The 456,058-nt window shown below is 65.6% G+C and carries 418 protein-coding genes, 5 tRNA genes, 2 pseudogenes and 2 riboswitches (2 of these 427 cut by a window edge); of the genes and pseudogenes, 185 read left to right on the top strand and 240 right to left on the bottom strand.

Translation table 11 applies throughout. The features are described 5' to 3' along the window. The 4 genes from nagA to IFT71_RS03395 form a co-directional block, all read right to left on the bottom strand. Window positions 1-41 carry the beginning of an N-acetylglucosamine-6-phosphate deacetylase gene (gene nagA, locus IFT71_RS03410; protein WP_031439249.1) on the bottom strand. 1,102 nt of this gene lie to the left of the window's left edge, so the window shows 41 of its 1,143 coding nt (coding positions 1-41); the start codon lies at window positions 39-41; the stop codon falls past the left edge of the window. Continuing rightward, window positions 38-1,108 carry an SIS domain-containing protein gene (locus IFT71_RS03405; RefSeq protein WP_192139106.1) on the bottom strand — a complete coding sequence of 357 codons (1,071 nt, stop codon included), beginning with the start codon at window positions 1,106-1,108 and terminating at the stop codon, window positions 38-40. The genes nagA and IFT71_RS03405 overlap by 4 nt, the downstream gene beginning before the upstream one ends. A gap of 85 nt (window positions 1,109-1,193) precedes the next feature. Next, a complete protein-coding gene (locus tag IFT71_RS03400; RefSeq protein ID WP_192139105.1) occupies window positions 1,194-1,961 on the bottom strand; it encodes a copper homeostasis protein CutC in 768 nt (255 codons plus the stop codon). Between the two features lie 4 nt (window positions 1,962-1,965). Next, window positions 1,966-2,985, bottom strand: coding sequence for a N(4)-(beta-N-acetylglucosaminyl)-L-asparaginase (locus tag IFT71_RS03395; protein ID WP_446740745.1), 1,020 nt, complete (start codon window positions 2,983-2,985; stop codon window positions 1,966-1,968). 197 nt (window positions 2,986-3,182) lie between these two features. Between IFT71_RS03395 and IFT71_RS03390 the strand changes: the two genes are divergently transcribed. Next, window positions 3,183-6,251 carry a TonB-dependent receptor domain-containing protein gene (locus tag IFT71_RS03390; protein ID WP_192139103.1) on the top strand — a complete coding sequence of 1,023 codons (3,069 nt, stop codon included), beginning with the start codon at window positions 3,183-3,185 and terminating at the stop codon, window positions 6,249-6,251. Window positions 6,252-6,405: 154 nt separating this feature from the next. Then, a tRNA-Leu gene (locus tag IFT71_RS03385) sits at window positions 6,406-6,490 on the top strand. A 52-nt stretch (window positions 6,491-6,542) separates the two neighbouring features. On the opposite strand, the gene IFT71_RS03380 is transcribed toward IFT71_RS03385, so the two are convergent. From IFT71_RS03380 to IFT71_RS03325, 12 genes are all read right to left on the bottom strand, one after another. After that, entirely contained in the window at window positions 6,543-7,574 is a 1,032-nt protein-coding gene (locus IFT71_RS03380) for a sulfate/molybdate ABC transporter ATP-binding protein (protein WP_197975991.1), read from the bottom strand. Beyond that, window positions 7,571-8,410 (bottom strand): sulfate ABC transporter permease subunit CysW, encoded by an 840-nt coding sequence (gene cysW, locus IFT71_RS03375; protein WP_192139101.1) that lies wholly within the window; start codon window positions 8,408-8,410, stop codon window positions 7,571-7,573. Before cysW ends, IFT71_RS03380 begins: the two co-directional genes overlap by 4 nt. Continuing rightward, window positions 8,407-9,273, bottom strand: a complete 867-nt coding sequence (cysT, locus tag IFT71_RS03370; protein WP_342212580.1) for a sulfate ABC transporter permease subunit CysT — start codon at window positions 9,271-9,273, stop codon at window positions 8,407-8,409. The genes cysW and cysT overlap by 4 nt, the downstream gene beginning before the upstream one ends. Window positions 9,274-9,303: 30 nt before the next feature. Next, on the bottom strand, window positions 9,304-10,329 hold the full coding sequence (locus IFT71_RS03365) for a sulfate ABC transporter substrate-binding protein (protein ID WP_192139099.1): 1,026 nt from the start codon (window positions 10,327-10,329) through the stop codon (window positions 9,304-9,306). Window positions 10,330-10,425: 96 nt separating this feature from the next. Then, window positions 10,426-11,487, bottom strand: coding sequence for a lipocalin-like domain-containing protein (locus IFT71_RS03360; RefSeq protein ID WP_192139098.1), 1,062 nt, complete (start codon window positions 11,485-11,487; stop codon window positions 10,426-10,428). Continuing rightward, complete coding sequence (locus IFT71_RS03355; RefSeq protein ID WP_192139097.1) at window positions 11,487-13,997, bottom strand: FtsX-like permease family protein; 2,511 nt, start codon at window positions 13,995-13,997, stop codon at window positions 11,487-11,489. Before IFT71_RS03355 ends, IFT71_RS03360 begins: the two co-directional genes overlap by 1 nt. Continuing rightward, complete coding sequence (locus IFT71_RS03350) at window positions 13,994-14,671, bottom strand: ABC transporter ATP-binding protein (RefSeq protein ID WP_192139096.1); 678 nt, start codon at window positions 14,669-14,671, stop codon at window positions 13,994-13,996. Before IFT71_RS03350 ends, IFT71_RS03355 begins: the two co-directional genes overlap by 4 nt. A 397-nt stretch (window positions 14,672-15,068) precedes the next feature. Beyond that, a complete protein-coding gene (locus IFT71_RS03345) occupies window positions 15,069-16,664 on the bottom strand; it encodes an isocitrate lyase (RefSeq protein ID WP_192139095.1) in 1,596 nt (531 codons plus the stop codon). Between the two features lie 144 nt (window positions 16,665-16,808). Further along, on the bottom strand, window positions 16,809-18,101 hold the full coding sequence (locus IFT71_RS03340) for a dicarboxylate/amino acid:cation symporter (RefSeq protein WP_192139094.1): 1,293 nt from the start codon (window positions 18,099-18,101) through the stop codon (window positions 16,809-16,811). A 110-nt stretch (window positions 18,102-18,211) separates the two neighbouring features. Further along, window positions 18,212-18,439 carry a hypothetical protein gene (locus IFT71_RS03335; protein ID WP_052380834.1) on the bottom strand — a complete coding sequence of 76 codons (228 nt, stop codon included), beginning with the start codon at window positions 18,437-18,439 and terminating at the stop codon, window positions 18,212-18,214. A 94-nt stretch (window positions 18,440-18,533) separates the two neighbouring features. Then, complete coding sequence (locus IFT71_RS03330; RefSeq protein ID WP_192139093.1) at window positions 18,534-19,523, bottom strand: cell wall hydrolase; 990 nt, start codon at window positions 19,521-19,523, stop codon at window positions 18,534-18,536. 60 nt (window positions 19,524-19,583) lie between these two features. After that, window positions 19,584-21,218 carry an NAD(P)/FAD-dependent oxidoreductase gene (locus tag IFT71_RS03325; protein WP_031439479.1) on the bottom strand — a complete coding sequence of 545 codons (1,635 nt, stop codon included), beginning with the start codon at window positions 21,216-21,218 and terminating at the stop codon, window positions 19,584-19,586. 155 nt (window positions 21,219-21,373) lie between these two features. Between IFT71_RS03325 and IFT71_RS03320 the strand changes: the two genes are divergently transcribed. Next, window positions 21,374-24,697, top strand: a complete 3,324-nt coding sequence (locus tag IFT71_RS03320; protein WP_192139092.1) for a hybrid sensor histidine kinase/response regulator — start codon at window positions 21,374-21,376, stop codon at window positions 24,695-24,697. 17 nt (window positions 24,698-24,714) lie between these two features. On the opposite strand, the gene IFT71_RS03315 is transcribed toward IFT71_RS03320, so the two are convergent. The 3 genes from IFT71_RS03315 to acs form a co-directional block, all read right to left on the bottom strand. Then, entirely contained in the window at window positions 24,715-25,503 is a 789-nt protein-coding gene (locus IFT71_RS03315; protein ID WP_056407757.1) for a hypothetical protein, read from the bottom strand. An 82-nt stretch (window positions 25,504-25,585) separates the two neighbouring features. Continuing rightward, window positions 25,586-26,212: a response regulator transcription factor gene (locus tag IFT71_RS03310; protein ID WP_192070413.1), complete on the bottom strand. Its 627-nt coding sequence runs from the start codon at window positions 26,210-26,212 to the stop codon at window positions 25,586-25,588. Further along, window positions 26,209-28,164 (bottom strand): acetate--CoA ligase, encoded by a 1,956-nt coding sequence (acs, locus tag IFT71_RS03305; RefSeq protein ID WP_192139091.1) that lies wholly within the window; start codon window positions 28,162-28,164, stop codon window positions 26,209-26,211. Before acs ends, IFT71_RS03310 begins: the two co-directional genes overlap by 4 nt. A gap of 147 nt (window positions 28,165-28,311) precedes the next feature. On the opposite strand from acs, the gene IFT71_RS03300 reads away from it, so the two are divergent. Together IFT71_RS03300 and IFT71_RS03295 are read left to right on the top strand one after the other, a co-directional pair. Further along, a complete protein-coding gene (locus IFT71_RS03300; protein WP_152555342.1) occupies window positions 28,312-29,739 on the top strand; it encodes a DcaP family trimeric outer membrane transporter in 1,428 nt (475 codons plus the stop codon). A 49-nt stretch (window positions 29,740-29,788) separates the two neighbouring features. After that, a complete protein-coding gene (locus IFT71_RS03295; RefSeq protein WP_031395000.1) occupies window positions 29,789-31,456 on the top strand; it encodes an MFS transporter in 1,668 nt (555 codons plus the stop codon). A gap of 54 nt (window positions 31,457-31,510) precedes the next feature. Here the strand turns inward: IFT71_RS03295 and poxB are convergent, their stop codons facing one another. Next, window positions 31,511-33,259, bottom strand: a complete 1,749-nt coding sequence (poxB, locus tag IFT71_RS03290) for a ubiquinone-dependent pyruvate dehydrogenase (RefSeq protein WP_192139090.1) — start codon at window positions 33,257-33,259, stop codon at window positions 31,511-31,513. Between the two features lie 357 nt (window positions 33,260-33,616). Here poxB and IFT71_RS03285 point away from each other — a divergent pair, with 357 nt between their 5' ends. Beyond that, window positions 33,617-36,178 (top strand): TonB-dependent receptor plug domain-containing protein, encoded by a 2,562-nt coding sequence (locus tag IFT71_RS03285; RefSeq protein WP_192139089.1) that lies wholly within the window; start codon window positions 33,617-33,619, stop codon window positions 36,176-36,178. A 48-nt stretch (window positions 36,179-36,226) separates the two neighbouring features. Here IFT71_RS03285 and IFT71_RS03280 read toward each other — a convergent pair whose 3' ends face one another. Next, window positions 36,227-37,513 (bottom strand): glycoside hydrolase family 130 protein, encoded by a 1,287-nt coding sequence (locus tag IFT71_RS03280; protein WP_192139269.1) that lies wholly within the window; start codon window positions 37,511-37,513, stop codon window positions 36,227-36,229. A 194-nt stretch (window positions 37,514-37,707) separates the two neighbouring features. Here IFT71_RS03280 and IFT71_RS03275 point away from each other — a divergent pair, with 194 nt between their 5' ends. The 3 genes from IFT71_RS03275 to IFT71_RS03265 are packed head-to-tail and all read left to right on the top strand — an operon-like array spanning window position 37,708 to window position 39,927. Beyond that, entirely contained in the window at window positions 37,708-38,046 is a 339-nt protein-coding gene (locus tag IFT71_RS03275) for a hypothetical protein (RefSeq protein WP_206757437.1), read from the top strand. Beyond that, window positions 38,043-39,596, top strand: coding sequence for a PepSY-associated TM helix domain-containing protein (locus tag IFT71_RS03270; protein WP_192139087.1), 1,554 nt, complete (start codon window positions 38,043-38,045; stop codon window positions 39,594-39,596). The genes IFT71_RS03275 and IFT71_RS03270 overlap by 4 nt, the downstream gene beginning before the upstream one ends. Beyond that, a complete protein-coding gene (locus tag IFT71_RS03265; protein ID WP_192139086.1) occupies window positions 39,589-39,927 on the top strand; it encodes a hypothetical protein in 339 nt (112 codons plus the stop codon). The genes IFT71_RS03270 and IFT71_RS03265 overlap by 8 nt, the downstream gene beginning before the upstream one ends. 85 nt (window positions 39,928-40,012) lie before the next feature. Here the strand turns inward: IFT71_RS03265 and IFT71_RS03260 are convergent, their stop codons facing one another. Next, window positions 40,013-40,636, bottom strand: coding sequence for a hypothetical protein (locus tag IFT71_RS03260; protein ID WP_192139085.1), 624 nt, complete (start codon window positions 40,634-40,636; stop codon window positions 40,013-40,015). Between the two features lie 109 nt (window positions 40,637-40,745). Between IFT71_RS03260 and IFT71_RS03255 the strand changes: the two genes are divergently transcribed. Further along, window positions 40,746-41,414, top strand: a complete 669-nt coding sequence (locus IFT71_RS03255; RefSeq protein ID WP_159510750.1) for a response regulator — start codon at window positions 40,746-40,748, stop codon at window positions 41,412-41,414. Further along, entirely contained in the window at window positions 41,411-42,727 is a 1,317-nt protein-coding gene (locus tag IFT71_RS03250; protein ID WP_244654706.1) for a sensor histidine kinase, read from the top strand. The genes IFT71_RS03255 and IFT71_RS03250 overlap by 4 nt, the downstream gene beginning before the upstream one ends. On the opposite strand, the gene IFT71_RS03245 is transcribed toward IFT71_RS03250, so the two are convergent. The 9 genes from IFT71_RS03245 to IFT71_RS03205 all read right to left on the bottom strand — a co-directional run bounded on the left by IFT71_RS03245 (window position 42,724) and on the right by IFT71_RS03205 (window position 52,211). Beyond that, on the bottom strand, window positions 42,724-43,566 hold the full coding sequence (locus tag IFT71_RS03245; protein WP_192139084.1) for a glycosyltransferase family 2 protein: 843 nt from the start codon (window positions 43,564-43,566) through the stop codon (window positions 42,724-42,726). The two genes, IFT71_RS03250 and IFT71_RS03245, sit on opposite strands and share 4 nt — an antisense overlap. After that, window positions 43,563-44,141, bottom strand: coding sequence for an SAM-dependent methyltransferase (locus IFT71_RS03240; protein ID WP_192139083.1), 579 nt, complete (start codon window positions 44,139-44,141; stop codon window positions 43,563-43,565). Before IFT71_RS03240 ends, IFT71_RS03245 begins: the two co-directional genes overlap by 4 nt. Continuing rightward, window positions 44,125-44,817 carry a PIG-L deacetylase family protein gene (locus IFT71_RS03235; protein WP_342212579.1) on the bottom strand — a complete coding sequence of 231 codons (693 nt, stop codon included), beginning with the start codon at window positions 44,815-44,817 and terminating at the stop codon, window positions 44,125-44,127. Before IFT71_RS03235 ends, IFT71_RS03240 begins: the two co-directional genes overlap by 17 nt. Further along, the gene (locus tag IFT71_RS03230; protein ID WP_192139081.1) at window positions 44,814-45,917 is read right to left on the bottom strand and encodes an acyl-CoA dehydrogenase family protein; all 1,104 of its coding nucleotides are present in this window, start codon (window positions 45,915-45,917) and stop codon (window positions 44,814-44,816) included. Before IFT71_RS03230 ends, IFT71_RS03235 begins: the two co-directional genes overlap by 4 nt. After that, a complete protein-coding gene (locus tag IFT71_RS03225) occupies window positions 45,914-46,837 on the bottom strand; it encodes a glycosyltransferase (protein ID WP_192139080.1) in 924 nt (307 codons plus the stop codon). The genes IFT71_RS03230 and IFT71_RS03225 overlap by 4 nt, the downstream gene beginning before the upstream one ends. After that, on the bottom strand, window positions 46,834-47,946 hold the full coding sequence (locus IFT71_RS03220) for a glycosyltransferase family 4 protein (protein WP_192139079.1): 1,113 nt from the start codon (window positions 47,944-47,946) through the stop codon (window positions 46,834-46,836). The genes IFT71_RS03225 and IFT71_RS03220 overlap by 4 nt, the downstream gene beginning before the upstream one ends. 114 nt (window positions 47,947-48,060) lie before the next feature. Continuing rightward, window positions 48,061-48,702, bottom strand: coding sequence for a maleylacetoacetate isomerase (maiA, locus tag IFT71_RS03215; protein ID WP_192139078.1), 642 nt, complete (start codon window positions 48,700-48,702; stop codon window positions 48,061-48,063). Further along, complete coding sequence (gene hmgA, locus IFT71_RS03210) at window positions 48,699-49,997, bottom strand: homogentisate 1,2-dioxygenase (RefSeq protein ID WP_192139077.1); 1,299 nt, start codon at window positions 49,995-49,997, stop codon at window positions 48,699-48,701. Before hmgA ends, maiA begins: the two co-directional genes overlap by 4 nt. Before the next feature lie 87 nt (window positions 49,998-50,084). Then, window positions 50,085-52,211 (bottom strand): malate synthase G, encoded by a 2,127-nt coding sequence (locus tag IFT71_RS03205; RefSeq protein ID WP_244654705.1) that lies wholly within the window; start codon window positions 52,209-52,211, stop codon window positions 50,085-50,087. Window positions 52,212-52,303: 92 nt separating this feature from the next. Here IFT71_RS03205 and IFT71_RS03200 point away from each other — a divergent pair, with 92 nt between their 5' ends. Beyond that, a complete protein-coding gene (locus IFT71_RS03200) occupies window positions 52,304-53,191 on the top strand; it encodes a LysR family transcriptional regulator (protein ID WP_192139076.1) in 888 nt (295 codons plus the stop codon). On the opposite strand, the gene IFT71_RS03195 is transcribed toward IFT71_RS03200, so the two are convergent. Next, the gene (locus IFT71_RS03195) at window positions 53,146-53,643 is read right to left on the bottom strand and encodes a MarR family winged helix-turn-helix transcriptional regulator (RefSeq protein WP_192139075.1); all 498 of its coding nucleotides are present in this window, start codon (window positions 53,641-53,643) and stop codon (window positions 53,146-53,148) included. The two genes, IFT71_RS03200 and IFT71_RS03195, sit on opposite strands and share 46 nt — an antisense overlap. Window positions 53,644-53,731: 88 nt before the next feature. Between IFT71_RS03195 and hppD the strand changes: the two genes are divergently transcribed. The 10 genes from hppD (at window position 53,732) to cobO (ending at window position 64,744) form a co-directional block, all read left to right on the top strand. Then, complete coding sequence (gene hppD, locus IFT71_RS03190; RefSeq protein WP_192139074.1) at window positions 53,732-54,802, top strand: 4-hydroxyphenylpyruvate dioxygenase; 1,071 nt, start codon at window positions 53,732-53,734, stop codon at window positions 54,800-54,802. 16 nt (window positions 54,803-54,818) lie between these two features. After that, the gene (locus tag IFT71_RS03185) at window positions 54,819-55,250 is read left to right on the top strand and encodes a Rieske (2Fe-2S) protein (RefSeq protein ID WP_197976030.1); all 432 of its coding nucleotides are present in this window, start codon (window positions 54,819-54,821) and stop codon (window positions 55,248-55,250) included. A gap of 68 nt (window positions 55,251-55,318) precedes the next feature. Continuing rightward, window positions 55,319-56,485, top strand: coding sequence for an isovaleryl-CoA dehydrogenase (locus IFT71_RS03180; protein ID WP_192139073.1), 1,167 nt, complete (start codon window positions 55,319-55,321; stop codon window positions 56,483-56,485). 31 nt (window positions 56,486-56,516) lie between these two features. Continuing rightward, the gene (locus IFT71_RS03175; protein ID WP_192139072.1) at window positions 56,517-58,118 is read left to right on the top strand and encodes a carboxyl transferase domain-containing protein; all 1,602 of its coding nucleotides are present in this window, start codon (window positions 56,517-56,519) and stop codon (window positions 58,116-58,118) included. Between the two features lie 4 nt (window positions 58,119-58,122). Beyond that, a complete protein-coding gene (locus IFT71_RS03170) occupies window positions 58,123-58,608 on the top strand; it encodes a hypothetical protein (RefSeq protein WP_192139071.1) in 486 nt (161 codons plus the stop codon). After that, window positions 58,605-60,440 (top strand): acetyl/propionyl/methylcrotonyl-CoA carboxylase subunit alpha, encoded by a 1,836-nt coding sequence (locus IFT71_RS03165; protein WP_192139070.1) that lies wholly within the window; start codon window positions 58,605-58,607, stop codon window positions 60,438-60,440. Before IFT71_RS03170 ends, IFT71_RS03165 begins: the two co-directional genes overlap by 4 nt. After that, window positions 60,440-60,892, top strand: a complete 453-nt coding sequence (locus IFT71_RS03160; protein WP_183935607.1) for a MaoC family dehydratase — start codon at window positions 60,440-60,442, stop codon at window positions 60,890-60,892. The genes IFT71_RS03165 and IFT71_RS03160 overlap by 1 nt, the downstream gene beginning before the upstream one ends. Beyond that, window positions 60,889-61,713, top strand: a complete 825-nt coding sequence (locus IFT71_RS03155; RefSeq protein WP_192139069.1) for an HpcH/HpaI aldolase/citrate lyase family protein — start codon at window positions 60,889-60,891, stop codon at window positions 61,711-61,713. Before IFT71_RS03160 ends, IFT71_RS03155 begins: the two co-directional genes overlap by 4 nt. A 58-nt stretch (window positions 61,714-61,771) precedes the next feature. After that, window positions 61,772-62,004, top strand: a riboswitch (cobalamin riboswitch). A gap of 182 nt (window positions 62,005-62,186) precedes the next feature. Beyond that, window positions 62,187-64,145 (top strand): TonB-dependent receptor plug domain-containing protein, encoded by a 1,959-nt coding sequence (locus tag IFT71_RS03150; protein WP_192139068.1) that lies wholly within the window; start codon window positions 62,187-62,189, stop codon window positions 64,143-64,145. Beyond that, window positions 64,145-64,744, top strand: coding sequence for a cob(I)yrinic acid a,c-diamide adenosyltransferase (cobO, locus tag IFT71_RS03145; protein ID WP_197975990.1), 600 nt, complete (start codon window positions 64,145-64,147; stop codon window positions 64,742-64,744). Before IFT71_RS03150 ends, cobO begins: the two co-directional genes overlap by 1 nt. Here cobO and IFT71_RS03140 read toward each other — a convergent pair. Continuing rightward, on the bottom strand, window positions 64,741-65,589 hold the full coding sequence (locus IFT71_RS03140) for an ABC transporter substrate-binding protein (RefSeq protein ID WP_192139067.1): 849 nt from the start codon (window positions 65,587-65,589) through the stop codon (window positions 64,741-64,743). The two genes, cobO and IFT71_RS03140, sit on opposite strands and share 4 nt — an antisense overlap. 67 nt (window positions 65,590-65,656) lie before the next feature. On the opposite strand from IFT71_RS03140, the gene IFT71_RS03135 reads away from it, so the two are divergent. The 6 genes from IFT71_RS03135 (at window position 65,657) to cobS (ending at window position 70,451) form a co-directional block, all read left to right on the top strand. After that, a complete protein-coding gene (locus tag IFT71_RS03135) occupies window positions 65,657-66,652 on the top strand; it encodes a FecCD family ABC transporter permease (RefSeq protein WP_192139066.1) in 996 nt (331 codons plus the stop codon). Continuing rightward, entirely contained in the window at window positions 66,646-67,431 is a 786-nt protein-coding gene (locus IFT71_RS03130; RefSeq protein ID WP_192139065.1) for an ABC transporter ATP-binding protein, read from the top strand. Before IFT71_RS03135 ends, IFT71_RS03130 begins: the two co-directional genes overlap by 7 nt. Window positions 67,432-67,452: 21 nt before the next feature. After that, window positions 67,453-67,639, top strand: a riboswitch (cobalamin riboswitch). Window positions 67,640-67,736: 97 nt separating this feature from the next. Beyond that, complete coding sequence (locus tag IFT71_RS03125; RefSeq protein WP_056407800.1) at window positions 67,737-68,153, top strand: DUF1636 domain-containing protein; 417 nt, start codon at window positions 67,737-67,739, stop codon at window positions 68,151-68,153. Then, a complete protein-coding gene (gene cobT, locus IFT71_RS03120; RefSeq protein ID WP_192139064.1) occupies window positions 68,150-69,163 on the top strand; it encodes a nicotinate-nucleotide--dimethylbenzimidazole phosphoribosyltransferase in 1,014 nt (337 codons plus the stop codon). The genes IFT71_RS03125 and cobT overlap by 4 nt, the downstream gene beginning before the upstream one ends. After that, window positions 69,160-69,738, top strand: a complete 579-nt coding sequence (locus tag IFT71_RS03115; protein WP_192139063.1) for a histidine phosphatase family protein — start codon at window positions 69,160-69,162, stop codon at window positions 69,736-69,738. Before cobT ends, IFT71_RS03115 begins: the two co-directional genes overlap by 4 nt. Further along, complete coding sequence (cobS, locus tag IFT71_RS03110) at window positions 69,735-70,451, top strand: adenosylcobinamide-GDP ribazoletransferase (protein ID WP_192139062.1); 717 nt, start codon at window positions 69,735-69,737, stop codon at window positions 70,449-70,451. The genes IFT71_RS03115 and cobS overlap by 4 nt, the downstream gene beginning before the upstream one ends. On the opposite strand, the gene IFT71_RS03105 is transcribed toward cobS, so the two are convergent. Genes IFT71_RS03105 through IFT71_RS03095 form a run of 3 tightly spaced genes read right to left on the bottom strand, consistent with a single transcriptional unit; the run spans window position 70,419 to window position 73,802 of the window. Then, a complete protein-coding gene (locus IFT71_RS03105) occupies window positions 70,419-71,909 on the bottom strand; it encodes a cobyric acid synthase (protein WP_192139061.1) in 1,491 nt (496 codons plus the stop codon). The two genes, cobS and IFT71_RS03105, sit on opposite strands and share 33 nt — an antisense overlap. Continuing rightward, a complete protein-coding gene (gene cbiB, locus IFT71_RS03100; RefSeq protein WP_192139060.1) occupies window positions 71,897-72,835 on the bottom strand; it encodes an adenosylcobinamide-phosphate synthase CbiB in 939 nt (312 codons plus the stop codon). Before cbiB ends, IFT71_RS03105 begins: the two co-directional genes overlap by 13 nt. After that, window positions 72,828-73,802: a threonine-phosphate decarboxylase gene (locus tag IFT71_RS03095; protein ID WP_192139264.1), complete on the bottom strand. Its 975-nt coding sequence runs from the start codon at window positions 73,800-73,802 to the stop codon at window positions 72,828-72,830. The genes cbiB and IFT71_RS03095 overlap by 8 nt, the downstream gene beginning before the upstream one ends. Window positions 73,803-73,904: 102 nt before the next feature. On the opposite strand from IFT71_RS03095, the gene cobU reads away from it, so the two are divergent. Then, complete coding sequence (gene cobU / locus IFT71_RS03090; protein WP_342212578.1) at window positions 73,905-74,441, top strand: bifunctional adenosylcobinamide kinase/adenosylcobinamide-phosphate guanylyltransferase; 537 nt, start codon at window positions 73,905-73,907, stop codon at window positions 74,439-74,441. A gap of 36 nt (window positions 74,442-74,477) precedes the next feature. On the opposite strand, the gene IFT71_RS03085 is transcribed toward cobU, so the two are convergent. The 4 genes from IFT71_RS03085 to IFT71_RS03070 form a co-directional block, all read right to left on the bottom strand. After that, entirely contained in the window at window positions 74,478-75,770 is a 1,293-nt protein-coding gene (locus tag IFT71_RS03085) for an OmpP1/FadL family transporter (RefSeq protein WP_192139058.1), read from the bottom strand. Between the two features lie 50 nt (window positions 75,771-75,820). After that, window positions 75,821-76,231, bottom strand: coding sequence for a DUF2147 domain-containing protein (locus IFT71_RS03080; RefSeq protein ID WP_031395134.1), 411 nt, complete (start codon window positions 76,229-76,231; stop codon window positions 75,821-75,823). Between the two features lie 213 nt (window positions 76,232-76,444). Next, window positions 76,445-78,763 carry a 3-hydroxyacyl-CoA dehydrogenase/enoyl-CoA hydratase family protein gene (locus IFT71_RS03075; protein ID WP_192139057.1) on the bottom strand — a complete coding sequence of 773 codons (2,319 nt, stop codon included), beginning with the start codon at window positions 78,761-78,763 and terminating at the stop codon, window positions 76,445-76,447. After that, window positions 78,763-79,899 (bottom strand): thiolase family protein, encoded by a 1,137-nt coding sequence (locus tag IFT71_RS03070; RefSeq protein WP_192139056.1) that lies wholly within the window; start codon window positions 79,897-79,899, stop codon window positions 78,763-78,765. Before IFT71_RS03070 ends, IFT71_RS03075 begins: the two co-directional genes overlap by 1 nt. A gap of 133 nt (window positions 79,900-80,032) precedes the next feature. On the opposite strand from IFT71_RS03070, the gene IFT71_RS03065 reads away from it, so the two are divergent. The 3 genes from IFT71_RS03065 to IFT71_RS03055 are packed head-to-tail and all read left to right on the top strand — an operon-like array spanning window position 80,033 to window position 82,374. Continuing rightward, a complete protein-coding gene (locus IFT71_RS03065; RefSeq protein WP_244654704.1) occupies window positions 80,033-81,736 on the top strand; it encodes a long-chain-fatty-acid--CoA ligase in 1,704 nt (567 codons plus the stop codon). After that, the gene (locus tag IFT71_RS03060; RefSeq protein ID WP_192139055.1) at window positions 81,733-82,116 is read left to right on the top strand and encodes a MerR family transcriptional regulator; all 384 of its coding nucleotides are present in this window, start codon (window positions 81,733-81,735) and stop codon (window positions 82,114-82,116) included. Before IFT71_RS03065 ends, IFT71_RS03060 begins: the two co-directional genes overlap by 4 nt. Window positions 82,117-82,173: 57 nt before the next feature. Beyond that, the gene (locus tag IFT71_RS03055) at window positions 82,174-82,374 is read left to right on the top strand and encodes a hypothetical protein (RefSeq protein ID WP_056407824.1); all 201 of its coding nucleotides are present in this window, start codon (window positions 82,174-82,176) and stop codon (window positions 82,372-82,374) included. 3 nt (window positions 82,375-82,377) lie between these two features. Here IFT71_RS03055 and IFT71_RS03050 read toward each other — a convergent pair whose 3' ends face one another. Continuing rightward, entirely contained in the window at window positions 82,378-83,802 is a 1,425-nt protein-coding gene (locus IFT71_RS03050; RefSeq protein ID WP_192139054.1) for a dihydrolipoyl dehydrogenase, read from the bottom strand. 106 nt (window positions 83,803-83,908) lie between these two features. Here IFT71_RS03050 and IFT71_RS03045 point away from each other — a divergent pair, with 106 nt between their 5' ends. Next, a complete protein-coding gene (locus IFT71_RS03045) occupies window positions 83,909-84,535 on the top strand; it encodes a glutathione S-transferase family protein (RefSeq protein WP_192139053.1) in 627 nt (208 codons plus the stop codon). 48 nt (window positions 84,536-84,583) lie between these two features. Here the strand turns inward: IFT71_RS03045 and IFT71_RS03040 are convergent, their stop codons facing one another. From IFT71_RS03040 to IFT71_RS03025, 4 genes are all read right to left on the bottom strand, one after another. Further along, window positions 84,584-86,686 carry a glycoside hydrolase family 97 protein gene (locus IFT71_RS03040; RefSeq protein ID WP_244654703.1) on the bottom strand — a complete coding sequence of 701 codons (2,103 nt, stop codon included), beginning with the start codon at window positions 86,684-86,686 and terminating at the stop codon, window positions 84,584-84,586. Then, the gene (locus IFT71_RS03035) at window positions 86,683-88,299 is read right to left on the bottom strand and encodes an alpha-glucosidase (protein ID WP_192139052.1); all 1,617 of its coding nucleotides are present in this window, start codon (window positions 88,297-88,299) and stop codon (window positions 86,683-86,685) included. The genes IFT71_RS03040 and IFT71_RS03035 overlap by 4 nt, the downstream gene beginning before the upstream one ends. Beyond that, window positions 88,299-90,149 carry an alpha-amylase family glycosyl hydrolase gene (locus IFT71_RS03030; protein WP_192139051.1) on the bottom strand — a complete coding sequence of 617 codons (1,851 nt, stop codon included), beginning with the start codon at window positions 90,147-90,149 and terminating at the stop codon, window positions 88,299-88,301. Before IFT71_RS03030 ends, IFT71_RS03035 begins: the two co-directional genes overlap by 1 nt. A 98-nt stretch (window positions 90,150-90,247) precedes the next feature. Beyond that, a complete protein-coding gene (locus IFT71_RS03025) occupies window positions 90,248-93,085 on the bottom strand; it encodes a TonB-dependent receptor (protein WP_192139050.1) in 2,838 nt (945 codons plus the stop codon). A gap of 236 nt (window positions 93,086-93,321) precedes the next feature. Here IFT71_RS03025 and IFT71_RS03020 point away from each other — a divergent pair, with 236 nt between their 5' ends. Further along, window positions 93,322-94,359: a LacI family DNA-binding transcriptional regulator gene (locus IFT71_RS03020; protein ID WP_192139049.1), complete on the top strand. Its 1,038-nt coding sequence runs from the start codon at window positions 93,322-93,324 to the stop codon at window positions 94,357-94,359. Continuing rightward, a complete protein-coding gene (locus IFT71_RS03015; RefSeq protein ID WP_192139048.1) occupies window positions 94,356-95,849 on the top strand; it encodes an MFS transporter in 1,494 nt (497 codons plus the stop codon). The genes IFT71_RS03020 and IFT71_RS03015 overlap by 4 nt, the downstream gene beginning before the upstream one ends. Window positions 95,850-95,885: 36 nt before the next feature. On the opposite strand, the gene IFT71_RS03010 is transcribed toward IFT71_RS03015, so the two are convergent. From IFT71_RS03010 to IFT71_RS03000, 3 genes are read right to left on the bottom strand one after another with little or no spacing between them, the layout of a single operon-like run. Further along, window positions 95,886-96,458 (bottom strand): DUF1190 domain-containing protein, encoded by a 573-nt coding sequence (locus tag IFT71_RS03010; RefSeq protein WP_037529576.1) that lies wholly within the window; start codon window positions 96,456-96,458, stop codon window positions 95,886-95,888. An 11-nt stretch (window positions 96,459-96,469) separates the two neighbouring features. Next, window positions 96,470-96,883, bottom strand: a complete 414-nt coding sequence (locus tag IFT71_RS03005; RefSeq protein ID WP_031440686.1) for a DUF350 domain-containing protein — start codon at window positions 96,881-96,883, stop codon at window positions 96,470-96,472. Between the two features lie 31 nt (window positions 96,884-96,914). Next, window positions 96,915-97,556, bottom strand: a complete 642-nt coding sequence (locus IFT71_RS03000) for a DUF2491 family protein (RefSeq protein WP_183935584.1) — start codon at window positions 97,554-97,556, stop codon at window positions 96,915-96,917. A 125-nt stretch (window positions 97,557-97,681) separates the two neighbouring features. Here IFT71_RS03000 and IFT71_RS02995 point away from each other — a divergent pair, with 125 nt between their 5' ends. The 4 genes from IFT71_RS02995 to IFT71_RS02980 are packed head-to-tail and all read left to right on the top strand — an operon-like array spanning window position 97,682 to window position 100,612. Then, window positions 97,682-98,116 carry a YjfI family protein gene (locus tag IFT71_RS02995; protein WP_031393897.1) on the top strand — a complete coding sequence of 145 codons (435 nt, stop codon included), beginning with the start codon at window positions 97,682-97,684 and terminating at the stop codon, window positions 98,114-98,116. Window positions 98,117-98,143: 27 nt separating this feature from the next. Further along, a complete protein-coding gene (locus IFT71_RS02990) occupies window positions 98,144-98,893 on the top strand; it encodes a PspA/IM30 family protein (protein WP_031440688.1) in 750 nt (249 codons plus the stop codon). After that, window positions 98,893-100,080: a glutathionylspermidine synthase family protein gene (locus tag IFT71_RS02985; protein WP_192139047.1), complete on the top strand. Its 1,188-nt coding sequence runs from the start codon at window positions 98,893-98,895 to the stop codon at window positions 100,078-100,080. Before IFT71_RS02990 ends, IFT71_RS02985 begins: the two co-directional genes overlap by 1 nt. Continuing rightward, window positions 100,073-100,612 (top strand): ankyrin repeat domain-containing protein, encoded by a 540-nt coding sequence (locus tag IFT71_RS02980; protein ID WP_192139046.1) that lies wholly within the window; start codon window positions 100,073-100,075, stop codon window positions 100,610-100,612. The genes IFT71_RS02985 and IFT71_RS02980 overlap by 8 nt, the downstream gene beginning before the upstream one ends. 74 nt (window positions 100,613-100,686) lie before the next feature. On the opposite strand, the gene trhO is transcribed toward IFT71_RS02980, so the two are convergent. The 3 genes from trhO to IFT71_RS02965 form a co-directional block, all read right to left on the bottom strand. After that, window positions 100,687-101,712: an oxygen-dependent tRNA uridine(34) hydroxylase TrhO gene (trhO, locus tag IFT71_RS02975; protein ID WP_192139045.1), complete on the bottom strand. Its 1,026-nt coding sequence runs from the start codon at window positions 101,710-101,712 to the stop codon at window positions 100,687-100,689. Between the two features lie 38 nt (window positions 101,713-101,750). Further along, window positions 101,751-102,422 carry a PAS domain-containing protein gene (locus IFT71_RS02970; RefSeq protein ID WP_192139044.1) on the bottom strand — a complete coding sequence of 224 codons (672 nt, stop codon included), beginning with the start codon at window positions 102,420-102,422 and terminating at the stop codon, window positions 101,751-101,753. Between the two features lie 78 nt (window positions 102,423-102,500). Further along, the gene (locus tag IFT71_RS02965) at window positions 102,501-103,658 is read right to left on the bottom strand and encodes a saccharopine dehydrogenase family protein (RefSeq protein ID WP_192139043.1); all 1,158 of its coding nucleotides are present in this window, start codon (window positions 103,656-103,658) and stop codon (window positions 102,501-102,503) included. A gap of 101 nt (window positions 103,659-103,759) precedes the next feature. On the opposite strand from IFT71_RS02965, the gene IFT71_RS02960 reads away from it, so the two are divergent. Further along, window positions 103,760-104,110 carry a TfoX/Sxy family protein gene (locus tag IFT71_RS02960; RefSeq protein ID WP_166747988.1) on the top strand — a complete coding sequence of 117 codons (351 nt, stop codon included), beginning with the start codon at window positions 103,760-103,762 and terminating at the stop codon, window positions 104,108-104,110. Here IFT71_RS02960 and IFT71_RS02955 read toward each other — a convergent pair. Further along, window positions 104,107-105,882, bottom strand: coding sequence for an ABC transporter transmembrane domain-containing protein (locus tag IFT71_RS02955; protein ID WP_156363364.1), 1,776 nt, complete (start codon window positions 105,880-105,882; stop codon window positions 104,107-104,109). The two genes, IFT71_RS02960 and IFT71_RS02955, sit on opposite strands and share 4 nt — an antisense overlap. A 185-nt stretch (window positions 105,883-106,067) precedes the next feature. Between IFT71_RS02955 and IFT71_RS02950 the strand changes: the two genes are divergently transcribed. Then, window positions 106,068-107,300, top strand: coding sequence for a polyhydroxyalkanoate depolymerase (locus IFT71_RS02950; protein WP_192139042.1), 1,233 nt, complete (start codon window positions 106,068-106,070; stop codon window positions 107,298-107,300). Between the two features lie 69 nt (window positions 107,301-107,369). Here IFT71_RS02950 and IFT71_RS02945 read toward each other — a convergent pair whose 3' ends face one another. From IFT71_RS02945 to IFT71_RS02935, 3 genes are all read right to left on the bottom strand, one after another. Beyond that, window positions 107,370-107,852, bottom strand: a complete 483-nt coding sequence (locus IFT71_RS02945) for a pyridoxamine 5'-phosphate oxidase family protein (RefSeq protein WP_031394543.1) — start codon at window positions 107,850-107,852, stop codon at window positions 107,370-107,372. 78 nt (window positions 107,853-107,930) lie between these two features. After that, window positions 107,931-109,109: an acetyl-CoA C-acyltransferase gene (locus IFT71_RS02940; protein WP_166747990.1), complete on the bottom strand. Its 1,179-nt coding sequence runs from the start codon at window positions 109,107-109,109 to the stop codon at window positions 107,931-107,933. 52 nt (window positions 109,110-109,161) lie between these two features. Next, a complete protein-coding gene (locus IFT71_RS02935) occupies window positions 109,162-109,620 on the bottom strand; it encodes a MaoC family dehydratase (protein ID WP_082451336.1) in 459 nt (152 codons plus the stop codon). A gap of 133 nt (window positions 109,621-109,753) precedes the next feature. Here IFT71_RS02935 and putA point away from each other — a divergent pair, with 133 nt between their 5' ends. After that, entirely contained in the window at window positions 109,754-112,804 is a 3,051-nt protein-coding gene (gene putA, locus IFT71_RS02930; RefSeq protein WP_244654754.1) for a bifunctional proline dehydrogenase/L-glutamate gamma-semialdehyde dehydrogenase PutA, read from the top strand. Between the two features lie 324 nt (window positions 112,805-113,128). Here putA and IFT71_RS02925 read toward each other — a convergent pair whose 3' ends face one another. Both IFT71_RS02925 and IFT71_RS02920 read right to left on the bottom strand, forming a co-directional pair. Continuing rightward, complete coding sequence (locus IFT71_RS02925; RefSeq protein WP_192139040.1) at window positions 113,129-114,304, bottom strand: mechanosensitive ion channel family protein; 1,176 nt, start codon at window positions 114,302-114,304, stop codon at window positions 113,129-113,131. Window positions 114,305-114,315: 11 nt separating this feature from the next. Then, complete coding sequence (locus tag IFT71_RS02920; protein WP_244654702.1) at window positions 114,316-115,347, bottom strand: DNA topoisomerase IB; 1,032 nt, start codon at window positions 115,345-115,347, stop codon at window positions 114,316-114,318. 86 nt (window positions 115,348-115,433) lie between these two features. On the opposite strand from IFT71_RS02920, the gene IFT71_RS02915 reads away from it, so the two are divergent. Further along, the gene (locus tag IFT71_RS02915; RefSeq protein ID WP_107933286.1) at window positions 115,434-115,997 is read left to right on the top strand and encodes a type 1 glutamine amidotransferase domain-containing protein; all 564 of its coding nucleotides are present in this window, start codon (window positions 115,434-115,436) and stop codon (window positions 115,995-115,997) included. A 34-nt stretch (window positions 115,998-116,031) separates the two neighbouring features. Here IFT71_RS02915 and IFT71_RS02910 read toward each other — a convergent pair whose 3' ends face one another. Genes IFT71_RS02910 through IFT71_RS02900 form a run of 3 tightly spaced genes read right to left on the bottom strand, consistent with a single transcriptional unit; the run spans window position 116,032 to window position 118,731 of the window. After that, on the bottom strand, window positions 116,032-117,123 hold the full coding sequence (locus IFT71_RS02910) for an acyltransferase family protein (protein WP_192139039.1): 1,092 nt from the start codon (window positions 117,121-117,123) through the stop codon (window positions 116,032-116,034). Continuing rightward, window positions 117,120-118,463: a putative O-glycosylation ligase, exosortase A system-associated gene (locus IFT71_RS02905; protein WP_192139038.1), complete on the bottom strand. Its 1,344-nt coding sequence runs from the start codon at window positions 118,461-118,463 to the stop codon at window positions 117,120-117,122. The genes IFT71_RS02910 and IFT71_RS02905 overlap by 4 nt, the downstream gene beginning before the upstream one ends. Further along, a complete protein-coding gene (locus tag IFT71_RS02900) occupies window positions 118,456-118,731 on the bottom strand; it encodes a hypothetical protein (protein WP_192139285.1) in 276 nt (91 codons plus the stop codon). Before IFT71_RS02900 ends, IFT71_RS02905 begins: the two co-directional genes overlap by 8 nt. Window positions 118,732-118,749: 18 nt before the next feature. Between IFT71_RS02900 and IFT71_RS02895 the strand changes: the two genes are divergently transcribed. From IFT71_RS02895 to IFT71_RS02885, 3 genes are all read left to right on the top strand, one after another. Beyond that, a complete protein-coding gene (locus IFT71_RS02895; protein ID WP_192139037.1) occupies window positions 118,750-119,946 on the top strand; it encodes a TIGR04063 family PEP-CTERM/XrtA system glycosyltransferase in 1,197 nt (398 codons plus the stop codon). A gap of 11 nt (window positions 119,947-119,957) precedes the next feature. Next, entirely contained in the window at window positions 119,958-120,821 is an 864-nt protein-coding gene (locus IFT71_RS02890; RefSeq protein WP_192139036.1) for a hypothetical protein, read from the top strand. 81 nt (window positions 120,822-120,902) lie between these two features. After that, complete coding sequence (locus IFT71_RS02885; protein WP_192139035.1) at window positions 120,903-122,501, top strand: spinster family MFS transporter; 1,599 nt, start codon at window positions 120,903-120,905, stop codon at window positions 122,499-122,501. Window positions 122,502-122,543: 42 nt separating this feature from the next. On the opposite strand, the gene IFT71_RS02880 is transcribed toward IFT71_RS02885, so the two are convergent. Then, window positions 122,544-123,080: a superoxide dismutase family protein gene (locus IFT71_RS02880; RefSeq protein WP_192097295.1), complete on the bottom strand. Its 537-nt coding sequence runs from the start codon at window positions 123,078-123,080 to the stop codon at window positions 122,544-122,546. 12 nt (window positions 123,081-123,092) lie between these two features. Continuing rightward, the gene (thpR, locus tag IFT71_RS02875) at window positions 123,093-123,695 is read right to left on the bottom strand and encodes an RNA 2',3'-cyclic phosphodiesterase (RefSeq protein WP_192139034.1); all 603 of its coding nucleotides are present in this window, start codon (window positions 123,693-123,695) and stop codon (window positions 123,093-123,095) included. 119 nt (window positions 123,696-123,814) lie between these two features. On the opposite strand from thpR, the gene IFT71_RS02870 reads away from it, so the two are divergent. From IFT71_RS02870 to IFT71_RS02855, 4 genes are all read left to right on the top strand, one after another. Next, window positions 123,815-124,564 (top strand): Bax inhibitor-1/YccA family protein, encoded by a 750-nt coding sequence (locus tag IFT71_RS02870; RefSeq protein WP_031440668.1) that lies wholly within the window; start codon window positions 123,815-123,817, stop codon window positions 124,562-124,564. Between the two features lie 82 nt (window positions 124,565-124,646). Then, window positions 124,647-125,438, top strand: a complete 792-nt coding sequence (locus IFT71_RS02865; RefSeq protein ID WP_192139033.1) for a transglutaminase-like domain-containing protein — start codon at window positions 124,647-124,649, stop codon at window positions 125,436-125,438. A 93-nt stretch (window positions 125,439-125,531) separates the two neighbouring features. Beyond that, window positions 125,532-125,840: a hypothetical protein gene (locus IFT71_RS02860; RefSeq protein WP_056407889.1), complete on the top strand. Its 309-nt coding sequence runs from the start codon at window positions 125,532-125,534 to the stop codon at window positions 125,838-125,840. A gap of 264 nt (window positions 125,841-126,104) precedes the next feature. Beyond that, complete coding sequence (locus IFT71_RS02855) at window positions 126,105-126,647, top strand: hypothetical protein (RefSeq protein ID WP_244654701.1); 543 nt, start codon at window positions 126,105-126,107, stop codon at window positions 126,645-126,647. Window positions 126,648-126,651: 4 nt separating this feature from the next. Here the strand turns inward: IFT71_RS02855 and IFT71_RS02850 are convergent, their stop codons facing one another. The 6 genes from IFT71_RS02850 to IFT71_RS02825 all read right to left on the bottom strand — a co-directional run bounded on the left by IFT71_RS02850 (window position 126,652) and on the right by IFT71_RS02825 (window position 131,372). After that, a complete protein-coding gene (locus IFT71_RS02850) occupies window positions 126,652-127,383 on the bottom strand; it encodes an extensin-like domain-containing protein (protein WP_192139031.1) in 732 nt (243 codons plus the stop codon). After that, window positions 127,383-128,162: an NUDIX hydrolase gene (locus IFT71_RS02845; protein WP_192139030.1), complete on the bottom strand. Its 780-nt coding sequence runs from the start codon at window positions 128,160-128,162 to the stop codon at window positions 127,383-127,385. Before IFT71_RS02845 ends, IFT71_RS02850 begins: the two co-directional genes overlap by 1 nt. A gap of 128 nt (window positions 128,163-128,290) precedes the next feature. Next, complete coding sequence (locus IFT71_RS02840; RefSeq protein WP_031393951.1) at window positions 128,291-128,806, bottom strand: MucR family transcriptional regulator; 516 nt, start codon at window positions 128,804-128,806, stop codon at window positions 128,291-128,293. A 326-nt stretch (window positions 128,807-129,132) separates the two neighbouring features. Continuing rightward, complete coding sequence (locus IFT71_RS02835; protein ID WP_192139260.1) at window positions 129,133-129,618, bottom strand: cupin domain-containing protein; 486 nt, start codon at window positions 129,616-129,618, stop codon at window positions 129,133-129,135. Beyond that, on the bottom strand, window positions 129,618-130,727 hold the full coding sequence (locus IFT71_RS02830; RefSeq protein WP_342212577.1) for a Gfo/Idh/MocA family protein: 1,110 nt from the start codon (window positions 130,725-130,727) through the stop codon (window positions 129,618-129,620). The genes IFT71_RS02835 and IFT71_RS02830 overlap by 1 nt, the downstream gene beginning before the upstream one ends. Before the next feature lie 84 nt (window positions 130,728-130,811). After that, window positions 130,812-131,372, bottom strand: a complete 561-nt coding sequence (locus IFT71_RS02825; protein ID WP_244654700.1) for a gluconokinase — start codon at window positions 131,370-131,372, stop codon at window positions 130,812-130,814. 196 nt (window positions 131,373-131,568) lie between these two features. Here IFT71_RS02825 and IFT71_RS02820 point away from each other — a divergent pair, with 196 nt between their 5' ends. After that, the gene (locus tag IFT71_RS02820) at window positions 131,569-132,840 is read left to right on the top strand and encodes an NAD(P)/FAD-dependent oxidoreductase (RefSeq protein ID WP_192139028.1); all 1,272 of its coding nucleotides are present in this window, start codon (window positions 131,569-131,571) and stop codon (window positions 132,838-132,840) included. On the opposite strand, the gene IFT71_RS02815 is transcribed toward IFT71_RS02820, so the two are convergent. The 7 genes from IFT71_RS02815 to IFT71_RS02785 form a co-directional block, all read right to left on the bottom strand. Beyond that, window positions 132,803-133,897 carry a metallophosphoesterase gene (locus IFT71_RS02815; protein WP_197975987.1) on the bottom strand — a complete coding sequence of 365 codons (1,095 nt, stop codon included), beginning with the start codon at window positions 133,895-133,897 and terminating at the stop codon, window positions 132,803-132,805. The two genes, IFT71_RS02820 and IFT71_RS02815, sit on opposite strands and share 38 nt — an antisense overlap. Before the next feature lie 154 nt (window positions 133,898-134,051). Next, a complete protein-coding gene (locus tag IFT71_RS02810; protein ID WP_244654699.1) occupies window positions 134,052-135,110 on the bottom strand; it encodes a LacI family DNA-binding transcriptional regulator in 1,059 nt (352 codons plus the stop codon). Beyond that, on the bottom strand, window positions 135,103-136,620 hold the full coding sequence (locus IFT71_RS02805; RefSeq protein ID WP_192139026.1) for a tryptophan halogenase family protein: 1,518 nt from the start codon (window positions 136,618-136,620) through the stop codon (window positions 135,103-135,105). The genes IFT71_RS02810 and IFT71_RS02805 overlap by 8 nt, the downstream gene beginning before the upstream one ends. Continuing rightward, window positions 136,617-137,651 carry a cupin-like domain-containing protein gene (locus IFT71_RS02800; protein ID WP_192139025.1) on the bottom strand — a complete coding sequence of 345 codons (1,035 nt, stop codon included), beginning with the start codon at window positions 137,649-137,651 and terminating at the stop codon, window positions 136,617-136,619. Before IFT71_RS02800 ends, IFT71_RS02805 begins: the two co-directional genes overlap by 4 nt. Then, a complete protein-coding gene (locus tag IFT71_RS02795; RefSeq protein WP_192139024.1) occupies window positions 137,644-138,360 on the bottom strand; it encodes a SapC family protein in 717 nt (238 codons plus the stop codon). Before IFT71_RS02795 ends, IFT71_RS02800 begins: the two co-directional genes overlap by 8 nt. After that, window positions 138,360-139,913, bottom strand: coding sequence for a tryptophan halogenase family protein (locus tag IFT71_RS02790; protein WP_192139257.1), 1,554 nt, complete (start codon window positions 139,911-139,913; stop codon window positions 138,360-138,362). Before IFT71_RS02790 ends, IFT71_RS02795 begins: the two co-directional genes overlap by 1 nt. 111 nt (window positions 139,914-140,024) lie before the next feature. Further along, window positions 140,025-143,081 (bottom strand): TonB-dependent receptor, encoded by a 3,057-nt coding sequence (locus IFT71_RS02785; protein ID WP_192139023.1) that lies wholly within the window; start codon window positions 143,079-143,081, stop codon window positions 140,025-140,027. A 203-nt stretch (window positions 143,082-143,284) separates the two neighbouring features. On the opposite strand from IFT71_RS02785, the gene IFT71_RS02780 reads away from it, so the two are divergent. Together IFT71_RS02780 and IFT71_RS02775 are read left to right on the top strand one after the other, a co-directional pair. Continuing rightward, window positions 143,285-145,582 (top strand): beta-glucosidase, encoded by a 2,298-nt coding sequence (locus IFT71_RS02780; RefSeq protein ID WP_244654698.1) that lies wholly within the window; start codon window positions 143,285-143,287, stop codon window positions 145,580-145,582. 80 nt (window positions 145,583-145,662) lie between these two features. Continuing rightward, window positions 145,663-146,886: an MFS transporter gene (locus IFT71_RS02775; RefSeq protein ID WP_192139022.1), complete on the top strand. Its 1,224-nt coding sequence runs from the start codon at window positions 145,663-145,665 to the stop codon at window positions 146,884-146,886. A gap of 12 nt (window positions 146,887-146,898) precedes the next feature. On the opposite strand, the gene IFT71_RS02770 is transcribed toward IFT71_RS02775, so the two are convergent. Together IFT71_RS02770 and bamA are read right to left on the bottom strand one after the other, a co-directional pair. Further along, complete coding sequence (locus tag IFT71_RS02770) at window positions 146,899-147,735, bottom strand: glycoside hydrolase family 16 protein (RefSeq protein ID WP_192139021.1); 837 nt, start codon at window positions 147,733-147,735, stop codon at window positions 146,899-146,901. A 205-nt stretch (window positions 147,736-147,940) separates the two neighbouring features. Continuing rightward, complete coding sequence (gene bamA, locus IFT71_RS02765; protein ID WP_192139020.1) at window positions 147,941-150,544, bottom strand: outer membrane protein assembly factor BamA; 2,604 nt, start codon at window positions 150,542-150,544, stop codon at window positions 147,941-147,943. Between the two features lie 225 nt (window positions 150,545-150,769). Between bamA and IFT71_RS02760 the strand changes: the two genes are divergently transcribed. The 4 genes from IFT71_RS02760 to IFT71_RS02745 all read left to right on the top strand — a co-directional run bounded on the left by IFT71_RS02760 (window position 150,770) and on the right by IFT71_RS02745 (window position 155,169). Further along, a complete protein-coding gene (locus IFT71_RS02760) occupies window positions 150,770-151,096 on the top strand; it encodes a hypothetical protein (RefSeq protein WP_244654697.1) in 327 nt (108 codons plus the stop codon). 389 nt (window positions 151,097-151,485) lie between these two features. Beyond that, on the top strand, window positions 151,486-154,308 hold the full coding sequence (locus IFT71_RS02755; RefSeq protein ID WP_192139019.1) for a TonB-dependent receptor: 2,823 nt from the start codon (window positions 151,486-151,488) through the stop codon (window positions 154,306-154,308). Window positions 154,309-154,461: 153 nt separating this feature from the next. Continuing rightward, window positions 154,462-154,638 carry a hypothetical protein gene (locus IFT71_RS02750; protein ID WP_156363361.1) on the top strand — a complete coding sequence of 59 codons (177 nt, stop codon included), beginning with the start codon at window positions 154,462-154,464 and terminating at the stop codon, window positions 154,636-154,638. Window positions 154,639-154,677: 39 nt separating this feature from the next. Continuing rightward, the gene (locus IFT71_RS02745; RefSeq protein ID WP_192139018.1) at window positions 154,678-155,169 is read left to right on the top strand and encodes a Spy/CpxP family protein refolding chaperone; all 492 of its coding nucleotides are present in this window, start codon (window positions 154,678-154,680) and stop codon (window positions 155,167-155,169) included. 9 nt (window positions 155,170-155,178) lie between these two features. On the opposite strand, the gene IFT71_RS02740 is transcribed toward IFT71_RS02745, so the two are convergent. The 3 genes from IFT71_RS02740 to IFT71_RS02730 are packed head-to-tail and all read right to left on the bottom strand — an operon-like array spanning window position 155,179 to window position 158,014. Next, entirely contained in the window at window positions 155,179-155,895 is a 717-nt protein-coding gene (locus tag IFT71_RS02740) for an EF-hand domain-containing protein (RefSeq protein WP_192139017.1), read from the bottom strand. Window positions 155,896-155,921: 26 nt separating this feature from the next. Beyond that, window positions 155,922-157,298 (bottom strand): ATP-binding protein, encoded by a 1,377-nt coding sequence (locus IFT71_RS02735; RefSeq protein ID WP_192139016.1) that lies wholly within the window; start codon window positions 157,296-157,298, stop codon window positions 155,922-155,924. Further along, complete coding sequence (locus IFT71_RS02730) at window positions 157,295-158,014, bottom strand: response regulator (protein ID WP_037528413.1); 720 nt, start codon at window positions 158,012-158,014, stop codon at window positions 157,295-157,297. The genes IFT71_RS02735 and IFT71_RS02730 overlap by 4 nt, the downstream gene beginning before the upstream one ends. Window positions 158,015-158,155: 141 nt before the next feature. Here IFT71_RS02730 and IFT71_RS02725 point away from each other — a divergent pair, with 141 nt between their 5' ends. Both IFT71_RS02725 and IFT71_RS02720 read left to right on the top strand, forming a co-directional pair. Beyond that, window positions 158,156-158,998, top strand: a complete 843-nt coding sequence (locus tag IFT71_RS02725; protein WP_159510918.1) for a response regulator — start codon at window positions 158,156-158,158, stop codon at window positions 158,996-158,998. Window positions 158,999-159,160: 162 nt separating this feature from the next. Then, the gene (locus tag IFT71_RS02720; RefSeq protein WP_192139015.1) at window positions 159,161-161,011 is read left to right on the top strand and encodes a glycoside hydrolase family 15 protein; all 1,851 of its coding nucleotides are present in this window, start codon (window positions 159,161-159,163) and stop codon (window positions 161,009-161,011) included. A gap of 55 nt (window positions 161,012-161,066) precedes the next feature. Here the strand turns inward: IFT71_RS02720 and IFT71_RS02715 are convergent, their stop codons facing one another. Continuing rightward, window positions 161,067-161,303, bottom strand: coding sequence for a hypothetical protein (locus IFT71_RS02715; protein ID WP_037528414.1), 237 nt, complete (start codon window positions 161,301-161,303; stop codon window positions 161,067-161,069). Between the two features lie 87 nt (window positions 161,304-161,390). Further along, complete coding sequence (locus IFT71_RS02710) at window positions 161,391-161,699, bottom strand: hypothetical protein (protein ID WP_159510916.1); 309 nt, start codon at window positions 161,697-161,699, stop codon at window positions 161,391-161,393. Between the two features lie 214 nt (window positions 161,700-161,913). Here IFT71_RS02710 and IFT71_RS02705 point away from each other — a divergent pair, with 214 nt between their 5' ends. After that, on the top strand, window positions 161,914-162,405 hold the full coding sequence (locus IFT71_RS02705) for a nucleoside deaminase (RefSeq protein WP_159510915.1): 492 nt from the start codon (window positions 161,914-161,916) through the stop codon (window positions 162,403-162,405). Window positions 162,406-162,441: 36 nt separating this feature from the next. Here the strand turns inward: IFT71_RS02705 and IFT71_RS02700 are convergent, their stop codons facing one another. The 6 genes from IFT71_RS02700 to IFT71_RS02675 form a co-directional block, all read right to left on the bottom strand. Beyond that, complete coding sequence (locus tag IFT71_RS02700; protein ID WP_192139014.1) at window positions 162,442-163,944, bottom strand: tryptophan halogenase family protein; 1,503 nt, start codon at window positions 163,942-163,944, stop codon at window positions 162,442-162,444. 11 nt (window positions 163,945-163,955) lie between these two features. Further along, the gene (locus tag IFT71_RS02695; RefSeq protein WP_192139013.1) at window positions 163,956-164,987 is read right to left on the bottom strand and encodes a cupin-like domain-containing protein; all 1,032 of its coding nucleotides are present in this window, start codon (window positions 164,985-164,987) and stop codon (window positions 163,956-163,958) included. Window positions 164,988-164,992: 5 nt separating this feature from the next. Beyond that, on the bottom strand, window positions 164,993-165,712 hold the full coding sequence (locus tag IFT71_RS02690) for a SapC family protein (protein WP_192139012.1): 720 nt from the start codon (window positions 165,710-165,712) through the stop codon (window positions 164,993-164,995). Between the two features lie 137 nt (window positions 165,713-165,849). After that, on the bottom strand, window positions 165,850-168,891 hold the full coding sequence (locus tag IFT71_RS02685; protein ID WP_342212576.1) for a TonB-dependent receptor: 3,042 nt from the start codon (window positions 168,889-168,891) through the stop codon (window positions 165,850-165,852). A 498-nt stretch (window positions 168,892-169,389) separates the two neighbouring features. Then, entirely contained in the window at window positions 169,390-170,670 is a 1,281-nt protein-coding gene (locus IFT71_RS02680; RefSeq protein WP_192139010.1) for an SGNH/GDSL hydrolase family protein, read from the bottom strand. A gap of 29 nt (window positions 170,671-170,699) precedes the next feature. Continuing rightward, window positions 170,700-172,844 (bottom strand): alpha-glucuronidase family glycosyl hydrolase, encoded by a 2,145-nt coding sequence (locus IFT71_RS02675; RefSeq protein ID WP_446740742.1) that lies wholly within the window; start codon window positions 172,842-172,844, stop codon window positions 170,700-170,702. Between the two features lie 166 nt (window positions 172,845-173,010). Between IFT71_RS02675 and IFT71_RS02670 the strand changes: the two genes are divergently transcribed. Genes IFT71_RS02670 through IFT71_RS02660 form a run of 3 tightly spaced genes read left to right on the top strand, consistent with a single transcriptional unit; the run spans window position 173,011 to window position 177,890 of the window. Further along, window positions 173,011-175,380 (top strand): glycoside hydrolase family 3 N-terminal domain-containing protein, encoded by a 2,370-nt coding sequence (locus IFT71_RS02670; protein ID WP_192139254.1) that lies wholly within the window; start codon window positions 173,011-173,013, stop codon window positions 175,378-175,380. A 9-nt stretch (window positions 175,381-175,389) separates the two neighbouring features. Continuing rightward, window positions 175,390-176,601 carry a D-mannonate dehydratase ManD gene (manD, locus tag IFT71_RS02665; protein WP_192139008.1) on the top strand — a complete coding sequence of 404 codons (1,212 nt, stop codon included), beginning with the start codon at window positions 175,390-175,392 and terminating at the stop codon, window positions 176,599-176,601. Further along, entirely contained in the window at window positions 176,589-177,890 is a 1,302-nt protein-coding gene (locus tag IFT71_RS02660; protein ID WP_342212575.1) for an MFS transporter, read from the top strand. Before manD ends, IFT71_RS02660 begins: the two co-directional genes overlap by 13 nt. A 49-nt stretch (window positions 177,891-177,939) precedes the next feature. Here the strand turns inward: IFT71_RS02660 and IFT71_RS02655 are convergent, their stop codons facing one another. Continuing rightward, on the bottom strand, window positions 177,940-178,356 hold the full coding sequence (locus IFT71_RS02655; RefSeq protein WP_192139007.1) for a globin domain-containing protein: 417 nt from the start codon (window positions 178,354-178,356) through the stop codon (window positions 177,940-177,942). 337 nt (window positions 178,357-178,693) lie between these two features. Here IFT71_RS02655 and IFT71_RS02650 point away from each other — a divergent pair, with 337 nt between their 5' ends. Continuing rightward, complete coding sequence (locus IFT71_RS02650) at window positions 178,694-180,472, top strand: IlvD/Edd family dehydratase (RefSeq protein WP_192139006.1); 1,779 nt, start codon at window positions 178,694-178,696, stop codon at window positions 180,470-180,472. Window positions 180,473-180,551: 79 nt separating this feature from the next. Here the strand turns inward: IFT71_RS02650 and IFT71_RS02645 are convergent, their stop codons facing one another. From IFT71_RS02645 to IFT71_RS02630, 4 genes are read right to left on the bottom strand one after another with little or no spacing between them, the layout of a single operon-like run. After that, entirely contained in the window at window positions 180,552-181,997 is a 1,446-nt protein-coding gene (locus IFT71_RS02645) for a sugar porter family MFS transporter (protein ID WP_192097266.1), read from the bottom strand. Between the two features lie 55 nt (window positions 181,998-182,052). After that, complete coding sequence (locus IFT71_RS02640; RefSeq protein ID WP_192139005.1) at window positions 182,053-182,931, bottom strand: SMP-30/gluconolactonase/LRE family protein; 879 nt, start codon at window positions 182,929-182,931, stop codon at window positions 182,053-182,055. A 3-nt stretch (window positions 182,932-182,934) separates the two neighbouring features. Then, window positions 182,935-183,747 carry an SDR family NAD(P)-dependent oxidoreductase gene (locus IFT71_RS02635; RefSeq protein WP_052149092.1) on the bottom strand — a complete coding sequence of 271 codons (813 nt, stop codon included), beginning with the start codon at window positions 183,745-183,747 and terminating at the stop codon, window positions 182,935-182,937. Continuing rightward, window positions 183,744-184,895: a fumarylacetoacetate hydrolase family protein gene (locus tag IFT71_RS02630; RefSeq protein WP_192139004.1), complete on the bottom strand. Its 1,152-nt coding sequence runs from the start codon at window positions 184,893-184,895 to the stop codon at window positions 183,744-183,746. The genes IFT71_RS02635 and IFT71_RS02630 overlap by 4 nt, the downstream gene beginning before the upstream one ends. A 196-nt stretch (window positions 184,896-185,091) precedes the next feature. Between IFT71_RS02630 and IFT71_RS02625 the strand changes: the two genes are divergently transcribed. Then, the gene (locus tag IFT71_RS02625; protein ID WP_107933366.1) at window positions 185,092-185,427 is read left to right on the top strand and encodes a hypothetical protein; all 336 of its coding nucleotides are present in this window, start codon (window positions 185,092-185,094) and stop codon (window positions 185,425-185,427) included. 52 nt (window positions 185,428-185,479) lie between these two features. Here IFT71_RS02625 and IFT71_RS02620 read toward each other — a convergent pair whose 3' ends face one another. Beyond that, window positions 185,480-186,790, bottom strand: a complete 1,311-nt coding sequence (locus IFT71_RS02620; protein ID WP_192139003.1) for a metal-dependent hydrolase family protein — start codon at window positions 186,788-186,790, stop codon at window positions 185,480-185,482. 185 nt (window positions 186,791-186,975) lie between these two features. On the opposite strand from IFT71_RS02620, the gene IFT71_RS02615 reads away from it, so the two are divergent. Continuing rightward, complete coding sequence (locus IFT71_RS02615; protein ID WP_192139002.1) at window positions 186,976-189,519, top strand: PepSY domain-containing protein; 2,544 nt, start codon at window positions 186,976-186,978, stop codon at window positions 189,517-189,519. A gap of 37 nt (window positions 189,520-189,556) precedes the next feature. Here IFT71_RS02615 and IFT71_RS02610 read toward each other — a convergent pair whose 3' ends face one another. Then, window positions 189,557-193,006 carry an amidohydrolase family protein gene (locus tag IFT71_RS02610; RefSeq protein WP_192139001.1) on the bottom strand — a complete coding sequence of 1,150 codons (3,450 nt, stop codon included), beginning with the start codon at window positions 193,004-193,006 and terminating at the stop codon, window positions 189,557-189,559. A 609-nt stretch (window positions 193,007-193,615) separates the two neighbouring features. Here IFT71_RS02610 and IFT71_RS02605 point away from each other — a divergent pair. Continuing rightward, window positions 193,616-196,708 carry a TonB-dependent receptor plug domain-containing protein gene (locus IFT71_RS02605; RefSeq protein ID WP_244654695.1) on the top strand — a complete coding sequence of 1,031 codons (3,093 nt, stop codon included), beginning with the start codon at window positions 193,616-193,618 and terminating at the stop codon, window positions 196,706-196,708. A 95-nt stretch (window positions 196,709-196,803) separates the two neighbouring features. On the opposite strand, the gene IFT71_RS02600 is transcribed toward IFT71_RS02605, so the two are convergent. Then, window positions 196,804-198,582 carry a hypothetical protein gene (locus IFT71_RS02600; RefSeq protein WP_192139000.1) on the bottom strand — a complete coding sequence of 593 codons (1,779 nt, stop codon included), beginning with the start codon at window positions 198,580-198,582 and terminating at the stop codon, window positions 196,804-196,806. Window positions 198,583-198,870: 288 nt separating this feature from the next. Next, window positions 198,871-198,960, bottom strand: a tRNA-Ser gene (locus tag IFT71_RS02595). A gap of 147 nt (window positions 198,961-199,107) precedes the next feature. On the opposite strand from IFT71_RS02595, the gene IFT71_RS02590 reads away from it, so the two are divergent. Together IFT71_RS02590 and IFT71_RS02585 are read left to right on the top strand one after the other, a co-directional pair. Then, complete coding sequence (locus IFT71_RS02590) at window positions 199,108-199,374, top strand: hypothetical protein (RefSeq protein WP_031394846.1); 267 nt, start codon at window positions 199,108-199,110, stop codon at window positions 199,372-199,374. Between the two features lie 83 nt (window positions 199,375-199,457). Next, the gene (locus tag IFT71_RS02585) at window positions 199,458-200,255 is read left to right on the top strand and encodes an SDR family oxidoreductase (RefSeq protein ID WP_192138999.1); all 798 of its coding nucleotides are present in this window, start codon (window positions 199,458-199,460) and stop codon (window positions 200,253-200,255) included. Between the two features lie 46 nt (window positions 200,256-200,301). On the opposite strand, the gene IFT71_RS02580 is transcribed toward IFT71_RS02585, so the two are convergent. Both IFT71_RS02580 and IFT71_RS02575 read right to left on the bottom strand, forming a co-directional pair. Beyond that, window positions 200,302-201,405, bottom strand: coding sequence for an NADH:flavin oxidoreductase/NADH oxidase (locus IFT71_RS02580; RefSeq protein ID WP_192138998.1), 1,104 nt, complete (start codon window positions 201,403-201,405; stop codon window positions 200,302-200,304). 184 nt (window positions 201,406-201,589) lie between these two features. Then, window positions 201,590-204,016 (bottom strand): TonB-dependent receptor, encoded by a 2,427-nt coding sequence (locus tag IFT71_RS02575; RefSeq protein WP_192138997.1) that lies wholly within the window; start codon window positions 204,014-204,016, stop codon window positions 201,590-201,592. A gap of 166 nt (window positions 204,017-204,182) precedes the next feature. On the opposite strand from IFT71_RS02575, the gene IFT71_RS02570 reads away from it, so the two are divergent. The 5 genes from IFT71_RS02570 (at window position 204,183) to treY (ending at window position 214,242) form a co-directional block, all read left to right on the top strand. After that, window positions 204,183-205,856, top strand: a complete 1,674-nt coding sequence (locus IFT71_RS02570; RefSeq protein ID WP_192138996.1) for an alkaline phosphatase D family protein — start codon at window positions 204,183-204,185, stop codon at window positions 205,854-205,856. 184 nt (window positions 205,857-206,040) lie between these two features. Continuing rightward, a complete protein-coding gene (gene glgX / locus IFT71_RS02565; RefSeq protein ID WP_192138995.1) occupies window positions 206,041-208,143 on the top strand; it encodes a glycogen debranching protein GlgX in 2,103 nt (700 codons plus the stop codon). Beyond that, a complete protein-coding gene (treZ, locus tag IFT71_RS02560; protein ID WP_192138994.1) occupies window positions 208,140-209,849 on the top strand; it encodes a malto-oligosyltrehalose trehalohydrolase in 1,710 nt (569 codons plus the stop codon). The genes glgX and treZ overlap by 4 nt, the downstream gene beginning before the upstream one ends. Then, entirely contained in the window at window positions 209,846-211,828 is a 1,983-nt protein-coding gene (gene malQ / locus IFT71_RS02555; protein WP_192138993.1) for a 4-alpha-glucanotransferase, read from the top strand. Before treZ ends, malQ begins: the two co-directional genes overlap by 4 nt. Beyond that, a complete protein-coding gene (gene treY, locus IFT71_RS02550) occupies window positions 211,825-214,242 on the top strand; it encodes a malto-oligosyltrehalose synthase (RefSeq protein WP_192138992.1) in 2,418 nt (805 codons plus the stop codon). Before malQ ends, treY begins: the two co-directional genes overlap by 4 nt. Window positions 214,243-214,276: 34 nt before the next feature. On the opposite strand, the gene IFT71_RS02545 is transcribed toward treY, so the two are convergent. From IFT71_RS02545 to IFT71_RS02515, 7 genes are all read right to left on the bottom strand, one after another. After that, window positions 214,277-215,320, bottom strand: a complete 1,044-nt coding sequence (locus tag IFT71_RS02545; protein ID WP_192138991.1) for a c-type cytochrome — start codon at window positions 215,318-215,320, stop codon at window positions 214,277-214,279. Continuing rightward, entirely contained in the window at window positions 215,317-215,937 is a 621-nt protein-coding gene (locus IFT71_RS02540; RefSeq protein WP_192138990.1) for a cytochrome c oxidase assembly protein, read from the bottom strand. The genes IFT71_RS02545 and IFT71_RS02540 overlap by 4 nt, the downstream gene beginning before the upstream one ends. Next, on the bottom strand, window positions 215,934-216,335 hold the full coding sequence (locus IFT71_RS02535; RefSeq protein WP_042467339.1) for a hypothetical protein: 402 nt from the start codon (window positions 216,333-216,335) through the stop codon (window positions 215,934-215,936). The genes IFT71_RS02540 and IFT71_RS02535 overlap by 4 nt, the downstream gene beginning before the upstream one ends. After that, window positions 216,332-218,878 (bottom strand): cytochrome c oxidase subunit I, encoded by a 2,547-nt coding sequence (gene ctaD, locus IFT71_RS02530; RefSeq protein ID WP_192138989.1) that lies wholly within the window; start codon window positions 218,876-218,878, stop codon window positions 216,332-216,334. The genes IFT71_RS02535 and ctaD overlap by 4 nt, the downstream gene beginning before the upstream one ends. Further along, complete coding sequence (locus IFT71_RS02525; protein ID WP_192139251.1) at window positions 218,875-219,843, bottom strand: c-type cytochrome; 969 nt, start codon at window positions 219,841-219,843, stop codon at window positions 218,875-218,877. The genes ctaD and IFT71_RS02525 overlap by 4 nt, the downstream gene beginning before the upstream one ends. Window positions 219,844-219,965: 122 nt before the next feature. After that, a complete protein-coding gene (locus IFT71_RS02520; RefSeq protein WP_192138988.1) occupies window positions 219,966-222,881 on the bottom strand; it encodes a PAS domain-containing protein in 2,916 nt (971 codons plus the stop codon). 124 nt (window positions 222,882-223,005) lie between these two features. Continuing rightward, complete coding sequence (locus IFT71_RS02515; RefSeq protein ID WP_192138987.1) at window positions 223,006-223,803, bottom strand: N-formylglutamate amidohydrolase; 798 nt, start codon at window positions 223,801-223,803, stop codon at window positions 223,006-223,008. Window positions 223,804-223,819: 16 nt separating this feature from the next. On the opposite strand from IFT71_RS02515, the gene IFT71_RS02510 reads away from it, so the two are divergent. The 3 genes from IFT71_RS02510 to IFT71_RS02500 all read left to right on the top strand — a co-directional run bounded on the left by IFT71_RS02510 (window position 223,820) and on the right by IFT71_RS02500 (window position 226,002). After that, window positions 223,820-224,746: a transglutaminase family protein gene (locus IFT71_RS02510; RefSeq protein ID WP_192138986.1), complete on the top strand. Its 927-nt coding sequence runs from the start codon at window positions 223,820-223,822 to the stop codon at window positions 224,744-224,746. A 13-nt stretch (window positions 224,747-224,759) separates the two neighbouring features. Further along, window positions 224,760-225,575, top strand: a complete 816-nt coding sequence (locus IFT71_RS02505; RefSeq protein ID WP_031441127.1) for a transglutaminase-like domain-containing protein — start codon at window positions 224,760-224,762, stop codon at window positions 225,573-225,575. Between the two features lie 88 nt (window positions 225,576-225,663). After that, on the top strand, window positions 225,664-226,002 hold the full coding sequence (locus IFT71_RS02500; protein WP_042467360.1) for a hypothetical protein: 339 nt from the start codon (window positions 225,664-225,666) through the stop codon (window positions 226,000-226,002). Between the two features lie 24 nt (window positions 226,003-226,026). Here the strand turns inward: IFT71_RS02500 and IFT71_RS02495 are convergent, their stop codons facing one another. Beyond that, window positions 226,027-226,761 (bottom strand): Crp/Fnr family transcriptional regulator, encoded by a 735-nt coding sequence (locus IFT71_RS02495; protein ID WP_031395205.1) that lies wholly within the window; start codon window positions 226,759-226,761, stop codon window positions 226,027-226,029. 132 nt (window positions 226,762-226,893) lie between these two features. Continuing rightward, complete coding sequence (locus IFT71_RS02490; protein WP_342212573.1) at window positions 226,894-227,535, bottom strand: arylesterase; 642 nt, start codon at window positions 227,533-227,535, stop codon at window positions 226,894-226,896. A gap of 109 nt (window positions 227,536-227,644) precedes the next feature. On the opposite strand from IFT71_RS02490, the gene IFT71_RS02485 reads away from it, so the two are divergent. The 5 genes from IFT71_RS02485 (at window position 227,645) to IFT71_RS02465 (ending at window position 233,429) form a co-directional block, all read left to right on the top strand. Further along, on the top strand, window positions 227,645-228,364 hold the full coding sequence (locus IFT71_RS02485) for an ABC transporter ATP-binding protein (protein ID WP_056408049.1): 720 nt from the start codon (window positions 227,645-227,647) through the stop codon (window positions 228,362-228,364). Beyond that, window positions 228,361-230,859: an ABC transporter permease gene (locus IFT71_RS02480; RefSeq protein ID WP_192138984.1), complete on the top strand. Its 2,499-nt coding sequence runs from the start codon at window positions 228,361-228,363 to the stop codon at window positions 230,857-230,859. The genes IFT71_RS02485 and IFT71_RS02480 overlap by 4 nt, the downstream gene beginning before the upstream one ends. An 85-nt stretch (window positions 230,860-230,944) precedes the next feature. Next, a complete protein-coding gene (locus IFT71_RS02475; RefSeq protein WP_342212572.1) occupies window positions 230,945-232,150 on the top strand; it encodes a YihY/virulence factor BrkB family protein in 1,206 nt (401 codons plus the stop codon). Then, window positions 232,131-232,517, top strand: a complete 387-nt coding sequence (locus tag IFT71_RS02470; protein WP_037527831.1) for a ribonuclease HI family protein — start codon at window positions 232,131-232,133, stop codon at window positions 232,515-232,517. Before IFT71_RS02475 ends, IFT71_RS02470 begins: the two co-directional genes overlap by 20 nt. Window positions 232,518-232,721: 204 nt before the next feature. Continuing rightward, on the top strand, window positions 232,722-233,429 hold the full coding sequence (locus IFT71_RS02465) for a Crp/Fnr family transcriptional regulator (protein WP_192138983.1): 708 nt from the start codon (window positions 232,722-232,724) through the stop codon (window positions 233,427-233,429). Here IFT71_RS02465 and IFT71_RS02460 read toward each other — a convergent pair. The 4 genes from IFT71_RS02460 to IFT71_RS02445 form a co-directional block, all read right to left on the bottom strand. Continuing rightward, entirely contained in the window at window positions 233,426-234,175 is a 750-nt protein-coding gene (locus tag IFT71_RS02460) for a 3'(2'),5'-bisphosphate nucleotidase CysQ (RefSeq protein ID WP_342212571.1), read from the bottom strand. The two genes, IFT71_RS02465 and IFT71_RS02460, sit on opposite strands and share 4 nt — an antisense overlap. Next, window positions 234,172-236,085, bottom strand: coding sequence for a sulfate adenylyltransferase subunit CysN (cysN, locus tag IFT71_RS02455; protein WP_192138982.1), 1,914 nt, complete (start codon window positions 236,083-236,085; stop codon window positions 234,172-234,174). Before cysN ends, IFT71_RS02460 begins: the two co-directional genes overlap by 4 nt. Further along, a complete protein-coding gene (gene cysD, locus IFT71_RS02450; RefSeq protein WP_192138981.1) occupies window positions 236,085-236,984 on the bottom strand; it encodes a sulfate adenylyltransferase subunit CysD in 900 nt (299 codons plus the stop codon). The genes cysN and cysD overlap by 1 nt, the downstream gene beginning before the upstream one ends. Window positions 236,985-237,050: 66 nt before the next feature. Beyond that, window positions 237,051-237,266, bottom strand: a complete 216-nt coding sequence (locus IFT71_RS02445; protein WP_031441137.1) for a hypothetical protein — start codon at window positions 237,264-237,266, stop codon at window positions 237,051-237,053. 217 nt (window positions 237,267-237,483) lie between these two features. On the opposite strand from IFT71_RS02445, the gene IFT71_RS02440 reads away from it, so the two are divergent. Genes IFT71_RS02440 through IFT71_RS02415 form a run of 6 tightly spaced genes read left to right on the top strand, consistent with a single transcriptional unit; the run spans window position 237,484 to window position 239,406 of the window. Then, window positions 237,484-237,777, top strand: a complete 294-nt coding sequence (locus tag IFT71_RS02440; protein WP_192070272.1) for a hypothetical protein — start codon at window positions 237,484-237,486, stop codon at window positions 237,775-237,777. Continuing rightward, on the top strand, window positions 237,777-238,475 hold the full coding sequence (locus tag IFT71_RS02435; protein ID WP_192070271.1) for a hypothetical protein: 699 nt from the start codon (window positions 237,777-237,779) through the stop codon (window positions 238,473-238,475). Before IFT71_RS02440 ends, IFT71_RS02435 begins: the two co-directional genes overlap by 1 nt. After that, window positions 238,472-238,621 (top strand): hypothetical protein, encoded by a 150-nt coding sequence (locus IFT71_RS02430; RefSeq protein WP_183935495.1) that lies wholly within the window; start codon window positions 238,472-238,474, stop codon window positions 238,619-238,621. The genes IFT71_RS02435 and IFT71_RS02430 overlap by 4 nt, the downstream gene beginning before the upstream one ends. Beyond that, window positions 238,618-238,881, top strand: a complete 264-nt coding sequence (locus IFT71_RS02425) for a hypothetical protein (RefSeq protein WP_192070270.1) — start codon at window positions 238,618-238,620, stop codon at window positions 238,879-238,881. Before IFT71_RS02430 ends, IFT71_RS02425 begins: the two co-directional genes overlap by 4 nt. Then, entirely contained in the window at window positions 238,878-239,102 is a 225-nt protein-coding gene (locus IFT71_RS02420) for a hypothetical protein (protein WP_056408078.1), read from the top strand. Before IFT71_RS02425 ends, IFT71_RS02420 begins: the two co-directional genes overlap by 4 nt. Before the next feature lie 40 nt (window positions 239,103-239,142). Next, on the top strand, window positions 239,143-239,406 hold the full coding sequence (locus IFT71_RS02415) for a hypothetical protein (protein WP_192070269.1): 264 nt from the start codon (window positions 239,143-239,145) through the stop codon (window positions 239,404-239,406). A 60-nt stretch (window positions 239,407-239,466) separates the two neighbouring features. Here the strand turns inward: IFT71_RS02415 and IFT71_RS02410 are convergent, their stop codons facing one another. Beyond that, entirely contained in the window at window positions 239,467-239,625 is a 159-nt protein-coding gene (locus tag IFT71_RS02410; RefSeq protein WP_192138980.1) for a hypothetical protein, read from the bottom strand. Between the two features lie 456 nt (window positions 239,626-240,081). Here IFT71_RS02410 and IFT71_RS02405 point away from each other — a divergent pair, with 456 nt between their 5' ends. Beyond that, on the top strand, window positions 240,082-240,342 hold the full coding sequence (locus IFT71_RS02405; protein ID WP_192070268.1) for a hypothetical protein: 261 nt from the start codon (window positions 240,082-240,084) through the stop codon (window positions 240,340-240,342). Between the two features lie 570 nt (window positions 240,343-240,912). Here the strand turns inward: IFT71_RS02405 and IFT71_RS02400 are convergent. Further along, window positions 240,913-241,581, bottom strand: a complete 669-nt coding sequence (locus tag IFT71_RS02400; protein ID WP_244654694.1) for a Crp/Fnr family transcriptional regulator — start codon at window positions 241,579-241,581, stop codon at window positions 240,913-240,915. A 396-nt stretch (window positions 241,582-241,977) separates the two neighbouring features. On the opposite strand from IFT71_RS02400, the gene IFT71_RS02395 reads away from it, so the two are divergent. Then, a complete protein-coding gene (locus IFT71_RS02395; protein ID WP_192138979.1) occupies window positions 241,978-242,187 on the top strand; it encodes a hypothetical protein in 210 nt (69 codons plus the stop codon). A gap of 192 nt (window positions 242,188-242,379) precedes the next feature. Beyond that, entirely contained in the window at window positions 242,380-242,727 is a 348-nt protein-coding gene (locus IFT71_RS02390; protein ID WP_342212570.1) for a hypothetical protein, read from the top strand. Here IFT71_RS02390 and IFT71_RS02385 read toward each other — a convergent pair whose 3' ends face one another. Further along, the gene (locus tag IFT71_RS02385; RefSeq protein WP_192070264.1) at window positions 242,728-243,168 is read right to left on the bottom strand and encodes an HIRAN domain-containing protein; all 441 of its coding nucleotides are present in this window, start codon (window positions 243,166-243,168) and stop codon (window positions 242,728-242,730) included. 45 nt (window positions 243,169-243,213) lie between these two features. Here IFT71_RS02385 and IFT71_RS02380 point away from each other — a divergent pair, with 45 nt between their 5' ends. Next, a complete protein-coding gene (locus IFT71_RS02380) occupies window positions 243,214-243,393 on the top strand; it encodes a hypothetical protein (RefSeq protein ID WP_159510873.1) in 180 nt (59 codons plus the stop codon). Window positions 243,394-243,707: 314 nt separating this feature from the next. Next, window positions 243,708-243,887 (top strand): hypothetical protein, encoded by a 180-nt coding sequence (locus tag IFT71_RS02375; RefSeq protein WP_192070263.1) that lies wholly within the window; start codon window positions 243,708-243,710, stop codon window positions 243,885-243,887. A gap of 681 nt (window positions 243,888-244,568) precedes the next feature. Here the strand turns inward: IFT71_RS02375 and IFT71_RS21980 are convergent. From IFT71_RS21980 to IFT71_RS02360, 3 genes and pseudogenes are all read right to left on the bottom strand, one after another. Continuing rightward, window positions 244,569-244,799, bottom strand: a pseudogene (locus tag IFT71_RS21980) (hypothetical protein); the annotation flags it as partial. Window positions 244,800-246,611: 1,812 nt separating this feature from the next. Then, on the bottom strand, window positions 246,612-247,067 hold the full coding sequence (locus IFT71_RS02365; RefSeq protein WP_192070262.1) for a GGDEF domain-containing protein: 456 nt from the start codon (window positions 247,065-247,067) through the stop codon (window positions 246,612-246,614). Between the two features lie 503 nt (window positions 247,068-247,570). Continuing rightward, a complete protein-coding gene (locus IFT71_RS02360) occupies window positions 247,571-248,326 on the bottom strand; it encodes a Crp/Fnr family transcriptional regulator (RefSeq protein WP_192070261.1) in 756 nt (251 codons plus the stop codon). A gap of 501 nt (window positions 248,327-248,827) precedes the next feature. Here IFT71_RS02360 and IFT71_RS02355 point away from each other — a divergent pair. From IFT71_RS02355 to IFT71_RS02345, 3 genes are all read left to right on the top strand, one after another. Then, window positions 248,828-248,974, top strand: coding sequence for a hypothetical protein (locus IFT71_RS02355; RefSeq protein WP_159510867.1), 147 nt, complete (start codon window positions 248,828-248,830; stop codon window positions 248,972-248,974). A 154-nt stretch (window positions 248,975-249,128) separates the two neighbouring features. Beyond that, window positions 249,129-249,491 (top strand): hypothetical protein, encoded by a 363-nt coding sequence (locus IFT71_RS02350; RefSeq protein WP_192070260.1) that lies wholly within the window; start codon window positions 249,129-249,131, stop codon window positions 249,489-249,491. Window positions 249,492-250,495: 1,004 nt separating this feature from the next. Continuing rightward, complete coding sequence (locus IFT71_RS02345; protein ID WP_197975279.1) at window positions 250,496-251,635, top strand: glycosyltransferase family 2 protein; 1,140 nt, start codon at window positions 250,496-250,498, stop codon at window positions 251,633-251,635. 18 nt (window positions 251,636-251,653) lie between these two features. Here IFT71_RS02345 and IFT71_RS02340 read toward each other — a convergent pair whose 3' ends face one another. Continuing rightward, window positions 251,654-253,126, bottom strand: a complete 1,473-nt coding sequence (locus IFT71_RS02340; RefSeq protein ID WP_192138977.1) for a lipopolysaccharide biosynthesis protein — start codon at window positions 253,124-253,126, stop codon at window positions 251,654-251,656. 590 nt (window positions 253,127-253,716) lie between these two features. Between IFT71_RS02340 and IFT71_RS02335 the strand changes: the two genes are divergently transcribed. From IFT71_RS02335 to IFT71_RS02310, 6 genes are all read left to right on the top strand, one after another. Beyond that, on the top strand, window positions 253,717-254,013 hold the full coding sequence (locus IFT71_RS02335; RefSeq protein WP_192070258.1) for a hypothetical protein: 297 nt from the start codon (window positions 253,717-253,719) through the stop codon (window positions 254,011-254,013). Then, window positions 254,010-254,222, top strand: a complete 213-nt coding sequence (locus IFT71_RS02330; RefSeq protein ID WP_192070257.1) for a hypothetical protein — start codon at window positions 254,010-254,012, stop codon at window positions 254,220-254,222. Before IFT71_RS02335 ends, IFT71_RS02330 begins: the two co-directional genes overlap by 4 nt. Further along, a complete protein-coding gene (locus IFT71_RS02325) occupies window positions 254,222-254,428 on the top strand; it encodes a hypothetical protein (RefSeq protein ID WP_192008872.1) in 207 nt (68 codons plus the stop codon). Before IFT71_RS02330 ends, IFT71_RS02325 begins: the two co-directional genes overlap by 1 nt. Window positions 254,429-255,058: 630 nt before the next feature. Further along, window positions 255,059-255,511 carry a BLUF domain-containing protein gene (locus tag IFT71_RS02320; protein WP_342212569.1) on the top strand — a complete coding sequence of 151 codons (453 nt, stop codon included), beginning with the start codon at window positions 255,059-255,061 and terminating at the stop codon, window positions 255,509-255,511. Window positions 255,512-255,622: 111 nt separating this feature from the next. Then, a complete protein-coding gene (locus IFT71_RS02315) occupies window positions 255,623-255,784 on the top strand; it encodes a hypothetical protein (RefSeq protein ID WP_192070255.1) in 162 nt (53 codons plus the stop codon). A 204-nt stretch (window positions 255,785-255,988) separates the two neighbouring features. Beyond that, on the top strand, window positions 255,989-256,714 hold the full coding sequence (locus IFT71_RS02310) for a hypothetical protein (protein WP_206757436.1): 726 nt from the start codon (window positions 255,989-255,991) through the stop codon (window positions 256,712-256,714). Between the two features lie 238 nt (window positions 256,715-256,952). Here IFT71_RS02310 and IFT71_RS02305 read toward each other — a convergent pair whose 3' ends face one another. From IFT71_RS02305 to IFT71_RS02245, 14 genes are all read right to left on the bottom strand, one after another. Then, a complete protein-coding gene (locus IFT71_RS02305) occupies window positions 256,953-257,105 on the bottom strand; it encodes a hypothetical protein (RefSeq protein ID WP_192070253.1) in 153 nt (50 codons plus the stop codon). Next, window positions 257,098-257,427: a hypothetical protein gene (locus IFT71_RS02300; RefSeq protein WP_192070252.1), complete on the bottom strand. Its 330-nt coding sequence runs from the start codon at window positions 257,425-257,427 to the stop codon at window positions 257,098-257,100. The genes IFT71_RS02305 and IFT71_RS02300 overlap by 8 nt, the downstream gene beginning before the upstream one ends. A gap of 35 nt (window positions 257,428-257,462) precedes the next feature. Next, window positions 257,463-258,803, bottom strand: coding sequence for a cellulase family glycosylhydrolase (locus IFT71_RS02295; RefSeq protein ID WP_192138976.1), 1,341 nt, complete (start codon window positions 258,801-258,803; stop codon window positions 257,463-257,465). 13 nt (window positions 258,804-258,816) lie between these two features. Next, entirely contained in the window at window positions 258,817-261,474 is a 2,658-nt protein-coding gene (locus IFT71_RS02290) for a glycoside hydrolase family 30 beta sandwich domain-containing protein (protein WP_192138975.1), read from the bottom strand. A 13-nt stretch (window positions 261,475-261,487) separates the two neighbouring features. Then, window positions 261,488-262,729, bottom strand: coding sequence for a hypothetical protein (locus IFT71_RS02285; protein ID WP_192138974.1), 1,242 nt, complete (start codon window positions 262,727-262,729; stop codon window positions 261,488-261,490). A gap of 56 nt (window positions 262,730-262,785) precedes the next feature. Then, the gene (locus IFT71_RS21675; RefSeq protein WP_274602294.1) at window positions 262,786-262,911 is read right to left on the bottom strand and encodes a hypothetical protein; all 126 of its coding nucleotides are present in this window, start codon (window positions 262,909-262,911) and stop codon (window positions 262,786-262,788) included. Continuing rightward, window positions 262,889-263,338: a hypothetical protein gene (locus IFT71_RS02280; protein WP_192070248.1), complete on the bottom strand. Its 450-nt coding sequence runs from the start codon at window positions 263,336-263,338 to the stop codon at window positions 262,889-262,891. The genes IFT71_RS21675 and IFT71_RS02280 overlap by 23 nt, the downstream gene beginning before the upstream one ends. After that, complete coding sequence (locus tag IFT71_RS02275) at window positions 263,335-263,850, bottom strand: TIGR02594 family protein (protein WP_192070247.1); 516 nt, start codon at window positions 263,848-263,850, stop codon at window positions 263,335-263,337. Before IFT71_RS02275 ends, IFT71_RS02280 begins: the two co-directional genes overlap by 4 nt. 450 nt (window positions 263,851-264,300) lie before the next feature. Next, window positions 264,301-264,618: a hypothetical protein gene (locus IFT71_RS02270; protein ID WP_192070246.1), complete on the bottom strand. Its 318-nt coding sequence runs from the start codon at window positions 264,616-264,618 to the stop codon at window positions 264,301-264,303. Between the two features lie 86 nt (window positions 264,619-264,704). Continuing rightward, window positions 264,705-265,244 carry a hypothetical protein gene (locus tag IFT71_RS02265; protein ID WP_192138973.1) on the bottom strand — a complete coding sequence of 180 codons (540 nt, stop codon included), beginning with the start codon at window positions 265,242-265,244 and terminating at the stop codon, window positions 264,705-264,707. After that, window positions 265,241-265,591: a hypothetical protein gene (locus IFT71_RS02260; protein ID WP_244648732.1), complete on the bottom strand. Its 351-nt coding sequence runs from the start codon at window positions 265,589-265,591 to the stop codon at window positions 265,241-265,243. Before IFT71_RS02260 ends, IFT71_RS02265 begins: the two co-directional genes overlap by 4 nt. Next, window positions 265,584-266,096, bottom strand: a complete 513-nt coding sequence (locus IFT71_RS02255) for a hypothetical protein (protein ID WP_192070245.1) — start codon at window positions 266,094-266,096, stop codon at window positions 265,584-265,586. The genes IFT71_RS02260 and IFT71_RS02255 overlap by 8 nt, the downstream gene beginning before the upstream one ends. Before the next feature lie 11 nt (window positions 266,097-266,107). Next, window positions 266,108-266,542 carry a hypothetical protein gene (locus IFT71_RS02250; RefSeq protein ID WP_192070244.1) on the bottom strand — a complete coding sequence of 145 codons (435 nt, stop codon included), beginning with the start codon at window positions 266,540-266,542 and terminating at the stop codon, window positions 266,108-266,110. Window positions 266,543-266,551: 9 nt separating this feature from the next. Continuing rightward, window positions 266,552-270,310 (bottom strand): hypothetical protein, encoded by a 3,759-nt coding sequence (locus IFT71_RS02245; RefSeq protein ID WP_206757435.1) that lies wholly within the window; start codon window positions 270,308-270,310, stop codon window positions 266,552-266,554. A gap of 42 nt (window positions 270,311-270,352) precedes the next feature. On the opposite strand from IFT71_RS02245, the gene IFT71_RS21195 reads away from it, so the two are divergent. Beyond that, window positions 270,353-270,502 (top strand): hypothetical protein, encoded by a 150-nt coding sequence (locus IFT71_RS21195; protein ID WP_206757434.1) that lies wholly within the window; start codon window positions 270,353-270,355, stop codon window positions 270,500-270,502. A 143-nt stretch (window positions 270,503-270,645) separates the two neighbouring features. Here IFT71_RS21195 and IFT71_RS02235 read toward each other — a convergent pair whose 3' ends face one another. From IFT71_RS02235 to IFT71_RS02150, 18 genes are all read right to left on the bottom strand, one after another. Then, a complete protein-coding gene (locus IFT71_RS02235; RefSeq protein WP_192138970.1) occupies window positions 270,646-275,763 on the bottom strand; it encodes a hypothetical protein in 5,118 nt (1,705 codons plus the stop codon). Between the two features lie 20 nt (window positions 275,764-275,783). Continuing rightward, a complete protein-coding gene (locus IFT71_RS02230; protein ID WP_244654693.1) occupies window positions 275,784-276,104 on the bottom strand; it encodes a phage tail assembly chaperone in 321 nt (106 codons plus the stop codon). A 116-nt stretch (window positions 276,105-276,220) separates the two neighbouring features. Then, entirely contained in the window at window positions 276,221-276,661 is a 441-nt protein-coding gene (locus tag IFT71_RS02225; protein WP_192070241.1) for a hypothetical protein, read from the bottom strand. A gap of 109 nt (window positions 276,662-276,770) precedes the next feature. Then, window positions 276,771-277,226 carry a hypothetical protein gene (locus IFT71_RS02220; protein ID WP_037528050.1) on the bottom strand — a complete coding sequence of 152 codons (456 nt, stop codon included), beginning with the start codon at window positions 277,224-277,226 and terminating at the stop codon, window positions 276,771-276,773. A gap of 71 nt (window positions 277,227-277,297) precedes the next feature. Then, window positions 277,298-277,489, bottom strand: coding sequence for a hypothetical protein (locus IFT71_RS02215; protein ID WP_192070240.1), 192 nt, complete (start codon window positions 277,487-277,489; stop codon window positions 277,298-277,300). A 17-nt stretch (window positions 277,490-277,506) separates the two neighbouring features. Continuing rightward, window positions 277,507-277,908, bottom strand: a complete 402-nt coding sequence (locus tag IFT71_RS02210) for a hypothetical protein (RefSeq protein WP_037528044.1) — start codon at window positions 277,906-277,908, stop codon at window positions 277,507-277,509. After that, a complete protein-coding gene (locus IFT71_RS02205) occupies window positions 277,905-278,435 on the bottom strand; it encodes a hypothetical protein (protein ID WP_037528042.1) in 531 nt (176 codons plus the stop codon). The genes IFT71_RS02210 and IFT71_RS02205 overlap by 4 nt, the downstream gene beginning before the upstream one ends. Next, complete coding sequence (locus tag IFT71_RS02200; RefSeq protein WP_192070239.1) at window positions 278,435-278,785, bottom strand: head-tail adaptor protein; 351 nt, start codon at window positions 278,783-278,785, stop codon at window positions 278,435-278,437. Before IFT71_RS02200 ends, IFT71_RS02205 begins: the two co-directional genes overlap by 1 nt. Beyond that, the gene (locus IFT71_RS02195; protein WP_206757433.1) at window positions 278,782-279,087 is read right to left on the bottom strand and encodes a head-tail connector protein; all 306 of its coding nucleotides are present in this window, start codon (window positions 279,085-279,087) and stop codon (window positions 278,782-278,784) included. Before IFT71_RS02195 ends, IFT71_RS02200 begins: the two co-directional genes overlap by 4 nt. Further along, window positions 279,080-280,363 (bottom strand): hypothetical protein, encoded by a 1,284-nt coding sequence (locus tag IFT71_RS02190; RefSeq protein ID WP_192070237.1) that lies wholly within the window; start codon window positions 280,361-280,363, stop codon window positions 279,080-279,082. The genes IFT71_RS02195 and IFT71_RS02190 overlap by 8 nt, the downstream gene beginning before the upstream one ends. After that, window positions 280,356-281,786, bottom strand: a complete 1,431-nt coding sequence (locus IFT71_RS02185) for a phage portal protein (protein ID WP_192070236.1) — start codon at window positions 281,784-281,786, stop codon at window positions 280,356-280,358. The genes IFT71_RS02190 and IFT71_RS02185 overlap by 8 nt, the downstream gene beginning before the upstream one ends. Then, complete coding sequence (locus IFT71_RS02180) at window positions 281,786-282,052, bottom strand: hypothetical protein (protein WP_192070235.1); 267 nt, start codon at window positions 282,050-282,052, stop codon at window positions 281,786-281,788. The genes IFT71_RS02185 and IFT71_RS02180 overlap by 1 nt, the downstream gene beginning before the upstream one ends. 65 nt (window positions 282,053-282,117) lie before the next feature. Further along, window positions 282,118-283,512: a phage major capsid protein gene (locus IFT71_RS02175; protein ID WP_192070234.1), complete on the bottom strand. Its 1,395-nt coding sequence runs from the start codon at window positions 283,510-283,512 to the stop codon at window positions 282,118-282,120. A gap of 1 nt (window position 283,513) precedes the next feature. Continuing rightward, window positions 283,514-284,131: an HK97 family phage prohead protease gene (locus IFT71_RS02170; RefSeq protein WP_192138969.1), complete on the bottom strand. Its 618-nt coding sequence runs from the start codon at window positions 284,129-284,131 to the stop codon at window positions 283,514-283,516. A gap of 11 nt (window positions 284,132-284,142) precedes the next feature. After that, entirely contained in the window at window positions 284,143-285,846 is a 1,704-nt protein-coding gene (locus tag IFT71_RS02165) for a terminase TerL endonuclease subunit (RefSeq protein ID WP_192070232.1), read from the bottom strand. A gap of 1 nt (window position 285,847) precedes the next feature. Beyond that, entirely contained in the window at window positions 285,848-286,030 is a 183-nt protein-coding gene (locus IFT71_RS02160; protein ID WP_192138968.1) for a hypothetical protein, read from the bottom strand. A gap of 151 nt (window positions 286,031-286,181) precedes the next feature. Continuing rightward, window positions 286,182-286,565, bottom strand: a complete 384-nt coding sequence (locus IFT71_RS21975; RefSeq protein ID WP_446740667.1) for an HNH endonuclease — start codon at window positions 286,563-286,565, stop codon at window positions 286,182-286,184. Window positions 286,566-286,861: 296 nt separating this feature from the next. After that, window positions 286,862-287,221 (bottom strand): HNH endonuclease, encoded by a 360-nt coding sequence (locus IFT71_RS02150; RefSeq protein ID WP_192070229.1) that lies wholly within the window; start codon window positions 287,219-287,221, stop codon window positions 286,862-286,864. A 65-nt stretch (window positions 287,222-287,286) separates the two neighbouring features. On the opposite strand from IFT71_RS02150, the gene IFT71_RS02145 reads away from it, so the two are divergent. Beyond that, window positions 287,287-287,577, top strand: a complete 291-nt coding sequence (locus IFT71_RS02145; protein ID WP_192070228.1) for a hypothetical protein — start codon at window positions 287,287-287,289, stop codon at window positions 287,575-287,577. A 321-nt stretch (window positions 287,578-287,898) separates the two neighbouring features. Here IFT71_RS02145 and IFT71_RS02140 read toward each other — a convergent pair whose 3' ends face one another. Further along, a complete protein-coding gene (locus IFT71_RS02140) occupies window positions 287,899-288,219 on the bottom strand; it encodes a hypothetical protein (protein ID WP_128082055.1) in 321 nt (106 codons plus the stop codon). Window positions 288,220-288,720: 501 nt separating this feature from the next. Between IFT71_RS02140 and IFT71_RS02135 the strand changes: the two genes are divergently transcribed. Beyond that, on the top strand, window positions 288,721-289,320 hold the full coding sequence (locus IFT71_RS02135; protein ID WP_197975985.1) for a hypothetical protein: 600 nt from the start codon (window positions 288,721-288,723) through the stop codon (window positions 289,318-289,320). A 53-nt stretch (window positions 289,321-289,373) separates the two neighbouring features. Here IFT71_RS02135 and IFT71_RS02130 read toward each other — a convergent pair whose 3' ends face one another. Genes IFT71_RS02130 through IFT71_RS02075 form a run of 12 tightly spaced genes read right to left on the bottom strand, consistent with a single transcriptional unit; the run spans window position 289,374 to window position 294,662 of the window. Further along, the gene (locus tag IFT71_RS02130) at window positions 289,374-289,946 is read right to left on the bottom strand and encodes a hypothetical protein (protein WP_192070227.1); all 573 of its coding nucleotides are present in this window, start codon (window positions 289,944-289,946) and stop codon (window positions 289,374-289,376) included. A 30-nt stretch (window positions 289,947-289,976) separates the two neighbouring features. Continuing rightward, entirely contained in the window at window positions 289,977-290,405 is a 429-nt protein-coding gene (locus tag IFT71_RS02125; protein ID WP_192070226.1) for a hypothetical protein, read from the bottom strand. 55 nt (window positions 290,406-290,460) lie between these two features. Next, window positions 290,461-291,222 carry a helix-turn-helix domain-containing protein gene (locus tag IFT71_RS02120; RefSeq protein ID WP_192070225.1) on the bottom strand — a complete coding sequence of 254 codons (762 nt, stop codon included), beginning with the start codon at window positions 291,220-291,222 and terminating at the stop codon, window positions 290,461-290,463. After that, window positions 291,219-291,359 (bottom strand): hypothetical protein, encoded by a 141-nt coding sequence (locus IFT71_RS02115; RefSeq protein ID WP_192070224.1) that lies wholly within the window; start codon window positions 291,357-291,359, stop codon window positions 291,219-291,221. The genes IFT71_RS02120 and IFT71_RS02115 overlap by 4 nt, the downstream gene beginning before the upstream one ends. Next, window positions 291,359-291,760, bottom strand: coding sequence for a hypothetical protein (locus IFT71_RS02110; protein WP_192138967.1), 402 nt, complete (start codon window positions 291,758-291,760; stop codon window positions 291,359-291,361). The genes IFT71_RS02115 and IFT71_RS02110 overlap by 1 nt, the downstream gene beginning before the upstream one ends. 1 nt (window position 291,761) lies before the next feature. Further along, on the bottom strand, window positions 291,762-292,448 hold the full coding sequence (locus IFT71_RS02105; RefSeq protein WP_192070222.1) for a hypothetical protein: 687 nt from the start codon (window positions 292,446-292,448) through the stop codon (window positions 291,762-291,764). Further along, window positions 292,445-292,882 (bottom strand): hypothetical protein, encoded by a 438-nt coding sequence (locus IFT71_RS02100; protein ID WP_192070221.1) that lies wholly within the window; start codon window positions 292,880-292,882, stop codon window positions 292,445-292,447. Before IFT71_RS02100 ends, IFT71_RS02105 begins: the two co-directional genes overlap by 4 nt. Next, window positions 292,882-293,544 carry a hypothetical protein gene (locus tag IFT71_RS02095; protein ID WP_192138966.1) on the bottom strand — a complete coding sequence of 221 codons (663 nt, stop codon included), beginning with the start codon at window positions 293,542-293,544 and terminating at the stop codon, window positions 292,882-292,884. Before IFT71_RS02095 ends, IFT71_RS02100 begins: the two co-directional genes overlap by 1 nt. Window positions 293,545-293,585: 41 nt before the next feature. Beyond that, window positions 293,586-294,008 (bottom strand): hypothetical protein, encoded by a 423-nt coding sequence (locus tag IFT71_RS02090; RefSeq protein WP_192070219.1) that lies wholly within the window; start codon window positions 294,006-294,008, stop codon window positions 293,586-293,588. Beyond that, a complete protein-coding gene (locus tag IFT71_RS02085; RefSeq protein ID WP_192070218.1) occupies window positions 293,998-294,276 on the bottom strand; it encodes a hypothetical protein in 279 nt (92 codons plus the stop codon). The genes IFT71_RS02090 and IFT71_RS02085 overlap by 11 nt, the downstream gene beginning before the upstream one ends. Next, entirely contained in the window at window positions 294,276-294,446 is a 171-nt protein-coding gene (locus IFT71_RS02080; RefSeq protein WP_192070217.1) for a hypothetical protein, read from the bottom strand. Before IFT71_RS02080 ends, IFT71_RS02085 begins: the two co-directional genes overlap by 1 nt. Continuing rightward, window positions 294,447-294,662: a hypothetical protein gene (locus IFT71_RS02075; protein WP_192070569.1), complete on the bottom strand. Its 216-nt coding sequence runs from the start codon at window positions 294,660-294,662 to the stop codon at window positions 294,447-294,449. 99 nt (window positions 294,663-294,761) lie between these two features. On the opposite strand from IFT71_RS02075, the gene IFT71_RS02070 reads away from it, so the two are divergent. The 10 genes from IFT71_RS02070 to IFT71_RS02030 all read left to right on the top strand — a co-directional run bounded on the left by IFT71_RS02070 (window position 294,762) and on the right by IFT71_RS02030 (window position 299,843). Beyond that, window positions 294,762-295,496: a S24 family peptidase gene (locus IFT71_RS02070; RefSeq protein ID WP_192070216.1), complete on the top strand. Its 735-nt coding sequence runs from the start codon at window positions 294,762-294,764 to the stop codon at window positions 295,494-295,496. 16 nt (window positions 295,497-295,512) lie between these two features. Then, on the top strand, window positions 295,513-296,427 hold the full coding sequence (locus IFT71_RS02065; protein WP_192070215.1) for a hypothetical protein: 915 nt from the start codon (window positions 295,513-295,515) through the stop codon (window positions 296,425-296,427). Between the two features lie 229 nt (window positions 296,428-296,656). Then, a complete protein-coding gene (locus IFT71_RS02060) occupies window positions 296,657-297,046 on the top strand; it encodes an HIRAN domain-containing protein (protein ID WP_192070214.1) in 390 nt (129 codons plus the stop codon). Between the two features lie 308 nt (window positions 297,047-297,354). Continuing rightward, window positions 297,355-297,723 (top strand): DUF968 domain-containing protein, encoded by a 369-nt coding sequence (locus IFT71_RS02055; protein ID WP_244648728.1) that lies wholly within the window; start codon window positions 297,355-297,357, stop codon window positions 297,721-297,723. Further along, window positions 297,720-298,181, top strand: coding sequence for a hypothetical protein (locus IFT71_RS02050; protein WP_159510825.1), 462 nt, complete (start codon window positions 297,720-297,722; stop codon window positions 298,179-298,181). Before IFT71_RS02055 ends, IFT71_RS02050 begins: the two co-directional genes overlap by 4 nt. Next, entirely contained in the window at window positions 298,178-298,603 is a 426-nt protein-coding gene (locus IFT71_RS02045) for a hypothetical protein (RefSeq protein ID WP_192070212.1), read from the top strand. Before IFT71_RS02050 ends, IFT71_RS02045 begins: the two co-directional genes overlap by 4 nt. After that, the gene (locus tag IFT71_RS21670; RefSeq protein ID WP_274602293.1) at window positions 298,600-298,734 is read left to right on the top strand and encodes a hypothetical protein; all 135 of its coding nucleotides are present in this window, start codon (window positions 298,600-298,602) and stop codon (window positions 298,732-298,734) included. The genes IFT71_RS02045 and IFT71_RS21670 overlap by 4 nt, the downstream gene beginning before the upstream one ends. Beyond that, a complete protein-coding gene (locus IFT71_RS02040; RefSeq protein ID WP_031441195.1) occupies window positions 298,731-298,979 on the top strand; it encodes a hypothetical protein in 249 nt (82 codons plus the stop codon). The genes IFT71_RS21670 and IFT71_RS02040 overlap by 4 nt, the downstream gene beginning before the upstream one ends. A gap of 1 nt (window position 298,980) precedes the next feature. Next, on the top strand, window positions 298,981-299,649 hold the full coding sequence (locus IFT71_RS02035) for a hypothetical protein (protein WP_192070211.1): 669 nt from the start codon (window positions 298,981-298,983) through the stop codon (window positions 299,647-299,649). After that, window positions 299,649-299,843, top strand: a complete 195-nt coding sequence (locus tag IFT71_RS02030) for a hypothetical protein (RefSeq protein WP_192070210.1) — start codon at window positions 299,649-299,651, stop codon at window positions 299,841-299,843. Before IFT71_RS02035 ends, IFT71_RS02030 begins: the two co-directional genes overlap by 1 nt. Window positions 299,844-299,878: 35 nt before the next feature. Here IFT71_RS02030 and IFT71_RS02025 read toward each other — a convergent pair whose 3' ends face one another. The 3 genes from IFT71_RS02025 to IFT71_RS02015 form a co-directional block, all read right to left on the bottom strand. Further along, window positions 299,879-300,097, bottom strand: a complete 219-nt coding sequence (locus IFT71_RS02025; protein WP_192070209.1) for a hypothetical protein — start codon at window positions 300,095-300,097, stop codon at window positions 299,879-299,881. 178 nt (window positions 300,098-300,275) lie between these two features. Next, a complete protein-coding gene (locus IFT71_RS02020) occupies window positions 300,276-300,497 on the bottom strand; it encodes a hypothetical protein (protein ID WP_146163707.1) in 222 nt (73 codons plus the stop codon). A gap of 332 nt (window positions 300,498-300,829) precedes the next feature. Beyond that, window positions 300,830-301,072, bottom strand: a complete 243-nt coding sequence (locus IFT71_RS02015) for a hypothetical protein (protein ID WP_192138965.1) — start codon at window positions 301,070-301,072, stop codon at window positions 300,830-300,832. Window positions 301,073-301,346: 274 nt separating this feature from the next. Between IFT71_RS02015 and IFT71_RS02010 the strand changes: the two genes are divergently transcribed. Both IFT71_RS02010 and IFT71_RS02005 read left to right on the top strand, forming a co-directional pair. Continuing rightward, entirely contained in the window at window positions 301,347-301,577 is a 231-nt protein-coding gene (locus IFT71_RS02010) for a hypothetical protein (RefSeq protein ID WP_037527986.1), read from the top strand. Window positions 301,578-301,623: 46 nt separating this feature from the next. Next, window positions 301,624-302,571, top strand: a complete 948-nt coding sequence (locus IFT71_RS02005) for a site-specific integrase (RefSeq protein WP_192070208.1) — start codon at window positions 301,624-301,626, stop codon at window positions 302,569-302,571. Between the two features lie 55 nt (window positions 302,572-302,626). On the opposite strand, the gene IFT71_RS02000 is transcribed toward IFT71_RS02005, so the two are convergent. The 5 genes from IFT71_RS02000 to IFT71_RS01980 form a co-directional block, all read right to left on the bottom strand. Further along, window positions 302,627-303,889, bottom strand: coding sequence for an N-succinylarginine dihydrolase (locus IFT71_RS02000; protein ID WP_192138964.1), 1,263 nt, complete (start codon window positions 303,887-303,889; stop codon window positions 302,627-302,629). Next, a complete protein-coding gene (locus IFT71_RS01995; RefSeq protein ID WP_192138963.1) occupies window positions 303,889-304,932 on the bottom strand; it encodes an arginine N-succinyltransferase in 1,044 nt (347 codons plus the stop codon). Before IFT71_RS01995 ends, IFT71_RS02000 begins: the two co-directional genes overlap by 1 nt. A 10-nt stretch (window positions 304,933-304,942) precedes the next feature. Continuing rightward, window positions 304,943-306,148, bottom strand: a complete 1,206-nt coding sequence (locus tag IFT71_RS01990; protein ID WP_192138962.1) for a hydrolase — start codon at window positions 306,146-306,148, stop codon at window positions 304,943-304,945. Between the two features lie 38 nt (window positions 306,149-306,186). Then, window positions 306,187-307,062 (bottom strand): DUF481 domain-containing protein, encoded by an 876-nt coding sequence (locus IFT71_RS01985; protein WP_342212568.1) that lies wholly within the window; start codon window positions 307,060-307,062, stop codon window positions 306,187-306,189. Between the two features lie 122 nt (window positions 307,063-307,184). Beyond that, a complete protein-coding gene (locus tag IFT71_RS01980) occupies window positions 307,185-307,679 on the bottom strand; it encodes an RNA pyrophosphohydrolase (RefSeq protein WP_166747531.1) in 495 nt (164 codons plus the stop codon). Window positions 307,680-307,894: 215 nt separating this feature from the next. Between IFT71_RS01980 and IFT71_RS01975 the strand changes: the two genes are divergently transcribed. From IFT71_RS01975 to IFT71_RS01965, 3 genes are read left to right on the top strand one after another with little or no spacing between them, the layout of a single operon-like run. Continuing rightward, complete coding sequence (locus IFT71_RS01975) at window positions 307,895-308,824, top strand: histone deacetylase family protein (RefSeq protein ID WP_192139247.1); 930 nt, start codon at window positions 307,895-307,897, stop codon at window positions 308,822-308,824. 9 nt (window positions 308,825-308,833) lie between these two features. Next, window positions 308,834-310,198, top strand: coding sequence for a cryptochrome/photolyase family protein (locus IFT71_RS01970; protein ID WP_192138961.1), 1,365 nt, complete (start codon window positions 308,834-308,836; stop codon window positions 310,196-310,198). 57 nt (window positions 310,199-310,255) lie between these two features. Further along, entirely contained in the window at window positions 310,256-311,503 is a 1,248-nt protein-coding gene (locus IFT71_RS01965; protein WP_192138960.1) for an SAM-dependent methyltransferase, read from the top strand. Between the two features lie 24 nt (window positions 311,504-311,527). Here the strand turns inward: IFT71_RS01965 and IFT71_RS01960 are convergent, their stop codons facing one another. Further along, window positions 311,528-312,238, bottom strand: coding sequence for an SDR family NAD(P)-dependent oxidoreductase (locus IFT71_RS01960; RefSeq protein ID WP_192138959.1), 711 nt, complete (start codon window positions 312,236-312,238; stop codon window positions 311,528-311,530). Window positions 312,239-312,255: 17 nt separating this feature from the next. Beyond that, window positions 312,256-313,713, bottom strand: a complete 1,458-nt coding sequence (purF, locus tag IFT71_RS01955) for an amidophosphoribosyltransferase (RefSeq protein ID WP_037527979.1) — start codon at window positions 313,711-313,713, stop codon at window positions 312,256-312,258. Window positions 313,714-313,846: 133 nt separating this feature from the next. On the opposite strand from purF, the gene hisI reads away from it, so the two are divergent. The 4 genes from hisI to IFT71_RS01935 are packed head-to-tail and all read left to right on the top strand — an operon-like array spanning window position 313,847 to window position 317,000. Beyond that, window positions 313,847-314,209 carry a phosphoribosyl-AMP cyclohydrolase gene (gene hisI / locus IFT71_RS01950; RefSeq protein ID WP_031396541.1) on the top strand — a complete coding sequence of 121 codons (363 nt, stop codon included), beginning with the start codon at window positions 313,847-313,849 and terminating at the stop codon, window positions 314,207-314,209. Further along, entirely contained in the window at window positions 314,206-314,709 is a 504-nt protein-coding gene (locus IFT71_RS01945) for a hypothetical protein (RefSeq protein WP_236559005.1), read from the top strand. The genes hisI and IFT71_RS01945 overlap by 4 nt, the downstream gene beginning before the upstream one ends. Window positions 314,710-314,741: 32 nt before the next feature. After that, window positions 314,742-315,194, top strand: a complete 453-nt coding sequence (locus tag IFT71_RS01940) for a MerR family transcriptional regulator (RefSeq protein ID WP_192138958.1) — start codon at window positions 314,742-314,744, stop codon at window positions 315,192-315,194. A 3-nt stretch (window positions 315,195-315,197) separates the two neighbouring features. After that, the gene (locus IFT71_RS01935; RefSeq protein ID WP_192138957.1) at window positions 315,198-317,000 is read left to right on the top strand and encodes an acyl-CoA dehydrogenase C-terminal domain-containing protein; all 1,803 of its coding nucleotides are present in this window, start codon (window positions 315,198-315,200) and stop codon (window positions 316,998-317,000) included. A gap of 137 nt (window positions 317,001-317,137) precedes the next feature. On the opposite strand, the gene IFT71_RS01930 is transcribed toward IFT71_RS01935, so the two are convergent. After that, window positions 317,138-320,167, bottom strand: coding sequence for a TonB-dependent receptor plug domain-containing protein (locus tag IFT71_RS01930; protein WP_192138956.1), 3,030 nt, complete (start codon window positions 320,165-320,167; stop codon window positions 317,138-317,140). A gap of 337 nt (window positions 320,168-320,504) precedes the next feature. Between IFT71_RS01930 and IFT71_RS01925 the strand changes: the two genes are divergently transcribed. The 7 genes from IFT71_RS01925 to trxA all read left to right on the top strand — a co-directional run bounded on the left by IFT71_RS01925 (window position 320,505) and on the right by trxA (window position 331,814). Beyond that, a complete protein-coding gene (locus IFT71_RS01925; RefSeq protein ID WP_192138955.1) occupies window positions 320,505-322,865 on the top strand; it encodes a PAS domain-containing sensor histidine kinase in 2,361 nt (786 codons plus the stop codon). Between the two features lie 43 nt (window positions 322,866-322,908). Then, window positions 322,909-323,358 (top strand): tRNA (adenosine(37)-N6)-threonylcarbamoyltransferase complex ATPase subunit type 1 TsaE, encoded by a 450-nt coding sequence (tsaE, locus tag IFT71_RS01920; protein ID WP_192138954.1) that lies wholly within the window; start codon window positions 322,909-322,911, stop codon window positions 323,356-323,358. Further along, entirely contained in the window at window positions 323,355-324,323 is a 969-nt protein-coding gene (locus IFT71_RS01915) for an aminoglycoside phosphotransferase family protein (protein WP_192139246.1), read from the top strand. The genes tsaE and IFT71_RS01915 overlap by 4 nt, the downstream gene beginning before the upstream one ends. Next, window positions 324,320-325,075 carry a nucleotidyltransferase family protein gene (locus IFT71_RS01910; RefSeq protein WP_107933648.1) on the top strand — a complete coding sequence of 252 codons (756 nt, stop codon included), beginning with the start codon at window positions 324,320-324,322 and terminating at the stop codon, window positions 325,073-325,075. Before IFT71_RS01915 ends, IFT71_RS01910 begins: the two co-directional genes overlap by 4 nt. Next, window positions 325,068-328,010, top strand: coding sequence for a double-strand break repair protein AddB (addB, locus tag IFT71_RS01905; RefSeq protein WP_192138953.1), 2,943 nt, complete (start codon window positions 325,068-325,070; stop codon window positions 328,008-328,010). Before IFT71_RS01910 ends, addB begins: the two co-directional genes overlap by 8 nt. Next, entirely contained in the window at window positions 327,997-331,425 is a 3,429-nt protein-coding gene (gene addA / locus IFT71_RS01900) for a double-strand break repair helicase AddA (protein WP_192138952.1), read from the top strand. The genes addB and addA overlap by 14 nt, the downstream gene beginning before the upstream one ends. A gap of 65 nt (window positions 331,426-331,490) precedes the next feature. Continuing rightward, window positions 331,491-331,814 carry a thioredoxin TrxA gene (gene trxA, locus IFT71_RS01895; protein WP_031393340.1) on the top strand — a complete coding sequence of 108 codons (324 nt, stop codon included), beginning with the start codon at window positions 331,491-331,493 and terminating at the stop codon, window positions 331,812-331,814. A gap of 58 nt (window positions 331,815-331,872) precedes the next feature. Here trxA and argJ read toward each other — a convergent pair whose 3' ends face one another. Continuing rightward, the gene (gene argJ, locus IFT71_RS01890) at window positions 331,873-333,093 is read right to left on the bottom strand and encodes a bifunctional glutamate N-acetyltransferase/amino-acid acetyltransferase ArgJ (RefSeq protein WP_192138951.1); all 1,221 of its coding nucleotides are present in this window, start codon (window positions 333,091-333,093) and stop codon (window positions 331,873-331,875) included. A gap of 258 nt (window positions 333,094-333,351) precedes the next feature. Here argJ and IFT71_RS01885 point away from each other — a divergent pair, with 258 nt between their 5' ends. Continuing rightward, window positions 333,352-333,603, top strand: a complete 252-nt coding sequence (locus IFT71_RS01885) for a hypothetical protein (protein WP_192138950.1) — start codon at window positions 333,352-333,354, stop codon at window positions 333,601-333,603. Window positions 333,604-333,700: 97 nt separating this feature from the next. After that, window positions 333,701-336,439: a preprotein translocase subunit SecA gene (gene secA, locus IFT71_RS01880; protein ID WP_192138949.1), complete on the top strand. Its 2,739-nt coding sequence runs from the start codon at window positions 333,701-333,703 to the stop codon at window positions 336,437-336,439. Between the two features lie 139 nt (window positions 336,440-336,578). Here secA and IFT71_RS01875 read toward each other — a convergent pair whose 3' ends face one another. The 3 genes from IFT71_RS01875 to IFT71_RS01865 all read right to left on the bottom strand — a co-directional run bounded on the left by IFT71_RS01875 (window position 336,579) and on the right by IFT71_RS01865 (window position 338,112). Next, window positions 336,579-337,199: a CC0125/CC1285 family lipoprotein gene (locus IFT71_RS01875; protein ID WP_183937588.1), complete on the bottom strand. Its 621-nt coding sequence runs from the start codon at window positions 337,197-337,199 to the stop codon at window positions 336,579-336,581. A gap of 154 nt (window positions 337,200-337,353) precedes the next feature. Further along, complete coding sequence (locus IFT71_RS01870; protein ID WP_031439041.1) at window positions 337,354-337,770, bottom strand: secondary thiamine-phosphate synthase enzyme YjbQ; 417 nt, start codon at window positions 337,768-337,770, stop codon at window positions 337,354-337,356. A 48-nt stretch (window positions 337,771-337,818) separates the two neighbouring features. Beyond that, window positions 337,819-338,112: a hypothetical protein gene (locus IFT71_RS01865; protein ID WP_042466279.1), complete on the bottom strand. Its 294-nt coding sequence runs from the start codon at window positions 338,110-338,112 to the stop codon at window positions 337,819-337,821. 235 nt (window positions 338,113-338,347) lie between these two features. Here IFT71_RS01865 and IFT71_RS01860 point away from each other — a divergent pair, with 235 nt between their 5' ends. Further along, on the top strand, window positions 338,348-338,560 hold the full coding sequence (locus tag IFT71_RS01860; RefSeq protein WP_152555338.1) for a hypothetical protein: 213 nt from the start codon (window positions 338,348-338,350) through the stop codon (window positions 338,558-338,560). An 18-nt stretch (window positions 338,561-338,578) separates the two neighbouring features. On the opposite strand, the gene IFT71_RS01855 is transcribed toward IFT71_RS01860, so the two are convergent. From IFT71_RS01855 to IFT71_RS01845, 3 genes are all read right to left on the bottom strand, one after another. Further along, window positions 338,579-338,905 (bottom strand): hypothetical protein, encoded by a 327-nt coding sequence (locus IFT71_RS01855; RefSeq protein WP_192138948.1) that lies wholly within the window; start codon window positions 338,903-338,905, stop codon window positions 338,579-338,581. Between the two features lie 300 nt (window positions 338,906-339,205). After that, on the bottom strand, window positions 339,206-340,942 hold the full coding sequence (locus IFT71_RS01850; protein WP_244654692.1) for a flotillin family protein: 1,737 nt from the start codon (window positions 340,940-340,942) through the stop codon (window positions 339,206-339,208). Window positions 340,943-340,968: 26 nt separating this feature from the next. Next, a complete protein-coding gene (locus tag IFT71_RS01845) occupies window positions 340,969-341,586 on the bottom strand; it encodes an OB-fold-containig protein (protein WP_192138947.1) in 618 nt (205 codons plus the stop codon). 371 nt (window positions 341,587-341,957) lie between these two features. Between IFT71_RS01845 and IFT71_RS21820 the strand changes: the two genes are divergently transcribed. Together IFT71_RS21820 and IFT71_RS01835 are read left to right on the top strand one after the other, a co-directional pair. After that, window positions 341,958-343,148 (top strand): DUF4153 domain-containing protein, encoded by a 1,191-nt coding sequence (locus IFT71_RS21820; protein ID WP_192138946.1) that lies wholly within the window; start codon window positions 341,958-341,960, stop codon window positions 343,146-343,148. A 303-nt stretch (window positions 343,149-343,451) separates the two neighbouring features. Beyond that, entirely contained in the window at window positions 343,452-343,991 is a 540-nt protein-coding gene (locus tag IFT71_RS01835) for a hypothetical protein (RefSeq protein ID WP_192138945.1), read from the top strand. Window positions 343,992-344,312: 321 nt separating this feature from the next. Here the strand turns inward: IFT71_RS01835 and IFT71_RS01830 are convergent, their stop codons facing one another. Beyond that, the gene (locus tag IFT71_RS01830) at window positions 344,313-345,170 is read right to left on the bottom strand and encodes a hypothetical protein (protein ID WP_192138944.1); all 858 of its coding nucleotides are present in this window, start codon (window positions 345,168-345,170) and stop codon (window positions 344,313-344,315) included. A gap of 199 nt (window positions 345,171-345,369) precedes the next feature. On the opposite strand from IFT71_RS01830, the gene IFT71_RS01825 reads away from it, so the two are divergent. After that, window positions 345,370-345,612: a helix-turn-helix domain-containing protein gene (locus IFT71_RS01825; RefSeq protein WP_192138943.1), complete on the top strand. Its 243-nt coding sequence runs from the start codon at window positions 345,370-345,372 to the stop codon at window positions 345,610-345,612. Further along, window positions 345,609-347,006: a reverse transcriptase domain-containing protein gene (locus IFT71_RS01820; protein ID WP_192138942.1), complete on the top strand. Its 1,398-nt coding sequence runs from the start codon at window positions 345,609-345,611 to the stop codon at window positions 347,004-347,006. Before IFT71_RS01825 ends, IFT71_RS01820 begins: the two co-directional genes overlap by 4 nt. A 458-nt stretch (window positions 347,007-347,464) precedes the next feature. On the opposite strand, the gene IFT71_RS01815 is transcribed toward IFT71_RS01820, so the two are convergent. Together IFT71_RS01815 and IFT71_RS01810 are read right to left on the bottom strand one after the other, a co-directional pair. Beyond that, window positions 347,465-347,656 carry a hypothetical protein gene (locus IFT71_RS01815; RefSeq protein WP_192138941.1) on the bottom strand — a complete coding sequence of 64 codons (192 nt, stop codon included), beginning with the start codon at window positions 347,654-347,656 and terminating at the stop codon, window positions 347,465-347,467. Next, window positions 347,653-348,225 carry a recombinase family protein gene (locus tag IFT71_RS01810; RefSeq protein ID WP_197975982.1) on the bottom strand — a complete coding sequence of 191 codons (573 nt, stop codon included), beginning with the start codon at window positions 348,223-348,225 and terminating at the stop codon, window positions 347,653-347,655. Before IFT71_RS01810 ends, IFT71_RS01815 begins: the two co-directional genes overlap by 4 nt. Before the next feature lie 94 nt (window positions 348,226-348,319). Between IFT71_RS01810 and IFT71_RS01805 the strand changes: the two genes are divergently transcribed. Then, complete coding sequence (locus IFT71_RS01805; protein ID WP_192138940.1) at window positions 348,320-349,267, top strand: DUF6615 family protein; 948 nt, start codon at window positions 348,320-348,322, stop codon at window positions 349,265-349,267. A gap of 136 nt (window positions 349,268-349,403) precedes the next feature. Here IFT71_RS01805 and IFT71_RS01800 read toward each other — a convergent pair whose 3' ends face one another. Continuing rightward, the gene (locus tag IFT71_RS01800; RefSeq protein ID WP_274602292.1) at window positions 349,404-349,826 is read right to left on the bottom strand and encodes a very short patch repair endonuclease; all 423 of its coding nucleotides are present in this window, start codon (window positions 349,824-349,826) and stop codon (window positions 349,404-349,406) included. A 37-nt stretch (window positions 349,827-349,863) separates the two neighbouring features. Here IFT71_RS01800 and IFT71_RS01795 point away from each other — a divergent pair, with 37 nt between their 5' ends. Together IFT71_RS01795 and IFT71_RS01790 are read left to right on the top strand one after the other, a co-directional pair. Continuing rightward, window positions 349,864-352,221 carry an ATP-binding protein gene (locus IFT71_RS01795; protein WP_192138938.1) on the top strand — a complete coding sequence of 786 codons (2,358 nt, stop codon included), beginning with the start codon at window positions 349,864-349,866 and terminating at the stop codon, window positions 352,219-352,221. Beyond that, the gene (locus IFT71_RS01790) at window positions 352,218-353,129 is read left to right on the top strand and encodes a response regulator (protein WP_192138937.1); all 912 of its coding nucleotides are present in this window, start codon (window positions 352,218-352,220) and stop codon (window positions 353,127-353,129) included. Before IFT71_RS01795 ends, IFT71_RS01790 begins: the two co-directional genes overlap by 4 nt. On the opposite strand, the gene IFT71_RS21970 is transcribed toward IFT71_RS01790, so the two are convergent. The 4 genes and pseudogenes from IFT71_RS21970 to IFT71_RS01775 form a co-directional block, all read right to left on the bottom strand. Further along, window positions 353,076-354,308, bottom strand: coding sequence for a DNA cytosine methyltransferase (locus IFT71_RS21970; RefSeq protein WP_192138936.1), 1,233 nt, complete (start codon window positions 354,306-354,308; stop codon window positions 353,076-353,078). The two genes, IFT71_RS01790 and IFT71_RS21970, sit on opposite strands and share 54 nt — an antisense overlap. A 22-nt stretch (window positions 354,309-354,330) precedes the next feature. Next, complete coding sequence (locus IFT71_RS01780) at window positions 354,331-355,869, bottom strand: site-specific integrase (protein ID WP_192138935.1); 1,539 nt, start codon at window positions 355,867-355,869, stop codon at window positions 354,331-354,333. Window positions 355,870-355,944: 75 nt separating this feature from the next. Then, window positions 355,945-356,127: pseudogene (locus IFT71_RS21965) on the bottom strand (DUF6538 domain-containing protein); the annotation flags it as partial. A 91-nt stretch (window positions 356,128-356,218) separates the two neighbouring features. After that, a tRNA-Ala gene (locus IFT71_RS01775) sits at window positions 356,219-356,294 on the bottom strand. A gap of 281 nt (window positions 356,295-356,575) precedes the next feature. Between IFT71_RS01775 and IFT71_RS01770 the strand changes: the two genes are divergently transcribed. Further along, window positions 356,576-357,577, top strand: a complete 1,002-nt coding sequence (locus IFT71_RS01770) for an NADP-dependent oxidoreductase (protein ID WP_031439035.1) — start codon at window positions 356,576-356,578, stop codon at window positions 357,575-357,577. Between the two features lie 41 nt (window positions 357,578-357,618). On the opposite strand, the gene ypfJ is transcribed toward IFT71_RS01770, so the two are convergent. Then, complete coding sequence (gene ypfJ / locus IFT71_RS01765) at window positions 357,619-358,551, bottom strand: KPN_02809 family neutral zinc metallopeptidase (protein ID WP_166747427.1); 933 nt, start codon at window positions 358,549-358,551, stop codon at window positions 357,619-357,621. A 169-nt stretch (window positions 358,552-358,720) separates the two neighbouring features. Here ypfJ and IFT71_RS01760 point away from each other — a divergent pair, with 169 nt between their 5' ends. Together IFT71_RS01760 and IFT71_RS01755 are read left to right on the top strand one after the other, a co-directional pair. Continuing rightward, entirely contained in the window at window positions 358,721-359,506 is a 786-nt protein-coding gene (locus IFT71_RS01760; RefSeq protein WP_192138934.1) for a 3-hydroxybutyrate dehydrogenase, read from the top strand. Next, complete coding sequence (locus IFT71_RS01755; RefSeq protein ID WP_192138933.1) at window positions 359,503-360,207, top strand: DUF4893 domain-containing protein; 705 nt, start codon at window positions 359,503-359,505, stop codon at window positions 360,205-360,207. Before IFT71_RS01760 ends, IFT71_RS01755 begins: the two co-directional genes overlap by 4 nt. Before the next feature lie 37 nt (window positions 360,208-360,244). Here the strand turns inward: IFT71_RS01755 and IFT71_RS01750 are convergent. Next, window positions 360,245-360,321, bottom strand: a tRNA-Pro gene (locus IFT71_RS01750). 274 nt (window positions 360,322-360,595) lie between these two features. Here IFT71_RS01750 and IFT71_RS01745 point away from each other — a divergent pair. The 7 genes from IFT71_RS01745 (at window position 360,596) to mazG (ending at window position 367,997) form a co-directional block, all read left to right on the top strand. Beyond that, window positions 360,596-361,582, top strand: a complete 987-nt coding sequence (locus IFT71_RS01745; protein WP_244654741.1) for a lytic murein transglycosylase — start codon at window positions 360,596-360,598, stop codon at window positions 361,580-361,582. Window positions 361,583-361,748: 166 nt separating this feature from the next. After that, entirely contained in the window at window positions 361,749-362,918 is a 1,170-nt protein-coding gene (locus tag IFT71_RS01740) for a D-alanyl-D-alanine carboxypeptidase family protein (RefSeq protein WP_192139244.1), read from the top strand. A 52-nt stretch (window positions 362,919-362,970) separates the two neighbouring features. Further along, the gene (locus IFT71_RS01735) at window positions 362,971-363,948 is read left to right on the top strand and encodes an AAA family ATPase (protein ID WP_192138931.1); all 978 of its coding nucleotides are present in this window, start codon (window positions 362,971-362,973) and stop codon (window positions 363,946-363,948) included. A gap of 55 nt (window positions 363,949-364,003) precedes the next feature. Further along, window positions 364,004-365,566, top strand: a complete 1,563-nt coding sequence (metG, locus tag IFT71_RS01730) for a methionine--tRNA ligase (RefSeq protein WP_192138930.1) — start codon at window positions 364,004-364,006, stop codon at window positions 365,564-365,566. Continuing rightward, window positions 365,566-366,372 (top strand): TatD family hydrolase, encoded by an 807-nt coding sequence (locus tag IFT71_RS01725; RefSeq protein WP_159510797.1) that lies wholly within the window; start codon window positions 365,566-365,568, stop codon window positions 366,370-366,372. The genes metG and IFT71_RS01725 overlap by 1 nt, the downstream gene beginning before the upstream one ends. Then, window positions 366,369-367,133 (top strand): MBL fold metallo-hydrolase, encoded by a 765-nt coding sequence (locus tag IFT71_RS01720; RefSeq protein WP_192138929.1) that lies wholly within the window; start codon window positions 366,369-366,371, stop codon window positions 367,131-367,133. Before IFT71_RS01725 ends, IFT71_RS01720 begins: the two co-directional genes overlap by 4 nt. A gap of 129 nt (window positions 367,134-367,262) precedes the next feature. Continuing rightward, window positions 367,263-367,997: a nucleoside triphosphate pyrophosphohydrolase gene (gene mazG / locus IFT71_RS01715; protein ID WP_192138928.1), complete on the top strand. Its 735-nt coding sequence runs from the start codon at window positions 367,263-367,265 to the stop codon at window positions 367,995-367,997. Here the strand turns inward: mazG and hflX are convergent. The 7 genes from hflX to dusB form a co-directional block, all read right to left on the bottom strand. Further along, window positions 367,978-369,270 carry a GTPase HflX gene (gene hflX, locus IFT71_RS01710; RefSeq protein WP_192138927.1) on the bottom strand — a complete coding sequence of 431 codons (1,293 nt, stop codon included), beginning with the start codon at window positions 369,268-369,270 and terminating at the stop codon, window positions 367,978-367,980. The genes mazG and hflX overlap by 20 nt on opposite strands. 24 nt (window positions 369,271-369,294) lie before the next feature. Continuing rightward, entirely contained in the window at window positions 369,295-369,870 is a 576-nt protein-coding gene (gene hfq, locus IFT71_RS01705; RefSeq protein ID WP_261362599.1) for an RNA chaperone Hfq, read from the bottom strand. A gap of 74 nt (window positions 369,871-369,944) precedes the next feature. Beyond that, window positions 369,945-371,321 (bottom strand): nitrogen assimilation response regulator NtrX, encoded by a 1,377-nt coding sequence (ntrX, locus tag IFT71_RS01700; RefSeq protein ID WP_031393368.1) that lies wholly within the window; start codon window positions 371,319-371,321, stop codon window positions 369,945-369,947. Between the two features lie 4 nt (window positions 371,322-371,325). Beyond that, complete coding sequence (locus tag IFT71_RS01695; RefSeq protein ID WP_192138926.1) at window positions 371,326-373,575, bottom strand: sensor histidine kinase; 2,250 nt, start codon at window positions 373,573-373,575, stop codon at window positions 371,326-371,328. Window positions 373,576-373,627: 52 nt separating this feature from the next. Continuing rightward, window positions 373,628-375,073 carry a nitrogen regulation protein NR(I) gene (gene ntrC, locus IFT71_RS01690; protein WP_192138925.1) on the bottom strand — a complete coding sequence of 482 codons (1,446 nt, stop codon included), beginning with the start codon at window positions 375,071-375,073 and terminating at the stop codon, window positions 373,628-373,630. Beyond that, a complete protein-coding gene (locus tag IFT71_RS01685) occupies window positions 375,070-376,134 on the bottom strand; it encodes a two-component system sensor histidine kinase NtrB (protein ID WP_192138924.1) in 1,065 nt (354 codons plus the stop codon). The genes ntrC and IFT71_RS01685 overlap by 4 nt, the downstream gene beginning before the upstream one ends. Then, window positions 376,121-377,119, bottom strand: coding sequence for a tRNA dihydrouridine synthase DusB (gene dusB / locus IFT71_RS01680; RefSeq protein ID WP_192138923.1), 999 nt, complete (start codon window positions 377,117-377,119; stop codon window positions 376,121-376,123). The genes IFT71_RS01685 and dusB overlap by 14 nt, the downstream gene beginning before the upstream one ends. A gap of 141 nt (window positions 377,120-377,260) precedes the next feature. Here dusB and IFT71_RS01675 point away from each other — a divergent pair, with 141 nt between their 5' ends. The 3 genes from IFT71_RS01675 to IFT71_RS01665 are packed head-to-tail and all read left to right on the top strand — an operon-like array spanning window position 377,261 to window position 379,490. Continuing rightward, on the top strand, window positions 377,261-378,448 hold the full coding sequence (locus IFT71_RS01675; protein WP_192138922.1) for a bifunctional 2-C-methyl-D-erythritol 4-phosphate cytidylyltransferase/2-C-methyl-D-erythritol 2,4-cyclodiphosphate synthase: 1,188 nt from the start codon (window positions 377,261-377,263) through the stop codon (window positions 378,446-378,448). Continuing rightward, window positions 378,445-378,972: a hypothetical protein gene (locus tag IFT71_RS01670; RefSeq protein WP_192138921.1), complete on the top strand. Its 528-nt coding sequence runs from the start codon at window positions 378,445-378,447 to the stop codon at window positions 378,970-378,972. The genes IFT71_RS01675 and IFT71_RS01670 overlap by 4 nt, the downstream gene beginning before the upstream one ends. After that, window positions 378,972-379,490 carry a CinA family protein gene (locus IFT71_RS01665; protein WP_107933705.1) on the top strand — a complete coding sequence of 173 codons (519 nt, stop codon included), beginning with the start codon at window positions 378,972-378,974 and terminating at the stop codon, window positions 379,488-379,490. Before IFT71_RS01670 ends, IFT71_RS01665 begins: the two co-directional genes overlap by 1 nt. Here the strand turns inward: IFT71_RS01665 and IFT71_RS01660 are convergent. The 5 genes from IFT71_RS01660 to aspS form a co-directional block, all read right to left on the bottom strand. Then, the gene (locus IFT71_RS01660) at window positions 379,433-379,909 is read right to left on the bottom strand and encodes a type II toxin-antitoxin system RatA family toxin (RefSeq protein ID WP_192138920.1); all 477 of its coding nucleotides are present in this window, start codon (window positions 379,907-379,909) and stop codon (window positions 379,433-379,435) included. The two genes, IFT71_RS01665 and IFT71_RS01660, sit on opposite strands and share 58 nt — an antisense overlap. Further along, entirely contained in the window at window positions 379,909-380,832 is a 924-nt protein-coding gene (gene lipA / locus IFT71_RS01655; protein ID WP_192138919.1) for a lipoyl synthase, read from the bottom strand. The genes IFT71_RS01660 and lipA overlap by 1 nt, the downstream gene beginning before the upstream one ends. 152 nt (window positions 380,833-380,984) lie before the next feature. Next, window positions 380,985-381,689: a PAS domain-containing protein gene (locus tag IFT71_RS01650; RefSeq protein ID WP_192138918.1), complete on the bottom strand. Its 705-nt coding sequence runs from the start codon at window positions 381,687-381,689 to the stop codon at window positions 380,985-380,987. A 181-nt stretch (window positions 381,690-381,870) separates the two neighbouring features. Then, window positions 381,871-382,644, bottom strand: a complete 774-nt coding sequence (locus tag IFT71_RS01645; protein WP_192138917.1) for a polyphosphate kinase 2 family protein — start codon at window positions 382,642-382,644, stop codon at window positions 381,871-381,873. A 74-nt stretch (window positions 382,645-382,718) separates the two neighbouring features. Continuing rightward, window positions 382,719-384,542, bottom strand: a complete 1,824-nt coding sequence (aspS, locus tag IFT71_RS01640; RefSeq protein WP_183936475.1) for an aspartate--tRNA ligase — start codon at window positions 384,540-384,542, stop codon at window positions 382,719-382,721. 187 nt (window positions 384,543-384,729) lie between these two features. On the opposite strand from aspS, the gene rnd reads away from it, so the two are divergent. Then, the gene (gene rnd / locus IFT71_RS01635; protein WP_031393380.1) at window positions 384,730-385,905 is read left to right on the top strand and encodes a ribonuclease D; all 1,176 of its coding nucleotides are present in this window, start codon (window positions 384,730-384,732) and stop codon (window positions 385,903-385,905) included. Next, entirely contained in the window at window positions 385,902-386,207 is a 306-nt protein-coding gene (locus IFT71_RS01630; protein ID WP_244654691.1) for an I78 family peptidase inhibitor, read from the top strand. The genes rnd and IFT71_RS01630 overlap by 4 nt, the downstream gene beginning before the upstream one ends. Before the next feature lie 24 nt (window positions 386,208-386,231). Here IFT71_RS01630 and IFT71_RS01625 read toward each other — a convergent pair whose 3' ends face one another. From IFT71_RS01625 to IFT71_RS01610, 4 genes are read right to left on the bottom strand one after another with little or no spacing between them, the layout of a single operon-like run. Further along, entirely contained in the window at window positions 386,232-387,743 is a 1,512-nt protein-coding gene (locus tag IFT71_RS01625) for a Ppx/GppA family phosphatase (protein ID WP_056676709.1), read from the bottom strand. Further along, on the bottom strand, window positions 387,740-389,905 hold the full coding sequence (locus IFT71_RS01620; protein ID WP_192138916.1) for an RNA degradosome polyphosphate kinase: 2,166 nt from the start codon (window positions 389,903-389,905) through the stop codon (window positions 387,740-387,742). Before IFT71_RS01620 ends, IFT71_RS01625 begins: the two co-directional genes overlap by 4 nt. A 15-nt stretch (window positions 389,906-389,920) precedes the next feature. Next, on the bottom strand, window positions 389,921-390,565 hold the full coding sequence (locus IFT71_RS01615) for a DnaA ATPase domain-containing protein (protein WP_192138915.1): 645 nt from the start codon (window positions 390,563-390,565) through the stop codon (window positions 389,921-389,923). Between the two features lie 11 nt (window positions 390,566-390,576). Next, complete coding sequence (locus IFT71_RS01610; protein ID WP_192138914.1) at window positions 390,577-391,821, bottom strand: heavy-metal-associated domain-containing protein; 1,245 nt, start codon at window positions 391,819-391,821, stop codon at window positions 390,577-390,579. A 64-nt stretch (window positions 391,822-391,885) separates the two neighbouring features. Between IFT71_RS01610 and purM the strand changes: the two genes are divergently transcribed. From purM to IFT71_RS01595, 3 genes are read left to right on the top strand one after another with little or no spacing between them, the layout of a single operon-like run. After that, window positions 391,886-392,989: a phosphoribosylformylglycinamidine cyclo-ligase gene (gene purM / locus IFT71_RS01605; protein ID WP_192138913.1), complete on the top strand. Its 1,104-nt coding sequence runs from the start codon at window positions 391,886-391,888 to the stop codon at window positions 392,987-392,989. Then, the gene (gene purN, locus IFT71_RS01600; protein WP_056408321.1) at window positions 392,982-393,554 is read left to right on the top strand and encodes a phosphoribosylglycinamide formyltransferase; all 573 of its coding nucleotides are present in this window, start codon (window positions 392,982-392,984) and stop codon (window positions 393,552-393,554) included. The genes purM and purN overlap by 8 nt, the downstream gene beginning before the upstream one ends. A gap of 25 nt (window positions 393,555-393,579) precedes the next feature. Beyond that, window positions 393,580-394,182 (top strand): hypothetical protein, encoded by a 603-nt coding sequence (locus IFT71_RS01595; protein ID WP_192138912.1) that lies wholly within the window; start codon window positions 393,580-393,582, stop codon window positions 394,180-394,182. Window positions 394,183-394,206: 24 nt separating this feature from the next. Here the strand turns inward: IFT71_RS01595 and IFT71_RS01590 are convergent, their stop codons facing one another. The 4 genes from IFT71_RS01590 to IFT71_RS01575 all read right to left on the bottom strand — a co-directional run bounded on the left by IFT71_RS01590 (window position 394,207) and on the right by IFT71_RS01575 (window position 397,236). After that, window positions 394,207-394,725, bottom strand: a complete 519-nt coding sequence (locus IFT71_RS01590) for a GNAT family N-acetyltransferase (RefSeq protein ID WP_192138911.1) — start codon at window positions 394,723-394,725, stop codon at window positions 394,207-394,209. Next, window positions 394,725-395,147 carry a nucleoside-diphosphate kinase gene (gene ndk / locus IFT71_RS01585; protein WP_031393391.1) on the bottom strand — a complete coding sequence of 141 codons (423 nt, stop codon included), beginning with the start codon at window positions 395,145-395,147 and terminating at the stop codon, window positions 394,725-394,727. Before ndk ends, IFT71_RS01590 begins: the two co-directional genes overlap by 1 nt. Window positions 395,148-395,236: 89 nt before the next feature. Then, the gene (locus IFT71_RS01580) at window positions 395,237-395,674 is read right to left on the bottom strand and encodes a DNA polymerase III subunit chi (RefSeq protein WP_192138910.1); all 438 of its coding nucleotides are present in this window, start codon (window positions 395,672-395,674) and stop codon (window positions 395,237-395,239) included. Window positions 395,675-395,757: 83 nt separating this feature from the next. Next, window positions 395,758-397,236 carry a leucyl aminopeptidase gene (locus IFT71_RS01575; RefSeq protein WP_192138909.1) on the bottom strand — a complete coding sequence of 493 codons (1,479 nt, stop codon included), beginning with the start codon at window positions 397,234-397,236 and terminating at the stop codon, window positions 395,758-395,760. Window positions 397,237-397,457: 221 nt separating this feature from the next. On the opposite strand from IFT71_RS01575, the gene IFT71_RS01570 reads away from it, so the two are divergent. From IFT71_RS01570 to rsmA, 4 genes are all read left to right on the top strand, one after another. Continuing rightward, window positions 397,458-399,701 carry an LPS-assembly protein LptD gene (locus IFT71_RS01570; RefSeq protein ID WP_192139242.1) on the top strand — a complete coding sequence of 748 codons (2,244 nt, stop codon included), beginning with the start codon at window positions 397,458-397,460 and terminating at the stop codon, window positions 399,699-399,701. 72 nt (window positions 399,702-399,773) lie between these two features. Next, entirely contained in the window at window positions 399,774-401,177 is a 1,404-nt protein-coding gene (locus IFT71_RS01565; protein WP_107933736.1) for a peptidylprolyl isomerase, read from the top strand. Between the two features lie 7 nt (window positions 401,178-401,184). Beyond that, a complete protein-coding gene (pdxA, locus tag IFT71_RS01560; RefSeq protein WP_192138908.1) occupies window positions 401,185-402,195 on the top strand; it encodes a 4-hydroxythreonine-4-phosphate dehydrogenase PdxA in 1,011 nt (336 codons plus the stop codon). 11 nt (window positions 402,196-402,206) lie between these two features. Next, window positions 402,207-403,043 (top strand): 16S rRNA (adenine(1518)-N(6)/adenine(1519)-N(6))-dimethyltransferase RsmA, encoded by an 837-nt coding sequence (gene rsmA, locus IFT71_RS01555; protein ID WP_244654690.1) that lies wholly within the window; start codon window positions 402,207-402,209, stop codon window positions 403,041-403,043. Between the two features lie 11 nt (window positions 403,044-403,054). On the opposite strand, the gene IFT71_RS01550 is transcribed toward rsmA, so the two are convergent. The 3 genes from IFT71_RS01550 to guaB all read right to left on the bottom strand — a co-directional run bounded on the left by IFT71_RS01550 (window position 403,055) and on the right by guaB (window position 406,406). Beyond that, window positions 403,055-403,555: a tetratricopeptide repeat protein gene (locus IFT71_RS01550; RefSeq protein WP_192138906.1), complete on the bottom strand. Its 501-nt coding sequence runs from the start codon at window positions 403,553-403,555 to the stop codon at window positions 403,055-403,057. 32 nt (window positions 403,556-403,587) lie between these two features. Continuing rightward, window positions 403,588-404,775 (bottom strand): RsmB/NOP family class I SAM-dependent RNA methyltransferase, encoded by a 1,188-nt coding sequence (locus IFT71_RS01545; protein ID WP_192138905.1) that lies wholly within the window; start codon window positions 404,773-404,775, stop codon window positions 403,588-403,590. A 173-nt stretch (window positions 404,776-404,948) separates the two neighbouring features. Next, window positions 404,949-406,406 (bottom strand): IMP dehydrogenase, encoded by a 1,458-nt coding sequence (gene guaB / locus IFT71_RS01540; RefSeq protein ID WP_031393400.1) that lies wholly within the window; start codon window positions 406,404-406,406, stop codon window positions 404,949-404,951. 120 nt (window positions 406,407-406,526) lie between these two features. Between guaB and IFT71_RS01535 the strand changes: the two genes are divergently transcribed. Together IFT71_RS01535 and IFT71_RS01530 are read left to right on the top strand one after the other, a co-directional pair. Further along, a complete protein-coding gene (locus IFT71_RS01535) occupies window positions 406,527-407,519 on the top strand; it encodes an SPFH domain-containing protein (RefSeq protein WP_192097112.1) in 993 nt (330 codons plus the stop codon). Then, complete coding sequence (locus tag IFT71_RS01530) at window positions 407,519-407,956, top strand: NfeD family protein (RefSeq protein ID WP_192138904.1); 438 nt, start codon at window positions 407,519-407,521, stop codon at window positions 407,954-407,956. Before IFT71_RS01535 ends, IFT71_RS01530 begins: the two co-directional genes overlap by 1 nt. A gap of 112 nt (window positions 407,957-408,068) precedes the next feature. Here IFT71_RS01530 and IFT71_RS01525 read toward each other — a convergent pair whose 3' ends face one another. After that, window positions 408,069-409,679: a phosphoenolpyruvate carboxykinase gene (locus tag IFT71_RS01525; protein WP_192138903.1), complete on the bottom strand. Its 1,611-nt coding sequence runs from the start codon at window positions 409,677-409,679 to the stop codon at window positions 408,069-408,071. A 202-nt stretch (window positions 409,680-409,881) separates the two neighbouring features. Between IFT71_RS01525 and IFT71_RS01520 the strand changes: the two genes are divergently transcribed. The 7 genes from IFT71_RS01520 (at window position 409,882) to IFT71_RS01490 (ending at window position 415,126) form a co-directional block, all read left to right on the top strand. Continuing rightward, window positions 409,882-410,589 carry a response regulator transcription factor gene (locus IFT71_RS01520; protein WP_031393404.1) on the top strand — a complete coding sequence of 236 codons (708 nt, stop codon included), beginning with the start codon at window positions 409,882-409,884 and terminating at the stop codon, window positions 410,587-410,589. Window position 410,590: 1 nt separating this feature from the next. Beyond that, window positions 410,591-412,174, top strand: a complete 1,584-nt coding sequence (locus tag IFT71_RS01515) for a sensor histidine kinase (protein WP_192138902.1) — start codon at window positions 410,591-410,593, stop codon at window positions 412,172-412,174. Continuing rightward, window positions 412,164-412,619, top strand: a complete 456-nt coding sequence (locus IFT71_RS01510) for an HPr kinase/phosphorylase (protein WP_192138901.1) — start codon at window positions 412,164-412,166, stop codon at window positions 412,617-412,619. The genes IFT71_RS01515 and IFT71_RS01510 overlap by 11 nt, the downstream gene beginning before the upstream one ends. Continuing rightward, window positions 412,616-413,533 carry an RNase adapter RapZ gene (gene rapZ / locus IFT71_RS01505; RefSeq protein ID WP_192138900.1) on the top strand — a complete coding sequence of 306 codons (918 nt, stop codon included), beginning with the start codon at window positions 412,616-412,618 and terminating at the stop codon, window positions 413,531-413,533. The genes IFT71_RS01510 and rapZ overlap by 4 nt, the downstream gene beginning before the upstream one ends. A 16-nt stretch (window positions 413,534-413,549) precedes the next feature. After that, window positions 413,550-413,957 carry a PTS sugar transporter subunit IIA gene (locus IFT71_RS01500; protein ID WP_031393408.1) on the top strand — a complete coding sequence of 136 codons (408 nt, stop codon included), beginning with the start codon at window positions 413,550-413,552 and terminating at the stop codon, window positions 413,955-413,957. Beyond that, window positions 413,954-414,229, top strand: coding sequence for an HPr family phosphocarrier protein (locus IFT71_RS01495; RefSeq protein WP_031393409.1), 276 nt, complete (start codon window positions 413,954-413,956; stop codon window positions 414,227-414,229). Before IFT71_RS01500 ends, IFT71_RS01495 begins: the two co-directional genes overlap by 4 nt. Window positions 414,230-414,328: 99 nt before the next feature. Continuing rightward, complete coding sequence (locus IFT71_RS01490; RefSeq protein WP_037528485.1) at window positions 414,329-415,126, top strand: TrmH family RNA methyltransferase; 798 nt, start codon at window positions 414,329-414,331, stop codon at window positions 415,124-415,126. Window positions 415,127-415,135: 9 nt separating this feature from the next. Here IFT71_RS01490 and rmuC read toward each other — a convergent pair whose 3' ends face one another. The 3 genes from rmuC to recR all read right to left on the bottom strand — a co-directional run bounded on the left by rmuC (window position 415,136) and on the right by recR (window position 418,110). Next, window positions 415,136-416,599 carry a DNA recombination protein RmuC gene (rmuC, locus tag IFT71_RS01485; protein ID WP_107933760.1) on the bottom strand — a complete coding sequence of 488 codons (1,464 nt, stop codon included), beginning with the start codon at window positions 416,597-416,599 and terminating at the stop codon, window positions 415,136-415,138. Between the two features lie 331 nt (window positions 416,600-416,930). Beyond that, on the bottom strand, window positions 416,931-417,455 hold the full coding sequence (gene def, locus IFT71_RS01480) for a peptide deformylase (protein WP_031438987.1): 525 nt from the start codon (window positions 417,453-417,455) through the stop codon (window positions 416,931-416,933). A 58-nt stretch (window positions 417,456-417,513) separates the two neighbouring features. Next, entirely contained in the window at window positions 417,514-418,110 is a 597-nt protein-coding gene (recR, locus tag IFT71_RS01475; RefSeq protein ID WP_031393413.1) for a recombination mediator RecR, read from the bottom strand. A gap of 52 nt (window positions 418,111-418,162) precedes the next feature. Between recR and fmt the strand changes: the two genes are divergently transcribed. Further along, window positions 418,163-419,089: a methionyl-tRNA formyltransferase gene (gene fmt / locus IFT71_RS01470; RefSeq protein ID WP_192138899.1), complete on the top strand. Its 927-nt coding sequence runs from the start codon at window positions 418,163-418,165 to the stop codon at window positions 419,087-419,089. Next, window positions 419,086-419,826: a tRNA pseudouridine(38-40) synthase TruA gene (truA, locus tag IFT71_RS01465; protein WP_192138898.1), complete on the top strand. Its 741-nt coding sequence runs from the start codon at window positions 419,086-419,088 to the stop codon at window positions 419,824-419,826. Before fmt ends, truA begins: the two co-directional genes overlap by 4 nt. A gap of 12 nt (window positions 419,827-419,838) precedes the next feature. On the opposite strand, the gene IFT71_RS01460 is transcribed toward truA, so the two are convergent. The 11 genes from IFT71_RS01460 to dapA form a co-directional block, all read right to left on the bottom strand. After that, window positions 419,839-421,035 carry a class I SAM-dependent RNA methyltransferase gene (locus IFT71_RS01460; protein ID WP_107045832.1) on the bottom strand — a complete coding sequence of 399 codons (1,197 nt, stop codon included), beginning with the start codon at window positions 421,033-421,035 and terminating at the stop codon, window positions 419,839-419,841. Then, window positions 421,032-422,522: an NAD(P)H-hydrate dehydratase gene (locus IFT71_RS01455; RefSeq protein ID WP_192138897.1), complete on the bottom strand. Its 1,491-nt coding sequence runs from the start codon at window positions 422,520-422,522 to the stop codon at window positions 421,032-421,034. The genes IFT71_RS01460 and IFT71_RS01455 overlap by 4 nt, the downstream gene beginning before the upstream one ends. Beyond that, window positions 422,519-422,794: a hypothetical protein gene (locus IFT71_RS01450; RefSeq protein ID WP_192138896.1), complete on the bottom strand. Its 276-nt coding sequence runs from the start codon at window positions 422,792-422,794 to the stop codon at window positions 422,519-422,521. Before IFT71_RS01450 ends, IFT71_RS01455 begins: the two co-directional genes overlap by 4 nt. Before the next feature lie 106 nt (window positions 422,795-422,900). Continuing rightward, window positions 422,901-424,622, bottom strand: a complete 1,722-nt coding sequence (gene ilvD, locus IFT71_RS01445; protein WP_192138895.1) for a dihydroxy-acid dehydratase — start codon at window positions 424,620-424,622, stop codon at window positions 422,901-422,903. A gap of 117 nt (window positions 424,623-424,739) precedes the next feature. Then, a complete protein-coding gene (locus IFT71_RS01440; RefSeq protein WP_031396103.1) occupies window positions 424,740-425,090 on the bottom strand; it encodes a response regulator in 351 nt (116 codons plus the stop codon). A gap of 48 nt (window positions 425,091-425,138) precedes the next feature. Beyond that, window positions 425,139-427,523: a hybrid sensor histidine kinase/response regulator gene (locus tag IFT71_RS01435; protein WP_192138894.1), complete on the bottom strand. Its 2,385-nt coding sequence runs from the start codon at window positions 427,521-427,523 to the stop codon at window positions 425,139-425,141. Window positions 427,524-427,603: 80 nt separating this feature from the next. Then, complete coding sequence (locus IFT71_RS01430) at window positions 427,604-429,655, bottom strand: M13 family metallopeptidase (protein WP_192138893.1); 2,052 nt, start codon at window positions 429,653-429,655, stop codon at window positions 427,604-427,606. A 313-nt stretch (window positions 429,656-429,968) separates the two neighbouring features. After that, complete coding sequence (locus IFT71_RS01425; protein ID WP_192138892.1) at window positions 429,969-432,056, bottom strand: M13 family metallopeptidase; 2,088 nt, start codon at window positions 432,054-432,056, stop codon at window positions 429,969-429,971. 92 nt (window positions 432,057-432,148) lie between these two features. Further along, complete coding sequence (locus IFT71_RS01420; protein WP_051916534.1) at window positions 432,149-432,634, bottom strand: DUF2062 domain-containing protein; 486 nt, start codon at window positions 432,632-432,634, stop codon at window positions 432,149-432,151. A gap of 78 nt (window positions 432,635-432,712) precedes the next feature. Beyond that, a complete protein-coding gene (gene smpB / locus IFT71_RS01415) occupies window positions 432,713-433,195 on the bottom strand; it encodes an SsrA-binding protein SmpB (protein ID WP_031395420.1) in 483 nt (160 codons plus the stop codon). Window positions 433,196-433,310: 115 nt separating this feature from the next. Next, window positions 433,311-434,210, bottom strand: coding sequence for a 4-hydroxy-tetrahydrodipicolinate synthase (gene dapA / locus IFT71_RS01410; protein ID WP_192138891.1), 900 nt, complete (start codon window positions 434,208-434,210; stop codon window positions 433,311-433,313). Between the two features lie 79 nt (window positions 434,211-434,289). On the opposite strand from dapA, the gene IFT71_RS01405 reads away from it, so the two are divergent. The 4 genes from IFT71_RS01405 (at window position 434,290) to IFT71_RS01390 (ending at window position 438,048) form a co-directional block, all read left to right on the top strand. Next, window positions 434,290-436,293, top strand: coding sequence for a lytic transglycosylase domain-containing protein (locus IFT71_RS01405; RefSeq protein WP_192139241.1), 2,004 nt, complete (start codon window positions 434,290-434,292; stop codon window positions 436,291-436,293). 19 nt (window positions 436,294-436,312) lie between these two features. Beyond that, window positions 436,313-436,789, top strand: a complete 477-nt coding sequence (gene greB / locus IFT71_RS01400; RefSeq protein ID WP_192138890.1) for a transcription elongation factor GreB — start codon at window positions 436,313-436,315, stop codon at window positions 436,787-436,789. A 97-nt stretch (window positions 436,790-436,886) separates the two neighbouring features. Then, on the top strand, window positions 436,887-437,267 hold the full coding sequence (locus tag IFT71_RS01395) for a DoxX family protein (protein ID WP_192138889.1): 381 nt from the start codon (window positions 436,887-436,889) through the stop codon (window positions 437,265-437,267). Between the two features lie 10 nt (window positions 437,268-437,277). Further along, complete coding sequence (locus IFT71_RS01390) at window positions 437,278-438,048, top strand: NYN domain-containing protein (RefSeq protein WP_031439510.1); 771 nt, start codon at window positions 437,278-437,280, stop codon at window positions 438,046-438,048. 16 nt (window positions 438,049-438,064) lie between these two features. Here IFT71_RS01390 and IFT71_RS01385 read toward each other — a convergent pair whose 3' ends face one another. The 3 genes from IFT71_RS01385 to ettA form a co-directional block, all read right to left on the bottom strand. Beyond that, the gene (locus tag IFT71_RS01385) at window positions 438,065-438,826 is read right to left on the bottom strand and encodes a DUF3108 domain-containing protein (RefSeq protein ID WP_192138888.1); all 762 of its coding nucleotides are present in this window, start codon (window positions 438,824-438,826) and stop codon (window positions 438,065-438,067) included. An 18-nt stretch (window positions 438,827-438,844) separates the two neighbouring features. Next, window positions 438,845-440,038: a sensor histidine kinase gene (locus tag IFT71_RS01380; protein ID WP_342212567.1), complete on the bottom strand. Its 1,194-nt coding sequence runs from the start codon at window positions 440,036-440,038 to the stop codon at window positions 438,845-438,847. Between the two features lie 250 nt (window positions 440,039-440,288). After that, entirely contained in the window at window positions 440,289-441,968 is a 1,680-nt protein-coding gene (gene ettA, locus IFT71_RS01375) for an energy-dependent translational throttle protein EttA (RefSeq protein WP_159510566.1), read from the bottom strand. A gap of 104 nt (window positions 441,969-442,072) precedes the next feature. Here ettA and IFT71_RS01370 point away from each other — a divergent pair, with 104 nt between their 5' ends. From IFT71_RS01370 to IFT71_RS21315, 7 genes are all read left to right on the top strand, one after another. Beyond that, complete coding sequence (locus IFT71_RS01370) at window positions 442,073-443,473, top strand: M20/M25/M40 family metallo-hydrolase (RefSeq protein WP_037530663.1); 1,401 nt, start codon at window positions 442,073-442,075, stop codon at window positions 443,471-443,473. Window positions 443,474-443,627: 154 nt separating this feature from the next. Then, a complete protein-coding gene (locus IFT71_RS01365) occupies window positions 443,628-443,894 on the top strand; it encodes a hypothetical protein (protein ID WP_031393308.1) in 267 nt (88 codons plus the stop codon). A 123-nt stretch (window positions 443,895-444,017) separates the two neighbouring features. Continuing rightward, a tRNA-Ile gene (locus IFT71_RS01360) sits at window positions 444,018-444,093 on the top strand. Window positions 444,094-444,962: 869 nt separating this feature from the next. After that, window positions 444,963-445,514, top strand: coding sequence for an FxDxF family PEP-CTERM protein (locus IFT71_RS01355; RefSeq protein ID WP_166747380.1), 552 nt, complete (start codon window positions 444,963-444,965; stop codon window positions 445,512-445,514). Window positions 445,515-446,571: 1,057 nt separating this feature from the next. After that, window positions 446,572-446,877, top strand: a complete 306-nt coding sequence (locus IFT71_RS01350; protein ID WP_192138887.1) for an HIRAN domain-containing protein — start codon at window positions 446,572-446,574, stop codon at window positions 446,875-446,877. Window positions 446,878-447,899: 1,022 nt separating this feature from the next. Continuing rightward, a complete protein-coding gene (locus IFT71_RS21320; RefSeq protein WP_244654689.1) occupies window positions 447,900-448,160 on the top strand; it encodes a hypothetical protein in 261 nt (86 codons plus the stop codon). 2,094 nt (window positions 448,161-450,254) lie between these two features. Continuing rightward, window positions 450,255-450,914, top strand: coding sequence for a PEPxxWA-CTERM sorting domain-containing protein (locus IFT71_RS21315; protein ID WP_244654688.1), 660 nt, complete (start codon window positions 450,255-450,257; stop codon window positions 450,912-450,914). Between the two features lie 128 nt (window positions 450,915-451,042). On the opposite strand, the gene IFT71_RS01335 is transcribed toward IFT71_RS21315, so the two are convergent. The 7 genes from IFT71_RS01335 to IFT71_RS01305 form a co-directional block, all read right to left on the bottom strand. After that, window positions 451,043-451,387 (bottom strand): hypothetical protein, encoded by a 345-nt coding sequence (locus IFT71_RS01335; protein WP_192138885.1) that lies wholly within the window; start codon window positions 451,385-451,387, stop codon window positions 451,043-451,045. A 46-nt stretch (window positions 451,388-451,433) separates the two neighbouring features. Beyond that, entirely contained in the window at window positions 451,434-452,009 is a 576-nt protein-coding gene (locus IFT71_RS01330) for a GAF domain-containing protein (RefSeq protein WP_197975981.1), read from the bottom strand. Between the two features lie 152 nt (window positions 452,010-452,161). Further along, the gene (locus tag IFT71_RS01325; protein ID WP_192138884.1) at window positions 452,162-453,073 is read right to left on the bottom strand and encodes an acyltransferase domain-containing protein; all 912 of its coding nucleotides are present in this window, start codon (window positions 453,071-453,073) and stop codon (window positions 452,162-452,164) included. Then, entirely contained in the window at window positions 453,070-453,906 is an 837-nt protein-coding gene (gene mdcB / locus IFT71_RS01320) for a triphosphoribosyl-dephospho-CoA synthase MdcB (RefSeq protein ID WP_192138883.1), read from the bottom strand. Before mdcB ends, IFT71_RS01325 begins: the two co-directional genes overlap by 4 nt. Next, window positions 453,903-454,532, bottom strand: a complete 630-nt coding sequence (gene mdcG, locus IFT71_RS01315; RefSeq protein WP_192138882.1) for a malonate decarboxylase holo-[acyl-carrier-protein] synthase — start codon at window positions 454,530-454,532, stop codon at window positions 453,903-453,905. The genes mdcB and mdcG overlap by 4 nt, the downstream gene beginning before the upstream one ends. Then, the gene (locus tag IFT71_RS01310; protein WP_192138881.1) at window positions 454,532-455,248 is read right to left on the bottom strand and encodes a biotin-independent malonate decarboxylase subunit gamma; all 717 of its coding nucleotides are present in this window, start codon (window positions 455,246-455,248) and stop codon (window positions 454,532-454,534) included. The genes mdcG and IFT71_RS01310 overlap by 1 nt, the downstream gene beginning before the upstream one ends. Next, window positions 455,235-456,058, bottom strand: the 3' portion of a protein-coding gene (locus IFT71_RS01305; protein WP_192138880.1) for a biotin-independent malonate decarboxylase subunit beta. Its footprint extends 136 nt past the window's final position; only the last 824 of its 960 coding nucleotides appear in the window; its start codon lies off the right edge, out of view; its stop codon occupies window positions 455,235-455,237. Before IFT71_RS01305 ends, IFT71_RS01310 begins: the two co-directional genes overlap by 14 nt.

The raw sequence follows: 456,058 nt of genomic DNA, 5'->3' as shown, positions 1-456,058 counted from the left end.
GGCGTGACGATATGGCCGTTGGAAAACCGGAAAGTCGTCATAGCGTGCGCGTGACCTTGGCAAGATGCGAGGGCGCATCGGGATCGAACCCGCGCGCCACGGAAAGGGCGTTGACGAGCTTGTAGAAGCTCTGGATCATCAGGACCGGCTCGATCGCCGGATGCGCGGTGAGCGCGGGCAGCGTCGCGTCGCCCCCCTGCGCGTCGCGTGCGGCATCGGCCAGCAGGACGCAGGCGCCGCGCCCTGCAAATTCGGCCGCGGCATCGCGCACGCCGTCGCCGGCCGCGTCGGAGGTCGCCAGCGCGAGCAGCGGAAAACCGTCCTCGACGAGCTGCATCGGGCCGTGGCGCACCTCGGCCGAGCTGAAGCTTTCGGCGTGAAGCGCGCAGGTTTCCTTCATCTTCAGCGCCGCCTCGTTGGCGATGCCGAAGCCCGGTCCGCGCGCGATGACGAAGAGGTTGGTGGCGGTGCGCAGCGGCGCGATCGCGCTGGACCAGTCGAGCGCCCAGGCGCGCTCCAGGTCGGCGGGAAGTGCCGCCACCGCGTCGCGCAACGCATCGTCGTCGGCCCATTCCGCGGTGAGTGCCGCCAGCGCCGCTAGCGCGCAGATATAGGATTTGGTCGCGGCGACCGAGCGCTCGGGACCGGCCTTGAGCGCGATCAGCGTGTCGGCGGCAGCGGCGAGCGGTGACGTCTCGTCATTGACCAGCGCGACGACATGCGCGCCGCCTGCCTTCATCGAGGCGACCGTCGCGAGCAGATCGGGGCTGCGGCCGCTTTGCGAGATGGCGATGCAAAGCGTCGTCTGCGCGGAAAGCTCTGCGTCATACAGCGACACGACCGAGGGGGCGGCGGCCGCGACCGGGATGCCGGTCTTCGTCCAGATCAGGTATTTGCCGTAAACCGCGGCATGATCGGACGATCCGCGCGCGCAGGTCACGACCACCGCGGGCGGTGCGGCCCGCAGCTTTGCGCCGAGCGTCGCGAAGGCTTCGGCGTTGGCCGCGAGCAGCCGAGCGACCGCGGCGCCCGATTCCGCCGCTTCGCTGAACATCAGCGTGGCTTCCGGGTCGCGTGCCGCCAAGGGGGCGGGGGGGGCGTTGGTCATGACAGCTCGCTCTCAGGATCTTGCACGGTGACCGTATGGCGGCCTTCGTCGTTGGATTACGCCAAGCGTAAGTTATAGATTGGTCTTATTCAAGCGTGTGTTTCTGCGTAAGCATATGCGACAGCTGGCGGATACGATCCGTACTAGTCGCGGTCCGGTTCGGCGCAGCGAAACCGAATCGCACGTCCACCGGGTCGGCACCGCCGGCGATCGGCTGACGGCACGACGCGTGGACTTCGGTGATGCCGGTGCGCAGCAGTGCAGGCAGCGATTGCGGGGAGACGCCGCTGCCCGCGAGGATGATGATGCGTCCGGCGGCTTGGCGATGCAGGTCGGCCACTGCCTCGACCCCGTCGATTGCCTTGGGCGTCCCACCCGAGGTGAGGACCCGGTCGAAGCCGAGTTCGATCGCGGTGTCGAGGGCGGCGCCAAGATCGGAACACACGTCGAAGGCGCGGTGCAGCGTCAGCGAAAGCGGTCTGCCACGCTCGCTGCCAAGCGTCCGTGCGTGCGCGATCAGCATGGCCAAAGTGGGCGCATCGAGCCGGTGGTCGGCCAGGGTTGCGCCGATCACGATGCCCGCGAGGCCGGCGTGCGCAGCGGTGACGATATCGTCGGCGATCAACGCGATCTCACGCGGGGTGTAGGCGAAGCCGCCCTCACGCGGGCGTACGAGCAGGTGCGCGGGGAGGGGGCCCTGCGCCGCCGCGCGGATCAGCGACGCAGGCGGCGTCAAGCCACCGACTGCGAGCGCGGCGCACAGCTCGATCCGGTCGGCGCCGCCTTCCACCGCGGCATCGATGCCATCGAGATCCTCGACACAGACTTCGAGCGTCATGGCGTCGCGCATCATGCGGTCAGCTCGCGAACAAGCTGCGCGCCTTCAGCACCGTGGTGCTGCCGCGCGCGTCGGTGACGGCGTAGGTGAAGCCCGGCAGCAGGCAGAAGGCCCCGACCGCGCCCTTTGTATCGAGCGCGAGGAAGCCGACCTGCACGCCGCGGATCGCGTCGCCGCGCAGCCGCGCGATATGGCGGACCACCTCTTCGCAGGCCTGTTGCGGTGACGCGCCCGCGCGCATCGATGCGACGACGCGCGCCGACCCTGCGACACGCGTGACCTCCTCGCCCAGCCCGGTCGAGGTCGCGCCGCCGACCCCGGCCTCGACATAGAGTCCCGATCCGACCTGTGGCGAATCACCGACCCGGCCGCGCATCTTGAAGGCCATGCCCGATGTGGTGCAGGCGCCGGCCATCCGCCCCGTCGGATCGCGCATCAGCAGCCCGATCGTGTCATGGTCGAGCGCGCCACCGGGCGTCCGCGTGATGCGGTTCTCGCTATTGGCCTCGGGGCGATAATCCGCGGTCTTCAGCCAGTCGCGCCACGCCTTTTCCGCCTCGGGCGTCAGCAGCGACTGTTGCTTAAAGCCCTGGTCACGCGCGAACCGCGTCGCGCCTTCGCCGACGAGCATGGTGTGCGGCGTCCGCTCCATCACCCGCCGCGCGACGGAGATCGCGTGCATCGTGTTCTCGAGCGCTGCGACTGCGCCGACGCCGCCCGCATCATCCATGATGACCGCATCGAGCGTGACATGGCCGTCGCGGTCGGGATAGCCCGAATAGCCGACGCTGTGATTGTCCGGATCGGCTTCGGGGACCATCGCGCCGGCCTCGACCGAGTCGATCAGCGATCCGCCGGCGCGTTTGCGGGCAAAGGCCGCGGCATTGGCTGCAGCACCGAAATCCCAGGTCGACACGATCAGCGCGGGCGTTGCGCCGCCGGTTGCGGCGCGCGCGCGGGCGATCGGCGCAACAAAGGGCAGAGTCGCTCCAATACCACTAAACGCGGTCAGCAACGATCGTCTCGTCTTCATCAGCAGCCCCCTGTTGTCACCCTGGCGCCCAGTCGTATCGCAAGTCACGGCAGTCGACCAGTCGTATGGCCATTTTACAACATCCGGTCCGAAACGTTACACAGTGGTCTTACTAAGGTATTGACTGAGACCCGATTATGACCAAAACCTTACGAAGGAGACGGGGGCAGGCGACAACGCTGGCCCAAACAAGGGTTTTTAGTATGAACGTGCGTAATTCGGCGTCTTATATGGCGCTTGCGGGGGCACTGATGGTGTCCGCGACCCCGGCGATTGGACAGGTCACGCCGGCACAGGCCGAGGCTACTACGCCCGCGGAGGCCAAGGTCGAGGCGGATGCGGCGACCGCGACCAGCGCCGTCGACGCGCCGCCCGCCGAAGACCGCGCTGGCGGGGGCGACATCGTCGTGACCGGATCGCGCATCCAGCGTCCGAACATGACCTCCGCCGCACCGATCACCTCGGTCACCTCGCAGGACATCCGCGCCCAGGCTGCGGTCAATGTCGAGGACGTGCTCAACCGCCTCCCGCAGGTCGCGCCCGACAGCCAGCAGACCTATAATGATTCGGACGGCCGGCAGCGGATCAAGCTGCGCAGCCTCGGGTTCGAGCGGACGCTCGTGCTGATCGACGGCAAGCGCCTCGGCACGCAGAACGGGCAGGACGTGGGCATCATCCCGCCGTCGCTGCTCGAGCGCGTCGACGTCCTGACCGGTGGTGCGTCGTCGGTCTACGGGTCCGATGCGGTCGCCGGCGTCGTCAACTTCGTCCTGAAGAAGGATTTCGAAGGGATCCAGCTCGACGGAAACTATAATTTCTACAACCACAACAACAAGGACACGGTCGTCTCGTCGCTGGCACGCGCAGCCGGCTTCAACAGCCCGCGCGGCCTGACCAACGATGGCGGCCGCGCCGACGTCACGCTGACCGCGGGCAAAAAGTTCTTCGACGGTGCGCTGCGGATCAACGGCTTCGTCAACTACAAGCATACCGACGAGGTCCTGCTGTCCGAGCGGTCTAACTCGGGCTGCTACCTTACGCAGACGAGCCTCAACGCGCCGATCTCGTGCGGCCTGACGCCGAGCAGCTCGACCAGCGGCCTGATTTCGCCGCTGGACAGCAAGGGCGTTGCGACGGGGCAGTATGTCAACAACCCCAATGGCACGCGCACCTTCGTGCCGTTCGGCACCGGCGCGGGCAATGCGTCGAACTATTTCAGCAACTATGCCTATCAGCGCCCGTCCGAGCGCGTGAATGCGGGTGGCTTCGTCAGCCTCGACGTCGCGCCGGACGCCGAAGTCTATGCATCGGGCATCTGGTTCCGCGACAAGTCGTACAACAACTACCCGGCGATCGCGGGCGGCAACGTCCAGGTGAACTGCAACAATCCGTTCCTGTCGGCTTCGCAGGCCAGCACGATCTGCGGTGCGGCAGCGGGTACCGCGGCGTTTGCGCCGATCGACATCCGCTATCGCCTCGGCGAGGGCAACGACCAGCCGGACAGCTATCTGAACACCGGTCTGCGCCTGACCGGCGGTCTGCGCGGCAAGGCCGGCGATGCATGGACCTATGACATCGGCGGCGTCTATGCGCGCAACAAGCAGGACTACACGCCGAGCTTCGTCAACGCGGCCAATCTGCGGAATTCGCTGAACGTGGGCGGGACGCTCGCGGCACCGACCTGCGCAGGGACCACGGACGCCGCCTGCGTGCCGTTCGACGCGTTCAGCGCGGGCAACACCAATCCTGCGCTGATCGACTATCTCTACGACCGCGGCACGTCGACCACGATCGGTACGCTGTATGACGTGCAGGCGAACATCACCGGCGATCTCGGCAAGTACGGCGTCACCTCGCCGTTCGCCGAGCAGGGCGTCGCAATCGCGCTCGGCACGGAATATCGCAAGGATACGCTGAAATCGACCGCCGACAGCGTCTACCGCGCCGGGCTTGGTGGCAATGACACCTATCTGAAGCAGGACGTCTGGGAGGCCAATATCGAGGTCCAGGCGCCGCTGATCGAGCACAAGCCGTTCGCGGAACTGCTGCAGGCCAATGGTGGCTATCGCGTTTCGAAGTACAGCAGCAATTCGAGCAGCTTCAACACGTGGAAGATCGAGGGCATCTATGCCCCGGTCAGCGACCTGACGTTCCGCGCCTCGTTCAACAAGGCGCAGCGCGCGCCGACCGTGACCGAGATCCGCCAGGCGACCAATGTCGATTTCGCCCGTGGCGGATCGGGTACGTTCAACGACTTCTGCGCACCGACCGTGACGACCAACGCCGCTGGCGGCGTGACCTATGGCACGCCCGTCGCCTCGCGTGAGGTCTGCCGCGCGACCGGCCTGTCCGACGCCCTGTACGGCAGCCCGACGCTGATCTGTCCGGGGGATGCATCGACGGGGGCGACCGGGTGTACGGTTCGCTCGGGCGGTTTCGAAGCCGATCCCGAAACGGCCTATACCCAGACCTATGGCCTGATCGTGAAGCCGCGCTTCGTTCCCGGACTGGTCTTCTCGGTCGATCGCTACAAGATCAAGATCGACGACTCGCTCGGCTATAACGACTTCAGCTATTACACCGATGGCTGTCAGCGTTCGAACGGCGACGCGTTCTTCTGTCAGGGCATTGTCCGCAATCCCGGCACTGGCACGCTCTACTCGGACGCGGCGAGCAACCCAACGACCGGCTTCATCCGCCAGGGTACGACCAACTTCTACAAGTCGATCGCCCGCGGCTATGACTTCCAGGCGCAGTACACGCTCGATCTCGCCAGCGTCGGCAAGATCGACTGGAACTTCAACGGCTCGCTGACGACTTTTGCTGGTGGTCAGGACTCGCCGGTCCAGCCGACCCGCAACTGCGCAGGCTATTACGGCAATGGCTGCGGTCAGCTGATCCCGAAATGGTCGCACGGCCTGCGCGCGACCTATACGACGGTCGACAAGGGGTTCAGTGCGTCGTTCAACTGGCGCTATGTCGGTTCGCTGACGAATGCGGACAATTCGGGTGATCCGGCGATCGGCGGCACGCCCGAGCGCGAGCGGACCAGCTATTTCCGCGTCTCGCCGAAGAGCTATTTCGATCTCGCGCTCAACTTTGCGATCGACAAGGCGTTCTCGCTGCGCCTGATCGCGAACAACCTGCTCGACAAGAGCGCGCCGATCGTGCCCGATTCCTACAATGTCGCGCTGGCACGGACCAACACGATCCCGCAGCGCTACGACTCGCTTGGTCGCAATCTGGCGGTTGGTGCTACCGTCCGGTTCTGATCCCGTACCCCCACCTCAAGGCCCGCCGGAAACGGCGGGCCTTTTTTTATGCGCGCGTTCGGGGATGGAGAGGCGGGTTCGTGCTTGCGGGCGTGGATCGCATGGTCTAGCGAAACCGCCGCTGCCCGGGGCTTGAAGCCTGCAGGGCGGTCGTGCGGGTGTGGTGGAATTGGTAGACGCGCTGGACTCAAAATCCTGTTCCGAAAGGAGTGCCGGTTCGACCCCGGCCACCCGCACCACCTTTACTGTTAAGAGCCCGGGCGACCGAAACCAGTCGGCCCGGCTCCTTGGCTATGCAGCCGGAAAAATCTGAACATCGTCGAAGCGAAGCCCCGCACGAGCGCCACGCTCGGGCAAGGGACCGCTCGTGTCGATCTCGACGGCGATGTCGTCGACACGCGCCTCGACGCGCCACGTACCGCCCCGCTTGTGCACGGCGCCGACGACGATCGGCAGCGCACCGGGAGTGTCATCCCCCAATAGCGCCTCGTGCGGGCGGAAATGCAGTTCGGCCGGTCCGTCGGCCAGCGCCTTCGGTGAAACGTCGAGCGCCTGTCCGTGATGCAGGACGCGGCCATCGGCGACCGTCACCGGGATGCGGTTGGTCTCCCCGACGAATTCGGAGACGAACGGCGTGGCGGGCATGTCATAGACCTCGCGCGGGGTCCCGATCTGTTCGATGACACCGCGGTTCATGATGACGACGCGGTCGGCAAGCTCGAGCGCCTCCTCCTGATCATGCGTGACGAACACCGAGGTCAGGCCAAGCCGGTCGTGGAGCTCGCGCAGCCACCGGCGCAGGTCCTTGCGGACCTTGGCATCGAGCGCGCCAAAGGGTTCGTCAAGCAGCAGCAGGCGGGGCTCGACCGCGAGCGCCCGGGCCAGCGCGACACGCTGGCGCTGACCGCCCGAGAGCTGTGCCGGATAGCGATGACCCAGATCGGGCAGCTGGATCAGGTCGAGCAGCTCGGCGACGCGCGCACGGATGTCTGCCTTGGCCGGACGATCGCGGCGGGCACGCACGGTCAGGCCGAACGCGATGTTGTCGGCGACGGTCATGTGACGGAACAGCGCATAGTTCTGGAACACGAAGCCGATCTGGCGTTCGGCAGCGGGCGTCCCGGTCATGTCGGCACCGTCGAACAGGACATGGCCGCTATCGGGGAAGTCGAGCCCCGCGATCATGCGGAGCAGCGTCGTCTTGCCCGAGCCTGACGGTCCCAGCAGCGCGAGGAACTCGCCCGGACGCGCTTCGAGGCTGACGTCGTTCAGCGCGGCGAACTGGCCGAACCGTTTGGATACGGCGTCGATGACGATACTCAATGCGCACTCCTTGCCTGATGATAGCCGAACCGCCATTCGAGCAGGCTCTTCAACACGAGCGTGACGAGCGCGAGCGACGCGAGCAGCGATGCCACCGCAAACGCGCCGACGAAGTCATATTCATTGTACAGGATCTCGACGTGGAGCGGCATGGTGTTGGTCAGGCCGCGGATATGGCCCGACACCACCGACACCGCGCCAAATTCGCCCATCGCGCGCGCGTTGCAGAGCAGCACGCCGTAGAGCAGGCCCCAGCGGATATTGGGCAGGGTGACATGCCAGAAGGTCTGCCACCCCGACGCGCCGAGCGACACCGCGGCCTCCTCGTCGTCGCGACCCTGTTCCGCCATCAGCGGGATGATCTCGCGCGCGACGAACGGGAAGGTGACGAACACGGTGGCGAGGACGATGCCCGGCACCGCGAAGATGATCTTCCAGTTGTGCGCGATCAGCCACGGCCCGAACCAGCCCTGTGCGCCGAACATCAGCACGAAAATGAGGCCGGCGACGACGGGCGACACCGAGAAGGGCAGGTCGATGAGCGAGATCAGCAGGCTTTTCCCACGGAAGTCGAACTTGGTAATCGCCCAGGACGCGACGACGCCGAACACGCAGTTGAGCGGCACCGAGATCGCCGCGACCAGCAGGGTGAGCCGGATCGCCGCACGCGCATCGGGCTGGCCGATCGCGTCGACGAACATCGGCCAGCCCTTAGCAAAGGCCTGGACGAACACGACGACGAGCGGCAGCGCGAGGAACAGCGCGAGGAAGAGGAGACCGACGCCGATCAGGATACGCCGGGCGACGGGGCTTTCGCTGGACGCGGCGCGGGTCATTTCGCGCTCCGCTTCGCACGCCACGCCTGGAGCAGATTGACCAGCAGCAGCATCGAGAAGGAGGCGACCAGCATGACGCACGCGATCGCGGTCGCGCCAGGATAGTCGAACTGTTCGAGCTGCGTGACGACCAGCAACGGCGCGATCTCCGACTTGTACGGCATGTTGCCCGCGATGAAGATGACCGAGCCATATTCCCCGACGCCGCGCGCGAAGGCGAGCGCGAAGCCGGTCAGCAGCGCGGGTGCGATGGCGGGCAGGATCACCCGGCTGAACGTCTGCCACCGGGTTGCCCCGAGTGTCGCTGCGGCTTCCTCGACATCGGCGCCGAGATCGGCGAGCACGGGCTGGACCGAGCGCACGATGAACGGCAGGCCGATGAAGATGAGCGCGACGACGACGCCGAGCGGGGTGTAGGCGACGCGGATGCCGAGCGGTGCCATCAGCGACCCAATCCAGCCGTTTTCGGCATAGAGCGACACCAGCGCGATGCCCGCGACCGCGGTTGGCAGCGCAAAGGGCAGGTCGACCGCGGCGTCGACGAACTTCTTGCCCGGAAACTCATAGCGCGCGAGGATCCAGGCGATCAGCAGGCCGAACACCGCGTTGACCGACGCGGCGAGCAGCGCGGTACCGAAGCTGAGCTTGTAGGCTGACAGCGCGCGCGCCGAGAGACCGACCGCGACGAACCCGTCCCAGCCAAGCCCCGCCGCGCGCAGGAAGATCGTCGACAGCGGGATGAGCACGATCAGGCATAGCCAGACGATCGTCAGCCCCATCGTCAGCCCGAACCCGGGAATGACCGACCGTCGCGCGCGGCGAGCGCGGCCGGGCCTGGCGCCGAGGCGCGCGACGTCAGCCACTGGTGGGGATCCGGACGATCGCATTCCCGATCAGCGCTTCGGACCCGAATAGATCCGGTCGAACACGCCGCCGTCTGCAAAGAAGCGGGCCTGCGCGACCTTCCATCCGCCGAAATCGCGGATGGTGCGCATCTCGATCTTCGGGAACAGCGTCACATAGCGCGCCAGCACCGCAGGATCGCGGGGGCGATAATAGTTCTTGGCGACGATATCCTGGCCCTCGGGCGTGTAGAGGAACCGGAGATAGGCCTCAGCGACCTTCTCGGTACCGTGCGCCTTGGCATTGGCATCGACGACCGCGACCGACGGTTCGGCGAGCACCGAGATCGACGGCACGACGATGTCGAACTTGCCGGTGCCGAGTTCCTTTTCGGACAGGAACGCCTCGTTCTCCCAGGCGATCAGCACGTCGCCGAGTCCGCGCTCGACGAAGGTGGTGGTGGCGCCGCGTGCGCCCGAATCGAGGACCGGGACATGGCCGTAGAGCTGCGAGACATAGGCCTGCGCGGCGGCGTCGGATCCGCCCCCGGCCTTTTTCCCATAGGCCCAGGCCGCGAGGAAATTCCAGCGTGCGCCGCCGCTGGTCTTGGGGTTGGGCGTGATCACCTGGACGCCGGGTTTGACCAGATCGCTCCAGTCGCGAATCTGCTTGGGATTGCCCTTGCGGACCAGGAACACGATCGTCGACGTATAGGGCGCGCTGTTGTCGGGCAGGCGCGTTTCCCAATTGGCGGGCAGCAGCTTCGCACGCTCGGCAATCGCATCGACGTCATAGGCGAGCGCCAGCGTGACGACGTCGGCGCCCAGGCCGTCGATCACCGCGCGCGACTGCTTGCCCGATCCGCCATGGCTCATGTTGAACCGCACCGTCTGGCCGGTGTCCTGCTTCCACTTGGCGGCGAACGCGGTGTTCACCGCCTTGTAAAGTTCGCGGGTCGGATCGTAGCTGACGTTGAGCAACTCGACCGATCCGTCCTTGCCCGTGCTCGAGGGCGACGAGCAGCCCGCGACGATCGCAGCAAGCGCCAGGCCGATATGCGTGCGGTTCAGTCTCATCCAGTCCCTCCGGTTCGCGTAATCCCTATCGCGTCGGTAGTGGTGGGGAATAGCCGCAAAGCTTGGCCATGCCAAAGCCTGGGTATCCGGCAGGCGTCACATCTGCAGCGGATCGGCATAGCCGGTGAGCTCGAGATAGCCGCTGCCGCCCGCCGTGCGGACCGCACCTTCCCAATAGACCGGCATGCCGCTGCGCCGCGCGTCGAGCTCCTGATCGGCGAACAACGGATCGAGGCGGAAGCGGCGGACCCCTTCGGGGAGGCGGACGGTGAGGCGTTGCGTCACGGGGTAGAGCGCCCCCGTGCGCGGCGAGCGCCACTGGCGGAGCGGATCGAACCGGACGTCGGCGGGCGCGAACCGGACGACGCGCCCATCCGCGCGGCGCAGCGATCCACCCGCCCAGAGCGGCTTGCCGTCGCGGCCACGTATGCGGAACGCCATCAGCGCCCCCCCATCGTCGAGATTGAGCCCGGTCCAGTCCCAGCCGACCGCGCCGCCGCCGAGATAGTCGGAGGACCATTCCCGGTCGAGCCACGCCTGTCCGGTGACGCGTTGCGGTGTGCCGTTCCGCACCAGCTGCCCCGCCACCGCGAGATGCGGGATCGAGTAGTAATAGCTCGCCTGTTCGGGCTTCGGGCCCTTCTGGCTGTAACCGGTTTTCCCCTGGAGCAGGGGCGGCTGGCGCGGTGTCAGCGTCAGCGTCAGCGTGAAGTCGCCCGTGGTGACGCTGGTCGTGAACCGGCCGTCGGGTCGCCTGCGGATATGCCAGTCCTTGAGCGTGACGTCGGTATCGCCGATGCGCGCCTGGGCCAGACCGAACCCCGCCCGTGCCGCCCGCTCCCCGTGCAGCAGATGGCCGAGCTTCGGGTCGGAGAGCGCTGCGTGCGCGAACAGGATCTGCTTGGGGGCAAAGCGGCTGGGGTTCGCCGCGTCGGTGCCCGGGGTGGTCCGGAAGAAGGTGATCTGGAAGCCGAGATTGCGACCCTCCTGCGTCTTCAGCAGACCGGTGACATACCACCATTCGGTGCGGAATGCCGGGTGTGCGCCGTGTTCGCGCGGAAAGGTGAAGGAGGCGCCGGGACGGACTACGGGATAGCCGGTCGCGGCCGGCGTCGCGGCGGTCAGCGCCAGCGCTGCGAGCGTAAACACGGGGCGCATCACCAGTCCTCCCTGACCATGCGGACCGCATCGGCGGCGATCGCGCGCCGGCCGGCAAGCACCGCGGTACCCGCCGCCGCAACGATCAGCGCAAGTGCTACTCCGCCGACGCTACCCCAGGGTATGCGCGTCGCCATGGTCCAGTTGAACGACTGCGGATTGATCACATGGACAAGCACCTGCGCCATCACCCCACCAAGCGTGATCCCGGCGATGCCACCGACGAGCCCGAGCAACGCCCCCTCGGTCGCCAGCATCGCGACGATCTGCCGCTTTGCGACGCCGATATGGCGGAGCATGCCGAATTCACGCGTGCGGGCGATCGTCTGCGCGGACATGGTCGCGGCGACGCCGGCCAGCCCGACAAGGATCGCGACCCCCTCGAGCAGATAGGTGACGGCGAAACTGCGATCGAAGAGTTCGAGGGCATAGCGGCGCAGGGTGGCCGGGCGCGCGATCGAGACGAGGCCGGCGAGCGCCGGGGGCGCCGCCGCGGTCAGCGCGCGCTCGACGGTGCGGGGATCCGCGCCGCGGGCCAGCGTGATCGCCGCCTCGGTCCGCGTGCGGTCGCCGGTGGCGCGCGTATAGTCGGTGTCGCGGACGATGATCGCGCCCTGCTGGCGGGCATAGTCGCGCCAGATCCCTGCGACGACGTACCGGCCCGCGATCGGCAACGTGACGCTGTCGCCGACCGACCAGCCATAGAGCCGCGCGGCGGGTTCCGAAATCCAGATCGGCGCGGTGTCGGCGGGGCGGGCGCGTCCGCTTTCGAGGAGTACGAGGCTCGGGTCGGGGCCATCGGTCTCAACCGGACGTGCGATCAGCGAGACGGGTGGCCGGTCCGGCGCGAGCGTCAGCGGGATCTGCCGGCTATAGGCGATCGCTGCGATGCCGGGTACTGTGCGCAACCGAGCCTGCGCCGTGGGATCGAGCCCGGTGCCACCCTCGACCCGAAGGTAGAGATCGTCCGAGAGGACCTGACCCAGCCATTCGTCCACCGCGCCGCGAAAGCTGGTGACCATCACCGCCATCGCGATCATCAGCGCGGTGCTCGCGACGATCCCGCACAGCGCGGTGGCGGCCTGGGCGGGGGCACCGTGGAGGTGGCGGATCGCGAGGTCGACGGGGACGGACCGCCCGGCACCGCGGCTGAGCGGCGCGAGCAGCGTGCGCGCGAGCCAGGGCATGCCGGCGATGCCGCCTGCGAGTATCAGCGCCATGCTCGCAAACCCGAACAGGGGCAGGCCGCCGATCGCCGGGAGCAGCGCCGCGCCACCGCCGAGCAGCATCAGGATGGCGGCGGGGCGGACGGGCATGGGAGTCCGGGGGTCGATGACGTCGCCGGCGTTGCGCAGCGCCGCGGCGGGGGCGGCACGCGCCGCGATCCGCGCCGGCAGGACGCTGCCCGCGACCGCTGCCAGCAGGCCGAGCGCGAAGAAGCCGACCGCGGCGGCGGGCGCGAAGGCCAGCCGGACGCGGCCATCGGCGAAATAGCCTGCGCCGAGGTCCGCGCCGAACCGGGCGAGCGCGGCATAGGCCAGCGCATAGCCGAGCAGCAGCCCGAGCGCGGCGCCGATCACGCCGATCGCCAGCCCCTCCAGCGCGACGGTCGCGACGATCCCGTTGCGCGGCAGGCCGAGCGTGCGGACGAGTGCAAAGGCCCGCAACCGGCGTGCCACTGACAGGGACTGCGCGGAAAAGACGAGGAACCCGCCGGTCAGCAATGCGACCAGCGCGAGCATGTCGAGATTGACGCGGTACGCGCGTGACAGGGCGTCGCTGCGGGTCGCATCACTGGCGTCGCTGCCGATCGTCGCGTCGCGCGGAAGGATGGTGGCGAGGCGTGGATGGGCGGCGCCGTCCTGCTGCTTCACGTCGATCCGGTCGAGGCGGCCGAGCCGGTCGAAGCGCCACTGCGCCGCGGCGATGTCGATCACGCCGATCGCCTCGCCCTCGGCTACGCCCGGCAACCGGCCGGCGACGCGCATCGTTGCGGTTCGCCCGTTCGCGGTGACGACGAGCATCGCGCCGGGACGGGCATTCACGTTGCGCATCGCCGCGGCTGACAGATAGAGCGCGGCGTCGTCGAACGCCGCGTCGCCCCGCCGGTCGATGCCGGCGGGGGCGACGCCGACCAGCGACGGCGTGACCTGTGCCGCGCGGATCACGTCGAGACCGAGCAGGGTGACGGGCCGCCTCCCGATCGTCGCGCGCAGGATGACGACCGGGCTCGCGTCCGCGACGCCGGCCGCGGTCGCGACCCTCGGATAGAGCGCCTCGTCGAAGCCGAGCGGGCTGGTCGCGTTGACCTGAAGATCCGCGCTGCCCTTGACGGTGCGCAATGCGCCTTCGAACGACGACAGCGCCGATCCGTTGACGAGGTGGACCGCGAAGCCGAGCGCGACACCGATGGCGATCGCGATCGCGGTCAGGGCAAGCCGCGCGGGATGGGCGCGCCACTCGCCACCGATCATCCAGCCCAGCGCGAGCCGCGCCGACAGGATGCTCATCGCGCGCGTTCCAGCCCGCTTGCGGTCAGCGTCAGGACGTCGTCGGCGATCGCGGCGGCCGCCGCCGAATGGGTGACGATGATCGCGGCGACGCCCTGTTCGCGGACCGCGTCGGAAAACAGCGTCAGGATCTTCGCGGCGGTGTCGGGGTCGAGATTGCCGGTCGGTTCGTCCGCGAGGATCAGCGCGGGACGATGGACGAGCGCGCGCGCGATCGCGACGCGCTGCAATTCGCCGCCCGAGAGGTCGCGGGCATAGCCGTCGCCGCGGGTGCCGAGCCCGACCCGCGCGAGCATCGCCTGCGCCTGGTCCGCGATCGCGCGGCGGTCGTTAGACACCAGCGCGAGCGGGAGCGCGACGTTCTGGCGAAGGGTCAGATAGGGCAGGATATGAAAGGCCTGGAACACGAACCCGATCCGCGTCGCGCGCAGCCGGGTCAGCGCGGCCTCGTCGAGTGTGTCGAGGATCGTGTCCTCGATCGCGACATGCCCCGCATCGGGCGCGTCGAGCCCGGCGAGGATATTGAGCAGCGTCGATTTGCCGACGCCGCTTTCGCCGACGATCGCGATAAGCTGGCCGGCACGCGCGGTCAGGTCGAGCCCGCCGAAGAGTTGGCGGCCGCCTGGGACCGACTTTTCGAGCGCGGTGACGCGGAGCAGGGCGCGGTCTTGCATGGGGGGCTCATGCCACGGCGCGCAGCCGGGGGACAGCGCGGCGGTGTTGCCCTGGGTTGTCTTGGGGGCGGGTTTTTGTGGGGGTGTGGCTGCGAAGGGGTGAGCTTTGGGTTGGCCGATGCCGCGTGCTCCCGCGGCGCCCTCAATAGCGCCTCCCCGGCGGAGGCCGGGGTCCAGTTGGAGAGGTGGGAGTAACGAAAGGCGACGCCTGCCATAACCGTCCCCCAACTGGGCCCCGGCCTTCGCCGGGGAGGTGTCTTTCAGTAGGCATGCGCGTCTTTACTGGCGTTGGAACAGGCCAGCGCCGCGGCAAAGCCGCGGCGTCGGACGGGGCTTTTGGCCCCGCCGGCCGGGCCTGACGCGGGTCCGCGCCGGAGCTTGCGCTCCGGCTCGGGCGTCAGGCCGCGAACTGGTTCATCGTGTTGTGGACGCCGCCGGCCTTCAGCGCCGCCTCGCCCGCGAAATACTCCTTGTGATCGTCGCCGAGATCGGAGCCCGACATGTTCTGGTGCTTCACACAGGCGATGCCCTCGCGGATTTCCTTGCGCTGGACGGCCTTCACATAGCCGAGCATCCCTGCATCGCCGAAATACTCCTTGGCGAGATTGTCGGTCGAGAGCGCCGCGGTGTGATAGGTCGGCAGCGTGATCAGGTGGTGGAAGATCCCCGCGCGCTTCGCCGAATCCGCCTGGAAGGTGCGGATGCGCTCGTCCGCCTCGTCGCCGAGCGGCGTGCCGTCATAGTCGACACTCATCAGGCGCGTCCGGTCATAGGCCGACACGTCGCGGCCGGCTTCGCTCCATGCATCGAACACCTGCTGGCGGAAGTTCAGCGTCCAGTTGAAGCTGGGCGAGTTGTTGTAGACGAGCTTCGCGTTGGGAACGACCTCGCGGATGCGGTCGACCATCCCGGCAATCTGTTCGATGTGCGGCTTCTCGGTCTCGATCCAGAGCAGGTCGGCGCCGTTCTGCAAGCTTGCTATGCAGTCCATCACACAGCGATCCTCGCCGCTGCCGGCACGGAACTGGAACAGGTTGGAGGGCAGGCGCTTCGGGCGGAGCAGCTTGCCGTCGCGGTTGAGGATGACGTCGCCATTCTGCGCGGTCGCGGGGTCGATCTCCTCGCAATCGAGATAGGAGTTATACTGGTCGCCGAGATCGCCGGGCATCTTGCTGACCGCGATCTGCTTGGTGAGGCCAGCACCGAGCGAGTCGGTGCGCGTGACGATGATGCCGTCCTCGACGCCGAGTTCGAGGAAGGCGTAGCGGCAGGCGCGAACCTTGGCGAGAAAGTCCTCGTGCGGCACGGTGACCTTGCCGTCCTGATGCCCGCACTGCTTCTCGTCGCTAACCTGGTTCTCGATCTGGAGTGCGCAGGCGCCCGCTTCGATCATCTTGCGCGCGAGCAGGTATGTCGCCTCGGCATTGCCGAAGCCTGCGTCGATATCGGCGATGACGGGGACGACGTGCGTCTGGTGGTTCTCGATCGCGTTGAGCAGGCGCTTCTCCTCGATCGCGTTGCCCGCCGCGCGCGCCGTATCGACGTCGCGGAACAGCATGCCGAGTTCGCGCGCATCCGCCTGGCGCAGGAAGGTGTAGAGTTCCTCGATCAGCGCGGGGACGCTCGTCTTCTCGTGCATCGACTGGTCGGGAAGGGGCCCGAATTCGCTGCGGAGCGCGGCGACCATCCAGCCCGAGAGGTAGAGATAGCGGCGGTCGGTGGTGCCGAAATGCTTCTTGATGCTGATCATCTTCTGCTGCGCGATGAAGCCGTGCCAACAGCCGAGCGACTGGGTGTAGTTCGCCGGGTCGGTGTCATAGGCGGCCATGTCGCGGCGCATGATCCCCGCGGTGTAGCGGGCGATGTCGAGACCCGAGCGGAAGCGGTTCTGCGCGCGCATCCGGGCGACCGATTCGGCGGAAATTCCGTCCCAGGTGCCGTTCCGCGCGGCGATCAGCTGGTCGATCTGGGTAAGGTCGGTCTGGAAGGTCATGCTGCATCCTCGTTCCGCGTTTGATGACGGATCGGTACACAAAATGACAACGAACTGCCCGGGTCGAGGGAGTAGCTACAGCGTCGCGCTGTCAAACTCCTGCGCGTGCCTGAGTCTTCTTGTCACGTTTGTGACAGCACGCGGTTATGCCGTGGCGGCCTGTGCCGTGCCGGCGCCGTGCAGTGCCGGATCGAGCAAGCCCTGCCGCTTGGCGACGATCGTCGGGACGAGCGCCTGCCCGGCGACGTTGACCGCAGTACGGCCCATGTCGAGGATCGGGTCGATCGCGAGCAGCAGGCCGGCGCCCTCGAGCGGGAGGCCGAGCGTCGACAGCGTGAGCGTCAGCATGACGACCGCGCCGGTCAACCCTGCGGTGGCGGAGGACCCTAGCACCGACACGAGCACGATCAGCACATAGTCGGCGGCATGCAGCGGAATGCCGTAATATTGGGCGACGAAGATCGCCGAGACCGCAGGATAGATCGCGGCGCACCCGTCCATCTTGGTCGTGGCAGCGAGCGGCACGGCGAAGGCGGCATAGGTGCGGGGGACGCCGAGGCCGCGTTCGACGACATCCTCGGTCACCGGCAGCGCGGCGATCGACGAGCGCGACACGAAGCCGAGCTGGATTGCGGGCCAGGCGGCGGCGAAGAACCGCCGCGGGCTGAGCCCGTTGGCGAGCAGGAGCAGTGGGTAGACCACGAACAGTACGATCGCGAGCCCGGCATAGACCGCGATGCTGAACGCGCCGAGCGCCGACAGCGATTGCCAGCCATAGCGGACGATCGCGTTGCCGAGCAGTGCACCCGTACCGATCGGCGTCAACCGTATCACCCAGCGCAGGATGCGGCGGAAAAGCGCGAGCGCCGATGCGTTGAAGGCGAGGAACGGCGCGCCCGCATCGCCGATCCGGACCGCGGCGATCCCGATCGTGATCGCGATGACGATGATCTGCAGGACGTTGAACGACAGCGCAGTCCGCGCGGTCTCGTCGGTCAGCTTGGTCGACGCCTCGAGCCCGAGGATATTGGCGGGGACGAGCCCACGCAGGAAGTCGAGCCACGACCCGGCGGTCGTCGGCGCGACCGCGCTGGCGGCACTGACCCCCGCGGTCACGCCGGGCTGGATCACCAGCGCGAGGACGATGCCGATCGACACCGCGATCAGCGCGGTGATCGCGAACCAGGCGAGCGTGCTGATGACCAGCCGGCGTGCATTGTCGAGATCGCGCAGCGCGGCGATCGACGCGATGATCGCCGTGAAGACGAGCGGGACGACAAGCGTCTTGAGCAACTGCACGAAGATCTCGCCAACGATGCGCAGCGTCTCAGTAAGGCCCGATCCCACGCCGGTCCCGCGCGCGACGAAGCCGAGCGCGAGCCCGGCGATCATCCCGATCAGAACCTGTAATCCGAACGATCGCCGTAATGTCTGCATGGCCGCTGTCCCGTATGAACCGGACGAAATACAGCTTCTGCATGGTGCGGTGCAACGAAGACGCTGTCCGTGCCGGGATAGCCGAGCTTGTCGGTCGAACGGCTCGTCAATCAGCGGATGATCGGGAATTCCTCGCGGAACCGGTCGACGAGTGTCTCGATCCGGTCGATGTCCTCGGCGCTGCCCGAGGGCGTGACCGACCAGTTGCAATGCGCGTGCGTGGCGGTGGAATAGACCCGGACCTCGCCGACCGCCATGCGCCAGCGACGCCGGTCGCCGAGATGGTCGCGGGTCAGAACGGTCACGAGCCGGTCGCGCAATTCGCTGGCAGTCAGCATCGGGGTCCGAAGCGGGTCATGGGGTAGGGCAGGTGAAGCAGCATGGCACGGGCGATACCGCGCCCGTCGCGTCGTGGCACCCCCCAAAGGGCTATCAGGTCGGATCGCTTTCCTCGGAGATCGAAACGACCGGCAGCGGGGCGCCACCGCCGAGAACCGGGCCAGCATGTGCCGAACCGATATGGATGCGGACGCCCGACGCCAGATGCACGCGTGGTATGGCGGCGGACGACTCCGGCGGTGTCGACAGCGCAGTCTCCACCCCCGGCATGGTCCGGCCGCGATGGACAGTGACGCCGGATCCCGCCGTACCGGGTTCGGTGGAGGCGGACGGGGACGCGGCGAGGATCGTATCGGGCGCAGCAACGCGCGTCGGTTCGACGCCCGCATAGGTCTGGCGGAAGCTCAGCGCGCGCTCCATCGCGCCGCGCCAGCGATAGAAGATATGGGCGCCGACCGCGCCGACCCGGCTGAGGCTGGGCGCCCACCAGGGCAGGATCGAGGCGGCGTGGTAGGAGGTCGACGCGCCGACCGGGGCGAAGACGCTGCCGTCGAACGCGGCGCGCGCGACCGATGCAGCCCTTGCCCAGGCGGCACCGTCGCGGGGGTGGTTCATCGAACCGTCGCAGGTGAAGCTGAACTGGCAGCCGGTGCGCCGTGTCGACCCCTGATAGACGACCCCGCAGACGCTGTGCGGAAAGGCACGGTCGCGCACGCGGTTGAGCACGACCTGTGCGACCGCGCGCTGGCCATCGGTCGGTTCGGATCGCGCCTCGTAATAGACCGCGGCGGTCAGGCAGGCGATCGCGCGCTGGCGGTCGTCGTCACTTTGCGCGGCGCCGGGAAAAGCGGGCGCGGCGGCGAGGGTGCGCGGGGTGTCGTCGGTGGAGGCTGCAGAGCCGGCAAAAGCGCGGTCGAGCGGTTCGGCGGGCGCCTCGAGCGCGAGCCCGGCGAGCAGGTTGCGCGCTTCTCCTGCGTCACGGACAGGGACGTCCGCAAGCGGTCCAGCCACGCGCGTCGACGGGGGAACGCACGAGGTACTGGCGGCGATCGCGGCGAAACCGAGCACTGTTCTCTTGAGCATGGGGTAGGTCGCGCGTCGTGACAGGAAGCCTGCGCGTACCACCCGGATGTTAGATAGTGGTTAAGCCCCCGGCGTGGCGCCGACGAGGCTAAGTCCGACCGCCTCGGCGACCTTGATGCCGTCGACGCCGGCCGACAGGATCCCGCCCGCATAGCCCGCGCCTTCGCCGGCGGGAAACAGGCCGATCGTGTTCAGGCTCTGAAAATCGTCGCCGCGCGTGATCCGGACGGGGGACGAGGTACGCGTCTCGACCCCGGTGAGGACCGCGTCGGGGTGATCATAGCCGGGAATGTCGCGACCAAATACCGGCAGCGCCTCGCGCATCGCGGTGACCGCGAACTCGGGAAGGCATTCGGCGAGATCGGTGAGGTGGACGCCGGGGCGGTAGGACGGGATGACCGAGCCGAGCGCGCTCGACGGGCGGCCGGCGAGGAAATCGCCGAGACGCTGCGCGGGGGCCTTATAGTCCGAGCCGCCCGCGACATAGGCGCGCGATTCCCAATGGCGCTGCAATTCGATGCCCGCCAGTGGATTGCCGGGATAGTCACGCGCAGGGTCGATGCCGACGACGAGTCCCGAATTGGCGTTGCGCTCGTTGCGCGAATATTGGCTCATGCCGTTGGTGGCGACGCGGCCTTCCTCGGACGTCGCCGCAACGACCGTACCGCCCGGGCACATGCAGAAGCTGTAGACGGTGCGCCCGTTCGTGCAGTGATGCGACAGGCTGTACGCGGCGGCGCCGAGATCCGGATGGCCGGCACAGGGGCCGAACCGCGCCTCGTCGATCCAGGATTGCGGATGTTCGATGCGGACGCCGATCGAGAAGGGCTTCGCCTCAAGGAAGACGCCGCGGTCATGGAGCATGTGAAAGGTGTCGCGCGCGCTGTGCCCGACCGCGAGCACGACATGATCCGCCTCGAGATAGTCGCCGGTATGCAGATGGAGCCCGCGGATGCGGCGCGTGCCGTCCGCATCGACCGCGATGTCGAGATCGTCGACGCGGTGCTCGAAGCGATATTCACCGCCGAGCGACTCGATCGTCGCGCGCATCGCCTCGACCATCGTCACCAGCCGGAACGTGCCGATATGCGGATGCGCCTCGGTCAGGATCTCGGGGGGAGCGCCGGCCTTGACGAACTCGGTGATGACCTTGCGGCCGAGATGGCGGGGATCCTTGATCTGGCTCCACAGCTTGCCGTCGGAGAAGGTGCCCGCGCCGCCCTCGCCGAACTGGACGTTGGACTCGGGGTTGAGGACGCTGCGGCGCCACAGACCCCAGGTGTCCTTGGTGCGTTCGCGGACCAGCTTGCCGCGGTCGAGGATGATCGGGCGGAACCCCATCTGCGCGAGGATGAGGCCGGCGAACAGGCCGCACGGCCCTGTTCCCACGACGACCGGGCGACGCGCGCCCGGCGTCTCGGGTGCCTTGGCGACGTGGCGGTAGCCGGTATCGGGCGTCGTGTTGACGTGACGGTCCTTGCGGAACCGCGCGAGGATCGTCGCCTCATTCTTCGCGGTGACGTCGATCGAATAGACGAGCTGGATGTCCATCTTGTCGCGCGCGTCATGCGCGCGCCGCGCGACGGTATAGCGGATCAATTCGCGGGGGGTGATGCGCAGCCGCTTGCAGACCGCGGCGGGGATCGCTTCGTCGGCATGGTTGAGCGGCAGCTTGAGTTCGGTGATGCGGAGCATGGGGCCCTGTAACGCGGGCCGCGTGGTTTCGCCATGAGCTGTGGTACCGAAGCGCAGACCGTGCAGGCCTTGCCCTGGAACGGCCCGGACTGCACGGTATCGGCATCCGGGAACAAGGGAGCTAGCCGATCAACAGCGCCGTCGTCATCGTCGCGATGCTTGCCTATGGCACCGCGTTGTTCGGGATCGCCTGGGTCGTCGATCGGCGCGGGCTTTCGCCGCGCATGGCGCGGATCGCCTATCCCTTGTCGCTGGCCGTCTATTGCAGCAGCTGGACGTTCTTCGGCGGCGTCGGCACCGCGGCGACGCGCGGCTGGGATTATCTGTCGATCTATCTCGGCCCGGCGCTGGTGTTCCTGCTCGCGCCGGGATTCCTGACGAAGCTCGTCCGGCTGGCGCGCGACGAAGGGTCGAGCTCGATCGCCGACTTCATCTCGGCGCGTTATGGTCGCAGCCGGAGTACCGCGGCGATCGTCGCGGGAACCGCGCTGGTCGCGTCGATCCCCTATATCGCGCTGCAGCTGCGATCGGTGACGCTCAGCTTCGGCGCGCTGGTCGGGATCGGCGGATCGGTGCTGGTCGGGCCGCTCGTCGCGCTGCTGCTGGCGACGTTCGCGATCAGCTTCGGCGCGCGACGCTATGAAGTGGCGGGTGGCAATACCGGCGTGGTCGCGGCGATCGCGGCGGAGTCGCTGATCAAGCTGCTCTGCTTCGTGGCGCTCGGCGGATTTGCGCTGACGCTGCTCGCGACGATGCCGGCCGCGCGGATCACGCTGCCGCTGACCGGGTTCGTCGAGGGTTTCGCGCCCGGCGCGCTGACCCCCGACTTCTTCGTCCGCACGCTGCTATCCGCCTGCGCGATTCTGTGTCTGCCGCGTCAATTCTATGTCGGGATACTAGAAGCGAGCGGCCCGGCGGCGGTGCGGCGCGCGCGCTGGCCGTTCATCGCCTATCTCGCGGTGATCTCGGTGATGGTCCTGCCGCTCGTGCTCGCGGGGTTGGCGGTGCTGCCCGCCGATACGCGACCCGACCTCTATGTGCTGGCGGTCCCGCTGGCGCGCGACAACGATCCGATGGCGCTGCTCGCGTTCATCGGTGGGTTTTCCGCCGCGACCGCGATGGTCGTCGCCGAGACGATCGCGCTGTCGACGATGGCGACCAACGACCTGCTGGCCCCATTACTGCTGCGGCGGCAGACCGATGGCGGGGAGGGCGATCTGGGGCGGCGGCTGCTGCGTGTCCGGCGCGTGATCATCGCCGCGATCGTCGCCGCGGCTTTGTGGTACGGCACGAGCATCGGCGACGAGCTGTCGCTCGCATCGATCGGGCTGATCGCGTTTGCCGGCGTTGCGCAGTTCGCGCCCGCGCTGATCGCAACCGTCGGCTGGGGCTTTGCCGATACCCGGGCGGCACGCGGCGGGTTAATCGGCGGCGTCGTCGTCTGGGCCTATTGCCTGTTGATGCCCTCGGTATTGGGTGGTTTCGGCGCCAGTCTTGCGAAAGCGAGCGGCGGACTGCTCGACCCCGATGCGCTGATGCGGGTCGCGCTCGGGTCCCCACTGGTCAACGGCACGATCTGGAGCCTGGGCGTGAATATCGCGCTGATGGCGGGGCTGCACCTGTACGCGGCGCGGCGGCGGGTGTTCGGGGGACGGCACAGCGTGCTGGATCACGTTACGACCTTTGGCGAGCTGAAGATCCTGGTCGCGCGCTTCGTCGGCGATGCCGAAGCCGCAGAGGGGCTGGACCCGCTGTCACGCGATCCGGGCGCGCCGATCGACGGACGCGCGGCCCGTCAGGCGGAGCGGCTGATCGCGGGCGTGATCGGCGCACCCTCGGCGCGGCTGATCGTGACGTCGAGCCTGGCGGGTTCGGCGATGGACGTAGGCGACGTCGTCCGGCTGCTCGACCAGCGGGGGCGCAGCCTGCGCTTCTCGCGGTCGCTGCTGTCGGCAACGCTGGAGACGATCGACCCGGGCGTCAGCGTGATCGACGCCAATCTGAGGCTGGTCGCGTGGAATCCGCGCTATGTCGAGATGTTCGACTATCCCGAGGACTATGTGATCGCCGGACGGCCGATCGCCGATCTGATCCGCTACAATGCCGAGCGCGGCGAATGCGGGCCGGGTGGCGTCGAAGCGCATGTGTCGCGCAGGCTCGCACATCTCGAACGCGGCCTTCCGCACAGTTTCGAGCGGCTTCGACCGTCGGGGCGGTGGATCAAGACAGTGGGTCAGGCAATGCCGGGCGGCGGCTATGTCCAGAGCTTCACCGACATCACCGCGGAGAAGACCGCGCAGGCGGAATTGGAGGCCCGGGTCGAGGCGCGGACGCATGATCTGGCGCAGTCGAATACGATGCTCGACGAGGCGCGGCGGCATGCCGAGACCGCGACGCGCGACAAGACCCGGTTCCTCGCGGCGGCAAGCCATGACCTGCTTCAGCCGCTTCATGCCGCCCGGCTCTTCTGCGCGGCGCTCGACGAGGGCAAGGCGCCGCACCAGGCCGACCTGGTCCGCGCGATCGATGGCGCGATCGGGTCGGCGGATACGCTGCTGCGGGCCTTGCTCGACGTGTCGCGGCTCGATGCGGGCGGGGTCGTGCCGAAGATCGAGCAGTTCGTGCTCGGGGACCTGATCGAGGAACTGGCCGCCGAGTTCCGGCCGCTTGCCGGCGAACGCGCGTTGAACCTCGCCTCGCACCCGGGGGCGCACATCGTTGCCACCGACCGGTCGCTGCTGCGCTCGATCCTGCAGAACTTCCTATCAAACGCGGTACGCTACACGCCGTCGGGGCGGATCTGGATCGGCGCGCGGCGGCGCGGCGGTGACGTCCTGGTCGAGGTGCGGGATAGCGGGCCGGGCATCGCGGCGGGTGACCGTGAACGGATCTTTGCCGAGTTCGAGCGGGTGGAGAGCAAGGGCAGCGCGGGCGGCGGTGTCGGCCTGGGGCTGGCGATCGTGCAGCGGATCGCGCAACTGCTCGACCTGCGGATCGAATTGCGGTCGCAGCCGGGTGCGGGATCGACCTTCGCCGTTCGCGTTCCGCTGGCGGCGCATGCGACGCTGCCCGACCGTGCCAGGACGGCCCCGGTCCTGCGCGACCTGCCGCCGGGGCTGCGCGTGCTGTGCCTCGACAATGATGCCGCCATTCTCGCGGCGCTCGACGCGGCGCTCCGGTCGCGGCGCTGCGTTCCGCTGCTGGCGGCGACGATCGAGGAGGCGATGACGCTGGCGGCGGACGAGGAGCCCGACGTCGCACTGATCGATTTCCATCTCGAGGTGGCGCAGGACGGACTGGACGTTGCCGAACGATTGTCGGCGATGGCGCCGGCGCCCGCGATCGCGCTGGTGACCGCGGACCGCAGCGCGGCGGATGATCCGCGCTGTGCCGGGATCACCGTCCTGAACAAGCCGGTGGTGCCAGGCGAGCTATGGGCATTCCTCGAACAGGCATCGGCGGCCGCGGCTGCGGTTTGAGGTGCTGACCAGCGCGCCTATTTGTTCGGTGCGCTGGTGAAGTCGATCTTGATGCGGACCCAAGCGCCGATCATCTTCTTGCCGCCGACCCGAGGCGGCAGCACGCGGAACTGCCATGCGGCCTGCCGCATTGCGCGGGCCAGCCCCGAGCCGACCGGGGATTCGCCGAGCGACCGGCAATTCTCGACCCTGTAATTCTCCGCAGTCCGGCAGGCGATCAGTGCCCAGCTGCCCGGGGGTGCGCCATTGGGAACATAGCCTGCAAGTTCGGCATGGCTCGGTTCGGTATACCATTCGGCATTGTAGAGCCGCTCGCCACTCGGACCTTCGCCCGGGCCGTAGGCAGAGCCGCTGTCCTTGCCGGCGCCCGCGCCATCGGTGTCAGAGCCGCCCGCCTGTCGATCGCCTGGGTGCGACGGGATCTTGGATATGTCCGCCGAATCGAACAACTCCATGCCGCCCGCCAGCATCTTGGGGAAGGCCGGGGCAGGGGTGACGGGGCGCGGGTCCGACGCCGGCGCGGTCGATGGCGGGCGGGGCGATCTGGGCGAGGCGCCGCCGGCGACCTTCTTCGCCTTTTCGATCACCGGGCGTTGCGGGGTCTCGGGTTTCGTCTCGCGGTCGGGTAACAGGCGGAAGCTGCTGGGCGGTGGCGTCGGCTCGGGCTTGGTCGGCGTTGGCGCGAGCCGCAGCAGCAGGAGAATGACGACGACATGCGCGGCGATCGCCAGCAGGAATGAACGCGCGCGCCGCCAGAGCGGCTGGCGCGATCGGTTCGACGCGGACAGGTAGGACGTCGAAGCCATTGATGGTCGCCTAGACCGCGCAAGGTGGTGTCGCAAGACGTCGATTGCCGTGCGGCTCGTCTCGCAAGTGGGAGGCGGTCGGCTAGTCGGCGAAGCGAATGTCGAGCGCGCGCGCGGCAAGCACCGCCTGGGTGCGGTTCTGGACGCCGAGCTTGCGCAGGATCGCGGTCATGTGGCCCTTTACGGTCGCCTCCGAAACGCCGAGGTCGAACGCGATCTGCTTGTTGAGTCGCCCCGCGAGAACGCCGAGCAATACTTTCAATTCGGTCGGGGTCAGGCTGGCGACGCGATTGGAGATGTCATCGGCCGGCAGGGCGGCGACGGGGGCATCGCGGTCGCCCGCCAGCGCGCGCGCGACCGCATTTTCGAGCGTGGCGAGATCGGCGGTCTTCGACACGAAGCCGACCGCGCCATAGGCGCGCGCGCGCGGCGCGGCCTCCGCCTCGTCGGCGGACGAGATGACGACGATCGGCGTGTCGGGACGCTCGGCATGCAGCAGGGCGACACCCGCAAAGCCCTCCGATCCCGGCATCCGCAGGTCGAGCAGGATGAGATCGAGGCGGGCGGCACCGCGCGCCGCCTCGATCGCCTCGCCGAGCTGCCCCGCCTCGAGGATCGTCGCATCGGGGGCCGCGCGACCAACCGCCAGCTTCAGCGCCTGGCGAAACAGCGGGTGGTCGTCGGCGATCAGGATCGTGCGCGCGGTCATGCGAAGGCGGCGGTGGCCTTTTCGCGACCCGTGATCAGCGCGTCGACGACCGTCGGGTCGGCGAGCGTCGAGGTATCGCCAAGGCCGTCGAGCTGGTTCTCGGCGATCTTGCGCAGGATTCGGCGCATGATCTTGCCCGAGCGCGTCTTGGGCAGGCCACGGGCGAACTGCAGGACGTCGGGCGTCGCGATCGGACCGATCTCGCGGCGGACCCATTGGACGAGTTCTTTGCGCAGCTCCTCGCTCGGTTCGGCATTCGCGTTGAGCATGACATAGGCATAGATGCCCTGGCCCTTCACGTCGTGCGGCATGCCGACGACCGCGGCTTCGGCAACCTTCGAATGCGCGACCAGCGCGCTCTCGACCTCGGCAGTGCCCATGCGGTGGCCGCTGACGTTGATGACGTCGTCGACTCGGCCGGTGATCCAGTAATAGCCATCAGCGTCGCGGCGGCAGCCGTCACCGGTGAAATACTTGCCCGGATAGGTCGAGAAATAGGTCTGGAAGAAGCGCGCATGATCGTTCCACACGGTCCGCATCTGCCCGGGCCAGCTGTCGGCGATCACGAGATTGCCCTCGACCGCGCCGTCGAGCACCTTGCCGTCGGCATCGACCAGTTCAGGCTTCACGCCAAACAGCGGCTTGGTCGCGCTGCCGGGCTTGAGCGCGGTCGCGCCGGGGAGCGGGCTGATCATGTGTCCGCCGGTCTCGGTCTGCCACCAGGTGTCGACGATCGGGCAGCGGCCTTCACCGACGACATTGTGATACCAGTTCCAGGCCTCCGGGTTGATCGGCTCGCCGACCGACCCGAGCAGGCGAAGCGACTTGCGGCTGGTCCGCGTGACCCAGTCGTCGCCCTCGCGCATTAGCGCGCGCAGCGCGGTGGGTGCTGTGTAGAGCGTGCTGACCTGATATTTATCGACGATCTGCCAGAAGCGGCTGTGATCGGGGTAATTGGGAACGCCCTCGAACATCACCGTCGTCGCGCCGTTCGCGAGTGCGCCGTACAGCGTATAGGTGTGGCCGGTGACCCAGCCGACATCGGCCGCACACCAGAAGACGTCGCCTTCGCGGTAGTCGAACACATATTCATGCGTCATCGACGCCCAGACGAGATAGCCGCCGGTGGTGTGGAGCACGCCCTTGGGCTGCCCGGTCGATCCGCTGGTGTAGAGGATGAACAGCGGGTCTTCCGCGTTCATCGGTTCGGGTGCGCAGTCGGTCGACTGGTTTGCGACGCACTCGTGATACCAGCAATCGCGGCCCTCGGTCATCGCGATGTCGCCGCCGGTGCGGCGGACAACGATGACCGTCTCGACGCCGAGATCGCCCTGATCGAGCGCGGCATCGACATTGGCCTTCAGCGGAATCGTCTTGCCGCCGCGCAGCCCTTCGTCCGCGGTGATGACAACGCGGCTGTCGCAATCGTGGATCCGGTTGCACAGGCTGTCGGGGGAGAAGCCGCCGAACACGACCGAATGGATCGCGCCTATCCGCGCGCAGGCGAGCATCGCGAACGCGGCTTCGGGGATCATCGGCAGATAGATCGTGACGCGGTCGCCCTTCGCGACGCCGCGTGCCTTCAGCGCATTGGCGAGCCGGGACACTTCGTCACGCAGTTCGGCGTAGCTGATCGTGCGCGAGTCGGCGGGGTCGTCGCCTTCCCACAGGATCGCGGTCGCATCGGGGCGTGCATCGGCGTGGCGATCGACGCAATTGGTGGCGACGTTGAGCTGGCCGTCCTCGAACCAGCGGATGCGGAAATCGGCCTCGTCGAACGACGTGTCCTTGATCTTGGTCGGGGAAATGATCCAGTCGAGCCGCTGCGCCTCTTTCGCCCAGAAGGCATCGGGATCAGTCGCGGCCTCGGCATACATCCGGTCATAGGCGGCGGCATCGATCCGTGCGTCCTTGGCCCATGCTGCGGGAACGGGATAGCTGGCCTCGGTCATCACACTCTCCTTTTGCCGCCGTTCTAGACGGTCGCGCGGCACGCGGCACCCCCAACCAAAGTCAGGGATGATCCCGCCCGGGCGATCCGCCATCGTCGTGTTGCTTGCATCTACGCGTCAGACCGGTGGAGCAACCAGGAGGTTGGGATGAGACGATCGGTATTCACGACGTTGCTGCTGGGCACGGCCCTTGCCGGGCTGACGCCGGGCGCCGCCTTCGGCCAGACCGCGCGAGAGGCGGAACTCGAAGCACGGCTCAAGGCGCTCGAAGCAGCGGTCCAGGACCTTCGCGGTGAGTTGACCGCAGCGCGTGCAACCGCCGCCGCGGCCCCGACTGTGCCCCCACAGACCGCCGTCGCTGCGTCGCAGGTGACGGCGCCGGCCGCATCGCCCGGCGGATCGCCCGGCGCGACCAATGTGGCCCAGGCCAAGCCTGTCGCGACAAATTCGGCACCGACCGACGGTTTTCGCATGGGGAACACGACGGTCAAGCTGGGCGGTTTCGTTCGCCTCAACGCCATCGCCAGCCGCTACAGCGGTGGCGAGGTCGCGGTCGGGGGGCTGGGCAAGGAGTTCTTCCTGCCGCAGCAGATCCCGGTCGGCGGCGGGTTCTCCAGCCAGGACCTGTTGCTCTCGGCGCGCCAGACCCGCCTGCAGTTCAGCACGGCAACTCCGATGAACGGTACCGACATAAAGACGCTGGTGGAGTTCGATTTCGCGCTCGCGACGGCGCCGGTCGGTGCCCAGCGCGCGACCAACCCCTACACGCCCACTTTCCGCCGTGGCTTCATCGAATATGGCAATCTGCTGGTCGGGCAGGAATGGTCCACCTTCCAGAACATCGCGGTGCTGCCCGAAACGACCGATTTCGTCGGCCCGCTGGACGGCACGGTGTTCAACCGTCAGGCGCTGATCCGCTACTCCATCCCCTTGCGAACCGGGCTGACGTTGCAGGTCGCGGTCGAGAATCCCGAAACGGAAACGGCGCTGCCCGCCAATGCGGCGCTGGTCGACACGGATGACGACCGCCTGCCTGACGTGGTGGCACGGCTGAACTGGAAGTCGACACTGGGCGATTTCGCACTGGCCGGCATCGCGCGCGAATTGCGCACCGATACGCTGGGCCGCGGCGATACCGCCTTTGGCTGGGGTGTTTCCGGGTCCGGCAAGATCCCGATCGGCAAGCGTCACGACCTGCGCTTCATGGCGACCTACGGCCAGGGCATCGGCCGGTATCTGGGATTGGGATATGTCCCCGACGCGATCTACGGCGGCACCGCGACGCAGCTCGAGCGGATCGACAATTTCGCGGGCTTCGCGGCACTGCGTATCGGCTGGACCGATGCGATCCACTCGACGCTGATGGGCAGCTACCAATCGGCCGATTATCCGGCCGGCGTGATCGTCACGGGGTTGGCCAATGCCAAGTCCTATGGCGGTGCTGCCAACCTGTTCTGGTCGCCCGGCAAGGGCTTCGACATCGGCGTCGAATATCGCCACGCCGTCCGCGAACTGGTCTCGGGTGACACCGGTGCGCTCGACCGCATGGAATTCGCCTTCAAATACGGGTTCTGATCGCCCGACGTTCCAAAATCACCACCGCTCCACTTGAGAGGATACCGCCATGGCAACGACAACAGGGGACGCATCGCCCCTTGGTCACGTGAAGCAGAGCCAGCCACTGATCATTATCGCGTCGTCGCTCGGCGCGGTGTTCGAATGGTATGACTTTTATCTGTACGGGCTGCTCGCGACGATCATCACCGCGCAGTTCTTCTCGGGCGTCAACGAGACGACCGGTTTCATCTTCGCGCTCGCGGCGTTCGCGGCCGGGTTCGCAGTGCGGCCGTTCGGTGCGCTGGTGTTCGGGCGGATCGGCGATGTCGTCGGGCGCAAGAACACCTTCCTCGTGACCATGGCGATCATGGGCCTGTCGACCTTCCTCGTCGGTCTGCTCCCGAGCTATGCCTCGGTCGGCGTCGCCGCGCCGATCGCGCTGGTCGTGCTGCGGCTGCTGCAGGGCCTCGCGCTCGGCGGCGAATATGGCGGTGCTGCGACCTATGTCGCCGAGCATGCGCCCGACAAGAAGCGTGGGCTGTTCACCAGCTTCATCCAGACCACGGCGTCGCTCGGTCTGTTCGCCGCCCTGCTGATCGTCATCGGCGTGCGCACGCTCGTCGGCGAGGAGGCGTTCGCGGCCTGGGGCTGGCGTATCCCGTTCATCGTCTCGATCGCGCTGCTCGCGGTGTCGCTCTGGATCCGGATGCAGCTCGAAGAGAGCCCGGTGTTCCAGAAGATGAAGGAGGAGGGCAAGACCTCCAAGGCACCGCTGACCGAGGCGTTCGCCAAATGGGGCAACCTCAAGATCGTGCTGATCGCGCTGTTCGGTGCGGTCGTGGGGCAGGGCGTCGTGTTCTACACCAGCCAGTTCTACGCGCTGTTCTTCCTCGAAAAGAACCTCCGTGTCGACGGGCCGACGACGAACATCCTGATCGCAATCGCGCTGCTGATCGCGACCCCCGCGTTCATCTTCTTCGGCTGGCTTTCGGACAAGGTCGGGAGGAAATGGATCATCCTGACCGGCTGTGCGCTCGCCGCACTGACCTATATGCCGCTGTTCCACGCGCTGTCGAAGGCAGCCAACCCCGCACTCTATGCGGCACAGCTGTCGTCGCCAGTCAGCGTCGTCGCCAACCCCGACGAATGCTCGGTGCAGTTCGATCCCGTCGGCAAGAACAAGTTCGACAGCAGCTCGTGCGACATCGCCAAGTCGTATCTGGCCAAGGCCGGCATTTCCTACACCAACGTCGTCGCACCAGCGGGCACGGTCGCACAGATCCATATCGGCGGCGCGACCATTCCGGTCGTCAATCCTGCGATCGTGACAGGGGCCGATCGTACTGCAGCGATCAAGGCGTTCGGGGCCGAGGTGAAGACCGCACTGACCGCGGTCGGCTATCCCGAAAAGGCCGACCCGGCGCAGATCAACAAGCCGATGGTCGTCGCGATCCTCGTCCTGCTCGTGCTGTACGTGACGATGGTCTATGGCCCGATCGCCGCGCTGCTGGTCGAATTGTTCCCGACGCGGATCCGCTACACGTCGATGTCGCTGCCCTATCATATCGGCAATGGCTGGTTCGGCGGGTTCCTGCCGACCGCGGCCTTCGCGATGGTCGCGGCGACCGGGGACATCTATTACGGGCTCTGGTACCCGATCCTGGCCTGTGCGGTTACCGCATTGGTCGGTCTGGTCTTCCTGCCCGAGACGTTCCGCCGCTCGTTGCACGGCTGAACGCAAGTATCGAGCAGTCCCGGGGTGCGGCAGCCGCCGCACCCCGGATCTGTTTCAGAACAGCGTCTTGAACAATCCGGCATTGGTCTTGCCGAGTTCGACGATCGAATCCCCCCGACCACTCATCACCGCTTTCGCCATATAGAGCGTGAAGCCCTTCATCTGTTCGAGCGTGATCTTGGGCGGCATCGACAGTTCGGTGCGCGCCGTGACGGCATCGAGCAGCGCGGGCCCCGGATGCGCGAGCACCTCGCGTACGCCGGCCTTGACCTCGCCAGGGTCGGTGACGCGAACGCCGTGCAGACCGATCGCGCGCGCCATCGCGGCGAAATCGGGATTGTCGAGCGCGACGCCGGTCTCGATCATCCCCGCCGCCTTCATCTCCATTTCGACAAAGCCGAGCGTGCCGTTGTTGAAGACGATGATCTTCACGGGCAGGCCGAGCTGCCGAACGGTCAGCAATTCACCCATCAGCATCGCGAGGCCACCGTCGCCCGACAGGCTGACGATCTGACGGCCGGGATAGGCGGCCTGCGCGCCGATCGCCTGGGGCAGGGCGTTTGCCATCGAGCCATGGTTGAACGACCCGATCAGTCGGCGGCGGCCGTTCATCTCGAGGTAGCGCGCTGCCCAGACGGTCGGGGTGCCGACATCACATGCAAAGACGGCGTCGTCGCTTGCCAGGTAGCTGACGACGCGCGCGACATGCTGCGGGTGGATCACGCCGCTGCCCGGGGTGCCGGTCGCGAGCTCGTCCAGGCCTTTGCGCGACTTGGCGTAATCCTCGCGTGCGTCGCGCAGGAAGGCGCCGTCGCGCTCGCGTGTCAGCAGCGGCAGCAGATGGTCGATCGTCGCGCCGACGTCGCCGACCAGTCCGAGATCGATCGCGGTGCGGCGCCCGAGATTTTCGGGCCGCAGGTCGATCTGCGCCACCTTCGCCTTTTCCGGATAGAATTGGCGATAGGGGAAGTCGGTCCCGAGCATCAGCAGCGTGTCGCACGCCATCATCGCATCATAGCCGGACGAGAAACCGATCAGCCCGGTCATGCCGACATCGTAAGGATTGTCATATTCGACGAATTCCTTGCCGCCGAGTGCATGGACGACCGGTGCCTGGAGCACGCCGGCAAGCGCGACAAGTTGCGCATGCGCCCCCCGACAGCCGCGACCCGCGAGGATCGTCACCTTGCCGGCGTCGTTCAGCAGCGCGGCAAGGCGAGCGAGCGAGTCCTGATCGGGGATGATCGTGGCCGCTTCGGGCAGCAACGCCGTGCGGGATCGGGCGATAAGGCCCGTGGTCGTGCGCAATGCAACATCGCCCGGCATCGCGACGACCGCGACGCCACGATGGCCAACCGCGGCGCGGATCGCGGTATCGAGCGTGCGCGGCATCTGATCGGCATCGGAGATCGTCTCGCAATAGACGCTGCATTCACGGAACAGCGCCTCGGGCCGGGTTTCCTGGAAATAGTTGGAGCCGATTTCCGCGCTCGGTATCTGCGCGGCAATCGCCAGCACGGGCACGCGGGTCCGGTTGCAGTCGTACAGCCCGTTGATCAGATGCAGGTTGCCCGGCCCGCAGGAGCCAGCGCAGACCGCGAGCTTGCCGGTGAGTTGCGCTTCGGCGCCGGCCGCGAAGGCCGCCGCTTCCTCGTTGCGGACGTGCACCCATTCGATCGTTCCGCGCCGCCTGAGCGCTTCGGTGAGACCGTTCAGGCTGTCGCCGACCACGCCATAGATGCGCTCGACGCCGGCAAGTTCGAGCGTCTCGACGAACAGGTCGGCGATCAGGGTCTTGGGCATCGGGCGTCTCCGGGTCTCGAAAAATGGTGAAGGTCGAGGCCTCAACGCGTCCCGGCGGCAAGTGACGCGGCGGAATCGCGGAATTGACCCTAGGAGCGGTATGACCGGATCGTTGCAGAAATGTAACAAGTCCGGATTTTCGGTCCGAAAACGCGTGCGGATACGATCTCGTTACCCTGAATCGGTTGCATTCAAAATTTGGAGACCCGAGCATGCGCAACGGATCCCGGCAACATCCCGGGCCCATGACAAAGGATTGATTTCGGCACGGCCAGTATTGCGTGAGCAAACGACGTAAATCGTCGATGGACTTGGGGGAAGGATCCGAAAAGGCGCTCACCATTCGGGGGTAGCCTAATGAAGATTGCTCATCATATCTCGCGTCACGCCTTGATCGTTGCCCTTGCTGCTGGGGGGCATGTTTCGGCCAGTGCCCAAGAGCTTGCCCAGACGACAAACCCCGCCACGGTAGGATCGGCCAGCCCGCCGACAAGTGATGCGTCCGACGACATCCCCGACGACATCATCGTGACGGGGACGCGTGCGACCGGCATTACTGCTGCCGAAAGCGCGGCACCGATCAAGGTGCTGGATGCCGACATGATGAGCCATGTCGGCCAGCCCAATCTGAACCAGATCCTGACGCAGTTGGTCCCGTCCTTCACCGCGCAGGCATTTGGCGGCGACACCGCGAACCTGACGCTGTCCGCGCGGTTGCGCGGGCTGAGCCCCAACCACACACTGGTGCTCGTCAACGGCAAGCGCCGGCATGGGACCGCCAACCTCGCAGTGCTCGGCGGGCCCTATCAGGGTGCGGCGACCGCGGATCTGGACCTGATCTCCCCCTCGTCGATCAAGCGGATCGAGGTTCTGGAAGACGGCGCGGCGGCGCAATATGGCTCGGATGCGATCGCCGGGGTTATCAACATCATCCTGAAGGACGGCGATACGGGCGGCGATGGCTATGCGACCGCGGGCGAGAATTACCAGACGGGCGGGCGGACCTATGCCGGGACGCTGCATCTCGCGACGAAGATCGGCGAGGACGGGTTCCTCAATGTGACGGCCTTTCACCGCTATCACGACTTCACGCAGGTCGGCGGTCTCGACCGGCGGGTGACGGACGGTGATGGCAAGTTGCTGACCGGCACGACGTCGCCGGCGCTAAGTCCCCTGCAACAGCAGCTCTACCCGAATATTTCGGGCTTCCCGTACGTCAACCGGATCAACGGCGATGCGCAATCCCGCCTCACCAACCTGCAATTTAACAGCGCCTACGACTTCGGCGCGGCGGAGGTGTATAGTTTCGGCACCTATTCGAAGCGGATCGCCAGCGCGTACGAAAATCTGCGCGTACCGACGCGGGTCTCGCGGACGATCGGCGGGGTTACGACCTATTTCGATCCTGACGGCGACAGCCCGGTCAACGGCTTTTCGCCGCGCGAAAAGATCCGCGAGGACGACATGGCGTTTACCGGCGAGGTTCGCGGGCTGCTGAGCGGCTTCGACTACGACCTGTCGACCAGTTTCGGGCAGGACAAGAACCTGATCTACACCGTCGATTCCGCTAACGCCTCGCTCTACGCGGATACCGGATTTACGCCGACGAGCTTTTATGACGGCTTCTTCAAGGCGACCGAGTTCACCGCGAACGCCGATGTCACACGCGAGATCGCGGTGGGCATGGCGGCCCCGCTGAACCTCGCATTCGGCGCGGAGTATCGGAAGAACGTGTACGAGATCGGCTCGGGCGATGCCGCATCGATCTACAAGGAGGGCGGGCAATCCTATCCCGGGTTCCGGCCATCCGATGCGGGCGTGAACGGCCGCAACAGCCAGGCGGCCTATGTCGATGTCGCGATGATGCCGATCGACGGGCTGAAGGTCGATGTTGCCGGACGCTATGAACATTATTCCGATTTCGGCAGCAAGTTCATCTACAAGGGGACGAGCCGCTACGACTTTTCGGATTCGTTCGCGCTTCGCGGCACGGTCTCGACCGGGTTCCGGGCGCCGACGCTCGCAGAATCCTATTATTCCGCGACCAATGTCTCGCCGACGTCCGCGTTCGTGCAGCTGCCGGCCAATTCCGCCGCGGCCAAGCTCCTGGGGTTTGCCAATCTCAAGCCGGAGAAATCGACCAATTTCAGCCTTGGGACCGTGCTGCGCCCGGCACCACGCCTGACGATCACGATCGACGCCTATCAGGTCAAGATCCGCGACCGCATCCTCGGGACCGGCTCTCTGTACGGCAGCGGTGGTGCGACGAACTTCCCGATCGTGACCGCAGCCATTCGGGCGAACGGTAATATCCTTGACCCGACCGTCAATCAGACCGGGATCAACATCTTCACCAACGGCGCGGACACGCGGACGCGCGGCATCGATCTGGTGGCGAGTTACGTCACTGATCTTGCCGACTATGGCAAAGTGAACTGGATGCTGTCGGGCAACTATAACGAGACCAAGGCGCTCAGGCTGAATGCGGCGCCTGCGACGCTCGGCGGCATCCCGCTCTTTGACCAGGAGGCGATCAGCTATCTCGAGACGGCGTCGCCCAAGACCAAGGTGATCGGTTCGATCGTCTATGCGCTCGACAAGTTCGGTGCGACGCTGCGCGGGACCGTCTACGGCAAGACGACGGCGTATCTGACCCCGGATGGCGGCGCATATTACGAGCAGACGGTCGGGTCGGCGTTCATCGGCGACGTCGAACTCAACTACGATCTGACCGCCGCACTCAAGCTGTCGGTCGGTGCAAACAACCTGTTCAACAAGCGGCCGCCGACCGTCGGGCTGGTGCCGGGGTCGACCAACTCGCTGGTCAACGACGCCAATGTTCTCGACGGGCCGCTGACGTTCAGTCCCTACGGCATCAACGGCGGCTATTATTACGCGCGCTTCAATATTACCTTCTGACGAGATCGGGCGCGGCGCTCGGCGGCCGCGCCCGAACCTGCCTGTGCGTCAGGCGGGTGCCATGACCGACAGGATATCATCGACCTGTGCGGTGGCGAACGCGGTATATTCGTCGCCGATCGCATAGGGCAGCAAGATGCGGCGCCCCTGCAACAGCCCGCCACAGCTATAGGTGACGTTCGGCACATAGCCGCCACGCTGCTCCGCGCTCGGGAACAGGAGCGGGGAAGGCGTGCGCGCCAGCACACGGCTGGGGTCCGCCTTGTCGAGCAGGCACGCGCCGATGCAATAGCCGCGGACCATGCCGACGCCGTGGGTGAAGACCAGCCAGCCCTCGTCGATCTCGATCGGGGATCCGCAATTGCCAAGCTGCACGAATTCCCACGGATATTTCGGTGCCATGATCGGCGTCCCGCGCTCCCAGGTGTAAAGATCGTCCGAGCGGAGCAGCCAGATCGTCTCGCTGTCCTGCCGTCCGAGCATCACGAACTGGCCATCGATCCGGCGCGGGAACAGCGCCATGCCCTTGTAGCCGGTCATGGCGCCGGCGAGGGGGCGCATTTCGAAGGTCCGCATGTCGACGCCGCGGAGCATTTCCTGCTGAACCTTGCGTCCGTCGAACGCGGTATAGGTCCCGATGATGCTGCGAACGCCGTCATGATCGGTGAAATTGACGAGGCGCAGATCCTCGACCCCCTGGCGCTGGCTGGGCAGCACGGGAAAGATGACCGTTTCCGACGCATCCTGGCTGTCGTCGCATAAGAGCCGGACCCAGCCATCCTGGTTGCGGTCGATTCGCGGCGGCACACCATGCGGGCTTGCCGGATCGATCACGAGGCGATCGTCGGGTCCCCATTCGCCGGTACGGAACGTGACCGAGGAGATATGTCCTTCGCCGATGCCGCGCAACGACAGCACGAACTTGACGCTGCCCGTAGCCGATGCGGGTTCGTCGTCGATCCGCGCGATGCTCGGATTGAAAAGGGCCGCCGACTCGAACGCATATTCCTGACTGAAATAGGCGCCCAGCAGCAGCGCCTCGTCGGCGTCGATGTCGCCGATATCAAGCTCGTCTTGAACCTCGGCAAAGCGGCGGCGGAAGACTTCATCGGCATTGCGATGCCGCTCCTCCATCGGTTTCGCCAGCAGTTCGACCATGCGTTTGCGCAGCGCGGGGTCGAGTGCCATCACCCGCTGCGCCACCGTTTGCGCGCGCGATGGACGATCGGCCGCAAATGCCTCGGGATAGCTGAAGCTGAACGGGCGGATTACCGTTCGCGAAGGATCGGGCTTGAGTTCGATCTCAAGCTTCTTGAAGACGTTGGCAGCTTCCATGCGCGGACCTTTCATCGGGCGGCGTCCTGCATGCGCACACCCTTGCCCCGTTCAGCGATAGACCGCGCGTTTATATCCATGGATCGCATCGCCGCGGCGGATTTCCCTGTGACCTGCTGCTCTCGGACCTGACCGGATATCGTGCAACAACTTTGCTATTGATAACCACTCGCAAAATTCTGTAGGGCGTGACCATGCAGGTCACCCCGCAGCGCACGCCGGATCTAAGGCGAACGGCAACGTCGCCGCGGCGTCGCTTGCGTCCTGCGGTCGTGCCGATGATTGCCCGGATCGGGACCGCGCAGGTCGGCGGCTATGTTCTGGCTTCCGCGGTTGCGACGCTGATCGCGCGGCTGCTGCCAGTGGACCGTGCCGAGGCGACCAGCTGGGGAATGATCCTCTCGTTCCTGGTCTACGCAATCGCCGTGCTCTGGAGCTTTCACGAGCCACGCGTGATGCGTGTCGTACTCGGCATCTGGGGCGGTAGCGTGGCGATCGGTCTGGCACTGGCCGTGCTTGGCGTCCGCCCATGACGGCTGCCTTGCCGCTGCGGCAGAGCATGGCGTGGATCCATGGGTGGCTGGGGTTGCTCGCAGGGTGGCTGCTGTTTGCGATGTTTCTGACGGGGACGGCAAGCTATTTCCGGCCCGAAATCACCCAGTGGATGCAACCAGAGATCCGCGCCACGGCCGTGTCGCCCGCACAGGCGGCGCAAGGCGCGATGACCTATCTGCAGCGGATCGGCGCGGGGGACGACGTCCAGTGGTTCCTCTACCTTCCTGATGCCCGCTCGGCGGTGACACGCGTGTTCGAGCAGCGGAGTCCGACGTCGACGGCGCCTCCGCGCCCCGCCGAACTCACGCTCGATCCCCGCAGCGGGGAGCCGGTCCGTGCGCGCGAAACGCGCGGCGGCGAGCATTTCTATCGGTTCCACTTCCAGCTTCAGCTGCCCTATCCTTGGGGGCGCTGGCTGGCCGGGCTGTGTGCGATGGTCATGCTGGCGGCGATCGTGTCGGGGGTGATCACGCACAAGCGGATCTTTGCCGATTTCTTCACGCTGCGCTGGAACAAGGGACAGCGGAGCTGGCTCGATGCGCATAACGTCTCGGCCGTGCTCGCGCTGCCCTATCACGCGATGATCACCTATACCGGGCTGATCACGCTGGTGGCGCTGTACATGCCGTGGCCGGCGATGGTGAACTACAAGACGCCGCTCGATTACGGGGCGGTCGCATTTGGCATTCCGACCGAGCGCGCGGCGACCGGCATTGCCGCGCCGCTGCTGCCGATCGGCCCGATGATCGAGAAGGCCGAAGCGGTGCTCGGCGCGCCTGCGACCCGGGTCGTGGTACGTCATCCCAACGACCGCGCGGCAACGGTGACCGTCTATCGACATGCCGGCGTGTCGATCAATGCGCGGCTGCCATCGGTGACCTATTCGGGAAGCACTGGGCAGTTACTCGAGCGATCGGGCGGCACCGGCCCTGCGCTGATGACCGCGGGGGTGATGCTCGGTCTGCACGTCGCGAGCTATGCGGGTACCGGGCTGCGCTGGGCCTATTGCCTGCTCGGCCTGACCGGCGCCGCGATGGTCGGTACGGGCCTGTTGCTCTGGACGACCAAGCGGCGGCGGCCGGGCGCGGCGCCGTTCCCGGGGCTGACGCTCGTCGAGCGATTGAACATCGCGGTGATTGCCGGGCTGCCGGTCGGGATGGCAGCGTATCTCCTGGCGAACCGAGTGATTCCTGCCGATGCGGCCGGGCGCGCGAATGGCGAAGTCGCCGCGATGTTCTGGGCCTGGGGTGCGGTCGCAGTCATGCAGCTGGCCCGATCGCCGCGGCGCGCCTGGATCGAAGGGTTCGCGATCGGCGCCATCGCCTTTGCCGCAATTCCGGTCATCAATGCCGTCACGACCGCGCGCGGTCTGCCGGCCTCATTGCGTGGCGACGACCCGGTATTTGCCGGGTTCGACCTGACCATGCTCGCGATCGCCACCGTGCTGGGGATGGCAGCATGGCGTGTCGCGCATCTTCGTCCGGCGGCTCCGGTACGACGTCCTGCCCGTGGAGTGGTTCATGCTTGAAACGATCATCGTCACACTGGTGGGCTGGATGCTGCTCGCGGCCTCCGCGTTTCGCTATCGCCGGGATCTCGGGATCACCGCACCCGGGACGATCCGGCTGTTGCGGATCGCCGCCGCCGCCGCACTGACGCTGGCGTTCCTGCGGTGCGGGGCGCCGGTCAGCGGCGAACGCGTCGTGCGGTTTCTGGGTGGCGGCTCGATCGCGGCGGTCATCATGGTCGGCACGCTGTCGGTCGCGCCGATGCTCATTTTGCGGCCCGTCGTCCTGATCCTCGGCATGGCGCGTGCCCTACGACCTTCGAAAGACGAACACCGTACCGCTTCGGCCTGACGGCGGAAGCGGCACGGAGGGTGCCGGTCATTCGCGATTGGCCTGAGGACTCGATCCGCCACAGTTGTGGCGGATCGCAACCATCCTAGCGATTTACCGCGGCAGCCGGTGCGCGGGGTAGCGTTTGCGCGACGGGTGTGCCGACGGGTGCCGGTGGCGGCGTGACACCGGTTACGGATGGGGCACAGCCTGGGACGGTGGACGGCGCCATTGCCCCGGGAGGGGCCAAGTTCGCGCCGCCCGGTGGCGGGGGCGGCGGACCATCGTGGCCGGGACCACCGGGGCCGCGAGGGCCACCGGGGCCATGCGGCGGCGGCCCGCCCGCGGGGCCGGCGGCGACGATCCGCCCATTCGGATCGACCAGATAGGACGCGCGCAGCTGTCCGTTGTCGTAGCGCCCCTGTACCGTCATCGTCGCACCGGCAGTGACGCCATCACCGTTGCGGCCGGCATCGATCATCGTCCGCCCGGTTGCGTCCTGAAGGACGAAGCGGTCACCGAAGATCTCGACCACACGGCCCTTTACCGTCACCACGCCGCTCGTGCCCGACAGTCGGGCGATCGCGGTCGGCGTGGTGGGTGCCATCTCGATGCCGGGCCGCGTCAGCGATACGGCGCCGGCGCCGCCTGCCACGCCGACTGCGAGCAGGGCGGCAGCGGCGAGTTTCATCCGCGTTCCGCGGTTCAGTGTGTCCATCAAACGGGGCATTCATCGTCTCCTCTTCGTGTCGATGCCGGCTTCTAGGCGCCGCATCCCCACGGCCCGCTGAACTTCCCCGTTCAGTTTGGGTTTAGCGTTCACAGCTAGCGAGGTCGTCATGCGTATATTGCTCGTCGAGGACGATCCCGATCTCGGCCCCGCGCTCGCCAAGGCCTTGCGAGGCGAGAATTGCGCGGTCGATCTTGCCGCAAACGGCGTCGATGCGGGGCATCTAGGCGACACCGAGGCCTATGACGCCGCCGTGCTGGATCTTGGCCTGCCGGGCCGAGACGGCGTCACGATCCTGCGGGACTGGCGGGCGGCGGGGCGCGACCTTCCCGTGCTGATCCTGACCGCGCGCGACGGATGGTCGGACAAGGTGGCGGGGTTCAAGGCGGGGGCCGACGACTTCATGACCAAGCCGTTCCGCGTCGAGGAACTGGTCATGCGGCTGCGCGCGCTGGTGCGCCGGGCGGCGGGGCATGGCGCCACGCGGCTCGAATGCGGCCCGCTCGCGTTCGAGACGCAGACCGGCCAGTTCGAGCTCGACGGATTGCCGGTCAAACTGACTGCGCTCGAATGGCGGGTGCTCTCGGCGCTGATGCTGTCGAAGGACGCCGTGATCGAGCGGCTGGCGCTGATGGAGCGTGTCTATGAGGGCGATGCGGACGTCGATTCGAACAGCCTCGAGGTGATCGTAGGTCGCCTGCGCAAGAAGATCGGCGCGTCGCTGATCGATACCGTGCGCGGCCGAGGTTACCGGCTCGCGACGCCGATACCCCGATGAGGCTGATCCCGCGGTCGATCCATGGGCGGATGCTCGGCCTTTCACTACTCGCTACGCTCGTCGCGCTTGCGGTCGCGGGCGCGGCGATCGCCGGCGTGCTGCAGCGGTTCGTCACCCAGGGGCTCGACCAGCGGCTCGATGCCGAATTGTCGCTGCTTGCCGGTGCGGTCGATGGCGATGGGCGGATCGACCGGGCGCGACTGACGCGGCTTCGCGGCCTGCTCGATGCCGGCCCCGGCTGGCAATGGCAGATCAGCGGTTCGGCACAAACAGTGAGTTCCGCCGAATTTCCAACGCTGCGGACGCCCGGCCCGGCACCGCGAGACGCGCTGCGCGGGGAAGGGGAGGCGCGTCCGGAACCACTGGAAGGGCGGGACGGGATCCATGCCCGACGGATTTCGATCGCGACGGACGCGGGGCCGGTGGTGCTGACCGCAGCGGCACCGCGCGACGTCGTCGCCCGACCGATCCAGGCGGCGGTGGTGCCGTTGCTTGCGACGCTCGGCATCCTTGGCATCCTGCTGGGCGTTGCGACGCTGGTGCAGGTGCGGATCGGGTTGCGACCGCTGCGCGCGTTGCGCGACGGTGTAGCCGCGATGCGCAGGGGGGCCACCAGTGTGTCCGAAGCGCAGCCCGACGAGCTTCGTCCGCTCGCGATCGAACTGAACGCACTCGCGCGGGACAACGCGTCGGCGCTCGCGACCGCGCGCGCGTCGGCGGCCAATCTGGCGCACGCGCTGAAGACCCCCGTCGCGACGCTTGCGCTAACGCTGCGTGACGATCCGGCCCAGGCGGCGCAGCTTGCGCGCATCGATGCGACGATTCGGCATCACCTCGCGCGAGCGCGCAACATCGCCGGCGGTCATGGGAGCAGCACCGCACTCGCCCCCGCTATCGCCGATCTGGTGTCGACGATCCGGCGGCTGAGGATGGAACGCGGCGTCGTGATCGATGCCGCGATCGATCCCGAGCTGCACGTCGCGGTCGATGCCGCCGATCTCGACGAGCTGGCGGGCAATCTGATCGACAATGCCGCGCGGCATGCGGGCACAAGGGTGCGCGTCTGCGCAACGGTCGATCAGGGCATGATCCGGCTCAGCGTCGTCGACGATGGCCCAGGCATCGCGCTGGCGGACCGTCAGCGGGCGACCGATGCTGGCGTGCGGCTCGACGAACGCGAGGACGGCCATGGGTTCGGACTGGCGATCGCGCGCGAGCTCGCGGCGCTGTATGGCGGCGTGCTGGTCCTCGACGATGCCGCGGGCGGCGGGCTCTCGGCTTCGGTCACCATGCCGATCGGTGCCGCGGTCTAGGATTGGCCCGAATGCGCGGCGATCATGTCCGCGGCGTTTGGACGGCGCAGGATGCAGATGCCGTCATCGCGATAGTCGATCAGCCCCATCGCGACAAAGGCGTCGAGCCAGCCCTGCATCGGCCACCAGCCCCAGCGCGCATGGAATACCGTTGCGTTGCGGACGATGTCGTCGAGATGCTGGACGGGCGGATCATAGCTGTCGTGATACTGATGACAGGCGATCGCCCCGCCGACGAAGATCAGCGGGGTTTGTGCATGCTCGGCGCGAAAGCCGAAGTCGGTGTCCTCCGCGCCATAGCCGACGAACGCCTCGTCAAAGCCACCCAGCATGTCGAACCGTGATCGGCGGATCGCGAACGCCAGCGACCAGAACAGGCCGGGATTGGTTTCGCGCCGCGTGCCCGTTGCGGGAAAGCTGCGCACCGGATGTGGCCGCCCGGTTGCCAGCAGGACCTCTTCGTTCCATGTCGAACGCGCGTCGTCGGGTCCGAGATAGCGGATATCCGCGCAGAGCAACGCATCGTCCGCATCGAGTACCGCACCCATCCTGCCAAGGCACTGCGCCATCGGGATACAGTCTACGTCGAGGAACAGCAGATGTGCAGACGTCGCGTGCCGTGCTGCAAGGTTGCGCGCGGCGGCAAGCGCGAGAGTGCCGGTCTGGAGCCGATGGACGTGGACGGGGAAGGGCGCCTCCGGCTGCGCGACCGGGTCGCTGCTCATGTCGACGACGATCAGTTCGGCGGGGGCGACAGCGCTCCGTTTCAAGCCCTCGACCAGCTGGATCAGATGGGGTTCGCGGTCCTTGACGAGGGTCAGGACGGAGAGCGGCGTCATCGCAGGGACCACAGGTCGAGGCGGTACGCGGCGGTCCGTTCCGCACGCTCGACCGCAAAATCGCCGAGCCGGTCGCGCAGCTTGGTGACGGCTGCGTCGCCGGTCTGTGGATAGTCGGTATCGCCCGTCCAGTGTACGAGCATGATGCGGCAATCGGGCGTGGCGCTGGCGCGGATCGCCGCGGCTGCGCGCTCGATGTCAGCGTCGTCCCAATAATAGACGACCTCCGACAGCACGACGAGATCGAACGCGTCGTCCGGCGTCTCGGCCGGGAAGCCACAGCGGGCGATCGTGACATTGGGCAGTGCGGCGCAGCGCGACCGGGCAAGCTCGACGGCGCGCAGGCTGATGTCGATCGAGGTCAGGGTATCGCACAAAGGCGCAAGCCGCGCGGTCAGCACGCCGTGGGCGCAGCCGATCTCAAGGGCGGAACGATAGCGTCGATCGTCGATCGCGGCGATCGTCGCATCGAACTTTGCGGCTTCATACGGGCTCGAGGCGAGCGACCAGGGATCATCGTCGCCGGTGAAGACGTCGTCGAAATAGCGCGCGTCGAGGCTATGTTCGGGTCGCATGTCGGCTCGCCAGATAGAGGAGATCGGTGCCCGGCATGCGCTGCTGCGCGCGCGGCAGGCGAAAGCCGTCGCCCATCAATCCGGTCAACTGGCTGCGGTGCGCGCGGAGCGCGGCGCTGCGCCGGGCGGTCGGCATCGCCGCGGTACGGACGACGCGCCTGCCCGCGGGGCGTTCGCCCCAGACGGCATATTCGAAAACCGCGACCGGCCTGCGCGCCGCGTGCGCAGCATGCACCGCAAGCGTAAAGCACGCGGCATGATCGCAATGCGGCTCGCCTGCCGCGGTGGTCGCAATCGCGTCGACCGCGTGCCGGCGCAGCAGGATCGCCAATTGCCGGACGGATCGACGGAACGCGGCGCTTCCGGGGCGGTGCGGGTTCGCGTCGTGCCAGTCAAGAAACTGCGGGACGATCCGCCGTCCGCCGGTCAGCAGCGCGACGGCGTGCCGTGCCTCAACGCGTCGTCGCCGGATGAGCGCGCTACGATCCGCCGGCGTCGGGCACGGATGCGAACCCGATCCGTCGGTCAGGATCATCACACCGGCAAAGCGATTGCGAGCCGCCGTATCGGCGATCAATGCCCCCGTGCCGAGCGTTTCATCATCGGCGTGCGGCGCGAGCACCAGCCACCGCGCGCTGTGCCAAGGACTTCGGCTCAGTGCAGTCGCGGGGGTCACCACAAGCGGTCGCCGGCGCCCCAGACGTCGCGGTCGAGCCAGGCGAGCGCCGCCTGATCGCGCGCATAATCGGGGCCTGCCTGACGCAGATAGAGGCTGAGGTCGCGGCTGATCTTGTCCGCACGCTCACCATCAAACGCGCTGCGCGTACCGAGAAGACGCGCGGTGGCTTCCATGACGTCGAGCGCGGCACGTTCGACGACCCCGCGCGTCATCTGGACGAAGATGGTGGCGTCGGCCTCCTCACGCGCGGCACGTCCCGCAGCCTCGCGGATCCACAGATAGGCGGTGCGCGCGGCAACGACCGCCTCGGCAAAGCGCGCACGCTGGACGGGATCGCCGCGTGCAGTGTCGGACATGGCGCGCCGGGTCTCGGTCAGTAGCCCCTCCATGCCGCCGAGCTGCACTGCCAAAAACCGCCATGCCCCAACGGTGAACCGGGGTTCGCGGTCATAGTCGCCGGGTGCGCCCAGCGTCTGCATGGAGCCGGCGGGATAGCCCGAACATTCGTAGCGACCACTCATGCTAGCGCGCATGCCGCGCACGCGCCAGCGTGACGCGTCGGTACGCACGGGATCATCGGCCGGGATGACGACGATCGGACGCTGCCCCGCCGCCGGACGCGCGGTGACGATTGCATAATCGATACCGCCGGCGCCGCTTGCGAAGTGCTTGGCCCCATCGAGCACGGGGCCGTCGGGACTGTCGACCACTGCGACGCCGGGCGGAGGTTCGGTCGCCCAGACGCCGAACCATGCACCGCGGTCTAGCTCGGTATCGAGCCAGGCGAGCTGATCGGCCGATGCATACCAGTCGAACAGCGCGAGCGCATTGACATGGCCCTCGAACAGCCGCCCGACGCTGAGGTCGCCGCGTCCGACCGTCCGCAACGCATCGAGCAGCTCGTCCGGTGCACCATTGGCCTGGCCGCCAAGTGCACGCGGGGCGAACCGCCGGTGCAGGCCGTGGCGGACCAGTGCGGCCATGCTGTCCGCGGGAAACATGGGGGCGGCATCATAACGCTCGCCGCAGGACGCGAGCATCTCGACGAGGTCGAGGGACGGCGTCGCGGCGGCAGGCCGTGCAGTTGGGCCACTCATCGGTCGAGCCCCAGCGGCATGTCGCAGCGCATCGGCGGGAGCAGGCGTTCATCGCGCGCGACTCCTGCATCACCGCCCGGCTGGTCGCGGCGCATCCGTCGCCACGCCGCGCGTGCGCGCCACTGATCGAACGACGGCAGAAACGTGGGCTCGCCGCGCGCGACGCGGACGGACAGCGCCTGCATATGGTCCGCCATGCCCCCGGTCGCGCGACCGATGGTGCGCGCGGACACACGGGTCCACACGCTCATCGGATGGCCGAGGCGACCACCCGCTGCGACCGCCGCCTCGACCAGTGCGCGGTCTTCCCCTGCAGGGATTGCCGGAACGCCGCCTGCCGTACGGTAGAGCGGAGCAAGAATCGCCAGGCTCGCGCCGGTATGGTCGCCGTGACGGGGTGCCGGATCCCAGCGGCACGGATCAATGTCGTCCTCGATCGCGCGAACACAGGCCCAGTAGCGGTCGAGCTTGACCTGCATCGCGTTCATGTCCGCCGCGAGCGGTTCGGCATCGTCGACGACGATCCGGCCGCCGACGATATCGAGCCCCGCGTCGATCGCGCGCAGCATCGCCGAGATCCAGTCGGACGGCGGCCGGGTATCGGCATCGGTGGAAATTAGAACGCCGCGATCCGGATCGATGCGTGCCAAGCCGGCGTCCATCGCCAGGCGTCGCGCGGTGCCGGCATGCGCGCGCTCGGGCGGAATATCGTGGCAGGCCACGGCGAGATGCAGTCGCTCGCCCCAGGCTGCCTGTGCCCGGGCCACCGCGGCGACGCTGTCATCGACGGTGTTGTTGATCAAGATCGAGACGCGGATCGGTCCATCCACGTCCTGTCGCGCGAGGGCGTCGAGCAGAATTGGCAGACGGTCTGCCTCGTCACGCGCGGGCACGCATACGCAGAAGCGGGCGTCCGTCATGCCGCCCCCGCCAATGTGATCGGATAGTCAGACGCGCGGCCCCGTGCGGCGTGGCGCGTCGGCTGGATCATCTCTTCGTACAAATCCTCATAGCGGTCGATCATGACGTCGGCGTCGCAGATCGCCTCCGCCCGCAGGCGGCAGGCACGGCGGTCGAGCAGCACCGCCCGCCGCGCGGCATCCGCGAGCGATGCGACATCGTCCGCGCGTGCGAGCGTGCCACAGGACTCGTCGAGGAGCGCCGGAATCGCGCCGCGCGCAAAGGCGGCGACGGGCGTCCCGGACGCGAGGGCTTCGGCGACCACCAGCCCGAACGGTTCTTCCCAGCGGGGCGTACAGAGGAACGCACTCGCGCCGCCGACGAGCGCGCCGAGTGCCGCATGCTCGAGATGCCCGACATGCGTGACGTCGGCGCCGAGCCGCGGCAGGATCTCGGCCGCATAATAGTCCGGATCGGAGATCGGTCCGGCGATGCGGAGCGGATAGCCTGCCAGCCTCGCCGCGTCGATCGCCAGATGAAGGCCCTTTTCGGCGACGATCCGCCCATACCAAACGAGATAGCGGTCGGGACTTGCGGCAGGTTGGAAGGGGAAGCTCGCAAGGTCGATACCGTTCGGGATCGTCCGGTCGATCGGCGTCACGTGGCTCCACAGACCACGGATCGTATCAGATACGGCAACGAAGCGCATCGATGGTGACTTGCAGAGGCGGATGCCGCTTTCCAGCCAGCAGAACGGGGGCGTGTGCAGCGTCGTGACCATCGGCGTGTCGAGCGTTTCTGCCATCGAGACGGGAAGATAGTGGAGAGAGTTGTTGTGGATGACGTCGAACCGCCGGTTCCGCAGCATGCTCATCAGCCGCAAATAGGCATGGTGTTCGCGGAAGAACGTCACGTCCTGCGCTTCGGCGGTGCCGGTTTCGAGAAGCGAGGTTTCGTCGCAGATCGCCTCGAGCCCCATTGCCGGATCGGATTTCATCGATGCGAATACTGTGACCGCATGTCCACGTCGGCGTAACGCGGTCGCCAACAGGTGCGTATGCATCTCGAGGCCACCGGCAAAAGGCTCGCGGATGGCATATTTGAGATGCGCAATAATCGCGATTCGCATTCCGACCCCTTCACCAGCGATCACGATCTACGTCGCGTCGATTCGGTAAGAAACGCATCAATTCGGCTTTTATGTCCGCTACTCGGACCGGGTTTGTGCTAATCTATATCAATACTATAGCGGGTCACGGTCAGGCTGCATGTCGGCATGTGCAGCGGCGAAGGCCGGCAGCGTCGCGGCGTTCGCGGCGGCGGTGGCCAGACAGGGGTAGCGTGAGAGATCGACGGCGAAGCGTTCGGCCGCATAGACCTGCGGCACGAGATAGCAGTCGGCCAGCGTCGGCGCGGCGCCAAAGGCATAGCCGTCGCCATGCCGAGCGATCTGTGGCTCGATCGCATCGAATCCCGCGGTCATCCACCGCGCGATCCAGGCTGATACCTGATCGGGCGCCGCGGCGAAATCTGTCCTGAGTGCATCAAGGATCCGCAGGTTGTTGACCGGATGAATGTCGCACCCGATCGTCGCCGCAATACCGCGCACGATCGCGGCCTCGGTCGGGTCGGCGGGCAATAGCGGCGGCGCTGGATAGGTCGCGTCGAGCCATTCGAGGATGGCAGGCGACTGCGTCAGGATCGTGCCGTCGCCAATGTCCAGCGCGGGCACCAGCCCTTGCGGGTTAAGCGCGAGATAGCGCGCGTCACGCTGCGCGCCGGTCCTGAGATCGTGCGTGCATTGCTCATAGGCGCACTGCTTCAGGTTCAGCGCGATCCGCACACGGTACGAGGTCGTCGACCGCCAATAGCCGTGCAGGATCATGCCGGCAGCATTGCCTTGGGGAAATCGGCCCAGACCGCGTCATAGTCGAGCTGGGCATGCGCCAGCGCATGCGGCGTCGGTCGGTAGGGCCAGCAACTCTCCACCATGAAGGCCATGGTCCCGTCGATCTTGTGCGGCTTGAGATCGGCGTTCGTAGCGGCGGTCCAGCTATCGAGATCGGGACCGTGGCCTGCCATCAGATTGTGCAGGCTCAGACCGCCGGGCGTGAAGCCGGCCGCCTTGGCGTCATAGGCGCCGTGGATCAGACCCATCGCCTCCGACATGACGTTGCGGTGGAACCAGGGCGGGCGGAACGTGTCCTCGGCGACCATCCAGCGCGGCGGGAAGACGACGAAATCGGCATTGGCGCGGCCGGGTACGTCGGAGGGCGAGGTCAGAACGGTGAAGATCGACGGATCGGGATGGTCGAAGCTCACCGTGTTGATCGTGTTGAACCGGGCGAGATCATAGCGCCACGGCGCCAAGTTGCCGTGCCACGCCACGACATCGAGCGGACTGTGCTCGAGCGTCGTGCACCACAGCGAGCCCATGAATTTCTGGATCACCTCGAACCGCGTGTCGCGATCCTCGAACCAGGCGACCGGCGTTTCGAAATCGCGCGGATTGGCCAGCCCGTTCGCGCCGATCGGACCAAGATCGGGAAGACGAAACAGGGCGCCGTGGTTTTCCGCGACATAGCCCGTTGCCTGTCCATCAGGTAGCAGCGCCCGGAACCGGACACCGCGAGGGATCAGCGCGATCTGGCCGGGCGCGACCATGATCCGCCCGAGCTCCGTCAGAAGTTCGAGGCGGCCCGCTTGGGGGATGAAGAGCAGTTCGCCATCGGCGTCGACAAACACCCGCGCAGTCATGTTGCGGTTGGCGGCATAGAGGTGGACCGCGACGCCCTCCAGATCCGCAGGATCGCGGGTGGCAAGCATCGTCGTCATGCCGTCGATCAGGTCGGTTCCCGCTGGCGGCGGCGCGCTCGGGTCCCAGCGCAGCCGGTTGGGCGCCAGTGGCCCGTCCTGCGCGCCCGCGGCGAAGCGGGCGGCGCCGTCATACCGGACATAGGGCGGATGTTCGGCGGTGGGGCGCATGCGGTACAGCCAGCTCCGCCGGTTCTCGTGACGCGGTGCGGTGAAGGCCGTGCCTGACAGCTGTTCGGTGTACAGCCCGAAGGGTGGTCGTTGCGGCGCATTGTGGCCGACGGGCAGCGCGCCTGCGACGGCCTCGGTCGCGACATGGTTGCCGAAACCCGAAATATAGCCGGTGTCGGCCGGGTCATTGGCCATCGTAACACTCTCCTCGCGCACCCCTGTTCGACGTGCCGCGGGGGCCGGGGGTTTCGAGAAGGACGATGGCCCCCGGCCAATATGGTGTCAACTGTTACCAGTTTGCGCTGCTTTTGCATCCTGTCGGAAGCGGTGAAGAAGGGGTTCGGTATAGCCGTTGGGCTGATCAAGGCCTTCAAAGACAAGCGCGCGGGCGGCGCGATAGGCAAGACTGGTCGCTTCATGCCCGGCCATCGGCCGATAGTGCGGATCGGAAGCGTTCTGCGCGTCGACCTTGGCCGCCATCTTCACAAAGGCGGCATCGACCTCGGCGGGCGTCGCGATGCCGTGGAGCATCCAGTTCGCCATATGTTGCGAGCTGATCCGCAGGGTCGCGCGATCTTCCATCAGGCCGATGTCATGAATGTCAGGCACCTTCGAGCAGCCGACGCCCTGATCGATCCAGCGCACGACATAGCCGAGAATGCCCTGCGCATTGTTCTCGAGCTCGTCGCGGATCTCGTCGGGGGACCAGTTATGGCCGTGTGCGAGCGGGATCGTCAGGAGCTTCTCGATCGGCGTGACGGGCTCGCTCTGTCGCGCCGCCTGTCGCGCGAAGACGTCGACGCGGTGGTAATGCGTCGCGTGAAGCGTCGCCGCGGTGGGTGAGGGGACCCAGGCGGTGTTGGCGCCGGTCATCGGGTGCGCGATCTTCTGTTCGAGCATGTCGGCCATTCGATCGGGCGCGGCCCACATGCCCTTGCCGATCTGCGCGCGACCGCTGAGGCCACAGGCGAGGCCGATCTGGACATTGCGATCCTCATAGGTGGCGATCCAGGCGCTCGCCTTCATCTCGCTCTTACGGATCATCGGTCCGGCGCGCATCGCGGTGTGCATCTCGTCACCCGTGCGATCGAGGAACCCCGTGTTGATGAACACGATGCGGTCCTTCACCGCGGCGATACAGGCGGCCAGATTGGCCGAAGTGCGGCGTTCCTCGTCCATCACGCCGACCTTGATCGTGTGGCGGTCGAGGCCGAGCAGATCCTCGACCGCGTCGAACAGCCGATTGGTGAAGCCCGCTTCGTCGGGGCCGTGCATCTTCGGCTTGACGATGTAGATCGAACCCTGGCGGCTGTTTCGGAAGCGACCGGTGCCGTTCAGATCGTGCAGCGCGATCATCGCGGTCACGATCCCGTCGAGAATGCCCTCGGGCGCCTCCGTCCCATCGGGCAGATGGATCGCGGGCGTGGTCATCAGATGGCCGACATTGCGAACGAACAACAGGCTTCGTCCCGGCAGGACGATCTCCGATCCGTCCTGCGCGGTGTAGCGCCGGTCGTCCTCCAGCGACCGGGTCAGCGTCTGACCTCCCTTGTCGAACTGCGCCTCCAGATCACCCTTCATCAGGCCCAGCCAATTGGCATAGGCCGCGACCTTGTCGTCGGCATCGACCGCGGCGACCGAATCCTCGAGGTCGACGATCGTCGTGAGCGCGGATTCGAGCCGGACATCGGCAAGGCCGGCGGGGTCGGACGCGCCGATCGGATGGTCGCGATCGATGACAAGTTCGATGTGCAGGCCATTGTGGCGCAACAGGATCGTGCTGCCGGCATGGCCGCGGAGCTGATCCGGTTGTGCCAGCACGGGCGAGCTGCCGTCCCAATCGGTCCATGAGCCCGACGCAAGCGGCACGCTGGAATCGAGGAACGCCTTGGCCCAGGCGATTACCTGTGCACCGCGGTCCGGATCATAACCCCGACCCGACGGCGTTCCGGGGATCACGTCGGTGCCGTAGAGCGCGTCGTACAGGCTGCCCCAGCGTGCGTTTGCGGCGTTGAGGACGAACCGGGCATTGAGGATAGGCACGACGAGTTGCGGGCCTGCCAGCCGTGCCACCTCGTCATCGACGCAGGTCGAGGTCGCCACGAACGGCGCAGGCTCCTCAACAAGATAACCGATCTCGCGGAGGAAGCGCGCCCGGGCATCCGGATCGACGGGGCGGCCGCCAAGCGCGCCGTACCAGGCGTCGATCTTCGCTTGCAGCGCGTCGCGGCGGGCAAGCAGCGCGCGATTTTCGGGCGTGAAGCGGGCGTAGATGTCGGCCATTCCGGACCAGAAGGCGGACGGGTCGACCCCCGTGCCGGGCAGCGCCTGGTCCTCGAGAAACCGTGCCAACGGTGCCGCGACACGCAGCCCCGCCTTGTCGATCATGCCGTCTGACGTCGCGGTCATCGCTCTCTCCCTATCTGACGATAATCCTATACGACCGCCAGGCTGTTCGGTAGACGATCAAGTGTTGAAGCTGTCGATCACTGGGGGAATGAATGGATCCGGATGCTGCCTTGTTCGTCGACGTCGTCGCGGCAGGAAGCCTGAGCGGTGCTGCCCGTTTGCGCGGCATCTCTCCGGCGATGGTATCGAAACGGATCGTCCGGCTAGAGACGCGGCTCGGCGTGCGCCTGCTCAATCGGACGACACGGCGGCTCGAGCCGACGGCGCGAGGCGAGCGGTATCACGCGGACATGGTCGCGATCCTCGCCGCGATCCGGGAGGCCGAGGGGCGGGTCGGCGACCGGGCCGCCGGGCCGAGCGGTCCGCTCCGCGTCAGCGCACCGACGTCGTTCGGGCGCTTGCACATCGCACCCCGGCTCAAGCCCTTTCTTGACGCGCACCCTGACATCGCGCTCGAACTGAATCTGTCCGACGGTTTTTCGGACCTGCTCGGCGAGGGGATCGACCTGGCGATCCGGATCGCGCCGACGGTCGAGCCGGGTTATGACGCGCACCGGCTGGGCGACAGCCGCCGGGTCCTGTGCGCCGCACCCGCCTATCTCGAAATGGTGGGAATTCCCGGCAGCGCGGCGGCGCTGGGTGACCATCGGCTGCTCGCGGCGCGCGGGCAGATGCCGTGGCGGCTGACGGGGTCTGACGGCGATTTCACGATCGATGCCGCGAGCCACGTGCGCACGAATTCGAGCGAGGTCGTGAGAGAACTCGCGCTGTCGGGCGTGGGGATCGCGCTGCGGTCGCTGTGGGACGTCAGCAGCGATCTGGCGGCGGGGCGGCTCGTTCGCGTGCTGCCGGCGATCGCGGGGAGCGCGGATGTCGGGATCTTCGCGCTGCACCCGCGCGGTGCAGTGCCGTCGTCGGTCGTTGCGCTGCTCGACTATTTACGAACGCTTTGGACACCGTCACCGCCCTGGGCCGGCTGATCAAGCGCGCTGGTCACCGCGTCGATCCGACGGAGCATCGCCGTGAACGCGGCGACTTCGGCCGGATCGAACTGGGCAAAGATCCGCGCCTCCAGATCGCGCGCCTTGGGTGCGACCGCAGCGTAAAGCGTGCGGCCGGCATCGCTGAGCATCAACAGGTGCGAGCGACGGTCGCTGGCATTGGCGCGCCGTTCGAGAAGGCCTCGCTCGACCAGCGCGATCGCCGCGCGGCTTACCGTAACCTTATCCATGCGCGTACGATGACCGATTTCCGCCTGCGTAATGCCGCCGGTTTCGGCGATGACGGCGACCAGCCGCCATTCGGGGATCGAGAGGCCGAACAGCGATTCATAGCTGCGCGCGATCGTGTCGCTGACGAGGTTCGACGTGAACGACAGCCGGAACGGGATGAAGTCGTCGAGCAGAAGTGGGCGGTCGGATGAAGCGGTCATGGCACGGGATAGTATCAGTTGACACGATCTGCGCAAACGCGCAGTTGGTATCCAACGATACTATAAAGCTGTGAGAGGCTGTCGCATCATGGAGCATATGGACGTCAACCCGATGGGGTTGGATGGTTTCGAGTTCTGCGAGTTCACATCGCCCGATCCGGCGGCGATGGGCAAACAGTTCGAGCAATTGGGTTTCGTGCCCGCGTCCCGGCATCCGACCAAGGCAGTGACCCGCTACAAACAGGGTCGCATCAACCTTCTGCTCAATGCGGAGCCGACGGGGCAGGCCGCGTCGTTCCGCGCCGACCATGGTTCGTCGGCCAATGGCATGGCGTTCCGTGTCGCGGACGCCAAGGCGGCCTTCGACGCTGCGCTGGCACGCGGTGCGAAGGCGGCCGATGCATCGCTCGGGGCGCTGGGCGACGAGAGCTACGCGCTGGAGGGGATCGGCGGATCGTTGCTCTATCTCGTCGACCGTCATGGCGGCGCGGGCAGCCTGTACGATGCGTGGGATCAGATCCCGGGTGCGGCGGAGGCCGAGGCAGAGAATTCGGTCGGTCTAGATCTGCTTGACCATCTTACCCACAACGTAAAGCGCGGGCAGATGCGGACCTGGTCGACCTTTTACGGTCAGATTTTCGGGTTCGAAGAGCAGAAATACTTCGACATCAAGGGCAAGGCGACGGGCCTGTTCAGCCAGGCGATGATCGCGCCCGATCGCGCGATCCGGATTCCGCTGAACGAGAGCCAGGACGATCACAGCCAGATCGAGGAGTTCATCCGCGATTATAATGGCGAAGGCATCCAGCATCTCGCGCTGACCACCGACGATATCTACACGACCGTCGAGAAACTGCGGGCTCGCGGCGTCCGGCTGCAGGACACGATCGAGACCTATTATGAACTGGTCGACAAGCGCGTGCCGAACCATGGCGAGGATCTCGAGCGGCTGCGGCGCAACCGGATCCTGCTCGACGGCAATGTCGGTGAGGAGGGGCTGCTGCTCCAGATCTTCACCGAACCGCTGTTCGGGCCGATCTTTTTCGAGGTCATTCAGCGCAAGGGCAATGAGGGGTTCGGCAACGGCAACTTCCAGGCGCTGTACGAGTCGATCGAACTCGACCAGATCCGGCGTGGGGTGATCACGGTCGACGCGTGACGACGTCATGACGGACATGCAGGGCCAGCCGGGCGACGACAGTGCCGTGAGCGATGCGCCGTCGTCGGTGCGGCTGTTCGCCACGCCGGCCGGGATTGCGCTCGGGTCGATCGAGGCGATCGCACCCGGCCAGTCGAGAGGCTATGTCGTGCAGATGCGCGCGGGCCGGTTCCACGGTTTTGCGGTTCGGCGCGGTGACGGGGTCGTCGGCTATGTCGATCGCTGCCCGCACGCCGGACTGCCACTGGCGCGCACCCTCGACGACTATCTGAGCCCGAATGGCGAGCTGATCGTTTGTGGATGGCATTCCGCACTGTTCAGAATCGACGATGGCCGCTGCGTCGGCGGTCCCTGCATGGGGCAAGCGCTTGCGGTCTGGCCGATCACGGTCGTAGACGGCGTGATCACGACGCTCGGCACGACGGCCTCGGTCACTGACCGACGCTGAATGCCGGGTGAGAACGGTAATGAAAACAGCCCGGCAGGCCACGGGAATAATGCGGTAAGGAGAGTTTCGTGACGCCAGATTTCGACTTCGCGCTGGGCGAAGCCGCGGACATGATCCGCGACACGACGCAGCGTTTTGCGAAGGAGAAGATCGCTCCGTTGGCGGCTAAGATCGATGCGGAGGACTGGTTTCCCCGCGAGCTCTGGCCGGCGATGGGCGAGCTGGGGCTTCACGGCATCACCGTCGAGGAAGAGTATGGCGGGCTCGGGCTCGGCTATCTCGAGCATGTCGTTGCGGTCGAGGAAGTATCGCGCGCATCGGCGTCGATCGGCTTGAGCTATGGCGCGCATTCCAATCTGTGCGTCAATCAGATCCGTCGCTGGGGCAATGCGGAGCAAAAGGCGAAATATCTGCCCAAGCTGGTGTCGGGCGAGCATGTCGGAAGCCTCGCGATGTCCGAAGCCGGGGCGGGATCCGACGTCGTGTCGATGAAGCTGAAGGCGGTGAAGACCGAGAGCGGCTATGTCCTGAACGGCACCAAATTCTGGATCACCAACGCGGCCTATGCGGATACGCTCGTCGTCTATGCGAAGACGGGCGAGGGATCGAAGGGGATCACCGCGTTCCTGATCGAGAAGGACATGCCGGGTTTCGCGATCGGGCAGAAGATCGACAAGATGGGCATGCGGGGATCCCCCACCGCGGAGCTCGTCTTCACCGATTGCCACGTGCCGTTCGACGCGGTGATGGGACCGGAGAATGGCGGCGTCGGCGTGCTGATGTCGGGCCTCGACTATGAGCGCGCGGTGCTCGCGGGCATTCAGCTCGGCATCATGCAGGCCTGTCTCGACGTGGTCATCCCCTATGTCCGCGAACGCAGGCAGTTCGGGACCGCGATCGGCCAGTTCCAGCTGATCCAGGCGAAGGTCGCGGACATGTATGTCGCGCTGAGTTCCGCACGTGCCTATGTCTATGCCGTCGCGCGGTCGTGCGATGCGGGCAAGACGACGCGGTTCGACGCGGCGGGCGCGATCCTGCTGGCGAGCGAGAGCGCGGTGAAGGTCTCGCTGGAATCGATCCAGGCCCTGGGTGGCGCGGGGTATACCAAGGACTGGCCGGTCGAGCGCTTCATGCGCGACGCCAAGCTGCTCGACATCGGCGCGGGGACGAACGAGATTCGCCGGATGCTGATCGGACGCGAACTGATCGGTGCCGCGCCCAAGGTGATGCAATGAGCGTGCTGATCAGGTCGCGGCGGGGTGAACGGTGAGCGGTCCCGTCCTCGATACGAAGCTGTCGGTCGACGCGGAGACGTTCCAGGCGAATGCGGCGCACAACCGCGCGCTCGCCCAGCGCCTGCGCGACGACGTTGCGCGCGTCGCGCTCGGCGGAGACGCCCGGTCGCGCGACCGGCACGTTGCGCGTGGCAAGCTGCTGCCGCGCGACCGGGTCGAGCGCTTGCTCGATCCGGGTTCGCCGTTCCTCGAGATCGGCCAGCTCGTCGCCAATGGGCTGTATGACGATGCGGTGCCCGGCGCGGGGGTGATTGCGGGGATCGGCCGCGTTGCCGGTCGGCAGTGCATGATCCTGTGCAACGATGCGACGGTGAAGGGGGGGACCTATTTTCCGCTGACCGTCAAGAAACACCTGCGAGCGCAGGAAATCGCACAGGAAAATCGGCTGCCCTGCATCTATCTCGTCGATAGTGGTGGGGCGAACCTGCCCCATCAGGCGGAGGTATTTCCCGATCGCGAGCATTTCGGCCGGATCTTCTACAACCAGGCGCAGATGTCGGCGTTGGGGATACCGCAGATCGCGTGTGTGATGGGGAGCTGCACTGCGGGCGGCGCCTATGTCCCGGCCATGTCCGACGAGACGATCATCGTCCGCGGGCAGGGCACGATCTTCCTCGCTGGGCCGCCGCTGGTCAAGGCGGCGACGGGCGAGGTGATTTCCGCGGAGGACCTCGGCGGCGCGGACACGCATGGACGGCGGTCGGGCGTCGTCGATCATGTCGCGGGATCGGACGACCACGCGCTGACGATCGTTCGCGACATCGTCTCGACCTTGCCGCCACAGGTCCCTGTCACGGTGAACCGGCAACCGGCGCGCGCCCCGAAATACGACGCTGAGGGGCTTTACGGTGTCGTGCCGTCCGATGTGCGCGCACCCTATGACGTGCACGAGGTGATCGCACGGCTGGTCGATGGCAGCGAATTCCATGCGTTCAAGGCGCTTTATGGTACATCGCTGGTGTGCGGGTTCGCGCATATCCACGGGATCCCCGTCGCGATCCTCGCCAACAACGGCGTCCTGTTCAGCGAAAGCGCTCAGAAGGGGGCGCATTTCATCGAGCTCGCCTGCCAGCGCAAGGTACCGCTCCTTTTCCTCCAGAACATCTCGGGGTTCATGGTCGGCGGGAAGTATGAGGCAGAAGGCATTGCCAAACATGGTGCAAAGCTCGTGACGGCAGTCGCGACCGCGACCGTGCCGAAGATCACGGTGCTGATCGGCGGCAGTTTCGGCGCCGGCAATTACGGCATGTGCGGACGCGCCTATTCGCCGCGCTTCCTGTTCAGCTGGCCGAACAGCCGGATCAGCGTGATGGGCGGCGAACAGGCGGCCTCGGTCCTCGCCACCGTTCACCGCGACGCGGACGACTGGACGGCGGAGGAAGCCGAAGCGTTCAAGGCGCCGGTTCGTCAGAAATATGAGGACGAGGGGAATCCCTGGTACGCGACCGCGCGCCTGTGGGACGACGGGATCATCGATCCCGCGCAGACCCGTGACGTGCTAGGCCTCGCGCTCGCCGCGACGCTCAACGCTCCCATCGCCGAACGCCCCGCGTTCGGTGTGTTCAGGATGTAAGCCGATGATCCTGCTATCGTTGCTGCTGGCCGCGGGTCAGGTCACACCGGTCCAGCCGATCGTCAAGGGAACCGGCTTGCCGCCAGCCGTAGTCACCGAGGAGGCCGGCGTCATGGTGCCGATCAACGCGATGTTCGCCGCGTTGGCCGCCCGCGATGGCCAAGCACTGCTCGCACAGGTGCGCCCCGAGGGGGGGGCTACGGCCGTGGAAGAAAAGGCCGACGGCACGCGCATCATCCGCCGGACCGGCTGGTCCGACTTCGCCGCCGGTCTGAAGCCCGGGCCGGAGCGATATGCGGAACGCCTGACGGATCCCGCCGTGGATATCGATGGCGATATCGCGATGGTATGGTCGCCCTATGTCTTCACCATCGACGGCCGGGTGGCGCATTGCGGGACCGACCATTTCGACATGGTGCGCGAAGCGGGCCGGTGGAAGATCCTCAACATCACCTGGTCGAAGCGGACCACCGGATGCCCCGCGCAATGATCGAATCACTGCTCATCGCCAATCGCGGCGAGATCGCCTGCCGCATCATACGCACAGCTCGAGCGTTGGGAATCCGCACGATCGCGGTCTATTCCGATGTCGATGCGGGCGCGCTGCATGTCCGGCACGCGGACGAGGCGGTGCATATCGGTGCGAGCCCGGCGCGCGACAGCTATCTGGTCGGCGAACGGATCATCGCCGCCGCGCGCGCCAGCGGCGCTGAGGCTATTCATCCGGGGTACGGGTTCCTGTCCGAGAATGCGGACTTCGCGCAGGCGGTGCTCGACGCGGGGATCCTGTGGGTTGGCCCCGATCCCGACAGCATCCGCGCGATGGGTCTGAAGGATGCCGCAAAGCAGCGGATGATGGCGGCCGGCGTCCCGGTGACACCGGGCTATCTGGGGGAAGACCAGTCGCCCGATCGGCTCCAGCGCGAGGCGGATGCCATCGGCTACCCGGTCCTGATCAAGGCCGTTGCGGGCGGCGGCGGCAAGGGTATGCGCCGCGTCGATGCGTCCGCCGACTTTGTCGACGCGCTCGCTTCGTGCCAGCGTGAGGCCTCTGCGTCGTTCGGCAATACCGACGTGCTGATCGAGAAATATATCCTCTCGCCGCGGCATATCGAGGTGCAGGTGTTCGGCGACCGTCAAGGCAACGTCGTCCATTTGTTCGAACGCGACTGTTCGTTGCAGCGCCGGCATCAGAAGGTGATCGAGGAGGCCCCGGCGCCCGGCATGGGTGATGCGACGCGCGCGGCGATCTGCGCGGCGGCGGTGCGTGCTGCGCAGGCCGTGAACTATGTCGGCGCGGGTACGATCGAGTTCATCGCCGATGCGAGCGAAGGCCTGCGCGCCGATCGGATCTGGTTCATGGAAATGAACACCCGGTTGCAGGTCGAGCATCCCGTCACCGAGGAAATTACCGGACAGGACCTTGTCGAGTGGCAGCTGCGGATTGCCAGCGGCGAGGCGTTGCCGCTGCAGCAGCATCATCTTGCGATCCGCGGCTGGGCGATCGAGGCGCGGCTCTATGCGGAGGATCCCGCCAAGGGGTTCCTGCCGTCGATCGGGCGGCTCGAGGCGTTCGATTTGGGTGATGCGACGCGGGTCGATACGGGTGTCGAACAGGGGGCGGACATCTCGTCCTATTACGACCCGATGATCGCCAAGGTGATTGCCTGGGGCGACACGCGTGAAGCTGCGCGTGAGACGTTGGCGAAGGCGCTGGACAAGGCGGTCGTCTGGCCGGTCCGGTCGAATGCGGGGTTTCTCGTCCAGGCACTCGATCACCAGGATTTCGTCGCCGCAACGCTAGATACCGGGCTGATTGCGCGCGAGGGGGCGGCGCTGATGCCCCCGGCGCAGCCCAGCGAGGAAGCACTGATCGACGCCGCGCGCACGCTCGTACGCGCCGAGCCGATGGCGGGTTTTCGTCTCAACGCGGCCCCTTTGAAGGCCGCGCGGTTCCTGCTCGACGACGACGCGGTGACGATCGATCTCGACGGTCGCGGCGTCGATGCACCGGTCGATGCCACCCTCGTTTCCGATGCCGGGCAGACCTGGCAGTTGCGGCCTTGGCGTGCGTCTGGCGCGGCGATGGGGGCGGCAGCGGACGGCGCTATCTTGTCACCGATGCCGGGACGGATCATCGCGGTCGACGTGGCGGCCGGGGACCGTGTCGCAAAGGGGCAGAAGCTCGTGACGCTGGAGGCGATGAAGATGGAGCATTCGCTCGTCGCGCCGTTCGACGGGACGGTTGCCGAACTGACCGCGATCGAAGGCGGGCAGGTGAGCGATGGCATGGTGCTCGCGCGTATCGAGAAGGATGACTGATGGCCGGCCGCTATTTCGACCGATGGGCAGTCGGCGACCGGATCGTCCATGAGATCCGCCGCACCGTCACGGAGACGGACAACCTCCTGTTTTCGACGATGACGCACAATCCGCAGCCGCTGCACCTCGATGCGGAGGCGGCGAAGGCGAGTGAATTCGGCCAGATCCTCGTCAACGGCACCTTCACCTTCGCGCTGATGGTCGGCCTGTCGGTCAGCGACACGACGCTCGGGACGCTCGTCGCCAATCTCGGTTACGACAAGCTCGTGCATCCGAAACCCGTCTTCATCGGCGACACGATGCGCGCCGAGACCGAGGTCGCCGAGCTTAAGCCCAGCCGGTCACGCCCGAACGCCGGGATCGTCACATTCATGCACCAGCTGATCAACCAGCGTGACGAGATCGTCTGTCAGTGCCTCCGCTCGGCACTGCTGCTGCGGACGCCGGCATGAGGTTGCGCTCGCTGCTGTTCGTGCCCGCAGACCGGCCCGAGCGTTTTGCGAAGGCCGCGGCGAGCGGGGCGGATGCCATCATCCTCGATCTGGAGGACTCGGTCGCGCTGTCCCGCAAGGCCGTTGCCCGCGAGGCGGTCCGGGCCACGTTGCAGGACCACACCGACGTCGTGCGGATGGTGCGGATCAATCCCGTCGACTCCGGGTGGCTGGACGACGATCTCGCTGCCGCGAGGGACGCCGATGCGATCATGCTGCCCAAGGCGACGGGACCCGCGACCGTCCTCGCGCTGGTCGAGGCTTATGGCGATGACTGTCCGCCGATCCTGCCAATCGCGACCGAAGTGCCCGCCGCGATCTTCACACTGGGCGAATATGCGCGGGTCAACGACCGGTTATGTGGCCTGACCTGGGGCGCAGAGGACCTGCCCGCGGCGATCGGCGCGGCGACCAGTCGTGAGGACGACGGGTCCTATACCGAACCCTATAAGCTCGTCCGATCGCTGCTGCTGTTCGGCGCGCATGCGGCGGACGTCGCGGCGATCGAGACGGTCTATCCTGCAATCGCGGACATTGACGGGCTGGCAGCCTATGCCGCGCGCGGCAGCCGTGACGGCTTTACCGGCATGATGGCGATTCATCCGTCGCAAGTCGCCACGATCAACGCCGCGTTCACGCCGGATGCGGCGACCGTTGCACATGCGCACGCCGTCGTCGCTGCGTTTGCAGCGGCTCCCGAGGCGGGCGCGCTGCAGCTCGATGGGCGGATGATCGATGCGCCGCACTTACGTCAGGCGCGGGCGATCCTCGCGCGACTCTAGGCCCATTGGCGGCAGGAATTTTCTGCGCTACCGTCGCCCTGCGAAACCGGTGAAGGCCGGGGTCGCAGATCGCGTCGGTGCCCCTCGGGGCTTCAAAGGGAATGCGGTGCGGGAGGCGGTCCTCCTCATGCCGCGGCTGTCCCTGCAACTGTAAGCGGTGAGTGCGGTGCGCATGTCCCTTCATCATGGGGGGGCGACCACTAGGCCTGAGCGTAAGCGCAGGGCTCGGGAAGGTCGCGTACCGGGCGTCGACCCGCGAGCCAGGAGACCTGCCGGCGCTCGGTCGCTCTTGCCATGGTCCAGGGGATGACCGCGGCACGGTACTCCGTCTGAGCGACGAACCATGCGGCGGGGGCCGCATCGGCGCGCGTGGCGGGTGCGGTTCGGCGTACACCCCAAGCGTTGCGCCGGCTGTCCGTGGCATCGGACGGCAGGCCCCGGCCGGTCGCTCGTGACGCCGGGGGTATCGTTTCATGACCAGAGTTTTCGTTTCGCTTGCGGCGCTCGCGACCGCCACGGCCTTTGCATCGCCGACCGCGGCCGAGCCCGATCCGGTTACTGCGGCGACGGGCGAGGCGGCAGCGGGCGCCGCCGAGCTGGTGATCACCGCATCGCGATCGGGGGACGCGGTTCCCGCCGATCAGCTCGGAGCGTCGGTGACGGTGCTCGACGCCGCCACGCTCGACCAGCGGCAGACCCGGATCGTGTCCGACGTGCTGCGCGACGTCCCCGGACTGGCGGTCAGCCGGACCGGCGCGGTCGGGGGGACGACGCAGGTCCGGATCCGCGGATCGGAGGGCAATCACGTGCTCGTGCTGATCGACGGGATCGAAGTGTCCGATCCCTATCAGGGCGAATATGACTTCGGCACGCTGATTGCCGACGAGGCGGCACGGGTCGAGGTGCTGCGCGGCCAGCAATCGGCGCTGTACGGGTCCGACGCGATCGGCGGCGTCATCCAGTATCTCACGCTCAGCGGCGCGGAGGCCCCGGGCGTATCGCTGCGGGCCGAGGGGGGATCGTTCGGCACGTTTTCGGGCGGCGCCCGGGTCGCGGGCGTGGCGGGCAATCTCGATTACGCGCTATCGAGCTCGACCTACCTCACCGACGGCACGCCGACCGCGCGGGGCGGATCGCGCGACATCGGCGCGAAGAGCGTCGGCGCGACGGGCAAGCTCAGCTGGTCGCCGACCGACACGCTGAAGGTCACGGGCGTCGGGCGCTATAGCTATACCGATGCCGACAGCAACGACACGGCATTGAGCGGCCCGCAGTTCGGCACGATCGTCGATACGCCAGGCGCGCGCAGCACGGTCGAGGCATATTACGGGCTGGTTCGCGCCGAACTCGCGCTGGCGGATGGCCGCTGGACGAATGCGCTCAGCGGCCAGTTTGCCGATACGACACGCCGGGCGCTGGTCGACGATGCCTTGAGCTTCGGCAACAAGGGACGCCGGTACAAGGGATCGTTCGAAAGCGCCTTCCGGTTCGGCACCGATCGCATCCGGCATCGGCTGACCGCCGCAGTCGATGTCGAGCGTGAGGAATTTCAGACGCTTAGTCCGGTCCCTTCGGAGTTCGTCTTCACAGGGCGGCGGCACACCGACAATGTCGGGATCGTCGGACAGTATGACGTCGTGATCGACGACGCGCTAGCGATCGGCGGATCGGTGCGGCGCGACGAGAATAACCGGTTCGACGACACCACCACCTACCGCGCGCAGGCGAGCTATCGCTTTGCGACCGGAACGCGGGTGCGCGGCGCCTACGGGACGGGCGTGAAGAACCCCGGCTACTTCGATCTCTTCGGCTATTCGGACGGTCGTTATATCGGCAACCCCAACCTCAAGCCGGAAAAGTCAAAGGGGTGGGAAGCCGGGGTCGAACAGGCTTTCGGGGGGGATCGTGCGACGATCGGCGCGACCTATTTCGACAGTCGGCTGACGAACGAGATCTTTACCACCTATCCCGCCCCCGACTTCGTCGCAACGCCCGGCAACCGCGATACGCGATCGACGCAGCACGGCGTCGAGGTGTTTGCCACAGCGCAGCCGATTGCGCAGTTGCGCTTCGACCTCGCCTATACCTATCTGAAGGCGCGCGAGGACGGGGGCGTGGAGATCCGGCGCCCCAACCATATCGGCAGCGTCAACATGACCGCGTTCAGCCGCGACCAGCGCGCCTCGGCAACGCTCACCGTCAGGTATAACGGCAGGCAGCAGGACGACGCCTATACCGATCCGAGCTATGTCCCTGTCCGCGTTTCGCTCCAGGAATATGTCCTCGTCAACCTGAACACGGCGTACAAGCTGACGCCCCGGCTATCGGTCTTCGGTCGGGTCGAAAACCTGTTCGACGAGCGGTACGAGGAGGTGTTCAGCTATGTCGGTCAGGGTCGCGGTGCCTATGCCGGCGTGAAGGCAGCATTCTGATGCGGAGCGAGGCGGAGCACACGGCGCGGATGGCCAAGAAGAAGGTCGTCCAGGACAAGATCGTCGCGGCCAAGACGATCGAAAAGGGCCTGCTCATGGTCCACACCGGGCCGGGCAAGGGTAAGACCACCGCGGCGCTCGGCATGGCGGTGCGGATGATGGGGCACGGGCGAAAGGTTGGGATCGTACAGTTCGTCAAGGGTGCGATGACGACCGGTGAGAAGGTCATCTTTGACGCCTTTCCCGATCTGGTCGAGTTCAAGCCGATGGGCGAGGGCTTTACCTGGGATACGCAGGATCGGGCCCGCGATATCGCCGTGGCGCGCGAAGGGTGGGACGAGGTCCGCCGGATGATCCTCGACCCGAGCTATGCGATGGTCATCGCCGATGAGATCAACATCGTCCTGCGCTATGACTATCTGCCACTCGACGAGGTACTTGCGGGGTTCGCGGCGCGACCGGCGATGACGCATGTCGTGGCGACGGGGCGCAACGCGCCCGATGCGTTGATCGCCGCGGCGGATCTCGTCACCGAGATGGGGCAGGTCAAGCATCCGTTCCGGGGCGGGGTCAAGGCCCAGGCCGGCGTCGAGTTCTAACGGCCGCGGCGAGGACCAGCCGGACGGGGCGTGCGCAACTGCGCCGCGAGGCTTTGCGCGGCCAGCACATAGGCAGGACCTCCGCAGACGGTCCACGCCTCGGGGATGCGCAGACGAGGGATCCCGTCGAGAATCGGATGATGCAGCATTTCGGTGCCCTGATCGGTCACGCGGTCGGTGGCGCTCTCGACGATGAGATAGTCGGGGCGTGCCAGCGCCATTTGTTCGAGCGACAGTTGCGAAAGTGCCGGCTTGCCGAGCCGGGTCGCGAGATTGGCCAGCCCGAGACGCTGCATCAATTCGTCGACGAGCGTGCCGGTGCCGGTCAGGAAACCCCGACGCTGATAATAGGCCGCCGTATGACCACCTCCCGGCGCGCGCGGCAATCGTGCGAGCGCGGTGTCCATCCGGCGGATCAGCGTTTCGCCGCGATCGGGGTGCCCGATGGCGGCAGCAACCTGACGGACTTGCCTCACGATCGCGGCATAGCTGTCCGCGGGGGGCAGATCGAGCGTCGCGACGTGCCGTCCGGCAAGCACGGCGGCGACCGTCTGGCGTCGGAACGGCGATGCGATCACGAGATCGGGGCGGAGCATCAGCACGTCTTCGGCGCTGCCACGGCTGACTGGCATGGTACGCGCGGCGTTGGCGGCTGCGGACATGTTCGGATCGCGCGCGAACCGGGTGAGCGCGACGATCTGCGCGGGGTCGGCCAGCGCCAGAAGATACTGGTCAGCGCATAGGTTAAGCGAAACGATACGCGCCGGCGGTCGAGGCGCTGCCGCCGGAGCAGGTGCACCGGCGGCAGCGATGATCAGGATGGTCAGGAGACGGCGTCCGCGCATGCGCAAAGCCCTGCCGCAGCGGCCGCTTATGCGCTAGGCGGAAACGGATGCGGTGGGATCTGGCACTATGGAACGCGTGACGCGTGCGCGATTGGTCGGTGGCCTCACGCTGCTTGCGCTGCTGGCCGGCGCTGCGTCGGTCGCGGTGGGAAGTGCGGCGATCCCGCTGGCGCATGTCGTGCGGGCGCTCAGCGGGCAGGGCGATCCGATCGAACGCGCGATCCTGTTCGAACTTCGTCTGCCGCGCGCGATCCTCGGGCTGGCGGTCGGCGCGATGCTGGGGCTTTCGGGTGCTGCGCTGCAGGGATTCCTGCGCAATCCGCTGGCCGAGCCATCGGTTCTGGGCGCGTCGAACGGCGCATCGCTGGGCGCGGTGATCGCGCTGTATTTCGGGCTGGCGGAGCTTCATCCGGCGATGCTGCCGATCGTGGCGATCGCCGGGGCGTTCGCGGCGCTGGGGTTGCTGTTCGTGCTGGCGGCCGGGTCGCAAAGCGCCTTGTCGCTGATCCTCGCGGGGATTGCGGTCGGTACCCTGGCGGTCGCGGGGGTCAGTCTGGCGCTGAACCTGTCCCCCAACCCATTTGCAGCGATGGAGATCATGACCTGGTTGCTCGGGTCGCTCGAAGACCGGTCGTTCAGCCATGTCGCGCTGGCGCTGCCCTGTATCGCGCTCGGCATGGTGCTGGTCGCCTGGGACGGCCATGCGCTCGACGCGCTGACGCTCGGCGAGGATGGCGCACGCGCGCTAGGCGTCGATCTGCGTCGGACGCTCATGCGGTTGCTGGTCGGGGTGGCGATCGGGGTCGGCGGGGCGGTCGCGGTATCGGGCGCGATCGGGTTCATCGGCCTGATCGTCCCGCATCTCGTCCGGCCGATGACCGATCGTTCGCCGTCGGCGATCCTGCTTCCCTCCGCACTGGGCGGGGCCGCATTGCTCACCTTTGCCGACGTGCTGGTCCGGGTGATCCCGACGTCGAACGAACTCAAGCTCGGGGTCGTCACCGCGTTTCTCGGCGTGCCGGTGTTCCTCGTCCACCTGATGCGCGAGCGGCGGCTATGGTAGCCCTCACCGCGGACCGCCTCAGCGTCCGCCGTGCAGGGCGGGTCGTGGTCGACGATGTCAGTTTCTCGGCAGAGGGCGGCGCGCTCATCGGGATCGTCGGCCCCAATGGGGCGGGCAAATCGACGCTGGTCCAGGCGCTTCTCGGGCTGGTTCCCGCTACGGGAGATATCCTGCTCGACGGGGTTCCGCTGGCGGAGCGCTCGCGACGTGAGATTGCGCGGACGGTCGCGTATCTGCCGCAGGGTCAAAGTCTTCATTGGCCGCTGAGCGTCGAACGTCTCGTCGCGCTGGGCCGCTTGCCCCATCTCGCACCGTTGTCGCGCATTTCTCAGCAGGATCGTGATGCGATTGCCCGTGCGATGGCAGCGGCGGACGTGACCATGCTTGCGGCGCGTGTCGCGACCGAGATTTCGGGGGGCGAGCGGGCCCGCGTCCTGCTGGCAAGGGCGCTCGCGGTGGAGGCGCCGGCGCTGATCGTCGACGAGCCACTCGCGTCGCTCGATCCCGCGCATCAGATCGCAGTCATGGAGATCCTGCGGGCGCAGGCCGCGCGGGGTGTCCTGGTGATCGCCGTCCTGCATGATCTGGGGCTCGCCGCACGCTATTGCGATCGCATCCTCGTGCTAGACGCGGGCCGGCTCGTCGCCCACGGCGCGCCGTCGGCAGTGCTGACGCCGGCGCGGCTGCGTGAAACCTATGGTGTTCGGGCGTGGTTCGGATCGATCGAGGGCGTACCGGTCGTGGTACCGCTGACGCGTGACAGCGCGCAGGGCGATTGACCCGGGCCGCTCGCCCGGCCTATCCCTCTGACCGCGACAGGTTCCCCGGCGACGGGGATGAAAAGGGAACGGGAGAACCCCGGCTGCCCCTGCAACTGTAAGCGGCGAGCCATCGTGCCATCATGCCATTGGGATCCCGGTCCCGAGAAGGCGGCGCGAAGGGCTGTGACCCGTGAGCCAGGAGACCTGCCCGTCGCAGTCGTCTTTCGTCCGGCCAGGGTGCGCCGAGCGGACGGGGGTAAACCCGCGCGACGACATAACCAGCCTGCGGCCTGTGCCGCGGGCGCGTATGTCATGGGGTTTCAATGCCAAATCTACTGGTTCCCGCCGAAGACGGTGCGGCCGTCGTCGCCTGCAGCACCTGCCGCGCGTCCACCGATGCGAAGGACGATGCCGAGGGCATGCGCGGCGGTGCGAGACTCGTCGCGGCGTTGCAGGCGGTCCAGGCGAGTGATCCGCGCTATGCCGGGATTGCGGTCCAGGCGATGCCGTGCCTGTTCGCCTGTCAGGATTTCTGCACTATCCATGTCCGCGGCCCGGCAAAAATCGGCTATGTTCTGGGGCGCTTTACCCCGGATGAGGAGGCGGCGCGCGCGATCCTCGATTATGCCGTGCTGCATGCGGAGAGTGCGGAGGGGCAGGTGCCGTTCCGCCAGTGGCCGGCCGGGATCAAGGGGCATTTCATCACCCGGACGCCCCCCGCCGGCTATGTCGCGCAGTGACGCTTTTCCCGACGGTCGCGGCGTTCGAGGCGGCGCTGGAGGCCCTTCCTGCGGCAGACGAAGCCGCGCGAGGGGCCGCATCGCTGCGGCAAGCACAGTTGACCAAGCCGCCCGGATCACTCGGCCGACTTGAAGACCTCGCAGTCTTCATGGCGGGCTGGCAGGGGCGCGAGCGGCCGCGGTTCGAGCGCGCGAGGGTGGCAATTTTCGCGGGAAATCACGGCGTTGCGGTGCACGGGGTCAGCGCTTTCCCGGTTTCCGTGACCGCACAGATGGTCGAGAATTTCCGCCATGGGGGCGCGGCCATCAATGCGCTGGCGGATGCCGTCGGGCTCGAGCTGATCATCGCCGACATCGATCTGGAAACCCCTACGGCGGATTTCACGACGGCATCGGCGATGGACGAAACCGCGTGTCTCGTCGCACTCAACATTGGCGCCGACGTCGTCGTGCCGGGGCTCGACATGCTTGTCGTGGGGGAGATGGGAATCGGGAATTCTACGTCGGCCGCAGCACTGTGTCTGCGCAGTTACGGCGGAACCGCCGCGGACTGGGTTGGGCCGGGGACGGGGGTTGATGTGGCGGGAATCGCGCGGAAAATTGCGGTGGTCGAGGCGGGGATTGCGCGGCATGATGATTGCCCGCGTACGCCGTTCGAGACGTTGCGGCGCGTGGGGGGGCGTGAAATCGTCGCGATCGCTGGCGCGGTGGTGGCGGCGCGGCTGGCGGGGGTGCCGGTGGTGCTGGACGGATTCATCTCGTCGGCGGCGATCGCGCCGATTGCGGCGGCGTATCCCGGCATCACAGAGCATTGCATTGCCGGGCATTGTTCGGCCGAGCCGGGGCATGAGCGATTGCTTCAAGCGCTGAAACTCGAGCCTTTACTGAGACTTGGGATGCGGCTGGGGGAGGGAAGCGGGGCGGCGGTTGCGGTGGGAGTGATTCGGTCGGCGTTGGCGGCGCATGACGGGATGGCGACGTTTGCCGAGGCGGGGGTGTCGGTGGCGTGAGTGGGCCGTTTCTGCTCCACCTGCTGCGCCATGGCGCGCCTAAACTGACCGGGCGGATGCTGGGGCGGACCGATAGTCCGGTCACGGCGGAGGGGCTGGTGGCCTGTTTCGCGCGGGTAAAACCGCTGAGTTTCAAGCAGATCGTCTGTTCTGATCTCAGGCGATCGCAGGCTATCGCGGATGCGATCGGGCGGGAGCGGGGGCTGGCTCCGACGACTGATGCGCGGTGGCGGGAGCTGGATTTCGGGGATTGGGACGGGCTGGCTACGGCGGAGATCGAAGCTGCGGCGTTGCAGCGGTTTTGGGACGATCCGGACGGTGCACCGCCACCGGGTGGGGAACGGTGGAGCGATCTGGTCGCGAGAATTACCGATGCGATCGAAGACCTTACACCTGAAACCTCATTGATCGTGACACATGGCGGGGCGATCCGGGCGGCGCTGAAATCACTGTGCGGGTTCGGGTCGCGCGAGCTCTGGGCGTTCGATTTGCCCTATGCGGCGTTGATTACATTGCGGATCTGGCCGGACCGGACGGCGCAGATCGTGGCGCTGCAGACGGATCCGGTTTCGTGAAGCGGCTGATCGTCGCCTTCGGCTTCCTGACGCGCGTGCCGGTGCCGCAAGTTGCTGCGGACGCTGAGGATTTTGCTGCGGCGATCCGGTGGTATCCGGTCGTCGGGGCGTGCATCGGGGTGGTCGTCGCGGCGGCGGGGTGGGTCGGCGCGCAGGTCGATCCGTGGACCGGTGCGCTCGCCGCGCTGGTAATTTGGGTAGCGATTACAGGGGCTTTGCACCTGGATGGGCTGGCAGATCTGGCAGACGGGCTGGGTGCCGCGCATGGCAATCGCGACCGGCTGATCGCGGTGATGGCGGATCCGCATATCGGCAGCTTCGGCGTTGTGATGATCGCGCTGCAACTTATTGCAAAACTTGTCTTATTGCATGCCGTTTCGAGTCAGGGATGGGCGGTCGTGATCGTCGTCCCGATGCTCGCGCGGATCGGGCCGTTGTGCTGGGCGCGGTGGGTGCCGCTGCTGCGGGAGGGCGGGCTGGGAGGGATGGTGGCAGGGAAGATCAGGGTGCACGATCTGGTCTTTTGGGGGTGCGTAACAGGGTGTTTAGGGGTGCCTGTGCATGCCGTTGCAGGGGCCCCTGCACTGATCGCGCTATTCGGCTGGTGGCTCATCCGGCGGGTCGGGGGCGTATCGGGGGATTGCCACGGCGCGGGGATCGAATTCGTCGAGACCGGGATGCTAGTCGCGCTTGCCATTGCCGGCCGCGTCTGACCCCGCGAGCTTCGACACTGCGATCAGCGCGTCGATATCGAGATGGCGTTCGAGCGTTTCGGCAATCGCATCGAGCGCGGCGTCGATCGACGCCGCATGATCGGGCCCGACCGCATCGACTCCGAGCCGGCTGAGCCAGGCGCGACGCTGATCCGCGAGGCCGAGCAGGCCGTGGACATAGCTGCCGGAGACGAGCCCGTCGGGACTGACCGCGCCGTCGCGGCGGCCATCGTCGCGGGTCGTGAGCGCGCGCGCGGTGTCGGGGCCGGTGGTTTTGCCGATATGGATCTCATAGCCGTCGAACCGTGCGCCGATCGCGGTGCCGGCGACGCGTTCGAGCGTCTTGGCGGGGGACAGGATCGTCGCGACGTCGAGCAGGCCGAGCCCGGGGGCGATACCGGCGGGACCCTCCAGCCCGTCCGGATCGGCGATGCTGCGGCCGAGCATCTGATAACCGCCGCAAAGCCCGAGCACCGGGCGGCCGCGGCGGCGATGCGCATGGATGTCGATGTCCCAGCCCTGCGCGCGCAGAAAGGCGAGGTCCGGGATCGTCGCCTTGGAGCCGGCGAGGATGATCATGTCGGCGTCGGGGATCGGTTCGCCGGGCGGGACCATGACCAAAGTGACGTCGGGGTCGAGCCGCAGCGGATCGAGATCGTCGAAATTGGCGATGCGCGGGGTGATCGGACAGGCGATGACGACCTGGCCGTCCTGCCGGCCGTGACCGGGGCGGCGTTCGAGTATGACCGCGTCCTCGCTCGGCAGGCGGGCGGCCTCGGGCAGCCAGGGGATGACGCCATAGCCGCGCCAGCCCGACCGCGCCTCGATCGCGCGATAGCCGTCGTCGAACAGCGCGGGGTCGCCGCGAAACTTGTTGACGAGGAAGCCGTGGATCATCGCGGCGTCGGCGGGATCGATCACCGCACGCGTGCCGACGAGCGAGGCGATGACGCCGCCCCGGTCGATGTCGCCGATCAGGATGACGGGGACGCCCGCGGCGCGCGCGAAGCCCATGTTTGCGATGTCGGCGGCGCGCAGGTTGATCTCGGCGGGACTGCCCGCGCCCTCGACGACGACGATGTCCGCCTGCGCCCGGAGCCGGTGATAGCTGGCGAGTACGTCGTCCATCAGACCCTCGCGCCCCTCGCGCCAGCGGCTCGCGCGCAGGATGCCGCGGACCTTGCCGTGGACAACGAGCTGCGAGCTGCGGTCGCCCTGCGGTTTCAGCAAAACGGGGTTCATGTCGGTGGTTGCAGCGGTGCGCGCGGCGATCGCCTGGGTCGCTTGCGCGCGGCCGATCTCGCCGCCATCGGCGGTGACGGCGGCGTTGTTCGACATGTTCTGCGGCTTGAAGGGGCGCACGGAAAGCCCCCGATTGGCCAGCGCGCGGCAGAGGCCGGCGACGAGCACCGACTTGCCGACGTCCGAGCCGGTGCCCTGGAGCATCACCGCACCCACAGCAGCGCCCCCGTGACGATCCAGAGCAGCAGGCAGGCGCGGCGATAGACCTGAAGCGCGCGGGCGATGTCGGCGGCGGTGGCGGCGGGGCGACCGCTGCCGATCCAGGCCTTCAGCTGGGTGACGCCGTCATAGCTGACCGGGCCGGCGAGGCGGAGGTCGAGCACGCCCGCCATCGCCGCTTCGGGCCAGCCGGCATTGGGCGAGGCGTGCTTGCGCGCGTCGCGCCGCATCACGCGCCAGCCGCCGGGACCGGCGAGACACAGCAAGGCGCCGCTGATCCGCGCGGGGATCCAGTTGGCGAGATCGTCGATCCGTGCGGATGCCCAGCCGAACGCGCGCCAGCGTGGCTCACGGTGGCCGATCAGGCTGTCGGCGGTGTTGATCGCCTTGTAGATCCACAGCCCGGGGAGCCCGCCGATCAGCAGCCAGAACAGCGGCGCGACGATGCCGTCGCAGAAGCTTTCGGCAAGGCTTTCGATTCCGGCGCGGGCGATGCCGGCGGCGTCGAGCCGGTCGGTGTCGCGACCGACGATCTTGCCGACCGCGATCCGCGCACCCTGCACGTCGCCCTTGCCGAGCGCGGCGGCGATCGGGGCGACGTGATCGTTGAGGCTGCGCTGCGCGAGGCCGGGGGCGGCGAGGAGGCCGATGCCGATCCAGGCATAGCCGCCGAGATAGGTCGTCAGCAGCCAGATCGCGCCCCAGGCGATCCCGCCCGTCACCGCGAGCGTGATCACGAGCGTCGCGACCCCGGCGATGCGGCGCGTCACGTCCGGCCATGACGGACGGTTGAGCGCCTTTTCGAGGCTGCCGATGATCGCGGCGATCGCGCCGACGGGATGACCGATCCGGCGGTAGAGCCGTTCCGGCCAGCCGAACGCGGCGTCGAGTGCGAGGGCGATGAGCGCGACGGGGTCAGCCATGCGCGAGCGCCGCGTCTAGACGCGCCAGCGCGGCCGCGTCGGCCGGGACGCCGAGACGGAGCCAGCGGGGGTCATAGGTGAAGGGACGCGTCAGGATACCCGCCATATTAAGACGTTCGAACAGCGACTTGGCGTCGTTTGTTGCGATGAGGCGGAAGAGCGGACAGGCGCCCGTCGCGGTCAGCCCATGGCGGAGCAGCACCGCGTCGAGCGCGGCCGCGCGGGTGACGAGCTGCTTCCGCGCCGTCTCGATCCAGGCTCGGTCGGCATAGGCGGCGGTGCCGATCGCGAGCGCGGTGGCGGAGATCGGCCAGCTGCCCAGACGGTCGCGGACCCGCGCGACGATGCTAGGCGGTGCGATCATGAAGCCGAGCCTCACGCCCGCGAGGCCGAAGAATTTTCCAAATGATCGGAACAGGATGACGCGGTCTTCTGCGGACAGATGCGAAGCCAGGCCGGCGTCGGGGAGCGTGTCGGCGAACGCCTCGTCGACGACGAGCCAGCCTGCATTCTCGCCGAGCGCGTTGATCACTGGCCGAAGCGCGTCCGGACTGACCAGGCGGCCGTCGGGGTTGTTCGGGTTGGCGAGCAGGATGGTGCCGCCATGTGCCGCTTCGTCGGTCAGGCTGTCGATCGAGATACGCGCGGGGAAGACTGCGGTATGCGTCGCGTAGCTGGGGCCGACATGGCGGGCGGGGGAAGACACGCCGAGCGCGCCGAGCAGGCGGAGGCCGATCTCGGTGCCGGGCAGCGCGACGACGCGCGCGGGGTCGGCGCCGAAATGGCGCGCGGCGACCGCCTCGAGCGCCGCGAGCGCGGCGGGCGAGGGGAGGCTGCGCAGGTCGATCGCGAGATCGGCGGGCGGCTCCCACGCGCAGGGGTTGATCCCGGTCGACAGGTCGAGCCAGGGACGCGGCGCGTGCGGGTACAGCGCCTGCGCGCTGTCGATCCGGCCGCCATGTTCCATCAGCGCGTGCACGTGCGTCCCCTGCGCCGGCGATGCCGCGGCGTTGCTGCTGGCCTTCGCCATTCGCCGGGGATAGCGCAAGAGGCGATGGAGGAGACGGGCGTGCAGGGGTTTGGAAAGACGGTGCTGGTGACCGGCGGTGCGCGCTCGGGCAAGAGCCGCCATGCGCAGGCTTTGGCAGAGGCGGGGGCAGAGGCGGCAGGTGGCCACGCGCTCGTTTATATCGCGACCGCGCAGGCGTTCGACGGCGAGATGACCGAGCGGATCGCGCGGCATCGCTCGGAGCGGGACGAACGGTGGCGGACGGTCGAGGCGCCGCTCAAGCTGGCGGCGGCGATCGCCGAGGCGGATGCGCCGGACGGGGTGATACTGGTCGACTGCCTGACCTTGTGGGCGTCGAACCTGATGCTGGCGGAGGCCGATGCGGAGACGGCGATCGCCGCATTGCTGGATGCGATCGGTCGCGTCGAGGGGCGGCTGGTGCTGGTCACCAACGAGGTCGGGATGGGGATCGTGCCCGACAATGCGATGGCGCGGCGGTTCCGCGATCTGGCCGGGATGCTCAACCAGCGGGTCGCGGCTGCGGTCGAGACGGTCGATCTCGCGGTGTCGGGGCTGACGATCCGGATGAAGGGATAGGGTGCCCCTCCCCGATATGGGGAGGGGCTGGTGGCGTCAGAACGAGACGCGGGCGCCGAGCGAGGTGACGATCGCGCTGGCGTCGCGGAGCGCGCCGTTGGTGCGGATGATGCTGCCCGCGACCAAGGTGGCGCGGTCGATCGTCGTGTTCTCGAAGTCGACATATTGCGCGGCGGCGTCGACCGCGATGCGCGGCGTCAGCTGGTAGGAGGCACCGGCGGCATAGGTCCAGCGATCGGCGTCGGGGACGCGCGCGTCGCGCTGGCCGTCCTGGGTCGGCGTCTTGGTGCGCTGGACACCGCCACGCACGGTCAGCTTGGGCGTGACGCCATAGTCGAGACCGCCCGCGAGGCTCCAGCTGTCGCGGTAGTTTTCGGGGATCGCGGTGTTGAGCGGCGCGCCGAGATCGATCGTGTCGAACTTGCTCCAGTTGAACGCGATGACCTGTGCGTTGAGCGTCAGCTGGTCGGTCGCGCGGACGCGGCCCGCGACGATGATCTGGCCGGGGGTGTTGAACTCGGCGGTCGCGCCCGAGACTTCGGTGTTGCCGCCGGCGAGCGGGCCGAGCAGGCCGGTGACGACGAGGTCGCCCTTCAGCTTGTGGCGGATGCTCGACTTGTAGGTGACGCCGACGGTGGCGAAGTCGTTGTGGAGCTGGACGCCCGCGGTCCAGCCGAGATCCCAGCCGTCGCCGCTGAGTTCCTGGCGGCCGTCGGGCTGCGCGGCGGAGACGTTGGGCAGCGCGTTGCTGAGGATCGCGTCGGTATATTCGACGTTGAGCGCACCGCCGACGCGGAGCCAGTCGGTCAGCTCGACGCCAATCGAGGGCTGGATGTCGATCGTGCGCAGGCGGGTCTTGTCCGCGCTGTAGCGGGCCCAGCTGTCGGCGTCATAGTTGGTCGTGAAGCTGAACGGCGAGGTGACGACGAGGCCGACCGCGATCCGGTCGGTCAGCGGATAGGCGACCGCGCCCGAGGGGACGACGCCCTTGTTGACCGGGTCGCTCGAGTTCGACTGGCCGCTGATCGCGGTGCAGGGCTGGCCGCCCGGGCGGCAGATCTGCGAGCCGGTGTCGATCACGTCGCCGCGCGGGATGATCGCGCTGGCGCTGAGCGTCGCGCTGCCGTCGCGGATGCCGGCGATCGCGGCGGGGTTCCACCAGAGCGACGCGGCGCCCGTGTCGGCGGCCTCGCCCGAAAACGCACGGCCCGCGCCGCGCGCCGACTGCGCCTGGAGATAGAAGGCGTCGGCATAGGCGGTGCTGGCGCATCCGAAAGCGGAGACGAGCGCGGTCACGGCCAGCAACGGGGCCTTGGTACGAAACGACATTTACAAAATTCCTGAACGCTAACTTTTGGGGAGATGAAAGGGACCTGGGATCAGCGGACGCGCGTCCAGGTCTGGGTCTTGCAGAGCGGGAAGAAGACGCAGCCGCGCAGCTTCAGCTGGTTCGCGCCGACCGGGGTGATCTTGCCGCTATAGGTCTTGCCGTCCTCGGCATTGTAGACCTGGCCGCTGCTCCAGACGCCGTCCTTGTCGGACTTGAAACCGCTGAGCATCTGCATGCCTTGGATCGGGCGGCTGCGCAGCGCGGTGTTGCTGTTGTTGGCGTCCTTCATCGACGGGTTGGCGCGCAGCGCGTCGGAGGTCAGGATCTTGCCGCAGATCGAGGGGCCGCAGCGCGCGATCTCGACGATGGCGTTGTGCGTCTCGGTCCGCCAGCGGCCGACCACGGTGTCGGCGGTCGCGGGCGCGCCGGCGAGCAGCGCGGCGATCATCATCAGGGACATCGTCTATCCTCTCCTAGTGTCGGGCCGCCGCATCTGTACGGTCACCCAGTGTATTTGCGAGCCCCGCGACCTATTCGCGAGTCCGCTGCCGTATACGGCATGTCGTCGACCCGACTAGATTTGTACAAACAATAGTCAAGTGTTCTTACTGATCCGGGCGGGTGAAAAATTGGTCATGCGCGGGTGTTCCCCCGCTCGCGCGGGGGAACTGTCTCAGTTGCGCAGTGGCTTACCCGTCTGGAGCATGTGGACGACCCGCGCCTGGGTGCGCTGGTCCTTGACGCTCGCCATGAAGGCGGCGCGTTCGAGGTCGAGGAGCTGCGCCTCGGTGACGGTGTCGACGAGGTCAGCCTCGCCGCCGGTCAGCACCTCGGCGAGACGGTCGGCGACCACCACGTCATAGTCGGTCGCCATGCCCTTCTTGTGGAAGTCGGACACCGCCATCGACAGCCCGGTACGACCGCTCGCGCCCGCCAGACGGAAGGTCGGCGGCTCGGGGGCGACATAGCCCTCGACCAGCGACAAGGCCTTTGCCTTGGCGTCGGCGAGCAGGCGGTCGCGGTTCATCGTGATGCCGTCGTCCTTGCCCAGGATCATCATCTCCTTGGCCTCCGCCGCCGACTTGGCGACCTGCGCGGTGGAGACCGCCTGGAAGACCTTGGTCAGCGCGGGCATGGGGCCGTTGGGGAGCGTGCGCGACCTGGTCCAGCGGTCGAGCATCTCGCCATTGCCGCCCCAGCCGGGGACGAGACCGACGCCGCATTCGACGAGGCCGGCATAGGTCTCGGCATGCGCCTGGACCGCGTCCGAATGGAGCAGCATCTCGCAGCCGCCGCCGAGCGCGAGGCCCGCGGGCGCGCTGACGACGGGGAAGGGCGCGTATTTGAGCGCCTTGTACGCCTGCTGGCCGCGCGCAACGCTGGCCTCGACCATGTCCCAGAGGCCCGCACCGACCGCGAACATCGCCGCGCCGAGATTGGCGCCCGCCGAGAAGTTGCTGCCCTCGTTATAGACGACCAGCGCCTTGAAGCGCTCGCGCACGACCGGGACCGCCTCCTCGATGAGCGCGATGACCTGATCGTCGAGCGCGTTCATCTTGGTGTGGAATTCGAGCGCGGCGACACCGTCGCCGACGTCCCAGAGCGACGCCGAGGCGTTGGTCAGGACCGGCTGCGACCGGAGCTTGATGTCCTCGAGCAGTTCGACGCCGTCGGCGCGCGGTACGTCGACATAGTCGCCGGCGGTTGTCAGATACTGGCGATTGCCGTTCTCGACGCGGTAGAAAGGGCGGTCGCCCGCGGTCGTCAGGATCGCGGGCACGTCGCGGCCCTCGGCGGCGAGACGCTGGGCGAGCAGGCCCGGGCCCATCCGGTCGATCAGCTCGAACGGCCCGTATTTCCAGTTGTACCCAAGCTTCATCGCGTCATCGATCGCGACGATATCGTCCGCCGCCTCACCGACGAGCATCGCCGCGTAGGACAGCGTGTTGCCGAGGATCGTCCAGGCATAGTTGCCGATCCGGCCGGGCTCGGCGATCAGCGCGGCGAGATCCTTGCCGGTCTTGCCGGGCAGTTCGGCGGGCTTCGCCTCGGGGCGATAGTCGCCGGTCGCGAGGTCGAGCGACAGCTTGGTGCGCGTCGCCTTGTCGAAGCGGTAGAAGCCGCCCTTGCCCTTGCGGCCGGTGAACCCTTCCGCGATCATCTTGTCGACGAGCGGCATGTCGCGGACCGTGTCGAAATAGGGATCGCCCGCGGGGAGCGTCGACGAAAGGCTCTTCGACAGCAGCGGCATCAGGTCGACGCCGACGAGATCGACGAGCCCGAAGATCCCCGTCTTTGGCACGCCCATCGGCCGGCCGCCGATCTGGTCGGCCTCCTCGACGGTCAGCCCCTGGTCCATCGCCGCGTTGATCGCGATCGCCAGCCAGTAGGTGCCGATGCGGTTTGCGATGAAGCCCGGCGTGTCCTTTGCGCGGACGATGCGCTTGCCCATGAAGCGATCGACGAAATCCTCGACCTTCCCGGCGACCGCGACGTCGGTATGCTCGCCGCGGACGATCTCGACCAGCCGCATGTAGCGCGGCGGGTTGAAGAAATGGGTGATGAGGAAGTCGGCCTTGAACTGGTCCGAGCGACCGTCGACGAGATGCCCGAGCGGGATCGTCGAGGTGTTCGACGAGACCGCGGTGCCCGGACGCTTGAGCGCCTCGAGCTTGGCATAGAGCGCCTGCTTGATGTCGAGCCGTTCGACGATCGCCTCGACGATCCAGTCGCATTCGCCGACGCGGTCGAGATGGTCGTCGATGTTGCCCGTCTCGACGAGCTTTGCGGCCCGCTTCGACATGAAGGGCGCGGGGTCGGTCTTGAGCATCTTCGCGACCGCGCCCTTGGCGACCGCATCGCGATCGTCACCCTCGCGGGGGACGATGTCGAGCAGCAGCACCGGGATCCCGGCATTGGCGACCTGCGCGGCAATCCCTGCGCCCATGACGCCTGCGCCGATGACGCAGACCTTTTTAATCCGATCGACCATCATGCGCGCTCCAGCACCGTTGCGATGCCCTGACCGCCGCCGATGCACTGGGTGGCGAGCGCGTAGCGGCCACCTTCGCGGGCGAGGAGCGACGCCGCCTTGCCGACGATGCGCGCGCCAGTCGCGCCGAGCGGATGGCCGATCGCGATCGCGCCGCCGTCGAGGTTGATCGTCTCGTCCTTGAGCCCGAGGTCGCGGATGCAGGCGATCGCCTGGCTGGCGAACGCCTCGTTGATCTCGACCACGTCGAGGTCGGCGACGGTGATGCCGGCGCGCTCCATCGCCTTTTGCGAGGCGTAGATCGGACCGAGGCCCATCGTCGACGGCTCGTTACCCGAGACCGCGACCGACTTGATGCGGGCGAGGATGGTCAGGCCGTGCTTCGTCGCGAACTCTTCCGAGGTGACGAGGACGGCGGAGGCGCCGTCGGTCAGCGGCGAGGAGGTGCCGGCGGTGACCGAGCCGTCCGCGCTGAACGCAGGCTTGAGGCCGGCGAGCGCTTCGGTGGTGGTGCCGGCGCGGATCGTGCCGTCCTGGCTGACCGGGCCGGCCTTGGTCTGGATCGTCACGATTTCGTCCGACAGGCGGCCATCGGCGCGCGCGGCGGCGGCCTTGTCCTGGCTCTTCACCGCGAACGCATCCTGCTCGGCGCGCGTGATCTGGTAATCGCGCGCGACGTTCTCGGCGGTCTCGCCCATGCCCATGTACGCGCCGGCGTTCTTCTTGAAGAGATCGGGGTTGGGGAGCGGGTTGTAGCCGCCCATCGGCACGCGGCTCATCGATTCGAGCCCGGCGCAGATGAACGCGTCGCCCGCACCGATGTTGATCTGGCCGACCGCGATGTGGATCGCGCTCATCGACGAGCCGCAGAAGCGGTTGACCGTCATGCCGCCGACCGACAGCGGCAGGTCGGCGAGCAGGCCGATCATCCGCGCGACGTTCAGGCCCTGCTCGCCCTCGGGGAAGGCGCAGCCGAGGATGATGTCCTCGATGGCGGCAGGATCGACGCCGGTCTTGTCGAGCAAACCGCGGATTGTCTGCGCGGCGAGATCGTCGGGGCGGACGCGGGCGAGATCGCCCTTGCCGGCAAGGTGGAACGGCGAGCGGGCGTACCCGGCGATGACGACGTTGGTCACGATGATCCTCTCCAATTGCAATCGGTCCGCTTAAGACTTGCGGGCTACCCTTAAGGTGCGATACCTCTCCTATACGTCAAGGTGATGCGGCCTACAATATCAGTCGAGAGCGCACGCCGAAAAGGAGAGAGAGATGCTGGACACCGACGGCCGTGCGATCGGCGTACCGCTAGAAGGCGAAGCGCGTTTGCTGGGCGACATGCTCGACACGGCGGTCCGCCGATTCGGGTCGCGGACGGTGCTGGATTTCCTCGGGTCGACGATGACCTATGCCGAGCTCGGCGACGCGGTCACGCATGCGGCGCGGGGGTTGCAGGATCTGGGCGTGGTGAAGGGGACGCGGGTCGCGCTGTGCCTGCCGAACACGCCCTATTATCCGGTGCTGTTCTTCGCGGTGCTGAAGGCGGGCGGGATCGTCGTCAACGTCAACCCGCTCTATGTCGAACGCGAGCTTTGCCACCTGCTGAAGGATTCGGGCGCGGAGATCATCGCGACCTGCGACATCACCGAGATCCATGCGCGCGTGCTGAAGGTCGCGGGCGAGACGGGGCTGCGGCATGTCATCACCTGCCCGATCGCGGGCGCGCTGCCGACGCTGAAGTCGATCGCCTACCGCATCTTCAAGCGCGCCGAGATCGCGCGCGTGCCGAACGACGCGCGGCATCGCAGCTTCGACTCGCTGGTGCGCGCAAAGGGCGCGCCCGCGCCGGTCGCAGTGACGCCGGACGAGGTCGCGGTGCTCCAATATACCGGGGGGACGACGGGCGAGCCCAAGGCGGCGATGCTGAGCCACGCCAATCTGGTGTCGAACGCGGATGCGATGATGACGTTCGTCGGTGGCGAGACGCCCGAGCAGGACCGGGTGATGGGGGCGCTGCCGCTGTTCCACGTCTTCGCGCTGACGACGGTGCTGACCTATTCGATCCGCGCGGGCGCGCAGATGATCCTGTTGCCGCGGTTCGAGCTGCAGCAGCTGCTCAAGACGATCGTGCGGACCAAGCCGACCTATTTCCCCGCGGTGCCGACCATCTATGCCGCGATCACCAAGGCGGCGGAGTCGCAGCCGATCGACCTGTCGTCGATCCATGCGTGCATCTCGGGCGGCGCGCCGCTGCCCGCCGAGGTGCGTACCGCGTTCGAGGCGGCGACGGGGTCGAAACTGGTCGAGGGCTATGGCCTGTCGGAGGCGTCGCCGATCATCACCTGCAATCCGATCGAGGGGCTGAACAAGCCGGGATCGGCGGGGCTGCCCTTTCCCGGCACGATCATCGAGATCCGCGACCGCGAGGACCCGACCCGGCTGCTGCCCGTCGGTGAGAATGGCGAGATCTGCGCGCGTGGCCCGCAGGTTACGCAAGGATATTGGCACAAGCCGGAAGCAAGCGCGGCGCTGTTCGCGGACGGGGCGCTGCGCACCGGGGATGTCGGGCATCTCGACGCGGACGGCTATCTGTTCATCGTCGACCGGATCAAGGACCTGATCCTGTGCGGCGGCTACAATGTCTATCCGCGGGTGATCGAGGAGGCGCTGTACGAGCACCCCGCAGTCGCCGAGGTGGTGGTGATCGGGGTCGCCGACGCCTATCGCGGACAGGCGCCCAAGGCGTTCGTCACGCTGGTCGAAGGTGCGGTCGCAACCCCCGTGGAATTGCGTGATTTTCTGCGCGACAAGATCAGCAAGATCGAGCTTCCCCGCGAGGTCGAAATCCGCGACACTCTGCCCAAGACGTTGATCGGCAAGCTATCCAAAAAGGAACTTGTCGCGGAGGAAGAGGCCAGGCTGGCACGCGCGATGCCGGCCGGGGCGGCGTCGGGGGAGAGGGGAGCGACACCGTGAACGAGCGGCAGGACGATCTTACCGGGATTCAGGACGTGTCGCAGGCGCTGGGGGTCAGCGCGCGGACGCTGCGCTTCTATGAGGACAAGGGGCTGATCGAGCCGTGCCGGATCGGCACGACGCGCGTCTATACGCGGCGCGACGTCGCGCGGATGCAGTTGATCCTGCGCGGCAAGCGGCTGGGATTCTCGCTGCGCGACATCGAGGAGTTCCTCGTCCTGTATGATGCGGATCCGCAGCATGTCGAACAGATGCGCGCGCTCGCCGAACGCTGTCGCCAGCGGATCGACGACCTTCAGCAGCAGCAGGCGGCGATCGCGCAGACGCTGGACGAACTGGAGAAGATCGAGGCGCAGGCGCTCGAGCGGATCGCGTCCTGATCGGCCGGTAGCGAGCGAGCGGTTGCGCCAGCTCGCGCGTCGCGGCAGGGACGGGCGATGCGTACCATCTCTTCCGCCGTCGGCGTTCGTCTCTATCATCTCGACGATGCGCTCGAGGGCGGGGCGGCGACGACGCTTTTCTACGGCCCGCTCGGCGAGGCGCTGGCGATTGCCGCGCAGCAGAGCGAGGAGGTCCAGGCGGGGCTGTATATCGCGACCGAGAACGACGTCGTCGCCTATCTCGACCTCGACGAATGAGGCTCAGGCGCCGGCGGTGAAGCCGTCGTCGCGGTCGGCGGGCACGGGCGCGCTGACCGCCTTGCAGATCGCGCGGAGTGCGGGTTTGAGCCCTTCCTCGAGCGTCGGGTGATAGAAGGGCATGTCGAGCAGGTCGGTCGCGGTGCGGCCCTGCTGGATCGCCCAGGCGATCAGGTGCGCGCTGTGCTCGACCCCGGGGGCCGCCATGGTCGCGCCGGTGAGCCGGCCGGTGCCCGCCTCCGCATAGAAGCGGATCAGCCCGGCGTTGCGCGCCATGACCTTGGCGCGACCCTGATCCTCGTAGGAGGCTTCGCCGATGACGATGCCGTCCTCGTCGGGGGTGATGTCGCCGATGACCGCGACGGTCGGGTCGGTGAACATGATCGCGAGCGGGACCATCCGTGGGCCGGGGGTGACGTCGGGGAACTGCGCGGCGTTGCGGCCGGCGATCATCCCCTCGGCAGAGGCTTCGCCGAGCACGGTGCGGTCGTGATCCGCGTCGCCGGCGATGAAGATCGGCGCGTCGCCGCACTGCATCGTCGTCCTGTCGAAGACCGGCGTGCCGTGATCGTCGAGCGTGATCCCGGTGGTCTCTAGCCCGAGGCCCTTGAGCCGTGGCGGGCGGCCGGTCGCGACGAGCAGATAGTCGAAGCGGCGGGATCCCGATTGCTCGCCCGACCAGGACAGGCGAACGCCGCCGCTGTCGGGTTCGGCCTTCAGCTCCTTTTCGAGATGGATCGGCAGTTCCTTGTCGAGGATAGCGTGCAGCACCGCCGAGACCTTCTCGTCCTTCAGCGCGGCGAGGCCGGGCGACTGGTCGAACACCATCGTCTCGACGCCGAGCCGGACGAGCGCCTGCGCGAGTTCGAGGCCGATCGGGCCCGCGCCGATGACGCCGACCGATCCGGGCAGGGTCGGCAGCTCGAAGATTGTCTCGTTGGTGAGCACGCGGTCGCGGACCGCGTCGAAACTGTCGGGGATGTTCGGGTAGGAGCCGGTCGCGATCACGATGGCCTTGGCGGTCACGGTGCGGCCGTCGTCGAGGCGCAGCGTGGTCGCGTCGACGAAGCGCGCGCGGGCCTGGACCGTCACGTCATCGGGGAGCTTGTCGAGCGAGTCGCAGACGCCCGCGACGAACGCGTCGCGTTCGCGCTGGACGCGCGCCATCACCGCGGCCCCGTCGATCTTCGGCTCGGCGGCGATGCCGAAGACCGATGCCTGGCGGACCGCGTGCGCGGCGTGGGCAGCGGCGATCAGCAACTTTGAGGGCATGCAGCCGACGCTGGCGCAGGTGGTGCCCGAAAAGGTCTCGTCGATCAGCAGCGTGCGCGCGCCGTTGCGCCGCGCGTTGCGCTCGGCCGCGAGCCCGGCGGTGCCCGCACCGATGATCGCGACGTCGCAGGTTAAATCGGGGCTGGTGTTCGGCATGATCGACTCCGTCTCCGGAGCATTCCGGTCATGGCAGCGAAACCTTCCAACCGCCTGACCCGTTCCGCATGCCGATCCGATAATCACCACGATCCGAGGACCCGCCATGCTGACCGTCCATCACCTGAATTTCTCCCGATCTTTCCGCATCTTGTGGCTGCTGGAGGAATTGCAGCTGCCCTATGAGCTGGTCCGGTACGAACGGGATGCGAGCTTTCGCGCGCCCGCGTCGCTGAAGGCGGTGCATCCGCTGGGCAAGGCGCCGATCGTGCAGGACGACGACCTGACGCTCGCCGAGAGCGCGTCGATCCTCTCCTATCTCGATCGCAAGTACGGCGGTGCGCGGCTCAGCCCGCCCGAAGGCACACCCGAGGCTGCGATCCATGACGAATGGCTGCACTATGTCGAGAGTTCGGCGGCGTTCCCGATCATGATGACGGTGATCGGCAAGATGATGGGCGGGCTGCCCGAGGGGCTCGGCAAATTTTCCGAGCCCGAGGTCGCCAAGACGTTCGCCTATATCGCCGAGGGGGTCGGCGAGGGGCCGTATCTGATGGGGGCGAAGCTGACGCTGGCGGATATCCAGATGTCGTATTTGCTCGCGACCGCGGAGAGCGCAGGGCTGCTGAAAGACCAGCCGGTGGTGAGCGCGTATTTCGAGCGGCTGAAGGCGGTGCCGGGCTATCAGAAGGCGATCGAGATCGGCGGGCCGCTGTCGCCACCGCGGCGCTGACGGGTGACGGGACCGGCGCTGCGATACCGCAGCGCCGGTCCTGCCGGCTCAGCGTGCCTTGAAGCGGATCGCCTGACCGCCGCCGGGGGCGAGCGCGAGCGTCAGCGTGTCGCCCTTGCGGACGCGCTTCGTCTCGATCGTGATCGCGTGGCGTGCGGTCGTCTTGTAGTCGGCGCCGGGGCCGTCGCGGTAGATCTGCGCGGTGTAGGTCCGGCCGGCGTCGAGGAAGTCGAGCGCGACGGTGAGCGTCCGGGCATTCTCGTCGGTGACGCTGCCGACATACCAGTCGTTCGACTTGCGGTCCTTGCGCGCGAAGGTGACGAAGTCGCCGACCTCGCCGTTGAGCACGCGGGTGTCGGACCAGTCGGTCGGCACGTCCTTGATGAACTGGAACGCGGCGGGGTATTTCGCGTAATTCTCGGGCGTGTCCGCCGCCATCACGACGGGCGAATAGAGCACGACATAGAGCGCGAGCTGCTTGGCGATGGTCGACAGGAGATCGCTGTCGTCGGTGCCCTTGAGGCTGAGCACGCCGGGGGTGAAGTCCATCGGCCCCTCGAGCATCCGCGTGAAGGCGAGGTTCGCCTCGTGCTCGGGCGGGTTCTTGCCGGCCCAGCTGTTATATTCCATCCCGCGCGACCCCTCGCGCGCGATCCAGTTGGGATAGGTGCGGCGCAGGCCGGTGTCCTTGACGGGCTCGTGGCTGTCGATCGACACCTTGTATTTGGCGGCGGTGGTGACGACGCGGGTATAGTGGTTCACCATCCACTGGCCCTCATGCCATTCGCGGTGCTGCGACCCGTCGGGATCGACGCGCTCGATCTGGCCCGCGTCGGTGACATAGCCGGTCTTGATCGCGGGAATGCCGTGATCGCGCGCAAAGGCGAAGGCGCGGTCGAGCTGGCCGTCATAATGGCTGGCCGAACCGCCGGTCTCGTTATGCCCGATCAGGTAGACGCCCTTCGATTTCGCGTATTTCGCGAGATAGCCGGCGTCGAAATAGGGCGTCGGCGTATCGAACTGCATCGCGGTGCCGTCGCCGAACCAGTCGCCGTCCCAGCCGACATTCCAGCCCTCGACGAGGACGCCGGGGATTTTGTTGGCGCTGGCGAAGTCGATATAGGTCTTCACATGCGCGGTGGTGGCGCCGTGATTGGGACCGGTCGCCCAGCTCCATTTGCCGGTGATCATGTTCCACCAGACGCCGACGAACTTGCCGGGCTTCACCCAGCTGACGTCGCCGAGCTTGTTCGGCTCGTTCAGATTGAGCTCGATATGGCTCATGTAGAGGCCGGGCGCGTCGTCCGAGAGGATCAGCGTGCGCCACGGCGTCGCGAACGGGCCGGTCCGCGTGACCTTGGGCGCGCCGGCACCGGGGGTCAGCACCGCCTTCAGCGTGTTGCCCTCGACCTTGGCGACGTTCATGCCGGCATAGTCGATGAGCGCGGCCTCGTGCAGCGCGACATGCGTACCGCCTGCGAGCTTCAGCGTGATCGGCGTCGCGGCGGTGCCGACATCGGCGAGCGGCGTGCGGTTGTAGAGATATTCCTCGCGGTTCCATTCGAAGCCGGGCTTCCACCAGGCGGTCGCGTCCTCGGCAAAGGCGAACTGCGTCAGCTCCTCGGCGATGTTGATCGTCTTGAAGTTGGGCTGGTCGGGGAAGACGTAGCGGAAGCCGATGCCGTCGTCCTGAAGCCGGAACACGACGTCAACCGCGCGCTGCAACCGGTCGGTCTCGCGCAGGCGGACGCGCATCTCGGTGTGGTTGTCGCGGATCGTCTTCCACTCGCCCCAGGGCTGGGTCCAGGTCGAATCCGCCTTGTCGCGGGTGACGGTCTCGATCTTCAGGTGGCGGTCGAACTTGGGCGCGTCGGTGAAGAGGAAGCCGAGCCGCGACGGCTTGACGATCAGCGTGCCCTTGCGCGTGACGCTGTAGGTCGCATGGCCTTCGCCGTCGGTCGCGACGGTGACCGCGATGCTGCCGTCGGGCGAGGTCGCGATCGCCGAGGGGATCGTCGGGACGGGCTGCGGCTTGATCGTCTCGTTCGTGGTGACGGCCAGAGTGGTGGCGGCGGGGGCGGCCTGATCCTGCGCCATTACGGGTGCGGTCGTCGCGAGCAGGGTCGCTAGCGTGAGCGAGAGGGTCTTCATGATCCGGTCCTTTCGACGATCAGCGCGGCATAGCCGCCCAGTCGTCCTATCGTTGCGTCGTTGATGCTGTCGCGGACGCGCCAGTGTTCGGGGGTAGCGGGGCTCCACGCGACGGGTGTCGCGGCCATGTTGAAGACGCAGAGCAGGATCTGGTCGCCGTCACGGCGTTCGAAGGCGAGCAGCGTGTCGGTGACCTCGGTCAGGACCAGATCGCCGATCGCGAGCGCGGGGATTTCGCGGCGCAGCGCGAGCAGGCGGCGGGTCAGCGCGAGCAGCGAGTCGGGATCGCCCTCCTGCCGGTCGACCGCGAGCTCGGGATGGTCGTTACCGACCGGGAGCCACGGCGACGCACCGGTGAATCCCGCATGCGGCGCATCGGCCCGCCACGGCATCGGCGTGCGGGCGCCGTCGCGCGACAGCGTCAGCGGCCAGTTGGCGATCGCCTCGGGATCCTGGAGCTGGTCGAACGGCACCTCGACCTGGGTCAGGCCCAGTTCCTCGCCATAATAGAGGAAGATGTTGCCGCGCAGGCAGACGAGCAGCGCGATCTTCATCCGCGCGAAGGCGTCGCGGTCATCGGGGCCGATCCAGCGCGAGACGGCGCGGGGGGCGTCGTGATTCTCGAACGCCCAGCTCGGCCAGCCCATCTCCGCATCCGACGGCCAGAGCGTGATCGCGTCGGCGACGGTGCTGGGACGGAGGTCCGACGCGTAGAGGAAGTCGAAGCCATAGGCGCTGTTGAGCCGGGTCTGGCCGCGGGTGAACAGCTTCATCTCGCGGTCGCTGTCGGCACCGCCGACCTCGGCCACGGTGAAGCGGTCGCCGTAACCGTCGATCAGCCGCCGCAGTCGTTCGAGAAAGGCGGGGATGTCGGGATGGCTCTGGTTGTGGACATGCGCCTGAAAGTCGAAGGGGCGCGTCTTCAGACTGTTGTCGGTGACCGGCGGATTGTCGGTCAGCGCGGGGTCGTGCATCGCGAAGTTGATCGCGTCGAGCCGGAAGCCGTCGACGCCGCGGTCGAGCCAGAATTTGGCGGTGTCGACGATCTCGTCCTGCACGTCCGCGTCGTGGAGGTGGAGCTGTGGCTGCTCCTTCAGGAAATTGTGCAGATAATATTGGCGACGGCGCGCGTCCCAGGTCCAGGCGGGGCCGCCAAAGACCGACTGCCAGTTGGACGGCGGGCTGCCATCGGGCTTGGCATCGGCCCAGACATACCAGTTGGCCTTGGGGTTGGTGCGCGACGAGCGGCTCTCGACGAACCAGGGATGCTCGTCCGAGGTGTGGCTGTAGACCTGGTCGATGATGATCTTCAGCCCGAGCGCGTGCGCGCGTGCGATCAGCGTGTCGAAATCGGCGAGCGTGCCAAAGATCGGGTCGACATCGCGGTAGTTCGCAACGTCATAGCCGAAGTCCTTCATCGGCGACGTGAAGAAGGGCGAGAGCCAGACCGCATCGACGCCGAGGCTCGCGACATAGTCGAGATGGCGGGTGATGCCGGGCAGGTCGCCGATGCCGTCGCCGTTCGAATCCGCAAAGCTGCGCGGATAGATCTGGTAGATGACCGCGCCCTTCCACCAGGGTCGGTGCACGGGCAGGCTCGTATCGTCGGGCATCAGCGGGTCTCCGCGGCGCAGACCGCATAGCCAAAGGCGGGGATGGTCAGCGTGACGCTGCCGGGGGCGGTCGCGCGCGCGGCGCAAGCGCCGGCGAGCGTATCGAAGCGGGTCGAGCGAGTCTCGACCTGGATCGCGCTGGTCAGCGGCTTGGCGCTGGTGTTGTACGCAAGGAGCATCTCGGCGCCGGTCACGGGATCGAAGCGCGAGACCGCGAACAGCCCGGGCGTATCGCCGCGCGCGCGGACGAGCGTACGGCCGCGGGTCAGCGCCGGGTGCGCGACGCGGAGGCGCGCGAGCTCGGCGATCTGGCGGAACAGCGGGTGCGTCGTGCCGAAATTGGCGGTCGCGGTGGTGGCGTCGGTACCGACGAGGCGGTTGTCGTTATAGACCGCGACCTTCGAGGCGAACATGTCCTCGCGCGCGTCCTGGTCGTCGCCGTCGCCGGCAAAGCCCTGCTCGTCGCCCGAATAGATGGTCGGCACGCCGCGCAGCGTCAGCAGCATCGCATGGCCGAGCTTGACGCGGGCGAGCACCTCGGCCTCGCTCGCATTCGGATTGAGGCGGCGGACGTCGCGCGCGAAGCGGCCCTGGTCGTGATTGCCGAGGAAGGTCGGCAGGATCATCGCGGTGTCGGCGCCGTGTTCGTAGAGGGCATCGCCGTCGAACAAGGCGGCGAGTTCGTTGGTGCCCTTGTTGCCCGCGACGACGTCGGTCACGCCCCAGCGGAAGCCGAAGTCGAGCACCGCGGGCAGCTTGTCGACGCGGGTGAACCGCGCGAGATAGCCCGGATCCATCGTTCCATAGGCGACCTCGCCGAAGATGTGGAAATTAGGGATGCCGTTCGCCCTGGCGCGGTCGAGCATCGCGGGCGTGAAGGCCTGCCAGAATTCGGGGTTCACGTGGCGCGCGGTGTCGATGCGGAAGCCGTCGACCTTGAACCGGTCGATCCAGCTGCCGAAGATCTCGATCATGCCCGACACGACGCGGGGGTTCTCGGTCGCGAGATCGTCGAGGCCGGAGAAATCGCCCATCGTCGAGCTCTCGTCGGTGAAGGTCGAGTCGCCGCGGTTGTGGTAGTAGATCGGGTCGTTGAGCCAGGCGGGGACCTTCACGGTCCGTTCCTTCGCAGGGACATAGGGCGTGTAGGCGAAGCCGGGGTCGGTCAGCCGCGCGAAGTTCTCAGGCGTGCGGACGGCGTCGCCCGCGAAACCGGGGTTGATCGGCTTGCCGCGCAGGCCGAGCTTGCGCTGATACGGATAGTTGGCGCGGTCGCGATAGGCGCAGGGGGTGCCCTCGGCGCATTCGCGGTACTGGATCACGTCGGCGGTGTGGTTGATGATGATGTCCATATAGACCTTCATCCCGCGCGCATGCGCCGCGGTGACGAGCGCGGTCATGTCGGCATTGGTGCCGAGATGCGGATCGACCTGCGTGAAGTCGGTGATCCAGTAGCCGTGATAGCCCGCGGACTCCCGGCCGGGCGCGCCCTGGACGGGCTTGTTCTTGAAGATCGGGCCGAGCCAGATCGCGGTCGCGCCGAGCGACTGGAGATAGCCGAGGCGCTTGGTCAGGCCCTTGAGGTCGCCGCCGTGATAGAAGCCTTTGGCGGTCGGGTCGAAGCCGGTGACGCGGCGATCGCCGGTGAGGCCGCCGCGGTCGTTGCCGGGATCGGCATTCTCGAACCGGTCGGGGAGGACGAAATAGATGACCTCGTCCTGCGGCAGGCGTGCGCGATAGTCGGTGGCCGGTGCGGGCTTGCGTGCGGCCCGCGATGCCGGGCCGGGGTCTGCGATGGCGGGCGAGAGCGCGAGCAACCCTGCCAGGATGGTGGCGACGCTCTTGATCATCGGATGTCCTTTTCGCACCGGAACTCGGTGACGGCGCCACCGGCGCCGGGTCGCCGTCCGCCGGGAGGACCCCGGGCGGACGGCGGTATTACAAGTGGTTAAAAGCGGAAGCTTGCACCCAGATAGAACTGACGCCCGAAATATTGCAGCGTGCCCGTCTGTGCGGTCTGGCCGAAATAGGAGCGGGTCGGCTGGTCGGTCAGGTTGTTCGCCTGCGCGAGCAGCGTCATCCCGGCGAGCGGGCTGCCCTGCGGGAATTCATAGCTCATCTGCGCGTCGAACACGGTCTCTGCGGCATTGGTCACGATCTGCTCGCTGAGGCCGAACTGCGGTGCGACGAACTTCGAGCGGTAGCGCATCGAGACGCGCGTCTGGAAGCCGTTCTTCTCGTAGAAGAGCGTCGGGTTCGAGACGATCTTCGACAGGCCGGGCAGCGACAGCGAGAGCGTGTTGCCGCTGATCGCGTTGGTGATGCTGACGTCGGACTGGTTGTACGAGATGTTGAGCACCGCGCCGAGGCCGTCGAACGGCGCCGGCAGGAAGTCGAACGTCTTGGTGATGGCGCCTTCGAAACCATAGACATAGCCGCCATTGCCGTTGATCGGTGCGAACAGATTGCCGGTCGTGACGACGCTGGTGAAGCCGGTCCCTGCGAGCGGCGGGGTGCTGATGCCGTTGGCGGCGAAGTCGTAGTTCGGGATGACGCCGCCGATCACGAAGCTGCGGACGTCCTTGTAGAAGGCGCCGAGCACGAGCGAGCCGCTGTTGCCGAAATAATGCTCATAGGTTGCGTCGAACTGGTTGGCGCGGAACGGCTGGAGCGCGGGGTTGCCGCCCGACCCGTCGAGCCGCGCCGCGGTGCCGCCGATGCTGACCAGGTTGGTGCTGATCGAGTTGCGGAAGTCGACGAAGCGCGGACGCGAGATCTGGCGCGAGAGCGACAGGCGGGCCTGGTCGTTCTCGGTCAGGCCGAGGATGAAGTTCGCCTGGGGCAGCCAGTCAGTGAACTTGCGGCCGCGGGTGTTGAGGTAGCGACCGGTGCCGCCGTCCGAGATCGTCGAGGACGAGCTCTGGTCGGTATGGACGACGCGCAGGCCGATATTGCCCTTGAACGGCAGTGAACCGGCGATCGTGTCGAAGTTGAGCTGGCCGTAGCCGGCATAGGTCTTCTCGTCGATCGTGAAGCTCTGGTCCTGCGTGAACGCCTGGGTCTGGTCGACGACGCGGTCGGGCCCGAGCTGCGAGTCGAAGATGCTGCCGATATCGGCGACGATGAAGTCGGGGAAGGACGAGAACTTGCCCTTGAACCCGGCAGTCGTCGAATTCGAGCCGGTCAGCGTGACCGGTGCAGCGAAGCTGAACGCGTTGAAGCTGGTGATCGTCCGCTCCGCCTTGCGGTTGCCATAGCGGCCGCCGACCTCGAACGACTTGAGGAACGGACCGTCGATCTTGAGCAGCGCGCTGCCCGCGAATGCATAGAGGCGGTCGGTGTCCTTCTGCGGGACGATGTAGAAGCCCTCGAACGTGTTCGCGGCCGGGTCGGTGTAGTTGGCGTTGGTCGAGAACGAGCCGACGTTCAGACCGTCGAGCTTGTAGCTGAGCGTCGTCGGCGTCGCGGTCGTGTTGCCGTTGTCGTCGAGACCCGAATTGTTGAAGAAGCTCGACGCGCGCGAATAGGAGCCGTCGGCGGTCAGCGTGAGCTGGCCGATGTCCTTCTGGACGTTGCCGCCGAAGGTGTAGAGCTTGTCGAGGCGGTTCTCGTTCTGCTGGATCGTGCGGGTGCGGATGCCCGACGCGTTGCCGCCGACGATCGTGTTGCCGATGACGGTCGGGTCGGTCAGGTTGCTGCTCGTCTGCTGCAAATTCTCGACACGGATGCCGCGGCGGAACACGTCCGACTTGAAGCGCGAATAATAGCCGTCGAGCAGGACGCGGAACGTGTCGGTCGGCTCATACTGGACGCTGCCGAGGACGCCGTCGCGGGTCTCGTTGCCGCCCGACTGGACCGCCTCGAAGCCATAGCCGATCGCGTCGGCGCGGCCGTTGCCGTCAAGGTCGCGGATCGCCGGGCTGCCGTTCTGGCCGGTCGCGGTATAGTCATAGCCGACGAAGCGCGTCGCGACGTTCGCCTGCTTCAGCCGGGCATAGCCGACCGCGAGGCCGAGCGTGTCGTCGAGCAGCTTGGTCTGGATCGAGGCGCTGCCGCGATAGCCGAATTCGCTGGCGTCGGGGTTCTGGCCGGCGCGGTCGTTATAGACGCCGCGGACGTTGACGCTGACGAGCGTCTTGCCGGGGATGCTGAGCGGGCGCGCGGTGCTGAGCTCGACCTTGCCGGCGACACCGCCCTCGATCTGCGAGGCCTTGGGGCTCTTGTAGACCGCGGCCTGGTTGATGAGCTCGGACGGATACTGGTCGAATTCGATGACACGGTTGCCCGAGGTCGCGACCTGTTCACGGCCGTTGAGCGTGGCGGAGACGAGATCCTGGCTGAGCCCGCGGATGTTGATCGCGGAGGCCTGGCCGCCGGTACGCTGCGAGGTGACGCCGGGCAGGCGGGCGAGCGACTCGGCGATCGAGACGTCGGGCAAGCGGCCGATATCCTCGGCCGAGACGATCTCGGCGACGACGTCGAGGTTGCGCTTGACCGCGATCGACGAGCGCAGGCTGGCGCGAAAACCGGTGACGACGATGTCGTCGCTGGACTCGGCGGCGGGGCCGCTGCTCGGGGCGGTGGCGTCCTGCGTCGCGACGGTCGGGGCGGGCGTCGAGGGTGCGCTCGACACCGTGTTGTCGGCAGGCGCCGGGGCGGGATCGGTCGCGACCTGCGCGTCGGCAACCGACGCGGCGAAGAGCGCCACGGCGAGCGCGGTGCCGCTGGCCGATAGGGTGAAAAGGTGATGCGCGGCAGATGCCGGGAAACGCTTGGACGTCGTCATGTTCAACTCCCCTGAAAGCCCCGCTGCATCTTTCGCGCCGTGGGCCGTGTGTGGCGTTCCAATGGAATTCCGCCCCGCGAAAGCCAATCAATCGACATACGTATTCAGTGCGGCCGTTCCGGCCGTGTTGCCGATTTGCCACGGATCGCGGGGGCCAATGCGTTGACGTTGCGGGCAAACTGGAGTGATGATTGCGACGGCGACGCCGTCCGAGCGCCCCCGAGAGGATCCCTGTCTTGAGTGCCCAGCGCAAATCCACGTCGTTCGACATCGCGCAGGCCGCGGGCGTATCGCAGCCGACCGTGTCGCGCGCGCTGCGTGGCAGCCCGACGGTCAGCCCGGCGACGCGGCAGCGGATCGAGGCGATCGCCAAGCAGCTCAACTACACAGTCGACCGCAGTGCCTCGAACCTGCGCAGCGGCAAGACGCGGACTATCGCGCTGCTGCTGTTCCGCGATCCGACGCCCGACGAGACCGAGGTCAATCCGTTCTTCCTGGGCATGCTGGGCGCGATGATGGGGGCGTGTGCCGATCACGGCTATGACCTGCTCGTTTCGTTCCAGAATTTCTCGTCCGACTGGCATACCGATTACGAGGACAGCCACCGTGCCGACGGGCTGATCCTGCTCGGCTATGGCGATTATGCGGATTACCGCGCGCGGCTCGATCATCTCGTGGCGCAGGGGACGCACTTCATCCGCTGGGGATCGGTGCGGCACGACCAGCCCGGGCTGACCGTGGGGTGCGACAATGTCGCGGGCGGTGCGGAGGCGACGCGGCACCTGATCGCGCAAGGGCGGACGCGGATCGCGTTCCTGGGGGATGCAACCGATCATTATCCGGAGTTTTACGACCGGCACCGCGGCTATCTCGCGGCGCTCGCGGAACATGGCCTGCATGCGGATCCCCAATTGCAGGTCGATGCGATCACGACCGAGGAGGACGGCACGCGCGCGGCGCAGGCGTTGCTCGCGCGCGGGGTCGCGTTCGATGCGATCGTCGCGGCGAGCGATCTGATCGCGCTGTCGGCGATGCGGGTGCTGGCGGGGGCGGGGCGGATCGTACCCGACGACGTCGCGATCGTCGGCTTCGACGACATTCCCGCCGCCAGCCTCGCCAACCCGCCGCTGACGACGGTGGCGCAGGACACGGTGCTGGGCGGCCGGCGGCTGGTCGAGATGCTGCTCGCGCGGATCGACGATCGCCCGGTGACGAGCATCGTGCTGCCGACTCAACTGGTCGTACGGCGCTCGTCGGGCGAGGCCGCGGCGTGACGCGCGAAAAGCCGCGTCAGGGTTTCTGGGGTCTGTGGAACATCTCGTTCGGGTTCTTCGGGATCCAGATCGGTTTCGCGTTGCAGAATGCGAATGTCAGCCGGATCTTCCAGTCGCTCGGCACCAGCGTCGACGACCTCGCCTTTCTGTGGATCGCCGCGCCGCTGACCGGGCTGCTCGTCCAGCCGGTGATCGGGCATTACAGCGATCGGACCTGGGGGCGGCTCGGGCGCCGGCGACCCTATTTCCTGGGCGGTGCGGTGCTGGCGACGATCGCGTTGCTGGGGATGCCGAACGCGCCCGTGCTGTGGGTCGCGGCGGCGTTGCTGTGGATGCTCGACGGATCGCTCAACGTCGCGATGGAGCCGTTCCGTGCGTTCGTCGGCGACATGCTGGGCAGCCGGCAGCGGACCGCGGGCTATGCGTTCCAGACCGGCTTCATCGGCGCGGGCGCGGTGATCGGCAGCCTGGCGCCGCTGATCCTGACCGACGTCTTCCACGTCGCCAATACCGCGGCGGGCGGCGGGATCCCGCCATCGGTGCGCTATGGCTTCTATCTGGGTGCGGCGGCGTTGTTCTGCGCGGTGCTGTGGACGGTGGTGACGACGAAGGAATATTCGCCCGACGAGATGGCCGCGTTCGAGCAGGATGGCGGCGCGGTCGAGGCGGGGCCGGCGATAGCGGCACCGGCCGGATCGGGCGCGCGGCTGGCGCCGGTGTGGATCGCGCTGGGGGCGATCGTGATCGCGGCGGTGGCGCGGTTCGGGCTCGACAAGCCGGTCTATCTGCTGGGTGGCGGGCTGATCGCGTTCGGTGTCGCACTACTGGTCAGCACCGCGCTGGTCCGGTCGGGCAGAGAGTCCAATGTTCTCAGCCAGATCGTCGGCGATCTTGCGACCATGCCGCAAACGATGAAGCGGCTTGCGCTCGTCCAGTTCTTCACCTGGTCGGCGCTGTTCATCATGTGGATCTACACCACGCCGATCGTCACGCAGCGCGCGTTCGGGACGACCGACACGGCCAGTGCGGCGTACAATGACGGCGCGAACTGGGTCGGGGTGCTGTTCGCGGTGTATAACGGCGTGGCGACGGTCTGGGCGTTCGTGATGCCGTGGCTCGCGGGCCGGATCGGGCGGCGCAATGCGCATATCCTGGGGTTGCTGAGCGGCGCGGCGGGGTTCGGGTCGTTCCTGCTCCTGCGCGATCCCTATGCGCTGATCGGGTCGATGGTGCTGATCGGGATCGCCTGGTCGTCGATCCTGACGATGCCCTATGCGATGCTGTCCAACGCGCTGCCCCAGGCCAAGCTGGGCGTTTACATGGGGTTGTTCAACATCTTCATCGTGCTGCCGCAGCTGATCGTGTCGTCGGTGATGGGGCAGGTGATGCGGACGGTGTTTCCGGGCGATCCGGTCTGGGCGATGCTGATCGCGGCGGGGGTGATGGGCGTCGCGGCGCTGGCGATGCTGCGCGTGCCGCGGGACGCCTGAGGGATTGTCCTCCCCCTGTCGGGGGAGGATCAGGGGTCAGCCGCCGAACCCGCCGCGGCCACCGAAGCCGCCGCCGAACCCGCCGCGCGAGATCACCGAGCTGCGAGTCTGGACCCGCGCGGGAGCGCGCGCGGTGGTGGGGGTGAAGGCGTCCGAGCCGACGCGGGTGCGGCCGGTGACGTAATCGCGGCTGATGCGGCCGCCGGCGCCGCCATAATAATTGCCCTGACGATCGCGGTACATCGGTGCGCCGCGATAGCCATAGCCGCCGTTGAGCGCCTGGCCGATGATGAACCCGGTCAGCAGCGGCGTGAAGAAGCTGCCGCCGCTCCCATTGTTGCGCGGTTCGCACTGCGCGGCGCCGAACTGCTCCTCGCAGGTCTGCTTGTCCTCGAACCGCGGTGCGGTCTTGGCGGCGTCGGTCTTGGCCTGTTCATAGGCGGTGTCGCACTGCGCGGCCGGGATCGCCCCCGCCGAGCGGCATTCGGCGACCGAGGCATAGCTCTGCGCGTCGACGGGCTTGCCGCCGACATCGCCGTCGCAGGCGGTCAGCGAGATGCCCGAGCCCGCGATCAGGCCGGTGAGGACGATCGAGCTGGAACGCTTCATGTCTTTGCCTCTCAGTTCGTCATGCACGCGGCATTGAGGATGCCGACGCAGAGCGAGATGCTGCCCATATAGGTGGCGGCGGCGATATCGCCCCGCACGATCCGGTCGTGAATGTCGCGCATCACGAGGCGGCGGACGACGAGCGCGGCGACGATCTGGATGACGCCCGCGAGCACCGCCCACACCGCGAACTCGACGAGCGTGACGGTGTGCGTCAGCGCGGAGGCGAGCGGGAGGACATAGCCGAGCAACGCCGCGCCCAGCGTGATCGCCGCGGCGGTATTGCCGTCGCGGATCAGCGCCTTCTCGTTATAGGGCGTGGTCGCCTGGAAGATGATCTTGAACGCGATGGTGAAGAGCCCGGCCGCGACGAACGCGATCAGGAAGGCCGCCGCGCTGGCGCCGAAGCTGTAATAGTCGATCATCTGAATCCCCCGGAACGCTGATGCGACGATGCTAGGCGCGGAACTCGCCGAGTTCCAGTGCGACGCCGAGCATGATCTCGAACGAGACCTCGCCCGCCTCATTCTCCTGGTCGATCGCGAGCAGCAGTTCGCGTCCGTCGTCGCCCGGCAGGTCGCGGCCAAACAGCATGCAGGTCTGGAAGATGCGGCGGTCGACGATGCCGTCGCGGTCGTCGTGAAGATCCTCCCAGAAGGTCACCGGCTCCTGCTCGCTCGCCTCGGGGCCGAACCAGACGCGGTCATAGTCGGGGAGCCCCTCGGCAGTGAAGCTGCGCGCCTTGAGCCGGGATTTCCACGCCGGGCGTTCGGCGGCCGAGGAGGGGTAGGCGCTGTCCCAGGGCGCGAAGATCGTGACGTCGGTGACGTCCTGCCCGGCACGGTCGTTCGAGACCGCCTGGAACATGATGTCGTCATCGGTGTAGAAGCGGTGGACGAACCCGCCCTCGTTGAGGTCGACGAGACCCTGTGCGACGATCACCAGCGTGTCGCGGTCGAACGGGAACAGCAGCTCCGACCCGAACCGGCGCCAGGCGAGCGGATCCACGGTCACCGTGCGGCCGAGCGTGACGTTGCGGATGACGGGAAGTCCGGAGCCTTCAAGCGGTTGCTTGCGGCCGAACAGGCGATCGAACATGCAATCCTCACGTTATGGTTCGCGCCGTGCATAGGCGAAAGCGGCGATGCTCGCAAAGCGCCATTGGCGCGCCCTTCGCCGACGCCTATGTGTGCGGGCACGCGACAAGCACGGGAGTTCTTGCATTGACCGACATCTGGACCGTCCGCAGCCTCAAGGCCGCGCTCGATACGTCCGAGCCTGCGAAAACGGGGGAGTTGAGCGTCCGTATCGTCGAGGGGGCGGATCCGATCCTTCTCGTCACGATGCACGAGCATGGCGACCTCGAACTGTTCGTCAATGTGAGCGAGGCGCAGATCTCGGCCTCGACCCTGCTCTGGCCGTGCGACGAGCAGGAGGATCAGGCGGCGTTCAACGCGTTCCTGCTGAAGACGCAGAAGCTGGTGCCGCTGTCGAACTTCGGGATCGGCAGCGTCGAGGGGCGCGATTATTATGAACTGTTCGGCGAACTCGCGACGTCGAGCCGGCTCGACACGATAGTGATCGAGCTGCGCACGCTGGCCGAGAACGCGATCGATGCGGCCACCGACCTGCGCAACGCGCAGATCCCCGCCGCCTGACCCAAAGCATCATACGGAGAGACTGGCATGGCCATCTGGAGCAAGATTTTCACCCTCGGCCGGGCGGGCGCGCATGAAGCCGGCGCGGCGGTCGTCGACGCGAACGCCCTGCGGATCCTCGACCAGGAGATCCGCGACGCGGACAAGGCGCAAGGGAAAGCGCGCGACGACCTGGCCGGGCTGGTCGCCCGCCGCCGGATCCTCGAGACCGAGGTCGAGAGCTTCCGCGCGCAGGCCGCGAAATACGAGGCCTCGGCGCGGATCGCGGTCGAGAAGGGCAATATGGACCTTGCACGGCAGGTCGCGCAGCGGATCGCCGATCTCGAACAGGACATCGCGCTGAAGAGCCCGCAGGTCGAGGACATGCGCGCCGCCGAGGAGCAGATCCACACCGCAGTCGCGCAGACCGACCGCAAGATCGAGCAGCTCCGCCGCGAGGTCGAGGTCGTCAAGGTCAACGAGTCGGTGCAGAAGGCGCAGGCGACCGTCGCATCGGGCAGCATCGGCGCGGGCAACAAGCTCGGCTCCGCGGCGGACAGCCTTGCGCGGATCCGCGAGCGGCAGGCGATCCGCGGCGAGCGGATCAAGGCGGCAGGCGAGCTGGAGGACCGGCGCACCGGCGCGGATCTCGACGAGAAGCTGCGCCAGGCGGGGATCCTGCCGGGTCAGTCGTCCGCGGACGACGTGCTCGCCCGGCTGACCGCGCCAAAGACCGACCAGCTCGGGCAGACGCTGCGGATCGAGCAGCGCGACGACAGCAAGACGCAGGACAACTGATGCGCCGGATCGCGGTCGACCCGCGCGGCGACTGGCGCGAACGGGCCGACGCGATCGGGTTCGTCTATCACGGCACGGCGGTCGGCGACGGAATCGAACCCTATTGGGACGAGAGCGCCGCCTATGCCTTCACGCTGGCGGAGATCGAGGAGGATCTCGAACCCGCGGCCGAACAGATGCACGCGATGTGCCTCGAGCTGGTTGACGAGGTGGTGCGCGACCAGCAGCTGATGGAGCGGCTCGCCATCCCGCGCGAGCAGTGGAATTATGTCGCGGAGACGTGGCGGACGCGCCAGCCGTCGCTCTATGGTCGATTCGACTTCGCGTATGACGGGACGGGGCCGGCCAAGCTCTACGAATATAATGCCGACACGCCGACATCGGTGTTCGAATGCGCGACGTTCCAGTGGATGTGGCTCGAAGACCTGCTCGCGAGCGGGGCGATGCCGGCGGGGACCGACCAGTTCAACAGCCTGTTCGACAAGCTGCGCGAACGCTTCCGCGCGCTGTTCCCGAGCGGCGGTTTCGTCCATTTCGCAGCCGACGCGACCGCGATCGAGGACCGCCAGACCGTGCGGTTCTTCGAGGATCTGGCGAGCCAGGTCGGAATCGAGCCGAAGTTCGTCGAGATGAAGGATATTGGCCTCGCCGCCGATGGCCGGTTCGTCGACCCCGAAGGCTTCGAAGTGCAGGCGGCGTTCAAGCTCTATCCGTGGGAGTTCATGCTGCGCGAACCCTATGCGCCGAACCTGTCGCGCGCGGACGTGCGCTGGATCGAGCCGGCGTGGAAATCGATCCTGTCGAACAAGGGCATCTTGCCACTGCTGTGGGAGCGGCATCCCGGGCATCCGAACCTGCTGCCCGCGTTCTTCGACGGCGATCCGGCGGCGACAATCCTGGGGCCGCGCCATGTCCGCAAGCCGCTATTCTCGCGCGAGGGCGCCAATGTCGAGATCGTTGGCGGGGAGGGCGGCACGCCCGCCATTCTCGACCAGGGCTATGGTGCGGAGGGGGCGATTCTCCAGGCCTATGCGCCGCCGCCGGTGTTCGACGGGCGGCATCCGGTGATCGGGGCGTGGATCGTCGGCAACGAAGCCGCGGGGATCGGCGTTCGGGAGGATGAGACGGTGGTGACGCGCAACATGGCGCGCTTCGTCCCGCATATCATCGAGGCGAATGATGACTGACGTACGCGAGCTGCCCCCGTTGCCGCCGATCGAGCGGCTGGTCGAACTGATGTTCGATGCCGCGCGGATGGGGCGGGACGAGATGATCCCCGCGCTGCTGCAGGCGGGGGTCGATATCGAGGTGACCGATGCGCGGGGGTACACCCCGCTCGTGCTGGCGAGCTACAATGCGCAGGAGTCGACGACGCGGCTGCTGCTCGACGCGGGCGCGCGGGTCGATGGCGATCCGGCGAGCACCGCCAATACCGCGCTGATGGGGGTGTGCTTCAAGGGCTATACGCCGATCGCGCGGATGCTGATCGCGGCGGGGGCGGACGTGAACCGGCGCAACGGTGTCGGGCAGACTGCGCTGATGATGGCGGCGTTGTTCAATCAGGGGGCGATCATCGACCTGCTGATCGAGCAGGGTGCGGATCCGGCGGTCGTCGATGCGGCGGGGAACAGCGTGGCGTCGCTGGCGATGTCGCAGGGGAATGCGGCGCTGGCGGCGCGGTTTGCCGAGGGTTCGCACGCGTCGGGATCCGCCGCCTGAACGTCGTCATCCTGACGAAAGTCAGGATCCAGAGTAACGGGCGGCACCATTGTGGCTCTGGATCCTGACTTTCGTCAGGATGACGGGTTGGTGTGGCCCTCGTCATCCGCGTGAGTCTGCGGGAGGACCGCGCCGACATGCGTCTGGCCGCGGGCTTCGGCGAGGCGCATCTGGCGTTCGCGTTCGGCATAGCCGGCGCGCTGGGTCGCGTCGCGGGCGTCGTGGCAGGCGGGGCAGCTGATCCCCTCGACATAGAGCGGCGAGGCGCGGTCGGCGGGGCTGACGGGCATGCGGCAGGCATGGCACAGGCCGTGCGTGCCGGGGGCGAGGCCGTGGCCGACCGCGACGCGCTGATCGAAGACGAAGCATTCGCCTTCCCACAGGCTCTCCGCCTCGGGCACGGTTTCGAGATATTTGAGGATGCCGCCCTTCAGGTGATAGACCTCGTCTAACCCTTCCGCTTTCAGGAACGCGGTCGACTTCTCGCAGCGGATCCCGCCGGTGCAGAACATCGCGATCTTCGGCGGCGGGCCGTCGCCGACGAGTTGGTCGCGGTGGTCGCGGAACCAGGCGGGGAAGTCGCGGAAGCTGCGCGTCTTCGGGTCGATCGCGCCTGCAAAGCTGCCGACCGCGACCTCATAATCGTTGCGCGTGTCGATCACGATCGTGTCCGGATCGGCGATCAGCGCGTTCCAGTCGCCGGGCTCGACATAGCGGCCGACATCGCCGAGCGGGTCGATATCGGGCTGGCCCATCGTCACGATCTCGCGCTTGAGGCGGACCTTCATGCGGTGGAAGGGCATCGTTTCGGCGCGCGAATCCTTGACGTCGAGCGCGGCACAGCCGGGCAGCGCGCGGATATGCGCGAGGACGGTGTCGATCGCCGCGTCGGTCCCCGCGATCGTGCCGTTGATCCCCTCGGCTGCGAGCAGCAGCGTGCCCTTCACGCCTTGCGCACAGCACAGCGCGGCGAGCGGCGGCTTGATCGCGGCGATGTCGGCAAAGGGCGTGAAGCGATAGAGCGCGGCGACGCGGACCGGTCCGAGGGACTCAGGGTGGCTCGCCAGAAGATCGGCGGCGGGTAAGGGGTCGGCAGGCATGGGCAGGACGGTCCGGATCGAAGATGGCGCCGCCGCTGTTACGCCAAGTCGGAGTAGGTGGCGAGCAGGGTTTCGGTCCTCGCAAGGCCCGTCGCGGTGAGCTGGATCACGCCCGCGCTGCAGTCGGGGCGTTCGACCAGGCCCTTTTCGGCGAGCGCGCCGATCCAGCGGTGCGTGCGCGACGGATCGAGCAGGGCCAGTGCGCCGAGCGTCGTCGCGTCGATCACCCGGCCCTCGGCCTCGGCGATATAGATCTGCACCAGCACGAGCCAGGCATGATCGCCGAACAGGTCGTCTCCCAGCTGTTCGCGTCGTCGGTGCAGGCTCCGGTCGACCTTCAGCGCGACCTGCCAGAGCCGTTCGGGCATGACGACGTCGGGCACCGCGGTGAGCGCCTTGGCTTGCGGGAGGTAGAGCGTGCCGACGAGCCGGCCGGCCTCGAGCCCGCGGTCGAGCCGCGAGACATGGACGTCGACCCACACCGCCGCACCGCCGGGCTGGAGATAGCGCTTGCGGATGCAGACCGGGCCCGCGCCGGGCGCGAGCATGGTGACCCGATCGATGTTGCGGACGCGGTCGTCCGGGTGGGTGACGTCGGCATAGGACCGCCCGACGAGTTCGCTAAGCGGCCGTTGCAGCAGGTCCTCGACGGTCTGGTCCATCGTCAGTAGCAGACCGTTCGGGTCCGACAGGGAATGGCCGACGAGCATCGAGGCGGAAGTCCTTTGTAATCCCCCGTTCAGATAGGGCGCGATCACCCTTATATCAAATGTTTACGCCGTGATCGCTCAGCTGGTGACGAAGGTCAGCCCGGCATGCGCGATAAGCCGGTCGCGCAGTTTGGCGCCCATCAGCGCGCCCGGCGTCCAGATGCCGCCATCGCCCGCGACATCGCGGACGAGGCAGATCGCCGCCTCCGCGATCATCTTGCTGGTCGATCCATAGCCCGGGTCGCGGTCGCCCGTCACGACCGTGTCGATGCGGCTGCCATCGGGCATGATGCCTGCGAACAGCAGGTCGTAATGGCCTTCATCGCGTTCGGCCTTGGACGGGCCTTCGCCGGGCTTCGGGCCCTTGTCGCCCGCGAACGGATTGAACTTCGCGATCGCCTCGGCCGCGGCCTTGCCCATGTCGCCGAGCCCCGCGACCATCATCTCGTCATAGACGAAGTCCGCGCCATAGGCCTCGCCGAGCAGGAAATTGGTGCGGTGGACGTTCTTGGTGTTGATCGGCGCCATCACGAACGGTGCGACCCAGGTCTGGAGCGTCGAGTCATATTCGGGGAGCAGCCCGGTCGGCTGATGCGGCCCGGTGAAGCCCGGGGTAAGCGCGAACGGGCTGGTCAGCAGCTTGACGAGGCCGGGATCGCGCGCGGCGGCGGCGAGCGTCGCCTTGAGGCTGGCCGCGGTGCCGCCGGAGAAGGTGCCCTTCATCGTCCGGACGCGGCCCTTCACGCGCGGCGCAGGACTGCCGTAGCGCGCCTTGGCCGCCTCCTGGAGCGTGAGCACGCCGAGATCGAACGGGATGCTGTCGAAGCCGCAGGAGAAGACGATCCGGGCGCCGGTGCGCGTGGCCTCCCCCTCGTGCGCGTCGATCATGTGGCGCATCCAGGCGGGCTCGCCGCACAGGTCGACATAGGCGGTGCCCGATGCAGCGCAGGCGGCGACGAGGTCGGAGCCGTAGAGCTGGTAGGGCCCGACGGTCGAGATCACGACGGTGGCGCGCTCGACCATCGCGCGCACGCTCGCGGGATCGGCCGAGTCGGCGGTGATGAGCGGCGTGTCGGCGCGCGCGCCGATCAGGTCGCGAACCTCCTCGAGCTTGGTGCGCGACCGCCCGGCCATCGCCCAGGTCAGGCCGGTCGGATAGGCCTGGACCAGATATTCGGCGACCAGCCGGCCGGTGAAGCCGGTCGCGCCATAGATGACGATGTCGAAGTCGCGCATGTCCATCTCCCGTTTTGTCGCAAGTCTGCCCCGACCGGCGCCGCCCCGCAAGCGAAACGCCGTGTCTCGTCAAGGCGGGGCGGATCTGTCAGGATCGCGCAATGGCCTCCGATCCGAGCATCGTCGCGTTCATCGTCGAGCAGATCGCCGCGGCGGGCGAGGTCGCCGCGCGACCGATGTTCGGCGAATATGGCGTCTATTGCGACGGGCGGATGGTCGCGCTGGTCTGCGACGACCGGCTGTTCCTCAAGCCGACCCCGGGCGGGCGCGCGTTCGCGGGCAGCGACGGCGCGACGATCGAGGAAGCATCGCCCTATCCGGGGGCGAAACCCTGTCTGGTGATCGACGCGGATCGCTGGGACGATGCCGACTGGATGGCCGGGATCGTCCGGATCTCGGCCGCCGAGCTGCCGTTACCCAAGCCCAGGCGCGCGAAACCGCCGAAGGGCTAGGCCGCGTCGTTGAACTGCAGGCTCGCCAGCCGCGCATAGAGGCCGCTGTTGGTCATCAGCGCCCCATGCGAGCCCTCCTCGACGATCTGACCGTCGTTCATCACGATGATCCGTTCGGCGGCGCGGACGGTTGCGAGGCGGTGCGCGATGACGAGCGTGGTGCGGTTCGCCATGAGCCGTTCCAAAGCCTCCTGAACGAGCCGCTCGCTCTCCGCGTCGAGCGCGCTGGTCGCCTCGTCGAGCAGCAGGATCGGGGCGTCGCGGAGCAGCGCGCGCGCGATCGTCACGCGCTGGCGCTGACCGCCCGACAGCCGCGCGCCGCCCTCGCCGAGGAAGGTGTCGAGTCCTTCGGGAAGCTTGCGGAGGAATTCGGCGGCGTTGGCGGCCTCAGCGGCGGCCCAGAGCTGGTCGTCGCTCGCGGTCCAGTCGCCATAGCGGAGATTGTCGCGCGCCGAGGCGCCGAAGATCACCGTTTCCTGCGGCACCATCGCGATCCGGGCGCGGACCGCGGCGGGATCGGCGTCGCGCAGGTCGACGCCGTCGAGCGTCACGCGACCCGCATCGGGATCGTAGAAGCGCTGGACGAGCTGGAACAGCGTGGTCTTGCCCGCGCCCGAGGGGCCGACGACCGCGACCGTCTCGCCCGGTTTGATGTCGAGCGAGAAGCCGTTGAGCGCCGCGACGTCACGGCGGGTGGGGTAATGGAACCGGACGCCCTCGAAGGCGAGTGCACCGCGCGACGGCTGCGGCAGCGCGACGGGCGTGGCGGGCGGCGCGATTTCGGGCGTCTCGCGGAGCAGTTCGGACAGCCGCCCGGCGGCACCCGCGCCGCGCAGCAGATCGCCGTACACCTCGGTCAGCGCGCCGAAGGCGCCTGCGACGATCCCGCCGGTGAGGACGAAGGCGGCGATCGCGCCGCCGCTGATCCGCCCGGCGGCGACGTCGACCGCGCCTTCCCACAGCACCAGCGTGATCGAGCCGAACAGCAGGCCGATGACGATCGCGGTCATGATCGCGCGCAACAGGATCCGCGCACGCGCCGCGGCAAAGGTCGCGCGCACCGCGTCACCGAAGCGGGTCGCCTCGCGGTCTTCCTGCCCGAACGCCTGCACGACCTTCATCGCGCCGAGCGTCTCGGTGGCGATCGAGCCGACATCGGCGACGCGGTCCTGCGAGGTGCGCGAGTAATTGCGGACGCGCTTGCCGAGCAGCGCGATCGGCAGGACGATCAGGGGGATGCCGATCATCAGCAGACCGGCGAGCTTGGGCGAGATCGCGAACAGATAGATCAGCCCGCCGACCCCGGTGAAGGTGTTGCGCAGCGCGATCGAGACGGTGCTGCCGACGACCTGGTCGATCAGCGCGGTGTCCGAGGTCAGCCGCGAGGCGATCTCCGACGGGCGATTTTCCTCGAAGAAGCGCGGTGTCAGGGTGAGCAGGTGACGCTGCACCGTGGTGCGGATGTCCGCGACGACTCGTTCGCCGAGCCACGACACATAATAGAAGCGCACCGCGGTCGCGACCGCGAGCACGACGACGATCATGAGCAGATAATGGAACGAGGTCCCGACCGATCCGCTCGCGCCCGGGCCGAAGCCGCGGTCGATCACGCGCTTGAAGCCGTAGGGTATGCCGATCGTCGCGGCCGAGGTGGTTACCAGCGCGAGTCCCGCAAAGGTGATCTGGCGCGGGTAGTTCGCGGCGTGTCGCCACACCATTGCAAGGTCGCCGATCCGGCGGGGCGTCTTTTCGTCGAGTATCGGCTTGGCCATGGCGGATCGCCTAGCAGTGGCGAGGGTCACGCTCAACGGCAACCGCATGACGGCCGGGACGTTGGACGAGCAGGACGCGCACGGGATTGGGACACGCGCGCGCCTGCGTCCCGGCAATGCTCTGTTGCGCGGCAGCATAATTGCGTTACGGAAATGTTAACCCCTTTTGGGGTAGAGGATACCGAATGCTCTACGATGCCTATGAATTTCAGCGGTCGATGATGGCAGGTGCCAGCAGAATGGCCAGTTTCGGGGCGGGAATGCTGAACAATCCAGCAAACCCATTCGCCTATTTGGGCGGCGGCGCGGTCGTTGGATCGGCGCTGGAGGTGTTCGCGCACGTCAATGCGACTCGCGGAAAGCCGGCGTTCGGCCTCGACCACACGATCATCGACGGACGCGAATTTGCGGTCCGCGAGGAGATCGTGCTGCGCAAGGATTTCGGCCAGCTCAAGCGGTTTGTGCGGGAGGGCGTCGACGGCGGCCCCAAGCTGCTGATCGTCGCGCCGATGTCGGGGCATTATGCGACTCTGCTGCGCGGCACGGTCGAGCGGATGCTGCCGTTCGCCGACGTGTACATCACCGACTGGCGCGACGCGCGCAGCGTGCCACTGTCCGCCGGACGGTTCGATCTCGACGATTATATCGATTATGTGATCGCGTTCCTCGAGGCGATCGGCGCGAACGAGGGGCAGGGCGGTACACATATGCTGGCGGTCTGCCAGCCGTCGGTGCCCTGTTATGCCGCGGCGGCGCTGATGAGCGCGGACGGCAATCCGTGTCGGCCGAAGACGCTGACGCTGATGGGCGGGCCGGTCGATACGCGCGAGGCACCGACCGCGGTCAACACGCTGGCGACCGAGCGTCCGCATACGTGGTTCGAACAGAATGTCATCGCGACGGTGCCGGCGAATTATCCGGGTGCGGGGCGCAAGGTCTATCCAGGCTTCCTGCAGCTTGCCGGCTTCATGTCGATGAACCTCGGCAACCACATGGTCTCACACTGGGAGATGTATAAGCATCTCGTCCAGGGCGACGGCGAGAGCGCGATGGCGAGCAAGGGGTTTTACGAGGAATATCGCTCGGTCTGCGACATGACCGCCGAATTCTATCTGCAGACGATCGACGTGGTGTTCCAGACCCACGCGCTGCCGCGCGGCCTGCTGACGCACCGCGGACGTCCGGTCGATCCGGCGGCGATCACCGATATCGGCCTGCTGGCGATCGAGGGCGAGCGCGACGATATTTCGGGGCTGGGGCAGACGAAGGCGGCGCTGTCGCTGGCGACTGCTCTTCCTGAGGAAAAGAAGCGCTATCTGATCGCCGAGGGGGCCGGCCATTACGGGATCTTCAACGGATCGCGCTGGCGCAACACGATTGCGCCGGTGGTCGAGGAGTTCATCACCGCGAACGGATGAGAATCCGCCAGTATAAAGCTCGATCGCGACCGCCGGTCCTGAAACGGGCGGTCGCGATCGGTATCTGGGTCAGCCGACCGAGTCGACGACGGCGTGGCTGCTCGACTCGCTCGACGTGATCGTGCCGCCGAACAGCATCTTGACGCGTCCGGTCAGCGAAATGTCGGTTTCCCAGAGTTCCGCGCTGTTGATGTCGAAGCGCAGCAGCGTGAGGTTGGGGTCTTCCTTGCCGCCCGGAAACCAGGCCTCGACCTGGTTGTTCCACAGCTTGTCGATCTGCGTGCGGTCGTTCATCTGCGAGACGGTGCCGGCCATGCACGCGAAGAAATCATGCCCCTTGCCGACGAACTGCGCCATCGCCGCGCCGCCCTTGGCGATGCGGTTGTCGCGACCGGCGAAGAAGAACAGCACGTTGGGCTGATCGTCGTCGAGCTGTGCGGTCATCGGCTCGGAATGCTGGCCATCGTCGAGGCCGATCATCACGAACGGGCTGGACTTCAGCTTGTCGAGGAAGGTGTTCGCGACTTCCTGCGGGGTATCCTTGTCGGCCATCGTCGTTCTCCTATTGGCTTGGATTGCCACAGAGAACGGGCGGGGCGGAGGATGGTTGCGACCGCCGCCCCGCGACCATCACAGCACCTCGAACAGGCCCGCCGCGCCCATGCCGCCGCCGACGCACATCGTCACGACGACATGCTTCGCGCCGCGACGCTTGCCCTCGATCAGCGCATGGCCGGTCGCGCGTGCGCCGGTCATGCCGTAGGGATGGCCGATCGAGATCGCGCCGCCGCTGACGTTGAGCAGTTCGTCGGGAATGCCGAGCGTGTCGCGGCAATAGAGGACCTGGACCGCGAACGCCTCGTTCAGCTCCCACAGGCCGATATCGTCCATCTTGAGGCCGAAGCGCTTGAGCAGCTTGGGAATCGCGACGACCGGGCCGATCCCCATCTCGTCGGGTTCGGTGCCGCCGACCGCCATGCCGATATAGCGACCGAGCGGCTGCAGCCCGCGCTGCGACGCGATCTTCTCCTCCATCAGCACCGAGGCGGACGACCCGTCGGACAGCTGGCTGGCATTGCCCGCGGTGATCGTCATGTCGGGGCCCATCACGGGTTTCAGAGACTGGAGACCCTCGAGCGTGGTGTCGGCGCGGTTGCCCTCGTCGCGGGCGATCGTCACCTCCTTGTAGGTGACGTCCTTGGTCTCCTTGTTGACGATCGCCATGTTCGCGGTGACGGGGACGATCTCGGCGTCGTAATAGCCCGCGGCCTGCGCGGCGGCGGTGCGCTGCTGCGACTGGAGTGCATAGGCGTCCATCGCGTCGCGCGTGATGCCGTAGCGCTTGGCGACGACTTCGGCGGTCTGGAGCATCGGCATATAGACGTCGCGGTGCATTGCGAGCAGTTCGGGATCGGGGGCGACGCGCATCTGCGGCGTCTGGACGAGGCTGATGCTCTCGACCCCGCCGCCGATGGTGATGTCCATCTGGTCGGTGATGATCTGCTTGGCGGCGGTGGCGATCGCCATCAGCCCGCTGGCGCACTGGCGGTCGAGCGACATGCCGCTGACCGTCGTCGGCAGCCCGGCGCGGAGCAGCGAGGTGCGCGCGATATTGCCCGCCTGATGCCCCTGTTGCAGCGCGCAGCCGAAGACGACGTCGTCGACGTCGCCCCCGTCGATGCCGGCGCGCTCGACCGCGGCCTTGATCGCGTGGCTGGCGAGCGTCGGCGCGGGGGTGTTGTTGAATGCACCGCGATAGGCGCGGCCGATCGGGGTGCGGGCGGTGGAGACGATGACGGCTGAACGCATGATGCTATCCCTTTTTCTGAAGTCCCCTCCCGCAAGCGGGAGGGGAGCGGTATCAAACGAAAACCTGGCTGATCCATTCGGCGATCAGGGCGGGCTTGTCCTGGCCCTCGATCTCGACCGCGAAGCTGTTGGTCTGCTGCCACTGGCCGGGGCGCTTCTCGTCGAACGACAGCAGCTTGAAGCGGCCGCGGACCTTCGATCCCGACCGGACGGGCGTGAGGAAGCGGACCGAATTGCCGCCGTAATTGACGCCCATCTTCGCGCCCTCGATGGTCGGTGCGTCGGGGATCTTCGACGACAGGAGCGGCATCAGCGAGAGCGTGAGGAAACCGTGCGCGATCGTCCCGCCGAACGGGGTCTGGGCCGCGCGGGCGGGGTCGACATGGATGAACTGATGGTCGCCGGTGGCGTCGGCGAACTTATCGATCATGCCTTGCGTGACCTCGACCCAGTCGGACAGCGTCTCGGTGCCGACGCGGTTCTGCATCTCGGCAGTGGTGATCGTCGCCACGGCATTCCCCTCCTAGCCTGTTTGGCGCTAAGCGCAGCGACGTCTCTAGGCGTACAGGCTGGCCGACCGCAAGCCTCACCCAACCGGAAGCTGGAAAATGTCGACTGCCGTAACCTCCAATGCCCGTAACACCATGGCAAAGCTGTACCGCGCAAGCGAACCCGATGTTCTAAAACCGCTGCTGGAGCGTGCCGCGCTCGATTCGGATTCGCGTGAGCGGGTGATGGGTCATGCGCTCGGCCTGCTCGCCGACCTGCGCGCGGCGCAGAGCAAGGGCTGGGTGAACCAGTTCCTCCAGGAATATCGGCTGAATTCGTCCGAAGGCGTCGCGTTGCTCAGCCTCGCCGAGGCGTTTTTGCGCGTGCCCGATCCCGAGACCGCGGACCTGCTGATCGCGGACAAGCTGGGCGATGCCGACTGGCGTGCGCATGCGGGCAAGTCGAATTCGAAGCTCGTCAATTCGGCGACCTGGGGGCTGGTGGTCGGCCGCGTGCTGGTCGGCGAGGGCGCGACCGGGCCGCTGCGCCGGCTGATCAGCCGGGCTGGCGAGCCGTTCGTGCGCCAGGCGGTCGGGGCGGCGATGAAGATGATGGGCGAGATCTTCGTGATGGGCCGCACCATCGACGAGGCGATGAAGCGGATGCGGCGGCCGGAGAACAAGGGCTTCACCGCGAGCTTCGACATGCTGGGCGAAGCGGCGCGGACGCATGCGGATGCGCAGCGCTATTTCCAGGCCTATGTCGGTGCGGTCGATGCGGTCGGGCGCGATCCGGCGGCGGGGCATTCGATCTCGGTCAAGCTGTCGGCGCTGCACCCGCGCTATGAGGTCGCGCGGTGGAGCGAGTGCGTGCCCGCGCTGACCGAGATGCTCGAGGCACTGGCGGTGCAGGCGGCGTCGAAGGGCATTGCGCTGACCGTCGATGCGGAGGAGTCCGAGCGGCTCGAGATGAGCCTCGACATCATCGGCACGGTCGCCGGGCTGCCGTCGCTGAAGGGCTGGGACGGGTTCGGCATGGCGGTGCAGGCGTATGGCAAGCGCGCGCGGCCGGTGATCGCATGGGCGAACGGGCTCGACCGCGTGATGAACGTGCGGCTGGTCAAGGGCGCGTACTGGGACAGCGAGATCAAGCGGACGCAGGTCGAGGGGCTGGCGGACTATCCGCTGTTCACGCGCAAGGCGGCGACCGACGTGTCGTATCTGGCGGTCGCCAAGGACATGCTGGCGGCGGAGAATATCCGGCCGGCGTTCGCGAGCCACAATGCGCTGACGGTCGCGACGATCATGGAATGGGCGGGCAACAGCCGCGATTTCGAGTTCCAGCGGCTGCACGGCATGGGCGACGGGCTGTACGAGCGGCTGGTGCAGGAGAATGGCTATCATTGCCGCGTCTATGCGCCGGTCGGTGGGCACCGCGACCTGCTGGCGTATCTCGTCCGGCGTCTGCTGGAGAATGGGGCGAATTCGAGCTTCGTGCATCAGCTGGCGGATGAGCGGCTGACCGAGGGGGAGATTCTCGCGGATCCGGTGGCGAAGATCGCCGCGGTCGGGGGCAAGCGGCATCCGAGCATTCCGTTGCCGGTCGACCTGTTCGGGGCGGGCGGGCACCGGAATTCGGCGGGGCTGGATTTGAGTGACGTGGATACGCTGGCGGCGACTGTTAAGGTGGTGAATGCGCCGGTTGGTTCGTCAGGGCACCACCCCGGCGAAGGCCGGGGCCCAGTTGGGGGCGGTGATGCGGCTGAGGGCGGCGCGTCGTCACGGCAGCCTTCCCAACTGGACCCCGGCCTTCGCCGGGGGGGAGCAGAAGAGTTGGGCGGGGATCAGGTCACGGCCGCGATCACCCGCGCGCAGGCGGCGTTCCCGGGCTGGTCGCGGTCGCCGGTCGAAGAGCGCGCGGCGTGTCTCGACCGGCTGGCCGACCTGCTCGAAAAGCATCGCGACGAGCTGATGGCGATCTGTGTGCAGGAGGCGTTCAAGACGATCCCGGACGCGATCGGCGAGGTGCGCGAGGCGGTGGATTTCTGCCGCTATTATGCGCAGCAGGCGCGCGCGAAGCTGCAGCCGATCGAACTGCCGGGGCCGACCGGCGAGCGCAACATGCTGCATATCGAGGGGCGCGGCGTCTGGGCGACGATCGCGCCGTGGAACTTCCCGCTGGCGATCTTCCTGGGGCAGACGGTGGCGGCGCTCGTCACGGGCAATGCAGTGGTGGCCAAGCCCGCGCCGCAGACGCCGCGGATCGCCGCGCGGGCGGTCGAACTCGCGCATGAGGCGGGCGTGCCGGCCGACGTGCTGGTCCTGGTCACGGGCGGGCCGGAGGTCGGTGCGGCGCTGACCGCGGACGCGCGGATCCAGGGCGTGGCGTTCACGGGGTCGACCGCGACCGCGCGCAAGATCGCACGCGCGCTGCTCGAGGACGACAGCCGGCCGATCGTGCCGCTGATCGCGGAGACGGGCGGGATCAACGCGATGATCGTCGATTCGACCGCGCTGCCCGAGCAGGTCGTGGCGGACGTGATCGCCTCGTCCTTCCGCTCGGCGGGGCAGCGTTGCTCGGCGCTGCGGCTGCTGCTGGTGCAGGAGGATATCGCGGACGGCGTGATCGAGATGCTGTCGGGCGCGATGGACACGCTGAGGATCGGCCGTGCGGGCGATCCGGCGACCGATGTCGGGCCGGTGATCGACCAGGCCGCCTATGACCGGCTGATGGCGTATCGCGCGCGGGTGGCGGCGAAGACCGTCAAGACGCTCGACGTGCCCGCGGACGGCCTGTTCGTGCCGCCGACTTTGGTGCGGATCGGCGCGATCGAGGATCTGAACGAGGAGTGGTTCGGGCCGATCCTCCATGTCGCGACTTGGGAGGCGGGCAAGCTGAGCGAGACGATCGCGCGGGTCAACGCCAAGGGCTACGGCCTGACGATGGGGCTGCACAGCCGGATCGCGCGCGCGGCCGAGGTGATCGAGGCAGAGGCGGCGGTCGGCAACCTGTACATCAACCGGTCGATGATCGGTGCGGTGGTCGGATCGCAACCGTTCGGCGGCGAGGGGCTGTCGGGGACCGGGCCCAAGGCGGGCGGGCCGCGCTATCTCTACCGTTTCTGTGCGGAGCGGGCGGTGTCGGTCGATACGACGTCGGCTGGCGGGAATGCGACGTTGCTGTCGCTGGATGAGGGCGGGATCTGAGGGGGCTTTTCTAGGCCTATTTACCTTCGCCTCGTCATGCTCGCGGAGGCGGGGATCCATAGTGGCTGGCGGTGGGGGGTATCGCGATCCGTTGAGGATATGGATCCCCGCCTTCGCGGGGATGACGGAGGGGGGTGGGCTTTATCTTGTATGAGACGTGCCGCGCTTCCTTCGTCCTCCCCGGCGGAGGCCGGGGCCCAGTTGGGGGACGGGCGTAACGACGGGTGCGTTCCGTTACTGCGGCCTCACCAACTGGGCCCCGGCCTTCGCCGGGGAGGTGTAACAGGTTGGCGTGGCGAGTACCCTTCAGACCCGGGGGCGGCGTCAGGTGGATGGTGTATTTGCGCCTGACCGCTGCGCTTCCCCGTACGGCATCACGATCGACCCGTCCGGGGCGGCGGTGAGGTTGACCTGGGTGGGGAAGGCGATCTCTATCTTTTCGTCGTTGAACCGCTGGAGGATGGCGATGCCGACGGCGGTGCGGCCGTTGTAGAAGCTGGCATAGTCGGGGCCGTCGCTGTCGAACTGGACCTCGAAATCGAGGCTCGATGCGCCGAAGCCGGTGAAGCCTGCGCGGACGAAGATCTTGCCCTGCGCCTCGACCACGTCCTTCAGCATGTCGGGAATGCGCGCGCAGATTTCGGCGGGGGTGAAATAGGTGACGCCGATGATGAACTTCGCGCGGCGGTGATTGCGCTGCGTGTTGTTGAGGATCTCCTTGTTGAGGAGATTCTTGTTAGAGATGACCCGCTCTTCGCCGTCGATGCCGCGGATGCGCGTCGATTTCAGGCCGATCGCCTCGACGCTGCCCGAGGCGGTGTCGTAGCTGATCGAATCGCCGCGGCGGAACGGGCGGTCGAAGATGATCGCGAGCGCGGCGAACAGGTCGGCGAAGATGCCCTGCGCGGCCAGACCGATCGCGATGCCACCGACACCGAGGCCCGCGACGAGGCCGGTCACGTTGACGCCGAGATTGTCGAGCACGACGACCATCGCGACCGCGAACACGACGAAGGTGACGAGCAGGCGGATCAACCCCATCGCCGACAGCAGCGCCTCACCCGAATAATGTTCGGACTGGGTGCGGTGCTCGATCGCGCCTAGGATGATCTCGCGCACCCAGACCGCGACCTGGAACACCGCGGCGACGGTGAAGAGGAAGTTGACCGTGGTCGCGACCTCGCCCGGTGCGGCGGAATAGCCGTCGACGAGCTTGGCGGCGAGCATGACGATGAAGAAGTTGCTGGTCCGTGAGACCGCCTTGCCGACGACGATCCCCCAGCCGTTGAGCGCGCGCGGGCGTTCGCACAGCCGGCTGCCGAAGCGGCGTGCGGTGTGGAGCGCGAGGACGATCAGCGCGCCGGCGCCGAACGCGATCAGGATCTGCAGCCAATAGGCCTGGACCCAGGCGAGGCTGGCGGTGACAAAGCCCTGTGCCTGGCTGCCGACATCGCTCGCGTTGAAGATGGGGGCCTTGGCGACGCTGTTCGTATTGGACATCTGGATACTCGTCAGGCCGCGACGGTGATGGTCGCGGGCGTGCCGGCTTCGAGGAAGGCGATCAGGCCGCATTCCTCCCGGCTGAGATAGCGCTTGGCGCGCGGGAGGCGGAGCGCCTTGCGGAAGGTCGACTGGCCCTGTTTGACGAGGTCGATCAGGGCCGGGTGGACATAGCTTTTCCGCGCGATGGCATGCGTGTTGCCGAGCCGCGCGACGACCGGTTCGAGCATCGCCTTCAGGCTGAGATCGCGCTCGGCCGAGGCGAGCGCCTCGAACGCGGCGACGCTGGCGGCCCAGGTGCGGAAGTGCTTGGCGGTGAAGTCGGTGCCGGTGACCGCCTGGATATAGGCGTTGACGTCGCTCGACGTGACGGGATGCGCCACGCCGTCATCGTCGAGCCAGGCGAAGAGATGCTGTTCGTCGAGATCCTGGCATTTCTTCACGAAGCTGCTGAGCGAGCGGTCGGTGATCCGGAGCGTCCGCATCTTGCCCGACTTGCCCTTATATTCGAGCCGGAGCGTGGCGCCCTTCACCGCGCCGTGGCGCTTGCGGAGCGTGGTCGCGCCGAAGCTCTCGTTCGCGGCGGCATAGGCCTCGTTCCCGATGCGGATATGCCCGCCGTCGAGCAGGCGGAGGACCGCGGCTACCGCGCGGTCACGGCTGAGCGAGCGTTTGCGCAGATCGGCCTCGACCGCCTTGCGCAGCTTCGGGAGGGCGAGACCGAAATCGGCGCAACGCTCATATTTCGCGGCGTCCTGCGCCTCGCGGAAGCCGGCGTGATAGCGATATTGCTTGCGACCCTTCTCGTCCCAGCCGACCGCCTGGATGTGACCATTGGGCTTGGGGCAGAACCAGGCGTTGCTGTAGGCGGGGGGCAGGCCGACCGCGTTGAGCCGGTCGATCTCGTCACGGTCGGTGATGCGGGTGCCCGATGCGTCCCAATAGCCCCAGCCGGCGCGCATCTTGCGGCGGGAAATGCCGGGCTTGCTGTCATCTGAATATACGAGTCTGCTGGGCAATGCGTCGTTCCTTCCGGCCGTCATTCGAAATGTTCGGGCGGGCGCATCGTTCCGGAACGACCGGCGCGGCGCGGGGTTGAGGGGGCACGGGATTTCACTGGAGACATGACATGGCCGATCTTTCCCAGGCACGCATTCTGATCCTCGCCACCGACGGTTTCGAGACCGTCGAGCTGTTCGAACCCAAGAAGGCGCTCGAGGCGGTGGGCGCGAAGGTGACGCTCGCGTCGATCAAGACCGACCCGATCCAGGGCATGAAGGGCGACATCAACAAGGCGGAGACGATCACCCCCGAGCTGACGCTCGATGAGGTCGATACCGACGATTACGACGCGCTGGTGCTGCCCGGTGGCGTCGCGAACCCCGACGCGATGCGCGTCCAGGAGCGCGCGATCGAGATCATCACCGAGTTCATGGAGGACGGCAAGATCGTCGCGGCAATCTGCCACGCGCCCTGGCTGCTGGCCGAGGCGGATGTGATCGACGGGCGCCGGCTGACGAGCTTCCCGTCAATCCGCACCGATCTGGAGAATGCCGGCGCGGAGGTGGTCGACGAGGAGGTCGTGGTCGACGACAATCTGATCACCAGCCGCAAGCCCGACGACATCCCCGCGTTCAACAAGGCGATCATCGCGGCGCTCGAGGAAGAACTGGCGGACGAGCCGGTCGACTGACAGCCGACGGCAAGAGGCGACGAAATACCGGGGGTCAGCGCGTTCGCTGGCCCCTTTTTGCTGCATGTCCAAAGCGGTTGATCCAGGCTTGCGCGGGCCGCTCGACGCCGTGGTACAGCGCGAGGGAGGCCAGCAGGATCCCGAGGAGAAGCGCGCCGATCAGGAGCGGCGGGACCGCGACCGCGCTGGCGACGAACGCCATCTTGAACGCGGTCCAGAGCAATGAATGGCTGAGATAGGTCGAAAAGCTGATCTCGCCGAGCCGGTGCAGCGGCCATGAGGCGAGCGGGTTGCGGGGCCGGCTGGAGGTCAGCGCGAGCGCGAGCAGCAGTGCCGCGAGTGCGGCCGGCACCGCGACGATCTCGTTAAGAAGGCCGGTTGCGAAGCTCGCAAAGCCCAGGCCGCTGACGCACAGCGCCGCGACGATTGCACGCCGGGGCTGCTCGCGGTGGCGCAGCCACAGGGCTGCGACCGCGGTGCCTGCTGCGAATTCGGTGACGCAGCGCAGGACGCCGAACCAGGGGATCGCCTGGCCCAGCGTCGCCATGCCGTTCGATCGCATGACATAGGCAAGCAGGCCCAGCGCGACGGCGATCGCCGCGATCAGGCCGGGTGTCGGGACGCGGCGCCAGTCGATGACGAGCGGGAGCAGCGGGAAGGCGAGATAGGCGAACATCTCGCTCGAGATCGACCAGGCGGGATCGTTCCAGTCTAGCGCGGTGATGCCGAACCAGTCGCGCGTCATCGGCCAGTTCTGGAGCAGGACGATATGCACCGGCAAGCGGTCGAGCGGGAAGCGCGGGTCGGGCGGTCGTCCGGTCAGCGCGAGCGCAGCGACGATGAGCAGCGCGAAACCGAGCATGACGAGGTGGAGCGGCCAGATCCGCGCGACCCGGCGGCGCAGGAAGCCGGGGATGGCGCGCCAGCGCTGCACGGTGATCCGGTCGGCATAGCTCAGCCAGATCACGAAGCCCGAGAGCAGGAAGAAGAAGTCGACCGCGAGATAGCCCTTGGCGAGAACGCGCTGCACGCCGTCGGACACGCCGAGCGCGGCGCGGAGATGGAACAGCACGACGAACCAGGCGGCGACGCCGCGCGCGCCGGTCAGCGCCCGGAGTTCGCTCATGCGGGCAGGGGCGTGCGCGCGGGACGACGCATCGGACGGAAGCTCGCGTCACGGCGCTTGCGCCCGAGATAGGTGTCGAGCCCGATCTGTGCGCCGATCAGCATGTAGATGAACGGCTGGAACGCGATCGCGATGAACGCCGCTCCGAGCAGATAGACGAGATGGCCGGTCTGCAGCGCGGCGGCGAGCGGGCCGGCCCAGGCGAACTCTCCCGCGGGATCGCGGTAGCGGCGGCGCAGTATCTCCATCCGGACCAGGCCGCCGAGATTGAGGACCAGCCACAGCGCGAGCCCGAAATAGCCCTGTTCGCCGAGCATCTCGAAATAGGCGCTGTGATAGGCGCGCGCCTTGTCTTCTTCGACACGGCCCGGCGTCGCAGCACCGGCCCCGGCGAGGTCGTAGCGGATGCGGTTGCCGCGATACGCTTCGAACCCGCCGCCGAACGGATGCGATTTGGCATAGTCGATCGTCCACTGCCACACCGCGATCCGGGTCGAGGCGGATTCGTCGGCCTGGTAGGTCTTGATCGTGTTCATGCGGTCGGTGAAGGTCGAGGGCAGGAAGGGGATCGCGATCAGCCCGAGTGCGGCCAGCCCCGCCAGATACAGCGCCTTGCGCTTGACGACGCGGAGCGACAGGACCGCGAGCAGCGCGATGCAGAGCAGACCGGTGCGCGTCGAGGTGCCGACCGGGATCAGCAGACAGGCGAAGACGAGCGCGACGCAGAAGCCGCGCACGCGCCAGTCGGGTCTGAAGATCGTCCCGTAGCGCATGAACCAGATAATGATCGGGATGATCGCGACCGCGACCGCGCTGATCGTGCTGCCTTCGTAGAGCCCCGAATTATTGTCGACCATCAGGTTCAGCTGGCCATAGCCGCCGCCGCCGCTGGCGATCGTCTTGATCCCGCCGACGATGATGATCGAGGCCGCCGACAGGATCATGAACAGCAGCAGCGCCTCGATCCGGAGCCGGGTGCGCAGTGTCAGCGGCAGGAAGGCGGCAAAGGCGAGCGCCTTCCAGACCCAGTCCCATTTGTCCTTCGCCTCGATCGGGAAGTCGGCGGCGAGCGTGGTCGCCCAGCAATAGAGCAGCAGCACGACGATCAGCAGCTGGCGCGGCGCGACCCGCGTGTCGCGCTTGTCGTCCGCGATCAGCCAGCCGCCGACCGCCAGCGCGACCGCGATCAGCGAGATCGGGACGGTGTTGAGCAGCAGATAGGTCAGCCGCTGCGGCGAGACGATGTCGATATAGACATAGGCGAGGACGAGCAGGAACGGACGCCGGAACCCGAGCGCGAAGATCGCAGCCAGAAAGGCGATGAAGGCGAGATCACGCACGCGGGCGGCGTCCGGTACCGCGTGCCGCCGGGCGGTCACCGGCGGGCGTGCCGTCACCCTCGCGATCGTTGCCGGCTTCCGGCTCGGAATCGAGATCGGGGCGGCGGAGCAGCAGGATCGCGGCGAGCATCATCAGGCCGTGCGTCAGGCCCAGCGCGAAATTGTCGATCATCGGCCGGCCTTTCCGTGTCTGCGCGGTCCCGTTGCCGCCCGTGTCCGTCGCAGCGGCATAGGCCATGGCGGTTGACGCGCCGTTAAGCGCTGTCATGGCAACACGCTACTCACGATGCGCATTCTTCATATCCTCGACCACGGCCTGCCCCTGCAGAGCGGCTATACCTTTCGCACGCGGGCGATCCTCAAGGCGCAGGAGGCGCGCGGCTGGACGGTCGCGGCGGTGACCGGGCAGCGTCATGGGCCGGCCGGTGCCGCGGTGGAGTCGGTCGACGGGCTGACCTTCCATCGCACGCCGGCGACGCGCCGGCCGGGGCCGCTGGGCGAGATCGCCGGGATCCGCGCCTTTGCCCGCCGGATCGAGGCGGCGGTCGATGCCTTTCGCCCCGATATCCTGCACGCGCATTCGCCGGTGCTCGATGCGTTGGCCGGCCTCATCGTCGCGCGGCGGCGCAAGCTGCCGCTGGTCTACGAGATCCGGGCGTTCTGGGAGGATGCCGCGGTTGGCAACGGGACCGGGACCGAGGGATCGCTCGCCTATCGGACGACGCGCGCGCTCGAGACCTGGGCGGTCGGTCGTGCGGACGGCGTCGCGGTCATCTGCGAAGGGCTGCGCGACGACCTGATCGCGCGGGGGATCGACGGGGGCAAGATCATGGTGTCGCCCAACGGCGTCGACCTGACGCTGTTCGGGGCGGTCCCGCCGCGCGATGACGCGCTGGCGGCGACGCTGGGGCTCGACGGCAGGGACGTGGTCGGCTTCATCGGCAGCTTCTATGACTACGAAGGGCTGGACGACCTGATCGCGGCAATGCCCGCGCTGGTCGCCGCACGGCCGGACGCGCGGCTGCTGCTGGTCGGGGGCGGGCCGATGGCGGATGCGCTGGCGGCGCAGGCCGCGGCCTCGCCGGTCGCGGACGCGATCCATTTCGTCGGCCGGGTGCCGCATGCCGAGGTCGAGCGCTATTACGGGCTGATCGACATCCTCGCCTATCCGCGCAAGCGGATGCGGCTGACCGATCTGGTCACGCCGCTCAAGCCGCTCGAGGCGATGGCGCAGGGGCGGATGGTGGCCGCGTCGGACGTGGGCGGACACCGCGAGTTGATTCGTGACGGGGATACGGGCACGCTGTTCCCACCCGACGATCCGCCAGCGATCGCGGCGGCACTGGCGGGGATGTTCGACGATCGCGCGGACTGGCCGTCGCGCCGCCAGCGCGCGCGGGCGTTCGTCGAGCGCGACCGTAACTGGTCGTCAAACATTTTGCGTTACGAACCGCTTTACCATCGGCTGATACAGGCCGAATGACGGACCATGGCATGACCGAATTCCATCGACAGTCCCCGATCCGCCACCTTCCCGTCGCCGCTGCGCTGCTCGTCGCGGTCGCCGCGATCCTTGGCTTCGTTGCGATGCCGGGGACGATGCTCGAGGAACTGGTCTGGCGGACCGGCGTCGCCGCGCTGATCCCCGCCGCACAGCCGCCGCTGGGGATGACCGCGCGCGTCGTTCTCGCGCTCGCCACCGCGGTCATCGGCGCGGCGGTGACCTGGTCGGCGCTGTTCCTGCTGGTGGGGCCGGGGGGGCTGCTGGTGCGTCCGCCCCGTCGTCGCGACGACGGCGTGCCGGTCGTCCGCCGGGCCGATGCGCATCCCGACGCGCCGCCACGTCGGCCGATGACCGCGGCCGATCTTGGGACGCCGATGATGGAAGTGACGGCGGCGAATCCGGTCACGCTCGAGCGGTCGATCCCGGCGGACCTCGACCAGCCGCTCGCGGCGTTCGACCCGCATGCGATCCTGCCGGTGCCGATGGCGCCGATCCCGCCCGTGGCGCCGCTGGTGCAGGCCGAGGCGGCGCCGGTCGCGCCAGCCACTCCGGTGGAAGACGAGGAGCGGGTCGAAGCATTAGCCGACGCATCCGTCGCGATCGACGAGCCGGTGCAGGCCGCGACGGTCCCGATCATGGTCAGCGAGCCGGTCGCGCCGCGAGTTTCCGTGGCCTGGTCAGCGCCATCGCCGGTTCCACCGTCAGCTGGTGCGGTAAACGGTGCGGCGCGGCATGAGCCGCGTCTGGTCGATACGCCGGCGCCGGCTGCATCGCCGTCACCACCCTCGATCGAGTCGCTGTTGCGGCGGCTGGAGCAGGGTGCGACCCGGCGGCGTCAGGCGACATCGGGCTGACATACCGCGACCGCGTGAAACCGCTGTTGATACGAAGAAACCTCTGATACCGATTGCTCGAAAACGACGGTCGGAGGGGTCATGGCGCAGGTCGCGGATCAATCGAAGTTCGAAGAAGCGCCGCCGCCTGCAGAGCCGGACGGGCAGGCGGGGGCGACCCGCTATGGCTGGTACGTGCTGTCGATCCTGTTCCTGGTCTATGTGCTCAACTTCGTCGACCGGCAGATCATCTCGATCCTTGCCGAGGACATAAAGCGCGATCTGGGGCTGAAGGACCAGGATCTCGGGTTTCTCTACGGGACCGCCTTCGGGGTCTTTTATGCGCTGTTCGGGATTCCGCTCGGGCGGCTTGCGGACAATTGGCACCGCGTCCGGCTGATGACGATCGGCCTGACGCTCTGGTCGGTGATGACGGCGGTGTCCGGCCTGTCGCGGACCGGCGGGCATCTCGCGGCGGCGCGGATCGGCGTCGGTATCGGCGAGGCGACCGCCAGCCCGTCGGCCTATTCGCTGATATCCGATTATTTCCCCAAAAGGCTGCGTGCGACCGCGCTGTCGATCTATTCGGCCGGGCTTTATGTCGGTGGCGGCTGCTCGCTGTTCATCGGCGGGGCGATCGTGCAGGGCTGGAACCGGGCCTATCCGGGCGGCGGGCCGTTCGGGCTGGTCGGGTGGCAGGCGGCGTTCATGGCGGTCGGTGTGCCGGGTCTGCTGCTCGCGATCTGGATCGCGACGCTGAGGGAACCGATCCGCGGGCATGTCGAGGGGCTTCCCGAACCGGCGCCGCACCCCGCACCGTTCCGCGCCTTTGCTGGCGAGCTGCTGACGATCGTGCCGCCGCTGACTCTGGTCGGTGCGGCGATGGGCGGGGTCGGGGCGTTCGTCGTCAACCTCGCCGGGCTGGCGATCGTCACGCTGGCGGTGGTCGGACTGGTGGCAGCAGGCGAACCTTGGCCGCAATGGGTGGCGATCGGGACCGGCGTTTATGCCGTGTTTTCCTGGGCCTGTGCGCTGCGCCGCCGCGATCCGCCGACCTTCGCGCTGATCATCGGGACGCCGGCGTTCCTGTGCACGGTCGTCGCCTATGGCCTGAACGCGTTCCTGAGCTATGCGGCGAGCTTCTGGGCGGCGCCCTATGCGCTGCGCGTGCTCGGCGCGACGCCGTCGAGCGCGGGGTTCCTGCTCGGCGGGCTGGGCGCGCTTGCGGGGTTTCTCGGGCTGACGATGGGCGGGGTCATGTCCGACCGGTTGCGGCGGACCAACCCGGCGGGGCGGCTCTGGGTGGTGATCTTCGGCGCGGTCGTGCCGGTGCCGTTCCTGTGCCTCGCCTTCACCGCGTCGGCGCCGCTGCCCTTCTATGCCGGGATCTTCCTCGCGCAGATCACGGCGAGCTGTGCGCTCGGTGCCGCGGCGGCGACGACGCAGGATCTCGTGCTGCCGCGGATGCGGGGAACGGCGACCGCCACCTTCTTCATCGGCACGACGCTGATCGGGCTGGCGCTCGGGCCATATCTGGCGGGGCGCGTGTCGACGCTCAGTGGGAGCCTGTCGGTCGGGATGCTGTCGCTGCTGGTCAGCGTGCCGATCACGCTGGCCACGGCGATGGCGGCGTACCGGCTGGTCCCGGCCGCCGAGGCGTCGCGCGAGGCGCGGGCCCGGGCGGCGGGGGAGGTCGCCTAGCCATGGCCCCTCGCCGAGGATGCCATGGCACGGCGGGGTGGTTCAGCTCGGCTGGAACACGCCGCACGCGATGCGTCCGCCGCTGTTGCCGGACGGATCGGTCATCAAATCGTCGGGACCGGCATGGACCACGAACGCCGAACCATCGGCATCGAGCAGCCCGGCCATCGTCGCGCCCGGGATCGTGACGCCGACCGTGCCGCGGCCGTCGGTGCCGGTGATCAGATTGGGCAGATCGCCCTCATGCGGCCCCTGCGGGTTCATCGACCCGTGCTTCATCGACGTCGGGTTCCAGTGCCCCCCCGCGGTCGTGAAGTCGGGGGCGTCGCAGCGGCCGGTCGTGTGGATATGGACGCCGTGCGTGCCCGGCGGCAGCGCCTTGGCATCGACGGTGAAGCGCAGTCCGCCGGCGACGTCGGTCGCGGTCGCGCGGCCGACATCGACCCCGGCGGCGTTCATCAGCATCGCGCGTGCGCTCTGCCCGCCTGCAACCGGCGTGCCCGTCTCGAGCCCCTTCTGATCGCAGGCCGCCAGTCCGAGCGCCGCTGCACCGACCAGCGCAAATGTTGCAATCCGCATGTCCGTCTCTCCCTATTGATCCGACGCGAACCCGCCAAAGTCGCCGGCGGTTCCGGCGTCCGGTTCGAGCGGCCAGCGCAGCAGCGGTTCGTACCAGGCACCGTCGCGGCCGAGGTGGCTCTGGTACAGCGTCAGATGGGCCATCGCAAACGGCGCGCTGGCGAGGCCGGCATGGCGGGCGATCCAGCCGTCGATCTCCGGGGACGTGCCGAGCGATCGCGGCAGCCGCGCGAGCGTGACGTGCGGCAGATAGGCGCGGCGGTCGGGTGGCAGCCCGGCGCGGACCACCGCCTGATCGACCTTGCGGTGGAGCGCGGTGAGCGCGGCATGCGGGGTGACGCCCGCCCAGAGCGTGTCGGTCCGCCCGCGGCTCGCGAACTGGCCGACCGCATGCAGCGCAACCGTTGGCGCCGCCGGCGTCAGCGACAGGCGGAGCCGGTCGATCTCGGTCACGATGTCGTCGGCCAGGCGCGGATCGACTTCGCCAAGGAAGCGCGTCGTAACGTGGAGCTGCTCATCATCCTGCCAGCGCGCACCGCCGATCCCGTCCATCAGGTCGAACAGCATCTCGCGGATGTGGAGGGGCGGGCGGAGCGCGAGAAACAGGCGTAACATCGGCAGGAATCATAGCGCCGATCACCCCGAATTGGGAACGTCTCCGCTTGAAAATCGTCCTTCCATCACCGATGTTGCACGCAACCGGCATGTGGCCGGATAGAGGAGTTGTAATTTCAATGGCTAATTGGTCTGATCCCCGGCCTCGTGCCGCGCCGTTCGGAGCGACGGCCACCACCACCGGTTCGGCAGCGTATGACGCGGGTCTCCGCTCGTACATGCTGTCGGTCTATAACTATATGGGCTCGGGCGTGCTGTTGACCGGCATCGTCGCGCTTCTGTTCGCCTGGGGCGGTGCATCGTCGCCTGCCGCACAGGTGTTCATGGGCGGCGGTCCGCTGAAGTACGTCATCATGTTCGCGCCGCTCGCGATCGTGTTCGGCATGAGCTTCGGCCAGAACCGGATGAGCACCGCGACGCTGCAGATGCTGTTCTGGGGCTTTGCGATCCTGATGGGTCTGTCGCTGTCGACGATCTTCCTGGTCTATAGCGGCACGTCGATCGCCAGCGCGTTCTTCGCGACGGCTGCCGGCTTTGCCGGGCTGAGCCTGTACGGTTACACCACGAAGCGTGATCTGTCGGCGTTCGGGACGTTCCTGATCATCGGCGTGGTCGGTCTGCTGGTGGCGAGCATCATCAACATCTTCCTCCAGTCGGGTGTCATGCAGCTGGTTATCAGCGGCGTCGGCGTACTGCTGTTCGCAGGTCTGACGGCCTATGACACGCAGCGTACCAAGAGCCTGTACATGCAGGTCGCGGGTACGGACATGGTCGGCAAGGTCGTGATCATGTCGGCGCTGAGCCTGTATCTCGACTTCATCAACATGTTCATGTTCGTGCTTCGCCTGTTCGGCAGCAGCCGCAACTAAGCGCTTCGCACCTTCTCTGAGTGACGGTCCGGCGGGAAACTGCCGGGCCGTTTTTGCATCCTGGCCAGGATTTAAGACCACAATGCGTCTCTCGATCGACGTTCATCTGGATTATGGAATTGCCGGCGACGCCGACGTGTTGCTGCAGATCGAGGCGGCGGCGATGCCCGACCAGCGGATCGAGGAACAATCGCTGACGATCTGGTCGGACAGCCCGATCCGCGCGGTCCCGGGCGAGGACGGCATCGGCCAGCGCTGCTGGGCGCGGGGACATGGCAGGCTTACCGCGGCGTACCGCGCGGTGGTGAAGGTCGAGCGGCCGGTCGTCGCGCTCGGCGCCTATGGCACGACGCCGCCCCGGCTGCTGCCCGGCGACGTCACCGCCTATCTGATGCCCAGCCGCTATTGCCAGTCGGACCGGTTCGAGGGGTTCGTCGCGCGCGAGTTTCCCGGGCTCGACGGCGGCGCGCTGGCGGCGGCGCTGAGTGCGTGGGTGGGCAACGCGCTCGATTACCGGATGGGGTCGAGTTCGGGCGAGACGACCGCGCTCGACACCTTCGCGTCGCGGTCGGGCGTGTGCCGCGACTATGCGCATCTGCTGGTCGCGCTCGCCCGCGCGGGGGGGATCCCGGCGCGCTGCGTCTCCGCCTATGCGCCGGGGGTCGATCCTCCCGATTTCCACGCGGTCGCCGAGCTCTGGCTCGATGGCGCGTGGCGGCTGGTCGATCCGACCGGGATGGCATCGTGCGGCGATATCGCACGCGTCTGCATCGGGCGCGACGCCACCGACATCGCGTTCATGACGGTGTTCGGGCAGGCGACGCTGTGGACACAGACGGTCCGGGTCCGCGCGCTCGACGACGAAACGACGTGACCGGTCCGCGACGCGAGTCGCTTATCGCAGGGGCAGGAACACCGGGCGTGCTGAACCGTTTGCGTCCGTAACGATTTTCACAGGAGTCTCGACATGACCGATATCGACAAACGCGCGCTCGACAGCCTGTCGGTTGCACCGGATGGGCAGGATGGCGATGCTGCCAACGGCCGGACCGACGGCCGCGACCCGCGCCAGGAGGCCGGTCAGGACAAGTCGATCGGCAAGCGGCTGCAGAAGAACCCGTCGAGCAACGATGCGCGTCTCGACAATGCGCTCGACGAGTCGATGGATGCGAGCGATCCGCCCGCCTCGACTCAGCCGGTGCACAATCAGGGGCCGGCGCCGTCGTCGGGCTATGATGCCGAAGCAGAACGCAAGCTGGCCGAAAAGAACAGCTGATCTATCGTGGGGTCTGCTCGCGCTTGGCCGATACCGGGCGCGGGCGGCACTCCGACATTCCAAGTTCGAATGTTGCGTAAATACCGCCCTTGGCGAAAAGTTTGGTGGCTGGCCTCGACTGGTCGCATTGCGTGTTGCAGCGCAACAGATTTCATGGTCGCTTATAACCGTGACGTGACGATGCGTTAGGGACCATCCTCTGCCCCAAATGCATGGGAACGCCTGTTACTTGCAGCAAGGCGGGGTGACGATATGGCTTCACGGATGAAACCGGCAAAGGGCATCACGACGCTCGCCGAGATGAAGGAATTCGCAGGCTTTTCCAGCGCGACGCAGCGTTATATCCGGCGTTCGCTCGATGTCGGCCTCGATCGCGAGGATGCGATGACGCGCTGGTCGCGCGACGTGGTCGAGGAGGCCAGCATCCGCGCACAGGCGCGGCTCTATCGTGGCCTCGACGATCTTCGCGAGCTTCTGCCCGAGGACGCGGGGCTCGGCGGGGCGGACCGGTTTCTGGGAAAACTGGTGACGCTGGCCGCGTTCGATCTGGGCCAGGGGCGGCTGACGAGCTTTTCCGCGTTCCGGTTCCTGTACGAGCGGCTTGCCGGCGCGGATGTCCGACCCTGGCTGCCGTCGGCCTTCTGCGCGGCGGCGGCACTGCCGCATCTCCATCCCGAACTGCGCCGCAAGCTGCTCCAGTCGATCAGCGAAGCCGCGGCGACCGCGTCGGGCTGGTCGAGCCGCGAGCCGGTCTTCTTCCCCTATTGGGTGGAGAAGGTCGACAGCGGGACGTCGCTCGCGACCTGACGGCTCAACGGCAGGCGCGCCAGCCCATCGCGCCGCGATCCGCCTGATCGAGATGGAAGTGATCGGCATGCGCGGCGTTGTAATCGGGCGAGAGCGTCGTTGCGAACAATTGGCAGGCGCCGTCGCGGACCTCGCGGAGGAAGGCCGCCTTTTCGTTATCGCCGCGCCAGTCGCGGGCCACGGTGATCCGGGTGCCATTGCCTAGCCGAAAGCCGGCAATGTCGACCGCGTCGGCGGTCGAATGCTCGCTCCACGTGCCGGCGTCGCGGCCGTAGATGCGGCGACAGCTATAGCTGCCGAAATGGTCGATGCTCGTGACCTTGGTGCCGAAATGCCGTTCGGCCGCGGGCTGGACGACATTCCATTCCCATATCGCGAGCGCGGCGGCGACTGGACAGGCGATCCCGAGACCCGCGGGCGCAAAATCGATCCGCCGTGCGCCGCCGGATGTGAACCGGACGCCGTCGCTATAGCCGCACTGGCCTTCACCGCTGCGAGGCGGCAGCGCGGTGTAGCGGACACCGGCACGCTCGAGCGCGGCCCGACAGGCGGGATAGGACTGGGTCAGCGCAGTGAGCTTGCGCCCGGTCATCAGCCCGATCGGCTGGCCGAGGTCGAGCGGGGTCCAGGGCAGATCCTGCGGACGACCGCGCAGCGTCGACCAGAGTATCAGGCCGCAGCCCGCGATCACCGCCAGTGCGACGATCCAGCCCAGCGTCCGCCGCACCGCACGCATCAGCCGTGCGCCACACGCGTGACGGGCTCGCTGGTCACCGGATAGCCGAGATCGTCGGGGATGCAGAAATGGTCGATCCCGTCGCGTGGCTCGATCCACGGCGTCACGGTGCGGACCGGTCTGCGTCGTGTGTCGTCGACCGCGTCGTCGAAACCGGCGAACAGCGCGAGGCGCTCGAGGTTGCGGCGGGTCGGGAAGATCACCTGCGCGCGACCGGCATCGGCATGCGCGAGGATCTCGGCAGCGGTCGCCCAGAGCAGGCGGACATTCTCCGTCTCGTCGACGCGGGCGGGGGCGGCGTCGGCAGGCAGGCGCGCGAGATAGAAGCGCGTGTCGAAGATGCGGGTCAGATGATGCGCGGGTCGCCACCGCGCAAAATAGGTGAGCATGTGCGGATCACAGCGGAGCCCCAACTCGTCGAGCATCGGCCCCAGTTCCCCTCCGGCATGCAGCGCCGCACGCAGTGTCGCGAGCGTATCGGCGGACGGTGCGGGATGAAGACCGATGGCGAGCCCGACCTCTTCGACCGTCTCGCGGATTGCGGCGATGCGGGCGGCGACCTCTTCGATCGCGGTCTGATCAGCGGGCTGCTGGATGAGGTGCTGTGCGAGAGTCCGGTCGGCGGGGTCGACGCGGCCACCGGGGAAAACGAGTGCACCGCCGGCAAACGCCATCGATCCCGCACGCTCGACCATCAGCAGTTCGGGGGCGAGCGACGGGCGATCGCGAAAGATCACCAACGTGGCAGCCGGAATGGCGGGGGAGATCGGTTCGGTCATCGATCTGTGTAACGCGCGAAACCCGGATCGGGCCAGACGGCATTCTAGCGTGATTCAGAGCGCGACCGGCAGAGCGCTCAGAATGCTTTTAACGGTCGGGGAGGGCGATCAGCCCTCCCCGTGGCGCATCAATCGTCGCTGCCGAGTGTACGCTTGGCGGCATCGAGCGCGGCCTTGCCGGTCTTGCGCGAAGTCTTGCCTGCGTCTTCCGCAGCGGCTTCGACCTTCGAGCCAGCCTTGCGGCCGAGGCCGATCGACTTCGCCATCGCACGGCGTGCTTCCGAATAGGTCGCAGCGACCATCGGATAGTCGGCCTTCAGGTTGAAGCGTTCGCGATACTGCTCCGGCGTCATGCCATGCGTCGTCAGGTGGCGACGCAGTGTCTTGTACTTCTTGCCGTCGATCATCGAGACAATGTGGTCAGGCGATGCAAGCGACTTGCGCGCCGTCACGGCGGGCTCATAGGTCGTCGCCTCGGCGGTATCGCCCGTCATCTCTGCGCCGGTCGTGAGCTTGGTCACGGCGGTGTGCATCGACAGGAGAAACGCAGGAACGTCTTCGGCAGCGGTGCGGGTGTTGGGGTTCGCCAGCCAGGCTGCCGTCAGTTCTGCCGCCAGTTCGACGGTATTGATGGTTTCGGTCACACGGGATCCTTGATTGTTGAAAAATTTTCCCCCTCCATTCGCGCGACTACGCGCTATTGGCAGAAAATGACACCCGCAAATATTATTAAAGCGCTCAATTGACCGGGAATTCTGTTCGCGACGTCGAATCCGGGCGCTGATCTTGCGATTTGCTGAGTTTATACGCGCGCCAGACCAACCCTATAGATCCTCACAAATACGCGCATTCGCGGTTGTAGCATGCGTGCGCTCGCAGCGGGTCCGACATTCGGCGCAGTCATCAGATCCGGCAGATCAGGGCGCGGATCGAGACGCCCGATCGGGACGTCGCGATTGGCAGACGCATCTTATCGCGCAGGGGCAGCCGGTCGGCGCGGCGTGATCTTGGTACCGAGCAGGACCAGCCCGTTCGCGCCGACACCGAAGCCGTGCGGAACGCCGGCGGGGATCAGCAGGACGTCGCCGGGGCGGAGCGCGCGGGTCGTGCCGCCCTCGATCCGCGCGCCGTCGGTGAGGCCGGGATTGACGACATGCGGATCGACCAGGCGTCCCCCCGAAAGCAACGTCCCCGATCCCGCGACGACGGTCGCATATTCATTGTCGTCGGGGTGCACCGCGGGACGGCCTTCGGCTTTCCAATATTCGAGCGCGACGACGCTGCCGCCGCCGCTGACGAGCGTCTGCATCGCGAAGCCCTGACCCGGTTTCATCGTCGCTTCGAGCGCCGCGACCGCGCGGGGGATATCGGTCGCCGCGGCGAAATCGCGCGCCGCCTCCTGCGCCGGCGCGGCTGTGGCGACCGCGACCGTCGCCAGCGCGAGCAGGACGCGCATCACGCCTTGGTGCCCGATGCCAGCCGGATCGTCCGCCCCTCGCGCGCCGAACGGTAGATCGCCTCGACAATGCGCAGGTCGCGCAGGCCTTCCACACCTGACACGATTGGTTCGCGGCCGGTGCGGATGCAGGTGACGAGATGATCGAGCTGGCTGGCGAACTGGGTTCGGCCGGATGCTGCTGGCGTGACATCGCGCTCGCGCCCGTCGGCGCCCGTCCACATCCGGTTGTCGGCATAGCGGGTCGCGGGTTCGAGTTCGATCCGGCCGCGTTCGCCCATCAGCAGGATGTGGTTCTGGTTCGCGCTGTACATCGACTGGCAGCTGGCGATCGCGCCGGACGGGAATTCGAGCGTCCAGTCGATCATGTCCTCGACCTCGCGAAACCGCGGATCGGTGCGATCGGTGGACTCGCGCGCGGTCACCGCGACGGGCTCCTCGCCGGTCATGTAGCGCGCCGCCTGGAGGCTGTAGATGCCCATGTCCATCAGCGAGCCCCCGCCCGCCAGCGCCTTGTTCAGCCGCCACTTCGACGGATCGCGCTGGGCGAAGCCGTGTTCGGACCGGACATAGCGCGTCCTGCCCATCGTCCCCGCGCGCGCGAGCCGCATCGCCTCGACATTGCAGGGCTCGAAATGGCAGCGATAGCCGATCATCAGCTTGCGATCCGCCGCCTTGCAGGCCGCGATCATCGCCTCGCATTCGGCGACCGAGACCGCCATCGGCTTTTCGCACAGCACATGCTTGCCGGCGCGCGCGGCGCGGATTGTGTACTCGGCATGCATCGCGTTGGGCAGGCAGATATAGACGATATCGATATCGGGGTTGTCGCGGATCCGGTCGAAGGTCGCATAGCTGTAGACCGACCGGTCGGGCAGGCCATGCGCCGCCGCGACGCGGCGCGCCTTGGCGGGGTCACCGCTGACCACCGCGGCGAGCCGGCTGTGCGCGCATTTGGCGAATTCGGGGATGATGACGTCGAGCCCGTAATAGCCCAGCCCGACGATCGCATAGCCGAGCTTGCGCGTCGGGGTGGCCGCCTGCGTGATTGCGGGCACCGCGGCCAGTGCGGTTGCGCCGATGACAAATTCGCGTCGTCCTATCGTCACGATCAGATCCCCCATCCTGCAAGCGCTGTCGGCCACCCTGTTCGGCCACCAGTTGCCGCGTGGCCATTACGACCTTGGTCGATCTTATCGCCGATCGGTGCCGTTAGCGCCATCCGCGCTGGCGCGGTCATCGATCCAGGCCCAGACGTCGCGTACCAGCGTGTCGGGCGTCGCCTGCGCATCGAGCGTGATCGCGGTTTCGTCGGGCCCCGGGCGCTCGAGCGTCGCGCGCTGGCTGTCGAGCAGGCTGGCCGGCATGTAATGCCCCGCGCGCGCGCCGAGCCGTCGAGCGAGTTCCGCCGGATCGGTATCGAGCAGGACGAACAGCAGCGGGACGCCCGCCGCAGCGACAAGCCGCTCGCGATAGACCCGCTTCAGCGCGGAGCAGGCGGCGACCGCAAAGCCGTCGGCCGCGACCGCATCGCCGATCGCGTGACCGACGCGGTCGAGCCAGGGCCAGCGGTCGGCGTCGTCGAGCGGATGGCCGGCGCGCATCTTGGCGACCGCCTCTGCGCTGTGGAAGTCATCGCCCTCGAGAAAGCGGTGGCCGGTCTGATCGGCGAGGCGCTGGCCGAGCGTCGACTTGCCGCTGCCGCTGACGCCCATGACGATGATCGCGCAACCGCGCGGGACCGCGTGGGGCATGCCGTCGCCGGAGCGGGCCTGGGGGGAGGGGGTGGTTTGCACAGATCCTGACTCGCGGGTTGAGCGCGTCCGGCGGCGCCTGGTTCCAGGCCTCTATCCGGTCGATCGCGATGATTGGCCATTACGACCATCGTCGCGCCCTTGTCGACCGGCGTCGGGACGGGCATCGAGACCGGCCAATCACAGAGGTCGATGCATGTCCGCTCGCAATCATCATGACGTCCTGATCGTCGGGGCCGGCCATGCCGGTGCACAGGTCGCGATCGCGCTGCGGCAACGCGGCTATGCGGGGACGATCGGGCTAATCGGCGACGAGACGTCGCCCCCCTATGAGCGGCCACCACTGTCGAAGGACTATCTGGCCGGCGAAAGGGCGTTCGATCGCATCCTGTTGCGTCCGGCCAGCTTCTGGGCGGAGCGCGGGATCACGCTGATCCCCGGCCGTCGTGTGACCCGGGTCGACGCGGCCGCGCACTGCGTTAGCCATGTCGACGCGCAGGTGACCGAGAGCGCCGACGAGACGAGCCTGCACTATGGCACGCTCGTCTGGGCCGCGGGGGGATCGCCGCGGCGGCTGGGGTGCGACGGGCATGATCTTGCCGGGGTGCACGGGGTGCGCACGCGCGACGATGTCGACCGGATGATCGCCGAGCTGCCGGGTGTCACGCGGGTCGTGGTCGTCGGGGGCGGCTATATCGGGCTGGAGGCGGCGGCGGTGCTGACCAAGCTCGGCAAGCAGGTGACGGTGCTCGAGGCGCAGGACCGGGTGCTCGCGCGGGTGGCGGGGGCGGCGCTGTCGCGTTTCTACGAGGCCGAGCACCGCGCGCACGGCGTCGATCTGCGGACCGGCGTGACGGTGGCGGCGATCGAGGGCGCTGGCGGAGCCGCGTCGGGCGTGCGGCTGGCGGACGGTACGGTGCTGCCGTGCGAAATGGTCATCGTCGGGATCGGCATCGTGCCGGCGGTCGCGCCGCTGATCGCGGCAGGCGCCGGTTCGGCGGGGGGTAACGGGGTGATGGTCGACGCGCAGTGTCGCACGAGCCTGGCCGATGTCTTTGCGGTCGGCGATTGCGCGGCGCACGCCAGCCGCTTTGCCGGCGGGGAAGTGATCCGCGTGGAATCGGTGCAGAATGCGAACGACCAGGCGGCGATCGTCGCCAAGGCGCTGACCGGCGTCGAGGAGGCTTATAGCGCGGTGCCGTGGTTCTGGTCGAACCAGTATGACTTGAAGCTGCAGAGCGTCGGGCTGTCGACGGGGCATGATCTCGCGCTGCTGCGCGGCGATCCGGCGAGCCGCAGCTTCTCGGTGGTGTATCTGAAGGCGGGGCGGGTGGTTGCGCTCGACTGCGTCAACAAGACGCGGGATTATGTGCAGGGGCGGGCGCTGGTCGTCGCGTCGGCGCGCGTCGAGCCGGCGCTGCTGGCCGACATCACGGTCGACCTGAAGACGCTGGTGCCTGCGGATTGAGGTCCGGCCCGGCGGCGTGCAGCGTGAACCGCGTCATCTCCGACGGGCGGCCGAGCCGGACCGCGAAGCCCGGCCAAAGCCCGGTGCCGTTGCCGACATAGAGCGTCATCCCCACGACGTCGTAGCGGCCGGACACGAACCCGCCATTGGCGCGCGCGAACAGGCGGTCGAAGCCGGGCGCGACGCCACCATGCGTATGCCCCGACAGCTGGAGCGCGACGCCGTGCGCCGCGGCGTTGCGCGCATTGCGGGGCTGGTGATCGAGCAGCAGTATCGGTGCCCCCGCGGGCGCGCCGCGCAGCGCGCTTTCGAGATCGGGACCGGGCTGGCCGACCGAAGGGGCGGACAGGTCGGTGAGCCCTGCAAGCACCAGCTGCGCGTCGTCGCGGGACAGCACGGCGTGGCTGTTGGGGAGCATGCGGAAGCCGAGCCCGTCGAGATGTCGCATCCAGGCGGCGTAATCGAAGAAATATTCGTGATTGCCCGGGATCGCATAGACGCCGTCGGGAGCGCGGAGCGCGCGCAGCGGGGCGACGTCCGCGCGGCGCATCGCGACCGATCCATCAATGAAGTCGCCGGTGACGACGATCAGGTCCGTGCCCGCCGCATTGGCGCGGGTGACCACCGCCTTTGCCCAGCGCGCCGGGAACAGCCGGCTGATGTGAAGATCGGTGAGCTGGAGGATGCGATACCCCTCGAACCGCGGCGGCAGTCCGGTGATCGTGACCGCGACGTCCTTGACCGGCGGCACGCGCAGCGCGTTCGAGACTCCGATCGCGGAGATCAACGCCGCGAGCCCCGCGATCGCATAGCGCAGCCCGTCTGGCGCGGCGGTCGTGCTGCGGCGCAGGATCGCGGTCGCGAGCGTGCCGATGTCGAGCAGCAGCTGGAGCATCGCGAGCAGCACGATCGCCGCGAACGCCCAGTTGAACAGGATGACGACGCTGCGCGGAAATTCAGGGGCGAAGATCGATCCCGAGGACAGCCGGTTCCAGAAATGGAACTGCGAGGCGAACAGCAGCAGCAGCGCCACGCCGGCCTTGAGCCAGAGCGACATCGACAGCGGCCAGAGCCAGCGGGCAAGGACGACCAGGCAGGGCGTCGCGAAAATGAGATTGAAAATGACGGTCTCCGTTCGTCCCCGCGCCGCCTGTGGGGGAGTTGGCCGTACGTCGCAAGGCCCGCCGGACCCGCCGGCGCGAGCAGACCGGTCAGGCGGTGGCGGGTGGGCGCGCGGTCGAACGGCGGACCGTCAGTTCCGCCGCGACGGTGATCGGTGCGTCCGGCGGAGGATCGCCCGCCAGCCCGGCGATGATGAGGCTGACCGCGCGCGCCGACGCCTCGGCGATCGGCTGGACGATCGCGGTCAGCGGCGGGTGGGCGAGGCGGATGATCGGCGTGTCGTCGAAGCTGATCAGCGACAGATCCTCGGGCACACGCATCCCGGTTTCGCGCGCGAGTTCGAGCGTCGCGAGCGTCATCTGGTCGTTGCTGCCGATGATCGCGGTTGGCGGCTCGGGCAGCGCGAGCAGCGTCCGGGCCGCGGCCCGGCCCGAGGCATGGCTGAAATCCCCCGATGCGAGCAGGTCGGTGCTGTCGAGCCCCGCATCCGCCATCGCCGCGCGCCAGCCATCGACGCGCCAGCCGCTGAGTTCATACTCGGCAGGCCCGGCGATGAAGCCGATCCGCCGGTGGCCGAGCCCGACGAGATGCTCGGTTGCGATCCGCGCCGCGCGCGCGTCGTCCATCATCAGGCGCACGCCGGGCCCTTCGCTGATCGAGCCGATCCGCACGAACCGGATGTCCTGCGCCTCGAGCAGGTCGATGATCAGCGGATTGCCCGAATGCGGCGGGGTGAGAATCACCCCGTCGGGCTGCAGCGCGGCGATCGCGCCCAGCAGTTCGCGTTCGATATGATCGCTATGCGTATCGACCAGCTCGACGATCAGGCGATAGCCATGCTCGGCGCAGGTCAGCATCCCGCCCAGCAGCATCTGGTCGACCCAGTCGGTCCCCTGCCGCGCGCGCCAGTCGGCGATCGTGCGTTCGCGATCGTTAAGCGCGAGGATCAGATAGGAGCGCGAACCGCCCATCCGCTGCGCCGCGATCGAGGGGACATAGCCGAGCCGGTCGATCGACGCCTGTACGCGCTCGGCCATTTGCGGGCGGACGCCGGTTTCCTTGTTGACGACGCGACTGACCGTCTGCAGCGAGACGCCGGCGTCCGCTGCAACATGCTTGATCGTCACGGCCTGACGGCGCCTAGCCAAGATGCGGGGATCCCGCCGAGGCAGACGGCGCGGTGCTGCAGTAATGCGCGACATAGGCGGCATGGTCGGGCAGCGCGTCGACGGTCGCGTTGGTCGTGTCGCGCAGCCCGCCGAGCAGCCGGACGAGTTCGTCGTCGCGCATCTTGGTCGCGATCGGGTGATAGCTCTCCGGGACGATGCCCTGGCCGAGCATCACCTGGACCCAGCTGTTCTCGGCGAACAGCTCGTCATTCTTGCGGAACACGCGGCCGGTCTCGCGGAAGAGCGCGATCTTGTGCGCGAGCGGGTCGGGCACCGGCATCGACGCGCATTGCCGCCAGAAGGCGCTGTCGCGGCGGTTGGTCGCCTTGTAGTGGAGGATCAGGAAATCGCGGATCTGCAGCATGTCGGTATGCTGCTGTTCGTTGAATTCGGCGACGTCGCGCGGGCTGATCCCGGCCGAGGGAAACATCCGCAGCAGACGAAGGATCGCGCGCTGGATCAGATGGATGCTCGTCGATTCGAGCGGTTCCATGAACCCGCCGGACAGGCCGATTGCGACGCAGTTGCGGTGCCATTGCTGGCGTCGCGCGCCAGTGACGAAGCGGATCTTGTTCGGCTCGGTCAGGGTCGGTCCCTCGACGGTGCCGAGCAGACGCTCGAGCGCGGCATCGTGATCGAGATAGCGGCTGCAATAGACGATGCCGTTGCCGGTGCGGTGCTGCAGCGGGATGCGCCACTGCCATCCGGCATCGTGCGCGATCGCACGGGTATAGGGCAGCGCCGGCCGGACGCTCTCGGTCTGGACCGCGATCGCGGAATCGCACGGCAGGAAATGCGTCCAGTCGTCGAACCCGGCATGCAGCGCCTGTTCGATCAGCAGCGCGCGAAAGCCGGTGCAGTCGAGGAACAGGTCGCCCTCGATCCGAGCGCCCGAGTCGAGCGTCAGCGCGGCGATGTCGCCGCTTTCGCCGTTCAGCTCGACCTGGGCGATCTTGCCCTCGACGCGGGTCGTGCCGTCGGCCTCCGCCATCTTGCGCAGGAAGCGGGCGTAGAGACTGGAGTCGAGCTGATAGGCATAGTTCATCCGGCCATCGGGCAGATGTGCGAACTTGCCCTGCAGTGCGGCGCGCAGTTCGAGGCAGTAATCGTCGAACGGCTGGTGATGGCCGCGCGTCAGCCCGTGCAGCCAGAAATGCTGGAAACCCGCGGACCAGTGATCCTTGCCGGTCGTGCCGAACGAATGGAAATAGGTGTCGCCGCGATCCTTCCAGTTGTCGAACAGGATGCCGAGCTTGAACGTCGCCTGCGTCTCTCGCATGAACTCGGCTTCGTTGATCCCGAGCAGGCGGTTGAACGTCACGATCGGCGGGATCGTCGATTCCCCGACCCCGACGGTGCCGATCGTCTCGGATTCGACCAGCGTCACCGCGACCGTGCGGCCCATCGTCCGCGCGATCGCGGCGGCGGCCATCCAGCCGGCGGTGCCGCCGCCGGCGATGACGACGCGGTGGATCGGGGGCGTGGTCATCGGCTGAGTGCTCGCAGGAGGAAGGCGCGCAGCTTGCCTGCGCTGTCGGGGGTGAGCGGGGCGAGGACGCCGCGTTCGGGCTCGGGGATATGCGCCGCGACCGCGGGGTCGTCCGAGAAGACATAGTGATCGAACATGGCACGCCAGTGACGTTTCTCGTCCGCGGGCAGGTCGCGGATCGCGAGCAATGCGTGATTGAGCGCATCCTGCGGCTGGCCGAGCCAGCGCGGCGTGTCGCGCCACCAGTAGTTCACTAGCACGTTGAAGTCCGAAAGCCCCTCGACATGGTGCCACCACAGCGCCGGAATGTAGAGCGCGTCGCCGGCATCGAGCTCGGCGACCTGCGCCTGCGCGAGCGCATCGCGGAAGCCGGGATAGGCGGCGAAGTCGGGGTCGTGGAAGTCGACCATGCTCACCGCGCGGCCCGCGGGGGTATTGTCGACCGGCCCCAGATAGAGATTGCGGAACTGGTCGCGCGGAAACAGCGTGAAGCGGCGACGACCGACCGCGACGCAGGCGAGGTTGTCGGGCGCGTCGTTATGCGCCGCGATCCGCGTCGGCGTCCCCATCCAGATGCTCGCGAGCGGTGTGCGGTCGCCGAGGTCGACGTGATTGGCCTCGTGCAGCCCGGTGAAGAAATTCTGCATGTCGATCGAGGCGAGATAGATGGACGGCGCGCCGTCGACCCCCTCATTCTCGGTCATCCGCGCGAAGATCTCGGGCAGCGGCGCGCGCATCATCTGGAAGTTCATGCCCTGCATGTCGCCGTAGAACAGCCGGCCGCCACTCTGCGACGCACCGACCGAGACGGCAAAGGGCGTGGGCCGGGCATGGCGCTCGATATAGTCGCGCGCCGCACGTCCCGACTGGCGACCGGCCTCGACCATCGGCCAGTCGGCGACGAGGCCGCGGACGATGAACGGCGTCGTCGCCTCGCGCAGCAGCGTGTCGAGCGCCGCCGGCCCGCTGATGTCGACTTCGCGGATCCGCGGCAGGGCAGCGAAGATCCCCGCGGTGCCGGCGTCAGCCATGCGCGAGCCGTCGGTTCTTGCGTGCGACGAGATCCCCGATCTGGCCGAGCGAGGCGAGCGCCATGAAGATCGGCAGCAAATGGCCTTCGGCGTGAAGCTCGGCGACGGATGCGGGATCGAGCGCTTCCAGGCGATCCTCGTCGATGACGTGATAGCCGACCAGCCGGTTCTTCGAGCCGTCCTCGAGCGTGACGTCGAGCGTCAGCGGTTCGAGCAGGTCGTGGCGCTGGAGCGCGGCGAAGAACGCGGTCGCGGCGACATAATCCTCGTCGAGCGCGCGCAATTGATCGGCGATACGTTCGAGAAACGGCGTCGGGCGACCGGTATCGTCGAACACGCGCATGCCTTCGCCGGCGCCGATCCGCGGGCTCGCCATGTCGATATGCACCTGGCGCAGCGACGAACCCTCCGGCCCACGACCGACGAGGAAGGGCTGGCTGTCGATCGCGAGCGGGCGATAGCGGGCATCCCAGCGGCCGCCCTCGAGAAACAGATTCTCGCCCGCCTCGAACCCGAACATCGCGAGCGCGGTGAAGCCGTCGCGGGTCTGGTCGCGCTGGAAGAGGATCGGATAGTGCGTCTGGACGCGGCGGAATTCGCTGGGGACGGTGATGCACGCCATGACGGCGTCGCCCAGCGCATCCGACCGGTCGGTGCGGATCCGCAGGTCGCGGTGCTCTTCGGGCGTCAGGATCGCGTGGTCGGGCATCAGGCTCTCGTTTCCATGGTAGCGCCTGTCATCGCACGCCGCAGGGCGTCGAGATAGGCGCGATTGGTCGGCAGGGCGGCGGCGAGCATGCGGCCGTGCCGGTCCACCTGCTGCACGAGCATGTCGGCGGCACCGCGCGCGCCCGTGCGGACAGGCGTGCGGCGCGGCGCGGGAAAGCCCATGCCGTAGAGCACGTATTGATAGCTCGCCGCGGGAAAGATCTCGTCGACCATCGGGAAGTCGGCGTGCGACGGGGGCTGGTCGGCCCATAGTTGGAGCAGCTCGGTGAGACGCGACGGGATCGACCCGGGATCGCGGTGGTCGCGCCAATAGGGTTCGTCGCGTTGGCTCAGGACATAGTGCAGTTTGAGGAACTCGACGATCCGGTCCCAGCGATAGCGGAACAGCGTGTTGAAGCGCGCGGCGTGCAGATCCATCGTGCGGCGGGTCGCCGGGAAATTGTCGAGCAGCGCGTCGACCGAGAGCTCGACGAGCACGATCGCAGACGCCTCGAGCGGCTCGAGGAAGCCGGCGGACAGACCGATGGCGAGGCAGTTGCGGTGCCAGAAACGGTCGCGGTGACGCGACTGGAACCGCAGGGGGCGAAAGTCGGGGAGTGGTGCGTCGGGGGCGGTCGCGCGCAGATAGCGGGTGAGCGTGTCCGCGGCCGCGTCGTCGTCGAGATGCGCGGACGAATAGACGCAGCCGATGCCGCGTCGCGCGGGCAGGCCGATATCCCAGATCCAGCCCGCGGCGTGCGCGGTGGCATTGGTCTGCGACGCGATCGGGCTCTCGGCGGCGACCGGCAGCTGGACTGCGAGCGCGCGGTCATTAAAGAGCTCGCGTCCGCGGTCGATCGTGCCGACGCCGTAATGCTCGCCGATCAGCAGTGCGGCATGACCCGTGCAGTCGAGGAACAGGTCGCCCTCGATCCTGCCCGATGCGCGCGTGCGGACCGCGGCGATGTCGCCATCGGCCGCGCCATCGACGCCGACGACATGGTCGCGCAGGTGGCGCACCCCAAGCCGTTCGGTCGCGTGGCGGGCGAGCAGGGCGGCGAACTTGCCGGCGTCGAGATGATAGGCGTAGTTCAGCGTGCCCGCATAATCGGGCATCGCGCGCTGGCGTGGGGCAAGGTTTTGGCTGCAGACGGCATGTTGCGCGCAGAGCGCTTCGGCAAAGGCCAGACCGCTGTCGGACCAGGCCGAGGCGAGATCGCGGGGGGCTGCATCGGCGGGAGCCGTGAAGGGGTGGAGATAGCGGTCGTCGGGCGCGCCGGTGCGCCAGCCGTCGAAGCGCGATCCCTGTTTGAACGCGGCATCGCAGGCGAGGAGGAATTCGGTTTCGGAGATGCCGATCCGTTCGAGCGTACGGCGCATCGTCGGCCATGTGCCTTCGCCCACGCCGATCGTCGCGACGTCGGGCGATTCGATCAGGGTGACTTGAAGCGGGCGCTCGGCATCACGGTCCGCGCGGGCGGCGATCAGGCACGCAGCGAGCCATCCGGCGGTGCCACCGCCGACGATCACGACCGAGGTGATCGCGCGATCCATGTCCAGCCCGTCAGTTTGCATGTCCGACACTGTCATTCTGTGCCGCCCCGGCGCCGAAAAGACCACCCCCCGCAGGGAGGTGGTCGTTCCGTAGGCCGGCGGCGCCGCGGATCAGAAGTTGAACCGCAGGCCGGCTGCGTAGCGGGCATAGCCCGGCTGCGCGAAGGTGGCGAAATTGTCCGACCGGCGATGACCGCGACGGCCCTGGCCGGTGAGGTTGATGACCTCGCCGAACACGGCCAGCCCCGTGGTGACCTGATAGCTCGCACTGGCGTCGACCTGCCCATAGGATTCGACATAGAGCGGATCGAAGGCGCCGCCGGCATAGAATTCGCCGCGCCAGTTATAGGCCACACGCGCCTGGATGCCGTTCTTGTCGTAATAGGCGACCGCGTTGGCGCTGTCGCTGAGCCCGGTCAGCGCGAACTGGCCGACATTCGGATCGAGCGTGTTGTCATATTTCGCATCGCCATTGACGATCGTGTAGTTCAGGATGACGCCGAGCCCGGTGTTCCAGAGCCTGTGCTGCAGCGCGAATTCCCACCCGTCGATATTGGCGGTCTGGTCGCTGTTGAACGGCTGGCTCAGCTGGAAGTTGAACAGGTCGTCCTCGGGCAGACCGAAGATGTTGCCGTTCAGCAGACCGGAATCGCTGGTACCCGTGACCTGCGACGAGGCGGGGAAGTTGCGCAGGATGTAGTCGCGAACCTGGAGATTGTCCGTCGTTCCAAGTGCTGCCACCGCTTGACGATAGCGGGGGCCCGAGCCCGGGTTGCGCAGGTTGAACGCGGACGTGTTGACCTGGGTCGTGCCGATGAAGTTCTTCACGTCCTTGTTGAAATAGCCGACCGAGATGTAGCTCTCGGCGCCGTAATACCATTCCGCCGACAGATCGATGTTCTTCGACTTGAAGGGGACGAGGTTCGGATTGCCCTGGCTGCCCGTGCCGCCACCGATGCGCGGGTTCGAATCGATGTTAAGGCCACCCTGCAGGCTGCCGTAATCGGCGCGCGTGATCGTGTGGCTGTACGACGCGCGCAGCTTGACGTTGCGGAGCGGTTCGATGTCGAAATCGACCGCGGGCAACCAGTTGTGATAGCGGCCCTTCAGCGAGGTGAACGAATTGGCGCCGTAGGTGAGCGCGAATTCGTTCGCGCCCGTCCAGCGCGTACCGTTCGGGATCGGCACCAGCGCCGACGAGTTCACCTGCGTCTCGTCATAGCGGACGCCGCCGATGAGGTGCGCCGGCATCGAGAACATGTCGAACTTGCCGTTGAACTGAATATAGGGCGAGATCGTGCGTTCGCGGATGCGGCGATCGTTGGTGTAATTGGCAAGACAGGTGCCTTCCGCCGCGACGCCCGTCTGCGGTGCGCTGCAGATCGCATATTGCGAGCGCAGCAGTTCGGCCATCTGCTCGAAATTGAACGTGTAGATCGACGGCGGCAGCGCGGGATCGTTCGATCCGGCGACACCCTTGAACTTGTCGGGCAGGCTGGTGAGGTTGAAGAAATCGTCGGGCACGGCCGCCGCGCCGAACGACGCACCGCGCGGGTCGACACCGCCCCAGGTCTCGTTCTGGATGAAGCCGTAAGCCGAGCGCACCTTGTTATCGACATAGGAAAAACCCCAGTCGATGCTGCTCAGGAAATCGCCGTCGTGGTCGTAATGACCCTTCAGCTGGAGCTGGTTGATCTCGTTCTTGAAATAGGCGTTGCGGAACGCGTTGCCGGTCGGCGTGATCAGCGACGCGTTCAGCGGGTCGATCCCGGGATACATCTGGTACGAGATGACCGGCAGGTCCTTCTCGAAATTGATAGTCTGCGACTGGACGCCGAAGATCGCGCCACCGATCGACGTGCTGCTGCCGTAATCGTTGGTCGGCTTGGACACCGCGGTCGAATGATGCGCGTCGAGCGACATCGTGACGTTGCCGGGCGCTTCCCAGGTCAGGTTGCCGCCGAGCGACTTGTTCTCGGACTTGTTCGCGGTCAGCGAGCTGCTGTACGACAGATCCTTGCCGGGCGCGAAATTCTCCGAATAGAAGACGGGGCCAGCCGCGGGACCATCGGTCCAGGCGCTGCGCGTGTCGCCGAAGTTGAACCAGATGCCGACGCTGCTGTTGCGGACTTCGACCTTGTTGCTCGAATAGGTGAAGTCGAGCGTGGCGGTCAGCGTGTCGGTCGGCTTGGCCTGCAGCACGAGCTGGCCGTTGATGCGCTCGCGATCGATGTCGACGACATCGTAATTGGCGCTTTGCGGGATTTCATAGACGTCGGTCGGGCCGGGACGGTTGGTGATGTTAGCACCGCCCGGCGTGCCGGGCTGGGCGAGCGTGCCCCAGTTGTTCTCCGCGCCGAGAAAGCCGTCGCGGAAGCCGACGCCCGCCGAATTGTTGCTCGCCTTGCGCCGCTGATACGCACCGCTGAGCAGGACGCCGATGCGGTCGTCGGCAAAGGTGGTGGACAGGATGCCCGACACTTCGGGAGTGATCGGATCCTTGCCGTTGCGCGAGCTGTCGAGCACGCCCTTGACCGCGATGCTGCCGCGCGTGCCGGGCTTGTCGATCGGACGCGGGGTGCGGATGTTGATCGACGAGCCGATCCCGCCAGAGGGGACCGCGGCGCGACCGGTCTTGTAGACCTCGACCGCGGCGACGCCTTCGGAGGCGAGGTTGGCGAAGTCGAACGAGCGCGAGGCGGGCGCGCTGGCCCCGTCGCCGAGCGTCGAGGTCGGCATCTGGCGACCGTTGAGCGTGACGAGGTTATATTCGGGACCGAAGCCGCGGACCGTGACGGTCGAGCCTTCGCCGTTCGAGCGGTCGATCGAGACGCCGGTGATGCGCTGGAGCGATTCCGCGAGGTTGGTATCGGGGAACTTGCCGATATCCTCGGACGAGATCGCGTCGACCACGCCCTGGCCGTTGCGCTTGATGTCGATCGCCTCGCGCAGCGACGCGCGGATGCCGGTCACGACGATGTCGTCGGTGACCGCGTTCGGATCGGCGGGCGTGGCGGGTGCGGCCTGCGGATCGATGTCGGACGGGCCGGGATTGCCGACCGTGGCTGCGGCATCCTGCGCCAGAGCGACGCCGGGAATGGCGGCCAGCGCCAGTGCCGATGTGCCGATGACAAGACGCGAAAGCGAGCGAGCCGTGAAGCCACGCATGGTAATCCTCCCTGTAGCCGACGCTATGAGTGCGCCTTCCGTGTGAACGTTCACTTTCCCTTTTCGCGATTCGTGTCAAGGATTTGGACTGCTGGTTGTGAACGTTCACTAAATATGCTGAGAACAGTGACAATGGTGCCACAGCCCGGCCGGATGCGTGTCGCAGTCTGCAGGGGGAGGCGGAAAACCGGAAGGGAATGAGGATGTCGACGGGGTATCGGGCGCTGATGCTGGGCGTGTCGCTGATGGGGATCGCCGCCATGGTCGAGGCGCGCGAGACGCCTGCGAAGGTTGCTCCGCCCAAGGCGCCAGCGACGGCGGCGCAGGACGCCGGACCCGATGCGCGACGGCGGGCCGAGGCGATCGTCGCGCGGATGACGATCGACGAGAAGATCAAGCTGGCACACGGCCTGTTCCCGCCAATGGCGGCAGGCAAGACGACGGACACGCTGATCCCGTCGGCGGGTCATATCGACGGCATCGCGCGGCTGGGCGTGCCGCTGGTCCGCGAGAGCGACGCGTCGCTCGGCGTCGCCAACCAGGTCGAACAGCGCAAGGGTGACGTGGCGACCGCGCTGCCGTCGGGGCTTGCCACCGCGGCGAGCTTCGACCCCGAAATCGCGCGCGCAGGCGGCGCGATGATCGGCGCGGAGGCGCGGGCGAAGCGGTTCAACGTGCTGCTGGCGGGGGGCGTCAACCTGACGCGCGATCCGTGGAACGGGCGCAACTTCGAATATCTCGGCGAGGATCCGCTGCTGGCGGGCTCGATGGCGGGCGCGCATATTGCCGGGGTCCAGTCGAACCACATCGTCTCGACGGTCAAGCACCTCGCGCTCAATGCGCAGGAGACCGGTCGCATGGTCGTCGACGCGCGGATCGGCGAGGCCGATCTGCGGATGAGCGACCTGCTCGCGTTCCAGATCGCGATCGAGCGCGGGAAACCGGGCTCGGTCATGTGCGCGTACAACAAGGTCAATGGCGACTGGGCGTGCGAGAACAAGCATCTGATGACCGATGTGCTCAAGCGCGACTGGGGCTATCGCGGCTGGGTGATGAGCGACTGGGGTGCGGTGCATTCGACCGTGAAGGCGGCCAATGCGGGGCTCGACCAGCAGTCGGGACAAGAACTCGACAAGGCGATCTACTTCGGCGCGCCGCTCAAGGCCGCGGTGGCCGACGGCAGCGTATCGCAGGCAAGGCTCGACGACATGATCGTCCGCTATCTGACCGGCCTGATCGAAACCGGCGCCTATGACACGCCGATGCCCGCCGCAGAGGCGCCGATCCCCTATGCGCGTCATGCCACCGTTGCGCAGGACGCGGCGGAATCGGGGATCGTGCTGCTCAAGAACGACCGCGACATGCTGCCGATCGCGCGCACCGCCAAACGCATCGTGCTGATCGGCGGACGAGCGGACGTCGGCGTGCTGTCGGGCGGGGGATCGAGCCAGGTCCGCTCGGTCGGTGGCGCGCCGATCGAGATCCCGCTGACCTCGGGCGCGGCGATGTCGTTCGCGCGCTATACCTATCATGCCTCGTCGCCGCTCCGGGCGATCACCGCGGCGATGCCGGGCGCGGTGGTGACCTTTGTCGACGGCAAGGACACGGATGCGGCGGCGCGCGCCGCCCGCGATGCGGACATGGCGATCGTCTTCGCGACGCAGTGGACGACCGAGGCGCAGGACGTGCCGACGCTGTCGCTGCCCGACAATCAGGACGCGCTGATCGCGGCGGTGGCGAAGGCGCAGCCGCGGACGGTGGCAGTGCTCGAAACCGGCGGGCCGGTGCTGATGCCCTGGATCGATGCGGTGCCGGCGGTGCTGCAGGCCTGGTATCCGGGACAGCGCGGCGGCGAGGCGATCGCCAATATCCTGACCGGCCGGGTGTCGCCGTCGGGCCGGTTGCCGATCACCTTCCCCGCCGCCGCGACCCAGGCGCCACGCCCGGCACCGGTCGGTCTCGACCGGCTGACGTCGGTCGAGGCGCAGGCGGCCGCCAATCCGGCAAACGCCGCCGCGATCCAGCTCGAAAGCTTTCCGGTCGACTATGTCGAGGGCGCGGACGTCGGCTATCGCTGGTACGAGAAGCAGCGCCAGCGGCCGCTGTTCGCCTTCGGGCACGGGCTGAGCTTCACCAGCTTCGCCTATCGCAACCCCGTGGTGACCGGCGGCCGGCGGCTCAGCGTGACGTTCGACGTCGTCAACACCGGGCGCCGTGCGGGCCCGGACGTCCCGCAGATCTATGTCGCGCAGGCGGCGGCAGACGGGGCGGGGACGGCGACGCCGATGCGGCTTGCGGGGTTCACGCGGCTGACGCTGAAGCCGGGTGAGTCGCGGCGCGTGACGCTGACCGCGGAGCCGCGGGTCGTCGCGCAATATGACACCGCGCTGCCGGGGTGGCGGATTGCCGGGGGCCGTTACCGCGTCGCGCTGGCGCATGATGCCGCGGACCGGTCGCAGCTGCTCACGACGACGCTCGAGCCGATGACGATGAAACCCTGACCGGGGCGTAGCCCTGCCGCGGCGGCGGCGGGGTGTTCGGAGTTGCCCGACGACGGCGAGCGGGTCACAAGGGCGCCATCGTGCCGCGTTCCGTTTTCTCTCCCCCGCATAGTCGGTTACCGTCGCCCACGCCGCGACCGCCAGCTTTCCTCCTTGTCTGCGCACTTGCCTATGCGGGGGCGGTCGTCGGCTATCTGCCGCTGCTGACGCTGCTGCTGCCGATCAAGGTCGATCAGGTGGCGGGCGACGGTCGTCTCGATCTGCTGACGGTGACGGTGATCGCGGGAGCGATCGCGGCGAGCGTGGCGAATATCGGCTTTGGCTGGCTGGGCGACCGGTTGGTGAGCCGGGGCGGAGGGCGCCGCGCGATCATGGCGGGGGGCGTCGTCGCGACGATGGCGTCCTATGCGGGGCTCGCGGCCGCGACCACGCCTGCCTTGCTGGTGGCGGGGATCATCCTGTTCCAGGTCGCGCTGAACGCGGTGATCGCGCCGCTGATGGCGATCATCGCCGAAGAGGTGCCCGATGGCCGCAAGGGGGTCGCGGGCGGCCTGCTGGCGATGGCCAATCCGGTCGCCGCGACGCTGTCGGCCGCGCTGGTCGGGGCGAGCCGGTTCGGCGAGCCGGCGCGGTTCGTGGTCATCGCGGTCACCGTCGCTGCGTGCACACTCCCGCTCGTGATCGTGCGCGGGACTCGGCAGGCGGGGGCGCCACCGCCGGTGTTGCGGTCGATGCTGCGGCGGGATCTGCTGCTCGCCTGGACCGCGCGGCTGCTCGTGCAGATCGCGGGCAGCGCGCTGTTCGTCTATCTTCTCTATTATTTCGAGAGCGTCGCGCCGTCGGTGCCGGAGCCGGTGCTGGCCGCGCGGATGGGGACGGTGATGATCGTCGCCTATAGCGTGCCGCTGCCGATCGCGGTGCTCGTCGGCCGGCTTGCCGACCGGACCGGGCGGACCAAGCCGTTCCTGTTCGCAGCGGCGCTGGTCGCGGCGGCGGGGCTGATCGCGATGATGGCGGCGCGCGACTTCACCAGCGGTGCGGCGGCGTTCTGCGTCTATACCGGTGGAACATCCGTCTTCCTGGCGCTGCACGCGGGCTTTGCGATGCAGCTGTTGCCGAGCGCGCGGCACCGGGGACGCGACCTCGGGCTGCTCAACCTCGCCAACACCCTGCCCGGGCTGCTCGGGCCGGTGATCACCTGGGCGCTGGCGACGCCGCGCAATTTCGATGCGGTGCTGATCGTGCTCGCGGTGCTGACGCTGGGCGGGGGGATGATCCTGCTCGCCGCGCGCGGGCGGCGCTGAGGCTGATGGCGATCAGCGGCGCGACCGGTTCGGGGCAGGGCGCCAGTAGCGGACATAGTCGACCGCCATGCGCTGCGGGAAGGCGGTGTCGTCGATCCCCTTCTGCCCGCCCCAGTCGCCGCCGACCGCAAGGTTGAGGATCAGGTCATAGGGCCGGGTGAACGGCCAGGCCGCCTTGCCGCCGGGCTGATCATTGGCGACGCGCATGACCGCGCGGCCGTCGACGCCGATCGTGATGACATCCGCGCGCCAGTCGAGCTGATAGCGATGATAGCGGGTGCAGGCGGTCGGCACGCGCTTCTGCGCGCCGCGCTGCGTGCCCTTGGTGTGGTTGAACGCACCGCTGTGCACCGTCGCATGGACGACGTTCGGGTCCCATCCGACCAGCTCGACGATGTCGATCTCGCCCTCGTCGGGCCAGCGGCCGCCGCTTGGCAGCAGCCAGACCGCGGGCCAGCTGCCCCGACCGCAGGGCAGCATCGCGCGGACTTCGTAGAAGCCATAGCCGCGTGGCACCCGCGAGACGAGCTTCGCCGAGCTGTAGCTCTGGCCGCCCCAGTCGGGGAAGCGCGCCTTGGACAGCGTCTCGCGCCGCGCCTCGATGATCAGTGAGCCCTTTTCGATCCGTGCATTCCGGGGCCGGTCCTTGGCATAATATTGGCGCTCGTGATTGGCCCAGCCCTCGGCATTGCGCGAGGTGTCGAACCGCCATTTGCTGCGATCGATCGTTCGCCCGTTGAATTCGTCGGCAAAGGCGGGCGTCGTTTTGGGTGTCGGCATCGGTGCGTCGAGCCCGTAATTGGTCGCGCCGAGCGTCGCGGCCTGCGCGGCCAGCAGCAGGAGGATCATCGCGTCACCGCCGTCGTGGGCTTCGCAGCTTTGCGCTTCGGGGCGGGGTCAAAACACATGGGCGGCGCTCTCCATCATGCCCGGATCGTCGCCGCGATGTGCGGACGCGAGCCGGTGGCGTGACGGTTCTAGGGCAGCCCCGCAGCAAGCTCAACCGGGCGGCCTCGCCATGCGCGAGGCATTTCGCAGCGCGAGGCCGTGCACATCAGAACTGGCCGCCGATATTGAAGGTGATCAGCTTGCCGTCGTCGCCATCGGCCTTGAGCAGTGCCTTGGCGAGATCGATCCGCAGCGGGCCGAACGGGGAGGCCCAGTTGACGCCGATGCCGACTGACAGCCGCGGGCTGGCGCTATTGCCCGTATAGGTCTCGCGATAGGCGCCGAGCGAATAGCTGTAGGGTGTGCCGGTGTTGGTCGTGGTGCTTGCACCGGCGGAATCGAGGTAGAGCAGGTTGCCGGCGCTGTCGGTGTATTGACGCGTCGCGGCGACGCACGCGATCGAGGTCGCGTTCGCGGCGGCGCAACTGTCGGTCAGCGTCGGCGTCCTGCCGCCGAACACCGCGCCGACGTCCATGTAGACGGAGGGGCGCAGGCCGAGTTCGCGCGCGCCCGAGCCCAGCGGCAGCTCGACCTCGAGGCGGGCCTGGTAATAGGCGGTGCCGCCCAGCGCGGTCTGCGTGTTCGAACTGCTGTCGGTCGAGATCGTCGCAGGGATCGTGCTGGTGTCGTAATAGGTCCGCGTCACGCGCGGCCCAACGCCGCGGATATCGAAGCCGCGCATCTGCGGGTCGCCCAGATAGAAGCGGTCGGTCAGTCGCACCTGTTGCCCGAGCCCCCTGATATAGCCGCCCTCGGCATGAGCGGTGAGGATGAAGCGCGAGCCGAGATCGACATATTTCGAATAGTTGGCGGTGCTGCGGAGATAGCGTGTGTCGCCGCCGAGGCCCGCGAAATCCTGGCTGACGCTGAATTTGCTGCCCTTGGACGGGCGGGTGCGGCTGTTCGTGCTGTCGAACACCAGCGAATAGCCGATCGACGAGGTCCAGCGATTGCCGACCGCGTCGCACAGATACTGGCCGGCGACCGCGGGATCGCACGCGCCGTTGGTATAATAGGTGTCCGCGTCGAGCGTGACCTGATCATAGGACAGGCCATAGCGTGCGGTGGCCGACCAATATTCGGTCAGCGGCACCGCCGCGCGGATCTGGAACCCGGTCGAGATCTGTTCATAGGTCGTGCTGTCGGTGTCGCCGGTGGTGCTGTACGAGCTGTAATCCCGCCGGAATATGTCGCCGCCCAGCGCGATGTTGGTGTCGAACAGATAGGGTTCGGTGAAGCCGAGATTGACCGATTTCGAATAGCTCGAATAGCTGACCCCGGCCCGTAGCTCCTGTCCCATGCCGCGGAAGTTGCGCTGGGTGATCGTGGCGGACGCGATGAAATTCTCCAGGCTGGAATAGCCGGCGGAGAGCTGAAGCTCGCCGCTCGATTTCTCCTCGAGGTTGGTTTCGAGGATGACGCGATCGGGCGCGGAGCCGGGCTTTTGCTTGATCTCGGTCTTGTCCTGGAAATAGCCGAGCGAATTGATCCGGTCCTCCGAGCGTTTGACCTGGAAGCTGTTGAACGCGTCGCCCTCCGCCAGGCGGATTTCACGCCGCACGACCTTGTCCTTGGCCTGTGTGTTGCCGTTGATCTCGACGCGTTCGACATAGGTGCGCTTGGCTTCGGCGATGTTGAGGTTGATCCCCATCGTCAGCGTGTCGGCGTCCTTCTGGAACTCCGGATTGACCTCGGTGAAGGCGTAGCCGAACAGGCCGGCGGTCTGGCTCAGGCTGTCGACCGCGTCCTCCACCTGCTTGGCGTTGTACCAGTCGCCTTTCTTGAGCGGCAGCGTCGCGGCGAGCTTGCTGCTGTCAAAGTCACGGATCTGGCTGTCGACGGTGACGGCGCCGAATGTGTAGCGTTTGCCCTCCTCCACCACATAGGTGATGATGAAGTCCTTCTTGTCCGGGGTGAGTTCGGCGACCGCGGACGTCACGCGGAAGTCGGCATAGCCCTGCGTCAGGTAGAATTGCCGCAGCTTCTGCTGGTCGTAGCTCAGGCGATCTTGGTCGTAACTGGTTGCCGACGACAGCATGCGGCTGAGCCGTGCCTGTTTGGTCGCCATCTGCCCGCGAAGCTGCGCGTCCGAAAACACGCTGTTGCCGAGGATGTTGATCTGGCGAACCTTCGATTTCGGGCCCTCGCTGACCTCGAAGACGATGTCGACGCGGTTCTGGTCGAGGCTGACCATCTTCGGATCGACCATCGCGGCGAAGCGGCCCTGCCTGCGATAAAGCTCGATGATCCGCGCGACATCCTGCCGCACCGCGCTGCGCGTGAAGATCTGCCGCGGTGCAAGCCTGATCTCCTTGGTGATCTTGTCGCTCTTGAGCGCCTTGTTGCCCTCGACGACGATGCGGTTGATGATCGGGTTTTCGCGGATGCGGACCACGATATTGCCGTCCTCGACCCCGGCGATCGAATAATCGGCGAACAGGTCGCTGGCCTGAAGGTCCTTGAGCGCCTGATCGAGCGTCTCCGCCGTGTAGGGGATGCCGGCGCGCAGCTTGGTGTAGCTCAGCACGGTCTCGGGCTCGATCCGCTGCGCGCCTTCGACGCGCAAGGTGCGGATCGTCCGGACGGCGGGATCGGCCGGTGGCGTCGGGGCGGGGGGCTTCGCATGCTGGACGGGCGCTGCGACCGCCGTGCCGCCGATCGTGCCGGCCAAGGCCAGGGCCATCGTACTGGCGCCAAATTCGAACATCATGGGGAGGTCTCCGGGTGAGACCGGGCGCCTGGGCGGGCGATGTTTCCGGCGGATGGCGCGCGCCGGCCGGATTGCAACACTGGGTCACCAACGAGCGCGACCGCGCAGTCGCCGGGCCCGGCTGACACATGGAGCAAGTGGCGGGAAATGTTCGGGACATGGTCGCTGGCTAGAGCGCCGTGCGGGCCAATCGGCTCGCCCGTTCATCCTGCGAGGACCATCGCCATGCGTGTCGCCATCAAATCCGTCCCGTCATCCGCGCCGATCAGCGCGCCGACGCTGCCGCCGCTCGTCGACAATCCGTTCGCGCCCGAAGTCTTCGCCACGGGGCTCGCCGGGCTCGCCAATCTGTCGGGCGTGATCGTGCTGACGCTGGAGAGCGCGCGGTGCGATCACACGCGCGACGCGCCATCGGTCGAGCGGGTCGTCGTCGGGCGGGTCGCACTGACCGGCGGCGCCGCGCAGGATCTGGTCGCGGCGCTGAACCAGTTCCTCGAGCAGCAGGGGCTGAGCCCGAGCAAGGCGATGGCCGCCGGGTCGACGTTCCAATGAGCCGCGCGACCGTGCCGCCCCCAGCCGGTATCCGCGGGTCGTCGGCCACCGGCTTGGCCGTGGCGATCGAAGCGCTGCGGTTTGGCGTTCGAGTACAGAGCCGAGCTGTGGATCAGCGCGTGCGGAGCGTGACCGTCGTGTTCCGCCGACCGGCGGCGTGATGCATGCCTGATGTCCGCGCTGCGATCAAAGTCACGATACAGTCTTGCTTGCGACACGGTTTGTAACAAACCGTGGCTGCGTAACAACAGGTCGAACGTATGACGGTTCGATGACGACTTAGCCGTTGTCGACCCCGTCAAATCCCTGCAGCTTTGCGGGGCGGACCATATCCGTCATCGCAAAAAATGCCGCGCAACCCAAAGTGTTGCGGCTCAGGGAGTATCACCATGCGTCTGGACTTTCGCAAACGCCTTCTGGCGTCCACGCTTCTGCTTGGCTTGAGTGCACCGGCCGTCGCGCAGACCGTCGACCCGGCAACGCAGGCGGTGCCGGACAACGCCGCGCCGGCCGATGGCGAGACGATCGTCGTCACCGGATCGCGGCTGGGCGGTCTCCAGTTGCAGCAGGCGTCACCGATCGCGGTGGTCAGCGCGCAGGACTTCGCACTGTCGGGCCAGCCCAATGTCGAGAATGTCCTGAAGGACCTGCCGCAGCTGGTGCCGAGCACGACGGGTGCGTCGAACAACCCCGGGGGCGGGGTGGCGACCGCGGATCTGCGCGGGCTGGGTTCGACGCGAACGCTCGTGCTCGTCGATAACCGTCGCTACGTCGCCTATGACTCGAACCAGGTCGTCGATCTGAACACCATCCCCGCCGGGCTGATCGAACGCGTCGACATCGTCAGCGGTGGCCGGTCCGCGGTCTATGGCTCCGACGCGATTTCGGGCGTGATCAACTTCGTCATGAAGAAGGATTTCAGCGGCGCGGAAATTAATGCGAATTACCGCATCAACGAGGCGGGCGATGGCGGCACGTTCAACGGCAATTTGCTGCTCGGGGGCAATTTCGAGGACGGGCGCGGCAATGCGACGGTCTATTTCGATTATACCAAGCGCAACGGCATCCTTCAGTCGGCGCGCGACTATTCGCGACAGGCGCAGGTCGATGACGGCGAGGGTGGCCTGATCGCAGGCGGGTCGGGCTCGATCGAGGGCACGCGGTTCGCGATCGGCGGGGTGAACCGCAAGTTCGAACCCGACGGGAGCTTTTCGGCCTATAGCGCCGCGACCGACGCCTATAATTATGCGCCGTCCAACTATCTGCAGGTCCCGCAGGAGCGGTTCCTGATGAGCGCGCAGACGCATTACGACGTCAGCGATGCACTGACCGTCTATGCCGAGGGCCAGTTCATCAACAACCGCGTGAAGAACCAGCTCGCGCCGACGCCGTTCACCGGGTCGGTCTCGCTCGACGCCGATTCCTCGTTTCTCTCCGCAGGATCGCGCGCGCTGCTCCAGGGGCTCGATACGGATGGCGACGGCTTTGTCACCTCGACCATCTACCGGCGGCTGAGCGAGGTCGGCAATCGCGTGTCGAGCCTCGACAACACCGCCTATCGAACGGTGCTGGGCGCGAAGGGCGATATCGGCGGCGGCTGGAACTACGACGCCTATTACAGCTATTCGCGGACCAAATCGATCGAGAGCCAGACCGGGAACGTCTCACGCAGCCGTGTGCTCCAGGCGCTTCGGACGACCTATGACACCGGCGGCAATCTGGTGTGTTCGGATACGAGCAATGGCTGCGTCCCGCTGAACATCTTCGGGGCGGGCAACATCAGCGACGCGGCCGCCGCGTTCATCACCATCCCCGTGCAGAATTCGAGCACGATCAGCGAGCAGGTCGCCAGCGCGTCGATCTCGAACCGCGAGCTGTTCGATCTGGGGGCGGGCCCGGTCGGGATCGTGTTCGGGACCGAATATCGCCGCGAGCAGGGCAGCTACAATCCCGATTTCTCGCTGTCGTCGGGCGACGTGGTCGGCTTCAACGCGGGCGAAGGCCTGGGCGGTGGGTACAACGTCAAGGAAGTCTATACCGAGGTCGCGGTGCCGCTGCTCGCGGATCTGCCCTTCGTGAAGAAGCTCGAGGTCAACGGCGCCTATCGCTATTCCTATTATTCGACCGCGGCGAAATCGGTGAACACCTATTCGGGTGGTGCGGTCTGGTCGCTGATCGACGACATCGCACTGCGCGGCCAATATTCGAGGGCAGTGCGCGCGCCGACCGTGTCGGACCTGTTCAGCGGCGCGTCGCAGGACTTTCCCGCCGCGACCGATCCGTGCACGACCGCGGTGGCGCTGACGAACACCAATCTGAATGCGAGCTGCCTGTCGAACGGTGTCGCGGCGTCAATAATCGGCACCGCCTATGACGGCGGCAGCACGCAGATCCAGACGGTGAACGGCGGCAACCCCGCGCTGCGCGAGGAAACGTCCGACACCTATACCGCGGGCATCGTGCTCCAGCCGCGCTTCCTGCCCGGCTTCTCGTTCACCGCGGATTACTACAAGATCAGAATCGCGAACTATATCTCGACGGTCGGCACCACCAACCTGATCCGCGCCTGTTACGGCGACGCGGACAATGGCTACACGCCCTATGACGCGAGCTATTGCGGATCGTTGCCGCGCGACGCGAACAGCTTTGCGATCACCGATGCGGCCAACACGCTGGCCAATACGGGGGGCGTGACGACGCGCGGGGTCGATTTCGAGGCGCGCTACGGCCTGCCGCTCGGCTTCGGCGCGTTCGGCAGCGACACCAGCCGGCTCGACCTGCGCTTCAGCGGTACGCGGCTGATCGCGTTCGACTATAACCCGCTGGCGGCGATCCCCGACCTGACGATCGACTGTGCGGGCAAGTTCGGCCAGACCTGCGGCAACCCCTATGCGAAATGGCGGCTGTCGACGCGGGCGACCTACTCGACCGGGCCGATGACGGTATCGGTGCTGTATCGCCATCTGTCGGCGGTGAAGGACGACGACAGCGCGACGACCTATGCGGTCGAGCGGATCAAGGCCTATGATTATTTCGACCTGACCGCGGCGTTCAGGATCAAGGACGGCTTCACCTGGTCGGTAGGGGTCAACAACCTGTTCGACAAGCAGCCGCCGATCCTGGGCGACAACCAGCAACAGGCGAACACCTATCCGTCGACCTACGACCCCTATGGCCGTGCGTTCTTCGTCAGCACGAACGTGAAGTTCTAGGAACGAGGACTGGTACGACCGCGAAACACCCCCGCCATCCATCGTGATGGCGGGGCTTTTTCGCGTCTGTCGCGCGGGGGGCAGCTCGCGGAAATATTCGGGACAAACGGTGTTGCGATATCCGGTCCGACGGAATGAACCGGGGAGCCAGCCATGCCGATGCCATCACCGCGCACCACCGATTGCAGCGTCGGGCGTCATCTGCCCCGGTCGCGGCACCGCGACGTCGCCGGCGCGTCGATCCAGCGCGCCGCCTGCCGTGGATGCGGGGCGACGATCACCAAATCCGCGCTTAGCCGGCGCTGGATCATATCCGGGATGCTCGGCTGACACCGGGGCCGGAACGGGGAAAGTACGATGACGAGGATTATGACGAAACCGCGTTCGGCACGCTGGCTGGCGGCGATGCTGCTGCTCGGTGTGACCTGCACCGCCAGTGCAGAGCGCCCGCGCGGGTCGGAGCGTGGGCCCGCAAATGTCGATGCGGTGCGGGCCCGGGAGGCTGACGATATCGCGTTGCTGCTGCATCTGCGGCCCGATCAGCGTGGTGCGCTCGTTACGTTCCTGTCCGCCTGGGGGCCGTCTCCGCCGCCGCGCGACGGTGGGGAGGGGCCGAACATGCGCCCGGGCCCGTCGATGCCGGGTAGCGAGGATTTTGCCCGCCATCTCGAACGGTTCGAAGCGCAGGCGACCGCGCACGCGGCGCATGACCGGTCGCGCTTGATCGCAGCACGCAGCTTCTACGACAGTCTCGACACGCCCCAGCGCGCGGGGTTCGAGGCGCTGATGCGGCTTCGCCATGCTCCCCCCGGTCCGGGTGGGCCGGGCGGTCCGTTGGGGGCCGGGCCGCCACCCGGCTGATGCGGCCTGTCAGCGCGCGGGCGTCAGCGTTGGAGTCCCGAGTTGGTCGTCGCCGTTGCGCCAGGTGTCGCCGCCCGCGCGCGGCACTTCGCGACGGCTGATCGCGCCGTCGCCATTGCGGTCGAGCGCAGCGAACCGGTCGGCGGCGGCCTTGGCGAACTCTGCCCGGTCGACGCCGCGGTTGAAATCCAGATCCGCCGACGTCACCGGCTCGGGCAGGTCGAACAGCCCGAAGCGACCCGCGCCGATCCGCAAGGTCGCGTCGGCGGTGCTGGTCCGGCGGCTGGCGGCGTTGCCACGCTTGCGGGGCCCGGTGTCGGGACGTCCCGCCGATCCGCCACGCCCTCCACCGCGGACGCGGATTTCGGGGACGAGGATATTTTCGTACCAGGCGATATCCTCAGGATCGATCTCGCCATCGCGGCTGCGGTCGAGATGCGCGAAGACCCGGGTCGCATCCGCCTGAAACTCGGCGCGCGTGATCCGGCCATCGCCGTCGCGGTCGGCACCCTGGAACCATAATGCCTGCGCGGCGCCGACCTTCTGCGTCGACCGGAACGGCTCGCCCATCGGGCTGATGAACAGCTGGCCGCGGCCCTGTTGCGGGCGCTGCCGGGGGGATCGCGCCGGCTCGGCGCTCAACTGCGCTGTTGCCGCGGCATTCGGGGCGGGCGCCAGCGCGGCCAGCATCCCGCCGGCGATCACCGTCCATGCGCGCATCGACATCGGTCTTCTCCTGTTTCGGCGCCGGATCATGCCGGCAGAATGACGCGCACGATCAGACCGCCTTCGGGGCGATTCTCCAGTGACGCGGCACCGCCATGCGCATGCGCCACCGCGCGGACGCTGGCGAGCCCGAGGCCAGTGCCACCGGTATCGCGGTTGCGCGACCGCTCCGCCCGGAAGAACGGTTCGAAGGCATGCGACGCGTCGGCGGCGGACAGCCCCGGACCGCGATCGCCGACCTCGATCACCACTGTGTCGCGGTCGCGGTAGAGTTGGACCTCGGCATGCCCGGCATATTTGACGGCATTGTCGACCAGATTGACCAGCAACGCCTTGAGCGCGGGCGCATCGCCGTCGATCGCGAGCGACGTACCGGGCGACAGCACCACCTGCTCGCCGCGGTCGGCATAATCGTCGGTGATGCTTTCCGCCAGCGAGCGCAGGTCGAGCCGCTGGCGGCGGACATGCCGGGTCATGTCGCGGACGAACGCCATCGCCGCGCCGATCCGCTGGCTCATCTCCTGGATATCCTCCTCGCTGGCCTCGCGGATCTCGTCCGGCGCCTTTTCGAGCCTGAGCGCGAGACGCATCAGCGGCGTGCGCAGATCGTGCGCGACCGCGGCGATCAGCGTCGTGCGATCCTCGACATAGCGATTGAGCCGTTCCTGCATGACGTTGAAGGCGGTCGCGGCCTCCATGATCTCGGGCGGTCCGGTCAGCGGGATCGGATCGGCGCGGGGATCGCGACCGAGCCGGTCGGCGGCGGCGGCGAACAGCGCCACCGGCCGGGCGATGCGCCGCGCCAGCACCAGCGCGACCGGTGCCGCGACTGCCATCGCGACGAGGAACCACAGGATCAGCCGCGCCTGCCACAAGCCGAACGCCGGCCGCGCCGGGCGGATCGTCCGCCACTGGCCGTCGGGGGCATGGACCCAGACGACGAACGCGCCGAACAGCGTGTTGTCGACGACCGACTGTGGCGGCATCTTGGGCATGCCCATCGGCATGGGCGGACGAAACGCGCCCGCCATTAGGGGCGGACCATAGCGCCGCGCCTCGACGATCACCGCATGTGCCGGCACCCCAAGATCGGCGGCGATCACCCGGCCGAGATGGCGGTCGCGCGCATCGCCCTGCTCGGTCGGCGGGGCGGTCGCGACCGCGATCGTCAGCAGCCCGCTCGGGTCGCGTCCGGCGCGCACGACCGAGGCGATCCGGCTGGTCGAATAGACCACCGGCGTCGGCGGCGGGACGAGCAGCACGGCGGCAAAATTGAGCAGCTGGACGAGCAGGACGGTGAACAGGATGAACGCGAAGATCCGCAGGAACAGCGGCCAGCGCCGCGGATGCCCGACCCCGGCGCCGACGGGTGCCGCGCCGGCCGTGCGTGACGGCGTGGTCACAGCCGGATCACGCGGGGAACGAAGAAATAGCCCTCGTTGCGGATCGTCCGGATGATCTCGTCACCGCGCGAGCGGAGCTTGCGTCGCAGCCGGCTGACCTGGACGTCGATCGCCCGGTCGAACGCGTCGGTATCCGGGCCCCGCGCCGCCTCCAGCAACGCGTCGCGCGCGAGCACCCGGCGCGGACGCTCGACAAAGGCGCGCAGCACCGCGAATTCGCCATCGGTCAGGTCGACGAGCATGCCGTCGCCGTCGAGCAGCTCGTGCGCGGCGAAATCGACCCGCCAGCCGAGAAAGCCGTAGCTGCGTCCGGTTTCGACAGCCGCGCCATTGCGTTCACGCAGTGCGGCGCGGACCGTGGCGAGGATCTCGCGCGGGCTGCACGGCTTGGTGAGATAATGGCTCGCGCCGATCTCTAGCCCGAGAATCCGGTCGGGTTCGTCGCCCAGCGCGCTGAGCATGACGACGGGGGGGGCACCCTTGCGGGTCAGGCGGCGACAGGCCGCAAGGCCGTCCTCGCCGGGCATCATCACGTCGAGCAGGATCAGCGCGATCGGATGCCGCGCGAGCGCGACGTCCATTTCCTGCGCATTGGTCGCGGTTTCGACGCGGTACCCGTGCATCCCCAGACTCTGCGCGAGCAGCGTCCGGATCGCATGGTCGTCATCGACCACGAGCAGCATCGTATCGGCGGGTTCGGGAGCGGCGCAGTGCATCGCCGGCCACTATGCCACGTATGTGTTCGCGATGTTTCAGCGATTTCGCATCATGCCACGCCACCGCCGGTCGTTGCCGGCGCGACGGATTGCGCAACATCCAGACATATGCCGGAAAGAACTGACCTGCAGGCGAGGCGCATGATTTTGACCAACAGCGTTTCCGTCGCCGTTCCCGGCCCTGATCTCCATGCCGGCACGCGAGGGGCGGATGACAGCGCGCGGATCGTCATCGTCGACGACGATCCCGGGCTGCGAGAGTTGCTGACGGGGTTTCTGGTCGATCACGGCCTGCGTGCCGAAGCCGTGGCGAGCGGCGCCGCGTTGCGGACCCGGCTCGCGCACCGTCCCTGCGATCTCGTCGTGCTCGACATGATGATGCCCGGCGAGGACGGGCTGTCGGTGCTGCGCGCACTGACCCAGACCCAGGATCCGCCGCGCGTGATCATGTTCTCCGCGCTGTCGAGCGAGATCGACCGGGTCGTCGCGCTCGAACTCGGCGCGGATGACTATGTCACCAAGCCATCGAGCCCGCGCGAGATCCTCGCGCGGATCCGGTCGGTCCTGCGGCGGCAACGGGCGCAGCTTGCGAACGGCGCGGCGCCCGATCCTGCCGACCCCGCGCCGGCCGAGCGACCCGTTGGCGCCGCAAGTCCCGTCCAGAGCCACGATCTGGTCGGCTTTGCGGGCTGGGCGCTGAACTGCCGGATGCGGACGCTGACCGCGCCCGACGGCACCAATGTCCGGCTGACCGATGGCGAGTTCCAGATGCTGCATTTGTTCGTGGCGCAACCGCAGACGATCCATTCGCGCGACGACATGATCGCGACGCTGGGGCGCAGCGACGGCCCGGCGAAGGGACGCACGATCGACGTCAATATCAGCCGGCTGCGGCGCAAGGTGCAGCGGCACGACCGCACCGAACTGATCCGGACGGTACGTGGCAACGGCTATATCTTCATGCCGGACGTGTCCCCGCTCTGAGCGGCGGGCGGACCCGGTCGGCGCGTTGCGGGCGGCTGCCAGGAAAATAGCGTCGGGGCGGGATATTGGCGCACGCCGCGACGTTCATGTCCGACCAAGGCTTCCCCATCGTCGAATACCCGGCCTGGTGGGGGGCAAAGACGCGATCGGACAGACACTTCCATGGCCAAGACCCTTGCCGCATTGGCCAACGACGTGCTGCGCGCCACCACCCGACCCGCGCGCAACGATGTACGCGAGGGGGTGCGCGACGACGGCTATTTGCGGCTGGAGGATTATGGCGCGCTCGGCGACGGGCGGTCGGTCGCGCTGTCGGGGGCGGACGGGTCGATCGACTGGTGGTGCGTGCCCAATCTCGATTCGCAGCCGCTGTTCGACCGGCTGCTCGATCCGGAGGAGGGGGGACGGTTCAGCATCACCCCGACCGAGCCGTTCACCGTCGAACGGCGCTATCTGCCCGGCAGCAACGTGCTCGAGACGCTCTTCATCACGGACGGCGGCCGCGCGCGACTGACCGAGTCGATGAACAGCGGTACCGCGGGCCGGTTGCCCTGGACCGAACTTGCACGGCGGATCGACGGGCTCGACGGTGCGGTCCGGTTCAGAATCGAGATGCGCCCGGGACGCAGGGCCAGCGGGGCGAGCCCCTATCAATCGAAGATTGGCGAATATCCGGTCTTCCATGTCGACCGCGTGCTGGGGCTGTTCCTGCACAGTGATGGCGTCGTCGTGGAACGCACCGACGAGGCGGTGACGGGCGTGCTGACGGTCGCGCAGGGGCAGCGCGAGGTCGTCGCGATCGTTGCGGGTGAGGACGAGCCGCTGGTCGTGCCGACGATCGCCGATATCGACGAGCGGATCGATATCTCCGACGCGGAATGGCGGCAATGGTCGCACCGGATCGACTATGACGGCGAACGGCGCCCGGCGTTCATCCGCAGCGTCCTCGCGCTGAAGCTGCTGCTCTATTCACCGACCGGTGCGATCGCAGCCGCCGCGACCACCTCGGTTCCCGAAGGGATCGGCGGCAAGAAGAATTACGACTATCGCTACGCCTGGATCCGCGACGCCGGCTATACGATCAAGGCGTTTCTCGCCGCGGGGGCGCAGATGGAGGCCAAGGCGGCGTTCACCTGGCTGTTGAAGCGACTGGCCGAACACGGCCCGCGCGTCTGCTATACGCTCGACGGCGCGCTGGTCCCCGATCTGAGCGAAATCGACGTGCCGGGATATCGGCGGTCGAAACCCGTGCAGGTCGGCAACACCGCGACCGACCAGAACCAGCACGGCGTCTATGGCGACATATTCGAGACCGCGGCCCGCTTCGTCAGCTGCGGCAATATCCTCGACGCGTCGAGCGCCGAGTTGCTGTCGCACCTGGCGGACCGGTGTGCGGACGCGTGGCGGCAGAAGGATGCCGGCATCTGGGAGCTCGAGGAGTCGCAGCATTACACCATGTCGAAGATCAGCTGCTGGCAGGCGCTGGCGCGCGCGGTCGAACTGGCGGACCAGGGGCAGTTGCCGACCACGTGCCGCGATCGCTGGTCGCGCGAACGCGACCGGATCGCGCGGTGGATCGAGGATGAATGCTGGTCCGAGACCAAGCAGGCGTTCGTCTTCTACCCCGGCAGCGACAAGCTCGACGCGTCGCTGGCGCTGGCGGTGCGGTTCGGCTTCGACGGCCGCGAGCGGCTGGAAAAGACGCTCGACGCGATCGACCGCGAACTGGGGGCGGGGCCCTATCACTATCGCTACAGCGACGTGTGGTCCGAGGAAGGGTGTTTCCTGGCGTGCACTTTCTGGATGATCGAGGCTCGTGCGCTGCTTGGCCAGCGTGATCGGGCAGAGGCGGCGCTTGCGGGCATTTCCGAGGCGCTCGATCGCGGCGTCGGGATCATGACGGAGATGGCCGATCCGAAGACGGGCATGTTTCTCGGGAACCTGCCGCAGGGCCTGTCGCATCTTGCGCACGTCATGGCGCTCGACGTGCTGGGCGGACAGGACGCCTGCTAGCAAAGCGGGCGGCGATGCGTTTCGCCGCCCCGCCGTCAGCCTGTCGTCGGACGTGTCAGCCCGCGTCGACGCCCTGTTTGCGCGCGCCGGTGATCATGCGCGCAGCGATCTGACGGACACCGGCATCATCCTTGGTCTCGTCAGTCGCCGGGTCGCCGAGATGGTCGAGACTGGCTTCCATGAAGTCGAGCAGCCCTGGGTGCTGCGCCTCGACATATTCCATCAGTTTGAACAGCAGATGTTCGGACGCGATCTCGCGCTGGCGGGCCATGATGGCGGTGGTGTCGGTCATGTCGGATTCCATGGTGTCGGGTGAAGAAAGGGGGACGGTTGCGGGGGCGGGGCGGTCACCGTGGAGTCCGCCCCGCCCTCACGGCGTTTAGCGCTCTGCCACCTCGGAGGCGTCGAACTCGGCGAATGCGGCCTTGATGTCGCTGGCGCGCCCGGCGTCCGCGATATCGACCGAAACGATGATCTTGCCTTCGAGCGCGGCGTCGGCACGCGACGCGGGCGTGGGATTATCGCCTGCGGTGTCGGCGCCTGCGCGTTCGTCGCCGGCGCTGTTGTCCGCGCCGTCGGTCGTGATGAAGATGTCGGTCCGCTCGACCTTCATTTCCTGGACGAGACGTTCCACCGTCATCTCGGCTTCGCGGCGCGTGTCGAACTTGGCTTTGAGAGTGGTCGGCATCAATGGCTCCTCGGGATGCGAAAGGTCCTGCACGACGGGCTTTCGGCCGTCCTGCAACGCGTGATGACAACGCGCATCGGCAGATTTCGCCCAGCCGTTTCGAAGAATTTGACCCGGCGGCAAAGGCTGATCGCCGATTTAGGGCTCGCTCTGCCGGACCGGGCGAACAAGACCTGCTTCCGTGCGTTACACGGTGATTCCGGGAGGTGACGCCATGATGCAGGATGATGAACGCTGGATGCGCGAGGCGATCGCGATCGCACGGTCGAAGGGATCGGATCCGTCGACCTCACCGCTGGGCTGCGTGATCGTGCTCGACGGCAAGATCATCGCGGGCGAACGCAACCAGACGCACGAGCTTCCCGACGCAACCGCGCATGCCGAGATGATGGCGATCCGGCGCGCCTGCGAAGATACCGGCGAACTCGAACTGCGCGGGGCGACACTCTACTCGACACTGCAACCCTGCGGGATGTGCACGATGGCGTCGATCTGGTCGAAGGTCGGGCGCGTCGTCTATGGCGCTGGCCGCGACGACGTGCATCCGATGTATTTCGAGGCGAAGCACGTCGACACGCTCGCCTTCATCCACGACGCCTATCGCGACGACATCGTCATCGAGGGCGGGTGTCTGAAGGCAGAATGCTCCGTGCTTTATTATGGCCCGGACGCGGAGCTGCCGACCGATGAACAGGCCAATCTCTGAGCTGAGGCGACGCGTCGGGTCAGGGTTTGCCGACGCTCAAGCGGCGACCCCGGTCGCGGCCTGGGCACAATAGCGATCGACGAACGCCTGGTGCGCGGGCAGCCGGTCGACCTGTTGCGCGATCCCCGCCTTCAGCTCCGCGAGCGACGATCCGAGCCGTTCGGGCGGCATCATCCGCGCGAGGCGATGCCAGTCGCGCGGCTCGAGCCGCTGGCCCAGCATGACCTGGGTCCAAGAACTGACGCGGAACAGGTCGTCCGGCGATTGATAGGCCTGCGCTGCGTCGGCGAACAGCGCGATGCGCTCCGCCAACGTGTCGGGGATCGGCATTGCGGCACAGGCCTTCCAGAACGGTTCGCTGCGCTGATTCAAATGATAGTGGAGGATGACGAAATCGCGCACCCCTTCGATCTCGCGCCGGGTCTGCGCGTTGAACTGCGTAACGACCGCGGGGCTGATCCCGTCGAAGGGGAAGGCGCGGAGCAGCCGGGTCAGCGCGGTCATGACGAGATGGATGCTGGTCGATTCGAGCGGTTCGACGAACCCGCCGGCGAGGCTCAGCGCGATGCAATTGCCCTCCCATGCGCGCAGGCGACGACCGGTCGTGAAGCGCAGCAGGCGCGGGTCGGTCAGCGGTTGACCCTGGACGGACGCCAGCAGACGGTCCCGGGCCGCATCATCGGAGAGGTACTCGCTCGAATAGACGATGCCGTTGCCGACGCGGTGCTGCAGCGGGATCCGCCACTGCCAGCCGGCATCATGCGCGATCGCGCGGGTATAGGGCCGGGCGGGCTCGACCGACGTCGTCTGCACTGCGAGCGCACGGTTGGCGGGAAGCCAGTGGCTCCAGTCTTCATAGCCGACGCCAAGCGCGTCGCCGATCAGCAGGCCGCGAAACCCGCTGCAGTCGAGAAACAGATCGCCTGCGACACGCGATCCGTCGGCGAGGATGACCGCATCGATATGGCCGGTCTCCGCCGAGCGATCGATCCCGGCGATCCGTCCTTCGATCCGGGTCAGCCCCGCGGTCTCGCAGCGCTCGCGCAGGAAGTGGGCATAGCGGCCCGCGTCGAAATGATAGGCATAGTTGAGCTGCGGACCCTGCTGACCGATGGTGAAGCGGCGCGCCTCTGCGGCCTGGAGTTCGAGGCAATAGTCGCCAAAGTCGCCGGCCAGCCCGTTGGCGCGGGCTTCGAGCCAGAAATGCTGGAAGTCGCCCATCCAGGTGGACCGCCCGACATCGCCGAACGAATGGACGTAGCGATCGTCGGGGCGTGCCCAGCCTTCGAACGCGATGCCGAGTTTGAACGTCGCGCCGGTGGCGGCCATGAACGCGCGCTCGTCGAGGCCGAGCAGTGCGTGAAAGGCCTGGACCGTGGGGATGGTCGCTTCGCCGACGCCGACGGTGCCGATCTCGTCCGATTCGATCAGCGTGACGTCGACCAGCGCGCCGAGTTGTCGCGTCAGCAGCGCCGCAGCGAGCCAGCCGGCGGTGCCGCCGCCGGCGATGATCACGCGGGTTTTCGGCGGGGTATCCATCGCATATCCCTTCATCGATTGAGCCGTTGCAACAGCGTGGCGCGCAGCCTTCGCGCGGCCATCGCATCCAGCGGCGCGAGTGCGCCCCGTGCGTCTGCCGGCAGATGCGCGCCGGCGCGCGCCGCATCGCCGAAGACATAATAGTCGAACAGCGCCTGCCAGCCGCGCTTCTCATGCTCGGGCCGGTCGCGCAGGCTGAGCAGGCCGTGCAGCAACGTGTTCTGCGGCGTGTCCATGAAGCGCGGCGTCGGGTTCCACCAATAGTTGATCATCGCGTTGAACGGATCGAGCGCCTCGACCTGGTGCCACCACAAGGCCGGGTAGATGAGCGCGTCGCCGGGCTCCATCTCCGCGACTTCGGCCACCGCCAGCGCATCGGCAAAGCCGGGATGGCGGGTGAGATCGGGGGCGTCGAAATCGACCATCGAGACGACCTGGCCCGCGGGCGTCGGTTCGAGCGGCCCCGGATAGAGGTTCGCGACCTGATCGGGCGGGAACAGCGTGAAGCGCCGCCGCCCGACCAACGTGACCGCGATGTTGTTCGACATGTCGTGATGCGCCGACGCGGTCGTCCGGTTGCCGATCCAGATACTGACCAGCGGCGGATGCGCGATGAGTTCGGGGTCGCCGAAGGGGAGCACTGCCTGGTCCCGGATGCCGGGGAGGTACTGATCGATATCGGTCGAGCCGATATAGATGCTGGGCGCGGCGGCATCGTCGATGCTGGCGAGAAGCCGGTCGAGATAGGCGGACAGCGACCCGCGCTCGCGGGTGAAGTTGAGCGCGGTGCAGTCGGCCGTGTATCCGAAGCGGCCGCCGATCGCGGGGTCGCCGATATAGGCCGTCACCGGCTGGCCGCCATCGAACCGCTTGAGCCAGGCGACCGCGGCCGCGGGACCCTGACGCGCCGCGGCGACGAGCGGCACGTCGCGGGCAAGACCGCGCAGGATCGTCGGGCGGCCCTCCGCGATCAGATCGGCGACGGGCAGGGTCCGCGCGTCCGCGCCTTCGATCACGCGCGTCCGGCGGGTGATGGCGGGCACCGGGGTCAACCGACCGCCGCGAGCCGCTGTTGCTTGTGGGCAATCAGCTGCTGGATATTGCCGAGCGATGACGCGGCAAGGATGGCGAGCCGCAGGATGCCCGAGTGGTGCAATTGTTCGAGCGGGGCGCCGCTCAGCGCCGCGAGCTGCTCGAGGTCGACGACGAGTACGTCGGGTACGGTGTAGCGGCGTTCGTCGCTGACATCGATGGTGAGCGTGACGGGCGCGAGCAGGCCGGCGTCGTCGAGAGCGGCATAGGCGCCGGGCGCGGTGTCCATCCCCTCGTACAGCAGCCGCAATACGCCGGTGACATGATCGAGATAGGGCGTGTTGCCGCCATGCTCGAGGAACAGCGGCAGACCCGCCGGGTCACCGACGCGCGGATCGTCGAGATCGACCTGCAGCATGGCCTCGCCGACATCGTCCGGTGCGGACCGGGTCATGCCGATCGAGAAGGGACCGCGTCGGTGGCTGGCGGGGACGTAGCGGCTGGTCCAGCGGTCGTCGGCGAGAAAGAGATTCTCGTCGCGGTCGAGACCCAGCAGCGCATAGGCCTGAAGACCCTCGTCGCGGCGGCGGAACACGATCGCGAATTCGCGTTGCAGTTCCTCGAATTCGGCGGGGAAGACCAGCGCCTGATTGGCCGCGTCATTGAATGCGGCGCCGGCGCGCGGGCTGACGCGCAGGTCGGCATGATCGATATTGTTGATCTGTACGGGGTTCATCCGCTCCGGTCCCTTTTTATCCGGGTCTATCAGCCAGGCGGCGTCGGACAACAGGAAAAGGCCGCGGCACGGTGCTGCGGCCCCTCCATTGCCCGATGCGGTGTCCGGCGCGCGCCGAGGCGCACGCCGGCCTGTGCTCAGAAGCGGTAGCGCGCGCCGAGATAGAAGCGCGGCTTCAATTCCTGCACATAGACCAGATTGGTCTCGGTGCGGGCATATTGGCGGAACGGCTCGCTCGTCAGATTGACCGCCTCGAGCGAGATCGAGAAGCTCTGCGCGATGTCGTAGCTGATGCTCGCGTCGAGCGTCCCGAAGGCTGCGGTGAAGAGCGGGTTGCGGTTGCCGCCCTGGTTTGTGCCCGACAGATATTTGTCGCGCCAGTTGTACGAGACACGCGCCGAAAGCCCGTTCTTGTCATAGATCCCGGTCAGGTTCGCGCTGTCGCCGAGGCCGGTCAGGGCGAAGATGTTGACGTTGGGATCGGCATAGGGATCGACGTTCACGTCGCCATTGACCTTGGTGTACGACACCGCGAAGCCGAAGCCGGTCTGACCGAAGAAGTTGGTCCAGGCGACCTCGAACCCGTGGATGTTGCCCTCGCGGTTGTTGACCGGGCCGCTGATCGCGAAATTGAACAGGGGATCGTTGGGATCGGCGACGATATCGACCGCATTGGCCAGATCGACGACGAACTGCGTCCTCAGGCCACCCGTCGCGGGATCGATATTGTTCTGGAACGCGGCGGATGCGGCCGCCTGGTTGCCGTTATTCTGCGTCAGCAACGCGGTGTAGGAGAACAGGTTGATATCGCTGAGCGGCAGCCCGTTGGCCTGGAGATAGGCCAGCGCGGTACCCGAGCGCGAACCGGCAGCGCCCGAACCCGGGTCACGCAGCCCGAACAGATTGCCGCTGGTGACCTGGTTGCCGATGAAGTTGCGGACGTCCTTGTTGAAGAAGCCGACCGACACGAAGCTCTCCGGCTTGTAATACCATTCGAGAGACACGTCGAAATTGTCCGAGACCAGCGGCAGCAGCGCCGGATCCTGACGCGTTGCGCCCGCAGGGGCTGCGCCGAGCGCGGTCGGGCGGTTCGGTGCCCCGGCGCTGACGGAGGCGAACAGATTGCCATAGTCGGGACGGGCGAGCGTGCGGCTGAACGAGGCGCGCGCCATGACGTTGTCGATCGGTTCGATGTTGAAATCGAGCGATGGCAACAGATTGTCGTAGCTTGCCTTGACCGTGACGGCGCCGCTGGGCGGCCCGCCATCGACCGCGAAGTCATTGTCCTGCGACCAGCGAATGCCGCTTGGCACTGACTGGATGCCGATCGACTTGACCCGCGTCTTTTCATAGCGGGCGCCGATCAGTGCATTGGCGCGACGTCCGCCGAGTTCACCGGCCCAGGTGATCTGGCCATAGGCCGCCCAGGTCTTTTCACCGACGGTATCGTCCGAGGACGGGCTCGGCGAAACCGCGTTGCCGCGGCCGGCATAATAAGGCTCGAACACGTCGAGCAGATCGACCGCGTTGGCGCGGAAGGCGACCAGTGACGAGCCTGTCGACTTCGGATCATATTTGTCGAACTTGCAGGTCAGGCAGAAGGTGTCGACGAGATCGCCGGCGAGTTCTGCGACGCGGCCGGTATCCGTGATGCCCCAGTCACCGAGCGTCTGGATCGTGTTGACCGTGGTCGAGCGCATGTTCGCGTCGATATAGTTGCCGCCGACGTTGAACTTGCTGCCCCCGCCCAGGTCCCAGGCGACGTCGCCGCCGAACTGGTTGATCCGGGCTTCCTGGGTCGACGTGATCTTCCGCGCGACCTGGCTGCCCAGGTCCGCGATGTCGAGCGTGTTGTTGCAGTTGCCACCGCGACCACCGTTGGTTGCGGTGCAGTCGTTGATCGTCTCGGACTGCTGCGGGAAGCCGGTGGTGAAATCGACCTTGTGCGAGGAGCGTACCGGCGCACCGATCGAGATCGTCGTCGCCGAGGTTCCGTTCGCGTTGTCCGGATTGGTCTTCGACTTGGCGTGGTTGGCGTCGAGCGTCAGCCGCAGATTGTCGGTGAAGTCCCACTTCACATTGCCACCGACCGAATAGAGCTCGGTCTTGGTCGCGAACCGCTGCTGCTCGTAACCCTTGTCCGCCTGGATCGACTCGGCGAGGATCACCGCGCTCTGCATCTGCTTGTTGTCGTCGAAGGTGACTTCGGTGAACGGACGCTGGAACCAGTTGGTCTGCTCGCTGCGCTCTTCGCTCAGCTTGTTCCGGGCATACATGCCGTCGATCGAGATCTCGAAACGGTCGGACGGTTTGAACTGGATGTTGGCCTGGCCGTTCAGACGCTCGCGGCGGTTCTCGGAGAACTGGTACCGGCTGTCGTTCGGTATCTGGACATATTCGGTCGTCGGGCGATTGGTGATCACCGTCGTCGGCCGGATATAGGCGCCCGCCGTGTTGAGGAAATCGGCCAGCGGCACGATGTTCCAGTAATTGGGGTTGGACTGAACCGAAGCGGATTCGCGCAGCTGATAGCTGCCGAACACGTTGACGCCGAAGGTTTCGTTCGGGTTCTTGTAGTTGATGAGGCCGGACAGCTCTGGCGTGATCTTGCTCAGATCGCCCTCAGCCTTCTCGACCGAGCTGTCATACAGCCCCTTGGCACCGATCGACCCCGAAAGGCCGCTCTCGCTCGACGACAGCGGTCGGCGGGTGACGACGTTGATCGCCGCACCGATGCCGCCCGACGGGATGTTGGCGCGGCCGGTCTTGTAGACCTCGAGCGTGGCGACACCCTCGGATGCGAGGTTCTGGAAATCGAACGAACGACCCGTACCGGTCGCAAACGCGTTGCCGGTGCTCGTGTCGATGCTGGTCGCCGGAAGCTGGCGGCCGTTCAGCGTGACGAGGTTGAAGCCGCCGCTGAAGCCGCGGACGGCAACCTGCGAGCCTTCGCCGTTGGCGCGGCTGATCGAGACGCCGGTGACGCGCTGCAGCGATTCCGCGAGGTTGGTGTCGGGGAACTTGCCGATATCCTCGGCCGAGATGGCGTCGACGACGCCTGCCGAGTTGCGCTTGATGTCGATAGCGCGACCAAGGCTGGCGCGGATGCCGGTGATGACGATCTCGTCCCCGGGGGCCGATTGCGGATCCTGGCTCGCGGTCTGCCCTGCGTCTTGCACGGTGGATGTCGCCGGAAGCGCTGGCTGCGCGGCAGCCGCAGGCGACCCTGTCGCGGTGCCTGGCGCCATTTGCGCGAAGGCCTGTGCCGGATTCAGCAGGCAAACGGCAACTGTGGCAATCGAACTCGAACGCACGAGTGCATTGAGTATGGACGAACCCCTCATCATTCTCTCCCCCTTTGCGGCATGACCGCAGCCCTTTCGAAACCGCTCTTATTGGCGGTGTGTGATAGGGCTACCATGGGCACGAATACTGTCAACGGTAATCTGTATTCTGTGTCGCGTATTTTAGACACAGTGGCAGTAAAGCCATAGCCGATAAAATAACTTAAATATTATTATTTAATACTTGAGACAGGGAGAGACCCGCCCCGTCATTGGAAAGCGGGGCGGGGCCTGTTCCGGCAGGTTCGGACCAGCCGCAGGAACGGGCGAACTCGTCGCCCGGTCCGGCGGCACGGGCGGGGGACCGGCGCGACCGTCATGCCGGGCGGGGGCTCAGCGCTGCGGCGTGGTGAACAGCGCCAGCGGCACCGCGGCACCCATCGCCCGATAGCCCGCTTCGGACGGGTGAAGATGATCGCCGGAGTCGAATGCCGGCGCGAGACGGTCGGGACGGCGCGGATCGCGCATCACCCGGTCAAAGTCGATCACCGCATCAAACACGCCCGAGTTGCGGATGAAGCTGTTGACCGCCTGGCGATCGGCCTCGAGCGCGGCGTCCGGGTGATAATAGTCATTGCCGCCGAACGGCATCACCGTGCCGCCGATGATCTTGATACCATGTGCATGCGCGCGGTCGGCCAGCTGGCGGAAGCCGGCGGTCAGTTGCGCGACGAGCGCCGCATGGTCTTCGGGCGATGCCGGAGCGTCGCGCGTCAAGACGCCGAGATCGTTCACCCCTTCGAGCAGGATCGCCCAGCCAACGCCGCTGCGCGCGATCACGTCGCGATCGAACCGGGCGACAAGGTTGGGGCCGAGCCCGTCGAGCAATATCCGGTTGCCGCCGATGCCGGCATTGACGACGCCGAGCGTGCGTGTCGCCGGCGTCGCGCGCAGCCGCTCGGCGAGAATGTCGGGCCAGCGGGTGTTGCGTTCCGGGGCGACGCCATAGCCGTCGGTGATCGAATCGCCGATCGTGACGATCGTCGTTGGGCGTGCCGCGCCGGTGACCTGGGCGACGCGGGGACCCGCCACCTCGACATCGGCGAGCGCATACCAGTGCGGTGTCGCGGTCGCGCCTGCGAGAAGCGGGTCGGCGACGTGATTGCCCGCGACCGTGAAGCTGGTGGCCCGCGCACCGGGATGACCGGTCTGCGGCGTGGCGGGGTCGGGCAGATAGAGGCTTACGGCGAGGTCGGCCCCGGGTGCGAGCGCGAGCGCGACCGGATCCGAGTAGATCTCCCCACCCGCCGGGATGACCGCGGTCACCTGTCCGGCAAAGCGAAGCGTCGTGCCGCCCGCGATACGCGCGGTGCCGAGAGCGGTCGGCCGGGCAATATGCGCCGCGCCGATCCTGAGCGGCTGCGTGCCGAACGCGTTGGACAGCCGCACGCGGACCTGCGTGCCGCCAGCCGACAGACGGACGACCTGTCGCAGCGTGATCGCGCCGGCGCGGTCGGCCGGCAGCGCATTGTCGCCGGTCGCGATCATCTGTGCAGAGCCCCAGCTCCCGGTCCACCGCTCAGTCGGCGCGGCGCGCTGGGCATCCGCGCTGGTCGCGAGCAATGCTGCCAACAACCACGCCGTCGGCTTGGCGACCGAAGATCCTACCGTCATCGCGCTCTCCATTCGGTTGCGAAGGCCGCTCATTGCGGGTTGCCCGGCGCGTAGGCGGCGTGCTGCGCCTTGTACCAGTCGAGGTCATGCGCGGGCGCAGCGGCGCCGGCCGGCAGCGACCGGCCGTTCACCGACATCCAATAGGCGAGGCTGGCATCGCGCCACCACCGCGCCTCGCGCTCCTGGATGTCCAGATAGGTCGCGGTCTTGGCCCAGCGTTCGGCATCGACCTGGCCGCGCAGTCCGTCCCAGCGCTGGCGCATGTCCGCGACATAGCCGACGCCGCGGTCATAATCATGGACCATCTCCGCCCAGAGGCTGCGCCCCGATGCCATCGGCCGGTCCCATGACACGTGATGGAACCACAGCAGGTCACGCTCCGGTGTCGTCGTGGGATCGGCGAGACGGCGGGCAAGCTCTGGCGCATATTGCGCGACGGCGTTGCTGCCGGTGCGCGTCCGGTCGAAGCCGATTCCGGCCTTGTCCGCGCGGTGATAATAGACCGGATTCCATTCCGGACGCTTCAGGTCGGCGACCCACGGGCCGGGGCCATAATGATGGCCCGTAGCCATGACGTGCGCGAGCCCGAGCGGCGTCATATAATCGACCACGGCTTCCCGCGAGCCCATCATCATGTCCGTCACCGGCGCGATGATCGCGGGGTTCGTCCCGAAGGTCATCGCCGCCCATTCGCGCGCAACCGGCTGTGCGCCGATCGTCGGATCCCAGGCCATCCGCCCGAACGCGAACCAGTTCGCCTGGTTGAAGGTCGATCCGGCCCAGTCGAGGTCGCGGCCGATATTGGCGACCCCCGCCATGCCGGTCAGCGCGTGGCGTTGGGTCCCGCCCTCGACGATCTGGGCGACCGTCGCGCGCTTGCCGCCGGCGAAGGTCTCGCTGCCCAGCGTCTCGGCGAAGAGCGGCCCGAGATAGGCGAGGTGCGTCGCAAAGCCGAGATATTCCTTGGTGATCTGGAATTCCAGCATCAGCGGTGTCCTGGGCATTGCCCCGAACAGCGGATGGAACGGCTCGCGCGGCTGAAAGTCGATCGCGCCGTTCTTGACCTGGACGATGACGTTGGCGGCGAACTTGCCGTCGAGCGGCTTAAACTCGGTATAGGCCTGTTTCGCGCGGTCGTCAGGATCGGTGTCGGCATAGACGAACGCCCGCCACATCACGATGCCGCCATGCGGTGCGACCGCGGCTGCGAGCATGTTCGCGCCGTCCGCGTGGCTGCGGTGATAATCGCGCGGCCCCGGCTGCCCCTCGCTATTGGCCTTGACGAGGAAGCCGCCGAAATCGGGGATCGCGCGATAGATTTCGTCGCTCTTCGCCTTCCACCAGGCGGCGACCTGGGGGTCGAGCGGGTCTGCCGTCTTCAGCTTGCCAAGCTCGATCGGCGCGGAGAACCGGGCCGACAGATAGACCTTGATGCCATAGGGGCGGAAGACATCGGCGAGTGCGGCCGCCTTGGCGATATAGCTGGCGGACAGGCTGTCGGGCTTGGCGTTGACGTTGTTGAGGACGGTGCCGTTGATGCCGATCGACGCATTGGCGCGCGCATAGTCGGTGTAGCGGGGATCCTTGAAGTCGGGCAGCGTCCACCAGTCCCAGAGCGACTGGCCGGCATAGCCGCGCTCGACCACGCCATCGAGATTGTCCCAGTGGTTCAGCACGCGCAGCTTTACCCGCGGCGTCGAAGCGAGCGCGATCCGGTCGATCTGCCCGCCGGTCTGGATGTGGCGCAGCAGCGCGAAGCTGCCGTAGAGCACGCCGCGGTCGGTACGCGCGGTCACCAGCGTGACGTCGCGGCCGCCGAGACGCACCTGCCGCACGATATAGCCTTCGTCGCCAAGGTCTTTCAGCGGCAGGCCGAGCCGGCCGACGTCAGCGTCTGCCGAGGTCGCCAGCAGGATCGGATGCGGGCTCGGACCCATGGCAAAAGCGTGCCCGGTCAGCCCCGCGAGACCGCGGCGAAGCTCGTCCGCGGCGGCGCGCAACGTCGCCGATTGGCCGCGCACTTCGACCGATTCGGCATCCCGACCGAGCGCCGTCGCCGCCTCTTTCGCCAGGGGACGGTAGCGCATCCAGAGGTCGTAGCCGTCCTCTGCCTGCGCCCCGGTCGTACTCGTGATCGCAACCGCGACCGCCACGCAAAGCCAACGCACTCGCATCATTCTTTCCTCTCCCGGCACAGCCTCCCGCATTGACAACGGGTCTGCTTGTCGAACATGTTATCGCTATCACGATGACGGCATCGACAGCAATGCCGCGTTTGACGACAGGAGACGATGGGTGACCGGCACGAGTTTCAGGACAATCGCGACCAGTCGCCGCGGCATGCTCCGCTGGCTGGGTTCGGCATCGCTCGCGACTTTGACGTCCGGTCTGGCCCCCGGACTGGCAGCCGCCGCGAACGAGTCGCCCGTCTACCGCGATGCGCGCGCGCCCATCGACCTGCGGGTCCGCGATCTCATGGCGCGGATGACGCTCGACGAGAAAGTCGCGCAGCTGATCACGCTGTCGACGACGAAGCGACAGGTGATGGATGATGCGCTGCGTTTCGACCCGGCGCGCGCCGATACGGCCTATCCCAACGGCATCGGCCAGATCGCGCGGCCGTCCGACCGTGGCGGTGCGGCGACCGCGGCCAACACGGCCGCCGCCGTTACCGGCCGCTGGCGTGCGCCGGCGGATACAATCGCGTTCGTCAACGCGGCGCAGCGCTGGGCGACGACCCGCACGCGGCTTGGTATTCCGATCCTGTTCCACGAGGAGGCGCTGCACGGCTTCATGGCGCCGGAGGCGACCAGCTTCCCGCAGGCGATCGCGCTGGCGGGTTCGTTCGATCGCGACCTCGTCCGCCGGGTCAATGCGGTGATCGCGCGCGAGGTGCGGGCGCACGGAACGGTGCTAGCGCTGTCGCCGGTCGTCGACATCGCCCGCGACCCGCGCTGGGGCCGGATCGAGGAGACGTTCGGCGAGGACCCCTATCTGTGCGGGGAAATGGGCGTCGCGGCGGTGATTGGCCTGCAGGGCGAGGGCAAGACGCTGGCACCCGGCAAGGTGTTCGCGACGCTCAAGCACATGACCGGGCACGGCCAGCCCGAAAGCGGCGAGAATGTCGCCCCCGCGCCGATCGCTGAACGCGAACTGCGCGAGAATTTCTTCCCGCCGTTTCGCGCGGTCGTTGCGCGGACCGGGATCGGCGCGGTGATGCCGTCGTACAACGAGATCGACGGTGTCCCGAGCCACGCCAATCGCTGGCTGCTGAACGACGTGCTGCGCGGCGAATGGGGCTTCGACGGCGCGATCGTCAGTGATTATGCGGCGATCGGCGAACTCGCATCGCTGCATCACATCGCCGCGGACAAGGCTGAAGCGGCGCGCCTCGCACTGGCGGCAGGAGTAGATTCCGACCTGCCGGACGGCGAGGCCTATCGCTCGCTCGCCGATCAGGTGCGGGCCGGTCGGGTGGCGATCGAGGCGGTCGATGCCGCGTGCCGGCGGATGCTGACGCTGAAGATGCGGTCGGGGATGTTCGAGCAGGCGATCGTCGATCCGCAGGCGGCGGCGCGGATGACCGGCAATGCGGAGGCGCGCGCGCTGGCGCTCGAGGCGGCGCGGCGATCGATCGCGCTGCTCGTCAACGACGGCGTCCTGCCGCTCAGCCCGGGGGCGCAGAAGCGCGTCGCAGTCATTGGTCCGAACGCGGCCGTCGCGCGGCTCGGCGGCTATTCGTCGATCCCCAAGGCGACCGTGTCGCTGCTCGAGGGGGTTCGTGCGCGGTTGAAGGGCAAGGCCGACGTCGTGCACGCGCAGGGTGTCTTCATCACGCAGAGCGAGGACCGGTCCGCCAACGAAGTGTTGCTGGCCGATCCTGCGCGCAACCGGGACCTGATCGCCGAGGCGGTGACCGTCGCCAGCACCGCGGACGTCATCCTGCTCGCGGTCGGCGACACCGAACAGACGAGCCGGGAGGGCTATGCCAAGACGCATCTCGGCGATCGCACCAGTCTCGACCTGCTCGGCGAGCAGAATGCGCTGTTCGCGGCGATGAAGGCGACGGGGAAGCCCGTCATCGTGGTCGCGATCAACGGCCGTCCGCCATCCTGGCCGAGCGTGACGGCGCAGGCCAATGCTGTGCTCGAATGCTGGTATGTCGGGCAGGAGGGGGGCACCGCGATCGCGGAGGCGCTGTTCGGGGACATCAACCCCGGTGCGAAGCTTCCGGTGACGGTCGCGCGGTCGACGGGGCAGCTGCCGGTCTTCTACGACGCCAAGCCTTCGGCGCGGCGCGGCTATCTGTTCGATACGACCGCGCCGCTCTTCCCGTTCGGGTTCGGGCTCAGCTACACCAAGTTCGAGATCGGTGCGCCGCGCCTGTCGTCGGCGAAGATCGGGATCGCGGGCACGGTCACCGTCTCGGTCGACATCGCCAATGTCGGCGCGCGCGCGGGCGACGAGGTCGTCCAGCTCTATGTGCGCGATCAGGTGTCGTCCGTCGCGCGGCCGATCCTCGAGCTGAAGGGCTTCGAACGCGTGACGCTGGCCCCCGGTGAACGGCGCACGGTCCAGTTCACGCTCGGCCCGGACGCGTTCCGGTTCTTCGACATCACGATGCGCGAGGTGGTCGAGCCGGGTCTGTTCGACATTTCCGTTGGTGCCGACTCGACGCGCCTCAAGACCGTTATTCTCGAAATCGCCTGAAGGATCGTCATGCCCAGGATCGTCAATGCCCGCGTCATCGTGACATGCCCCGGGCGCAACTTCGTGACCCTCAAGATCGAGTGCGACGACGGCACCACCGGGCTCGGCGACGCGACGCTCAACGGCCGCGAACTCAGCGTCGCGAGCTATCTCAGCGATCATGTCGTGCCCTGCCTGATCGGTCGCGACGCGCATCGGATCGAGGACGTCTGGCAGTTTCTGTACAAGGGCGCCTATTGGCGGCGTGGCCCGGTGACGATGGCGGCGATCGCCGCGGTCGACACGGCCCTGTGGGACATCAAGGGCAAGCTGGCGGGGATGCCGGTCTATCAGCTGCTGGGCGGCGCCGCGCGCGACGCGTGCATGGTCTATGCTCACGCCAATGGCACGACGATCGACGACACGATCGCAGTCGCGAAGGCCGAGCAGGCCAAGGGCTACAAGGCGATCCGGCTGCAATGCGGCGTGCCCGGACTCGCCTCGACCTATGGTGTCGCCAAGCATGGCGCGCGCTACGAACCCGCCGATGCGGATCTGCCGAGCGAGAGCGTGTGGTCGACCGAGAAATATCTGCGCGTCGTCCCCGAGCTGTTCAAGGCCGCGCGCGAGGCGATGGGCTGGGACGTCCACCTGCTCCACGATATCCATCACCGGCTGACCCCGATTGAGGCGGCGCGCCTCGGCAAGGCGCTCGAACCCTATAATCTGTTCTGGATGGAGGATCCGACGCCCGCCGAGAACCAGGAGGCGTTCAAGCTGATCCGCCACCACACGACGACGCCGATCGCGGTGGGGGAGGTGTTCAATTCGATCTGGGATGCCAAGGACCTGATCGAGCACCAGCTGATCGACTATATCCGCGCCACCGTCGTGCATGCGGGCGGTATCACGCATCTGCGCCGGATCGCCGCGCTCGCCGACCTCTATCATATCCGGACCGGGTGCCACGGCGCGACCGACCTTTCTCCCGTGGCGATGGCCGCCGCGCTGCACTTCGGGCTCTCCGTCCCCAATTTCGGGATCCAGGAGCATATGCCGCACATGGACGAGACCGACGCGGTCTTTCCCCATGCCTATCGCTTCGATACGGGCATGATGCATCCGGGGGAGGCGCCGGGCCTTGGCGTCGACATCGACGAGGCGCTGGCCGAAACCCATGACTATCGGCGCGCCTATCTTCCGGTCGCGCGGCTGGAAGACGGCACGCTGTGCAACTGGTGAGCGCCGACGGATCGAGCCCCGCCGACGTCGTAAAGCCGCGCGGCCGGGTTCGGTGGATCGTCTGCGCGCTGCTGTTCGCGGCGGTGGTGCTGAGCTATGTCGACCGGCTCGTCTTGCCGACGCTGAAGCCCGATCTGCAGCAACGCTATGGCTGGAGCGAGACGGGCTATGCCGATCTCGCCATCTGGTTCCAGGCGGCCTACGGGCTGAGCTATCTCGTCTTCGGCCGGCTGATCGACCGGCTCGGCGCGCGGATCGGGTACGCGCTCGCGGTGGCGCTGTGGACGCTCGGCCATGTCGGCCACGTCTTCTTCACCTCGACCAGCGGGATGATCCTTGCGCGGATTCCGCTCGCGCTCGGCGAGGCCGGGACCTTCCCCGCCGCGATCGCCGCGACCAACGAATGGTTTCCGCGGCGCGAGCGGGCGCTTGCGATCGGCATCTTCAACGCCGGGTCGAACGTCGGCGCGATCCTCACGCCGTTGCTGGTCCCGATCATCGCGGTGACGATGGGCTGGCGCTGGGCGTTCATCCTGACTGGGCTGCTCACGCTCGTCTGGCTGATCGTCTGGCTCGGCTTCTACCGCCGCCCCCGCGAGCATCCCCGGGTTACGGTCGAGGAGCTCGCCTATATCGAGAGCGAGCCGGTCGAACCCGGTCGGCCCGTCGCGTGGCGGACGCTGCTGCGGCAACGCCAGACCTGGGCCTATATCCTCGGGCGGTTCCTCATCGACCCGGTGTGGTGGACGTTCCTGTTCTGGCTGCCGGACTTCTTCAACCGGCAATATGGCGTGACGATGCTCGCCTTCGGCCCGCCGCTGATTGCGGTCTATCTGCTCGCCGATGTCGGGTCGGTGGGGGGCGGCTGGTTCTCGTCGCGGTTGATCGGGCGCGGCTACAGCGTCAATCGCGCGCGCAAGACCGCGATGTTCGCTTGCGCCCTGTGTGCGGTGCCGATCGCGTTCGCGACCCAGGTGCCGAGCATGTGGTGGGCGGTGCTGATGATCGGCGTGGCCTGTGCGGGGCATCAGGGGTTCTCGGCCAATCTCTATGCGCTGCCGGGCGACCTGCTGCCGCGCTGGGCGACCGGGTCGGTGGTGGGGCTGGGGGGCCTTTCGGGCGCAATCGGAGGCATGCTCATGGCGAAGTTCGCGGGTCGTATCCTTGAGACCGTCGGCAGCTATCAACCGATCTTCATCGTTGCGGCCTGTGCCTATCTCGTCGCGCTCGCCGTCATCCACCTCGTCGTGCCGCGCTATGCGCCGGTGCCCCCGGACCGCCTGGGGTGATGCCGGCGGCGCGTGCTTCGCGGCCCGTCCGCCCGCCCGACCGAACCCGCTATTCGTGCGGCTCGTGACTCGCCTCGATCATCACCTGCGCGACCAGACCATAGGCGTCCTGCCAGGCCCGGTCGGTATCAGGATCGAAGTCCGCACCGGCGAAACGCGCGACGACATGGCGCAGCGAGTCGCCGATGATGGCGTAGTGATGATCCTTGGCGCCATACGCGACATGGCGGCGGCCCAGCGCCCTCAGTTCAGGACGCATCGCCTCGAACGCGGTCAGCCCGGTGACGATCTTGGCAAGCGTCTGCATGAAGAGCCGGCCCTGGACAATGCGGTCGTTCGTGAACAGCGCACGGGATTCCGGGGCGAGCGCGAACACTCGGTCGTAGAAGATCGTCGAGGCTTCGTCCGCCGCGAACAGGATATGGACGAAGCTGTCGCGGACGAGATCGATCTGCCGCGGCGTCACCGGACGAGGTTCACCAGGATGCCGGTCGGCCGGCGTGGCCCGGGGATGGAGCGTCCGACACGCGGCTCGCCCGACGGCGATCGTGGCGATATGGCATACATGCCTGTGACCTGTCGCATTCCGGCTCTCCCGACCCGCACGATTATGTACCGGTTTCAACAGCTTCACGATCGAGCGTCAATCCGCCATGTTGCACGCGTGTTACAATCGGCGCGAACCTCAAATCGTCGTACGGCGATCCCGGTGCGGCGACTGTTTCGTCGCCAGGTGTCGCGCCGAGCTTGACTGTTCGGCAGGTAAAGGTAGCGCTATCGGATTGACTTGGAGGAGAGAAGCTTTGGATCGCGTACCGGCACGGCCGTTTCGTTCGCGCGACTGGTTCGCCGACCCCGCCCGCTCGGACATGACGGCGCTCTATCTCGAACGCTTCATGAACTACGGGCTCACCCCCGCCGAACTGCGCTGTGGCAAGCCGATCATCGGGATCGCGCAGACCGGCAGCGACCTGTCGCCCTGCAACCGCATCCATGTCGAGCTCGCCAAGCGGACGCGCGACGGGATCATCGCCGCGGGCGGGATCCCGATGGAATTCCCAACGATCCCGATCTTCGAGAATTGCCGTCGCCCGACCGCGGCGCTCGACCGCAACCTCGCCTATATGACGCTGGTCGAGACGCTGTACGGCTATCCGATCGATGCGGTCGTGCTGACCACGGGATGCGACAAGACGACCCCCGCGGGGATCATGGCGGTGTCGACCGTCGACATTCCCGCGATCGTCCTGTCGGGCGGGCCGATGCTCGACGGATGGCATGATGGCGAACTCGTCGGCTCGGGCACCGTGATCTGGCGCAGCCGGCGCAAGCTGGCCGCGGGCGAGATCGACGAGGAGGAGTTCCTGGCCCGCGCCACCGACAGCGCGCCATCGGCCGGACATTGCAACACGATGGGGACGGCCTCGACGATGAACGCCGTCGCCGAGGCGCTCGGCATGTCGCTGACCGGGTGCGCCGCGATCCCCGCGCCGTACCGCGAACGCGGCCAGATGGCGTTCGAGACCGGACGCCGGATCGTCGACATGGCCTATGAGGATCTTCGCCCGTCGAAGATCCTGACGCGCGAAGCCTTTCTGAACGCGATCCGCGTCGTCAGCGCGATCGGTGGGTCGAGCAACGCGCAGCCGCACATCATGGCGATGGCGCAGCATGCCGGAGTCGCGCTCGACATGAGCGACTGGTCGACGCACGGCTATGACGTGCCGCTGATCGTCAACATGCAGCCGGCGGGCAAGTATCTCGGCGAGCGCTTCCACCGCGCGGGCGGGGTGCCTGCGGTGATGCACGAACTGGCCGAGTCGGGACTGCTCGACACGAGCTGCCTGACGATCACCGGGCAGAGCCTGGGCGACAATCTGACGGGTCGGGTGACGCGGGACCGCGAGATGATCCGCACGCTCGACGCGCCGCTCATGGAGCATGCCGGGTTTCTGGTGCTCAAGGGCAATCTGTTCGATCATGCGATCATGAAGACGTCGGTGATCTCCGACTCCTTCCGCGCGCGCTATCTCTCGACACCGGGGGCGGAGAACCGGTTCGAGGCCCGCGCGGTCGTGTTCGACGGGTCGGACGATTATCACCACCGTATCAACGACCCCGCGCTGGGGATCGACGAGCAGTGCATCCTCGTGATCCGCGGATCCGGTCCGATCGGCTGGCCCGGATCGGCCGAGGTAGTCAACATGCAGCCGCCAGACGCTCTGATCCAGCAGGGGATCCTGACGTTGCCGACGCTGGGGGACGGTCGCCAGTCGGGCACGTCGGACAGCCCGTCGATCCTCAACGTGTCACCTGAAAGTGCGGTCGGTGGCGGGCTCGCCTGGTTGCGTGACGGGGATATGATCCGGATCGATTTGGTCGCGGGGACCTGCGACGCGCTGGTCGATGCAGACGAGATCGCCCGCCGCAAGACCGAGCCTGCGCCGCCGATCCCGCCGAGCAACTCGCCTTGGGAGGAACTGTACCGTGAAAAGACGGGGCAGCTGGCGCAGGGCGGGGTGCTGGACTTTGCGGTGAAGTATCGCGGGATTGCCGCGAAGACGCCGCGGCACAATCACTAGGCGCCGAGCGCGCCACCGATAGGCCGAAATGGGGCGGGCGGGAGGAAAACCTCCCGCCCGCCCTTTTTCATGGCCCGGCTCAGCCGGTCATGTCTTCGAGCTCGCGACCCCGGGTCTCGGTGACCGCGGCGCGGACGAAGAAGAACGAGACGAGCGCGGCGATCGCATAGCCGAGATAGGTGAAGGCCAGCCCCGGCGAGAGGACGAGCGACGGGAAGCTGACCGAGATCAGCGCGTTGGCGATCCACTGCGCGAACCCCGCGACGGCGAGCGCCGAGCCGCGGATCTGCGTCGGGAACATCTCGCCCAGCATCACCCACATCACCGGCCCCCAACTGACGTTGAAGAAGATCACGTAGAGATTGGCGGCGACGAGGGCGATCAGCCCCGTATTGCCGGGCAGCGTGACGCCGACGCCCGAGGCGGCGGGCACGGCGTTCGAGAAGGCCCAGGCAACGATACCGAGCGTGACCGTCATGCCGGCCGACCCGACCAGCAGCAGCGGCTTGCGCCCGATCCGGTCGATCAGCGCGATCGTCAGGAGGCAGGCACCGATCGACAGGACGCCCGACAGGATGTTGATCTGGAGCGCATTGTCCTCGGTGAAGCCGACCGCTTCCCAAAGCGTCGCGCCGTAATAGAACACGACGTTGATGCCGACGAGCTGCTGGAACACCGCCAGGCCGATACCCGCCCAGAGGATCGGGCGGATCTTGCCGGTGGTCTTGTCGACCAGATCGGACAGCCGCGGCTTGTGGTGATCGACCGCGAGCGACGAGCGGATCTCGGCCACCTTGCGGCGGGCCTCGGCCGCGCCGAACAGGCGGGTCAGCACCACTTCGGCCTTTGCGTCATGACCCTTCACGACGAGATAGCGCGGGCTTTCCGGGATGAAGAACAGCGCGACGAAATAAATCGTCGCGGGGATCACCTGGAGCCAGAACATCCAGCGCCAGGCCTGATACCCGAGCCAGAACTCGGCGGTCGAGCCGCCGGCGAAACGGGCGAGCGCGAAATTCGCGACGAACGCGCCGGTCAGGCCCGAGATGATCATGACCTGCTGGATGCTGGTCAGTCGACCGCGGATATTGGCCGGTGCGACTTCCGAGATATAGACCGGCGAGGTGACGCTGGCGGCGCCGACGCCGAACCCGCCGATGATCCGCGCGATGATGAACAGCAGCGACGAATTCGCCGCCCCCGCTGCGAGAGCACTGACGATGAACAGGATTGCGGCCAGCATCATCGTGTTGCGACGGCCGATCACGTCGGACAGCCGGCCCGCCGCGAATGCGCCGACCGACGATCCGACCAGGATCGCGCCGACGTTGATGCCGATGCCCAGTCTGCCGAGGTCGAACGCCGCCTCGATCCCCTTTTGCGTGCCGTTGATCACGCCCGAATCATATCCGAACATGAAGCCCCCGATCGTCGCCACCGCGACGATGAGGGCGATCAGCGCGCTGTTGACGCCCCCCGTATCGGTGGGTGAGCCCGTGGCCCTGGCTGTAGCCGTGCCGTTCATTAGTGACGTCCTTCCTGATGGTGCACGCTCTGTTGGCGTGTTCAAGGTCTAGAGATTAAAGGTCCAAGCTGACCGGCATGACGGGAATGCCGCCAATGTCGGTCCGGAACGTGAAGATGTCGCCCGCGAGCGGTTGCGAGGCGAGGCGCTCCGCTGACAGTCCCTGTCGGGCGGTCGTCGCAAAGGCGGTGCGACCATCGTCCCCGCCCAGCGCGATCTTGGTGACGTTCGAGACGGGAAAGCGCACTTCGTCGGTCATCGTGCCATCGGGCGAGAACCGTCGTGCCGCCCAGCCGCCGTAGAAACCGACCCACACACCACCGCCGGCGTCGCAGATCGCTCCGTCGGGATAACCCTTGCTCGCGTCGAACTTTAGGAAGGGGCGACCCGCGCCGATCGTGCCGTCGAGACCGATCGGGTGCGCGGCGATCGACAGGCCCAGCGTATCGACCAGATAGGCGGTGCGCCCGTCGGGCGAGATGGCGGGGCCGTTGGTGATGACGACGGCCGGTACGGCAGTCATGCTGACGGCGCCGCGGTGCCACTGGTAGATATGCCCGGTCGGGTGGACTTCCTTGTTGTCCATCGACCCGAACCAGATCCTGCCGGCGGGATCGACCGCTGCGTCGTTGAGGCGATTGTCGGGCAGGTCCGCCTCGATGCCGTTCATCAGCGTGAAGCTGCCGTCGCGCGGATCGAAGCGGTGGAGGCCCTTGGCGAGCCCGGCGACCCATAGGCCGTCCTGTGCGGGAAGGATCCAGCCGACATGCGATGGCGCGTCGAAGCGATCGAGCGCATGCGACACGGGATCATATCGATAGACGCAGGGCGCCTTGATATCGACGAACCACAGCGCCTTGTCGCGCGCCGACCAGACCGGTCCTTCACCGAGCTCGGCGCCGACCGAGGCGAGCAGGCGGGCTTCGCTATCCATGGCTCAGCGCCAGCCCGCATCGATGAAATAATCATGTCCCGTGCACATCCGCGCATCGTCCGACGCGAGGAACAGCACGAGCGCGGCGACGTCGATCGGCTGGATCCGGCCATCGAGGCACTGGGCGGCGACGATCTCCGCCTCCCCCTCGGGCGTGTACCATTTCTCCTGGCGCGGCGTCTGGACATTGCCCGGGACGATCGTGTTGACGCGGATGCCGTCGCGGCCGAGGTCGCGTGCGAGGCCGCGCGTCAGGCCCTCGATCGCTGCCTTGCACGTCTGGTACAGGACCAGATCGGGCAGCGCGAGATGCCAGCTGATCGACCCGAAGTTGAGAATCGTGCCGCCGCCGGCTCGCTTCATCGCAGGGACGACGGCCTGGGCTGCGAAGAACTGGTGTCGCAGATTGACGTTCAGCCGCTCGTCCCAATAAGCGGGCGTGACCTCGTCGACGCCGTGCCGGTCGTCATTGCCCGCATTGTTGATCAGGATGTCGATCCCGCCGAGCGCCTGCTCGAGCGCGCCGAACACCGTCTTCAGCTGATCGATGTCGGTCAGGTCGCAGCGATGATAGATCGGCGCATGGGCCGCATCGACCGCGAGGCGCTCGAGCAGTGCCTGGCTGGGTTCGTCGGCGACGTCGACGAACGCGACGCGCGCACCCTGGGCAACGAACGCCTCGACCAGACCCGCGCCGATGCCCGAGCCCCCGCCGGTCACGAGGACCCGCTTGCCGGCGAGACTGGGATAGATGGCGCGGCCTTCACCGGCGCTGGTCTGCTGCAACACGGGAGTCTCCGTCTGATCGTAGGTCATGCGTCGAGAAGGTTGCGGCGCGCGAGATTGGCCATCAGTCCGCCGATGCCCAGCGTCCATGCGGGCGCATCGCGCGAGGTGGTGACACGGTTCACCAAAGCGCCGAGCTTCGGGTTCGAGATGGTGACGACGTCGCCCATCTTGTGCGTGAAGCCGCGGCCGGGTTCGTCGCGGTCCTTGGTGGGGGCGAACAGCGTGCCGAGGAACAGGACGAAGCCGTCCGGATAATGATGCTCGCTCATCGCCTGCGTGACGAGATCGGTCGGGTCGCGGCTGATCTCGCGCATCGAGCTATGCCCGTCGAGCACATAGCCGTCCTCGCCCTCGATCTTGAGCGTCACGTCGCTCGCGCGGACGTCGTCGAGCGAGAAGCCGTCGTCGAACAGGCGGATGAACGGCCCGATCGAGCAGGACGCGTTATTATCCTTGGCCTTGCTCAGCAGCAGGGCGGAACGGCCCTCGAAATCGCGCAGGTTGACGTCGTTACCGAGCGTCGCGCCGACGATCGCGCCGTCTGCATCGACCAGCAGCACGACTTCGGGTTCGGGGTTGTTCCACGTCGAATCGGACCGGATCCCGATCGGGCCACCCCAGCCGACGGTCGAGAGCGTCGGGCTCTTGGTGAAGATCTCCGCATCGGGGCCGATCGCGACCTCGAGATACTGCGACCACATCCCGTCCTCGATCAGCGCCGCCTTGAGCGCCGCCGCCTCGGCGGAGCCCGGCACGACCGAACGGACGCTGCCGCCGATCCGGGCCTCGAGCCGGCCGCGCACTTCGACGGCCTTGGAGGCATCGCCCCGGGCACGCTCCTCGATGACGCGCTCGATCGCGGACACCGCGAACGTCACGCCGGCGGCCTTGACGCATTGCAGGTCGATCGGGCTCAGCAGGCGCGCATGCGCATCGACCGCCGCGGACAGGTCGAGCGATTCGAGCGTGCCCAGCGACTGGCCGGCTGCCGTGTCGAACGTGCCGCCCGCGACGAGCGCGGACACGGTTGGTGCGACGCGGGACATGTCGAAGACTTCACCGCGGCTTACCAATATCGGCGTGGGACCTTCGCCGAGATCGACCCGGCCAAGCAGCAGCGCGTTGCGCCAGTCCGCAGGCAACGCCGACAGGACCGGCGCGGCGATATGCGACATCAATTTCCCTCTCCACTCATGTTACCGCTATCGTATAGGCCATTGCCCGATCGTCAAGAGACGCGGACGAGATTGATCGTACAATAGGCTGCCCCGCTTCGGGACGAGCGGCGTGCCGTGGCCAGCGAGCGACGGACTTGTCCTGTTGAGACGCGATCGCGCTTGCCATTCGCGGGCCCGTGCCTACCGTGAGGATATGGAAAATATCGCATCGCCGCTCGATCTGCTCACCTCGCTCAAGATCGCCTTTGTCGAGCGTGACGAGGCAGCAGACGCCTTTGACGTGTTCAAGCAGGACGCGATCATGGCGCATGAACCGTCGCCCGCCGACGCACCGGCGATCAGCAGCGACGACGCCGCCGATGCTGCAGCGGGTGAGGTCGATGCGTTCGATGCGGAGGTCCGTGGGCTGCTGGCCGCGGCTTCGGATGCCGATGTAATTGCCGCCTATCGCGCGACGGAGGGCGAGGTCGGCGACCCCGCCGCCGAAGCGCTGCTCGGCGAGATCCGGCGGCGTCAACTGACCGCCTGACCCGCTACGGCGGCGGCGCGCTCGACTTGCAGGGGCCGCCGCGGCGTGACGGTCACTTCGCCGCGACCGCCTTCGCCACGACCCCGCGGTGCATGACGAAATCGACGTGCGTGAGTTGGCTGACGTCCTCGAGTGGGGACCCCCGCACCGCGATGATGTCCGCAGTCTTGCCGGGCGCGAGCGTGCCAATATCGTCCCGCCCGAGCAGATCCGCCGCGCCGCTCGTGGCGGCAGCGATGGCTTGTGCGGGAGTAAGGCCGTTCCGAACAAGCAGCGCGAATTCGGTCGCATTGTCGCCGTGCTTCGACACGCCGGTATCCGTCCCGAAGGCGACCTTGACGCCGGCCGCATAGGCACGGCGATGGCTGGCGGCCATGGCCGCCGCGGCGGACTCCGCCTTGACGATGGTGGCCGCGGGCAAGGCGCCGCCGCGTGCCTGCGCCAGTGCCGCGACGGGGGCGATCTCGGTCGGTACCAGATAGGCGCCCCTGGTCTTGAAGAGGCGGATGGTCCCGTCGTCGAGAAACGTGCCGTGTTCGATAGAATCGACCCCCGCCTCGAGCGCAGCGCGGGTTCCCTCGGTCGCGTGGCTGTGCGCGGCGACCTTGCGGCCGAGCATGTGCGCGGTGTCGATGATCGCGCGCATCTCGTCCGGGGTCATCGCCCGGCCAAGGCCGCCGCTGACGTTCGACAGCACGCCGCCGGTCGCCGCGAACTTGATGACGCGGGCACCGAGTGCGACCTGTGCCCGGACCGCGCGGCGGCAGTCATCGGGCCCGTTGCAGACATTGACCTCGCGACCATGCACCATATCGGCGAATTCCTCGGCGAGGCCGTTGCCGCCATCGCCATGCCCGCCGGTGACGGAGATCATCTCGCCGGCATTGGTGATGCTCGGCCCTTCGATCGCGCCTGCATCGATCGCGTCACGCAAAGCACGGATACCGCGCGGATCGCCGCCAAGATCGCGGACCGAGGTGAACCCTGCGGCGAGCGTCTGCCGTGCATTGGCGACCGCGGTCATCTCGTCATCGAACCGGTCGCGGGTCATCGCCTCGAGCCGTGCGCGCATCGGGTCGCCGCCGATGCCCCACAGATGGACATGCATGTCGACCATGCCCGGCATCACGAACGCGGTGCGCAAGTCGACGAGTGTCGCGCCCGCCTCCGGCGCCACGAATCCGTCACGCAGCGCGACGATCTTGCCGTCGCGGACGATGATCGTGGTCGCGCCGCGCGGCGCCTGGCCCGGACGATCGAGCAGTGTGCCCGCCTGGATATAGGTCACAGCTGGTGGCGCCGTTTGTGCGTTGGCCGGCATCGCGGTCGCCGCAGCCAGCGCGACCAGTATCGCGGTCTTCATGTGTCTCTCCCCTTTGGTGCATGCTTGCCGATCCGCGACGTCCGGGCAAGCGTCGATGCGTGAGGACGACCGTCCGCCAACACCCGCTCAAAGCTGCACTTGAGAACCAATAGCAATACGTGATAGTACGGAATCCGTGATCTGGGGGGCTGAAGGCAGATGATGATCGTTCGAGACTGCGCGCAATGACGCTGCGCCGCGTGCTGTTCCAGATGCACTGGTTTCTGGGGATTACCGCGGGTTTCGTGCTCGCACTGATGGGCGTGACCGGCGCCGCGATGGCGTTCGAGGACGAGATCATGGCGGCGCTCAGCCCGGGCGTGGTGACCCTCGCACCGCTGCCAAGTGGGGCGGGCGATGCGGCAAGGCTGTCACCTGATGCTCTGGTCCGGGCCGCATCCGCGCAGCGCGGGGGCAAGCGGGTGCAGGATCTGACGATCGCGCGCGATCCCACGCTCGCAGCGCAGGTTCGCTTCGCCGCGAAGAAGGGACAGCGCGGTGGCGAGCGCAGCTATATCGACCCGCGGACCGGCCGGTTGCTCGGCACCGCCACCGGCGCGGGGGTGTTCCGCACGATCGAGAACCTCCACCGCTGGCTCGCGCTGCCGGGCGGACGCAACGGCATCGGCAGCCAGCTGACCGGTCTGTCCGCGCTCGCGCTCGTCTTCTTCGCGCTGTCGGGGCTGTATCTGCGCTGGCCGCGCCACCCGCTCGACTGGCGGGCGTGGTTCGTGCTCGATCTGCGCAAGACCGGGCGCAACCTGTACCGTGCGCTTCATGCGGTGATCGGCGGCTGGGTGCTCGTCTTCTACCTGCTGAGTGCGGCGACCGGCCTCTGGTGGTCCTATGACTGGTATCAGCGGGGTGCGCGGTACATGCTGACCGGTACGACCGAACGCCCGGAACGCGGCGGGCGTGAAGGGCGCGCGCCGGGTGGTCGTCGCGGCGACCGGGGTGAGGTGGCGGAAGAGTCGCGATCGATCGCCCCGGCCTGGGCGGGGTTCCAGCGTAGCGAGGGTTCGCGTTTCGACCGGGTGACGATCACGGTCCCGCAGGGCGCGGCGCCAGTGACGATGCGGATGGTGCCGATCGGCGCGCGGTCCGACCGGATGACCGACGAACTCCGCTTCGACGCGCGGAGCGGCGCGCTGACCAAGGCGGAGCGCTATGCCGAGCGCGGCGTCGGCGAGACGATCGCAACCAGCATCTATCCGCTCCACACGGGGGCATTCTTCGGTCTGCCCGGACGAATCGCGCTGTTCCTGACGAGCTTGACGATGCCGCTGTTCACGGTCACCGGCCTGCTGCTGTATCTCGGCCGCCGGCGGACCAAGCGGGCGCTGGCGGCGGTCGCGGTTCCTGCCTCGGCCGACAACGGGGGGGCGGACCGACCCGGCGTGCTGGTCGTCCACGCGTCGCAGACCGGCACTGCCGAGCGTCTCGCACGCCTCAGCGCTGCGGCGTTCCCGGATGCTGCGATCCAGCCGCTGGCGACGGTTTCGCCGGCCGATCTGCGCGATGCCGGCACCGTCCTGTTCGTCGTGGCCACCTATGGCGAGGGCGATGCGCCCGACACCGTCCGGGCGTTCGAGCGCCGCGTCATGGCCGCGCCGGCCGATCTCCACGGTGTCCGCTACGCGGTACTGGCGCTGGGCGACCGCGAATATCCCGATTATTGCGCCTTTGGTCAGCGCGTCGACGCGTGGCTGCATGCGAGTGGGGCGCAGCGCCTGTTCGACCGGATCGAGCTCGATGCGGCCGATGCGGACGGCGAACGCCAGTGGCAGCAACAGCTTCACGCGATCGGCGCGGATCCGGCGCAGCCCGACTGGCAGCCGGCGGCCTATGCCGCCTGGCCGCTGGTCGCACGGACATGGCTCAATCCCGACAGCCCGGGCGCGCCGATGTACCGGGTCGAACTCGGCATTCCCGCGGGCACGCGCTGGGCACCGGGTGCGATCGCCGAGATCGAGCCGCGTCACGATCCGGCCCGCGTCGCGCGGTTCCTGGCCGGTTGCGGGATCGTCGACGACGGCCGGGTCGCGGCGGGACTCGCCAAGGCTACGCTGCCCGATCCCGCGACGTTCGATGCCGGGGGGCGGGATCCGTTGGCGCTACCGCCGCTTGCGCACCGCGAATATTCGGTCGGGTCGCTGCCGGAGTCGGGCCGCGTCGAGCTGCTCGTGCGGCAATGTCCCGCAGCCGATGGCGGGCTCGGAATCGGCTCGGGGTGGCTTACGGAAGTGGCGTCGATCGGTGATCCTATCGCGGTGCGCCTTCGCGCCAATCCGGGGTTTGCGACACCGTCGGACCCGGCGACCCCGCTCGTGCTGATCGGCAACGGGACGGGCCTCGCCGGGTTGATGGCGCATCTGCGCGAGCGGGCGCGGACCGGCGGCGCGCCCGCCTGGCTGATCTATGGCGAGCGCAGCAGCGCATACGACCGTCCGCTCGCCGCCGAACTCGATGCGCTGCATGCCGCGGGTACACTCGAGCGGATCGACCGCGCCTTCTCGCGCGATGCGGGCTGCGGGCGCTATGTCCAGGCGCTGGTCGCGGAACAGGCCGACCGGATGCTCGACTGGGCGGACCGGGGGGCGGCGATCTATGTCTGCGGCAGTCTGGTCGGGATGGCGGGCGCGGTCGATGCCGAACTCCGGATCATCCTCGGCGACGACCGGGTCGAGGCGATGAGCGAGGCCGGGCTGTACCGCCGCGACATCTACTGATCGCCGTCGACCTCAGCGCCGGTTCCGATCGGGGATGTCAGTCGACATCCCCGTGTCCGTGGCCGACGGTGATGCGTGCGCCGGTATCGGCGCCCGCACTGCCGCTCTCCCACCAATAGGCCTGGCGCTTGCGCGTGCCGGTGACCGTCTCGTTCAGCGTCGCGGCATCATAAAGGCGGCCGCCGAGCATCACCTGCGCGACCTTGTCGCTGTTGCGGATGTCGCTTGTCGGGTCGGCGGTCAGCACGACCAGATCGGCGAGCTTGCCGGGTTCGAGCGAACCGACGTCCTTGGCGTATCCCAGAGATCGTGCTGATTCGATCGTACCCGCACGCAGCGCCTCGATTGGGGTGAACCCGCCCCGGACGAAGCTCCATAGTTCCCAATGTGCGCCAAGCCCCGGCTGCTGGCCGTGCGCGCCGATGGCGACGGGCACGCCCTTGACCGCGAGCTTGCGCGCCTCGCGCGCGGTCGCGCCATCGACATAATCCTCCTCGGGCGCGATCTCGCGCCGCGCATTCTGCGCCGCGAGCAGTGCCGGCGGCGCATGGCGGGCGAGCAGCGGATGCCGCCACACGTCGCTGTGCGCGCGCCAATAGGGATCGCCCGCCGGCCCACCATAGGCGACCACGAGCGTCGGCGTGTAGCCGACCGTCGTCTGCGACCAGAGATCGACCACATCGGCGTAGAAATGCTCAAGCGGGACGTTGTGCTCGACCGTGGAATTGCCGTCCTGCACCAGGCTCATGTCGAGCGTGTAGAGCGAGCCGCCCTCGGGCACGACCTCCATGCCCTCTGCCTGCGCTGCCGCCACGACCATCTGGCGCTGCTCGCGGCGTGGCTGATTGTAGTTCTTCACGCTGCGCGCACCCTGCGCCTTGAGGCGGCGGACGACGGCGAGCGCGTCCTCATAGGTGTCGATCTGCGCATAGACGTCGGGTGCCTTGGCGCCATAGACGATCTCGCCGGTCGAGAAGGTGCGCGGTGCGAGCAGCATGCCGGCCTGCTGCATCTCGGCCGCCGGGAAGATTTCGGCGGAACGCGACGACGGATCGTGGATCGTCGTGGTGCCGAGCGCGAGGTTCGCCATCGCCGACCAGTTCTGCTGCGGCACGATCTCGTCCTCGCCCTGCGGACCGTGCGCATGCGCGTCGACCAGCCCGGGTATGACCGTCTTGCCCGCCAGGTCGACGGTCTTCGCGCCTGCGGGAATGGCGACCGTGCCGCGTGGCCCGACCGCGACGATGCGGTCGCCGCGGATCAGGATCGTGGCGTCGTCGATGATCCCGCCATCGGCCTTCGCCATCGTCACGACGCGTGCGCCGGTCAGCGCCACCGTCGCGTCAGGCTTGGCGGCGGCGATGTCCATCGACAGCGAGGTGCCGGTGCGCGGCGCGACGAACTTCGGCGCGTCCTCACCCTTCGGCGTCGGCACCGCGCGGAAGAGCGCCGCGGTCTCGGCCGTGAAGAACGTCGGGCCCGCGCTCCAGTGGATCTGCCGGCCGTCGTTCGACCAGTTGATGAAGTCCGCGCCGTCCCCACTGACGCGGGTGACGGGCAGGGGGCCGCCCTTGGCATCGGTCTCGACCGCTTGGCGTCCCGGCATCAGCGGCATCACGAACGCCTCGTAATTCTGGCGGAAGGCGACGTAATCGCCCTGTGGTGAGATCTGATAGTCATTGACCAGCTCGCCCGAGGCATGGACGCGGCGGTCCTGTCCGTTGAGGTCGGTGCTGATCAGCTGGCGCTTGTCCTTCTCGGTCGCCATCAGGAAGACGCGGTCGTTCGCGGCGCCGAATTGCGGGCCGCTCGCCTCCTTGGCAATCCGCACCGGCGCACCGCCGCTGGCGGCGACGCGGTAGGCCCCGGCGTCGGGATTGCCCCGCGCCGCGGTCAGCCCGCCGCCGGGGCCCTGTTCGAACACGATCGTGCGCGCGTCGGGTGAAAAGCGCGGGCGGCGATAATGGCCGGCGACGGTCGTGACGGTGCGGGGCGAGCCGCCGCCTGCCGCGATCGTCCGGATCTGGCCGAGCCCCGTGTCCGTCCAGCCGACGAACACGATCTGGCGGCCGTCGCGCGACCAGCTCGGGAACAGTTCGAATTCGTCCGCGCCGCGCGTCAGCCGCGTCGCGGTGCCACCCGCAACGGGCTTGGTCCACAGCTTGCCGAGCGTCTCGAACACCACGGTGCGGCCATCGGGCGAGACGCTTGCCCAGCGCGGCATCTTCGTCGCGAACCGGTCGGGCGCCACCGCGATCTGCGGATGGACCGCGTCTACGATCACGCGCGTATCGTCGATGCGGAACGGGATCACCGCCGCGCCCGAGCCGTCGGGCGCCACCCGGCGCAGCTTGCCCCCCGCCCAGAAGACGATCGCCGTGTCGCCCGGCGTCCAGGCCATGTCGGGATAGACCCCGGTAACGGCCCAGGTTTCCTGCACGTCGCGGTCGAGCGGGCCATAGATCATGCGTTCGACCCCGGTCGCGAAGTCCTTCACCCATAATTTGGTGACGTTGTTCTCGCGCCGGACAAAGGCAATCTGCTTGCCGTCGCGCGACGGTGTCGGCCGGACCGAGCCGCCGACCCCCGATACCGCGGTGCTGACCTCGCCGCTGTCGACGTCATAGCGTTCGATATCGAACAGGTCGGTGCGCGAATTCTGCGCATATTCAAAGATCGGACCGGGCGAGATGTTGCGCGTGTAGAAGATGCTCTTGCCGTCGGGCGCGTAGATCGGCTCGCCCAGTTCCTTCTGCAGCACCTCGCTCGCGCGCTTGACGAGCTGGACGCCGCCGCCACCCGAGACGTGATAAAGCCAGATCTCGCCCGTGCCGAGCGAGCGGCCCGTTGTGAAATGCTTCTTGGCGGCGATGAACCGGCCGTCCGGGCTCCAGCTCGGCTGGTTGAGCAGGCGGAAATCCTCGTTCGTCACCTGGCGCTTGTCGCTGCCGTCGACGTTCATCACCCAGATATTGTCGCCGCCGCCGCGGTCCGACGTGAAGGCGATGCGGCGGCCGTCGGGCGAGAAGCGCGGCTGATGCTCGAACGCCAGCCCCTCGGCGATGCGTCGCGGCGTGCCGCCCGTGATCGGCATGGTGTAGAGGTCACCGAGCAGGTCGAAGGCGATGAGCCGGCCGTCGGGCGAGACGTCGACGTTCATCCAGCTGCCCTCGTCCACATGCAGGGCGACCTCGCGCGTCTTCAGTCCACGCGGCTGCATGACGTCCCAGACCGGCGGCTTGGCGGACGATTTCGATGTGGCAGCCGACGCATTGGCGGGCACGGCGGCAGTGACCGGGGCTGCGGCGACGGGCTGGGGCGACGGATTGGCGTCGGCGCGGGTCGTCACGGGGGTAGGCGCCGTCGCCTGATCCTCGGGCGCCTGGGTCCGTTCGACGGGCTTGGCGGCCGGTGGCGGCGTGGTCTGTGCGGACAATTCGGTGGCGACGAGGCAGAGTGCGATAGCGGTCAGTGCGCGGTGCTTCATGGTGTAGAGATCCCCCCTTGTGCGGCAGGGTCTAACCGATTGACCGCGATCGTCACTCGCAAATTTCTTTTATCGGGTCGCTTCTCGTCCTGTTGCCGCCGCTCCGCTTTGTACCGGTCTTGGACGTGATCTTCGCCGGTCGCGAGTGGATGGAAGGCGAGAGCACGTCACGCCGGGTCTAGAGCGTCGCGTCGCAAGCAAGTTTCTCCGCCTTGCTTGCGCTTTGGATGCGTTGACCGACGACCGATAGCAATGACCCCAGCGGATACAGTTCCTTGGCGGACGGACTCGCAACCGATGCGGAATGGTGCGGCCTGAAGAACGCAAAGTCCTGTCATTGATACCGATTGAGACCGTTACGACACAAAATCCATACCGCGTGTCATTTCCGAAATTATTGGTATTGTTTTGATATTTGGGACGTGACAGCATGTGCCTGTCCGAGGGTCCGGATGGTAATGCCGAACAAGGTCAGCAAGGTCACGGGGCGACAGATCCCGATGAAAGCGCGTCCTGTTGTTCATCGAACGCTTCCGAACAGGGTCGGCGGCAATCGATACGATGCATCACCGTTCATGTGACCCGATCGGCAACATGGGGGGTAATGGAATGGTGCTGTTCAAAGGGTTTCTGACCACGACATGTTGCGTCGCGGCGTTGTTTGCGATGCCGGCTCAGGCGCAGGCCCAGGCGTCGGATACAGGCGCGGCCGATGGTGCGCAGGAAAGCCAGACCGCGATCGGCGATCCCGTCGCCTCCGCCAAGCTCGCCGCAGATGCCGAACGCACCGGCGATCGGCGGGAAGCGTCGGATATCGTCGTGACCGGCACGCGCATCGCGCGGCCGAACAACCGGTCTGCCGCGCCGATCGTAACGACGACCGCCGCGGAAATCGCGGCACAGGGCGCGACGACGATCGAGGAGGTGCTGAACCGCCTGCCGCAGGTGCAGGTGAACTCGGAACAGAATTTCAGCGATTCCGAAGGTCGTCAGCGCATCAAGCTGCGCAGCCTGGGCTATGAGCGCACGCTGACGCTGATCGACGGGCTCCGCATGGGACTGGCCAACACGGTCGACGTCGGCATCATCCCCAATGCGCTGGTCGAGCGGATCGATGTGCTGACCGGCGGTGCCTCGTCCGTCTATGGATCCGACGCGGTGTCGGGCGTCGTCAACTTCGTGCTGAAGAAGAATTTCGAAGGCATCCGACTCGACGCGAACTACAGCTTCTACAATCACGACAATGGCAGCAACGCGGTCACCGAGGCGGCAGGTCGCGCGGGTTTCGCCGCCAAACGCGGATTGACCAATGACGGTGGTCGTTCGGATGTCAGCCTGGCGGCGGGTACCAATTTGTTCAACGACCGGGTGAACATCACCGGGTTCATCAATTACCGCCAGTCCAATCCGATCGAACTTGTCGATCGCTCCTATTCGGTTTGCGAGGCGGTCCAGCCGACCAACACCTCGCCGCTCGGTTGTTCGCGTGCAAGCTTCACGCCCGCCGGTACGATCATTCCGCAGTCGGGGCCGCGCGCCGGGCAGATCTTGGTCAACAATCCCAACGGCAACGGGACCTTCATTCCGATCAACAGCGGGCCGCAGGGCTCGTCGGCCAACCCCTATGACAATTGGGCGGTCCAGCGCGCGTTCAACCGCGTCAACCTTGGCGGTTTCCTCACCGCCAAGATCACCGATGACATCGAGCTGTACGGCAACGGGCTGTTCTACCGCGACAAGTCCTACAACACCCAGCTCAACCGCACCTTCAACTTCGGTGCGTACGGCTCGGACCCGTTCCGCGTGAATTGCGACAACGCGTTCCTGTCGACCTCGCAGGCACGGGATCTGTGCGGCGACAACGCCGGTGTCGCCGGACAATATGCGCCGATCGACGTCCGCTATCGCTTCGACGGGCTGCCACTGGTGCGGCAGCGCTTCACCAACGAGGGCTATCGTATCGTCGCGGGGCTGCGCGGGCGCGGCTTTGACGGCGTGTGGTCGTACGATGTCGCGGGCATGATCTCGCGCGCGCGGCTCGACACCATCGACGTGCCGTTCGCGCGCTTCGAGAACATCAATCGCTCGCTCGACGTCGTCCGGGTCAACGGCACGCCGACCTGTCGTGCGGTCGTCAACGGGACCGATCCGTCCTGTGTGCCGTTCAACGCGTTCGCGCCGTTCAATCAGGATACGGCGCTCAACCAGTATCTCTACGGTGGCGCGACCGGCGGAATCAGCACGCGCATTCCGCGCCTGTTGCAGTTCGTCGGCACCGTCAGCGGCGATCTGGGCCGTTACGGCATTACCTCGCCACTCGCGGATCAGGGCCTCGCGATCGCGCTGGGCGCGGAATATCGCGAGGAAATGGAACGCACGATCGTCAACGAGATCTTCCAGCAGAATAACGGCGGCGAGAACCAGCGCTTCACGCAAAGCATCCTCGAAGCCAATGCCGAGGTCCAGGCACCGCTGATCGAACACCGCCGGTTCGCCGAGCTGCTGCAGGTCAACGCCGGCTACCGCGTGTCGCAGTACAACCGGCTCGCCGGGAAGTTCGATACCTGGAAGGTCGAGGGGCTCTGGTCGCCGGTGGCGGACATCACGCTGCGCGCCTCGTACAACAAGTCCCAGGCTGCACCGGGTGTCAGCACCGCGCAGGGTGCCGCCAACATCTTCTGGAACCAGGGCTTCTATGCCGATCCCTGTGCGCCGCGGATCGATCCGTCGAACCCCAACGGCGCGCGACTGGCGCCGTCCGCGACGTTGCAGCAATGCCGTAACACCGGCCTTGCCGACAATCTCTATGGCAGCGCTTCGCTGATCTGCCCTGACGATCGGTGCACCGTGCGCGAGGGCGGGTTCAACCTGACGCCCGAAAGTGCCTTTACCAAGACCTTCGGCGTCGTGCTGCGGCCACGCTTCCTACCCGGCCTGACGGTGTCGATCGACCGCTGGCTGATCGATCTGAAGGACCAGCTCGACTTCCTCCAGCCGCAGAACATCATCGGCGAGTGCCTTGCGACCGGGAACGAATATTTCTGCCGCGGCATCGTCCGCAATCCCGGCACCGGCACGCTCTCGAGCTCGCCTGCGACCAGTCCGTCGACGGGTTGGGTGGCGCGCGGCTCGGCCAATGGCTACAAGTCGCAGTCGCATGGCTGGGATTTCCAGGGGCAGTATAATGTCGGTCTGGGCGGCGTTGGCCGGCTCGACATGAGCTTCAACGGGACGCTGATGACCCGCGTCGGCTCGCAATCGTCGCCGACGATCGAACCGCGCGACTGCGTAGGGTATTTCGGCAATCTCTGCGGCGAGAGCATGCCGCGCTGGAAGCACCAGCTCCGCACCACCTGGACTGCGCCCGACAGCACGACCAGCCTGTCGGTCAACTGGCGCCACCGCGGCGCGATGCCGCTCGACATCTATGCGCCCGAGGACACCGGCATCCCCGCCCAGGACGCGAGCGCCCGGCGCGATCAATATCCGGGTGTCGGTTCGTACAACTGGATCGACGTCGCGCTCAGCTTCGACATCAACAAGCAGATGACGTTCCGGCTGGCCGCCAACAACATCTTCGACCGCGATCCGCCGCTCATCCCGGACAGCCGTTCGCGGATCGGTCTGCTGCGCGGCAATACCGTGATGGGGTATGACCTGCTCGGCCGGCAGCTCGTCGCAGGGGTCTCGCTGCGGCTGTAACGCGACCGACTGACGTGATCGCCGGGGTCCGGATCGGGATCCCGGCAATTTTTCGAAATGCGCTACGGTCTGCGAACGCCGGATTTTAGCAGCCTTTAACGTCCTGGCTCCGTCGCCCCCGCTGGCGACAGCAAAGCGGCGGCGACGGGCTGTTCCGGCGTTGAGAACGCCCCTTTGGCGACCGGCAGCAGCATTTTGCGCGCTTCACCCCGAAGGTCGCGGGCGATCAGCTCCTCACCGAGCTTCAGTCGCGGACCGGGCGCGGCGGGCGCAGACTGGATAATCTTGTACAGCCCCTCCACCGCGACATCCGGGGCCTGCTCGCCCGCCGTTACAAAGCTGTCGTGATACGCGATCAGCGCGAGGCTGCTCTCCGGGTCCAGGCGGTTGGCCCTGACGATGAAACGTCTCGCGTTTGCAAGCCGCTGCCGACGTTCGATGGCGGGAGCGCGCACAGCCAGCTGCGTCAGCGCCGTGCCTTTCCACACCAGCGCGCGTGTTTCCGTCGGTGACTGTGCAATCGCCCGTTCGGCGGCGGCAAGACAGGCTTCGGGATTGCCGGTGCGGCATTCGGCCTCGGCCAGGAGCAGATGGTTTTCGGTCAGGGCGGGGAAGCGTGTCGCGTTGTCGCGAAGCCGGTCGAGCCACGCGGAGCGCCGTGCAAGCGCCTTCTCACGGTCGGGGCCGGCGTCGGGCACCTCGATCCGCGCGCCGAGTTCAAGCCGGCCACGGATCAGCCCGGCCTCCGCCCGGGTCAGACGGCGGATGGTAGGTTCCGGCGCGCGATTGGCCGGAAAGGCCATCTTCTCAGCCTGTAATTTGCGGCCTCGGTACGCGGTCACGGCGCTTTGGAACTGGCTCGGATCGCCAAGGGCGCTTGCGGCGGTCTGCAAGTCGTCACCACGTGCCAGGGCGTTCAGATAGCCATGAAGCCGCGGCTTCCACTCCTCGGAGAAATACAGAAGGTGGACCAGCCGCCATGCGTGATAGGGCGTCCAGGCCCGACCCTTGCCCGAGAGATAGCGCCCATCGAGGATGTGCGTGACCGGATACAGACCGTAATGATGCATGACCTTCGCGTAGCCAGGCGGAAGGTGGCCATATTCGACGTAGTCGGCGCCGGCTTCCATCGTCGCGAACAATTCTCCGAACCCCTGAAGATACCAGCGCGGATACGCTGCCGGAAAATAGGTCATCAGGTAGTTCTGGGCAAAGGCTGCATAGACGCGGGATTCGGCCCATTGGCAAAAGGCGATCTCGTTCACCGGAAGCTGTTCGAGGATCTGGTTCACGTCGTACGTCGGCTGTCCGGTACCCGTCACCCTCGGACTTACGTAGTAATCAACGATTGGAGGGTTTCGATCCCGCCCGCGCGTGCAATTGCGGCTCGTCTTGCGGCCGACGGAGGGCTGAAGAACCAGGTTTACGCCCTCCTCGGTCGTTGCGAGCACCGACCCTTCATCACGCGGATCATAGTAGATCGTCTTTTCGAACGCCTGCGGGAAGGGACCATATTGCCAGCGCAGGTCGGTCAGTCGAAGCTGTTCGAACGCCGCGACATCGCCGATCATCGTCACGGCGATCTTGATCGTCTCGTCAGGCTGATCCACCCGGCCATGCAGGACCGAGAGCAGGAAGTGCAGCTTTTCAAGATTGTGGGCGGTGCGCCGCAACGCAGTTTCGTCGCCCTGGCTGAACACGATGACGTGCGGCGTTTCCGCCATTCGCCAGTCGCTCATCTCCACCTTGGATTCGCGGCTTCGGTTGCCCGTGACGACGATGGTCGAGTCGCCATTCTTCACCGGTGCCGCAAGCTGCGCCTGCGCCGGGAGGCTGAAGGCCACGCTCACGATCAAGAGCAACCACCGCTTCATTTTTTGAAGCCCCGCATCACCTCAAGCATTCGGATATGCACTAAGCGCCTGACCGAGCCCTAAATCAAGTCATTCCAAGACCAGGGTGCCGGTACAGACGATCTTCAAGCACCGTCTGTAAGAATGTTTGCTGCCATTCTGGACCTTCGGGCTCGCCGGTGCCCCGACAGTCACTCGATTTACTTGCGCTGTTTATGAACCGGTTCGGTGCTCCGGGGATGCGAACACGCCGGAAACGGGACTTGGGCGTCGTTAGGAACCCGTGTGAGGCAAGCTGAAACGAAGCATTGGCGGAAGAGGTGGGATTCGAACCCACGGTAGAGTTACCCCTACGCTGGTTTTCAAGACCAGTTCCTTAAACCACTCGGACACTCTTCCGCACCGCATCCGCGCCGCCGCAATGGCGGAGGGGCGTGTGCGACCGGCATCTAGGTCGGGGTGGACCGTTGCGCAACTCTTTCGCACGAAGGGGGCGGCCGTTCGACATGACTTGCCACGATCGCCCGGCTCGGGCAGCGCTGCGTCATGGATCTCGATGCGATGCTCACCCATTATTTCGGTACGACCGATCTCGATACGCTGGATACGATCGCGATCGATGACGGTCTAGAGCGCGTCCGGATCGCGTTCGGTACCGAGCGCGAGACCGGCCGGCGGTTTGCGCTGTGGGCCGTGCTGGCGACGCTCGGCGATGCGCCGGACCCGCGTGACGCGTTCAAGAGCGCGGCCGAGCAACAGGCGGCGCAGGCCTATGTCCGCGCGCTGCGGACTGCGGACACGCTGGACGACTAGCCGTCCCGTGGGGGCAGACGGATAGCTTTGGCAAGGCGGGCGTTGGGGACGCAACTCCTGACAGTCTAGCGAAAGCGAGCCCCATGCACATCGATCTCTCCGGACAGGCCGCCATCGTCACCGGTGCAAGCTCCGGCCTCGGACGCGCCGCCGCGCTGCTGTTCGCGCAGGCCGGCGCGCGCGTCGCCGTCAATTACAACAGCAATCGCGAGGCGGCGGACGACGTGGTCGCGCGGATCGTCGCGGGCGGGGGCGAGGCGTTCGCCTGCCAGGCGAATACTGCGGACGAGGATGCGGTCCTCCGGCTGTTCGACGAGACCGTGTCGCGGTTCGGCGGCGTCGACGTCGTGTTCGCCAATGCCGGCATGCAGAAGGACGCGGGCTATGCGGACATGACGCTGGCCGACTGGAGTCGCGTCATCGACGTCAACCTGACGGGTCAGTTCCTCGTTTCGCGCGAGGCGGTACGCCGCTTCCGCGCGCAGGGTGATCGCGGCTTTGGCCGGGCGATCGGCAAGATCCTGTTCATGAGTTCGGTGCACGAGACGATCCCCTGGGCGGGGCATGCGAATTATGCGGCGTCGAAGGGCGGCAGCGGGATGCTGATGCGCACGCTGGCGCAGGAGGTCGCGCAGGAGCGGATCCGGGTCAATGCGCTGGCGCCCGGCGCGATCGCGACCGACATCAACGCCGATGCGACCAAGGGCGATGCCGCCGACGCGCTGCTTGAGCTCATCCCCTATGGACGGATCGGCGAGCCCGACGATGTCGCGCGTGCGGCGCTGTTCCTGGTGTCCGATGCTGCGGACTATATCATCGGATCGACGCTGACCGTCGACGGCGGGATGAGCCTGTATCCCGGTTTCCGCGACAACGGCTGACCGCGGTTGGAGACATTGCCGCGACCCGAGAGGGTCGCGGCTCCCGTCAGGCTTGGAACAGGTCCTTGTACTGGCGTGGCTGTGAGCGGAGATACTGGTTGGGCGCCTTCACATGGCCGCCAAGATGTGCGGCGGCATGCCACGGCCAGCGCGGATCGTAGAGCAGGGTCCGGGCGAGCGCGACGAGATCGGCGTCACCGGTACCAATGATCGCCTCGGCCTGTTCATAGTCGGTGATCAGCCCGACCGCGACGACGGGGATGCCGACCGCCTGCTTGACCTGACGCGCCAGCGGGACCTGATAGCTTGGCCCGACGGGGATCTGCTGGTCCGGGCTGAGGCCCCCGCTCGAGACGTGGATCGCATCGCACCCGCGAGCCTCGAGCGCCTTTGCGAAGGCGACGGTCTGTTCGCCGTCCCAGCCGCCCTCGACCCAGTCGGTGCCCGATACGCGCATCGTCACCGGGCGATCCGCCGGGAAGGCGGCGCGGACCGCGTCGTAGACTTCGAGCGGGAAGCGCATCCGGTTCTCGAGGCTGCCGCCATAGTCGTCGTCGCGGCGGTTGGCCAAGGGCGAGAGGAATTGGTGGAGAAGGTATCCGTGCGCGGCGTGCAGCTGGATCGCATCGATCCCGAGCCGAGCCGCGCGCGTCGCCGCGGCGGCAAACGCATCGCGCAGTCGCGCCAGCCCCCCGCGATCGAGCGCCGTCGGCGGCGTATCGTCGGGCAGAAAACCGGCCGGGGAGGGGGCTTCGGTCTGCCAACCCTTGTCGGCGTCGGGTGCGATCTGACCGCCGCCCTTCCAGGGCACCTCGCACGACGCCTTGCGTCCGGCATGCGACAGCTGGATGCCGATCGGCATGTCCGACCAGCGGCGCACGCTCTCAAGCGTCCGCGCGATCGCCGCCTCGCTCGCATCGTCATAGAGCCCGACATCGGCATAGGTTATCCGACCCTCGGGCGTCACGGCGGCGGCTTCGAGCATCATCAGAGCCGCCCCCGACAGCGCGAGATGCCCGAGATGGATCAGGTGCCAGTCGGTCATGCAGCCGTCGACCGCCGAATATTGGCACATCGGCGCGATGACGATCCGGTTGGCGAGATCGAGCTTGCCGACCTTGAACGGTGTGAAGAGCTGCGGGCCGCTCATGCGGAAACGGCCGAAGCGATAGAAGTGGCGCGCATCGTGAGAACCTCATGCGATGGGGAATGCGCGTCAACGCACGGGGCTGGGTTAGGAGCCGGCCAAGAAGCGACCCACCACCTGACCTAGGCCCGCGGAGGGTCCCCGCCGTCCCGGCGCGTGCCGGAACGACAGGGTGGGACAGGGCTGCTTAGAACTTGGCGCCGAGCTCCACGCCGTAGAAGCGCGGTTCGCCGGCGATATAGGTGGGGATGCCGAACCCACCGCCCGTGTTGCCCGCGTCGATCAGGTACCGCTTGTTCGTCAGGTTGCGCGCAAAGCCGCCGACGCGGTAGCGCCCGTCGGCAAGCTCGATACCCGCACGCAGGTTAACCAGCGTATAGCCACGCTGGCTGATCGCGGCGCTGTTGGGCAGTTCGAAGAACACCTTCGACCGGTAATTCGCGCTCGGCGTCGCATAGAAGACCGCGCCGCCTAAGGGCAGCCGGAGCGTCGCGCCGCCCGATGCCGTGGTGCTCGGCTGGAGGCGGAAGCGGTTGCCGGCAAAGGTGCCTGCAGGCTGGTCCGCGATCCCGCCGTCGAGATAGGCGAAGGTCCCGAACACCGACAGATACTGACCAAGCGCCAGATTGCCCTCGAGCTCGACGCCGACGTTCTTTGCCGAGCCCGCGCTGCGCGTGACCGCAACGACCGCACCATTGGCGGGATTGACCTCGTTCACCGAGACCTGGAACCCGTCATAGGTCTGATAGAAGACCGAGGCCGCGCCGGTGAACGGACCGACGCGCCCCTTGATACCGCCTTCGTAGTTCCAGACATTTTCCTCAGGCACGATCTGAAGATTGGGGCGTACGCCATTGACGGCGTTGAGTGCGGCCAACTGAACGACCGGCGAGCGCCGGCCCTTGCTGATCGTGCCGTAGAGGCTGACATCGTCGTCGAGCTTCAACAGCGCATTGAACCGCGGGAGAATCGCGGCGAAGCTCTGGTCCGCTTCGAACTTCACGCCATTGGTGTTCGCGGTCCCGAGCAGGCTGGTGCGGACGCCCAGCGCGGCGAGGATCTGAGAGTTGGGCTGGATCGACGAATAGCCCGACTGACGATCCTCGATCAGGATGCGCGCGCCGGCGGTCAGCTCGAGCGCCGGGATCGGGATATAGGTCGCGTCGGCGAACACCGAATAGGTGTCGTTGTTGCCGTAATTGGTGAACTCGGACGAATAGGGGATCTGCGTCGCGCGGCCGCCGGTGAGGATCGCGGTGGCGCGGGTCGCTGCCGGGATCGTGCCGTTGGCGGCGACACAGCCCGGGCCGGTCGGGATGCCGGCACCATTCAGCGCAGTGCGGAACGGCTGATAGGCCGCAGCGATCGAGCAGGCGATATAGGTGCCCTCCTCGGTCGAGAAGGGGACGCGCTGCGACCCGTTTTCGAAGAAGGCGTTCCAGCCGAACGATGCGCGATATTTCGGGCCGTCGAACGCGAAGCGGCTCTCATGGCTCCACTGGTCGCCCTTCGCATCCTCGGCGAATTCGAGATACCAGGCCGGGCCGCCATCCGCGTCGAAAATCTCGAGCGCGTCGAAGCGGCGATAGCCGTTGACGGTGGTGAAGGTGATGCCGGGCGACAGATCGACCGACACCGTCAGGTTGGCGTCGTAGACGTTGCGGTCGAGACCGAGCTTGCGCGCACCGAGCGCCGTCGCGCTGAACGGCGAGCCCGAGAGCTCGGCATTGCCGTAATCGCCGGTCTGGCCGCCGGTCGGGGCATGCGCGCGGCTCTTGAACGCGGTGCCTGGATTACGCTGTCCATCATAGGTCAGGACGAGGTCGGCGGTGATCGCATCGTTCGGCCGGAAGCGCAGCGAGCCGCGGATGCCGCGCTGGTCCTGCCCGTTCAGATCGTCCTGATCGACCTTGCCCTGGTTCTGGTTGGGAATGTTCGCATCGCCGGCGATGTTACGGACATAGCCGTCGCGATATTTATAGGCGAAGGCGAGCCGTCCCGACAGCACGTCGTTGCCGGCGTTGATAAAGCCCGACACCTGCGTGCGGTTGTAATTGCCATAGGAGCCGGTGATCGCACCCGAGGTGCCGGGCTGCGGCTTGGCGGAGATGAGGTTGATCGCACCGACCGCGGCGGCGGTGCCGAACAGCGTCGCCTGCGGGCCCTTCACGACTTCGATCCGCTCGAGATCATAGAGATCCTGATAGGCACCACGCGAGCGGCTGATGTCGACGCCGTTATAATAGAGCGTCACGCGCGCACCCTGCTGCGACGAGCCATTGTCCGAGGTGATGCCGCGGATCACGAAGCCGGGGTTGTTCGCGCTCTGCTCCTGGATCTGCAGGCCGGGAATATAGGCTGCGACTTCGGACAGCGAGTTGACGCCGATATCCGCCATCTTCGCGCCGGTGAGCGCGGTGACGGTCAGCGGCACGTCCTCGATCCGCTGTTCGCGCTTCTGCGCGGTGACGACGATGTCGTCGCCGCCCGTCACGTCGGCGCGGGCGGCTGGGCCGGTCGCCGGATCGGGCGCGACGATCGCCTGGGCAAGCGCACCCGTCGAACAGGATGCAGCAAGCGCGGCCAGAGCCAGGCGCGTAGAAATGGTCGTCATGAAGTCCCCCGATTGTCAGTGAGCGAGCACCTAGGGCGGGGTCGTTACGGTTCCGCGTCGGATACATGACCCGCGCGTGACGGCCTGTCATCGAGGCGTAACACCGCCGCAACGTGACTGACGCCGAGCGCCCCTAGCAGGCGGCATCACCGCAAAAGGCACTGTTATGACGATCAATCGCCGCGACGCCCTCACGCTCTTCGGCTCCGGCTCCGCGCTCGCGCTTCCTAGTCTCGCCGCGGCGGCGCGCACGAACGGCAGCGCCGGGGCAGCGCGCTTCGACCACGGCGTGGCGAGCGGCGATCCCTCGGCGGACGGCGCGATTCTGTGGACGCGTGCTACCCCGCAGGATCCGCAACAGGCGGGCGATATCGCGCTGACCTGGCATGTCGCGCTGCGCGAGGGCGATACGCCCCTCCGTTCGGGCCGTATCGCGGCGCGTGCCGCGCGCGACTTCACCGCCAAGGTTGCGGTGACGGGGCTGAAACCCGGAACCGAGTATCGCTACTGGTTCGAAACCGCGGCGGGCACGCGCTCACCCGTCGGCCGGGTCCGCACGCTGCCCCGCGGCGCGGTTGCGGATGTCGTCATGGGCGTGGTGTCGTGCCAGCTCTACCCCGGCGGGTTCTTCAACGCCTATGCTTCGATCGCCAAACTCGACCGGCTCGACGCGGTGCTGCATCTCGGCGACTACATCTATGAATATGCCATCGACGGCTATGGCGGCGACATCGGCAAGAAGATCGGCCGGCTGGTCGAGCCTACGCATGAGATCGTGACGCTCGCCGACTATCGGATGCGTCACGCGCAGGTGAAGCGCGACGCCGACATGCAGGCGGCGCATGCCCGGGCGGCGTTCATCTGCGTGTGGGACGATCACGAGGTCGCCAATGACGACTGGATCGGTGGCGCCGAGAACCATGACCCGGCGACCGAGGGCGACTGGAAGGCGCGCAAGGCCGCGTCGATGCAGGCCTATTTCGAATGGATGCCGATCCGCGACCCGAAGCCCGGCGAGCCGTGGGAAGCGATCAACCGCAGTTTCGAGTTCGGCGATCTCGCGACGCTGGTGATGGTCGAGACGCGGCTGCTCGCGCGGAGCAGGCAGGTCGCGGCGAAGGGCGAGGCGATTGCGCCTGCCGAATATGCCCCGATGATGGCGGAGCGCGCGCAGCCGGGTCGGGAAATGCTGGGCGCACCGCAACTCGCCTGGATCGAGCGGACGATGGCGGCGTCGGTCACGGCGGGCAAGCCGTGGCAGGTACTCGGCAACCAGGTGGTGATGGCGCGCGTCGCCGGCCCCGATATCGAGAAGCAGCTCGGCCCCGATCGCTTCGCCGCGATGATGGCGCGGCTCCCAGAGAAATGGCGCACCGCGCTGATGGCGAGCATGGCATCCTATCGCGCGGGCCTGCCGTTCAACTTCGACAGCTGGGACGGCTATCCCGCAGCACGCGAGCGGCTTTATGCCGCGTTCAAGCGGTCGGGGTCGCGACCGGTCGTGCTGTCGGGGGATAGCCATGCCGGCTGGGCGAATGATCTGCATGATGCATCGGGGAAGCTCGTCGCGGTCGAATTCGGTGCGACCGCGATCACCAGCCCGTCCTATGGCTCGCTGATCCCGGGGATCGGCACGCTGATCGCCGACGCCAATGACGAGGTCCGCTTCTGCGATCAGGATCGCAAGGGGTTCATCGTCCTGACGCTGACGCCGGACCATGCCACCGCGGACTTCAAGACGGTATCGACGGTTGTTGCCAAGTCGTTCGAGGAGGCGAGCGTCGCGCGGTTCCGCGCCTCGGCCGCAGCGCCACAGGCGAAACTCGAGCAGCTCGGATAGCGGCGGCGACGCACCGGGTGACGCCGATCGGCGTCGCCCGCCCTGCTCGATCCCACCGATGATTTTCCGTCGACAGGGAAAAGAAACCGAACCGGGAACATTGGCGAGAGCAGGCGGGTTTTCGCCCTGACACGCCGCCGCGCTGCTAGAATGGTGGAGGTTGGCGTCAATCTGGGGGCTCGCTTTGCATCTACTGCCTGATACGCTCGAGGCCGGTTCGGCCTATCCGCTCGGCGCCACGTTCGACGGGCTCGGGGTCAATTTCGCGGTCTATTCGGCCAATGCCGAGAAGATCGAGCTGTGCGTTTATGACGACAGCGGCCGCCGTGAACTGAAGCGCTACGTCCTGCCCGAATGGACCGACGAGGTGTGGCACGGCTATCTCCCCGATGCGCAGCCGGGGCTGTCCTATGGCTATCGCGCCTATGGCCGGTACGCACCCGAAGAGGGCCACCGGTTCAATCCTAACAAGCTGCTGCTCGATCCCTATGCCAAGGCGATGACGGGCGAGTTGCGCTGGACCGACGCGATGTACGGCTATCAGGTCAAGTCGGCGCGCGAGGATCTGAGCTTCGATCGGCGCGACAATGCGCTGACCATGCCCAAGGGTGTCGTGACCGACAGCCATTTCGACTGGTCGCGCGACGTCCGCCCCAACACGCCCTGGTCCGAGACCGTGATCTACGAGGCGCACGTCAAGGGCCTGACCAAGCTGTTCGACGAGGTGCAGCCCTCCGAACGCGGGACCTTCGCCGCGCTCGGCAATCCCAAGGTCATCGATCATCTCAAGCGGCTCGGCGTGACCGCGCTCGAGCTGCTGCCGATCCACAGCTATACGCAGGACCGGTTCCTACAGGAGAAGGGGCTCCGGAATTACTGGGGGTACAACACCCTCAACTTCTTTACGCCCGAACGCTCCTTCTTCGCGACCGACAGTCACAACGAACTGCGCCGGTCGATCCGCCGTCTCCATGCGGCGGGGATCGAGGTGATCCTCGACGTCGTCTACAATCACACGTGCGAGGGGTCCGAGCAGGGGCCGACACTGTCGTGGCGCGGGCTCGACAATGCGAGCTATTACCGGCTGGTCAAGGATCAGCCGCGCTTCTCGATCAACGACACGGGGACCGGCAACACGCTGAACCTGACCAAGGCGCGGGTGATCCAGATGGTGGCGGATTCGCTACGCTACTGGGCGACCAGCTTCGGGATCGACGGGTTCCGTTTCGATCTCGGGCTGACGCTGGGGCGGACCGATACCGGCTTCGATCCGGGCGCCGGCTTCTTCGACGTGCTGCGCCAGGATCCGGTACTGGGCAGGCTGAAGCTGATCACCGAACCGTGGGACATCGGTCCGGGTGGCTATCAGCTCGGCAATTTCCCCCCGGGCTTTGCCGAATGGAACGACAAGTACCGCGATACCGTCCGCAAGTTCTGGCGCGGTGACCATGCGCAGCGCGCGGATCTGGCGGCGCGGCTGACCGGGTCGGCGGATCTGTTCGATCGCCGTGCGCGGCGCCCCTGGGCGAGCGTCAATCTGCTCGGCGCGCATGACGGCTACACGCTCGCCGACACGACGGCCTATGAGGAACGGCACAATGAGGCGAATGGCGAGGACAATCGCGACGGCCATTCGAACAATTGCTCGCGCAACTGGGGTGTCGAGGGGCCGACAGACGATCCAGCGATCGCGGAAACGCGCAAGCGGGTCGCGCGGTCGATGCTGACGACGCTGTTCGCCTCGCTCGGCACGCCGATGCTGGTCGCGGGCGACGAGTTCGGGCGGACGCAGGGCGGCAACAACAACGCCTATTGCCAGGATAACGAGATCAGCTGGCTCGACTGGACGCAGGCGAAGACCCCCGAGGGCGAAGCGCTGATCGACTTCACCGCGCGGCTGGCCGCGTTGCGACGCGACTATCCGATACTGCGCGCGGGCAATTTCCTCTACGGCGAGGATACCCCGGCGGAGGGTCTGAAGGACATCGAATGGTGGGACGAGCGCGGTGTCCAGCTGTCGCCTGAGGACTGGGAAAACACCAATGGCCGTGCGCTGACGATGCGTCGTGCGGCGCTGTGCGAGGATGGCAGGATCCAGGTCGTGTCGTTGCTACTGAACGCGTCGGAGGGTCCGCTGACCTTCACCATGCCACCGCCCTCCGAGGTCGAGCGTATGGTACTGATCGACAGCGCCAAGCCCGATCAGCCGCCGATGCCGATCACCGACAGCTATGACCTCGCACCACAGGGTGCGGCGCTGCTGTCCTGGACGATGGATCCGGCATGAGCGCGTGGGGCGCGACGCCGGCGAACGGCGGCACGGCGTTCCGGCTTTGGGCGCCCGATGCCGACCGGGTGACGCTTGAGATCGACGGGGCTGCGCCGAAGCCGTTGGACGGGCAGGCCGACGGATGGTTCACCGCGACCGCCGATGTCGGGGCAGGGGTGCGCTATCGCTTCCGGATCGGCGAGGACCTGGTCGTGCCCGACCCCGCGTCGCGCCAGCAATCGGGCGGTGTGCATGGCTGGAGCGTCACCGTCGATCCCGATGCGTATCGCTGGCGATCGACCGACTGGCGCGGGCGGCGCTGGGAGGAGCTGGTGATCATGGAGGTCCATGCCGGCACGATGGGCGGTTTCGCCGGGGTCACCGCACGCCTGCCCGAGATCGCCGCGCTCGGCGTGACCGCGATCGAGTTGATGCCGGTCGCGGCCTTTGGCGGTACGCGCAATTGGGGGTATGACGGCGTCCTGCCCTATGCGGTCGCCGAGAGCTACGGCACGCCCGACGATCTGAGGGCGATGGTCGATGCCGCACACGCGCTGGGCGTCGCGGTGCTGCTCGATGTCGTCTATAATCACTTCGGACCCGACGGAAATTATCTCGGCGCCTATGCCGGATCGTTCTTTCACAAGGACGTCGATACGCCTTGGGGCGGGGCGGTGGCGGTCGATGTCGAGCCCGTTGCGCGCTACTACATCGACAACGCCCTGATGTGGCTCACCGACTACAGGATCGACGGTCTCCGGTTCGACGCCGTCCACGCGATCGACAATGACCGGTTTCTCGATGCGATGGCGGCTGAGATCCGCGCGACGGTGACCGACCGGCCGGTCCACCTCGTCCTCGAGAACGAGCGCAACGACGCCGATCGGCTGCGGCCGGGCGGCTATGACGCACAATGGAACGACGACTTCCATAATGTCCTTCACGTGCTGCTGACGGGCGAAACCAGCGCTTATTACGCCGACTTCGCCGACCGGCCGGCGGAGCGTCTCGCGCGGTGCCTGGGCGAAGGGTTCATCTATCAGGGGGAGGGGTCGGCCAATCATGACGGCAAGCCACGCGGCACGTCGAGCGCGCACCTCTCGCCGACCGCATTCGTGTCATTTCTGCAGAACCACGACCAGATCGGCAACCGGGCGCTTGGCGAGCGGCTGACGTTGCTCACCGATCACGCGCGGCTGCGTGCGGCTACAGTGCTGCTGCTGTTCTGCCCGCAGATCCCGCTGCTGTTCATGGGGGACGAGACGGGGAGCGAGACGCCGTTCCTGTTCTTCACCGACTTCCATGACGAGCTGGCCGATGCGGTGCGCGATGGCCGGCGCCGGGAATTTGCGAAGTTTGCCGCGTTCGCCGACGAATCCGCTCGCGCGGCGATTCCTGATCCGAATGCGCGCGAGACCTTCGAAGCTTCGGTCGCCGAACCCGGTCCCGACGCCGATGCGTGGCGCGATCTTTATCGTACGCTGATCGCGGTCCGGCAGCGCGCGATCATACCGCGCCTGTCCGGCACGCGCGCGGTGGGCGCGGAGGCGATCGGGCCGGCGGCGGTCGTCGCGCGCTGGACGCTGGGCGACGGCGCGGTGCTCACGATCGCGCTCAATCTCGGCGAGGATCCGGTCGCGTTTCCCGAGGCCTCCGGCGAGACGCTGTTCGCGCAGGGGGATCCCGGGCGGCCCGCGAGCGTCGCCGTGTGGCTGGCGGCATGAGTCTGCTCCACGACCTCGCCGCCGCCGCTGGTTTGCAGCCCCGGTGGCAGGATGCCGGCGGGCGTGCACAGACCGTGGCCGACGAGGCGTTGCAAGCGATCCTGAACGCGCTCGGGCTTCCTGCCGACAGCGACGCAGCGATACGCGCGAGCCTGGCTACCGCACGCGCGGCGCGTGCCGAACATCCGTCGTTCGTCTCGGCGGATATCGGTGCGCCGGTGTCAGTCGGGGCGGGCGACGGACCTGCGGTCCTGACGTTAGAGGACGGGGCGTCGCGTGCCGTGACGATCGCAGACGGGCAGCTGTCGGGCATCACGGAGCCGGGATACCACCTGCTCACGCTCGGCGGCCGGGACATCCGGCTCGCGATCGCGCCACCGCGCTGCGTCACGATCGCGGACGTCGAGGCAGGTGGGCGCCTCTGGGGTCCGGCGGTGCAGATTCCCGCCCTGCGCGACGGTCGGGGCACCGAGTTCGGCGATTTCGGCACGCTTGCGGAAACGGTGCGCGCGTTCGCGACGCGCGGTGCCGATGCGGTGGCGATCAGCCCGACGCATGCGCTGTTCCCGGCGGATGCGACCCGCTTCAGCCCCTATGCCCCGTCGAGCCGCCAGTTCCTCAACGTCATGCTCGCCGATCCGTCCATGATGGCGGGCGAGACTCCGGCGGACGCAGGGGCGCCGCCCGCGTTGATCGACTGGGCCGGCGCGATCCCGGATCGCCTCGTCCAGTTGCGTCGACAGTTCGACATGTTGCCGGACACCGTACGGGCCGAGGTCGAGGCGTTCGCGGCAAGGGGAGGCAGCGACCTGCGCTTCCACGCCGCGTTCGATGCGCTTCACGCACATTTTCTTGCGCAGTCGGGCGCCCGGGGATGGCAGGACTGGCCAGCCGCCTATCAGGATCCCGATGGCGCCGCGGTCGCCGCGTTCATGACAGAGCAGCGCGATACGTGCGACTTCTATGTCTTCCTTCAGTGGCTGGCGGATGCCGGGCTCGAACGGGCGCAGCATACGGCACGTGATGGCGGCATGGCGGTCGGTCTGGTCGCGGATCTCGCGGTCGGCATGGATCCGGGCGGCAGCCATGCGTGGCGACGGCGGGGTGATTTGCTGAACGGCCTGTCGATTGGTGCGCCACCCGACCCGCTCGGCCCCGACGGGCAGGCCTGGGGCATCACCGGATTCGATCCGCGCGCGCTCGCGGCAAACGGCTTCGCCCCGTTCATCGCGACGATCCGTGCGGGTCTGGCGCATGCCGGCGGGCTTCGCATCGATCACGCCTTTGGCCTTCGGCGGCTATGGGTCGTGCCCGACGGCGCGTCGGCGGCGGACGGGGCATATCTCGACATGCCGTTTGCCGACATGATGCGGATCATCGCGATCGAATCGCACCGCGCGCGCGCGATCGTCGTCGGCGAGGATCTGGGGACCGTGCCCGACGGGTTTCGCGAGGCGATGGACGCACGGGCGATGCTTGGGATGCGCGTGCTCTGGTTCGAGCGCGACGGTGACGGTAATTTCATTCCCCCCGACTCCTGGTCGGTCGATGCGGTCGCGATGAGCGGGACTCATGACCTCGCGACCATCGCGGGCTGGTGGCAGGGGCGTGATATCGCTTGGAACTGGGCCCTTGGCCGGACCAGCGAGGCCGCCGACGAGGCGGCCGACCATGCCGCCCGCGCTGCGGATCGGTCCCGTCTGTGGACCGCGCTCGGTGCGCCGCGGCCACAGCCCGTTCCAAGCGACACCGCGCCGGTCGTCGACGCCGCGCTGGCGCATGTCGCACGGACGCCATGCGGGCTGGCGATCTTCCCGTTCGAGGACCTCGTCGGTCTCGTCGAGCAGCCTAATCTTCCCGGCACGACCGATGAACACCCCAATTGGCGGAGACGCATGCCAGATACCACCGACGCGCTGCTCGCGCGCCCCGACATTGCCGCACGCATCGCCCTGATCGAAACGGCGCGCGCATCATGACGCCACGTGCGACCTACCGGATGCAGTTCCACAAGAACTTCACCTTCGCGGACGCCGAGGCGCAGGTGCCTTATCTCGCCGCGCTCGGGATCAGCCATCTCTACGCATCGCCGATCGCGACGGCACGGTCCGGATCGACGCACGGCTATGACGTCGTCGATCCTACCCGGATCAATCCCGAACTGGGTGGCGAGGCGGGGTTTCGCCGGCTCGTCGACCGGTTGAAGGCGCACGGGATGGGCATGATCGTCGACATCGTTCCCAATCACATGGGCGTGGCGGGCGGCGAAAATGGCTGGTGGAACGACGTCCTCGCGAACGGGGCGTCGAGCACTCATGCGCCGTTCTTCGATATCGACTGGCGCGAGCCCGTCCTGCTGCCGATCCTGGGCGATCCGGTGTCGGTGGCGATCGCGCAGGGCGCGCTCAGCGTCGAACTGGTCGACGATGTGCCGATGCTCGTCGCCTATGGCGAGCACCGTCTGCCGCTGCGTCCGGAGGATCACGCGACCGCCACGAGCGACGACCTGACCGCGTTGCTCGATCGGCAGCATTACCGGCTGGCATCGTGGCGCACCGCGAACGACGATCTCAACTGGCGGCGGTTCTTCACGATCAACGATCTCGCCGGACTGCGCGCGGAAGATCCCGTGGTTTTCGAGGCGAGCCATCGCCTGTATCTCGACCTCTATGCCGAGGGGTTGATCGACGGTGTCCGGGTCGATCATGTCGACGGACTAACCGACCCCGCCGGCTATTGCCGAACTTTGCGCGCGAACTTCGACGCGATCACGCCAGCTGGCGCGGATCCGGCCTATATCGTCGTCGAGAAGATCCTCGCAGCGGGCGAACCGCTCGCCACCGACTGGGGGATCGATGGTACCAGCGGGTACGACTTCATGGCGCAGGTCACCGCGCTGTTGCATGACGAGGACGGCGCCGCACCGCTCGCCGAGCTCTGGGCGGATATCAGCGGGCGGTCGGCCGCGTTCGAGCCCGAGGATTTGCGCGCGCGTCAGGACATGCTGTCCTGGCAGTTCGAGGGGCAGCTTGGCCGATGCGTTGCGGCGTTCGTCGCGCTGGCACGGTCGACGCCGCAAGGCGACGGGCTGACGGCGGGGATGATCCGGCGGGCGGTGGAGCGCATGCTCTGGGTCTTCCCGGTGTATCGCACCTATGGCACCGGCATCGCGGCACCCGCCGCCGATGCTGCGATCCGCGCGATCGTGCGCGAGCGGGTTGCGACTCATCTGGCACCCGGCGAGGGACCGGTCGTCGACCTGATCCTTGACTGGCTCGCCGGTGAAGGGCCGGGCGATCCGGATCTCGCAGCGGCCGCGGTGAGGCGGTTCCAGCAACTCTCGGCACCGATCGTGGCCAAGGCGGTCGAGGACACCGCTTTCTACCGCTATGGCCGGTTGCTGTCGCGCAACGACGTCGGGTTCGACCCCGCCGCGTTTGCGCTACCGGTCGAGGCGTTTCATGCCGCGATGGCGGAGCGTGCCGCCTGTTGGCCGCGTGCGATGCTGGCCTCGGCGACGCATGATCACAAGCGTGGCGAGGACGTGCGTGCCCGGCTTGCCGTATTAAGCGAGATCCCGGGCCGCTGGCGTGAGACCGTGACGGGCTGGGTCGCCGCGGCGGCTGCTATCGATGACGCGGTCGATCCAGGCGACGCCTATATGTTGCTGCAGACGCTCTTCGGGGCGTGGCCTGAGGGGCACCAGATCGATGACCGCCCAGGGCTTGCCGCTTTTGCCGAGCGCATCGTCGGGTGGCAGGAAAAGTCGCTGCGCGAGGCCAAGCTGCGGTCGTCCTGGGAGGCGCCCGACGAGGCCTATGAGGACCGCTGTCACGTACTCGCCCGCGCCTTGCTCGACCCGGATCGTTCCGCGCGGTTTCTGCGCGAGCTGCATGACCTTGTCGAAGCGACCGCGGCGGCGGCGCAGGCCAATGCGCTCGTTCAGACGGCGCTGCGCTACACCGTGCCGGGGGTCCCCGATCTGTATCAGGGCACCGAGCTGGCGGATCTCAGCCTGGTCGATCCGGATAACCGCCGGCCGGTGGATTATGCCCGCCGCGCGCGTCTACTCGAGCACGATGCGCCTGCAAAGCTCGGGCTGATCGCCCGCCTGCTCGCGACCCGGGCGGACGCACCTGAAATCTTCGCCCGGGGTGACTACGCCCCTCTCGATGTGACCGGACCGCGTGCCGCGCACGTCCTCGCCTTCGAGCGCCGCGCGAATGGGCAGACGTTGCGGGTTGCGGTCGCGCTACGCTGCGCGGCGAAATTGCTCGATCAGTCGGGGGCGGCGGTTCCTGCGGCTTGGTGGGGTGAAACGCGGCTCGCCACTGGCGAGCGCGCAGCCGACCTTTTCGTGGACGGACCAGTCTTCGTCGCGGTGAGCAACTGATCCGGAGAGCGTCCCGCACAGGGCGGGACGCAGCTTATTTGCCGGCGAGATACGCCGCGATCGGGTCGATCATGTCCTCGGGAATGCGACGCGCGATCACCGGCATCGTCGCCTGCGACTTGCGCGCGTCGACTACCGTCTCGTCGCCCCGCCAGTTGCGCAGACGCTGTGCGATGTAGCTGGCGCTTTGCCCGGCAAGCACTGGATAGGGCTTGCCCGGTGCATGGCAGCTGGCACAGGCGGGAAGCTGCTTGGCAGGCAGGCCCTCGCTGACGATCCGCGCAGCATTCGGATGGCCCGAGGCTGTGGTGGTGCCGAGACCCGGCATGGCGGCGAAATGCCGCGCGAGCCGCGTCATCTCTCCGGGCGTCAGCGTCGCGGCGGCGTTGGCCATGACCGCGCTCTGGCGCTTGCCAGTCGCATAGGCCTGAAGCGCGGCACGCAGATAGACGGGGCTCTGGCCGCCGAGGACGGGCATGTCGGGCTGGCCACGGCCGCGGCCGTCTGTACCATGACAGCCGGCGCAGACGGCAATGCGTGCTGCGTCAGGACCGGCGGTGCCGCTGCCCGGAACTTCGGTCAGGGCGCGATAGGTCGCAGGCGACATCTCCGGCAACAGGCGGACGAACGCGACCATGCGGCGGATCTCGTCGTCGCGGTCTTTCGCCGCCCAGCCGGGCATGCCGGTATATTTGACGCCGTGCTTGAGGATCCAGAAGATCTGCTTGTCGGTCCATTCGCGCGCGTTGACCGCAAGGTCGGGGGCAGGGGGCGTTGCCGCCTGCATCACCGGCAACGGACGCACGCCGGGCGCGCCATGGCACGAGGCGCAGCTTGCCCGGAACAGGCCCGCGGCGCTGACGAGGCCTTCATTCGCCTTGGGATCGTCGGGCGCGGTGAAGGCGGCATGCGTGCGCACCGAATTGCGCATCGTCCAGTGAAGGAACCAGTCGGTGATCTTCCAATGACCCGACGAGGCGGCGATGTTAAACACGCCCGACCAGGCGAACAACAGCCCGGCAAGCGCCAGCGCGACGATCGCGGCGATCGCGCGCGCCCAGGTAATGCGGATCGTCATGCCGTCGCGCTCCGTGTCTTCAACACCCCGCCGAGCATCGCGAGCCCGCCGAGGAAATAGCTTGCCGCGCCGACCATCAGCATGACGACGCCGCCGAGCTGCTGATCCTCGAGCGCGTCGAGGCCGTGCGCGGCGGGATGCATCGCCATCATCGTATAGAGTGGCCGCGGAGCTAGGCCGACGAGCGCGCCAAGGAGGGTCATGTGCATCGACGTCAGCAGCATCGCCGCCACGCCCGAGACACGCCGGTCGGTCGCGCCACCGGTGCGCGTGCCGAGCACCGCGCTCCAGAGCAGCAGGCCGGCCGCGAGGAAGCTCGCCTGTTCGATCAACAGCGCAACCGGCTGCATGTCGACGCGCAGCCGGAGCGCGGGGAGGTGCCAGAGCCACACGACGACCAGCTCGACCAGCGACATGGCCAGCGGAGTGACGATCGCCGGCCAGCGCTCGGCGGGATCGAACCGGCTGCCCGCGATGCCATAGGCGAGGAACGGCGCCGCGACTGCGACGGCGATCATGTGGCCGGTCATGTGGCCGACCATGCCGAGCGGCGCGGCGGCGAACGCCCAGCCGATCGGCACCAGCGCGACGCCGAGCGCGAGGCTCGCGCGCCTCATCGGCAATCGCCGAAGACGATCACGGGCAGGGCGGTGAAGATCACCGCGACGAAGCTCAGGCCTGCGAGCAGCCGGGTCGACAGCGCGAGGAAGCGCAGCCGGTCGATCGCGGTCCCTTCGTCATGCGGCGGGGCGTCACCGGGCGTCTGCGACTGGACGCGTGCGATATAGCCCGCGGCAAGAATACCGAGCAGTGCAACGATCGTCGCGATCAGGGTCGCCACAGGAAAGCCCGTCAGCGCTGTCGCCGGAGTGGGCGACTTGGCGCAGGTCACCGCGACCCACAGATAGCAGAACAAGAAATGCACGGCCCAGATCGTCGGCGGGACGATCAGCGTCCACAACGTGACCTTCAGGTCGCGCGCCCAGTGTTTCCGATTGTCCTTGGGCGTTGTCATGCGACCCCCGGGAACAGGCCGATCGTGCAGAACGTCACGATGCCCGTCAGTGCGAGGAAATGATGGTAGACGGTGATGTTGCGCAAGTCGGCGTCATAGACCGGCGTCATCTTGCCCGCGAGGCTGCGCGCGAGCGTATAGGCCTGCATGATCACGCCGATCGCGGCATGCACCGCCGTCCAGATCGCGAGCGTCCACACGATCGCCGGATAGGCGTGCAGTTCGGGGTCCATCCCCGAATACCATGGCCCGGCGAGCCCGGCGAACAGGCTCGACAGCGTTGCGACGATGCCGAGGACCAGCAGCAGACGGCCCGCGGCGACGTTGCCGCGACGGTGCACCTCGCGGGCGCCGACGGTCGCCGCCCAGCCGGTCAAAGTCAGCGCGAGCGCGACCATCGGCCAGAATACGCCCGGTCCGTCCAGCCCCGCGCCGGTGGGCGGGAAATTGCTATGGATCGTCCAGAAGAAGAAATAGCCGAAGACGAGCCCCGAAAACGCGGTCGCATCCGCCATCATCGTGATGAACATCGCCCACCAGCCCGGCGCCGATGGCCCCGAGGTATAGAGCGGTACCTCGATCCCGTGGCCGATATGCTTGGTCGGCTTTTCGGGGATCTCGGCGGTGCCGGTCCACAGCCACCACAGCACGCAGGCGAGCGTCGCCACGCCACTGAGCGCGGACAGGAGATAGAGGTGGTAGGTCGTCAGGATGAAGACGCCTGCCAGTGCGACCGCGGTCATCATCGGCTTCACGCTGGGCGTGCCGAGGCGGATGACCTGCAACGGTCGTGCGTCGAGCACGGTGGTGATGATCGACTCACGCCGCATCTCCTCCGCGTCGGGCAGGAAGAAACGACCCTCGTCGACCTTCTGGACGAAGTTCTTCTGGTCCCAGATCGGATAGCGGCTCTCGATCAGCGGGACCGAGCGGATGCCCCAGTCCTCGTCATCGGGCAGCGCCAGCCATTCGAGCGTGCCCGCGTTCCATGGATTGCGCGGCGCCTTTGGGCGGCGAGGCGACAGCGCGAGGTCGATGCACACGATCAGCACGCCGAGTGCGAACATGTAGGAGCCCGCGGTCGAAGCGAGGTTGAGCCCGCCGATGCCAAGCTCCTCGGGGTAGGTGAACACACGGCGCGGCATGCCAAGCAGGCCCGACAGATGCATCGGGAAGAAGGTCAGGTTCATGCCGACGAACATGATCCAGAACGCGATCCGCCCGAGCCTGTCCGAGAGTTTCTTACCGGTAACCAGCGGCCAGTAATAATAGAGCCCGGCGAACAGCGGCAGCAGCGTCCCGCCGATCAGCACGTAATGGAGATGCGCGACGATGAAATAGGTGTCGTGCGCCTGCCAGTCGAACGGTGCGACCGCGACCATCACGCCGGTCAGACCGCCGATCACGAACACCGCGAGGCTGCCGCTCGCGTAGAGCAACGGCGTCGATTTCTTGACGTTGCCCGCCCACAGAGTCGCGATGAACACGAAGATCTGGACACCGGTCGGGATCGCAACCGCCTCGGACGCTGCCGCGAAGAAGGCGAGGCTGATCTTTGGCAGCCCGGTCGTGAACATGTGGTGGACCCACAACCCGAAGCTCAGGAACGCGGTGCCGACCGCCGCCAGCACGATCCATGGATAGCCGAGGAGATGCCGCTGCGCGAAGGTCGGGATCAGCATCGCGAACAACGCGATCGACGGCAGGAAGACGATATAGACTTCGGGGTGGCCGAAGATCCAGAACAGGTGCTGCCACAGCAGCGGGTCGCCGCCCTTTTCCGCGTTGAAGAACGGCCAGTTGAGCAGCCGCTCCATCTCGAACAGCACGTCGCCTGCGATCAGCGGCGGGAAGGCGAACAGGATCATCACCGCGACGACGAGGATGTACCAGGCGTAGAGCGGCATAAGGTTGAGCCGCATGCCGGGCGGGCGGCATTTGAGCACGCCGACGATCAGCTCGACGGCAGCTGCGACCGACGACACCTCGATGAAGCTGAGGCCCAGCATCCAGATGTCCGCGCCGAGCCCGCTCAGATCGGTCCGTGTCGTCAGTGGCGGATACATGAACCAGCCGCCATCGGGGGCGGCGTCGAAGAAGATCGATCCGGAGACGAACACGCCGCCGATCAGGAAGCTCCAATAGCCAAAGCCCGACAGTCGCGGGAAAGGCAGATCGCGCGCGCCGAGCAGCTGTGGCAGCAGAATGATCGAGACCGCCTCGAACATCGGCACCGCGAACAGGAACATCATCATCGAGCCGTGCAGCGTGAACAGCTGGTTGAACGTGTTCGCGGTGACGAGATCGTTGTTCGGCACCGCCAGCTGCGTGCGCATGATCAGCGCGAGCACGCCTGCGAACAGCATGAAGCCGAACGCGGTCAGCGTGTACCAGACGCCGATCCGGTTATTGTTGACGTCGGTCCAGCGGAAGAACCAGCCGCTCGGCGGTTTCCAGACCTCGCGCAGGCGATCCTCCTGGCCCTTGCGGACCGCGGGATCGTTCTGGTCGGGGGCGACATAGGCTGGACTGTCGGTCGTCATTTCAGCCCCTGAAGATAGCTGGCGATCTGGTCGGCTTCGGCGGCCGACATCTGCGGGAAGGCGGGCATGCGGACGCCGGGCTTGGTCTTGCCGGGCTCACGCACGAATCGCGCGATATTGCCGTGGGTCATCGGCAGGATCCCTGCGGCCAGGGTCGGACGTGATCCGAAATGCGTCAGGTCGGGGCCGATCTTTGCCGCCGGGCCCACCCCGCGAACGCTGTGGCAGCCGCTGCAGCCATAGCTGGCGAACAGCCTAGCACCGGGCGATGCGGTGACCGTAGCCGGACGCGCCTGCGCGGTGAGCCAGCGTTCGAATGCAGCGGGCTCCATGGCAACGACGTCGAATGCCATCAGCGCATGCCCTAGCCCGCAGAATTCGGCGCAGACCCCGCGATACGTTCCAGCCTTGGTCGCGCGGACGACCAGGCGGTTGGTGCGGCCGGGGATCATGTCCATCTTGCCCGCGAGCCCCGGCACCCAGAAGCTGTGGATGACGTCGGGACTGCGCAACGACAGCTCGACGGTACGGCCGACGGGGAGGCGGAGTTCGTTCGCCGCCTCGACGACCGCACCGCCGGGCGGGGCGTAACGTACGCGCCACCAGAACTGCTCGCCATCGACGCCGATCCGCAGGTCGGCATCGGCGACCGGTCGGGGGCGCATCGCGGGCAACGCGTAGAGCAGCAGCGCGAGCAACAGAATCGACGGGCCGATCCCGCCGAGCCACAGGACCATCTTCATCCCGCCCTTGTGCGTCAACCGCCCCTCGGGCGCGCGGATCGCGTGCCGCATCAGCAGCGCAAGGCCAAGCGCCAGGACGACCGCGCCGACGACCAGCACGATAGTGATCGACAGCACCTGATCGGCCTGTTCGCCGAACGGAGCCAGCGTCGACTGGTGCCGGTTGCAGGCGCCAAGCGCCGGCAGGAACGCCCAGACGGAAAGTAAACTTGCCTTCCGCATCATCGCCTTAGCTTCCCCTTTGAGCAGATCCTCTAGCTGTGGCCGAAACGGCGTTAAACCCCTTAAATGAACTTTCCGTCATGACCTGGCACAACCTGGGCAGGGGTGGCCTGGCATGTGGACTAGGGCAGGCGAATGAGATCGCGGATACGGCCGGCCAGCGCGTCGATCGCAAAGGGTTTCGTCATCACGTGCATGCCCGGATCGAGATGGCCGTTGCCGACCACCGCATTTTCGGCATAGCCGGTGATGAAGAGGATCTTGAGGTCCGGACGGCCTACGCGCGCGGCATCCGCCATCTGCCGCCCGTTCATCCCCCCCGGCAAGCCGACATCCGTGACCAGCAGGTCGATGCGCGTGTCGGACTGGAGGATCTTCAAGCCGGCAGGCCCGTCCGCGGCCTCGATCGCGGCATAGCCGAGTTCCTCGAGCACTTCGACGACCAGCATGCGAACGGTGGGCTCGTCGTCGACGATCAGGACGGTCTCGCCACGGATAGCGCGCGGGACCTCGGCAAAATCGGGCTGCGGTTCGTCCTCGTCCGACGGACCGAAATGCCGTGGCAGATAGATGCAGATATTGCTGCCTTCGCCGACCTCCGAATAGATCCGGACCTGTCCGCCCGACTGGCGCGCAAAGCCGTAGATCATCGACAGGCCGAGCCCGGTGCCCAGACCCAAGGGTTTGGTCGTGAAGAACGGATCAAAGGCCTTGGCGACGACCTCGGGCGGCATGCCGGTGCCGTTGTCGGACACGCAGAGTGAGACATATTGACCGGGATCGAGATCGCGGTCGCGGCCCATCCGCGCGTCGATCCAGCGATTGGCCGTCTCGATCGTCAGCCGTCCGCCCGTGGGCATCGCATCGCGCGCGTTTATGCACAGGTTGAGGATCGCGTTTTCGAGCTGGTTGGGATCGACGAGCGTCGACCACAGCCCGGCGGAGGCGACCACCTCCACAGCGCTGTCGGGCCCGACCGTCCGGCGCACGAGCTCCTCCAGCCCGCCGATCAATCGGTTGACGTCGGTCGGCCGGGGGTCGAGCGTCTGCCGCCGCGAAAAGGCCAGCAGGCGGTGGGTCAGCGCGGCGGCACGCTTGGCGGCACCCTGGGCAGCGAGCGAATATCGCTCGACATCGCCCAGCCGTCCCTGCGCGATGCGGATGCCGAGCAATTCGAGGCTGCCCATGATCCCGGTCAGCAGATTGTTGAAATCGTGCGCCAGCCCGCCGGTCAGCTGGCCCACGGCTTCCATCTTCTGGCTCTGGCGCAGCGCGGCCTCGACATCCATCAGCTCGCGGGTGCGCGCGGCGACCTGATCCTCGAGCGTTTCAGTCCAGGCGAGCAGTTCGGCGGCATGCCGGCGGCCATCGTCGATGTCCGTATTGGTGCCGACCCAGCGCGTGATCTGGCCGCCGCTGGTCCGTACCGGTTCGGCGCGAACAAGAAACCATCGGTAGCCACCATCAGCACTACGCAACCGGAACTCGGCGGCATAGGTAGTGCCCGTATCGCGTGCGGCCTGCCACGTCGTCGCCGTGGCCTCGCGGTCGTCGGCGTGAACCAGTGACAGCCAGGTGCCGGATCCAGTTAGAGCGCCGGGCGAAATACCGGCATAATCATAGACCTGCTGGTTGACCCAGTAGATCTCGCCATCGGGACGCGCCGCCCAGATCAGGCTGGGCACCGCTTGCGCGAAGACGCGGAACTGTTCTTCACTCTCGCGGAGTGCTGCTTCCGCACGCAGCCGCTCGGTCGCCGCACGAACCCGGTCCGCGACCTCGCGCATAAGCTGGAGTTCCTCGTCCGCCCAGACTCGCGGCTGATCGTGATTGGCATAGAGCAGCGCGACGAAGGCATCCTGTTCGAGCAACGGCATGTTGACGAACGACCATGCGCTGATCGCCTTCAGGCCGGCAGCACCCGCAGCGGTGCGCGGGTCGCGCTCGACATCGGCGATCACGACCGTGCGCCCTGCCTTCAGATCCTCGATATAGGACCCATAGTCGCGGAACTGCAGCATGCCCGCCAGGGTACGTGTTCCCGGCGCATTCCAGTCCCGCTCGACGGTGATCGTCTCGGCAAGGGTGTCGATCACACCGTAGCCGACCCGGCTGACCTGCAGGGCGTGGCCGAGGATTTCGGCCGCTGCATAGGCGATTGCCGCAGGGTCGGTCAGATCGCGAATCGCATCGCCGAGCGCCAGCAACGCGGTTTGCCGCACGTCGGCGAGCTTGCGGGCGGTGATTTCAAAGCTGATCCCGGGAAAACGTAGCGCAGTCCCGTCGGCCGCGCGCTCGCAACGGCCCTGCGCGATCACCCAGCGGATCGTCCCGTCGCGCTCCAGCAGGCGATATTCGGCTTCGAAGGGGCCGCCCGATTGGACGGCCATCTCGATTGCCTGCTCGGTGCGCGCGCGGTCGTCCGGATGAATGCCTTGAAAGAACGTCGTTATCGGTGCGCCGGCCAATGCCGCCGCCGGATCCACCCCGTACAGCAGAGCGAACCGGGCATCGGCGGTGACGCGATCCCGGGCGATGTCCCAGTCCCAGGTACCGATCCCGCCCCCGGCCGAAAGCGCCAGCTGCAACCGTTCCTCGGCCTCGCGGGCGAGCGTCTCTGTCCTGTGCCGCTCGGTCACGTCGCTGAGCAGCACGGCGATCCTGACCGAGCCCGGCTCGCCAATCCGCGCGACCTGTGCATCATAGCGCCGATCGCCCTGCGCCACGCGCGTCTCGAACCGGGTTGCGTGCCCGGTCCGGGCGATCTCGCCGAACGTCCCCATCCAGTCGCCATCCAGTGCGGGCTGCAGCGCGTGCCAGGTCTGTCCGACCGGGTCGCGCAAGCCCGTCTGCCGGAGAAATTGCGCGTTCGCCTCGAGGAACCGACAATCGATCACGCGATCGCCGTCAAAGATCAGATCGACCAGCCCGAAGCCGATATCGATCGCGGTGAACACTTCGCGATAGTCGCCTTCGCCGGGACGTGCCGATACGCGCTGACGGTCGTTCCCGGGGACATTGTTCGGACTCGAGGGCATCGAATTTTCTACTCGCAGGAACACCAACTCGGGTCCGGCATACGACCAGCCATGCAGCCGGCGTCACTGGACCCGGGTCGTCAAACGCGAGACAGGCGGTGGTCGATCCCCGGGAAGTTTGGTGTCATGCGGAACGGACGCGCGCGCTGGCGGATGTCAGGGCGGACGCGACCCGTTCGGACCAGGCGGCACAGCCATCGGGCGCGCCGATCAGGTCCTGGCGGATCTCGATTTCCGCATAGAGGCGCCGTGCCGGATAGGCGTGCCGCGGGATCGTATAATCGATCAGGTCCATCCGATAGGGCTCGTTGTCACCCACCACGAGGTCGGGTTCGCCCGCCAGGACCTCGAGCATCGCGAGGGCGAAGCGCGTGTCGCCCCCATCGTGCAGGATGCCGATATGCCAGGGCCGAATTGCCGCGCCGTCCGCGCCGCGCATCGCCGGGGTGAAGCTGTGCAGCGCAACCAGGATCGTCGGTTGTCCGGCGGCATCCCGGCGTGCGATCTCGGACGCGATCGCCGCATGATAGGGCGCATGGATCACCGCATATCGCGCGGCTCGATCCGCCTCGCTCAGGTCGCGATTGCCGGGGATCGGCGTTCCGTCGCTGGTCTCGGCAATCGCATCGGGTTGCGTCTCGCTCCGGTTGCAGTCGACGACCAGCCGGGAATAGGTCTGATGAATGAAGACCGCGTCGAGCCGGTTCGCCAGCAACCGTCCGACCTCGCCGACGCCGATGTCCCAGCCGATGTGCCGTCCCAGCTCGGCATCGTCGAGACCGAGCGACCCGAGGGACACGGGCACTGAATTTCCAGCATGATCGCCGATCAGGAGGAACGATGATGCGCCTTTCGGGTTGACGATGACGGTCGGAGGCCTGTCTCCTGCCGCGATCAGCGGTCCCTCGGTCCGGTTGGTCATGCGATACGGATCCTGAATGCCATTTCTCACACTTTCTCACGTGACGAGATACACTTACCGGCAACCGGTAGCATTTGGCGAGCACCGTATCATGGTCCGTCCGCGCGAAAGCCATGACCAGCAACTGATTTCGGCCGAGCTGAGCATCACGCCGGAACCGTCGGAGGTGCGCTGGCTGCACGACGTGTTCGGCAATTCGGTGGCGATCGCGACCTTCGATCGCCGGGCGCGCGAACTCGTGTTCGACAGCCGGGTGCGGCTTGATCACAGCCCCGCCGAACTCGCGACGGTCGATATCGAGCAGTACGCACGCTCCTATCCGTTCACCTATTCGTCCGAGGACATGCCCGACCTGTTGCGGTCGATCGAGCGCCAGCATCACGATCCGCACCGCGAGATCGATCGCTGGGCGCGGCGGTTCCTCGATCCCTCGGGGCGGACGGATACGCTGGCGATGCTGTCCGACATGACCGCGGCGATCCGGCGCGACTTCACCTATGTGCCGCGCCCCGAGAAGGGGACGCAGTCGCCGATCGAGACGCTTGCCCGGCGCAAGGGTACCTGCCGCGATTATGCGATGCTGATGATCGAAGCGGCGCGCGCGCTCGGCTTCGCGGCGCGGTTCGTGTCGGGCTATGTCTATAATCCATCGAGCCGCGAGCAGCGGACGGGGGGCGGCAACACGCATGCCTGGGTCCGCATCTATCTGCCGGGATCGGGTTGGGTCGAGTTCGATCCGACCAACGGCATCATCGGCAGTCGCGGGCTGATCCGCGTCGCGATCGCCCGCGACATCTATCAGGCCGTGCCGATCTCGGGAAGCTGGGCGGGCTTCCCCGGCAGCTTCCTCGACATGACCGTCTCAGTCGACATCGCCGTCGACGGTCCGGACGTCGCCCCTACAGCCACAACCCCGCTCGCGCCGCAGCCGGTCCGGGCATGAGAAAGACGACCGCATGCTGATCCGCGCCGGCTATGATATTCGCTTCGAAGCCGATGTTCCGACGCCGCTGATGGCGATGCTGAGCCTTCACCCGTCGCGCAACCGCGATCTGGTCACCCCGCATCGGATCGTCGCAAGCCCCGACGTCCCGATCTACGATTATCTCGACGCGTTCGGGAATGTCTGCACGCGCATGACCGTCCCCGCCGGCGGCCTGACGCTGTCGTGCGACTTCACGATCGAGGATGACGGGCAGCCCGACCCAGTCGATCCCGATGCCGTTCAGCATGCCGTCGAGGATCTGCCGGACGAGATCCTCGTCTTCCTGCTCGGCAGCCGCTATTGCGAGACCGACCGGCTGTCCGAGACCGCTTGGTCGCTCTTCGGGCATGTGCCCTCAGGCTGGGCGCGCGTGCAGGCGATCGTGCAGTTCACGCACGACCATATCGAATTCGGCTATCATCATGCGCGGGCGACCAAGACCGCCTGGGATGCGCATCAGGAACAGCAGGGCGTGTGCCGCGATTTCGCGCATCTCGCGATCACGCTGTGCCGCTGCATGAACATTCCGGCGCGCTATTGCACCGGCTATCTCGGCGATATCGGCATTCCCCCGGTCGATGCGCCGATGGATTTTTCGGCGTGGTTCGACGTCTATCTCGGCGGCCGCTGGCATACGTTTGACGCGCGACACAACCAGCCGCGGATCGGCCGGATCCTGATGGCGCGCGGCCGCGATGCGACCGATGCCGCGCTCACGACGACGTTCGGGCCAGCGCGGCTCGTGGGCTTCGACGTCCACACCGACAGCGTCGACGCGGCGGCTTGAGCCCGCCGCAGCGTCGGTTTACGCTTGTCACCCCGCCGGCGTTCGTGCGAACGCCGCGACACCATTAAACAATGCTGCGATGCACCATATGCCTGCTTCTTCGACACCCGGTTCCGTCCCGAGCAACGCCAACGCGCTGTTGCTGCAAGCGATCGCGCTGCGCCAGTGCGTGACCGCGGTCTACAACCGGATGCATGTCAAACTCGCGCCGCATATCCTGTTCACGCGCCATGATGACGTGTTTGTGGACGCGGTCACGCTGCAGCGCGACGGGCAGCCGCCCAAGGAGATCAAGCTCGGCACGTTCAAGCTCGCCGGGCTGAAGGATATCGTCGTGATCGACGAGGGGTTCCGCCCCGACGCCGTCTTCAACCCGCACGACATCAAATATGAGGGCGTGACGCTCTTCGTCGTCGAGCCGAACTGACCGCCAAACGGATTGGCGCCGTGGTTACGGCGCCGGCGGCAGCCACGCCGTCTCGATCTCGCCGTAGCGGTCGACAAAGCCCGTCCGCCGCATTTGAAGCTCCGGGTCGAGGATCCGGACCCGTCGACCGTTGCGCTCGATCACACCGTCACGCTCGAGCGCGCGGATCGTCCGGTTGACGTGCACCTTGGTCAAGCCGAGCGCATCGCCGATATCGCTCTGCGTCAGGGGCAGGTCGAAGGAGTCGATCACGCCACCCGCGGTGACCCGAAGACGCGCCAGGATATCGAGCAGGAGCGTGGTTAGCCGCTCCGCCGCGCCCTTGCGGCCGATCGAGGTGAGCCGGTCGCTCATCGCGACATTCTCGGCCGCGGCGATGGCGTAGAGCAGCCCGGCGAGCCGTGGCTGCTGTCGAAAGATCTGCCCCAGATCGGCCTTGGGCAGTTCGGTGACGGTGCAGTCCGACACCGCGGTCAGCGTCGCCGAGGCCTGCGACCAGGCGATGCTCGACGTGCCGATCAGGTCGCCGGCATAATGGAAGCGCAGGATCTGGCGGCCGCCGGCCGCGAGCCTCGCCGCCGAATGCAGCCAGCCATAATGGACGACGAACAGCGCATGGCTCGTCCCGCCCTCGGCCATCAGGATCTCACCGGGCTTGAGCCGGATTTCGCGTTGCTCGGCACGCGAGATCGCGGCGCGTTCCTCTTCCGTCAGCGCAAGATGGCGTTCGAGCCGCGCGATCAACCCACTTCGATGCATCGTTCCGCCCCTGCATTCGCCCTTGTCGGCGGCCCCTGTCGGCTGCCCATCTCGGCTGCCCGTTGCGGCCGCTCGCGACCCCATGCTCAACCATGCGGTTCGTCCGGTCGTCAACAGGTCGATTGGTCCGTATCAGCCTTTATCGAGCTGTCCCAGAATGATCGGCGTAAATCGATCGGCGATCCGATCGATGCCGCGTGTGTTCGGATGGACATGATCGCGCTGCATCAGCGCGGCGTCGCCGATCACGCCATCCAGAATGAACGGATAGAGTCCCGCCTCATAGGTTTTGGCAAGATCGGGCCAGATCGTGTCGAACGCCGCCTGATATTCAGGGCCGAGATTGGGGGGCGCCCGCATGCCCGTCAGCACGACCGGGATCTTGCGGCGGCGCGCCTCGTCCATCATCGCGGTCAGATTGGCGCGGGTCTCCGCGGGCGCGATCTGACGCAGCACGTCGTTGCCACCCAGTCCGAGCAGGATGAGATCGGGTTTGCGGGGCAGGCTGTCGAGCGCGAAGGCGAATCGCTGGCGCCCGGCCGCGCTGGTGTCGCCCGAGACGCCGGCATTGACGATCGTCGCGTTGACGTCCTTGCGGCGGAGCGTCGCCTGCAAAACGTCGGGCAGGCTGTGACCGCGCGCGACGCCGTACCCCGCGTACAGACTGTCGCCAAAGGCCAGGATCAGGCGCTCGCGACCGGCCGGCGCGGGAGGCATCGCGACCGCCGTACCATCGACGGCCGTGTCGTTGCCCGCGCCGCGGGTGGCCGCCACAGGGGCCGAGCTATCCGCCACCCGATCGCACCCCACGAGGACCAGCGCTTGGAGAACTGCGGCGACTGCCACATATGAAGGCCTGTATCGCTCCAACGTAAAGTGCTCCATGTCCCGATCAACCTCCGACGATATGGTGATATCGGCCCGCAATGTCACGCTGACGCTCGGCAGCGCGAGTGCCGCGACCGCGATCCTCAAGGGGATCGATCTCGACATTGCACGGGGCAGCAGCGTGGCGCTGCTCGGGCCTTCAGGGTCGGGCAAATCGTCGCTGATGGCGGTGCTGTCCGGGCTCGAACAGGCGAGCGGCGGAGAGGTCGAGGTTGCGGGACTCGATTTCGGCGCGCTCGACGAGGATGCGCTGGCGCGCGCGCGGCGCGGTCGTATCGGCATCGTGCTTCAGGCATTTCATCTGTTGCCGACGATGACCGCGCTGGAAAACGTCGCCGTCCCGATGGAGCTTGCCGGCATGGCCGATGCGTTCGCACGCGCCGCCGACGAGCTGGAGGCGGTCGGGCTTGGCCACCGGACCGGGCATTATCCGACCCAGCTGTCGGGCGGGGAGCAGCAGCGTGTCGCGATCGCCCGCGCGCTGGGACCGCGGCCGGATCTCGTCTTCGCGGACGAGCCGACGGGCAACCTCGATGCCGCGACGGGTGCGGCGGTGATGGACCTGCTGTTCGATCGACGCGCGGCGACGGGCGCGACGCTGATCATCATCACGCATGATCCGGTCCTTGCGGCGCGGTGCGACCGGGTCGTCGAGCTTGGTGACGGGCGTATCGTCCGCGACCAGTTGCGGTCCGTGACGGGCGCGGGGGCATGACCGACTGGCGGCTCGCCTGGCGTCTGGCCAGGCGCGAGCTCAATCTCCGGTTCCGCGGCCTGCGACTGCTGCTGGCCTGTCTGTTCCTGGGGGTCGGCGCGCTGGCAGCGATCGGCAGCCTGACCCGCGCGATCGACGGCGAACTGGCAAGTCGCGGCAGCACGATCCTGGGTGGCGACGTCGAATTCGCCACGTCGCAACGCGCCGCGACGCCCGAAGAGCGCCGCGCGATGGCCGCGCTCGGCACCGTATCGGAGACGGTGCGCATGCAGGCGACGGCGGTTCGCGGTGCGGCCAGCGTCCCGATCGAACTGAAGGGCGTCGATCGGTCCTATCCGTTGTACGGCACCGTCCGGTTCGCCGATGGTGGCACAGCGGAACCGCCCCGTGACTTGGGGATCTGGATCGCGCCCGCGCTCGCAGACCGGCTGGGCGTCGGCCGCGGCGCCCGGGTCCGGCTGGGTACGGCCGAGTTCGTGGTCGACCATGTCCTCGCCGAAGAGCCTGACCGGCTGGGCGAAGGCTTTACGCTGGGGCCCGTCGCGATCGTTTCGCTGCCCGGGATTGCGCGGACCGGCTTGATCCAGCCGGGCAGCCTGTACGAGACCAAATATCGCGTCCGCCTCCGGTCGGGACTCGCGCCCACGCGCGCCGTCGACCGGATCAAGGCGGCATTCCCGTCCGCGGGCTGGGAAAGCAAGACCCGCGACCGTGCAGCGCCCGGTGCCGAGCGCTTCGTCCAACGGATGGGCCAGTTCCTGTTGCTCGTCGGCCTCTCCGCGCTCGTCATCGCCGGTATCGGCGTCGGGAATGGCGTCTCGTCCTATCTCGGCGCACGGCGCCAGAGCATCGCCGCTCTCAAGGTGCTTGGTGCGACGTCCGGGATGATCGCCCGGGTCTATCTGATCCAGATCGTCGTCGTCGCCGGGATCGGCATTCTAGCCGGTTTGATCGCCGGCGCCGCGGCGGTGCCGTTGATCGTCGCGCTCGCGGGCGACGTGCTGCCGGTCGCGCCGAGCTTTGCAGTGCAGCCCGTGCCGCTGCTGCTCGCCGCCGCCTATGGCATGGTGATCGCGCTGGCGTTTACCGCGCCAGCACTGGTCGAAGCCGGAAGCGTGCCGGCGGTCGTGCTGTTGCGTGGCAATGCCGGTCAGCGGCGCGTACCGTTGCGCCGGACGCTGCCCTGGGTCGCCGGTGGCGGGCTTGCGCTCGTTGCGCTCGCGCTGCTGACCGCGGAACAGCCCGGGCTCAGCGCGGGGTTCCTTGCGGCGGTCGCGGCAGTGTTGCTCCTCCTCGCCGGGTTCGGCTGGCTCATCCGGATCGCGGCTGCGCGATTGCCGCGGGCGCGCCAGCCTTTGCTCAGGCTTGCGATTGCAGCACTGCACCGTCCCGGCGCTCGTACCGGCACGCTGGTCGTTGCACTTGGTCTGGGGCTGACGCTGTTCGTCCTACTTGCCGCGATCCGGACGAGCATCGACGCGAATATCGCGCGGACCGTTCCGCAGCGCGCGCCCGCCTTGTTCGCGCTCGACGTCCCGCCGCAGCGCGAAGCCGAATTCCGCCGCACGGTCGCTGAGGCCGCGCGCAAGCCGGTCGTAACCACCGTGCCCGCGATGCGCGGGACGATCACGGGCTATGCGACGACGCGTGTCGCCGATCTCAAGACCTTGCCCGAAGGCGCTTGGGCGCTGCGTGGCGAACGCGGCCTGACCTATGCCGAGACGCTGCCGGACGGCAGCCAGATCACCGCGGGACGCTGGTGGCCGCGCGGCTATGCCGGGCCGCCGCTGGTGTCGATCGACGAGCGGCTGGCCAAGGCGCTGGCTCTGAAGATCGGCGATCCGATCCAGTACAGCCTGCTGGGTGTCGAACGGAGCGCGCGGATCGCCTCGTTCCGGCGGATCAGTTGGGATACGCTCGGCTTCAACTTCGTCATGGTCTTTTCCCCCAACGCGATCGCCGACGCGCCGCATAACCTGGCGGCGACGATCGATCTCGACCGTGGCGAGGAGGGGGCGGTGATGCGCGCGCTGCTGCCGCGGTTTCCGTCTGTTTCGGTGATCGAGGTCCGCGATGTTTTGGGGCAATTGCGGACGATCGTGGGGCAGATGGCGACCGCGATCACCGCGGCGGCGTCGGTCGCGATCCTTGCCGGTATCGCTGTGCTGATCGGCGCGATCGCCGCGGCGCGCGAAGCGCGGACCTATGACGGGGTGATCCTGCGCACGCTCGGCGCGACCCGTCTCCAAGTGCTCGGCGTCCAAGCGCTCGAATATGCGTTTCTGACGGTGATCCTGTCCGCGGTGGCGCTGCTGCTGGGGCTGGGGGGGGCGTGGTATGTCGTCACGCAGGTCTTCGCGTTCACATGGCTGCCGAGCTATCCGGCGGTGTTTGCGACGCTGATCGTAGGTGCGGGGCTGACGATGGCGATCGGGCTGATCGGGGCCTGGCCGATCCTCAGCGCCAGGCCAGCCCGGGCGTTGCGCGACCTCTGACCTGTTCCGGTCGCGGCACGAAATCGCGGCCGCGGCGTTTGCAAAGGATCGGGACGGCGCGATGGGCGGCCAAGGGGATTTTTGAGTGAGCAATGCAGTGGCAAACGGCGACGCGCCCGTCGACGCGACGAGCCCGTGGTCGATGTCGATGGCCACCTGGTGGTCGGTGCTGAAACGCAGCTGGGCGGAAGCCAGCGACGACAATATCGGGCTTATCGCCGCCGGCACCGCCTTTTACGCATTCGCTGCGATCGTGCCGCTGCTCGCCTCGATCGTGCTGATCTACGGCCTGGTCGCGGACACGGCGACCGTCGTCGCCAATATCCGCGGCCTGTTCCAGGTGCTGCCGGCGGACGCAGCCAAGGTCATCGGCGACCAGCTCGCCACCGTGGTCGGCACGTCGGAGGGCAAGAAGGGGTTCGGACTGATCCTCGCGCTCGCGCTTGCGCTCTATGGTGCGTCCAAGGGGGCATCGTCGATCGTCACCGCACTCAACATCGCTTATGAGGAACGCGAGACCCGCGGGTTCTTCGCGCTGTACATCCTTGCATTCTCCATCACCGCGGGCGCGGTGGTGCTGGCGCTGACCGCCGCACTGTCGACCGCGGCCTTCGCATTGCTCGACAGCATGATACCGGGGGCTCCCGATTTCGTCCTGACGCTGCTGCGGCTTACCAGCTATGCGGTGCTGGCAATGCTCGCCGTCACAGCAGCGGCGTGCCTGTATCGGTACGGGCCGAACCGCGCGCATGCCAAATGGGCGTGGTTGACCCCGGGGTCGCTTGCAGCGACGCTGATCTGGCTCGCCGCGACTATCGGCTTCGGTTTCTACGTCGCCAATTTCGGGAATTACGGCGCGACCTACGGCTCGCTGAGCGCGGTGATCGTGCTGCTGACCTGGCTGTGGCTGTCCGCCTATGTCTTTCTGCTCGGCGCCGAGCTCAACGCGGAGCTCGAGCATCGCACCACCCGCGATACAACCACAGGGCCCGAACGCCCAGCCGGTGCGCGTGGCGCCGCCGTTGCCGATGCGACCGTGACGACGCCCCCGCCTTCACACACGCCCGATGTGGCAGAACCGCGCCATGGCGTGCGAACCGCGCAGACCGCGGCCGCATCGCGGGCCGCGCGCGCGCCAATGCCGTCGGTTCTCCTCGCGGTCGGCGGGCTGGGTGCGCTGCGTCGAGGTTCCGGCAAGGCAGGCATGATCCTGCTGGTCGTCGGCGGCGCGCTCGCTTGGGCGGGCCGGACGTCCCCGGAGGGTGACGACGATGCCCAGCGTTCCGCTTAAGCTGTTCTTCGACGGCGGCTGTCGTCCGAATCCGGGGCGCATCGAAATCGGAGTCGTCGTTCGCGGCGTGACCCATATCCTGGACGACTGCGGCCACGGCACCAATAGCGATGCGGAATGGCTGGCGGCGATCCATGCGCTGCGGATCGCCCGCGAACTTGGCGCGGTCTCGGTCGATCTGCGCGGGGACTCCGCGCTGGTGGTGGGGCAGGCGCGTGGTACTGCACGCTGTCGATCGGCTGAGCTTCGCGCGCACCGCGACGCCTTTCAGACGCTCGCGGCGACGTTCGAGACCGTGAAGATCCGCCATGTCGGCCGGTCCCACAACCTCGCCGGGATTGCGCTGGCCCGCCTGCATCCGCGCTGAGCGCTAGGCCCTTTCACCAACCCCTGATTGACAGTGCTGGTCGTGGCGCGCCAGCCTGCTATAGCGGTACCATCGTTGGTCCGTTCCTGACCGCCGACGACAGAGAGATGCGCGCGCTCCCGTCACACCGACTGGAGAACTGCGTTGGCCATCGCTCCATCGTCCCCGACCCCCGCAAAGATTGCATCATCGCCTCTCGCGCTGATGATCCGGAAGCTCGAAACCCATGCGACGCTCGACCGACGTGATCGCGAGGCGATCCGGGCCCTGCCGCACCATGTCCGCACGTTCGATGCATCCGCCTATCTCGTCCGCGAGGGCGACAGTCTCCAGCATTGCTCGGTGCTAGTCTCGGGCTATGCGTTTCGCCAGAAGGTCACCGGCGACGGGTTGCGGCAGATCGTGTCGCTGCACATTCCCGGCGAGCCGCTTGATCTCCAGCATCTGTTTCTCGATCTCGCGGACCACAACGTCCAGACGCTGACGCGCGCCGAGGTGGCGATCATCCCGCGCGCGGCACTGCAGAGCCTGGCCCTGTCGCATCCGGCAATCGGGCATGCGCTGTTCGTCAACACGCTGGTCGAGGGATCAATCTTCCGCGAATGGGCGCTGAACGTCGGGCGGCGCGACGCCCGGACCCGGCTGGCGCATTTCCTGTGTGAAGTCGCAGCGCGGCTCGACGCGCAGGGTCTCGACGGGGTCAGGGGCTATGAGCTGCCGATGTCACAGGAACAGATCGGTGACGCGCTCGGGCTGACCGCGGTCCATGTCAACCGGACGATGAAGCTGCTCGAAAGCGAAGGGCTGATCGTCCGCACCAGACGATGGATCGGGATACCGAGCTGGACCGCGTTGCGCGAGGTCGCCGACTTTTCGATCCGCTATCTCCACCTGCGAACAAAGGCCGGCTAGTCGCGCGCGGCAGCCAAGGCCTCAAGGATCGACGCCGCGAGCTCGGCACGGCAGATCAGCAGATCGGGGAGCAGCGGATCGGCGCAGTTGTAGACAAGCGGGCTGCCGTCGATCCGCGACGCGTGCAGTCCCGCGGCGATCGCAACCGCAGCCGGGGCGCAATTGTCCCACTCATACTGGCCGCCGTCATGCAGATAGGCGTCGGCGCGGCCATCGACGACCGCCATCGCCTTGGCACCCGCCGATCCCATCGGCACCAGCGTCGCCCCCATCGCGACACCGACCCGACGTGCGATGTCCGGCGCACGCGAGCGGCTGACGACGATCCGCAGCGGTTCGCCTGCGGGTGCCCAGGGCCGTGCCCGATCGTCGGTCGCGAAGACCGCACCGCGCGCAGGCACCGCAACCGCACCGACGCGCGGGACGCCATCGATCGCAAGGCCGATATGCACCGCCCAGTCATCGAGGCCCTCGGCATATTCACGTGTGCCGTCGAGCGGGTCGACAATCCAGACGCGCTGCGCCGCACAGCGGCTGCGATCGTCGAGCGACTCTTCGGACAGGATGAAATCGTCCGGGCGTTCGGCGCGCAGTCGCTCGATAATCAGCATATTGGCCTCGCGGTCGCCCGCAGCCCCCATTGCCGCACCCGCGATCGTCCCTCGCGCCCGGATTTCCTGCAGGAGTGCGCCTGCCTCTAGCGCCACCGAGCGCGCGAGTCCGGCATCGGTCAGGTCGGTCGTCACAGGTCGTAGCTCCAGACGCCGATGACATGTTCGACGATGCGCTCGGCCGCGGCTTCCGGGCTCTCGCGGGTCGTATCGATCCGGATATCGGGACGCTGCGGCGCCTCATACGGGCTCGATATACCGGTGAAGTCGGCGATCTCGCCCGCGCGTGCCTTGGCGTAGAGCCCTTTGACGTCGCGCGCCTCGGCAGACGCAAGCGGCGTGTCGACGAAGATCTCGACGAACTCGCCCGGCGCGACCATTGAACGCACCATGTCCCGCTCCGCGCGGAACGGCGAGATGAACGCGGTCAGCACGATCAGCCCGGCATCCGCCATTAGCCTTGCGACCTCGCCGATCCGGCGGATATTCTCGATCCGGCCGGCTTCGGTGAAATCGAGGTCGCGGTTGAGTCCGTGACGGATATTGTCGCCGTCGAGCAGGAAGCTGTGGCGGCCGAGCGCGAACAGTTTCTTTTCGACCAGGTTTGCGATCGTCGACTTGCCCGAGCCCGACAGGCCGGTGAACCAGAGGATCTTTGGCGACTGACCCTTTTGCGCGGCATGCGCCTCGCGCGTGACGTCGATCGATTGCCAGTGGACGTTCTGCGCACGGCGGAGCGCCGATCCGATCATCCCCGCCGCGACGGTCGCGTTGGTGGCGCGGTCGATCAGGATGAAGCCGCCGAGATCGGCACCGTCGGCATAAGGCTCGAACACGATCGCCCGGTCGGCATAGACCTCCGCGACCCCGATATCGTTGAGCGCGAGCGTCGAGGCGGACAATTCGGCCTGCGTGTTCACGTCGACGACGTGACGCGGGGGCTGGACCGTCGCCCCGACGACCTGGGTGCCGAGCTTGAGCTGATAGCCGCGGCCCGGTACCAGCGGCGTGTCGGACATCCAGACGATGGTCGCGAGGAACTGGTCGGCGGCCTCGGGCGGCGCATCGGCGGCGGCGATCACGTCGCCGCGCGAGCAATCGACCTCGTCGGCGAGCATGATCGTCACGGACTGGCCGGCGACCGCCTCGCTCAGGTCGCCGCCGAGCGCGACGATCCGCGCAACGGTCGTCGTCTTTCCCGACGGGACGATCCGCACGCTGTCGCCGGGGCGCACAATGCCGCTGGCGATCATGCCGGCAAATCCGCGGAAGTCGAGATCGGGGCGATTCACCCATTGCACGGGCAGCCGGAACGGCTGCGCCTGGCGCGCGTCGACATCGATCGGCACGGTTTCGAGATGCGCGAGCAGCGGCAGTCCGGTGTACCAGGGCATCGTCGCCGCCTGGGTCGCGACATTCTCGCCGGTCAGCCCCGACAGCGGGATCGCGGTGAAGCGGTCAATACCGATCGACGCGGCAAAGGCACGATAGTCCTCGACGATCGCGTCGAACCGCGCCTCGTCATGGCCGACCAGATCCATCTTGTTCACCGCGAGCACGATCTCGCGAATGCCGACAAGGTGCGCCAGATAGCTGTGACGGCGGGTCTGGGTCAGCACGCCCTTGCGCGCATCGATCAGGATGACGGCAAGGTCCGCGGTCGACGCGCCGGTGACCATGTTGCGCGTATATTGCTCGTGCCCCGGCGTGTCCGCGACGATGAACTTGCGTTTCTCGGTCGAGAAAAAACGATAGGCGACGTCGATCGTGATGCCCTGTTCGCGCTCCGCGGCAAGACCGTCGACCAGCAGCGCGAAATCGATATTCTGACCCTGCGTGCCGACCCGGCGGCTGTCCGCCTCAAGTGCTGCGAGCTGATCCTCGAAGATCGTCTTGGAATCATAGAGCAGCCGGCCGATCAGCGTCGACTTGCCGTCGTCGACCGAGCCACAGGTGATGAAGCGCAGCATCGACTTGTTCGCATGCGTATCGAGATAGGCGTCGATATCCGACGCGATCAGCGCCTCGGGCGTATAGGCGGACATCAGAAATACCCCTCGCGCTTCTTCTTCTCCATGCTCGCCGCCTGATCATGATCGATCGCGCGGCCCTGGCGCTCGCTGGTCGTCGTCAGCAGCATTTCCTGGATGACGTCGGGCAGCGTCGCCGCCTCGCTTTCGACCGCGCCGGTCAGCGGGTAGCAGCCGAGCGTGCGGAAGCGGATCGACCGATCGACAGCGACTTCCCCCTCACGGAAGCGGAACCGCTCGTCATCGACCATCAGCAGCATCCCGTCGCGCTCGACGGTCGGCCGCGGTGCGGCGAAGTAGAGCGGGACGATCTCGATCCCTTCGGCGAGGATATATTGCCAGATGTCGAGTTCGGTCCAGTTGGACAGCGGGAAGACGCGGATGCTTTCCCCCTTGGCGATCCGCGTATTGTACAGGCGCCAGAGTTCGGGGCGCTGCGCCTTCGGGTCCCAGCCGTGGCTTGCCGAGCGGAAGCTGAAGATGCGCTCCTTGGCGCGGCTCTTCTCCTCGTCGCGCCGCGCGCCGCCAAACGCCGCATCATAGCCGCCCGCAGTCAGCGCCTGCTTCAGCCCGTCGGTCTTCCACATGTCGGTGTGGCGGCTGCCATGGTCGAACGGATTGATCCCGAGCGCTCGCGCCTCGGGATTGGTGTGTACGATCAGCTCCATCCCGGCCTCCGCCGCGGCGCGATCGCGCAGATCATACATCGCACGGAATTTCCACGTCGTGTCAACATGCAGCAGCGGGAAGGGCGGGCGCGCGGGGAAGAACGCCTTCTTCGCCAGATGCAGCATCACGGCGGAATCCTTGCCGACCGAATAGAGCATCACCGAGCGCTCGGCCTCGGCGACGACTTCGCGCAGGATGTGGATGCTCTCGGCTTCGAGGCGTTGCAGATGTGTGAGCCCGGTCATTGCGTCCTAGATAGGCCCGCGGACGCGGTGTGCGACGAACTTATACTGTTGGCCGCAAAAGCGCGATCAGTCGCGCGACTGGTCGACCGAGTCGATCAGCCGCCCGCCCGCCATGAACACCGCGGTCGAACAGGCCGCCGCGAGCAGCCAGCCGCCATAGCCGGGATACTGCTCCAGATAATGGCTGCCACGTTCGACCGCCCCGAGACCGAGCCCGTAGATGACGAGATACGCCTCGAACTTGGTCTTGATCACGAACAGGCGGCAGAAACGTTTCCACATTCCAGCAACCTAGCAACGCTCGTGCCAAGCGCGGAATTGCACCGTTTGCGCAGGGTCGGGCTTGGTTAACTGTCAATTAACCCGACACGGCAGAACTCTGCGCTTCTGACGCGAGAATACCGGAAAACCTCCGCTGTTTCCACCGAGACGAAGGGTGTGAAATGGAAAACCGTCAGAGCCTCAATGCAGTTAATTCGCGGTGTCCGTCGTGAGGACGTTGACCGGCGTCGGCGGCATATTCTGCGCCGCCCACCGCGACCTCAAGTCAGGTGCGCTCCACGGTCATAGCTGGGAAGTGACGGCTTGGTTCACCGGGCGGCCGAACGCGGCGCATCGGCAAGAGCAGCTTGCCGCGATCCTACGCCGTCTCGATCACACCGAGCTTGGCGTTGAGCTTTCGTGGGGTGAAGACATCGCTCAGCGGATAGCCGAGCGGGTCAACGATAGCATGTGTGTGCAGGTGGACGTGTCTCGCCCGCTCGAGCGTATCTACGCGCGGTGGGAACGCTGATGGCAACCGTTTATCACGGCACGCCGGTGACGCCCGCTCCCGCGCTAGACGCCGTTTCCGGCCGATCGTTCTGCGTCAGCTACTATCGGCCCGATAGTGTCGAGGCGGTCGAGGCGATGGCGCCGCATATCATGTATGACAACGGAGCGTTCAGCTTCTGGATGCAGGCCGTGCGGGCTGGCATTGACCCAATTGAGGCAGGCCGCTCCGACTGGACCCCGTACTATAATTGGCTTGCGGGCAGGCTCTATGAAGCCGGGCGCTGGGCGGTGATCCCTGACCGTCCTGCCGCACCGTCCCAGATCAACGACGGCTTATTGAACGACTGGCCATACGGTCGGTCGCGAGGCGCGCCAGTCTGGCACATGGATGGCCCGCTCGACCGCTTGGCGCGCCTATGCGAGCGGTACGATCGGGTCTGCCTTGGTTGGATAGGTGACCCGAAGCGTGAGCCTGTCGGATGTGATGCGTATCGTCGGCGCATGGACGAGGTCGCGGCGCTTCTGGGGAATTACTGGCACCCCCTCCACATGCTCCGCGGTGTCGCGGTCGGTGGAGACTACCCGTTCGTGAGCTGTGACAGCACCAGTCTCGCTCAGAACCATCACCGCTACCGACTTCGTCTGTTCGCCGGCACGCCTGACGAGTGGTCGGGTGTGCGGGCATATGCCGATAAACTCGAAAGGATGGCGGCATGAAGCCAGACTGGACAGCCGAGGAGACAAACGCCGCGATCTCATTGCGGGCGAGCGGTCTGGCCTATTCCGTCATCGGAAAGCGGATCGGGCGTACCGCGCAAGGCGTGAAGCGGCGTCTGCAATACATTCGGGAGCTCGCCGCATGACCCTCGTCATCCTCGCGCTGGTCAGCTTCGTCCAGGTCTTCGCCCTCGGGTTCCAGAGCAAGAACGTCAACCACGGCAATTATGGATGGGCCGCCGGGACGTCGTTCTTCATTGGGATCTCGCAGGCGGCGGTCTGGCGGCGGATCACCGGCCCGGACGCCGGCGCTGCCGAGTCCCTCGTCTATGCCCTCGCCGGATCGGTCGCGATCGTCAGTGCGATGGCGGTGCATCAGCGATTCATCCGGAAGGCCGCCGCATGACGAAGCTTAAGCAAGGCGCCGCCCTGTATCGGACGATCGGCGGCGCACGCTGGCAGTGGCGATCGGACTCTGCGTTCACCTTCAAAGGCACGGGCGTCCGCCACCGGCGAGCGCCCGATTACGACGGGTGCTTCATTCACCCCGATGACGAACATGCCGCCGATTACATCGTCGACCAAGAGCGCAAGCGCCGCGAAGCCGCCGCGCGGGAGCGCGCATGATCATCGACACCCTCAATCCCCGATACAGGAGCGCGAGTGCATGACCGATGAAACTATGATCGCGGCCGCCCGGCTCTTTGCCGCCGCAATCGAACACATGCAGGAGGGCTACGACTGGGACGGCTGCGACTTGCAGGCTACGTGCAAAAAGATCGGCCTGACAAAAGAGCGGCTGTACGACCCAGCCAACGACTTCGGCATCGAGGCCAGCGACGGTGACATGGTCTGGGTTCCTACCGCCGAAGGCCAAGCATTGCTCGACTTTGCCCGCGCACAGGGCAGTCTAGAGAACGCCTGTGGCTGATCCGAGGGCGGGCAGTGCATGGACACTCGGATCGGTACGGGATAACTTATCCGCATGAACCTAAAAGATAAACATGATCGTTGGATCTTGCACTTTTGAGGCTTTGGACTCGCGGCCGTTGTCGTCGGCTTCTTTGCCCAGGGGGAAATGGCGCTTGCAAACCCTGTCCACCTTGCAACGATAGGCCTTGGTGCCGGGCTCGCAATAATTGCCGGGCATTCTGTCGCTTTAGCGGACGACGGCAAGGGCAAACTTGCAACGGCAATCGCGACTATACTGACCATCGCCGTTGGCGGGCTAGTAATATATGAAGGCGCCGCCGCTGATAAGGATATACAGGCAAATATTGCCCGTTGCGCAGTCATCCAGCAGGATATGCTGTCCGTAGCACCCCGCCGCACAGACGGTGCTGACCTATTCCAAGCCCTCGGATGCAAGCCTCATGGTGATGGCATCGTGCATTGGCCGGCCAAGGTGCCCAGCCAGCAGATTGCTCCACGGCATGCGATATCAAGTCCCCGCGGAGATCGGCCGCAGTCCTCGTCACGATGAGCGGCCGGAAGCGCTGGACCTACCTCGACCAGATGGTCGGCACAGGGGAGATTCAAACCGCTCGGTGCGCCTCTGGACCGATCCGGTCGCGGCACATAGTCTCTCCGAACAAGGAGAATGACAATGGTGACCGACGAGAGTCTGAAGACGACAAAGAACGCGACGGCGGTGATGGTTACGGTGCTCGTTCAGGTGCTGGAAAAGCACATGCCAGGCATTGAAGCGGACTTTCGTGAACGGCTCGGACTTGCCTATGCCGAGATAAGAAACGATTCTGACGACCTGAACGGCTTGGAACTGCTAAACTGGACGCGAACTTACCTCACAGGATTTAGTCCTGTCGCAGGTCGGGGCAGCCCGTTTTTAGAAGGGTATGAGCCCTAAGTGCCCCACTCGGGGCCTTCCTCATCAGGATAGCATCCGCGAGACTTTGCGTGTTGAACGGCGCATAGGTGCGCGAGCTGGGTAGCCGGGGATGGAGTGTCCAGTGAACCCGTTGAAGATCGTCGTTTTAATCATTTGGAGCGTCGGGTTCGTATTTGGCGGCCTTATCGTGCTATCCCTCTTCACGATGGGCGACTGTCTAGAAGGCCCGAAACATGCGGCATGCGTGATAGCGACGAAGAGAACTTTTTGGGTGATAGCGACCATCGAACTAGTGGTTTACTTCAGATTGACGTGGTCTCTGTTTCTGCCAAGCGGGCGCAAGCGGTAGGCAAGTAGCGGCCCGGTTTAGGCTCCCCACTCGGGGCCTTCTTCGTCCGGATAGAACGCGTGGGGATCGTAAACCGGTCGCTGCGCCGGCCGCGCGTGACGGGGAGGCGGGCGCTTCGGAACATCGGGGACCGGGTCGGGCAGGGTAGGGACACCACCTCCGAACCGTATTCGGATGTATGCGCCGCTTCCGTGCATCGCCTAAAAGACGGCATCGCGTCCGCTCAACCTTTCCTCCGTTTAAGGAGCATGCTCTGGTCTGGCAAACGAATGAAACAGGTAGTCCGGGTCAAATTCCCCAAGCCTAGCAAGTCCGTCATAGTCAAGGATTTGGATACGGCGTTTGTCTACTACAAAGAGGCCTCGATTACGGAGCCATCGCAGTACACGATTAACGTGAACGCCTGTAAGCCCTGTCACCTCGCCAATGTCAGGCTGGGTCAATGGAAAGTGAAACGCGTTATCCGTGACCAGGCCGACCATGTCGAGGCGCACGTATATCTCGCATAAAAAGTTTGCAATCCGTGCTTCTGCACGATGTCGTCCATGCGAAAATATCCATTTCCGATGTATTGCGGCGTCTAACAAAGTGCTAAACCAAAAAGCATTTGCGAGGCGGGGCGATTTTTGTGTTATATCCGTCAAGTCTTGACGGTCAAATGTGGCAACCTTAACCTCACTAATAGTTACGATGTCATGATCAAGTTGCTTTAACGGCAACGCGTGGAGATCAACAAAGTCGCCAGGTACATGTATTCCGACCGCTTGGCGCGCACCGGTCTGGTCGTTTTTATATCTGCATGCAAAGCCTTCTAGAAGCAGTGTGCTTTTGACGACCTCTTCCCCACGGCATGCTAACGGCTCTCGCGCTGGAACCTCGATTACGTTGGCAATTTTACTTTCGATCATTCTTATTTCCTCGATCGAAAGCTGGTCGCGTCCGCGCCCCATGAGGAATTTATGTGAAATCACTGGATCAACGCTCAAACGCCCGTCTTGACGTGGTTAAAAAGCACATTGATTGATATTGTGAAATTGACGCAGGTTGAGGCGGGCAAGCTATAAGGCCCTAACAAACATCAACCTAAACGGTCTTGCGGGAGGTAACTCGTTCCAGCGTTTGGCGGTGGGCATACGTTAGCCACGGCCGATCGGTATATGCGCGAGGGGCTTGCCGTTCTCGATCGGGGCCCTCCTTCTCGAGAGAGCCGCACTCGACAAGTTCATTTAATTTCGTGCTGCCGTGGATCAATGCTTGGAACGATCCGCAGCCACTGGCCGCTGATTGCCGGTGGGAGAATCGGCATGCTGATCACCTTGCGAGCTGAAGTTTTATGCGTCTCGGCCAATGAGGGGCTGGTGCTGATCGACGGCCCTGGCCTCGCTGTCACACTCGACATTGAAGCGGCGTCAGCGCTGTCCGATCAGCTGCTTGCCGGATGCACCTTGGCTCGGCAGCAACAGCGGGCAGCGATCGGTCAGGCACCCCACTCCGACCCATGCTCGTTCGGCTAGAACGGGCGCTCACATAGCTAGCGCACAAAAAAAGGGCAGCCTGAGCCGCCCAAGGTAAGGGGTGATGCCGATGCCGAGAGAATTCCGTCAGCAGGCAAGGAATGGGGTAGAGCAACTGTCCCGATATGCCAAACCAATTTTGTTTAATCGAAGCTGCGTAGGCTCTGGGCGCAACCCGGCCAAATAGCCGGCATGATAGCATTGCCAAAAAGCCCTGTCCTTGAACCGGAGAGCGGATCAGTCGATGCTGTCGTTGTGCGGCAGTTCCTCACTTTCGAGGATCCAATGGCGCTAGATAGGACCTCCGACATGAGCATCCAGAACGATCGTCTACCGGACCTTGAGGAACCCTGCAGAGCGTGCGGAGGAACGGGAAATTCATCGCCAGCCCAACCTGGTCAAATGAGGGCGAGCTTTCATTGTGAAGTCTGCAAAGGTTACAAATTGGCTCCGACCGAAGCAGGTCAACAGCTTATTGAGTTCATCAGCCGGCGATTCCGCATCTCCGACTACGAGGTCCAGCGGGATATGTTTGGCTGATCACGCTCCCCACTCGGGTCCTTCCTCGTCAGGATAGAACGCGTGGGGATCGTAGACCGGTCGCTGCGCTGGCCGCGCCTGGCGAGGAGGCGGGCGCTTCGGCACATCGGGGATCGGGTCGGGCAGGGTAGGGACACCGCCTCCGAACCGTATTCGGATGTAAGCGCCGCTTCCGTGCATCGCCTGGAAGACGGCGATCATCTCGCCTTCCTTCATCCGCTTGCCAATGAGCGGCGCGCGCTCGGCGCTGACATAGCCTAGCTGGGTGCCGCGATCGCTGAAGATGGCAACGGCATTATTGTCGAACGGGTTGGCCGGCTCGAGGCGCAGCTCGACCGCGTCGCCCGGCGCGCAAAGCATGCACTCCATGCGCCGGTTGCTCTTGCTCTTGTCCTCGTTTGGAAAGTCGATGCCGACAATGGATGTGGTTAATTCGTCCATAAGGATGGTTTGCCTTAATCGGTCCGCCCCGCATAGGTTTCGCGTATGATCACTGACCGAGAAGTCTGGCTCAAGGCGATGGCGATCGTCGAGACCTATGGGACGCGAGAGGCGGGCTCGGCAATCCGCGCCATCGTGAACAGTCTCGACGAGGAGCCCAGGTGGAGCGAATGGCTCCAGGTTGCCGCTGCCGTCGACGAGATCGCCGAGGCCACCCCGCAATGACCGATCCGAACCCCATGAACTCGAGAGCATACGGTTCCTTGGTTTGAGCGTGTTGGCGAATGGTGCTGATCCATGTGATTGACCTGCTGCCACGCTCAAAGTCGAAGCGGCGTTTCCGCTGTCCAATCAACATCTCGTCGGCTGCGCCATGGTCCGTTAACGGCCGCATCACGATGACGAGGCGGAACTGTCAAAATCAGTCCCGTCCGCACAGATAGCTACATGAATTAACGTATGTTGTGAACGCGGTATCTAATCGAGGATGGCCGACCGATGATAATGTATTCTCCTATTGATAAGTTAGGAGTCTACAAATGGCTGACACGCTGCGCATTAACCCGTTCACTGCGATTGCCGTCGAGGGCGCGGTTTTAGTGGAGGCTGGTGGATACGCTATGGCGATGACACGCGAAGCAGCTTTGGCCTCAGCGAAGGATCTGTTGGCCGCGTCCGCTCATGCCAAACGGCAGGCTGCTGTGCGTGGGAACAGTTAGTCGGCCAAGTTATGCCTAGGGTAGTTGGGAATACGCGCATTCCCGACAAACGTACGCGCTGACAAAAAGGAACATACATTGATTTTAACCCTGATTGTCGAAGGATGGCTTGGCCTCTGCCGATCTACTTTGTAACAAAACCACCTATGAATACGCCCTTTGGACACGACGCAGAAATTTTGCGTTCCGCGATCGCATGGGCGCTTCATGTCGCCGACGCATCTAACAATCCGCTAGTGGCTTCTTTTTTGGCCGATGCACTTCACCATGCCGAAGATGGTGCCTATGGATCTTGCGCCGCCACTGGTGCAAATTCACTAGGTTGGAACGCGGGTGCGTTGTCTCCCGAGCGTTGAGTTAAATCAAAAATCCGGGTTTTAGCGTGCGCTTCAGGCACCATCTTGAGCAGTGCCGCACGCATTGCTTTTACGGCGTCCCGTTTCCCAACACTTTTGCCGCGGGCCTCAGTGATCGCGTCGCGTTCGTCAGCCCCAAGCGCTCGCCCTAACAGTCGCTCATAGTACGGGACGAACTTGCTGGGCTTCATATTGCAAACATACGTCAAACCGCACTCGAAGACCAATGTTAAGCGCTGAACTCGGGCCCAGTTGGTCGGGGTAGAATGCATGGGGTCGTCGACCAGTCGCTGGGCCGGCCGCGCCTTGCGGGGAGGCGGGCGTTTTAGAACAGCGGGGACCCGGTCGGGCAGAGTAAGCACCCCGCCTCCGAACCGGATCCGGATGTCGGTGCCGCTTTTGTGTATCGCCTGGAAGACGGCGATTTCATCTGCTTGCCGATCAGCGGCGCACCGTCAGCGCTTGCATAGCCCATCTGAATGCCGCGCTCGTTGAAGATGGCAACGGTGTGCTCGTCGTACGGGTTGGTCGGCTTGAGGCGCAACGCGACCGCTGGTCCAGGCGAACACCGCGCGTACTACATATGCCGGTGCTCTTGCTCTTGTCCTCGCCCGGGATGTCGATGCCGACAATGGAGGTGGTCAGTTCGTCCATTGTGGGGATGTAAGGTTTTGCCCCTCGTATCGGACGGTCTAAATTACTCTGTGCAACGGCGACTCGACATCGATGGAATTAAGATGAACGATCTAAAAACATGGTTTCAGCCAAAGGTTGTCGGAATAGGATGGACGCCGCGAACGTGGGAGGGTTGGGCACTCATTGCGGCCGTGATTGCCGTTGGAGCACTCGTCGGAAGACTGGACCCTTAAGGCAGCTCATTGCGCTGTGCAGATAGTTTACCCGGATCGGCCGCTGACACATGGCCTTGCTCGATGATGAGCGACCGAGAAGTGTGGCTGAAGGCGTGGGACGTTGTCCGGACGCATGGCGTACTGGAGTCGGCACCTGTCGTCGCCACTTTGCTTGATATAATGGGCGATGATCCCCACCACTCCGATTGGGCGCGCGTCGCTGCAGCTGTCGATGCGATCAATGAAGGGCCGCTGCAGTAGTGTGGCGTAACGAACGCCTAGGATTAGTTATAAGGTAGGCGGGCTGTTTAAAACTGCGCACACTGCTTTGTGAAAAGCAGTGAGACCCCTTGGTCTTGCTCCTCGGGCCTGCAGCGATGAGATGCCAGTTAGACATATGACGCGGTCGCGAACGGAAAAAATGCCCGGCTCGGAAAGCCGGGCATTTTTAACTTCAGCCGTTGTAAGGTTCACCATTGTCTTAGTCACGGACTTGTTTACACCCAGCGGGATGTGTCAATGATAACAATAGTTATTACCAGGCTGATGACAATGTTACCCGCGGATGGGCTTGCCGATTGGCCAGTAGCGCATTTGAACCCCCCTAAGTTAAAAGTGCTCGTCTTTCGACAAGGGGATTTATGCATTAGAACTGTTGAGTAATCGCGACTTAATGCGGTTAAAGTCAATTAACTGCAAATCTTTGCTGCCGATGCTGCCCGCGCGTTGCTGACTTCGGTATATGCGCCTGATCGACGCCGCTGCCGCACAATGCCGTTGAATGAGGCCGTCACACTCTGCCTCCGACCGATTTGGTTATCCTGCTGCGTGCCCTCCCAAACATCACTACGGACCAGCGCTTGGGGCAGTGATGCCCGAGACAGCGCAGGGCGGAGCGGGCCGCTGGTGTGTCTACGCGACCGTTAGCTGTCTCACCGAGCGTGGCTCGGAGGCTTGGACCACCAGGCCTGTGCATCGGATGCTGCTGAGATCCAGACAACGTCGCTATGCCCTTAAGATAAATCGCATAATCAATCTATAATATGATACGTTAGACCATTCAGGCACCTGCGGCTTGACGATAGGAGATGGATGGTCGTCGTACTGGATACTGAGTGCTTTACCGCGACGCCCTGGAAAAGCTGCGTTCGGCTTGAAGGAGCAGGAGTCACGCTGACCCTTTCCCCCGCAGCGGCCATCAAACTCGCGGATTCGCTTATAGACGCGAGCGCTGTGGCCCTAGGGCAGGTGGCGATGAAGGAAGCTGGGCTGCGACTTAAGCCTGACTGATTGTAATCACACTTGAAAAGTACACCGTATGAATTGATTGTTTTAGGCTCGCGCTTCAGCTGTCGCACTGGTTGTATATGGTGCGAAGGTGTGCGTTGCGAGATACTAGAACGGGTCAACCACAATAGGCGTTGAGCCTCTGAAGCAGACTTTTGTAAAGTCCCGCTTTCAATTTCGCTTCGACGACAACGCTTGTTATTAGTTCATCATATTCGTGTTGATTGTCACTAAGATGCCGTAGACTTTTTGATCGACTTTGCTTCGTACATGATCTTATCGGCAATTCGAATGGCCTGCTCAAAGTCGCTTCCTGTGGCAGCGCCCAAGCTACACGTTGCACGCCACTGTGAGGTTTCAAGCGCAGCTATCAACGCCTGATGGATGCTGCTAGACTTTCGCTCACCCGCGGCCTCGTCTCGAACTGTTAAGCAGAACGCAAATTCATCACCTCCAAGGCGTGCAGTGATATCGTAAGGCCGAACGGAGGCGCTGAGTGCATGGGCGACGATACGCAGCACCTCATCGCCTGCGGCATGTCCATACTGGTCGTTGACCGCCTTAAATCCATCCAAGTCTATTACGCCACACAATAGGATCCTGCGATCTCGAGCAGCCGAAGACTCCTGTCGCTTGCCCTCTCGTTGAAAGGACCTTCGGTTGCCCAGCCCCGTGAGTGGGTCCATCAACGCGTTCCTGCTCTCGTGGTCGAACGCTCGACGGAAGGCACTCACGAGGAGGATTATAAAGATCACTCCGAGGACAAGCATCGAGGCATTCCAAACAGCCGCTGCGGCAGTAATAGAAGTTGCCCTAGCTGACAGTTGATCAGCGAAGCCATTTAAATGTAGCGTTGTGAAAATTGCCGAGGTGCCGGCTATGAGGCCAGCGATCCGTCCAAAGCACCAAGTCGTTAAACATAGAGGTACAAGGTACACTGAATTAAACGAGTAGAGCGGGCCCGTCACAGCGTCGAGGACAAAAAGCCCAACCCAAATCGGCGCTATCCATGCGAGAGCGGACATAGGGCTTAAGCGTGCAGACTTTCGCATTACGCTTTCCAGCAGCGTTGTTTCCGCGCTACGGCGAGCCTTCAATGGAAAACTATCAAATCTAGCTGCTTTCCTCCAAGCTATGCGCGCGTCCATGTCAGCGGGTATTTTCCGTTCAGCGCCGGTCGCTCGATCCGTCATTGGGAATGTCCGAGTGCAGCGGCCTTCTGATCGAGTTGGAGGTAGCGACGGTTAAAGCCTGCTACGCTTTTGAGCTGGTCCCAGGCAGGAGACGAAATCAGGTGGCGGTCTTGCTCGAGAAGGCCGTCCTTTATCAGACCCTTGATCGTTCTATTGACGTGAACCGCTGTCAATCCGACAGCATCGCCAATCTGTTGCTGCGTCAAAGGCAACCTAAATGGCTGATCTTCTGCTAGCCGGCATGGATTGAGCCTACTCGCAAGCTCGCAGAACAGATGCGCTATCCGCGCTCGGGCATTACGGCGTCCGATATTCACAATCCACTCGCGAGAAATTGAGGCCTCGATCAGAGCGCTTGCCATTATCGCATTCGAAATGATCGGGCGCTCGCAGGTCAAGTTGCGGATTAACGTCTCGTCTACCGCGGCTACCATACAGTGCGCTGTCGCCTGCACGCTGCAATCATTATACGCGAATTGCATATGCTGAATGTTGATTATGTCGCCCGGCAGTCGAAAACCGACAATCTGGCGAAATCCATCACTCGTAACTTTATATGCAATAGCAAAACCTGAGACAATAACTTGGAATTCCGTACACGTTGCGTCGTTCTTTATTATATGCCTACCGGGATTATATGAATATAACGAAAACGGGAGCGCAACTATGGCCGCACGATCATCGTCCGCTAAGGCTGAGTTTAAAGCAAACTTCTCAAGCATCGGCGAAAGTGGGCCACTAAAGGTCTGCAAAAAACTGTCCCAACAGAATGCGTGCAAGACGACGCGCACCTAAATTCGACGTCTTAATTTCGCGTCTCGTTGTACCTAGCACGTACTAACGGTCTATGAACGCAGTAAATGTGCCTCATAACGACACCATATCCTATAGGTAATTTCAGGCCGCGACGCAGGCCTCGAAGCGTCATTCTGAGGCCCTGTCATGGAGACGCTGCTTAACATCGTCACGACGACTGGGCGCTCCGCTGCTGTGCTGGACGCTATGCAGAACGTGCCTTGGCTCGCGGGGCGTGATGCCTTGCCTGGCGTGGGCAACCGCGCATAGTCCTAGGATATGACTACACCGTCAGTGCATCCAGATGTCATCAAGTTCCGCGATGACCGTAGATCGCTACAGGCATACGAGCTAACCGATAAGAATGACGGCGATCCGATAGCGGACGCGCTGACGATCGAGATTAGGCGGCGTAAGCTCGGGCTATGATGAGCACTCGAGAAGTTTGGCTTAAGGCGATGACGATCGTCGAGGCACGCAGACTATTTGTATCAGAGCCGATGGTCGATACCTTGCTGCACATCGTGGGCCCCGAAGCCGACATCGGCGATTGGGCGCGTGTTGCTGCCGCTGTCGACACGATCAAGAACGGGCGGATGCATTAACCCGACCCGTGGAGCGATCGTTCATAAAACGCTGCTGTGACAAGTGTGTCATAACGAGAACTTGCAAGGGGCGGTGGGCCTTTGCAATGCGCCACGGGACGGGGTTAAATCCAGACATAACGAGATCTTAGCGACCCTGACGGACGATAGCCACATGAACACCTATCGCCGCTCGATGGCTAATGCCGGCAACAATCCGCTTGATCGGCGGTGCTCAAACCGAACGGCCATGAGTCATCCGGCCGTACTCATAACGTCTCTCGGAGATAAGCATTCGGCAATCATTCAAAACGTGTCTACCCTGGGCTTCAAGATTCGCTCAGAATACGGGGTCACTGTCGGACGGTTTCTCTCAATCGATATACCCGGGCTCGCTACGTACTCGGGCTGGGTAGCTTGGTCTTATCGCGATCAATTCGGGCTTGACGTGGCCAACGCCATTCCGGAGCCAGTTATCAAACACATCATCGCGATGGCCGTACAGGCAGGCGAAGGTCCAGCCCCAGGCTTTACCTGATGATCGAACGGGCGTCGCCACAGCGATGAATGCGACCGCCTCTAATCGGTGGCGTCAGAGCCCAAGGTGTATCCGCATAAACCGGGCGAACCGAGTAGAGACACCATAGCCAACCGAGGTCGCCAGGATAATAGCGATTGGGAGGCCCCAAACGATCGCGAGTACGCCATACAGAATCATCATGCGAGAATGATGGCAGAAATACTGATCGCGACTAGTTACAAATTCATTCTAGGGGGCGAGGGGGTCGCGAAACCAAACCAGTGCCGACTACATCGTAACGTCGTGCGCGGGTTAGTGTCGGAAGCCTGCAGGCAGCACAGCTGCACTAGTTCGCAACCGGCGCCTTAATCATCCAGTCGTTGAACCGACCGAAGCGCTCTACCTGCCCGCAGACAGGTCGCTGCGGTTTCGGTGAAACGCCCGGCTCTTTCGAACCGGGCGCCCTGATCACTTAATCGGCTTGTCGACGATCCAATAACGCATTTTCGGTCCCCTTCTGGGCTGATAGAAAACGCCGACCATCTCGGCGTAACCGACGTTAAAAGGTTAATATTTCATTAATACTAATTGCTCGCAGTGTATTGACGACCTTACGACGATCCGGTGTCCTCAAGAGGCAGGGTGAGTTGTTTACAAAAGCATTGTTCGTGCGTTTGCGCTGCGGCAGATGCCGGCCACGTTCGGTGCGGGAGTGCGGCAAGCGCCCGGAGACGGCGCGGCCTGGGCGGCTGCACAGTGGCCCGACCGGCGCGTCAACAGTCGGATCAATGAACCTGACCGAAGAGCGCTACCTGCCCGGGGACGAGGCGCTGCTAGACTATTAGCGCCCCGACAGCCGTTCTACATAGCTCGAGACTAAGACGGGATTTGTTCAGGCTGACGCGCCAGCGACGGTCGATTTCGCCGTCTGAGTTCTTAACAAGATAATTTGCCGTTATGCATTGACCCGGACCGTGCCGCGAGAGCAACGACCGCCAGCAACTCGCCTGAAGGACGCCCCCTTGACCGCCCAAATCGACGTGCTCATGTCAACCTATAATGCCGGCCGGTTCCTGCCCGAGACCCTGGCTAGCATTCAAGCACAGACGATCCGGGACATCCGGATCATCATCGTCGATGACGGCTCGACTGACAATTCACCGGAACTGCTCGCACAAGCCGCGCGACAGGATCCGCGCATCCACGTCATCACGCAGGCCAATGGTGGGATCGTCGCGGCACTCAATGCGGGGCTTGCGGCCTGCACCGCCCCTTTTATCGCCCGGCATGATGCCGACGACCTGTCGAACCCAGACCGGTTAGAGCGGCAGATCCGCTATCTCGAGGCAAACCCCGACTGTGTTGCGGTCGCGGGCGCGGCACGGCAAATCGACGCGGACGGGCGCTGGCTCGGCACGCTGACGCGGCTTCGCGATCTCGCGCGCGCTGATCCGTTCAGCATCCCTGCAACCGAGCCCTACCTGCTTCAGCCGATGTTGATGGTGCGTGCCGAAAGCTTTCACGCGGCCGGTGGCTATCGCCCTCTACTGATCGCGGAGGATTCTGATCTGTATTGGCGGCTTCAGGGCTTCGGTCGGCTGCACAATCTTACCGAACCGCTGGGCAGTTACCGAATGCATGACGGCAGCATTACGAGCCAGTCGGTCGTTGCCGGGCGTCGGGGGGCCTTGTGCGCGCAGCTCGTCGCAATCTCGGCGCAGCGTCGCACGCGAACCGTGCCGGATCTGGTGTTCGATCTCGCGCTGTACGACGCAATCAAGCAGGCGACGACGATGACGGACCTCTACACGGTGGGATGCGCGCAGCTATCCGCGGCGGAGCAGGACTGGCTTGCAGTTGCACTGTCCGCAAAACTCGTCGAGCTGTGCTTTTACAGACCGTTCGAGCCATCGGTCGAGGATTGCCGCTTTATCCGTGATGCACTGAACGCGCATGGCGACATCATGACGCCGGACAACCGCATAGCGCTGCAGGAATTGATAATTGGAACCGCCGTGCGCCTCGCCATCAAGGGGCTGATTGCAGAGGCGCTGGTGCTGGCGCCGGCGAAGCGCCTGCCGACCGTGATGGCACGAATCCTGTTCCGCGTCGCGCTCCCGAGCACGCTGCGGACCCGGGTTAAGACGCTCGTCGGGCGGTGACCCGGGACGATAGGCTGGCTAGGCGGACCGGCGTCGAGCCGCTAGGCCGCGCAGCTCGGTGATGATCGGGTGACGGTAGTAGAGAAGCGCGAGCGCCCAGAGCAGACCACCGGCCACGACCGACATCGCGACTTGCACGAACGGGGTCCGGGCATCCCATCCGTGCCACATCATCAGCAGGAGCGGCGGGCAGATCGCTGCGATGGTGACCACCGCGCTGCGTCTATAAATAGGGAGAAAGTCTCCGTCGTGGCTTCCTGTCATTCTCTTGATGTGCGGCAGATAGAGGAATACGGCGAACATGCCTTCGGCGACGCGGCCCACCATGGCGCCGGTGAGGCTGAACAGTGCGCCGGTCACGAACAGCGCAACCCCAACAGTCGCCCGGATAATTTCGAACCGTGCCTGTTTCGAGGTCTCCTTCGCGACCACAAAGAGCTCCCACGCCATCGTAACCGAAACCCACAGGATTCCGTTGAAGCACAGCACCGCCAGCGGAAGCGCAAGCGCGGTCCACTTCGCGCCGTAGAGGATGTAAACCATTGGTCCCGCCAGAACGGCCATGCCGGCGAAGGCCGGCCATAGAATCGCGGTCATGAATTCGAGCACCCGAAGGTAGCGTAACCGCAACGGTGCGCCGTCGCGTGCGATCTGGGCAAAGTCGGCGATTAGAACCCGCGCGAGAACGGTATGCACGTTATCCGACAGGATGCTGAAAAGGTTGTTCGCGCGGGAATAGAGACCGAGGGCCGACAGCCCGCTAAGATTGCCCAGCGCAAAATTCGATACTTGGTTTTGCATCTGTACGACGCCATTGATCATCAGCATCCGTGAGCCGAACTTGTAGATGTCGCGCCAGTGACGGGTGCCCAGGCGGAACTGGACGTGGCGCGGGGCGACGAGGCAGGTCGCAACTGAACCCATGACGGCCGTTATGACGCTGCCATAGGCGAGGCTCATGTAACTAAAGCCCGCGATCGCGAATAGGACTGTGCAGATCGTCCCCGTCAGAGAACTTATCAGGCGGATCGTTGAGATCGATTTAAAGTTTCCCTCTCGCTGGAGCAGTCCGGTTGGGACCAGCGACAGAGCATTGATCAGCGGCGTCCAGGCGATCCAGAACAGCACCGTCTGAACCCCGGGATCTTTGAACAGCGCCTGGCCTAGCAGGCCGAATGCGACAATGATCGCGCTGATAGCGATAGACAGCAGAATGTTGACACTAAAGACCGACGACAGGACATCGCGGTCCACGACGTCGGCACGGATCAGATAGTTGCCAAGGCCAAGCGACTGAAACGCGGTGATCATGCCGACCGTTGCAAGCGCAATCGCGAACACGCCAAGCTCGTACGGGGTCAGGATCCGCGCCAGCACGACCGAGCTGCCAAACTGTATGACGAGCATCCCCGTCTGACCGATTGCCGCCCACAGGAATGAACGGCGAATGGAGCCGGGCGCCTGCCCCTTGTGATCAGATGCGACGTCCATAATTCAAGGCCCTTAAGCAAGCCCTATCCGGCAGCGAATAGGGCCCGGTATTCATGGTTTGGGGGGTGCCGACGCCCTGAAAGCCCATCAGGCTTGAAGCTCGGCTATATCGGTAGTGATTGATCGGCGCTCTGCCGGCGGCTCTACGCGTAATCGATGGTCGCAGGCTCGCAAGAATTCAAGTGCGGCGACCATCGGGGCAGGCCGCGCGGTCGCCAGATAGGCGGTTGCGCAAACGCGGTGGGGACATTCATGGCTAGGCCGGACAGATACGAGATGGGATCAAGCCCTTCGGTGCTGACAAACATTGGGATCACTGGACTGACCGAGGGCCACGCGTCCCAATAGCTTCGTTCCGGCACCGCCGCCAAGAAAAACGTCCGGCATCACCGCGTTGGCGGAAGTTTTTGATCTATTGCTGTCACCCTAGCGGAATCAGCCGGGGCGGCGTGCAGGCGTGCAGGCGTGCAGGCGTGCCGGTTGCTCTTGCTCTTGTCCTCATTCGGGACGTCGATGCCAACGATGGAGGCGGTCAGTCCGTTCACGAAGATAGTTTGCCCGAATCGATTGGCCACGCCTAGGTTGGAGATATGTCCGAGCCCCTGATTGCTTCACCCCTCCTAGCCGAACTGCAGCGGCTTCTGGCTGCGCAGGATGTGATCGCGCTCATGCCGACCCCGGGGATCGACACGTCGGTCGGATCGATGTGGGCGGACCCAATGTCGGCAGTCGCGATCGTCGATATGCAGCAGCAGATTGGTGAACTAGTCGTCGGGGCAACGGATGAGGACCTGATCAAGGCCTATAGAGAAACCGATGGCGAACGAGACAGCCTGGATGCTGAAGCACTGCTCGCCGAGATCGAGCGACGTAACCTCGACAAGTGAGCGTACGCAAGATCGTCCATACGATCGCCGCGGATAAGACGAAGGACGTCGCCGTGTTCGAGCATGACCTTGGACCTGACGTGATCGTTCAGGTCCGCAGCGAGCATGGCCGCGTACTGGAGATGCGAGCCGACGTGCTTCCCGACCGGGTGGTGGTCCACTTCAAGGACGGCACGACGGAGCCACTGAGCGTGGTCATGATTGGCTGATGGCGCGCGCTTGGCCGATGGAAGATCGAGAGATCTGGATACAGGCTGGCGTGATCCTTGCCGAACACGGCGAACATACCCCAGATTATATCGTCGATCAGATGGTCGCTGCTATCGGCGACCCTGTCGCCGTAAAGGATTGGCACCGTATCGCCGCTGCAGTCGACGTTATCAAAGGCACTTACGGACCTACTGCGAATTGCTGATCTCGGAATATGCGCCGGATCGGCGCAACTGGCGCACTATCCCGTTGAATGAGGCCGTCACGCTCTGGCTGCGGCCGATCTCGTTACCTTGCTGCGCACCTTCCCAGAACATGACGAGTGGCCAGCGCTCCGGGCAGTGATGCCAGAGGCATCGCAGGGCTAAGCGCACCGCTGGCGTGTCGACGCGGCCATTAGCGGTATCGCTGAGGGTGCCCCTCAGAACCTGGACCGCCAGATCGACTGTGATTCGCGTTTGGCGATGCATCCGCCTATGGAACGTATAGGGAACAAAGTTGCAAGGATTTGATATGACGGGACGGTGCCGGCTCTGCACTAGCAACGATGAAGATGCGGTTATAGAGTATGTCGCGGCGTACATGTGGGAGAGCCGCATGGAGCGGGTCGAGGACCGGACACCGTGGGAACAGGCTGGCGCTACCTGGCAAACGGCGTTTCGTGAGATGGCTGTCGCTGCCCGACAGGCACTCACGCTACCGGAACGATCGGAGCTCGATCACGCAATCTGACCGACGTAAGTCATCCCTGCCGAAGCTCAATCAGGGGCCGTTAAATACTTTTTAACCAAAACAATGTGAAAATTTGCTCTCGGCCGGAGTCCCGTCGATCGACATGTTTCTCCTGCAATTCGGTTCGAGGGACCTAATGCGAATTGTTATTTACATTAGCAGAGCCAAACACAGATTCACGGCGCCAGACTTGGCCGACCTTCGCGACCTTGCTGCCGCCAGAAACCGTTCTCTAAATATCACCGGTCTTCTACTATTTGACGGCACCCGCTTTATACAGGCGTTGGAGGGAGACACTGCCGCTGTGCAGCTCGTAATGGACCGGATTGCCAACGATTCACGTCATGACAATATTAGCTACTTCAAACCGATCGAGACGGATCATCGCCAATTTAATTGGTGGTCAACGGAATATCGAGACGAAAACGACCTTTGTGACGGAGGGGGGTTCCTCGATCGCGTGATGAAACACGTTGCCGACGTTAAATGTGACTCGATAAAGGCGGCTTTTATTGGATTTGCCGCCCTGTCGCTCCGTCGACGTTTAACAACTTAAAATCGAACCATGCGGTCCCTCGGTATCCGGACCATAGATCTGATCTGTGGCTGTGGACGGCATAAGGAGGTCAACGTCGACGCCTACCCAGGCACTGAGGCTGTGCCGTCGATGACCCGGTTCTTCCGGTGCGGGGAGTGCGGCAAGCGCCCGAAGACCGCGCGGCCTGGGCGGCTGCACCGTGGCCCGGCCGGGGCGGCGACGACGATCCGATCAATGAACCTGACCGAAGAGCGCTACCTGCCCGGGGACGAGGCGCTGCTGCTCCGCTAAGGCTTGCTCACGACCTTGACTGCGGACTCGACAGGATGGGCCGTCGCCGGCCGCCCTAGCTGAACAGTTTGTAGGCGGTCGCGCGCGGCCGCGTGGCTCTAACCGCGGCATTCGTCAGCATCGATTTTCCTCGTAAAGTTTACCATCGGGCAAGCGCCATCGAATGAGTCGATTGCCGCATGCGATCGTGGCATTATGGATGGCATGAATGGCAGTGCCCCCTCGACAAACCGTCGACCCGCAATTGATTTGACAGCGGCAGCGAAGGACTTTGGGAAACGAAGCGAACAGCGAAATTTCATCAAGAAGGTCAGCCGCTTGAACGACGCGGAGTCAGCCAAATGTGACCTTAAAATAGCACTCGGTCTGCTTATGTCCGGTTCGAACCTGGTCAGAGGCACGCAACCGCTCGCGACATCCTTAGTTCAAGATGAAAGTATGGCGCAGCTGGCTGGCGCTGCGTTCAGTTACGCACTGATTTTATACGTGAGGGTAGTCACGAATAATGATGATCGTGGTCGTGTATCTGTAGACGAAGGCGCACCTCAACATATCAAAGAAGCGCACGCTCGGATCGTTCAACTGAGACATAAAGGCGTCGGCCATTTTGGTCACACAGTTGACCATCCCGGAGGAGCACTTGCGCAAGATCGCGTACTCGTCTGTGATCACGGGGACGGTCCGTTTTTAACCCATGAACATTATCGGGCAAACTACCGGGAAAAGAACCTAATCGATTTGCAACAAGTGATTGATCACGGCCTGCGGGCGGTGGAGGGGATCATCGACGAACGCCGACAGATTGTTATCAATGAGATCAGGAGAATGTCTACCGAGGACAAAGCTATCATCAACGGCTTTGCAACGACCTCTATAACTCCAGAAGGCGTCGGCACAACTTTGAGTCCTTCAGGCACCGGTGCCATTTAATAGCCGTCAAGGGTATGGCTGGCGGGAAATATGCGGCGGAGGTGCCCTCCGCCGCCGGCACGGTTTTCCACTTCTCTGGGCGCCGGCATACCTCGATTTTACGTAGTCGATACCCCGGCGCCAGCGACCGAAGAATTACTCGAAATCACCGGGCCGGTGGTTTTCCGGGCGAAAGCACGAAGTCGATTAGGCCGACCTGTTGCGGATGCGCCCGGCTCTTTCGAACCGGGCGCATTAGTCACATCTTGTCGTAAAAGCCCGCGTGCAGCTTCGCCAGGGTGGCGTCGAACGTGCCACCATGGGCATCAGCGTCCTTCGCACGATCGCGGCCGTACTCGGTCTTACCCTTGGCCGAGAGCTTCTTGTATGCGCGGTTTTCCTTGTCACCCATGGTGATTTCCTTCGGTAGAGTGATCCAGGTCGACAATGGTATAGAGGCCCGCAGAGCACTTGGCTCCGAGGATCCCTATAAGCCTCCCGATGACCTGGTTATCGGGGGATGCATGAAACGAGAGAGTCGGCTTGCCGCTGTGGCGCCATAGCTTCCGGAATCTCGACAGAAGCGGCGCAAGCAGCTGGGGTTGCTCGACGGATAAGAAGTTGATGTACCAGCCGCTGTCAGCGGCATCCCACGCGATCTGCGCGACGGGTGTCGGCCCTTGCCATGCTATCAGGCAGGGGCCGGACTGGCGAAACTCGGTGTACCCGGTCATGGGCATCACCTCCTTTCATGCTGAATTATTTTAGATCAGCGACCCGTCAGCTGCATCAGATACGGATTAAGGGGCATCGTGTAGCGGGTGGCCTTCTTGCCATCGATCTTGAACAGATAGCTTTCCGGCCAAACCCGACCACCGCCCCACCACGTGATGCCGTAAAGCACGTCAGCATTAGCCTTCATGTCGGCAATGGCGTTTTTGCCTATGGTCTTACAGTTGTCCTTAATGCCGAAGTGCGCACCGAATGCGGCCTCGGTGATGATGCCCTTTAAGCCACGTCTACGAAGCTGCGCGGCGAAGTCGTCGAGGCCGCTGCCCTCGCCCCACGTGATGTCGCACGACTGGCTGGAGCCGCTGGATCCCTTATCCCAGTAGCGATGGCCGTTGAGGTAGGTGCGATTGAGCGGATCGAGGGGGCCGTTGGTATCACGATCGAGCGCACAACCTGCGCTCTCGCAAGCCTTCCATGCTCCCTCTTTCTTGTCGAAGCGGAAGGTCGCCGACCACTGCGGCCATTCCAGGGCGATCGGATGTTTGATCCCGTTGGCGCGAAGGCCCGCAATAATGATCTTGGAATCGCGAACCCACTGCATCCAGTCGTTCGTCAGCACCGGATCATCAAAGCCACGGGGCTCATTGACGAGGTCAAGGATCGCAGATCCGTCATCGGGGAAATTCTGTGCGAAGCCGGTCCAGAAAGCGATCGCCTTGGCCGGCGCATCCCAGCGGTAGGTATGGTTGTCCAGGATCACCGGCACGCCCTTACCGCGCGCATAAGCGACGTTGACCTTGAGCTCGGCGATGCGCGCCGGCGTCATCCGGTCATCCTTGAACGGGTAGCGGATCAGCTTAAAACCGTACCGCTCGATATACCCCTTCCAATCTTCTAGCGACGGTCGGATCGCGTCACCGCCACTGGCCTCGGCGCCCGACAAGTTCGCCCCAAACAGAGGGCCGACGCGCGCGGTATGGATTGCGGGTTGCGCCGGTGCTGCGGGCGCTGCGGGCGCTGCGGGTGCCACAACCGCCGCTGACGCTACCGGAGCGGCGCAAGGTCGCGCGTTCACCGGGGCATAGACCCAACCCTTGCCCTGGACGTTCCCGACAAAGCGAAGCTTGGTGGCCCCGACCGTCTCGAACAGATTACCGGCCGCGTTCGATCGAGCGCGGTCATTCCATGCGGGCCAACCAGGAGCACGCGAGCCGTCCGCTCGTACCCACTCGCGGCCCAGCGCCTTTTTCAAAACCAGCGTGTCCTCCGCGCAGATTTTGATCTGCGCGGGCGGACTGGCTCCGGTGACGATGTGTTCGGTCTGCGTCGCCACCGGGGAGGCGAGCAGCGCAGCAAAGGCGAATAGATAGCGGATCATAGTCGTTTTCCTTCTACTGCGCCATGGTCGGCCAAGCACTGTCGAACGACATGGAGCCGTTGAATGTGTTTGGTCGATAGGCGACGCTAAGAATTGCACCGGTCCCGGAGGTCGGGGTTGGATGATTAACAGTATACCTGGCCCACTCAGTCGTAAGTGTAACAGCCGCCGTACTCGTGTTAGCGTGCTTCTCAGTCATCAGCGTCAACACGACAAGCTCCCCTCCGACCTTGCCGCGAAGCCAGATGGACGCCGAAATGGGGCTCGCACTCACAAAGACAGTCGATCCGCATTCGACACTACCATAGCCGCCGGTTGCGCCAGTGTTTGTGAACGTCTGCGTGCTGGAGTCTTTCGTTACGCCGTCAGGCCCCACAACCGCATTGCGCTGGCTCGATACCGACGTTGCTGGCGAGAACGTGAAGCTGGTGTTCGACCAACCCTGTGGATTTCCACCCCGTGCAGTTTGCACAGCCTGACCGGTGTCATCAGAAAGAAGGATACCCGGCCCCGGCTTAACGTTCGCGCTGGCGACAGACGGAATGCCCGACTTTTCGACACCTTGCGGACCCTGTCCGATGCCGTTCACAGCGGCCAGGGTGTAGTAATACGGCGTGCCGTTCGTCAGGCCTGTATCAGTGTAAGGGAGCGTGACCCCCGGCACGGTTGGCGTCGTACCCTGTCCACCGGACGTCGTTGAGCGATACAGGTTGTAGCGGGTGATCGCGGAGCCATTGTCCGCCGGTACCGACGCCAGAGCAACCACGTTCTGCCCATTGCCGGGGGTGACGGAGATGGCAGGAGCGCCAGGAACCGCAGACGATGCACCCACAGTTGTAGTGGAAGTCACGGGGCTCGATGTGGCCAAGCCACCCGCGCTGAGCGGGAACACCTGATAGAAATAGTTGGTACCGGCCACGACGTCGATATCGACAAAGCTGGTCTCCCCTGGACCAGCAGCACCGACGACAAGATTTACCTCCCCCGCAGTCGCGCCGCGTTTGATGAGGTAGCCGCCAAGCCCGCCCGCATCCGGGACGGTCCCCGCAGTCCATGCCAGTGTGTTGGCGTTGTTTGCCGACGAAGCACCCAGCCCCGTAACCGGACCAGGCGCCGACACGGTGCCGGTCGCCGGGACGCCCTTGGGCGCGGTGTAATTGATCGAGACGATATCACCGGACGCGAGCGTCAGGAACGACACCAGGCCGGAGGGGCCATCGATCAGAGAAATGGACTTGGCGGTATCTGCGTTATTGTAAAGCAGGACGCCGGTCGTCCCATCGCGGTTTGCGAATGCCACGTTCTGAACTTCGAGGCTTGCCTCGCCCACGCCGATCGTCGTGCTGTAGCACCGCCGAGCGCCGGGCTTCATGACCTTGAGCAGATGCACCAAGGCCATGTATTCCGGCCGCTTCACCATCGTGCCGTTGCCGTCCGTCGAGATCGTCGCGCAAGGCGCAACCTGTGCGTAGGATGGCGCGAACGGCTGATAACGACCACCAGACAGCGGCTGAAGAAACAGGTTCCAGAACGTGACCGAGTTCTGGCCCGCGCGAATCCCGCCGATGATGGCATTCGCCAGATGCTGCTGGAGAGACACCTTGTTCGAGAGATTGCCGACCAGGCACATTTCGGTAAAATGCGTTTCCTTGGCGTTCCGGCTCCACGACCGGACCTGTTCGAACTCATTCTTGCCGGTGGTGCTGTATCCATGAACAGCGGCACCATCGACCCAGTCGCCCGCCAATGCTTCGGCGAAAACATCACGGACGAGATGGCCGCCGTTGGCACCGGTGTAGTTCGAAAGGTTGTGCCAGTTGTGGTCGCCGACGAGCACCTTCACATGTCCGAAGCCAGCGGCATTCAATGCGGGCTTCAGGATATTGACGAAAGCCGCCATCTGCGCGCCGGTCCAAACGCAACCGGGATAGCTGGGTGGCCCATAGCCGGCTTCGTTCTGCGTCGTGACGGCCCAGATGGGAATGCCAAGCTCGGCGTATGCCTTGAGGAACTTGACGAAGTAATTCGCATAGGCCGTGTAGTTCGTCGTATTGCCGACGAACAGACTGGTCACGCCGTTCGGCCTGCCGATCAGCGAGTTTGTCGACTTCATGGATGCGGGTGGCGTCCACGGTGACGCAATGAACTTTAGCTTGGGATTGATCGCCAGCGCTTCACGAAGCGTCGGGATGATGTATTCGCGATCCTTCTGAATCGTGAAGGTCGGCATCGTGACGTCGGCGCCATCCCAGTCGTCGCAATAGGTATAATACCCATTCTGCCCGCGGTGCGTGAAGTCCGAAGCGCCAATGCAGATGCGGCAAGTCGAGAAGCCATCCGTTCCGAATGCCGTCGTCAGATTGGCTTTGCGCTGAGCGGGGGTGCAATAAGTCTGGAGGACATAGCACGAGCTTTCCGTGAGCGACGCACCCGCACCGTGCATCTGCTGATAGGTCTCGGTCCCGTCGACATAGATGGTAGCGCCAGGCAGACCGGCGAGCGGCGCGAATGCCGTCATGGTCGCGTCTGTGATCGTCGGCGAGAGGTTGATCGGGGTTCGCTGCGCCACGGGCGTGTCTCCAATCAAGCCGCGGCCCGGGAGGATCTGGTTCAGCGTGTCGATCGCATCAGCGGCCGCGGTCGAAGAGTCAAACTTGCGTAAAATCGTCATGTCGAATTACCTTTTACGAGCGGGCGAACATGCCGTTGGTGAAGAATGGATCGGTGAAAAAGGCGCCGGATGCGGACGAAGCGGCCGATACGGTCACAGCACCGCTCGCGCTCGTCGCGCCCGCCGCGGCGACCACGTAATTGATCGTCCCCGCCGACAGCGGGGACATGCCAACGACAGCCTTCCAACCTGACGCGGCATCACCTGCGATGATCAAACGACCGTCGTTCGGCGTAATCGTGGGTGTGACACCAGCCGGGACGTTCGAGATGTTCGATACAAGTGTGCCTGCGGCTGCTTTCGATGTGATCGAGAGGGCATTTGGCGAAAGGGCGAGGGTCGATGCCGCAGCCGATACCGTGCGCGTCGAGATCGACGACGAAGCACTGCCGCCCGAACCTGTCGCAAACTCCTGATACGTCAGCGTACCAGCGGAAGCGGGGGTGGCGGTCAGGCCGGTGCTGATGACCGAGCCGTTCAGCGACCAGGCACGCGACGTGACTGTGCCGTTGCTTACTGCGCCGGGCGTCGCGGTGTAGATCGTCCCCGCCGTGCCAGTCGAAGGGGTGACCGTCGGCTGCGTAGTGAAGGCCGGCGCTGCCGCTGCTGCCGTTGCGACGGTCACCTGCTGTACCGTTGACTGCGTGGTGCCACCTGGTCCGGTCGCCGTCTCTTGGTAGGTCAAGGTGCCAGACGATGCCGGAGACGCCGTCGTGCCGGTGCTGATTACCGTCCCGTTGATCGTCCACGACCGCGAGGTGATCGAGCCATTGCTGATGTTGCCCGCGGTCGCGGTGAATGTCGTTGCTCCGGCAGTTCCGGTGTTCGGGCTGATGCTCGGCTGCGAAATGAAAGACGGTGCCGGGGCAGGGGTGACGGTGGCCGCAGTCACCGCTGCCACCTGAACCGTGGACATGGTCGTACCGCTCGGGCCTGACGCCGTTTCCTGATAGGCGAGCGTACCGGACGACGCCGGCAGGGCGGTTACGCCGTTGCTGATGGCGACGCCATTCAGCAGCCAGACCCGGGAAACGACAGCGCCATTGCTGACGGTGCCCGGCGTCGCTGCGTACAGCGTTGAGCCTGCCGTGCCGCTGGTCGGGCTGATGCTTGGCTGCGTCGTGAAGGCAGGGGCAGGGATCTCTACCGGGACGCCAGCTGCCTCAAGCGCAGCGATACGCTTGATCAACGCGTTCACCGTGTCGCGCCAGTCACGCGCGGACGTGTTGTTTGGGATATTTGTCAGCACGGCCATGCGTGGACACTCCTATTCAGGGAAGCGGGTTGGTCGTTCATCAGGGAAGCGACGCGTCAGCGCGGCCAGGCATCGACCGCGAGGCCGCGGCGGACGTCGCAGAGTGCTAGGTCGGCGCGCGCGTCGCGCAGCGAGCCCTCGGCGTCCGCGCTGTTGGCGCTACCGTCCGGCTGCCGGCGCATCGGCGTTGCCGTGCAAGGCTTCTTCGCCTCGGCCGGCACTGGGGGGATCACCGGCGAATAGCTCAGCGTCGAGCGCGTCGATGCCGCGCACGCGGTCAGCAGGAAGGCAGGCAGCACGGCTAGCAGCAGTTTGCGCATAGGTCCTCACGGTGTCAGTGGATCGAAGGATGATGGGTTCGCGATTTGCGAGGCGGTCGGCGAAGGTCGTCAGCGCTGTGGTCTGCTGGACGGCGAACAGCTTCTTGGCATCGCTGCGCAGCTGCTCGGCCTTCGCGATCTCAGCGCTCCACGCCGCCCGCTCTACCTTCAGCGTGGCCGTGCGGTCGGCGAGCGTCTCCCGGGTGACCAGAAGCCCGGCGAGCAGGCCGATCATCGGCACCGCCCACCAGAAGCGCCGCAGCAGGGCGAGGCCCGCCGCCCAGATCATGCTTCGTTCGAAGATGAGGGGACGCCCGCGGTCGAGGTCATCAACCGGGGTCCGCCGATGACCGCGCGCCCGGTCGGCCAGCGCCGCGCGATACAGCGCGACTTCTCCATTCGCATGATGCTGACCCGGTCGCCCTGATTGCCGCCAAGGACGTGATAGTGCGTCTTGTCCTCGCCGACGTAGAAGCCGACGTGACCGCCGCCCGGCCGCTCGAACACCAGCACCGCGCCGGCCGCGACTCGATCCGCCGCGAGATTGGCGCCCCAGGTCGCCCACGCCTTGGCGCGGACCGCGACGGGCGCGGCCGGAATGCCGTCTGCGGCGAGGCAGTTGGCTACGAACAGCCCGCACCACGGCACGCTGTCGGCATTGTAGACCATGCCCAGCACCTTCGTGCCGAGCTTCTTCGCCCACTCCATGATGGTCGGGCTGTTCGCCGCCCCCGGCGCCTCGCGGGTGCCAAGAAGCGACCGGGCATGGCGAAGCCACGCCGGCTCTAATGCCGTCGTCATGCTTAATTCCTAACAATGGTGAGGCGTTTTCGAGCTTGGCGCTGTTCAGATTGGGCCAGAGGGTTCTTCAAAGCTCCGGCCGGCCCGCCTCGCGCTTTTCCCCTTGTCGCTGAGGCGGGCCGTTAACAAAATATTAACCACAATTAGTCATTTTGCAGATGAGGCTCTGCCTCCCCGTGAAGGGTTCCCTGCTCGTCACGATGCCGCCCCAGCTACGGCGAGCAGGGAGTAGGGCGCGACGGTGTGACTGCCTGACACTGGAAGCCTCGTACGATTTCGTAGAAGCACCCGGACACGGCGAGCCACGCCAGCTCTGATGCCGTCATCATCTTTCTTTCTTTTGAGGTGAGGCGATCTGCCAGGCCGCTCGTTGGCGATGCGCTAGGGTCCACACCCACCGTGCCCTGGCCGGCCCGTCCTTGGCTGACCCTGGGGGCGGGCCGTAATTCCCTACTTGTCGAGTTCGCGCAGGGTGGCGGTCATGTCCGCGGGGACTTTGGGCTTGCCCAGGAGCGCGGCGTCGAGCGCGTCGATCGCGTTCTGCCCGCGCCGCTTGAAGAAGGTGATGATGCCGGTTCCGATCGCGCCCAGCGCGCCGCCTGTGCCGAGCGCGGCGAAGAGGTCGACCTGATGTTCTGCGATCCAGACCGCAGTGACCAGCATCGCGATGCCAGTGACGATCGCATCGAGCAGCCAGCGCTTCGGACCCGGCGTGTCGAGCGTGATGAACAGGCGGATCATGAGGCAGGCGAGAAGTCCGACGATCATAGATCCGGCCGGAAAACTGTAGCCGAGAAAAGACCAGATGACCGGTACCGATACGCCCGGTACCGCCGCGATAGCCCCCTCTCGCATTACCGCAGCCCGACGGCAGCGGTCGCCATTGCAAGACTCACGACGAGAATGGCGATCGGCCGGCGCAGCTGCGGCCAGCGTGACCACATGTCGACGGGCAGGGGAGCCTTGCGCAGCTGGAACTCGAGCATTGGCTCAGCGAGGATATGCAAGGCCATCCACAGGAAGCCACAGCCGACTGAGACGGGATCGAGCCATCGCTTGAGTTCCGCCACCCGTTCAATGGTATGGGCGTCGCCTGAGCTCCACGACCAGAGGCTGATAGCCTCGGCGCCACCCCGGCTGGCGACCGCGCACCCGGCAAGGAAAATGACGAATCTATAGATCGAGACCGGATCGGTCGGATGGTCAAACGCGCGTGCCGCCCAGATCCAACGCGCCTGCTTGCCCGCCATCATCAACCCGAGGCACATGGCCGCAGTCATGACGAACAGGTTCCACGCCAGCAGACCTGGGTTGTTTGCAAGGGAGGGAGGCGCCAGCGCGGCCGTCGACCGCATCGCCTCGCCGATGTAGTTGCTCGTGGCTGTCACGCTCATGCGTCATCCCTTCCCGCGACCGGGACGGCCGCGTTGCTTGCGTTCTTCATGGTATGATCCCTTAGGGTTTGGGCGCGCAGCCCAGGAAGGCGGTTTCGACATTGCGCCGGCAGTGTTCTGGCGCCGCGCCGATGAGGACGAAGAGGCGGTCGATGATCGCTTCGAGGAAAAGCCCCCCAGCGATGCCCCTTGATCGCGGCGCGGCCAACGCGGCTGGAGATCGTCTCGTCGGCCGATGGTGTTGGCCCGCCCGCAACGACATAGATCGGCACGGCGATCAGGATGTAGGCGAGCTGGTCGACCGCAACGAGCAGCTGGCGCAGCCCGAGCCAGAAGCGCTTAGCCATTGAGGACGGACCAATCGACCTTGCCGGCAGCAACGATGGCGCCGAGGTTCGCAGCGCGGCCCACCGCGGCCTTGGCTCCCATGCGCAGCCCCTCGATCGCAGCGCCGATCGCCACCCACGCATCGGCAAGCTCGATGATCTCGGCCGCAAGGTCCGCGATCGTCATCTCGCGCGCGCCTGCCTCGGCAGACAGGAACGGCGTGGTGGTGTCGTTGTCGAGGGACCATGCGCGCGCTTCGGCTTCCTTGCGTTGATACGTCATCGCCTGCCCGGCGCCGGGCGTCAGAATGCTCTGCCGGATCACCTCAGCTTGGGCATCGATGCTGGCGGACGCGGTATTGCGCAGCACGTCCAGATCGAGTGCTTCGCCTTCAAGGGCCTGCGAGGGAACCAGCACAATTCCAAGGCCCTCAGGCAATACCTGCGCCGCTGCTGCGCTCGTGACACCGCTCCCGCGCCAGCGCTCGGCGCCAGTCGCGAGGTCGTAAACGATCCAATATTCCATGACCTGTCCTTTCAGACGGCTGCGCGTTTCAGTTCGGTGATTTCCATCGTCGAGCCCGCGAGCACGGTCAGGGCACCGTCTGGCTCAAGGTTGCGGATCGAGAAGATGATGGTGTGATTGCCTGCCGCCAGGCCGGTGACGAAAGCAGGCAGAGTTATCGGCATCGCGCCGGACGAGCGCTGAAGATCGAGCACGATATTCACCGTGCCGGTTTGATAGAGGGCGCCGTCGATCGTGATGTAGCCGGCGAACTGTAGATCGTCGGGGCTTTGCAGACTGGCATAGGCGAGAATGCGCAACGCGCTGTTTGCTTCGGCCTTGTTGAAGGTGGCCTGAAATATCGTTGTGCCGATCACGTAGCCGCCTCCGCTACCGCCACCACCACCGCCCGTGCCGCCACCGCCAGTGCTTGGGTCGTCTTCGTATACCGGATACGGAATCGCCATGCCGCTTCCTCAACCATAGGGGATCGACATGCTGCCAGGCAGCGTGAGGAACATGGCCTGTTGGACCGATGAGGCACCCATCTTCGTCGAGGTGATCGTGCCATCCACGACAAGATTTCCGCCGATCCTACCGTCCCCGATCAACTCCCAAGCACCGCCGAACTGGTCCGACCAGAGGCTGAGCCGTGCGACACCGTTGCCGCCATCGGCGAGCAACCTGACATAGGCGGTAGCCTTGCCGGCAAGGTCGACCAGCGTGCCAGCCTGCTGCTGCACGGTAGCTACTGTGCCATTGTAAGCGCTGCGCAGATCCGTCACGCTCTGCGTCACGACGCCGATCTTGGGATCGACGATCGCAGTTGCCCGCTGATCGATTCTTGCGGACAGGTCGGCACCGACTTGCGCTTCGAGGTTCGATACGCGTTGGGCAGCCGCGAAACGCCCATCGGTTACGGCCATTTCGACCGTCGACAGGCGACCGCGGGCATCGTTTAGCGATGCCGTGATCGTGTCGCTACGCTGCCCTAGCGCCGTATCCCGATCAACCGATGTACGCTCGACCCGGCCAATCTCCGCGCGAACGGCGCTGTCCGTGGTCGCCAAGCTGGCAACGACACCGTCAACCCGGATGCCTAGCGCGCGATCACCCTCGCTCAACGCGCTCGCCGTTTGGTCGACGCGAGCGTTTGTAGCGCTGTCGCGGCCGACATAGTCGGTGGTGATCGTGTCGATGCGCCGCCCGATCGCGCTGTCGGCATCAGCCAACGTCGTTGCCGTCGAACTGACAAGTGCTCGCGTGCTCGCAGTTACAGTCCGGTCATTGCCAGCGCTGTACGGAACCCAGGTTTTGGTGCCCGGCTTTACTTCGGTAACGAATGGCCGAGAGAACCATGCATAGCCGTCGTTTTCGACATCGTACGAGCGGAGCGCAATCGTCGCGCGAACCGCACCAGCTGGCACGACGAATTCCTTCACGCCGGTCTGATCCCACGCATTCAGATCCTGCCCGCCGGCGTTGATCCTCAATGCCGAGTTTTCACCGGCGTAGCCGACGTAGCCGCTGTCGTTGAAGAAGAAGACGGTGACCCATGCTCGGCAGCGGTGAGACGCGGTCATAGCGTACAGCTGAATGTTAGATTCTGGGCGGACTGCAAAGGGAGCGCTCTGAGCTTCGCTGCAAAGTCCAGCGCCCGGACTAGGGCGGTGCAGGGTCAGGTTGTTCTCGATGCCGCCAATCATGAAAGGCTGAGCCGCTCGGTTCAGGCTCATGCTCGACGTAAGCTCGGGATTGAATGTTAGAACCCATCCATCAAGCGTGCTCAGACTGCTGTTCGGCACCAGGTTGCCCCCCGAAGGGCTGGCCTGCGATTCGAGCACCGATGCGCGCTCGCCTACGGCCGTCGTCGCGTTGGCGAGCGCGCGTGATGTGTCAGTGATCCGGGTATTGGTGGCGGTGTTGGCAGACTTATAATCCGCGGTGACGGTATCAATCCGCTGCCCGAGCGCGGTGTCACGGGTGGACGATGCAGTCTCCACCCGTTCGATCTCGGCGCGAGTAGCCGTGTCCTTGGTGGTGACGTCGGTGACGATGGAGTCGACGCGTTTGCCGATCGCCGTGTCTGCGTCGGAAAGGGCAGTGACCGCATCGCTGATCCGCGTGCTGGTCGCCGCGTCCGCCGCCTTGAACTCGGTAGTGACGGTGTCGATCCGTTCACCGAGCGCCTTGTCCGCGGCCGACAGGGCAGTGATCGATTGGGTGATCCGCGTATTGGTGACGGTGTCGCGGCCGGTATAGTCCGTCACGACGGTGTCGATGCGCTGCCCAAGGGCGGTGTCGCGGGTCGACGAGGCCAACTCGATCCGGCTGATCTCGGCCCGGGTGGCGGTGTCCTTGGTCGTGACGTCTGTCGCTATGGAGTCGACGCGCTTACCGATCGCTTCGTCGGCCGCCGACAGGGCCGCGACCGAATCCGTGATCCGCGTGCTGGTCGCCGAGTCTGCCGCCTTGAACTCAGTGGTGACGGAGTCGATCCGCTCACCAAGCGCCCTGTCAGCAGCGGACAGGGCGGTGATCGTGGTCGTGATCCGCGTGTTGGTGACGCTGTCCCGGCTCGTATAATCGGTGACGACGGTGTCGATCCGCTGCGCGATCGCACGGACGTCATCGGTGCGGACCAGCCGCTCCGTCTCGATCAGCGCGCGGACCTCACCGTCGTTTTTGTTGGTGACGACGGTCAGGCTGTCGATGCGACGATCGAGCAGCTCGTCTTTGCCCTGCGCCCGGTTCGCTTCAGCGTTGAGGTCGGTCATTGCCGCGTCGATGCGGTTATTTGCCCGGCTGACAGCCAGGTCGGCCGTGACGCGCGCCTCGACCAGTTTGCTATCAGCATTGGCGAGGGCTGCGTCGAGGACGATACCGGACGCGAGGAGCTTGGCATTGAGGTCGGCGAGCGCCGCATCTGCCTTCGCTTCGGCCGTCCTAATCAGGGCATTGGCCGCCGCGACCGCGCTGTTGATGGCGGGGATCGTGATGTTCTCGAGAATATCTGATCGCTGCTTCACCGAGACCGCATCTGCAATGACCTGCTTCGCCGGCACCCCTGCAACAGCGCCAGTGTCCTTCGACGTGTTTTCAGCGGTGTTGTCGGCGTTCTCGGTCGGCTTCGTGCCGCTGACATTCTCCCAAGGGATCGTCAGTGGTGCCGGGGTTTTCGCTTCGCTGAAGCCCTCGATCGAAAGCGTCAGCTTGCTCAGCGTCTCGCCAACCTCGACGCTGAAGTCCTTGAAGAAGCCGTAGACGATAAGGCTGTCGAGACCGGCGTCGCCGAGCCACAGCGACGGCACTGCGCGGACGGCTGCGATCCGCCCAACGACCTGATCGACCGCATCAGTTCGGATGAGCGCCTTGCCCGCCATCCGCTTCGCCCAGGCGCGCGGGACGATCATCGTCTCGCCAAATTCGTCCGTCTCGCGCCGACTATAGTCGGTAATGCCCGACGTCGCCGAGCCTTCGGTGATACCGAGCGGTCGCAATATGCCGAGCAGCATGGTGCCGACGAATACGATACCATCGCCGCCGCGGCTGTCCTGCCACTCTGTGGTGTCGCTTACGGCCTCGGCATCGGCCCAGCTTGGCGGTTCCACCGTGGCGGTGCCAGCGACGGTGTCCTGCCACGCGACCGAATCGTCCCATGCGAAACCATCGTCCCAGACGACACGCTGTGCGACTTTGCCGAACGGTGCCAGCGTCACCGTGATGCTGGCGCCGGCCGCTAGCGACAGATCGAGGAACAGCGCGCCACCGGAGCCGCCCGACGGCGCAACGGTGCGGTCATATCCTGGGGCCTGAACGCGAACAGTCGCGGCGTTGCAATCAAGGATCGCAAGCCCGGACGCAGCGAGACTAGGCCGCAGCGTGACAACAATTGGCGCCTCGTCGGTGGTGACGGACCCAAGCGCCTGATCGAACATGGCCCAGCGGTTCGTAGGACCGACGTCGAGCCATGCCCCCGTCGTGGTCGCCGGATCATGACCGACGTTCCGATCAATCAGGCTTTCCCAGACGCGGTGCGTCTGCCGCCGGATGACGCGCTGCCCCAAGGCGTAGCCGCCGGCCGCCGTCCACTCGATGGCATCATCTTCGGGGACGCTGCTGGATGTCAGAACAGCTTCTGTGATCGCGATCGGCTGGAGCAGCTGAAGGCTGGACGCCTGCCCGACCGGCGCCGGATCCGAGCCGTCATCCGTAAACGCCTCCTCGCCGGTCAAACCCTCGACCGTCAGCGTGCAATAGCTGAGCGGCGCGGTCGCATGGTCGACCTCGAACTCTTTGTAGAACCCGCGGACCGTGAGGCTGCCAAAGCGATCGTCGGCGATCCAAGTTGCCGAGGTGGCACGAAGCTCGGCGAGCTGGCGCTGGATCGTGTCGACGTCGTCGAATGGCACGGCGAGACGCACTGACATGCGACGCGCGAAACCGCGCTGCACAACCGTGGTCACCCCGAACTCGTCGGTGACCCGCCGGCTACGGTCGATGACGCCGATCGTCGGCGCCGTCTCGACGGTTCCTAGCTCGATCGCGCCTGCGTCGGTGACGACTCTCATCAGGCGGCGCTCGCATTGCCGACGCTGAACGCCATGCCGTTATGATCGGCCGTGACGTCGTCGAGCTTGCGATCGATCCCCTTGGTGTTGCGGGCGATCTCGGTCTGCGCCGAACCATTTTCACGGCGCAGACCGGCGACCTCTTCTTGCAAGGCCTCGATGGCGCTGACGATCAGATCGTCGTTGGCCGGTGCGGGCGCCTTGCCGGTCGCGGCGTCCGCGGCCGTGATCATCGTATCGATCGGCGTGGCGGCGCGGCCCGACGCGGCGGTGCCGCCAGCCAGCGCGCTGACGACGCCATAGGCGGCCTGGCGGCTGGCGTTGTTCATGGCCTGCACCCGGTCGAGCTCTTGTCGGCTCGTCGTCTGTTCGGCGGTCGGCGCGGTGGCGCCGTTGCCGAGCGCGCTGATCACGCCATAGGTTGCCTCGAGGCTGGCGGCGGTCATGGCGCGCACGCGTTCCAGTTCCTGCCGGCTGGTCGCCTGCTCAGCCGCGGCCGTCAGCAGTGCCTGGCTGAGCGCCGGCAGGGTCTTCGCTGCATCCTGATCACCGCCGCGCGCGGCGGTGCTGGCCGCGTTGAACTGCCCCTGCAACGCCGCAAAGCCGTTGCCGCCGGCAGCGTCGGTGACGCCGCGGATGCGATTTACCTCGTCCATGATACTGTCGCCGACCGACGTCCATGCGTCCGCCAGCGTCTTGGCGGCCGACGCTGCGGCCTGGGCGTCCTGCACGGCGTAGATCTCCTGCTGCAGGTCGCGGTTGCTCGCATCCAGCTTTGCCAGGTCGAGCGCACGAAGAGCGGCGGTGTCGCCGCGCAGCTCGAGCAGCTGACGCTGCAAATCCTGACGCTCACTCGCGATGTCCGCCGCGCTCTTGGCGCCTTCCATCGACGCCTGAAGGTCGGCGAAGGCCGGGGCGAGCTGCAACAGCGTCGCATAGGTGGCCTGACCCGCTGCGCTCGTCAGATCCTGCGCCTCGACCAGCTGGCGGAAGCCCGCCAGCGTTTCGGGCATCGCCATGCCAAGGCTGCTGAAGACGCCGGCAAACTGCGCGGTCTTCGCGGCTGCCTGCTCTTCCTTGGTGTAGAAGGACTCGAAATAGGCGTCGGCTGCCGACGTCAGCGCGGACACGCTGTCGAACTGGTCGGCGAGGCCGAGCTTTGCCGCAATGCCCATCGTCTGCGCGCTGGTACCGAGCAGGTCGAGCGACGCGCCGACCGCCTCGACCGTCGAGGCGACGCGCACAAGCGTTTCGAAGGTGCCTTCGCCGACCTTCTGAAACTGCGCGACGGCCGGGAAGGCCGCGGCCGCCATGCCATCGGCCGCAGCGCCGAAGATCGCGGTCAGCTTCTCCTGGATCTGCTCGCCGGTCAGATCCTTCAGGTCGATCTTGCCGATGTTGACGACGAAGCTGTTGAGGCGGTTCTGGATGTCGCCGGTCGCGGCGCCCAACGGCCCGGCCGACGCTACGATCGCATCGTTGAACTGCCGCAGGATCAGCGTGAACTGATTTTCCAGACCGGCATCCGCCGCGTCGTACTGCGTCGAATATTTCGTGCCGGTCGAGATCCCGAGGAACGACGACTTCTTCTTCACGTCCGAATAATAGGACGCGTCGAAGCCGCTGTTCAGGATGCTGCCGACCGACTGCGGACCGCCCGACAGGCCGTTGCCGATGACCGAGGTCTTCGTGCCGAACAGGCCACTGAGGAGGCTGCCGATGACCGGGATCTTGGTCAGCACCGCGCCGATGCCCGCACCGATCGGGCCGCCGATCGCCATGCCGATGCCTGCCATCGTTGCCGTGGCGTTGCTCTTGAACCCAGTGGTGACCCCGGCATTCGCATCGATGTTGCCCGCACGGACGACGAGGGTCGCGACGCCCCCGATCTGGCTGTCGATCGACTTCAGCGACGCGGCCATGTCGCGCGAATAGGACAGCATCACGGTGTCGACGTCCTTCAGGGCATCGATCGCGTTCCGGATGCTCTCGCTCTTCGCCGACGGATCGCCAAGCACGGTGCCGGTGCCGGTGTTGGTCGGCGCGAGATCACTCTTCGATGATCCGAACGAGCCGGCGAGCGACACGCCGATCCCCGCCAGCGCGGCGACGGTCGCGGCGCCCGCGGCAATGTTAAGCGGGAAAGGCAGGCTCTTGATGGCGTTGACCACCGCCTCGGTCGCCCCGACCGCGATACGCGCCACGCTATTGGCGATCTTGCTGCCCGTCTCGATCGCATCCTGCGCGATCGCACGGACCGACATGGCGAACTGTACGAGGCGGAATGCCTTTTCGGCAGTCGCGAGCGCCTGATAGCCGCTCGACCCTTCCTTGAAGAACCCCTTGGCAGCAGACGTTGCGTCGCCGAATGCTTGGACCTGGGCCCCGGAGGATCGCAGCGCAAAACGTGCGTTTTCACGTAAGATCTGGCTTTGGTCAGCACCGGCCGCCTTGATCGCGGCTAGATGCTCGGCCTCGGCGCGCGTCCGGTCAGCCTGATAGCTGGCGTAGATCGATGCCATGTCACCGATCGCGCGGCCGGCCTCGCCAAATGCGTCCGCCATACCCTGACCGGCTGACTGAACCTTCCCGGCGATGATGTCCCACTTGTCAGCGGTGAAGGTCAGCGAGTCGTTATAGCTGCGCTGCATCGCGCCGAGCCGTTCCGCTTCGTCAGCGACCTTGACCTGCTGCGCAATCCACGCGGCTGAGTCAGCGCCGGTCCAGCCCTTCGACTCCGCTTCCTGGGTAGCGCGCAGGATGGCAAGCGAGTGGACGCGCGCGGCATCGGTCGCGTCGATAAGCTTGATTTCTTCCGCAAGCTCGGCAAGTCGGCGATCGCCGGCCGGCATGGCGAGCTGAATAGCCGCCTTCATCTCGGAATCGGTCAAGCGATCACGCGCGGCACGCTGATCGTCGAGCGCCTTCGACGCACGCGCTGCGCCGTCGACATCCTCCGTCAGCTGCGCCGCCTCGATCGCAGCCAGCAATGGGAGGTCTGTGATACGATCACGAAGCAGCTCCGCGGCCTTCTCGGTCGGCGTGATACCTGCTGCGACCGATGCGTTGACCTGATCCTGGATATCAGCCTGCTCACGCATCGTTGCGGTGCTCTTGGCGGCATCGGAAACGTGCTGCGCGACCGCCAGGCGGACCTCCCGAGCGACTGCCGCCTCAATGTCACCACGCTGGCGGATTGCCTTGCTCTCGGCCTTCACGCGTGCCTCGGCGATCAGCGCCGCGGCGCCCGATACGCCATAGGCATCGGCCAACTGATAGAGGTTGCGGATCTGCGCCTCGATCGCCGCGGCGTCGCGTGCCAGCTGCTCGGCATGCTTGTCGGTCTTCGGATTCGGGATGTTGTTGTAACCGATCGACTTTGCGATGCGCTCGCGGGCGTTGTCGATCGCCGCGGTCTTCACGCGCTTGCCGAGCTTCGTCAGATAGGTGTCGGCAGCGGTGTAGGCCGCGCCATAGGTCTTCTCGAGCAGCTTGGGATCGCCCTGGCCGATTAGCATTTTGCCGATGCCGAGGGCGCCGCCCTTTTCGACTTCGGCGAGATAGGCCTTCGTCCCTGCGACGCCCGCATAGATGCTGGCGAGGGTCGAACGCATGTAGGACGTCAGGTCATCGAGCACGCCCTTCACGCCCTTCGACATGCCCTTCATGTCGCCGACGAAGTAATCCGAGATGTCCTTGCCGACCACGCTGAAGAGGGCCTTGGACGTATCCGCCCAGGTGATCGTCTCCTCTTTCAGCTTGTACAGTTCGGCCTTAGTCGCATTGGCACCACCGGTGATTTGCCCGAGATCGCGCGTCAGCTGGTCGGACTTGACCCCTTCATTCACCCACCGGTTGAAGAGCGCAAAGCCCGCGCCGGCTGCGGCAAGGCCGATAAGCAACGGCGAGAACCGCAAGGCCAGCACCGCTACCTCCTTGCCGAAGCCGCGCAATCCGCCCTGTCCCATCTGGGCGACCTGAAGTATTTGTGCGCCCTGCTGGATGAAGACCTGCATGGGCTTCTGCCCGGCGAGCAGGCCCTGCGTGATATCGGGAAGCTGGACAGCAATGCTCTTCAGCGCAGTCCCATTCTTAGCCGCAGCCCCGGCCATGGCGACGTGCGTCTGCGTCGCGACGTTCGCGCGATCGATCAACATGCCTTCAGCGCGGGCCAGTTCTTCCGCGGACGCACCCGCTGCGGTCATAACGCGACGGGCCTCGGCGATCTCGCTGTTCAATCGAGCCTGAGCGGCAGCCGCAGGGTCAAGCATAGCCCGCAGTCGTGCCAGCGATGCGGCATCGGTTGCTGCTGCGGCCTCCTGTTCCCGCATCGCCTGCGCGCCGCGGTGCACAGCGGCTTCAAACTGCGCATGACCGAGCGCGGCCGAGCGAAGGCGCTGAGCTTCGGCATCGCTGGCGCTAGCCGCCTGGGCGACCTCCAGCTCTCGCAGCGCCGCGGCGCCTTTCCGCGCGGCGCTTTCGAACATGGCATATGCGTGCGCCGCCTCGCGCACTCGCGTCGCCTCGGCAGTCGCCGCGGCTGCATTTTGGGCGGCCTCCATCTCTCGCATCGCAGCGACGCCGCGACGTGCGGCTGCCTCGAACAGCCCATGCGCCAGGGCTGCGGAGCGGACGGACTGAGCTTCGGCTTCGATCGCGGCAGCAGCCGTCCGAGCGGCATCAGCTTCGGTGTTTGCCAGTGCCTGTTGCTGCCCCCGAAGGCGACCAGACAGCTCGACCAGCTTGTTTTCCTCAGCGGCAAGCGCCGCCGTCTCAACCTTCATCGCCCGGATCTCCTCACGGGTCTTGCCGAAGGTTGATGCTTGGCGATCAAGTTGGCGGGACAAGGCCTCGCCGGCCTTTTCGGTACTTGCCATCGCCTGCCGGGCCGTCTGCATTTCACGCGATGCGGCATTGCCGAACATGACGACATTCGATGTCGCGGCCGAGACGTCGACCATACCGCGGGTTGCGCGCTCGATGCGGGTGGCGTCGGCAAGCACCTTGGCCTCGGTAGAGTCCATTGCGGCTTGCAGCTGCGTCAGACCACCGAAGGAGTCGCCGGTGTCGATAACAAAGCCGACTTCAAGCCTCGGGGAGGAATCGTGTATGGACATGCGTCATCCTCCCCGTTTGATCAGCCCAGCACGGCGCGGAGCTTGGCTTCTTCGATTTCACGCTCGCGTGCGGTCACCTCTGCGCGCCAAGGGGGCGGGCAGGTTTCAACTTCAGCCTTGCGACTTTCGGCGAGGTAGGCAGCAGAGAGGCGGCGGATTAGCCGCCCCTCCCATGGTTCAAGGTCAACGGCAGTGCGTTCGCACCAGGCATTGATTTCGAGCCATGACAGCGGGACGGCGCCCATTCCGGCCGCTTGAGTCAGGCCAATTTCGATCAGCCGGTCCGTGATATGCGGCGCGGGATTGTGCGGCATAGGCGGCACGATCTTGTCGCGCTTCATCTTCTCGATGCGGCTGAGCAGAGGAGCCGGCGACTCTTCTACGAACTTCGCTCGCCGTGATCGAGGGTCCGGCTTTGGCGTGGCCTGAAGCCACGCCATCATCCGGATATAGAGGGTCAGGCCGCTTTCGAGGCGGCCTTGAAGTTTCCCCAGTCGGCGACAAACTTCGCCACTTGGCGGGTGATGTAGCCGATGCCCTGATCGGCGTATGCGGCACGGAACATGTCCTGCCCGGCGAGGCTGGCCCCCTCGGGCTGATAGTCGAAGTTCTCGAACGACACGGTGATCGCGGCGAGGTCTTCGGCCGTCTCGGCGATGCGCTCTTCCTGGGTCGCCGCGGTGATCTTGCCATCATTGTCCTGCATGCGCTTCAGCGCGCGCGCGGACTGGCGGGATTCGACGGCGCCATAAGCGCGGCTGCCGGGGCCGTGAAGATGGATGCGGACGGGGTGCTTGCCCGCTTCGTCGGCATAGAGCGGCTCGCCGGTGGGGCCCTTGACGTGCAGGGCGGCGGTGGCAGCGACGGCGAGCGAGGCGATGTTGAGCAGCGTGGTCATGAGATAGTCCTTCGCGGGAGGATGGTGCGCCAGCCCGGCTCGCGACCCGCGACGACGGGCCGAGCTGGCGCATAAGGACCGGCGTCGCGGGCGCCGGGTAGGGAAGGGGTCAGGTGGTCGGCGCAGCGACCTTGACGATCTTGGTGCAGATCTCGATCGTCGGAGCGCCGGTCAGCATGCTGTCGGCACCGTCGGCGGTCTCCGGCATGCCGAAGTTGCGGCCACCGAAGTAGCGCTTGGCACCGTCCGGATAGGTCACGCGGAAGGAATAGAGCTTCTGACTCTCGTCGTCGGCCGACGTCTGCATGATCGCCTGGCCGGCGTCGGAGCTGTCGAGCGCCATCGACGGCTGCAGGGCGCCATAGTCGGCCGAGCCCTTGAACTTCTGCTTTGCACCCTTGAGCGGCTGGAATTCGACCTTGGCGAAGCTGGCGCCGATCGAGCCGAGCTTTTCGACCTGACCGACGTCGGTGAAGGTCAGGGCGGCGTAGCCAGTGGCGTCGGCAGTCGCCGGCGACGTAACGGAGATCGCAAGCGACGAGCCTGCGGCGGTCTGTGAACCCATGGTGATGATCCTCGTGACTTAATACCGGCAGGGCCGGCGGGGTGGCGCCCGCTGGGCGGCGGGCACGCGGGTTAGGCGGCGGTCTTGGCCTTCGGGTCAGCGGCAGTGTCGACGGCCTCGACCAGCCCAGCGGCTGCGAAGTTGACGAACTCGCCCTCGGTGAAATCGTGCGCCTTGCCAGCGTCGAAGCGCCGCTCGGTGCCAGCGTCGGTGAAATCGCGGGTCGCCTTGGCGCGGATCGTCTTGGGCTTGGTGTCGGACATGGTAGGTTCCTTTTCTCTCACGCTGCCGCGTCGAAGCTGACGCGGAAGTCTTGGGTCTGCTCGAAGCTGTTCGCCGGACCGCCGACATCAGGGCCGGTCCCAGCGGTGAAGATCGAGACACGAAAACAGCCCGAAAGATCGCCGATCACGTCCCGGCAGCATTGCCGGATGAGCTTGATTGCGGCCTTCTGATCTCGATAGTTCGCCGCCCGCACCGCCACGGACACGCGCTCGACGGAACGGACGAGCGGCTCCCGCTTCAGGCGTTGGCGATCGACCAGGGTCACGCTGCGGATCAGAATGGCGGGTAGCACTACGTTATCGGGAAGCTTGCCGGCCTTGATGCTTGTTGGCTCCATCAGCTCGGTCAGCGGCTCGTAAGCGCGCAGCAGGTCACCGACGATCTCGACACCGCTCATTCGTCGGTCCCTTCCGGTTCGTCGCTGCCGATGATGCCGCCGCGGGTGACGCGGGCATTGACGTAAGTCTGCATCGCGGCACGGGCGGCTGCGGCGCTGAGATCGAGCGAGGGACGCATGAACGGGTTGGCTTTGGCGCCAGGGTGGTGGACCGTCTTGCCGACAAAGCTGCCGCCAATTCGCAACGACCCGCCGCCGGTTTCATTGATGCGGCGGACGCTCTTGCCCTCTCGCTGGCTGTCATCGACCGTGATGAAATGCGGGTCTGTGCCGTATTCTGCCCAGATCGCGAGCGAACGAGGCCAGTGACCTTTGACGCTGACCTTGACCACAATCCGCCCCGGCTCGCTGTTGGTGCGCAGCGTAAGCGCCTCGGTCACCTCGGCTGCCGGGGAGCGGCTCTTCGTCTCGTCAAGCAACACCCTGCCGCCGGCGCGCGCCGCGCCGCGCAGCAGCTTGGCTTCAATCTGCGCAGGCAGGCCGGCGATGAAACGGTCGACCTCTGCCTGACCTTTGACGCTCGGCATCAGGCCGCGTTGCCCGCCGAGGTATAGTCCTCGACCATGAACTCGATGCCCGAGCGTTGGCGGATCAGTGCTGGCCCGGCGACGATCTGCATGATGCGCCCATCCATCACGAAGCGCATGTCAGGCGTCACATCGTCGCGCGCCCGCATACGCACCCGTGCTGGACGCGCTGCCACGTTGATCCCTCCGGCGAGCTTTTCACCACGGCTCGGCAGCATGTCGACGACGCCGGCCCAGACCTCGTCGACCAGCACCCAGTTGCCTGACCCGGCGCCGTCGAGGCTGTTATCGGCTACGGGGCGCTCGATGCGGATGAAGTCGGGCAATTCGCCGGCAGTGAGCTGGGTCATACGACGAACTTGCGCAGGGGAGCGATTAGGAAGGTGATCGCCAGCGGCAATTCCGTCAGGTTCTGCCCCGCCGCCTCGCGATTGGCGTACCATTGTCCGACGAGCAGCAGCACTGCCTGTGCGGCAACGGCGCGACCGCGCAACGCCGTCGGCGACACGTCAGTGGCGAAGTCGCACCCTGTTGCGCCCTCAATCGCTCTAACAGCTGCCGCGATGAGAATGCCGAGATAAGCGTCCTCACGATCAGACGAGCCTAGACGAAGGTGCGTTTTCACATCCGCGAGGGTGACGAGCTCAGCCACGAGTGAGATCGCGCCCATCGCGCCCTTTCTTCACCGCAAGCCGCCAGCCGGTGTCAGGGCCGTCCGGCTTGTCGCCGGTATCCTTCTGCGCGATCCAGAGCGAACCGCCGAAGGTGACAGCGTCGCCCAGCGTATAGGCTTGGCCTTCCTTGAACACGCCGCGGTCGATCACTGCTGGCACACTGAGGTCGAAGGTCTTCACCTGCTCACCGCGCACGAACTTCAGGGTCGCCTGGCGCTCCCCGGTCTGCTCGATCGACATATCGTCGAAGCCCAAGCCGGGGTCGCCGTCCTTCCCATCTACGCGCCCAAGCGGGCACATCTTGCCGTCGCTCAGTGTCATGACCAGCGCACCCGTGCGGTCGATCATCGCGCCAGCAAGGCCGACGCCGTCCTTCGCAACAGGTAGCGCAGCAACAGCGCGCTCGACGGCCGATGCGATGATCGGCTCGACGTCGGCGATCGTGACGCTCTTGCCATCGGCAGGGGTTGGCAGCGCCGCGACTGCGGATGCTACGGCCCCAGCGATGATCGGCTCGACATCAGCGACCGTGACGCTCTTACCATCAACCGGCACCGGCAGCGCCGAGACTGCGGCCGCGACCGCCGCCTCGACCGGCGCGATGACGTCGACCGGGGGCAGTGCGGCGACAGCGCGCTCCGCTTCCTGAGCAATCAGTGGGCGCACATCGTCGAGCGTGACGCTCTTGCCATCGATCGCGGGCGGCAGCGCCGCCACTGCCGCAGCAACAGCGGTCTCGACCGGTGCGACCAAGTCGGGCAGCGGCAGTGCCGCTACAGCTCGTTCCGTCTCGGCAGCGATCAGCGGCTTCACGTCGTCAAGCGTGACGCTCTTGCCATCGGCCGGCGCAGGCAGCGCGGCGATCGCAGCAGCGACTGCCGCCTCAACCGGCGGAATGACGTCGACCGGCGGTAGCGCGGCAACGGCCCGCTCGGCCTCGACAGTAATTAGCGGCTTCATGTCGTCCAGCGTGATGCTGACGCCATCCTTGGCAGGGGGCAGATCGCCGACAGCCCGCGCAACGGCCGCGGCGACAAGGGGCTCAACGTCGGCGACCGTGACGCTGGTGCCGTCGCGCGGCGCGGGCAGGGCGGCGATCGCATCGTCAATCATTCGCCGAATGCTTGCTTCATCCGGAGACGCATCCCGTGCCTCGACAATTGCAAGGCGAGCGAGCAGCGGCGTGGTAGCCTTGTCGACAGCTTCACGGACAATGATTGCTGTGGCCTCGGCCATCGCTTTGGCATCAAGCATTCAGCAACTCCCGGCAATATTCTTTGTACAGGGCGGCGGTCGCGCGCGATTGCTCAGCAACTTCTGCGGGATCAGCCGGAGGCGCCGCCGCAGGCGTCGTATCGCCTTGACCCTTCGCCCACGGATCTTCTCGCGCGTCGCGTTTCGCTAGCGCCGCCAAGCTGTAATTTTGCTCTTGTAAGTACGGCGTGTCGCCGCCGGGGATCGGCCCGAGGTCGAGCCGCCGACGCGCTTCGTCAATTTTCTTGATCCCAGCCCCGGTGGCCAGCGCTTCGGCTTCGATCAGCGCCTTGGTGTCCATGCGCAGCAGGCCGTCGAGGTCGAACTCGGTGCCGATGCCCATGCCTTCGCCGATGCCGAGTCCCTCATCGAGGCATAGCTCGGCGGCCTCGATCAGCGATTGCAGCGCCTGGGTATAATATTCGAGGTTGAGGCTCTCGACGTTGCTGTTCGTCGGCAGGTTGCCGATACCCAGCTTGTAGGGCGGCACATGGAACGTGGAGCAGACCACCTCGGCGGTCCACTTCAGCTGGTCGATCAGCTCGGCATCCTTGGCGGTGACGGCCATGTGCTCATATTTCAGGCCATCGCCGAGCACGGCGACGCGGCCGGAGTTCTTGCCGCCGTAATAGTCGTACCAGTTGGCCTTAAGCTCTTCCGAGGATTCCTTGCTAATCTTGCCCGGCGCCGACAGCAGGCCGCCGGGGCGCGACTGGTTGCCGAAGAAGACCGCTGAATTGTCCTGGATGCGCAGGCCCTGCGTCGCCGCGAGGCCGTTCGCATAGATCGGCGATACGCCGACCAGCGGGTGGAACAGGCAGTTGAACCGGTCGTGGATGATCTCGCGGGCCGGCACGACCATCGGGCCAGCGATCTCCGAAACATCGTCCTGCTGCAACTCGTAGAAGATGCTGCCGTCGTCGGCGACCAGCGGCTTCACCCGGTGAGGGTCGAGCACGTAGAGCGCGATCACAACGTTGCGCGCGTCGCGGCGCTTGAGGACATAGGTGTTGCCGCTGCTGAGCTTCGACAGGAACCACGATTCGAAGAACTGGATCCGGGTCTGGAAGCTGTTGGGCTTGCGCAGCACTGGCGAATAGGCGGGGCGGGTGGTTTCGGCCCAGATGCCATGCGTGTCCTGGCTGACCAGCTTGACGCGCAGCTTCGAGATGTCCGACGCAATGAGCGTCATGCACGAGAAGACGGCGTGGAAGGCCAGCACGGCGGTCTGGTTGACCTCGACGTTCTGCTGCCACGCGCCGCTGAAGCTTTCACGAACGATCGGCATCCAAGGGCCCGACGGCGTGCTGACGATGCGTGCCGCCTTCTCGCGAATGATGGGCAGGCCGCCTTCGGTTTCGGGTTCGGCCTGCCCGGCGGTGATCTGCCGGGAGCGCCCGAACTCCCGGCCGAGGATCCGCATCAGGCGCTCGCGACCTTGGCGATCTCTTCGAGCAGGCGCTTGTCGCCCCAGCGGGTGCTGACGGTGATGCCGAGCTTGGCGGCCTTGTCACGCAGCTCGTCGAGCGTCGGTGCCGCGGCGGACGGATCTGCCGACGCGTCAGCTGCGCGCGCCTTCTTGATCGCAATAAGGATGCGAGCGTCTTGGTTGCTCGCTTGGAATGGGTCGCCCGCCTGAAGCGCGCGGGTCGCGTACCTCATGTCGCGGGTGGCGATAAGGTCAGGCATAGGTGTCTCCTCAGTTGATCGGCGGGCAGGGTTGCTGCCCGCCGATCCGTCTGCTCACTGGTGGCTTACGCGCCTGCGGCCACCGGCTCGCCCCAGCGGACGGCCGTCAGGTACGCGACCGCGGTCGCGCGGCGACGACGCCAGTTGATGGTGCGCTCGGCGCGCAGGCCGACCAGGTTGTTCTGCCACAGCGAGACCAGCTGCGTGCCGGTCCCGGCGAGGCCGTCCTGCTGGAGGGCGCTATCCTTCATCTCGAGCGACGCTTCACGGCTCATGTCGACCGCGATATCGCCCTCGTCGGCCTCGTAGATGTCGGCCGCGTTGACAAGAGCTACGGTCTGTCCGGCATATTCCGACACGATGACCGGCAGGCCCTCGAAGGTCCCGCCGAGCATGGTCATGCCGGGGAATTCCTTCTGCCCAAGAGCATTGTTCATCATCGACAGGCCAAGGGCATTGGTCGCCGACATGATCCAGACGCCGGTCGTTAGCGAGTTGTTTGCTGCGATGAACGCCGCCATCGCTGCGCGCGCATCGGCGCGCACTGCATCAGCATCACGGCCGGACGATGCCACCGCGGTTGCGTCGTGCGTGACCGATGCCGGGCGGACGGTATCGATACCGGCGTTGGTCGGATCGATGAACGCCAGATCCTGCGTCTCGACCAGCGCGGCCTTCAGCGCGTCGCGAACGATCGCCTCCGAACTCGGGTTCGAACTGCGCACGTTCTCCTCGGTCAGCACGGCGATGTTGGCGACCTTCAGGCGGCCAAGCACGCTGCGCGTGAAGTCGAACGACGTCAGCGGCTTCGGCTTGCCTTCGCCGACCCAATAGCCCTTGCCGCCGCCGGTCTGAAGGATGACGGGCTCATCGAAGCCGATCTTCCGCAGCGACGGAGTGATGCCGGTGCCGAACTTGCCGAGGATCGTCGCCGGGCGGAGGAACTCGGCGAAGTCGACGAACGCCGCGCCTTCAGGGCTGTGCAGGGCCGCTGCCCAGCTGCCAGGCTGGTTCGAACCGGCCGCGACGGTTGCCTTGATGGTCCCGACGACGTCGCTGTCCGGACCGTACATGCGCTCGGCGATGGTCATCACGGGCTCGTTATCGAGCCGCGAGACGGCGCGGGCCTTGGCATAGCGCGCGAAGGCGATGCCGGGAGCGAGCTTCGGCTGCGCCTTGACCTGGGTCAGGCCGCCGCGCTGCGCGGCTGCGGCCGAGGGGTCGCGCACGTCCTCGATCGGCTTTGCCGTCTTGGCGATGGTACGCTCGGCGGTGCGCAGCCGATCGAGGTGCTTGTCGATCGCGACGACGTCGGCGGAATGGCCGTCATATTCCTCCGACTGCGCAGCGTCGAGGGTGGCGCCATCGGTGGCGGCCTTGGTCATGATAGCGTCCATGGCACCGACGACCGAGGCGCGCTTGGCCTCGTACGCCGTGATTTGCTCTGCGAATTTGGTCACTTCAGATCCTTCGAATGGTGTTGATGACGAATGGCTTCGCCCGATCGCGGGCGGGGTTATCCAGCTTCACCACGCGAACCGATTTGCCGACCGCGGCAGGTTCTGGGTTGGCGGGAATCTCGGGGTCGGGAACGCCGGCTTCCTTGCGCAGGGCGGCGTCGATCGACTTGATCTGGCTGATGATGGCATCGCTGTTCGCGGGGATCGTGACCGCGGACAGCTCGTAAACCTCGGTCTCCGTGTATCGGATGCCACCGTTGTCCATGTAGCTGTACTCGATCGGCCGGAAGCCGATGCTGACCGCACGGACCAGGCCGAGCTTGATCGAGTGCCACGCCTCGTCGAGGCGGTCCTTCAGCGTGCCGGGCTCATCCAGCTTGGCGACCGTGGCCTCGAACACGATCCCCTTGGCGGTCGGCTTCTCGAAGGTCACACTGCCGATCGGCTGGTCATGCTTATGCTGCCACAGCAGGGAGATCGGATTGGCGAACTTGACGCCGAGCGGCTCGATGATGTCGCCGACGCGATCAACGCTGGGCGACGTAGCGATGCCCCGGATAATGCGGGCGTCGTCGTCAGCCGACTTGATGGTCAGCACGCTGAATGCGCGGTTCTGCATGATTGAGCCTTTCAGAGGAACATGACCTGCAGACCGGCGCCTGCGGCTTCCGGGTTGCGGGTCATCAGCATCACCGCGTTGAAGGCGGCGACGAGGGGATCGATCTTCGCCTTGCCGGCGATCTGCTTGGTGATCAGGACGGCGTTGCCGCGCTGCTCCGCTTTCGCGTTACCGACGCACCACGCCATCAGCTCCTGATTGCCATGGACAAGCGTGCCGTCTTTCAGCTTGCGTTCCGTGCCCCACACGGCGCCGGAGAGGCGAAAGCCTTGACTGACGGCTAACATCTGCTCAGCGGAGAAGCCGCGCCCGGATAGCTCGTCGACCAGTGCCGTTACCCCTTGGGGATCGAGCCCGATGGCCGCTTCCTCGGGAAACAGGCCCGCGTCCTTCACGCGCTCGAGCAGATCGGCGACGTCGACGAGATCCTGCGTCGGAGTGACGCATTTCACGAGCGTGCCATGCCCGATGAAGTCGTTCAGGCGGCTCGCAATATCCTTGCGCCGATCGAAAACGTCCTGTTGCGCCCAGGCCCGGCACCAAAGCAGCCACTGCTTTGTGACCTTGTGCCGGCCAAGCAGCGCAAGGCCGAGAAGATCGTCGAGGCCGCCACCGTCGCCACCGGCGACGATCACCTCGCAGACCTCGAGCAAATGCTCGAAGGTGCCGTCCCAAAGCGCCGCCGGTGCAGCCGCGCCCTCCCAATAGGTAGCGCCGATCCACGCATCGTGGCGCAGGCCGACACCGATCTCCACGTTCAAATGCTTGGCGTAGAAGACCTGCTTGGTGCCGTCCTCAGCGTTGGCGACCTTGCGGAACTGGCTTTCGAGCCATTGCTGGCTGACCGACCTCCCGATGTTGGGGTTGGTGATGTAGAAGTTCGCCGGGTCGAGGTGCTCGTCCGCGGCGATCATATCCTCCGGGAACTCGTAGAGCACCGGCAGAAACTCGGGGTCGTCGACCACGCCGTCGCGGACGTCGCGGGCATAGGCCAACTTCTCTTTGAACACGCCAGCGGGCGGTTCGTCGGACTGCGTCGTCAGGTAGAGAGTGTATCCCTCCGGCCGCGACACCTGGCCGCCCGAGGCCTCGCGAAACATGGCATCCGCCGTGGCCTTCTTGCCGAAGAGCCAGAGCTCGTCGACCAGCACCCGGCTGGCCTTCTTACCCGACACAGTCGCGCTGTCCGCCGCCACCACCTTGAGCGTCGCCTTCGTGACGCGGTTGGTGATCAGCCTGATATGCTCCTGGATATGCAGGAGATCGCCGAGCTCCTCGTCGGCGCGGATCATGTCGCAGGCTGGCTTGAAGCTGTTGCCGGCCACCTCGATGGTCGGCGCGAGGATCAGGTTCTCGTCGGACGGGCGCCAGCCGCAGATCAGCTCGGTGAGCATGATGCCCGCGGCGATCGTCGACTTGGTGTTCTTCTTCGAGACCAGCAGCAGACCCTCGCGGACCATCTGCTGCCCCGTATCGGGGTTATAGGCGCCGAAGATCGCCGCGGCGAAGTCCAGCAGCCATGTGTCCGCGCTCTCGCCGATCGTCCATGTGCGCCCCGTCGCCGGGTTGATGCCGAGGTCGGCAATGCTCAGCGAGGAGAAGACCTCCATCTTGGCTTCGGTCGAAGCCGGGAACAGCGGCGAGAACGGGATCAGGGTGCCGCGCGCTCGGATCCGGGCCTTCCAGTCCGGCAGCGCCGTCGACCAGGTCGGCACCCTAGCTCACAGCTTTCAGCGTTGGCGGACCCATGGCGCCAAATCGGCGGCCTATCGCGTTCGCGCGCTCTTGGGTCTCTTCCTTCTTGCCCTTCTTTTCGTCACCAGGCTTGCCATGCACATAAGGTGCTGCCGCCTGTGCCATCTGGGCGCGGAATTTCAGATCTTCGGCTGCATCGTTCATGACCGACAGCATGAATTCAAGAGGAGTCTGGTCCTTCGACTTGGCAGCGGACGAACCAGGCTTCTTCAGAACGGGATCAGCTTTAGCCCCTCGATCTTTGCGCGGGCGACCAGCGCCCGGGCGTGCTCCCCCTCTAGGCATGAAACGTCCCTCAAAGACTGAGCCTTAGCTGGTCGCCGACGCCTAAATGCGTCTTGCGGGCGTTGCATATCCAATGCGCACACTGGACATTCGCGCGCGTGTGGGCGCCGCCTAAGGCAATTGGTTGAATATGGTCGAGGCTGCCCGAATGATGATCAGGAAACTTCAGCAGCTTGCTGACCGGCTTCCGGCATATCCCGCACAACCAGCCGTCGCGCTCGAATATCTCACGGCTTGAAAACCGCTCGTGCGGCCGGCTTCTTATTTCAGCCCGCCGCTTATGCCGTGAATGGCGAATGCTATCGGCTCGGGTCTCCCAGACTTTGCGTTCAGGAAACCGACGACAGGCAATTGAGCAATAGCCAGCTATCCGGCCGTATCGGGGAGCGTACATCTCGCCGCAGGTCAGGCAGCAGATGAGAGTGATCCTATTCCGCTTGCCTGTCGCCCTGCAATCATCCGAGCAAAATTTGCGTCGGCTCCCAGAACCCGATGTGACGTACGAGAAACTTTGGCTGCACACGCGGCAGGTTGCCGTGATCGAGCGCTCGGCACGGATAATTTGCACCAGGCACCTTTGAATAAATAATCAAACAGACAAAAGTAAAATGCGCGTGAGAGCCTATGGGGTCCAGCAGGGCGTGCCCTGCCGATGGTTCGACCCTCCCCCCCGGGGGTGGGGCGGCGTGGTCAGTGTCGTTGGGCGCGCTCAGCGCGCTGCTTGCGGCTGTTGTGGCAGGGAGCGCACAGGCACTGCAGGTTGCGCTCGTCCCAGAAGAGGACCTCATCGCCGTGATGCTGCCGCTTGTGGTCGACGACAAGCTGCGACGTGTCAGCAGTCATAAAGCCGCACCCGGGCCACTGGCAGGTGAACATGTCGCGGGTCAGAATGACCATGCGCAACGCCCGCCAGCGCGCCGTCTTGTAGAGCTTGCGCCAAGGCGCGTGCAGCATGCGGTCCTCGTCGCGGGTGCGCTCGATAGGCGGCAAAGAACCAAGCCCGGGCCGCAGGGATGTGAGGCGGCTGGGTAAAGCTTTGAGCTTGCTCATCAGTAACTACGTGCTTGGAAAACGTGCAATATATACTGAGTCAGTTTGCGACTCGGGGGCACAAGATGAAAGAAATGGAACGCTTTGCGGCTCAGGGCGATAGCGGAGGACGGTACACCGTCATACGATGGATTAACATGACTAGGTTTCACGACCTCGACAGCGGCATCATTACGCATCGAGAGAGCACTGTGTACCAGCTTCTTGACGGCACGCATGTAAACATCAAGGGACCCGGCATCTTCGAGATTTGGGATACCGAAGAGCGAATTTGGGAAGTCCTGGATAGCCCACTTCTGAAGATACAAGGATCCGCCTCGGCTAAAGATTCCGACGCCGATCTGCTCATCGTTTAATGGCAGCATCGCCCATTCCTCGCGAGGAAGTTGAACGAGCGGTGGCAGCGGATCACAAGCAGCGACATATGCACTCTCGCTCCGTAACTAATTAGCGCCCACGTACGGCGGCCCGCAGGTCGATTGCTGCCTGCTCTGCTTGGTCGATCAAGCGCTCACTGCGCCCCTGATGGCGCGACCCGCTCGACATCTCCTCGGCGATCCGCAGCACGGGTATGCCGATAGCTTCTACATGGTCAGCGGTGGTGAAGCTGAAGGCGCCTCGCGCCGCTCCTCCCATTCCGCACCTCATCTCACGCTCAATTACTTGGCGCCGTCAAATCACCGAGATTCTGCGCGCAAGCGCGCCTGTGCGCCCTGTGCCCTCGCGGCGCAGGCTTTAAAAATTCCCAGCGCGGCGGTTCCAGCGACAGCCGGCTGAGACTTGAGGGCTGCAGCAACAGTTGCGGGAACTCGTCCATCCAGCCGCCCCATATAGAACGCCGCCGTCAAATTCGCGACCTTCCGCGTTGGCTCGTTCTCGGCCTGCTCGCCGACGGCACTGGTTACAACCAGGCACCGGACATCGTCGTTAACCGTCTGCGCGTGCGCCGGAGCGGCAACTAAGATGGATGCGAGAACCAGACTGACGACGTTCTTCATACAAAGTTCCTGAGCGTAGTGGGCCTACAAGCTTAGGCCACATCAACGCACAAAGTAACGTCGCATCTGACCACACCGTGGGACAATCGCTCGGAGCATGGCCCCTGCGTGAGGGGATGAGCGTGGCTAGCCAACGCGCTCTCGAAGATTCTGCGCCAGTTGCTCGACATCCTCGATAAGCGGATTGCTGCGACCAAGATGACGCGATGGGCTGCGCACATTTCTGGAAACCGAGATAGCCGCGAGACGATCGCCTCGGCATGGTCAGCTGCGGTGAGCCGCAATTGCGGTGCGGCCATCTAGACCTTCACATACAGCAAGAGCCGCAACCCTTGCGGGCGCGGCTCTAACACCTGGTCATCTGCGTACGATGCGGGGGTGATGCCGTCAACTGCTTTTACGAACTGTTCATTGTCGTTCTTCTATCGAGTTGACCTCGCTCAGGATTTACAACAGTCTTTGCGCCTCGGCCTGGGGAGGCCGAACAGAGGGGTTACAATAATGAAGACGATTCTCGGGGCGCTCGTGTGTGCCCTCACGTTTGCTGCGCCTGCAGCGATTGCTCAAACGGCGCCCGTAGCGGCAACAGCGACCACGATGAGCACGCTGCGTGCTGGCGTATCAGTCCCGCTCAAAATGGCTGAAGCACTTACGACCAAGGGCAAAAAGCTTAAGGTCGGGCAACGCTTCCAGCTTGAGACTGCCGAGCCAGTGCTGGTTGACGGCAATGTCGTCATCCCAGCAGGCAGCCCTGCTGTTGGCGAAATTACCGAGGTTCGTAATAAGGGCATGTGGGGCAAGTCTGGCCGTATTGGTGCCCGGGTGCTCTATGTCCGTGCGAACGGACGCCAGATCCGCATGACGGGCAGCCTTGACGATAAGGGTACGACAGGGACCGCAGGCGTAGTCGGAGCGGTTGCGCTTCTGCCAGTCGCAGGTTTCTTCATGACCGGCACGAGCGCCGAAATTGCATTGGGCTCGCCAGTGACCGCTTTTGTCGATGAAGACGTTTCAGTGGCAATCGCTCCAGCGGCTGCGCCGATGGTCGTAGCTCCGGTTGCTGCAGTACCAGTTCAGTCCGGCGTGCCGATCAAGAACTAACAACAGTATTTCCCCGGCGCGTGCACCGCGCCGGGGAAATATTCATCCGCTCTCTAAAGCAGACGCTCTTTCATCGCGATAATGTCAGCGACAAACTGAACCGTGGTGCGTGCGGCAGCCACTTGATCGTTTCTGCAGTCCGTCAGGGCGGAACCAGCAAAACCAGCGGTCTCATCGAATCGACATACGTTCTCGAACACGTCCCACCACTTGGCGGGTACATAGCCCTTGATCCGCTTCAGATCGTCGAGGGCTTCCTGTTCTGACCATCCGTTGCCCTGCCCAGCGCCGGGGATGCGCGCGAGATTCATGACGAGCGCCTTCCCACCCAGGCGGGACCATAGTGTCTCGCAGTGGTCGATCGCGGCAACCTGACTATCGGACAGCAGCTTGGCAGCCTTCCATCGCGCTACCGGCGTGCCGCCTCGGTTAATCAGCGTGTGCTCGGTCACAACGCGGCCCGCATCCCGCAGCGGCACGTCCACGATAGCGTGCATGCCGCGCGCGATCTGAATCGCCGGGGCGCCAATCGCCTCTCCCTTAGCCGTCACTGCCTCAGCCATACGCTGCGCCAGCGTCTTCGGCTGCCGCTTGATCTTCGTGCTTGCCTTTGCTGCACGCCCCATCGTCTCAACCCTCGCTCTTATAGGTATGTGTCATGCTGCCATCTGCTCGTCACAGGACTCGCCGGGATCGATGCCGAAGAGGCGGATGTAATCAGCCCGGGTCGGCTTGCGGCTGGGCGCGCCGGAGGCGCCTGGCACTGATACCGGCCGCGATGCGTCGCGAACCGGGCCCGCACCGCGACCTATCTTGAAGCGCTCGATTATCTCGGCCGCCTCTGCCGGCGTGCAGCGGGCAGGCTCGGGCAGCGCGGGCGTTTGAACGCCGACAGCCGGCGTGGCCAGCCGCCGGCGACGAGCCCAAGCCTCGCTGATCTCAGCCATGATGGCAGGAACAACCTTCGACGGGTGGTCAGCCTTCTGCATCGCTGCTTCTGCACCGCGCTGAAGCAGGCCAATCGGGATGCCGTCGAGCGCGATCCGGGCAGCTTCGAACCAGGTGTCTTGGCTGTCCTCGTCCATGCCCACTGGCGCGACGAGCTGGAGGCATGGGAGCAGAGTCGTGATGAACGCGTCATCAGACGCCGGCTCCAGGTCCCGATAGTCCGCGGCGCGCCTTGAATCGCTCGGCCGCATCGACCGTGCGACCGTGACCGCTCCGCGACTGCCCGTTTCCGCCCACACGTCCGTTGCCTGATCGTTGTCCATCTCGGTTATCCTGTTCGATTATCCAGTTGCTCCACGCCTTCTGCCAGTCGGCTTTCCGGCCCAGCCCGTCCTTGTCGGCGGCGTTCGCGGCCCAATTCCGGAAGCTTTCGAGTGCGCGCAGACTCCAATCCTTGCCCCGTCGATCGACGATTGCTCGAGCAACGGTGTCGTCTGCGAACCGAACCGGCGCCCAATCTTCTGGAAGGCGGAACGGTTTGATCTTCACGGCCTGCACCCGCCCGCGCCTCGAAGGAGGCGAAGCCTCCAGAGAGGTTATGGTTCTTGATGGTTTGTCCGAAGCGGCTTCGGGGGTCAGCGCTGTTCGCTTCGGGGGTGAAGCGGCTTCGGGGTGAAGCGGCTTCGGGGGCGAAACTGCTTCGGGGGTTGGGTGCACGATGTACCGACATCCGCGCCCTGCGATTTCCTGCCGGCTCATGTGGCCGCTAGCTACGAGGGATTTGATGGCAGCCTGGACGGTGCGGTCGCTCTTGCTGCACTTCGCAGCCAAGGTTGCCATCGAGGGCCAGCAGAGGCCTTCGTCGTTGGCGCAATCGGCCAACGCGAGAAGGACGATCTTCTCGCTGTCTGGCAGTGTCACGCTCCACACCGCGGTCATGATCCGGACGCTCATCGGCGGTTCTGCTCGGCCATGGCGCGCAGGGCGCGAAGCTCAGTGGCGATCGAATGCACGCCGTTGGCGACCCGGATCAGCTGCCAGATCGCATACAGCACCGCGAAGACGGCGAAGAGGGGGTCGGTGCCGTCCATTATGCGTCGGCCTCGGCGCGCAGCTTGGCGGCATGCTCGATAATCAGGGCGGCGCGCGCGTCGAGTGCGTCAGCCGCCGCACGGAGATCGTCACACGAGATCCCGCGCTCGGCGCCGGTCTTCGCGCGCAGGCTGCGGGGTTCGATGTTCATCGCCTCCGCGAGCGCCGCGGCGCTGCCCAGCAGCACGCCAGCCTTCATCAGCCCGGCCATCCGCGGCACCGACAGCATGTGCGACGTGTGAGCCGCTTTGGCGGCTCGCTTAGATGCCAATCGCTTGGCCGCGTCGGCCGCCTCCTGCTGACGCCGGAGATCGCCGCGCACGCGCATGACCGCGTCAAGATCTTCGACGGTGGAGAGGTGAGCCGGTTTAGCGGTGCACGTTAGGGTGTCGGCCTGCATGTCAGAGCACCCCCGACGAAATGCCGCCGAGCGTATAAGCCGGGCCGCCGGTGCGGGTGTCAGGAGCGGCTACGAGCTGGGCGCCGGCAGCGATGCGGGCCATCTGGCGCTCGAACGGCGTCATGTCTGCCTCGATGATGCGGCGGGCCTCGGCGGCACCCAGGGCGGCCCGCGCGCTGGCGTACTCAGCTCGGCGGGCGGGCGGGCACCAGTTTAGCGCCGCGCGCTGCCTGGCATACGGCGTCGGCATCGGCTTCCCGGCGATCAGATCGAGCACGACCCGCTTGGCGTCAGCGGCGCGGCGGCCGCGGCGCTTCAGGTCACGGTACTTCTCGCGCCACTCAGGCGGGCACCAGGCGAGCACAGTTGCCGATCGCGCCGCGCCCGCCGCGATCCGCTGATCTTTCGTGATCTTGTCGTTCGCCGCGCGCAGCGTCGCGGTCATCCGGTGCCCGTGCTGGCGGCGCTGTTCCCGCACTTCAGGGCTGATGTGTCGATTCATGTTGGCGCAGCGCGCGGCATGCGCGGCACGATATTCTGGATCCGCGAACCGCCGGGCGATGCCCTGGCGCCGCTTCTCGGCGGCGACCGGGTCGGCATTGTTGTGGCGGGTCGCGCAGGACTTGCAGCGCCCGGTCAAATTCCTCGCCCCGAGCTCGGTCGGGCAGTCCATGCAGGTGCGCGTCATGCCGCGAACTCCAGGTCAATGATGTAGGGGGCCGATGCGGGCTGATGATCGCAGCCGAGGTCGGCGCGAATCCCGCAGCGGAAACAGGGGGTGCGATCGAGCACCGGCGGCAGGGGTTCGCGCCGCTCGGCCCGGGCGATTGCCTCAGCGCGGTCCGTCTCCCTCTTGGAGCCATCCGGAGCCTTGCTGGCGCGGATCGTTGCGCCCAGCTCGGGAATGAGAATCGCACGCGAGAACGGCGTGGTGGTCACCACGATCTTATCCGCCGCGATGAGGTCAGCCAGAGCCTTCTGCGGGATCGAGGAGGATCGCACCCCGAGCAGCGCCGCCAAGGCGAGGTTCGTCGGACAGCGGGCACCTGCGCGCGCGGCGCGCAGCAGCGCATCGTAGACGACGTCGCGGGACTGCGCAGCGGTGCGGCGGGGCTTCGTCATTATGCCGAGGTCTTCCAATCGAGGAAGAACAGCGCGGGCGGACCTTGATGACCGTGCTCCCAGACGAACCATGCGAAGGCGATGACCCCATGGCCTTCGCCTTCGCCGGCAAGCTTGCCGCGGCCCATCGGCACACGCCGCGACATGATGTAGACGCGGGCAAGCGGTGTGCTCGGGAACCACTTGCCCCGCTCGACGCCTTCCAGGAACGCGAGGCGAAGGAACATCACGACCTTGCCCGTGGTGAGCATCAGCGCGCGGTCGATGAACTGGAGGGCATCGCGGAACGGCGGGTTCGTGAAGATGTTCAGCGCGCGCGCCTGCCACTGCATCAGGAAGTCGAGCTCGCCCTCGCCATAGCCGCGATCGATCAGGTCGGTGCTGACGACGGTATAGCCGGCGGCAGTCAGCGCATCGGAGATTGCGCCATCGCCGCATGCAGGCTCCCAGATCGCCCCGTCGAATTTTTCGACCTCAAGCAGCGCGCGCGTCGCCGCGGGCCACGTCGGATAGAAGTCATGCGTCTCGCGGTTCACCGGGTCATCGGTCTGCGCACGCGAGAATGCCTTGCCACCCGCCACCGAAGGCGACGTGTCAGGCACACGTGCAAACTCGCTCGCAGAACCGGGCTCAACCGGCACTGCGCTATTGAGCGCGTCCATAGTCATCTCCGTTGCGGGGTTTTCCGTGTAATATTCGTCAGTTATTCGTCGACCGCGTCCGACAGCTGGGCGATGACAGCGCGGGCGCGCGTCTTCAGCTTGGCTGCCTCGACGTGATCAATCTTGCCATCCGACCGTGCGACGCAGACCTCGGCGACGAGGCCCGATGCAGCGGCAGCGATTCCGTCCCAGCAGGCTTCCGAGTGCTCGATCGGCGTGAAGCGCGCGTCGCCCGGCTCGGTCAGCATGTTCATCGCTTCACGAGGCAGGAACTTGCGGAGCACGAGGGCGACGTGGAGGGGCATGGCCGCACCGTTGGCGTAGCTCTTGAGAGTGCTCTCGGGGATCCCGGTACGCACCGACAGCGCGGCGCGCGTCATCGGCGTGCCCGGCCCGACGAACATCGAGAACATCATCACCTGACGTTCCGCGACTTCCTGAGCAATTCGCGACTCAGCGGACATGATGCTGTCCCGCGTCACGCGTAGAAGACTGAGCATGAAGCTCGAAGCCCTCCATGTTGCCAGCGCCCATCCAGGACAGCTCGTCGCCGTACTCAGCCGGGTCACCGACGCGGCCGCTCGCCGTGTTCATGATGATGGAAACGAGGACCATCCACGCGGCGCCCAGCATGTAGCCGGTGCCGATCTGGCGGACGGATTGGCCCATCACAGCCGCGGCGATCAGCGCGATCAGCAGCCCAACAACAACGATCAGTCCAAGCTTACGCATCAGGCAGCCTTTCGATCAGGGGAGGCGGTCGCGACGACGATCGCGGAAATTTCAGAAAACTCGGGCTCGACCACCCGGAAGCCGGCGACGGCCTTGCCATTGTCGAGCATGATGAATGACGGCGTCGCAGCGACGCGCGCGGCCAGCTCGAAGGGGAGGGTGAGCAGCACCTATGCTGCTTCCTTCTGTTCGGCCGTCGCGACGTGGTTTGCCATGAAGGCGCGGATCTTCGCATCGGTCTCCGGCCAAACCCGGCGTCCGCCGCGTATGTCACGGACGAAATGCGGGTCCTTCATTGCAAGCCTGCCGAATGTGATCGGCGACATGCCATGCAACACGACGAACTCGTCGATGGCGTCGAGCAGCGAGGGGGCGTCATTTTGCATATTCAGCAACGTACAGTAGGGCGCGCCCTACAGTCAAGCCATTGCGGTAGGGAGAAACCTAGCCTTTTCGAGATTGCGACCATGTGGGAGGAACCCTACATGTCTACGCCCGACCGTACGCCTTTGCAGATCGAGCTTGCTGACGCGATTGCGCGCTCCGGAAGCACGCGCGATCACTATGATGGCCTTCTGCAAAAAGCGTTGCAAACCTCGGGCAAGCCCCTGTGGGACATCGAACGCGGCAAGACGAAGAAGCCCGGCCCCAAGACGCTACGCGCTATTGAAAAGGTGCTGCGATACGAAACTGATTATTTGGTCGATTTGGTGCACCCGCGCGACGAGGCTAAACCTTCGAAAGGCCCGGGGCAAACTCCCGTACAGATAGCAGATCAGCCTGTCGTGCGATCGGCCGACGCCGGGGAGACGGCGGATATCATTCGGTTAGACCTTTCGCTGCCGATGGGGCCTGGCGCTACCGTTGAAGACTACGTCGAACATGAGCCCCTTCGGTTCGACCTAGCATATATTCAGTCGTTCACTCGGACACCGATGCACCGCCTACGTATCGCGATGGGAGTAGGAGACAGTATGTTTCCGACGCTGGTCTCAAACGATTTGGTGTGGATCGACACCACGCAGAACCAGCTGGTTCATGCGGACAGGATTTATGCTGCTTCGATAAACGGTGGTGCCGCGATCAAGCGACTCAGGCCGATCGCTGGTGGGGCTCGGGTGCTCGTGATCTCCGATAACAAGACGATCGATTCCTACGAGGTGGACGCGAACGAGGTGAAAATCTGGGGTCGGGTCATTCGGTTCGCGAGAGACCTTTAAGCAAATAGGGGGCGGCTTGGACGACTTATTGCTGGCAGTAGATGACAAGCGCGACCTAGTAGCGCTCTACTTCGCCCTTGAACCCGACCAGCTGGTAGACCTCGAAGTCGCCGCTGCTACGGCTATCGAATGGGCGAGGGGCATGAAGGCTGCGGCGGCCGCGATGGACCCTAGGTACGAGTATCGTGTCAGCTTCGTTGTTGCAGAGCCAGGGTCGTCGAAGTGGTTCGCCCGCCTAGAACGAACACGGCAGGCAATTGAAGCGTCGGCTCTCAACCAAGCCGCCGAACGAGTTTTAAGGGGGTGGAAAAGCGTGCCGTTGCTACTGCGGACTGTGGCAGCGCTCGCGATCGTCGTTCCGACGACGGCAAAACCGACGTACGAGTATTGGTTTGCCGGCGAGTCGTTCAGTGAGGAGCAGATTAAGCAGATTGGCGAAGTGATGCGAAAGGTTCAGGCGGAGCCCACCGTACGCGTTCAACGGCAGCGAGTGTATCAAACAGCACAGCGCGATCGGCATATCACGGGCCTCGGGGCGGGGATCGCCTCCAGCCCAGACTGGAAGCCCAAGCACGTCGTTAGATCAGACCAATTTGTTATCGAGGATGGCCTGTTTGAACTTCAGGTGCCGGATGCACATGAGCGGACTATCTACCAAAACCTTGACGTCGTACTCGTGACGCCGAGACTTCAGAATGCCCAACTATCATGGGAATTTCGCCAAGAGGGCATTCCAGGCAACTTTCGCGCCCAGATGAAAGACAAGGACTTCCTGGCCGCTCTCGACCGGGAGGGCGTGAGGGAAACCTTACGATCCAACATCCCTATGGCGATTCAACTGGAGATCAAGCAGCGCCTTATAGACGGCGAATGGAAAGTAGCTCGCCGTGGACGATCCGTCGTCAAGGTTCTTTCGCCACGCGTCGGCTAGGAGGACTGCTCCCCCCGAGGACCCAACCCGCTACTGTCAGCCCTACCAGCGCAAGGCAGCCTACTATGAAAGTCACGCCAGGCGACAACCGCCAGAAGGCCATGTAGCTGATGATCGTCGTGAGCGTTACCGCCAAGCCACTCAACCAAGCGCGTCGCGAGCGTCGTGCTCCTGTTGGTCGGCGCTGTCTCACAAGCGACCCTATGCAGGAAGCCGGGGGGCTTGCAAGTTGAGAGCGCTGAGCCTTGCCATCGTTGGGATCGATTACCCGAACAAGCGCGGTCCGGGGCGCCGCTTCGAGCTTGAGATATGCCGCCCCGGCGAGCCAATCGAGCTACGACCCGAACCGAACAATCAATTCGACGAACACGCGATTGCGGTATTCTCCTGCCGCGGTGTCCAGCTGGGCTATCTGGCGTCCGAGCGAGCTGTCTTCATCGGAACGTTGTGGCGGCAGGGGCAACAGACTCGCGCTATCTTTCAAGCGCTAGAGGCGAAAGTCGGATGGCTCCGGGTTGCATTTGACGGCGAGGAGCCGGTTCTGCCGCCGCTTACTACCTCGAAACCTGCGGCAGGCGCCGATGGTTTCTGGCCTGATGAGATATATCCGGATGATTAAATAGGGCGCTCCCTACTTTTGGATTGACGCAGTAGGGTAAATCCTACAGATTGATTCCAGCAGGCCATCCCGGCTTGTCGGGAGACGATCGTGGCCGAGCAGGCTTCCACAGACTGGATCGAGTGCGATGGGACGGGGTGCCCTGTCTCGGATCTTGCACGCGTCCATGTGCAGTTTCGGTTTGATCTTGACCGCCGCACAGCGGAACTTGCGAACCCCGCCATCGGCGTTCCGGCGCATGTCTATAGTGACTGCTGGGTCCATCAGGGGGCCAAGTCTGACATCGTAGCTTGCCGGGTGGTCGCGTAATGGCGCTGCCGCGCAAGATCCCGAAGAAGCCCAAGCGCGCCAGTCGCTGGGTCTCGCTGCGCCATCGGACATTCGTGGCCTCGTATGCGTGCTGCAAGTGCGGCTCGATGAAGTCCGTCGAGGCAGCGCACGTCCGCATCGGGTCGGGCGCTGGCGGTGGTCAGAAGCCGGATGACTGGCGCACCGTAAGCCTCTGCTTTGCCTGTCACAGGGGGCCGCACGCTGACGCGCAGCACACCATGGGCGAGCGGTCGTTCTGGGCTGGCGTCGATTACGAGCGCCTTATCGCCGAGTTTATTCAGGCGAGCCCGCTGCGCCGCGAGATTCTGACCGCGCAGGCCGAGCGTGCGCTGGGCGTCGCAGCATGACCGGCCCGACCATGACCTGCGATCCCGATCTCGACTCCGCGATCGCCGAGTTTCGCTATGTCGCGCAGCGCCTGCGGACGCTCGACCAGCAGATGCTGACCGCCGCAGTCGACCGCTACAAGCACTTTGCCGCGATCAAGCACGAGCGGGCCGAGCTGTGGGCGAACCTGCGGGGCAAGGCTGAGAAGCTGCAGCTTGTGCCCGAGGATCACCACCTCGGCGCCCGCGCGCTGCTGCTGGTCACCGAGGTCGCGTGGATCCTCCATGCCCGCACCCGCCGCAAGCCGACCCCGGCGATGATCAAGGCGATGGTGCGCGACATGGGCGAGCTCGCCGAGCGCGAACGCGTCGAAGCCGAGGCCGACAAGGTCGAGACGGAATTCCGCATGCGGACCCTCGCTGTCCGCGTCTCGGCCGCTGAGGCCGTCACCCGCTACATCGAATTGAGCGCCGCATGACCTATGCCGCACGCCCGCGCCCCATGGGCGAGATCCTTGGCCGCCAGCCAGCGCGGATCCTCGTCACCCCGTCGAAGACGCCGAGCGCCTGGTACGGCGCGATCCGCGGCGCGGTGAAGAACGGGTTCGGCGATCACAGCATCACCGGAGGCGCGCGGTTCACCGAGCAGCAGAACGAGGCGCTGATCAGCCGCGGCATGGATATCCTGACCGCGGAAGCCATGACGGTGCAGCGCAACGCGGGCGACCACGAGATCTGCAACGGCACCGGCCTCCCCGGGGTCTACCAGTTCGAGTGCCCGGTCCTTTCGCGCCGCGCCGATGGCCGGGTCCGCGTCATCGCCCCCAGCGGTGCGGAGAAGCTCGTCGAAGGCGACGGCTGGACCAGCCCGCGCCGCTCGCGCCGCAGGATCACGTCGTGAGCTACCTCGACCCGGCTGGCGCGGCCACGCGCGCACCTCTTCCCCCAATCCCCGATCTGATGGGCGTCGTCTCCGCGGAGACCCCGATCGACCTGATGATCGCCATTCTCACCCTCGGAGATCGCCCGTGAACTGGACCAACATCATGCACGGTGCCGGCTGGATGAGCCTCTTGGCCATCGCCATCATCGCAGGCGTCATCTTCTTCGAGGACGTCTATCGCCGCTGGCCCCAGATCATGGCCGCGCTGCGCGGCAACGATCGGCCCGGCTTCGTGCCCCTGTCCCCGACTGCCTCGGTCCGCCCCCTCCGGACTCGTCACACCTCGCTGCTGATCGTCGAGGCCGATCCCCAGCTAACCCGCAAGGCGTCCTAAAATGGATCTCAGCACCCTGATCAGCGACGCCGTTGCGGCGAAGATGACCCCCGAATTCATCGAGAAGGAAGTCGCGACCCGCGTCGACAAGCTGATCGTCGAGAGCGTCGACCGCGCGCTGCGGTCGTACAGTGATACCGGCAAGCTGATCGAGAAGGCTGTCGAAGACGCGTTGCGCGTCGACCAGCTGGATCTGCCCTCCTACGGCTCGACCGTGCTGCAGATCCTGAAGACCCAGATCGAGGCGACGGTCGCCCCGCTCGTCGCCGGCCGCCTGTCCGCAGACATGCAGGAGCTGCTCAGCCTGGCGCCCAAGTCGATCAAACTAAGCGAGATCGCCGACGAGATGCGCAAGGAGCACGAGGGCGGGGACTCGTACGGCAACGTCATCACCGTCGAGGTGAAGCACAACGAGTATGGCAGCACTTGGATCTATCTGGATGAGGAAACCCATCACGAACGCCGCGCTGATACGGAAGCGTCGCACCGCCTGCTGATCGGCAAGGACGGCATCATTTCGGGTGGCTGGCTCGACAAGCGCCCGCTGAAGGACACCGGCCACATCGGCCGCAGCTACGGCCTTTCACAGCGGCTGCGTGCCTATGTCGCCTGCGGTACGCAGATCATCATCGACGAGGACGCCGTCTGCACGTCGGTCGGCGACTACTGATGGCCTCCGAACCACTTCGATCCGATTCACCCCGCACCGACTGGCCCGAGGCCGTCCGTGCGCAGGTTGAGATCTGGCAGGGCGTCGCGGCTGCGGCCTCTCATATCGCGCACGCCCGCCGCACGATGTTCCTAGCCTATGTCGCTGAGGGCTTCGCCGAAGCGCAGGCCCTCGAACTCATCAAGACGATGTGATCGGCATGAGGATGCACAGCCAGATCGGCCGCAACTCAGCCGGCCCCCGCGAGAGCCAGCGTGTGCTCGACCAAGCCGAGGTCCTCGGCCGCCGCGACCGCCTCATGCACCAGCCGCCATCCGCCGAGCGCAGCGCCGCCCTGAGCACCATCCGCGCCCAGCTGCGCAGCATTGATCGGAGAGTTTCCCGTGGCTGATGATGCCGAAAGAATAAACGACGTGGCCCAGGCCATGCTTGAGGGCAGCATCCGCACCGCGCGCGCGCTGATCCCGAGTAGCGTCGCCGGTGAGAGCCGAGAATGCGGCGATCGAGCAGCGAATACTGGCAGCGTGAGCCCGGAGGACAAAAAACGTACTGCGAAGGCCGTTGCAGGCCGCCGTACCGTCACGCTGTTTCGAAAAGATCGCGGCACGATACTGTGGTGGAGATACTCAGCCCGGAATGCCCCAGTTGGCATCCTCGTTAGCGGCCTTGGCCGTTCGAACAAGATGCTCGACGTAGTTCTGAAAAACCGGAACTGTAAACGTGACGAGCGTCGGTTCGCCCTGTGGCTCCTTGAACGTCAGGACGACGAACCGGCTGCCTTCCTCGTCAAGTACGAGTCCGGCCTCCATCGCACCAGTGCCGCTGGGAGTGATGATCGTCGCTGCCATGGTAGTGCCTCTGTGGTCGTCCAAAGAGCGGCTTTAGCGCCGCGGAACCGCCGCGTCAGCGTCCGTCGAGATTTACGCTGCGTCGGCGGCCGTTTGCGACGCGCCGCGGTCATTGGCAGCAACAGCTGTTTTAGTCGCGGATACGACACGAGTTGTACCGCCTCGCGCCTTCGTCCTGCGATATTCCAGATAAAGTGCAATCAAAGAAAACATGACGACCTCGAGACGATTCCTGCTGGATGGCAGGACAGGCTCGGCACATGTGACGGCTCGCTAGGCACTTCAAATGCGATTAATCAAATCGCCGTTGCGCCAATCGAAAACGCACATTGTCACCCCACCACGGGAATGTCGTCAATCAGGGCGGCGAGCGAACCGTCTTTGAAGGTGTGCGGTCGCACAATTCTATCAGGAAGGGAGATTTTTAGATGGCGCTGTTCAAGCGGCTTCATAGCCCGAACCTTTTGGGCCATTAATAGCAACGACCCCTCGAACAGAAGCTCGTTTCCTTCGTCGTCTTTTTGCGCTGCTGGCATCCGCACCAATGTTGCGGCCTCGGTCCACGGGAAATCCATTTATTGTATTCCTAAAAACGTCCCGCGTTTGGTCATCATACCACATCGGCGCCGCTATGCCATTGATCATACAAAGGATCGGAGACGGCATATTTCGCCGGTGAACACTCAGCACCGTAACACGCTGCACCTCGTGGCGTGCAGTTGACATGGTGCGCTTATCGCCCCGGAGGGCGGGCCTTGTTCATGCCACCCAAAAACCCTCACCGCTGGGTCCCGCAGCCGCTGGTCTCGCCGTGAAAGCTCACTTTACAGATCAAGAAGGACAGAACCGATGAGCGCAGCTCCGTATTGGCCGCGCATGCTCAAGCGGGCGAACGCCGCGAAATACTGCGAGCTCACGCCGCAGCAGTTCGACGCGGAGGTGTTCGCCGGCCGGCTGCCGGGGTCGGTCGCGATGTCGGGCGGGCCGCGTTGGGATCGCGCCGCACTCGACGCGAGCCTCGACGAGATGTCGAGTGGGGCCAACGACTGGCGGAAGGATCAGCCGGGCCTTGCCGCATGACCTGCCTAAATATGTGAAGCGAGTGCGGTCGAAGGGCCGCGAGTACTTGTATTTCGACACTGGCAAGGTGGTCGACGGCAAGCGCCTGATGACGCGCCTGCCGCCGCTGCGGTCAATGGAGTTCGGGGGCAGTTACGCGGCGCTGATGGGCCACCGCAACCGGAAGACGAAGGCGACGCTTGTCACGGTCCCGGTTCTCGTCGACATGTACCAGCGCGGGGCCGCTTACGGCGCCTTGGCCCCGTCGTCGCGCAAGCTGTACGACATCTACCTTCGCCGCCTCGAGCGCGCGCTGCCGACCGCCCCGGTCAACGGGGTCACCCGCGGCGACATGCGGACGGTGCTGGACAAGATGGCCGCGACGCCGGGCGCGGCAAACGCATTCCTGCGGACGAGCGGCGCGCTATTCGCCTGGGCCGTCGATCGCGAGCATATCGCGAAGAACCCGTGCGACGGAATCACGATGATGGATGGCGGGGAGCACGAGCCTTGGCCGCCGCATGTCCTGCGCGCGGTACTCGCGGCCCAGGACCCCATCGTACGGCTGCTGGCGCATCTGCTCTACTACACCGCGCAGCGTCTCGGCGACGTGCTCAAGATGACATGGTCGGATGTTGCCACCGATCGCGTTGAGGTCCGCCAGGACAAGACGAAAAAGCGCTTGAGCATCCCACTCCATAGCGCGCTAAGCGCGGAGCTTGCGAAGCACGAGCGCGTCGAGGGCGCGATATGCCGGACGCCGCGCGGCGCGCCGCTTCGGGACGACAATGCCCGGAAGATGCTGAAGGCTTTCTCGGCCGCCGCCGGCGCGCCCAGCGTGCCGCACGGCCTGCGGAAGAACGCCGTGATCGCGTTGCTCGAGGCCGGATGCTCAACAGCCGAGACTGCATCGGTCAGCGGCCAATCGCTGCAGATGGTCGAGCATTACGCCCGACAGCGCAACCAGTCGACGCTCGCCGATGCCGCCCTTGCGCGGTGGGAGAGCAAACCGTGAACTTACAAACAGTGGAAAACTCTGCTCGCGACTCGCGCAATTCCGCCAACTCGGGTTATTTGTCAATTAACCCGACAAGATCGAGGGCCTCGAGCAAGGCACGATGCGCGGCCTCGATCCGGGCGACAAGCGCCGCGTCGCCAATCGCATTCGCGTCGATCGTCTTGGGCCAGTGCGCGGTGACGAGGCCGGCGATACGGTCGAGGCTGGCGTGATCGACGAGGAAGCGGGGATCGACCGTCCCGGGATCGGCGACGACCCGCAGGCGCAGACAGGCGGGGCCGCCGCCATTGGCCATCGATTCGCGGACGTCGACAATTTCGAGCGCGCGGATCGGTCCGTTGCCCGCGACATGCTCGCCCAGCCAGCGCCAGACCGGTGCATTGCCGCGCGCTTCCTCGGGCAGGATCAGCGTCATGCCCGCAGCGCGCGAGACGAGCTGCGCGTTGAAGAGATAGGAGCTGACCGCATCCTCCAAGCTGACGCGGGCGCGGGGCACCTCGACAATCTCGACCGAGGGCATCTGCCGTCGCAGATCCTCATAGAAGCGGTCGGCGTCGGCAAAGGCCTGCTCGTGCGTGAACAAAACGGTTTCGTTTGCGACGGCGACCACGTCGTTGTGGAACGCGCCTGCCGCGATCGCCGCATCCGACTGGCGGACGAACAGGGTTCGTGCGGGGTCGAGCCCGTGCCGGCGCGCGATCGCCTCGCTGGCTTCGCGGTGCTGGCGCGCGGGGAACGGGCCGCCGGCTTCGCCATAGACGAAGATTTCGATGCCCGGTGCGCCGTGGGTTTCGCACAGCCGCATATGGTTGGCCGCGCCCTCGTCGCCGAACGGTAGCGGGACGGGCGGGTGCACCGCGAAGGCCGGGTCGGCGAAGGCGATACGCAGCTGCGCGAGCGTTGCTGGCCATTCGTGGCTGCGGTGCGGCATCGTGCCGAGGTTCGCAACGCTCAGGTGGCAGCGCCCGTCCGCGGTATCAGGGGCGGGCGATACGGTGGCGGCATTGGCTGCCCACATCGCCGAGGCCGACATCGCCTGGGCCTGCAGATGCCTTGGTGCGTCCGCATACCGGGTCGCGAGCGAATCGAGCCAGCGATAATCGGGGCGGCGGTGGGGGAGGAGGATCCCCTGCACCAGCCCGAGGTCGAGGTTCGCGCGCATCTTCGCGATCCCCTGCAGCGCAGCGGCGCGAGGCCGTGCGACAGCGCCTGCATTGCGGGTCGCGGCCAGATTGCCGGGGCTCAGCCCTGCGTAATTGTGGCTCGGACCGATCAGGCCGTCGAAATTGATCTCGACGAGGTTGGCGCCGCGCATCAGAGGCGCGCCACGTGGAGGACGGATGCGCCTTCGCTGACGTCCAGCGCCGCCGCGCAGCCTTGCGAGAGGGCGATGCCATCGGCCACCGGGCGGATATCGCCGAACGCACACCGGAAGTCGGCCAGCGTGCCCGTCGCGACCAGCGCTTCGGTCGTGACGTCGCTGGCGGGCAGGGTGTCGGCGATCGTCACGACCTGGGCCGTGCGCGCATCCGCGATCGACCGGACCTTGTCGGTGCGCGCGGTCATCGTCGGCCCGCCGTCGAAGATGTCGACATAATTCTCGAATGCGAACCCCTCATTCTCGAGCATCCGCATCGCCGCCCGGCCGGAGGGGTGCGGCAAGCCGATCGCCGCGCGTGCGCTCTCGGACAGCATCGCGGTGTAGATCGGATGCTTCGGCATCAGATCGGCGATGAACTGATGCCCGTTGATCGCATTGAACTGGTCGGCGTCCTGGAAATTCATCCCGAAGAACCGCCCCGCCAGACCATCCCAGAACGGCGAACCACCCGCCTCGTCGATGATCCCGCGAAGCTCGGCGAGGATCCGGTCGGCGAACCGGGCGCGATGCGCCTTGATAAAGAGATAGCGGCTGCGCGCGAGCAGCAGGCCCAGCCCGCCGGCCCGCTCGCCCGGATGCAGGAACAGCCCGCCGACCTCGCTCGAGCCTTCAAGATCGGTGGCGAGGCTCAGCATGTCGGCGCGGAAGGTTCGCGAGAGCTCGCGGCTGTGCTGCGTCAGCGTGCCGATCCGGTAGCTGTAGAAGGGCCAGCTCTGACCGACATGCGTGAACAGCTGACACGTGCCGCGGACCTCCCCCGTCTCGCAATTCTCGAGGACAAGGACGAACAGTTCGTCGCTGACCACGCCGTCTTCGGCGGGCGCGGTCCGGGCGAAAGCGGCGTGGCTGCGTTCGAGCTTGGCGCGCAGCGCGCGGCGATCGGGGGGCAGGTTGGTAAAGCCCCCACCGGTCAGCTTGGCCATCTCGTACAAGGGCTGGAGGTCGCTATCGACCGCCGCGCGGATCCGGAAACTCACAGATGCGTCCTCATAAGCCGTTCTCGCAGATTCGCAGGATGGTGACCGCGGACAGCGCCGCCCGCTCGGTCAGACTCTCGGGGATCATGAATTCGTCCGGCGAATGGATCGCGCCGCCGCGGACCCCCATGGTGTCGACGACCGGCACGCCCGCGGCCGCGATGTTGTTGCCGTCGCACACGCCCCCGGTCGCTTTCCAGGCGATGTCCAGGCCCAGGTCCGCGCCGCTCGCCTTGACCAGCGCGAACAATTGCGCGGCCCCCGTATCGATCGGCTTGGGCGGACGATTGAAGCCGCCATGGACCGCAATCTGGACGTCATGCTCGGCCGCCACCGTCGCGACGACGGCGTCGATATGCGCGCGGGCCTGGGTGATGTCCTCGCGCGTCGCCGGGCGGAAGTTGATGCGAAGAACGGCGACGTCGGGAACGACGTTGTTGGGTCCGCCGCCATCGATCCTTGCGGGATTGACGGACAGCCCGGGCCTGCGGACCTTTGACAGCCGGACCGCGATATCGGCGGCCGCAACCAGCGCGTTGCGGCCCTCCTCGGGATTGCGGCCGGCGTGTGCGCTCCGGCCGCGGACGGTGATCGAGAAATTGCCCGTGCCACCGCGTGCGCCAGCCAGCGTGCCGTCGGCAAGCGCCGGCTCGTAGGTCAGCGCTGCAATCTTCCCTTGCGCCGCGCGAGCGAGCAGGGCGGCAGACGAGAAGGAGCCGGTCTCCTCGTCCGAGTTGATCACCACGTCATAGCCGATCCGTCGACCCAGCGGGCTGGCCTCGATCGTCTTGAGCGCGGCCAGCATCACCGCAAGCCCGCCCTTCATGTCGGCGACGCCGGGTCCGTTGATCGTGCCATCCGGCAGATTCCGCAATGTCTGGAACATGTGGTCGCGCGGATAGACCGTGTCCATGTGACCGGTGAACAGCATCCGCATCGCGGCATCCGGGCGAACGCGAAGATGGAGATGCCGGCCGTGGTCCAGCGGGTTTACGGTGCCATCGATCGCGACGCTATCGGCCGGTTTGGGCTCGACGAGTGTGATATCGCCGGGAAGACACGAAAACGCGTCGGCGAGCAGCCCCGCCATCGTCGCCAGCCCCTCAAGGTTGCGCGTGCCGCTGTTGACCGCGGCCCAGCGCTCCACCTGCTGCAGCATCGCGGCCGCATCAAGCCTGGCGACCGCGCCTGTTTCGTCGTGCGAAAGTCCTCTCATCCCCCGACCCTAGCCTCGCGCGGCGCGGGGGGGAACCGTCAGAAGCTGTAAACCAGCGCGGCACGGCTGGTCGTGTCGGTCGTCATCGATCCCGCCGGCGGTTCGCTTTCATATTGAACGGCATAGGACAGCGACGCCGATAGCGGACCGATCAGTTTCGCGGTCAGCGACGTGGTTCCACCGAGCGTGCTGTTGAACCGCTGGACATAGGCGGATGCGACCTGAGTGACCGACAGGCCGTTAGTGATCCGCCAGCTGAAGTTCAGCGTCCCGCGCCCGGCGATCGCGCTCTGGTTGGTGTTGTCGGTGAAGTCGGTGTTCCGATATGCCGGCCCCAGTTCGAGATCGAGCTTGGTCCTTGCCGATTTCAGCACGCTGTACCCGCCGCCGACCGAGACTGAATAGCGGTTGTTATAGCCGAGGAACCGATCCCCTTCATACTGCGCTGCGCCATAGATATAGGCGCGGTCGTCAATCTTGTAGTTGGGTTCGTAGGACGCGAGATAATGCTCTCGCACGGCGACATTCTGATTTTCCTGGTAATCCGCCTGGGCGTGGAACTTCTGGCGCCAGCGCAGGCCTTCGCGGGTCAGGTCGACGACCGCAGTACCGCCGGCCGTGTCCGAATTACCGGTGGTGAGATAGCCGCCGACTTCCGCCCGGCCACTCCAGAGGTCGAGGAAGCTGGCCTGACGGATGACCTGTGTGCGTTGGGCGGCGCGATCGGCCTTCCATTTTTCTGCGATTGCCAGAACCGCGTCGCCGCTGAGCGGGTCGGCCGCGCGGGCATATTTGACGATCGTCGAGACATCGCTCTCGTTACCCGCATCGAGTGCGGCATCGAGCATCGCCCGGATATTTTCCGGAATCATCACGGTCTGGGCGATGGCGGCCGCGGGGGACAATGCCGTCACCAGGAGGCCGGCGAGAAGCGGGAGACGGAAACAGCGCATAATCGGGTCAAAATCGCGACAGGAGGAGGGGCTGGATCGGCACACAGCGTTCCGTAGCGTCACCACGCCGCGTTGGGAACGGTTCAGCGCGGTCCGCTTGCGCCGAGATGTGGCGCGAAGGCGGCCAGCACCTCCTCGTAGAGGCGTTTCTTGAACGGAACGATCACTGCGGGGAGTTCGGCGGGGTCGATCCAGCGCCAGGCGTCGAATTCGGCATGCTCGGTGTCGATCGCGATATCCCCGTCACCGCCGTGGAAGCGGTAGAGGAACCAGCGCTGCCGCTGGCCGCGCCAACGGCCCTTCCAGACCTTGCCGAGAAGTTCGGGGGGAAGATCGTAGACGAACTCGCCCGGGGCCTGCGCGATCAGCGTGACCTTGTCGGGCGAGACGCCGGTTTCCTCGCCCAGTTCGCGAAGGGCCGCGGTCTCAGGGTCCTCGCCGGGGTCGATCCCGCCCTGCGGCATCTGCCACGCGTCGAGCGTCGAGTCGCTGCGGCGGCCGACGAACACCCGGCCCGCTCCGTTGATCAGCATGATGCCCGCGCAGGGACGATAGGGCAGGGTGGTCGGATCGGTCATCCCTGCCCATTCGAGTGTTTCCTGACCGTCCGCAAGCCCGAAGACGGTCGAGCCGCGCCACGCGATCATGCATCCTCCGAAAGGACTCCGCGTTGAGCGCAGGACATGGTGGTCGCGTATGATAGGAGCAGGGGGATGAGGCGGACCTTGGTGAAGTGGCGGGGTTTGTCCGCGCCGTCGACGATCGGCGCGGATCAATCGTGCGGTCGGTCGCGATGATCCATGTCGTCCACCATCCCGATTATGTGACCCCGGCGCCCGCCCGGTCGACCTATCGCTGGAACAAGAATGGGCTCATCCGCGATCTGCTGCGCGCGCATGGCAGCGCGGTGGCCTGGCACGAGCCGCGCGCGACGCCGCGCGAATGGCTCGAGGCGGTCCATGAGCCGGGCTATGTCGCCGAGGTTCTTGAAGCCCGCGTGCCGCCCTTGAAAGAACGCAGGATCGGTTTTCCGGTCAGCGCCGCCGTTGCCCGCCGCGCCGCGATCGTTCCTGACGGCACCTGGGTCGCAGCAGTCCTCGCCTTGCGCCACGGCTTTGCCGCCAACACCGCGGGCGGCAGTCATCATGCGCTTGCCGATACGGGCGCGGGCTATTGCGTGTTCAACGATCTCGCCGTCGCTGCGGTCCGCCTGGTCGAGGAGGGCAGCGTCGAGCGGGTCTTGGTGGTTGATTGCGACGTCCATCAGGGCGATGGCACCGCCGCTCTGCTCGCGGGCCGGCCGGGGATCGCCACCTATTCGATCCATGCGGACAAGAACTTTCCGGTTCGAAAAGCGCAGTCGACGCTCGACGTACCGCTGCCTGACGGCGTCGACGATGACCAGTATCTGGCGACGCTGGAAGAGACGCTGGTCCCGTTGCTCGATTCCTTTGGCGCGGACTTGATCCTGTATCAGGCTGGGGTGGATCCCTTTGCAGGAGACCGGCTCGGCCGGCTGTCGCTGACGCTCGACGGACTGGTACGACGCGAACGCCTGATCGCGCGGCTGGCGATCGAGCGCGGCATCCCGCTCGCGAGCACCGTCGGCGGCGGCTATGGCGACGATGCGCTCGCCATTGCCGAGCGCCATGTCACTGCGCTCATGACACTTGGTGCGGCATTCGAGGATGCCAAGGGAACCGCAATGGCCTCCAAAGTGTAGCAGCAGGCGATGACAACACCCGTACTTCTCTGGCTTCGCCAGGACCTTCGCCTGCATGACCACCCGGCGCTCGTCGCCGCCACGCAGGAAGGGCCGGTGATCCCCGTCTATATCCTCGACGACGACGCGCCCGGCGACTGGGCAATCGGCGGTGCCCAGCGCTGGTGGCTCCATCACAGCCTCGAGGCGTTCGCCAAGTCGCTCGACAAGAAGGGCTCCCGCCTCATCCTGCGGCGGGGCGATGCGGTTGCGACGCTGCAGTCGCTGATGACGGAGACGGGCGCGGAGCGGGTGTTCGCGACACGCCAGTATGAGCCATGGTGGCGCAAGGCCGAGGATGCGCTCGGCGACGCGATCTGCCTCCATGATGGCAACCAGCTGGCTCGGGTCGAGAGCGTCACGACCGGAGCAGGCGGGCAGTTCCGTGTCTATTCGTCGTTCTGGAAAGCATTGTCGCAGATGATGCCGCCACCGGAATCGGTGGCGATGCCGCGCAAGATCGATGCGCCGGAGACGTGGCCGGAATCGGACGCGGTGGAGAGCTGGAAGCTGTTGCCGACCAAGCCCGACTGGTCGGGTGGCTTTTCCAACTGGCGCCCCGGTGAGGACGCCGCGCGGAAGGCGGTGGCGCGGTTCGCGGACGTCGCCGACGATTACGACCACGACCGCAACAGACCCTCGACCGAGGGGACGTCCCGGCTGTCCCCGCATCTTCATTTCGGCGAGATCAGTCCTCGCCAGGTCTGGCATGCCGTCTCGGGACACGGCGACGGCGTCACGACGTTCCGCAAGGAAGTGGCGTGGCGTGATTTCACGCAGGGCGTGGTGCTGGCGCTCCCCGATTATGCCCGCCGCAACGGAAGGCCGGCGTTCGATGCGTTGCCATGGCGCACCGGCAAGGCGGCGGCGTCCGATCTGAAAGCGTGGCAGACCGGTCGGACAGGCTATCCGATCGTTGATGCAGGGATGCGGCAGCTCTGGGCGACGGGCTGGATGCACAATCGCGTCCGGATGATCACGGCGAGCTTCCTCGTCAAACATCTGCTGCTCGACTGGCGCGAGGGCGAACGCTGGTTCTGGGACTGTCTGGTCGACGCGGACTACGGCAATAATTCAGTCAACTGGCAATGGGTCGCGGGCACGGGGGTCGATTCGAACATGTTCGGCCGGATCATGGCGCCGCTGTCGCAATCGGAAAAATTCGATGCGGGCGACTATATCCGCCAATGGGTGCCCGAGCTCGCCGGGGTTACGGGCGACGCGATCCACGACCCGGACGAGTCCGGGTGCCGGCCGCGCGACTATCCCGCCAAGATCATCGGTCACCGCGAGGCACGCGAGCGCGCGCTGGAGGCCGGGCGGCACGCGCGCTGACGCCTTTTGGCACGCGCCTCTTTCCTAGGTGGCGACGCTGTTGCATGGAGCGCCGCGATGACCGCCGCCCATGCCTTTGACGACGCCGCTACAGGGCGCGCAACCAGTGCCGCACGCCTGACCGCGCCGCTATTCCACCGCCTGCTCGACCGGATCGATGCAGGGCTCGAGAGCGGCGGTATCGAGGCGAGCTTGCCTGACGGCACCCGCCGTTTGCTGGGAGGGCGTGCACCCGGGCCGATGCCGATCGTTACCGTCCATCGCTGGCGGGCATTGGTAAGGCTGGCAACGGCCGGATCGGTCGGCTGGTATGAAGGCTGGACCGCGGGCGACTGGTCGAGCCCGGATCCGGTCCCGTTGTTCGACCTGTTCATGCGCAACCGTATATCGTTGGGCCGGACGGCGCGATCGGGTGGGGTTGCGCGACTCTCGGCTCGTGCATGGCACTGGATGCGGCGCAACCACCGGACGGGATCCCGGCGCAACATCGCCGCGCATTATGATCTCGGCAACGATTTCTACGAGACGTGGCTCGATCCCAGCCTGACCTATTCGAGCGCGTTGTTTGCCGAGCCGATCAGCGAGGCCGAACCGCTCGAGCGCGCCCAGACGACGAAGCTCCAGGCCATCCTCGACAGGACGGGTACGCAGCCCGGTGATCGAATCCTCGAGATCGGCTGCGGCTGGGGGTCCTTCGCGACCCTGGCCGCGCAGTCCGGTGTCGACGTGCACGGCCTCACCCTGTCGACCGAGCAGAAGCGACAGGTCGACGCGCGGATGGCCGAGGCAGGGCTGACCGGGGTGACCGTCTCGCTGACCGATTACCGCGACGTCGTCGGCACTTATGACGCGGTGGCCAGTATCGAAATGGTCGAGGCGGTGGGTGAGGCCTATTGGCCGGCCTATCTCGACGCTGTCGCGCGAGCGCTGAAACCCGGAGGCCGTGCCGCGCTTCAATATATCACGATCGACGATGCGATCTTCGATGCCTATTCGACGAGCGTCGACTTCATCCAGCGCTACATTTTTCCCGGCGGCATGCTGCTGTCCGAGCCGCGGTTCCGCGCCCTGGCGGGGGCACGCGGGTTGATATGGGAGGATCCACGCAGCTTCGGCCTGCACTATGCCGAGACATGCCGGCGTTGGCGGGTCGCTTTCGACGCCGCCGTCGCGCAGGGGCGCCTGCCGGCACGGCTCGACGCGAAGTTCGTCGCGTTGTGGCGCTATTATCTGATGTATTGCGAGGGCGGGTTCCGCGGTGGCGGTATCGACGTCGCACAGGTGACGCTGGTGAAGCGACGCTGATCGTCCGCCCCGCAAGGGAAGGATTTAGGCGACGCGCTCGAAATGGCCGGGTTCGAACCCGTCGACAGCCAGCGCGACGATGCGGTCGGCGACGACCTGCGGATCCTTGACCGAGTTCGGATCCTCGCCCGGATAGGCGCGTGCGCGCATCTTCGTACGGGTCGCGCCGGGATCGACGATCGCGGTGCGGATGCCGCTGATCTCGGCCATCTCGTCCCCGTAAGCGTCGAGCAGCGTCTCGAACGCCGCCTTCGAGGCACCGTAGAGCCCCCAATAAGCGCGCGGCTTGCGGCCGACGCTCGACGTGACGCCGATCACGCGCGCCGACTTCGCCCTCTTCAGCATCGGATCGAACGCGGCGATCATCGCCGCCTGCGCGCTGACGTTGAGCGTGAGGACCTGCGCCATTTCCTTCGGATCGATAGCCGGGACCGACGACAGCGATCCCAGCATGCCCGCATTCAGCACGAGGATGTGGAGCGCATCCCAGCGATCCCCGATCGCACTTGCGAGCCGGCCGATCGCTTCGCTCTCGGCGAGGTCAAGCGGCGCAATCGTCGCGGACCCGCCGGCGTCGTGGATCGCCGTCTCGACCTCTTCGAGGCCGCCCGGCGTGCGCGCGGTCAGAACTACATGCGCGCCCTTTGCAGCGAGCGCGATCGCGGTGGCGGCGCCGATGCCGCGGCTTGCACCGGTGACCAGCGCAAGCCGGCCTTCGAGAGGCTTGTCGGTCATTCTAGCTCCAGGACTTGTCAGATGACGCGTTCGGCGAGCATCGCGAACTGATCGACCTCGGCGCCCTCGTCATGATCGGTCAGCGTGGTCGGGTAATCGCCAGTGAAGCACGCGTCGCAATATTTCGGTCGGATATCCGCGCGCTTGGCCTCACCGAGCGCCTTGTACAGCCCGTCGATCGAGATGAAGTTGAGGCTGTCGGCGTGGATGAAGCCCGTCATGCCGCCCAGATCGAGCTTGGCCGCGAGCAGCTTGGCGCGCTCCGGCGTGTCGACGCCGTAGAAGCAGGAGTGGCGGGTCGGCGGGCTGGCGATGCGCATATGGACTTCGGCTGCGCCCGCCTCGCGCATCATCTGGACGATCTTGAGCGAGGTCGTGCCGCGGACGATCGAATCATCGACGAGGATGACGCGCTTGCCCTTGATCAGCGCACGGTTGGCATTGTGCTTCAGCTTCACGCCGAGATGGCGGACCTTGTCGCCCGGCGAGATGAAGGTGCGACCGACATAATGCGAGCGGATGATCCCGAGCTCGAACGGAATCCCCGATTGCTGTGCATAGCCGATCGCCGCGGGGGTGCCCGAGTCGGGGACCGGGATGACGAGATCGGCATCGACCGGCGATTCGATCGCGAGCTGCGCGCCGATCGCTTTGCGCACCGAATAGACCGAATGGTCGTCGACGATCGAATCGGGGCGCGAGAAATAGACCCATTCGAAGATGCACGGCCGCGCCGCCATCGGCGCGAACGGGCGGATCGAGCGGATTTCGGACCCCTGGACGATCACGAGTTCGCCCGGCTCGACCGCGCGGACGAAGGTCGCGCCGACGACGTCGAGCGCGACCGTTTCGGACGCAAAGATCACCGCGTCGCCAAGCTTGCCCATGACGAGCGGCCGGATGCCCAGCGGATCGCGGCAGGCGATCATCCCCTCGGGCGTCATCACGATGAGCGAATAGGCACCCTCGACCTGCTTCAGCGCGTCGATGAAGCGATCGAGCAGCGTGCGATAGTTCGACGTCGCGACGAGATGGATGATCGTCTCTGTGTCGCTGGTCGACTGGAAGATCGAGCCGCGACGCACGAGCTCGCGACGCAGCCGCATCGCGTTTGAGATATTGCCGTTATGCGCGATCGCGAAACCGCCCGTCGACAACTCGGCGTACAGCGGCTGGACGTTGCGGAGCGCGGTCTCGCCCGTCGTCGAATAGCGGACATGCCCGCAGGCGACCGTGCCCGGCAGTGCGCGAATCACGTCGTCGCGATCGAAGTTCCCGGCGACATGCCCCATCGCGCGGTGCGTATGGAAATGCGCCCCATCGAACGTCGTTATGCCGGCGGCTTCCTGCCCGCGATGCTGCAGCGCATGGAGGCCCAGGGCGACAAGCGCCGCCGCGCCGTCGGTGGCCGAGACGCCAAACACCCCGCATTCTTCACGGAGTTTGTCGTCATCATAAGGGTTTGTGGTCAGCATGCCGGGTCTCACGTCGTGCGGAGCATGCCCTATAGTCGCGGTTCACACGTTTGTCGCCTCCTTGTAATAACATTGCGCAATGGGTTTGATCTCTCGCGTCGCTTCGCGCCCGCTTTCTGGTATGTCCCCGGGCATGACACACAGCCGCGACACGGGCCTGACGCTCGATCCGAAGTTCGATTCCTCCGGCCTGCTGACGGCGGTCGTCACCGACCGCGTGTCGGGCGATGTCTTGATGGTGGCGCACATGAATGCTGATGCGCTGGCGCAGACCCAGGCGACCGGCGAAGCGCATTTCTGGTCGCGGAGCCGACAGGCCTTGTGGCGCAAGGGGGAGACGTCGGGCAATGTGCTGCGCGTCGCCGAACTCCGGATCGACTGCGACCAGGACGCGATATGGGTGATCGCCGATGCCGCGGGCCCGGCCTGTCACACCGGCGAACGTACCTGTTTTTTCCGGCGTATAGAGGGTGATGGCCTGGTGACCGCCGAATGAGCCACTGGCGTGGCGGGCTCATGCTCCTGCTGTCGCTGCTGGCCGGATGCGACGGTGCGTCGACCAGCATCACCAATACCGAAAGCACGCCCGGTTCGCGGCTCGAGTCGGCGGCGCGGAGCGCGGGTATCGTTGGTGATCCCGGTGCCGCGCTTCAGGGCTCCTGGGCGCGCGATACCGACCGGATCTGCATCATCGGGACCGAGCGGGTCAGCCGGATCGGCGTCAGCGTCGATTATGGCGAAGCTCAGAGCTGCGCTGCATCGGGGACAGTCGAGCGCTCCGGCGAGCGGCTGCAGATGACGTTCGGCAAATGCGCATTCGATGCGCGGTTCGACGGGGATCGCATCACGTTCCCCGCCGACATGCCCGAAGCGTGCGAAGCGCTGTGTGCGGGACGTGCCTCGCTTGCCGCGGTGACGGTCGATCGGTTGAGCGAGTCGCGGTCCGAGGCGGCCACGCTGCGCTCGAAGGCGGGCAAATTTCTATGCCGAGATTGACGTTGACGTAAACGAGAGCTAAATGTTCCGGCATGGCGACCAGAGCATCCCCGGCAGAACGGGCATCTCCCGAATCCTATGCGGTGATCGAACCGCGGCATGATCGCGACGATTTCACGATATCGGATCTGTCGAGCGAGTTTGACGTGACCGCGCGCGCACTTCGCTTCTACGAAGACGAAGGGCTGATCGCGCCCGAGCGACGCGGCACGCAGCGTATCTACTCGCACCGTGACCGCGCACGGCTCGCATGGATCCTGCGCGGCAAGCGTGTCGGCTTCAGCCTTGGCGAGATTCGCGAGATGATCGACCTTTACGACGTCGGCGACGGGCGTCGTGCGCAGCGTCAGGTCGTGATCGAGCGCAGCCAGTCGCGGATCGCGCTGCTGACCGCCCAGAAGCGGGATATCGACGCCGCCATCGACGAACTCACCAATTTCGTGGCCCTTCTCGAAGTCGGCCGCGCCAATGACCAGCAAGGATAGACCATGCCCCAATATACGCCCCCCGTCCGCGACACGCGCTTCGTCCTCGAACAGGTCGTTGGCCTCGACCGCTACAGCAACCTGCCGGGCTTCGATGCGGCATCCCCCGACGTTGTCGACGCGGTGCTGGAAGAGGGCGGCAAGTTCGTCGCCGAAGTGCTGTTCCCGCTCAACCTGTCGGGGGATCAGCAGGGCTGCACCCGCCACGAGGACGGCTCGGTCACGACGCCCGACGGCTTCAAGGAGGCGTACAAGCAGTATGTCGAGAGCGGCTGGGCTACGCTTGGCAACCAGCCCGAATATGGCGGGCAGGGGATGCCGCACGTAGTCTCGACCGCTTTCCAGGAATACATGATTTCGTCGAACATGGCGTTCGCGATGTATCCCGGCCTGACGCATGGCGCGATTGCCGCGCTGGTCGCCAAGGGATCGGACGAACAGAAGGCGATGTACGTGCCGAAGATGGTGTCGGGCGAATGGGGCGGGACGATGAACCTGACCGAGCCGCAGTGCGGCACCGATCTGGGCTTGATCCGTACCAAGGCCGAGCCGCAGGCGGACGGGTCCTATGCGATCACCGGTACGAAGATCTTCATCTCGAGCGGCGAGCATGACCTGACCGAGAACATCATCCACCTCGTCCTCGCCAAGACGCCGGGCGCGCCGGACAGCTCGAAGGGCATCTCGCTGTTCGTGGTGCCGAAGTTCCTCGTCAATGCTGACGGGTCGCTCGGCGATCGCAACGGCGTCACCTGCGGGTCGATCGAGCACAAGATGGGGATCCACGCCAACTCGACCTGCGTGATGAACTATGACTCGGCGACCGGCTGGCTCGTCGGCGACGAGATGAAGGGCCTCGCCGCGATGTTCATCATGATGAACGCGGCGCGCCTGGGTGTCGGCCTGCAGGGGCTGGGCGTGGCCGAGGTCGCGTACCAAAATGCGGTGCAATATGCGCAGGACCGTCGCCAGGGCCGCGCGCTGACCGGGCCGAAGGAGCCGCAGGAGAAGGCCGACTCGCTGTTCGTCCATCCTGACGTGCGCCGCATGCTGATGGAGGGCAAGGCGATGACCGAGGGGTTGCGCGCGCTGATTCTGTGGACCGCGCTGCAGGGCGATCTCGAGCATAACGCCGCGACCGAGGAAGAGCGTCAGCTGGCGGGCGACATGATCAGCCTGCTGACCCCGGTCATCAAGGGCTATGGCACCGACAAGGGCTATGAGATCGCGACCAACGCGCAGCAGGTCTATGGCGGTCATGGTTACATCGCCGAATGGGGCATGGAGCAATATGTGCGCGATGCGCGGATCGCGATGATCTACGAGGGCACCAACGGCGTGCAGGCGATGGATCTGGTCGGTCGCAAGCTGGCGCAGAACGGCGGTCGCGGGATCCAGGCGTTCTTCAAGCTGGTCGCGGACGACGTCGCTGCCGCGAAGGGCGACGCAGCCACCGCGGGCTTTGCCGAGGCGCTGGAAAAGGCGAACGGCCAGCTTCAGGCGGCGACGATGTGGTTCATGGCGAACGGCATGAAGAACCCCGAGAATGTCGGCGCCGGTGCGGTCAGCTACATGCATCTGATGGGCATCGTCGCGGTCGGCGCGATGTGGCTGCGGATGGCGGTTGCCGCGACGAAGCTGAAGGCGGCCGGTGAGGGCGAGGCGGCGTTCCTCGACGCCAAGCTGATCACCGCGCGTTTCTATGCCGAGCGGATCCTGCCGGACGCGGGCGCGCTGCGTCGCAAGATCGAGGGCGGCGCGGAGTCGCTGATGGCGCTGCCCCCGGAGATGTTCATGGCGGCGTGATCGCCATCCTCAAGGCGTGAAGGGCGCGGGCATCGGGATATTCTCCCGCGGCCCGCGCCCTTTTTTTGTCCATGTCACTCGGACAAAAAAGGGGAGCCGTTGCCGGCTCCCCTGTCGCTCTATCGATGGTGGTCCGGTCAGAAGCTGACGCGGACACCGGCGTAATAGCGGCGGCCGAGCGGATCATAGGTGCCCGCATCGGTATCCTGGCCGGCCGACGCGCCGATATCGGCGAGGTATGGCGGCTTGTTGTTGAGCAGGTTGGACCCGCCGACATAGAATTCGAAGCCTTCGCCGGCCTGGAAGCGGAGCTGCGAGTCGAGGTAGAATTGCGGCTTCACGCGGTAGTCGGGGTTGCTGCCCGGGCGGGCGCCCGTCAGCTGGTCGTCGAGGCTTGCCTGGCTGATCCATGTGCCCGTCATCGTCAGTCCGACGCCGTCGATGTCGTATGACGCGTTCGTCGTGAAGCGATCCCGCGACGCACCGATCTCGCCGGCGAAATAGTCGCGCTCCGAACCCGGCAGCGGCACCGTGAACCCGCTGATCAGGTGAGTGTAGGACACCTTCATGCCGAGCGTCCCGCCAAGCCCGAGGCTCTCGAGATTCTGGCGATAGGCGACGGTCGTGTCGATACCCGACGTCTTGATGCCGCCGCTGTTGAGCGGGCTGCTGTTGACCTCGTCGAGCGAACCGGCGCTGTTCGCACCCTGCGCGGCAGCGCGGCGCACCACCAGATTGCAGAAGTCCGAGTCTTCCGCGTTGTAGCACTGGTTGAGGATGAACTGCAGCGGCGTCGTGGTGATCGCACCCTTGATCCGGATGTTGAAGTAATCGACCGTCACGACCAGATTGCGCAGCGCATCGATCGACCGGGGGTTGACGACAACACCGGCGGTGAACGAGTCACCCTTCTCTTCCTGCAGGTCAGGATTGCCGCCGGCGAAGCTGGTGATGCCCTGACGATCCGCCTGTCCGATCGTGAACTGACCATTCTGTGCGATGTTCGCGGCAACACCGGGGGCTGCGCGGCAGTTGACGGCGAGCGTGCCGGTCGCGGCCGCGGTCACGCCTGCGCAGGGGTCGACCAGACCATTCGGGAAGTCCTGCTGGTTCGGCTGGAACAGCTCGTTGATGTTGGGGGCGCGAACCGAACGCGCCTGCATCACGCGGAAGCGGACGTCCTCGATCGGCGCCCACTCGCCGCCGTAATTGTAGCTGTAGGTCGTCCCGATCGTCGAATAGTTCGACACGCGGATCGCACCGCGGACCGACAGCGAGTGGAAGAACGGGCGATCCTGGAGCAACGGCACGATCGTCTCGGCGAAACCCTCGATCAGGTCGAAGCTGCCGCGCGTGGACGGCAGTGCGTTGTTACCATTCAGGCCCTGCTGCGTAAGAAGATCGAACACGTTGCTGCTCGTCTCGCGACGATATTCGGTGCCGATGCTGACGCCGACCGGATCCGCGCCGAACAGCGAGAACAGCTTGCCCGAGACGTTGGCGCCGCCAACCGTCTGCGTGACCTTCGTCGACAACGTCGTCGGCACCGCGAGGTACGAGGCGGCAGGTGTCAGTGCGCCCGCGCCGTAGATGTTCGCGGGAATGCAGCCGGCTGCGCGTGCGGCGGGATCGGCGCAGACGATCTGGCCGCTCGTCGGATCGCGATACGCATTGAGCGCCTGCGTGAAGTTCAGGCTGTTATACTGGCCGTTGCCGGTCTGGTTCTCGACCGTCTGGCCGTAGATGCCATAAACCTCGTAGTTGAAGCGGTCCTCGAGGAACTTGCCGTTGGCGCCGCCCGCAAACCGGAACAGCTCTCGGCTCGACGAGCTCGTGCGCGGACCGAAGTCGTTGAGGCGACGATCGAAGCTGATGTCGCGAAGACCATCGCCGTTCGTGTCGGTGGCAGCGTTGAAGATCGCATCCGGCACGAACGGATTGCGGTACTGAACACCACCAACGATGCTCTCGATCGCGATCTGGCCGTCATTGGGAATATCGACGAGGTCGGAGCTCAGCGGGAACGCTTCGATGACCGTCTTGACCTTCGTCTTGGCGTAGTTGCCCTCGACGAACAGGTTGAGCGCTGGCGAAACTTCGAAGTTCGCACGACCCGCAGCGGTATAACGCTCAACGGGCACCGCGAGATAGCGGAAGTCCGAGCGATTAAACCCAGGCGCGTCGGGGCACGCGGCGCTTGAACATTCGAAGAGTGAACCATCGGGGTTGTAGCTGAAGCCGCGACGGTTGTCGCCGGTACCCGTGACATAGCGTCCCTGTGGCGCAAAGCCCGACAGCAGCGTGCTACGCGTAAACAGGTCGGCATCGTTACCGGTCGTCAAGGCGAGGCTGCTCGAATCCACCGCGCTTGAACCCGCCTCGGTGAAGCGATCCTTCTTCAGCACGGTGCCCTGCTTCGAATAGCCGCCGAACAGCATGATATTGCCACGGCCATCGGCGAAGTTCTTGCCGACCAGCGCGTTGACCTGGCGATCGGCGCCATCGCCATATTGCGAAATGCCCATCTGGCCGTCGAGCTGGATGCCTTCGAACTTGGTCTTGTAGATCATGTTGACGACGCCCGCGACGGCGTCCGAGCCATAGACCGCGGACGCGCCGCCGGTCAGGACGTCGACGCGCTCGAGGAACTGCGTCGGGATGACGTTGAGATCGACTGCGCTGCTGCCGGGCAGACCTGCGACGAACCGGCGGCCGTTGACGAGGACTAGCGTGCGGTCGTCGCCGAGGTTGCGCAGATTGACCGTCGCCACGCCCGCGCCCTGCGTCGCAAAGCTCGAATTGGTGCGGCTGACGCCCGGGGTGCCGAATGCCGGATTCTGGAGCAGGACGTCCTGGACGTTGATCGCTCCGGCCTGCTGGATCTGCGCGATGCCGACGCTCTGGAGCGGCGAGGCGGCGGTGGCCGACGGCGACGCGATGCGCGAGCCGGTCACGACGATCTCGTCTGCCGGCGCTTCTGCAGCACCCTGCGGGTTCTGATCCGTCGCGGCCTGGGTCGGGGTTGCCGGCTCCAAGGCCTCTGCCTGAGCGGCTGCCTCGGGCGTGGCCGCAGGCGTCGCCGGCGCGGTTTGCGCGGCAGCGGGGAGCGTGGAAACCGCAACGAGGAGGCTCGTGGCGAGCAGACTGCGACGATAGGCTGGGGTCATTTAATACTCTCGACTGAAACATTCCGCCGAAGGGGCAAAGCCGCTGACCTTCGTCGATGCGCCGCCGTTAGGCCGCGCGGCGCGGCCCGATCCACTCGATTGAGACGAATAGGATCGTTTTTTTACAATGTGTTTCATCCTTGCAACAGTCTGGAGGGATTGGGTTTCCAGCGCCTCGGGCTGACGCGCCGGAGCCGCCAAGCGTGCAGGTGAGGCACCCGATCAGCCGCATGCGATTTCCCGATCGCCGTCTTCCCCCGGGGGGCGCTGTTGGCGTAGACGGAGCCATGGCGGTTACCGTGTTTCCCGATCCCGTTGCGAAGAGTGTCTCCGGGACATGACGGTCCCCGGAACATGGGCGACCGTTCTGGCGGGCGTTGCGACGCTGCTGCTGCTCGGGCTTGGCGGGCTGCTGCTGTTCCTGGGATTGCGCGCGCGCGCCGGGGTCGCGACGACCCTTGCCGAGAATGCGACGATGCGCGCGTTGCTCGATGGGTCGCCAGCCGTCGCGACGGTCGTCCGCTCGGATGGACGAGTGGAGATGCCGCAGCGGATGGCGGACTGGCTGGGTATTCCGGCGCCACGCTATCTGATGGATCTGGCGGGTCAGGAATCCGGGCTCTCACCCGAGGATGCTGCCGCGCTGACCGCCGATGTGACTGCTGCACAGCGTTCGGGCCGGCCCTTTGTTCGTGCAGTCCGCCCCGTCGGTTCGACGCGGGCCATCACGTTGCGCGGCGCGCGTGCGCCCGGCGCGATGGGGGCAACTGGCAGCATCCTGATCTGGGCGTTCGATGCAACGGACAGCGAATCCGAGATCAAGCGCCTCGGCACCGAGACGGCGCGGCTTGGTGCCGCCTATGAGGCGCTGACCGGGCTAATCGAAGCAGCGCCGCTGCCGATGTGGTACCGGGCGCGCGATCTCAGGCTGTCGATGGTCAATTCCGCCTATGTCGCGGCCGTCGAGGGCCAGGATGCGCAGGACGTGGTCGCGCGCGGCCTCGAACTCGTCGAGGGATCGGGGCGCGGCGGGCCGCTGGCTGGTGCCGCCGCCGCGCGCGAGCAGGGGCGGCCGCACCAGCAGGTCCTGCCCGCGACGATCGACGGGGCCCGTCGGTCGCTCCAGATCTATGACGTGCCGCTCCCGACCGGCGGGGTGGCGGGCTTTGCGATCGACATCGAGGATCTCGAGCAGGCGCGCTCGGGCGCCAAGCGCTTTGCCGAGGCGCAGCGGGCGATGCTCGACCGGTTGTCGGCGGGGGTCGCGCAGTTCGGTGGCGACCGCGGCCTGGTCTTCTGCAACCAGCCGTTCCGGCGCATGTTCGCGATGCGGGCGGAGTGGCTCGCCGACCGTCCCGAATTCGACCGCGTGCTCGAACGGATGCGCGAAGCGGACAGGCTCCCGGAGGTCCGCGACTTTCCGGCATGGAAGGCCGAGCGTCGCGCATGGTTCATGCAGACCGGGACCATGCCGAACGGCGGCGCGAGCGAGGAGATCTGGCACCTGCGCGGCGGTACGCATTTGCGCGTTGTCGCCCAGCCCTTGCCCGATGGCGGGCTGTTGCTGATCTTCGAGGACCGCACCGAGCATGTCCAGCTCGCCAGCGCGCGCGACACGCTGCTGCGCGTCCGTACCGCCACCTTCGACAACCTGTTCGAGGCGCTCGGCGTGTTCGCCGCCGACGGCCGGCTGCAATTGTGGAATAACCGATTCAGGGTGCTGTGGGGCCTCGAAGAGGAATTCCTTGCGGGTCATCCGCGTGTCGACGTCTTTGCCGATGCGGCCGCGGGCAAGTTGATGACGCCCAACCGGTCGGCGCTGATCCCCGATCTCGTGCGATCGGCGACCGCCGGACGGCAGCAGCGCGGGGGCCGCGTCGCCTTTGCCGACGGCCGGCATTTCGAATTTGCGGGCGTCCCGCTGCCCGACGGCAACGCATTGTTCACGATGCTCGACATTACCGACAGCCGGCGTGCGGAGCAGGCCCTGCGCGAACGAGCGAACGCGCTCGAGGCGGCGGACAAGGTGAAGACGGCGTTCGTCGCGAACATGAGCTATGAACTTAAGACGCCGCTGACGTCGATCAGTGGTTTCGCCGAGATGCTGCACGGTGGCTATGCCGGGCCGATGAGCGAACAGGCCGGGGGGTATCTCGAGGCCATTCTCGAATCGGTCGAGCGGCTCGGGCTGTTGGTCGACGACGTGCTCGACCTGACCCGGACCGAGAGCGAGAGCACCGAGATGGTGCGCACCGATGTCGAGCTGGCGGTGGTCGCCCGCGCCGCGGCAGGTTCGATCCAGGCCACCGCGCGGCGCCGCAAGCTCGACTTCGCGATCGAGATCGGGCGCTCGACCGGGCGCATCTGCGGCGATCCCAAGCGATTGCGCGAGATCGTCGAGCATCTGCTGCGTCACGCAGTGGCCGGTACGCCCGAGGGGGGGCGGATCCTCCTGCACGCCGACGGTAACGCGACGCATGCACGGATCGTCGTGTCGGATGACGGCGCGGGGATGAGCGCGGAAGGTGTCGCGCATGCGTTCGACCGGTTCGCCGAATCCAAGACGATCGGCGATCGTGCGCTCGGGCTCGGCCTGCCGCTCGCCAAGCAGTTCGTCGAGGCGCATAACGGCACGATCGATCTCGTATCCGAACCCGGAAACGGCACGCTGATCACGGTCGAACTGCCGCGGAGATGATCATCGCCTTGAAGAGACACGCACGCTACGCAGGTTCCAGCGCATGACGGTGCTGCGGTTAGAGGATCCCGCCGCGACCGAGGCGTTCGGCGCGAAACTGGCAGCGCGCGTCAAGGCGGGTGACGTGATTGCGCTGACGGGGACGCTTGGCGCGGGGAAGACGAGCCTGGCACGCGGCCTGCTGGCCGCGCTCGGTCTGATCGGCGAAGCGCCATCGCCGAGTTTCGCGATCGTTCAGCCCTATGCACCCCCCGAGGTGCGTCTGCCCGTGCTGCACGTCGATCTGTACCGGATCGATGATCCGGACGAGATCGTCGAGCTCGGGCTTGACGACGCGCGCTATGATTCCGTGCTGATTGTCGAATGGCCAGAGCGGGCGGGCCCAGATTATTGGCCGGACGCGCTTCGGCTCGACCTCACGATCGAACCGGACGGCACGCGCGGCTTGACAGCCGGAGTGCCGGAGGGTTGGACGCGGCGATGGCCGATATGACACCCCCGGCGGGCGCCGCCGCATTTCTCGACGCGCATGGCTGGACGGGGGCGACGCTCCTGCCGGTTGCGGGGGATGCCTCCTTCCGTCGCTATTTCCGCGTCGTCGCCGGGCCGCGCCACGCAATCCTGATGGACGCGCCGCCGCCACATGAAGACCCGCGCCCGTTCATCGCGGTCGCACAGTGGCTGGTCGAGCGGACGTTCCGGGCACCCGCGATCCTCGCGAGCGACCTGACGCAGGGGCTCGTGCTGATCGAGGATTTTGGCGATGATCGGTTGCGCGAGGCGATCGACGCATCGTCCGACAAGGGCATGGCGCTCTACGCGCCCGCGATCGACCTGCTCGGCCGTCTTCATTCGCACCCGGCCGGACCATTCGCACCCTATGATCGTGCCGTCCTGGCGCGCGAGGCCGCGCTGTTCGTCGACTGGTATTGCCCGGCCATCGGGATCGTCCCGGACCGGGCGGGCTGGGATGCGGCATGGGACGCCGTGTTCGATCACGGGATCGCGACCGACCCGGTTACTGTCCTGCGCGATTATCATGCCGAGAACCTGATGCTGCTCGCGCCGGACGGAGCGCTCGGCCTGCTCGACTTCCAGGATGCGCTCGCCGGGCACCCGGCCTATGACCTCGTGTCGCTGTTGCAGGATGCCCGCCGCGACGTCGATCCGGTGGTCGAGGCAGCGATGCTCGCGCGCTACCGCGAATCAACGGGCGTCGGTGACGATTTCCTCGACGCCTATCATGTGCTCGGCGCGCAGCGGAACGCCAAGATCCTCGGCATCTTCACGCGGCTGTGGAAGCGCGACGGCAAACCGCGCTATCCAACCTTGTGTCCCCGGGTCTGGACCTATCTCGAGCGTGACCTGGCCCAGCCGGTGATGGCGCCGGTCGCGGCCTGGTTCGATGCCAATGTGCCGGCCGCTCGGCGCGGCGACCCGCTGGCGTTGGCGGCATGAGCGGGCAGCGCATGATCCGTCCGATCCCGCGCGGGACGGTGCCCGAGACGGCGATGGTAATGGCGGCCGGGCTCGGCAAACGGATGCGGCCGTTGACCGCGACGCGGCCCAAGCCGCTGGTCGAAGTGGCGGGCAAGGCGCTGATCGACCATGTCTTCGATCGGCTGCAGCGTGCCGGGATCGCGCGCGCGGTGGTCAATGTTCACTATCTTGCCGATACGTTGCAGGCGCATGTCACCGATCGTTACCCCGATATCGAGGTCGTGATTTCGGACGAGCGTCGCCGGTTGATGGAGACGGGCGGCGGGCTGGTTCAGGCACGTACCCTGCTCGGCGATGCGCCGGTTCTGGTGGTCAACAGCGACAATCTCTGGATTGACGGACCGGTCGACGCGATCCGCCTGCTTGCGTCGCGCTGGGACGATGCGACGATGGATGCGCTGCTGCTGATGGTGCCGCTCGCCCGCGCGCACAATCATGGCGGTCCCGGCGACTTCCATCTCGCAGCCGACGGCCGGATCACCGGACGACGCAAGCCGGGCCGGGTCGCACCCTTCGCCTTTACGGGCATTCAGATCCTCCACCCGCGCGTCATCGCGGATTGGCCCGAGGGACCGTTTTCGACGAACCTGTTCTGGGACCGTGCGATCGCTGCGGGCCGGGCATTTGGCCAGGTTCACCAGGGCCTGTGGTTCGACGTGGGCACCCCCGCGGCGATTCCAAGGACCGAGGCAATCCTCGCCGGTGGCTGAACGGACGGGGCCGACCCTCTACACCATACCCGCCCATCGGGCCTTTGCCGATGCGCTGGTCGCGGGCTTGCTCCGGCGGGCAGGGCAGGACCCGCTGGCGCTTGCACGCGCCCTGATCCTGTTGCCGAACAACCGCGCGATCCGGGCGGTGACCGATGCGTTCGTGCGGGCGAGCGGCGGGGGGCTGGTGTTGCCGCGGATGATCGCGCTGGGCGACACTGGGCTGGGCGAAGCGGTCGGCGCGGCGCTCGATCCTGCGGACGATGTCGATCCGCCGCTGCCAGCGGTGCCGCCCTATCAGCGGCGGATGATCCTTGCGCGGCTGGTGTCGGAAGAACGCCGGCGTGGGGGGCATCCGATCGATGCGGCCGAGGCGGTCCGACTTGCAGGCGAACTCGCCAAGACGCTCGACCAGCTGCTCGTCGAGGAGGTTGCGCCGACACGCCTGCACGAGATCGAACTCGGTCCCGAACTGACCGAACACTGGCAGCGCGCATTGTCGACGTTCGACGTCGTGTTGCAGCGATGGCCGGGCGAACTGGCCCGCCTGGGGCGGATCGACGCGGCGACCCGGCGCGCCGCGCTGCTCGACCGACTGGTGACGCGATGGCGTGCGGCGCCGCCGGCCGGGCTGGTCTGCGCCGCGGGCGTAACCGACTCCGCGCCGTCGGTCGCGCGCGCGCTGCGCTGCGTCGCGGACCTGCCCGGCGGCATGGTGGTATTCGCGGATCTCGATCTGCACCTGCCCGACGAGGAGTGGGATGCGCTGGGCCCCCACCCGCGAAACCCGGATACCGGGCTGACGCGGCGGTCGATCGAAACGCATCCGCAATTCCATCTGAAGCTCCTGCTCGAGCGCATGGGCGTCGGGCGCGCCGAGGTCGCGACCTGGCGCGAGGGCGGTGGCCATGACGCCGACACGACGCGAAGCCGCGCGATCGCCAATGCACTGGCCCCCGCCGACTTCACCGGAAAGTGGACCCGGCTGGGCGCGGAGGATCGCCGCCTGAAGGGGGTGACGGTCGCCGAACTGGCAACCCCCGCCGAGGAGGCGCAGGCGATCGCACTGGCCCTGCGCGGCGTACTGGAGGAGCCGGGACGGACAGCCGCGCTCGTCACGCCCGATCGCGCCCTGGCGCGGCGTGTCGCGGCGCATCTTGGGCGCTGGCAGATCCTGATCGACGACAGCGCGGGCCGGCCCTTGTCGATCCTCCCGCCCGGGACCCTCATCCTCGCGCTGGTCGAGGCTGCGGCACAGCGTTTCGCACCGCTCGCGTTGCTGGCGTTGCTGAAGCACCCGCTGGTCCGCAGTGGCGATACCCGGCTGGCGTGGCTCGACGGCGTTCGTGCGCTCGATCGCGCGTTGCGCGGACCGCGGCCTGCAGCAGGGCTCGATGCTGTCGATGAGCATCTGCGCGCCGGAACGGCGAAGCGCTGGTGGCCGGAGGCGCAAGCGCTGCTCACGCCGATCGCCACGGTATTCGAACGCGGCGCCCAGCCGCTCGGCCCGTTGCTGGCGACCGTTCGCGAGACGGCCGCGGCGCTGTGCGGCGATGAACTCTGGGCCGGCCCCGCGGGGCGGGCCGCGGCGCAATGCCTTGCCGATCTCGAAATCGAGGCTGATGCCGGCCCGCCGCTTGTCGACCCAAGCGAACTTGCGCAGCTCTTGCGGACCTTGCTCGACGAGGTTGCGGTGCGGCCATTGCAGGGCGCGCATCCGCGTCTGGCGATCTATGGTCTGCTCGAGGCGCGATTGCAGACCGCCGACCTGATGGTCCTGGGCGGACTGAACGAAGGCATGTGGCCGGGGCGTCCCGCGCCGGATCCGTGGCTCGCGCCGCGGATCCGCGCCGAACTCGGGCTGCCGGGCCTGGAGCGGCAGGTGGGGACGTCGGCGCATGATTTCGCCCAGGCGCTCGGCGCGCCGCGGGCGATCGTCACGCGCGCGCGCCGCGACGCCAAGTCGCCAGCATTGGCGTCGCGGCTCTGGCTGCGACTGCAGGCGCTTGCGGGGGATAGGTTCGAACGCGCCGAGGCGCTCGAGGCGTGGACACGCGATCTCGACGATCCGCGGGCGCACCGGCCCTCCGACCGTCCGGCACCGTCGCCGATCGCTGCGCTGCGGCCAAGGCTGATTTCGGTGACCGAGGTCGACCGGCTGAAGGCCGACCCCTATGCCTTCTATGCCCGCAGGGTGCTCGGCCTGATGCCGCTCGACCCGGTCGATGCGGATCCGAGCGCGGCGTGGCGTGGCACCGCGGTTCACGACATTCTCGAGCAATGGTGGAAGCACGACGCCTGCGCGATCGATGCATTGCGGCCGCGGGCCGAGGCGATGCTGCGCGACGAGCGGACGCACCCGATGATGCGCGCGCTCTGGCAGCCGCGGCTGCTCGAGGCGATCGACTGGATCGCGGGCACGATCGCGGCGCAGGCCGTCGATGGCCGGGTCGTCGCCAGTGCGGAAGGCAAGGGCGAGATCGCGATTGCGGGGGTGACGCTGCGCGGACGGTACGACCGTGTCGACCGGCTGCCCGGCGGCGAGCTGGCGATCATCGACTACAAGACCGGCAAGCCGCCCTCGGCGACCGCGGTGCGCGCCGGCTATAGCCTGCAGCTGGGGTTGCTGGGGCTGATCGCCGAGCGCGGCGGGTTTGCCGATGTCGCGGGCAAGGCTGGCGCGTTCGAATATTGGTCGCTTGGCAAGAAGCGCGATGCGTTTGGCTATGTCGAGAGTCCGGTCGATCCCGAGGGCAAACGCGATAAGATCCCGACCGCGGATTTCACCGCGACCGCCGCGCACAATTTCACCGAGGTCGCGGGAAACTGGCTGACCGGCAGCGCCGCCTTCACCGCCAAGCTCGTGCCGGAATATGCGCCTTATGCCGAATATGACCAGCTGATGCGCCGGGATGAATGGTATGGCCGTGAATAGCGGCGAGCTCCGCACCTTACCCCGGCTCAAGGGCGCGCAGGCGGCGGCGAGTGACCCCCGCGCTCATGTCTGGCTGTCAGCATCGGCGGGGACCGGCAAGACGCAGGTCCTGGCGGCGCGCGTTTTCAGGCTGTTGCTCCGCGGTGTCGATCCGGGCGCGATCCTGTGCCTGACCTTCACCAAGGCGGGTGCCGCCGAAATGGCGCAGCGGATCAACGGGCGGCTCGCCGCCTGGGTCCGGATGCCCGGCCCCGCGCTGGGTGCCGATCTGATCGCCCTGGGGGAGGTCCCCGACCAGGGACTGCAGGATCGTGCGCGGACGCTGTTCGCCAAGGTGCTCGACGCGCCGGGGGGCGGGTTACGGATCCAGACGATTCACGGCTTCTGTCAGGGGTTGCTGGCGGCGTTTCCGGTCGAAGCGGGGCTGACCCCGGGTTTTCGCCCCCTGGAGGCCCGCGAGGAAGCCGGGCTTGCGCGCGAGGCGCTGGCGGGGATGCTCGCGGACGCCGAGCGTGAGGGGCGGGAGCGTCCCGTCGAGATCGTCGGCCGCTTGTCGCTGCGGATGGGGGAGGGCGGTGCCGAGGGGTTCCTGATGGCCTGCGCCCGCGCGCTGCCCGCGCTCGCGGCGTTGCCGTCGGGTATCCGGCCTTGGTTACGTCGGACGCTCGAGCTGCCCGCCGGCGATATCGACGAGGCGGTCGCGGACTGGTGCGAGGCGCTGGATATTGACGCGATCACGCGGATCGGCGCGGCCAACCGGGCGTGGGGGACCGCGACGGGCCTGAAGCAGGCGGCAGTGGTCGAGGCGTGGCTCGCGTCGCCGGACCGTGCGGCGATGCTCCCCGATCTCGCAGGCGTCGTGCTGACGGCCAAGGGGGAGCCGCGCAAGGCACAGAAGAAGCTTGTCGATCTCGAACCTGACTATGAGATCCTGGCACAGGATGTCGGCGCGGCCTGCGCCGACATCGCATCGATGATCCAGCGCGTCGCCTATGCCGATCTTCTCGCCGACGGGCTGGAGGTCGGGCGCGACTATGCGCGTGCTTATGCACTCGCGAAACGGCGCGTCGGCGGGGTCGATTTCGACGATCTGATCGCGACCACCGTTGCCTTGCTCGACCAGCCCGGCATTGGCGAATGGGTCCGCTACAAGCTCGATCAGGCGACCGAGCATGTCCTGATCGACGAGGCGCAGGACACCAATGCCGACCAGTGGCGGATCGTCCGCGCGCTCGCCGACGAATTCTTCGTCGGGCGCGGCATCTATGCGCCGTCGACGCGCACGCTGTTCACGGTCGGCGACTGGAAGCAGGCGATCTTCGGCTTCCAGGGAACCGACCCGTTCAACTTCGCCGCCGCAGAGCTGCATTTCGGGCGGCGTGCGCTCGAGGTTGCGGGCGACGACGAATGGCCGGAGGCGGAGCGGGGCCTGCCGCTCGAGCGGCTGTCGCTGACCCACTCCTTCCGGTCGACCCGGCCGATCCTCACGTTCGTCGATGCCGCGGTCGCCGCGGCGGACGAGCCGGGGCTTGGCGCGATCGGCGAGCTAGATGTCCATGCCAGCGAGGTCAAGGGCCCGGGCAGCGTGACGCTGTGGCCACCGGTCATCGCAGGGGGAAGCGAGGACGACGAGGAGGGCTGGGTCGACGATGCGGTCCGCAAGCTCGCGGGCGATATCGCCAAGGCGGTCCGACGCTGGCTCGCGCCCGATGGGCTGATGCTCGAGAGCAAGGGGCGACGGCTGCGCCCTGAGGACGTGATGATCCTCGTGAAGCGGCGCGGCGACCTCGCGTCGCTGATCGTCGCGCGGCTTTATGCCGAGGGCGTGCCCGTCGCGGGTGTCGATCGGCTGCGTCTGAATGCGCCGCTCGCGGTCCAGGATCTGCTCGCGACGATCCGCTTCGTGTTGCAGCCGGAAGACGATCTGAGCCTGGCATCGCTGCTCGTCTCGCCGCTGATCGGCTGGACGCAGGACGAGCTGATGGCGGCAGCGCCGCGCGAGGCCGGTCCCCTGTGGCGGCATCTCCAGCGAACGCAGTCTGCCGAGCGCCTCGCGCCGCTGCTCGCGATGCTCGCGCGTGCGGACATCGCGACCCCCTATCAGTTTCTCGAGGAGCTCCTGTCGGGGCCGCTCGACGGGCGGCGCAAGCTGATCCTGCGACTGGGGACCGAAGCGCGCGATCCGATAGAGGAACTACTCAACGCTGCGCTGACGTTCGAGAGCAATACGACACCGTCGCTGCAGCGCTTCCTCGACTGGTTCGATCGCGGCGATGTCGACATCGTCCGCGATCCGTCGGCGCCGCTTGATGCAGTGCGCGTGATGACCGCGCACGGTGCCAAGGGCCTGCAGGCACCCTTGGTGATCCTCGCGGACGCGACCGCCGATCCCGCCGCCGCACCGCGATCGATCCTGAAATGGACTCCCGAGGACATGGTCGCCCCGTTGCCGGTGTTCCGTCCGCGCAGCAGCGAGCGGGGGGGCCCTCTCGACGCCGTGGTGACGGCAGCCGAGCGGCGCGAACTGGAGGAGCATTGGCGGCTGTTCTATGTCGCCGCGACCCGCGCCGAGGAACGCCTGGTGATCGCGGGTGCGCTCGGTACGCGGGCGCAGGGCGTTGCGCCGGTGACGAGCTGGTATGGCGCCGCGGATCGCGCGCTGACGGCGTTGGGCGTGGCCGATGCCGAGGGCGAGCGGGTCTTCGTCGGCGACGGGACGGAGTTTCCGGTACCGGTCAAGCCCGCGGCGAACGACGTTGTCGTGCCTTCCCGGACGCTACCCGACTGGGCCGGGCACGCGGCACCGAAGGAGTCACGACCGTCGCGCCCGCTGTCACCGTCCGCGCTCGGCGAGGATGCGGTGTCCGACCCGCCGCCAACCCCCGAGATGCGGCTTGCTGCCGAACGCGGCGCGTTGATCCACAAGCTGCTCGAGCGCCTTCCCGCGGTCGACGGCGGTTCGCGTGCGGCGGCGGCGGATCGCTGGCTCGGCCAGGCCGGCGGTGTGTCCGATCCCGCCGCGCGTGCGGAAATTGCAGCGAGCGCGATCGGCGTGATCGAGGATCCGCGCTTCGCTGACCTGTTCGGTATCGACTCGCTTGCCGAAGCGCCGATCGCGGCGACGTTGGCGGATGGCATCGTGGTATCGGGAACCGTCGACCGGCTGCTGATCGGTGCGGAGACCATCCGGGTGATCGACTTCAAGACCGGGCGGCGTGCACCGCGCGGACTCGACGAGGTGCCGGACTATCACTTGAAGCAGATGGCGGCCTATGCGGCGGCATTGCGGGTGATCTTTCCGGGGCGGACGATCGAGGCGGCGTTACTGTACACCGCTGCACCCCGATTGATCGCGATATCGGCCGATATGCTCGACAGGCACAAGCCGCGCTATGCGATGACGGAGCAAAGCTAGGCTGTCGACGGTTGAGACGCGTGCAGCCGGACCCTAGATTACGGTATAACGAAGGAGATATTTCAGTGGCGACCAAGCAGATCACCGATGCGAGCTTCAATGCCGACGTGCTGAACGCCGACGGCCCCGTGCTCGTCGATTTCTGGGCCGAGTGGTGCGGCCCGTGCAAGATGATCGGGCCGAGCCTCGAGGAGCTTTCCGAGGAACTGGGCGAGAAGGTGACCATCGCCAAGCTCAACATCGACGAGAACCCCGATGCGCCAGGCCAGTATGGCGTGCGCGGGATCCCGACGATGATCCTGTTCAAGGGCGGCGCCCCGGCAGCAACCAAGGTCGGTGCAGCACCCAAGGGCCAGCTCAAGGCGTGGCTTGAAGGCGAGCTCGCCTAAGACGGTACGTACCGCTACCGCCACCTCAGATTCTTTGAGGTGGCGGTTAGAGGTGAGCTCAGCTTCGATAGTCGGCGTTGATCGAGATATATCCGTGCGTCAGGTCGCAGGTCCACACCGTGGCCGCACCGTCGCCGAGCGCGAGATCGACGCCGATCTCGATGTCCTGCCCCTTCAGATGGTCTGCAACGGGCGCCTCGTCATAGCCGCTGAGCGCAAGCCCGCCCTCAGCCACTTGCGTATTGCCGAACCGGATCGACAACGTGTCGCGGTCGGCGGGCTCTCCCGCCTTGCCGACGGCCATCACGACACGACCCCAATTGGCGTCCTCGCCGGCGACCGCCGTCTTGACCAGAGGCGAGTTGGCGATGCTCATAGCAATCCGGTGTGCGCTGCGGTCGCTGTCCGCGCCGGTCACCTGGATCTCGATCAGCTTCTGGGCGCCTTCGCCGTCGCGGACGACGAGCAGGGCGAGCTGATGGCACAGATCGGCCAGCGCCGCGCGGAACGCGTCCGCGCCGATGCTGTCGTCGTCGCCGAGCGGGGCGTTGCCGGCCTTGCCCGTCGCGAATGCGAGCACCGTGTCGCTGGTCGAGGTGTCGCTGTCGACGGTGATGCACGAGAAACTCGGCGCATTGGCCTTGGATAGCGCCGCCTGAAGAAACGCCGGCTCGACCGCGGCATCGGTAAAGATAAAGCCGAGCATCGTCGCCATGTCCGGTGCGATCATCCCCGAGCCCTTGATGATGCCGACCAAAGTGACGGTCCGATCGCCGATCACCGCGGTCGTCACCGCACCCTTGGTGAAGGTATCGGTGGTCATGATCGTCGCGGCGGCGTCCTCCCAGCCGCACGGTGCGGCCGCAAACGCGGCGTCGAGCCCTGCTTCGGCCTTGTCGATTGGCAACGGCACGCCGATCACGCCGGTCGAGGCGACGAACACGTCCGAGGGCTGGCAGCCGAGATGCGCGGCCGTTCGTGCGGCGATCGCCTCGACTGCGGCGCGGCCACGCGCACCAGTAAACGCGTTCGAATTGCCCGCATTGACGACCAGCGCACGTGCCTGACCGAGCGTCAGCGCCGCACGGCACCACTCGACCTCGGGCGACGGACATTTGCTCTGCGTAAGGACGCCCGCAACGACCGTCCCCGGATCGAGCGTCACGAACGTCAGGTCGCACCGGTCCCAGGCCTTGTAGCCGGCACGCGCGACATGCGGCACGACCCCGTCGATCAAGGGGGCGGCGGGGAAGGGCAAGGCGAGCGGCGAGATCTGCATCCGGCCTTCATAGTCGCTGCGGTCCGGCCCGCAAGATCGCGGGTTGCGTCCGACAGCCGCCCGTCGACCGGTGTCCCGTGCGGTTGGGGGCTATCGCATGACATCTGCGCGCTTCGACGGTCGACGAGCGTCCGTCGGGGTCGTCGTTCCTAAGCACCATGCCGTCCCCTTACGGATCAAGCGTCCGCGCGTTCGCCGGGTGCCGCAGTCCGACGAATGGTAGATTTTACACGCAAGCTCGCATACAGCCGGTCCCGCATGAACCTGCTGCTTCTCCTTTCTGCCCTCCTGTCCGCGCTGACCGGCGCGGTGCCGGGTGTGCGTGGGCAGTCCGCACAGGCAGTGGCGCAGGGCAGCGTTTGCGCGCAGACCGCCGCGGTGGCGGTGGCAAAGGTTGCGGTACGACCGGTCGCCGCGCTCGCCTCGCTCGACGACGTTGCCACCTCGGCGACGCTGCCCGTCGTCGCGATCATCACGGCCCCTATCTGGATGGACCGTCGGCGCGAATAGCGTCGCGCGCCTGATCTCTCGGCCTGCGGGCCACTCCTCCTCTTTGCGCGTGCGTGCCCCCGCGTGCCGTCGCGCCCTATAATCAGGAAATCAGCCCATGTTCGGTGGCTTTGCCAAATCGCTGTTCGGATCGTCCAACGACCGTTACGTCAAGTCGCTCAACCCGATCCTCGCGAAGATCGCATCGTTCGAGCCTTCGCTCGTCGCGATGTCGGACGAGGAATTGTCCGGGCAGACCACGAAGTTCCGCGCCCGACTCGCAAACGGCGAGAAGCTCGACGATTTGCTTCCAGAGGCATTTGCCACGGTGCGCGAGGCGGCCAAGCGCGTACTTGGCCAGCGGCATTACGACGTGCAGATGGTCGGCGGCATCGTCCTTCACCGCGGCGAGATCGCCGAGATGCGTACCGGCGAGGGCAAGACGCTCGTCGCGACGCTCGCGACCTACCTGAACGCGCTGCCGGGCGACGGCGTCCACGTCGTCACGGTCAACGACTATCTGGCGGCGCGCGACGCGGAGTGGATGGGGCAGGTCTATACCTTCCTTGGCATGACGATCGGCGTGATCGTGCCGAACCTGTCGGACGAGGAGCGTCGCGCAGCCTATGCCGCCGACATCACCTACGGCACGAACAACGAGTTCGGCTTCGACTATCTGCGCGACAACATGAAGTACGAGCGCAGTTCGATGGTGCAGCGCCGCTTCAACTTCGCGGTGGTCGACGAGGTCGATTCGGTCCTGATCGACGAAGCGCGTACGCCACTGATCATCTCGGGGCCGACCGACGACAAGTCCGAGCTGTATATCAAGGTCGATGCGGTCGTGAAACAACTCGTCCCCGGTGACTATGACAAGGACGAGAAGCAGAAGACGATCATCCTCACCGAGGACGGCACCGAGAAGGTCGAGCGGATGCTCGAGGCCGCGGGGCTGCTCGAAGGCGCGAACCTGTACGATTTCGAGAACACGCAGGTCGTCCACCACCTCAACCAGGCGCTGCGCGCGATCGTGATGTTCAAGTCGGACATCGACTACATCGTCAAGGACGGCAAGGTCATCATCATCGACGAGTTTACCGGTCGCATGATGGACGGCCGGCGCTGGTCGGACGGCCTTCACCAGGCGGTCGAGGCCAAGGAAGGCGTCCAGATCGAGCCCGAGAACCAGACGATGGCCTCGATCACGTTCCAGAACTATTTCCGCATGTACCCCAAGATCGGCGGCATGACCGGTACGGCTGCGACCGAGGCGGCCGAGTTCTACGACATCTACAAGATCAACGTCGTCAGCATCCCGACCAACGTCACGGTCAAGCGCGTCGACGAGGAAGACGAGTTCTACAAGGACACCAAGGACAAGTTCGCCGCGATCGCCAAGAAGATCAAGCATCACGCCGACCTCGGTCAGCCGGTGCTCGTCGGCACGGTATCGATCGAGAAATCCGAGCTGCTCAGCGAGTTCCTCGTCGGTGAGGCGGTCGAGCACAAGGTGCTGAACGCGCGCTTCCACGAGATGGAGGCGCACATCGTTGCGCAGGCCGGACGCAAGTCCGCCGTGACGATCGCGACCAACATGGCAGGCCGTGGCACCGACATCAAACTCGGTGGCAATCTCGAATTCCGCATGCTCGACGAGCATCCCGATCTGGTCGAGGGCACGCCCGAATATGCCGCCGAGGCGGCGCGGATCGAGACCGAGATCGAGGCCGAGAAGCAGGCAGTGCTCGCCGCGGGCGGCCTGTTCGTGCTCGGTACCGAGCGCCACGAGAGCCGGCGCATCGACAACCAGCTGCGCGGGCGCTCGGGTCGTCAGGGCGATCCCGGCCTGTCTCGCTTCTATCTGAGCCTCGACGACGATCTGCTGCGGATATTCGGGCCGGACACGCTGTTCGCCAAGATGATGCGCAACAATATCGAGGATGGCGAGGCGATTGGCAGCAAGTGGCTGTCGAAGGCGATCGAGACCGCGCAGAAGAAGGTCGAGGCGCGCAACTACGACATCCGCAAGCAGGTCGTCGAATATGACGACGTGATGAACGAGCAGCGCAAGGTCATCTACGAGCAGCGCGCGGACATCATGGATGCCGACACCGTCGGCGACGTGGTGGCGGACATGCGTGCGGAGACGGTCAACGTCATCGTCGGTGAGGCATGCCCCCCCAATTCCTATCCGGAACAGTGGGACATCGAGGGGATGAAGACGCGGCTTGCCGAGGTGCTCAACCTCGAGCCGCAGATCGAGGCGTGGCTGCTCGAAGAGGCGATCGATCCCGAGATCGTCGAGGAACGCGTCCGTGCAATGGCGGACGAGGCGATCGCGACGAAATCCGCAGACCTCGACACCGAGACGTGGACGTCGGTCGAGAAGTCGATCCTGCTGCAGAATCTCGACCATCACTGGAAGGAGCATCTGGCGACGCTCGACGCGCTGCGCCAAGTCGTCCATCTGCGCGCCTATGCGCAGAAGACGCCGATCAACGAGTATAAGCAGGAGGCATTCTCGCTATTCCAGCGGATGCTCGAGACGATCCGCGAGGACGTGACGAAGACGATCGCGCACGCGCAGTTCCAGATCCAGGCGCCGGTCGGCCTGCCCGAGCTACCCGATTTCATCACGACGCATTTCGACCCGTTCACCGGCGAGAATGACAGCCTCGACCAGGCGAGGGGCATGTCGGGGCACATCACGTCGCAGCTCCCGCCGATGCAGATCCCGCAGCCCCAGGCTGCGGATATCGGCGAGGATCCGGCGAATTGGGAAGGCGTGGTCAGCCGCAATGCGCCATGCCCGTGCGGGTCGGGGCGCAAATACAAGCAGTGCCACGGCGCGGTCTGACCGCTGCTGTCACGGGCCGGCCGTTTATCGGCTGCGACCGGTTGGCAGCATAGCAGGCAATAAAAAGCCGGGCCGTCCCACATGGACGGTCCGGCTTTTGCTTGTAAGCTTGGTTGCGGCAGTGCGGCCGCGACGCTGCTTACTTTGGCAGGATGACGCTCGGCCCGATATTGTCGACGACCTGCTTGGCATTGAACGCACGGATGTTGTCGCGCGGGATCGGCCCCTTGCGCATCACGATCTCGGCCGTCGCTTCGTAGCGGTCGATCGTGCGGACGTCGAAATCGTTGCCCCATGGGCCGCCGAAACCGCCGCCGCCAAAGCCACCGAAGCCGCCACCGATATAGGGATCCCAGCTCCGCCAGCCGAAGCCGCGGCCGCGATAGCGCCACGACGGGCCCCAATAGCCACCAAAGCCGCCATAACCGAACCCACCGCCGATTCCGGGAGTCGAATAGGTGCGCGACTGAAGATTGGTATCGCGATCCGCCATCAGGAAATAATCATATCCCTGCTGGAGCGTGAGTTCCGCCGCGCGGAAGAAGAGGTAGCGTTCGACGGTGTCGCGCGACGTGACGCTGTTTCCCGCGAAGCTGACGAGGAAGCGGTTATCCTCGATCCGGCGATCGCTATAGCCGGTACGGTTGAACCCCTGGCCAGTGGCCGGGCGGTAGGTGGTTTCGGTCGCACAACCCGCGACCAGCAACGTGCTCGTGGCGAGAGCTGCCAGCAGGACCTTGCGACCAGGCATGATGAACATGATTGTCGTCTCCGTTCGCGGCGAATGCGGCGAAACGCCTCACATTAGCCTTCAGTGGTGGAACGGTTGATGAACGGGATTGGTCCACGGGTCCATGACGGTGATTGAATAAACCACCTCGGCGCCGTCATAGGCCGTCGTCCGCGACGCAGGATCATTCCCCGATCAGATGAAGCGCCAGCGAGCGACCATGGGGACGACGGCGATGCTCGAACAAGTAGATTCCCTGCCACGTGCCGAGCGCGAGCGTGGCGTCGATCACTGGGATCGACAATTGTACCTGTGTGAGAGCGGCGCGCAGATGCGCCGGCATGTCGTCGGGCCCTTCGTCGTCGTGCAGATACGAACTTGATTCCGGTGCGATGCGCTCGAAATAAGCCTCGATATCCGTTCGGACCTCGGGCGCGGCGTTTTCCTGGATGAGCAGCGATGCGGAGGTATGGCGACAAAACACCGTCAATAACCCGGACTGCATCGCCTGCGCATCGACCCAGCGCCGGATCGGGGCGGTAATGTCGACCAGCCCCTGCCGGCGGGTATCGATCGTGATCTGGGTCGTGGACTGCCGCATCGCTGCGCTCCTATGTAACTGCCTAGCCGGTCAGGTCCGTGACGGTGCTCAACGCCTGTCGGCACGGCCTTGGTCGCTATCGGCATCCGCCGGGACGTCGCGACCCAAATTGATCTCGTCATAGAGTTTGAGAAGATCGCTGACCTCCGCGATGACGGTTTCCTGCTCGGCGCGCCAGCGTGCCGTCGCGTCGTGCGTCGGTGTGCCGCACTTGCCATCGTGAAGCGTGAAACCCTGATCGATCAACCAGATGGTATCCGCCGCACGGGCCCGCTGCCGCCGCAGATGGAATACCCATTGTTCGATGACGCCGGAAGGAACGAGTCTGTCGATTTCACCCATGGTCGGCGCCTACCCGACCTGCGTCGTGATTGTACAGCAGACGTTGCCGATGGTCCCGAATGCCGGAATCTCGACCCGGGAAACGGGTCTCGTGGAAGGCTGGAAAGTTCCGCCGGTTTTCGACAAAACGCCTCGATTCAGCACGCTTTCGGGAACCGCTCACGACCAAGCGTGTTGAAAAGGTGGTAAAAAGCGTGTGTATTTTAACTGCCATCCTGTCACCGGAACCCGATCAATGCCTGTTATGTCCCACCGACCCGAGCGCGACCAGCCCTCGTTTCACCGCGTCGATCAGTCTCCGCCACGCCTGTCGGACCGCTATGGTGCGGACAGGCTTGACGCCCTTTACCGGCGTGCCGCAGCCGATCGTGACCGATTTCGCCAGCAGCAGTTGATCGCGATGCAGCCAAGCCTGCTCGAACGACTGCTCGGCAAGTTCCGCCGCTAGGAAGGGGTCAACTGACTGCTACACGCCGACCGGGAAGGTCGTCGCATGGCGCAGTCCCTGTATTTCCGCCCAGGTGATGGGCCGGTCACGACCGACGCATTCTATGATCAATGCGTCGGCATCCTCGGCGGCAAGTTCGTCCGCCGCCTTGATCATGTCTTCCAGCGAGCCCGTAGCGAGCTGCTCATTCGCGATCGGCACCGCGTCCTCGCCGTCGACAGGGCTTTCGGTAACCGCGCGTCGGAGCAGTTTTGCCGGCATTTTCCACATTGTCTTGAACACGTTTACGCTCCAGCCCCCTGGCACTACCGCAATGCCGCAGGGTGCCCCAATGGTCCAGACCATCGCCGCACGCCTGCGCCGATCGCAGCATCCCACGCGACGAATCGCACGATCCATCCGATACGGGCGAATTTGGCGTTGTCGTTGCGGACTGGGGTCGAACAGCACGTCTCTAACGGCATCCGCGGCAGAGCCCAAGGCCGATGCGGTAATGTTGCCAATGGGCCGTCGATCGCGCGCATGGGACGCAGGGCAGGGGCGGACCCGGTCCTTACTCTCAGGACGTCTCTAGCGAAGATCTGCGCCCCGTATTCTTCGAAGCGCAGATCGATTTTCAAGGGCTGGGCCTTCAAGTGCCTCCGATCAGGCCGGCGGGTTGCCCGTCCCGCCATTAAGTGAAGCGGAATGTTTGTGGGCATCGATGGAGGAGGTTCGGTCAGGCGTCGCATCCGCGCTGCTCCCGGCGAGCATGCCGTTCAACGAACTGCCGGTCATGCCAAGTTCCGCCATCAGGCCATCGATGAGCGGGCCGCCGACGCGGTAGCGCATAGCGGCTGCGACCGCAGCGTCGGCGAGGTTGCCTTGGCCGCCCCCGGAGGCGCCATCGCTGCCACTGTCACCGTGCAGGCCCCGCGCATCCAGGATGCTGATCTTGTCGATGTTCTCCATCGGCTTGCTCGCCGCAGCGATAATCGCGGGCAACGCTTCTAGCATTGCGCGGCGGATCAGCAGTGCGGTTTGCGAGTCACTCAGCAAGTTGGTTGCCTCGTTCAACGACGCCTGACCTGCCGCGTCGACCTTGAAGGCCGCCTCGCGCCCTTCCGCGCGCGCCTTCTCTGCATCTGCTTCGGCGGTTGCTTCAGTACGCAGGGCGCTCGCACGAGCTTCCGCGGCTTCCTTTTCGGCCGTTGCAGCAACGGTGATGCCAACGGCGTCTTCCTGCGCGCGCTGGGTGGCGGCAATCACGGCCACGTTCTTGTTTCGGTTGGCGATCTCGGTCGCCTTGGCAGTAGCGACGCTTTCCTCAGCGCGGACGGCCAGTGCGCGCGCCTCGTTGGCTGCAGCGGTGGCAGTCGATTCCTCTTCCGACTTCTGCGCGGTCTGCACCGCAGTCGTGATGCGTGCGATCTCGATCGTCCTGTCGCGCTCGATCGTCGCGGTCTGGATCGCGCCGTCACGAGCAATCGTGGCGGTCTGGATCACCTTGTCGGCTTCGGTCTGCGCGACGGTCTGCGCCTGGCCCGCGGTGATGCGGGCGATCTCGGCGAGGCGGGTCTGCTCGGCCTCGGCGGTGGCAATCGCGGTGGCCTGTTCCGCACGGCGCGCAGACAGCGTCTGCTCCTGCGTCAGGCGCGCCTGTTCGGCGGCCTGCGCGATCTCGAGCGACTGGTTGTTGGCGTCGAGGTTACGCTGTTCGATCTCGACGCGGTTGGTTGCGACGATGTCGTTGCGGATCTTCTTGCGCTCCTCGATCGTCCGCGTGAGCACGGTCAGCCCCTCGGCGTCGAACGCGTTGTTCTCGTTGAAATGCTCGAACGCCGTCTGGTCGAAGTGCGTGATGCTAACGGACTCGAGCTGGAACCCGTTCATGTCCAGGTCGGTCATCAGCGCCTCCTGCACCTTCTGGATGAAGTCGGCGCGGTTGGCGTGGAGGTGCTCCATCGTCATCGTCGCCGCGACCGAGCGCAGCGCGGACACGAGCTTGCCGTCGAGCAGCGACTTCACCGCGTCGGGGCTGTTGACCGAATCGCCAAGCGTCTGCGCCGCGGCGGCGATCGATTCCGCGTCGGGCTTCACCTTGATGTGGAACAGCCCGACGACGTCGACGCGCAGCTTGTCGAGCGTGATCAGCGCGTCCTTGTTAAGGCGCGAGACCTCCAGCTTCACCGTCGTCAGGCGGACCTGCATCAACTCATGAAGCACCGGGATCACCATGATGCCGCCGTTGAGCACGACTTTTTCGCCGCCGAAACCGGTGCGGATCAGCGCAACGTCCTTGGTTGCGCGCCGGTAGAGCCGAGTCAGAATGATGCCGATCACGACAAGCGCGAACAGCACGATACCGGCGTAGATAAGGACGTTCAAAAGCTGTGCGGGCATGAAACCCTCCCCGGTTATGATTGTGGTCAGATCGACTGCAGGAGCGCGTTGGCGTCGGGCAGCGCGTAGAAGAGTTTGCCGTCGCGGCGGACGATCAGGGCGGTCTCGCCGGTGGCGATCACGTCCGCGTCGTCGTGCGGCTCGACCATGATGAAGTGCGCCTGACCATGCTGATCGACGATCTTTGCACGGGCCGGCGATCCGCGGCGGGCGGTGCCTTCGAGGATGGTGCCGCGGCGGCGGAGGAAGTCGTCGGTGGAGATCACACTGGTTTCGTAGCCGGGCATGATCCGGGCAAGCCCGTTCGCGGCGAGTGTGTTGAGCAGGCTGCCGGCGACCAGCGCACCACCCGAGGCGAGACCCCAATGCAATGGGCCGCCGGTCAACGCGGTCGCGCCCTGCTGAATGGCTATCCCGGTCAGCGTGAAGCAGCCGAGTAATGAGGTCAGCCAGATCAGGATCGGCAGTTCGTGACCGAGCCCTAGCCAGTCGAGCACGCCGCTATCGGTTTCGGCATAAACGTCCGCGTCGAGATCGAGATTGCCGAGCCCAAGGCCGATCGCCTCGATCAGCCCGATCCCGACCATTATCACGAACGCGATCGCGAACGGCGCGTAAGCGGGCGTCAGGAAGATCGCGAACATAAGCCGTGGCGCTGCTGGGGGCTCTGCTTGTGCATCGGCGAACTGGTAGCGGACAGACGACAACGCTTCGTTACGAAACGCCGGCCGATCCGGATTTTGAACTCCATGTGTCGATGCTCCCCGAAGGGAGGCTAGCCCTGCGCCAAGACATTCGCAACGCGCGCTGAGGACACCGCCCGGGTTTGGATTCATCATCTGCACAGGATCTGCACGACAATCGAACCGATCGGACGCGGACCTCGCGATCTGACGCTCACGGGACCGGTGCAAAGCAGATCCTTGATAATCGGGGAGCGCGCAGATGAACCGTCATGGAAGACTGATGGCCGAGATCGGCGCGATTGGCTTTGCTTTCCGGCGCCGGATTGGCGGTGGTACTCGTCGACGATCCAAGCTTCCTCGGCTGGGTTCTGTTCTGGACGGCTGTCTCGCTTGCCGCACTCCTGCCGCGGCAGCGGTTCGACGATGCGCTCGCCTGGGCGCGCAGGCTCGGCTGGCACGCGATATCCGCCGCCATTGCGCCGCTGAAGGATGCGGCGCGGCTGTCGATAGTCCGCCAGCGTCGAGGACTGCCCTCCAGCGGCTTCCGCGCTATCGGGGCCGTCGTAGCGTTGCCTTTGGTAGGCGGCGCGACGTTCCTTGGGCTGTTCGCGAGCGCCAACCCGCTGATCGGTCGGGCGTTTTCGCAAATCGTGCTGCCGGATCCGTGGGCGACGACCTGGCGCGCGCTGTTCGGCCTCTGCGTGTTGATCACCATCTGGGCAAGCCTGCGGCCAAGTCCTTATACGACGGGTCCATCGCGTTTCGGCGATCGCTCGATCGGTACGGTGTTCGAGCCGGGGGTGGAGACGCTGACCCTCTCACTCTTGACGTTCAATACGATTTTCGCGGTTGAGAATGTGCTCGACATTGTGTTCCTGTCGAGCGGCGCGGGACTGCCCTCGGGGTTGACGATGGCGGACTATGCGCACCGTGGCGCCTGTTCGTTGATCGTGACAGCACTCCTCGCCGGCGTGTTCGTGCTGTTGGCATTACGTCGGGGCAGTGCAGCGGCGGCGAGCCCGCTGGTGCGGCGGCTGGTGACGGTCTGGCTCGTCCAGAACCTGCTGCTGGTCGCGTCGAGTGCATTGCGAACGCTCGATTATGTCGACGCCTACGGGATGACGGTGCTGCGACTGTCGGCACTCGCACGGATGGGGCTCGTGGCCACGGGCCTGGCGCTGATCGGCTGGCGATTGCTTGTCGATAGGTCGGCGGCGTGGCTGATCAACGCCAATGCGCTGGCGGCTGTGACTGTTTTGGTGACGGCGAGCGTTGTGGATCTTGGCGCGGTTGCGGCGGCTTGGAATGTTCGCACAGCGTTCGAAATGGGTAAGGCGGGGCCGCCGCGCGACCTTTGCTATATGGGGCTGCTGGGGCCATCGTCGCTCGTCTCGCTGGCGAAGCTGGAGCAGCATGCACGCGAGCCGCAGCTGCGCGATCGTCTGACGTATCTGCGGTTGGAACGTCAGACCGAAACGGCAGATGCGCAGGCCGATTGGCGTCTGTGGACCCCGCTGTGACGGGCTGATCCTGCCGCCGCCCAGGATAGAGATTCGATCAGCGCCGCCGTCCGCTCCGACGCCGAACACGCCCTCACTTGCCGCTTTGTCGAAGACGGTTACAGTGTTGAAAAGGTCGCGCTGGTGGAGCCGAGGGGAGACTAAGCAGTCCCCTTGATGCCACACCAACTCAACCACTTAGCTCGCCGTTCCGGCGCCATGTGTAACAGCCCCTGTGTATCATACAAGGCCTGCAAAATGCATGCGCAGCAACGTCCCTGATACGGACTGGCTTCGGCCCGCGCAGCGCTCTAATCGACCGACATGCGCATTAGAAGCATCGCCAGCCACCTCCGACCTTACTTCATGCTTGCGCGGCGGCGGACGACCGTCAATCACGCGTTCGCGGCAGCCGTAGCGCCGTCCGACACATACGACGAAGCAACCGTATTTGAGGCAATGTTGGTCCTCGGCCTCGATCCCATTGGCGACCTAGATTGCGCCTATTGTGGCGAAGCTGCCGATACTTGGGATCACATATTCGCGACAGTGCAGAATAGCCGGTTCAGCGGTCATGGTCACCGGCTGGGCAACCTCCTTCCCTGCTGCAAGCCGTGCAACTCGAAAAAGGGAAACAAGCCTTGGCAAACGCATATCCGCTCCCTGCCAATGAACGACGAGGTCCGGGCGGAGCATGAACGGCAGATCGGTGCGTTCGTTGCCCGCTACAGTGTCATCGAACGGACAGTGGTCGACACGCCAGATCACGAGCGCCTCGAAGCAATCCGCCTACAGGTTCTCGCGCTGTTGGCCGAGGGGGATGAGGTCGCGGCACGGATTAGAAAGGCTGCGGTAACATATTAGATCACGGAAAGACGGGTGCAGGCGCATTGTCTCGCATCATGCCGTGCTCAACGGTCAGACGGTCATCTTCGGCAATGATACGCCCGGTCCTCCCCGCACCGTCCCCTCAATTTTTCTGATTTTCAGGGGCTCTTACCGAGGTGAGCACGCCCTGAAACGCTCTCTAGCACTACGGTTTTCGCCGCCTCCGACCGATACATGATCCCCTCAATCCTACTGATATTCACTGGGGCGAGATCAGTTACTTGTGTTGCCTCCCTGCCAAATATTGTGGCATATTCGTCGACAGGTAGCGCCGATCCTAGAACGGTCTTTGTATCATCAGGCTATCGCCGCCTGATCAACCGTGCAGTGCGTACTAGCGGCCTGACTATGTAGTAGGCCCATGTTGACCTTGCGAAACGTGCGTGTGCTACGGGCATCGACGATCTCATACAGTGTTTGTGTATTGCTATCTACGACGGTGCCGGAATGCCCTTTGCTTTCGCAGGTGATCTGAAAGTTCTTGAGATTTGAGAGAGCGTCGTTGCGGAGGGTGATGTCAACAACGAGAACGTTACCGAAGCCCTCTTTCCGCCCACGAACATTCTCAACCACCGCACCCTCTTCCGGGTTCTCGCGAAGCACATCGAGACTTTTCACCTTGTTCGCCATTTCGAGCCTTTTGCGGGCATATTCCGCGTTCGCGGGAGCGAGGGCCACGATGTCATTCCAAAACGCCAGACGGGCCTCGTAGTCGCGATCCTTCAAGCTCTTGAGGTCCGAGAGCAAACTATTGATCTTGACCGTGTTCTGACGCTCCAGCTTTCGGCCCTCGGCGACGTTTGAACGGCCAGGTTCTCCGGTGGTCTGATTGCCCGACGCGACCACGCTACTCGTGGCGTCCCTGTCCGTGGCCGTGGTAGCCCGCGACGCATCCTTCGCATCCGAGGGTATGGCCAACACTCCCACAAGGAAAAGCAGGCTTGCGACGATCACGCGGCCTTTGTCAGAGAGCGCTGGCTTCCCCTGCGCACGAACCTGCTCGAACATCCGCGTCCACCCCATGAAACCGCAGAGAGCAAAGGCGATGGCCGAGATGCTGCCGCCGTAAACAAGGAGGACGATTAGTGCGATGACAACCGCGACGACGGCGAACTTTTCCGGCCAATCCAGTTGTCGCGTTGCAGGACGGCTCACCGGAGGCACCCCGCGTACTCATTCCGACCATAAGCCTTCAAACTTCCAAGACGCGTGACCCGCACCCAGCCCTCCTTCTAAAATCCTGCAACGCGTTGCATCCGATGAGTTACACTAACCGGACGCGGAAGTCGGAGAAAGGCCGAACTACACTCATCGTCTGATGACGGATCAGTGACGTTCGCGCCAATCAGCGTCGATGAACGTGCGGGAACGACTAGGTGCGAATGTGAGGCGGCTGAGAGAAGCCGCTGGCTACTCGCAAGAGGCGTTCGGTCACATGTCCGACATTCATCGCACCTATGTCAGCGACGTGGAGCGCGGCAGGCGAAATCCGACCATCGACGTGGTGGAGAAGTTCGCGGTTGCGTTGAAGGTTCGAACGGGCTCGTTGCTTGATAACCCAGCAGAGCTGGATGCCGGTAAACAGGTGGACGGGTGACGATCATCCCCACGCCACGGCGGCCGTTGCCGGTCATGCCTCTGCCCGCGCGGACGCCTCTGCCTTATGAGCGGTTTCGCGCCAGCTATCCCAATTTCGTTGAAAAAATCCGTGAAGGCGAACGCTATCGGAAACACGTTCTCGCTTCTCTTGGCGCGTCAGCACCGCGCGAACGCCATTCGATGGTCAGACAGGTACTGCGAGATCGGCGGCTTCATCTCGTTTACGCGTACCATACGATCCGGCGACTGGGGCAGCTTGGTACGGCGACGCCCGCTTCGATCAATGCACTGGCAATCGGGTGCAACGTGTTCGTCCCCACGCGGGGCGAACGGGTCGTCACGCGCGCAGTGAGCAAAGGAAGCGGTCACCGCCTCGTTCAAGACTTCGGTCCCCGTCGCAGGATGCATCAGGCGCTGGTCGCCGACGTCCTGCGCCAGCTACATCCTCTCCCAGAAAGCCAAATGCTTTTTCATGGAGGGATGCCGATGGCCCAAAAGGCCATCGCGACGGCCTATCAGCAGGCAGAGATGACACATGGCGTGGAGGTCGACCTAGTCGGCTTCTATGCCAGCATCGAGCCTGACCGATTGGCCGAATACCTACGGCCCTTGCCGACATCCGTCGTCGAGTACGTGGTCTGGGATACGCCCATGCGGGATGATCCTAGTGTCCATGCCGTGGTTGGCACTATGCCTGCCCCTACCTCCAGCCCTCCGGCGGGGCTTTCTTTGGGTTCCGCGACATCTCCCATTGTCGGCGAACTGATCGTCAACCTGCTTTTAGCTAGTGCGAACGAGCAAGATACGATCACGTATGCCGACAACCTGTTCATCATGGGACGATCAGAACACGAGGTGAACGCGCGTATAGACCGCATCAGAGAAGGCGTGGCGTCGCTCGAAGTCGGGGCGCTGGAGCTTAGGGTAGGTTACTCGGAGGGGCACGACCTCTCCAGAGCATTCGAGTTTTTAAAGCAGGAAGGAGTTGCCGAGGACGGGCGGTTTATTTGGCGTCCGGGGCAAGCCAAACGGATGCAGCATCAGATCGGGGGGAGTGACTACTATCTAACCGATGAAGTCATTGCGGCGGCGGAACGTCGAGTACGGCATTGGCGTCGGTCCTATCCCTCATGGCCAGAAGGTGACGTCGCGGAAGCAGTGCATCTGGCCGAATTAGCCGTATGGCGCTTCTATCGGAACGGTGACCCCTCTAACCGGACTGCCGCTGTCCATGCGGTTGTTGTGGCGTGGCTAGCCGAGGGTAATGCACGGGGATTGTTCGAATACATCCCGGTGCATCACGCCGTGTCGCAGGAACGACAAAACGATCTCATGCGGGAGCTGGAGCGATGGCGACGCATCGCTATTGGTGACCCGGTCGCCGCAGAGTAGCAATAGCTGGCGATCAGTCCATTGGAAGCGCAGCACGATCACGGGCCTCGTTTCGCGTCAACTCACACAAAGCTATCGTCTTTGGCCAATCCGCCGACGTCGCTTCGACCAACGCCAACCACGACGCCCGATGCCGAAATCTACGATGTAAGCAGAAATGGCACCGTTGACACACAGCTTGGACCACGAGCGGACGGAAGTAGTTTTCGGTGTGCATGTGCAACCTTTCCGTGGCGGGGCAAAGCGAGCAGCACGTTGGCCGGGACATCCAGCCCTTCGCCACGGCAATGTAAAGGTACTGCCACGCCGCGATGCGCTCATTGCCAGACGCCCCATTATAAGGCGCGGGCTTCGGCCAACCCCATCGGGGCAATCGTTTACCGGAAGCCAAAGCAGCCTGAACCCGTGCGAGTATCTCCATGTCGGCGAAGCCCGCCGCTTGGTCAGACGTCTCCAACCTATGCATCGTCGAGGGCCTCTCGTAACGCCTTTACCGTCAGCTCAAGGCTGAATAGCCCTTCGATCATCATCCTTAGCAGCGCCAACCGCATATCCGCCAGCGCGTCAAACGCTTGGCCCTCGACAGCAATGGCGTGCAGGTCTTCTAGCTTGCCGGTCAGCTCCGCAAACAATGCAGCAACGGATGTCATACGCTATCTGCAGAAGCTAGGACGCGATATACCGATGCTCGTCCAACATTTAGCTTTTCGGCGATCTCCGACGCGCCCAAACCGGCGGCGCGAAGGTCACGCATTTGGGCTAACTTAGCGCGCGCCGTGGGTGCGCGTCCGCGATAGCGTCCGTCCGCCTTTGCTTTGGCAATGCCAGCACGCTGCCTATCCAGCATGGTCGTTCGTTCAAACTCCGCAACTGCAGCGAACATAGTCAAAAGCATCCGCCCCGTCGGCGATATGGTGTCGACGTCAGCCCCGCCGAAGTCGAGGATACGTAAGGATACACCCTTCCGTTCCAACGTAGCAACGATACCAAGAAGGTCTGTCGTAGACCGAGCAAGTCGATCAAGCCGGGTCACGACCAACGCATCGCCATCTCGAACAAAATCGAGTGCTGCGTCCAACTCTGCGCGTGCTGCCACTGATGACACCATCTCACGGAATAAACGTGTGCAACCCGTTGCAAGGAGCGTTCGCTCCTGCGCCTCAAATCCTGCCACCTGTTCAGTCGTACTCGTTCGACAGTAACCTACCAGCACAGCCATCTCCCTTGATATTCTTATGATTTACCCGCTACGAAGGTGCTGTCAGCAGTGATCCTAACGCCGAACAATTTTTCAATTATAAGAGTTGTCGAGTATGTCTATTGCGCAACAGTTCAGTTCGGCATGCCAGTTGGCGCAGGAAATGCCGGGGCGGGTCGCAGAGTTCATAGAGATTGATAAGACCTTGAAGCGCCGTTTTCGCGAGGACAGCATGACCGACGTTCTGATCGCGTCATTCCTGCGCCTGCCCGGCCATCAGGTATCAATAGATACACCGATTGAGGCCAAGACCGGTTCTGACTTCGATCTGTTCATTGGTGTACGAGGTAGTCTCGACCTCACACATTACCGTATTCAGGCCAAGCGCCTCTCGGACCGTAAAGTTTGGCAGAATGGACGTTACATGTGCATCGACCACCGGGTCGGCGCGCCCAAAACTCTACAGGCAGACATTCTCTGCCGTTCCAGCTCACGAGGATTAATCCCGCTTTACGCATTCTACAATCATGCGAACGTCGTATCAGCGTCCAAAGGGCAAGTGGACGGCATATCACTGGCAGATGCGTTCTCAGTTCGGAGAGCAGTTCACAAAATAGTTGCCGGAGACACTAGCTATAAGTGCGTTGGAAAACTCATGCCTCTGTTTTTTCCCATGAGCACCATTCTTTGTTCGCCTACGCCAGGACGCAGCTTGGCGACGCCGTCGCAGTCGCGCGATGCTGCAGAGAGCGCCGTTACCAGCTCGCGCAATCGCTTCACCTTGGATTTAAGCGATGCGGAGAGCGCGGAGGTTGCGATACTCGCCGATGCGTTCCGTGCCCGAGCGGCGGATCGTGCGGGCGACGCCACGCGCGAGGAAACCGACGAGGTACTCCGCCGCATCCAAGAGCCAACGCCGGAAGCTGAACGTCAGGACGTTCTGCAGGTCGTCCAGTCAGTAAGAGACACCCCCCTCGTGCGGCACCTTCCAATTCCGCGTCCACGGATCATTCTCATTGGAGATGGGATCGCCGACGACCGCACGCCACAACCGCACGAATGAGGATCACTGTCTTCCAGACCCAGTGAGACAGCGCCTCACTGGGTCCTGTCCCACCCTTACGGCGCACCGCCGGGCCCAAAACGCATTGTATCACGAGGGCAAGCCCTTCTGGGCATTGTAAGCTAGCCGCAGGCCGTCAATACGTAAGCCCGGCGCGATCTGCTGATACCAAGCCTAATCGCGTAAGGAGTTGAGCAAGCCCAGGCGATTTGGCCTCGCATTCCCAGATCGTTACTACCCTCCAACCGAGTTGTTCCAGCTCCTTCTGAACGCGGACGTCTCGGCCTCGATTAAGAGCGAACTTTTCGCGCCAAAAGTCTGGATTGGATTTCGGTAAACGCGCCACGGAGCATCCCTCGTGCTGATGCCAGAAACACCCGTGGACCATAACGACCGTTCGATCTTTGCGCAAAACGATGTCCGGTTTACCGGGGAGATCTTTCACGTGAAGTCGGAAACGACGACCGGCGTGATGTAGCGCTTTTCGAACCAGAACCTCAGGTTTGGTATCTTTGCTTCGGAAGCGCGACATCAAGCGTCTGCGCTGCTCCGCGTTCATACTCGACATCCCTTCGATATATGGCCACCATAACCAAATGGCGACCCAAGAACATTTCCGCGTTAGCTCTCACCTCAAGGATGTGATCGGTCGCGATCTCGTAACTAACGAGTTTGTGGCTGTTTTTGAACTTGTCAAGAACGCGTTTGACGCAAGCGCGAGCAAGGTGGACATAGCTTTCGATAATGACGCTAGAGAGCTCTGGATCGTCGACGACGGCAAGGGAATGGACGAGCAAGCCATTCGCGATAAATGGCTTTTTGTTGCTTACTCCGCAAAGGCTGATGGGACCGAGGACGCTGGAGCCAAGCGAGACTATCGAGATCGCATCCGACCCCAGGGACAGTATGCAGGGAGCAAAGGTATCGGCCGATTTTCCTGCGACACTTTGGGTGAAGTGCTTGCTTTATACACTCGGACCACAAAGGGTAATGAGGTACAAAAGCTCTCCGTCCAGTGGGAAAAGTTTGAAGCGGACAGCAAGCAACTATTTCAAAAGATCGGCGTGCGCCTTGAGGAGGTCGACGGTTTTCCAACCGACGCACCGATCAGTATGCCGCAAGGACCCGGGACTATCCTACGGATAAGTAGCCTGAGAGGCTCTTGGCATTACGACGATATATTCCGGCTTCGGCGCTATCTCGAAAAACTCATCGATCCATTTGGCACAACTGATGACACTCCTGTATACATATCCGTCAAAGACAGTGAGCTAAGTCGCGGGCAGATCACCGATCTAGACGGGCCGGTTGGCAATAACATTCGGGATTTGCTGTCTGATAAGACAACTAAAATAAATGTCCTGATTGAAAACGGAAAAATATCGACAACGCTGACTGATCGCGGCCGTGTCATATATAAGATAACAGAGAGAAGTGAGTTCGAGGGGCTCTTGCAATCAGCCGTTCGTATGGAGCTCTTTTATCTCAATAGGAGCGCTAAGCACACATTTACTGCGCGTATGGGCGTGCGGTCGGTGGAGTTCGGAAGCGTATTTCTATTTTTAAATGGATTCCGAATATTTCCTATTGGCGAAGAGAACGACGATACATTTGGCCTAAATCGACGAAAACAACAGGGCTCAGCCCGGTATCTTGGTACGCGCGACCTGATGGGTCGCGTAGACGTCAGTGCGCCCACAAGAATGTTCCGAGAAGCATCTAGTCGCGACGCTGGGTTAATCGAGGACGCAAGGGTGCGCGACCTCTATGAAGCTGTGAAGCGAAAAGCGATTTTTCGCCTCGAACGTTACGTCGTGGGCGTGACTTGGATGGATGCAGCAGACGCGGATCGCGACGACGCTAGTGGCCTATCCCTAGCTCCTACGCGTAGCCGGGTGGTTCAGCTTATCGGTCAACTCGCGGCGTCGAAAGCTGTCGAGATCGAGTATTACGACCCCGAGATTACCGAGCTTTTTGATGCCGAGGCGAAGTCAATCGAGGGGACGTTCAAGTCCCTTTCGATAATCGCCGAAAGGCGGGGGGATAACGAACTTCTCCGCAGCATAGAAGCGGCCCGCGCACGCCAGGTTGAGCTTGAGGCGTCGGAGCGGGAGGCCGCTGAGGCAGCTCGTGAGGCGCGCGCTGCGAAGGCCTATGCAGACGAACGCATTGCGCGGTTGGAACAGCAGGCCACTTATCTCGCGTCAACGCAAGATATGACGGTGGAGCAGATGACGTTGTTGCTTCATCAAGTAATGATATATGCGGGCCATATCGGTTCGGCGGTGGACAGGGCACTTGGAAACGCGCGTGTGACTCTGGAGGCTGCTGCGGACTTGGCTGCTGGCGGAGATGACGAGGACTTACTCGATGCCGCAGCGTCTATCCGAACACGTACGCGTCGCATGGTAGATGATCTCGACTACATTCATCTAGAAAACGACAGGCTAACGGCTGTTGCCCGCTTTGCATCGAACGCTCGGTTCGATTTGGAAACCGACCTTCTACAGGGCGATATTGTCGAGTTCCTAGATGAGTATGTCAATCAGGTGAGGGCAGGGCGTGACGGTGCGTCCATCATCGCGTTTCAGGGAAATAGCTTATCGCAAGTCACCAGGTTCCGGCCGGTGGATTTGGTAGTTGTTGTCGACAATCTGCTCGATAATGCACGGAAGCACGGTGCACGCCAGCTGACCATGACTGCACGCCGCAAAAAGGGCACCAAGCTGGTTGAGGTTTTGATCTGTGATGATGGTCGAGGAATTGATGAGCAGCGAGTAGACCCCGCGAGACTTTTCGAGAAGGGTTATACATCCGGCGCAGGGGGAACGGGCTTGGGACTGTATCATTCACGTAAGGTTATGGACGAGATGGGGGGTGACATATCTCTCGACGTGGCACGGGACTCGGGTCGTGCAGATTTTGTCATGACGCTCCCGGGGCCGAAAGCATGAACCTCACATTCGGGATTTGCTGGATCGAGGATCAGGCCGCTGATGCGGAGATAGATGCGGTTCAAGAAGCGGTGCGCCAGAACGGTTTTGAGCCTGCTATACACCGGGTCGAAAAGGAGGAGGAAATCCGATCCTTTGTCGAAATACAGAAACAGTACCACGACTTCGACTTGATCTTGCTGGACTTACGTCTCGGCGGCGGCCTTCGCGGGAATGAATTGGCGACACAGATACGTGAGAACTTTCGCTCAACGCCAATCCTTTTCTACAGCGGGGAAGCGGAGGACGCGCTTAGGACAATGATGTGCGACAAGCGCATCGAAGGGGTGTATTGCGCAAATAGAGATCGGCTTGCGACCCGAGTTGCCGAACTTGTTGACGCCTTAACGCCTGCTTTAAACCGACTTTCATCAATGAGGGGGCTTGCCGCTCGAGTGGTCGCAGAGTGCGATGAAGAACTCCGCACGATTCTGCTGCATCTCAGCGTGAAGGACGGGAATGATAAAGCAATCGTCGATAGTTTGAAAAAGCGGCTCGAAGAGGGAGGAGAAATACAGAGAACCGCAGTTCAAGCGCTGTCGAGTTTGCCAGAAATGTTAGGTGGTCCGAGTGTGCCAAGCGGGGTACTTTTTACTGAGGCGCGGGAACGAGCGCGCGCAGAAAATGGTACAGATGATGTCAGAGACCTACTTCGGTCCCTTAAAGATTATAAGCAGCAGGTACTCTGGCGGCGCAACACACTAGCGCATGCTCTGGAGGAGCGGACTGATAAAGGATGGGTTATCCATCGCGTTAACGCCAAGCCGTTGACGGTTTCGGATTTCGAGCGCTACCGACGCGACTTCTTGAGCAATCTACGCGATCTCAGGCAACTTCGCGCACTTCTGATCCCGGAGGAGGCCGAGTAGAACCTCGCCGATAGCCTCTGCCAGCAGCGGCGGCACCGCGTTGCCAACCTGAGTGTATTTTGGGCAGGCTGTTTGTCTTCTTGCTCCGCCGGTGGTGTAGGGTCCCTTGAATGTGAACCAATCGGGGAACGACTGTAATCGTGCCAGCTCCCGAACGCTCATTGTTCGGGCATCGGCGTAATGGATGATATCATCCGGCAAAGTAGTAACCGTTGGTGACGGTGCATTGCCGTCTAGCGGGGTTGTAGACCGCTTACCTACTCCAAGGCGTTTTCGATCTGCGGGCGTCAGGTTTCGGCCGGGGGTGCAAGTTTCGAGGATTGTCCGCATCCGAGTTGCTGTCGCGGTAGAGTGGCGAGGTATGCGTCGGTCTGACGGTTGCATGTGTGCGTCCTGCCTCATCAGCTCCTGATAGGCGCTGAGAACAACGTCGTCGCGACGCGTGACGGCTTTAAACCCCGCCGCACCCCATTCAGGGTCCGGTAATGGCTCATCGCTGTTCAGTGCAAAATCCGACATCGCGTCGCGCGAACTAACCGGCCCGGGCCAGAGGCTACGCGATGACAGAAAATCGCGACGGGCCGTACGTAGCCGACTGAGGGCATCGACCCCGGGCAAGCTACCCTTACGAGCGGCAATGCAGATGTATCTAGGTCGACGCTGGGGCACTCCGTAGTCGGAGGCTAGCACAACGTCTGACCAGCATTGGTAGCCCAGCTCACCCAGCCTGTGGCCGACTGCGTCAGCGTACGTTCCACCACTTGCGTGAGGCATCGAAACAAAACCGCGTACGTTTTCGATGAGCACGAGCGGAGGACGGACAAGATCGACTATGTCGAGGTATGCTTCCACCATCTTGCTGCGAGGGTCGTCTGGGTTTCGCCTACCGTTCGTTGAGAAACCCTGACATGGCGGGCCTCCTGCGATTAAATCGACTTTACCCCTGAGGCTGCGAAGCTGAGCAACTTTCTGCTTCGATAGCTCGACTACGTCGTGCGGACCGAATGGAAGCCAATCCGGCCAGAGGAACGGTTGTTCATCGCCTTCTATCAAGTTGTGACGGTAGGTATCAAATGCGTCTTGATGCTGTTCAACCGCGAATAGGCATTCAAAGCCAGCTTTCCGCAACCCCAATGAAAGGCCACCACAGCCCGCGAAAAGATCAATGTATGTTGCCATCACGTTGCCTTGATGTAGCTAGTCAAACCGATTGTCCAGGTAAATGCTCTTCAATCGTAGACGCGTGTGCCTGGAGATGCGTGAGATCGAGGTCGTAGGTCACGCGCGTTAAGTAATTCCTCAATACGTCAGCACTGAGGCCGCTGCCGTACCGACGCCCCGTTTTTTTTCCGCGCGACCAGCCGCAGAGTTCGTCTTTGGGTTGCTCTGGGACATCAGCAAGATCAAGCGCCTGTTTGAACGTGTGTCGAAGGGAATGAAAAGTCAGCTTGCTGCGGCGATCACCTAGCTCAAGGTGCTTCAAGTCGCTGCTGAAACGCTTCGAAAAGTTCGGACTTTCTGCATCGTAAATATCTTTCGGGACCTCCGGAAAAAGCCCCGCGTTCGGCGCGCGTACCCGCATACGGTCAACCCATTGAAGCAGCCCTACGTCAATTAGGACCGGGTGTACGGGTATCTCTCGTTGGGCGTTATCGTTCTTGAGCTTCATATCAGGCGTCAGAACGATGAAGGGATTGCGAGTTGGTGAAAGGCGAAAATGGTCGGGCGTGAGCTGTAAAATCTCTCCTGCTCGTAATCCAGAGAAGAGCGCAATTAATGGTGCCCAGTAGCGGCTACGCCGGATGATGTGCGGGCCCGGCTTTGCAAACCCGGACTCATCATTTTGACAGCCGGTATATATCGGGCGAAGAAACAGGCGACGAAGTTCGCTAAGTTCAAACGGTAGCTTAGCCATCGAGCCGTCAGGCTTCACTCCCAAAGGCTTCAAACCCTCAGCGTAGTTTTTCTCCAGATAGTCTTCTTGTGCCGCCCAGCCAATAAATCTCGTGAGAGCGGAAAGGTACTTCTCGTGGGTCGCCCACGATAAGACAGGGTCGCCATCTTTGCGCCTTTCGAGCAAGTGATGTAAGTTCTCGCCCTCCTCCCGTCGCTTTGCAAAGTTCGGCGACAGCAGTGCAAAAGCGTCTCGAAACTCGACGCACTGCTGACGGCGAATGTCGGAAAGTGGCGCCTCACCCCCAAAAAAGGACACAATATGCGCGACCTCACGAGTGTAGCGATCTCGTGTTTTTGCGTTGTCCAGTCCAGCGATACGTTCACAAAGAAATCGCTCGGCAGCCTCTCTAACGCTGATTACCGGGCCCGCCTCACGCAGGGCAACCGTACCTCCCGATGGCGCTATTCGGCTGCTAACAAATAGTGGGTCAGTAATGGGTACGGAGAAATCGCCGTAGAAGCGCGCCTTCTCGATTGCAACCAGTTGCACAAGTGCCCGGCGAAGATACTCTCTCAGCAAGCGACTGGGATGCTCAGTCATCGGGGCGCGCATGCCCTTTCTCTGTAGTAGAAGCGTTTCAGCCCCAAGGGCGGGATGCTCCTCTCCTTCGTCGGAGTTCGGGGACTTTAAGACAGCCTCCCGGTGCTCAAGTTCCTGATATGCGGCGTCTCGTTCGACGTTGTCTCTCCATGACACAGGCACTTGCGCATCCAGCTCAAGCATCTGATCGTGAAAAAAAGCGATGGCAAGCGATGCGGCTTCCTCAGCCCGAAGCAGCGGCAAGCGGGCGTCATCTTGCCGTCTCAACCGGGCCGTGCTCGATACTATTCCGAACGGCCGAGGTTGAAACGCGCGCAAGGCCTCCGCGCGCGCGGACTCGACCCTCGTCAGAGCTAGCTTATAGTCTCCCGTATCTAGGCTTTTCCAAAAAGCTTCGCGCGGGCTTTGTTGGAGGAGGTGCGCAGGGCACCGCATCCTAAAATACCAATTAGAACTGTTTTGTCGCTTCGTTAGCCCCGATGGTCGCGCCACTTCACCCATGCCTCATGTGTAACACCAATGTGTACCAGTCTGCTATGGGAAGCCTAGGATTTCTGCGACTTCGGCAGAAAGCCTAAGCTTTTATGGTGCGTGGTGGAGCCGAGGGGAATCGAACCCCTGACCTCTGCAGTGCGATTGCAGCGCTCTCCCATCTGAGCTACGGCCCCGCGCGGTCCGGCGACGCCGGATCTTGCGATATTAGCGATGGCGCCGCCGGCATGCAATCCACCGCCGCGCGCTCTCCCTCATGTTTTGAACACGGGACATTCATCCCGAACGTGGCTCGCACGGGCGCACCCGGCAACGGCCGGCGGAACTTCGATCAGGGCGCGGGCGATTGACGGGCAGGCTCGCTGCAGACGGGCACGTCATGTGTGCTCTGCCGCTTGGCGGGGGATCCGTTCTGCGCCATACCCGAGTCATGAAACCTCAACGACAGGAGTGAAGAATGTCCCGTGCATGGAGCCTGAAGACGCGCCCACAAGGCATGCCCAAGCATACCGACTTTGAGATGATCGACGTTTCACAGTCCGAACTGGCCGACGGTGAGGTGCGCATCGCCAACCGCTGGCTCTCGGTCGATCCCTATATGCGCGGTCGCATGAACGACGTGAAAAGCTACACCCCGCCGTTCGAGCTGGGCAAGCCGATGCAAGGTGGTGCGATCGGCGAAGTCGTCGAGAGCCGGGCCGAGGGTCTGAAGGCGGGCGATCTCGTCCAGCATATGGCGGGATGGCGCGACGAAGCGACGCTGCCGGCAAACCAGGTCCAGAAACTGCCGGACCTGGCGGTCGATCCGCAGGCGTTTCTTGGGCAGCTCGGCATGCCGGGCATGACCGCCTATTTCGGCCTGCTGGAAGTTGCCGCCGCCAAGTCCGGCGATACCGTCTTCGTGTCGGCCGCGGCGGGCGCGGTGGGCTCGACCGTCGTTCAGGTCGCCAAGGCCAAGGGCATGACGGTGATCGGCTCGGCAGGCGGAGCGGACAAATGTGCCTGGGTCAAGTCGCTCGGCGCTGATGCCGTGATCGACTACAAGTCCGGTACACCGGTCGTGAAGGGACTTGGCGAGGCTGTGGCCGCGGTCGGGTCAGGCGGGATTGACGTATATTTCGACAATGTCGGCGGCGAACATCTCGATGCGGCATTGGCGCACGCCAAGCTTCACGCCCGGTTCGCGATCTGTGGCATGATCGACGTCTACAACAGCGGCGCGGCGACTGAACTGCGCTATCTCGCAAGGCTGATCGGTAACCGTATCCAGATCCGCGGCTTCATCGTCAGCGATTTCATGGATCGGGCTGCGGAGTTCTATACGGACATGGGCGCCCTGCTGAAGGCGGGCACGTTGAAGCGGCAGGAAACCGTGCATGATGGCCTCGACGCAATGCCCGACGCGTTTCTCGGACTGTTTTCGGGTGGAAATACCGGCAAGATGCTCGTCAAGCTCTGAGCATTTAGCCCCCTCCCGGTAGTGCGGGAGGGGGCATTCATTCAGATCGCGCCCGAGAAGGTGTCGCACACCTTCGGGTCCCCGCTGTCGAGACCACGGCGAAGCCAGGTCTGACGCTGCGCCGAGGTGCCGTGCGTGAAGCTGTCCGGTACGACCCGGCCCTGAGCCTGCTTCTGGAGCGTGTCGTCGCCGATCGCCTGCGCGGCGGTCATGCCCTCCTCGATGTCACCGGGCTCGAGACGGTCGCGATTCGCGGCCGCCCAGACACCGGCGAAACAATCCGCCTGGAGCTCCAACCGAACCGACAGCGCATTGCCCTCGCTCGAACCAGCGCGCTGCTGCGCGCGTGAAACCTGGCTCGACGTGCCGACCAGATTCTGGATGTGGTGACCGAATTCATGCGCGATGACGTAATCCTGCGCAAAGTCGCCGCGCGCGCCGAACCGGTTGGCCAGCTCGTCGAAGAAGCTGGTGTCGAGAAAGATTCCGTTGTCGGTCGGGCAGTAGAAGGGCCCCATCGCCGCCTGTGCTGCGCCGCAGCCTGAACGGCCATTGTCGTCGAAGAAGCTGAGCTTGGGCGCCTGGAACTGTTCGCCGTTCTTCGCGAAGATCGCGGCCCAGGTCTTCTGCGCCGAACTGAACGCGTTGCACGCGGCGCGTCGCTCGGGGTTCAGCGTGCAGATCGACTGCGCGTCGGTGCCGGAACCCTGTTCGCCGCCGCGGCCGGACCCACCTTGCGTTATCTGCCCGGAGGGTGCGCTGGGCGACGAGCCGCCACCAAGCATGCCACCGATATTGCCGAGCCCGCCGAACAGCGCCATCACGATCAACACGACGACGATGCCGCCGCACCCGAAACGGCTGCCGATCAGCGGCAGAAGGCCGAACAGAAGGCCGCCGCCTCCACCGCCCGAACCGCCGCCGCGGCCCTGATCCTCGACGTTGATGTTGGGGTCGAAATCATCGAGCCGCATGGTCTTAAGACTTTCATTCTGGAGTGGTAACGAAATGCATGGGACGATGCGGAGTTGCATCCGATTGGCTTGCCGGGTCTAATCGCATTCTGCCGACCTTTGGAAGGCATGACAAAGCGTTGTACGGCAGACGGGGCGTTCTGGCCGCGTCAAGATGGGGGACGAGACAATGTTTCTGGCGGGCAGGACGGCGGTCATCACCGGGTCCACATCGGGGATCGGTCTTGCCTATGCGCGGGCCTTTGCGGGGGAGGGGGCCTGCGTCGTTCTCAACGGCTTTGGCGACGCCGCGACAATCGAGGCGGAGCGTGTGGCGCTGAGCACGATCAGCGGCGCGGCCGCGCTTTACGATGCCGCTGACATGACCCGCCCCGACGAGATCGCCGCACTGGTTGAGCGTGCGGTCGCGGAGACGGGGAATTGCGATATCGTCGTCAACAATGCGGGCATCCAGCATGTCGCGGGGATTGCGGATTTTCCCGTCGCGACCTTCGATAGGATCATCGCGATCAACATGGCGTCGGCCTGGCACATGATGCGGGCCGCGATCCCGCATATGCGGCGCCGGGGCTGGGGCCGGATCATCTCGACGGCGTCGGCGCATTCGCTCGTCGCTAGCCCGAACAAGTCGCCTTATGTCATGGCCAAGCATGCCATCGCCGGACTGACCAAGACGATCGCACTCGAAACCGCGACCGACAACATCACCGTCAACTGCATCTCGCCGGGCTATGTCTGGACGCCGCTGGTCGAGGATCAGATCCCGGATACGATGGCAGCGCGGGGAATGACCCGCGAGCAGGTCGTCAACGACATTCTGCTGGCCGCGCAACCGACCAAGGCCTTCGTCACGCCGGAGCAGGTCGCAGCGCTCGCACTCTTCCTGTGCCGCGACGAGGCTAGCGCGATGACCGGCGCAAATCTGTCGATGGACGGCGGTTGGACGGCAGCATGACAGGTGTCGGCGGTGCCCGTGTCGACGCGCGACGCGCGATCGGGGCGTTGGCGACATGCGTCTTGCTCGTCGCCTGCGGGGGCGGAAAACGGATCGCCAGCGCGCCGCCCCCCGAAGTCGAGCGAACCGATCCCACCGGACGAGGGGCAGGATGGCGCACGGCAGCAACGGTTGCCGACCGCGCAAGGCTGCGCGACTGGCGCGATGCGTGGATGAATGCGCTTGCGCAGATCCCGCAGCGTGAGATTGCCGCGGATCCTCAATTGTTCGATCCGGACCGGGCACTCCCCGATCCGTTGCCACCGATCGGCACCTATCGGTGTCGCACGATCAAGCTCGGGGCGCCTGGAGCGGGCGCGTCACGCTTCATTGCCTATGGCTGGTTCTCGTGCCGCATCGAACAGCCTGCACGCACGGGGGGAGACGGGGAACTGACGTTCACGCGGCTGGGGGGATCGCAACGTCCGTCCGGGACGCTATACCGCGAATCGCGGGCAGATTCGGCTCCGCGACCGCGTGCGATCTTCCTCGGCAGCATGGCGTTGGGTGACGAACAGCGTCCGATGCGCTACGGCACGGACGCAAATCGCGACCTGGCGGGTGTGATGGAGCGCATCGGTGACCGGCGCTGGCGGCTGATACTGCCGCATCCACGCTTTGAATCTCTACTCGACATCGTCGAGATCGTACCGATGGAATAGACCCGGCATCTCCGGATCGCTGCGACACTGCGCAACATGGTCGGGGAGACAGGATTCGAACCTGCGACCCCCTGGTCCCAAACCAGGTGCGCTACCAGCCTGCGCCACTCCCCGACGCCGCAGCCCTTAGCGGGTGCGGTTGACGAAAGGCAAGCAGCTTCGTGTCGGCGGGCAGGGAAAGTCGTCACTGAAGGACGGGGCCAGCACCCGAACGATAGCCTTGGCGGGGAAGGGTAGCAGCGTAGCGGGCGGTCCACGCGTCGATGCGAGCCATGCTTGCGTCAGGGCGAGGTTCCGATGCGGACGCCCCTATGGCAGAGCGGTCGGCATGTCGGCAAAATCTATCCTATCGAGTGCGTTGCGACGTGGCGCTTTGACCATCGCGGCGATGACCGCGGTCACCACCCCCGCATGTGCGCAGGACGAGGCGGGGTTTCAGGCCTATCTCGCCCAGCTTCGTACGCAGGCGCTTGAGGCCGGAGTCACGGCGCGTACGGTGGACTCCGTCTTTCCTACGTTGACGCTGAACGAGCGTGTCATCGCGCTCGATCGTGCACAGCCGGGCAGCGGCACGAGCAGCGCCATTCCGGCCTTCGCGCCTTACAAGGCGCAGCATGTCGACGCGGCGCGGATCGGACGCGGTCGGGAAACCTATCGGGCGCAGCGGGGCAGGCTGCAGCGTATCGAGCGCGAAACAGGTGTGCCCGAATCGATCATGGTCGCGATCTGGGGGCATGAGACCAATTACGGTAGCTATACCGGAAATTTCGACATTCTGCGGTCACTCGCGAGCCTCGCTTATGAGGGGCGTCGGCGATCACTGTTTGCGGGCGAGTTCATTGCCGGGTTGAAGATCGTCGACCGGGGCATATCGCGCGAACAACTCAAGGGCAGTTGGGCAGGCGCGATGGGCAATCCCCAATTTCTGCCGTCCATCTATCTTCGACTGGCCCGTGACGGGGATGGCGACGGCCGCGCGGATATTTGGAACAGTCCGGCCGATACGCTGGCGTCGATCGGCAATTATTTCACCAATGCCGGCTGGCGCAGTGGCCAACCCTGGGGCGTCGCGGTCTCCGTGCCGCAGGGATTCGATCGGTCGCAGGTACGCAATCGGCTCGTGTCGCCGCGGTGCCCGCGCGTGTTCGAACGGCATAGCGGCTGGCGAACGATCGCGGAGTGGCGCGGTCTGGGGGTGATGACGCAAGGCGCCTCGTGGCCGGCCGACCATGTCATGGCGACGCTGCTCGAACCCGACGGTCCCGGCGCCACGGCGTATCTGCTCACGAGCAATTACCGCGTGATCCTCGACTATAATTGCTCGAATTTTTATGCGCTGTCGGTGGGGCTGCTGGCGGATGCAGTCGAGCGCTGACCGGCGTGCCCGATAGACTCAAAGCCAGGCGTGACGCGGTTGCCAAGCCCGGCTATGACTTCGATAAGGTCCCGGCGGCGGCGCGAGCCTGCCTCCCATCGCGTTCCTCTTTGACGTAACGGATATCATGACGAAGCTGCCCATGAACACGCTGCCCTTTACTCAAATGGTCCGGCGCCGCATCGCCATCGCCCCGCTGGCAATGATCGCGCTTGCGACGCCGTCTATCGCCGCTGCGCCACAGTTCCAGACCAGCGCACCGATCGCCTATATGGAAGATCTGTCGTCGGGCGCGGTCCTGTTCGCACGCGATGCCGATCGCCGTATGCCGCCGGCGTCGATGGCGAAGATGATGACGGTCTATGTTGCGTTCGACATGCTCAAGAAGGGCGAGCTCAAGCTCGATCACATGGTCACCGTTCGGCCGGAGACCTGGGCAAAATGGCACGGTCCGTCAGCGGGTTCGACGATGTTCCTGTCGGCGAACGAGAGCGTCAGCGTGGCCAATCTGCTGTATGGCATCGTGACATTGTCGGGCAACGACGCCTGCGTCGTTCTTGCGGAATCGATCTCGGGTTCGGAGCCCGCCTTTACCGAGCGCATGAACCGCGTCGCGGCACAGCTCGGCCTCAAGGACAGTCATTTCGGCACCTCGAACGGGTGGCCCGATAACGGCGTGACCTATGTCACTGCGCATGACCTGGCCAAGCTGGCATCGGCGACGATCACCAACCATCCCCAGCTCTACAAGCAATTCTATGCAAAGCGCGATTTCACCTGGGGCAAGACCATGGGCGGCAGCTCGATTACCCAGGCTAATCGCGATCCGTTGCTCGGCCGCGTCGCGGGCGCCGACGGGTTGAAGACCGGACATACCGAGGAAGCCGGATACGGATTCACCGGGTCGGCCGAGCAGAATGGTCGCCGTCTGGTATTGGTCGTCGCAGGCCTGAAGAGCTCGACCGAGCGCGCGAACGAGTCAGTACGGTTCATGGACTGGGGCTTCCGCGCGTGGCAGTCCAAGCCGATCGTCGCGAAGGGTCGGAAGGTCGAGGAGGCCAGCGTGCAGATGGGCGGCTCATCGAGCGTCGGCCTCATCGCGCCCAAGGCGCTGACCGTCACCGTACCGGCGGGGACATCGCCGAACCTGAACGCCAAGGTCGTCTATCAGGGGCCGGTCAAGGCGCCGATCAAGGCGGGCCAGCACATCGCGGATCTCGTCGTGTCGATGCCTGACGGGGTCGAGCAGCGTATGCCGCTGGTCGCGGAAAAGGACGTTGCCGAAGCCGGGTTCTTCGGGCGCGCCTGGTCCGGGCTGACCGGGCTGTTCGGTTGAAGCTTGGCGTGCCGGCGCGTGTGTTTACCGTTCGGGTGAGTCCGCCGCCGGCATGACCGAGATAATCGGCAATGCCGCGGCGCAGTCCGCTTTCGCCGCGGCGATGCAAAGCGGTGCGCTTCACCATGCCTGGCTGTTCACGGGCCCGCAGGGCGTTGGCAAGGCAAGTTTCGCACGGCTGGCGGCGATGCGCATGCTGGCCGATGCGCGCAGCGGGTCGACCGAGTCGCGCGGGTTTGCCGTGCCAGCCGGCGACCCCACCCGCGCGTTGATCGAAGCGGGTTCGCATCCCGATTTCCGGCTGTTGACGCGTCTGCCCAAGGATCCTGAAAAGCCTGACCAGGATCTGGCGCGCAGTATCACGATCGCGCAGGTCCGTACGCTCCAGCCGCTCTTTGCGACGACGCCATCGATGAGCCCGCGACGGGTCGTCATGATCGACGCGATCGACGATCTGGAGCGCGGCGGCAGCAATGCGTTGCTCAAGAACCTTGAGGAACCACCCGCCGGCACGATCTTCCTTCTCGTCAGCCACGCGCCGGGACGGCTATTGCCGACGATCCGGTCGCGGTGCCGGGTCTTGCGGTTCGAGGCACTGACGCCCGACGAGGTCGCGGTGACGTTGCTACTGGCGCAGCCGGACCTCGACCACGACGAGATATCTGCCCTCGTACGTGCGAGTGAGGGAGCGCCGGGCAGGGCGCTGCGCTATGCGGGTCTCGATATTGCAAGCCTCGACGAGGCGATTGCGCAGATCGCCGACGAAGGCGATCGCGATAACGGGCATCGGCTCCGGCTGGCGAAGTCACTCGCTGGGAAGGCGTCGCAACCCCGGTACGAGGCATTTCTCGATCGCGTGCCGGCGTTCATTGCGCGTGCGGCGCGGGACCGGTCGGGCGCCCGGCTCAAGACCGCGCTCGACGCGCATGCCGCAGCGCGTGATCTGTCGGCCGCCGCCATCGGCCTGTCGCTCGATGCGCAGGCGACCGTCTTCGAGTTGGCGGGTATTCTCGCGACACTGCGTACCTGACGAAGCGGCCGACATGGGCTTCACCTCCTCCGGGGGATGCTCTAGGAGCGCCGACATGGCCGACCCTTACTACATCACCACCGCAATCCATTATCCCAATGGCCGACCGCATATCGGCCATGCCTATGAAATGGTTGCAGCCGACGCGATCGCCCGGTTTCAGCGCCAGGCGGGACGAGACGTGCTGTTCCAGACCGGTACCGACGAACACGGCCTGAAGATGGTTCAGGCCGCACGCGACCGCGGCGTCCCCGTTCGCGAATTCGCTGATGAAATGTCGTCCTATTTCAGTGGGATGGCCGACCGTCTTGATATCTCCTATGATCGGTTCATCCGGACCGTCGACACCGATCATTACGCGGCGAGTCAGGCGATCTGGCAGGCGATGGCGGATGCCGGGGACCTTTATCTCGATCGTTATGAGGGCTGGTATTCGGTCCGCGATGAAGCCTTTTACGACGAGTCTGAACTGACGGGGGAGGGCGCCGATCGCCGGTCTCCGCAAGGCACGCCGGTCGAATGGACCGCCGAGGAAACCTGGTTTTTCCGGCTGTCGAAATATCAGCAACCCTTGCTCGACCTTTACGCCGCGAACCCCGACTTCATCCGCCCCGAGAGCCGCCGCAACGAGGTCATGCGCTTTGTCGAAGGGGGCCTGTCCGACCTCTCGGTGTCGCGGACGAGCTTCGACTGGGGTGTCCCCGTGCCGGGCAGCCCGGGCCACGTCATGTATGTCTGGGTCGACGCGCTCACGAATTATCTTACGGGGACGGGCTATCCGAACACGGGGTCGGATGACGCAAATCTCGCGCGGTTCTGGCCGGCGGACCTTCACCTGATCGGCAAGGACATCGTCCGTTTCCATGCCGTCTTCTGGCCCGCCTTCCTGATGTCCGCGAACATCCCGCTCCCTAAGAGCGTCTTTGGCCACGGCTTTCTCCTGACCCGTGGCGAGAAGATGTCGAAATCGGTCGGCAATGTCGTCGATCCGATGGTGCTGGCGGATGCGTTCGGCGTCGACGCCCTGCGCTATTTCTTCCTTCGGGACGTTAGCTTCGGGCAGGATGGGAGCTATTCGGCCGAGGCGATCGTGACGCGGGTCAACGCCGAGCTTGCGAACAGCTTCGGCAATCTGGCCCAGCGGACATTGTCGTTCATTGCCAAGAACCTGGATGGTGCGTTGCCCATGGCGACGGCGATCGAGCCGGCCGACGCGGCGCTGCTCGACGACGTCACCGCGGCCTGTGCGGCGTTCAGGTCCGGCTTTGCGGAGCTCGCTCTATCGCACGCCATCGAGGCCTGGATGCGGGGCGTCTTTGCCTGCAACCAGTATATCGACGTCCAGGCGCCCTGGGCGTTGCGCAAGACCGACCCGGCACGGATGAACACGGTGCTCGCGACATTGGTGCGCGCAACTCGGATGCTCGCCATCACGATTCTTCCGGTCGTGCCGAGCGCGGCGGGCAAGGTCCTCGACCAGATCGGTGCAGAGGGCCGCGACCATGCAGCGCTTGACGATGACGGCTGGTATGACCGGCACTCCGCGAGCGACTTCCGGATCGTCGCGCCGACCGGCGCGTTCCCACGGCTGGAGATGCCCGCGGAGACCGACGCCTGATGCTTGCAGACAGTCATTGCCACCTGAATTACCCCGGCTTGATCGAGGATCAGCAGGCGGTCCTCGATCGCGCGCGGGCGCGCGGTGTGACGGCGATGCTCAACATCTCGACGCGGGAGAGCGAGTGGGATGCGGTGATCGCCACGGCGGACCGTGAAGCCGATGTCTGGGCCACGATCGGCATTCACCCAAATGAAGCCGATGCCCATCCTGCGATCGACGCGGCGCATTTGGTCGAGCGCGCACGTCACCCGCGGGTCGTGGGCCTAGGCGAGACCGGGCTCGATTATTACCGCGAGACCTCCGATCGCGCACGTCAGGCGCTGAGCTTCCGCGCGCATATCGACGCGGCGCGTGAAACCGGCCTGCCGATCGTCGTGCATACCCGCGATGCCGAAGAGGAGACCGCGGCGATCCTGTCGGACGAGATGGGGAAGGGGGCCTATGGCGGCGTCATCCACTGTTTCACAGCAAGCGCAGCATTTGCCGACAAGGCACTGGAACTTGGCCTCTATATATCGCTGTCGGGGATCGTCACGTTCAAGAACGCGCGCGACCTTCAGGCGATCGCCGCGCGCTTGCCGATCGAACGGCTGCTGATCGAAACCGACGCGCCTTTTCTTGCGCCCGTGCCCAATCGGGGCAAGACGGGGGAGCCCGGCTTTGTCGCGGATACCGCGCAGTTCGTGGCCGACCTGCGTGGCGTCTCCGTCGGCGAGCTGTCCCAGCGGACGGCCGAGAATTTCCACACGCTGTTTGCCAAGACACGGCTGGTCGATACGCCGGCTGCGGCGCACCGCGCGTGAAAATCACGATCCTCGGCTCGGGTACGTCTTCCGGCGTGCCCCGGATCGGCAATGACTGGGGTGCATGCGATCCCGCCGAACCGCGCAACCGGCGCACCCGCGTCTCCGCACTCGTCGAGCATGCCGGCACCCGGATCCTGATCGATACAGGGCCAGACATGCGTGAGCAGTTGCTCGCGGCGAACGTCTCCGAGGTGGATGCGGTCATCTGGACGCATGATCACGCCGATCACTGCCACGGCATTGATGACCTCCGGCAGCTCTATCACGCGATGGGCGCGCCCGTGATCGGCTTTGCGCGGCCGGCCACGCTCGCCGCGCTTGAGGATCGCTTCACCTATGCGTTCCGGGGCCGCAGCGGTTATCCGTCGACGATCGCCGGGGCGGTCTTGCCGGACCGACTGACAATCGGCGCGATCGACATTCGTGTTACCGATCAGCCGCACGGATCGATCCACGCCGCTGGGCTGCGCTTCGAGGCAGATGGCAAGGCAATCGGTTATGCGACCGATTTCAACATCATGACTGATGATATGGCCGCGATGTATACGGGGCTGGACGTGTGGGTCGTCGATGCACTGCGCCGTCGTCCGCATCCGACGCATCCACAACTCTCAGCCGTCTTGGGTTGGGTCGATGCGTTCAAGCCGCGGCGGACCGCGCTTATCCATATGGACAACACCATGGACTATGCAGCGTTGAGGGCGGAACTGCCTGACACAGTGGAGCCTGGCTTTGATGGACAGATCCTCGAGGCCTGACCGGCATACGTGCCATGCCGTTTTACATAATGTATATTATCGGATCGGGCGTGGTACGTTATGAACCTTTTGATTTCGTCGTAGCGTCGGTGATCTCCACGTCATTCTCACTTTATGCGGAGCGCCGCCATGATTGACCGCCTCACGACCATCATGGCGCGACTGCGCGATCCGGATACGGGATGCGAATGGGACCGTGTTCAAACATCGAAGACGATTGCCCGCTACACGATCGAAGAGGCCTATGAGGTTGTCGACGCGATCGAACGCGGCGATCTTGCCGATCTGAAGGACGAACTCGGCGACCTGTTGTTGCAGGTGGTATTCCATGCCCGCATTGCAGAGGAAGCGGGCGCGTTCGCCCTGCCCGACGTCATCGACGCGATCAGCGACAAGATGGAGCGCCGACACCCGCACATCTTCGGTCCGGCGAAGACATCGCCCGGTTGGGAAACGATCAAGGCGACCGAGCGCGCGAGCAAGCCTGACCAGAGTGCCCTCGCCGGCGTCGCCACGGCGCTGCCTTCGCTGGCGCGTGCCGACAAGCTGCAAAAGCGTGCTGCGCGCGTCGGGTTCGACTGGCCCGACTCAGCCGGTTCCTTGGCCAAGGTACACGAAGAACTCGACGAGATTGCGACAGCGACCGCCGACACACTGGCCGAAGAGGTCGGCGACCTTCTGTTCTCGGTGACCAATTATGCCCGCCACCTCGGTGTCGATCCCGAAGTGGCGTTACGCGCGGGTAATGCAAAGTTCGAAGCCCGGTTCCGGGCAATGGAGCATATCGCCGCTGCGGGCTTCGAAGCTTTGTCGCTCGAGGAAAAGGAAGCGCTTTGGCAGGCCGTCAAACGTCGCGGCGGCTGAACCGGTCGTAATCGGTGTCGGACAGCCGTACGTCATAGGTGGTGGCCAGTCCGTCCTCGAGACTGCTGAGCACCTCGCCATGCGCGTGCAACCATGCCGCGCCTGCGCCGTCCGTCGCATCGAGCGTGATGTGATAGCGGCGATGCGCATCCGTCAGTTTGGCAGCGACCTGCTCGACGAGATGGTCCACCCCCTCCCCACTCAGCGCCGAGATCGCCACGACATCCTCGCGATGCGCGGCCTCCCCGGCAATCTCGTCATGGTCGGCAGGATCGAGCAGATCCAGCTTGTTCCAGACTTCGAACCGCGGGGTCATATCGTCGACGCCGATGTCCGCCAGCACCGCCTCGACATCGGCACGCTGCGCCTCAGTATCGGGATGCGCGATGTCACGGATGTGGATCAGCAGATCGGCGGACACCACTTCCTCAAGCGTCGCCTTGAACGCCGCGACGAGCTGGGTTGGCAGGTCCGAGACGAACCCGACCGTGTCGGACAGGATCGCCTTGTCGATACCGGGCAATCGGATTTGCCGAAGCGTCGGATCCAGCGTCGCGAAGAGCAGGTCTTCGGCCATGACGTCAGCACCGGTCAACCGATTGAACAGCGTGGACTTTCCGGCATTGGTATAGCCGACGAGCGCGATGACGGGCCAGGGTGCACGCTGGCGCCGCTCCCGGTGCAGGCCGCGGGTGCGGCTGACCTGTTCGAGTTCGCGCCGAAGCCGCGCCATCCGGTCCCGGATGAGCCGGCGATCCGCCTCGATCTGGGTTTCACCGGGCCCGCCGAGAAAGCCAAACCCGCCGCGCTGACGCTCGAGATGGGTCCAGCTCCGGACGAGCCGGCCAGCCTGGTAGTCGAGATGCGCGAGCTCAACCTGCAGTCGCCCTTCGGCCGTCGCCGCACGCTCCCCAAAGATTTCGAGGATCAGCCCGGTGCGGTCGATGACCTTCGTCTCCAGCGCCTTTTCGAGATTGCGCTGCTGGATCGGGCTGAGGCTCGCGTCGAACACGACGAGCCCCGCCTCCTCCATTCGCACCTGTGTCGCGAGGAGCTCGACCTGCCCGCTGCCGATCAACGTTGCGGGCTTGGCCTGGCGGACGCGATAGGCGATCCGCTCGACCACCTCCACGCCAATGGCGGCGGCAAGGCCCGCCGTCTCGTCAAGCCGTGCGTCGACATCGCGTGTCGCATCGCCTTGGTCGGGCAAGACGACGATCGCTTTCGTGCCGCGGGCGAACTCGTCGCGGTCACGGTCGAAACCACTACTCATGCGTATTGCCCCAGGCCGTCATGATCATGCGTCGTCCACCGCATCCGTCTCGTCGCTGTCGTCAGGATCCTCAGCAAGGTTCAGGGGCCGTGCAGGCTGGATCGTCGACACCGCGTGCTTGTAGACGAGCTGCGCCATCCCTTCGCGCTGGAGCAGCATGCAGAACAGGTCGAAGCCGGCAATCTGGCCCTGGAGCATGACGCCGTTGATCAGAAACATGGTCACGCTATCTTCCGACTTGCGGACCGCGTTCAGGAAGATTTCCTGCAGAAGCGGCTGCTTCTTCTGCGTTTCTGCGACGGCGTTCACGATCGCGGCGACATCCATCGGTCCCGCGGGCATGATCGTCGAGATCGCATGCTTGTAGATGAGCTGGGACTGACCGTCGCGACGTAACAGCACCGAGAAATTATCGAACCAGGTCACGATGCCCTGGAGCTTGACACCCTTGACGAGAAACATCGTGACGGGGGTCTTGGTGCGGCGCAGCGCGTTGAGGAACAGGTCCTGGAGCGAGCCAATTTTTTCGGCCAATGGGATAACCCTTGTTTTTGGCGGGACTTTGCCCGCGTGGCGCCGTTTCCCGGCGTCGGAGATCACCCGATTGCCGGGCGAGCGTCTAATCTATGTTCCCGGTACCGCTTCGTCCATAGGGGCGGGCGACAGATATGCGATCAATCGTCGCGCGTCTCGGTGATCCCAAGCAGCTTCAGCTTCCGGTGCAACGCCGATCGCTCCATCCCGATAAAGCTCGCGGTGCGCGAAATGTTGCCGGAGAACCGACGGATCTGAACACGCAGATACTCCCGTTCGAAGGTTTCACGCGCCTCGCGTAGCGGCGAGCCCATGATCGCAGTTCCCCCGGCGCTGCCCATGTCGCCCTGATCGCCCAGGACTTCGGCCGGCAGCAAGTCGAGATCGATGCGTCCCAGTCGGTCGCCCGGCGCGAGGATGATCGTCCGTTCAACCACGTTGCGAAGCTGACGAACATTTCCCGGCCAGTCGTAGGATTGCAGCGCAACCATCGCATCGGGCGCGATTTCCGGTGTCCGGACCCGGCGTTCTGCCGCATAATGCGCGATGAAATGCTGGACCAGCGCGGGAATGTCCTCGCGGCGATCCGCGAGCGGCGGGATAGCCACCGGCACGACGTTCAACCGGTAATAGAGGTCCTCGCGAAACCGACCCTCGGCAATCTCGTGGACGAGGTCGCGCGCCGTCGCGGACACCACACGCACATCGACCTTGACGACCCTGGTACCGCCGATCCGCGTAAAGCTCTGGTCGGTCAGGACCCGCAAGATCCGCGCTTGCGTCGTGATCGGCATGTCGGCGATCTCGTCGAGGAACAGCGTTCCGCCATGCGCCTGCTCGAGCAACCCGGGGCGGATCTTGTCCCCGCCCTCCTCCGCGCCGAACAACTCTTCGTCGACACGTTCAGGGGTCATCATCGCGGCGCTGACGATCACGAAAGGCGCATCAGTGCGCAGGCTCCAGCCGTGCAGAAGGCGTGCAGCGACCTCCTTGCCGACCCCTGCCCCACCCATGATCAGCACGCGGCTGCCGGTGGCGGCGACGCGCTTGAGCGTTGCCCGGACGCCGTTGATCGCCCCCGAATTGCCGGTGAGATCGGTCTCGCGGCCGACCGTAGCCCGTAACGAGGCGACCTCGCGGCGCAGCCGTTCGGTCTCGGTCGCGCGCGCCACCATGAGCAGCAGTCGCTCGGCTTCGAACGGCTTCTCGATGAAGTCCGATGCGCCCCGCCGGATTGCCGCGACCGCGGTGTCGAGATTGCCGTGACCCGATATGACGAGCACCGGGATCGATGGATCCCGCCGCTTTATCTCGTCGAGCAGTTCGAGCCCGTCGAGGCGCGACCCCTGCAGCCAGACGTCGAGCAGCACGAGCGACGGACGCCGCGCCGCGATCGCTTCGAGCGCAGCGTCGCTGTCGCCCGCATCGCGGGTCTGATAGCCCTCGTCCTCCAGGACGCCGGCCACCAGTTCGCGAATGTCACGTTCGTCGTCCACGACGAGAATATCGAGCGCCATCAATTCATGTCCGATTGCGAGTCATTGCGACGAGCTGGCCATCCCCTGCCGGCTCGGGTGCGGATGCCCCCTGATCAAGCGCGACCAGCGCTCTGGCGTCGAAGTTCATGGTGACAATGGTGCCCCCACCGGGACGATCCGAAAACGCGATCGTCCCGCAATGTTCCTCGATGATCTTCTTGACGATGGCAAGCCCGAGCCCGGTCCCGCGCGCGCGCGTCGTCATATAGGGTTCGATGATCCGGTCGCGTTCGACCGGCAGACCGATCCCGGTGTCGGCGACTTCGATCGCGACGCAGTGCCCTGTTCCATCGTGGCGCGTCTCGGTCAGGGTCATGGTAACCGCCCCGCCCTCATCATCGCCGCGGGTCTCGATCGCCTCGACCGCGTTCTTCACGATGTTCGTCAGAGCCTGCCCGATCTGCCGGCGATCGCAGACGAGCATCGGACCGGGGTCGTCATGAACCAGCAGAAACCGGATCCCCGGATGCGCAACCTCATGCAGGAACATCGCCTGCCGGGCGGCGTCGAGCAGCGATTCCTCGCGGAAGACGGGTTTGGGCATGCGTGCGAACGAGGAGAATTCATCGACCATCCGGCGCAGGTCCGCGACCTGGCGGATGATCGTGTCGGTGAGCCGCGCAAATGTCCCGTCCTCCGCGAGGATCTTGCCCCCATAGCGTCGTTGCAGTCGCTCCGCGGCGAGCTGGATCGGCGTCAGCGGGTTCTTGATCTCGTGCGCGATCCGGCGGGCGACGTCGGACCAAGCGGCGCGGCGCTGGTCGAGCAGTTGCTGCGTGATATCGTCGAAGGTGAGGATCGGGCCGGTCGGCGCATGCGCGATCCGGACAGCGAGTGTCCGAGCATCGCCGGCCTGGCCGACCTGGACGATTGCTTCGCGCCCTCCCTCCTGCACGAGCGCGTCGAGTTCGGGAGCAACCTCGTGCAACGGCTTACCAACCAGACCTTCCGCGCCGAGCAGCTGGATCGCAGAGCGATTAGCAATCCGGATCACGCGGTCCTTCGCGGTCGCGACGACGCCCGCCGAGACATCCGCCATCACCGCCTCGATCAGCGCACGGCGCGTCTCGAGCTGGTCGTTCGCGGTCATCAGATCGCTATTCTGCTCCTGCAAGCGACCGGTCATCTGGTTGAACGCACGCGCAAGCGTCCCGACCTCGTCGCGGCTGCGCGGATCTGGCACGCGCGCGGTCAAATCCCCCTCGGCCACCCGACGTGCCGCATCGACCAGCTCGCCGACGGGGCGTACCAGACGATCCGCGACGGCCAGCGCGATCCAGACCGCAACGCCGACGATGAGCAGGGAAATGCCCAGCAAGGCCGCGTTGAACAGGAGCTGGAGGCTGCGCGACCGGGCAAGCAGCTGGCGATAGCTTGCCAGCACGGCGTTGGCGCGCGTCGTCTGCTCCGAGAGGAGCTTGGTATCCTCGACGCGGCCGGCATAGAGAAAGAGTTCGTCGGCGCCGGGCAGCATCGTGATCGTCCGGATACGATCCCCCGTCACCGATACTGCGGCGGGCTTGCCGCTCCGGAGTTCGCGGATCGCCTCGGGCGTCACCTGTCGTGTAAAGTCGATTTCATAGGGGTTCACGACTGCGAAGGTCTGGATCTCGTTCTGTGGCGTGACCTTGAACAGCGCGGCTTCGGACAGGCTCCGGAAATAGACCTGCTGGTAGAAAAAGCCTGAAAAGCCCGGGCTCTGCAGCGATCGCTCCCGCAGGTAATTGGACATGTCCGCTGCCATCGTGACGCTCGCCTCTTCCCAGCGGCTGAGCTGGCGCGCGTAAGACGACTGGGCGAGTTCGGTCGCGTTTTCGAGCATGCCCCGCGCCTGGTCGGAATACCAGAATTGCACGCCATATTGGAATAGCAGCGACGCGAAGATCGTCACCAGCAGCATCGGCACCGCGGCGACGATCGAGAACAGGGCGACGAGCCGGACGTGCAGACGCCCCCCCCCGCCAACCGGAGACCGGGCGGCGCGGCGCATCGCGACCCGCCGGCCGAGCAGCATCAGCAATGCGATGCCCGGGACGAGATTGGCGATCAGCAGCAGCGCGATCAGCGGCGGCGCAATCAGGCGCTGGGGCGAATTGGCGCCGCTGATGAGCACATAGCTCGCGACCGCGACGGTAATCGCCAGCGCGACCACCAGCGTCTCAAGCGCAGGCGTCACTGCGAACCGGTGCGGTGGCACGTCGTCTTCGATGGCAAGCGTCGCGGGGGCGATCATCGTTGCCGTGATACAACGACAATTGTTGCCGGGAAACCACATAATGGCCGGGTCAGCGTAACCCTGCCGCGTCCATCTCGGTCATGTCGCCGCTGATATCGATCCCGAGCGTGTCGAGACGCTTGCGCAGCGTGTTGCGATTAATCCCCATCGCACGCGCGGCGCGAAGCTGGTTCTGCCCATGCCGGGCAAGCATCAATTCGATCAACGGACGCTCGACCTCACCGATGACGCGGTCGTACAGACTGCCATCGTCGAGCGCTGCCGGGTTTTCGCGCTCGATCCGCCCGATCAGCGCCTTCACCGCGCCGGCTATGTCGAGGTCGGTTGCAGTGCTGGTCGGCATTCGCGCACCCAGCATCGCGTGAATCGCGTCCGCGCCGATGATTTCGTCGCGCGCGAGCACCGCGAGTCTGCGCATCAGGTTTTCGAGTTCGCGAACATTGCCCGGCCAGTCATACGCACCGAGCGCGGTGATCGCATCGCCCGCCAGCTGACGTCGCGGCAGTCCCTGAATCGCCGCGTGATCGAGAAAATGTCGGGCGAGCAGGGCGACGTCCTGCCGTCGCTCGCGGAGCGGTGGCAAGGTGACCGGCACGACGTTGAGACGGTAGAACAGGTCTTCCCGGAAATGTCCCGCGGCCACCTGCGCCGCCAGATCGCGGTTGGTTGCGGCCAGGATGCGGACATCGACCCGGATCGTGCGCGCCCCACCAACGCTCGTGAACTCGCCCGACTGCAGCACGCGAAGCAGCCGGGTCTGCGCCTCCATCGGCATGTCGCCGATTTCGTCGAGGAACAGCGTGCCGCCCGTCGCCTGCTCGAAACGACCGGCATTTCGCGTTGCGGCACCGGTAAAGGCGCCGCGCTCATGCCCGAACAGTTCGGCCTCGATCAATTCGCGCGGGATGGCGGCCATGTTGATCGCGATGAACGGCGCGGCGCTCCGCTGGCCGAGGTCGTGGATAGCCCGGGCGACCAGTTCCTTGCCGGTGCCCGATTCGCCGGATATCAGCACGGTCAGATCGTTCGAGATGACGCGTGCGATGACCCGGTAGACGTCCTGCATCGCCGCGGACCGGCCGATCAGCGGCAGTGCACGATCCTCGTCGCCGATCCGGTCATCGGACAGCACCCCGCCCCGCGCTAGCGCCCCCGTCACCGCACGCGACAAGACGTCGAGATCAAAGGGCTTGGGCAGATATTCATACGCACCGACCTCCGCCGCGCGTACCGCGGTGGTCAGCGTGTTCTGCGCCGACAGGACGATGATCGGCAGCGTCGGGTGGCGTTCGGCGACATTGCGGACATGGTCGATGCCGTCGCCGTCGGGCAGCACCACGTCCGTGATCAGCACGTCGGGTATCGCCACAGCCAGGGCGCGTTCGAGTTGCGCGAGGCTGTCGGCGACGGTTACGTCGTGGCCGCTGCGCCGCAACGCCTGCGCGACGACGGTGCGAATTGCGGCGTCGTCGTCGACGACCAGCACAGTGCTCATGATGTGGCTCTTGGCAGCAGCAGGCGAAGAACGGTCATTTCTGGAATCCCCTCACGCGCATATTGCACGATCCCGCCCATATCGCGCGTCAGCTTGTCGACGAGGGCGAGGCCCAGCCCCTGCCCTTCACGGCGCCCCGACACGAAGGGATCGAACAGGTGATCGGCAATATCAGCAGGCGCGCCGGGGCCATTGTCGAACACACAGATCTCAATCGGCAACGGGAGACGCGGTTTGCCCGGCGCGCTGCTGACGGTGATCCCGTGGCGATAGGCCGTGGTCATGATGATCAGGGGATTTGGTTGATCTGCAACGGCTTCACGTGCGTTCTTCAGAAGGTTGATGACAATCTGAAGGACCGCGTCGCGATTGATATGCGCGGGCGGTAGCGAGGGATCGAACCGCTCCTCGATCGCGATTCCGCGCGCAAAACCGGCGAGCGCGAGGCGACGCGCGTGCGTCAACAACGGGTAGATATTCTCGCTGGCGAGCGGGAGCGGGCGCGTATCGCTGAAGTCCTGCATGCGATCGATCAGCGCCGCGATTCGGTCCACCTCGGTCGTGATCAGCGTGGTCAGTTCGCCGGCATCGAGCAGCTGCGCGGCCCCGCGGATGCCGGACAAGGGATTCTTGATCTCATGTGCGAGCATCGCCGCGGCCCCGACTGCCGCGCGCGCGCCTGCGGTACGGTCCGCCGAATAGCCGAGCCGTCGCGAGACGGCGGGAACGTGCAGCGTGATCGCGCGCCAGCCTGGATGATCGGGCATGATCGTCTCGGCAAAGTCGACGCGGATCTTCACACCGCGGGCGGTCGCGATCTCAGTATCGAAGACGGCAAGGCCGCGATTGTCGTTCTTACGTGACTCGTCGGGGGGCGGGAGTATCGCCGCGATCGGCTGCCCGATCATGAGGCGTTCCGACAGGTTGAGCAATTGCTCCGCCAGCGCATTGGCATGGGCGATCCGGTCGTCGGGATCGACCACGACCACCGCCACCGGCAGTGCCGCAAAGACGTCGTTAAACCCCGGACGGTCGCGCCGATCCGGCTCAGGCGGCTTCAAGGTGACGCCAGGGCGCGTAGAACTCCGCCAGCATCGCCTTGACCTGGTTCGGGTCCGCCACCTGGTTCACCCGGTTCCGAAACTCGGCCGAACCATGCAGGCCCTTGGTGTACCAGCCGATATGCTTGCGGGCCATGTTGACACCCGTCTCGATCCCATAATGCTCGAGCATCGCTTCGTAATGCCCGGCAATCGCTTCATATTGTTCGTTAATCGACGGATCGGCGACGCGGCGGCCGGTCCCAAACCAGGTCATGACCTGATTGAGCAGCCAAGGCCGCCCATAGGCGCCGCGTCCGATCATCACGCCGTCCGCACCTGACTGGTCGAGCGCCGCCTCGGCATCCTCGATCGAGCAAATGTCGCCATTGACGATCACGGGGATCGACACCGCGTCCTTCACCCGGCGCACGAAGCCCCAATCGGCGCTTCCCTTGTACATCTGGTTCCGCGTCCGGCCATGCACGGTGATCAGCTTCACCCCGAGATCTTCTGCGATCCTGGACAATTCGGGTGCGTTGAGACTGTCGTGGCACCAGCCCATACGCATCTTCAACGTGACCGGGACATCGACCGCCTTTACCGTCGCGGATATAATCGCCGTCGCCAGCTTGACGTCACGCATCAGCGCGGACCCGGCATCGCCATTGACGATCTTGCGGACCGGACACCCCATGTTGATGTCGACGATCGCGGCACCGCGATCCTGACTCAGCCGCGCGGCCTCGCCCATTTCATAGGGCGTGCACCCGACCAGTTGCATCGACACCGGCTCTTCGAGCCGATCCCACGCAGCCTTCTGGATCGACTGGCGGGTCTCGCGGATCGCAGCCTGGCTCGCGACCATCTCGGTAACGTTGAGCCCTGATCCATATCGCCGCACAAGCGTACGGAACGGCATATCCGTCACGCCCGTCATGGGTGCGAGGACGACCGGACTTTCAATCCGCACGGTACCGATCTGGATAGGTGAGAGATTACGCATAAGCTGCCCAAAAAAGAGGCAGAACATAGGCTGCGATGCCGGAACTGGCAAGGCTGGTCCAGCTGTTCCCGTCGTGCGCGACGTCATGCGGAACGACTGCCTGCACTGGCGATGCCGTGCTCAAGACGCTAATCGGCGCCCATGACAAAGCGCCGCACCGTCGCCCTGATCGTCGCAGCCGGGTCCGGCACCCGCGCTGGCGGCACCCTCCCCAAGCAATTCGCGACCGTCGCGGGAAGGCCGATGCTCATGCACGCGGTTACCGCAATGTCCGCGCACCCGGCGATCGACGCCGTGACGGTCGTCGTTGCCGAAGGTCAGCTGGACCATGCAAAGGCAGTATTGGCAGCAGGAGGAGTCACCGACGCGACGGTCATCGTCGGAGGCAGTACCCGCCGGGATTCGGTACTGAGGGGAATCGCTGCCCTGTCCGATTTGGATCATGTTCTCGTTCACGATGCCGCCCGGCCGTTTCTTCCTGCCGAAGTCATCAGCGCGGTAGTGGCAGCGCTGGCGAACAACGACGCCGCGGTGCCGGTGCTGCCGGTAGCGGATACGCTGGCGCGTGGCGCGACGACGCTGACCGGTCGCATGCTCGGCGAAGTCGTTCCGCGCGAGGCCGTGTACCGGGTCCAGACGCCGCAGGGCTTCCGGATCGCTACGCTGCGCGCCGCGCACGCGGCCTGGCCGGCCGGTGAAGATGCCAGCGACGATGCCCAGATGGTGCGACGGGTTGGCGGCAGCGTCGCGTTGGTGCAGGGCGATCCGATGCTCGACAAAGTGACTCACCCCGACGATTTTGCCGCCGCTGAAGCGCGCGCGCCCTATGAAAGCCGAACCGCGATGGGCTTCGACGTCCATCGGCTGGAAACGGGCGAGGAATTATGGCTCGGCGGCATCCGGATCCCGCACGACAAGGGGCTTTCCGGCCATAGCGATGCCGATGTCGCGCTGCATGCTTTGACCGACGCGTTGCTCGGCACGATCGCCGCGGGTGATATCGGCACGCATTTCCCCCCGAGCGATCCGCAGTGGAAAGGTGCCGACTCCGCGCAGTTCTTACAGCATGCCGCGCAGCTGATCGCGGCCAAGGGCGGTCGGATCGATTTCGTCGACCTGACCATTCTGTGTGAGATGCCCAAGATCGGACCGCACCGCGCGGCGATGACGAACCGGATCGCCAATCTGCTCGACCTCACCACGGACCGGGTGAGCGTGAAGGCCACGACGACCGAGCGACTTGGCTTCACGGGACGGGGCGAGGGCATTGCCGCGCAGGCGGTCGCGACGATCAGCCTCCCCTCGAATCGTGGCCGTGGCGGCGCATGAAGTTCGCTGCCGCACTGACGCTCGCCGCACTCGTCGCAACGCCGGTATCGGCACAGTCCCCGTGCATCACCGGCCCCGAGGCAGAGGCGATGACGCTCGTCGCGCTGCCCGACATCATCCGTGAAACGGGCCGGGTCTGCGCGGCAAGGCTGCCAGCGACCAGCCTCGTGCGCAACCAGTCGAGTACGCTCATCTCGCGCTATCAGATCGAAGCGGACCGCGCCTGGCCGTCCGCCCGGGCCGCGATCGTCAAGCTCAGCGACCCAGCGGTCGATGCGCTTCTTCAGTCGGACTATGCCCGGCCGTTGCTGACGAGCATGCTCGTCCCGCAGATCGTCGGACGCATCGCGGCGCGCGACTGTGGGACGATCGATCGGCTCGTGACGCTGCTCCAGCCGCTGCCGCCGCGGAACACAGCCGGAATCGTCGTCGAGACGCTGCGCTATTTGAAGGCTGACAAGGCACGCCGCGGGGATCGATCGACGCCCGACCTTCCGCTCTGCACCGCGACGGAGAGCCGCTGATGGATACCCTTCTCCCTCCCGAGCTGATCGACGCGGCACGCAAGGTCATCGAGGCAAATCGCGCCCTCGGACGACGCGTCGCGGTTGCCGAAAGCTGCACCGGTGGCCTTGTCGCTGCGGCGCTGACGGAAATTCCAGGCAGTTCCGACGTGTTCGAAATCGGGTTCGTGACCTATTCGAACGAGGCCAAGCTGAAACTGCTCAAGATCAGCTCAGACGTGCTTGAGACCTTCGGTGCGGTGTCGATCGCCGTCGCGTGGAGCATGGCGCAGGGCGCACTCGAGCAGTCCGGCGCGGATGTTGCCGTCGCCATCACCGGCATCGCCGGGCCCGGCGGTGGATCGGCGAAGAAGCCGGTCGGGACGGTGGTCTTCGCCCGTGCCGAGAAGGGCGGCGATCGCAGCGATGTCGACGCAGATCGCAAGGATTTCGGCGATCTCGGCCGCGGCGGTATCCGCCTTCAGGCTGCGCTGTGCGCGCTCGAACTCTTGCTGCCGGTCGGGGATGTCGCACCGTAAAGCTCGGCCGCGCGCGTCTCGAACGCGCCGATCATCTTGCGCAATGCGGCACCGAAGACCTGACCCGCGATCAGCTCGAACATCCGGTTCTTGAAGGCAAAGTCGACGGTGAAGTCGACCGCACACCCCTGCTCCTCAGGGCGGAAACGCCATTCGTTGCGAAGATATTTGAGCGGGCCGTCGACATAGTCGACGAGGATCTCGGTCGGACGGGTCTTTTGCACGCGCGACGTGAACGTCTCGCGCAGACCCTTGAACCCGACGATCATGTCCGCGAGAGTCTCCGTCTCACTGTTCGAGCGAACACGCATCGCGCTGACCCACGGCAGAAACTCGGCGTAGCGGCCAACATCGGCGACCAGATCGAACATCTGTTCGGGCGTGTAGGGAAGATGGCGTGTTTCGGAATGCTTGGGCATCAGACCCGTGCGACCCCGAGCTTGGCATCACGCGCCGCCCGAAGCTGCGCGAAGTCGTCCCCCGCATGGTAGCTCGACCGGGTCAGTGGCGACGATGCGACGAGCATGAATCCCTTGGCCCGTGCAATCGACGCATAGGCATCGAACGCCTTCGGCGTGACGAACTCGGCCACCTTGGCATGGCGTGGCGTCGGCTGAAGATACTGGCCCATCGTCAGGAAGTCGATGTCGGCACAACGCATGTCGTCCATGACCTGGTGGATCTCGAGCCGCTCTTCGCCCAAGCCGAGCATGACGCCCGACTTGGTGAAGATCGACGGATCGTGGCGTTTCACACTCTCGAGGAGACGTAGCGACGCATAATAGCGCGCGCCGGGCCGGATCGTCGGGTACAGCCGCGGGACCGTTTCCAGATTGTGATTATAGACATCGGGCCGCGCCTCGACGATCGACTCGATCGCGGCCTGCGCCTTGTTGCGGAAATCGGGCGTCAGAATCTCGATCGTCGTAGTAGGGTTCGACGCGCGGATCGCGTGGATGACCTTCACGAATTGCGAAGCGCCGCCGTCGGGAAGGTCGTCGCGATCAACCGAGGTGATGACGATGTGGTTCAGCCCCATCTGCGCGGCGGCATCGGCAACATTCTGTGGCTCCATCCGGTCGACCGCACGGGGCATACCGGTCTTCACGTTGCAGAAGGCGCAGGCACGGGTGCAGGTATCGCCGAGGATCATGACCGTTGCATGCTTCTTGGACCAGCATTCGCCGATATTCGGGCACGCGGCCTCTTCACAGACCGTCGTCAGGCTTTTCGAACGCATCAGTTCGCGGGTCTTGGCGAAGCCGGCGGATGTCGGGGCCTTGACGCGGATCCAGTCGGGCTTTCGAGCGCGCGGCGCGGCGAGCGGGGTCATCTCGTTCATGGCAGGCAGATAGCGATCCCGGCTATGCGAAACAACACACATGCGGTTCTTCGCCCGATATCACGGGTATCCTGCGAAGCCGGCAAGAAAGCCCCCGCGCCGGCGCATATGCGGAGCGGCCGCGCTTGCCACGTCGTACCGCACCGACCGGCTCAGCGGAACCGTTCCAGATCCGTCGCAGCCGATACCGCGACGGCATATCGATCGGACAGATACCGTTCGAACCGTTGATGCGCATCGCACGTGAGCTGAAACGCCGCACCCCCCGCTCGCCCGTCGACGACGGCCTCGAACTCGATCAGCCCCTGAACCTCGAGCGCGCGAATCCAGCGGGTCAGTGTGGCGTGTCCGACCCCGAGCATCGGTTCGAGGTCGGTCGGCGTCAGGAGAACGCCCTCGGCCTCGCTGACATAGGCCGCAAGCAGGATGTCCCAGGCGCTGTCGGCAAATAACGACGGGCAGAATATTGCCCCGCGCGCGCGCCGGGCATCCAGCGTCAGCTGGGCCGTCTTCAACAAGGCTTCGGGTTTGACCTCGCCGGACCCAGGCATGGTTTCCTCGAAAATCATCGTCACGCAAACCTCGGTCCCTGGCGGCGCGATCGATAGATGGCCCTGCACCCAGAGATGCGACGAGTCGGTCCTGACCAGCCTTTTGGTCGTGCTGATCGGGGATCCGGTATGCACCACGCGACGCATCAGTCGCCGGCAACGCTCGCGGTCGGCAGGCGCGGTGAAATCGAGCATGTTGCTGCCAAGCAAAATGGCGGCTGTCGCATTGAGCGTGTGGCAGAACGTCGCGTCCACCTCGACAATCGCCCCTGAGGTGTCGACACCTATTCGACCGCGTTCCGTCATGACCTACGCCCACTGAATGGCCGTCCGCTACTCGGACACGCCCATTATCTTAGGGTAAGCCTAACCATCATCGGAAGCTGTTCACGCTAACATAAGTTGTTCGGAAGGCGTTAGAATTTCGACCAAAATGGATATAGCTGCAGAGGACTGCGACCAAAAGCGGGGTTGCGCCTTGCGAAAATTAGAGCTTGAGGGCCTTTTTCGCGACCTTGAGGACGGCGGGATCAAGCGGCGGGGGCACCATCGCGACTCCGCCCTCCAGGCGATCTGCGACGACGGTCAGCGCAGCGATCCGTGCCGCCTTCTTGTCGTTCCCGTCGATGACGATCCACGGCGCGGCCGCGGTGTCCGTGCGTGCGAACATCTCATGCATCGCGGCGAGATAGTCCTCGCGTCGCGACCGGTTGTGATAGTCGTCGAGACCGGTCTTCCAATGCTTCCAAGGATCGCGCAGCCGCGCCTCCAGCCGCCGGTCCTGTTCCGCTTGGGTGATATGGACGAAGATCTTGATCAGCGTCGTGTCGTTCTCGATCAGCCCCGCTTCGAAGGCGTTGATCGCGTCATAGCCGCGCTCCCATTCGCGGCGCGTGGCGAATTCCTCGACCCGCTCGACCAGTACCCTGCCGTACCAGCTCCGGTCGAAGACGGCGATATTCCCATCGGCCGGCAAGCGCTTCCAGAAGCGCCAGAGAAAGTGATGTGCCTTCTCGTCGGCGCTCGGGGCGGCGATCGGCCAAACGCGGTAAGTACGGGGATCCCACTCGGCCGACAACCGCTGGATGATACCGCCCTTCCCCGCCGCATCCCATCCTTCGAACATCACCACAGCGGGGCGCTTGTTGACGATATGCGCGACCTGGATGTGCTCAAGCCTCTTCTGAAGCATTGCCAAATCGCGCTTGTATTTGCCGTCATAGGCGTCGCCGGCTTCATAATGGGCAAGATCGATGGGCATAGGCAAACTCCAGAAGATCAGGCGGCCACCAGGGGCGGGACGGAAATGACCAGAACGGCAGTGCCGCCCCTGCGTCAGCCCGCGGCGGGCGTCACCGTCTTGGCCGGGTCCTTCGGCCCGTCAACGGTGAGCTTGATGTTGAGCTCCTTCAGCTGGCGCGGGCTGACCGGGCTCGGTGCGCCCATCATCAGGTCCTCGGCCTTCTGGTTCATCGGGAACAGCACGACCTCGCGGATGTTCGGCTCGCCCGCGAGCAGCATGACCATCCGGTCGATCCCGGGTGCCGAGCCGCCATGCGGCGGTGCGCCGACCTTGAACGCGTTGATCATGCCGGCAAAGTTCGTGTCGACATCGGCCTGCGTGTAGCCGGCGATCTCGAACGCCTTGTACATGATCTCAGGCCGGTGGTTCCGGATCGCGCCCGACGACAGCTCCACGCCGTTGCAGACGATGTCGTACTGATACGCCAGGATATCGAGCGGATCCTTGTTCTCCAGCGCGTCCATCTCGCCCTGGGGCATCGAGAACGGGTTGTGGCTAAAGTCGACCTTCTTGGCGTCCTCGTCATATTCGAACATCGGGAAGTCGACGATCCAGCAGAATTCGAACCGGTTCTCGTCGATCAGGCCTAGATCCGCACCGATGCGCGCGCGTGCCGCACCCGCGAGCTTGGCAGCGGGGAGTTCCTTGCCGGCGGCGAAGAATATGCCGTCGTTCGGGCCGAGGCCCATCTCGGCAATCAGTTTCCGCGTCGCTTCCTCGCCGTGGTTCTTGGCGATCGGACCGCCCAGCTCACCGTTCTTCTGCGTGATGTAGCCGAGACCCGCATGACCCTCGGCGCGCGCCCAGTCGTTCATGTCGGTGAAGAACTTGCGGCTCTTCTCGGCGGTGTTCGGCGCGGGAATCGCGCGGACCACGTCACCGCCGGCGACGATTCCGGCGAACAGGCCGAAGCCCGAATCGACGAAGTGATGGCCGACGTCGTGGATCAGGATCGGGTTGCGCAGATCGGGTTTGTCGCTGCCGTATTTCAGCATCGATTCGCGGTAGGGAATGCGCTTGAACGGCAGGGCGGAGACCTGGCGTCCCTTGCCCTGCCAATCGGCGAACTCCTCGAACACGCCGTGCAGCACGGGCTCGATCGCGTTGAACACGTCGTCCTGCGTGACGAAGCTCATTTCGAAATCGAGCTGGTAGAACTCACCCGGCGAACGATCGGCGCGTGCGTCCTCGTCGCGGAAGCAGGGTGCGATCTGGAAATAGCGGTCGAAGCCCGCCACCATCAGCAGCTGCTTGAACATCTGCGGTGCCTGCGGCAGCGCGTAGAACTTGCCCGGATGCACGCGGCTCGGCACCAGATAGTCGCGCGCGCCCTCTGGCGACGACGCGGTCAGGATCGGCGTCTGGAATTCGGTGAAGCCCTGATCATTCATGCGGTTGCGCAGCGAGGTGATGACCTTCGAACGCAGCATGATGTTCGCGTGAAGCCGCTCGCGCCGCAGGTCGAGATAGCGATAGCGCAGGCGGATATCCTCGGGATACTCGGCCTCGCCCGCGACCGGCATCGGCAGTTCGCCTGCCATCGACTGGACGGTCGCTGCGGTCGCGCGGACCTCGATCCCGCCGGTCGGCAGGTTCGGGTTCACCGCTTCGGGCGCGCGTGCGGTCACCTTGCCGGTGATCGTGACGACGCTCTCGCTCTTCAGGCCCTCGATGACCTTGAAGACGGGGCCGGACACGTCGGTGACGATCTGCGTGATGCCGTAATGATCGCGCAGATCGATGAAGACCAGGTCACCATGATCACGCTTCTTGTGGACCCAGCCCGAGACGCGGACCTCCTCGCCGACCTGTTCGGGGCGGAGGGCGGCGCAGTTATGGGTGCGATAGGCGTGCATGTGTCTCGTCTCTCATACGTCGTCCCTGCGTTTGCTGGGATCTCGTGCAGCAAGGGTGCGCCCTGCGACGGGAGATCCCAGCCTTTGCTGGGATGACGGGAATTGGATGGCCCGCGCTTCCCTTCCCTACCGGCCTTTGTCAAGGCGCCCCTTTGTCAACATGGGGGAGCCTCGCTATGGACGAGCGATGCATATCCACCCGCTTATCTCCGACAGTGCCACGCTCGCCAATCTGTGCGCGCGCATGGCCGACGCCGACTATGTGTGCGTCGACACCGAATTCATGCGCGAAAGCACCTATTATCCGGAGCTCTGCCTCATCCAGATCGCCGATGACAAGGAAGCCGCCGCGATCGACCCGATGGCGCCGGGGATCGACTTGAAGCCGCTGCTCGACCTGCTCGTCGAGAATCACGACGTGCTGAAGGTCGTCCATGCCGGCGGGCAGGATATCGAGATCGTCTATAACCTCACGGGCAAGACGCCCTTCCCGCTGTTCGACACGCAGGTCGCGGCGATGGCGCTCGGCCAGGGCGAACAGATCGGCTATTCGAACCTGGTCGACAGCTGGCTCGGCATCGCGGTCGACAAGGGTGCGCGTTTTACTGACTGGGCGCGGCGCCCGCTGGATGCACGCCAGATCGAATATGCGATCGGCGACGTCACGCATCTGTCGAAGATCTTCCCCAAGATGCTCGAGCGTCTACGCAAGACCGGGCGCGGCGTGTGGCTTGACCAGGAGATGGAGCGGCTCGGCGATATCGCCAATTATGCGAACGATCCCGACCTGGCATGGAAGCGAGTCCGGATTTCGGGGCGCAAGCCCGACGTGCTCGGACGGCTTAAGGCGCTGGCGCGGTGGCGCGAGCTCGAGGCGCAGGCGAAGGATCTGCCGCGCGGGCGGATCGTCAAGGACGAGACGCTCGGCGACATGGCGGGGCATCCGCCGCGGAAACAGTCCGACCTTGCCCGCGTCCGGGGCCTTTCCGCCACCTGGGCTGGCAACGATATCGGGGCGCGGCTGATGCTCGCGATCGAGCAGGCACAGCCGCTCGGCGACGATGAGCTGCCGCCCCGCGACGATCGCAAGCCGGGCCTTGGCAAGGAGGGCTCGCTGGTCGCGGATCTGCTCAAGCTCCTTCTCAAAATCCGCTCGCGAGATATTGATGTAGCGTCGAAACTTCTTGCGAGGACCGACGAACTCGAGGCGCTGGCCGCGGGCGTGCGGACGGGCTTGCCGATGCTGGAGGGGTGGCGGTTCGACCAGTTCGGCCGCGACGCGCTGGATCTGGTCGAAGGCCGACTGGCCTTCGCGGTGATCAACGGAAAGTTGAAAATGACCCGTACGGAGGACGCGGCATGAAGCGGGCGCTGCTTGCGGTCGTGCTTGCTTCCGCCGGGTGCATGCCGGTCGAGATGCGCGACCGCACGCCCGGTGCCGCGACGCCAACCCCGCCCGGTGCCACGTGCAAGATTGAAGCCCTGGGCGATCTGATCGGCAAGCGCGCAAGCGATGCACGCGCGGATGTGATGCTGGCCCGATCGGGCGCGCGGACGCTGCGGTGGATTGCGCCGAACGACGCGGTGACGATGGACTTTCGGACCGATCGCCTGAATGTCTATGTCGACGGCGCGAGCAGGATCGAGCGTTTCACCTGCGCCTGAGCCTGACCCCGCGTTCGTCTCCGGTCAGGCGATCGCGAGCACAGGTTTCCGGCCGATCGCCGCGGCAAGCGCCGCGTGTCGCCGCTCAACGGCTTCCCCGTAGAGTCCCCGATCTGCGGGTAGCAGCGTAAGCGTCAGCGATACGCCATCATCGGTGATGCGCGAGCGAATGAGCGGTCCGGCAAGCCCGCCGCTCATTCGCTGCCCGAGACGCATCGCAAGTCCCCAGGCCGTTGCGCTCTGGATCTCTGCGGGTGTCGCCAGGCGCTCCACGGGATCAGCGGCGGCCAGGTCACCGCCAAGGCTGGTATACAGGGCTTGGGCGAGCATACCGCGACCCGGTGCGTCGATCGCGACCCAATTGCCGTGTAGCGCGACCTCGACCCCGCGCTCGGCCCGAAATTCCGGATTGGCGCGCCAACCTACATCGGCGAGGAGGCAGGCGGTGTGGCGCAAGCGCGCCACCGCCGGGGGCTCGGTAACGAACAACGGCGCGATCCAGCGATCGAGCAGATCACCATGTTCGGGAAAGCGGCCGAGCAGTCGCCCCTCCTCGCGGGCGGCTTCGATCAGGGGGTCGAGGGCCCGCGCCGCCGGCTTAAGGTCGCCGTAGAGCAGCCCTTCACGAAGGCCATAGGCGGAGACGATCGTCGTCTTGCTGCCGAGCTGGCGCATGAGAATGCCGAGCAACGCGGCGGCATCGCCGAGCGTCGCGATCCGCCCGGACGACAGGCCCGGAATGGCTTTCAGGCGTGGCTTGGACAATTGCGGGATGGTGCGGCTGAGGCGCGTCACGGTCGCCGCGGTCATCGGATATTGATGGATGATCGGCAGCGGATAGTCGGACAACTCCATATCGAGCCGCGCCAGCGCGCGCCATGATCCGCCGACAAGATACAGTGGCAGCCCCTGCCCGCGTGCGGCCCAGCCGGCGTCGCGCACGAGCCGCGCAACATGGCGCTCTAGCACTTTGCCGCGTTTCGCCCGCATCGGTCCGATACGCAGCACGCCGAGCGGGAACGAGACGCTGTCCTCAATCTTGCCACGGCGGACGCGTACGAGTTCGAGGCTGCCGCCGCCGAGATCGCCGACGATGCCATCCGCCTCAGGGATCGCAGACAGCACGCCATAGCCAGCAGCGCTCGCCTCCTGTCCGCCCGACAACGTCTCGACCTTGAGCCCCAACTCCTCTGCCGCGGCGATGAGGTCACCACCGTTCCGGGCATCGCGAACCGCTGCCGTCGCGACCGTCCGCAGCGTCGAACACTCCATCTCGCGCGCGACCGCGGCAAACCGCGCGAGTGCTACCTTAGCGGTCTTGAGTGCTGACTTTTCGATCGTTCCCGTCGCCGCCAATCCGCGGCCGAGGCCCGCCAGCACCTTCTCGTTGAACCGGATCGCCGGCAGTCTGGGCGGTCCCTGATAGACGACGAGCCGGATCGAGTTCGATCCAATGTCGATGATCCCGGTGCGCGGATGGTCGTCGACCTCAACCTTTGGCGTCGCGGTGCCGAACAGGAGGTTGGTAACGCTCATCGCTGTCGACGGAGCGAAAGCGTCGGCACGGTCGCGCTCGTGGCAAGCGATGCACCACGGCCGGAAAGAGACGGATTGGTCATGAAATACCGATGCAGGTTGAACGGACGATCGCCGGGATCGACGCGCGAATAATCGCCGTCGGGTCCTAGCTCCCAGCTTTGCTCGTTGTCGATGAGATTGGCGACCATCACCTGGTCGAGGATCTGGTCGTGCACCGTCGGGTTGAGGATCGGCAGCATATATTCGACGCGCCGATCGAAATTACGCGGCATCCAGTCGGCGGACGAGATGAACAGCTTTGCACCGTCATTCGGTAACGCCTTCCCGTTTCCGAAAGCCCAGATACGGCTGTGTTCGAGAAACCGGCCGATCACCGATTTGACGCGGATCGTTTCGGACAGGCCGGGCACACCCGGTCGGAGACAGCAGATACCGCGGATGATGAGGTCGATTTCGACCCCAGCCCCGCTTGCCTCGTACAGCTTCTCGATCACCGCAGGGTCGACCAGAGAGTTCATCTTCGCCCAGACCCCTGCCGGTCGCCCCGCGCGGGTATTGGCGATCTCGACGTCGATCAGGGTCATCAGATTCTTCCGGAGGTCCCGCGGGCTCAGGCTGACACGGGCCATGTCCGTCGGTTCGACATAGCCGGTGATGTAGTTGAACATCTGCGCGGCGTCTCGCCCGACCGCCGCGTCGGCGGTGAAGAAGCTGAGGTCAGTGTAGATCTTGGCCGTGACGGGGTGATAATTGCCGGTACCAAAATGGCAGTAGGTCCGGAACGCCTGCCCCTCTCGGCGGACGACCAGGGAGACCTTTGCATGGGTCTTCCAGTCGATGAACCCGTACACGACCTGCACCCCAGCGCGTTCCAGCGCGGAGGCCCAGACCATGTTCTGCTCTTCATCGAACCGTGCCTTGAGTTCGACCACCGCAGTGACGGATTTGCCCGCCTCGGCCGCGGCGATTAGCGCATTGATGACCGCGGGTTGCTTGCCGGCGCGGTAGAGCGTCTGCTTGATGGCGACGACATCGGGATCATTCGCCGCCTGCTTCAGGAAGGCCAGCACCACCTCGAACGTCTCATAGGGGTGGTGGACGACGATGTCCTTGGACTTGATCGCTGCGAAACAGTCACCGCCAAATTCACGGATTCGCTCCGGAAAGCGCGGCGTGAAGGGCGGGAATTTAAGATCGGGGCGATCCTCCTCGACCAGGCCGTCGAGATCGACGATGCCCAGCAGGTTACCGCTTTCGGTGATGATCGCCTCGGCCCCGCCCAGTTCATCCTTGAGCACGGCTGCCAACACGTCCGGTATGCCGGTTTCCAGCTCGAGCCGGATTACCCGGCCCCGGCGGCGGCGTTTGATCGCGTTGGCGAAATAGCGGACAAGGTCTTCCGCCTCCTCCTCGATCTCCATGTCACTGTCGCGCAGGACGCGGAAGCTCGCGGCCGCAAGAACCTCATAGCCCGGGAAAAGCACCGGCGCGAACCGCTTGAGCAGCGTCTCGATCGCGACGTAGCGCGCGGGTTCGCCAGGCAACCGCACGAAGCGCGTCATGGTGTGCGGCAACATGACAAGTTCGCGGACCGGTTCGTTGTCCGACCGGCGGACGAGGTCGAAGATCACCGATAGGCCGCGGTTCGGAATGAACGGGAACGGATGGGCGGGGTCGAGCGCCTGCGGGGTCAGGATCGGAAAGATCTGCTCGCGGAAATGTGTTTCGAGCCAGTCATCGGCTTCGCCCTCTACGGCATCGCGGCGCAGGACAAACAGCCCCGCCTCGTCGAGCAGCACCCGAAGATCACCCCAGACCGCCTGCTGGCTCTCCATCAGCGCGTCCGCTTCGCGGATGATCGCGGTCAGCTGCTGCCCGGCGGTCAAGCCGTCGGCCGAGCGACGATCGACGTCCTGCGTCTGCTGACCCTTCAGTCCGGCGACACGCACCATGAAGAACTCGTCGAGATTGGATCCCGAGATAGAGAGAAACCTAAGCCGTTCGAGCAACGGATGCGCCGGATTGCACGCCTCCTCGATAACGCGCCGATTGAACGCGAGCCAGGAAAGCTCACGGTTGAAAAATCGGTCGTTCGGCTGAGCGCCGATGGGATCGTCGTCGTCTTCCGCTTGGCGGACGATATGCGCTGGACGGTTCATCGATCCTCTGGGGTCTTAAGGTGACGTAAAAAGCGGCAGATCAAGGGCAAGTTGCGGTCGGAGGATCAGGCCAGCCTCGGTCAGGGTGGTACGTGCAAGATTAATGGACAAGCGCTTGCGGCGTTCCATGGTTTCCTGATCCAGCGCATCAACGGTTCGCGTGACGGTAATATGACTACGCTCGATTCGCGACGCGAGCCAGTCGATGAGATCGGGCCGTGCATCGACGTTGCGGCGCTCGAAAAGATGCGCAAGCAGCAGGCGCATGAGCTCGTCGTCGGGTGCACCGATCGCCGCGATCGGGCTTGCGGCGAGGCGCGATCGCAGGTCGGGAAGCTTGACCTTCCATTCCGGCGGCGCCGCGTCGGCGACGATGAGCAACGGCCTGTGCTCTTCCTGGGCCTGGTTCCAGGCGTGGAAAAGCTGTGCCTCGGGTACGCGTTCGGCGTCGTCGATGATCGTCCCGCCACTCTTGGCCGCGAAGATCCGCGCGAGCAGGCTGCGGCCCGACTTTCGCGGGCCGGTCAGGATGGCGGTCATCACCGGCCAAGTCGCCCAATGCTCCAAAGTCTGTGTCGCGCGGGCATTTGAAGGGGTTACGAGGAAGGCGTCGTCACGAGGATCCGCCGGCCAACCGAGCGGCAGCGCAATTTGAGTCATTCGGTCTGCGCTCACCCTGTCGTCGCATTGTCCGCGGGCAGGTCCGGCGGAAGAAGCTGTGCGGTCCGGCGGATCCGGATGGTCTGGCCCGAACCGAACACCTGATAGCCGCGCGCTTCGAGCGCCGCCTTGAGCGCTGCCGGATCGCCGTCATAGGCGACACGCATCAGCGACACGCCGCCGAGTGCGAGGCTGGTCGTCGCGGCCGACCGGACGCCGGGAATCGCCCGCAGCGCCGCTTCCGTCGAGGCAACCGCCGCCGCTGCGGGCGTATCGAACTGAACGGTGATCGACAGGCCGGTGCCCCCCGTCAGGACGGCCGTATTGGCATCGGCCGTTTCGTCGACCGGGATGGTTTCGGTCGCAATCGGATCGGGCGCAGGTGGCGGCGAAAGGCTGTAGTCGACCCGCAGCGTGCCGTTCCGCCGCGCCCGCTGGTACAGGTCGTCGATCCTCTTGACGCCGGTGTCCAGGAGCTGCGGCAGCCCGTCCGGGGTGCCGACACGCAGCGTGAAACGGCCGATCAACGCGTTGTCGGGGCCATGACGTGCTTCGAACACCCCGATGACCGGACCACCCGGCCATTGGCGATAGAGCGTGACGACCGGAACGATAACGTCGCTGGCGCCATATTGATCGATAATCGTCCGCCACCATCCGCGGCCGGGCCGCTGCGTCTGGCCGACGTTCAACAATAGCGCGTCGGGACCCGACCCCGACGGGCGGACATAGTCGATGCTGCTATTGCCCGTCCGATAGCGTGCCCAGGCCTGCTGCCATTCCGTCCGCTGCTCGAAGACCTGCCCGACACCGCCCGACCATTGGACCGGTATGACGAGCATCGGTTGCGACCGATCCGAATAGGTCGAAATCCCCAAGAGCGATCCCGCCCGATTACGGTCGAACAGCACGCCGAGCTTGGCGACGTAACGCTGCGGCCCGATCTGTTCGTTCTCGACGACGATACCCGAAACTAGCGAATCGAGCGTGCCGTCGGACACCAGCGCTCCGCCGCCGCCCAGCCGACTCGACAACTGCACCCAGGCCTTGCGCTGCGCCAGTCGCCAGCCGCCATAGCGGGCAGCGTCAGCGGACGGGCCCGCGACGTCGACGATGACGCCGCTGACCTCGTACGCACTCCCGCTATCGACGGGCGCTGCGCCGCGGCTGCCGCCCTCGATCTGTGCGAGCACGGCCCCGCCGCCAAGCAGGAGCGCGGCGCCGGCAAGCGCGATGGGAAGGGCACGGATACGCATCACGCGGGCCTTTTGGCGAAGCAGACGTGGAAATCCAAGCGCGATGTGGCTAGCAGCACCGATCATGACCGATACGCCAGACACCGCCACGCCCTATACCTATGCTCAAGCGGGGGTTTCGATCGCCGCCGGCAACGCGCTGGTGCGCGCGATTGCACCGCTTGCCCGCTCGACGCGACGACCCGGCGCCGATGCCGATCTCGGCGGCTTTGGTGGCCTGTTCGACCTGAAGGCGGCGGGCTTCGTCGACCCTTTGCTGGTCGCAGCGAACGATGGTGTGGGCACCAAGCTGAAGCTGGCGATCGAATGGAACCGACATGATGGCGTCGGCATCGATCTCGTTGCGATGTGCGTCAACGACCTGATCGTCCAGGGCGCCGAGCCACTGTTTTTCCTCGACTATTATGCAAGCGGCAAGCTCGACGCGGCTGTTGCGGAGCGCGTCGTCGCGTCGATCGCCCAGGGTTGCAAGACGGCCGGCTGTGCGCTGATCGGCGGCGAAACCGCGGAAATGCCGGGCATGTACGCGGCCGGCGACTATGATCTCGCCGGCTTCTGCGTCGGCGCGGTCGAGCGGACCAACATGCTGACCGGCCGCGATATCGCGGCGGGCGACGTGATGCTCGGACTGGCGTCGTCGGGCGTGCATTCGAACGGCTTCTCGCTCGTCCGCCGGCTCGCCAGCGACCGCGGTTGGAAACTCGACCGGCCGGCGCTGTTCGATCAGGACAAGCTGCTGATCGACCATCTGATGGCGCCGACTCGGATCTACGTCGCCGGCCTGCTGCCGCTTCTGCGTGAGCGCCGCATCAAGGGCCTCGCGCATATCACGGGCGGTGGCTTGCTCGAAAATATTCCACGGGTTCTGCCGCAAGGCGTTCATGCGATCGTCGATGCGGATGCCTGGGAGCAGTCCCGGCTCATGGCCTTCCTTCAGGCGCAGGGTGCTATCGAACCGGAGGAGATGGCACGGACCTTCAATTGCGGCGTCGGCATGGTCGCGATCGTCGACGCTAACGAGATGACGACGATCACCGCTGCACTGGAAGCCGCGGGCGAAACGGTATTCCCGATCGGGCGGATCGAGGCGGGGACACATGGCTGCACCGTGCGCGGTTCGGCGGGCACGTGGAGCGCGCGCGCCGACTGGACCGCGACTCATGGCTGACAGAACGCGCGTCGGTGTGCTCGTATCGGGGCGCGGATCGAACATGATCGCGCTGGTCGAGGCGTCGCGCGCTGCGAACTGTCCTTATGAGGTGGTGCTCGTCGCGTCCGACAAGCCGGAGGCGGCGGGCATCGCATGGGCAAAGGCCGAGGGGATAGCGACATTTGCGCTGTCTCCCCGCGGGTTGGGCAAACCGGCTTATGAGGCGGCGATCGATGGGGCGCTCCGGGACGCCGCGGTCGAGGTCATCGCGCTGGCCGGCTATATGCGGCTGCTCTCCGACGGATTCGTCGCGGCATGGCGCGATCGGATCGTCAATATCCATCCCTCGTTGCTCCCCAAATATAAGGGGCTCGATACGCATGCGAGAGCGATCGCGGCGGGCGATGCCACGGGAGGATGCTCGGTCCATCTGGTTACCGAGGAACTCGATGGCGGCGTCGTGCTGGGTCAGGCCGAAGTCCCGATTTTGCCAGGCGACGACGCCGGTGCGCTGGCAGATCGCGTGCTGGCCGCGGAACATGCGCTATACCCCAAGACGCTTGCCGAGTTCGTGAAACGATGAACGTCCTGCCGAAAACAGACATCTGATGAGCCGCGAAACACCGACCGAACGGCGTGAAGCCGCCGAAACGCGCCGCCGCTGGGTGACGCTGGCAGAGGTCCTCGCGGTCGCCGGTGTGCTCATCGCGGCACTCACGCTGTGGAGCAACTGGTCCGAGCGCAACGCGGACAAGGCCGAGAAGGCGAGCGCGCGTGCCAGCGAACAGCGCGAAAGCCGGCGTTTCGAAATCCGTGCCGTCGCAGCGCAGAACGGCGATTCGCTGATGTTGCTGCGCGACGACAGACATGAGATCCAGACGGCGACGATCGCGTTCCCTTCAGCGCTGGGCGTCGAACGCAAGGATGCCCTGACGGATCAGATCCAACGCGACTGGTTCGAAAAGGCCTTGCTGAAAGCCACCGACGGCGGCGCGGACGATCAGGCCGGGCGGCTGCCGGTCCTCGTTGCGGTCACCTATACCGACGGCGATGCCTCGGGCTCGGCAAGCGGGATCTACGACGTGATCTGGCGCACTAAAGCCGGTGTGTTTCCGTTTGGCCGGTCGTTGAAACTGGAAGGCCTGAAGCTCAGGCAACGTGGCGGCGATCAGGCTAGGCTAGACGCGTTATGGACACGCCAACAACGCTAGCGAGGCACCCTGCCCCTGAGACCGTCAGATTTCGCGGGTGTAGACCGGATCGGTGTACGGCGTCGTTCCGATTCTGAAGGGCCTGGTGCCGATCACGGAGAATTGCTGGCGTTCGTAGAATGCGCGGGCGCGGGTGTTCAAGCCCCACACACCCAATAGTACACGGGCGTAATCGCATTCAGCTGCGTCAGCGAGCGCCCGGTCCATCAACGCGGCGCCTAGACCTGATCCCTGCGCCTGCTTCATGAGGTAGATGCGGCGCAGTTCGATGTCGCGAGGACCGGTCTCTATCGGAAAGGCAGGCTTCGTGAGCACGGAATAGCCGATCGGCGCATGTCCAGGCTCATATTCCGCAAGCGTCACGATCGTTGCCGGATCGTCGAGCCACGCCGCGAAAGTCGCGACACTGTTGTTCCGCGTACAATGATCGACGATGTCGACGCCCGCAAAGGCTGTTGCGTAGGCGTCAAGAAACGAGGCGGCTCCGACGAGCGAGAGGGCGGGCGCATCGCCCACCGTCGCGCGTCGCAGCCGCCAGAGCATCAGCCGACGATTTCTTCGGGCTTGAAGAAATAGGCGATCTCGATCTCGGCATTCTCGTCCGAATCCGAACCGTGAACGCTATTCGCTTCGATCGACTCGGCGAGTTCCTTGCGGATCGTGCCGGGCTCGGCGTTCGCCGGGTTGGTCGCACCCATGATGTCGCGGTTGCGCTGCATCGCGTTTTCGCCCTCGAGAACCTGGACGACGACAGGGCCCGAAATCATGAACGAGACGAGCTCGCCGAAGAAGGGGCGCTCCTTGTGCACCGCGTAGAAGCCTTCGGCCTGCTCGCGGGTCATCTGGATGCGCTTCGACGCGACGACGCGCAGGCCGGCCTCCTCGAGCATCTTGGTGACCGCACCGGTCAGGTTGCGGCGGGTGGCATCGGGCTTGATGATCGAAAAGGTACGGTTCGCGGCCATGATGGTCACGGGCTCCTGTGTTGACGGGAATAGGATGCGCGGCGCTTAGGCGCGGATCGGCCCCAAGGCAACGCCTATGCCGTCCATTTTCAGGCGGCCTGCTCCCAGCGGCCGGCATCGTTCTGCTTCCAGTACCGACGCTCGACACCGTCCCGATCGCCCAGTGCCTTCCACGCCAGACGCGCCTCGCGGATCGCCTCTTCATCGAACACATGGAACACCCGCTCGAAATCGAGCGCCGCATCCCGCCAGCGGCCATCGACGATCGCGATGTTGCGCGCGGCGTTGGCCGTCGTCACGTCGCTGGCAATCAGGACGGGCTGTGCTGCGTCGTTACCCGCGCCCATGTGCGCATGCGGCAGGAAGCTATCCGGCGCATAGGACCAGAGGAGCCGATCGAGCGCGACACGCTGCGCTTCGGGTTCGGCGACGATCAACAGGCGACCGCCGGTCTGCACGACGCGTTCGGCGATCCGCGGCAGGACACGGTCGAGCGGGCTGGTCAGGTGGTAGAAATCGACCTGCATTGTGTTGCTCCCCCAAACCCAGACTGCCACCTCAGGCCGCCCCGTCATCCTGACCTCTGCCAGGATGACGGCATATCAGCCATTCAGCCTTCAAAATTGTCGGCAACGAACCGGTCGAGCAGGCGCACGCCATAACCGGTCGCGCCCTTATCGTGGTGGGTCCCCGGCTTGTCCGACCAGACCATGCCCGCGATGTCGAGATGCGCCCATTTCACGCCTTCGTCGACGAAGCGCTTGATGAACTGCGCCGCGGTGATCGACCCTGCGCCGCGCGGGCCGACATTCTTCATGTCCGCAATCGGGGAGTCGATCAGCTTGTCGTAGGCCGGCGACAGCGGGAAGCGCCACAGCGTGTCGCCGCTGGCCGTACCAGCCGCAAGCAACTGGTCCGCCAGCGCGTCGTCATTGGCGAAGATGCCGCCATTCTCGGTGCCAAGTGCAACGATCATCGCACCCGTCAGCGTCGCAAGGTCGACGATCGTCGTCGGCTGATGCGTCTTCTGCACCCAAGTTACACAGTCGCAAAGCACCAGCCGCCCTTCGGCATCGGTGTTCAGGACTTCGATCGTCTGTCCCGACATCGACGTGATGACATCACTAGGCCGCAGCGCCGCGCCATCGGGCATGTTCTCGACCAGCCCCATCACGCCGACCACATTGGCCTTGGCCTTGCGCGCCGCCAGCGCCTTCATGGCGCCAGCGACGGCCCCTGCCCCGCCCATGTCCCACTTCATGTCTTCCATGCCAGCGCCCGGCTTGATGGAGATACCACCCGAGTCGAACGTCACGCCCTTGCCGACAAGGGCGAGCGTCGGGACGTCGGCAGCGGCTCCGTTCCACTTCAGCGCCAACAGGCGGGCCTCGCGGCGCGACCCCTGGCTGACGCTCAGCAGCGAACCCATGCCGAGTTCCGCCATCTGCGCTTCGTCGAGGACGGTGATTTCGAGCCCCAGGCCTTCGACGTCCTTCGTCACCTTCTCGACAAAGCTCTCGGGATAGAGAATGTTCGGCGGCGACGTGACGAGCCACCGCGTCAGATCCATGCCACCACTCACCGCGGCCTGCTCAGCCCATGCCGCGTCGGTGCCTTCGGGGGCACCGGCGATCGTGAATGTCGTCAAGCTGGGCTTCGACGTCTCGGCAAGCTTGGTGCGATACGTGTCGTAACGCCATGCGCGCTGCAGGCCCGCTGCGGCGAACCGGGCGGCAGCCGCAGCACTCGGGGGCGTCGAGGCGGCACCCAGGTCGATCGTTACAGCAATGGCGCCTGACGTCAGCAGGCGCGCGGTGACCGCACCGCCCGCTTTCCCCCAATCCGCATCGCTGCCTGCACCGACGCCAACGAACAGGAGGTGGCGTACCGTGTCCGCGACCGGAACGAAGACCTCGATGATCGCCCCCGCTTCGCCGGTGAAGCGGGCAGCGGCCGCGGCCTGCGTCGCTACCGCCTCGACGCTATCCCCGATCGCGGTCCATCGCGTCTTGGACAGTCCGTCCTTGGCAACGGGCACGGCGAGAATGGCCGCATCGGGCTTGGCGACGGGGGTGAAATCGATCTGCATGGGGACCTCGAAAAACATTGAATAAACTGGGCTAGATGCCCCTAAGCTGATGCTGCGGAGGCGGCAAAGCAAGGTCGCGGCCGATCAAGCCTGTGGATAGCGGTGATCCGACGCACGGCGATTGCAGCAACGCGCGGACGATGCGATAGGCGGCGCGGTATGGCGGCGCCCGGCCGCAGTTCCAAAAGGGGTTGGTTCGGATCGTGTTGCGTATCGACCTTATGGCGGGTTGCGCCCTGTCGCTCGCCTTGCTCGCATCGGGACTGCTTCCAGCGTCCGCGCGCGCGCAGGATCTCCAGGCGCGTCCGGCTGCGCCGCCCCTACCGGAAACGCCGACATCGTCGACCCCAACGGACCCGGATCAGGTGCAGTTCAGCGCCAGCGGTCTCGAATATGACACCGACGCCGACATCGTCACGGCAACTGGCGAAGTCCGCATGTTCCGCCAGGGCGATCGGCTGCGCGCCGACAAGGTGGTGTGGAACCGCAAGACCGGCAAGGTGCTCGCGGCGGGCAATATCGCGGTGACCAACCCGCAGGGCGACATCGCCTATGGCGACTCGATCGAGTTGACCGACTCGCTGAAGGACGGCGTCGTCGACAATATGCTCGTCGTGCTCGAACAGGGCGGCAGGCTGGCCGCCAAGCAAGGGACGCGCGAGGCTGATGGCACGGTCGAACTGCGCAGTGCCGCATATACGCCCTGCGCCGTCGTCAACTCGGCCGGTTGCCCCAAGGAGCCAACGTGGAAGATAACCGCGGTCAGCGTCACCTATCGCCCCGACCGCAAGCGGATTTATTACGCCGGCGCGCGCCTGCACCTGTTCGGCCTTCCCAGCCTGCCGCTACCCAAATTCTCGAATCCCGTCGGCGGGGGCAGCGACAGCGGGCTGCTATCGCCCAATGGCGGATATAGCCGGGTCAACGGTTTCGAAGTCAGCATTCCCTATTATGTGAAGCTCGCGCCCAACCAGGGCCTGGTCATCACGCCGCATCTCTACACCAGCGTGCTGCCGATGCTCCAGGCCGATTATTCCGCGCTGAGCACCAGGGGCGCGTTCAGCCTGCGCGCCTATGCGACCGAAAGCCGCCGAAGCGACGATCTGACCACGGCAAATTCGGCGGACACCAGCATGGCGTTCCGCGGCTATCTCGACGGCATGGCGCGCTATCAGCTGACGCCCAACTGGAGTGTCAGCGGCTCGCTCCGCCTAACGACCGACCGGACGTTCCTGCGGCGCTACGACATCTCGCGCGACGACCGGTTGCGCAGCACGGCTAGCCTCGAGCGGATCGACGACAGCAGCTATTTTGCCCTGACCGGCTGGTACGTCCAGACGCTGCGCGTCAACGACAGCCAGGGTCAGCAGCCGATCGCGCTTCCCGAGATCGACTATCGCAAGCGCTTCGACGATGGACTGGTCGGGGGCCGCGTGCAGCTCCAGCTCAACACGCTCGCGCTGACACGCACCGACGGACAGGACACGCAGCGCGCGTTCGCCAGCGCGCAATGGGATCTTCGGCGCCTGACGAACTGGGGTCAGGAAGTCACCTTCACGGCATTCGCCCGCGCCGACGCGTACAACACGAACAACACGGACGCGACCTCGATCGTCAGTTATCGCGGACTCGGAGGGTTTCACAAGCGGGCGATCGGCGCAGCGGCCGTCGACGTGAAATGGCCGTTCATCGGCACGTTCCTCGGCGGCACGCAGCGGTTCACGCCGCGTGTCCAACTGGTCGCCGCACCGAGCATCGCCAACACGCGCATCCCCAACGAGGATTCGCGCGCCGTCGACCTCGACGATACCAACCTGTTCGCACTGAACCGGTTTGCCGGGTATGACCGGTTCGAGGATTCCTCGCGCGCTACCTATGGTGGCGAGTGGGCACTCGACCTTCCGGGGATCGCCTTCACAACGAATATCGGACAAAGCTATCGCCTGGGTACGCGGCCGACGATCCTGCCCGACGGTACGGGGCTCAGCGACCGGTTCTCCGATATTGTCGGTCGCAGTGAGTTACGGTTCCGCGACTTTGTTTCGGTGGTGCACCGCTACCGGCTCGACAAAGACAGCCTGGCGATCCGCCGCAACGAGATCGACGCCACGATCGGATCGCGCGCGACCTATGTGCTCGTCGGCTATCTCAAGCTGAACCGCAACATCGACGCCGCGATCGAGGATTTGCGCGACCGCGAGGAGATCCGGGTCGCCGGCCGTGTCCAGTTTGCCCGGTTCTGGTCGGCCTTCGGATCGGGGGTCGTCGATTTGACGAACAAGTCGGAAGATCCGCTGTCGGTCAGCGACGGTTTCAGCCCGATCCGCCACCGTGTCGGCGTGCAGTATGAAGACGATTGCCTGCGGCTTGGCGCGACGTGGCGGCGGACGTACAACGATACCGGTGATGCGCGGAAGGGGAACAGTTTCCTGCTGACGCTGGCCTTCACCAATCTTGGCCGCTAAGCCCGCATTCAGCTAAGCCAGGGTAGGCCGCGCGGCACGTGCGATGATACGCGATGATGGGATACCGACACCTTGAAGCATGATGTTCGACTGACGGCGCGTGGTGGCCGCGTAATCGGCGCTGTGGTCCTTGCCGCACTGACCGCAAGCGCCATTGCCCAGACCGCGCCAACGCCTGCGCCCGCTGGAGGATCCGGCCAGACCGTGTCCGATCAGAGCGTGCCCGACAATACCGGGCTTAATCTGCCGACGAATCTTCAGATCTTCGGCAAGGTTGATCCGAACGTCCGCAAGCCGACGGCGATCGTCAACGACTCCGTGATCACCGGCACCGACGTCGATCAGCGCGTCGCCTTGATCGCGATGGCCAACGAGGGCGCCAAGCTCTCGCCCGAAGACCGCGACCGGTTGAAGCTTCAGGTCCTGCGGCAGCTGATCGACGAGACGTTGCAGATCCAGGAGGCGAAGACCGCCGACATCACGATCACGCCTGCCGAACTCACGCAGAGCTATGACGCGGTGTCGAAGCGGTTCAACCGGACCCCTGCCACCATGGCGGCCTATCTGCGGCAGACTGGCTCGTCGGATCGCTCGCTCAAGCGTCAGATCGAAGGCGAACTGGCTTGGCAGCGCTATCTGCGGCGCCGCGTCGAGCCCTTCGTCAACGTCGGCGACGAGGAGGTCAAAGGCATCATCGACCGTCTCGAGGCGGCCAAGGGTACGGACGAGTTCAACCTGAAGGAAATCTACCTCGCCGGGAATGCGACGAACGGGCAACAGGTCTATGCCAATGCCCGCCAGCTGATCCAGGAAATCCAGAAGGGCACGCAGCCGTTCGAGTCCTATGCGCGGCAATTCTCCGAGGCGTCGACCCGCGCGGTCGGCGGCGACCTTGGCTGGGTTCGCGCATCGACGCTGCCGCCGGAGCTCGCCCAGGCGACGCAGTCGATGCAGGTCGGCCAGGTGGCCGGTCCGATCGAGGTGTCGGGCGGCTATTCGATCCTGTACCTGACCGACAAGCGCCAGGTGCTGACCGCCGACCCACGCGACGCGCGGCTCAGCCTGAAGCAGCTGACGTTGCGCTTCCCGCCCAATACCTCGCAAGCGCAGGCCGCGGCTCGCGCCGAGGCGTTCGCTAGAGCGACGAAGGATCTGCGCGGGTGCGGCACCGTCGAAAAGGTCGCCGCGGGCATCGGCGCGGATGTTGTCGACAATGATACGGTCCGGATCCGCGATCTTCCGCCGCAGCTTCAGGAAGTGATGCTCAAGTTGCAGGTCGGCGAATCGAGTCCGCCGTTTGGGTCCGCCGAACAGGGCGTACGTGCCCTCGTCCTGTGCGGACGCGACGATCCGCAGTCAGGCAATCTGCCGAGTTCGGAGCAGATCCAGGGACAGCTCGAGCAGCAGCGCGTCAATCTGCGCGCCCAGCAGAAGCTGCGCGATCTGCGTCGTGACGCCGTCGTCGAATATCGCTGATTCTGACATGCCGCAGTCGCGCCCCCTCGCCGTCTCGATGGGCGACCCTGCGGGGATCGGACCTGAAATCATCGCCAAGGCTTGGGCCGCGCGTGTTGCGCACGATCTGCCCCCGTTCGTTGCGATCGGCGACATCCGGGCGGTCGAGCGGGTCTGGTCCGGGCCCGTGGTCCGGATCGCGGATCCTACCGAAACGGCCACGGTATTCGCCGGTGCGCTGCCGGTGCTGAGCGTCGAAGACGCGGGCGAGATCGTGCCCGGGAATCCGGATGTCGAGGGCGCCCGTTGCGCCTTGCACGCGCTCGAGCTCGCGGTGGGACTGGTCAAGACCGGAGCAGCACGCGCACTGGTCACGGGGCCGGTATCGAAGGCAAAGCTTTATGCGATTGGCTTCACCCATCCCGGGCAGACGGAGTTCGTCGCTGAACGGTTCGGCGTCGCGGGCGAGAATGCCGTGATGATGCTTGCCGGCCCGTCGCTCCGTGTCGTGCCGATCACGACGCATGTGCCGCTCGGCGACGTCGCGTCCCTGCTGTCGGTCGATCTGATCGTCGCAAAGGGGCGGGCGACGGCGCGCGGGTTGACGCGGAATTTCGGGATCGCGGCCCCGAGGCTCGCCTTTGCCGGGTTCAATCCGCATGCGGGCGAACAGGGCGCGCTCGGTCGTGAGGAGATTGATATCATCGCCCCGGCGATCGAGCTGCTGCGCGCGGAGGGCATCGATGCGACCGGGCCTTTTGCGGCGGATACATTGTTCCACCCGCGCGCGCGCGCGACCTATGACGCGGCACTTTGCTGCTATCATGACCAGGCGCTCGTGCCGCTCAAGACCATCCATTTCGACGAAGGCGTCAACATCACGCTCGGGCTGCCTATCGTGCGCACCTCGCCTGACCACGGCACGGCATTCCCGATCGCCGGTAAGGACCTTGCCGAACCGGGTGCCATGATCGCGGCGATCGCGATGGCCGGCCAGGCATCCGATCGGCGTGCCGCGCAAAGCGCCGAAAGTCGATGATCGCCCCTGCAATGGTTCTCCCCCCGCTGCGCGAGGTGATCGCGCGGCATGGCCTTAACGCCAGCAAGGCACTGGGGCAGAATTTCCTGTTCGACGGGCAATTGCTGGCGCGCATCGCCGCTGTGCCGGGTGACCTGCACGACGCTGAAGTCCTCGAGGTCGGCCCAGGTCCCGGCGGACTGACCCGCGCCCTGCTTGCGGCGGGTGCGCGCGTGACGGCGATCGAGCGGGATCATCGCTGCATTCCCGCGCTAGCCGAACTGGGCGAAGCATTCCCGGGGCAGCTAACGGTCATCGAAGGCGATGCGCTGGCGATCGACGCGGCGTCGCTGTTCACGACAAAGCCTCACATCGTTTCCAACCTGCCCTATAATGTCGGTACTGCCTTGCTGGTCGGCTGGCTGTCGGCGGACTGGGTGCCATGGTGGCAATCGCTGACGCTGATGTTCCAGAAGGAAGTCGCCGAACGGATCGTTGCTACCACGAACAGCGATCATTACGGACGCCTTGCGGTGCTCGCGCAATGGCGAAGCGCGTCGCGGATCGCGATGCCGGTCCACCGATCGGCCTTCACGCCGCCACCCAAGGTCATGTCCGCGGTCGTCCACATCACGCCACAGGCCGCGCCCGAGGGTGTCGACTTCGCCCTGCTCGAACGGCTGACCGGCGCCGCCTTTGGCCAGCGTCGCAAGATGCTCCGCCAGAGCCTGAAGTCGGTGCCTGGTGCTCTCGATGCGCTGGAGCGGATCGGGATCGATGGGACGCGACGCGCAGAGACCTTGTCGGTGCTGGATTTCGTGGCACTGGCGCGCGCTGCGAAGACACGGCCGCTCACCGTCAGCGGCTGAGGTCTTTCCGCTCAGTCCTTGGCGGGGGTCGCGGGCTTTACGACCTGCGCAGTCGTGATGGGCGGCCCCTTGGCGATGATCGCGGCAAGCTGCACTGCTTCGGGACACTGACCCTTGCAGATAGTGCGGATCTTGGCGAGGTTGTCGCGGGCCCGGACGACCGCGCCCTTCATCACCAACGCACTGCCCTGCCCCTGCAACGCGGTGACGTCATTCGGTTCGAGCAGCAGCGCCTCGCGGTAAAGGCGGATCGCCTTGCCCGGCAGTTCGCGCGCCTCTGCGACTTTGCCCAGTTCGACGAACGCCGCGCGATTGCGCGGATCGACCGCAACCGCGGTTTCGAGCATGTCGGTCGCGCCGTCGAGATTGCCGGCCGCTTTCAGGCTGCGTCCCTGTGCGAGCAGTTGCAACGACCGCGCATCAATCTGCGTATCGGGCCGTTGGCCGCTCAGCGACGTCGATACGGACACGACCGTCAGCGCGGCGGCAACGGCAACGGTCGAAAAACGCATGATGGTCTCCAGGCGGGGCACAGCGGATTTGGCTAGCATGGGCTGATAAGGCGCGCGACAAAAAATCCGTCGGTGCCGTCGCGGCCGGGCTCGAGGCGAACCCCGTGGCCATGGACAGCGCCTCCGGGCAACGACAGCGGCGCGGTCGTCCAGCCGGGATGCGCGCCCAGGAACCACGCAACCTGGTCCGTGCCTTCTGCATCGAGCAGCGAACAGACGATATATACCAATGCACCGCCCGGTTTCACCAGCGTTGCCGCGACCGACAGGACCTGCTGTTGGGTCGACTGCAATCTGGACACGCGGTCGGGCGTCAGGCGCCAGCGCGCCTCGGGATTGCGTCGCCACGTGCCTGTTCCCGAACAAGGCGCATCGACGAGCACGCCGTCCGCGCGGCCCGCCCATTCACTCAACCCCTCGATCTCGCGGGTCGGGTTGAGCAACTGCGTCTCGATGATCGCGGCGCCCGCGCGGGTCGCGCGCGGCGCCAGCCGTGACAGCCGGTTACGATCGGTATCGCAGGCCAGGACGGTACCCGTGTTCGCCATCATCGCGGCGAGCGCGAGCGTCTTGCCGCCAGCGCCCGCGCACAGGTCGACGATCCTTTGGCCGGCCTTGGCCTGCATCGCGAGCCCGACGATCTGGCTGCCCTCGTCCTGGACTTCCAGCGCACCCTCATTGAACAGCGCCAATGCCTCGACATTCGTGCCGGTCGGCAGCCGGATGCCGTCGGGAGCGTGCGGTGTCGCCTCAGCCTCGGGCAATGCGGCGAGCACGGCGGGACGATCCGCGACGAGCGTGTTGACGCGCAGGTCGAGCGTCGCACGCCCGGCAAGATCGGTGAGCGCCGCGCCATCGAGCCCCGATGCCCGCAACGCCTTGGTCAGCCATTGCGGCGCGACGCCCGCACGGGCACGCGGCTCGTCCTTGCCGATCGGTGCTGGTGCATGGGTCGAGCCGTCGAAGGTCGCGGCCAGCGCGGGATCAGCATCGGCCACCAGCAGCATCGCGGCACGACCGTTCTCGGGTCGATCCCCTGCCTTGCGGATCGCCGCATAGACGAGCTCACGCACGGCGCGACGGTCCTTCGACCCAGCGTAACGACGCGTGGCGAAGTAGCGGGCGATGAGCGTGTCCGCTGCCGCGCCACTCTCGCGGGCAGCGGCGATGATCTGGTCGAGCAGTTCGATCGCGGCCTGCGTCCGCGCCGACGGGGTCAAGGTCGTCCTCCCGGGATCGCACAATATTGGGCAGTGATTTGGTAGGGGATCATCATCATCCCCTGCCCCTACCCCCTCCCGGACGCAGAAGGGAATGATTTCAGGTATCCGCTTGCCACATTCCCGGCCGGCGGGCCCTCCCGATCCCGTTGCGGCATCGGGAGGCGTCGATGCTAGCGCGTCGGGTAGTTCGGGGCCTCGCGGGTGATCGTGACGTCGTGGACATGGCTCTCCATCAGGCCGGCACCGGTGATCTGGACGAATTCCGCGCGTGCCTGCAGATCCGGAATCGTCGCCGACCCGGTATAGCCCATCGCTGCCTTGATCCCGCCGACGAGCTGGTGGACGACGTCGCGTGCCGGACCCTTATACGCAACCTGCCCCTCGATGCCCTCGGGAACCAGCTTCAGCTGGTCCTTGATATCGCCCTGGAAGTAGCGATCCGCAGACCCGCGACCCATCGCACCGACCGAACCCATGCCACGATAGGATTTATACGCGCGTCCCTGATAGAGGAAGGTTTCGCCCGGCGCCTCGTCCGTCCCGGCGAGTAGCGACCCGATCATCACGGTCGATGCGCCTGCAGCCAGCGCCTTGGCCATGTCGCCGGACGTGCGGATACCGCCATCCGCGATCACCGGTACGCCGGCCTTGTGACCGGCCTCGGCGCAATCCATCACGGCTGTCAACTGCGGCACACCGACGCCGGCGACCACCCGCGTGGTGCAGATCGACCCCGGACCGATGCCGACCTTGATGCCGTCCGCGCCCGCGTCGATCAGCGCGCGGGTGGCGTCGCCCGTCGCGACGTTCCCGGCGACGACCTGGACCGAGTTGGACAGTTTCTTCACCCGCTCGACCGCGCGCCCCACGTCGCGGTTATGCCCATGAGCCGTGTCGATGACGATCAGGTCGCATCCGGCATCGACCAGCTGCTCCGTGCGATCGAAGCCCTTGTCGCCGACGGTCGTCGCCGCTGCCACACGCAGGCGGCCCGCTTCGTCCTTGGTCGCATCGGGGAACATGACGGCCTTTTCGATATCCTTGACCGTGATGAGGCCGACGCAGCGATACTCGGCATCGACGACCAGCAGCTTTTCGATCCGCCGCTGGTGCAGCAGCCGGCGCGCTTCCTCCTTGCCGACCTCGGTCGACACTGTTGCAAGGTTCTCGTGCGTCATGAGTTCGCTGACCGGCTGTTGCGGGTTCCCGGCAAAGCGAACGTCGCGATTGGTCAGAATCCCGACCAGCTTGCCATCCGACTCGACGACCGGAATGCCGCTGATCCGATGGCCGGCCATCAACGCCTGCGCTTCGCCCAGAGTGGCGGTCGGCTTGATCGTGATCGGGTTGACCACCATCCCCGATTCGAACCGCTTGACCTGACGGACCGCGACAACCTGCTCCTCGATCGTCAGGTTACGGTGAAGCACGCCGATGCCACCGAGCTGCGCCATGACGATCGCCATGTCCGCTTCGGTCACGGTGTCCATCGCCGAGGACAGGATCGGAATATTGAGGGCTATCCCCCGCGTTACCTGGGTCCGCGTGTCCGCCTGGCTTGGCAGCACGTCCGATTCCCCCGGATACAGAAGGACGTCGTCGAAAGTGAGGCCGAGGCGGATATCCATGAAAGCTGCCGATCCTGGGTGTGGGGTGGCGCGCCATGTAACCAAAGCGGGCGCGTACGGCTAGGCCCCTCTGCGCACGCCGTGCTATAGCCGGGCAGTACACGCATGGGGGATATTCCGATGGGGTTGATTGTCGCCGGGCTCGCAGTGGCGCTGGTGCTGTTCTATTTGATGACCAGTATCAAGATCGTACGTCAGGGCTATCAGTACACGATCGAACATTTCGGAAGGTTCACCACGGTCGCAAGGCCCGGCTTCAATTTCTATCCCGCGTTTTTCTACCGCGTCGGGCGGAAGGTGAACATGATGGAGCAGGTGATCGATATTCCCGGGCAGGAGATCATCACCAAGGACAATGCGATGATATCGACCGACGGGGTCGTGTTCTTCCAGGTGCTGGATTCGGCCAAGGCCGCCTATGAGGTGTCCGACCTGTATCAGGCGCTGCTACAGCTCACGACGACCAATCTTCGCACCGTCATGGGCTCGATGGATCTCGACGAGACGTTGAGCAAGCGCGACGAGATCAATGCGCGATTGCTGAGCGTCGTCGACCATGCAACGACGCCGTGGGGCGTCAAGATCACCCGGGTGGAGATCAAGGACATTCGTCCGCCAGCAGACATCGTCAACGCCATGGGCCGCCAGATGAAGGCAGAGCGTGAAAAGCGCGCGAACATCCTCGATGCGGAAGGCTCGCGCGCGTCAGAAATCCTGCGGGCAGAGGGCCAGAAGCAGGCACGGATTCTCGAGTCGGAGGGCCGCAAGGAATCGGCCTTTCGTGATGCCGAGGCCCGCGAGCGCGCGGCCGTTGCCGAAGCGTCGGCCACCCGGGCCGTGTCACAGGCGATCGAAGAGGGCGGTGCCCAGGCGATTAACTATTTCATTGCGCAGAAATATGTCGAAGCAATCGGTAAATTCGCCACCTCGCCCAATGCGAAAACGATCCTGTTTCCGGTCGAGGCAACTCAGTTGATGGGAACGCTGGGTGGCATTGGCGAGATTGCGAAGGATGCCCTGCGCGACACAGTGCAGTCGACCACCCCGCCAGCGAAGCCCGCACACACGGGACCATTTGAACTGTCGAACGGCAACGAGGTGCCAAAAAGCTGATGTTTGGGATCGGACCGGCCGTTGCATGGCTGATCACTGCGCTGATGTTGGGAATCGCGGAACTGGCTGTTCCGGGAGTCTTCCTGGTCTTCTTGGCGATCGCCGCGGCTTTCACCGGGGTGATGGCGTTCGCGCTGCCGGACCTGCCGATCTCCGTACAGCTCGGCGCCTTTGCGGTCTGGAGCGTGGTCACGGTCACGATCGGCAAACGATGGTATCGTGACTATCCGGTCGAAGGCGGGGATCCGCTGTTGAACGACCGCGCGGCGCGATTGATCGGCCAGATCGTGATCGTCGAGACCGCCGTCGTCGACGGCCATGGCCGCGTTCTCGTCGGTGACGGCAGCTGGCCCGCACGCGGGCCCGACGCCGCGGTTGGCACGCGGGTCAGGATCGTCGCGGTGATGGACGGCGCGGTGGCTGTGGAACCTCAATAGACGATTGTCGCAACGTCTCGGATGGTCCGTTCAATTTCAATGGCCGGACCAGGAATGGCTCAACGCCGAATCCCGATCCGGCACGCGCAGTTCTATCAGGCTGCGCACTCGGTTACGCGGCTTCGGTCACTTTCGGCGCCGCTTGCATCACACTGGCATCGACGTGTTCCGAGAACTGCGCGAAGTTCTCGACGAATAGATCGACCAGCTTAGCCGCTGTTGCGTCATAGGCATCGGTATCTGCCCATGTCGTCCGCGGATCGAGGATGGCATCGTCGACGCCTTGTACGCTCACCGGAACCTGAAACCCGAAGTTCGGGTCCGTATGGAATTCGGCAGTCTTCAGACTTCCGTCCAGCGCGGCGTTGAGCAGCGCACGCGTCGCCTTGATCGGCATGCGGCTGCCGACACCATATTTGCCCCCGGTCCAACCCGTATTTACCAGCCAGCAGTCGACCCCGCCGCGCGCGATCCGTGCCTTCAGGAGGTTACCATAGACCGAAGGATGCCGCGGCATGAATGGTGCGCCGAAACAGGTCGAGAACGTCGCATCGGGCTCGGTCACGCCAATTTCGGTGCCGGCGACGCGCGCCGTATAGCCCGACAGGAAATGATACATCGCCTGGTCCGGAGTTAGTTTGGCAATTGGCGGAAGCACGCCATAGGCATCGGCGGTCAACATCACGATGTTTCGCGGGACCGGACCCATATTGTCCGCCGAGCTGTTGGGAATGAAGTCGATCGGATAGGCGCCCCGGCTATTTTCCGCGAGCGTGTGATCGTCAAGATCAAGCAGGCGCGTGGTGGGATCCATCACGACATTCTCGAGAACCGTTCCGAACCGCTTCGTCGTCGCAAAGATCTCGGGTTCGGCATCGGCCGACAGACGGATCATCTTGGCGTAGCAGCCACCTTCGAAGTTGAAGACGGCGGTATCGGACCAGCCATGCTCATCGTCGCCGATCAGCGTTCGGCTGGCATCGGCACTCAAGGTCGTCTTGCCGGTGCCAGAAAGCCCGAAGAACACCGCGGTATCGCCGCTTGCGCCCATGTTTGCCGAACAATGCATCGGCATCACCCCGGCCGGCGGCAGGAGGTAGTTGAGCAGGCCGAAGACCGACTTTTTCATCTCCCCGGCATATTTCGTACCCCCGATAAGGATGAGCCGATCGGTGAAATTGACCGCGATGACGGTTTCGCTGCGGCAACCATGCCGCGCGGGATCGGCCTGGAAGCTGGGCAGATCGATGATCGTATAGTCGGCAACGAAGTCCTTCAGCGCCGACGCTTCCGGACGGACAAGCATCGTGCGGATGAAGAGATTGTGCCAGGCAAGTTCCGTTACGACGCGAACATTCACCCGGTGATCGGGTTGTGATCCACCATATAGGTCCTGGACGAACAAGGTATTCTTTTGCGCCAGCGCGGCGTAGAAATCCGCCTTCAATGCGGCAAAATGCCCGGGGTCCATCGGCTTGTTGCTCTTGCCCCACCAGACGGTCGCGTCGGTTTCCGCGTCGCGGACGATGAACTTGTCCTGAGCCGAACGTCCGGTATGGGCGCCCGTTTCGACGACCAGGGGCCCGTCGGCGGACAGGCGCCCCTCACCCCGGTCGAGCGCGGCTTCGACCAGCTGCGCGGTCACCAGATTCCAGTGCACCTCCGCACGTGTTTCAATTCCCTGCACGTCGAGCCCTGAGGCAGGGGTTCGCAAATCAGACACGGCATCTCTCCATAAGACACTTGCGCATACGTATGTATGTCGTTGAGTCTCGATCTAGGCGGGCCTGTGATCCGGGTCAAATCGACCGGAGGGCGTGCAACTCACGCCGCGGTCCGGTGTACCCCGGTTGAGTACGCTAGCACTTTGCCCTACGCAGCCCGAGATTTATCCCGGCGGGCGCCAAGAAGATGACAGCCAGACCATGACGGCAACGATCGCGCTCGTCGATGACGACCGAAACATCCTGACGTCGGTGTCGATCGCCCTTCAGACCGAGGGGTTTGTCACGCGGGTCTATTCGGATGGCGAGACCGCGCTGAAGGCCTTGACGGACAATCCCCCCGATCTGGCGATTTTCGACATCAAGATGCCCCGCATGGATGGTCTGGAACTGTTGCGGCGCCTCCGCGAAAAGAGCCAGATTCCCGTCATTTTCCTGACCAGCAAGGATGACGAGCTCGACGAGGCGCTTGGCCTTGCGATGGGGGCGGACGACTATATCGCGAAGCCCTTCTCGCAGCGGTTGCTGATTGCGCGGGTCCGGGCGATCCTGCGGCGCGCGGAGCTGACCCGCTCGCCTGGCACGGAGACGGAGGCCGAGGCGGCCGGGCCGCTTGACCGGGGACGGCTCAGCATGGACCCGGCGCGCCACCGGACCCTGTGGGCTGGCGAACCCGTGACGCTGACGGTGACGGAGTTCATGATCCTCGAAACGCTCGCGCAGCGGCCGGGTATCGTCAAGACGCGCAACCAGTTGATGGACGCAGCCTATCAGGACGACATCTATGTCGACGACCGGACGATCGACAGCCACATAAAGCGGCTTCGTCGCAAGTTCCGACAGGTCGATCCAGATTTCGACGCGATCGAAACGCTGTATGGGGCAGGCTATCGGTTCTCCGAAGATTAGCATGGGACGGAGCGATTCGGGCGACGACGTGGGCGATCGTAACGAGGATGACGGTCGCGACCTGACATTACGCTGGTCGGGTCAGATCTCGCTCACGCGGCGCATCCTCGCCGTCAATATCTTCGCGCTCTTGCTGCTCGCAGGCGGCTTTTTCTACCTCGATTCCTATCGCAGCCGGATCGTCGACAGCCGCGTCGCGCAGGCCGCACGCGAGGCGCGGCTGATCGGTGAGGCAATCGCCGCAGTCGATCCGGCGCTGCGTGAGCCGCTCATCATTCGGCTGGCGCAGGATACGGGCTCGCAGATCCGGGTCTTCGACCGCGACGGGCAGATCATCAAGGACAGTCGCGCACTGGGGCTGCGCAGTTTCGTGCTGCACGACCCGGACAAGGAAGACTGGGGGCAGGATGCCGCGCGCTTTCTCGACGCGGTCATCGACGTGGTCGTGATGGCGCCCCGCGCACCGCTTTACCGCGAACGCGGCCCGCGCCAACGCTGGCCCGACGTCGAGGACGTACGGTTGCGGCATGGCATCTCCACGACGGTCTGGCGCGCGCCCGACCGCACCCCGGTGATAACGGCTGCGGCCCGCGTGCCGGGCGGCGGCGTGGTGATGACGACGGTGAACGCGCGCGACATCACGCGCACCGTGCGTATCGAACGCTTCCGCCTGAGCATGGTGCTGTTGCTGGTCTCGATCGTGTCCGTGCTGCTGTCGCTGTTCCTTGCACGAACCATCGTCCGGCCCCTGCGCCGTCTCGCTCGGGCGGCGGTGCGGGTGCGGCTCGGGCGCGCGCGCGAAGTCGTGGTCCCTCGACTGCCGTCGCGCCGGGATGAACTGGGCATGCTTGCCAGGGCGCTGTCGGACATGAGCCTGGCGCTCAGGGCCCGCATCGACGCGACCGAAGCCTTCGCCGCCGACGTTACGCATGAGATGAAGAACCCGCTGGCGTCCTTGCGGTCTGCGGTCGAAGGCCTGTCACGCGTGCAGGATCCCGCTCTCAAGGAGCAGCTGATGGCGATCGTGCGGGACGATGTCCACCGGCTCGATCGGCTGATTTCCGACATCTCCGACGCGTCGCGGCTCGACGCACAGCTCAGCCGGGCAAAGTTCGAGCCGATCGATATGGTCAGCCTGATCGACGGCTTGCTGTCCCAGCGCCTCGCGCGTGACGTCGAGCGTGATATACGATTTCGCTTCGATCGCAGCGACGATGGCCCATTCGTTGTGCTCGGCGAAGGCGCCCGGCTTGAGCGCGTGATCGAGAACTTGATTGATAACGCGTTGTCTTTCTCGCCAGACCGTGGCCTGATCACGTTGTCCGCAATGCGCGGCGCTTACGAGGTCGTCCTTCGTGTCGAGGATGAGGGCCCGGGCGTCCCTCCAGACGCACGCGATGCGATCTTTCGCCGCTTCCACTCGGTCAGACCTGACGGCGAAGCCTTCGGCCGTCACTCCGGATTGGGGCTCGCCATTGCGCGCACCATCGTCGAGGGGCATCAGGGCACGATCACCGTCGAATCGCGCGAGGATCGGCTGGGCGGTGCCCGGTTCGTAATCCATCTGCCGCTATATGCACGATGAGGGAGCTCTAGTTCTGTCTGTCCTCTCGTCCGATCGCCTGCATGCGACGACCGTCTCGATCGGCGGCCAGGGCGTCCTGCTGGAAGGACCTTCCGGCATCGGCAAATCCGACCTCGCCCTTCGCCTGATCGACCGCGGCGCAATGCTGGTCAGCGACGACCAGACCATCGTGGTGCGCTCGGGTACCCGGTTGCTGGCACACCCACCCGCTTCCATCGCAGGCCGGATCGAGGTTCGGGGTCTGGGCATTATCGCCATGCCCTATGTTGTCGACATACCCATCGCCCTGCTCGTACGGCTAGGTGGACAGGTTCCGCGGATGCCCGAGCGAGAGGCACGGCGGATCGCCGGCGTCGACATCCCGGTCCTCCTGCTCGAACCACTCCAGGCGTCCGCTCCACTGAAGGTTGAATTGGCTCTGACACACGGAATTCTCGCCGCATGACGCGCCAATCAAAGCCGATCCTGCTGATCACCGGCATGTCGGGCGCGGGCAAATCGACTGTTCTCAAGACGCTTGAGGATCTGGGCTGGGAGATCGTCGACAACCTGCCGCTCCTGTTGCTCGATCGGCTGCTGGATACGCCGCGCGCGCAGGGACAAATGGATGATTCCACCCCCTTGGCGATTGGTATCGGCTCGCAAACGCGCGATTTTGATGCCGATCGCATCATCGGGCGTATCCGCGATCTGCGCGATCGGCACGGTCTGGAAATCGGGACGCTGTTCCTCGACTGTTCGGGGGTAGAACTCGAGCGACGCTATTCCGAGACGCGGCGGCGGCATCCGCTAGCCCCCGATCGCCCCGCGGGCGACGGGATCGCGCGCGAGCGTGAAATGCTGCGGCCGCTGCGCGACTGGGCGAACCGGTTGATCGACACGACCACATTGGCGGCCAACGAGCTGGCGCAACAGATCCGCCACAGCTTCGCGCAGGACGATCAGGGCGCCCCGACATTGTCGATCCAGTCGTTCGGCTTCGCGCGCGGGCTACCCCGCAACGCTGACCTCGTTTTCGACATGCGGTTTTTGCGAAATCCGCATTGGGATCCGCAGCTGCGTCCTGGGACCGGACTGGATGCCGAGGTTGCGGAATATGTCATGGCCGATCCGACCTATGAAGCCGCTGTCAGCCGCATCGAGGATCTGCTGCTCCTGCTGCTGCCGCGCTACAAGGCGGAGGGAAAGTCCTATGTCAGCGTTGCGATCGGGTGTACCGGAGGGAGACATCGATCGGTTCATGTTGCCGAACGGATCGCCGGACGGTTGCGCGCAGAGGGTTTTTCGCCCACGGTAAACCATCGCGACCTGGGGGCCGCGCCGCAGGACTCGCTTGAGGGACCACCGGTCGGCTTATGAGTATGAAGCGTCTGATATGATCGGCCTAGTTTTGGTGACCCACGGGCGGCTCGCCGACGAGTTCGTGACCGCAATGGTCCATGTCGTCGGCCCGCAGGAACGTGTCGCGGCAATCGCGATCGGCCCGGATGACGATATGGAGGAACGCCGCGCGGATATCGCGACGGCGATCGCCGAGGTCGATGCGGGGCGCGGCGTGATCGTGCTGACAGACCTGTTCGGCGGTACCCCGTCCAACCTTGCCATCTCGCTGATGGAGCGGGGCCGGGTCGAAGTGATCGCCGGAATGAATCTGCCAATGCTGATCCGGCTGGGGTCAGCACGCAAGGCTATGACGGTCGTGGCGGCGGTCGCTGCCGCGCGCGAAGCCGGCCGGAAATATATATCCGTCGCATCCGAGGTTCTTGGCGAGGCGGCAGCGTGACCGCGGTCGCGCGCACGGTCCTGATCACCAACCGCCGGGGATTGCATGCCCGGGCCAGCGCAAAATTTGTCACGCTTGCCTCCTCTCAGCCTTGCGACGTGCTGGTCGAGAAGGACGGCGCGGGCAGCGTGACGGGAACGTCGATCATGGGGCTGATGATGCTCGGGGCCGCGATGGGCGATTCGATCGTCATATCGGCGACGGGCGATGGCGCGGACGAAACCGTTGCCCGGCTGGTCGAACTCGTCGAAGCCAAGTTCGGCGAGGATTGAGCCCCCTTCCCCGCAGCGCTTGCCGCGGGGGGTTGCGACGGGCATGAGCGGCGCGTGCTGACCAACCTCCCCTGTTTCCGCGCGCCGAAGGGCCGATAAATGCCTCGCGAAATTACCGCCTTCTCGAACCCGTTGATCAAATATGTCCGTGATCTTCGCGACAAACGACATCGCAAGGCTGCACGGCAGTTCCTTGCCGAGGGGTTGCGGATCCTGACCGAGGCGCGGGAAACGGGCCGGCTGCCCCGCACGCTTTTCTACGCCGCGGCGAGCGCCAACCACCCGCTGGTCCATGCGCTGTCGATGGATGTCGAGGAGGCGGGTGGCGAATCGATCCAGACGACGCCGGATATCCTGTCGAAGCTGTCGGGCAAGGACAATCCGCAGGCGGTGGTCGGCGTGTTTGACGAGTTCGACGCGGCACTCGAGGATCTGGACCGGACCAGTGCGGGGATCTGGCTGGTCGCCGAGCGACTGCGAGATCCGGGCAATCTCGGCACGATCCTGCGGACTGGCGATGCCGTCGGTGCGGGCGGGCTGATCCTGATCGGCGAGTCGGTCGATCCGTTCTCGGTCGAGGCGGTGCGGGCGAGCATGGGGGCGCTGTTCACCATTCCGGTCGTCAAGACCGAGTGGGCGCCATTCGAGGCCTGGCTCCGCAGCGGTCCCGGGCAGCTGGTCGGGCTGAGCCTCGACACCGAGACCGATTACCGGGCGGCGACGTACAGCGCCCCGACCTTCTTGCTGACCGGCAACGAGGCGCAGGGCATGCCGGCGGAGATGGCCGAAGGCTGCGACACGCTGGTCAAGATCCCGATGCTGGGCAAGGCCGACAGCCTCAATGCCGCGGTCGCCACCGCGGTGATGGCCTATGAGGTTCTTGCCCAACAGCGTTGAAAAGACGGATTAAACGTCCGCAGTCTCCGGTTTCTCGATCAATGCCGGCCCCTCGCCCAGCGCCAGCGCGTCGATCGACGACACGTCCTCGAGATCGCGCGCGCCGGTCTCGATATTGAGGTCGCGGAACTTGCGGCCGGTGACCATCAGGCGGCCGTTGAACGAGTTGGTGAAGCCGTTGAAGTTCTTCACCGCGCTGTTGAGCCCGACCCCGACCTTGCGCAGATCGTCGGCGACCTTGGCGAGCCGGTCGTGCATTTCCTTGCCGAGTTCGCCGATCTTGCGCGCCTCGTTGGCGAGCTTTTCCTGCCGCCAGACCGCGGCAACCGTCCGCGCGATCGCAATCAGATTGGTAGGAGTGGCGAGCAACACCCTCTTTTCAAAGGCGAAATCCCAGAGCGTCGGATCATGCTCGAGCGCGGCGGAGAGGAAATGTTCGCCGGGGACGAACATGATCACATAATCGGGCGTGTCCGCGAACTGGCTCCAATAGGCCTTGTTGCCGAGCCCGTTGACATGCGCGCGCATCGACGCGGCGTGTGCCGCCAGACCGACCAGCCGCTCGGCCTCGTCGACCGCGCCGAACGCATCCTGATAGGCGTTGAGCGAGACCTTGGCATCGATGACGAGTGCGCGGCCGCCGGGGACGCGGATGATTGCATCGGGGCGCAGCCGGGCGCCGGCGCGCTCATCGGCATCGCCGACCGCAACGCTGACCTCGGTCTGGAAGTCGGTATGTTCGCTCAGGCCGCAGGTTTCGAGCACGTTCTTCAACTGCTGCTCGCCCCAGCGACCGCGCGACTTGGGCGCATTGCGGAGCGAGTTGACGAGCTTGGCGGCTTCGGTCGAGACCTTTTCCTGGCCGAGCCGCATCTGCTCGATCTGCCCCTTGAGATCGCCGAACGCGTCGCGGCGCTCCGCCTCGACCTTGGCGACGCCCTCTTCATAGCGCTGCAGCCGGTCGCTGACGGGCTGCAGCATCGACTTGAGATTCTGCCCGGCGGATTCCTCGGACTGGCGGAAGCGGGCGTCGGCGCGGTCGAGGAAGGTCTTCTGCGCGTCACTCAGCAGCTTGTTGGCGACATCACCGAACTGCGCGGCCATCACGTCCTTGGCGTCGCGGAGTTCGACCAGCCGGGCCTCAAACGCCTCGCTGCGGGCATGCTCGGTGGCGAGTTCGGTGCGCGCGGCGTCGCGGTCGGCGCGGATCGTCGCGAGATCGGTACGCAGGCGGTCCGCCTCCCCGGCGCGTTCGGCATTCTGCGCGCGCAGCGTGGCGAGATCCTGGAGCGCGGCATTGCGCTCCTGCTCGACCGCGTCGCGCGCGGTACGGACGAGATCATAGTCAGCGGCACGGGTCCTGGCGACCGCGAGATCGCTGGCGAGTGCGCCGGCACGACGCGAGGCGAGCAGCCAGCCGAGCAGCAGTCCGGCGGCGGCCGCGAGCAGCGCGACGATCACGAGTTCGGTCATGCCAGCGTCCCAATGTTGCGAATGTTGAGACGATAAGCGTGTTTTGCGCCGAGATCCGTACAATTTCCGGCGAGGCGCCCGGCTAGGCAGGGTTTGGGCGCGGGCGGCTGGGGGGACACGGTCTGGAAAGTCATCGTTGGAACATAGCACGAACGACGTGGGTGGGACAGAGGGATTTTCCTACCTTCGGGCGTTGCCCTTGGTCGCTACTGTAGCAGGGTTAGGATTTGCGGGCGGTAGTGAGTTATCGCCGGGGACGTGCCAGCTGGGCCCCGGCCTTCGCCGGGGAACTGGTCCGGGTTGGCCGGTCGAGGTAACGACCGGCGCCGGGTCAGCCGAGCTTGCGGGCCTTGGCGAGCTTCTTGAGGACCATGTCGCGCTTGAGGCGGCTGATGTGGTCGATGAAGAGGACGCCGTCGAGATGGTCGATCTCGTGCTGCATGCAGGTCGAGAGCAGGCCGTCGAGCTCTTCCTCATGCGCCGCGCCGGTCTCGTCGAGCCACTTCACGCGGCAGCGCGCGGGGCGGACGACCTCGGCATATTGCTCGGGGATCGAGAGGCAGCCCTCGTTATAGGTCGACATCTCTTCGCTCACCGAAAGGATCTCGGCGTTGATATAGGCCTTGGGATTCCTGATCGGCTTGTCCTCTTCGTCCTTCTCTTCCTGAAGGTCGATGACGAGGACGCGCTGCTGCACGCCGACCTGAGTCGCGGCGAGGCCGATGCCGTTGAAGTCGTACATCGTCTCGATCATGTCGGCGACGAGCGTACGGGTGGAATCGTCCACCGACGCCACCGGCTCCGCGACGAGGCGCAGGCGGGGATCGGGGACTTCGAGAACGGTCATGACGGTCATGCTGCGCAGCTAGGTTCCGCGGGTTGAGCCGTCAAGCATTTGGGTTAGGCCGCGACGATCAGGCCATCGGGCGACGCGCGCGCAGCGCCTGGGCGAGCGTGCCCTCGTCGAGATAGTCGAGCTCGCCACCCACCGGCAGGCCGTGCGCGAGTTGCGTGACGCGGACGGGGAAGCGTTCGATCCGTTCGGCGATGTAATGCGCGGTGGTCTGGCCTTCGAGCGTCGCGTTCATCGCGAGCACGACCTCGTCGATCCCCCCCGCCTCGATCCGGCGGACGAGATTGTCGATGCTGAGATCCTCGGGACGGATCCCTTCGAGCGCGGACAGGCGACCGCCAAGGACATGAAAGCGACCGGGGAACAGCCGCGAGCGATCGAGCGCCCAGAGATCGGCGACCTCCTCGACGACGCAGAGCGAGCGCTGGTCGCGGCGCGGGTCGGCGCAGATCGCGCACGGGTTGGTGGTGTCGACATTGCCGCAGACGCTGCAATTCTCCAGCCGCTCGTCGACCGCGGTCAGCGCCTCACGCAGCGGCCCCAGCGCGGCGTCGCGCTTCTTGAGCAGATGCAGCACGGCGCGGCGTGCGGACCGGGGGCCGAGGCCGGGGAGCCGGGCCAGCGCCTGCGTCAGCGCCTCGATCTCGGGGGATGCCATCGCAACCAGATAGGGGGTTGCGTCGCTCCCCGCCAGCGTGTTCGAGAGGGGCATGCGGATCATCTTCATGGGAACGCCGGACTTCGCGGTGCCGGTGCTGGAGGCCCTCGTCACGGCGGGGCATGAACTGGTGGCGGCCTATTGCCAGCCGGCACGACCGGGCGGGCGTCGCGGACGCGAACTGGTGCCGTCGCCGGTCCAGGTCCGGGCGGAGGCGCTGGGCATCGAGGTTCGGACGCCGGTGTCATTCAAGGCGTCGCTGCCCGAGGGGCTGGAGGCGCGGGAAGCGTTTGCGGCGCTCGACGCTGATGTGGCGGTCGTGGCCGCCTATGGCCTGATCCTGCCGCGTGCGGTGCTCGATGCGCCGCGGCTCGGGTGCCTCAACGTCCACGGCTCGCTGTTACCGCGGTGGCGCGGGGCGGCGCCGGTGCAGCGCGCGATCCTCGCGGGCGATGCGGAGACCGGGGTCGGGATCATGCAGATGGAGGCCGGGCTCGATACCGGGCCCGTCAGGCTCGAGGGGCGGACGCCGGTCGCGGGCAAGACCGCGGGCGAATTGACCACCGAACTGTCGGTGATGGGCGCGCGGTTGATGGTCGAGGTGCTGGGCGATCTCGACGCCTACCCTGCCCGGCGGCAGCCCGAAGAGGGCGTCACCTATGCGGCCAAGATCGACAAGGCGGAGGCGCGGATCGATTTCGAGCGGTCGGCGGTCGAGGTCGAGCGGCTGGTGCGCGCTATGAATCCGGCGCCCGGCGCGTGGTTCGAGGTCGCCGGCGAGCGCGTGAAGGTGCTCGCGGCGGACGTGTTGCCGTTCAGCTTTCTCGGGTGCGAGGGGCTGACGGTGAACGCCGAGCTGACGATCGGGTGCGGCGACGGCGCGATCCGGCCGACGTTGGTACAGCGGGCCGGGCGCGGCGTGACGTCGGCCGAGGAGCTGCTGCGCGGGTTTGCGATTCCCTCGGGGACCCAGCTTTGACGCGGTTCGCGCTGACGGTGGAGTTTGACGGCCGGCCGTTCATGGGCTGGCAGCGGCAGAAGCATGGGCCGAGCGTGCAAGCCGCGCTCGAGGCGGCGGTGCTCAAGATGACCGGCGAGACCGTGTCGGTGCAGGCGGCGGGGCGGACCGATGCGGGGGTGCACGGGATCGCGATGCGCGCGCATGTCGATATCGAGAAGCCGGTCGCGGCGTTCCGCTTGATGGAGGGGCTGAACGCGCTGGTCAAACCGGCGCCGGTGTCGGTTCTGGCGTGCGAGGTGGTGCCCGACGACTGGCATGCGCGGTTCTCGTGTATCGGGCGGTCGTACGAGTATCGGATCGTCAACCGGCGTGCGCCGCTGAGCTTCGAGGCGGGGCTGGCGTGGCAGGTGCCGCAGCCGCTCGAAGCCGACGCGATGGCGGAGGCGGCGCGCGCGCTGGTGGGGCGGCATGACTTCACGACGTTCCGGTCGGCGCATTGCCAGGCGGACAGTCCGGTGCGGACTTTGGACCGGCTGGATGTGGTGCGCGAGGGCGAGCGGCTTTTCGTCTACGCGGCGGCGCGGTCGTTCCTGCATCACCAGGTGCGGTCGATGGTCGGGTGCCTGGCGCTGGTCGGCATGGGGCGCTGGGCGGTCGGCGATGTCGCGGAGGCGCTGGCGGCGAAGGATCGGGCGATGCTGGGGCTGAATGCACCGCCCGATGGGTTGTTCTTCGTGACCGCGGATTATCCCTGAGAAATTAATATCTTATCGGACGAACTTCGCAGCGAGTTCGACATGCGTCGACCAGAGGAACTGGCCGACCGGCTGGATCCAGTCGATCCGCCAGCCGGCGTCGCACAGCTCCTTGGCATCGCGCGCGAAGCTCGCCGGGTTGCACGAGACGTAGACGATCACCGGGGTCTTGGACGCGGCGAGCGCGCCGGCCTGTTCGCGTGCGCCCGAGCGGGGCGGATCGATCACCACCGCGTCGAACCGGTCGAGCTCGGCCACCGTCAGCGGGCGGCGGTAGAGGTCGCGGTGCTCGGGGAAGACCGGGCGTTGCAGGCGGTGCGCGGCGGCCTTGAGCGCGGTCAGCGCGTCGCGCGCGCCCTCCGCGGCATAAACTTTCGCCGGGATCGCGAGCGTGAAGGTGCCGAGCCCGGCGAACAGGTCGGCGACGGTGGCGGGCGTGCCGATCGCCTCGAGCACCGCGGCGGTGAGCGCGGCCTCGCCATCGGGCGTCGCCTGGAGGAACGAGGCGGGCGGCAGCGGCACGGGGACGCCGCCCAGCGTGATCGTCACCGCATCGGGCTCCCAGCGCGTCTCCGGCCCCAGACCGTCGTCGAACGCGACGCGGGCGATGCCGTGCTCCTCGCAGAACCGGGTGAGCGCTTCGGCGGCGGGGAGGCCTTCGGGCGCGAAACCGGTGATGAGGATGTCGGCGCCCTGGTCCGCGAGCGTCAGGTGGATGTCGGCGCGGCGGCGGAAGTTGAGGCGCTTGAGCAGGGTGCGCAGCGGCTGGACGAGCGCGAACAGGCGCGGATCGAGGATCCAGCATTCCTTGATGTCAACGATCAGATGCGCCTTCTCGGCGGTGAAGCCGAGCGTGATCCTGCCGCCCTTCGCCTCGGCATGCAGCGTCGCGCGGCGGCGGCTGCGGACCGGCGAGATATGCGGGGTGCGGATCGGCGCGGACAGGCCCTGCCCGTCGAGCGCGGAGGCGATCCGGTCGGTGACGAAGGCGCTGTAGCTTTCGTCGTCGAGATGCTGGAGCTGGCAGCCGCCACAGGTCGGGAAATGGACGCAGGGCGGCGTCTGGTGGTGCGGGCCGTGGGTCACGCTGCCGTCGGCCGCGAGCGTGTCGCCGGGCGCGGTGAAGGCGGCGTGGCGGCCATCGGCGGTGATGCCGTCGCCGCGCGCGGCGACGCGGACGATGGTGTCGGTCGTTGGGTCACTGGTCATAAGGACGCTCTGGCCGACCGGAGCGCATCCGCCAAGTCATCGGCGATAAATGCCGGCCCGGATCGACGCGCGGCCTCGCCGTGAAGCCACACACCCGCGGCGGCGGCGGCGAGCGGATCGAGCCCTGCGGCGAGCATCGCGCCGATCGCGCCGGCGAGGACGTCGCCGGTGCCCGCGGTCGAGAGCCAGTCGCTCGCACCGGGGGCGAGCCGGGTGCGGCCGTCGGGCGCGGCGATGACGGTGTCCGCGCCCTTGAAGACGACGACCGCCCCGGTGCGGGCGGCGGCGTCGCGGGCGCGGGTGATCTTGTCGTCGTCCGATCGACCGAAGAGCGCGTCGAACTCGCCGGCGTGCGGGGTGAGGATGACCGGGACGGTGAGCGCGCGGATCCGGTCGGGACCGAGCAGGCGGAGCGCGTCGCCGTCGAGGACGAGCGGGTGGCCGGCGGCGAGCGCGGCGTCGAGTCGGACGCGGGCGGTGGCGTCACGGCCGAGGCCTGGACCGATGACGAGCGCGCCGATCCGGTCGTTGGCGAGCGCGTGGTCGGAGAATGCCGCGCGGACGAGCGCGTGCGGTGGGCCCGCGCTGTCGCCGAGCAGCGTCACATAGCCCGCGCCTGCGCGCATCGCGGCGAGCGCGGCGAGATCGGCCGCGCCCGCCATCGTGCCGGCGATGACCGCGACCATGCCGCGGGTGTATTTGTGCGCGTCGGGTCCGGGGGGTGCGAGCTGCGGGCTTTTGAGCACTTCGGTCCGGCTGGTGACGGGGACACCGATGTCGAGGAGGCGGATCTCGCCGCAATAGCGGGCGGCGGGCTGGAGGAGGTGCGCGGGTTTGAGTGCGCCGAGGGCTAGCGTGAGGTTGAAGACCGGGGGTGTGGTGAGCGCATGGCCGGAGTCGGTGGCGAGGCCGCTGGGGAGGTCTATGGCTATGGCGAGGGTGGCGGTTTTGGTTAGGGTTTGGAGTCTCTCCACCACAGATACCCCCCCGGCGGAGGCCGGGGTCCAGTTGGGTGAACCGTGGGGGTCGTCGATAGCGGTGCCCAACTGGGCCCCGGCCTTCGCCGGGGGGGTGTTTGAGGTTTGGGGAGAGGTACCATTCAAGGGTCGGGTCAGGCCGGTGCCGAAGAGGGCGTCGACGAGGACGGGGGCGGGCTTCGCGTCAGCGAGAGATTCGACGGGGCCGGGCCACCCTGCCCTTGCCGCCCTGGCAGCGTCGGTGCGGGGTTGGGACAGCGCGGCGACGCGGACGGTTGCGCCCAGTTCGGCGAGCACGCGCGCGGCGACATAGCCGTCGCCGCCATTGTTGCCGGGACCGCAGAGGATCAGGATGGCGTTCGATCCCGCCAGGCGGCGGACCGCGTGCGCGATCGCGGTGCCCGCGCGGTCCATCAGCGTATCGACTGTGACACCGGTTGCGATCACCGCATCCTCGGCCGCGCGCATCTCGGCGGCGGTCAGGACGGGCTGGCCCTCGATCCGGATCATGAGCCGTTCGCGGCCGGCTGGACCGTCGCCGGGAGGCGGTAGCGGTCGGTGCCCAATGCGACGTCGATGCTGCCGGGCGCAGATGCCGTGACGCGCGCCCGCTCCGCCCCGTCGGCGGCGACCACGCCGCGGCCGTCAGGCGAGACGCGCAGCCGGCGAAAGCCGCCATCGGCGTGGCGGAGGGTCAGGATCACGCCATCGGGACCGCGCGCCTGCTCGATCGTGCAGTCGGGGACCAGGGCCGCGGCCCCCTTGGCGCACGGGACATGCATGACGGAAGCGTCCTCGCGGCGCGACGCCGTGTCACGGGCGTCGGGCTTGCCGCTCCCGCAGGCTGCCAGCGGGAGTGAGACAAGCCAGACAAGATACTGCGATCGTTTAGATATCCGCGTAGACATGCGTTTCGGCTGCGGCTCCCGGGTGCGTGACCGCGCCCTTGTACGCCGGACCGACGGTCTTCGCATAGCGCCACAGCGCGCCCGAGCCGTAATCGGTCTTGCGCGGGACCCAGACCGCGCGGCGTGCCGCCATCACGTCCTCGGGAACATCGAGATCGATCGTCCCCGCCTCGGCATCGATATGGATGATGTCGCCATCCTCGACGAGCGCGATGGGGCCGCCATCGGCCGCCTCGGGACCGACATGGCCGATGCAGAAGCCGCGCGTGCCGCCCGAGAAACGGCCGTCGGTGATCAGCGCGACGCTCTCGCCCATGCCGAGGCCATAGAGCGCGGCGGTGGTCGAGAGCATCTCGCGCATGCCCGGGCCGCCCTTGGGACCTTCGTAGCGGATGACGATGACCTCGCCCTCGTTGATCGCGCGCGCCTCGACCGCGGCGAAGGTGTCCTCCTCGCAGTCGAACACGCGCGCCGGGCCGCTGAACTGGAGCCGGTGCATGCCCGCGACCTTCACGATCGCGCCATCGGGGGCGAGGCTGCCGCGGAGGCCGACGACGCCACCCGTCGGGGTCAGCGGGGTACTGATGTCGTAGATGACCTTCTGGTCGGGGTTCCACGTCACCTGGTCGATATTCTCGGCCAGGGTCTTGCCGGTGACGGTCATGCAGCTGCCGTCGAGGAACCCGCCGCTGAGCATCGTCTTCATCAGCATGTACACACCGCCCGCCTCGTACATGTCCTTGGCAACATACTTACCACCGGGTTTGAGGTCGGCGATGTACGGCGTTGTCTTGAAGATCTCCGCGACGTCGAACAGGTCGAAGTCGATCCCCGCTTCCGAAGCCATCGCGGGCAGATGCAGCGCGGCATTGGTCGAGCCGCCGGTCGCGGCGACGACTCGCGCGGCGTTGATGAAGGCCTCGCGCGTGCAGATGTCGCGTGGACGGATATTGTCGGCCAGGCACTCCATGACCTGCGCGCCGGCGGCCACCGCGATCTGTTCACGCGTCGTGTAAGGAGCTGGCACCATGTTGCTGTTCGGAATGGACAATCCGATCGCTTCCGCGACGCAGGCCATGGTGTTGGCGGTATATTGCCCACCGCATGCGCCGTGACCCGGGCACGCGACCTTCTCGAGCGCATGCACCTCCGACAGCGGGCAGGCGCCGGCGGCATATTTGCCGACGATCTCGAACACGTCGACGACGGTGACGTCGCGCTCCTGATAGCGGCCGGGCAGGATCGAGCCGCCATAGACGAACACCGAGGGGATGTTGAGGCGGAGCATCGCCATCATCATGCCGGGCAGCGACTTGTCGCAGCCGGCAAAGCCGACCAGCGCGTCGTAGCAATGGCCGCGGACCGAGAGTTCGACCGAGTCAGCGATGACTTCGCGGCTGACGAGGCTCGCCTTCATCCCCTGATGCCCCATCGCGATGCCGTCGGTGACGGTGATCGTATTGAAGCGGCGCGGCATCCCGCCGCCCTGGATGACGCCGGTCTGCGCGGCATCGGCTTGCGCGTCGAGCGTGGTGTTGCAGGGGGCCGAGTTGTTGCCGGCGGACGCAAGCGCGACGAACGGACGCGCGATATCCTCTTCGGGGATACCCATCGCGTAGTAATAGCTGCGGTGCGGCGCACGCTCTGGACCGACGGAGACATGCCGGCTCGGCAGGCGCGATTTATCGAATATACGGGTCATGGCGACCGCCTATGTCGCGAGACGGGGCCTTTACGCAAGACAGTTGCGTATGGATTTGCAGTTTTATCCGCCGCGGCCGCGGTCCGACGAGGACCGCAGAGCCCGCGCGGCGGACCGTCAGAGGCTTTCGAGCGCCTTGGCGACGCCGTCCATCGTGAACGGCTTCTGCAGGCGAGGCCGGTCGCGGAAGCGGGGATCGAGGCCGTCATCACCACCGCCGGTCGCGAACACGAAGGGAATTCCGCCCTCCGCAAGCCGTTCGGCGATCGGAGTGCTCTTCTCACCGCCACGCAGGTTGACGTCGAGGATCGCGGCGTCGACACCCCCGGCCGAGATGCGGTGCAGGGCATCGGCGACGGTGTCGACGGACCCTGCGACGCCCTTGTCCAGCACCTCGAGAAAATCCTCGAGCATCATGGCGATCAACGGTTCATCCTCTACGATGAGGATCTGCTGTGGCACGTTCATATTTTGTACCTTAGGCGGCAATTTCGCCGAGCGCCAACATCTTGTTGCTTAACGTGCCGCAAGAACGTCGCGCGCGGCTTCGGCAAGCTGCTGAACCGAGAAAGGCTTGGGAAGAAACTCGACATTGTCGAGGTCGATCGACTTGCGCAGCTGTTCCTCGGCATAGCCCGACATGAAGACGATCGGCAGGTCCGGATATTTCTCCCGCGCGTGCCGGACCATCGTCGGGCCGTCCATGGTCGGCATCACCACGTCGGTGATCAACAGATCGGGGCGGCCGTTCTTCGCCATGATCTCGAGCGCGACCTCGCCATTCTCCGCGGTCAGCACGCTATATCCCTGGCGGGTGAGCGCGCGTTCAGCGACCGCGCGGACCATGTCCTCGTCCTCGACGAGCAGGATCGTCCCCGTGCCCCACAGGTCGGCGGGCTTGGCCGCGGGCTTGGGCGCGGTGAGCCGGGGCGCGGCGGGGGCGGCATGGACGGGGAGGAAGATGGTGAAGGTCGCCCCCTGCCCCGGCTGCGATTCGGCGAAGATATAGCCGCCCGACTGCTTGACGATTCCATAGACGGTCGAGAGGCCGAGCCCGGTGCCCTTGCCGAATTCCTTGGTCGTGAAGAACGGCTCAAAGATCTTCGGCAGGACCTCGGGCGGGATCCCGGTGCCGGTGTCCTGGACGATCAGCGCGGTATAGTCCTCGACGGGCAGGATGTCGGAGGCCATCTGCCGCACCTCGGTCGCCGAGACGGAGCGCGTGGTGATGGTCAGCGTGCCGCCGCCGCGCGGGTTGGCGGACAGGATCGCGTCGCGGGCGTTGACCGCGAGGTTGACGACGACCTGTTCGAGCTGCCCCGGATCGGCGCGGACCGGCCCCAGGTTGCGGCCGTGCATCATGTCGAGCCGGACGGTCTCGCCCATCAGTCGCTTGAGCAGGTTGGAGACCTCGGACACGACGTCGGGCAGCTGCAGGATCTGCGGGCGCAGCGTCTGCTGGCGGCTGAAGGCGAGCAGCTGGCGGGTCAGCCCGGCGGCGCGGTTCGAGTTGGTGCGGATCTGCTGGATGTCGTCATAATCGCTGTCGCCGGGCGAATGGCGCATCAGCATCAGGTCGCAGTGGCCGATGATCGCGGTCAGGATGTTGTTGAAATCATGCGCGACGCCGCCGGCGAGCTGGCCGACAGCCTGCATCTTGGTCGCCTGCGCCACCTCGCGCTTCAGTCGCGATTCCTCGCTATTGTCCTTGAGGCTGAGCAGGACGGCGGCATCGCCGAGCCCGCGCGCGCCGGCGATGGTCAGCGCGACCGGCTCGTCGGGATGATCCTTCAGCCGGACCGCCATGTCGGTCGAATGCGTCTGCCCGCCCGCGAACCGGCGGATCGCGTCGGCGACCGCGGTCTTGTCCTCGCGCACGACGAGATCGCCGGGGTAAAGCGGCGGCGCGGCGCCGACGACCCCGGCGGCGCGCAGGAACGAATCGTTCATCTGGATGAAGCGGCCCTCGCGATCGACCAGCGCCATGCTGAACGGCATCAGGCTGACGAGGCTGCGGACATGCGCGGAGGCGGACGCACCGATCGCGGGCGCATCCTCCTCGTCGTCGAGCAGGATGACGAGGACGGGGGCGTCGTCGCCCTCGACAAACGGCACCTGCACCACGCGCAGCGGCGTCCCCGCGTTGCCCTCGCGCGCGAAGCGGACGAGGCCGCGATTGTCGGTGATCAGGAAGCGCGCAAAGTCGCGGCCTTCAATCGCCTCATGCTCGTCGCCGATCGCGCGGACGCGGAGCACGCGGTTGGTCGCGCGGACGCGGCCGTCGGCGCTGAGCAACGCCGCCATGATCCCGCTGCCGCCGAGCCGGTCGCCGGTCGGCCCGTCGATCAGCCGTTCGGCGGTCTGTGCGAGGTCATAGTCGGGCGCGGTGACGAACCGCCAGACGAGCATGTCCGCCTCGTCGCCGGCGCGGGTGATCGATGCCGAGATGCGCAGCCCGTTGGCGACCAGCCGCTCCGCCTGCGCGTGACCGTCGCGCCAGGCGGTGCGTCCGGCCTCAGCCAGCAATACGACCCCACTCGCGTCGAGCGGCAGCCCCGGCGGGGTCGGAAAGCCGCTGAACACCGCGTCATAGGCATCGTTCGCGCAGACCAGCCGGCCCGCGCGATCGGTCACCGCGATCGCATCGCCGCTCGCCTGCGCGACGGCGCGCGTGAAGTCCCAGTCGATCGTGCGCAGTTCGGCGCTGCCGGCGCGCGCGAGCACGCGCCAGACGATCACCGCGCCGATGACGATGATCGCCGCAGCGAGAAAGGCCGCCGCGACGACGATGTCGCCGATCATGCCGAGCACCAGCCCCGACGCGGCGATCCCCGTCACCGCCGCGACGAGGGCGGCGCGGCGGTTCGGCCCGAGGCCGGTCTGGGGCGGAAGCGAAACCATGCGATGCCTCTTCCGCTGTTCGGGGGTTTGGGGTCAAGCATCATGTCCCCGCCCGGTTTCCCGGTCGGGGACGCGGCCGGTCACCAGATGCGTACGCGCTGTTCGGGGGCGAGATACAGACGCTGCGTCGGCTTGGGCTGATAGGCGGCGTACCAGGGGTCGAGATTGCGGACGACCGAGGCGCGCTGCTGCGACGGCGAATGCGGATCGGTCAGCAGCCGCTGCCGCAGGTTCGCCTCGCGGTAGTTGCGGCGCCAGACCTGCGCCCAGCCCAGATAGAAGCGCTGGTCGCCGGTGAAGCCGTCGAGCACGGGCGCCGCCTTGCCGCCAAGCGCGGTGTGATAGGCGTCATAGGCGACCGTGAGCCCGGCGAGATCGGCGATGTTCTCGCCCATCGTCAGCTGGCCCTTCACGTGCATGCCGGGCAATGGCTCATAGGCGTCATATTGCGCGCCGAGCTTGCCGGTGAGTGCGTTGAACCCGGCGATGTCCTTGGGCGTCCACCAGTCGGTGAGCTGGCCCTTGGCATCGTATTTCGAACCCTGGTCGTCGAAATGATGGCTGAGCTCGTGCCCGATCACCGCGCCGATGCCGCCATAGTTGACCGCGTCATCGGCCTTGGGGTCGAAGAAGGGCGGCTGGAGGATGGCTGCGGGGAAGACGATCTCGACCATGCCGAAATTGGCATAGGCGTTGACCGTCATCGGCGTCATGCCCCATTCCCAGCGCTGCAGGGGCTTGCCGAGCTTGGCGATATTGTCCTGATGCTGCCATTCATTGGCGCGCCATTCGTTGCCGAACGCGTCGCCGGACGTGATCGTCAGCGCGGACAGGTCCTTCCACTGGCTGGGATAGCCGATCTTGGGGGTGAAGGCGGCGAGCTTGGCATGCGCCTTCTGCTTGGTTTCGGGCGCCATCCAGTCGAGCTTGTCGATCCGGCGGCCCATCGCGGCGAGCACGTTCTTCACCAGCACGTCCGCTGCCGCCTTGGTCTCGGGCGGGAAATACTGCGCGACATAGAGCTTGCTGACCTCGTCGCCGAGCGCACCGCTGGTGAACTGGACACCGCGCTTCCAGCGGGCCTCCTGCTCGGGGGTGCCGCCGAGCACGGTGCCGTAGAAGGCGAACTGTTCGGCGTCGAACGCCTTTGGCAGCACGTCCGCATAGCCGTCGAGCGAACGCAGGATCAGCTGGTCCTTGAGCACGCCGATCGGCGCGGTCGCGACGAGTTTTGCAATGCCGGTGATCGCCGAGGGCTGTGCGACGATGACGGTCGGTACGGGCGTGCCGGTCGCCTTGAAATAGCCGGCGAAGTCGAAGCCGGGCGCGCGCTTGGCGAGATCGGCGACGGTCATCTTGTTATAGGTCTTGGTCGCGTCGCGGCTGTCGACTCGGGTCCAGCTGACCCGGGCGATCTCGGTCTCGAACGCCAGCAACGCGGTGGCGCGCGCCTCGGCATCGGGTTCGCCGGCGAGCGTCAGCATCTTCGCGATGTGCGCGCGATAGGCGGTGCGCGCCTCGACCAGCTTGGCGTCGGTGCTGAGATAATAGTCGCGGTCGGGCAGGCCGAGCCCCGACTGGCCGAGCGACAGCGCGTACTGCTCAGGAATCTTGTCGTCCTGCCCGACGCCGCTGCCGAACGGGCCGCCGATCCCGGCGCGATCCGCCTCGGCGAGCAAAGCGGGATAACCCGCCCGGTCCTTCAGCGCGGCGATCTTCGCGAGCCAGGGCCGGATCGGCGCCAGCCCCTTGGCCTCGATCGTGCCGGTGTCGAGGAAGGTCGCATAGGCACGGCCGATCTTCGAGTTCGAGTCCTTGGCCGCGGTGTCGAGGATGCCGCGGGTGCGCGTCTCGGACAGGTCGGAGAGGAAGTTGAACGCGCCGTAATTGGACTTGTCCGCGGGGATCGGGGTGGTCTTCGCCCAGTTGCCATTGGCGAAGGCGTAGAAATCGTCACCGGGCTGGACGCTCTTGTCCATGCCCTTCTCGTCGAAGCCGAAGCTGCCATATTGCGCGCCGGTCGCGGCCGGCGCGGCGGGCGCGGCGGTTGGTTCGGCGGTCTGCGAGATGGCGGCGGTGACGCCGGTGATCGCGGTGGCGGCGAGCAGGCCGGCGGCGATGTAGGTCTTCATGGGGGACTCCTGGAATTTCGTTGGCACATACCACCGACCCGACCTCCCCGACACGACCTCCCCGGCGAAGGCCGGGGTCCAGTTGGAGAGGTTTCGGTAACGATGGACAGTCGGCGATTACGTCTGTCCCCCCAACTGGGCCCCGGCCTTCGCCGGGGGGGGTGGATAATTCGGGCGGTTGGCTGAGACAGGTTGCGAGATACGGACGGGACGGTGTTGGTAACGAGGGATAGTCCGCCGTTACGTCTGTCCCCCAACTGGGCCCCGGCCTTCGCCGGGGTGGGGTGTATCTGGGGCGGTCGGCGGGAGCGGATTACCAGATGCGGACGCGGGCCGCCGGGGCGAGGTAGCTGGCCTCGCCGGGCTTCACGCCGAACGCCGCGTACCAGGGGTCGAGATTGCGGACGGTGAGGACGCGCTGGTGACCCGGCGAGTGCGGATCAGACAGCAAGGTCTGGCGCAGTGCGGGTTCGCGGAACTTGCTGCGCCAGACGCCGGCCCAGCCATAATAGAAGCGCTGGTCGCCGGTGGTGCCGTCGATCACCGGCGCGGGCTTGCCGCCGAGCGAGCGGTGATAGGCGTCATAGGCGACGGTCAGGCCGGCGAGATCGGCGATGTTCTCGCCGAGCGTCAGGCCGCCCTGGACGTGCAGCCCGGGCAAGGGCTCATAGGCGTCGTACTGCTTGACCAGCGCATCGGTGAAGACCTTGAAGCGCGCGACATCCTGCGGCGTCCACCAGTCGGTGAGCTTGCCGCTGGCGTCGTATTTGCGGCCCTGATCGTCGAAATGATGGCTGATCTCGTGACCGATCACCGCGCCGATGCCGCCATAGTTGATCGCCGGGTCCGCCTTCGGATCGAAGAAGGGCGGCTGGAGGATCGCGGCGGGGAAGACGACCTCGTTCATCGTCGGATTGGCATAGGCGTTGATCGTCATCGGCGTCATGAACCATTCGCCGCGATCGATCGGCTGGCCGAGCTTCTTCAGGTCGCGATCATAGTCGAACGCGTTGGCGCGCGCGACGTTACCGACGAGATCGCCGCGCTGAACCTGGAGCGCGGAATAGTCGCGCCATTTATCAGGATAGCCGATCTTGGGGGTGAAGGCGGCGAGCTTGGCGAGTGCCTTGGTCTTGGTCTCGGGCGCCATCCAGGCGAGGTTGCGCAACCGGTCGCCCATCGCTGCGATGACGTTCTTGACGAGCTGGTCGGCGGCCGCCTTCGATTCCGGCGGGAAATATCTGGCGACATACTGCTCGCCGATCGCCTCGCCCATTGCGCTCGACACGGTCGAGACGCCGCGCTTCCAGCGGACCTGCTGCTCGGGCGTGCCCGACAGGGTGGTGCCGTAGAAGCCGAAATTGGCCTTGTCGAAATCGCTCGAGAGATAGGGCGCATAGGCGCGCAGCACCTTGAGCATCGCATAGTCCTGAAGGACGTTCACCGGCGTTTCGGCAAAGGCCTTGGCCTCGCCGGTCAGCGCGCTCGGCTGTGCGACGAGGTAGAAGGGACGGCCGGTGACGCCCATCGCGGTCATGTACTGGGCCCAGGGGAAACCGGGCGCCTTGGCCGCGAAGTCGGCGGCGGTCCATTTATTGTAGGTCTTGTCCGCGTCGCGGCTCTCGATCCGCGTCCAGTGCGCGGTGGCGAGGCCCTTCTCCATCGCGAAGACCGCCGCGGCGCGCGCGGCCGCGTTGGGCTCGCCCACGAGCGTCAGCATCTGCGCGAGATACGCCTGATAGGCGGTGCGGACCGCGGCGAGCTTGGCATCGTCCTTCAGATAATAGTCGCGATCGGGCAGCCCGAGGCCGCTCTGGCCGAAGCCGACGACATAGGTGGTCGGGTCCTTGTCGTCCTGCTGGACGCCGACGCCGACGAGCCCGCCGACCCCCTGGCGCTGCAGCTTCGCAATCTGGGTGACGAGCGCGGTCTTGTCGGTGGTCGTCTTGAGCGCGGCGAGCATCGGCTTTACCGGCCCCGCACCCTTCGCGTTGACCGCCGCCTCATCCATGAAGCTCGCGTAGAAGTCACCGACCTTGTCGCCGGGCTTTGCGGTCGCCGCGTCGAGGATCGTCCGGGTGCGCTCGAGCGACAGGTCCTGGAGGACGTGGAACATGCCGTAGGACGAGCGATCGGCGGGGATCGGCGTCGCCTTCTCCCAGCCGCCATTGGCATAGTCGAAAAAGTCGGTGCCGGGCTTCACCGCGGTATCGCGCCCGGCCATGTCGAAGCCGAAATCGCCGATCTGCGGCTTGTTCGCATTCTTCGGCGCCACGGGACCGCTGGCCGCGCCTGCGAGTGCGGGCGACGGCGCGGGCGGTCGGGCCGGGGTCTGACTGGTCTGGGCCGAGACCGTTGCGGCGGAGGCGAGCAGAATGGCGGTGACAATCGACGTACGCATCAAGGACCCTCGGGGAAGAACTTCAGGATGCGGTGTGTTCTACGCCGATAAGACGCTCCGTCAATTCGTCGGGCGACAGATAGTGACGATTGTTACGATCCGCGATTATCGTGGCGGTGCCGCCACTTGCGGGCAATCCACAGCCGCCAGCCGAGCGCGCTGAGCGCATAGCCGCCGATCGAGGCGACGATCGTGATGGCAAGGAGGCCGAGCGCGGTGGCGGGCCCCGCCTGCATCAGCCAGGGGATCCAGTCGGCCTGCGCGGCGGCTTCGGCGACCGGCTGGCCGGGGACATGCGCGTCGATCCGCAGCATCCACGACCCGATCCAGTAGGCGGCGATCCAGAGCGGCGGGGTCGTCAGCGGATTGGTGATGAAGGTGGTCAGCGCGGCGGTCGGCACATTGGCGCGGAACGGCAGCGCGAACAACGCGGCGACGGGGGTCTGCGCGACCGGCACGAGGATCCCCGCGACCATGCCGAGCGCGACGCCGCGCGGCACCGAGCGCCGGGTGAAGCGCCACAGTTCGGGCGCGAGCACGCGGTGCGCGACGGGGCGCAACAGGCGGTTGCGCTCCATCGAATCGCGGGTCGGCAGATTGCGATGCGACCACGCCGCGAGGCGCCCGAAGAGACCGACCGGCGCCCTGGTCACGGCTTATCCACGATCCCGCATGATCCGGCCCTGCTCGCGCTTCCAGTCCTGTTCCTTCACCGAATCGCGCTTGTCGTGGTTCTGCTTGCCCTTGGCGAGGGCGAGCTCGACCTTCGCGCGGCCCTTGGAATTGAAATAGATCATCAGCGGCACGAGCGTCATGCCCTGGCGCGCGACCGCACCGAACATCTTGTTGATCTCGCGCTCGTGCAGCAGCAGCTTGCGCGGCCGCTTGGGCTCATGGTTGAAACGGTTGCCGTGGCTGAATTCGGGGATGTTCGAATTGACGAGCTGGACCGTGCTGCCCTTCACCTCGGCATAGGCCTCCGCGATCGAGCCTTCGCCCCCGCGCAGTGCCTTCACCTCGGTGCCGGTCAGCGCGATCCCCGCCTCGAACACCTGCTCGATATAATAGTCGTACCGCGCGCGCCGGTTCTCGGCGACGATCTTGGTCTTTTCGAAGGTCGGGGGTTTGGGGCGTGCCATGGGATGCGCGATGTAGGAGGTCGGAGGGCGAAGGGGAAGCGGGCGTCGTATCGCGTTGGACGTTAATTGTCGGTCCCCCCGTCATCCTGACGTGCGTCAGGATGACGCAAGGGGATCAGACCAGGCCGGCGTGTGCCAGCGCCGCGTCGACCGCGGCGCGCGAGGCGTCGCCCGCGGGGGTCATCGGCAGGCGCAGCGTCTCGGGGAAGCCGGCCCGTACCCGCGCCATGGCGTATTTGACCGGGCCCGGCGACGCGTCGGTGAACAGCGCGTCGTGCAGGGGATAGAGCCGGTCCTGATAGGCGAGCGCCGTGACGAAATCGCCCGCCTGGCAGGCCGCCTGAAACTCGGCGCACAGCTTCGGCGCGACGTTGGCGGTGACCGAGATGCAGCCGGTGCCGCCCATCACGTTGAACGCGAGCGCGAGGTCGTCATTGCCCGACAGCTGGCAGAAATCGGGTCCGCAGGCTTCGCGGTGCTGCGAGACGCGCGCGAGCACGCCGCTGGCGTCCTTCACGCCGACGAACACCTGCGGAAAGGCGGTGACGACTCGCGCCAGCGTCGCGGGCTGGATGTCGGTCACGGTGCGGCCGGGGACGTTGTAGAGGATGATCGGCAGCGGCGCGTCGGCGGCGAGCGCCTCGAAATGCCGGAAGATCCCCTCCTGGCTCGGACGGTTGTAATAGGGCGGGACCATCAGCGCGGCATCGGCGCCAGCCTCGTGCGCCGCACGCAGATTGGCCGAGGCGACGCGCGTGTCGTTCGACCCCGCCCCGGCGATCACGGGCACGCGGCCTTTTGCCTGATCGACGCAGACGCGGACGACGTGGAAATGCTCATCATAGGACAGGGTCGCTGCCTCGCCTGTGGTGCCGCACGCGACCAGCGCGGACGAGCCCTCGGCGATCTGCCACTCGACGAAATCGCGATAGGCGTTCTCGTCGAAAGCGCCGTCCGCGGCGAACGGCGTGACGAGCGCCGGGATCGACCCGGCAAAGGAAAAACCTGCAAACATCGGTATATTGCGCTCCTGCCGCGCTGAATTCGGGCGTTTCGTTCAGGACAGATACGGGTTGAACTGCTATCCTGTCCACATGGTAGCATTGGCGTTCAAATCGAGCATCGTTCTGGCGGCTTTGGCCGGCACGGCGGTATCTTCAGGGGTCGGACAGGAAACGCTCGACCGGTACCGGACGCAGCTTTCGAATATCGGCCCGCAGGCGCAGCCGATGGCGAGCGACGGCGCGATCGCCTCGACGATCGCGCAGTGGCGCGCGCTGCAACAGACCGACGCGCTGCCGTTCGACAGCTATGCCGGGTTCCTGATGGCGCATCCCGGCTGGCCGAACGAGACCGCCAATCGCCGCGCGGCGGAGCGGCAGGCGGCGATCGGCAGCGGTGCGGCCGGTAGCGTCGTCGCGTTCTTCACGCGCTATCCGCCGCAGTCCGCGGCGGGCAATCTTGCCTATGCACGCGCACTGCAGGCGACCGGGCAGCGCGACCGCGCCTATGCCGCGGTGCGCAGCGCGTGGCGATCGGGCGGACTGACGCCGATCGATCAGGTCGCGGTGACGACGGGCTTCCCCGGCGCGCTGTCGAGCGACGATCAGGATGCGCGGATGGACGCGCTGCTCTGGTCGGGGCAGACGAGCGCAGCGCAGCGCCAGATCCTGCTGGTCAGTCCCGCCAAGCGCGCGCTGTTCGAGGCGCGGCTAGCCTTCCGGACCAATGCACCGAACGCGTCCGACCTGTCGGCGGCGACGATGGAGACCTATCGTGGCGACGCCGGCTATGTCGCCGATCGGGCGGTGTGGCTGCGCAACAGCGGCGCGAGCCCGAGCGCGCGGGCCTGGCTCGCGCGGCCGCGGGCGCTGACGACGCGGCCGGGCAATGCGGGCGAATGGTACGAGATCCTGGTGACCAACGCGCGCGGCGCTGCGAATGACGGCCAGTGGCAGGTCGCCTATGACATCGCGCGGCAGATCGACGATGCCTATCCGGCGGGGGCGAACATCTCGGCCAAGTCCTATGCCGAGCGTGACGAATATACCAATCTCGCCTGGCTCGGCGGGCAGGCGGCGATGAAGCAGCTCGGCCGGCCGGCGGATGCGATGACGCTGTTCGACCGCTATGCGCGCGGGTCGAATTCGCCGGTGGTGCGCGCGCGGGGTTATTACTGGGCGGGTCGCGCGGCCGAGGCGGCAGGCCGGCAGGCGGATGCGACCGCCTTCTACACGCAGGCGGCCGGCTACCGCGATCAATATTACGGACAGCTCGCGACCGAGCGGATGGGTCGCGCGCTGACCCCGCCACCGCCGATGGCCAGCCTTGCGATCGCGCCTGCGGTGCGCGCCGCGTTCGAGCAGCGCGAGACGGTGCGCGCGGTCAAGTTCCTCGGCCAGATCGCCGACTGGCAGGACCAGACCGCGTTCGTCCGCCAGATCGCCGCGGATGCGACGACCGACACTGACCACGCGCTCGCCGCCGAACTGTCGACGCGCATCAACCGCCCCGATCTGGGCGTGATGGTCGGGCGCAGCGCGCTGGCGAACGGGCTCAGCGACTATTCCGCGGCGGGCTTCCCGACCGTCAGCGTGCCGGCGGGCTATGAGGACAACTGGACGATCATCCATGCGATCTCGCGGCAGGAAAGCCAGTTCGATCGCGCCGCGATCAGCCATGCCGGTGCGCGCGGGCTGATGCAGCTGATGCCTGCGACCGCGCGCGAGCAGTCGGGCAAGATCGGGCTCGCCTACAACCAGGCGTCGCTGACGACCGATCCCAATCTGTCGATCATGCTGGGGTCGAGCTACTTCCAGCGGATCTATGCGAACTATGGCAGCTATCCGCTTGCAATCGCTGCGTATAATGCCGGCGGTGGCAATGTGAACAAGTGGCTGCGCGCCAATGGCGACCCGCGCACCGGCGCGGTCGACATCATCGACTGGATCGAGGCGATTCCGTATCAGGAGACGCGCAACTATGTGCAGCGCGTGATCGAGAATGCGGTCGTCTACGACCTGATGAACCCCGCTCGCGCCAAGAGCCGCAGCGTCGCACGCACGTCCTGGTATCTCGGCAAGACCCGGCCGGGCTGAACCGAACGAGACGGCACGCATGGATCGGCCCAATTACATCACCCCGGCAGGCTATACGGTGCTGCGCGAGGAATATGAGCTGTTGCTCGGCAGCGAGCGGCCGAAGCTCGTCGAGGTGATTTCCTGGGCGGCGGGCAATGGCGACCGGTCGGAGAATGGCGACTATATCTATGGGCGCAAGCGGCTGCGCGAGATCGACCGGCGGCTCGGCTGGCTGTCGCGGCGGATGAAGGCGGCCAAGGTGGTCGATCCCGCCGCGCAGGAGGACCGCAGCCGTGTCTGGTTCGGCGCGTGCGTGACGGTGGCGGACGAGGAGGATGTCGAACGCGTGCTCACGCTGGTCGGCGATGACGAGACCGATGCGGGCAATGGGCGGATCGGCTGGAATTCGCCGTTCGCCCGCGCACTGAGGGGTGCCGCGATCGGTGATGTCCGCCGCGTCGACCTGCCGGCGGGCGAGCGCGAATATGAGGTGATGGCGATCGCCTATCCCTGACCTCCCATCGCTGAACGATCCGTTTCCATCCGGCGCGTTGACGCAGGCACGCGCGCATAGGACGTAGCGGGACCGCAACGACGTTCAGGATGATCCCATGCCGATACCCGCCACCTGGTCCCCCCGCCTGCTCGGCGTGATGCGCATCGTCGTGGCGCTGGTGTTCTTCAGCCACGGCATTTCCAAGTTCTTCGGGCTGCCGCCCTTCCCGATGGCGATGACCCCGTTGCTGTACGTCGCGGGCATAATCGAGGTCGTGGGCGGCGCGTTGCTGATCGTCGGGCTGTTCACGCGGCCGGTGGCGTTCCTGCTGTCGGGCATGTCGGCGGCGGCCTATTTCCTCGCGCACGCGCCCCAAGGCCCCTTCCCGATCGCCAATGGCGGCGAGGCGGCGGTGCTCTATTGTTTCGTGTTCCTGTACCTCGCCGCAGCGGGTGGCGGCGCGTGGAGCGTGGACGCGGGGCGCGGGCGCGGCTAATCCCGGCGGTATGGCCGATACCACAACCCGCAACGTCGCCCTTCTCATCGACGCTGACAACGCCTCCTCGGCGACGCTCGACCCGGTGCTGACGGTCCTTGCCGAGCTCGGCACGGTCAACGTCCGGCGCGTCTATGGCAATTGGTCCAAGCCCGCGCTGAAAGGCTGGCGCGACATGTCGATCAAGCACGGCATCGAGCCGCAGCAGCAGTTCGACCTGACCAAGGGCAAGAACGCGACCGACATGAAGATGACCATCGACGCGATGGACCTGCTGTTCCGCGGCCGGATCGACGGGTTCGGGATCATGTCGTCGGACAGCGACTTCATGCCGCTCGCGATGCGGATCCGCCAGGACGGCGTGCCCGTCTATGGCTTCGGCACCAGCCGCACGCCCGAGGGGTTTCGCCAGGCCTGCACGCGCTTCATCGACGTCAGCGCGCTCGACGACGAGTCCGAGCCGATGCCGCTGTCACTGCCGCCCGCGATCGGTGGCGAGAAGGCCCCTGCCCCCGCCGCGCCCGCCGCACGCCGATCGCGCGGTGGCGAGCCGATCGGGTCGGACCTGATCAAGCTGCTGATCGACGCCTACAACGCGGGCAAGCGCGACGAGAAGGGCTATCAGAGCCTCACAGAACTGGGCCAACGCGCGGGCAACCGGTCGAGCTTCGACGCGCGCAACTATGGCTTCAACCATCTGTCCGAGCTGATCGAGGCGGTGCCCAATTTCCAGACCGAACGCCGTGACGGCGGTCGGATCTACGTCAAGCGGGTCCGCTGAGCGCCCGCACCGTCGCTCAGTCGAGACCGGTGCAGTCGCCGCCGAGCTTCGTCCCGCCCCGCGCGGCGAAGCTGCCCAGTTCGCGAGCATCGCGTTTCGCGATCAGCGTGGTGGCGCTGGGCTTGCCGTCCTTGAGAACCGCGACGGTCCAGGCATCGACGGGCCCGGTCGGTGTCGCAACGCTCTGGCTGCCGGTAACGGTCAGCGTGAAGCGGCCGATGCCGCCGTCATACTGGTAGAAGGGCAGCGAGAAGCTCCTGCCCATCGCGAGCGGCAAGGCGCCGAACGTCACGCCCCAGAGATTGCCCTCCCAGATGGGGTCAGCCACCGCGACGTCGATCGGCGTGACGACGGCCTTGTCGGTCTTCGTTCCGACGATACGACCGGGGGTGTAGCGCAGCGCGACATGCTCGACCCCGCTCCGGCTGTTGTCGAAGGTGATCGGCGTCAGATCGTCGCGGTTCAGGACGAAGTGATCGCGCATCGCGAAGTTCGCCATCGGTACGCGCTGATGGATGACGATATCCCAGGCGGGCCGGCCGTTAATGCGGGTGGCGCGGATCACCTGCCGGCTCGCGCCGATGACGGTCTGGTCGGATGATGTTCCGGCGGCCTGCGTGCCTGCGGGGGAGCCGGGGCGGTAGATCGCGAAACACTGGTCGACCGGCTTGACCCTGTCGCCTTGCGGCGCGGTCACCGCAGCCGCTGCGGCCGCTAGCATCATCAGCATGTTCATCATCCCCACCCCGTCGCTGTCGACGGGGTGTGCTACGGACATCATACACGCGTCAAGCGATCAGTCGGGAAGCACGATCCTAGGGTCGGGGATGTCGAGGACCGCGCAGGTGCCGCGCTCTGCGTTCTCGATCGCGATCGTGCCGCGCAACTGCCGGGCAAGGCTGCCGATCATCCGCATGCCGAGGCTTTTGCGCGAGGCGGCCTTGAGGTCGAAATCGGAGGGCAGCCCGACGCCGTCGTCGGACACGGTCAGCAGGATCCGGCCGTCGGCGTTGCGGATCGTCACCGCGATGACGCCGCCACCCTCGCCATACGCATATTTGATCGCGTTGGTGACGAGCTCGGTGACGAGCAGGCCGAGCGGGATCGCGGTATCCGCGCTGATCCGGATCGCGTCGATGTCGCAGTCGATCCGGTGCAGCGGCGCCTGTTCGGCAAGCCCCGTCGCGATCCCGCAGACCAGGTCGTCGAGTGCGACGATCCCGACCTGTTCGCCGCGCCAGAGCTGATCATGCGTCTGCGCGATCGCGGTGATGCGCGCCTGCGCGTCGCCGAGCAGGCGGGTGATGCGCGGGTCGTCATCCTCCTGCATCTGGAGGTTGAGCATCGCGGAGACGAGCGCGAGGCTGTTCTTGACGCGGTGGCTCGCCTCGCGCGTGAGCAGCTCCTGATGCTCCATCGCGTCGCTCAAGCGCTGTTCGGCCTGCTGCCGCTCGATCGCGACGCCAATCAGATTGGCGAACCCCTGCATGAAGGCGAGGTCGGCGGGCTCGAACTTGCCCTCGTCGGGGCTGTCGACCTCGAGCACGCCGAAGCGCTTGCCCGACGTCTCGACCAGCACGTTGATCGCGCGGCGGATATGGTGCTCGGCCATGAAGGCGGGCGTCCGGAACCGCTCCTCATTTTCGAGATGGTTGGAGATCACCGGCTGGCCGGTCTCGAGTGCGAAGCCCGCGGGCGAGGCGAGATCGGTGCGCATCTCGGCCGATCCGACCACGCCCGGCGCCCAGCCGATCCCCGCGCGCACGAACAGGCTGTCCTGTTCGGGGCGATATTCGAGGAACTTGCAGTATTTCGAGCGCATCCCCTCGCCGCACAATTCGGTGGCGCGCTGGAGCATCGGTTCGAGATCGCGCGCGCGCAGCGCCTCGATCCCGAAATCGGCCAGTATCGATTGCTGGCGAAGCCGGTATTGCAGCTCCCCCGCACCCGGGGGGGCATCTCCACCGGGGGAGTGTTCGATAACTGTCACGCCTGCTCCGTTCGTGGGGACCAAGATGTCTCCTACCGACCCCGGTTAGGGGATCAACATGGCACTTGCGTGGCAGGCACCGGCTCGGTCCTACACCGCCCTCGTCATCCTGACGAACGTCGAGATCCAGAGCAATCAAGCGGGCCGCCTGTGACCCTGGATCCTGACTTTCGTCAGGATGACGGAGTTTGGATGGTAGGTGGACGTCCGCCGCAGCCCGGGAACATGGGCCGCGGCGGGTCTCAGACGCTCAGCGCGTAAGCTTCTTGTACGCCAGACGCGTCGGGCGGTCGGCGGCGTCGCCGAGGCGACGGCGCTTGTCCTCCTCGTAAGATGCGTAATTGCCCTCGAACCACTCGACATGGCTGTCGCCCTCGAACGCGAGGATGTGCGTGGCGAGGCGATCGAGGAAGAAGCGGTCATGGCTGATGACCACCGCGCAGCCTGCGAACGTCTCGAGCGCCTCTTCGAGCGCACGCAGCGTCTCGACGTCGAGATCGTTGGTCGGCTCGTCGAGCAGGAGGACGTTGCCACCCTCCTTGAGCATCTTGGCCATGTGGACGCGGTTGCGCTCGCCGCCCGAGAGCTGGCCCACCTTCTTCTGCTGGTCCTGCCCGCGGAAGTTGAACGCGCCGACATACGCCCGCGTGCCCATTTCCTGCTTGCCGAAGCGGAAGATCTCAAGCTCGTCGGAGATTTCCTGCCAGACGTTCTTGTTCGGATCGAGATCGTCGCGGCTCTGGTCGACATAGCCGAGCTTGACGGTCGAGCCGACCTCGATCGTGCCCGTGTCCGGGGTTTCCTGACCGGTGATGAGCTTGAACAGCGTCGACTTGCCCGCGCCGTTGGGGCCGATCACGCCCACGATGCCGCCCGGCGGCAGCGTGAAGTCGAGCCCGTCGAACAGCAGCTTGTCGCCGTACGACTTGGTCAGACCCTTCGCCTCGATCACCTTGCCGCCAAGACGCGACGGCAGCTGGATGAGGATCGCGGCCTTGCCGGCGACGCGATTCTCCTGCTTCTCCATCAGCTCGTCGAACGCGCGGATACGGGCCTTCGACTTGGTCTGGCGCGCCTTGGGGGTCTGGCGCATCCACGCCAGCTCGTCGGCGATCGCCTTCTGCTTGCCGGCCTCTTCGCGCTCTTCTTGGCTGAGGCGCTGGGCCTTCTTCTCCAGATAACCCGAATAGTTGGACTCGTAGGTGTAGTAGCGGCCGCGATCGAGCTCGAGCACCCAGTTGACGACATTGTCGAGGAAGTAGCGATCATGCGTCACGAGGATGACGTTGCCGGTATATTCCTTGAGGTAGTTCTCGAGCCACGACACGCTCTCGGCGTCGAGATGGTTGGTCGGCTCGTCGAGCAGCAGGATCTGCGGCTTCTCGAGCAGCAGCTTGCAGAGCGCGACACGGCGCTTCTCGCCGCCCGAGAGATTCACCACCGACGCATCGCCCGGCGGGCAGCGCAGAGCCTCCATCGCCTGTTCGAGCTGGCTGTCGAGCGCCCAGCCGTCGACCGCGTCGATCTTGGCCTGGAGATCGCCCATCTCCTCCATCAGCGCGTCGAAATCGGTGTCGTCCTTCGGATCGCCCATCTCGGCCGAGATCGCGTTGAACCGATCGACGAGGTCGGCGACGGGGCGGACGCCGTCCTTGACGTTGCCCATCACGTCCTTGGTCGGATCGAGCTGAGGCTCCTGCGCGAGATAGCCGACATTGACGCCCTCGGCCGCCCAGGCCTCGCCGGTGAAGTCGGGGTCCATGCCCGCCATGATCTTCATCAGCGTCGACTTGCCCGACCCGTTGGGGCCGATGATCGCGATCTTGGCGGACGGAATGAACTGGAGGTGGATGTTGTTGAGGACGGGCTTTGCGGCACCGGGGAAGGTCTTGGTCAGACCCTTCATGACGTAGGTATACTGGACGGCCATGTGGGTGCCGAGCTCCATGCTTGAATGAGGCGGGATTTGACGTGCGCAGATAGCGATGCGGCGGGCCGTTGGCAAACGGGGAGCGGCGACATAGGCTGTCGCGGATGATGAAGCACACGCTCGCGGTATTGGCCGCCTCCACCCTGTCCGTTCCTCTCATGGCACAGCGGACCGCACCACCCGCCCCTGCCCCGGTCGATGCGAAGGTCGCCGCGCTCCGCGACGCCGCGCTCAAGGACGACGTCGCCTATGACATCGTCGAGGGGATGACGACCGAGATCGGCCCCAGGCTGGCGGGGACCGAGGCGGAGGCGCGTGCGCGCGCCTGGTCGGTGACCAAGCTGAAGGCGCTGGGGTTCAAGAACGTGCGGATCGAGCCGTACCAGATGCCCGTCTGGGTGCGCGGCGTCGAGACGGGGTCGATCCTCGCCCCCTTCCCGCAGGCGCTGAAGCTGACCGCACTCGGCAATTCGGGTGCGACGCCTGTGGGCGGGCTCACCGCGCAGGTGGTCGTGTTCAAGACCTATGGCGACCTGGCCGCGGCGCCTGCCGGGAGCCTTGCGGGCAAGATCGCCTATGTCGGCAATGCTATGGAGCCGACGCAGGACGGGTCGAGCTATGGCGCGTTCGGCCCTGCACGGTTCGTGGGGCCAGCGATGGCGGCGAGCAAGGGCGCGGCCGCGATCGTGATCCGCTCGATCGGCACCGATCATCACCGCAATCCGCATACCGGCACGACCAACTTCCCCGAGGGCGTCACGCCGATCCCGTCGGCGGCGCTGTCGGTGCCCGATGCCGAGCTGATCGAACGGATCGCGACGCGCGGCAAGCCGATCACGATGACGCTCGTCCTGACCCCGCGGATGACGGGCACGCACGAATCGGGGAACGTGATCGCCGAAGTGCCGGGGACCGATCCCAAGGCGGGGATCGTGCTGGTCGGCGGGCATCTCGACAGCTGGGATCTCGGCACCGGCGCGATCGACGATGCGAGCGGCGTGGCGATCACCGCGGCGGCGGCCAAGCGGATCCTCGACGGCCCGCGCCCGCGGCGGACGATCCGCGTCGTCTGGTTCGGTGCCGAAGAAGTCGGCGGTTTTGGCGGCAAGGCCTATGCCGAGGCACACAAGACCGAGCGTCACGCGACCGCGGGCGAATCCGATTTCGGCGCGGACCGCGTGTGGCGGTTCGAGACCAACCTGCCCGACAGCGCGAAGCCGGTCGCCGATCGCCTCGCCTCCGCGCTCGCCCCGCTCGGCATCGCGCGCGGCGCAGGGGTCGGCGGTGACGGCACCGATGTCGGCCCGACCATGGCGCTCGGCGTCGCGGCGATCGACCTCAACCAGTCCGGTACGCGCTATTTCGACACGCACCACACCCCCGACGACACGCTCGACCGGGTCGATCCCGAGCAGCTTCGCCAGAACGTCGCGGCCTGGACGACGATGCTCGCGATCGTGGCCAATGCGCCCGAGGAAATCGGCTCGGTCGTGCCAAGAAAGTGACCAGTTGCGGCAACCCGCCCGTCATCGGACTGTCGCAAAGCTTGCTGGGCGATGAATTTAGCGGATTGACCGCCGGTCGGGGGCCGCTATTTGACGGGGCTTCGCGACGGCAATCGGGTCGGCCGCGAGTGAAACTATGCTTGGGAGCATTCGAATGAAGAAGATCGTTCTGATCGCTGCTGCCGCCGGCCTGATGTCCGTCGCAGCCTGCAGCAAGTCGCCAGAAGCCGCCGCAGTTGAGAACAACGCGGACATGCTGGCTGACAACATGGAAATGCAGGCTGACAACATGGACGCCATGGCAGACAACACCTCGAACGCTGTCGCAACCGACGTGCTCGAGAACGCAGCCGACAACATGAACGCAGCAGCAGACAACGTCCGCGATGCTGCCGACGAGAAGACCGACAACATGAACTAAGACCTTGTCGGGCGCTCGCGCTCGACAGCGTTTTGGAGTCGGAAAGGGCGTTCCTTCGGGAGCGCCCTTCTTCTTTGCCACCCTTTTTCTTTGGAAACGCTTGCGCTAACGCAGGCGACGGTGGGGCCTGTAGCTCAACGGTTAGAGCTGGCCGCTCATAACGGCTAGGTTGCGGGTTCGATTCCTGCCGGGCCCACCAATTTCTCCAATCATCACTACCTTACGTCGTCAGGAATGCGGAGAACCGCGTGGTATGTGGGGGTCTTTCTTCTCACACGTTCCATACGGCGAGCTGAGAGTGCGGTGCATTCGGGGGGATATTTGGGGGTATTTTTCAAATGGAAGTTTCTGCCCCCCAGATGTCATGACTCGGCCCGGATTTCTGCGGCTTGCGGAGCCGCTCCGGCTTCGGCGGAAGCACCTGGTTTGAGGGTGTCGATGATCATGCTGGGCGGCCTTGCGACGATGATCGCGGCAATGCCCGCCGCAGCGCACGCCGCGGTGCAAGTCGCGGCGAACCGCGAGTGACGAACCGCTTTAGATAGGCGGCGTTACGCCCTATCATCGTAGAGAGGCTAGCGAGGCTCCTGCCTTGCTCTTTGGCGAGCTCGGCAGTCGAACTCGCGGCGTTTGCATACTCATTGGGCGCATCCAAACAACGAATCAGGGTAGCGCCCGAGCTATACTGCTCCTTTTTTGTTCTCAACCTGCCTGCCATCGCCGGGCGGAACGAGGCACGGGATAGTTCGGAAAACCTCGTAACTCGGGGGGGGCTTGAATGTCGCTAAAAGAACAGTGTGCCCGTCAACAACTATTGGAGATTTAGGTCATTCTTCTTGTCTTGTTAACCAAGGTTGAGCAGGGCCTATTGCACGCTTCTACCGTGGAAAATGCCCCCGGATGCAAACGATCCGGCCGCGCGACTTCATGACGCTCATCGCACTCCGCTCACGATGCACGATTGTCCCGAAACCACACAATGGTTGGGTGGTGGCCGTTTTCAGGCAATTGCATAACTCTATGGCCCCCTTTACTTTTTCTCCAAGGAACACGTAAAAAGGGACCACCATGAAGCGCTTACTTCTTTCGACAATGGCATTCGTATCTGCATGCGCGATGGCCCCAGCGGCTCACGCAGTTAACTTCACTCCGAACGACCCGGAGTTCACCGTCAGCGGCGATATCAAGAATGGTACCGTTTCGGCAGATTTCGGCCGGGCGGGCATCAAGCGTGGTGCATTCACGGATACTTTCAATTTCATCATCGACCAGGCCGGCCTGGCTAGCGGTACGCTTAGCACGAGCACGACGCGGTTCTTCAGCCCGACCGATCTCGATATCCTGTCGGTGTTCATCAATGGCTTCGCAGCGTCGAAGACTGTTGTCGGCAAGGCCGAGTTTTTCGAAATCAATAACGTGGCGATCGCAAAAGGTGCGACGAACCAGATCGTCGTGAACGGCCTCTCGCGCGGTAACGGCTCCTATGCCGGCACCGCAACCTTTGAGCCAACGGCAGCAGTTCCCGAGGCAGGTACCTGGGCAATCATGCTGTTCGGTATCGGCGGTATCGGCTCGTCGATGCGCGTTCGTCGTCGCCAGGCAAAGATCGCATTCGCTTAAGCACTTTTCACGGCTCGTCCTGGTGTCCGGCTGTGTGAAGGCAGCCGTCAACCTTTCGAGGTTGGCGGCTGTTTTCATTTGAACCCAGCGCGATTGCGGCTGCGGAGGGATTGATGTGGCGCGACGACCGCCGTTGGCCGACACCGACGCGTACGGTCAGGCGCGAACTGGTCGAAGTCGACTTCCTTATGCCGTCCACAGCCACGGATCAGATCTATGGTCCGGATACCGAGGGACCGCATGGGTCGGGTTTAAGTGGTCAAACGTCGACGGAGTGACAATGCAGAAAATCCAATAAGAGCCGCGCTCATTGAGACCGTCAACGGTTGCGTAGACACACCAGCAGTCCGCCTAACCCTGCGCTGTCTCTGACATCACTGCCCCGAGCGCTGACCCCTCGTGTTTTTTGGGAAGCCGCCGCGCAGCAGGATAGTGAAATCGGTCGGTGCCAGAGTGTGACGGCCCCTTTCAACAGCATTGTGCGGCGACTGCGTCGATCCGGCGCATATACCGTAGTCGGCAATGCGCGGGCAGCATTGGCATCAAGAATTTTCAGTTAATCCACTTTAACCGCATGGAGTTGCAATTACTAAACAGATTCAATGCATAAATCCCCTTGTCGAAAGACAAGCACTTTCAAATCTGGGGGTTCAAATGCGCTACTGGCCAATCGGCAAGCCCATTCGGGGTTAACTTTGCCATCAGCTTGGGGGTCACTATTGGCATCATTGCTGCATACTGCAGGATGCAAAGCAATGCATTAGTATGCCAATGATGACCCTTACAACGGCTGAATTTAAAAATGCCCGGCTTTCCAAGCCGGGCATTTTTTGTGTTCACGACCGCGTCATATCCTTTGCCGGACTCTCATCGGTGCATTTGCGAAAAAGCAAGGCCAAGAGGTTCCACTGCTTTTTGCATAGCGGTGTGCGCAGTCTTAAACCGCCCGCCTACCAGATAGCCCATCAAAGGCGTTCGTTACGCCGAACTACTGCGACGGCCCTTTGTTGATCGCATCGACTTTCCGAACGAGGACACGAGCAAGAGCAACCGGCGCATGGAGTGCATGCTGTGCGCGCCTGGTGTAGCGGTCGAGCTGCGCTTCGAGCCGAGCAACCCATACGACGAGAACGCCGTTGCCATATTTAGCGAGCGCGGCACCCAACTGGGCTATGTCAGCGCAGAGCGCGCGCCGCTGATCGGCAAGCGGATAAAGGAAGGCGAGGCGATCGCCGTCTTTCAGACGATGCACGAAAGCGAGGTGCTTACCCTGCCCGACCCGGTCCCCGATGCTTTAAAGCGCCCACCTCCCCGCCAGGCTCGGCCGGCGCAGCGACCGGTCTGCGATCCCGACGCCTTTTAGCCTGACAAGGAAGGCCCCGAATTCGGCGCTTAACATCGGGCTTGCGGCCCGGTTTGACCAATATGAAGCTTAGCAAGTTCGTCCCGCACTATGATCGACTGCTAGGGCAAACGCTGGGGATGACGAACGCGGCACGATCGCTAAGGCGCGCAAGGATAGCTTTGGAAAACGGGACGCCCTCAAGGCAATGCGTGCCGCACTGCTCGAGATGGTGCCTGAATCGCATTCTGGTTACCGAACTTCCGATCCAGCTGAACTGTCCGCAGACACTGCAAACACGTTCAACCCTGGCAAGATAGCGCCAGTGGCCGCGCAAGAGCGGTAGGCGTCATTCTCGGCATGGTGAAGTGCATCGGCCAAGAAAGAGGCCACAAGCGGATTGTTAGATACGTCGGCGACGTGAAGCGCCCAAGCGATCGCGGAGCGCAAGATTTCTGCGTCGTGTCCAAAGGGCGTGTTCATAGGGCGGCTTGTTACAAAGCGAATTCTTGGGAGCCAAGCCCGCGTTCGGCATACAAGGTTAAGATCAACCTAGGTTACTTTTCCGTCAGGACCCAAGCCAGCCTGACTGAACGCGCTGCCAGCTATACTGGTGAGCAAGGATCTGAATGGAGCACCTGACCGATTGCGTCACGCTGTTGCCGGCGTGCCGAGGTGCACCCAGCGAGCAACTGATCGGATAGGACTGATGCCGCTTCGATGTCGAGCGTGACAGCTACGCCCGGCCCATCAATCAGCACCCTCCCCTCGTTCGCTGAGACGTTCAGAATTTCCGGACACAAGGTACGCAGCATGCCAATTCTCCCGTAGAACAATCAGCGACCAGTGGCGGCACATCGTTCCGTGTATTGATCCACGGCAGGACGATACTCAGTGACCGAGATCGCTCGCCTCCGGTTGAGGGAGGCGGTAAGTTTGGAGCGGAGCAGCGCGCTAGCTAGGTCAGAAAACGTCAGTCCCAGTGACGCTCTTGCATACGAAGGTCGATCGTATAGTTTCGGTCGAATTGCAGGAGTCGAACGATGAAATATCGCGTTGCAGTTGCGCTGATCCTCACCCCCATTGGCGTAAAGGCGCAAACGTCAGAAGCCCCTGCCAAGGCCGTAGAGTCGCCAACCAAAGAGAAGAAGATCTGCCGGTCAATGACGCCGACGGGCTCTTTCATGGCCACGCGCGTCTGCAATTCGGCTGCGGCGTGGCGCAAGTTTGATGGGCTTACTGCTGACGGCGCGCAGCAGACCCGGGATGTGTATCGAATGACCACGACCGGTGTGCCGCACTGAGTTAGATGCAGCGGCGATTTCCTGCAATGCCCGCCGCCTGGCAGTGGAATCGGATGCCGCAATCTGATTGAGCGCCGAAAGAAGCTGCTCATTGCGCGCGCACAACGCCGCTTTCGTCATGCTGGCACGAAGCGGCGGCTTCCCGACAGTTCGGCCGCGCACAACCATGTCAGTCATGTTTTCCTCGTGGGTTCCCGCCACCAAATGCGCAGGGTTGCAGCAGATCGCGCGGTCGCAGGTGTGACGGATGACGCGTTCGCCTGGGTCTTCGCCGTTAACTATTGCCGATGCCACCCGGTTTGATCGGCGGATCCTGCCGCCTCCCACCGTCGTCTGACCGTACAGCCCTTTACCGCCGCGGCATGCTGTCCAATCCCAGCACTCGCCTTCACCGCGGCGGGCGACGTTAGACCAGAATAGGGCAATGATAGCCGGCCCCCGGATTGGATCCGCGAGGTAAGGCCATATAGGCTTGATCCCGAACCGGGGCTTAAACGGCGCCGTCGCGGCTATCTCGACGCTCATGAAATACACCCCACTGCACGTGGGGGATTCTTGGGGGGTATAATGCCCGCCGCCACGGGCTTTGTAAGGGCGTCAGTTCGATAGGTGCCGGGCCCACCAATTTCCAAAATCACAGTCTCCATATCGCCGCAATAAGCCGCAGCAATGCGCCACTTCTCCGCGGTTTTCTTGTCAGGCGTTCCATGACTACCTGTCGCCGATCAGGCGTTCCGGGGGCGGCTCAGGGGGTAAATTCAGATTGCCCGCACCCGATTTCCCCGCAAGGCCATCCGAGCATGCAGCCAGCGATTTCCAAACCTCCCGGCCGCAGCCGCACCTGATGCGCGGCAACGCCTTGTCTCGCGCGATCTGACAGGATCCGGCGGCTCTCCCGGTGACCAATGATCGCGCGCGCCCAGTGCCCGCTCGTCGGCGTTGAGGACGATCGCGCGGTGGCGGCGTTCCTCCGCTGGCAGGCGTCGCGGCGAACCGCGCGTGACGGACTGGTTCAGCTAGGCGGCGTTTCGCCCTATCATCGTAGGGAGGCTAGCGAGGCTCCTGTCTGCTCTTTCGGGTGCTCGGGCAGTCGATCTTGTGGGGATTACATTCTTATTGAACGCATCCGGGCAGCGAATCAGGATCGCACCTGAACTCCATCGTGCCGTTTTGGTTCTCAATCAGTTTGCAACTACCCGCCAGCTGCGAGCGCAGGAAGATTAGGACAATCAAGCAGCTCGGGGGGGCCTCGACGTCACCCGGTGGCCAGCCTAGCCCGTCATCAAATAAATGACTGTTGGGTCACTCTTCGTGTCTTGTTAACCATACAAAAACAGGACTTATTGCGCGCTATGACGGTGCGAAACGCGCCGCGGAGCAGAGGATGTTTCAATGGTAATGATCCTGGTGGGCTGGGCCGGCTCTTCCGTCGCAGCTTTTCTCGTTCTCGGGTACGCCGCTCACAAGCTCAAACACGTATGAAGCGGGGACCGGGTTAGGATCCACGCGCGTTCTATCCGGACGAGGACGGGCTCGACCGGGGAGCCGATCGAGAGCGTCGAGCGACTGACGACGGGCCGACTTGCACCTACCGAACAGTTGATCGGAAGAAGCGGACGCCGCCTCTATGTCGCGCGTGGCGGCAAGGCCAGGTCCGTCGATGAGCACCCTCCCTTCGTTCGCCGCGACGTTCAGAGCTTCAGATTGCACCTTCGGCGGCATGGCCAAACGCGATGCGATTTCTGGTCATCGATCACGATCATGCGTGTCCGATGGCGCTTCTCATCCGTAAGATCATGAGGCGCAGCGACCGCCGCCAGTTGCGACACCGCATCCGTCACGATCGGGCCGGAAAACTTCCGTCGGGAAGTGGAGCAGCTGCACCTTTCCCGATCGGTAGGGGAACCTGGACCACTCCCGCCGCTTACTCAGGAAAATTCGCATCAAATGACCAACGAATCCAGGGGTATGCAGACGTCTCCTATAATCCAATTGGAGTAGTGCGTCTTAAGCCATTAGGATTATCGTCGAGAATTGCGGAGTATGATAAGGAAAGAATGGCGACGCTGGTTGCCGACTTTCGAGGATAGTCCCATGATAAACAAGGCAATCATAGTTGGAATGCTTGGATTGACGGCAATTTGTGCGACACCCGCTGCAGCTGTATCAATCATGGATCCGACCAACGACTTCATTCCGTCATATACTGCGGGTCCGCGTTTTGCAGATCTCGACGTCACAAGCTTCTCGGTCAATTACGACAGTATGTCGCAATTCTTCACGCTAGGCGCCACTTTTGCCGGGGATATCGATCCGCAGACGGCGGGTCTGTACATTTTCGGCGTCAACACCGGTACAGGCATCGCCAGGCCTTTTGCCTCGATCGGTCAACCCGATGTGATCTTCAATCAGGCCATCGTGATACAGAAGAACGGCACCGGATCGGTCGGTCCAAACGCCTTGGACCCAACTGGTATTGCCATCGCGGGAAACATGCTGACAGCGCGGGTTCCGCTCGCCTTGCTGCCGAGCACGGGCTTTGGGCCAACGCAATATGGGTTTAATCTCTGGCCCCGAAACGGTGTGGGTAACGTCAACCAGATCACAGATTTTGCACCTGAAAATGCGACCGTTTCGATCGGCGCGGTTCCAGAGCCGGCAACGTGGCTCATGATGCTCGTCGGCTTCGGGGGCGTTGGCTTCAGCCTCCGCCGGCGCATCGGTAAAGTCGTCACGGGTACGGCTTACGCCTGATCTCGATGACAGTTCATCCCATATAGAGCCGCCGCCCTTCATTGGTCAGCGGCTTTTCAGTCCAGCGTCATCTTCGTCTGATATCTTACCCCAGAGTAAGGGCGTCGAGGATCAGGCAGCGTGCTGGACTACATAATCGCCGAAGGGGTGCCGAGTGCGACAATATGCTCGACGGCGTCCTCGGTAATTTCCTGGGCACCCTCCAGCCCGAATTCGCCAAGATAGGACCAGGCGACCCACCCGACATATCTCGGCAGGCCCGGAATGGCGAGGCCGACCGATCGGCCGATCGTCACGCCATAATCCGCTTTCACCCGAAACCCACGCGTGGAGACGCCCGTCACGGTCGCGGGTATCATTTCGCCCAGAGGGGTGATCAGAAGCGCCCCCAGGTTGACGAGATGCCGGGATGCGCAACGACGTTCGATCAGCGCCGGCGAGATATCGCTCGCGATTTTGCGATACATATTCATTTCGAGGCTCGTCCGGGCAGTCTGCGTCGTTGCGCACACGTAGCCATCACGGTCGCTGGCTTTGCATCGAAGGCTGGACTTCCTTATCGCCTTCGCGATCGACGTCGGTCTGCCTGCTTATGGCGTGGACAATCGCCTCTGCTTCCTTCTTCAACGCGATGATCCGCGCCCTGTCGTCGTCCGTGACGAAGTCACGGGGTTTTTCATCGAAGACGCACAGCGCCCCGAGTACGGTGCCGTCTTTGTCGCACAGAGGCGCACCGATATAGAATTGAATGCCCTCGATCGTGTCGACGAAGGGGTTACCGGCGAAACGCTCGTCTGCGCCGGCGTCCGGAACGATCGTCAGTTCGTCGGGGGATAGAATGGCATGCGCACAGAAGGACGTAGACCTCTTATAGATGCCGGCCTCGAAACCCGCTGCGGACAATACGTAAGTCGAGTCCTGATAGACGATGGTGATGGCGGCGGACTTCGCCTTCAGGGTATCGCGGACAGCATCCAAGATCGGCCGGAATCTGCCGACATGCGGACTGGCGATGAGATTGCTTGTCGCAATGGCCCTTTCGCGCTCGCGTTCATTTTCCGGCTTATCCGCCATGATGTAGAACGAGATCGACATATCATATCCTAGCCCTATGTGCCCAATCGAGCAGATAGGGAGCCTAAGCATCCGTTTGCCCGGCCTGTGACGATATAAAGCAATAGCTAACAAAGGGTTGGCATCACCGCCCGCCCTATCGAACGGCACCCTCCCCGTGTCTCCCCCGACGTTCAGCGGGCGATCCAGGCGGTGATTCCGGCGAGGCTGCGGAAGTCGTCGACTGCGCGGACGTCGAGTGTCGGATAGGCGGCGCGGACCATGTCGGCGAGCGCGGTGCCGGGGCCGAGTTCGAGCAGGCGGTCGACGCCGCGTTCGACCAGCGCCTCGAGCGTGGCGGCCCAGTCGATCGTCGTGTCGATCTGCGCCGCGAGCCCTGCGATGCCGGCGGCGCCTCGGACGATCGTGGCGTCGGTCGCGCCGATCAGCGTGCGACCCCGGACCGGCCGTGCGGGCTGGGCTTCGAGCAGCGCGGCGTGGAATGGGGCGACCGCGGCGGACAGGTGACGGGTGTGCGAGGCGACGCGGACCGCGATTGGGCGGGCGGTTGCTGCACCCTCCGCTAGCGCGGCGTGGCAACAGGCGGCGACCTGCGCGCGGGTGCCGCCGATCACGAACAGAAGGCCGGGATTGACGATCGCGATGCCGCAGTCGAACCGCGCGACGAGCGCCTCGACCGCCGCGCGCGGCAGGCCGCGGACGAAGCCGAGGCCATCCTGCGCACCGCCTGCCGCGTCCATCGCCGCCGCTCGCGCCGCGGTGAGCCGCAGCGTGGCGGCGGGCGACCACAGGCCGGCAATGCCCCAGGCGGTCATCTCGCCGACGCTATAGCCCGCGACCACCGCCGGACCGATCGGTTCGAGACACGCCGCCGCCGCCAGCCCGCGCGCGACGCACAGGATCTGGCTCGTCGCATTGGCGTGGAGCCGGTCGTCCGCTGCGGTCCGGACGAGCTGATGGACGTCCTGTCCGAGGATCGCGGCGGCCTCGGCGAGGATCGGTGCGGCGGCGGGCTCGTCGACGAACAGGTCGAACATCGCCCGATCCTGCCGCCCCTGCCCCGAACAGAGCAGCGCGCGCGTCACGCGTCGTGCGCCGCGACGAAGAACGTCATCGCGAGCAGGTCCGCACAGCCCCCCGGACTGAGCCGCCGGGCGACGAAGCGGTGATGAACCGCGATCGCGCGCGCGCGCCAGTCCGCCGCGGCGATGCCTCCCGTCGCGAGGAAAGCGTTGGCCTCGTCTTGCGCGAAGGCGAGACCGGACGGGCCGCCGCGATAGAGGAGATTGGTGTCCGCGACGCCGACGATCAGCGCCATCAGGACCTGCACCGCCTGCGCGTTCCGGTCTTCGGGCCGCAGGCGCCGCGCGGTGGCGAGCGCGGGCAAGGCGGTGGCGTAGAGCGCGGGGAAGCCGGCCGCGGCTTCGGCGCGCGCACCGCCCGCGGCATGGCGGCGCGCGACCGTGGTGCCATGGCTGTGCAGTGCGACGGGCCCGCGCAGGATCTCCGCGCCCCAATGCTGCGCGACGATCGTCCCGAGCGGTGCGGCGATACCATAGCGCGCGCGAAACCCCGCAGCGGCGCAAAGCAGGCCCATGCCGAAGATCGCGCCGCGGTGCGTGTTCACCCCGCCCGTCGCGACCATCATCGCCGACTCCGCCGCGATCCCGATCGCGCGCAGCCGGTCCATCCCTGCGCCCGCGGCGCCCGCCTGGGCCAGCGCGGCGAGATAGGGCGCGAGCGCGTCGACGCTGCGGTTCATCATGGCCGCATCCATGTCGTCATGCGCACCCGCATCCACCGGGCTGACGAGGCCGGGCTTGGGATAGGTCGCGATCTCGCGCCTGAGGCACAGCGCGGCGGCGTGGCCGATCGCGTCGGTGTCGACCGCAGGTGTCGCCGCGACGAGCGCGGTCATGCGAACACCGCCGCGCGCGGGGTCACGCCGTTCGCGTGCGCCGCCTTGACGAGCAGATCGGGTGCGTCCGACGCCCATTCGCGCCACTGCACCGCATGTCCTTGTGGGGTGAGCAATTCGCCGTCGATCCGCATCGGTGCGGTCGCTCCGATGGTCAGAAGCGCGCGGGCGCGTGCGGTCGCGGTGCGCTGATCCGCCACCGTCCAGAGCAGGTCGAGATCCGAACCCGGCGACAGATAGGCCAGCCCGGTCAGATGCGCCCAGGCGAGGCTGCCGAAACAGCGCGTGTCCGGGTCGAGCGTGCCGAGCGCGGCGATGCTGTCCTGCCAGGCGGGGGGTGCCGCCGCCGCCGCATCGCGCAGCAGCGGCGGCGGGGCGTCGGCCCGGATCACGTCGGGGGGCACGGCGAAGGCGAGCCGCTGCTTGCCGATCGACGGCGGCAGCGGCAGCCCGAGTGGGACCAGGCACGGGAGTTCGCCGACGACCGGCCGTCGCGCGATCAGCGGGCGGTCGTCCCTTGCCCAGTCGGCAAGCAGCGCCGGGGCGTTGGCAAGTCCGTGCGCGGCGAGGATGGCGGGCCAGCGCTGCGGGTCGATCCAGACCAGCCGGTGTCGGTCGAAGCGCATCAGCGCCGCGCCGCCATATCCACCTCGTCCGCGATCGCCGCGGCCTTGGGCCGGCCCTTGCGCTCGGCCCCGAGCGTCGCACGCGCATCGTGATCGCGCGGCGTGGCGAGCAGCACCGCGAGCTGATCGGCGAGGCTGCGCTGCGGATCCCAGACCTCGGCGACCCCGCCGACGCTGACCAGATTGCCGAGGCCGGGGGCGAAAACCGGGGTCGCCTTCGCCTTGTCCTCGAGCAGATCGATCGACAGCTTGGTGACGCGCGCCATCGAGGCGAGGTCCATCACCTCGGGATGCGCGCCGGGCAGCGCGACGAGCGTGTCGCAGGCGAGCGCGGTGGCGATGAACGCGCCGGCCGCGCTGCCGCCATAGAGCAGGCCGATCGTACGGTGGCCGCGCGCCTCGGCGAGGAGCAGCGACTTGGCGAGATGCGCGAGATATTCGCTGAGGCCGAGCAGTTCGTCGCGTCGACTCATCCGCTGGCTCGCGCTGTCGACGAGAAAGAGGATCGGCGCGTCGTCGTCGCTGCGCGCGATCGCGAGCACCGCGGCGGACAGGCGGATCGCCTGGTCAATGCCGATCGGCGCGCGCGCGGTGGCGCCGATGACATGCACGACCCGTCCGTCGGGCGATGTGCCGCGCCCGAACAGCAGGTCGCCCTCCGCGGTGACCGCATGGCCGGCCGGAAACAGCGAATCGAGGATCTCAGCGGGCGTCATCGGCGCTCTCCCGGTACTGGGCGGCTAGGGTCGCGAAGGCGGCGGAAGGCATGTCCGGGATCGCCCGCGCGTCATCGATGCCCAGCGTGCGCCAGATGTCGGTCGCGTCCGCGGCGTCGCCGAACCGGGCGATGCGGCGTTCGAGGCGGTCCTGTTCCGCGTCCAAAGTGGCCAGATCGAGACCGGGTCGCTCCCCTCTCCCGATCGGGAGGGGGGAGGCATTCCGGACGGAACCCGCCTTGGCTGGTCGCCCGAGCGCCGCGAGCATCGCCGCGCGGAACGCCGCCGCATCGTCGTCGACGAACAGGTCCGCGCCGCCGATCAGCGTCCGGTGCTTGCCGCCCATCGTCCGCCAGACCAGCGCACGATCGCGCGAGTCGAATTCCTCGACGCCCTTGTTGGTCTCGATCACCTCGGGGCCAGTGACGCTGATCCGCCCCTGCTCGGATATGATCAGCGTCGAGCAGCAGCCGGCGATCAGCCCGCCACCGCCATAGCAGCCCGCACGGCCGCCGATCAGCCCGACGACGCGCACGCCCGCGATCCGCGCTTGCGTGACCGCGCGCATAATCTCGGCGATCGCGATCTCGCCGGCATTGGCCTCCTGCAGACGGACGCCGCCGGTGTCGAACGCGATGACCACATCGCGGTCGAGGGCTTTGGCGGCGCGGAGCAGGCCGGTGAGCTTGGCGCCGTGGACCTCGCCGAACGCGCCGCCCATGAAGCGGCCCTCCTGCGCGGCGATCAGGATCGGCGTGCCGTCGACGGTCGCGGCGCCGACGACGATGCCGTCGTCAAACTGCGCGGGCA

The sequence above is a fragment of the Sphingomonas sp. CFBP 13733 genome, from assembly GCF_014841795.1.
In the GTDB taxonomy this organism is placed as follows: Bacteria; Pseudomonadota; Alphaproteobacteria; order Sphingomonadales; family Sphingomonadaceae; genus Sphingomonas; species Sphingomonas aerolata.
Note: the sequence above shows the minus strand (reverse complement) of the source record. Positions and strands in the feature narration are given on the sequence as shown.

Bases quoted from the DNA above. Each gene is read 5' to 3' on its own strand.
- IFT71_RS03405 (WP_192139106.1), bottom strand. From the start codon at position 1,108: ATGACCAACGCCCCCCCCGCCCCCTTGGCGGCACGCGACCCGGAAGCC.
- IFT71_RS03400 (WP_192139105.1), bottom strand. From the start codon at position 1,961: ATGATGCGCGACGCCATGACGCTCGAAGTCTGTGTCGAGGATCTCGAT.
- IFT71_RS03390 (WP_192139103.1), top strand. From the start codon at position 3,183: ATGAACGTGCGTAATTCGGCGTCTTATATGGCGCTTGCGGGGGCACTG.
- cysW (WP_192139101.1), bottom strand. From the start codon at position 8,410: ATGACCCGCGCCGCGTCCAGCGAAAGCCCCGTCGCCCGGCGTATCCTG.
- IFT71_RS03365 (WP_192139099.1), bottom strand. From the start codon at position 10,329: ATGAGACTGAACCGCACGCATATCGGCCTGGCGCTTGCTGCGATCGTC.
- IFT71_RS03360 (WP_192139098.1), bottom strand. From the start codon at position 11,487: ATGCGCCCCGTGTTTACGCTCGCAGCGCTGGCGCTGACCGCCGCGACG.
- IFT71_RS03355 (WP_192139097.1), bottom strand. From the start codon at position 13,997: ATGAGCATCCTGTCGGCGCGGCTCGCGCTGGGCTGGATGATCGGTGGC.
- IFT71_RS03350 (WP_192139096.1), bottom strand. From the start codon at position 14,671: ATGCAAGACCGCGCCCTGCTCCGCGTCACCGCGCTCGAAAAGTCGGTC.
- IFT71_RS03345 (WP_192139095.1), bottom strand. From the start codon at position 16,664: ATGACCTTCCAGACCGACCTTACCCAGATCGACCAGCTGATCGCCGCG.
- IFT71_RS03340 (WP_192139094.1), bottom strand. From the start codon at position 18,101: ATGCAGACATTACGGCGATCGTTCGGATTACAGGTTCTGATCGGGATG.
- IFT71_RS03335 (WP_052380834.1), bottom strand. From the start codon at position 18,439: ATGCTGACTGCCAGCGAATTGCGCGACCGGCTCGTGACCGTTCTGACC.
- IFT71_RS03330 (WP_192139093.1), bottom strand. From the start codon at position 19,523: ATGCTCAAGAGAACAGTGCTCGGTTTCGCCGCGATCGCCGCCAGTACC.
- IFT71_RS03325 (WP_031439479.1), bottom strand. From the start codon at position 21,218: ATGCTCCGCATCACCGAACTCAAGCTGCCGCTCAACCATGCCGACGAA.
- IFT71_RS03320 (WP_192139092.1), top strand. From the start codon at position 21,374: ATGCTTGCCTATGGCACCGCGTTGTTCGGGATCGCCTGGGTCGTCGAT.
- IFT71_RS03315 (WP_056407757.1), bottom strand. From the start codon at position 25,503: ATGGCTTCGACGTCCTACCTGTCCGCGTCGAACCGATCGCGCCAGCCG.
- IFT71_RS03310 (WP_192070413.1), bottom strand. From the start codon at position 26,212: ATGACCGCGCGCACGATCCTGATCGCCGACGACCACCCGCTGTTTCGC.
- acs (WP_192139091.1), bottom strand. From the start codon at position 28,164: ATGACCGAGGCCAGCTATCCCGTTCCCGCAGCATGGGCCAAGGACGCA.
- IFT71_RS03300 (WP_152555342.1), top strand. From the start codon at position 28,312: ATGAGACGATCGGTATTCACGACGTTGCTGCTGGGCACGGCCCTTGCC.
- IFT71_RS03295 (WP_031395000.1), top strand. From the start codon at position 29,789: ATGGCAACGACAACAGGGGACGCATCGCCCCTTGGTCACGTGAAGCAG.
- poxB (WP_192139090.1), bottom strand. From the start codon at position 33,259: ATGCCCAAGACCCTGATCGCCGACCTGTTCGTCGAGACGCTCGAACTT.
- IFT71_RS03285 (WP_192139089.1), top strand. From the start codon at position 33,617: ATGAAGATTGCTCATCATATCTCGCGTCACGCCTTGATCGTTGCCCTT.
- IFT71_RS03280 (WP_192139269.1), bottom strand. From the start codon at position 37,513: ATGGAAGCTGCCAACGTCTTCAAGAAGCTTGAGATCGAACTCAAGCCC.
- IFT71_RS03275 (WP_206757437.1), top strand. From the start codon at position 37,708: ATGCAGGTCACCCCGCAGCGCACGCCGGATCTAAGGCGAACGGCAACG.
- IFT71_RS03270 (WP_192139087.1), top strand. From the start codon at position 38,043: ATGACGGCTGCCTTGCCGCTGCGGCAGAGCATGGCGTGGATCCATGGG.
- IFT71_RS03265 (WP_192139086.1), top strand. From the start codon at position 39,589: ATGCTTGAAACGATCATCGTCACACTGGTGGGCTGGATGCTGCTCGCG.
- IFT71_RS03260 (WP_192139085.1), bottom strand. From the start codon at position 40,636: ATGCCCCGTTTGATGGACACACTGAACCGCGGAACGCGGATGAAACTC.
- IFT71_RS03255 (WP_159510750.1), top strand. From the start codon at position 40,746: ATGCGTATATTGCTCGTCGAGGACGATCCCGATCTCGGCCCCGCGCTC.
- IFT71_RS03250 (WP_244654706.1), top strand. From the start codon at position 41,411: ATGAGGCTGATCCCGCGGTCGATCCATGGGCGGATGCTCGGCCTTTCA.
- IFT71_RS03245 (WP_192139084.1), bottom strand. From the start codon at position 43,566: ATGACGCCGCTCTCCGTCCTGACCCTCGTCAAGGACCGCGAACCCCAT.
- IFT71_RS03240 (WP_192139083.1), bottom strand. From the start codon at position 44,141: ATGCGACCCGAACATAGCCTCGACGCGCGCTATTTCGACGACGTCTTC.
- IFT71_RS03230 (WP_192139081.1), bottom strand. From the start codon at position 45,917: ATGAGTGGCCCAACTGCACGGCCTGCCGCCGCGACGCCGTCCCTCGAC.
- IFT71_RS03225 (WP_192139080.1), bottom strand. From the start codon at position 46,837: ATGACGGACGCCCGCTTCTGCGTATGCGTGCCCGCGCGTGACGAGGCA.
- IFT71_RS03220 (WP_192139079.1), bottom strand. From the start codon at position 47,946: ATGCGAATCGCGATTATTGCGCATCTCAAATATGCCATCCGCGAGCCT.
- maiA (WP_192139078.1), bottom strand. From the start codon at position 48,702: ATGATCCTGCACGGCTATTGGCGGTCGACGACCTCGTACCGTGTGCGG.
- hmgA (WP_192139077.1), bottom strand. From the start codon at position 49,997: ATGGCCAATGACCCGGCCGACACCGGCTATATTTCGGGTTTCGGCAAC.
- IFT71_RS03205 (WP_244654705.1), bottom strand. From the start codon at position 52,211: ATGACCGCGACGTCAGACGGCATGATCGACAAGGCGGGGCTGCGTGTC.
- IFT71_RS03200 (WP_192139076.1), top strand. From the start codon at position 52,304: ATGGATCCGGATGCTGCCTTGTTCGTCGACGTCGTCGCGGCAGGAAGC.
- IFT71_RS03195 (WP_192139075.1), bottom strand. From the start codon at position 53,643: ATGACCGCTTCATCCGACCGCCCACTTCTGCTCGACGACTTCATCCCG.
- hppD (WP_192139074.1), top strand. From the start codon at position 53,732: ATGGAGCATATGGACGTCAACCCGATGGGGTTGGATGGTTTCGAGTTC.
- IFT71_RS03185 (WP_197976030.1), top strand. From the start codon at position 54,819: ATGCAGGGCCAGCCGGGCGACGACAGTGCCGTGAGCGATGCGCCGTCG.
- IFT71_RS03170 (WP_192139071.1), top strand. From the start codon at position 58,123: ATGATCCTGCTATCGTTGCTGCTGGCCGCGGGTCAGGTCACACCGGTC.
- IFT71_RS03165 (WP_192139070.1), top strand. From the start codon at position 58,605: ATGATCGAATCACTGCTCATCGCCAATCGCGGCGAGATCGCCTGCCGC.
- IFT71_RS03160 (WP_183935607.1), top strand. From the start codon at position 60,440: ATGGCCGGCCGCTATTTCGACCGATGGGCAGTCGGCGACCGGATCGTC.
- IFT71_RS03155 (WP_192139069.1), top strand. From the start codon at position 60,889: ATGAGGTTGCGCTCGCTGCTGTTCGTGCCCGCAGACCGGCCCGAGCGT.
- IFT71_RS03150 (WP_192139068.1), top strand. From the start codon at position 62,187: ATGACCAGAGTTTTCGTTTCGCTTGCGGCGCTCGCGACCGCCACGGCC.
- cobO (WP_197975990.1), top strand. From the start codon at position 64,145: ATGCGGAGCGAGGCGGAGCACACGGCGCGGATGGCCAAGAAGAAGGTC.
- IFT71_RS03140 (WP_192139067.1), bottom strand. From the start codon at position 65,589: ATGCGCGGACGCCGTCTCCTGACCATCCTGATCATCGCTGCCGCCGGT.
- IFT71_RS03135 (WP_192139066.1), top strand. From the start codon at position 65,657: ATGGAACGCGTGACGCGTGCGCGATTGGTCGGTGGCCTCACGCTGCTT.
- IFT71_RS03130 (WP_192139065.1), top strand. From the start codon at position 66,646: ATGGTAGCCCTCACCGCGGACCGCCTCAGCGTCCGCCGTGCAGGGCGG.
- IFT71_RS03125 (WP_056407800.1), top strand. From the start codon at position 67,737: ATGCCAAATCTACTGGTTCCCGCCGAAGACGGTGCGGCCGTCGTCGCC.
- cbiB (WP_192139060.1), bottom strand. From the start codon at position 72,835: ATGGCTGACCCCGTCGCGCTCATCGCCCTCGCACTCGACGCCGCGTTC.
- IFT71_RS03095 (WP_192139264.1), bottom strand. From the start codon at position 73,802: ATGGAACATGGCGGCCGGATCGACAGCGCGCAGGCGCTGTACCCGCAC.
- IFT71_RS03085 (WP_192139058.1), bottom strand. From the start codon at position 75,770: ATGTCGTTTCGTACCAAGGCCCCGTTGCTGGCCGTGACCGCGCTCGTC.
- IFT71_RS03080 (WP_031395134.1), bottom strand. From the start codon at position 76,231: ATGTCCCTGATGATGATCGCCGCGCTGCTCGCCGGCGCGCCCGCGACC.
- IFT71_RS03075 (WP_192139057.1), bottom strand. From the start codon at position 78,763: ATGGTCGATCGGATTAAAAAGGTCTGCGTCATCGGCGCAGGCGTCATG.
- IFT71_RS03065 (WP_244654704.1), top strand. From the start codon at position 80,033: ATGCTGGACACCGACGGCCGTGCGATCGGCGTACCGCTAGAAGGCGAA.
- IFT71_RS03055 (WP_056407824.1), top strand. From the start codon at position 82,174: ATGCGTACCATCTCTTCCGCCGTCGGCGTTCGTCTCTATCATCTCGAC.
- IFT71_RS03050 (WP_192139054.1), bottom strand. From the start codon at position 83,802: ATGCCGAACACCAGCCCCGATTTAACCTGCGACGTCGCGATCATCGGT.
- IFT71_RS03045 (WP_192139053.1), top strand. From the start codon at position 83,909: ATGCTGACCGTCCATCACCTGAATTTCTCCCGATCTTTCCGCATCTTG.
- IFT71_RS03040 (WP_244654703.1), bottom strand. From the start codon at position 86,686: ATGAAGACCCTCTCGCTCACGCTAGCGACCCTGCTCGCGACGACCGCA.
- IFT71_RS03035 (WP_192139052.1), bottom strand. From the start codon at position 88,299: ATGCCCGACGATACGAGCCTGCCCGTGCACCGACCCTGGTGGAAGGGC.
- IFT71_RS03030 (WP_192139051.1), bottom strand. From the start codon at position 90,149: ATGATCAAGAGCGTCGCCACCATCCTGGCAGGGTTGCTCGCGCTCTCG.
- IFT71_RS03025 (WP_192139050.1), bottom strand. From the start codon at position 93,085: ATGACGACGTCCAAGCGTTTCCCGGCATCTGCCGCGCATCACCTTTTC.
- IFT71_RS03010 (WP_037529576.1), bottom strand. From the start codon at position 96,458: ATGAAGCGTTCCAGCTCGATCGTCCTCACCGGCCTGATCGCGGGCTCG.
- IFT71_RS03005 (WP_031440686.1), bottom strand. From the start codon at position 96,883: ATGATCGACTATTACAGCTTCGGCGCCAGCGCGGCGGCCTTCCTGATC.
- IFT71_RS03000 (WP_183935584.1), bottom strand. From the start codon at position 97,556: ATGTTCGATCGCCTGTTCGGCCGCAAGCAACCGCTTGAAGGCTCCGGA.
- IFT71_RS02990 (WP_031440688.1), top strand. From the start codon at position 98,144: ATGGCCATCTGGAGCAAGATTTTCACCCTCGGCCGGGCGGGCGCGCAT.
- IFT71_RS02985 (WP_192139047.1), top strand. From the start codon at position 98,893: ATGCGCCGGATCGCGGTCGACCCGCGCGGCGACTGGCGCGAACGGGCC.
- IFT71_RS02980 (WP_192139046.1), top strand. From the start codon at position 100,073: ATGACTGACGTACGCGAGCTGCCCCCGTTGCCGCCGATCGAGCGGCTG.
- trhO (WP_192139045.1), bottom strand. From the start codon at position 101,712: ATGCCTGCCGACCCCTTACCCGCCGCCGATCTTCTGGCGAGCCACCCT.
- IFT71_RS02970 (WP_192139044.1), bottom strand. From the start codon at position 102,422: ATGCTCGTCGGCCATTCCCTGTCGGACCCGAACGGTCTGCTACTGACG.
- IFT71_RS02965 (WP_192139043.1), bottom strand. From the start codon at position 103,658: ATGCGCGACTTCGACATCGTCATCTATGGCGCGACCGGCTTCACCGGC.
- IFT71_RS02960 (WP_166747988.1), top strand. From the start codon at position 103,760: ATGGCCTCCGATCCGAGCATCGTCGCGTTCATCGTCGAGCAGATCGCC.
- IFT71_RS02955 (WP_156363364.1), bottom strand. From the start codon at position 105,882: ATGGCCAAGCCGATACTCGACGAAAAGACGCCCCGCCGGATCGGCGAC.
- IFT71_RS02950 (WP_192139042.1), top strand. From the start codon at position 106,068: ATGCTCTACGATGCCTATGAATTTCAGCGGTCGATGATGGCAGGTGCC.
- IFT71_RS02945 (WP_031394543.1), bottom strand. From the start codon at position 107,852: ATGGCCGACAAGGATACCCCGCAGGAAGTCGCGAACACCTTCCTCGAC.
- IFT71_RS02940 (WP_166747990.1), bottom strand. From the start codon at position 109,109: ATGCGTTCAGCCGTCATCGTCTCCACCGCCCGCACCCCGATCGGCCGC.
- putA (WP_244654754.1), top strand. From the start codon at position 109,754: ATGGCAAAGCTGTACCGCGCAAGCGAACCCGATGTTCTAAAACCGCTG.
- IFT71_RS02925 (WP_192139040.1), bottom strand. From the start codon at position 114,304: ATGTCCAATACGAACAGCGTCGCCAAGGCCCCCATCTTCAACGCGAGC.
- IFT71_RS02920 (WP_244654702.1), bottom strand. From the start codon at position 115,347: ATGACGGCCGGAAGGAACGACGCATTGCCCAGCAGACTCGTATATTCA.
- IFT71_RS02915 (WP_107933286.1), top strand. From the start codon at position 115,434: ATGGCCGATCTTTCCCAGGCACGCATTCTGATCCTCGCCACCGACGGT.
- IFT71_RS02910 (WP_192139039.1), bottom strand. From the start codon at position 117,123: ATGAGCGAACTCCGGGCGCTGACCGGCGCGCGCGGCGTCGCCGCCTGG.
- IFT71_RS02900 (WP_192139285.1), bottom strand. From the start codon at position 118,731: ATGACAGCGCTTAACGGCGCGTCAACCGCCATGGCCTATGCCGCTGCG.
- IFT71_RS02895 (WP_192139037.1), top strand. From the start codon at position 118,750: ATGCGCATTCTTCATATCCTCGACCACGGCCTGCCCCTGCAGAGCGGC.
- IFT71_RS02890 (WP_192139036.1), top strand. From the start codon at position 119,958: ATGACCGAATTCCATCGACAGTCCCCGATCCGCCACCTTCCCGTCGCC.
- IFT71_RS02885 (WP_192139035.1), top strand. From the start codon at position 120,903: ATGGCGCAGGTCGCGGATCAATCGAAGTTCGAAGAAGCGCCGCCGCCT.
- IFT71_RS02880 (WP_192097295.1), bottom strand. From the start codon at position 123,080: ATGCGGATTGCAACATTTGCGCTGGTCGGTGCAGCGGCGCTCGGACTG.
- thpR (WP_192139034.1), bottom strand. From the start codon at position 123,695: ATGTTACGCCTGTTTCTCGCGCTCCGCCCGCCCCTCCACATCCGCGAG.
- IFT71_RS02870 (WP_031440668.1), top strand. From the start codon at position 123,815: ATGGCTAATTGGTCTGATCCCCGGCCTCGTGCCGCGCCGTTCGGAGCG.
- IFT71_RS02865 (WP_192139033.1), top strand. From the start codon at position 124,647: ATGCGTCTCTCGATCGACGTTCATCTGGATTATGGAATTGCCGGCGAC.
- IFT71_RS02860 (WP_056407889.1), top strand. From the start codon at position 125,532: ATGACCGATATCGACAAACGCGCGCTCGACAGCCTGTCGGTTGCACCG.
- IFT71_RS02855 (WP_244654701.1), top strand. From the start codon at position 126,105: ATGAAACCGGCAAAGGGCATCACGACGCTCGCCGAGATGAAGGAATTC.
- IFT71_RS02850 (WP_192139031.1), bottom strand. From the start codon at position 127,383: ATGCGTGCGGTGCGGCGGACGCTGGGCTGGATCGTCGCACTGGCGGTG.
- IFT71_RS02845 (WP_192139030.1), bottom strand. From the start codon at position 128,162: ATGACCGAACCGATCTCCCCCGCCATTCCGGCTGCCACGTTGGTGATC.
- IFT71_RS02835 (WP_192139260.1), bottom strand. From the start codon at position 129,618: ATGCGCGTCCTGCTCGCGCTGGCGACGGTCGCGGTCGCCACAGCCGCG.
- IFT71_RS02825 (WP_244654700.1), bottom strand. From the start codon at position 131,372: ATGCCCCACGCGGTCCCGCGCGGTTGCGCGATCATCGTCATGGGCGTC.
- IFT71_RS02820 (WP_192139028.1), top strand. From the start codon at position 131,569: ATGTCCGCTCGCAATCATCATGACGTCCTGATCGTCGGGGCCGGCCAT.
- IFT71_RS02815 (WP_197975987.1), bottom strand. From the start codon at position 133,897: ATGTCGCTCTGGCTCAAGGCCGGCGTGGCGCTGCTGCTGCTGTTCGCC.
- IFT71_RS02805 (WP_192139026.1), bottom strand. From the start codon at position 136,620: ATGACCACGCCCCCGATCCACCGCGTCGTCATCGCCGGCGGCGGCACC.
- IFT71_RS02800 (WP_192139025.1), bottom strand. From the start codon at position 137,651: ATGGCTGACGCCGGCACCGCGGGGATCTTCGCTGCCCTGCCGCGGATC.
- IFT71_RS02795 (WP_192139024.1), bottom strand. From the start codon at position 138,360: ATGCCCGACCACGCGATCCTGACGCCCGAAGAGCACCGCGACCTGCGG.
- IFT71_RS02790 (WP_192139257.1), bottom strand. From the start codon at position 139,913: ATGGATCGCGCGATCACCTCGGTCGTGATCGTCGGCGGTGGCACCGCC.
- IFT71_RS02785 (WP_192139023.1), bottom strand. From the start codon at position 143,081: ATGCGTGGCTTCACGGCTCGCTCGCTTTCGCGTCTTGTCATCGGCACA.
- IFT71_RS02780 (WP_244654698.1), top strand. From the start codon at position 143,285: ATGTCGACGGGGTATCGGGCGCTGATGCTGGGCGTGTCGCTGATGGGG.
- IFT71_RS02770 (WP_192139021.1), bottom strand. From the start codon at position 147,735: ATGATCCTCCTGCTGCTGGCCGCGCAGGCCGCGACGCTCGGCGCGACC.
- bamA (WP_192139020.1), bottom strand. From the start codon at position 150,544: ATGATGTTCGAATTTGGCGCCAGTACGATGGCCCTGGCCTTGGCCGGC.
- IFT71_RS02760 (WP_244654697.1), top strand. From the start codon at position 150,770: ATGCGTGTCGCCATCAAATCCGTCCCGTCATCCGCGCCGATCAGCGCG.
- IFT71_RS02755 (WP_192139019.1), top strand. From the start codon at position 151,486: ATGCGTCTGGACTTTCGCAAACGCCTTCTGGCGTCCACGCTTCTGCTT.
- IFT71_RS02750 (WP_156363361.1), top strand. From the start codon at position 154,462: ATGCCGATGCCATCACCGCGCACCACCGATTGCAGCGTCGGGCGTCAT.
- IFT71_RS02745 (WP_192139018.1), top strand. From the start codon at position 154,678: ATGACGAAACCGCGTTCGGCACGCTGGCTGGCGGCGATGCTGCTGCTC.
- IFT71_RS02740 (WP_192139017.1), bottom strand. From the start codon at position 155,895: ATGTCGATGCGCGCATGGACGGTGATCGCCGGCGGGATGCTGGCCGCG.
- IFT71_RS02730 (WP_037528413.1), bottom strand. From the start codon at position 158,014: ATGCACTGCGCCGCTCCCGAACCCGCCGATACGATGCTGCTCGTGGTC.
- IFT71_RS02725 (WP_159510918.1), top strand. From the start codon at position 158,156: ATGATTTTGACCAACAGCGTTTCCGTCGCCGTTCCCGGCCCTGATCTC.
- IFT71_RS02720 (WP_192139015.1), top strand. From the start codon at position 159,161: ATGGCCAAGACCCTTGCCGCATTGGCCAACGACGTGCTGCGCGCCACC.
- IFT71_RS02715 (WP_037528414.1), bottom strand. From the start codon at position 161,303: ATGACCGACACCACCGCCATCATGGCCCGCCAGCGCGAGATCGCGTCC.
- IFT71_RS02710 (WP_159510916.1), bottom strand. From the start codon at position 161,699: ATGCCGACCACTCTCAAAGCCAAGTTCGACACGCGCCGCGAAGCCGAG.
- IFT71_RS02705 (WP_159510915.1), top strand. From the start codon at position 161,914: ATGATGCAGGATGATGAACGCTGGATGCGCGAGGCGATCGCGATCGCA.
- IFT71_RS02700 (WP_192139014.1), bottom strand. From the start codon at position 163,944: ATGGATACCCCGCCGAAAACCCGCGTGATCATCGCCGGCGGCGGCACC.
- IFT71_RS02690 (WP_192139012.1), bottom strand. From the start codon at position 165,712: ATGAACCCCGTACAGATCAACAATATCGATCATGCCGACCTGCGCGTC.
- IFT71_RS02680 (WP_192139010.1), bottom strand. From the start codon at position 170,670: ATGACGGTAGGATCTTCGGTCGCCAAGCCGACGGCGTGGTTGTTGGCA.
- IFT71_RS02675 (WP_446740742.1), bottom strand. From the start codon at position 172,844: ATGCGAGTGCGTTGGCTTTGCGTGGCGGTCGCGGTTGCGATCACGAGT.
- IFT71_RS02670 (WP_192139254.1), top strand. From the start codon at position 173,011: ATGCTCCGCTGGCTGGGTTCGGCATCGCTCGCGACTTTGACGTCCGGT.
- manD (WP_192139008.1), top strand. From the start codon at position 175,390: ATGCCCAGGATCGTCAATGCCCGCGTCATCGTGACATGCCCCGGGCGC.
- IFT71_RS02645 (WP_192097266.1), bottom strand. From the start codon at position 181,997: ATGAACGGCACGGCTACAGCCAGGGCCACGGGCTCACCCACCGATACG.
- IFT71_RS02640 (WP_192139005.1), bottom strand. From the start codon at position 182,931: ATGGATAGCGAAGCCCGCCTGCTCGCCTCGGTCGGCGCCGAGCTCGGT.
- IFT71_RS02635 (WP_052149092.1), bottom strand. From the start codon at position 183,747: ATGACCTACGATCAGACGGAGACTCCCGTGTTGCAGCAGACCAGCGCC.
- IFT71_RS02630 (WP_192139004.1), bottom strand. From the start codon at position 184,895: ATGTCGCATATCGCCGCGCCGGTCCTGTCGGCGTTGCCTGCGGACTGG.
- IFT71_RS02625 (WP_107933366.1), top strand. From the start codon at position 185,092: ATGGAAAATATCGCATCGCCGCTCGATCTGCTCACCTCGCTCAAGATC.
- IFT71_RS02620 (WP_192139003.1), bottom strand. From the start codon at position 186,790: ATGAAGACCGCGATACTGGTCGCGCTGGCTGCGGCGACCGCGATGCCG.
- IFT71_RS02615 (WP_192139002.1), top strand. From the start codon at position 186,976: ATGACGCTGCGCCGCGTGCTGTTCCAGATGCACTGGTTTCTGGGGATT.
- IFT71_RS02610 (WP_192139001.1), bottom strand. From the start codon at position 193,006: ATGAAGCACCGCGCACTGACCGCTATCGCACTCTGCCTCGTCGCCACC.
- IFT71_RS02605 (WP_244654695.1), top strand. From the start codon at position 193,616: ATGGTGCTGTTCAAAGGGTTTCTGACCACGACATGTTGCGTCGCGGCG.
- IFT71_RS02600 (WP_192139000.1), bottom strand. From the start codon at position 198,582: ATGAAGCGGTGGTTGCTCTTGATCGTGAGCGTGGCCTTCAGCCTCCCG.
- IFT71_RS02590 (WP_031394846.1), top strand. From the start codon at position 199,108: ATGGATCTCGATGCGATGCTCACCCATTATTTCGGTACGACCGATCTC.
- IFT71_RS02585 (WP_192138999.1), top strand. From the start codon at position 199,458: ATGCACATCGATCTCTCCGGACAGGCCGCCATCGTCACCGGTGCAAGC.
- IFT71_RS02580 (WP_192138998.1), bottom strand. From the start codon at position 201,405: ATGAGCGGCCCGCAGCTCTTCACACCGTTCAAGGTCGGCAAGCTCGAT.
- IFT71_RS02575 (WP_192138997.1), bottom strand. From the start codon at position 204,016: ATGACGACCATTTCTACGCGCCTGGCTCTGGCCGCGCTTGCTGCATCC.
- IFT71_RS02570 (WP_192138996.1), top strand. From the start codon at position 204,183: ATGACGATCAATCGCCGCGACGCCCTCACGCTCTTCGGCTCCGGCTCC.
- treZ (WP_192138994.1), top strand. From the start codon at position 208,140: ATGAGCGCGTGGGGCGCGACGCCGGCGAACGGCGGCACGGCGTTCCGG.
- malQ (WP_192138993.1), top strand. From the start codon at position 209,846: ATGAGTCTGCTCCACGACCTCGCCGCCGCCGCTGGTTTGCAGCCCCGG.
- treY (WP_192138992.1), top strand. From the start codon at position 211,825: ATGACGCCACGTGCGACCTACCGGATGCAGTTCCACAAGAACTTCACC.
- IFT71_RS02545 (WP_192138991.1), bottom strand. From the start codon at position 215,320: ATGACGATCCGCATTACCTGGGCGCGCGCGATCGCCGCGATCGTCGCG.
- IFT71_RS02540 (WP_192138990.1), bottom strand. From the start codon at position 215,937: ATGAGGCGCGCGAGCCTCGCGCTCGGCGTCGCGCTGGTGCCGATCGGC.
- IFT71_RS02535 (WP_042467339.1), bottom strand. From the start codon at position 216,335: ATGACAACGCCCAAGGACAATCGGAAACACTGGGCGCGCGACCTGAAG.
- ctaD (WP_192138989.1), bottom strand. From the start codon at position 218,878: ATGACGACCGACAGTCCAGCCTATGTCGCCCCCGACCAGAACGATCCC.
- IFT71_RS02525 (WP_192139251.1), bottom strand. From the start codon at position 219,843: ATGCGGAAGGCAAGTTTACTTTCCGTCTGGGCGTTCCTGCCGGCGCTT.
- IFT71_RS02520 (WP_192138988.1), bottom strand. From the start codon at position 222,881: ATGCCCTCGAGTCCGAACAATGTCCCCGGGAACGACCGTCAGCGCGTA.
- IFT71_RS02515 (WP_192138987.1), bottom strand. From the start codon at position 223,803: ATGACCAACCGGACCGAGGGACCGCTGATCGCGGCAGGAGACAGGCCT.
- IFT71_RS02510 (WP_192138986.1), top strand. From the start codon at position 223,820: ATGCCATTTCTCACACTTTCTCACGTGACGAGATACACTTACCGGCAA.
- IFT71_RS02505 (WP_031441127.1), top strand. From the start codon at position 224,760: ATGCTGATCCGCGCCGGCTATGATATTCGCTTCGAAGCCGATGTTCCG.
- IFT71_RS02500 (WP_042467360.1), top strand. From the start codon at position 225,664: ATGCCTGCTTCTTCGACACCCGGTTCCGTCCCGAGCAACGCCAACGCG.
- IFT71_RS02495 (WP_031395205.1), bottom strand. From the start codon at position 226,761: ATGCATCGAAGTGGGTTGATCGCGCGGCTCGAACGCCATCTTGCGCTG.
- IFT71_RS02485 (WP_056408049.1), top strand. From the start codon at position 227,645: ATGTCCCGATCAACCTCCGACGATATGGTGATATCGGCCCGCAATGTC.
- IFT71_RS02480 (WP_192138984.1), top strand. From the start codon at position 228,361: ATGACCGACTGGCGGCTCGCCTGGCGTCTGGCCAGGCGCGAGCTCAAT.
- IFT71_RS02470 (WP_037527831.1), top strand. From the start codon at position 232,131: ATGCCCAGCGTTCCGCTTAAGCTGTTCTTCGACGGCGGCTGTCGTCCG.
- IFT71_RS02465 (WP_192138983.1), top strand. From the start codon at position 232,722: ATGATCCGGAAGCTCGAAACCCATGCGACGCTCGACCGACGTGATCGC.
- cysN (WP_192138982.1), bottom strand. From the start codon at position 236,085: ATGTCCGCCTATACGCCCGAGGCGCTGATCGCGTCGGATATCGACGCC.
- cysD (WP_192138981.1), bottom strand. From the start codon at position 236,984: ATGACCGGGCTCACACATCTGCAACGCCTCGAAGCCGAGAGCATCCAC.
- IFT71_RS02445 (WP_031441137.1), bottom strand. From the start codon at position 237,266: ATGTGGAAACGTTTCTGCCGCCTGTTCGTGATCAAGACCAAGTTCGAG.
- IFT71_RS02435 (WP_192070271.1), top strand. From the start codon at position 237,777: ATGGCAACCGTTTATCACGGCACGCCGGTGACGCCCGCTCCCGCGCTA.
- IFT71_RS02430 (WP_183935495.1), top strand. From the start codon at position 238,472: ATGAAGCCAGACTGGACAGCCGAGGAGACAAACGCCGCGATCTCATTG.
- IFT71_RS02425 (WP_192070270.1), top strand. From the start codon at position 238,618: ATGACCCTCGTCATCCTCGCGCTGGTCAGCTTCGTCCAGGTCTTCGCC.
- IFT71_RS02420 (WP_056408078.1), top strand. From the start codon at position 238,878: ATGACGAAGCTTAAGCAAGGCGCCGCCCTGTATCGGACGATCGGCGGC.
- IFT71_RS02415 (WP_192070269.1), top strand. From the start codon at position 239,143: ATGACCGATGAAACTATGATCGCGGCCGCCCGGCTCTTTGCCGCCGCA.
- IFT71_RS02410 (WP_192138980.1), bottom strand. From the start codon at position 239,625: ATGCCCGGCAATTATTGCGAGCCCGGCACCAAGGCCTATCGTTGCAAG.
- IFT71_RS02405 (WP_192070268.1), top strand. From the start codon at position 240,082: ATGGTGACCGACGAGAGTCTGAAGACGACAAAGAACGCGACGGCGGTG.
- IFT71_RS02400 (WP_244654694.1), bottom strand. From the start codon at position 241,581: ATGATCGAAAGTAAAATTGCCAACGTAATCGAGGTTCCAGCGCGAGAG.
- IFT71_RS02395 (WP_192138979.1), top strand. From the start codon at position 241,978: ATGCTGATCACCTTGCGAGCTGAAGTTTTATGCGTCTCGGCCAATGAG.
- IFT71_RS02390 (WP_342212570.1), top strand. From the start codon at position 242,380: ATGATAGCATTGCCAAAAAGCCCTGTCCTTGAACCGGAGAGCGGATCA.
- IFT71_RS02385 (WP_192070264.1), bottom strand. From the start codon at position 243,168: ATGGACGAATTAACCACATCCATTGTCGGCATCGACTTTCCAAACGAG.
- IFT71_RS02380 (WP_159510873.1), top strand. From the start codon at position 243,214: ATGATCACTGACCGAGAAGTCTGGCTCAAGGCGATGGCGATCGTCGAG.
- IFT71_RS02375 (WP_192070263.1), top strand. From the start codon at position 243,708: ATGGCTGACACGCTGCGCATTAACCCGTTCACTGCGATTGCCGTCGAG.
- IFT71_RS02365 (WP_192070262.1), bottom strand. From the start codon at position 247,067: ATGGACCCACTCACGGGGCTGGGCAACCGAAGGTCCTTTCAACGAGAG.
- IFT71_RS02355 (WP_159510867.1), top strand. From the start codon at position 248,828: ATGACGATCGTCGAGGCACGCAGACTATTTGTATCAGAGCCGATGGTC.
- IFT71_RS02350 (WP_192070260.1), top strand. From the start codon at position 249,129: ATGAACACCTATCGCCGCTCGATGGCTAATGCCGGCAACAATCCGCTT.
- IFT71_RS02340 (WP_192138977.1), bottom strand. From the start codon at position 253,126: ATGGACGTCGCATCTGATCACAAGGGGCAGGCGCCCGGCTCCATTCGC.
- IFT71_RS02335 (WP_192070258.1), top strand. From the start codon at position 253,717: ATGTCCGAGCCCCTGATTGCTTCACCCCTCCTAGCCGAACTGCAGCGG.
- IFT71_RS02325 (WP_192008872.1), top strand. From the start codon at position 254,222: ATGGCGCGCGCTTGGCCGATGGAAGATCGAGAGATCTGGATACAGGCT.
- IFT71_RS02320 (WP_342212569.1), top strand. From the start codon at position 255,059: ATGTTTCTCCTGCAATTCGGTTCGAGGGACCTAATGCGAATTGTTATT.
- IFT71_RS02315 (WP_192070255.1), top strand. From the start codon at position 255,623: ATGACCCGGTTCTTCCGGTGCGGGGAGTGCGGCAAGCGCCCGAAGACC.
- IFT71_RS02310 (WP_206757436.1), top strand. From the start codon at position 255,989: ATGAATGGCAGTGCCCCCTCGACAAACCGTCGACCCGCAATTGATTTG.
- IFT71_RS02305 (WP_192070253.1), bottom strand. From the start codon at position 257,105: ATGGGTGACAAGGAAAACCGCGCATACAAGAAGCTCTCGGCCAAGGGT.
- IFT71_RS02300 (WP_192070252.1), bottom strand. From the start codon at position 257,427: ATGACCGGGTACACCGAGTTTCGCCAGTCCGGCCCCTGCCTGATAGCA.
- IFT71_RS02295 (WP_192138976.1), bottom strand. From the start codon at position 258,803: ATGATCCGCTATCTATTCGCCTTTGCTGCGCTGCTCGCCTCCCCGGTG.
- IFT71_RS02290 (WP_192138975.1), bottom strand. From the start codon at position 261,474: ATGACGATTTTACGCAAGTTTGACTCTTCGACCGCGGCCGCTGATGCG.
- IFT71_RS02285 (WP_192138974.1), bottom strand. From the start codon at position 262,729: ATGGCCGTGCTGACAAATATCCCAAACAACACGTCCGCGCGTGACTGG.
- IFT71_RS21675 (WP_274602294.1), bottom strand. From the start codon at position 262,911: ATGCGCCGGCAGCCGGACGGTAGCGCCAACAGCGCGGACGCCGAGGGC.
- IFT71_RS02280 (WP_192070248.1), bottom strand. From the start codon at position 263,338: ATGATCTGGGCGGCGGGCCTCGCCCTGCTGCGGCGCTTCTGGTGGGCG.
- IFT71_RS02275 (WP_192070247.1), bottom strand. From the start codon at position 263,850: ATGACGACGGCATTAGAGCCGGCGTGGCTTCGCCATGCCCGGTCGCTT.
- IFT71_RS02270 (WP_192070246.1), bottom strand. From the start codon at position 264,618: ATGATCGTCGGACTTCTCGCCTGCCTCATGATCCGCCTGTTCATCACG.
- IFT71_RS02265 (WP_192138973.1), bottom strand. From the start codon at position 265,244: ATGAGCGTGACAGCCACGAGCAACTACATCGGCGAGGCGATGCGGTCG.
- IFT71_RS02260 (WP_244648732.1), bottom strand. From the start codon at position 265,591: ATGGCTAAGCGCTTCTGGCTCGGGCTGCGCCAGCTGCTCGTTGCGGTC.
- IFT71_RS02255 (WP_192070245.1), bottom strand. From the start codon at position 266,096: ATGGAATATTGGATCGTTTACGACCTCGCGACTGGCGCCGAGCGCTGG.
- IFT71_RS02250 (WP_192070244.1), bottom strand. From the start codon at position 266,542: ATGGCGATTCCGTATCCGGTATACGAAGACGACCCAAGCACTGGCGGT.
- IFT71_RS21195 (WP_206757434.1), top strand. From the start codon at position 270,353: ATGGTCGACCTCGAACTCTTTGTAGAACCCGCGGACCGTGAGGCTGCC.
- IFT71_RS02235 (WP_192138970.1), bottom strand. From the start codon at position 275,763: ATGTCCATACACGATTCCTCCCCGAGGCTTGAAGTCGGCTTTGTTATC.
- IFT71_RS02230 (WP_244654693.1), bottom strand. From the start codon at position 276,104: ATGAAGCGCGACAAGATCGTGCCGCCTATGCCGCACAATCCCGCGCCG.
- IFT71_RS02225 (WP_192070241.1), bottom strand. From the start codon at position 276,661: ATGACCACGCTGCTCAACATCGCCTCGCTCGCCGTCGCTGCCACCGCC.
- IFT71_RS02220 (WP_037528050.1), bottom strand. From the start codon at position 277,226: ATGGGTTCACAGACCGCCGCAGGCTCGTCGCTTGCGATCTCCGTTACG.
- IFT71_RS02215 (WP_192070240.1), bottom strand. From the start codon at position 277,489: ATGTCCGACACCAAGCCCAAGACGATCCGCGCCAAGGCGACCCGCGAT.
- IFT71_RS02210 (WP_037528044.1), bottom strand. From the start codon at position 277,908: ATGAGCGGTGTCGAGATCGTCGGTGACCTGCTGCGCGCTTACGAGCCG.
- IFT71_RS02205 (WP_037528042.1), bottom strand. From the start codon at position 278,435: ATGCCGAGCGTCAAAGGTCAGGCAGAGGTCGACCGTTTCATCGCCGGC.
- IFT71_RS02200 (WP_192070239.1), bottom strand. From the start codon at position 278,785: ATGACCCAGCTCACTGCCGGCGAATTGCCCGACTTCATCCGCATCGAG.
- IFT71_RS02190 (WP_192070237.1), bottom strand. From the start codon at position 280,363: ATGCTTGATGCCAAAGCGATGGCCGAGGCCACAGCAATCATTGTCCGT.
- IFT71_RS02185 (WP_192070236.1), bottom strand. From the start codon at position 281,786: ATGCGGATCCTCGGCCGGGAGTTCGGGCGCTCCCGGCAGATCACCGCC.
- IFT71_RS02180 (WP_192070235.1), bottom strand. From the start codon at position 282,052: ATGCCTGACCTTATCGCCACCCGCGACATGAGGTACGCGACCCGCGCG.
- IFT71_RS02170 (WP_192138969.1), bottom strand. From the start codon at position 284,131: ATGCAGAACCGCGCATTCAGCGTGCTGACCATCAAGTCGGCTGACGAC.
- IFT71_RS02160 (WP_192138968.1), bottom strand. From the start codon at position 286,030: ATGAACGATGCAGCCGAAGATCTGAAATTCCGCGCCCAGATGGCACAG.
- IFT71_RS21975 (WP_446740667.1), bottom strand. From the start codon at position 286,565: ATGTACGCTCCCCGATACGGCCGGATAGCTGGCTATTGCTCAATTGCC.
- IFT71_RS02150 (WP_192070229.1), bottom strand. From the start codon at position 287,221: ATGAGCAAGCTCAAAGCTTTACCCAGCCGCCTCACATCCCTGCGGCCC.
- IFT71_RS02145 (WP_192070228.1), top strand. From the start codon at position 287,287: ATGAAAGAAATGGAACGCTTTGCGGCTCAGGGCGATAGCGGAGGACGG.
- IFT71_RS02140 (WP_128082055.1), bottom strand. From the start codon at position 288,219: ATGAAGAACGTCGTCAGTCTGGTTCTCGCATCCATCTTAGTTGCCGCT.
- IFT71_RS02135 (WP_197975985.1), top strand. From the start codon at position 288,721: ATGAAGACGATTCTCGGGGCGCTCGTGTGTGCCCTCACGTTTGCTGCG.
- IFT71_RS02130 (WP_192070227.1), bottom strand. From the start codon at position 289,946: ATGGGGCGTGCAGCAAAGGCAAGCACGAAGATCAAGCGGCAGCCGAAG.
- IFT71_RS02125 (WP_192070226.1), bottom strand. From the start codon at position 290,405: ATGGACGAGGACAGCCAAGACACCTGGTTCGAAGCTGCCCGGATCGCG.
- IFT71_RS02120 (WP_192070225.1), bottom strand. From the start codon at position 291,222: ATGAGCGTCCGGATCATGACCGCGGTGTGGAGCGTGACACTGCCAGAC.
- IFT71_RS02115 (WP_192070224.1), bottom strand. From the start codon at position 291,359: ATGGACGGCACCGACCCCCTCTTCGCCGTCTTCGCGGTGCTGTATGCG.
- IFT71_RS02110 (WP_192138967.1), bottom strand. From the start codon at position 291,760: ATGCAGGCCGACACCCTAACGTGCACCGCTAAACCGGCTCACCTCTCC.
- IFT71_RS02105 (WP_192070222.1), bottom strand. From the start codon at position 292,448: ATGACGCGCACCTGCATGGACTGCCCGACCGAGCTCGGGGCGAGGAAT.
- IFT71_RS02100 (WP_192070221.1), bottom strand. From the start codon at position 292,882: ATGACGAAGCCCCGCCGCACCGCTGCGCAGTCCCGCGACGTCGTCTAC.
- IFT71_RS02095 (WP_192138966.1), bottom strand. From the start codon at position 293,544: ATGGACGCGCTCAATAGCGCAGTGCCGGTTGAGCCCGGTTCTGCGAGC.
- IFT71_RS02090 (WP_192070219.1), bottom strand. From the start codon at position 294,008: ATGTCCGCTGAGTCGCGAATTGCTCAGGAAGTCGCGGAACGTCAGGTG.
- IFT71_RS02085 (WP_192070218.1), bottom strand. From the start codon at position 294,276: ATGCGTAAGCTTGGACTGATCGTTGTTGTTGGGCTGCTGATCGCGCTG.
- IFT71_RS02075 (WP_192070569.1), bottom strand. From the start codon at position 294,662: ATGCAAAATGACGCCCCCTCGCTGCTCGACGCCATCGACGAGTTCGTC.
- IFT71_RS02070 (WP_192070216.1), top strand. From the start codon at position 294,762: ATGTCTACGCCCGACCGTACGCCTTTGCAGATCGAGCTTGCTGACGCG.
- IFT71_RS02055 (WP_244648728.1), top strand. From the start codon at position 297,355: ATGGCGCTGCCGCGCAAGATCCCGAAGAAGCCCAAGCGCGCCAGTCGC.
- IFT71_RS02050 (WP_159510825.1), top strand. From the start codon at position 297,720: ATGACCGGCCCGACCATGACCTGCGATCCCGATCTCGACTCCGCGATC.
- IFT71_RS02045 (WP_192070212.1), top strand. From the start codon at position 298,178: ATGACCTATGCCGCACGCCCGCGCCCCATGGGCGAGATCCTTGGCCGC.
- IFT71_RS02035 (WP_192070211.1), top strand. From the start codon at position 298,981: ATGGATCTCAGCACCCTGATCAGCGACGCCGTTGCGGCGAAGATGACC.
- IFT71_RS02030 (WP_192070210.1), top strand. From the start codon at position 299,649: ATGGCCTCCGAACCACTTCGATCCGATTCACCCCGCACCGACTGGCCC.
- IFT71_RS02020 (WP_146163707.1), bottom strand. From the start codon at position 300,497: ATGGCAGCGACGATCATCACTCCCAGCGGCACTGGTGCGATGGAGGCC.
- IFT71_RS02015 (WP_192138965.1), bottom strand. From the start codon at position 301,072: ATGGATTTCCCGTGGACCGAGGCCGCAACATTGGTGCGGATGCCAGCA.
- IFT71_RS02010 (WP_037527986.1), top strand. From the start codon at position 301,347: ATGAGCGCAGCTCCGTATTGGCCGCGCATGCTCAAGCGGGCGAACGCC.
- IFT71_RS02000 (WP_192138964.1), bottom strand. From the start codon at position 303,889: ATGCGCGGCGCCAACCTCGTCGAGATCAATTTCGACGGCCTGATCGGT.
- IFT71_RS01990 (WP_192138962.1), bottom strand. From the start codon at position 306,148: ATGAGAGGACTTTCGCACGACGAAACAGGCGCGGTCGCCAGGCTTGAT.
- IFT71_RS01980 (WP_166747531.1), bottom strand. From the start codon at position 307,679: ATGACCGATCCGACCACCCTGCCCTATCGTCCCTGCGCGGGCATCATG.
- IFT71_RS01975 (WP_192139247.1), top strand. From the start codon at position 307,895: ATGATCCATGTCGTCCACCATCCCGATTATGTGACCCCGGCGCCCGCC.
- IFT71_RS01970 (WP_192138961.1), top strand. From the start codon at position 308,834: ATGACAACACCCGTACTTCTCTGGCTTCGCCAGGACCTTCGCCTGCAT.
- IFT71_RS01965 (WP_192138960.1), top strand. From the start codon at position 310,256: ATGACCGCCGCCCATGCCTTTGACGACGCCGCTACAGGGCGCGCAACC.
- IFT71_RS01960 (WP_192138959.1), bottom strand. From the start codon at position 312,238: ATGACCGACAAGCCTCTCGAAGGCCGGCTTGCGCTGGTCACCGGTGCA.
- purF (WP_037527979.1), bottom strand. From the start codon at position 313,713: ATGCTGACCACAAACCCTTATGATGACGACAAACTCCGTGAAGAATGC.
- hisI (WP_031396541.1), top strand. From the start codon at position 313,847: ATGACACACAGCCGCGACACGGGCCTGACGCTCGATCCGAAGTTCGAT.
- IFT71_RS01945 (WP_236559005.1), top strand. From the start codon at position 314,206: ATGAGCCACTGGCGTGGCGGGCTCATGCTCCTGCTGTCGCTGCTGGCC.
- IFT71_RS01940 (WP_192138958.1), top strand. From the start codon at position 314,742: ATGGCGACCAGAGCATCCCCGGCAGAACGGGCATCTCCCGAATCCTAT.
- IFT71_RS01935 (WP_192138957.1), top strand. From the start codon at position 315,198: ATGCCCCAATATACGCCCCCCGTCCGCGACACGCGCTTCGTCCTCGAA.
- IFT71_RS01930 (WP_192138956.1), bottom strand. From the start codon at position 320,167: ATGACCCCAGCCTATCGTCGCAGTCTGCTCGCCACGAGCCTCCTCGTT.
- IFT71_RS01925 (WP_192138955.1), top strand. From the start codon at position 320,505: ATGACGGTCCCCGGAACATGGGCGACCGTTCTGGCGGGCGTTGCGACG.
- tsaE (WP_192138954.1), top strand. From the start codon at position 322,909: ATGACGGTGCTGCGGTTAGAGGATCCCGCCGCGACCGAGGCGTTCGGC.
- IFT71_RS01915 (WP_192139246.1), top strand. From the start codon at position 323,355: ATGACACCCCCGGCGGGCGCCGCCGCATTTCTCGACGCGCATGGCTGG.
- IFT71_RS01910 (WP_107933648.1), top strand. From the start codon at position 324,320: ATGAGCGGGCAGCGCATGATCCGTCCGATCCCGCGCGGGACGGTGCCC.
- addA (WP_192138952.1), top strand. From the start codon at position 327,997: ATGGCCGTGAATAGCGGCGAGCTCCGCACCTTACCCCGGCTCAAGGGC.
- argJ (WP_192138951.1), bottom strand. From the start codon at position 333,093: ATGCAGATCTCGCCGCTCGCCTTGCCCTTCCCCGCCGCCCCCTTGATC.
- IFT71_RS01885 (WP_192138950.1), top strand. From the start codon at position 333,352: ATGAACCTGCTGCTTCTCCTTTCTGCCCTCCTGTCCGCGCTGACCGGC.
- secA (WP_192138949.1), top strand. From the start codon at position 333,701: ATGTTCGGTGGCTTTGCCAAATCGCTGTTCGGATCGTCCAACGACCGT.
- IFT71_RS01875 (WP_183937588.1), bottom strand. From the start codon at position 337,199: ATGTTCATCATGCCTGGTCGCAAGGTCCTGCTGGCAGCTCTCGCCACG.
- IFT71_RS01870 (WP_031439041.1), bottom strand. From the start codon at position 337,770: ATGCGGCAGTCCACGACCCAGATCACGATCGATACCCGCCGGCAGGGG.
- IFT71_RS01865 (WP_042466279.1), bottom strand. From the start codon at position 338,112: ATGGGTGAAATCGACAGACTCGTTCCTTCCGGCGTCATCGAACAATGG.
- IFT71_RS01860 (WP_152555338.1), top strand. From the start codon at position 338,348: ATGCCTGTTATGTCCCACCGACCCGAGCGCGACCAGCCCTCGTTTCAC.
- IFT71_RS01855 (WP_192138948.1), bottom strand. From the start codon at position 338,905: ATGGTCTGGACCATTGGGGCACCCTGCGGCATTGCGGTAGTGCCAGGG.
- IFT71_RS01850 (WP_244654692.1), bottom strand. From the start codon at position 340,942: ATGCCCGCACAGCTTTTGAACGTCCTTATCTACGCCGGTATCGTGCTG.
- IFT71_RS01845 (WP_192138947.1), bottom strand. From the start codon at position 341,586: ATGTTCGCGATCTTCCTGACGCCCGCTTACGCGCCGTTCGCGATCGCG.
- IFT71_RS01835 (WP_192138945.1), top strand. From the start codon at position 343,452: ATGCGCATTAGAAGCATCGCCAGCCACCTCCGACCTTACTTCATGCTT.
- IFT71_RS01825 (WP_192138943.1), top strand. From the start codon at position 345,370: ATGAACGTGCGGGAACGACTAGGTGCGAATGTGAGGCGGCTGAGAGAA.
- IFT71_RS01815 (WP_192138941.1), bottom strand. From the start codon at position 347,656: ATGACATCCGTTGCTGCATTGTTTGCGGAGCTGACCGGCAAGCTAGAA.
- IFT71_RS01810 (WP_197975982.1), bottom strand. From the start codon at position 348,225: ATGGCTGTGCTGGTAGGTTACTGTCGAACGAGTACGACTGAACAGGTG.
- IFT71_RS01805 (WP_192138940.1), top strand. From the start codon at position 348,320: ATGTCTATTGCGCAACAGTTCAGTTCGGCATGCCAGTTGGCGCAGGAA.
- IFT71_RS01800 (WP_274602292.1), bottom strand. From the start codon at position 349,826: ATGAACGCGGAGCAGCGCAGACGCTTGATGTCGCGCTTCCGAAGCAAA.
- IFT71_RS01795 (WP_192138938.1), top strand. From the start codon at position 349,864: ATGGCGACCCAAGAACATTTCCGCGTTAGCTCTCACCTCAAGGATGTG.
- IFT71_RS01790 (WP_192138937.1), top strand. From the start codon at position 352,218: ATGAACCTCACATTCGGGATTTGCTGGATCGAGGATCAGGCCGCTGAT.
- IFT71_RS21970 (WP_192138936.1), bottom strand. From the start codon at position 354,308: ATGGCAACATACATTGATCTTTTCGCGGGCTGTGGTGGCCTTTCATTG.
- IFT71_RS01770 (WP_031439035.1), top strand. From the start codon at position 356,576: ATGTCCCGTGCATGGAGCCTGAAGACGCGCCCACAAGGCATGCCCAAG.
- ypfJ (WP_166747427.1), bottom strand. From the start codon at position 358,551: ATGCGGCTCGATGATTTCGACCCCAACATCAACGTCGAGGATCAGGGC.
- IFT71_RS01760 (WP_192138934.1), top strand. From the start codon at position 358,721: ATGTTTCTGGCGGGCAGGACGGCGGTCATCACCGGGTCCACATCGGGG.
- IFT71_RS01755 (WP_192138933.1), top strand. From the start codon at position 359,503: ATGACAGGTGTCGGCGGTGCCCGTGTCGACGCGCGACGCGCGATCGGG.
- IFT71_RS01745 (WP_244654741.1), top strand. From the start codon at position 360,596: ATGACCGCGGTCACCACCCCCGCATGTGCGCAGGACGAGGCGGGGTTT.
- IFT71_RS01740 (WP_192139244.1), top strand. From the start codon at position 361,749: ATGGTCCGGCGCCGCATCGCCATCGCCCCGCTGGCAATGATCGCGCTT.
- IFT71_RS01735 (WP_192138931.1), top strand. From the start codon at position 362,971: ATGACCGAGATAATCGGCAATGCCGCGGCGCAGTCCGCTTTCGCCGCG.
- metG (WP_192138930.1), top strand. From the start codon at position 364,004: ATGGCCGACCCTTACTACATCACCACCGCAATCCATTATCCCAATGGC.
- IFT71_RS01725 (WP_159510797.1), top strand. From the start codon at position 365,566: ATGCTTGCAGACAGTCATTGCCACCTGAATTACCCCGGCTTGATCGAG.
- mazG (WP_192138928.1), top strand. From the start codon at position 367,263: ATGATTGACCGCCTCACGACCATCATGGCGCGACTGCGCGATCCGGAT.
- hflX (WP_192138927.1), bottom strand. From the start codon at position 369,270: ATGAGTAGTGGTTTCGACCGTGACCGCGACGAGTTCGCCCGCGGCACG.
- ntrX (WP_031393368.1), bottom strand. From the start codon at position 371,321: ATGGCGCTCGATATTCTCGTCGTGGACGACGAACGTGACATTCGCGAA.
- IFT71_RS01695 (WP_192138926.1), bottom strand. From the start codon at position 373,575: ATGATCGCCCCCGCGACGCTTGCCATCGAAGACGACGTGCCACCGCAC.
- ntrC (WP_192138925.1), bottom strand. From the start codon at position 375,073: ATGAGCACTGTGCTGGTCGTCGACGACGACGCCGCAATTCGCACCGTC.
- dusB (WP_192138923.1), bottom strand. From the start codon at position 377,119: ATGCGTAATCTCTCACCTATCCAGATCGGTACCGTGCGGATTGAAAGT.
- IFT71_RS01675 (WP_192138922.1), top strand. From the start codon at position 377,261: ATGACAAAGCGCCGCACCGTCGCCCTGATCGTCGCAGCCGGGTCCGGC.
- IFT71_RS01670 (WP_192138921.1), top strand. From the start codon at position 378,445: ATGAAGTTCGCTGCCGCACTGACGCTCGCCGCACTCGTCGCAACGCCG.
- IFT71_RS01665 (WP_107933705.1), top strand. From the start codon at position 378,972: ATGGATACCCTTCTCCCTCCCGAGCTGATCGACGCGGCACGCAAGGTC.
- IFT71_RS01660 (WP_192138920.1), bottom strand. From the start codon at position 379,909: ATGCCCAAGCATTCCGAAACACGCCATCTTCCCTACACGCCCGAACAG.
- lipA (WP_192138919.1), bottom strand. From the start codon at position 380,832: ATGAACGAGATGACCCCGCTCGCCGCGCCGCGCGCTCGAAAGCCCGAC.
- IFT71_RS01650 (WP_192138918.1), bottom strand. From the start codon at position 381,689: ATGACGGAACGCGGTCGAATAGGTGTCGACACCTCAGGGGCGATTGTC.
- IFT71_RS01645 (WP_192138917.1), bottom strand. From the start codon at position 382,644: ATGCCCATCGATCTTGCCCATTATGAAGCCGGCGACGCCTATGACGGC.
- aspS (WP_183936475.1), bottom strand. From the start codon at position 384,542: ATGCACGCCTATCGCACCCATAACTGCGCCGCCCTCCGCCCCGAACAG.
- rnd (WP_031393380.1), top strand. From the start codon at position 384,730: ATGCATATCCACCCGCTTATCTCCGACAGTGCCACGCTCGCCAATCTG.
- IFT71_RS01630 (WP_244654691.1), top strand. From the start codon at position 385,902: ATGAAGCGGGCGCTGCTTGCGGTCGTGCTTGCTTCCGCCGGGTGCATG.
- IFT71_RS01625 (WP_056676709.1), bottom strand. From the start codon at position 387,743: ATGAGCGTTACCAACCTCCTGTTCGGCACCGCGACGCCAAAGGTTGAG.
- IFT71_RS01620 (WP_192138916.1), bottom strand. From the start codon at position 389,905: ATGAACCGTCCAGCGCATATCGTCCGCCAAGCGGAAGACGACGACGAT.
- IFT71_RS01615 (WP_192138915.1), bottom strand. From the start codon at position 390,565: ATGACTCAAATTGCGCTGCCGCTCGGTTGGCCGGCGGATCCTCGTGAC.
- IFT71_RS01610 (WP_192138914.1), bottom strand. From the start codon at position 391,821: ATGCGTATCCGTGCCCTTCCCATCGCGCTTGCCGGCGCCGCGCTCCTG.
- purM (WP_192138913.1), top strand. From the start codon at position 391,886: ATGACCGATACGCCAGACACCGCCACGCCCTATACCTATGCTCAAGCG.
- purN (WP_056408321.1), top strand. From the start codon at position 392,982: ATGGCTGACAGAACGCGCGTCGGTGTGCTCGTATCGGGGCGCGGATCG.
- IFT71_RS01595 (WP_192138912.1), top strand. From the start codon at position 393,580: ATGAGCCGCGAAACACCGACCGAACGGCGTGAAGCCGCCGAAACGCGC.
- IFT71_RS01590 (WP_192138911.1), bottom strand. From the start codon at position 394,725: ATGCTCTGGCGGCTGCGACGCGCGACGGTGGGCGATGCGCCCGCCCTC.
- ndk (WP_031393391.1), bottom strand. From the start codon at position 395,147: ATGGCCGCGAACCGTACCTTTTCGATCATCAAGCCCGATGCCACCCGC.
- IFT71_RS01580 (WP_192138910.1), bottom strand. From the start codon at position 395,674: ATGCAGGTCGATTTCTACCACCTGACCAGCCCGCTCGACCGTGTCCTG.
- IFT71_RS01575 (WP_192138909.1), bottom strand. From the start codon at position 397,236: ATGCAGATCGATTTCACCCCCGTCGCCAAGCCCGATGCGGCCATTCTC.
- IFT71_RS01570 (WP_192139242.1), top strand. From the start codon at position 397,458: ATGGCGGGTTGCGCCCTGTCGCTCGCCTTGCTCGCATCGGGACTGCTT.
- pdxA (WP_192138908.1), top strand. From the start codon at position 401,185: ATGCCGCAGTCGCGCCCCCTCGCCGTCTCGATGGGCGACCCTGCGGGG.
- rsmA (WP_244654690.1), top strand. From the start codon at position 402,207: ATGGTTCTCCCCCCGCTGCGCGAGGTGATCGCGCGGCATGGCCTTAAC.
- IFT71_RS01550 (WP_192138906.1), bottom strand. From the start codon at position 403,555: ATGCGTTTTTCGACCGTTGCCGTTGCCGCCGCGCTGACGGTCGTGTCC.
- guaB (WP_031393400.1), bottom strand. From the start codon at position 406,406: ATGGATATCCGCCTCGGCCTCACTTTCGACGACGTCCTTCTGTATCCG.
- IFT71_RS01535 (WP_192097112.1), top strand. From the start codon at position 406,527: ATGGGGTTGATTGTCGCCGGGCTCGCAGTGGCGCTGGTGCTGTTCTAT.
- IFT71_RS01530 (WP_192138904.1), top strand. From the start codon at position 407,519: ATGTTTGGGATCGGACCGGCCGTTGCATGGCTGATCACTGCGCTGATG.
- IFT71_RS01520 (WP_031393404.1), top strand. From the start codon at position 409,882: ATGACGGCAACGATCGCGCTCGTCGATGACGACCGAAACATCCTGACG.
- IFT71_RS01515 (WP_192138902.1), top strand. From the start codon at position 410,591: ATGGGACGGAGCGATTCGGGCGACGACGTGGGCGATCGTAACGAGGAT.
- IFT71_RS01510 (WP_192138901.1), top strand. From the start codon at position 412,164: ATGCACGATGAGGGAGCTCTAGTTCTGTCTGTCCTCTCGTCCGATCGC.
- rapZ (WP_192138900.1), top strand. From the start codon at position 412,616: ATGACGCGCCAATCAAAGCCGATCCTGCTGATCACCGGCATGTCGGGC.
- IFT71_RS01500 (WP_031393408.1), top strand. From the start codon at position 413,550: ATGATCGGCCTAGTTTTGGTGACCCACGGGCGGCTCGCCGACGAGTTC.
- IFT71_RS01490 (WP_037528485.1), top strand. From the start codon at position 414,329: ATGCCTCGCGAAATTACCGCCTTCTCGAACCCGTTGATCAAATATGTC.
- rmuC (WP_107933760.1), bottom strand. From the start codon at position 416,599: ATGACCGAACTCGTGATCGTCGCGCTGCTCGCGGCCGCCGCCGGACTG.
- def (WP_031438987.1), bottom strand. From the start codon at position 417,455: ATGACCGTCATGACCGTTCTCGAAGTCCCCGATCCCCGCCTGCGCCTC.
- recR (WP_031393413.1), bottom strand. From the start codon at position 418,110: ATGGCATCCCCCGAGATCGAGGCGCTGACGCAGGCGCTGGCCCGGCTC.
- fmt (WP_192138899.1), top strand. From the start codon at position 418,163: ATGCGGATCATCTTCATGGGAACGCCGGACTTCGCGGTGCCGGTGCTG.
- IFT71_RS01460 (WP_107045832.1), bottom strand. From the start codon at position 421,035: ATGACCAGTGACCCAACGACCGACACCATCGTCCGCGTCGCCGCGCGC.
- IFT71_RS01455 (WP_192138897.1), bottom strand. From the start codon at position 422,522: ATGATCCGGATCGAGGGCCAGCCCGTCCTGACCGCCGCCGAGATGCGC.
- IFT71_RS01450 (WP_192138896.1), bottom strand. From the start codon at position 422,794: ATGCATGTCCCGTGCGCCAAGGGGGCCGCGGCCCTGGTCCCCGACTGC.
- ilvD (WP_192138895.1), bottom strand. From the start codon at position 424,622: ATGACCCGTATATTCGATAAATCGCGCCTGCCGAGCCGGCATGTCTCC.
- IFT71_RS01440 (WP_031396103.1), bottom strand. From the start codon at position 425,090: ATGAACGTGCCACAGCAGATCCTCATCGTAGAGGATGAACCGTTGATC.
- IFT71_RS01435 (WP_192138894.1), bottom strand. From the start codon at position 427,523: ATGGTTTCGCTTCCGCCCCAGACCGGCCTCGGGCCGAACCGCCGCGCC.
- IFT71_RS01430 (WP_192138893.1), bottom strand. From the start codon at position 429,655: ATGAAGACCTACATCGCCGCCGGCCTGCTCGCCGCCACCGCGATCACC.
- IFT71_RS01425 (WP_192138892.1), bottom strand. From the start codon at position 432,056: ATGCGTACGTCGATTGTCACCGCCATTCTGCTCGCCTCCGCCGCAACG.
- IFT71_RS01420 (WP_051916534.1), bottom strand. From the start codon at position 432,634: ATGGAGCGCAACCGCCTGTTGCGCCCCGTCGCGCACCGCGTGCTCGCG.
- smpB (WP_031395420.1), bottom strand. From the start codon at position 433,195: ATGGCACGCCCCAAACCCCCGACCTTCGAAAAGACCAAGATCGTCGCC.
- dapA (WP_192138891.1), bottom strand. From the start codon at position 434,210: ATGTTTGCAGGTTTTTCCTTTGCCGGGTCGATCCCGGCGCTCGTCACG.
- IFT71_RS01405 (WP_192139241.1), top strand. From the start codon at position 434,290: ATGGTAGCATTGGCGTTCAAATCGAGCATCGTTCTGGCGGCTTTGGCC.
- greB (WP_192138890.1), top strand. From the start codon at position 436,313: ATGGATCGGCCCAATTACATCACCCCGGCAGGCTATACGGTGCTGCGC.
- IFT71_RS01395 (WP_192138889.1), top strand. From the start codon at position 436,887: ATGCCGATACCCGCCACCTGGTCCCCCCGCCTGCTCGGCGTGATGCGC.
- IFT71_RS01390 (WP_031439510.1), top strand. From the start codon at position 437,278: ATGGCCGATACCACAACCCGCAACGTCGCCCTTCTCATCGACGCTGAC.
- IFT71_RS01385 (WP_192138888.1), bottom strand. From the start codon at position 438,826: ATGTCCGTAGCACACCCCGTCGACAGCGACGGGGTGGGGATGATGAAC.
- ettA (WP_159510566.1), bottom strand. From the start codon at position 441,968: ATGGCCGTCCAGTATACCTACGTCATGAAGGGTCTGACCAAGACCTTC.
- IFT71_RS01370 (WP_037530663.1), top strand. From the start codon at position 442,073: ATGATGAAGCACACGCTCGCGGTATTGGCCGCCTCCACCCTGTCCGTT.
- IFT71_RS01365 (WP_031393308.1), top strand. From the start codon at position 443,628: ATGAAGAAGATCGTTCTGATCGCTGCTGCCGCCGGCCTGATGTCCGTC.
- IFT71_RS01355 (WP_166747380.1), top strand. From the start codon at position 444,963: ATGAAGCGCTTACTTCTTTCGACAATGGCATTCGTATCTGCATGCGCG.
- IFT71_RS01350 (WP_192138887.1), top strand. From the start codon at position 446,572: ATGGAGTGCATGCTGTGCGCGCCTGGTGTAGCGGTCGAGCTGCGCTTC.
- IFT71_RS21320 (WP_244654689.1), top strand. From the start codon at position 447,900: ATGAAATATCGCGTTGCAGTTGCGCTGATCCTCACCCCCATTGGCGTA.
- IFT71_RS21315 (WP_244654688.1), top strand. From the start codon at position 450,255: ATGATAAACAAGGCAATCATAGTTGGAATGCTTGGATTGACGGCAATT.
- IFT71_RS01335 (WP_192138885.1), bottom strand. From the start codon at position 451,387: ATGAATATGTATCGCAAAATCGCGAGCGATATCTCGCCGGCGCTGATC.
- IFT71_RS01330 (WP_197975981.1), bottom strand. From the start codon at position 452,009: ATGTCGATCTCGTTCTACATCATGGCGGATAAGCCGGAAAATGAACGC.
- mdcB (WP_192138883.1), bottom strand. From the start codon at position 453,906: ATGACCGCGCTCGTCGCGGCGACACCTGCGGTCGACACCGACGCGATC.
- mdcG (WP_192138882.1), bottom strand. From the start codon at position 454,532: ATGCGCTTCGACCGACACCGGCTGGTCTGGATCGACCCGCAGCGCTGG.
- IFT71_RS01310 (WP_192138881.1), bottom strand. From the start codon at position 455,248: ATGACGCCCGCTGAGATCCTCGATTCGCTGTTTCCGGCCGGCCATGCG.